The following is a 423814-nucleotide window of genomic DNA, read 5'->3' on the forward strand; positions in this document are numbered from 1 at the left end:
GTTTAGTACGGCAAATATATAGGCAAGTTTGATTCCTTTTCGGCTATTCATAATTTCCCCCACTTCCTAACGAATTTATGGTACTTTATTGGTAATGGTGCCGGCCGGCTGTTGGTTATAAGCATAGAACGAATGCTGTCGTACTACAATATATTTACGGACCAACTGTACCGGTACAATTAAGGGCGGGGGACATATATATGCATAAATATTCTCTTATTTTCAATGACATCGAACAGCGAATTGAGGATGGACAAATACGATCCGGACAAAAGCTGCCGTCAATAAGGGAGCTCTCCATCACCTATTCTTGCAATAAGAGTACGGTCATTCGTGCTTATACCGAGCTTGAGAATCGCCATCTCATTTACTCTATCCCCCAAAGCGGGTATTATGCGGTACAGAAGAGAACGGATGGCATCCATCCAACGGAACAATCTGCCTATGATTTCTCTTCGGGTGCTCCGGACCCTGAGCTGTTTCCTTATCTCGATTTTAAACATTGCATTAATAAAGCGATTGATACCTATAAGAACGAACTGTTCGTATACGGAACTCCGCAAGGACTGCCATCGTTATTAAAGGTGTTAACCAAGCATTTGGCCAACTATCAGGTGTTCACAAATCCAAGCAATATTCACGTTACATCAGGCGTTCAGCAAGCCTTATCTGTCTTGGCTTTGATGCCTTTTCCGAATGGAAAACGAGGCGTGCTGCTTGAACAACCGAGCTATTATTTGTTTATACGCCTTTTGGAACTTTATCAAATCCCTACTTTTGGCATCACAAGAACAGTCAGCGGCATCGATCTAGATGAATTAGAGCGCTTGTTCCGTACAGAAGATATTAAGTTCTTCTATACCATGCCCCGCTTCCATAATCCTCTCGGCAGTTCTTATTCGGAACAAACGAAGAAAGCAATTGCCCAACTAGCCAAACGCTATGACGTCTACATCGTGGAAGATGATTATCTGGCTGACTTGGAGAACGATACGAAATCTGACCCCATCTTCGCTTATGCTTCAACCCATGTTGTTTATTTAAAAAGTTACTCTAAGATCTTGTTTCCAGGATTACGAGTGGGCGCAGCCGTCCTCCCTACAGATCTCACGCCCACGTTCAGCAATTATAAGAAATTGTCGGATATCGACAGTTCCATGCTCTCGCAAGCAGCATTAGAAATTTATATTCAGAGTGGTATGTTTGAACGGCGCAAGCGTAAAATCAGAGATTCTTATTCCCGTAGATTGATGCATCTGAATAAATCCTTGCTTGCAAACAATAACACCGCATACCTATCTCCCACTGAGGTGATTTCGGGTGTGTACACCCATATCATCGTCCCAGCTCATCTACACATCCCAACCCTGTTGGATAGATTGCGTAAGAAGCGTGTTATTCTGCAAGACCTCGAGCCTTATTACTTACCTGCGTTTAAACCTGAGCATTTGTTAAGTCTTAGCGTAACGCAAGTATCTGAGGAGCGGATCGAAGCCGGCGTACGACTTCTTGCGGATGAGATTAAGCGGATGCTTGGGTGAAACGGAGCTCCTTCGAATTCCGAGGTCCCTATCAACTTCCTAAAAGCAAAAGCCCTTCTGATTATACTCATCAGAAGGGCTTTATTTACACATTCATCTGGTAGGAGATTCCGGAAAGAAGCAGATCCCAAACCGAAGCAAATTCCTGTTCAATCGTGTCTGTTGACCACTCTTTCGCATGTGCAGGATGATGAAAACGCGAAGTAGCGATAAAAATAGCTCTCGCAGTAACGATTGGTTCAACAGATTTGAACTCCTGGGACTTCATTCCTTCTTCGATAATCCGGGCAATCTGATCGATTAATTGATTGACATGCGTAGTTATCATTTCAACGGCATCTAATGTAACAGCCGCGTACATGGCAAACATTTCGGAATCATTGATTGCATAGGTCTTCTTCGTTTGGATCAGGGTTTCAAACCACGAGCGCAAACGCTCCGTAGCACTGCCACCAGACTGGATGGTAATAGTTTCTAAGGGTTCTAAAATGATTTTGTGCAGCCACCGCTCAGTTACTGCCTCTCTTAACGAGGCTTTACTGGCAAAGTGTCGATAAAGTGTGCCATGGCTAACTTGAAGTGCCCGAGCCACATCGACAACGGAAGTTTTATCAGGTCCATAACGTCGAAGCACCTGTTCCGCCGCGTCTAGTATGGCTTCCTTCGTTAGTGGAAGATCATTGGACATGTTGGTCCCCCTCTCTATTAGTAGTTCCATGGTACCACATCAAGTATCAAAAACAAAATGACAATATCGTTATTTTGTTTTATGTTTTATCTTTTATGGGAACCCAACCATGCTCCATATGTAATATTACCTAACATAAATATATTAATTCCCTATTATTATATTGCTTTGCCAAATCATTGGAAATAAAAAATCGCTTTAGAAAAACATAGAATAATAGAGTATAGGATAGATTATTGAATATATAACACAGTTGTTATCGCTTTCTAGGAGCTTGATAGATTTGTCAGTTTATCTAACACGATATAAGATTATTTTGTCTTACATACCAACATCATTCACGGGAGGTAATATTTTATGACATTGGATCGAAGCAAAAAAGTTTTCAAGCGTGTCCTTTTCTCTTTACTTACTATCACCATGTTGGGGAGCAGTTCTTCATTAGCTTTCGCAGCGGATGCTCCAGCTCAACCTACTAGCATTCCGATTCCTGCTCTTTCGGACTCCTTTAAGCAATCGTCACTCTCCAACGTGATTGTCATTGGAACTGGCGGCACCCTCGCCGGTAAAGCAGAAGATAGCACAAGCTTCCAGAACTATAGAGCAGGTACATATTTGATTGAAGACTTGGTGAAACAACTGCCGGGTAAACAGAAAATTGCGGATGTAACGACCTACCAATTCGGTAACAAAGGATCAGGCGGCTACACCATCGCTGATCTGTACGATCTTTCTCTTACTGTGGATCAAGCGCTTGAGGTTTATGATAGTGCCGTAGTTACAACTGGAACCGATACCATGGAAGAGATTGCCTACTTCCTTGATCTAACTGTTCGCAGTGAAAAGCCAGTCGTCGTAACCGGCGCTATGCGTCCCTGGGACGTTATTGGTACTGACGCTCCTGCCAACCTGTACAATGCTATCAAGTTGGCAGGCAGCGGCAAAACTAAATGGTTTGGCACAGTCCTAATGTTGAACGATGTTGTTCACGCAGCTAGAGAAGTGACGAAGACCAACGCACAGCGTATGGACACCTTCGAGACGCCAATGCTTGGTGCACTAGGGTACATTGACGAGAATAATATTCGTATTTACCGCGCTCCTGCCCGAGCAGTGAAAGCTGGTACAGCGGATTGGGCTACACCTTTCGACTTGAAAACGATCACGAAAGACAAATTGCCTGCCGTAGAAATCGTCTATAGCTATCAAGAAGCAGGCGGAGGAGCTATTAAAGGCCTGGTTGCAGATGGTGCCAAAGGGATTGTAACAGCTGGAACCGGCGCTGGCGGTATTTCTGCCAAAATGACGGCAGCCCGTACGGAAGCAATTAAACAAGGCGTACTCTTCGTTACAACGACGAGAACGGGTTCAGGTACGATGTATCCAGGAACTGCGGATGGCATTATTGCAGGTGACAACCTGAATGCACAGCATGCCCGTCTCATGCTTCTGCTTTCATTAGCATTCTCTAACGATCAAGCCAAGATCAAAGGTTGGTTCGCTAATTACGGTACACAAGATGTCAAAATCGATGCTCAGATTCCTGCTGCTCCTTAAGTCCTCCAAGACTACAGAAGAGATGCCAGTATCGGCCATCCACATAATAAGGAGGTAAACCATTCATGACATGGACTCAGCATAGCAAAAATAGTCGTATCAAAAGGCTGTTCACTCTTCCCCTTATCGTGTCTTTGTTAGGCACCATGTTGGCATTTGAAGGAGCGTCAACAACCGCCTTCGCGGAAGAAGCTGCTCCTAAACCTGCCAGCTTCCCGATACCAGCCCTTTCCGATACGTTTAAGCAATCATCGCTTTCGAACGTGATTGTTATTGGGACCGGCGGTACCTTAGCTGGCAAAGCTGAGGATAGCACGAGCTTTCAAAACTATAAAGCAGGCACGTATTTGATTGAAGACCTCGTCAAACAACTGCCAGGCAAGCAAAAAATCGCCGATGTGACGACCTACCAATTCGGTAATAAAGGCTCTGGCGGCTACACCATCGCGGATCTATATGATCTTTCGTTAGCTGTCGATCAAGCGCTTGAGGTATACGATAGCGCCGTTGTTACAACAGGTACGGACACTATGGAGGAAATCGCCTATTTCCTCGATCTGACAGTGAGAAGTCCTAAACCAGTGGTTGTAACTGGCGCCATGCGCCCTTGGGACGTCATCGGAACTGACGCACCTGCCAACCTGTACAACGCTATCAAGCTGGCCGGAAGCGGCAAGACCAACTGGTATGGCACTGTGATCATGCTGAACGACGTCATCCAAGCGGCCAGAGAAGTTACCAAATCGAACGCACAACGGTTGGATACATTTGCGACTCCAATACTAGGTGCACTTGGGTATATCGACGAGAGCAATATTCGTATGTATCGCTTGAATGGACGCGCCATGAAAGCTGGAAAAGCCGATTGGGCAACCCCATTCGACTTAAAGTCCATCACCAAGGATAAGCTGCCAACCGTTGAAATTGTTTATAGCTACCAAGAAGCAAGCAGCGGGGCCATTCGCGGTTTCGTCGCAGACGGTGCGAAAGGGATTGTTACTGCGGGTACAGGTGCAGGCGGTATTTCTGCCCAAATGAGCGCAGCCCGTTCAGAAGCAATTAAACAAGGTGTCGTCTTCGTTACGACGACAAGAACTGGTTCAGGCACAATGTATCCGGGAACGACGGATGGCATCTTTGCCGGTGACAGCCTGAATGCACAGCATGCCCGCCTTATGCTTCTTCTTTCACTAGCATTCTCAAGTGATTACAATACGATCAAAGGCTGGTTTGCGACATACGGAACACAGAGCATTGGCGTGGATCCGTCCGATATTGCTAAGCATTGGGCAGAGGTAACCATCGGGAAAGCGATCAAAGATGGCATCGTGTCAGGCTACCCTGACACTTCGTTTAAACCAAACAAAAATGTTACTCGCGCGGAATTTGCAGTCATGCTGATGAATGGTCTGAAGCCGGTTAGCGAAGGGGCGAAGCTAGCTTTTACCGATGAGAAAGAGATCGGTACTTGGGCTAAGAATGCCGTTGCGCAAGCTGTCAAAGCAGGCTTCATCCAAGGCTACGAAGATGGTACATTCCGACCGAATGAACCGATTACCCGCACAGAAATGGCGTCCATGATAGCAGGCGCGATGAATCTGAAAGCTGATCCTTCTGCAGCTACAGGATTTACCGATGATCAGGAGATCCCTTCATGGGGTAAAGGTGCTGTCATTGCACTTAAACAAGCAGGTGTTATTAGCGGCAACGAAAACAACCAATATGCTCCGAGTGGCTCTACGACAAGAGCAGAAGCTGTAACAGTCATTATAAACATGCTGAACAAGAAATAATAACAAGCGTTGATAAACCCCTCTTTGTATGATTTTTTCATACAGGAGGGGTTTTTAGTTTCTAGGTCATCATTCGTTTGACTAATTCTCGATTGCGCTTTTTAAAGACTTCATTATGTGAAGACACCATGGCAACCTTATTTGCATCCGGCTGGATATATTGCTTTGCTTTATTTACTGCGTTTGCAGCGTCTTGGAAAGCACCGGCTATCAAATGAAGCTTCCCATCGTGATGTAAAATATCTCCAGCCGCATAAATTCCATCTATCGAAGATTCGCTAGCCGCATTACCAGCAATGTAATAGTTATCTGCGATTGCAATCTTTACTTCACTATTTTTAAGCAGTGTTGTATCACGTTCATAACCATGATTAATAATCACTTCATCAATGGGCAAATACGATACCTCACCAGTTTCATGGTTGGTAAGTTCGACACGTTCAATGACTTCATGATTACTGCTAGCAACTAGTTTGGTTATGGACGTATGGAAGAAACAAACAACGGAGCTCTCCATGAGCTGCTTTACTTGTGCTTCGTGGCCAGTTAAAGCCTCTTTTCGATAGGTTAAATAAACGTTTTTGGCGATAGGCTCTAGTTCATTTGCCCAATCAATTGCGGAATTTCCTCCACCAGAAATGATCACCGTTTTGTTTCTAAAATGCTGCAAAGACTTCACGGTATAGTTCAAATTAGACACTTCATATCTCTCAGCGCCTTCGATCTCCAGCCTTTGCGGATTCAATATTCCCCCTCCAACAGCAACGATAACTGTTTTCGAGTAATGCTTTTGACCAGAAGCAGCTTGTAAGACAAAAATCCCCTCTTCATTACGGGTGATCGACTCTACTTTTTCATTCAGCACAACTTCAGGATGAAACGTTAATCCTTGCTCTACAAGATTTTCAATAAGCTTCGCTCCTGGAATTGGCGTGTGTCCTCCCACATCCCAAATCATTTTCTCCGGATAGATATGTATTTTTCCACCCAGTTGGGTTTGGTACTCAATAAGCTTAGTCTTCATTTCTCTAAGTCCACTATAAAAAGTTGAGTAAAGCCCTGCTGGCCCTCCTCCAATGACAGTCACATCATACAATTCCTGTTCTTCCATTTCCCGATCACTCCTCGGCTATGAAACGTAAATGATTATCATTCTCAATCAAATATACGTCTATTCTTCTTATTTGACAACTAAAAAAGTTATTGACAAATAAAATCGTTCGCTTTATTGTGTGTATTGTAATGAAATTGATAATCATTATCAGTTAATGGATAATGCCTATTTTGAAATAAATGGAGGTTATCTTATGGTTCGCCTGTATACAGATCAGCTAAACATTGGTTATGGTGAACGTTTAATTGTAAAAAATCTCAGTGTAGAGATTCCAGACAAGAAAATAACAACCATTATCGGAGCGAATGGCTGTGGAAAGTCTACCCTATTGAAAGCAGCTACGCGGATTATTTCCCATCAATCTGGTTTAATCGTTCTAGATGGCGAACATATTGCCAAAGAACATACAAAGATACTCGCTAAAAAAATGGCGATCCTTCCACAAGCGCCCGAGAGTGCAAGTGGTTTAACCGTCGGTGAGTTAGTATCCTATGGTCGCTTTCCTTATCAAACGGGCTTTGGGCGCTTATCGAAAAAGGACTATGAAGTGATCGACTGGGCGCTTGAAGTTACAGGTACCATTGACTTTAAGTTCCGTCCTGTAGATGCACTATCCGGAGGCCAACGCCAACGCGTTTGGATTGCTATGGCGCTTGCGCAAGAAACGGAGATTATCTTCCTTGACGAACCTACCACCTATTTAGATTTGGCGCATCAATTAGAGGTTCTAGAACTTCTGCAAAAACTAAATCGGGAACAGGAACGTACGATTGTCATGGTCTTGCATGATTTAAATCAAGCGGCGCGTTTTGCTGACTATATCATCGCTCTAAAAGATGGTGAAATCGTGAAAGCTGGCACTTGCGAAGAAGTGATGAACCATGACGTGCTCAAGGAAGTATTTCACATTGATGCTGAAATCGGGCGAGATCCTCGAACAAATAAACCTATGTGTGTTACCTACAATTTATTAAAGGGAGATAACCAAAATGAACAAACGGCTCATTCCGTTCCTGCTCTTCATCTCATTAGCTCTTAGTGCTTGCAGCAGCCAAACAACCCAAACCGAGAAGAACGCAGCGAAAGTTGAAAACAAACCGACAACCATTACCTACCAATCCGAAAATGGACCTGTCGAAGTTCCAGCCAATCCGCAACGCGTCGTTGTCCTTTCTTCTTTTGCAGGAAATGTAATGGCTCTAAAAGTTAATCTTGTTGGTGTCGATTCATGGTCTAAAATGAACCCGCGCTTCGAAACAACATTGAAAGCTGCGCAAGAAGTATCCGATGAAAGCTTAGAAAAATTGATTGAATTAAAACCGGATTTAATCATCGGTCTATCCAGTGTTAAAAACGTGGATAAATTGAAGCAAATTGCCCCTACAGTCACGTATACATATGGAAAGGTAGATTATTTAACCCAGCACTTAGAAATCGGCAAGCTTTTAAATAAAGAAAAAGAAGCGCAAGCTTGGATTACTGACTTTAAAAAACGGGCACAGAAAGCCGGAGAAGATATTAAAGCTAAGATAGGTGAAGACACGATTTCTGTTGTTGAGAATTTCGACAAACAGCTTTACGTCTTCGGGAATAACTGGGGGCGTGGCACCGAAATTCTTTACCAAGAAATGAAGCTAGAAATGCCTAAAAAAGTTAAAGAAATGGCTTTAAAAGCCGGTTATTACGCCTTGTCTTTGGAAGTACTTCCGGAGTATGCAGGTGACTACGTTATCTTCAGCAAGAACCCAGACACGGATAATTCATTCCAACAAACCGATACCTACAAAAACATTCCAGCTGTTAAAAACAAACAATTATTTGAAGTCAATGCGAAAGAGTTCTATTTCAATGATCCACTAACTTTAGACTATCAACTCGATTTCTTTGTTAAATGCTTAGGTAGTAAATGATTACGGAACATCAACGGTTCATCCCATTCGTTTATAAACTGATTGCTGGACTAGTAGTATTTGCGGGTATGTTTATTGTTTCCATGGCATTTGGGGCCGCAGATGTTACCGTCAAAGATGTCTGGCTCGCCCTCACTTCTCATGCTGTAGGTGATAAAATTTCGATCATCCATGAAATCCGTCTCCCCCGTGAAATTGCGGGGATTTTTGTTGGAGCCGCGCTGGCCGTTTCCGGTGCCATTATGCAAGGGATGACCAGAAACCCGCTCGCTGACCCAGGTTTACTTGGCTTGACTGCTGGGGCAAACGCGGCACTCGCTTTTACGATTGCTTTTATCCCTTCAGCCAATTATTTTGGGATTACGATTGCTTGTTTTATTGGAGCAGCCGTAGGTGCAAGCATCGTCTTCGGTATTGGCGCAGTGAAAAAGGGCGGCTTCTCCCCTCTGCGAATTGTATTAGCCGGAGCTGCTGTATCTGCGTTCCTATACGCGATCTCGGAAGGTATCGGTATTTATTTCAAAATTTCAAAAGATGTATCCATGTGGACTGCAGGAGGGTTGATCGGCACTTCATGGGGCCAACTCCAAGTCATTGCGCCATTTATTACGATCGGTATACTGATTTCCCTGTTCCTATCTAGGCAGCTTACCATTCTAAGTTTAAGTGAAGAAGTCGCTGTTGGATTAGGACAGAAGACGACACAAATCAAAACCGTTCTTTTTATCATCATCATCTTACTCGCGGGTGCTTCTGTTGCACTTGTTGGGAATATGGCGTTCATTGGTTTGATGATTCCTCATATTGTTCGCGCCATTGTTGGAACCGATTATCGTTTTATTGTGCCAATGTCGGCAATTATAGGGGCCGTATTTATGCTTTTTGCGGATACCCTTGGACGTACGATCAATTCTCCCTATGAAACACCCGTTGCGGCCATTGTGGCGATGATGGGTTTGCCCTTCTTCTTGTTCATCATACGTAAAGGAGGAAAGGCATTCTCATGATTCATCCTCCCGCTTTAATAAAAAAACAACGGCTGCTCATATATGGTTCACTTGTGCTTATTACGATGACGATCGTTCTCGGGATGGGATTGGGATACTCCTCTGTATCCTATGATAGGCTGATTCCTGCCCTTTTCGGTCAAGGCACATTCAAAGAAGAGTTCGTTTTATTTTCGATCCGACTGCCACGCATGATCATTACACTGCTAGCAGGCATGGCACTTGCCTTATCGGGTGCAATTTTACAAGGAATCACACGAAACGATCTAGCTGATCCGGGCATTATTGGTATTAATTCTGGGGCTGGTGTTGCTATTGCCGTATTCTTTTTGTTTTTTCCTATTAAGGCGGGATCGTTTATTTATCTGCTTCCACTTGTTGCTTTTATAGGTGCTTTAATTACGGCATGCTTCATCTATTTGCTTTCGTATAATAAAAAGGTAGGTCTTCAACCCGTCAGGTTGGTGCTAATTGGAGTTGGGTTTTCAATGGCGCTATCCGGAGTCATGATTGTCATTATTTCATCTGCTGAGCGGGCTAAAGTCGATTTTATCGCAAAATGGTTAGCCGGAAGTATTTGGGGTTCTGACTGGCCTTTTATTTGGGCTATTCTTCCATGGTTAGCCTTACTCATTCCATTTACCTTATACAAAGCAAATCGTTTGAATCTCCTGGGACTAGGCGAACCTGTAGCCATCGGCGTAGGTGTATCCGTTGAAAAGGAACGAATTGTCTTACTTTTAACCGCGGTTGCCTTGGCCGCTTCGGCCGTTTCGGTTACTGGAGGAATTGCCTTCATTGGACTCATGGCTCCGCATATGGCCAAAGCTTTGGTAGGACCCAGAAATCAATTATTTATTCCAGTCGCCATTCTGATGGGTGGTTGGCTGTTAGTAATGGCAGACACCATTGGACATAACGTGATTGAACCTGATGGTATTCCCGCCGGCATTATGGTCGCACTCATTGGGGCCCCGTATTTTATGTATTTATTATTGAAAAAATAAGCGAGTTTAAAAAAACTGAGCTCCATGGCATTATGGGTTCGGTTTCTTGCCGTATATTTTATTATCGCATTACGTTGTTGGATATTTCACCAATTGTATGGATTTCAGTAGTAGTAAGCTTAAATTGCATTGCTTTTACATTTTCTTGAGCATGATGAATTTTAGAAGCGCCGGGAATAACGATCTTCGGCACATCATCGGCACTCAGCACAAGCCAAAACTTGCCTACTACCCCTTGCCCATTGCTAAATTGCCAGCATCCCAGTCCGAGTGGAGAGAGCACTAAATTCGTGCTTCCCAGTTTACGGAGTAATCTTGTTTTCTCCATGACACTCACCTTTTTTTCAAATTGAACGCGGGCTATCGCTTTTGCAAAGTAATGCAATGTTGTATTTTCTACAACATTAGGCTGGCAAATCCGCGTTTTCCTGTGATTGTTGCACGAAATACAACATTTTCCCTCGAAAATAGCTCATTGTCATGAAATTAGGCTAAATTGTTGCACAACATACAACATTGATAGCTTTGTGAGAAGAAAAACTCCGGAATTGTTGTACTCCGTACAACATTAGCCCCTCACCACGATCACAAACCCAAATTCTTAGCTGGCCAAGCTATAAAAAAATTTGTTTTATGTTTTTTATGGTTGGGGTTCCTTCCTGCTGGCAGCATACCGTATGAAACGCAAAAAACCAGCAAACTCGAAAGAGAAAGTTTGCTGGTTTTTTCAACCCAAAATGTATCAAATTACAGTACTGTTTGACTGCAGCAGTCAGAATGGGATTTAGGGGATGACGAATGTTCAGCTTATTTCTTTGCAGTCGCGTACCAATCATTGACTTCTTTGACGCTTGCATCTCCGCCGGAAGTTTTGAATTTCTGTTGGAATGCTTCCAAACCACTAATGGCTTCTGCTCCGAAAATCAACTTCGTTGTGTAGTCTCCTACCATCGTATTCAACTGTTGGAAGTTTTTCGAGAACTCAGGCAAGTAAGGAGCGAAACCCAATGGATCAAGCACTCTTAAATTAGCTTCCGTCACATTCATAAACTTCCAAGCTTCAAACAAGCGTAAATCTTTACGTACACGTGCTTGCCAGTAAGTTGGATAGTTTTTGTCATCTGAGCCCATTAAGAAATTATTTGCTCTATTGCGCTCATCTGTAAAGATAGGTTGAATCGGTGTATACGTGCCATCCTTGAACGTAAAGTGCTTGTTCTCTTCACCAATAGCCATCCCTTTAAACGTATCCTTTTCAAGTTTAGCGTTCATCCATTTGATAGCATCCTCAGGATGCTTGGATGCTTTAGGAATGAAAGAAATACGGTCAAAGCCTTGGTTTGCAGATAGGCCTACTTTGCCATCCTTACCTTTTAATGCTGGAAGAAATGTCGCCTTAGCTGTAGGTATGTTTTTCGCTAATGCATCTGCAATAACAGGCACATCAGACCAGTTCATCAGAATGATTCCTGCTCTTCCGCTTGTGAATTTTTCTTTAGCGGTAGCATCTTTATTGGCGGCAAACTCTTTATCAATCAAGCCTTGTTTAAAGAGATCTTGGGCAAAATTGATATAATCTTTGTAAGCTGGGTCTAGAATTCGCGGTGTTAACTTCCCATTCACATTATTCCAGAAGTTCGGCATACCAAAAGCACCGACAATGTTATCAATGAAGGCTGAATCGCCTCTCACCGTTAACGGAATATTTTTATCTCCGTTCCCACCTGGATCCTTCTCTTTGAATGCTTTGAGAACAGCCAACAACTCATCCAACGTCGTAGGCGCTTTCAATCCTACTTTATCAAGCCAATCCTGCCGAATGTATAGGCTAGTAGAGGTGGTCGGTATACTTTTGGTAGGGATTGCGTACAATTTCCCATCCACTTTAGCGGCTTCCAGAGCTTCAGGATCTACAGCCGATTTAATGTTGGGTCCAAATTTATCGATCAGCGGCCCTAAATCTACTAGAGCGCCTTTTTTCGCATAGTCTGCATATAAGGCTTTGAATTCAGTCCCACCAAGTGAAGTAATCACATCATAAGCCTCTCCAGAGGCAATGAGAATGTTCAGCTTATCTTGAGGCTTATCTTGGGGAAGCATATCATATTTCACTTTGTAGCCCGTTTTCTCTTCTAGGAACTTAGCTACCGGATACGTGTTGTAGTCCTCTTGCTGCCAAATTTGCAACGATCTTAACTCTGCCTTCGGTCCAGCAGTTGTCGCAACTGCCGTAGTTGCCGCTGCTGTGCTAGCTGGGGATGCATTGCCGCCTGTGGCCGTGTTTTTGGATGCGCAGGCGACAAGTGACGAAACGGACAAGCATGCTGCAACAGTTATAAGCATCGCTTTGTTGTGCTTTTTGAGCATGGGTAGACCTCCCTAAGTGTATGTGTTTACTATATCATTAAACCCTGGATGCTGAAATCCAGAGCGTTAATGCACAATTACCCTTTCACAGAGCCAATGAGTACGCCTTTGACAAAATGCTTTTGCAAATAAGGATAGACGAGCAGCATCGGAATAATGGAGGCAATCACGGTTGCGGATCGAACTCCCTCCGGTGATGTATTCATCAAGTCGTCCGTACTTTTATTCAAAGCATTGGAACTGTCGGCATTCAAAACAATGTCGCGCAAGTACAACTGCAAAGGCTTAAGGCCTGCATCATTAATATAGAGCATCGGGTGAAAATAGTCGTTCCAGAAGTAGACAGCATAGAAAAGAGCAATCGTTGCGATGACAGGTACACTTAAAGGAAGTATGATGCGAAAAAGAATCGTAAAGTTACGAGCGCCATCCATTTTGGCGGATTCTTCAAGAGCCTCAGGCAATGATTCATAGTAGCTTTTGATCACAAGCATATTGAATACACTAATAAGAGCAGGCAGCATCAGCGACCATAAGCTATTAATTAAATGCAGCTGTTTCATTAGCAAATAATTTGGAATAATTCCGCCATTAAACATCATCGTGAAAATAAACAGCAGCATAATCATCGAAATGCCTGGCAGATACCTTTTGGACAATGGATAAGCCGTTATTGCAGTTACCAGAATTGCAAGCACTGTACCAACAACTGTGATGAGCAGCGAAATCCCTATCGAGTGAAGAAATTGGCTGGAGGACACCACATATTTCATTGTATCTAGCTGGAAGCCTACTGGAAAAATCCCTACTTTACCGGAAACTACCGCTGACTCATCACTAATGGCTTTGGATAAAATATTGGCCAAGGGCAGCAGTGTAGCTAAGCCGGATAATAATAAAACAAGATAAATACAGAAGTCTAATGACCAATCACTAAGCGTTTTTTTATGCATGTTTTCCACCCCTACCATATGCTTCGCTTGATTAGTTTTTTACTAAGTTCATTACCTGCTACGATTAGGATGAACCCAACGAGGGAGTTGAACAACCCGACCGCTGTACTAAAGCTATAATCTTGTTGACCGAGACCTTGCCGATAAACAAACGTACCGATAACATCGCCGGACTGATACACGACCGAATTGTACATGGTCAAAATTTGCTCCGTACCCGCTTCAAGCAAGTACCCCATGCGTAAAATTAAGATTAGAATGATCGTTGGCAAAATACCCGGCAAGGTAATGTGGAGCATTTGTCTAATACGTCCTGCTCCGTCAATGGAAGCGGCTTCATATTGTTCCTGTTCGATACCTGCAATGGCTGCGATAAAGATAATCGCGTTCCAGCCTGATTCCTTCCAACCTGCTGTAAATACCACTACACTTCGGAAGAACTGGTTGTCCAGAAAGAAGGAAATCGGCGTCCCACCGAACCACTGAATCATATTGTTCACTAGACCGCCTGATGGGGACAAGATATTAATAAACAATCCTGAAATGATCACCCATGATAAGAAATGCGGTAGAAAAATAATGGTTTGAATCGTCTTCTTGAAAAAGGCCTTCCGAACCTCATTCAAGAAAAGCGCGATGATGATCGGTATCGGAAAAAGAAGCACAATCTTGTAAACGCTGATCAACAAGGTATTCATGAAAACCTGATAAAACTCTTCGGAATGTATGAGCTTCTCAAATTGATCCAGACCCACCCATTTACTTCTGGCAAAACCATCAAAAATGTTGAAGTCTTGAAAAGCGATAATAATCCCATACATAGGCGCATATTTGAATACAAACAGAACTAACAATCCCGGCACTAATAATAGGTATAAATCAAAATTGGTTAGAATTAGCTTCCAACGGCCACTACCTTTTGTCTTGGGCTTGGCGTGAGCTTTTTTTCGTTCAAGCTCTGTTAGCGTAACACTCATGAATGGCTCACCTCCGTGTTCTTATAGGTTAATTATATAGGTGCCTTGAAACGACTTGTAGATGGTAATATTTCTGTTTCTGGTGCAATCTTATGGTATTTATGCAAACAAAAAAGCCAACCTCTTTCTTATAGAGACGGCTTATCAGATGAATATTTAGTTGTCATTCGAACCGTAACGGTTGTCCCCTCTCCGAGTGTAGAGTGAAGCTCCAGTCCATAGGCGTCTCCTGCGAACAGCTTGATCCTTTCATTCACATTGAACAAACCATACGAGCTTCCGGAACCGTCTGATTTCATGGTGGGACGCGGCTTTGTCAGCAGACTTTGCACAAGCTCTGGCTCCATGCCGATACCGTCATCCGTGACGGATATGATCAGAACCCCCTCTTCCTGTCTCGCCTTGATCAAAATAGATCCTGTTTTGCCCTTTGATTTTCTTATCCCGTGCAGAAGGGCATTTTCCACAATTGGTTGGAGTGTGAGCTTAGGCATTTCAATATCATCCATGCCATCTTCGATGTCAAAATGAACCTCAAAACTCTTTGGAAATCGGGTTTGCTGAATCTCCAAGTAAACCTTGGCTAAATTAAGCTCATCGGTCACACTGACCAAATCTCTGCCCTTATTTAAGCTCAGCCTGAAATATTTGGCCAACCCATCGATCATCTGGCTAATATCGTGAGCGTTGTGTCCAATAGCAATCCAATTGATCGTATCCAAGGTATTGTATAAGAAATGAGGGTTAACCTGTGCTTGCAAAGCTCGAAGCTGTGCTTCACGCTCCTGCACCTTCGATGTATACGTCTCTTCCATTAAATCTCGGACCCTATGGATCAGATGATCGACGCTCTTTTCTAGCAAGTTAAAGTCGCCTTCCGACGTTCCGCTCTGCTCATCCAGTCCCTCCATGCCTTCTCGTTTAATGGCTCTTATCACCATCTGTACGCGACGATTCATTCCCCGAACGATAAAAGCAATCAGAATAAAAACAAGGATGAGGAACAGTATCGTTACCCCTGATAAAGTCGCCGCACTGGAAAATTGATTCAACGAGGCAGCACGGGAGCTAATGCCATTCTTAGGCACTTCCGCAACCAGCTTCCAACCTGTGGAGCCAATCGTCGTATAGACGACATATTGTTGGATGTTATCCTCTGTGATGGCAGATACGCCTTCATTCTTTTGTTCTATAGCGCTAAGCACGGCACTAGATTTCAGCTTCGTCCCGAGCAAGGATTTGTCGTTGTGCAAGACGACCGTGCCACCCGGTGCAACCATGAATACATTTTGCTCTTTGTTCAACTCGATATTGGATAGGATACTTTCTATGGTTTTAGAAGCGACTTCAATAGATAAAACTCCTGACAAATGATCGTAATTATCCGGATCCCGCAGTACTCTAATACCCGAGAAAATATAGCGGGCGCTCTGTACATCGTCTAGAAAGTTTTCCAAGTAAGCTCCCGTCCACACGAGATTGCCATTGGCGTTCAATACATCTGTGTACCAAGGACGGTTTTTGATGCTTTCCCACGGAAAGAAATTCACCCTTTCATGGGAAAAAAGCTTGGAGTCGTTGACATACAATCGAACACGGAACACAATCGGATTCGTTTTGGCATTATCAACCAAAATACGCAGTTCCTTCATGGCGTCGAGTTGATCGCTATCCGATGTTGAGGTGCTTAAATACTGATGCAGCTTAGGATTCATGAGAATCGTATTCGAAATATCTCGGGCGGAATCGAATTGGTGATTCAAATTGATTTCAGCCTGCTTCAACGTCTGAAGCATCGTTCGCGTTACTTCTTCTTCCAAAATGCGGGAGTACCTCTGCGAGTATGCATACAGTAATATGGAAGCTGGAATCAGGATCAACACAATGTAAGCGACCAGCCATACCCTTGCTGCAATAACGCCCTTGAAGATCATCGATACGTAATTCCAACCTCTACTCATGAGATGCTTCATTCCCCTCTACCGTCTTTACATGAAATGATCACGAAATGAGCTCGGCGTATGTCCAGTTTGTTTCTTAAATATTTTGCTAAAATAGCTAGGATCCGAGTAGCCAACGGCATAGCAGACCTCATAAAATTTGTTGGCTGGATCTTTCAAGAGCTCCTTGGCTTTGTCCACCCGAACTTTCGTCATATATTCGTTGATGGTTTCGCCTGTCTCCTGTTTGAATAGCAGGCAAAGATAGGTGGTAGATAAGAATACTTCCTTCGCAATATCCCCCACCTGCAGGTTTTCCGCGAATCGTTTATCGATTAAGGAACGAATACGTTCAATGACATTTTTGGCTTTGCCGCTGCGCTTTTCACCGATTCGCTCACACACCTCGATGAGATGGGATTCCACAAGCCGTCTTAAATCGCCTAACGTTTCTTGTTGAAAAACCCTAACCAGAAGCTCGTTCTCCTTCTCCTCCAACCCCTGCTTGTGAACATTCAGCTCCAGCAAGATTCGGCTTGCAAGCAGCAGAAGCTGCAAGCTTAAGTTGCGCCCATACGGCATGCCTTCTGCACGATTGCGGGAAAGAGCGCTATAAATAACATTTAGTTCTTCCTGCACCTTGCCAGTTTCCGCAGCTTTCAAAGAAGAGATCAATCTCTCATTCTGCGCTGGATCAAAGCGGTACATGCTGTCCTTACCCTGTTCCAAATTATCCATGGAGATAACCTGATTCTTACCGAGATACCATCTTTGATCAGCGGCTTCTCTTGCTTGCGAATACGACTGCGGCAAGCTGGCAAGCCTCGATATTCGTTCGCCCACGCCGATGGTCACACTAATTTTCAAATAGTTGTAGAGACTTTCGCGGACTTCCTCGGCTAATGTAAACAAAAGACTTTCCTGATCTTCCTGCTCCACCAGCCGAAGAATGCCAACGAACTCGCCTATTTGATTTTCAAAAACATATCCACCAATCTCTTTCTCAATAAGCTCTTGCACGATATTAAGTACAGAGTAGGATAACAGCTGCTGATCCCTCTCGGATCGGTTCTGTGCAACCTCAGACGCATTGTCTATGCGAATCGCAATCACCCAGTATGTCGCCTCAAACGGAAGCTCAAGCCCGAGGAATAGGGTACGATCCTGTATACGTGCAGGAAAAGTGATCCCTTCCCTAATTAATGACATGAGGAATTTCTCCCGCAGCAAGGGCATGCTTTGAATGAGCTTGACCTGCATGTCCTCAATCAGTTTTCGTTCCTGCTTTTCCGTCTGTAAGGTACGAACCAAGCGTTCAACCACCACGCTCAGCTCCCCCAAATTGACGGGCTTAAACATATAATCGACCGCTTTGACTTGAAGCGCAGATTTCAAATATTCGGCATCATCATGGCCGCTCACAAAAACAATTTTGATATGAGGAAATCGCTCACTAAGTATATTCGACATCTGAATGCCATCCATATTGGGCATACGCACATCCGTTAACACTAAATCCGGCTTCAATCGCTCAATAACCTCTAACGCAACGTCACCGTCATCCGCATCACCCACAACTTCAATCCCATAAGCATTCCAGTCAAAATAGGTACTTAGCCCAAAACGAACTGTCGGCTCGTCGTCCACAATGACTAATTTATACATCTCGTGTCGGCCTCCCTTTAGCTGCAGATCTACTTATTATATCTTGCAAAAAAGCCAAGGACATATGAGAATCTTATGATTTCTGGTTTTATATTTATATGAATTCAGAAAAAACACGGTCATTTGCAGGCGCTGAAGTTGTACTCCCAACAAAAAAATCACCTTGAATGCGAATGTGTTCAAACGGCAGCGTAGGATTGGCAATTCGCCACAGCATCCGGTCGGCAGCGCGATAACCAGTCTCTCGGATCGAAAGAAGCGGTCGGGTGAACGATGGCAGAGATTCGGATTGCTCATTCAGAAACCCAACCAAGGACACATCCTCAGGCACTCGCCACTGAAGCTCGTTGCACAACTCATATACGATCGGAACTTCATGATCAATTCCGCAGATGATAGCGCTTGGCTTAAAGTGATCCATTTGCTGCAGCAGCTCTTCACGCCACTGCGCTTGGTTGGTCCGTTCACCGATGGAATGCATAGAAGGGTCGATTTCGACACCGAGCATATTCATCGCGTGACAGAAGGCTTGCCAGCGCAAAATAAAGCCACGCTGCAAATGGATATCTCCCACGTACATCATTCGCTCATGCCCAAGGCTTCGCAGATAGGTTACCGCTTGAAACGCAGCTTCGTAAACATCCCAGATCACGCTGTCTATTTTCACTCCTGGAGGAGGAAAGCTGAGCAATATTCGTGGCAGCTGAAGCCCAAACAGAGCGGGCTCCCACGCCTTAGGCACAATGCTTGGAGCGATGAAAATGCCGTCCGCATAGGCCATTCCGCTCTCTTCGATCCAATCGTTCATATGCTCCTTCTTGATCTTTTGCGGTAACATGAGAAGCTCGATTCGATGGCCGAAGGAAAAGAAACGATCTTGAAGTCCTTGAAGCAATAGGCGATTATAGGCCACGGATTCTGCGGTCTGTACCAAAAGGAAGCGCTTCCGCTCATTGGGATAAGGAGCAATGTGATCGAGCCTAAGGCTGCGAATCTGATCCATTGTATAATAGCCCAGCTTCTCGGCCGTGTGGACAATAAGTTGTCTGGTAGCTTCCGACATGCCAGATTTTCCTTTTAGCGCTTTAGACACGGTCTGAACAGTCAACCCAAGCTCATTGGCAATCGTTTTTAGTGTAACTTGCTTGCGGGTAGGCATATAGGGATGCACCTCAATATTAAGTAATCAGGATTTGATATTCGTTCAGTTATCATATCACGTCCTCTTTTTTGATTAAACTAAAATTAAACTAGTTCCTCCATATCAGGAATCTATAATGAAAGAAATGACACTCAACACTGAGCTTTAGCAAATGATTACAAATCCAGTTTTGCTGAAGCAAAACTCTTAGGAGGAACATCAACATGACGAAGTTGAACATTCAAACCGTAACGATCCCCACGCAGAACTTACCTGTTAGCTATACCCCAGACGTGGTTGTCGTTGGAGGCGGCGCATCAGGCATTGCAGCAGCTATTGCGGCAGCCCGCAATGGCGCTAATACGTTATTAATTGAACAAAGAGGCTACTTGGGCGGGATGGGGACAGCTGCTCTGGTTCCTGCCTTCTGCCCTTATACCGATGGGGAGAAGCCCGTCATTCGAGGAATTGGGCTTGATCTGCTCGAGAAGATGAAGCATGCTGCTGGGGATGACTTTATGAGACGTTACAAGGAACAGTTGGACTGGGTTCCCATCGATGTGGAAACGCTTAAGCGCGTATATGACGCAGAAGTACAGTCTAGTGGGGCAAAGTTATTGTTCCATACGGTAGCGGATCAGGTGCTGCTGGATGGTGATCGGATAACCGGACTAGTCATAAGCAATAAATCCGGACGATCCGTCGTCCAAGCCAAATTGTACATCGATGCTTCGGGCGATGCGGATCTCGCTGCGCTGGCAGGCGTTCCTTTTCAAGTTGGAGGAGATCATGGGGAGCTTCAACCTGGTACTATGTGCTATGTGGTTACCGGTGCGGATAAAGCACGCTTTGAGCAGTTCCTTCAAGATACAGGCGAACATAAACAGCTGGAAAGCATCGTTGTTAAAGCGCAGCTAAACGGCGACCTTCCGGAGGGACGTAAGCGAATATCGGGCATGGCCTGGATTTCCGATTCCGTTGTTGGCTTTAATTTCGGTCATATCTTCGACATTGACGGCACGAAAGCGGAGGATTTGACCCGTGCCGCAATCGAGGGCCGGAAGCTAACCGACACGCAGATCCGGTTTTTACGCAAATATGTGCCGGGCTTTGAGTATATCTTCCTCGTTCACTCCGGCGACCAGATCGGTATCCGTGAAACACGCCGAATCCAGGGTGACTATACGCTCGTTGTCGAGGACTTCTTGTCGATGCGGACATTCGAAGACGATATCGCACGCAATTCTTACTTTATCGATATCCATTTGGCAAACGCCAACAGCACGATGACAATCAAGCATCTGCCAAAAGGCAAATCCCATGGCGTACCTTATCGCTGCATGCTTCCGCAAGGCAAATCGAATCTAATTGTAGCCGGACGTTCCGTCTCGTCCGATCGCCCTGTGCAAGGTTCGCTTCGCGTCATGCCAAACTGCTTTGCCATGGGAGAAGCAGCAGGTGTCGCTGCAGCCATGGCAAGCTTCGCCGGCCTAGGTTTCCGCGAGGTTCCGATCTTAGAACTGCAGAACAAACTGATTGAGCAAGGGGCATGGCTTGGTGAACGGCCGGGTAAAGCCGACGTGGATCAAACCGTTGCCGTAGGTGCCGTTACATTTGATGAAGAATGTTAATGTAGGGAGTGTTCATGACATGCAAAGTAAGTGGGTAGGAAAAACCTGGGGAACACTCGGTGACAGTATTACGGAAGCAGGCGGATATCAGCCTCTCATTCAGTCTGCTCTAGGCTTTTCGAGCGTCATCAATTATGGGAAAAGCGGCTGTTCGATGACTGCCGGAGGCGACCGCGATTACGGAGCCACGACGCATGTGGGCAAAACGATAGATGCTTCCTTGGATTGCGTCACCGTCTTCGCGGGAGTGAATGATTTTCGCTTGGATAAACCTATTGGCGGCATCGGTTCGACCGATATTTATACGTTTTATGGAGCCTATACGACCCTCATCGAAGATATTTTGGCGAAAAATCCACACTGCCGCCTAAGCTTGTGGACACCGCTGCAGAGGGATAAAGATGGTTATGACATCTTCTATGTCAATGCTGTCGGGCACCGCTTATACGATTATGTCGAAGCTATTAAACAAATTGGTCGTCTGTACGCGCTCCCTGTCCTTAATCTGTATGAACAAAGCGGGCTCAATAAGCTGACGCTGCCCCTTTTTACTTCAGATGGCTTGCATCCGAACGAGTCAGGGCATCGACGCATTGCGGATATGGCGATACCTTTTTTATTAAGTTTGTGAAGGAAGCCGTTCCTAGGTATATTTTGAACTGTGACCCCATTCTTAGACACTTCAAAACGCTCAGACGGTTTCCTGCCCTTTTGGTAAGCTTTAACCACAGCTAACTTGAATGCTGGTTGATAGAGAAGTCTATTCTTTCATTGTGCCTCCTACATTGGTAACCACTGTAGTCCATCTACCCTCACGAAAGCTAAATGACTCTAAAATCGAATTCAGCATGCACGTACTTTTATACTTTTTAACCGGATTGGCCAAGTGGCTCAAGCTTACACCGGGCCATGTTTGACGGAACCAAATGCTTCACCATCGCCTTGCTCTCCTTCTGCTGGAAGGGAGCTGGCATGCAAAAAGACACCTATACGGTGTCTTTTTGTCTATTCTTTCTATTCTTTCTATTCGTTAATACCCGCTAAAGCCCCACGCTTATGGGTTCATAAATTCGCATAAGCTAAAAAGCCCAGCAAGGGTACGATCCAGAGCAGCGGGATACAGTTCCAGATCAGCGCAGCCTTATACCTCCGGCGGGAAAAAAGAATCCATCCCGTAATTAGCGCGGCCAGAAGTCCTAGCGGGTAAATGACAATATAAGAAAAAAAAAGCCAAGTCGTCACATCATTTACCGCATCAGGATGGTCGAACATCATGACCGACATTCCGGCGACAAACAGCCATACTATTACAAACAAGACGTACACGATTTGTGACACGATCAATGTCCAAAGCGTTTTTTTGCGATTCATCCGTTTTACCCCTTTATGTTGGTATTTGTTACCTTACCTATATTTCGACATCATTTTCAATCAGTCCTACTAGAAGTGAAGCAATTAGAACCATATGTGACCTGGGTGAATATCATGCTGTTGTAAAAACGATTGGAGGATGGCTATGTACCCGAAATATCCTTATTACAGCTATGAAACAAAGTGCGAAAATAAACCCGTTACCTTTCCGCCGCAGCATCAGGACATACAACCGGGTTTGGAGTACTTAATGGTTCCAACGCCAATATCAGACAATCCGCAATATGTTGGGAGTGGGAAATTACAAGGTAAGGTCGCAATTATTACGGGGGGCGACAGCGGAATCGGGAGAGCCGTGGCCATCGGCTTTGCCAAAGAGGGCGCAGATGTGGTCATTCCTTACCTTTACGAGCATGAAGACGCCAAAGCAACAGTGGAAATGGTATCACGCTATGGCCAACGCTGCCTTCCGATTGCCGGGGACTTAAGAGATGAAGAGTTCTCCAATGAAATCGTGCGAAAGACGCTGGAATATTTCGGGAGAATCGATGTTCTGGTGTTGAATCAAGGCGTTCAGTTTCCCCAAGAGAGCATCCTGAATATCAGTACCCAGCAGCTCGAGGATACGTTCCGTACGAATATTTTCCCGCATTTCTTTATGACCAAAGCCGCGCTTCCCTATTTGCAGTCAGGAAGCTCGATTATCAGCACGGCATCTGTGACAGCATACGCGGGGGCCCCCCTCCTTGTAGATTACTCATCAACCAAAGGCGCAATTGTATCGTTCACCCGTTCGCTTTCGCTTCAGCTAGTGAAACAAGGGATCCGGGTGAATGCGGTGGCTCCGGGTCCGATCTGGACCCCATTGATCGTTTCCAGCTACTCCGCCGAATACGTAAAAACATTCGGCACTGAGACACCGATGCGGCGTGCCGGTCAACCGTTCGAGCTTGCTCCGACATACATTTACTTGGCATCGGACGATTCCTCGTTTGTTACCGGACAAGTGCTGCATGTGAACGGTGGTGTTATGACTGAGACTTGAAAATGACAGCAAGGCATGCTCCTATGCAGTATGCCTTTTTCGCAAATATCGCCCTATTCCGTCCATCATTATTTAGGGTAGTAGGAAAACCCTGGATATTTGACGACCGGCCATTCCTCTTTGCGCAGCGCATCCAATAATTCGGATCCAATATGCAAATTGTCTCTCACTAAGTTACGAGGGGTAAGAGCCATCCATTGATTCAACGACACATCAACAAATCGGTCACTCTTGAACATTTCCAAAAACCATAACGTTTGATTACCAGTATTCTGAATATAGTGCCCGGTAGCGAATGGTACATAGCCGACATCACCAGCTCTATAATCAAATGTTCGGGCTGTGCCATTACCCGCAAATACCGTCATGCGTCCCTGTCCGGTAAGGTAATACTGCCACTCGTCGTTATTCGGATGCCAATGTAGTTCTCTCATTGCACCCGGTTCAATCTCAACAAGCGCCGCTGCGATATTTTTAGATATAGGAAAATTAGAAGAGTCCACGATTCGTACGCTGCCGCCAGGTGTTTTGATTGGTGTTTGTGCTAGTAGCTGATGCTTGAAGCTCAAGGGGATGGTTCCGTAAGGGGACTGTACCCTCTCACTTTCAATCGGTCCAGGAACCATGTCTTGATAGATATAAACCTGCCCGGAGGGAATGTTGTCAAAGACATTCATAGGTACTCCAAAATTGGCCGATAATACATCTTTTGGCGTGTGTGCAAACCAATCGGAGATCGACTAAGTATTAAGATCAGAAAAGTTACCGTCATCGAAGACGAGCAGGAATTCGCAGTGTTCCAACCCCTGAATGGAATGTGGCAGCCCCGGGGGAAAGTACCACAGGTCGCCAGGGCCTACGTCGGCAATGAAATTTCGTCCCTCTGAGTCAATTGACGTAATTCGTGCTCGACCTAATATCATATAGGACCATTCTGCTTGTTGATGCCAATGCAATTCCCGGACACCACCTGGCGCCAAGCTCATGTTTACACCTGAAAGCGTGGTCGCAATGGGTAGTTCCCTGACCGTGATTCCCGTGACCACCCTCCGTGATTTAACTTCATAGAAGTGTCAGAGAATGAAAATATCATGTTAGGGAGCAAGCCAGAATCCGTTACAGGCGGAACCAGCATGTCAGGGTTTTCAATATCCCTCATAACATCCCGGGGACCGGTATCCATCCCTCCCGCTCCGTCACTTCGGAGGGGCTGTGGTACATTTCCGTACATCCCTTGATTCCGTCTCGGAATTTCCATTTCATTGACTCCTCTCATGGATCGCGTTCTATGCATACTCATTCTAAAAGATATATGATAGTGAATCTGTGTAAATGACTTTCGTACCTCTAACAAAACCTTGCATAGATGAACAAAAAATAAGGACCTGCTGTGGCAGGCCCTGTCTTTATTTTTAGATAGAACTGAATTTATATGATCTATCAACCGCAGTGTTAGAAGCTGTTTACACACTTTACTTGATCAACATCCGATCTGCTTCGCCCCCTTACCCCAGCTGAGTTGGCGGATCACCTTAAACTCACCACGAGATATGCGCGAACGCTCCTTCGTAATCTAGTAGACAAGCAGATGCTGGTTGTCATAAGTGGTCAGGAGCGAGTTCGGACATATAAGCTGCTAATCTAGGCTGGTCGGGAAATAAGCGGTTTCGAGCAAAATAAGGTATCTACGTTCCGCGAACATAATGGTAGTGTCGATTAGAACAGAGTCGAGGCTGGGACATAAGTAACTACCTCACAGCTGTTCATTGATTAGTATTCTTGAAGCTGCGGGGCTCCATTAAGTCATTAGTATGGCCATTAACTGCATTTGCTCCGTTCCTTCTATCATATTAATCGTCCTGCTGCTCCCTTTATCACGTTTGATTGTCGGAACCGCCTTGGGTCCTACGGCCGCTATCGTGTCAAAAAGCCTGCAGCAGCTGCCGAATTGCTCCATCTAAGTCCAGCACAATATTCCAACAAAAAAAGGCTTACGCCGTCTTTGTGGAGAGTGTTTGTAAAGGTTGTTGCACAGAAAGCTACACCCAAGTGACATAATGCTAAAACATTTGCTTGCAAGGTAGCAACGGCAATAATTTGACATTCCCAAAAAAACTGTGGGTTTCAGCATTCTTTACTACCCACTGTTTACACAAGAAAATAGGCGTGCACCCGATAGAGTGAACGCCTGAATTATAATTTCGTTACAAGATTGTTCGGTTACAAGATTCTCTTACCGAGAAGCGAGGCGATCAATCCAACTGCAAGCCGTGCCGTTCGTCTGCTTTCATCGAGGGTCGGATTCAATTCGACAACATCCATGGACGTAATGAGACCCGATATCGCTAGCAGCTCGAAGGCAAAATGAGCTTCCCGGTAAGTTAGTCCACCGGGAACTGACATACTGACCCCAGGGGCCTCCAAAGGATCTAGGCTGTCAATATCAAAACTAAGATGGATACCATCCGTTCCGTTACCGGCGATTTGCAGCGCTTTTTCCATGACCTTCTCGATACCCATACGGTCGATTTCATGCATGGTAAAGCACGTAATACCTTCAGATAGAACTAAATCCCTCTCACTTTGCTCTACATCTCGAACTCCAACAATAACGACATTCTCTCTTTTAATCAAAGCATTTGTCCCCGGAATATCGGTTATCTTGAATTTGGATTTGCCAAGTGCCGCCGCTAGCGTCATCCTGTTCATATTTCCCGTTGGACTAGTATCCTCGGTATTCAAACCGATATGAGCATCGAAGTAAATAACGCCTAAGTTTGTAAAACGTGTTGTCATCCCTGCAAGTGTCCCGATGGTTACGCTATGATCTCCACCCAGCACAAGTGGGAATGTCCCTTGAAGAGCCGCTTGTGACACATGCTCCGCCACCAGCCTACTCATCTCCATGACTTCAGGGAAATGCTTTACTACCGCATCCTTTGCTTTGTTTGGAGGAAGTACGGCAATTTCCGGATACTTTACCGTATGCACAGCCGCTATTTCATACTCTGTTTTACGGATTTGCCGCAATAAGCCCGCCTGTTCTAGGCTATCAGGACCAAGTTCAGTTCCAGTTCGTCCGGACCCAAGCCCAAAAGGCACTTGAATTATAGTTAATTGTTTATCGTTCCCCATCATAAGCACCCTCTTATCGCTTTATCCAAATCGGAAGGAATTCTATTTCACTTAAGCACCAGCTCGATGCGCTCAAGTGCCCAATCTATTTGGTCTTTTGTAATGGTGAGCGGAGGTGCGAATCGTATCGTCGTTTCGTGTGTCTCCTTACACAGAATGCCTAACTCTTTTAGCTTCTCACAGTAAGGGCGAGCAGGTTCGACCAGCTCAAGACCAATGAACAATCCGCGACCTCGTACTTCTTTGACATTTTTACTATCGATTTTCCGCAGCTTATCAATGAAATAGGTTCCCAATTCGGCCGAACGTTCAACGAGACGCTCTTCCTCCAAAACATCCAAGGCTGCAATAGCAACGGCACAGCCCAATGGATTCCCGCCAAAGGTAGACCCATGCGATCCGGGGTTGAACACACCTAGAATTTCCTCATCTGCTGCAACGGCGGAAATAGGAAACACGCCACCCCCTAGTGCTTTCCCCATTATATATATATCCGGTCTCACCGATTCCCATTCACATGCGAACAGCTTTCCGGTTCGGCCAAACCCCGTCTGAATTTCATCGGCGACTAAAAGAATGTTGTTCTCTTTACAAAGCTGTGAAGCTTTGCTTAAGAATCCTTCCTTCGGAATCACAATCCCTGCTTCCCCTTGAATCGGCTCCACTAAGAAAGCAGCTGTATTCGGAGTTATGGCTTTCTTTAGTGCTTCCAAATCGCCGTAAGGAATGATTTTAAAGCCTGGAGTGAAAGGCCCAAAACCCTCTTTATACTCATCCGAAGACGAAAAAGAAGTTATCGTAATCGTCCTCCCGTGAAAGTTCCCTGCACAGACGATAATTTCAGCCTGATCCGTCAGCACTTTCTTAACTTGATACGCCCAACGCCTTACTGCTTTGAGTGCAGTCTCCACCGCTTCAGCGCCTGTATTCATGGGCAGGATCATACTTTTCCCTGTCATAGCTGAAAGTTTTTCATAAAAGACACCAAGTTGATCGTTGTGAAACGCTCTGGAAGTCAATGTTACTTTATCCGCCTGATCTTTAAGTGCCTGAATAATTTTCGGATGCCTGTGCCCATGGTTTAATGCGGAATAGGCGCTCAGCATGTCCATGTAACGGTTGCCTTCAGGATCTTCCACCCAAATGCCTTCCGCTTGTGAAACAACAATGGGCAGCGGGTGGTAATTATGAGCGCCGAAGCGTTCGATTTGCTGGATGATCGTTTTCGATATGCTTTGCATAGGGCTTCAATCCTTCTCTAAGATATGTTATAGTATGCGTTCTCCAAATACAGAGCCAATCAGCTCCACGGCTGTTCTTGCTGTTTTATTATGTTGATCAAGCATCGGATTTACTTCGACAAACTCAGCGGATACGAGCACATTACTCTCATACAGCATCTCCATCGCAAAGTGGCTTTCCCTATATGACATCCCTCCTGATACCGGAGTGCCAACACCCGGAGCTTCCGCAGGATCCATTCCGTCAATATCTAGACTAAGATGAACGCCGTCCGTTCCGTTCGTTACGATTTTGAGCGCTTCTTCCATGACATGCCTCATTCCATAACGGTCAATCTCATGCATCGTAAAGACGCGAATTCCTTTTTCCTTCAGGAACGTCCTCTCGCCATGATCGATCGATCTGGCTCCGATGATGACCACATTCTCCGGCTTTACCTTTGTTTCTACACTGCCGATCGATACCAACTCCGAGTGCCCGTACCCGAGTGCAACCGCTAAGGACATGCCGTGAATATTACCAGAGTACGTTGTCTCCTCCGTATTCACATCCGTATGTGCATCAAACCAGATGACCCCGAGCCTGTTCACATGCTGTAGAACCCCTTTAATGGTTCCAATCGCAATACTATGATCGCCACCGAGAATGAGCGGAAATTGACCTTTGATCATTTCACCAGTGACAACTTGGCATAATTCATTATTCACTTTACTTATTTCTTTTAAATACTTCAGTTTTTCGCCTGTCCGACATGCATCCAAAGCTCTATTCACATGAATATCGCCTAAATCCTGTACCTGATAGCCCAAAGCTTCAAGTCTATTAACCATATCGGAGCCTCTTAATGCGCTTGGTCCCATCTCCACGCCATTTCGATCTGCGCCATACTGCAGCGGAACGCCAATTATGGAAATACTATTTTTCTTCATGGTATTCATCTGAAGCGCTCCTTTTCACCTAGTGGAAATGCTCATCTCCATAAACACAAAATCCTCCTAGATAAAACCTATAAAATGGCTTTTCTCCTCAGGAGGATTCTGCATAGATGCCTTATTCAACACCTAATTATATAAATGGCATGCAATATACTGGCCATTAACTTCCTTCAATATCGGCTTTTCTGTCTTACAAATGGCCATGCACTCACTGCATCGTGGATGGAATGTGCAGCCCGAAGGCGGATTGGCGGGGCTTGGTACATCACCCTGAAGAACGATCCTTTCCTTCTTGACTAAAGGATTCGGTATCGGTACGGCAGATAACAAAGCTTTCGTGTAGGGATGCTTCGGGGAATTAAACAGTTCATGCTTATCCGCAAGCTCCACAATTCTCCCCAAGTACATTACGCCTATGCGGTCGCTAATATGCCTTACAACACTTAAATCGTGCGCAATGAACAAATACGTCAACTGAAATTGCTCCTGTAAATCCTGAAGCAGATTGATCACTTGCGATTGGATCGATACATCCAAAGCGGATACCGGCTCATCGGCTACGATCAGCTTAGGGTCTAAGGCTAGCGCACGGGCTATCCCTATCCGTTGGCGCTGTCCGCCACTGAATTCGTGCGCATACCGTTTGGCATGGTAGCTGCTCAAGCCGACGACATTCAGAAGTTCCTCCACGCGTCGGTCTCTTTCTTTGCCGTGGGCTAGACCGTGAATAATGATCGGCTCCGCTATAATTTCACCTACAGTCATACGCGGATCTAGAGAGGCATAAGGGTCCTGGAATATCATTTGCATTTCTCTACGCAGCTTCCTTAACTCCCCCGGATTCATGCCGACGAGATTGGTCCCCTCATACAATACCTCTCCTTCTGTAGGCTGAAGCAGCTGCAGAATCGTCCTTCCTGTTGTCGATTTCCCGCATCCGCTTTCGCCTACCAACCCTAGCGTTTCCCCTTTGAAAATCGTGAAATCCAGTCCATCAACAGCCTTGACATGGTTCACGGTACGGCTGAATATTCCTTTTTTGATCGGGAAATATTTTTTTAGGTTTTTAACCTCAACAAGTGGCTGCTTCATTTTGAGCCTCCCCTGTCGAAGAATGGAGCCAGCAACGGCTGAAGTGGTCGGTTTCGACTTCTATTAGCAGTGGAGCTTTTTGCCGGCAAATATCCAAAGCGAACTCGCAGCGAGGAGCAAATGCGCAACCTTCGCGCAGGCTGCCTGGAGTCGGCACGATCCCTTTAATAGCATACAATCTCTTTTCATCCGAATGCATGTTCGGGATCGATTTCATGAGTCCTTGTGTATACGGATGTTTCGGGTTTGTGAACAGTTTTACTACGTCGGTTTCTTCCACGACTTTTCCGCTGTACATGACAATGACACGGTCACACATTTCGGCAACTACGCCCAGATCGTGAGTGATCATCATAATAGCCGTATTATGTTTCGTCTTAAGCTCCCTCATTAGATCCAAAATCTGCGCCTGAATCGTTACATCGAGCGCCGTGGTCGGTTCATCAGCAATCAATAGCTTCGGATTACAACTCATCGCCATAGCTATCATCACCCGCTGCCTCATTCCTCCCGATAGCTGATGAGGATATTCATCGACAATTTGCTCTGGCCTAGGGATACCTACGAGTTTGAGCATCTCGATCGCACGTTCCCTCGCCCTTTGCTTGTTATACCTCATATGGATTTCAACCGCTTCGCCGATCTGCTGGCCGATTGTAAACACTGGGTTCAGAGAAGTCATTGGTTCTTGGAAAATCATCGCCATTTCATTACCGCGAATCGTTCTGATTTCTTTGTCCGAAAGCGCTAACAGATCTTTCCCATTAAACGTGATTGAGCCTTCTACCACCTTACCGGGGGTAAGCCTCATCGCCGTTAAAGAAGTCACACTTTTGCCGCAGCCGGACTCTCCGACAATGCCAACAGTTTCTCCCTCACGAACCGTGATGTCAACTCCGTCTACGGCCGGTACTACACCCTCATCGGAATAAAAATAAGTCTTGAGCCCTTTGATCTCAAGTAATTTGTTCTTCAATGTATGACCTCCCGTTACAGCTTCATCTTCGGATCAAGGGCATCGCGCAAGCCATCGCCCAACATGTTGAAAGACAATACCATAAACATAATGGCAAGTCCGGGTATGGTGCTGACATGAGGGGCCGTTCTCAAATATTCCCTTCCCGTGCTGAGCATAGCCCCCCATTCCGGTGTAGGCGGCTGAGCCCCCATACCTAGAAAGCTGAGTCCGGAGGCAGTCAATATGGCCGTTGCGATTCGTAAGGATGACAACACGATAATAGGAGCAATACTGTTCGGAATCACATGCTTAATAATGATAAACGCATGAGTGCCCCCCATCGCTTTGGCAGCCTCGATAAATTCTTTATTCTTCACAGAAATGACGGCGCTGCGGGAAATACGAGCAAACGTCGGAACCGAGAAAATACCAATGGCAATCATCACGTTGCTCATACCAGGACCCAAGACACTTACGATCGCCAATGCCAACAGGAAGCTCGGGAATGCCATGAAAATATCCACGATACGCATGATCAACATGTCGGCCTTTCCTCCAAAATAGCCGGAGACCGTTCCTAACGTAACGCCGATAATAACGGAAATCAATACCCCGACGATGCCGATCATCAATGAAATTTGAGTACCGTAAATGATCCTAGATAAAATATCCCGCCCGAATTCATCTGTACCAAACGGATGGCTCCAACTAGGAGTTTCAAGCATTATTTGCATATTTTGCACGATAGGATCATAGGGAGCAATCCATCGTGCCAAGAGCGCGACGATGACAAAGATCACTGTCATCCACAGTCCGACCAAGGCCCGTTTATTCTGTTTAAATCGGCTCACCATCATGTTCCAAGGCGTACGGGGGACGTAAGCCTGTTGGTCCAGATGGTTCTGCGCCCCTTGTTGATCTGCTGCTTCTAGCTGACTCATGAACGTGCTCCTTTCTTAGTCGTATCTCACCCGGGGGTCTACTAAACTGTAGCAAAGGTCGACGATCAAGTTCACCACGACAAAAATGGTGGCGATAAACAGAACACTACCCTGAATCGCCGGATAGTCCCTAAACTGAATGGATTGAATCACATAGCGTCCCAGCCCGTTCATAGAGAACACCGTCTCCGCAAGAACCGCTCCCCCCAACAAATGACCGAATTCCAATCCGATAACCGTAATAATCGGGATTAGCGCATTCTTCAAGGTATGCTTATAGATCACGGCCTTTTCCTTAACACCTTTCGCGCGTGCCGTACGAACGAAATCTTGGTGAATAACTTCCAATATGCTGGAACGTGTCAGTCGGGCAAGGATAGCTGATGAAGAAAGGCCTACAGCAAACGCCGGAAGTATATAATATTTAAGCCCGTCATTCCCTCCGGATGGAAGGATTTGCAGGTAATATGAAAAAATAAGAATTAGCATGAGTCCCAACCAAAAAATTGGCATAGATATTCCGAACAAGGAGAACATCATCGTGAGGTTATCCCAAATACTGTTCGGCTTAGTGGCAGAAACGATTCCGGCAATAAGCCCGATCAACACCATAATAATAATGGCCATGACGGTAAGTGTAATTGTGGTCGGGAATCGCGTGAGAATCTCTTGTAGAACAGGTCGGTCAGAGCGTAAGGATGTTCCGAGGTCACCACTTAACAAATGATACACATAACTTCCATATTGCACATACAAAGGTTGATTTAGTCCCAACCGATCCCTAACGAGCTCTACATCCTGCTCGCTGGCTTCATTGCCGGCTATCAAACGGGCTGGATCACCTGGAACCGAATGAATCAGGATAAACACAATAATGGATACACCAATCAAGGTCGGGATCATCTGCAGCATACGCTTTATGATATAGCTAAACAACCTGGTGCCTCCTTGTGAAAAATGGGGGGATGTAAGTCATCTCCCCCATTTATCTAGATTTCTTATTTCTTCACAGCATCACGCAAAATAAGTCGTTCGTTAGTCCAATTATAGACGCCCTCTACATTTTTGCGAACCCCAGTAATTTGCTTATTATCCAAAACGAAAATCCAAGGGGCTTGCTCCTTAATTATTTTCAACGCGTCACTGTAAGTCTTCTTACGTTCGTCAGGATTTGCCGTTTTCATGCCCTTATCAAGCAGCGCGTCCAAATCTGCATTCGTGATTCCAGAGAGGTTATTGCTTCCAGTTGTAGCAAAATTCGGTCTTGCCGCCCAGTCCGCATCTCCAGTTGAAGCTCCCCAACTATCCATGATTACGTCGTAACCGTCTTTCTTCGGATTGGTTGTTAAACCTTTGTACGTGCCCCACTCATATTTCCGGAATTCCACGGTAAATCCAACAGCTTGTAAATTGCCTTGAACAAACTCAGCGATTTGACGATCCATCAAGTAACGGCCTTCCGGTGTCCACAGCATAATCTTGGTTCCCGGCTTAACACCGGCTTCAGCAAGCAGCTGCTTGGCTTTTTCCGGATCATAAGGATAAGCACCTACGGAGGAATAGCCTACGATCGGCTCTGCAACAGCCGCCTCAGAAACCTTACCATATCCAGACAAGATTTTTTTCACAATCGTGTCTTTATCGACCGCATAGTTCAAGGCTTGACGAACTCTTACATCATTGAAAGGCGCCTTCGTAGTATTTAGAGGAAACTCAAGAGTTCTAGAGCTTGGAGAAACGATTACATTCACTTTGTCGTTCCCTTTAAGCCGCTCTACATCTGTAGGAACGACAGGCGAGATCACATCAGCTTCACCTGTTTCCAGCATGATGGAACGCGACGCATTTTCAGGAACCGGCTTAAACGTAATCGTCTTCACTTTCGGCTTGCCGCCCCAATAAGTAGGATTGGCCTCGAACACAACTTTGGTGCCCGGTACCCATTCTTTCAGTTTAAAAGGACCAGCGCCGACGGGCGCTTTACCGATATTTTTGCCCTGCTCTTTCAGATTTTTCGGGCTATGAATAGCGCCAGCCGCTTGAGCAAAATAAGTTAAAGCGGGACCGAACGGAAACTTGAGATCGAAGCTGACTTGATATTCGCTATCCGCGTTCACTTTATCGATAAACTCAGCATAAAACGAATATCGATTCAGCTTATTCTCTTTGTTCAGAACCCGGTCAAAGTTGAATTTGACGGCTTCAGCATTCAATGGGGTATCATCTTGAAATTTGACCCCTTCACGAAGCTTAAACGTCATTTTCTTTCCATCTGTAGATGTACTCCACTCTTTCGCCAGCTGAGGTACGATTTTTCCTTCTTTATCCAAAGTAACCAATTTGTCGAAAAGGAGTTCAGTCGCATTGTTGGATAAGGCGTCATTGCTATCCTGCGGGTCCAAAATCGTAGGTTCAGCACCTAAAGCGACAACAAGATCTTTCGGTTCTACAGCGGCTTGATTATCAGTTCCTGAGGATTTTGATGAACTGCTGCAAGCGGAAAGAACAAGCATCGTGCACAAAAACAATATAAATGAAATTTTTTTCAAAATAACTACCCCCTATAATTAATTATTGCGTTCATTACTGGCCTTCCATAATACAAACTCATCGCGAACTTGGCGTAATGAGTCTGGATCAAAACATAAATCATAGGCGGTCATTGCCAAAGCCTTTGCAGCTTGGTTCAATCCCGTCATGCCTCCCTCGGAGCACGCCGCATCGCGAAATTCCGGGGTATGCGGGGTTACATCACCAATTCTAATGTACGGATGAATGGTAGCTGTGATTTGTCCCACATTACCTATGTCTGATGAACCTATTCCTCCTCTTTCTGGAGGGTTGGTTACTTCAAGACCCATAAGAGTTAAATTGTCTTTAAATAAGCTGGATAAATATTTATTATTATTTCTTTCCGCATATATCAAACCTTCGCTTATCTCACACGTTGCTCCTACTGCTTCTGAGCAGTGGTGAACCACCGTATAAATTTTGTCTCTTACTACGTTCAGTTCTTTAACCGTAGGAGCTCGAAACATAAATTTCGCCTCGCAATAATCGGGCACAACATTAGGTGCATCTCCTCCTCTTGTTATAATTCCGTGAATTCTAACATCTTGCTTAAAAAACTGACGTAAAGAATTAATGGCTACATAGGAGTTAATTAGAGCATCTAAGGCACTGATTCCTTTTTCAGGCTCAGATGAAGCATGAGCTTGTTTTCCATAAAACTTGAATGTTGTATCTACGCAAGCCAGTCCTCCACGCATCACCATATTGCTTTGACGTGGATGGCACATCATAGCTGCGTCCACCTGATCGAATACACCCTTCTCGCTCATAATGATTTTGCCGCCGCCATCTTCCTCAGCAGGAGTACCATAGACTTCTATTTTTCCCGGGAAATCAGGAAAACAATCTTTAAGAGCTAGTGCGGCACCAACGGCTGCAGTACCTATCAGGTTATGGCCACAGGCATGACCGATTTCAGGCAAAGCATCATACTCGGCTAGCAAGGCGATTGTAGGCCCTTCTGAACTTCCTGCCCAAGAAGCGCGGAAAGCAGTCTCCAAACCCGCTATGCCCGTTTCCACCTCAAAACCCGCTTTCTTTAGGGGCTCCGTTAACCAATGAACCGCTTTGTACTCGTTAAAGGCTAATTCCGGATTGGAATGAATCTTAAGAGCAATTTCGCGCAATTCAGGGTCCCGGGTGTCAACAGCTTGCTGAATGTGTTTTTTAGCTAGTAATAATTGCTCAATCACCTTTTGTCATCGCCTTTCGATTTATGCATGTCAGATTAACTAACACTTCATGTATTAATTTTAAACCATCACCACGATATAAGTAAAATTAATATTTTTTTGCTATATACCAAAAATTTTTTAATAACAAAAGGTTAGATTGATGCCGTGGATCAGCATAAAAACAAAAAAGGAACACGCCGTTTATCGGTGTCCCTTTACGGTTTATGTTATTTGTTTGATATAGGAGACAAAGTGATCCACCATTGTGTATTGCAATGACGTCTCTCTGTACAACATCCAGGTGTTTCTTATAATCGGCTCGCCATTTTTACGCACCAAATTGATTAGATGTAACCCATCCTCTGGTCTTACAAAATTGCTAGGAATAATGGCGTAGCCCAATCCATTTTTCACCATTTCTTTACAAGTTTCATAGGTATCAACCTGCATCGTAATAAAAGGAGGCTCCGTATATCTCTCATACCACCAATCTTCAATCGTTCGGCTCAAAGAGGAATGAGATTGAACATAACTTGTAGATGATTTGCTAGTAAGTTTAGGCACTTTATAATTAATCCTAGGTAATTCGGGCAGCCTATCTACATCGATTTTCTCTTGGGATATTATGCTAATGTTTCCTTCATTGATCAGATATTTTTCATCAAACCATTGAAATTCCCCTCTGACTATCGCCACATGAATATCTTCAAGAAGCAGCAATTCAAATATTTCGTCACTCCAACCCGTATTCACATTGAGCTGCACTTTAGGGTAGGCATTAATAAAATTCTTTAAAATTGGAGGAAGGTTATGAAGCCCAAAATAGCTGAAGACCCCTATTCTTAAATTGCCTTTTACTTCATTTCGCATGTTTACGATATAATCTTTTGTATTTCTCAAATCAATCAGATTTTTATTGGCGTAAGTAACCAAATACTCCCCTTCGGGGGTAAGCTTAACTCCCTTTGCGCTTTTGGTAAAGATGGGGACACCAAACTCTTTCTCTATTTGATGAAGTCGATAAGTTAATGCCGGTTGTGTAACATATAGGCGTTCCGCTGCTTTAGTTAAGTTTTGTTCTTCCGAAATAATTTGGAGCATCAAACAATCCTTCTCGTTCATGCACTTCCCCCTCGATATAGCAATGACTTATATAAGGCAACCTATTTGAACATTCAAGCATCTTCCCCTCGTGGCGTTCTAATTTCGTTAAGTTTGATTTTATAAATCTCCCCCCATTCTTTCATAGATACTATGATCGGTACTAACGTCTTTCCAAAATCGGTAAGTGAGTATTCCACTTTGGGCGGTATTTCTTTATAAACTTCTCTATGAATGATCCCGTCCCGTTCAAGCTCCCGTAACTGCAATGTAAGCATAAACTGCGTAATACCCGGATTGAGACGTCGAAATTCATTAAATCTTTTCGTTCCGTCAATGAGATGATAGAGTATGATCCCTTTCCATTTCCCCCCGATGACGTCCAGAGTTGTCTCCACAGGGCATCCTGCCATGTTTGGACTAGCACCGTATTTGTTTCTTCGATCTCCCATTACCCTATCTCCCTCCAATGGTATGATTTTTAGTACTATATAATAAAATTATGCGTACTTCCTTAAAGTAAGTATACAACATATAATTCAAACGTACGATATACCAACTTGAAAGGAAGAAGAAAAATATGACTAATCACCAAAAAATGAAAGCAGTCGGCGCTTACCGATATCTCCCTATATCCAATCCGGAGAGCCTTGTTGATCTGTATATTGAAAAACCGATTCCTACTGGACGCGATCTACTGGTGGAAGTAAAAGCCATCTCTGTCAACCCTGCCGACTTGGGCGTACGAGAGAAAACCAACTATGAAGAAGAATCACCTAAAATTCTTGGTTGGGATGTAGCTGGGATCGTGGAACAGGTTGGACCTGAATGTCAGTTGTTTAAACCTGGAGATGAGATCTATTATGCGGGGAGTGTGGCTCGCCCAGGGGGTAATAGTGAATTTCACTTGGTAGATGAACAAATTGTGGGAAACAAACCGAAGAGTTTGGATTTTGCACAAGCAGCCGCTTTACCGCTTACCTCGATTACTGCCTGGGAGGGTTTATTTGATCGTTTAGGAATCCATCTCAGTGTAGAAGAAAATAAAAATAAAAGCATACTCATTATCGGAGCAGCAGGAGGAGTAGGGTCGATTGCTACTCAACTTGCCAAATTAGCAGGTCTAACTGTAATAGGAACTGCTTCACGCCCAGAGTCAATCCAGTGGACCAAAAATCAAGGGGCAGATTTTACAATCAACCACAATAGCCATTTTGCATCGCAACTCAAGACTATTGGATTTGAGACTGTCGATTATATATTTTGCTTAAATGACACAGTACAACACTTTGCGAATATGGCAGAGGTCATAACACCCCAAGGTAAGATTTGTTCAATCGTTCCTGCAGATAAAGCCTCTTGGACGGGAAGCTTGGATATGGACCTGCTTTTTTCTAAAAGTGTCACGTTTGTATGGGAGCTCATGTTTACCCGATCCATGTTCCATACCAAAGATATCATCAAACAACACGAGTTGCTGAATGATCTGGCCGACTTAATCGATAAAGGTAAGTTAACAACCACTTTAACTGAACGCCTAGAACCAATTAATGCAAAAAACCTACGTGCAGTACATGAAAAAATGGAATCAGGTAGATCGATAGGAAAGATTGTGCTGGAAAACTTCTAATAAGCTTCAAGATTATGAAGGCATCTTACTGTTCGCATATGCAGCCGCCCCGATCATACCAGCTTGTCCACCTAATTTCGCTTGTTCTATCTTACAAGCATGGGAAGAAAGCTTTAAAGCATGATTTCGGGCGGTATCACGTACTGAATTTAGCAAGCGATCACCAGCTGCCGACATTCCACCACCAACTATAATTACTTCTGGATTTAATAAGTTGATTACATTCGAAAGACCGAATCCAAGAATCTTTCCTGTTTCATGCATAACCTCAATTGCAAGTGAATCTCCCAGATCGTATGCTTCTGAAATCATATGGGCAGTAATTGCCGTCCGATCGTCTCCCACCCATTGCAATACGGTACTTGACCGCCCTTCCTCAAGCTTGTCTGTAAAGGTTTTAACCATTCCTATCGCAGACGCGTATCTCCCTAGACAGCCTGAGCTTCCACAACGACAAGGGCGACCTTCCCGGTACATATTCATATGCCCAATTTCGCCCGCGCTAGATGTTGTACCGTAAAAAACCTTGCCATCATTTACAATACCAGATCCTAGACCAGTACCTAACGTGATCAATACCAAGTTTTTGTAACCGATGCCTGCGCCAAACAGCCATTCACCATACATATTTACCCGCACATCATTGTCGATAAAAACAGGGAAGTCAAAATTACTTTTCATTTGATTAACAACATGAATGTTTTCCCAATCTGGAAAGTTTGGTGAAAATATGGATAGACCTTCATCTGGATCAAGTAAACCAGGGATTCCCATACCCATGCACTTAATAGAAGTTTGATTGATTCCTTCGAACGACATCATCTCTTGAACAATTTCTTTAATTCTGTTTAACACATGAGTAGGTCCTTTTGCTGCTTCCGTGGGGTCACTTCTTTCGTGAATTCTTTGAAACTCCGTGTTGAAAATTGCGGACTTAATATTTGTTCCACCAAGATCAATTCCAATTACATATTTACTCATAACTATCTCCACTCTCACATATTTTCAAATCCGATAAAACACAAACTATGAAGTCAAGGATAATTAAGGGATATGTCTTTCCAGTACTCCCACGCCTTTAAATACTCAGGCAGATCATGTGGGATTTATGTGCCGATAAGTATGAAGAAATTGTTCCGCCAAGATAATTTGTTGCGGACGATCTATTTTCAAAACGTATTTTGCTTCGTTGTGTTCTGAAAGAACATTTTATTTTCCCCTTATTAATATACATTCTTAAGTTACTTTGATTTTCAATAGTCTGGTTTTCGTGACCATGCCCGCACTCTCCAGAGTCCTCTTAGAAGCTTCGTTATAATACCAACATCCACTTACAGGCTTAATACCCTGCTTATAACACCATTTCCTTAATTGTAAAATGATGACTCTCCCAATTCCTTGCTTTCTATATGCCTCATTAGTTAACATACCTATGCTTGCTAAACCTTCGAACATCTTAGACTTCTCAACTACTCCGATTCCAAGCAACACAGCACCTTTATAGTAGGTGAAGAGTTCTCCACTGGCAATCCGCCGTTCGTATTGGTCAAGAAAATCTCCACAGATTTGTTGTATTTGTTGCAGATCTTCTAAATTAGCAGGGCCAAATGATTCATCACCTGAAACATTACTCACTATTATGTCTGCTTGATTATCTTGGAAAAAGTAAGCTTGTTTGTTGATCGTGAAGTCCTTATCTACCGCTAGGCTTACAAATAGTTCATCGCAGGTCGGAACGAAAAGAGAGTTCACTGTATTACGTTCAAGCACTTGGCTAAACATCTTCTGCGAGTGCATTTGGTAGGGGCGGCTGATGTAGAATTGGGTAAGAAGTTCGTTATTGTAAATAGCATAGTAACCTACTACTTTCGATCCCTCTTGGATCATGTAAAAAGTCGATGCTAGAATATGCTCCTCCAAGAAGGAATCAAAAGGTGAAGATAGCCCGTGGATATATTCTTCAATAAGATATTGAATTTCATTGATAAGACATTCTTTTGTAATCATCCCAAGCCATCCTTTCATGAGCGACTATTATTAATTCCATAGTAAATGATGCATTTCATAAATTAAAGGGAAAGTATTATAGAGTAGGGGACTGGTTTCCCAGTCCTCCCTCATCAAACCGTACGAGCAGTTTTCCCGCATACGGCTTTCCGATGTTCTTCACCCAGCGCAGTATTGCTGCCCCAAGCACTGACTCGTTTCAGTCCCATACGACCGAGTATCTCGGTGACCCTTCTCGGGTGCAGTTGGTCTCGCTTGTGCTTTTTGTTCCAGTACAGTGTCAGTCTACGAATAATATGCCAGTCAACTTTTAATAGAAATTTGTTCGACATGCCTTCTTCATCACCTTTTTGGATGGAATACTTCGCAAGTCATAAAATTTCCCCGTCTTAAACAATTTCGGCATGCGGCGGTGATGAAATCCGAGAAAGTCGAATCCCTCTTTATCCAACCACAGGTTCACAAGCTTAGACTTGTCCGTATTCATTGTCAATTCCACCCGAAGGCAACTGCTCCTCCAAGTGCATTTCGAGATGTTCTTATTTTTCCTTTTTCCAGCCTTCTTTTAACCAATCGTAAAGTTCTAGTGATTTTGCACGAAACTTATTCGAATCGTTACTTAGAACGACTTCTTTTTTTGCGGGGGTGCACGCCTTTGAACAGTGGAATAAATAAAGAGCGGTTGCCGAAGCAACCGCTCTTTCGTTCCCATTAATTAAAGGAAAATGGGATTCCCCCTGATTTTATAGCTTTTATATTTCCTTCATTTTCTTTTTAAAGTTGGACATAAATAAACCTTTAGTTACTTCCATTTTTCCAATTTCACTAAATCCCTGGTCAATATATAAGTTTTTAGCTGGGGTATTATTGGCTCCCGTTGAAACAATGATCTCATGAATATGATTTTCAACCTTTTCTATGAACTGTAATAGTATTCTCCCGATTCCTTTTCGAAAGTGATTAGGGGCAACCATTAAACGATGAATGTCCAAAGTTTTTTCTTCTATCTTATAAGATATAACTCCTGCTAATTCGTCATTAATATAATAACCAAAAAAATTCTCGCCACTCTGTTGAAGATTTTCAATATTTTCCCTCAATGGTGGTAAATCAAAAAAATTAATCAGTTGAGCTTCAACTTGGTATGATGGGATTTGGACATTTAGAACACTTTGAGCCATTTCTTTGTTGCTAATATCTATATTTCTAATCATATGTACACTCCTTTATTTCACTATACCAAAATTTTTCCAAAACATTCAACTTTGGAGGCAACTACATGATAATAGGCAACCGTATTACATTGCTGCGGGAAGAACCAGGTTTGGCTCAAAAAGAGTTGGCTTGCAAAGGCGAAATATTAGAACACAAATTTGGGTGCCCTGCGTTTGTTCCCTTCTTTTCCACTCTAGGCATCACATCTTTTTTAACTACCCGACAGATATCCCTTACGGATTCTTGATGTGGACATATACTTAAGAAAACCCGATGGGGAGGATGCATGTGGTTATGAAATCAGACCGACTCACGATTATTATAGAAAAAGGTAATAAACGCATGATCGCAAGAACGCCGATCACTGGAATTGACAAGCTGGTGTTCGTCGTAAACCATCAATTTACCAACGCCCCCAACACGACGCAAATTGCAAGCGGTGCAGGCCGCAGCAGCGCTGCTGGCAACAACGCCGCTATTAAATCCCCGAATACGCAGCAGCAACAGAGCGTCGGGGCCGGAGGAACAGCTAAGAACAAATGGTTGAAGGGCGCCAATGGCGGACTTTATCATGGTAATACCCGGCCCGGAACGCGTCGTTGCGGCAAAGAAATTGTCATTGTCCTTAATGATCAGATCGTCAAGCTTCCCAGAAATGCCGCTAACGCCTCGGCTACCCAGGTGGCAAGCGGAGGCGGAAGATACAGTACGAGCGGGACTAACTCTGCAATTGAAAGTGCAGGAACCAAACAGCAGCACGCTGTCGGTGGAGGCGGAACTGCTTTGAATAAATGGATTAGCAAGGGCAGGAAGAAAAGAGGAGCACCCGCTTAGTAAGCTCCTCTACTCTCGTTTCTCTTTAGTTTAATCGCTTTTTACAACACAAATGCCTACTCTTTACTGGTTAACCATCGGTTTGTCCCAGGAAATTAGGTAACGGTAATAGAAACGGCGTCGGATAATTGCCCCTGGAAGCACCTCATGTGCCGCTTGGCGAATCTCGATTAATGACTCTTTAGGATCTGCAATCCGAACACTCGGATCTTGCATCCCGCCATGAAGTCGGTCCATGACACGGATTGGGAGAACAAGAAGTCCGGAGATGACAAAATCCATAATAGATTTGTCAGCTGCTATACCAACTATGAGGAGCCGCCCGCCAGGTGCGAGAACTTGGCGCATTTTTAACAGTGCGCTTCTCAATTCCATATGGTGCAAAGTCGCTACACAGATGACCGTAGAATAACGTTCCTCTTGAGAAGGGACTGGCATGGCGAGGAAGTCACCGTTTACGAGCGACACATTTGATGTTGCAGCAAATCGCATTTGCGCACGCTCAATAACTTTCGTATCGGGGTCGATACCGATAACTTGTTGAGCGAAAGGCGCAAGGCGTTGAAGTAGTAATCCGTCACCACACCCGATGTCGAGCACTCGTCCGCCGCGTACCTTTGCGTTTTCAACTAACTCTTCGTGAAATGCAGTATTGTGATTCCAATATTTCTCCATTGCTATATTCACTCCCTTACTCTTTCGATCGTAGATTATACCTCAAGCCTCTCAGTATAGACACTTTAATTATTACAAAGTTTCATTTTTGGGTATTTTATCCACGAGATAACTTTAAGTACCTATCCTGCCAGTTAGCTTAATAAAAACAAGGAGCAACTGCAATAGCAGATCTACTCCTTGTTTTGTTCAACTATAGTTTCCGAAGTTTCCGACTTAAATCTATGAATCCATAATGGCTTAAGCATATACAAACGCATAGAAGCGAGAGATCCCTGGTATGTAAACACATTCCTTTGTATTAAGCAACGAATTCGCCACTCGATGAACCCATCGTCAATTCGCTGTTTCTGACTTACAGCATAGAAAAAACCATCGCTTTTAAGATGAAATTTTTCCGGAGAAATTCTTTTAGCTCTGTCTATTATTTCCCGGTCAAAATAATCTACGGGGACCGTTTCGACTTGACGGGTCTTACGTATTCTAAGGATGCCGTTGTCCTCAAGGAGCTGTTTCCAATTCGTTACATATCGATCCCAAACATGCGGGGTAATAACTTTCGCATCTTCCATTAGCGGAAACAATTTCTCTGGTGAGACTTCTCCAGTAGAGCGTGGTCTGAACTTGCCATATCTCTTGTAATAAGCTTGGGAAACGCTGACAAACGATACAGGAATTGAATATGGCAAATTAGCCAATAAACACATAAAACCTGTTTGTTCTGTTGAGCTGTCGCCCACCCAAAATAAGAGCGAGTCATCATCAGTGAGTAAACTCGCCCATCCGCTGAAATTTTTATATGAATCACGCAGATATGGAATATATTCGGTTTTGTCTTCTTCATTTAAAATTTGCTCCCACCAATTAAGGCGAAATGATTGAACACTATCCAGAAATATATTTCCAAGCGGACCCAACATTAAGTCATCTTCCATAGCTATGATTTGTTCAGTTATTTGATTTATTTTAAATGCTTGTCTAAGCGTTCCACGGGTTGATGCCCCAAAAACAATATGAGTCCTCATTAATATTTCCTCCAAACGGATGACATGGTTTATTTCTCATTATATCCGTTTTAATCCGAATAATAGTCGTTGAAGTAATCTGCCCGTCGTTAATAGCATTTTTTTTCCTATTTGAACTGCTTATATTTTTAATGAATTCAGATATTTGGTCTATACCCTCCATCCAAAAACCATAACAAGCTGTTGCATCTCCCTCAGGCGATGTGACATGCGTCTTTTCGGCTGTTACTTTTCTTCCAGAAACGCAACTTCTTCAGGTGTTAACTTAATTGAAAGAGCCTACCGCATTTTCGAGATGAGCGGAGGCTATCGTGTCAATCATTAGGTCCGCTCCCAATCAGTGCTTCTGTTACATTCACATCTATGCCATCTCTTCCGCCCCACGCTCGGCACTTATGCCATTTTCCTGAACCCATGCCCACATAGCCGCAAAAATAGGCTGCAGATTCCACCCTCGCTCAGTTAGCTCATATTCGACGTGCAGGGGCACACCGGGGTACTGCGTGCGCGTTATAATCCCCTTCTCCTCCAGCACCCGCAGTCGATCCGTTAACGTCTTCGGGCTAATCGGGTGTAGCTTTCGCCGCAGCTCTCCAAATCGCTTGGTGCCGACAAACAACTCTAGCAGAAGAGGAAGGGTCCACTTACCATCCAAGATTTCCAGCAAAGGATCAATGGCTTCGATACAAGAGCGATCCAACATTGACGTTTCCTCCATAGTTCATTTTTTGAAACTACTGCACTTTATTGTAACTACTTTTCAAATATACCACAGTGTTGTAGTCTTATTGAAGAGCCGAAACACAAAATTCTACTTCATATCGATATCAACCCCTGAGTGGTGCGCGCAACCGGGGCGCTCAATCGATATTAACAGGACTTTGAATCACATCAATAATCTGAATATTTAGATAACTATTCAATACGATTTAAACGCTGCTTGAAACAATCGGCAGATTGGAGGCATAAATGCAAAGACCGTTTGATGTAGATGCATCGGAGTATCCGTTCAAGGACCACTGGATGCCTTATGGCGATGGCATGATTCATTACGTTGACGAGGGGCAGGGGCCTGTCATTCTTCTCCTACACGGAAACCCCACCTGGTCGTATCTTTACCGGAACGTCATCAAAGAATTGAGCGGCGAATGCCGTCTGATTGCATTGGATTATCCGGGACTCGGAATGTCACGAGCTCCTTCCGATTATGGCTATACGCCGAAGGAGCATTCTGAGGCTGTCACCGAATTCATCCGGCGACTGGATCTCAAAGACTTCGTACTAGTAGTCCAAGATTGGGGAGGCCCGATCGGATTCAACTACGCCGTAAGGCACCGTGAGAACCTGCGCGGAGTTGTCGTGATGAATACCTGGGCATGGCCGGCCACGCTCCCTGCGATGAAGCTATTCTCGTTTGCCATGGGCGGATGGCCCTTCGGATATTGGCTGCAGACAAGGCGAAACTTCTTCGCCAAGAAGATTGTCCCGCATGGGATCTATCATTCCGACAAAATCACGGATATCTTGAGAAAGGCTTACACCGATCCATTCCCAACCCCAAAATCCCGGAAACCGACATGGGTATTCCCAAGGCAGATCCGAAAAGCGCGTCCGTGGCTCGCGGAAATCGAGGCGAAACTGCCGGTTCTATCCAATTTGCCAGCACAGATTCTGTGGGGGATGAAGGATAGCGCGGGCTTTCCACCCGAAGAGATGGCTAAATGGCAAGGTTATTTGAAATCGAACGAAACCGAGTCGTTAGACGATGCCTCCCACTACGTGCAGGAAGATCGGCCCGACCGGGTGGTCGCATCCATCCGCAGAGTCCTTGAACGGACATCGCAGCAATCAAGAAAGCTAGGCTGAACTATAATCACCATTTATTTTCATCGACTATTAGGAGGCTATCCAATGAAAACAATTCTATGGGCAACACTAACAGGCAATGGCAACTACGCGCAATCGAGTCCGAATAATCCCCCAAAAAAGGAAGCGCTCGGCGATTTTGCGGCACAAGTTCAAGCAGCTGGTAATTTCATTGTCGGAAGACGTACGTTTGAAGGGATGTTGGCGAGCGGAGGCGAGGGTGCTTTTACCGGCATGGATATCGTCGTCGTATCGGCAAGCGTGAAAGAAATTCCCGGTGTGACGGTTGTCGGCTCGCCGCTCGAAGCCTTGAGCTACCTGCAGGATAAAGGCTATCAAACCGCCCTCATCTCGGGGGGCGCGGACCTTCACAATGCTTTTCTGGGTCAAGGGCTTGTTGACGAGCTCATATTCAATATCGCGCCGGTACTGGAAGGGAAGGGGCTCAATCTATTGATTGACACGGAGAAGTACCAATACAAAGAAGTGGAATTGTTGAACTTCAAATCACTCGGCAGCGGCGTCGTTCAATTGCACTATGCGATTGGTCATTAAAACGGCAGCCAGGTAGATCGCACCAAACGTATGAGTGGGGCAATTGAGCTATGATCAAATCTTTACGGTTCAACGAGGCCGTCGATCGTTTCCGCGGCAGCCTCGTTGTATATTTAATATGAACTAACGTTCTCCGTTAGCCATCCATGCATCTCTTCCACTGCACCACAGAGCATGAAAGTTAATCAGTTCTTTCATGGTAGTTGAGCGACCGTTATTAGTACTTGTCGGTTGCAGATAAGGGGTATACACTTCTAAGCGATAATGGGGTAAATTTGAGCGGTACAATAACATGCGTATTCCAGTATATGGTATAATGAATTGCGATTTACATTCATTTATACTATGTTTCCTGATACTTAAACACAAGAGGTGCCATATGTTCACTCAAATTTCTAATGATAGAGTTGATATTCATAATTCGTTAAATCAAGAAGAAGTAAAATCTCTGGCAGCTGATAACTCTTTAAAAGTTGTTCAATTCTCTAATGAAGTTGACCCTGCAACTTTCCGATTACTTAATGATTTATTATTTTCCGTCAGAAATGATATTTGTCTTCGTGCATATGGATTTTACAGCTCTACTTGCGATTTAAGCTTTATTTCTTCTTTAACAAATCTCAAGCGATTTTCAGCAGACTGTTTAATGGACGCAAAAGGTATGCATAATTTAGTCCATTTGAGAAATTTGAAGGAGTTAGGGATAGGTATATATAAACTTGAAAACTTCGACTTTCTAAATGGAGTTCCAGACACTTTAGAACGATTATTTCTAGGAGCAACAAAATCAAAGAAACCCGACTTAGTTCCTTTATCAAGGTTTACAATGCTAAGGAAAATCTATATAGAAGGACAACATAAAAATATAGATGTTCTCAGGGGCCTAACAAATTTGGAAGATGTAACATTGAGGTCGATAACAACACCAGATTTGAATTACTTAGTCCCGTTAAAGAAGATGTGGTCCTTGGATATAAAGCTCGGGGGGATTAATAATTTTTCAGCAATAGAAGGTTTAACGAATATTAAATATCTTGAACTGTGGCAGATTAGAGGGTTATCAGATGTTGGGTTTATTTCCACATTGAACGGTTTACAAAACCTCTTTTTACAATCTTTACCTAACATTGAAAAGTTGCCTTCGTTCGATAACTTAAAAAACTTAAGGAAGATATCTCTGGAAAATATGAAAGGTCTTAAGGATGTTAGCAACTTAGAATCGGCACCTGCATTAGAGGAATTCATCCATTTATCTGCAAACAACATGCAACCAGAAGATTATATTGATGTCTTGAAAAAAACTTCTCTTAAACGAATATCATGTGTATTTGGCAGCGATAGAAAAAATAATAGGTTTGATGAAATAAAAAAAGAATTTAATAAAGTTTCATCTGAATGGTCAAAGTTTATTTATAAATAATTCCTACAGAATAAGAGCTTGGGAAAGTAGTCCAAAGCTAACTTTGAACTGCATATCCACTGGCAATCCATCACGCTCTACTCCCGTTACTTAAATGAACAAAAAAAGAAACATTAACAGTTTCATCAGGGGTCAATTCAGATGAATCCAACCACATTCCGATTCGTGGTGTTTCATTTCGCAACAGACTATCCAATCCTTCAACGGTCCAAACACCATATCCTTTTTTAATACGGGCAGATTCCCTTAGTATGACAACTGACGAGTTTGGACAAAGAACCACTACATAAAAAGGTCGGCTTTGGATATAGGATATAAAATCATTCAACATTGGTCCAATCACGACGTCTTGAACTACTACTGTAAAGCCTACTTGAAAATAGGCATCCGCGGACTGCGCGGCAAGCCGATATCGTAGACGCAATTGGTTCAATTCATCACTTCCGGCATCTGGGTGAACCTCTTTGCGGTTATTAACAATCATTCTCCGGAAAATATCTCCCCGCAAATGAACCGATTTCTCGAACCGTTCGGAAAGCAACTGTGCTACCGTTGATTTCCCACTCGCCATTATTCCGGTAATTAAAATAATGCTAGGACGTTCTGTCAACATTGAGTCATCGCTTCTTTCTTCTTTTTACCAAATATTATAAGGGTAATAAACCAACTGATTTAAGGGTGAGTTTAAATAAATTTGATTATTCCATCTTCTGCCTGTTACTTTAATGAAAAAAGCAGACCGCCGCTGTGCCTGCTAGGTTTAATGGTATTATTCAAAATGGTCTTCGAACAATTCGATAGTTTCAATATGATTAAACTTTTTTTTGATCTGCTCAACCAAAGATCTTACTCCAAATATTTCAGTAAATGTATGACTCCCAACTATTAAATTCATTCCTACATATTGAGCATATTGTACCGTGTATAATGTTTTTTCTCCGGTTAGGTATGCATCGCAGCCCAATTTTACTGCGTCAAGGATATTTTTCGTTGAGTTTCCTGCTCCCGTAATAATCCCCAATTTACTAATTCGTTTCTCTGTATGCTTCCATTATTTAACATCTTCATTTAAGACGTCTGTTACCCTTTCACACAATTCCTCGAACGTTAATGAGTCATTGAACACGCCGACTCCCGGTACACTCCTACCTTCATCATGATAGGAAGTTTGGATAATTTGGTTGACCTTTAATAATTCAAAAAGTGAATTACACGTACCAAAGTCAGCATAATCAAGCGGTAAATGAACGAAGTAATGACCGATTTGAAAATGCTTCAATAGACCATGGCATTCTTCTTTCATCCCGAATATGAAATCCCAAGCATCATGATGCGTAATGATTAAATCCACCTTTTTATCAGCAGCTTGACGTACAATATCAGGTGTAATATTCGTTGCGAAACCAATTCTGCTAATTACCTGTGGGCCAAAATTGTATAATGTGTATTCTTCTCCTTCATCAAATGTCTTTAATAAGTCTCCAAAGAGCAAGTGGGTGGTCTCAATAAATTGATCACTCTGCATTCAAATACACCACCTTATATTTTTTTTGAATACTTTCTCTAAAATTTCCCATTTTCCTGCTATCAACCGATAGCCACCATACTCTGTTCAATGTCCCATGATTTAGATAATTTTGTCCACATATCAATATAAACTGGTTTATAGCCATCTGCATTCATAGGGGCAAAATGACAAACTTGGTGGGAAACATCTTCTATAATTTCAGAATTTTCACTAATGGCATCCGAGTAGATTTTATCGTATTCCACGACCTCATGAGGTGAAAACCTTAGTAAAGAAGATTGATAAAATAAAAGTCCCATAAGCACTGAAACGAATTTATTTTCTCCTGTATCTTAATAAAAATAAGGAGCAGCTGCCAATGGCAGAACTGCTCCTTATTTGTGTTCAACTAAAGTTTTCCGTAGTATTTTCTATGATGAAGCATCTAGTTTAGATTCCGTATATCTGATGCGGTACATAAGGCTCCTCTAGGCTCACAATTTCGTTTGAATCCAGCTTCACCGATAACGCAGCAACTGCATCCTCCAGATGATTAAGCTTTGTTGCGCCGATGATCGGCGCCGTTACCGGCTCCTTTTGCAGTACCCACGCAAGCGCGACTTGCGCACGAGGAATGCCCCGCTTGGCGGCAACTTCGGCAACTTTCTCCACGATCTTGCGATCGGCGTCTACCATTGCCGCAACTAGCCTTTGTCCGGCTTCGTCTATCTCTGAACGGGCTGTCTTTTCATCCCAATCTCGGGTTAGCCGACCTTTAGCAAACGGACTCCATGGGATGACACCGATTCCCTCTGAGCGGCAAAGCGGCAGCATCTCCCTCTCTTCTTCCCTATACATTAAATTCAATAAATTCTGCATGGAGACAAACCGGGTCCAACCGTTACGTTCGGCGACATGCTGCGCTTTCAAGAACTGCCAAGCATACATCGAGGATGCTCCTATATACCTTGCCTTACCTGCCTTTACTACGTCATGGAGTGCCTCCATCGTCTCTTCTATAGGCGTAGTGTTATCGAAACGGTGGATCTGGTACAAATCGACGTAATCCGTACCCAGCCGTCTTAGGCTGTTATCAATTTCGCTCATGATTGCCTTGCGGGAAAGTCCCGCGCCATTCGGACCCGGGTGCATGCGGAAGTATACCTTTGTCGCAATGACGACCTCATCACGACGGGCGAATTCCTTCAATGCACGTCCGACAATTTCCTCACTTGTTCCGTCAGAGTATACATTCGCAGTATCGAAGAAGTTAATGCCTAATTCTAGCGCTTTTTTAATGAATGGCCTACTTTCCTCTTCATTCAGCGACCATGGAGCGATTCCGCGTTCGGGTACCCCATAACTCATGCAACCAAGGCATAATCGTGAAACTTCTAAACCGGTGCGGCCAAGTTTTACATACTCCATATAATCGATACACTCCTTAGTTTTACTATTTTTTTCACTGTTTCAACGTTGTGCAGCTGCGTCAATTTGTTTCGGAGGGAAGAGTACCGGTGTTCAGAGGGCTAAGCCCTTTGTTTTTCAACAAACGTTTTACAAAGAAAGTGAATAGCAACAAGGAAAACGCGACCGACACAGCGCTGACCGTAAACAATAGCTGGTAGCTCGTGTATTGGGAGACCCAGCCTAGCATGATTGCACCTAGCCCGATGCCGAGGTCGGTAGCAGTCAATAAAGAAGCAGTGGCAACCCCTTTACGGTCCGGGTGAGCAAGACGTATCGTTGCCGCTTGAAGAGCCGGATGCACGGAACCGAAACCGATACCGTACAGAACCGCCGAAACGAGCACGCCGAACAATCCGGTCGAAAAGCTCAAGGTAATCAAAGCCGAAATCGTAATCACAAGGGCCGGTACAATGACATACGTCTCGCCATGCCGGTCCGAAAGTTTTCCCGCAATGGGACGGATCAGGGCAAGCGTTGCAGCATAGGCCAGAAAGAACGCGCCGGGATTGACCTTGATCGAGTTAGCAAAAAGCGGGACAAAGGTGGTAATGCCACCATAAGCGATAGCATGAAAAAAGCACGATGCCGTGACGGGCAAGACCGATTTTTCAAAAAATTCGATTCTCCTTGCACCAGATTTCGGCCGGAAAGGCATTTTTGCACCAAACGTCAAGAGCAGCGCTGCGGCAGAGAGGAGGACGGCGAATAGAAACAGAGCGTGGTACGACAGGTTCTGTGTAACCCAGATGCCGAATATCGGGCCGACCGCCATAGCCATGGTCGTGGCCGTGCCAAACCACCCCATGCCTTCTCCACGGCGGGCCGACGGGATCATATCCGCAATTGCCGTGTAAACGGCGGTTGTGGAAACCGCCCAGCTCATCCCGTGCAACATTCTGAGCACCATCAAAACGAAGATTCCACCGATCCAGTCATACATATACATCCCCAAGGTGAAGAGAAGCAGCCCCCAGACGATAAACGGACGCCTGCCAAACCGATCCAGCAGCACGCCGACGATCGGGCGAAAAATAACGGCAGTCAGCATAAACGCGCCCGCTGCCAGTCCGACCTGCGTTTCGTTGCCGCCCATCTGTTTGATGAACAGCGGTAGCGTCGGATACAGCGAATAAAATCCGGTGAATAGGAAAAACATCCCTACCGTCATGAGAATAAACGGCTTCGTCCATAGGCGTTCCACTTTCATTCCTCCTCAAGTTCTATCAAGAACTCTTGTGTGTTAAAGGGCGTAACCTTATTATGCAATAAATGAAAAAAAGACCGTTATCTCATTTGTCTTAAATGATTGCCTAATCCTCTCACTACCACTAACACCACAGACGTATATGCCTTATAATTGAAAAAGATAAAACAATAAGGAGGAGCCTATGTCTGAGGAAATACTAAAACAGCAGGATGAGCTCGCCAAACTGATAGAACCTCATTCGGGTCAGGACGGAGTTTACGAGACCGTTATCCCATCTTTATTTTTTATTCGCTACTCTAATGTGACCGAGCCAGTCTACAGAGTTTACAAGCCTTCCTTATGTTTCATAGCTCAAGGTTTGAAAGAGATATTGCTGGCACAGGAGCGTTTTGAATATGGTCCTGCCAACTACCTTATTTCATCCATGAACTTACCGGTGATCGGCCAGGTCATAAAAGCTTCTTTCGACGCTCCGTATTTGAGTTTCAAACTTGAATTTACACAAAGTCAAATTTTAGAGGTTTTAAATGACTCTGAAATTCAAATCACCCCGAAAGAAAATGCTAAGCGAGCTATGTTTGTCGGTCAGATAGAGCTGCCTATACTGGATGCGATACTCAGATTAGCTCGTTTGCTAGATAATCCCAAAGACATTCCGTACCTTGCTCCCATCTACACAAGGGAAATTCTATATAGGCTTCTGCAAGGGCAGTATGGAGTTGCGCTGGCACAAATCGCAATGGAAGGAAGCAGCATCTATCGAATCAGGGACGCTATCGAACAAATTATCAATGACTGTGATAAGCCTTTACGAATTGAAGAGCTTGCCGAAATAGCCAGTATGAGTATTTCTTCGTTTCACAGACACTTCAAAGAGGTAACCGCTATGAGCCCTATTCAGTTCCAAAAACAGCTGCGATTGCAGGAAGCACGACGCCTATTATTATCCGAGTCAGCGGATGCCGCTGATGTCGCATTCCGGGTAGGCTATGAAAGTGCATCCCAATTCAGTCGCGAATATTCTCGTATGTTTGGTTCTCCTCCCAGAGCAGACATAAAGCGTCTGAAGGAAAAATATGACCAAAGACTAAACGTAAGATGATCCTGCCCAGCGAGGGCAAATTAATCCGTCAAAACGCGATTGGGTAGTCCCATTGAGAGACGACTATCTAAAATAAAAATTGAATTAAAAACATATAGATGAGAGTACCACTTGCAATTGACAAAAACATATTTCTCTTCCAAATATGGAGCAAAGCAACTAGAACAATAGAAATCAGTTCGGGTACTCCGTGGTTACCGGATAAAAATTTGACATCTTTGATACTATAGACAACCAGTAACCCTAGCGCTGCTGAGGGCAATACTTTGCCTAGATACTGCACATAACTTGGTGTGGGTCGACCTGAAGGAAAAATAATAAATGGAATAAATCTTGTCATCATGGTTCCCAAAACAACCATTCCAATCGTAATCATTCGCTCTATTAAAGTCATTGACATGTTCGTTCACCTGTTTTCTTTAGCTGCATTCTCATCAAAGTAAGTACGAAGAGAATGACGATCATGGAAGGGAGGATAAAGTTACCACTGTTAAAAATGAAAAGGCATAAAAGTGATAGTCCTAGACCCAATAAGCAAATTTTATTGAGATTTCGAAAATGTTTCGTATTAAGTTAGTTCCAATTCCCGGTGACGAGTGCGGAATGCTGCCGGATGAACTTGAAACTCAGTGCCTTCAACTGGAAGTACATGGCGTTTTTTTGATGCCTTCTTGTTCTAATCCCACTACTGTAATGATTTCAGAAAACCGCAAAAAAGAATTAGCTGCTATAATTCGTAAGCATAATTTGATTTTAATTGAAGATGACATTTACGCCTTTTTGACGGCTGGTATTATAGCCGATTATGATCAGCCGATGTTTCAGCTCATCCCAGAACAAACTGTCTATATCTGCAGTACCTCCAAGTCAATCTGTTCAGGGCTCCGAGTGGCATATATTGTGTTTAGCGATGCTTTTAAAGAGAAGATTATTAAGGCAATTTTTAATATCAATGTCAAGACATCTTCATTGGATGCCGAGATCATAACCGAACTTATTTTATCTGGAAAAGCAAATGCAATTGTTGAGGAAAAAAAACAGCTAGCACAATCTGCAAATCATATATATTCAGAGTTTTTTTCACAGTCTTTCCACACTAGTCATCCACTGAGTTTTTATAGTTGGCTTCCCATCTCGGACAATGGCGATGGATCACGGATGGAGAGTGCCTTTCTTCAGAAAGGAATTCGTGTTTTTCACTCAAATCGCTTTCTATGTGGAGCCAATACGCAGGATAAGTTTTTGCGAATAGCACTTGCGTCCACAAACTCTTTGGACGAATTAAAAAGAGGATTGGAGATCTTAAAAGGAAATCTCAGGTAAAATAATGACGGTTTAAACCAGTTAGTAGGTTTTCTAGTTCCCATTGACGGTAAATCTATTTTTTCGTTAATGACTTCATAATGTTCTTGACGCCTCTCGATCTGTTCGAACCCCTGGCTATCGCATGAATCAGACCGTTTTTCTCGTAGTAACGCAAGTTGTTGCAACTCCAAAAATAATAAGCGTTCACCCAATAGAGTGAACGCCTAATTACTTCAAAACTTTATTGTACTTCAATAGACGGCCTTTGGACGACAATAAAGGAATCGACATTCATTCCTGCCATCGTTAACGCTTCGTCCCAAACGACCGCAAAACGTAGATACACCCCTCCTCCGTAACGAATTCAATCCGATCAGCATCAATCCTACGATAATCGATGATAACGCCCTCCGACACAACGGTATCAACGGGCTGCTTGCTTCTTACTCTGCATAAACCTCGGTGTCGGGATCGCAGGCTCACTTCTGTCCATCCCCCCTGCTCCCACCGGATATCAACCTCGAATCCACCTCTGGCCAGTAAGCCTTTTACGAACCCGTCAGCCCACGGTGTGGGTAATGCGGGAAGTAGGCTAAGTTCATCGGCATGACTTTGAAGCAGCATTTCGGCGATACCAGCCGTGCCGCCAAAGTTGCCGTCAATTTGAAAAGGAGGATGCGCGTCGAATAAATTCGGGTAAACGGATGTCTCCAGCAGCTGTCGTACATAGCGATAAGATGATTCGCCTTCTTCCAACCTCGCGAACAAATTAATGATCCAGGCACAGCTCCAGCCCGTGTGCCCGCCACCCTGCTCCAGTCTTCTCCGAAGCGAGGTCCGCACCGCTTCCGCCAACTGAGGATGCTCATGAAGCAAAATTTGATTCCCCGGGTAAAATCCGTACAAATGGGACATATGCCGATGCCCCGGTTCCTTTTCCATGAAATCTTCTATCCACTCCTGAAGTTGTCCGTACCGCCCAACCTGTAACGGATAAAGTCGTTCCCTTGCCTGACTCAGCGCAAATTGGAAGTCCTGATCAACATCCAAAACTTCACAGGCCTGCATACAATTATTGAATAAATCCCAGATGAGCATGAGATCCATCGTTGCCGCTTTGCTGACTGCCGAGACAAAGCCATTGGACGAAACAAATTGATTTTCCGGCGAGGTGGACGGATTCGTAATCAGAAATCCTGAGGCGTCCTCTACCAGCCAATCAAGCGCAAACATGGCTGCTCCTTTCATCAAGGGATAAGCCTCGTTGCGTAAATAGGAAGTATCTTGGCTAAAAACATAATGCTCCCATAGATGCCTGCAAAGCCAAGCTCCCGACATCGGCCAAAAAGCCCAATGGATACCTCCATCCTGCTCGCCAACCGGATTAGACAGTTTCCAAATATCCGTATTATGATTAGCAGCCCAACCGCGGCAGCCAAATGTTTCCGATGCAGTAGCCGCTCCTGTAAGAGCCAATTCTCCGATCATCTTCAGCAGAGGTTCATGGCACTCGCTCAAATTACAAATTTCAGCAAGCCAGTAATTCATTTGAACGTTAATATTGGTCGTAAAATTGGAGGACCATGGCGGTTGGAGCTCCCGATTCCAGATGCCTTGCAGATTCGCCGGCTGGGAGCCCGGTCTTGAGGAAGCGATCAATAAATATCTGCCGAATTGAAAGAACAACTCCACCAAACCACGATCATCGGCGCCTGTGCGAAATCTTTCCAATCGCTTGTCAGTCGGTAATTCAGACTCCGCTGGGTCGCCAAGCTTTAATTCTACTCTATGAAATAAGCGTTGGTAATCTTCTATATGCCGCTCAAGCAGCTGGGTATATCCTCTGAGTCTTGCCGCTTCAATTCTGCTGAGGCAGGTGTCTCTTAGCTTCCGCTGCCGGTTCGGGTCGTCAACTGACGGATACGTCGTAGCAGCAGTTATCAGCAGAACTGCGTTCTGCACCCCCTGCACCGTAAGCTCCCCTTGATTGGAAACCGAAACCTCACCTTCATCGGCAAGCACGGCCAGATGCAGCTCGAACTCAATGCTTGGCCGTTCATCGTAGAGAATAGGAGGCTCCGCTCCCACACTCCTGTAGTTCGGCTCTACGTGACTGGGGCATCGTCCCTTGTACACCAGATGCTTGTCCGTCAGCCTGATCACTTCTCCCTGCAGCATGCCCTGCAGCGAGGCTGTAAAGATCAGCTCCTGCTGCTCCGCTTCGAGACATACAACCATCACCTGATCTGGGTTACTGCAAAATGCCGTCTGCAACAAGCACTGCTCACCGCTGGCCGTCATAAGTACTTGTGTAACGGCGTTGTCCAGCGACAGCTCACGCTTATACGTCGAAATCTCTCCCGGAAACTCGCGCTGGATGATCAGGTTGCCCAAGGGCAAGTACGACTGCGCATAGGAGCTCAACGCTTCTTGGTGGATCAACTGCTCTGCTTCTTGATAACTGCCTAGATCAATGAGACTTCTGACTTTGGACAGGCTCGGAAATGGACGCGGCCGCTGAGCGTCATGCGGAGTCCCTGACCACAGCGTATCTTCGTTTAATTCAATCCGCTCCACAGTCTGTCCGCCGAACACCATGCCGCCCAATCGCCCGTTACCGATCGGAAGCGCCTCTTCCCACTGTACCGCCGGTTGCTCGTACCAGAGCTCCAATTCTTTTTCACTCACACGCTTGCCCTCCTCCGGATATCCCACTATCAGAGATGAATCGTTTGCTATAAAAGTCCATCCAACGATTTTTTATTAAGGCATGGCCAGCTGGTGTCGGATGAATCCCGTCCCTAAAAAAGTCATCGTTTCTACCGCGATTACCGTCGGTAATCGAATCACCTTGAAACAATATGGATGAAACCCCAAATGTATTCATATCAATACTCCTTTAGATCAGCAATTGTTCCCATACCATGACAGGAAAGCATCCGCTATAGCTAAGCCCGCCACCCCGTTTGGATGCGGGTCCGAACTTGAGGCCATGTAGGCAGGCTTTAGCAGATTATCGTTTGGTGCTGCTTGGGAAAGCACCTCTGCCATATCAAACACGTGATCGGCACCAAGAATGGCATGTTGGCGTATTGAGTCATTGACCTGTCTCCAGACCAATTCCTGCGAATCGGTGAAATTAAATGTAGGAACTGTGCACAGGATAACCGTCTTTGCAGCATTGTCCTGCTTAAGCTTGATGACGATGGTCTGCAGGTCGTCCAGCAATTGAGCCGCACTTCGGCCAGCAGTACCAATATCGTTAACACCTAATGCAACGACAACCACATCGCTTTGCTTGGCCTTGTACAGCCAGGCCCCGTCGCTTGCAGCATCATAGGCTCTTGCCCATCCTGAACCGATATTCCATACGCTTCTAGAATCTCCTAGACCCTCCGCAATGTGTGCAGCCCAGTATTCATAAGCATCCAAACGTGTCCGTACGCCTTGGGTAATCGAATCCCCCAGAAAAGCAATGCGTTTCGCACATGCACGCTCATAGCCTATAAAATCCGGCAGCACCAGGCAGTTGGCAGATCTGCGGTATAAATCGGATGACGCTTGATCAGCAGCATGTCCCGGCGCATCATAGGCAGACACCAGCAAGCCTTCCGTATTGAAGGGAATGCTGTTCCCCGCATCCATAGTCGTAATCGTCCATGTAAACGCCAAATAGTTTCCTTCCGGGATAGCAAAAGTTAAGGCATCACTCCAGAACGTTTCACCCGGTATGACAAGTTTGGAGAACGAAGAATCGTAAGTTAACGGTACTTGAGTGCCCGAAACGACACTTCCATCGGGAAGTCTCCCACCGTCAGCTATGTAAGCCGCCTCAATTCTCCATGAACCCCCTTGCAGATTTGCCTTGGAAACAGACCCGTCCGCCCATGTGGAGTCCACGTTATTACTGCACCAGAATTTCATCTTCAGCTTTCCGTATTCCCTCGGGTTAATGTAAGTTCTGTAAGAGTGCGTAAAGGTTGAATCGCTAGTCATGATACAATTTTTTGCCGTTGAAAGAACGGTGGCTGACCTATAGGAAGCCCACATCGCTGAAATGACATCCTTTCCTTAGCCTTTGACGGCTCCGGCTGTTAAGCCGCTGACGATATATTTCTGCGCCATTAGATATAAGACAAGAACAGGTAATGAGGTCAGCGTCAAGTCGGCGAAAACGAGATTCCAGTCCCTGCTGAATTTACCGTAAAAGTTATATACGGATAAAGGCATCGTCCAATTGGAGCTATCCGTTAAGAAATAAATCGGGATCGTAATGTCGTTCCAGACAGACATAAACACCATAATCGCCACGGTGGCATTTACCGGAATAATTAACGGGAAAATCACTTTTATAAATACGTCGAACATATTGGCGCCTTCCAGAAAAGCTACCTCATCCAGCGCCCTTGGTATCGACCTCATGAAACCTGTGTACAGAAAAACGCTAAAAGCGCTGTTCATCGCCGCATAAATAAAAATTGCGCTCGTAATGGTGCCGTAAAGGCCCAACCATTGGACAACGCGGATCGTCGTAATAATCGAGACCGGAGCAATTAGCCCCATAAAGAAAAACAGGTAGATCAGATTGGAAAGCCGTGTATCCCGGCGCACAATAATGAAAGCAGCCGCAGAAGTCGTGATAATGTTCAACACGGAAGATACACCGGAAATCAGGATGCCATTCCAGAAAGCACGAAGCAGCCCTCCCTGTTCAATCACTTCCTTGTAATTGGAAAACATCCATTTACGAGGCAGCTTTAAAGAGAAATCCAATACCTCTGAGCTTGTTTTAAAGGAACCTAACAGCATAATGAGCAACGGAGCTATTATGGCGAGCGCAAGGATCAGCATGAGAGCTTCCACAACGAACGCCTTCCAGTCAGTTTTACGCAATGAAATCATTATTCCTGTACCTCCTTGTGGCGCATATACATAAGTAGCGGAATGGAAATGAGAGTAACGGCTATAAACAGTACGGTATTCACGGCCGTTCCAAGCCCCCAGTTGCCTTCACCGAATGCTTTTAAAATCATGGTCCCAATGACCTGAGAAGAATTCCCGGGACCTCCTCCTGTCAGAACGAACACCTCGGAGAACACCTTCAGGCCTCCGATTAAGGTCAGCATGACATTGATATTTATAGCGGGCCACAGCAACGGAAGCGTAATGTGAAGGAAGCTCTTCCAGCCTCCCGCTCCGTCGATTCTGGCCGCTTCGTAATAATCTTTCGAGATGGATTGCAGCCCGGCCAAATAAATAGCCATTTGAAATCCGGTAAATTGCCAGATCGCTAGTCCGCTAATCGTAAACATAATAACGGAAGGATCCGTCAGCCAAGCTTGCTTCAGAACACCTAAGCCTACGGCTTCAAGGATTTGATTAATTAAGCCCTCCGAACGAAGCATAGGGATGAACAAGAGACTGATGACCAGTACGCTTATAATGGAAGGTGTGTAAAATATCGCTCTTAGCCAATTTCTGGTTTTTAAATTCATATTCAGTGCAACTGCAAGAAGGATTGCCAGCACATTTTTGCCAATGACAGTTACAATAGCGAAGATAATCGTATTCTTGATGGCCAGAAGCAGCGTCTCGTCCGTGAAAATACGTTCAAAGTTATACAGCCCATTGAAATGGATCTCTTCCGTGTCCAACCGCCAATCCGTAAAGGAATAAAACAAACCAATTACCGTTGGCAGCACATAAAAAACCAAATAGAGAAGAAGAGCAGGCAAAATTAAATAATAGGAATACAGACGTTTCGTAATTCTCATGTTATCACGCTCCATAAAAAAACTTCGGCAGAATAAAGCCTTTAAGCTTCATTCTGCCTTTTGGCGAAACCTTATGCTTAGAAGCCTGGCATCTTCTTGTCTTTCATTAACTGTGCGAATTTCTTATCCCAGGAAACATAAACGTCTTTCGGAGTCTTACCGCCCGCATACATGTCTTGGTAGCCTTTCCATAGCTCTGAGATGTCGACAGATAGGTAAGCGTCCATTGTCATCGTCGTTTTATTCGTTTTCATATAGGTATCGACGATCGCCTGCTTATATGGAGGCAGTTCCGGCGTTTGGATATCTTTGAAATTGGAAATATACTTGTTCGCTGTTACAATTTTTTGCCCTACGCTTTGGGAGGCAAGGTAATCAAGGAATTTCTTGGTTTCCGCCAGATGCTTAGCTTTTTTAGGGACGAACAATTGGCCGCCCAGCGGGCTTATTCCCAAATCCGCTCCGTCTGCATACGGGATAGCAAAGAGTCCAAGATGAATGGTTGGATCTTTTTGATAGGCGTCATTAATGAGCCAATCCCCCATAGCCATCATAGCGACTTCCTTCTTCAGGAATTTATTGACAGCCATGTCATAGCTATCGCTTAATACATCTTTGTTCGTATATCCTTTCTTAAACAGGTCCAGCTGCTGCTGCGTAACGGTTTCAAAAGCGGGAACTTCGGTCCATTTGCGCTTATTCGCGTTCAAATCTTCCCACAGCTTAGGATCATTTTTCTTCGCATAATCAGCCAAAGCAGCTGCAGTCCAAATATTGGTAGCCCAGGAATCTTTAAAAGGCATGAAGATCGGAGTGATACCGCTTGCTTTAATTTTGTCACTAACCGCCAGCAGTTCTGTATAATTCTTTGGAACAGACAGTCCCAGTTCCTTGAATATATCCTGGTTGTAAACCATTCCCTGCTGCCCTGCGTCCTGATTCAGGTGAAACGCGTAAATATGCCCGTTAGAAGAAAGTACATCCTTGTTAAGCAATCTGGAAGCCCACGGCTCATTATCCAGCTGCTCAAAATTTTTATCCAGATTTAGTTCTCTTTCAGCACTGACTAGGTTATATAGAATCAGGTCAGGCACTTCTCCTACAGCCAGCTTCGTCTGCATGATCGTGGAGATTTGCTCGGAAGGAAGCATCTGAATGTTAACGTGAATATTCGTCTGCTTTTCAAACTCCGCCAGCATTTCTTTATTCGCATAAGCTGCGTTCTCAGAGCTTTTCCCCAATGCAAATTCAATCGTTGTTTTTGCTGACTGCGAGGGAGCCGCTTTATCAGAGCTGCTTGGCGTGCTGCTTCCGCCTGAATCTTGATTGCTTTTGGATCCACAGCCTGTCAGGGAGAGCGCTATCATAAGCGCAAGGGAGCCAAATACGATACTTCTATTTATTTGTTTCAAACTGAACCCCTCCATCATGTTTGTTTGATGAAACCCGTTGCAACTGGTTACAATTACGATTATAGGGCGCCACTCCTGCAAAGTACATGTTCGTGGTTGACTCTTCCTGTGTAATATTATGAACCAATTTTGGGGGTATTAACGATTTCATTCCGGTGTTATAGTAGGGATATTCATGACACTACAGGAAGGAAGGTGTGCAGGGGTGAATAACTTGATCGGCAAAAAGCCGCTGCAGATCAACCTCCAGACCAAGCTGTTTGCAACCTTTTTCATTTTGCTTGTCTTTATTCTCGGCTGTTTCCTGATTTATGTAAATGTGCTTGTCGTCAAGCCGCTTAAAGAAAGGACGATTCAGGACACCCTCTTGACGGCCACCAAGGTTGCGAGTCAACTGGATAGCTACATCGCTATGCAAAACCAGCTTTCGCAGCGCGTATTGTCCAATCGGGATATTTTCTCTTTTTTGTATGAGTCCTTAAACAAAAAGTCAACCTACACGATTGATGATTTAAATCAGAAACGTGTGCTTAGCGATATCATGTTTCGTGCCGTCGGCCCAAGCCTAAATATCCATGATATGATCATTTACAGTCTTCAGGGCGATGAGCTGGCCTCCTATATCGGTTATACGGACTTGCCTACGTTAGGGCCGGTGCTTAGCAACGATACGACAAGAAGGAAATTGGAAAGCAGCAGCTACATTCTCTATGCGCCCAAGGACCAGCCAATCTCCTTTATACGTTCCATCGTGGATGTGAACGGCACCGTCTTCGGCTATCTATCCATTCAGATGGACAATCGTGATTTGCAGTCTTTGGCTGACGCCGGAAACATCGGAAACGTGTATATAACGGACGGCAACGGTGAAGCGGTTATTAAGTCCTCAAACATGGAATACAAGATACCTGACGGAAGCAATGACAAACTTTCGAACACTAACGGCATTTATAAAGATACGTCTGACAACTATGTCGCCTTCCAGAAATCTTCGTTTACAGGATGGACGGTATATGTGATCACACCGAGCAAATCCGTTCTTGGTTCTGTCAATTCCGTTAAAAATATTGCGATAATCATCATTGTTTCACTGACGTTATTCTCGTTTTTGTACATCTATTTCACGTCCAAAAGTCTAGTGCTGCCGATCAGAAAGCTTCGCAGCCAAATTCTGCGCATCAACTACAGCAACTTGAGCATGAACATGGACAGCCGGTTGTACAACAATGAACTGCTGCTCCTGAACGAAGCGTTCCGTGAGCTTTTTGACCGGCTGCAAGAATCGATCGAAAGAGAGAAGATGGCGGTACACAAAGAGGCAATGGCTCGGAATTCGGCGCTGCAAGCGCAGATCGCTCCGCATTTTATTCATAATGTGCTTTATTTGATCAGCATAGCGGCTCAAGAAAACAAGAACCAGATCGTCAGTGAAATGTGTAAGCATTTGTCTGAAAATTTGAGATATGTCGTTTCTTCGCCGTATGAGCATGTCACTTTATTGGATGAAATCGAACATACCAAGCATTACTTATCGCTGATTGGGCAGCAATATGAGGATGATCTCATATGGGAAATAGACATCGATCATTCATCTGAATCCATACTGCTGCCACGCCTGGTCATTCAACCATTTGTGGAGAACTGCATCGAACACGCCTTCGATCGATCCGATCCTCCGTGGAAAATCCAGATTAAAGCCAAGCTGTACAACGGGCTGTGGGCTATTGAAATCACGGATAACGGCGGAGGGTTTGAGGAATCCAAGATCAAAGAAATTCTAAGAAATATCGACGACATGAACCCCGACTCCCAGGAGCAGGAGAGTCTTGCAGCGGGAATTGGCAATATGGGGATTGTGAACACTGTAAACCGCCTTAAGCTTATGTACAGGAACCGGTTATTTTTTAATTTGTACAACAATTCCGGCAGCCAGGGCGCTACCATCCAAGTTATTGCTTCGTTAACCAGAGACTTTTACTAGATTCATGTGGGAGGGACAACGATGTTTCAAGCTCTCATTGCAGAGGACAGCAAACCGATTCTGCGGAACCTTAAAGCACTCCTTCAAACTTCCGGTCTTCCCATTCAGGTCGCAGCCGTCGCTACGAACGGCGAGGAAGCACTGGAGATTTGTCACCATAACGCAATCGACATTCTCATTACGGATATCAGAATGCCCAAGATGGACGGTCTTACACTAATCGATCAAGCCAAAAAAATAAACGCCAAACTGAAGGTAGTTCTTATCAGCGGGTATAACGATTTCGAATATACACGAAAAGCCATTAATTTGCAGGTATGCGACTACTTGTTAAAGCCTGTAGAACGCAGTCAGATGATGGAGGTTATGGAACGAGTCGTCATCCAACTCATAGAGGAACACCATACAGAAAGCTCAGTATTTGACGGAATCATGGATCAGTCTGCCAGCCGTCTTATGAAACTGGAACCAGTTTTTTTTGAGCAATCCAAGCTGTTATGGGTGGTTCGCAAGCAAATCTTTACGCCCCTTTCAGATCACTGGGATTCGGGGATTATTAAGATGAGACTGACGGAGGCTTTTGAGGGTCATCCCTTCTGGCTTTTTCCAACTCAAGATCCCCTTCAGCTTCTTATCCTGACGATGCTTCTTTCATTGAGGGCCACAATTACAATTTGAATACATTGGAAAAAATACACAATTGCTTTGTAGCACTGGGCCTCGATGTCTCTATAGCTTGCAGTTCCAGATCGGTAGTGCCCAAGAAAATCCCCGAGTCTTACAGGGAAATTTCACAGACGCTCATGGAGCAATTAAACTTCTCCAAGCCGATCCTGCTGGATGTCAGCCTTCCTCAGCACATACAGCAATCTTCCAAAGAGGAAATAAACCGATTAAGCGACAACTATTCAGGCATGATACAGAGACTTCAGAAGGACCGCTTTCTCCTCCAGCTCTCCGAGCAGTTGAGTAAATGGCAGCAGGCTGACCTCCCCGTCGCCCAGTTGGAACGCTTTGTATCCCGGCTTGTAGGAGCATTCGAATCCTCCGCAAACCAGCATATCGAATGGAAAAACTGGGCGGTGCTTGAACAAGCCAGGAAACTGAAACTATTTGATCAAACAAGCTATACCGATTTTTGCTCTGAACTACTTGCATTTTCTGGCGAATGCTTCGACTTTTTGCTGACCTTTAACAAAAAAAGCGGCAATGAGTTGTTTATCAAAATCGATGAGCATCTCAGAACGAACCTGTATGCGCAAGTGTCCATGAGCGATCTTTCCACGAAATTTCATGTAAGCTCTTCCTATATAAGCCGAATCGTAAAAAAATATTCACAAAACACGTTCGTACATCACTATCTGGATTTGAAAATTCGCGAAGCAAGAAGACTTATGGAAACAAATCCCGATATGAAAATCAAAGAATTATCGGATGCTCTCTGCTTTCACGATCAGCATTACTTTTCGAAAGTGTTCAAGGAATATGTCGGATGCAGTCCATCGGAATACAAAGCAGCGATTCCCTTCACGCCTCAAGATGTATAAAGAAGCTGGGGCAAGAATTGGACAATTGAAACAAAAAAATCCGACTTGCCTTTTGAAAGGAAAAGTCGGATTTCTCAGTCTCAATCTATCTTTGCACCGTATGAACGCAAAAAACTAACAGCTTGTTCTCTGTCCATCCGTGCGCCTTTGACAACAAGCGTTTTAAAATCGATTCCATCCATATTAGCGCCACGCAAGTCCGCACCCTGCAACTTTGCTTTTCCAAAAATTGCACTTGTCAGGTCGCAATCTCTTAGATCAGCCTTCTCCAGATTAGCATCAGAAAGATCTGCTCCATAAAAACGAACTCCTCGCATAACCTGTTTTGCTAATCTGGCTTGTCTCAAATTTGTATAGGACCAATCCCCTTGAACCAATGTAACACCATCCATTTGCGCGCCTGCAAAGTCTGAGCCTGTCATTTTACAATGGTTAAATTCTGAAACGAAGAGATTAGCTTCAGTAAAATTGCAGTTTTCAAAAGCTGATTCTGTGTGAATCGAACCATTTAACAAAGCTCCGCGAAAATTGCATTCTACGAACCGGCATTGATTTATCGTGATTTCCTCCATCGAACTGTTAGTAAATGTACAACGTTTAAAGGTGCAGCGAATGAGTTCGCCGTATCTTAAATCCCGCCCACTAAAATCGACTGCCTCGTAGTGTTGATCCATATACTGAAACATATAGCCTCCCTCAAACAAACAACAATTGAATAACTAACCTTATAAACCCCACTATTTATTTTTTTAATATATCATATGCGTGTCAAGTCCCTGTCTAATCTCAATCAAAAGTCAAGAATTTTATTTTTGTATTTATTTTTTTGAAACATGCCGCTTCTTTAAAAGTTGGAACGATTCCTTAATACCTCTTGGCTATTCTATAATAAGATAGGAATGACAAAATGGTTGAGAGGGATAATTAGTCCCCACTCAACCACTTTTCTTTGTTTTCACCGATCAAAGCACGTCGAATGGTGCCATCATAGCCGGTGAATATTGAATTCAAACGCTAGGTCTTGATCGGCTTTGATCAAATACTCATCATGTACCGGCGCGCCCCAGCTGTCGTCACCACCAACGCCCATCTGTCTGCCCGCTACCGTGACGACCGTATAATGAACGTTCGGCAGCTCGTAATGATGGTAGGCATTTTCCAACTCGAATGCCGTAAACGGCGAAATGTTACATTCCACCGGCTGAGCAGCTGGTGCGGTTATCCGAATACCGTGACCATCGTCGTTCGTAATGTTCACACGGCGGACGCCCGTGCGGTTCCCCGACTCTTGCGGCACAACATATCCAGACACATTATCAGCAGCGTCATTATTGAACACCCCAAGCCTAGCTCCAAAGGCGCGATCGATATAGTTCTCCTCAGGTCCCATCGCGTACCAATCCAAATGGAAATAATCAGCTGGAACCTTGAACGACAACGCGAATATCGGCAGTTTCGGAAGACCGGTTGCCCCCTCGTAGCGAGATTTGACGTTCAAACTGCCGTCGGCATACACCGTATATGCAACTGTCACTAGAACGTCCGCGCTAATGCTAAGCTTGTAACGAAATGTTACTGTTACGCTTCCCGCTTGCTGCGTCAATTCGACTCCGATGCATTTGCGCGTTAAGCTCGCCGCGTACCAAGCACCCGAATCAAAGCCAAGCGAGAATCCTTTATCGTTATCCGTTGTCGCACGCCAGAATAACGGCGCTGGCGGAATGGCGATCATCTCTCGCCCGGCATAGTTCAGTGAAATCAGGCTTCCCGCCTGCTTCGAGAACATGATACTAAAATCTCGTCCATGAACCCCTATGTTTACATCGCCATCCACGACTCTGAATGATCCTTCAGGCTGTGCAGACGAAGCCAGATCATCAACCAGAAATACGTACTGCCCGAACGCAACTTCATATCCAGCTTCAGCCCATAGGGTGCTCTCCTTCAAATTGAGCGACGTATGTACGACATACTCACCTGGCTCATCAACAGACGGCAGCTCAAGCGGCACATACGCCTCGTTTTGCGCCGGAACGTCGATATTCCTCTTACCTCGGAATATCTCCTTGCCTTCTTTATGAAGGACAACTAGCAGATCATAGGCCTCCGTACCTTCGAACAGGTTCTCGTTCGTCACCTTCACACCTTTACGATCCGGCACGAGTTTGATGTTCTGGTAGAGGAATTTCACTTCCTGCATCTTTGGCGATACCTTGCGGTCCGCATAAACGATACCGTTCGTGCAGAAATTATAATCAGTGGCGCGGTCGCCGAAATCTCCGCCGAATGCGAGAAACTCTTTGCCGTAACGATCTTTCTTGACGATCACCTGATCGATATAATCCCAGATAAATCCACCTTGATACATCGCATATTTCTGTTCGAGCTCTGTATATTTATGCATACCGCCTACCGAATTACCCATCGCGTGCATATACTCGCAGCTTATATAAGGCTTCTGCGGGTTATCGTTCAAATAGGCCTCAATGTCTGCCGGCTTCGCATACATGCGGCTCTCCATATCGCTTGTATCGTTATACTTGCGGTTATGAAAGACCCCTTCATAATGAACAAGTCGACTAGGATCCTTCTCCCGGAAATAGTTCGACACGTTTAGCAGGACTTCGCCCGCATAGGCTTCATTACCAACTGACCAGATCAGAATAGAAGGATGGTTCTTGTCGCGCTCGACCATCGAAATTGCACGGTCCATCACGATATCCTGCCATTCCGGCTTATTCGCTGGAATATTCCAAGACGGCTCTACTGCGCCCATCTTCTGCCATGAACCATGCGTTTCCAAGTTCATCTCGTCAATAACGTAGACACCGTAGATGTCACACAACTCGTACCATAACGACTGATTCGGATAATGTGATGTCCGGACGGCATTTAAATTGTTGCGTTTTAGCGTGGCGATATCCCACAGCATATCTTCCTTCGTAATGGCCCGTCCTCTGCGGCTATTGAATTCATGACGGTTGACACCCTTGAAGATGATTCGTTTGCCGTTAAGGTGCATAATTTTATTTATCATTTCAAACTTACGGAAGCCGACTCTCTGCGAAATAACCTCAACAAGCTTGCCTGTATGATCATATACGCTGACATACAGAACGTACAAATAAGGCTTCTCTGCACTCCAAGTAGTAACTTGTCCCGCATCAATAGACAACGATATAGTTTCGAGGGTTGACACTTCGGAGCGAGCTGTCGCCACTGTATGCCCCACCGCATCCTTCAATTCAAGATAAACAGCAGCTTCTTGCCTATCTGCAAGCTTGATATCCGCACGAAGGCTGCCCTTCTCATAAGCGGCATCAAGATCAGCATGGACAAAAAGATCGCGAACGTGAATGCTCGGAACGGTATATAAATAAACGTCGCGGAAAATGCCTGAGAAACGCCAGAAATCTTGATCTTCCAGCCAGCTGCCTGTACTTCTTTGATACACTTGGGCAGCAAGCTTATTCTCACCTTCCTGCAGGAACGGCGTCAGATCGAATTCCGCCGGAGTGAAGCTGTCTTCGCTATAGCCGACAAATTCACCGTTTAACCACAAGTAAAAGGCTGACTCCACGCCTTGAAACGAGATGTAGACGGGCCTGCCCTTCATATTATCAGGCAGTGTGAAGTACTTCACGTAACTACCGACCGGATTATCATTTTCCGGAATAGCTGGCGGACGAATATCGTGATGTCCATCCCATGGATACATCGTATTAACATACTGGGGCTTTCCGTAACCCTGCATTTGAATGTGTCCTGGCACTTCAATATTGCTCCAACTGCCGCACTCGTAATCGAGCTGATGGAACAGCTCGGGACGATCAGCAGGCTTCACGGAATAGTTGAATTTCCAACTGCCGTTCAGGTCGTGCCGCAGCGACATCGGCGCTGTTGCTTCTGCTTCCTCTAATGTTTCGTAATAACGGTGATCTGAGTGCGCCGGCAGACGGTTCACAGCAAATACGCCTACATCGGTAAGCCAGCTTAGGTTTGGCTTCGTCAAATTCATTACATTATTCCCCCGTAAAGTTATTTAAAAGCCAGGTGATATGCGCTGTGTGCGTAATCACCTGACTTTCTTTTTTCTATTTCACCGAGCCTGTCATACCCGCTACAAAATGCTTCTGCATGAGGAAGAAGACAAGTGCAGTCGGAATCGTCGAAATCACGATAGCCATCATAATAATACCATAATCAGGTGAATAGCTTGATCCCAAATTCGATATCAGCATGGGTATTGTTTTTTTCTCCGGTGATTGCAGAACGATGAGCGGCCATAAATAGTTGTTCCAACTCGACATGAACGTAATGATGCCCGCTGCGGCGTATGTCGTCTTCATCGTAGGCATGAAAATACGGAAGAATAGGCTTAATTCGTTCAGCCCGTCAATTCGACCAGCCTCCAAGAGCTCCCTCGGAAACATCTTCGTACTTTGACGGAAGAAGAAAATCAGGAATGCTGTAGTGAATGTCGGCAGCACAACGCCGGACACCGTATCCAACCCGATAAATGGAATAACGCGCGAGATACCACCGAACATTTGAAACAACGGTACCATGATGGCCGCGAACGGAATCATCATTGACAGTAACAGAATGTTAAATACGACGTCCTTCGCCTTACTTCTATAAATTTCAAAGCCGTACCCGGCTAGAGAGCCGATTAACATGGCCAGCACAGTCGTTGTAATCGAAATTTTTGCGGAGCTCAGCAAGGCTGGTACAAAATCTACGGAACTAAACAAGTTTGTTATATTTTCCACAAGGTGGCTTCCCGGCAGCAATCTTCCTTTGGTTACATCGGCCGACTTATTCGTGGCGCTGATAATCATCCATAGAAACGGAAATATGGAAATAAACGCAGCGACACTCAGAAATATATAAATAAAAACACGTTTCCATTTATCCATTTTTATCACCTGCTGCTTTAAACTGAACAAACGCCAATATAATGATCATAATCACGATGGAATACGACACGGTTGCCGCATATCCGAAATCCGCTGAATATTTAAAAGACAAGTTGTAAATATACTGGGAAATGGACATTGACGCGTTCCCCGGTCCGCCCTTCGTAATGTTAACAACTTCATCAAACAACTGCAGCGTACCAATTGTCGATGTAATGGAAGTAAATAAAATGATGGGCTTGAGCAGTGGCATCGTAATTCCGAAAAACTGTCTCGTTGATGAAGCTCCATCAATCTTTGCAGCCTCGTAAATCGATTGATCGATATTTTGAAGCGCGGACAAGTAGAAGATCATATTATAGCCTGTCCAGCGCCATGTGATTGCAAGAATAACCGTCACTTTTGCCCAGAACGGATCCGTGATCCATTGAATCGGGCCTGCAATAAGATGAATCTTGATCAGAAGTTTATTAACCAAGCCCTCCGTAGCAAACAAATATTTAAATATAACGGAATACGCTACAAGCGAGGTAACAGCCGGTAAGAAAATCGCCGTACGGAAAAAGCCTTTCAATTTTAACTTACTGTCGTTCAATAACACAGAGATAAACATAGCTAGAACAATCATCACTGGAACCTGGATAATCAAGTAAATAAACGTGTTCTTAACCGCGGTTATAAACGTTTTATCGCTAAACAGACGAGCATAGTTGTCGAAGCCGACGAAGGATAAATTCATTCCCTTACCCGATTTAAATGACAAAATAAGAGCTTGAATCATGGGATAGAAATAGAACGCTGCAATCATGATGACCGCCAGGATAATAAACATCCAACCAGTCAAGTTAGCTCTTGTGCGAATATTTACGCCAGGCCTCGCTGCTTTCACGTTAGCCTAACCCCTTTCTTTACGGAAATAAAACCATGGAACTTCCTTCAACTCCTGCAACCGGAACGTTAACTTTGGAATCAGGAGAAGGCGAAGCCCCAGGTTTTATTAATTGCCGTATGATCTAAATTATTTAACTTGTGTTTCTGCTTGAGCTTGAGCGTCGCTTAACACTTTGTCGAGATCCGTACCCTTTAAATAATTTTGCATTTGGACGACAAGAATATCTTCAATCGCATACGTATGCATACCATAGTTCACCTTTGGAATTTGCTCTGTCCATTTGGCGAAATCGGCAATTACTTTTTGACCACCGAAGAATTCGTCAGCTTGGGTGTACGCCGGTCCGGATGCCGCGGCTTTTAATGTACCGATTGCACCAATCTCCGTAACAAGCTTCTGATACAATTCAACGTCAGAGCCAAATGTCTGTTTCAAGAAATCAGCCGCAGCTTCTTTTCCATCGACGTTCATGACATACCACGAGCTGCCGCCAAGGTTCGATGCATGAACAGATTTTGGGTTGTTTGTCAGTTTAGGAAACGGTACGACAGCCCATTTGCCGGACTGCGACGCTTCTTTTTTAACCGAAGCCGTAATCCAGTTACCAGTTGGAATAGTAGCTACTTCGCCACTATTGAATGCGCCAACGAATTGGCTCCAATCCGATGTGACCTTCACAATGTCCGCTTTCATTATATCTTTATAGGTTTCAGCCGCTTCCTTCAAGGCCGCATTGCCTGCCAAGTTAGGCGTCGTTCCATCTTCTTTTAAATACCACGAGCCTGCGGACTGAATCATCATGCGAATAAGCCCAAGATCGTTCGGATCTTGCGTTAGCAGTTGTTTGCCTGTTTTGGCTTTCACTGCTTTACCGATCTCAATCAGCTTCTTCCAATCGATATCCTGCAGATCCTCAACTTTGTAACCCGCTTGCTCTAAGTAATCTCTTCTTACATATAATCCAGCAACGCCGGAATCAAATGGAACCCCATATTGTTTGCCATTTACACTTGTAGGTCCGATTTTGTAATCGGCGAAATCAGTCGGTTTAATCACATTCGTTAATTCAAAGAACGAATCAGGATAAGCTTGCAGGAAGCTTTGTGCACGATAATCTTCGATCAATACGATTGTCGGCAAACTTTTTGTCGTGCCTGCATTCAATCCTGCGTTCAATTTCTGAATGATATCGGCTTGCGCGTTTTCCACAATGTTGATCTTCAAACCGGAATCGGGATTTTTCGCCGCGTAAGCTGCTTTTGCACGTTCCATAGCACCAATATTAAATACTTTATCCCACGCCCATACTGTAATTTCCTTTGCAGCTGCAGGCGTAGCTTCAGCGGTTTTTCCACCCGTATTCGGCACATTATTCCCTTTGCTTGCGCATGCCGTTAATAGTACTAAGCTGGCCAACAGAATGGCGAGTACCTTTTTCACAAAAATTCAGCCCCTTTTAAATTACTGTAAATTAGTTTTGAAAGCGTTTGCCTCGCTAACAATAGTCATTATAACAATTCGTTAAAATGACCCGTTAGTAATATATTTGTGTGGATTTGTCATTCTATTGTTAGCTTTCTATTGATTTTTTATGTAATAGCAATTAATTTGTTTATTGGTATTTTTTTTAGGTATGAAGGAGTGGAAGCTTTATTTTCACTCTCGTTCCCTCGCCGATGTTACTCACAATGGTAACGCCGTATTCCTCTCCGTAAAGCAATGCTACACGGTCATGTACATTTCGAATTCCAATACCGGAGAAAAAACGGCTGCTGCTAACGGAGCTCTGCGGATTATTCCCATTATCAAAGCCTTTCATTCCAATACCGTTGTCGATGACCTCGCAGACCAGCGCATTTGCCTCCCGCGACACCAGTACATAAATGTACCCTTCGTTCCTTTCATGAAAGGCATGAAAAAATGCATTTTCGATAAAAGGCTGGATGATGAGCTTGGGAACATGATAGTTCATACAATCTTCGGCTGCAAAATAATCGACTTTGATCTGCTCACCGTAACGCACGTGATTAATAAATACATAATTTTTCAAATTAACTAGTTCTTGCTCCACGGTTATCGTTTCACTAATGTTGCTGACGGTATTCTGGAGAAGGGAAATAAGGGAGTTGATGGTAGCGGCGGCTTTCTCCTTATTCCCCTGCTGGACCAAAATTTTCACGGATGCCAGCGTATTGTATAAAAAATGCGGGTTAATCTGCATTTGCAGAGCGGATAGCTCCGCGTTGCGCTGGTCCTTCTGTGTCTGAATCAGCTTCTTTATATATTCGTTAAGCTCGTCCAGCATGTAATTGTATGCATGTCCGAGTTCCTTGATTTCGTAGCTGCCAGTAACCGTTATATAATTATCGAAATTATTTTCCGTAATGCCCGACATTTGTCTGGCAAGCAGGGTCAATGACTTTGTCAAACGTCTTGAAATAACAAATACAATAAGCAGAGCTGCGAACACGATAGCCATACAGATAAGCGCAACCCTTTTGACATCAACCATCTGACTAAGAACCATTTGTTTATCAATGAGATTGACTAGATAAAAATCATACGTAGGAAGGTATTCCGAAAGCACTAGACTGTTTTTCCCCATAACACTTACATCTTTGACATTTATTTTTTTTTGTTCAATTTCTTTTGCATAGCCAAGTAAATCAGGCGCCTCTTCGCCAATTAACTCATGGCGGTTACTTGATACGACATTGCCCGAACGATCCAATATGATAACGTCGTTGCCATCGCTTGTGAAGTTCGTGAAGAACCGCTTAAAGTCACTTTCTCGTATGGCAAAATAAAGAACACCATATGGATTGCCGCTCGTTCTCTCCATAAGTGCCCTAGAAGCGACAATCACCGGGTCAGCTTCAGACGTATTGGTTATGCTTTCTTTATCCAATTGATAGATAAGCCGCTTTGGCGCGACTAGGGTATTGACGGTTAACATGCTGTTTCTCAGCTTTTCCAATGAGCTTGGCCAATAATAGCTATCCGTCGAGTGGCTTTTCTTATTCATTCCACTGATCGTAATTGTAACTGGGTAGGCTGCTACATTAGACTGAATTCGTTTCATCTGCTGGCTAGCCTCATATTGACTTCGCACCGTAGAAAGTGTGTCCATATCCGTATTCGTCAGAAACTCTTTTATTGTGCCGTTCTGCAGCACATTATTCGATGCCGTAACGATAGAATAATTGAACGATTCGAAATTCGCTTGAATCTGGCTAATGATTTTTGAGTTCGTAATACTGAACGTATTCATGAAGAGTCGCTCCGACATTTGAATCGTGACAACTGAAGTGAAGAGCGACACGGAGATAATACTAACCACCGTGACGATAAACATTTTAATAAAAAGACCATGATATTTAAATTTGTCCAGAAGTCTCCTCATAACCTAGTTCCTTTTCTTGTTGAGATGAATTTTTTTGTATTGGCTCGGTGATATGCCCGTTAATTTCTTGAATACTTTTGTAAAATAACTATGGTCCGAATAACCTACTTTTTCGCTAATTTCGGATATAGATGCGAAATCCTGCTCCAGAAGATTCGCTGCCTTCTCGACTCTGATCTTGTTCAAATATTCGCTGAAGCCTTCTTTATTATGCGATGTGAAATAACTCGACAAATAAGAAGGATTAAAATGAAAATGCTTAGCTATTTCCGTTAGGCTGAGTGGCTCAGCGTAATGCTGGTGGATATAATCTAGAAGCATCGTCATATTCGGATTTCCGCCCGTTGACCGCTTCGTTTTTATAACAGCGTTTGTTTCTTGTATAAATGTCTCAAGAAGCCTGATTGCTTCGCTGACATGCGACGCTTCGCCTATCGATTTGAAATAAGCATATTTCGCTTCTTCCAAATTCTTCATATCCAACTCCAAACGGCCAAGCACAATTGTTATATTAAAAATGATATTTCCCAAAAAGGACTTAAACTCAAACACATCCGTTTGATAATGGTTTGACGCGGCCTGCACGTACCCCAATAAATCCTGGAAGGCCTCTTCGAACTGTTGTCGATTCATTTGTTCGGTAAAGCGAGTCATATTAAATTTCGCAACCTCTTCAGAATGTTTCGGCAGTTCCCCATATACAATTAAATTGTTGGAGGTAGGTAAAAAAAAGCGATAAGCGTTTATTTTCAGGAACCCATCCCTAAAGTTCGTGCCGAGCTGTCTCAAATCGCTAAATGCCTCACCGACCGTCCAGCCAATCTCCGGCTGCTGATTCCTTGTCCAAGCGGCAAGCCTCCGAACGATAAATGTGAAACGATCCCACTCGCTCTTGTCCATGTTTACCAGCACAACAACCATGTTAGGATCAGTGGGAACGGGATAATAAACCGCATGATCGAAGCCACTATCCAACTCAGCAGCAATTTTCGCCATCCATTGAGAAGCGGTATGTTGATCCTTGCTCTTGCTCGGCAATTGCTTGAGATCAGCCCCCAGCAGGATGTAACTAGGATATGGAAAAGCAGCGGTGATATCTTTAAAATCGTCATCGACCTCATAACCGGAAATAAGCTTATCAATGACAATCTTAATGGACAAGCTGCCATCGTCATTTGACTCTTCCAGCTTTAAAGAGGGAATCTTACGCGCGGTGCGCTTCAATATGTCGAGCAGCTGCTCAGCTTCAAGCTTTGGCTTTAATATATAATCAGCAACCCCGCTTTGAAAGGTTGACCTTACATAATCAAACTCACCAAAACTGCTTAATATGATCACTTCAATTTCCGGGAACTGCGACTTTATCACACGAGTAAGCTCCGCTCCTCCCATAACAGGCATCACGATATCGGTAATAACGATATGAGGCTGCATGCGCTCTATTTGTTCAAGAGCTTCTTTGCCGTTGGAAGCCTCTCCTACGATCTGAAACCCCTCTTGTTCCCAGTGCAACAAGTGCTTGATACCCTGTCTGACTAAAATTTCATCATCTACAATAAGTATACGACAAGAACGAGCCATCCCTTTACCTCCGCATTGAATATCTATTACCTTCTTCAAATCATTCGTAATAACTTCGAATCACGATGTCTTGATCGTAGTTGCCGAATCCCCTGCCGAATAAGGTTAATCCTCCTCGACCTCGAGCGGTATCTTCAGCACTTATTCGCAATGTCCACTGCGTGCTATCCCATTGTACATCCTTGATCGTGACATCCGAAATTTGCTGACCATCTATGAATGTACCGTTTGCATTTATTCGAAGTACTTTCATTAATCCGTATTGATTGACGTCAGAATGCCACCAATCTGGTGACAATCTACCTCTCATTCGACCGAAATCTCCGGGACTCGTCCACATTCCCAGTAATTTATCATTGATTGTAAATAGGATGTCCGAAGGCCAGTTTTCATTAATATGGGGAGCTTCGGAACCGATTTCCATTGAGATTTCAATTTCTTGTACGATTTGATCTTTGAAGAGATAGTTTGGTAATTTATATTCGACAAACCCCCTAGCAAACCACAAAATGCCTGCATGAACGCGTTCAGGATCCAAAAAATAGGTCGGATTATCGTAATAACCGATCATCTTTTCTGTTGTTGCAATTCCACACGTAGGGGAAGCCGCGAAATCCGTGTATTGGCCGACAGGCATAGCAACCTCAACGAATTTTCTTTTCAAAATAGAAGAACGGGATAATTTTATTTGCAGGTACTCCGTTGACAACGAACAAAACTTGTAGGTCCCGCCGTTAACCCTTTTCATTTTATAGCTTACAAGCCCTGCTCTCTGCAGTTTGGTAACGTGTTTACTGACAATTGCACTGCTTAGGTAAAGCTCAGAAGCCAATTCTTTAATATGCATCTCTTTTGTATATAATAAATCAATAATCTGCAGCCGCACCTCGCTCGCCAATGCTTCGTAGACCCGAAGCGATTCCGAATCCGTTGTTAAATACATAATTACACACCCATTCTTGAATTAGTAATTTAGTTAATCCTATATTTTTCACATCCAACACATTGAAAGTATCTATCTATTATGATAAATATTATATAGAATATTAACAATTATGACTTAATCATTTCATTAATTCAACTAGGAGGATTATATGCTATGTCCATGAAATCGACTATGCTTATTGATAAGAATTTCACCATTTCAGAAGTAGATCCAAGGCTCTATGGGTCATTTATCGAACACCTAGGACGTGCCGTATATGGCGGAATTTATGAGCCAAACCATCCAACCGCAGATGAGAACGGCTTCCGACGCGATGCTCTGGATGCTATTCGTTCACTGAATGTTCCTATCATTCGCTATCCTGGGGGAAATTTTGTATCCGGCTATAACTGGGAGGACGGTGTTGGTCCAAAGGCCGAGCGGAAGCGTCTATTGGATCTAGCATGGTGGACAACAGAAACCAATGAGATGGGAACAAATGAATTCGCGGATTGGGCTAAATTAGTCGGTTCAGAAGTCATGATGGCCGTTAATCTGGGTACCCGCGGCGTTGACGCGGCTAGAAATCTCGTCGAATATTGTAACCATCCTTCTGGTTCTTACTGGAGTGATCTGCGAATATCCCATGGTTATAAAGATCCGCATAATTTCAAAACGTGGTGCCTTGGGAATGAAATGGATGGACCTTGGCAAATCGGAGCAAAAACGGCTGTCGAATACGGCAGATTAGCGAATGAAACGGCCAAAGTTATGCGCTGGGTTGACCCATCCATAGAGCTTGTTGCATGCGGCAGCTCAACAAGTGGAATGAGTACGTTCGCTGATTGGGAGGCTACCGTGCTCGATCTTACCTACGATCAAGTGGATTATTTATCCTTGCACTCCTATTACAATAATAATGCGAACGATTCCTCTAATTTCTTGGCGAAATCGCTTGATATGGATCAATTCATTTACAGTGTAACAGCGATTTGCGATTACATGAAAGCGAAGAAACGGAGCAAGAAAAAGCTCATGCTTTCAATGGATGAATGGAACGTTTGGAATACCATCGGATCAAGCCGTGCTGCTGAACGCTGGCAGGTGGCACCGCCGGAATTCGAAGATGTTTATACGATGGAAGACGCTCTTGCAGTAGGCTGCTTCCTAATTACACTGCTTAAACATGCGGATCGTGTTAAAATGGCGTGCATAGCCCAATTGATTAATGTGATTGCACCGATTATGACTGAAAATGGAGGCCCTCTTTGGCTGCAAACCACTTATTATCCGTACCTTCATGCTTCATTGTACGGTAGAGGAACGGTGCTTCACCCCATTATTTCTTCACCTAAATACGATTCAAAGGACTTCACCGATGTCCCTTATCTAGAGGCAATCAGTGTTTTCAATGAAGAGCAAGGTGAAGTTACGATCTTCGCAGTAAATCGTCATTTATCAGAGAGACTCGAGCTTAACGTTGACGTCCGCAGCTTCGGTGAAGTCAGCATACTTGAGCATTTAGTGTTGGAGAATGCAGATTTAAAAGCGACCAATACAAAAACGAAGCCTGATAATGTCGTCCCTCACAAAGGCGGTAACGCCAAAGCAGACGACGGATATGTAAAGGCTGATCTCAGCAAAGCTTCATGGAACGTTCTTCGACTGCAAATAAAAAACACCTAGAATAAATAATAGTAACTGATCCAAAATATCCGCGTGGACGTACCCAGATTCAATCAAAAAGAGTCTGCCACCATACAAAAAAACGCAGCCGAGTTGGCTGCGTTTTTTTGTATAATGGAGCCTAGGGATTTAACCGACCTCAGCTCGCGTCATGGATCAGTCCGGCTGTAGTCGGAATAATTTCTAACCATTCAAGCCGAACTAGAGCATCTTTAGCTTGAACTACAATGCGATGTGTCCCTGGCTCAAGCGTGAACGGTTCTCTGATATTTTGGTTCTCGTCATCTATCGAGATTGCCAGACTTCCGTTTTCATCAAACTCGTTAAGGTGTACGTTGATCTCATAAAGCGTATAGTCCGTAAACTTAGGCACATAAATTTCATAGGCCAGCCAATCGCCTTCAGCTAAGTCTACTTCTAGGCGCTCGTCATCCTGCCATGTCTCTCCTTTGCCATGTTCGAAGTTTGCTGTCTCCCTTGCACTTGCTACAAACCGAATGTCCGTGCGGTCATTGATGCGAAAGCCAACATTCTGATTCGACGGCTGCTGGATGCCATAACTGACACCTTCTCCCCGATACCCGTAGAAAATAGCAGGTATTCGGACAGGAGGTCTGCCTAACATGGCGTCAACAAGATCGCGGTAATACACACATTGGTCGAATGCTAAATTAGTTAGATATTCCCATAAGATCCGTTGTGCAGTTATCTCATCTGGCTTCGGACCGCCTTCTAAGTACTCGACCAGCATCTCCCATTCGCGGGGCACCTTAACGCTGCAAGGTGAATTATCCTTGCCCATCTTCTTCCAAGTCCAGAAATTCCAAGAGATATTGTGATCTTCAAAAAGACGAAAAGCACCCGCATACCATGCTTTGTTATTCTCGCCACCTTCACCCATGTAAATGGGCACGTTCCACTCTTCACGCTTTTCTAAGTAGACTCTGATGCTTTCCGTATCTGGATTATTCCAATATTTATGGAACTGCAGCATCAGATTATCATCGATTTTTTCCGTAAAGATCGACCAATCCGTTGCCCAATGGGCACCTTCTAGAATAATCAGGTGGCGTTCATCTACTTCCCTGATCGCCTTAACGATGTCCCGGTAAAGAGGCATTACCTCACCGTTATAGGCAGAGAACCAGTTAGGCAGCGGCTCGTTGAGAAGATCATAGCCGGCGACAATCCACTCATCCTTGTAATGCTCTGCGAGAAAACGCCATAACTGAACCGTAAGACGCCTATTATGCTCTTCTGTAAATAGCTCTGGCAAGTCACGTTCAGAGTCGTCAATATTCGTACCCGTCTGGCCCCCAGGTGCCCCGTGCAGATCTAGAATCACATAAAGGCTGTGCTTACGACACCATCCGATCAGTCGATCAATGAGTTTCAGTCGATGCTCTTTCACCCGAAGTGGCTCGCCGTCTTCAATTAAAAATCTTGCGTTTATTGGCACCCTAACCGAATTGAATCCTTCAGCGGCAATCTGCTGAATATCTGCTTCCGACGTGTGAACATCATAGTAAATGTCCCAAAATCTTTCGGCCTCCCGTTCGCCGATCAGCTCTTGAATCATCTTTTCAATACGCCGCGGACGATCTCCTTGCTGCGGAAACATCCACATATAGCCCTCTGGGAGCAGCCAGCTTCCGAAGCCGACGCCTCTCAGCAGCACCTCGCGACCTTCTCCGTTGACTAGTCTCTTCCCGTCAGCTCTAAGAAAGCCAACAACTTCGTTCTCACGCTCTGAATTCATTCTTATTAGTCACTCCTATCCCTTTATTGCACCGTCTGCTATACCCTTCATAATGTATTTTTGCAGTAATAAATAGAAGAGAACGACCGGCAGCATGGCCAAAATCAATGAAGACAAGATGGCAGACCAGTCATTATTCCCGTATTGACCGAACAGCATATTGGTAGATAATAGCAAGGTATACGTCTTATAGTTTGTCAACATCAGTAACGGCAGAAGAAAGTCGTTCCATATCCATAACAGGTTTAAAATCGCAATCGTAGCCGTAATCGGCAGTAATAACGGAAATATGACGACAAAATATAATCGGAACTCACCGCACCCATCGATGACAGCTGCTTCATCCAGATCGCGGGGGATAGACTTTACAAAACCATGGTACAAAAAGATCGCAAAGGCGACACCCGTGCCTATATAGATCAATCCCAGACCCGTTGTTGAGCCCTGCACGGATAGCGCTTTTGAAATTTTAGTCAGCGTTATCATAATAGAGTGAAAGGGAATCAACGTGGACATAACGAACAGCAGAAATATAAATGCGCTTAACTTCCCTGGTGTCCTAGATAGTTTATAGCCAGCCATCGATGCGCAAATAATAATGCCTAACAAACCAACCGATGCGATATATACCGTATTTCCTAAGCTTCTAACAAAATTAGTCTTATGGAACGCGCCAATATAATTTCCTACTTCCAAATGGGTAGGCAAAGATAAAATATTGTTCATCATGGCGCCTTCCGTCTTAAAGGAGTTCAGTAGCCCCATATAGATCGGAAACAATGTAAATATGGCAGCAGCAATGAGGATGAGCAGAATCATAAAGGAACCTATTCGATTCATGATTCCACCTCTCTTCTCTTCATCAACCATAGCTGAATCAAGGTGATTAAGAACACGACTAGAAATAAGATCATCGCCTTAGCATTTGCATACCCATATCGATTACTTGATTTAAATGCTTCTTCAAAAATGTTCAGCGCGATGACCTGCGTTGATCTGCCTGGACCACCGCCGGTTAACGAGTAGACGGCATCGAATGCTTTAAACGAGCCGTTAAAGGTAAGAAATATACCAATCGTCAAGGCCGGATAAATCATCGGAAGCGTCACATATCGAAACGTTTTAAAAGCATTTGCCCCATCAATCGCAGCCGCTTCTTTCAGATGCTGAGGCACACCCTGCAAGGAGGCAATATAGATTACCATCAGGTAACCGACACCTCCCCATAGGGACACGATGACGATGGCGAAGAACGAATAAGCCGGATCACCGATCCACGATTTATCCAAAAAGGCGAATACCGAATGTTCGGCTATATACGGAAGTACTTTGGTGAAAATAAATAACCACATAAAGCCGCCAATGATCAAGCTGATCATATTGGGCATGAAAAAAATCGTCCGGAACCATACCTTGCTGCGCCGTCTGGATTCCACGAGAACCGCCAGAAGCAGAGCGATCGCATTCTGAAGCACAACCATGAACACGACATATTTAAGGGTGAAGCCTACCGACTTTAGGAAGAACGGGTCCGCCGTCAATGCCTCGATGTAATTAGCCAATCCCACCATCCGATACGTGCGATTCAGTCCGTTCCAATTCGTAAGGCTATACCATGCGCCCCCGAATGCGGGGGCGAGTACGAATACAGCGTAGAATAATAGAGCGGGGAACACGAAGGCTAATAGGATGACCGTCTTTTTTTGTTTCGTTGTCATTAGAATATTCTCACTCCCGGTCACCATATATAGCCATGCTATTGCTGAGCCTTAGTCGCGTCTGCCCATTTCTTATCCAACGCTTTGATAATCTCGTCTTTCGTTACTTGCTTCGCATAGTAGCTTTGCAGCAGCTTCGCTTGTTCATCCGTGACGCCATTGGGAAGAGACAGATCCTGATAAGCCTTCCCTTGAGAGACGTAAGTCATCGCTTCATCGATCCAAGGGAACGATTTATACGTGTGAACCTTAGATACAGGATTGAACTTCAATTCTTGGAACAAGGCTGACGAATCCTTCGGATCAAGGATGTAGTTTAGAAGATCCATGGCAACCTCTTTGTTCTTGCTTGTTGGAGATACCGCTAGAGACGTGGATGTTGATAGGTTAATCATCGTACCTTTCGGGTTATTGCTCACTGGAAGCGGTGCTACGCCGAATTCAATTTTTGGGTTCACCTTTTGAATCGCTTCTGCTTGCCACGGACCTTGAACCCACATAGCTGCTTTTCCGTTAGCGAAATCGGCTGATCCCTGGGCGCTGCCTACTTCAAATGGCTTATCGGTCCCATTTTGCATAACAATATCAATAATATTGAATACGTCCTGTACGTCTTTGTAGGAGGCTTCACCCTTGTTCATCTTTTGGATCCAATCCGGATGCTCTGAAGTCACGATTCCACCTAGCGACAGCGCCATAATCAGCTGCGGAATCCATGCCTCTTGGAAAGACAACTCGAAGGGTGCCACTTTGTTCGCTTTCAGCTTTTCTACAACCGCTTTCATTTCATCTAACGTTTGAGGTGCCTTCAGGCCTAAATCATTGAACACTTTTTTGTTGTACAAGTATCCCCATTCCAAGCTTTCAAGCGGTAATGCTACAATTTTGCCATCAAAGGTTACCGTCTTTTTAACATTATCGAACAAGCCTGCCGCAAATGGCTGATTGGACAGGTCACTCAAGTAACCGGCTTTGTAATAACTGGGTACGTCTGCTACAGCGTGCAGGGTGAACAAATCCGGCGCATCATTGGAAGAAAGGCGAGTCTGCAAGATTTGCTTGGCTTGATCAGGATTCGGCATTTCAAGATTGATGGTGACATCAATATTTTTTTCAGCTTTTTCCTTTGCCTTAAATTGTTCAAAATATTTATCAAATTGATCCTTAAACCGCGGAAAGCCCATAAATACTTTCAATTCTACTTTCTTAGCTGGAGCAGGAGCAGATGCTGCCGGTTTCGAATCTGCCGGAGCAGGCGTAGCCTCTTTTCCGCCATTACTGGAGTTGGTGTTTGTGCCACAACCGACCATTGCGCCCAATAAGGTAACACTTAGCATTAAGTGAAGCGCTTTCTTCATTCTTCATTTCCCCCTAAAGAAGATTAGTAACTACAATTTCAGTATAGAGGAGAAGGGTTTTATGAATCATTTGATGTTATTAGCATTCGTTATTGTACTTTATTGATTTCCGAGCTAATCCTTACGCATTTCCCCTGGTGTGAGCCCGAAATGTTTCTTAAACACGCGATAAAAGTAAGCAATATCGATATAGCCTGTTAGCTCTGCTACACGTTTGATGGCTAGTCGTTGATCCATAATTAATTCCTTCGCTTTCTCCATCCTCTTACGAACGATATAGTCGGATAAATTTTCCCCGATGGAAACCTTAAATGTTCGACTTAGATGCTCCTTACTCACAAAAAAGTGATGAGAGACCGTCTCAAGGGAAATCGTTTCTTGGAAGTGGCGGTCAATGTAAGCTTGTACGTCCTCGGGGGCTAATCGATTTTTATTTTTGCGGTAAGCTTCTATGACATCTATTGCATCAATTAACCAATCACGCAGGATGGTATGAATCTCTCCTAAAGAGAACCCACTTAGCAATGCAGCACGTTCGCGTCGCTCTTCGATCCAAGCTGAATCCAAACCATAGTCCGTACCAGCTGTAAACTCTTCCAGCAAGTGCAGAAAATCATGCACAATTCTAGCCGGTAATCTCCCGTCCAGTGCTTCTGAATAGCCTTCGGATAAGAGGTCCTCTATCTTCACCAGTGTGTGGAGCACTGCGGGGCGATTAAGTTCCAAGAGATATTCATAAACCTGCTGCCGGTAATTCAAATAGGTGTCCAGCATCTTTTTATCCGTAAAAACGTGCGTATCCCATGAATTTGGTAGTTGTAGTGAAGCTTGCAGCTCCTCCACGCACCGAGAAAGGGCAGCGTTCAATTCAACCGGATTGATTGGCTTCAAAAGGTACTCGATGGCACGGGAACGTATCGCCTGCTTCAAATAAACGAAATCGTCAAAGCCGCTCATCACGATAATTTTAACTTCGGGGTATCGTTCATTTAATACCTTCAGGAGCTCCACACCGTCCAGTCCCGGCATACGCATATCGGTGATCACGATGCTTGGATGCAGCGTCTCAATCAGAACGATTCCTTCCCGCCCGCCGTCTGCTTCCCCAATGATATTCAGTCCAAGTTTGTTCCAAGCTCCCAATGATCTAACGACTTGTCTGGCCCATAGCTCGTCATCGATGATCAATACGTTCAGCATCCGTTTTGTCCCCTTCCTCCTGCGTAACAGCAGCCAGTACTAATACAACCAAAGTCCCTACCCCTGTCTTGCTAAATATTCGAACACCGCAGCCCTTGCCGAATTGCAGCTTGAGCCGTGCATGCACATTCCTTAATCCGATTCCCCTTTTCTTCCTTACATCGTTGTTCCTTGCTCGAGGCGCCAATTGTCCATCTCTCAGATCCGTTCGCAACTCGTATAGACGCTGGCCGTCAACGCCTACCCCGTCATCCTTAATGAAGATATAGACTCGTTTACCTATCAACCTTATCCGAATCTCGATATTCCACTTGCCTTCCTTACGCTGTAGTCCGTGTTCAAAGGCATTCTCGAGAATCGGTTGGAGTGTGAATTTAGGAAGCCTTGCAGTAAGTGCCCTCTCATCTGTAGATACATGCATGCAGCAACGATCTACAAAGCGTTGTTCCTGAATATATAGGTAATTTCGCATATGCTTAATTTCGTCTTCGAGAGGTACCAAATCACCGTCTGCACTGATGGAATAACGTAAAAGCTCCCCCATTACCCGGGTAATTTCATAAATTTCAGGCGCATCCTTCACCAATGCCATTCCCCCCATCAAATTCAGGGTATTATTGAGAAAATGCGGGTTGATTTGCGCCTGCAGAGCCATTAATTGCGCATTCTTCAGATCGATTTCCTGTTGATATTCAACCTCGATCAATTCCTTAATACGCTTCATCATGGAATTATAGCCGTTTTCCAGCAATCCGATTTCGTCCCTGCTTTGGACCGGAGACATTTTAAAATTATGAATATGTGTCATCTTCATTGTTTTGGCAAGCTTGACAATCGGCCTGCTAATCCGAAGCGATACGAAAATGGAAAGCAAAATAGAGGCTATAGCAAATAGGGTTCCTGTTAAAATCCCTGCTTGGATCGTCGGTTGTGCGCTTTGGTTAACTGTGCGAAGTGGAATGACCTTCACCACCGTAAGTTGACCGTCCCCGACTCGTTTTAAGAAATAGAAATCCGTCTTGGTTCTACGAAAGGCCAATTCAAAATCATTCTGATCGAGGCTTTGAAGTTGAGACTGAAGCTCTAAAGCGTCCATTGTCTCCGTTGAGCCCGACAAAAGCTCCCCTTGATCGTTAATCAAGTAAACCGAGCTTTCTGATTCTGATTTTAAAATATCGCTGACTTCCCTCCACACTTGCTTGTTTATACGGACGGAAATACCGCCTAACAACATACGATCCTCAAATCGGTTCATACTGTGATATGCATAGATGGCACTGCCGGATTGTTTAAAATACATATTGATTGGTGTTTGAAGCATACGTCCCCAGTTGCCTTCCTGAATGTTTAAGGAATAAATGGTTCCGCTGTTTGCATAACTGACTGAGAATGCCTTTTGGATCGGATGAATATATAAATTCAACTCGTCTATCTTTCTGGAATTTGCATAGAAGGCAGACGTTAGTGTGTTTTTGATATAATTTTGCGTGTTAAATTGTACCCCGATATCAGGGTTGTTCATATCATTAAGTCCAGCCATGAGCGTTTGATTAATTTGTAAGGAATAAAACAGAATATCGATTTGCTGATGGAGCTCCTCCAAATATTGATCGGCCCATAACATCCTCGAATTGTTCGCATTAATGATTTCCTTCTCTACGGAACTCCGTGTATTATTCGTGGCAATCCATGTGACGGTTACGACCGGCAGCGTGGTTAAGCAAATCATGAGTACCATCAATCGAAGACGTAGGCTTGTTCGCATCGTAGTAGAGTTCCTTTCTGAACGAAGATAGCGCTTATCTTCATGTTACTTTATCTTTTAAGGAATAGCATTCCTATTTTATAATCTTCATGCAAACTAGAATAAGCGCAAGTATCTCTTGCGCTTATGAATCAGAAGATCTTATTGAATAAGCTCTCATAGCTTAATTTTAGAGTTGCTGCATGCAGATGTCATTCTAATTTATTGATTAACACTATTAGAAAATATTGATTTCGAAGAAATAATAAGGAGCTTTCCCAAAAGCAAATAAGTTCATATAGGGGCACAGAAACAAAAAAAATGAGGTGGCAAGGTTCTTGCCTTCTCATTTTTTTTGTTTTCTGTCGACTGCAAGGGAAAGTCACCCCATCTTTATTTCGCGGAACGTCGATCCGTTACGAGACGTTTCGAAGATCATTCAAACACGAATCCACACCGACATTTCACCAGGCTGTCGGTTGCCCCACAAGTAATACGGTACAGCTTTTAGCTTTACCGGCTCAGAAACATGCTGCTGCGCAAGCCGGCGGTACGCCATATTCTCTTGCCATGAATCTCGTTCCTCGGCGCGACCTTTCGCTTCAATAACGACCGCTCCACCGAGCAGCTCGGTATCGTAATACGATTGCAGCTCCGATTCACGATCGATAGACAAATTCGAAAGCAAGCTGCCGTTGTCCGTTTCCTCCAGACAATAAACAAGCGGACCGCGTTCAATAGCAGCTTTACCCGCATTGGCCCTGACCTCCGGATGCGAGGTAATCAACTGCGCCTCAAGCACGGGTTCCCATTCCACGATGTCTCCCTGTGCCCATTGCCTATTTACGGTCGCATATCCATTCACAACCTCGTATTCCGAAATCATGCCGTTAATTTTCATCACAGCTTGCCCATAGCACCAAAACGGAATGCGTAACGCAAGCGTAAATGCTGCGCCCGGAACAGTAGTTAATTCAAACCGTACATAACCTTCCCAAGGAAGACGCGATTGCTGCTTCAGTGCCACATGGCCAACAGCTAGCTCGAATTGCGCTTCGCTGCCGATGAACAGATGCGTATATACTTTGTTATCCTCAATAGAAGTTGTATAAATATAATCGTTTAAGGAGGTGAGAAGCCGCGCCACATTCGGTGGGCAGCAGGAGCAGCCGAACCATTTCTGCCGCACTGACTTCACGTGCCTACGGTCCGGGTTATTTAAGGAAGCCTTCGGCCATACTTCCAGTGGATTGACATAAAAATAATGTTTACCGTCCTGCGACATACTGCCTAAAACATTGTTGTACAGCGCCCGCTCTAGAACGTCGGCGTACTCGCTCTTCGCCTCCAGAAGCAGCATGCGGCGGGCGAAGAAGATTAGACCTATGGAAGCGCACGTCTCGGCATATACGGTATCGTTAGGCAAGTCGTGGTCGAAGGTAAACGCTTCGCCGTGATGTGTCGAGCCGATGCCGCCAGTAATGTACATCTGCCGCTTCGTCGTGTTATCCCACAATCGACGGCACGCCTCGAGCAGCTCCCGGTCATCTATCAGGCTTGCAAGGTCGGCCATCGCCGTATACATATATACCGCCCGTACGGAATGGCCTACAGCGACGTCCTGTTCACGAACTGGCAAATGCGCCTGATTATAGGCTATTTGTTCGATAGACGGAATCGGCATCTCCTTCTTCATCCAATGACTGTACCCGCCTCTCTGCTTGCATTCCTCAATCAAAAAGTTCGGCGATTGACCGCGCTCATCGATAAAAAATTGCGCCAACTTCAAATAACGCTCCTCACCCGTCGCTTGATACAGCTTCACTAACGCCAGTTCTATCTCCTGGTGACCGTCATAGCCCCTTAGTTTGCCTGGCTCGCGACCAAACACGGTGTCGATATAGTCGGCAAATTTGCACACGACATCAAGCAGTTTCCGCTTTCCCGTGGCTTCGTAATACGCAACCGCTGCCTCTATCATATGACCCGCACAATAGAGTTCGTGCGCTTCATGAAGATTCGTCCACTCGTTACCCGGTTCTTTGATCGAGTAATACGTGTTCAGATAACCGTTGCCATGTTGGGCCTTGGCAATTAGTTCGATTAACTCGTCCGCAGTTCGCTCCAGCTCGGGGTCGGGTTGGCTTGCAAGCGAGTATCCGACCGCTTCAATCCACTTCGCCACATCGCTGTCCTGGAAAACCATCCCTCCGAATTCGCCTTCTTCCATCCCGGCCGCAATCCGGAAATTACGGATTGCATAGCTCGGCTCGGCATCTGGAATCCGGTCGTTAAGTGCCTCCCATTGATAGGGAATAACCGTCCCCCGCACCAGCTCTGTAAATTGATTCCAAAACCCGTCCTGTATGCGTACACGCCTACTACTCTGCCGCTCGCTCATTGATATCCCCATATGAAAATCCTCCTAGAACTGTAATCGATTTATATGACATTTGATTATCACTCTCATCCAGTTTATCCTTGAATATATGGATGAACTACGAATAAAACAAACCTATTTTTTATAAAATTTCACACTGCATATGGAGGGTATTGGGAATGAACGAATCAGGAATCATTTGGATGGAGCTGCCACCAGTGCCTTATTACATTACGACCGGGTTATCGACCTTAAATCCGGGGGAGCAGCACCCGAGCCGGCGGAATATCGGCATCTTCGATCTGCTTTGGGTTGTCAAAGGGACGTTATACATCGGAGAAGAGGATATGCAGTGGGAAGTTACGGAAGGACAGACACTATTACTATTGCCCGACCGTTATCACTACGCGGTGAAGCCCTGCGAGACGGAGACCCTTTTCTATTGGAATCACTTCGACTTTAAAGGGAGTTGGCTCCAGGCGGCGGACAATGCTGCAAACCCAGCCTACCCGGTCCAGCATGTATGGGCAAACCCCTATACAATTCGGATTCGGCAATATGCCTCGCCGCCGGAGTTTCCCCTTGCCGTGTGCCACCTTCGCAAAATGCTTGCATCGTCAGACCAACATCGCTCGGCGACCTTTTGGAACGAGCAGCAGCTGTTCATGGAGCTGCTGCGTCTACTAGAGGAAGGGTATCGTGGAAGCGACTCTTCCCCTGCCTTAAAGCTTGCAGAGAAAGCAGAAGCTTACCTTCGGCAGCACTTTCAGGCTGACGTAACGAATGAATCACTTGCGGAGGCTCTTCATTATCACCCGAACTATATTGTTAGGTGCATGAAAGAGATCTACCACTGTACACCGATGGAATATCTGCACGAGTATCGACTGGAGCAAGCAAAGCTGCTGCTGATCAAAACGGATTGGGCGATCGGGCAAATCGCCGATCGTGTCGGTTTCCAATACGCCCCATACTTCTCCAACTGCTTCAAACAGTATGCCGGCATCTCACCTCTGCGTTTCCGCAAGCAGTATTCACATTAGTCGTTCTGCTAATGACGCCGTGCTTGTAACGCACTAATCTTACAATCGATGACCCGCTTCCCCTTCCTGTGTTAACTTCCATGCGTCCAAGCTTTCCAGAAATACTTCTCCATTCCTGGCAAACAGCTTGAATCCCAGACTGTCAGGTTTCGGGTAAATGCGGTTCGTTACGGTTTTCAGCCCGTTATTAGCAAATAGCTCAACAGAAGAACGGTCAATGAATATTTGCAGCTTAATGCAGCCATCATCCAATGGAGCAAGATCCACTTCACTCACACCCGCTTCGCCTGTACCGGAGTGATTACGATCCACTCTAAGCTTACGGTCAGCTGCCGAAAAGCTCACTTCCGTGTACTCGGAACCATCCTCTGAACAGCGAAGCAGCAAACCGAACTCAGCATCGTCAGCTGATTGATTCGTGTTAAAAATGGCGATAAGTTCAAGCGCATCACCATGAATTTCTGGCAATGGTACTTCGGTATCCGCACAGATGGACAGATTGCTGACATGGTGATGAGTCCCGCGCATGTCCCTCAATTCCTCCACAGGCAGTATCCGCAGTGTTCCGTCGTCATCAGAAAGTCTCAGCTCGCGAGGCAGGGTAAAAGCCCCCATCCAGCCATGCTCCTGCTCCGGCATTCGAGCACCCCAAATATTCATCCAGCCAATGAGAATACGCCTTCCCTGTCCGTCCACGAACGTTTGCGGAGCATAGAAATCAAAGCCATAGTCTAGCCGCTCCGCGTAACGGTAGTCGAATATCCCGGTCTCATAGCTAAGCCTGCCGGTTAGATACATCGTCCTGGTCGTTCCCATATTCATAGGGGAAATCACCAGCACGTGGTCATCTCCGTTCCCTAGCGGAAACAAATCTGGGCATTCCCACATATCCCCCATCGTGCCATCGCTTTCAGCTGCGACCCCGATATAGCTCCAATCCCTCAGATCAGAAGACTTATACAGCAGCGCTTTGCCCAAGCCGTCTTTCCCGTATCCAATAACCATGTACCATATTCCATCATGCTGCCAAACCTTCGGATCCCGAAATCCGAAGCCACCTTCTTCTGGCGCGCCAGCAATAACTGGGTTATACGCTGCTTTGTTGAAAGTAACCCCATCTATGCTTGTCGCAATGCACTGAACCTCAGTGGGTGTGCGTCCATCGACATGTCCCGTGTAGATCAACGTCAGCACACCGTTATCGTCCACAGCACTGCCCGACCAGCAGCCATGACCTCCACTTTCTCCCGCATCGTAATTCTCCGATGGCGCCAACGCTACAGGCAGATGCTCCCAGTTCACCAAGTCTTTACTTTTGGCATGCCCCCAGTGCATCGGTCCCCATTTGGGCTCATAGGGATAGTGCTGATAAAACACATGATATTCATGATTAAAATAAATCAGGCCATTCGGATCATTCATCCATCCCGCTGGAGGCATTAAATGATAGCGAAGCCTGTAGTTCCCCTCTGCCACTGATGCTGAAGCTTGCTCCAACGCCTTATTGGCTAGATCGACTCGTTCTTCGTGACCCCTGTTCCGTTCCTTGTCCTCTTGATGACTCATCCTATCTCACCCTCACTCCTAAACTTCTATAACACATTTTCTGCTAGCATTAATGCATCAATTTCTTCAATTGTACCAAGTGAAGGAATGGCACCTTTTCGAATCGTCGCTAAAGCACCCGCTGCATTCGCAAATCTCAAAGCGCTGCATAGTTCATCTTCGCTCCAAGCGTGTAAAGGTTTTCCAAGCTTTAACACTTCATGTAGAAAGGCTCCAAGAAAGCCATCCCCTGCACCCGTTGTATCAACCGTATGAACAGAATAGCTATCAACCTTCCCCCACCAGTCGTTCATTCGATAAAATGAGCCTATAGATCCCGCTGTTACTAATAGCAGCCTAATTGAATACAGATCCATCAACTGTTTGGACGCAATTTCTATGTCCCCCTGACCTGTCAGGAAGATGATCTCTTCTTCGGATACTTTCACGAGGTCAGCCAATCTCAAGCCTGCATGAATAGCCTCCCTAGCATGCTGTTCGTCCTCCCACAAAGAAGGACGCCAGTTGGGATCATAAGAAATAAGCGCACCTTTCACCTTGGCTTTCTGCGCGGACTTAATCGTAGCTGAGTAGGAAGGCTCCGCCGTCATCGAGATGGATCCAAAGTGAAAAATCCGCGTTCCCTCCAACATAGCATGATTCACCTCATCCTCTTTCAGCAGCTGGTCAGCACCAGGCTTTCGTGAGAAATGAAAGGATCTCTCGCCTTGCGAATTCAAATGAATGAAGGCCATTGTCGTATGGGCCTCGTCAGACGCTATAAGCCCGCTATCTGACACACCCTGCTGCAGCAAGGCTTGCCGCAAATACCTACCAAAGGGGTCGTTTCCCACCTTCCCAATGAACCCGGTCTTTAGGCCGAGCTTAGCCATAGCGGCCACAACGTTCACGGGAGCTCCTCCCGGATTTCGCTCAAATAAAGGCTGTCCGGCGTCTGATAAACCTTGAGGTGTAAAATCAATTAAGTACTCCCCTAGCGCAACTGCATCATAGTTCATCTTAAGCTTCCTTTCTCCTCATTATGCAAACTCTGGGATCAACCTTTAATACCTGACATCGTGATACCCTGGATATAGTAACGCTGCAAGAACAAGAACAGCAGCAGAATCGGCACTGTCGACAACGTGTTCGCCGCTAATACTTTGGACCAATCCGTCCCCTCGTTAGAGGAAAACGTGGAAATACCCACTTGAATCATTTGCATCTTCTGATCATTGATGACAATGAGCGGCCAGAGATAGGAATCCCAATTGCCTAGGAATGTCATTAGGCCGAGTGTAATTAATGCGGGAACGGCTGCCGGAAGCACGATGGATACGAAAGTGCGCGGCAGGCTAGCTCCATCTATACGTGCCGCTTCCATCATTTCATTCGGAACCTCTGCAAAAAATTGCCGCAGCATAAAAATGCCGAACACGGACAACATCGAAGGTACGATCAGCGCTTTATAAGAATTAAGCCAGCCCAGATCATGCATGAGCAAGTAGTTTGGCACGAGCGTAACTTCACCCGGTATAATCATCGCGGACATAAATAAGGCGAATACCACTGTTTTAAAGCGAAATCTGAGTTTAGCAAAAGCAAAAGCTGCCATCGAATTAATGATAAGCACAAGCGCGGTTACGATCGAAGCCACGAACAAGGTATTCCAGATATAACGAAGAAACGGATTGCGCGCATTGAAAATGACATTATGAAAATTACGTCCCGTCCATTCCACAGGGATCAGCAGATGAATATTCAGTGACGTATATTTAAAAAGCTCCTGGTACGGACGAAATGAGCCGGCGACCATCCATAGGATCGGAGCGACAGAAATCAGAGCGATCACAATCATGATGATCATTCTTACGATGTTGTTTATCCTCTTCACAGCGATTCCCTCCTAATATTTATTTGGGGCCCCCGCAAAGTAATCGGCATATACTTCAGAGCTTAGCTTCACTTTGTGGGGTAATACAGGGATCTTTGAGCGGAGCTCAAAGTCTCTCCTCTTTGGGATCTTTGAGCGGAGCTCAAAGTCTCTCCTCTTTAATCAGCATCTTTGTTAAACAGCTTCATTTGGATAAGTGAAATGGCTAGCACGATCGCAAAGAGCACAAAAGCCGCCGCTGTCGCATACCCCATTCTCATTTGCGTAAAAGCCTGCTTATAAATATAGAAAACAACCGTTTCCGTCGAGCTGTTAGGTCCTCCATTCGTCAAAACGAAAACCAGCCCTGACAGCTTGATAGCATCTATCGTCGTCATAATGACCACGAAGGCCATGGTCCGATTCAACAACGGAAGCGTAATCTTGAAAAATTGCTGGATCCTAGATGCACCATCCACTCTAGCAGCTTCGTACAGATCTGGAGAAATATTGTTCAGACCTGCGAGGAAGATGATCATGAAAAATCCGGCGCCTTTCCAGATTCCGAGCACAATAATGCCATTCATCGCCGTGTCAGGATCAGATAGAAAGCTCGTAACCGGCAGGTGTAGAGCCTTGAGAACACTGTTCAAGAGCCCAAACTCTTTGTTGTAAATCAGCTTAAAGACCGTTGCAGCCACCGCTGTCGAAATAATAACCGGGATAAAATAAAGCGTTCGGAACAGACTTGCCGCCACTGTTTTCTTCTGGATCAATAACGCTAGCCCCAGAGCGATACTTGTTTGAATCGGAATCACGATAATAGCAAAATAAAACGAATGCTTCAGACTGTTAAAGAAAGCGCGATCCTTCATCAAATGAACATAATTATCCATTCCGACAAATACATCGCCTGCGCCTACAAGTGAATAGTTTTTAAAGCTAATGATGAATGCTTGCAGCATTGGGTAGAACACGAAGACAAGCAATAAGGCTATCGCCGGGAAAATAAACCAGAATGCAGTAGCTTGCTCATGCCTTCGGAAGCTTTGCGATTTTTTTTGGGTTTCTATCACTGTTTGTATCGCAGTATCCATGGTTCATCTCTCCATTCCACTTCTATCAATTTGTATCGTAAACAAAAACCTTGAAGCTCGAAACCACACCGCCATCTGGACTAATCGCTTTGATCTCCGCCTGTCCGGCCTGAACGCCCTTCACCATAGCTCCTCCGTCAACAGCTGAAACTGTAGCTACCGCATCGCTGTTAGACTGCCATTTCAACAGCTGCGGAGCGCTTAAAGGAATGACCGAAGCTTCGACCAGCTGACTGCCATTCACAGGCACATCGAGCGTGCTCTTACTTAGCACAATCCGCTGCGGCTTCACGGCATTCACATCCTCATCACGCCATATCGTTTGTATCGGATAAAAATGAGCACTCTCCAGCGTGACGCTGCCTTCCAAAGCAGTTAACTCCAACCGGTTACTCGTCGGGTCCGGGAATATCAGGCTAGAGACGACAGCCTCGCCATCGTGCCCAAATACCTCAAGACTAGATTCATCTACGAAAAATCGGAGCTTGAGCTTGCCTTCCTTCAGCTTCAGCGGCGCCGAAACTTTCTCAGCGAAGCCCTTCTCGAACGATGTGATGCCGGAATGTGTTCGATCTACCGTCAACTGCTCCGTCTTGGCATCATAGCTGACGCCCGTTTCTTGGTTGCTTCCTTTTCTTAGCTTGAACGCCAATTTCGCATTCGGCTGAACAGATAGTTCGGTAACCATCTCATAAGATGTTCCTTTGATGACGTCGAACGGATTATTTCCTGCTGATAACGCCTGCTTGGACACAATCACTTCCTTACCGCGCAAAGTCTGAAGTTCCTTAATCGGCTCCTGAATCAGCCGCAAACCTTGATCAGGGATATTCCTCAGCCTAAGCTCGCGTGGGATGGACATGTTCCCCCTCCAGCTGCTCGTCGGCATCGCGAACGCATAACGCCAATTCGACATCCAGCCCAGCCAGATGCGGCGTCCATCTTTGGCCGGGATATCTGAGTAGGACACAGCCGCATAGAAATCTTTACCGTAATCCGTCCATAGCACGTCCGATGGCTTATTATCATTCTTGAACGTTAGGCCATCGAACGTACCGATGAAGTATTGCGCTGTGGACCCTTTCGTCGTGTTGTTACTGCCGATACTTACCGCTAGAACCCACTTCTTCGCTTTTGAGCCCTCCACCGGCAGCTCGAACAAGTCCGGACATTCCCATACGGCCGCGTGCGAGCCTTGATCGCTCCCGAATTCACTGGTCATTTTCCACGATTTAAGGTCAGGCGATGCATAGAAACGAACATGGTTATCGACAGACACAACCATCACCCAAGAATGGGTAGGCGCATGCCAGATGACCTTCGGATCTCGAAAATCCTTCAAGCCCTGATTCGGAATCACCGGGTTTCCTTCATATTTGGTCCATGTCCGGCCTTTATCCGCGCTGTAGGCAATGCTTTGCGACTGAACACCGCCTTTGAAATGGGTAAAAATCGCGACCAAGCCCGCTTTGCCGCCAAAAAATCCGCTCGTGTCCTTGCTATCCACCACAGCGCTCCCAGACCAAATCTCTCCCAAGGAATCCCGAGCCAGAGCTACCGGGAGATGATCCCAGTGGATGAGATCCTTACTAACCGCATGTCCCCATTGGCCCTTGCTTTGGTAAAATTGGTGATACTCACCTTCGAAATAGACCATCCCATTCGGATCGCTCATATTCCCGGATTCCGGTGATAAGTGATACTGTGGACGGAACTTTTCTGTATAATAATTCGGATCACTCGCATACGTAAAAGCTGAGTTTTCTGCTGAATCCGACGATCTGCCATCCTCTTTAACCAGAACCGCCACCCCCAATCCTAGAAGTACGACCGCGGCAGTACCAACTGCCCATAACCCTAATTTCTTCCGCATACTTCCTCCTTGCGTCATGTCGCCATCATTTTCTGTATGGTTATTGTACCGAGTCCGTACGAAGAAAGATTTCAAAATCATCGGGAGTTGCCTTTCAATTTTATTTGCAAAAAAATAAGCCCTCTGCAAATGCAGGGACTTAGGATAGCCTATGATTTTGTATTAACTATACTTTTTTTCTTAGTAGTTCTTCCCGATACTCCTTTGGACCTTTGCCATAATACTTCTTAAAAGCGGTGCTGAAGTAACTCGAACTGGAGTAACCAACCAGCGTAGCAATATCCGTTAGCTTCAGTTCATTTTCTTCCAGCAGCACCGTAGCCTTACTTAGACGCAATTTCGTGACATAATCACTAAAAGTAACTCCCACACTCGTCTTAAACAACCCGGACAAGTAGGTCTCGTTAAGATGAAACATTTCCGCAAGAGAAGCCAGCGTGAGCTCATAGGAGAAGTTCTCATCCACATAATTGCGAATCGCTTCGATCATCTGCTGGCCGCTGGAGAACCTCGTTTTCCTCACTTCATTCATCACCAATTGAGCCATTTCATGAAGCTGCTCCAACACTTGCTCCCTTGAGGAATAGTCTCTCACCGTCATCTGACAGTTCCATAGATAGCTTTGCAACGATGCGCCACCAAGTTCGAACTTCTTGGCTATTGCATTAAACAACAAAATAATCCTAAGTGTCAAAAAGGTGAATACAAACATCGGTGTGTCTCGATCAGCGGAGAATATGGTATGCAGCTGCTTAGTAAATGCAGGCATATCCAGATTTTCAATGGTTTGCATCAGCTTTCTCTCTACTTCCGGCGAAAACGCGTGTGTCAATGCCAGCATATTTCGGTTCGGCTCAGCCTTGTCTGATTGGATCGTGCCTTGACTCCATGCCAGCATGCTTGATGCATAACCATCCTTCAACTGCCTCAGCCCGTTGATGGACTCGCCTATGCCGACTACACTCTCAACTCTCAGATAGCTTTTGATATTCCGCTTGAGCTTGCGCACGAAGTCATCCATGAAACGACCATGCTGCATAGGATCTTGAATAAGGATCAGAAAATGCATCATGGCAGGATGAGTAATGGGATAAAAGGGATACACCTGCTCCCAATTTTCAGCAGACTCCCGGCAAATCATCTGGAATGCCAGGTAGAGTAAGTCTTTCCGCTCATTCCAATCGTCCAACCGTCCTTGCGGAATTCTCATCTCAACCGTCACAAACTGCGCATGTACATCATCTATGGTCAAAGAAGACAGCTGTAATTGCTGCATCCGTTCTTTCACGGTTGGTACACTAAACCATTCATCCTTCACCAGCTGCCAAATTAATTGCTCCTGCATCAGTTGAAGCTGTTGGTGATTCTTCATTTCCTCTTGGTCTTGTTCGCGTATTCGATTCCGGTCATCTTCCAATTCTCCGGACAGTTTGGCAAGGAGTGCCGTTAATTCGCTGCGTACTACAGGCTTTAACAAATAATCTTTCACACCCAATTGGATGGCCGCCTTCATATATTCAAAATCGGAGTAACCCGAAAGCACGATGATACGAAGATGGGGGAACTTCTCCTTACTAGCTTTGATGAACGCTATACCGTCCATTTGCGGCATTCGGACATCCGTAATCACAACATCGGGCAGCGGCTGCTCACTAAGAAGCTGCATGGCCTCCAGACCATTAGCTGCTTCTAATTCAATTTCAAATCCGGCGGATTTCCAATCGATTTTGGCTTTAATACTGTTACGTACACCGACTTCGTCATCAATCAGCATAATTCTGTACATCTATGTTGTCAGCTCCTTAACAGAGGAAGGTACAAGGTCAATTCCGTCCCTTCGCCCAACCTGGATTGTAAGCCTAAGTGAAATTGCTCCCCATAATTCAACCGACATCGTGATAAAACATTGCGAAGTCCGATACTTTGCCCCTCGCTGCTAAGAATGGCAACAGAATCCCCTGTCTTTATCTCTGCCAATAAATCTTGTACCAACTCGGGGGACATGCCAATTCCGTTATCTTTGACGGAGATCAGCAGTCTTTCATCTTGTACCAGAGTCCGCAATGTAACCTGTGCGACGCCTGCCTTCTCTAGACTATACTTCACTGCATTTTCCACCAGGGGCTGAATAATGAACTTGGCAATCATGACATCATCTGCCGCGGGATCATCCTCTATTACGACTTGTAATCGATCTTCATGTCTTAAATGAAGAATGAACAGATAATCCCGAATATAGTTCATTTCCTCTGCCACTCGGACCAAATCGCTGTTCAAGTTCAGAGAATACCTCATCATTTTACCTAATGCCTCGGTGGCGTCCATCACTAGGTCTTCCCGCCTCATAGCCGCCAGACCGCTAATGATTTCAAGCGTATTATTATAGAAATGCGGGTTAATTTGCAGAAGCAGCGCCTTATATTCGGCATTCTTTCTACGTAAATTCGTTTCGAATTCGGTTTCGATCAAATATCTTAACCTGTGCGTCATTTGCTCGAAAACCCCCGTCACATAGCCTACTTCACTATGTCCTTCCCGGACTTTCGGCATCACATGCAGAGCCTGATTAAATTCGCCGCGCTGCACATGCTTCATCGCTTTGCCCATCACACTAAGCGGCTTGGTAATGCCTGCGGACAACCAAAAGGCCGTGAGTATGGCGAGTATAAGCAAAAGAGCGGTAACCAAAAGCATCGTTTGCCTGATATGAGTGATCTTCTCATACAATTCTCCTTCGGGAACGGTGCCTACAATGGTCCAATTTTGAGCCGGCAATTTGCGGAAAAAAAGCAGATTCGTACTCCCTTTCTCCTCAATAGGGAAAATCCCGCTAATCTCCTCCTCGAATCGTTTATCGATTTGCTTAAGACCACTACTTAGAATGTCCCGATGCTCTGCAATATTTTGATCCAGCACACTATTGCCTTCACTCGTTAGCAAAATCACTTTCCCAGTCTTCCCGACCCGAATCTTCTCAATCGCATTTCGAAGCAAGGTTGTGGGGTAATTGACTTTAATGAACCCGACATTCTTTAACGATTGCAGCTGCACCAGTGGAAAAAGAAAGCTATTAATCGATCTTGCTCTCATGAATTCGTCCGATTGGTCGATATCTTTATGCGCTGTCGTCCAGCGCTTGTTTGCTGTCATAAATGCCATAAACCACTCGCTATTTTTATAGGTTCTATCTTGCGTCCACAATCCTCCGGCATCCTCGGCAAAAGCACTAATTGATATGCCGTTAGAGTTGTTAACTGCATACGAAGAAAAATACTCCCGCAATCTCTGCTTCGTAAGAACACGCTCCTGTATCGTATTATCCGGATTCAAATGAACGGTAAGCCATTCCTGCGTCGTTCGGCTGCTCACGACCTGATTGCCTGTGTCTTCAACCTGAGTAAGTAAAGTTACAACATGCGAAGCAAACTGTTCAATCGTTTGAGCGGTTGAAGATTCAATCGACGCTTTAATCGTTTTCGTCGCTTCCTCACTAAGAATATAAGCGAGTGCGGCAAAAGGGAGGATTAGCAAAATAGAGAAAACAGCCATTAGACGGCTCCTCAATGAAAAAAACATGAAATCCCCCGTTTCTTATCCAGTCATCACACCATCTATTTATCATACACGTCAACCTTCTTAGGAAACAACGACAAAGAGACGATCATCGAAATGATTCGTCTCTATGATCTTCACAACCCTACTTTTTCTGCTGCGCCTGCACATCCGCATAAGCCTTATCGATTGTCGTAATCGCTTCTGCAATGGATGCATCAATATTCCGTTTGCCGATGGTGACATCTTCAAACATTTTATTCACAGCATCGGACATTTGCGGGAAGATTGGCGTAATCGGACGCGGTCTGCCGTACTTCTGATTTTGAATGACGAAGATGTTCTTCGGATACTCGTTCAATTCCGGGAAAGTCTTCGCTGAAGAGTAACGGGATGGAATATCTTTGGTCATTCCGGCATACGTCTTTTGTCCTTCCTCACCAGTCACCCAGTTGACGAACTTCCAAGCTTCATCCGGATGCTTGCTCTTCGATGAAATGCCCAGCGCCCAACTGCCATTCGCTACCGCTTGTGCAGTCCCCTTAGGCAGAGGAGCAATGTCATAGTCTTCGCCCAGCTTGAAATTCGGGAACTTCTCTTTCAGATTCGCCAGAGACCAGGAGCCATCAATCGTAATGCCCAATTTACCGTTCGGGAATGGATCCGGCGGATACTCCAGAGCAGATACTTTATCTTTGTTATACAGATCCGAGAAGAATTGAACGGCTTTCTTCGTTTGCGGTGAATCCAAAAAACCTTTCGACGTTTTACCATCAGGACTCATAATCTCCCCGCCAAGCTGCCAGATGATCGGATACTTGAAGTAAGCCGTACCACCCGCGTTCCCGAAGCCCTGTGCAGGATCTATACCAAAGATGCCATTGGCTGGATCATTGATTTTCTTTGCAGCATCGAGCACCTGATCCCATGTCCACGGCTCATCCGGATTTTTGGAAGGAAGCGGAATACCCTTCGCTTGAAACATCTTTTTGTTATAGAACATGGCAATCGATGATTCCGTTAATGGCGCCATATAAATTTCATTTTGATACGTGTAGGTCGCAAGTGTTGATTTAGGAACATCATCGATATTCCCGTCCGTCTTGAAGTATGTGGTCAACGGCTTCAGAGCACCGGCATTTGCGTACGAACCGACCGTAGGAGCATCTAACGCCATAATATCCGGCGGGCTGCCCGATGCGATGGATACTCGTAGTTTCGTGTCATAATCTGAATATGGAATCGGTGTCATTTCGACAGAAATGTTCGGATACTTTTGCATGAAGGAAGCAACGAGCTTGTCATAGGCTGTATTCTCCGTATCATTCCCTGAGTTTCTCCAGAACGTCAGCTTTACTTTCTCTTCTTTTTTAACAGCATTATCCGTTTGTTTGGGTACTGTTGACGACGTATTTCCACCATCACTTTGCGTTGAACATCCCGCCAATAAACCACCGACTACGAGAGCGCTTACTACTGTTTGGCTTAGCTTTTTCAAAATGTGAATGCCCCTTTCATTTATCTGTTGTTGTAGTTCTTGTCATCATCATATCAAAGGGGCCGGGATATTAAATTCAATATTCTCTGCTTAGAACTTATAAAATTATCATGATTCTGGTTATTGTACAAGAGCGTAACGAGCTTCATCGAACATATTATCTACGTCAAAGCTATATTGTACACCAACAAAAAGTGTTCATTGAGCTTTTGCGAAATACGTTGATCCCACGTTCGTAATCCTACCTGCCCCCAGAAAATACGCTTGGGTCTCGTATAACTTAGTATCAGCTGCAGCTAGAATACTTTAATAAGGTGGTCATAATCATGATAGTAAAGTTAACAAAAGAACCCAAACGGTCCTACCTTCTTGCCAAAAGCTTCATGATCAGCTTACTCGTTTTTAGCGTGGGTACCGGTAGCGTTTTAGCTTCGGAGATTACAACAACAACAACAACAACACCGTCGTCCAACCCCGCATCCGTGAGCGTCACCCAGAATACGACTTCCTCCTCGCAAGCAGGCACGACTTCGAACGAATCCAAAACAGAGACTCCAGATCTTTTGCCAGGAGACTTATTCTACTTTGTAAAAATAATGTACGAAAACATTCGATTGGCCCTAACTGTCAATGACGTGAAAGAGGCGCGACTACTTACCGCATTTGCCCAAGAGCGACTTGTGGAAGCAAACGTCTTATTAGCTCAAGGAAAAACGGAAGAGGCGAATCTATCTCTCCAGAAGTCGCTGGAAACTCAGCAAAGTGCTGTTCAAAAAACAGATCAGGCTTCTGGAATATCGATAACCGTAAAGACTACACAAGTAGAGACTATTGCACAAGCGGCTGCTAAAGATGAGGATTCAACACAAAAAGAAACTGCAACAACAGCCGCAGCGAAGCAGGGCAGTGAGCAAACAGCAGATCCCGAGCAAACGGAAGCCGAAGATGTGATCAATCCTGTAAAAGAAGTGAAAAATCCGGAGCAGGTATTGAAGGTAAAGGCCGATTTACAACACAATATTGTAGCCCTGTCCTCCGCATTGGAAAAAGTGGGAAATCCGAACGCTCAACTGGCTTTAATGAAAAATATAGAAAAGGCGTTTGCTCATCTGGATAAAAAACTGTCCAAAATCGAGAAAAAAGAGAAGCTGGGGCAGATGAATGAGAACGTAACAGCTAAGGAAGAGCAGCCCCCGGTTGCTTCGCTGGTTCCATCTCCATTTCCAACACCAGTATCAAATGAGCCTATCTCGGACCAAGAGAAACAGGAAAGCTTAGTAACAAAATCAGATCAAACGAAGAAGGATGAAGACAACCAGCATATGAATAAATCTGATAAAGCAAAAGAGAAAAAGAACGATAGCCCACACAAAGGTGGCGAAAAAGGGAACGGCAACGGACACGATAAAAATAAAGGTAGCAAACAAGAATAAAACCGCTACTCGCCCCCTTTTCAATATATAAATACTTAAGTACGAATCTTACACCTTCTCGATGTTAAAAGTAACGTGCTTCGGGATGCGCAAAGACAATGGCCGAGACCGCAGCCTCCGGCGGCAGGCACTGGTCATGCTCATGCATTTACCGTATAATCATAGGCAAGTGACGAAGAACGTCCCGTTCCATTCCGATGAGTGGAAACGGGACGTTTTCTATTTTTAGAGGGAGGTGAGAGATTGCCTTTTGATGAAGAGCATACCGCATTTATCCGTCTTCATCTTGAAAGCAGGACGGGGGAGCGTCGAGGCCGGCTGGAGAGGGGCCATCGGCACGGTGAACTGCTGTTTCTAAGCAATGTCTGGTGGCCGCTACGTGGAAGTTTGAAAGACCTTCATCCGGAATACGAAGTACTCGATTGGCGGGGGAGATCTTACTTTGCCGATTTTGCCTGGCTGCCGGGATACGTTAAACTAATATTTGAAATCAAAGGATTTACCACGCACGTACGAGAGATGGACAGACACAAATACTGTAACGAGCTGAACCGTGAAACGTTCCTTCACTCTATGGGATTTCACGTCATTTCCTTCGCTTACGACGACGTCGAACAGCGCCCAGATCTATGTATCACTTTGCTGCGCATGGTGCTGAGCAGGTATCTTCCCAGCCAGACACCAGTCTCGCGCGCGCTTCTTGCCGAGAAAGAAATTATCCGACTCGCGACCCAGCAGGCTCAGCCGCTCCGACCAAAGGATGTGGAGCTTCATTTTGAGATCGATCACAAAACTGCGGTTCTTATACTGAAAAAGTTATGTACAAAAGGCCTGCTGCTTCCTTCTTTTCGCGGCAACAGAGAAAGGGTAGTTAGGTATGAATTGGCTCCTGGTGTGCTAGATTACTTCGACTAAAGGGAAAACATCCTGCTAATTGCTCTGTTTGATCGCTTTGCAATCCCTATAGCTGGATAAGCTCCCACTAATTCAATCGAATTCAGTCAATTTTTCAACCAATCGCCGATTTAGATGGAGGTTTTCCAGTTAGACGCATTTCCCTCTATGCAGGAATCAATTTTGATGGAGGATCTCCCTCTATATGTGGCTGCGAGCGACGGGGGTGGCGTGGTTGGGGTCTTGGAACTATCAACAGGATGCCGATTATGCTGGCAATTTGTTTTTGTAATTATGCTCTCGTTCTTCGTTATGTTTCGAGGCCGTAAAGCAAACGAGCACGATCACAGTTTATTGGTTCATTTATAGGTGTTTCTAAGAAATAGTCCAACTGCCATTTCTGAGTTTTTTGAGCCTGGTGACTTATTGTCTTGTCCCAAGGTGGATAAACTCGTATTGCACGTTTACCGCCTTCACCTTGATTTGATACTATATTTTGATTGAATAGAACATGCTTTGGAAATACAAATTGGCCAAAGTTATTCCCTTTGCGAGTACTAATTACGAAGAAATCGACTGGATCCAATACGTCATACGGTTGGATCGATCCATCCCCAATTCTATGCCATAGTGTCACAAATTGCCCTACCTTTGTAGGAGTGATTTTAGCAACACGAAATCTAATGGAGAGAGAATTTAAATGAAATAAATAGGCCCCATATTCAGCATTTTGAGCTTCTAAAAGTGGTTGAGAGCAATCAAACCCGCACACGTTATAGACGAGATTCTTGGTAGCAAGCAGGTCAATATGAATTATTTCTGAGGAAACCCAGGAATTTTGATCATTAGGGCATGCTTCTGATAAATTACTATTTTTCTTATCCATCAATTCTAATCTCCTATGCTCATAATATTCTATATAAAAGAATACCAAACATTTGTTCTTGACGAAAACGTTTTTTTACATAACTTGCATTAAGCCTTACTCACCTATTTGACAAGCTAATCCAAATCCAATTATAGTGTTAATAGTTATTATTACTATTAATAAGTGATTCCTGGGGGATTGCTGATCGTCAATGAATTTGCAAAAGGAAAAGGCAAACAAACTGGCTTCCTACTTCTTTTCATCAAGGGGGAGGCTGGAAGGGACTAGGCATTGAACATATTACCAGCTCGCCATGTAACCCACGCACTTGTCGCATATAGCAAAGCGCTAGCATAGAACAGCGCATTGATCGTCAACCAGTCGATTACATAGCCTCCTATGATGACAGCAAAACCCGACGCCACAGACGTCCAAAAATGATATGCCCCAATTACAGCCCCGCGCTCGCCCCACTTGGTATGATCGGCGATTAGTAGACGTTCGCTCATTTTTTGCATCGCGTTGCAAACGCCCATCAGCAATTGTAACGCCAGCACCCATGCGTAGCTCTCCACCCACGGGAACACAAGCATTGCCAGCATCATGCCGAGTGAGCTCCATGTCAGGATTCTAATTCCGTGGCTATCAAGTCGCGGTGCCAACCACTGTGACACAGCGGCAGAGCTGATCGTGAAAACCGCAAACGCTAGCCCGTACTTCGTGAAACTGTTACCAAGGTTTTTAAGGAACAGCAAGTAATAAGGATAAATCATACCCGCCGCCAGCGTAACGATGCTTTGCGAGCGAATGAACCATCTTAAATTCATGTCAGGCTACTCCCCTTTGTAGTCCATATAAAAATAGTTCACAAACAAATGATTCGGATCGTATTGCTCCTTTTTTCGAAAAAAATCTGCATACCTCGGGTATGCTGCCCGAAACTGATCAAGCCGCGGATATGCGATATACGGCAAATAGTATGTTCCATTGTGTTGAATGACCCGATCTAGAACGGCCTGAATTCCTGTCCGAACTTTATCCTGACCTTCCTTTGACAATGGGACATTGAATAAACAAACAAGCGCAAACATATCGTCGGTAGCATAAGAGAGTGTCGCTTCCTCATCGTGATTAACATAGCGTACCGTAATATTGAGTAGATTTAAATTTTCTACCTGCAGTACTGCCCTCAAATCGTCCACAAACCCCGCAAACTCCTGAACCGGCAAAAAATATTCCTGCAACACGTCATTGCTCCCTGCCTGCCGGTACTCCATAAACTCCGACTCCGAGCGCATCGCGTTGTTCCTCGTTATCCATGTACCTTGCTGCTTGGTGAAATATGGCTTCTGTAGATTCCACAGCACATTTTTACCCCAGCCGAACGTGCGGTTCAGATTAAACAACAACTTGGATAGAATTACGCCCTCTTCCTGAGTTTTCAACTGGTCGTAGCCCTTCAAAGGGACGGAACGGTCTAGAACATAATTAATCGCATACATTTCGGTTAAAAAATGTTCTGGCGCTACCGAAATCCGAGCAATGTGCAAATGAATATCGGGGTTCGTCTTCACATGCTCAGCAAAATATCGACTGTACGAAGCTACGTCCAAATTGTCGACCGCGAGCTTATACATTTCGTTGTCGGTCAGTGTAAGCGTTACGTCAAGAATAATCCCGAACAATCCATAACCGCCGATGACGAACCCGAATAGATCGGCATTTTCATGGCGGCTGACGTTGAGTATTCGGTCATCTGCCGTAAGTAGACGGAACGATTCGACGCTTTTGATGAGTGAACCGTTGCGGATGTCCCTTCCATGAGCATTGACGCTAAGCGAACCGCCTATCGTAAAAATGTTCTGCGACTGCATCGTCTTCACCGCCAAACCGTACGGGTTGACGTAATCCTGCACGTCTTTCCAAGTTGCGCCGGCTTGAATACGGATCTTTTTTTTCTGCTGATCGAAGTCCAGCACGCGGTTATACGAAGTCATATCTACAACGATGCTGTCTTTGTAATACGTATGGCCACCCTGACTATGCCGCTGCCCGGCTATTGAGATAGTAAGGTGCTTATCCCGAGCCTCCTGCAAAATGCCCCGCAACTGATCCTCCTCACGCCCTTTAGCAACTCCCGTTACTTTTACTGGACGAAGCCTGCCGTAGTCGGTGATCAGATACGGATCCTGTTCGAGCGTATCGTATTGAAAGTAATTGAGGAAGCAAAGGACGGCGAGAAGGAGGAGAGCGATCCATTTTTTCATAAGTTCCTCCGTGGTGAATCATTATGTATTCACCAATTCGGCAATACAGGCAAATATCCTGTTTATTGGGGCAGGTTTTGTACTTTTCGCTTGCTCGGTGGAATGTAACCCTTGACCAACTTTCTGTTTTCTCAAATATTTGGCTAATCTGGACATGGGACAGACTAAAATATTTTTTGGTTATTTTGTTGACTTAAACCTTGGTTTAAGTCGTATGATAGTCCTGTCGACAAAGAAAGATAAAATTTGGAGGTCTCCAGATGAAATATTGTTCAATAAGCGAAGCTGCAGCCAAATTCAATATTCCAGAATCAACGTTACGTTATTATGAAAAAAAAGGATTATTACCATTAATCGAGCGTGATGAAGCTGGTAGGCGGTTATTTTCATAAGATCAAAATGCGAAAGAAAAATTTCCTAGCCTTATTACTCGTGTAAGTGATTTGGCTATTGAATCCGAGCGTGTAGCATTGTTTGATTGGGTAACAACGAACTATCCAGAAGTGAATGTGTTAGTTAACAACGCAGGGATTCAACAACGTTTTAATGTGTTAAAAGCGGATGCGAAGAACAATTGGAGTTATTTCAGTAAAGAAATCACAGCCAATATTGAAGCACCATTCCAACTCTCTATGCTTTTCGCTCCATTTTTTGCAACAAAAAAAGAGGCGATTATCATTAACGTCACATCCGGGTTAGCTTTTACACCGTTTCCAATTGCTCCGATTTATTCAGCTACGAAAGCAGCGCTTCATTCATTTACGATGAGTCTAAGACATCAACTTTCTGATACGTCTGTAGAAGTAATTGAAGTTGCTCCTCCGGCAGTAATACAGCTTTAGGTGGAACGGGGTTACATTCGCATGGAGAACCATTAGATGCCTTCGCAGATGGAATTTTCAAAGGATTAGAAGAAGGTAAAAAGGAAATTGGATATGGTACTTCTGTGGATCGCTTACGCATGTCACGAAATGAAGTAGACGAACACGTAGAAAATATGTACAAGGCAATGAAAAACACAATTGAATAACTATACTTGCGAAAATTCCTTATTCAACTAAACTCCCCGTTCGGAATAGAGCACCAGATGATTTAATACAAGCAGCCTGCTAGATCTTGTTATGAAGCTACCTTGTCATCGGCCAATGACAAGCACTTTATATCATAAAACAAAAAAGCCGCAATATAAGCGGCTTGTAATGGGATAATATTCTTGTCATCCGACAGATAAGATGATCCAGTATCTTATGCATCTTCTTCAGTACGCTTCGAATTAAAGTTGCACCAGACCACCGCATAAGCGATGCCCTTTAGCATGGAAAGCGCTTCTGCCACTTCTTTTTGTCTGCACTACCTTCAAAAACAAGCTGCATGGCTGGTCGAATTTCAGTCCTGTCTTTCGCAATAGTGAAGCTCATCATTGAGTCGATCTCTTATTGAAGAAAGGAATCGTTTTTAAGCCAAGACCCACCTTCATCAGTGCTTCGGTAACACATCGTTGCAGCTTGCAGTGCTCCCTTTGCCGCTTCCTCTAGCGTATTATAACGGTTTTCCATTGCAACAAGAGGTCCAGCAGTGTCTGCGTCTCTATAATAATGACTGAGCTCATAAAAGTAACTGCTCTCCCGATTTTTAAGAATGCGAATTCCAATATATATGCCATCTATTCTTGCTTTTAAACATTGTACGACTTCATGAACGGATTCAATATCTGCATGGACATTCTCGAGCTCAGATAAATTTAACATGCTTTATGCCTCCACGTCATCGTTCATAATAAGATAATCGATGCACTTCAAAATTTAGGTATCGAGGATAGTTTATCCAGATTAATGAAATCGATTCATTTTCAGATGTCTGATGAAAAATATTATTTATCAAGTATTTGAAGACGACTACGTTCTATTATCTCATTATCCGATAAAACCCAATCTTTAAATCGAATTGTCCACAAATCTAATTTTCCATCGAACTCCATGTCTTTTATAACAAAAAACGTTACGATCCGGACCACATTCGTGTTCCTGAGGGGAGAGGCTCGACCACCGGTAGACCTCCTCCGTCCATTGATAAATGTGCTGAAAAGCGGAATTCACCCTTATGATGTTAAAATTTATATCCACGATATCGATCCCATCGGAAACGTTATCGAATAGGGATTCCAATAACTCCTTCGTTTTCTTCAACTCATTTTCAACTTTTTTTCTCGAAGTAATGTCGATGCAGGAAGCGATCACTTCCACGGTTTGGCCGTTGCGCCGTATGGGGCTGAGCGACGCTAGGTAGGTATAACCGTTTACTGCTGTTTCCTTACTAAGTCTTCTAGCTCGCGCTTGGTTTCCGGTAAGGCCTCATTCGTCCTTTTAACAACTTGTATGGGAAAAATATTTTAGGTATTCACTTCTGCTGCTGACATCTTGAACACCTAGACAGACTTCGTTATTTCAATCTCGATAATGGCAAATTTAATAGACTAGGTACCTCTTCAGGGAAGTTTGTCATACATAAACCAAAACTATACTCATGTATTTTAAAATAAAGCTCGTCATCACCGTTACTTTCGTAAATAATATCTTCTTCCTGCAAGCAAGTTTTGACTTCCTCAATGAAGATGGAATTTGTTACTCCAAAACTTACGTTCATCGTTGGTGGTAAAGCAGACATTGCGATAGGAATCCATTTTCTTGTCTTTGAAGGAATAACGGCATGTGCTGTTCCCCCAATTGCGAAAGTAAAGTTATCAGATACCTTATCAAGTTTGAGGTTGAGAATTCTAACTAACAATTCTCTGAACTGAATGACACTATCTACTGGAAATCCAGTTTCTCTAAGATAAAGTATTTTTAACGGACCGCATGGAGGTAAAATGCCTTCCTTTACATAATTGTGCGTAATGATTTCTAGTAAATTCCCGTCTCCGTCTCGAAAATATACATTTTTCCCTGTCTCAAAAACGTCCACAATCCTGCCATCTGTCCACTTTAGAAGTGATATACGTTCCTTATCGATCCATTTTACTACATTTTCAAATTCTGAATAAGGAACCTCGAAAGCAAAATGGGCTGGAGCTATTGGCTCAGCAGCTTCTTTGAATGCTAAGGTAAAGGATTCTGTCGGTAGAAAACGTATTTCGTTATTTGATTCATAAATAATCGGGAAACGTAATAGATCATGGTAAAATTGCTTAACACCTTGTAATGAAACCGTATTTAACTGTAATCGGGCGAAATGAGTAATCACGTTTTTCACACCCTTATGTTTTATGGTTTATTTTACCATGTTGGAGATGTCTGTTGGTAAATTTGTTCCCTATGACTCACTCTTCACCCGATTAAGTTTCAAGCAAGGGTGAGATCAACTTTATGTAGGGTAAAGAGAATAAAGAAAGTAAGAATTGACCATTCGTCAAAAAAAGTATGGAATCGACATCACAATTGGTTCGACCAACCCATGTTATTTATGTATTCTGTCACTTACAATTTAATTAGAACTGCAATTTTTCTTAATTGAAGGAGGGCTACTATGAAGCGTAAGTGGACAACCCTGGTGGTATCCAGTATCTTGGCTGTCTCAACAGTAATGGGTGGCGGCATATCTGCAATAGCAGCATCGAAGAGCAGCACAGGTGGAACATCAGTTTCAGCCAAAACATATGTAATCGCCTTCTCGAACCAGCTTCCGACGGGTTATGCAGCAATGATTCAAGCGGCAGGCGGACAAGTTGTTCGCGCCATTCCTGAAATTGGGGGATTGGAGGTGCGCTCGTCCAGCACCGAATTTATGACAAAGCTGCAGTCATTCAAGGATATTGCTGCTGCCAACGTTCAGATGGTACATAAGGTAAGCGATGGTACAGTAGATCCCTCCGCAGCAGACGGTCAGCCAGTTACAGATATTCCCCAGCCGGAAGCAACGAGCAGTTACTGGGACTATCAGTGGGACATTAAGAAAGTAACGAATGACGGAGCTTCGTTTGCAATTGAAACCGGTGGCACAGGCGGAACGCATAAGGCTGTTGTAGGCGTTATCGACAGTGGTATTGATGCCAATCATCCCGACTTAAAAGCTAACTTCCTCGGTGGTATGAACTTTGTACCCGCAGGAACAGATACTAGTGAAACCGGTGATCCTAACGATCTACTGGACCGCGAAGGCCACGGAACGCATGTGGCAGGATCGATCGCCGGGAACGGTAAAGTCAGAGGGGTCGGCCCGAATCTTGGCATCCGCTCCTACCGCGTATTTCCCGGCGGACAAGGTGCGCCTACGGCCTGGATTGTAGCTGCTATCATTCAGGCGGCGAACGATAAGGTTGACGTCATAAACATGTCGATCGGCGGATTTGACTCCCAAAAGTATTATGTAGATGGAACCAAATATTCGGATGTTGCTGACATTCTGCTTTGGAAACGTGCCATTCAATATGCTGTGAACCATAATGTAACGGTGGTAACGGCAGCTGGTAATGAAGGTCTCAACCTACGCGATAACAAAGCGATGATCGATTATCTAAACGCTACATACGGTTCCCCTGGCGTTGTATTTAAAGGGAAAACAACAGAAACACCTGGCCAAATCAATGGTGTCATCAATGTTTCATCCTCTAACAAGTGGTCGACGAACAGTATCGCATTTTACTCCAATTATGGATTAAACCAAATCGATGTAGCAGCACCAGGCGGCGACAATGGGCCCGTATATGCTGCAACTCTAGACTTGAACCAACGGGATTTCCACTATCGCGCGCTAAGCACATGGCCTACTTATTTGCCTTCGTACTTCACTTCTAACCTGCATAGCTACGCGCTGCTCCACGGCACATCCATGGCGGCTCCGAAAGTAGCTGGCATTGCAGGCGTCATCAAAGCGGCTCATCCGGAGTTGAACCCTGCCCAAGTAGCTGCGTTAATTGAAAAAACAGCAAACGATTACGGCCCAACCGGTAATGATGCTCTATACGGCGCAGGTGAAGCGAATGTATACAATGCTCTAGTCAAATAAGTTCATAATCAAACAAGCCCAGTGCCAAAAACGGCACTGGGCTTGTTTGATCTCTTACAACCTTAAAGTAAAGTATTTCGCCTACTCAATACCAACTTGTAAATACAGAAGAAGTCCCATAAGCTAATGGAATTGCTGCTCCGATCATCAGTACAGGTCCCCACCAGGTGAAGAAAGAGATCCCCATACATAGGCTGATTAAGATCAGCGCCGGCAGTACAAGGATAGGAATTGCAGATTGGAGAGCTTGATGTTTAGTTATGTCCTGTATTGGAAAAAGAGTCAGAAACGGAGCTGTTAATTGATCTTTACAGAATGATTTCCTCCAAAATACTAATAGGCATGCAGCAAGGATCCAGATCGTAATTTTAAGGGCACCTGGCAAAATAAACATAGCTCCACTGATCACAACGACGAACTGTATCGTTTGCTTCCACTGTGTACCATTTCTAAAAAAGGATTTCGTTAATAAATCAGCGATTCCGTTGCTAGCACCTTTCCCTTTGAATAAGCGCTGCGATTTCCCGAATAAAAGGGGATACTTCCGTGTCGGTTTTCTTTTCCGCTCGACAACACGAATTAACATCAGAGAGACAATTCGCATCCGTGAATCTCTTTCTCTGGCGATATCAGCGAAGAAAGCCCCTTTCTCTTGCAGCCGTTCTCTGCTTAAGAAAACAACCAGCACTAGTAAAAGAAGAATAGCCGTCCAACTGTAGTAAGTATTATGACTAACCTCCGTAACTAACACTTGATACAAGAAGAAAAGCCCTACGAAAACCACAATCCGCAGCAACCAAAGCACAATGCCATTTAAACGAAGTGTAAGCAATTGGCGAAGCAAGCCTAAGTTAATTTTCAGCAAATAGGTAAGCAACCATAAACAAATAACTTGTAACACGCTATAGGAATACGTTTGAACTAATAAAGGAAGAAATACGAGCATCAATATTAACGTCGTGACTCCCTGCAGCACAAGTGAGTATCTATAGCCGAGCAGCATGAGATGCCGAAACCATTTCTGGTTCTGTCGGAGGAAAAGTTGGTCCCCCTCCTCAACAAAGTATCGAATGGTTCCCAGCCAAGTGAATACATAGAAGACCGCTGTAATCATAAACATCGATATCCAACTAAACCAAGAAGGCTGAGTCGCCCACCAGGAGTAATATTGATAGCCAGCCACAATCATCAGTGGAATGACAAAATAAATGGCAATAACCCAATCCACAGCCATTCGTAAAGCCCGATACTGGAAATGCCAATCCGAACGCACTCTTCGTGTGAAAACCTGAAAGCTGCTCTTCAACCCGTTGTCCCCCTTCATAGTAAGGAATGGAAGCAGTCGAACAATGGCGCGTCAGGCATGCCGCATTGCTGCCTAATATCCTGCAGTGTTCCATTTGCTACCAATCTGCCACCTGAAAGAAGTACAAACGAACTGCAAATTCGTTCTGCTGTATCTAACACATGGGTACTCATCAGAATGCCCGCACCGCGTTTGCGTTCCTCCTCCAACATCCCTAAGAAATCTTTAATCGCTTTCGGATCCAGTCCAATGAAAGGCTCGTCTACAATATACACATCTGGTTTATTCAAAAAGCCGAGGATCAGCATAATTTTCTGCTGCATCCCTTTGGAAAATTTCCCGGGCAGTTGATGCTTTTCATCCAACAGTCGGAACCGATGCAAGAGATCATCTGCACGCTCTAGGAAAACCGTTCGATCCAGATTGTAGACGGAAGCAGCAAATTCCATATGCTCCCACAACGTCAACTCATCATACAGAATCGGATGCTCCGGTATGTAACCATAGCTTTTTCGTTCACCCATAAAGGAGATTTTACCCTTGAAATCCTTCAATAAACCAAGGATGCTCTTAATCGTCGTGCTTTTGCCAGCTCCATTTGGACCTAATAGACCCACTAGTTCACCTTGTCGAACATCAAAGTGAATATTTTTAACAATATCTGGAACTTCATCATAACCAGCCTGATCGATATCTACTTCTAATACAGCTAATCGTTCTTCTGACATTCTCGGTCACGATCCCTTCTACCCTCATCATATACCACGCATTCGCGCATTTCCAACACTGTATCATGAAATGATTTACGGAATATGAATGTCTGATAAAAATAAAAAGTATTTGATCCATAGCTGATCAAATACTTTGCTTTGTGCTAGCTATTTTTTTAGTAATATCACGATTTTCTGGTTGATCCGAATGTTTCTATGCACTGCTTCCACCGCTCCAGTTCATTCGTGCAAGCCCAAATGTGCGGGTATCTGGAGCGTAGGTCTCGCATATCTTGCTCATCGTCAATCGTCCACGCTATCAATTGAATGCCCTGTTCATCACAGTGCTGAACGAATTCGTCCGTCAAATAAATATATTTCACGGAAACGTAACGGGCATCAATCTGCTTGGCAAGCGGGAAGACGGAAGGTGTTGCTCCGTAAAGGACAAGGCCCAGCTCGATCTCACGAGACAATTCGCGCATCCGGACGATTGAATAATGATCGAATGATGTCACGAATACTTGATCATTGACACCGCAAGAGTGCACCACATCAAGTACCTTCTGCTCCAGTCCCGGATACATGTTGCCGCTCTGCTTCAGTTCAATGTCTACCTTAGCTTTTCCCTTGGCCAGCTGCAGTACTTCCTCGAGCGTTGGGATCCGTTGGCCTGCTCCGGCGTCCAATTTACGCAGCTCGTCGAACGTGAACTCCATCACTCTGCCCCTGCCATTCGTCGTCCGGTTTACCGTCGTATCATGAATAACGACAGGTACACCGTCTTTAGTCAACTGTACATCCAGTTCCAGATGACTGTACGATAAGTCTAAAGCGGCTTGAAAAGATGCGATCGTATTCTCCGGAACTTTCTTCGGGTAACCTCTATGGGCCAATCCTGTAATCATTGCGGCTCGTCCTCCTCGGTTTGATCATGCAGCAGAACTGAATCCATCTAACTTCCATCATCATAACGCAAATGTATGCCGCTTGCCACCTAGGACTTACTCCTTCGACGGCATGATTTGAATCCGGTCCAGAGCGTAGCTAGAAGACGTTCGGTACTTGGTTGCACCAGACTCGAAAAGTATATAAAGCTGTCCATTTGTTTCGAACAGTCCTTCGGACATGGGGGGCGTTTCCAGCTTATTACTTAAGTTTTTGCTATCCAAAAACCAGACCGGAACATCCTTGCCTCGAACCGACACAGTGGTATGCGGTTTGTCCACAGTCAAGCTATTGACGTACCTGTGCAGTGTACTCGCATTATTGCGGCCATATGATTGGCTGAGCCAAATGCCGTCCTTGCCGATGTACATCCCTTGAATACTGTCGGGCAGTGATAAAATATAGTCCGGCACGGCTGGTACCGCCCCCTGCTCCGCTTTTGCCAAAGGCAGATCTGTCGCCACATCGAGCTTATAACCGACCGCCCATGCTTTATGCTCTTTATCATCGCGATTCGTCATATAGTGTGACTTATCCGTCGGGTAATCGGTGCCGTGGGCAAATTCGCCGATCCATAAGATGCCGTCCGCGTATGCAGAAAATGAGGCACGCGTATCGTTCTTAACCGAACCGACGAACGTCAGCTTGCCGTCATCCGCTTTAACGATATCTTCGATATTGACATAGTTCACGTCTTTATCCGACGAAATCCAGACATGCTTCCGACTTGCCGTAATCCCTCCCGCATGACCAGTGTAGGGAGCGCCTCCGCTTTTATAAAGTTCAAGTGCCTTGACCATTTGCCCAGTACCAGCATCTATGACCGTCAATAGACTTGGCTTGCCATCGTCCCTGTAATACGAAACAAGGATCCATTTGCGGTCCTCTAGGTAGGCCAAGCCTTGCGGGACAGCATTTTGTTTCAAAGCAGGGACGATAGGCCCCTGCTTGCTTTTTTGCAAAAAGGTTTTGATCTCCGGCATGTCGACGCGGATTTTGATACCCGCTTCTTCTTGTGTAATACTGGTCGATGACACTGCAGGCTGGCTGTTACTTGACTTATTCACCGTTCCGCTGGAAGCTCCGGCTTCAGCGGCCGGTTTCGTATACGCCGTTGGCGTGGACGAAACCGATGAAGCAGCCTGCTGGCAGCCTGATAAGGCTAATGTCGATAATCCTGCTATGAGAACAACCCATGCCGTTCGTTTCATCGTTCTGCCCCCGCACTGACCGTATGCGATAACATGGCCCGCAGTTTGCGGGGATAATCAGTGATAATTCCCGATACGCCATAGTCAATCAACTCCGCCATACGTTCTTCGTCATTGATCGTGTAAGGAAATACTCGAAGGCCTTGTGCAATCGCGTCACGCACATCTTCACCGACGATTCGAGTATGCTTGGGATGCAGTGAGTATACCGGAAAACCTAAGCCTGTCGCCAATGCGATATGCCTACCTGGGTTAATGTCATACAGAAGGCCGATCTTGATTTCCGGCTCAAGGAGCTTCAGAAACAGCAGACATTTATGGTCGAATGAGGAAACAATCACATTTTGCATGCGATTCTTGCGTTTCATGAGCTCCACCAAAGCAGGCTCAATTTTACGCCCATAGGAGTGCTTAATTTCCACATTAATGATTACATTCGCCGGTACGAGATCGAATACTTCTTCCAGCAGCGGCACACGCTCACACGCGTACTTCTCATGAAACCATCGGCCTGCATCAGCTTGCTTCAGCTCCGTCAGTGTCAATTCGTTCACTCTGCCGTTTATGTCCGTCGTCCGATTCAGTGTGTCGTCGTGAATAACGACGATTTCCCCATCCTTGGACAAATGAATATCCAATTCAATCGCGTCACAGCCTTGCTCAAGTCCGAGACGGAAAGCAGCCAGTGTATTTTCCGGCGCTTCCCCTCTCGCTCCGCGATGCGCGATGACTAACAGTGGTTGTTTTGTCATGATGCGAGGGACTCCTCTCTTACTTAAATGTCGAGTTCGCCATGGCGGCTACAATATATTTCTGCGCGAACACAAACATGATAACGATAGGTAAAATGACCAAGATACTGGCAGCCATCAGCAGATGGAAGTTAAGCGCCTCGTCTCCGGCGATTGAATCGCGCATCATAGCAATACCGACAGTCAGTACGCGCATTTTATTCGAGTTGGTCATAACGAGCGGCCAGAAGTATGCATTCCAGCTGTGTATAAAGCTGATGACAGTCAAGGTAGCTACCGTCGGCATCGCCATCGGGGTCAGAATGCGATAAAGCACCTGAAAACGACTCGCTCCATCCACTTTGGCTGCCTCAATCACATCGTTATTAATCGATCGGAACATTTGGCGCAACAGAAAAATGCCGTATGCTGAAGCCGCATGTGGAATGATCAACGCGTAGTACGTATTAATCCAGCCTATTTTCGACAACATAACGTAAATCGGTACGAACACGACCTGTTCAGGTACAATCAGCGCTGCCAGTACAAGGACGAACAAGTAATCTCTGCCCGGAAACGTACCTTTCGCGAAAGCGTATGCAGCCATTACGCCAATGTTAATTTGCAGAAATACGATGCCGACTGTTTGGATGACCGTGTTCACGGTAAAACGATAAAACGGGATCGCCTTGAAAGCGTTAGCGAAGTTTTCCCACATCAACTTGTCCGGCCAAAAGGTCGGTACAGCCATGCGCAGCTCACCCGATGTTTTCAAAGCAGTGATCAGCATCCAATAAATAGGAAAAAACATAATTAGTGTAATACAGATTGCGACAATGACCCGGGTACTGGTAAACAGCGGATTCTTCATATGTCACTGGCACCTACCCTTCGTAATGGACTTTCTTTTTGGATACATACATTTGTACCATGGTCAGCAAGACGATAATGAGGAAGAACATGATAACAAGAGCTGACGCTCGGCCTGTTCGAAACTCGGTAAACGCCATTTCATAAATCCAGTACACCATTGCTTTCGTTGAATCGAGAGGACCACCATTCGTGATGACATCGACCGATTGGAACACTTGCATCGAAGAAATAAAGTGTGTAACGACCAGAAACAGTGTTGTCGGAGACAGCAGCGGCAATGTAATTTTCCAAAACTGCGTCCATTTGCTCGCCCCGTCGATGCCGGAAGCCTCATAATATTCGATCGGGATGCTTCTAAGTCCGGCGATGAATATAATCATCGTAAAGCCGACGCCTTTCCAAACCCCAATAAGGACAAGCACCCAAAGCGCGGTCTTCGTATTGGTCAGCCATTGTATCGGCTCCAACCCCACCCTATTCAGCAATTCGTTCACCAATCCATATCGACCGTTGAAGATCCACAGGAAGATCATCGACACGATAACCATCGAGATGTAATGCGGCATGAAGATGATCGCCCGCATAAAGCCGAAAAACTTCGAAACCGAGTTAAACAAAAGAGCCAGTAACAGCCCGAGTCCGAGTGTAAGCAAAACGTCAAATATGGTGTACGTAAAAGTCACTTTGAGCACTTTATAGAACGTGTCGCTAGTCAGCAAATAGACGTAGTTGTCGAAGCCGATGAACTTTTTCACCGGCTTCGTCATATTCCAGTTCGTAAAGCTGAGGTATAACGAATTAAGCAGCGGATAATAAATAAACAGTGTCAATACGACCAATGCCGGCACCGCAAACGAAAAGTCTTTCAAGTATTCTAACCAACGGGATTTAGACCGTTTGGGCGTTTGCTGTAGATGAACCAACTGACTTTCCGTCGCTTTCATGGCGACTCCCCTTTCCTTCTAGCCTTCTTTCAAAATCGCATCGATTTCTTTCACAGCGTCTTTCATGAGCGGCACTGGATCCCCATTTTCGAGAATCATTTTACCGATCACTTCCATGTATTTCTTACTGAATTCCGGATAAGTCGGGTGCTGCGGACGGCCTACAACATTGTCGAAATTATCGAACACCGCTTTGTACTGCGGAAGCTTCTCAAAGTACTTCTTGCCTTCTTCCGTCGTGAGAACGGACTTATGTGTTGGCAAATAGCCTGTACCTTCCGCCCATTTGATATTGTTCTCGGCTTCAGTCATGAACTTGATGAACTTCCAGGCAGCTTCCTTCTGTTTAGCGGGAGCTCCGTCCATCATAACAATGCCTGCTCCGCCGATGTGCGATTTGCGTTCTTTGTCGCCAGGCAGAAATGAAACGCCTACTTCAAATTTCGCATTTCCCAGGTAGGTTTTCAAGACAGCCGAAGTATGCTCAACCATCGCCACTTTTTCCTCTAAGAACATTTGGCGCATGGTATCCGAAGCACCTTTGCCGTAGCCCATATGCATCGAGCCGTCCTGCAGCCATTTATGGAAGTTTTGAACCCACTTCAGACTGTCCGGCTGGTCAAGCAGCGTTTTCTTATGATCTGGACTCAGTATCGCGCCACCTCCGTTAGATACCCACGGATCCATGTACCATGTATCCCAGCCTGGTACGGAGAATGCGTAACGAGTCGTTTTTCCGCTTTCCTTAACCGTAACCTTTTTATTGAAATCTTCGATTTCAGCCCATGTTTGGGGCGGTTTAACATTCAGCTTATCGAGCAGCGTTTTGTTATAAATCATAACGCTTGTACTGACGATTAACGGGAAGCCGTATTGCATATTGTTGTAAGAATACGCTTGCAACATCCCTTTAGAAAAATCGTTCATATCTACTTTATCGCGAGATATGTAACCGCTTAAATCTGCAAACACACCACTGTCAGCAAAGTTAGGTAACACTGAAACTTCCACATTGGTGACGGCAGGAACTTCTTTGGCCGCAACAGCCGCCTGCAGCTTCTTATGCAAATCGACGTATGCACCCTGGAACACCGGTTCCACTGTGATGTTCGGATACTTTTTCTGGAACTCGGTAATCATGTAATTGACTGCAGGCATTTGCACTTCAGCATGGGAATGCCAATATTGAATCGTGATCGGCGAGTTGTCTTCCACCGCCGACGGCACTTTCGCAGTTGTCTGCTCCCCACCGTTCGAGCAGCCAACTGCTGTTGTCAACATAAGAGATGATGCCGCAAGCAAAGGAAACCATTTTGTTAATTTCATTGTAAAAACCCCTTCCATTAATTGTATGACTTCTGCGGATGAAAAAAGGAGAGCACCAAGACACAAGAAACTAAGGAGCCGCGCAAATACCACACGGTCCGTTCGTCTCTTGGGCTGTCTCAATGATCTCCGACCCAATCGATATGAACGAATTAAAGCGTTTTCTTAACCGTTTCTAGTATTTCACATTATTGCGTAATAGTCAATACAGCGCTATATTTTTCCATTTATTAACATTGAAGACAAGGTATTCATCAATTTGAGCGATTTACCCTATCGCGTGTCTGCTTGACTCCCGGGTACCTGACACCATGCTGAAGACCTTCGACTCCGTAGACAGAATATGTCCAGTTGTCGAGATCGTATCCATCGCCCTAATCAGTGTTTCCCTTTGGCTTGTCTTCAAGCTGAAACGCAGCTCCATGGCCGCCTCCAATACACCGTCCACTTCGGTCATGCCGTCCGGCTTCATCTGGACGTTCACGATGTGAATGCCGTTCTCGCCGAATTTGGTAGCAATGTTGCCCAGCACGCCAGGCTTATCGACGATTTTTATCACCACCTCCATCGTTCTCCGATTGCGCATTAAATACTTTTCCCATTTGTTAAGCACAATCAAACTAAGCAATACCATAACCGTTGCAAGCACCGCGCAATACAAGAAGCCCGCACCGACGCATAGACCGATTGCCGCCACCACCCAGACGGAAGCGGCGGTCGTCAACCCGGACACAGTCAAACCGGTTCGCATGATGGTACCGGCTCCCAGAAACCCGATGCCGCTAATGACCTGCGCCGCCAGTCGTGCCGGGTCTATCCGAACTTGCGGCTCGTTAACAAACTCGGAGAAGCCATATATCGACAGCAGCATAATTGCCGCTGATCCGATACAGACGAGAATGTGCGTGCGCAGACCAGCCGCATGGTTGCTCCATTCCCGCTCCAAGCCTACGAGTCCCCCTAACCCGACAGCTAGCAGAATTCGTATGGTAAGCTCTAGATCTGTAATTTGCCATACACTGCTCAACTCCTATCACCCCGTTCTTTAGATTGCATGATCATTTACTGGGAGATCGTAAATAGAAGCGAATAGCGCTTCCATCATGTTGAGCTGTTTTTCTTTCTGAGCCCCGTCGTAAGACAGGTGATTGCAAAGTATTTGAAATACAGCGTCAGCATATTTCTCCGCCTTGGTCAGTTGGAAATACGTCCAACCGGTATGCAGTCTTAAGAAATCGGACACGTTGACGGTCATTTCTTCTTCCATGCAGTACATCAGCTCTGCATGCAGCCAATGCATTTCTAGTGGAATGTTTGCCTGTCTCAAAGCCGGCAGACGGTCCATAATACGAAGGGCATTCGAACCGAACGTATCAATCCAATCCTGCATGACCGTTTGATTTACGCCTTGTGCGGCTCCCAATCTCACCATTTCTTTCTTCCATTCCGCATAGCTTGCACCACTCAGGTGAACTTCTCCACCGCTCACCGTAATCCTATCCGTACTGCAAGCTGAGTAGCTTCGTCCAGTGGAGTTATGCAGCTCACGGGCGACAAGGTCGACGACTTTCTCGGACATTTTGCGGAAACCCGTCAGCTTGCCGCCGGCTATGGTAATGAGCTTGCTGTCGGAAACGAAGATCTCATCCTTTCTCGACAGCTGGGAAGGGCCTTTGCCTTCTTCGTAAATAAGCGGTCTAAGCCCCGCCCAATGGGAACAGATATCGTCCGTTGTAAGCCCGACGCTGGGGAACATAAAATTCACCGCGCGGATAATATAGTCGCGATCCTCTTTCGTCGTTCTCGGGCTCTCGATGGATTGCGAATAGACAGTATCCGTTGTGCCGAGATATGTCACCTTTCCACGCGGAATGACGAACACCATGCGGCCATCCGGCGTATCGAAGTACGCAGCCTGCTTTACTGGAAACCGCTCGTAATCGACAACAAGATGGACACCCTTAGTCAAGAACAAGCGTTTCCCTTTCAAGGAACCGTCGATATCCCGCACCTTATCGACCCACGGTCCGGTTGCATTGACAATATGTTTGGCGTTAATTTGCGTGTACGTCCCGTTAATACGATCGTGTACGCGAACACCCACCGCTTTACCGTCACGGTAAATAAACCCCGTTACTTCGGCATAGTTCACGATGCTGGCGCCTTGCGCGTAAGCAGTCTTCATAATGTCAATCGTCAGTCGGGCGTCGTCCGTACGGTACTCGAAATATAGCCCGCCACCCTTCAGGCCATCCTGTTTCAGCAGCGGCTCTAGCTGGGCTGTTTGTTGACGGTCAAACATTTTTCTCCGCTCCTTACGGGCCACTCCTGCCAGCCAATCATAGATGTATAACCCAATTGACGAGGCAAGGTAACCGTACGTCCCGCCTTTGTATACAGGGAGAAGCATCGGTGCGGGAATGACAAGATGCGGTGCATTTTTGTACAAAATTGCCCTTTCCCGTCCAACCTCCTGCACAAGCTTGACGTCTCCTTGCTTCAAATACCGCAATCCGCCGTGAATAAGCTTCGTAGAACGGCTGCTTGTGCCGGAACCGAAATCGTTCTTCTCCAACAAGCCGACACTCATGCCGCGCGCACTTGCATCGAGCGCAATGCCAGCTCCTGTGACTCCGCCTCCGATAACCAATAAATCAAGCTCGCTTTGCGCCATCGTTTCTAAGATAATCGGTCTGTTAGCTGCTGAAAATGCAGGTTTCATGTATGGTTCGCCTCCAAGTAAAATATAAAACCCCTAAGAAAAAATGCGTAAATAAACCGCATCTTTTCCAAAGAGGTTCTCCTTCGTCTCTACCGTTTGGAATTAAGTCGTTTTTTTGTTTATTCTTCTCATACGGCCGAATATCCTAATACTTTTTGGTATCCCTATTGTTACCCCCGGCCTCTTCTGGACTAACAATTATTTTCATCTCAATCGTTTTTCCGTCGAATGCGATCGATATCACGTTGGTACCTGGTTTAACGGCCCGGACTAATCCCTTGCTGTTCACCTCGAGAGCCTCAGAACTTCCTTTGACCGCATAAGCAGCCAGTGACGTTACGTCACTCTCGTACCCGTCCGCATAAACAGCTTTGATCGCAAGCTGGAACGACGTGCCTTCCGTCATACGTCCGCTAGAAGGAAAGTCTGCGCGAATCGAGTCCGGAGAGGTTACCCGTACGGTGGCTTTCAGCACACTCCCTCCGGCCGTACCAGTAATCGTTCCTGTGCCCGGTTTTATGCCGCGAATGCGGCCTTCCGCTGTGACCTCGACAATTGACGGCTCGCTGCTCGTCCAGATATAGCTACCCGTTACGTCCTCAGCATTGCTTTTACCACGGTCTGCAAGTACGGTCGCCTGCGCTTGAGCTCCGATCTTCAATTCCTGAGGAACACCTGCTAATGTCCGGTTGTCGTATGCACGCAGCTGATCCAGATTCAGCTTAAGCAATCGATCCATCGAATAGGACGACATGAACCGCATATGGTTCGCACCCGATTCGAAATTCACATACAGGTGATCAGCACCGTCCTCATTGCGGATGAACATATTCTCGGCACCGGTTGGAACGTTGATCGAACCGGTTTTATTCACGTTGTCCAACAACCAAACCGGAACGGTAACGCCTCCGATGGACGTTTCCGCATTTTTCGTAGACAAGTCAGAGACGTTCGGCATCGCATAGCGTACAATCGAGTTGTATGGCCGCCCATGGTTGTAAGTGAGCAGCACTTCTCCCTTGTTAAACGCCACACCTTGGATTTTATCTCCGATACTTATCACATATTTAGGCACAAATTTGTCCATGCTCTCTTCCCGGAAGCTTGGTGTATCGGATGGAAGTCTGTCGTTTATATCAAGCTCATAGCCAACAATCCACGACAAATGCGACTCCCCGTTGCGGTTTTGCATCTGGTGCGATGGACTTGTCGTATAGGAAGGCGGGTTGCTGTATTCTCCAACCCACAGTATCCCGTCCTCGTACGCTGCGAATGAGGCATTCGTCACAACACCGAACGAATCCGCAAATTGCGCAAAGCCCTGATCCGGCGTATCAATTAGCGTCTGAATCGGCATTCGGTACATTCTCTTGCCGGATGATAGCCATATATTATCCCGGCTTACCGCAACACCACCCGCGTGCCCGGTGTATATGGAACCGTCAGGATTTTTCAGGTTAACATATTTCTCCAAAGTACCTGTCTTTGCATCGACGATTGCCAGAGTGCTCGGGTCCCCCGTGTAGTGATACGCTGCCATCAGTATCCATTCATGCTGGTTATCCGCAAAATATGACATACCCTGAGGAACGTGACCTTGTACAAGACCCGGGATGATCGGACCTTTCTCCCCGACATCCCATGCCACCCTGTACCGAGATTCAGTAAGTGCATTCGCAGGACTCGGCTCGCGTTCTACCTGAGTCATCAGTGGGTAGGTCGGCATAACCGCAGCCGATACGCGCGCGGATTCGTTGCCGGAGTTATCTATCGCGCTCAACTCGAACGTCACCGCAACTTGACCCGGAAGTGCCGGTATCTTGTACGACGTAACCGATGCCGGCAGTGTCACCTCAAGCTGTCCGCCCATGTACAGCCGATACCCAGCCAAGTCGGATTCCGCATTTGGCTGCCAGCTGACAAACACTTCACCTCGGCCTGGCTCCGCTTGAAACCCTGCAGGTGCGGCAGGTGCAGTTTGGTCATGCGTCGACTCGCGAGGAATTTGCGTAGAGTTAACTACCCCAGGCGACCCGGTTTGCTGCACGCCGAGGGTCCGCATGACAGTGCCGCCGAACATCGGATAGGCATAGGCAATCCCTTTTTTCTCGAGAAACTGACCGGCTGAATATGCTGCCGAAACGAGTACAGTACCGTTCGGTTCGACGATATCGATGATACCGCCGCTGTTGGATAATCCGCCTGCGCCGTCGCCATATACGAAAGCCGAATCCACAACATACTTTGCTACTTGGAAGCCGTAATAGGAAAAGTTAAATCCGTCCGGCTTCAAATAGTTAAGCCCATTCGGACGTACCCAGAATTGAATGGTTTTTTTCGGCCCGATGAGGGTCTGCTTTTCGAATGTCCACGACCAGCTTTTCGCAGCGTCATCCGGCTGAGTGAACCGCACTGTTTTACCGTTCAGGTCGAACGGCACCGAACGCGGATTGTACAGTTCGATGAACTCATACGCATCGTAGACATCGCGCGATTCGAGCGGCTCTGTGTTCCATGTGTCGGGAACAACTTCCGTTATCATTACGCCCGGCATAGCATCAGCCGTCGGCGTTGCAACGATCGGAGCCGTCAGAACAGATTCTCTGCCGGCCGTATCGATCGTGCTCACCTGCAAGGTAACGGCCGTCCCGTTTTCCAGTCCCTCAATAATCGCCTCATTCTCCGGTATGAGCAGCTTATTTCGCGCCACGCCATTCACATATACGTTCACATAGGCAACATCCGGCTCGAGCATATCGCTCCAGGTCACCCTCACTCCGCCGACACCAGCCGTGACCTGTATGCCAGTAGGGGCAGCTGGCGGCAGCGTATCCGCCGGATCGGCTACCTTCTGCACCGGATACAGGAAGCCCGGATTTGTCTGCATGGGTATTCTGCCGGTCGAAACAACCCCATTGGCGCGATCCGGAATAAAATTGGCACTGATGCTTTCACCGATATCTTCTACATTGTAGGTCGTGTCAGTTAGCAAAATATGGTCAGGATCGAAAAACTGTACACGCCGTGAAGCCGAATTCGACATGCCGCCGTTTACGACTACGAACATCTGATCCTCCGTAATCGAGCTGCCATAAGCGAGATTGAACTCAGGCAGTCCAACCTGCTGTACGTTGGTGTTTTTGAACCAAATAATGAACGTCCCTTGCGGTGCAATCATTTTGTTCTCCGTGATGGGATAATCATAAACGGTTGCGCCTGCCATGTATTTTAAAGTAAATCCTTTGACGTTAATGGGCGTAGAGGTAGAGTTGTACAGCTCAATAAACTCGAATGCATCTGTCCCGCCGGTTTTGTAGTCGATGTTTTTCGTATTTGGCGCCATCTCCGTAATTACAAAGGAGGGAGCCGCCTGCGGTTTTTGTGCAACCACGGCGGGCTGTGCGGACTTTAACCCTGACTGATTGACGGTATAGACAGCGAAGGTAACGCTTTGTCCATTCGTTAAACTTGTCGCCACATAGGAGGAGCCTGTCACCAAATCCGGCAGCTGCACGCCGTTTTCATAAACACGATATCCAGCAACATCCCCCTCGGTAGAAGCGTCCCAGCTCAGACGAATCGCCTTATCGCGAGGAAGCGCTTGTAAACCAGTCGTAACAGCAGGAATAACCGGAATGCCCGCCTTCCCGCGTACCGGGAGCGAAGCTGGGGATACGCCCCCATCTGCATAGACGGACGATAACGTAAATGAATAATCGGATCCATTCGTCAGCCCGGTATATGTGTATGTCACATCCGTGACCGACGCCGTCGAAAGTCCGTTCCGGGGATAAATCCGGTAGCCGATCACATTCGGATCGCTGCTCGGCGTCCACGACAGCGTCAAGCCGCCGTCTCCCCCGGCTGCAATCACGTCGCCCGGCGCGACTCCCGGCACTTCATCGGAGGCGATACGTCCCGGCGTCGCTGTCTTATTTCCGCCGTTATGTACCATAGCGATGCCGGAGGAAGGTTGCTTAAACGATATGCCTTTGTTTTCGAACGTATCATCAACGGCATTCACGAAATATGTGGCGACAGCAATTTCCGAACCGCGCAGGTCGACTAGGGAAATGCCGATATTTTTCTGTGAAGAGCTTCCGTTGTACAAGCCAGAAACGTTTTGCAGAACATGTATACGGTCATTCGGCAGGTCGGACTCAGCGATACCATAATTGCTTCTGAACTGGTCACGCGTCAATTGTGGTGTGTTTTCACTGATCGTGCTGTTTTGCGTCCAGATCAGCACCGTTTCACGAGGGGGAATACGCACATTACCACCTAGTGTTCCTTCCCATTTAAAGACACCGTCAATTTTTCCTTGAAGCCTGTACCCCGTCAAGTCAATCAGATCATCAGAAGCGTTGTAAAGCTCGACATATTCGTAACCGTCATTCGAATTTACGTTGACCGTATCCGGAACCAGCTCCGTTATAAGTACAGCTGGTACCGATGCCGCCGATGCCGACACAGCCGGGATACCGATCCCAGTAGCGGCCGAAGCGGCGAATAGTGACAGAGCAACCGTACGAGCGACAGTTTGTTTGAACTTACGATTCATAGCTCTCCTCCTCTTTTTCACCCATGATCTCGTCGTCTCATTTCAACCATTTTTCATTCAAATGTACTTGCAGTCTCTTCGATGGTCTTCCCTAACAAGAGGTCATATACGGAATTGAGAATATAATCCGGTTGATAGTCGGCCTTTTGAATATCCTCCTTTTGCGTAATTCCCGTCAAAACCAATGCCGTGTGCAAACCCGCTAGTTTACCCATCAAAATATCGGTTTCAATCCGATCGCCTGTCATAAGACATTGATCTGCATTCAGCTGCAAGCTTTCCAATGCCGCTTTGGCCATATAAACGGACGGTTTACCGGTAATGAGTTCAATTTTCTTGCCTGTTGCACCTTCAATAGCTCCGATCATCCCCCCGCAATCCGGAACATCCCCTCCTTCCATTGGACAAGTTCTATCCGGATTTGTGGCAAGCACCATAGCTCCTTGCTTAATCGCTTGATAGGCAAAATCCAGATGAGAATAATGAAACTCACGATCCCATGAGGTGATGACGACATCCGTTTCTTCAGGCGATGCTGCGAATGTAAACCCCGCTTGCTTGAATTCTTCTTTGATCAACGGTTCCCCGATCACGTATATTTTACAGTCCTTGTATTTTTCTTTTAAAAACCGAATGGTAACAAGCGTTGGACTCAAGATTTGGTCAATCCCGACTTTTATGCCCAAACCATTCAGTTTTACGACATATTTGTCTCTGGATTCAATCGTTTTATTCGTTAAAAATAAGATTTTTTTATGCCTCGATTGTAGGAATTCGATCACCTCAGCTGCGCCATCAATCAAGCGCCCCCCCAGATAAATAGTGCCATCCAAATCAAATATATATCCAGCAAAATCTCTCATCTGTTCCAACTCCCATATGGTTCAATTCGAAAAAAATCCCAAACCCTAAGACAGACTCCACCTTCCGGCTAAAGTCAATCTGATAGGTTTGGGATTCTACTCGTCTCTTTCCCTTACACATCATCATAGATTAATTTTCATGAAATCAAAGCCAATGCTTATTTTATCCTTAATAGCTGATACTTGACTCTCGAGGACGCGAACATAAGGCTCATTATCGGTTAAATGAACGGCAACCACCTGATCAATACGTTCCAATGGATAGTAATCGATTATTTCCTGTAAACTCGAATGATTAACCAGTGGACGTTCGGCTGTTGTCGCTTCGTGAATCAATATGTCAATCTGCTTTTGTTCTTTGATCCAACTATTGGGCTCAGTATCTGCCGAATAAACCAGCACCTTATCCTTATACAGGACTTTCAACCCAACAGTCGGACCTAGATGCAGACTTGGAAAGGTCGTTATCTCTAACTCCTCTTCTTTGATCAACAGTGATTCCGTTCTCCACGCATACGTATGGATCTGAACTTCAAATAACACGGGCCATTGATGAATATCAATCACCTCTAGCCATTTCTTTAGTTGGACCTCATTCTCAGAGGAACAATAAATGATCAGAGGCTTCGTTCGGCCGGCCAGCCACATTCCCCATAGAAGGGATGGCAAGCCATACACATGATCGATATGAAAATGTGTGAAAATGACTTCCTTCACTTGATGGACGCTGATTCCCAATTTAGCAAGCTTGCTCAAGGGACTTCCGCCAACGTCTACCATCGTTCAATCTTCACTGTTTTGGATGAGGAAATAGGTGTTATCTCTTTCCATCCCGCCAACCGCACAGGCTGTTCCTAGTAAGGTAATTTCCATTTTGTGCTCCAACATGAATCCCCCTAAAAAAGATAAAGAACCCGCAACTACACATGAACTCACTTTTCCATTAGAAAGTGAATTACAGTGTAATCAGGGGTTCTCATTAGTCTCTGCCCAAGATACAATATAATTTGATATAGCCACTATACAACAACAATTCTGAAAGCGCAATCATTAAATTTATACAGCCTGAGATTTTTCTGGTTCCATGGTTTTGTGCAAATTCCAATGGTGCGACTCGAGTGAGAGCACATCACCCGTTTTGGAAATATTCTCAATCGCTCGATTCAACTTTTCGATATTGTTCATTTTAACGCTGAATGTCAGTTCTATAATCGACCCTACACCATATGCGTTTTGCCCGGAGTTATCCGGTTTCAATTTCACATTGATCACCTGAATGCCTTGTTCGACGAATAAAGTTGATATTTTATCCAGTGTCCCCATCCGATCATGGATCCGAATCACTACATCCTGATTCTTTCTGAAGCGAAATACGTGTTTCTCCCATTTGTTTAAGACGAATAAGCTAACTAATACCATAAACGTTGCCAAAATAGCGCAGTAAAAAAAACCTGCACCTACACATAGGCCAATCGCTGCAACAACCCAAATGGATGCCGCTGTCGTTAGCCCTGAAACCGTTGAACCGTTTCGCATGATGGCTCCAGCCCCCAAAAATCCAATGCCGGTGATCACCTGTGCTGCCAAACGTGCCGGATCTATTCTCACATTGGTTTCATCTACAAATTGGTTAAATCCATAAATAGATAAAAGCATGATGGCTGCGGAGCCGATACACACCAAAATGTGCGTTCGCAGACCGGCCGCATGGTTGCTCCATTCCCTTTCGAAACCAATAACTCCCCCCATAGTGGCAGCAGCAAATATACGAAGTGTTAACTCCCAATAACTAATATGCCAAATGCTATCCATCTCTAAGCCTCCTGCAATCCTAATAACTTACTGTCCGATAAATGCCGATAAAAAAACCTCCTTGAAAAAGGGCATACGGGCATACTCCCGCTGCACCCTTTTCCAAAGAGGTTTCTCCTAGTCTCCTACCACTTTGAATCCGTTGTTATCCTGCTATCAACTACGCTATTGCCATAACTCAGACTTCCCTGTAGACACTGCCAACGCCCCAGCGTGTAAGGCCTCATCTATTTCTCGCTGATTGTCAACCAGTCCTCCGGCAATAATCGGGTAGGGAGTCATCGTAGTTAGCCCCTCGATAATGTGGGGCATAATGCCAGGCATGACCTCAATTGCATCCGGCTGGCTTTGCTCCGCCGCTTTGATCCCTCTTAGCACGGCGCTGTGATCAATAAGGAAAATACGTTGAATGGCCATCAAATTCATGTCTTTCGCTATCCGAATGAGGTTACCTTTTGTTGAAATGATTCCCGTTGGCTTTACATTTTTCGCTAAATAAGATATTCCGGTCCGATCAGCCACTATTCCCTCAATAAATTCTACATGAAGAAAAACTTGCTTACCTGCGCCTTTTACCTGATCCACCAAATCCTTAACATTGAAGATGGAGCCCACTAGCAGAAAAATAATATTGGCCTGACTCTTCAAAGCAAGCTCTAGTTCTTCTTCTTTTTGTACTGTGGCAATGGTCTGGTGCTCTACAAGATCGATTATCGGATACATGCAAATTCCCCTTTCAAATAGATAAATAAAAACCCTGACCCAAATGAACATACCCCTCCAGTCGAAGGATATGATCACGGGAAAGGGTTTCTCTTTATATTCGAACCTAACCGTATTTAATTGATATGATTTAGTTTGAATTATAAAATCGGTATCGACTTTTGTCAATTGGTAATTCAAACGAGTGGACTGTCGGATAGGGTTCCGGTTCCCGATAAGCATCGACGAGAAACGCTGCGTGAACTTTGATGCTCTCGCGCAACGATTGTGGCTGTAACACGCGTGCGTACCGCCCCCAACTGAGTACCCATTGCAAAATATCTTGTTCATTTCGACAATGCAGCGTCGCTAGGACATCGTCCTCTCGTTCTTCCAAATTTATTAAATAGAAAGAGGGATTTTCTCGAACCCAAGGAAGTGCCTCTTTCGCGAACGATACGGTCACTTCTTGTTGAAAGTTTTGTTCCGGCTCATACTCATGCATCCGAAATTCGGAGGGACGCTCAAAGGTGTCTGACAACAGAGTAACGGACTCCATACGCTCCAAACGAAATTGACGCAGTTCTTTGCGCATGGTGCAATGACCCACGAAGTACCAAATTCCTCTGAGATGAACGAGTCCGTAGGGATGAACGTTTCGTGAGGATGAGGGTTCTTCGGATGCATAAGGGGAAGATCGACGGCTTCTATACGTAAAGGAGAGCACACGTTGTTCCAAAACGGCTCTGCGTACAAGCCCTAATATTTCTTGGGCGGATTCTGTTACGTTCGGGGCATGAAAAGCTTCATCCAAGTTCAGGAGATGAATACTGTCACGAAGCTGTTGAACCTGTTTCCGCTGCTGTTCGGGCATGATTGCCTCTATTTTCTCTTGTGCTGCATGCGCTACTTCACAATATGTGCTATCAAACGTATTAGCTACATAGTCGCTCCCGAGTAACAGCATGGACGCCTCTAGAGCCGTAAATTGAATCGGCGGTAGAAAGAACCCTTCCATGAGCTCATACCCAATACCTGGTGTTGAGCGGAGTGGTATGCCTGATATCGAGAGGGCCTCCATATCACGGTACACCGTACGGACGCTCATTTCGAAGCGCATTGCCAAATCTTCGGCACGCACTACCCCTTTTCTCTGTAGTTCCAGAAGAATTGCAAGCATACGATCAGAACGTTTCATGAAAAAAGCCTCCGTCTTGCTCCTGACAATACGTTGTCAAGAGCAGGTTGTTATAATGAACATATTCTCACTTCAAGTAGGAGAATCCTACATCAAAAAAAGAGATATTTCTCATGACAATCAAAATGGGTACCGTTGGCCGAGAATTTGCAGCTGACTAACCATAAAAAGAGGAGCAATCAAAATGTGGAAATTTGAACACAGCGTTATAACCGATGCGAAGGCGGAAACCATTTGGGGTCTTTACAGCAACATTGACACTTGGAAAGAATGGGATGAATTTGTTCATGTTAAACTAAGGAACAAAAGGAACTTTACAGCCGAAAGGGCGGGATGCGCTGGCATCAGTATTAGTTTCTCCCATGATATGGACCCTGTAGAAAACGGTACGAGGGTAAATCACACGATGATTATTACCGGTCCAAATGCTGAAACTTTAGGGCCACAAATCGGAGGAGAAATTTCACAACGTATCCCTCATACGGTTGAATCACTTTGCGGTTGGCCAGAAAAATTGAACTCGAGGCTGTGTGATTGATATGGAAAATAATAATCTGCGTTATTGGATCGGAGTCGTCTCTAAATCGCACGTCATGAGAGGAGTAGAAGGCGGCTTTGCTCAATTATGTCACGGAAAAGCTGCCCCCTTAAAGCGAATGAAACAGGGAGATTGGCTAATCTATTACTCCCCAAAAACGGATTTAAACGGCGGTGAACCTTTACAAGCATTTACAGCAATTGGACAAGTGAGAGATGACGAAGTGTACGAATATCCTATGAGTGAATCCTTCATTCCATATCGACGCAACATCGATTATTATGAGTGTACGGAGGCTCCCGCCCATTCCCTCATGGACAGAATGAGTTTCACCAAAGGAAACCGAAATTGGGGATATCGCTTTCGCATGGGACACTTTGAAATTGATTTAATGGATTTCACAATTATTTCAGAGGCTATGAGACAGCAATGAGTTTTCTACAATTGAATTCATAAATGAACTTTTCGATCAATTTGCTCTATTGGCAAACAGAAAAGGCCCCTCACGGAGCCTCTGTGTTACCATTAATTATATATGGTTCGAAAATAAAAAAACTCCCATCGTGGGAGGTTAGTTTTGTGAATATCGATTTAGCAATGGATAGCTATTGCTTCTGTTGAACCTTTACACCTTTAATCAGAAGCCAGAAAGCTAATGATAGCTCTCCAATCACACCAGGTACGGCTACAATCAGTAGGAATATCGTTTTGTAGTCGGTATAGTTGGGTAGAAGAAAATGTGCAATACTATCTATGACATATCCCGCAGATGCAATGATCAAGAAGAGCCCAATTATTCTTGGTAGGTAGCCTCCTGACTTGACTATTACATAACCAACGACCAACAAATGACATCCAAAAAATACTAATCCAATCAGCCATCCATTGTTAAATGCATTGATCAGTAACATCACCTGAGCTTGTAGCTGATCTGTTGTGAATACCGTCAAGTATTCAGCACCACTTAGAAGCGGTAAAACATTCAAAAAATTAGACAAGGCGATTCCAAAAATGGCCGTGTATACCAACCTAAAGCACGCTGCGAGCATGGCAAGATTCTTATTAACGGGTTTGAGTAGAACATACAGTACCCAAGCTACCAGCACATCAAGAATAAGTACAATGACGAAGCTAATAAATCCACTCCGAAATAACATTTCATTGGCTATGATGTTATTAGCAGTTGTTGCTGCATCATCCGGGATAATAAGACGCTCAATAACAGAAAAATTAGAAAACATAGCAAGTATGGCCATAAGTAAAAGCCCTAACCCTGCGACTCTAGAATAAAAAAGCGGTGAAGCTTCGGTGTTACGATTTGTCATTTCTAACCCCTCCTAATTTTCCTCAAAAGAGAACACTTCTTCCAACTTTAAGCCGAAGACGTGAGCAATACGAAAAGCCAATTCCAGAGATGGGGAGTAATTACCTTTCTCGATTGCAACGATAGTCTGTCGTGTCACCCCCGCTTTATCTGCTAATTGTTGTTGGGTCATTTCATCATGGTTAAAACGTAAGGTCCGAATGTTGTTGCTAATTTGCCCTTTGCCCATCTTAAACTCCTCTCCGATAGAGATACAGCTGAGTGATGATTCCAACCACCTCTGACAATAAACCTGAACTAATAAGTATGATGAACATGACATAGGGTGGTTGATCCATGACCAGCGGTATCATGGATAGAAGAAACCCAATGATAAATACATAATGAGAATTTCTCGTGGATTTCAATTCAATTAATTTGTCCAGCTCATCCGTAATTAATGGTTCTTTCTCCTTTGTTGCTATGGTATTGATCATACTGAATGCGATATGAATGATGACTTTTGCTAAAATCGACACTGGGATTAAGATTAAGATGAAGGCTCCCCAGAAGCTGTATTCATTCGAAGTATGAAAGCTCCCTTCTTGGTACTTTTGAAACACGTACATACTATAGATAGAAAAAATGAGTAAGGTGGTAAATAATGATACGATGTTTCTCTTTTCTTGAAAGGACATATTTACCTCTCCTTTTCTGTTAATATTTTTAAATAAGTAAAGTATTATATACACATTATATTATTTACCATACATTATGTCAAGTTTTGTTTACATCGCTGATCAAAAAGAGAGCAGCGGCTCCAGCCCATGCTCCAATACATACAAATAAAGGACTCAATCAAGAGGCCTTTAAGGGTTAAATTTATGATTGCATCAGGTGATGGCTGATTAAAAAGTATTATGATAGTATTACAGACATGATTTGGTATGATAAAATCAGAAAACTGAATGTTTTAAGAGGATGTTTTATCGTGTTTGATTAGCCTTTATTTTCAAATTAAATCGACTGGTTGAGGTGAACTGCTATGAAAGAACAAAAAATACATACGTATGAAGAGGCCGTTCAACTTATTCATGAAGTCGGTATTCTACCTTTAGCTCCCTTAATCCCAGATCACCCGTCACTCTATCAGGTCACTCACGGTGAGCCGTGGTTAACTGGCACAGATTTAGATCCTTGGGTGTGGCGAGCGCGGTTTCCGAGCGACGGTACGGCTGCCTATGGCAAATTCCTTAAAAAAAAATCAGTTTTTATTTCACGCGAACTGTTTCCATGGGTCAAAGCCATATTAGGAAGCCCTCAACCCATTGAAGATCGTTATAAGAACGGCCTTGTTTCCAACGCTTCCTTAGAGCTCTTCCGGCAAATCAAAGAAGAAGAAGGAATTGAAACAAGGTCGTTAAGAGTTAAAACGGGCATGAATGCCAAAGAAATGAAAAAAACCTTTGGTCAAGGTTTATTGGATTTACAAGGCACGTTGGATATCGTCATTTCCGGTGTCAAAGAAAGCAGAATTTTACTAGATGAGAAAAGCGCATGGCAAAGCACTTCATTCGAAACAGCGAATCATTGGATGGAGAACGTTGGATTGCACGAATTCGACATTGATTTGAAGATTGCCAAACAAGAATTGCACGCTCGATTAAAAAGCAGTTGTCGTCCCGATTCGATGACATTTTTCACTAAACTGTTTCAGTTCGAAGCCTGACCTTACTTCAAGTTGTTTAATTTTAAATAACATTCCGATATAACGCACCTCAAATACTTAACCGCTTAACTCCAAGCTCCTTGAGCTTATTACAGTTAGTAAGTCCCAGGCATTCCGTAGTAATAAATAGTTATAAAATGGAAGCTAGGAAATGATTTTAATTAAAATATCCCTCTCGAACAGCTGCATTCATTATTCGACTATCTTCTACACCCTCATTCGTGAAGAACATAACGAAACCTATAAATTGAAACAATTATCATGATTAAAGGAGCTTCTAATGCTGACCAATATGGAGGAAAGAAAAATCACTAATGGAGATATTGACCTGATGATTGCCCAGATTGAGGAAGGCTGGAGAGAGTTGAGTATGATCGGTAGGTCTTGTCGGGATATTAGGGATGATCTGGTTAGGCTAACGCAAGTTTTGGATGAAATCTTTTATTAAGCTACCGGCATGCGATCCCGTATGATACCTCCTGGTGTCTCTCGCTTTAATGGAAACATCTTTCAATGCCTTTATAAGACATTTATGTTTTAATGAAAGTATCATTAATTGAAATTTCAGAGAAAAGGAGTTTATGACTATGAAAATAGCCTCTTTTCTATTACCCAAAGACAAAGTTGCCTTTATCACATCATCAGCTTCCATGCAGGAAGCGTTAGAACAATTAGAAAATCACTATTACACAGCACTTCCCCTTGTTGATAGTGACGGGAAATATGCAGGTACATTGTCGGAAGGTGACCTGTTATGGACGTTAAAGAATACACCTGGGATTCATTTTGATAATATCCATCAAGTGCCCGTGAGCGAAATCGAGAAGCATATTCATAATGAGTCCGTTTCAATTAATGCACACATGGAGGATATGCTGGCTCTGGCAGCTGATCAAAATTTTGTTCCGGTTGTAGATGACGAAAATATTTTCATAGGAATTATTCGCCGGAAAGATATTATTGAATATTATATGAGAAACATAACCGATTAATGAACCTAATGCCCATGCTTTAAGTTCCATTAGTATTGATTTGCGTTTCCCTTTCCTCTTTTTTCTACTACATCGACATCTCTATCCAGACACTATGCCTCCTTAAATTGCCGAATTCACAATTAATCCCACCATTTAATCTATGGGTATCGCCCTTATTTCACCATATTTGGTCATAAAAAAATTAAAAAGCTGCCCAATTAAATTGCGGCAGCCTAAATGTGTTATTAAAAAACGCACAACATATTCCATTACGATTTAGTTAGTTGTCTTCTATCTTCTACTTGTGGTGGTTCCTCCATCCAACCATGTTTGATCATTATTTCTCCACCGTCTTTGACAAAGGGTAAAATTTTCTGAGCAAGTCGTGCCATCGTCACCAGCAAATCACTTCGCAAACTAAAAGCTCCACCAAGTGCATGGCTCCCAATACCAAATGATCCTAACAAGTTAGTGATATACATCATTAACTTATCCGAAAATGGAGAAACAGTGGAATTCGTCGCTTTACCTGCATGAGTAGCTGGCGGTTCTATGTAATCCTCGCGTAAAAATTCACCTAGTGTTGTCTCAACGTCCTTGGACAATTTCATTCCTTCAATAAAATATTCTTTTACTTTCTTATCATTAGCGACTTGGGCGAATCCAATCATTAATTGCATACCTGTAAGGTTGGTCTCAATGGCATGATGTATAAGGGAAATTTCAATGGCATTTAATGCTCTTGTTTCCCTTAACAAATTAAACCCTGATAAATAATTTTTATCCTGAACAAAGGTAACTTCTTTGGGCATTGTCATAAAAGGCGGGCGGACAAGAACCCCCTTATCTAAAAGAAATTGTGTACATTGGTCAAACATGTCTTGTGCGTTTGCTGTTAATTGCTTAAATAGTTGTCTTATATCTTTACGGTAGGACATCGTTGAGTACAACGCAAAAAGACTAGCTTCAATCTTACTTATCATATGTAAAAACATGGGTTCATACAGATAATCAAATAACTTAGGAACTCCTTTATTAACGTCGTTCGCCGTAAAGCCAAGTGGAATAACGGCTCCTTCTTGTTGGAAAATATTTTTAATGGATTCTACAATTTGTACCGATGAATCGTAAGTCGACTTTAAGATTTGCTGAATTTCTTCATTTTCTACATGCTCAAGGAAATACTCTAAAAACCTTAATAACATTGTTTTTTCATGATATGTCATCCACAGGTTTCCTATTTCCGATGATGTCAATGGTACATGGTTTGAATTCATTGGCTATACTCCCTTGTTTTAATGATTATTTTTATCCATTAACTCAATTTAAATTCCCAAATATTTAATATGCCCGTTATTGGAGTGAAGGTACGCTACGCGGCAGAGCTTTTCTCCGTGCAATAAATTATCTTATTTACAGGAAATAATACTACTCGTTAAGACTACTTTATAGACCAAAGCTACTCCTTTTGAATTTACATAGTCCGTATTTACGGGTTCTAGAACTGAGCTACAAGGCATCGATATATTAGCTTTTCCGGTTTCAGGACTAATCAGGGCACTACCCACTATGAATAAAGCCACAATAATTTGTTTCACTTTGTCCCTCCACATTTTGTTATGGTTATTATTCCTTCCCACTTCGTTGTTTAGTATTAAACGAGAAATAAAAAAAAGAAGCCGCTTCATAGCAGCTCCTGTTAAACTAAAGTTTTTCGTTAATTGTCATCATCGGAATCGGAAAATAGCTCCTGCAGGAACGTCTTTCTGTTTTCAAGAAACCGTCTTGTGATGATGTAATGCAGCGTGTCTTCATATCTAATTTCCTCTATGGGATGAACATCAAAGTTAATAATCTGTGCATCTGGAAATCCGAGAAGTATCGGAGAATGCGTTGCAATGATGAACTGAGCTTCTTTCTCTAAATCCTTGATGACCCGCATCAATGCCAATTGCCTTGCAGGGGATAACGCAGCCTCAGGTTCGTCGAGAAGGTAAATCGCCTTTTTCCCAAAACGATGTTTAAAAAGAGAAAGAAACGCTTCACCATGCGATTGCTCATGTAAAGAACGACCACCATAATACTGCAGGCTTTCGGGCAAGGTATCCAAATGGGAGGCAAAGTGATAAAAAGTCTCTGCTCTTAGGAAAAAGCCATTCGTGATTTTAGGCATCCAGGAAAGACGAATATGATCCCCCAGAATGGAATGCGAAGCATCCACATCATAGTAATTGTTCTTCCCTCCGCCAGCCGTATTAAACCCGCTTTGATAAGCAATTGCTTCAAGGAGCGTTGATTTACCCGAACCATTCTCCCCAACAAGAAAGGTGACATTCGTCCGAAAAGAAAGTGACTTTAAAGATTTTACAGCTGGTATAGAAAATGGATAGGTTTTCGGATCCGTATGATCATTCCTTAGAATCTCAAGGCTTCGCAAGTACATTAATGTCAACTCCAAACAAAACTTTCATGAACCTAGTATTTGTTGTTATTTTAACATAACCGCTGTTATTCCATTATAAGCTATTACATATACTCAAGTATTATTTTGTATAAAGCTGGTCGCAATTGACCTATCCGAAGGTGAGGTCGACGCTAATGACTAAAATGCTGGAATCTGATGCAGATCTATTTGCCGCAGCATTATCACAAACTCCGGTTTCTGTGTGGCAGACGGATGCTGACGGTGTTTACTGCGAAGTAGATCGCGGAATCATCGAAAAGTTTACGAATAAATCCGTAAGATTGAGCACGAGAACGGATGATATCGCATATTACTTCCGTGATGATGGGACCATATTCCGTGCTGAAACGTAAAAAGGGCGAGATCCGGATAAACCAGCCTCTTATCTATTTTTGCAAAGAAAAGATTTTGCGGACTTGCTCATTCCTCAACCAAAGGCCTCCCCAAACTAACACTGCAAGATAAACGGGAAACAGGATCGTAGAAAAAAGCGGGGCATCTAGACGAACCTGTGTCGCAATCACGCCGCCAAAATAACCGGTCAACACCACTGCACCTAAGATCGTTGTACGAGGTAATGCATATAGAATAGTAGAAAGAAGTCCGAGTATGCCTATCAACAAAATATGATGTTCCTGGTAGCCAAGTGATACGGTAGAATCAACAACAAACGCAGGTTTAAATAATTTCATGATACTGTCAAGCAGCATAAACAAAATGGCTATTCCGCTCAACACTCTTGCCGTCCATAATCGGCCTTTAGAAATTGTTCTTGTCATCGTCCATCTCTCCTTTAACTGACTCCTATTGATTACAAAACTAGAAACACAAATGATGCATACTTTTATTGGTCTTGTAAACTCAAAACTATGTAAAGTTTAACGCCGCTGACAGTCTACAACTTCATTATACCGTCTAGTACTTTATTTTTCAGTCTAAGTTTATTTCCATCTAAAAATCGGACGATATTCTTAGTTTAGATGTTCAGGTGTCGGATCTGCTTCACAACTTCCTTGGGGCTTTCAGGATAATATCTGAATTTTCCGTCAAATTTCTCTCGGAGTTCTTACCAAAAGCCTGTCCGGATAAACCGAACAGGCTTTCTTCACTACTCTTTCAATTTGGCAATAACGGCGTAAGTGACTGTTCTGGAAACCGCAGTCGGGTTCCAGGCGGTGAAGAACCATCTGTCTTCAGTGGAAGAGTAGTTATCGAGCAAATAACCTTGCTGATTGCCGGAAAAAATCCAAGAGCCGCTAGTTGTAGGCGTTTCCGTTGACTGCCGTACTCCGGAAACTGAAGGGAGCGACGGTGACCGGCGCGAATTGAAACCGGGCGAAGCCGTTACCCAGTTGCGTTACCCGAATAGCTTTCTTGATGTTCAAAGCGCCGGTACGCTTGGTGAATTTTTTTCCCAGCTTGATTTCGGCTTTGCGAATGAGTTGGAGTGTGCTTTTCTTCAAATCTATCATCACCTTTCTAGTTGATACGATAGTAGATGCATTGATTGAGAGATTTGGATTGGACTCATCCCTTCGGGAAAATGCATCATTTTTGTATAAAAATTTCATACGGTGGAAAACTATTCCTTGTTGTTATTTTAATAAAGGAGGTGTCACATGCCCAATCAAGATAATCAAGCAACTAAGGCAGAAGTACAGTCTACGGAATTAAACAAAATGCCTGTCCCAGGTAAAGATGATACGGAATTTTCCGCAGAGGAAGCGGCAGAGGCATTTAAAGAAAATCAATCCTCCAGCAGCAGATCACAAGATCAATGATCATCCTATGTAATGCGAAAAAAGCCCGGTTCCACTTGGACCGGGCTTTTCGTTTTCTATAAAATTAATGACTAACAATCATTGGAATTTCTGCACCGTCCGTGGACTCGCCTTCTGCTCTCTTGGGCTTTTGCAGCATAAGGCCAAGCAAACCGCCGACAACCGCGATACCCAGCAGAATTAAGAAAGTGTACCCAAAGGAAGAAGCATACAAGTCTAAATCCGGCTTCTGCTTACCTGATTCAACCATTAAATTTTTCATCCTCGTTGTAAAGATCGTCATCAAAATGGCGATAGCGAAGGACATCATAACTTGCTGTGCGGCGTTCGTGAGCGACGTTACACGTCCAACCAAATTCTGTGGAGCGGATTGGATCAAATGATTATTGAGAGGCATCATAAACAGTCCCATTCCCGCGCCCAGCAGTGCAAGCGGCAGGATCACTGTACCTACACCTGAATCGCCAGAAATATTGGACAGTAACAAGGCTGAAACCGTTGTAAGTGCCATCCCCGCCAAGACGAGCGGACGCGCTCCGAAACGATCTGACAGTTTACCGCCAATTGGCATAAATAAACCGGATGCCAGAGCTTGCGGAAGCATGATGAGCCCTGTTTTCAATGGACTATAGCCATGGGCCTGTTGTAAATATAGGGGGACAAGGAACATGGTTCCGAACATCGCAATCTGTGAAATCCATTGTACGATGATTCCTTTTGTAAAATTACCTGAGCGGAAAACGCGAAGCTCGAGCAGCGGATTCTCACGTCTTAATTCCACAATAACGAATAAAATAAGCGCCACAATACCGATTCCTGAGCCGATCAGTGTATCAGCATCCATCCATGTGGATTTCCCGGTGATCGGGTCAAATACCACCATTAGAAACGCCGTACACTAGCGCGGCAAAGGCAATTGGCCCTAACAGCATGCCAAGTAAATCCAAGGATGCAACCGACTGCCGCTGTATATTCGGTAATGTACGGATTCCAAGGATAATACCGATTACACCGATAGGTAGGTTAATCAGGAATATCCACTGCCAGCTGTGATATTCAACTAACCAGCCTGCAACGACGGGTCCAAGCGCCGGACCCAGCAAGATCGGAATTCCCATCATGCCCATGACTGCCCCTACTTTTCCCGGCGGCGACAGACGATAGATGAACGCCATAGCAATCGGTACAACAACACCGCCACCCAAGCCTTGGATGATACGGAAAGTAATCAGCATTTCAACCGAATTAGCCAGCGCACATAGACCAGAACCAATAGTGAATAGACCTACCGAGATCAAGAATATTTTCTTGGCGCCAAATCTGTCGGATAACCAGCCCGCTAAAGGAATGACCGCTGCTTGTGCCAACGCATATCCGATCACGGTCCATTGTACTAAGGACAAGTTCAATAGATTAAATTCTTCCTGCAGCTTGGGAAGAGCAACGTTTACCGCCGTTCCGTCCAAAATCACCATGAAAATCCCAACCACAATTGCCACCAACGGCCCTAATATGCTTCGCATTGAAAACGGGGCTTCTGCTGCTGCAATGTTTTTATCTGAAGACATGTATTCCCTCCATCCGATTCAGCATCCTCTGCTGACTCTCTCTTGTCTAATCCCAAATTTAACGGACAATTGTCCGTTTCAAAATGATGCTAACGAAATATTGTTTATTTGTCAATTGGCTGGGAGATGTTCTCGACTCAAGCGATCAAGAGTGTCCATTGTAAGAGACCCACAGCTAATGGCTGCGAGTCTTTAGTAAAACAGTTAGAATTGAAAATATATAAAGGAACTCTGCTCCTGCTTTAACGTATAAAGCAATACTAGCACTATTACACTGTACACTGCTGCCCTTATGGGCGAAGGAATCCAACGGTGCCATGCTATGGATACACGATCAAGATGCTTTAGTAAGTACCACTCCAACACATGCAAGGCACAGAGTCCACCCGTGATCCACCAGAAATGCCACACCCACTTCGGCATGATCAAAGCCCTCGGACTTAGCATACGGCCAATTAAATCCAAAGCGGTATGTAACCCCTCTGTTCGAAATATCACCCAACCGAGACAAGTTAACATGAAAAAGACGATAAGAGCCATAATTCGATACCATATGGATTTTTGAATATTAACGAAATGTAGTTTCTTTAGTAGGATCAAGTATAGTTTATGACCTATTAGTAGCGCCCCTTGATACATCCCCCACGCGACGAAGGTCCATTTACTCCCGTGCCACAATCCCGAAATCGTCATAGCTGCAAATAGGTTGGCATACTGCCTTATCTCACCGCGACGAGATCCTCCAATTGAAATATATATGTAGTCACGTATCCACGATGACAATGTGATATGCCACCGACGCCAGAACTCCGTTGCGTTAGTACTCAAATAGGGCGTATCGAAGTTTCGTGCCAGCTCTAATCCGAACAAATACCCGACGCCTACAGCCATATCACTGTAACCGGAGAAATCGCAATAAATCTGGAAAGCATACAATACCGACGCAGTCCAACCTTCAGCACCGCTGATTGAGCTGGCTTGTGAGAAGAAGCTATCGCAATAAGGGGCCAATTGATCAGCTATTCCCATTTTTTTCACCAGTCCAAGCACAATAAAGAATGCACCCAGACGTAGTTGAGCAGGGGTAAAGCGGATGTCATCCAACTTCTGGATCTGTGGCAGGAATTCCTTACCTCTCATAATTGGCCCTGCGATCATATGAGCGAAGAACATAATGAACATCCAGAATCTCAGCAGTGAACGCTCAGCAGGAATTCGACCCTTGTATACATCCACTAGATAAGAAATCAACTCAAACGTATAAAATGAAATTCCGAGAGGAAGTGCCATATGCAACCACGTTGCCTGATGGGCGACCAGATGGATGGACAATAACTTCTCTAAGCTTCGCAGGGCAAAATCCGTATATTTGAAAAATATGAGATTGCTCGACGTCAAAAAAATACCCATAAATAACAGAATCCGCTGTCGAGCCGGGCCTGAATGGACTATGCTCAAACCGCAACAGTAAACCGCTAACGATATAATCCCGAATAAGAGTAAATATCCGGGTCCCACCACACCGTAAAAGATGACATTTGCAGCCGTGAGCAGCCATAAGCGATTTCTCGGAATTAAATAATATAAACACATGGAGATCACTAAAAACAAGGCAAATTCCGGCGTATTGAACATCATAACGAGTTGGTTGCCCCTCTCTGTAAGTAAGCGTCCCAAATGAACTGAGCCATCATCCTGTAGCCATCAGGCATGAGATGGGTGAAGTCCGTGAACAATTGATCCGGAACTTGTCCCTCTAGATTCAAGTAATGAACAGGTTGCTTTGACAGAAAATTATCCAGCCTCTTCATGTTCTCAACATATCCGGAAGTATTGACGAAGTCTTTCATTAACTCATGATTTGTACCCGTCATCACAACCCAAGTATTTTTGCCTTTTTGATGAAGGATGATTTTCCGAATAAAGAAGACGTCTGGATTGGTCTCCGACAAGTTCAAAGGTAGTTCGCTGAAAGATACCTTCAATTGTTCCCAATGCAGCATGTCGCTCAAGGTTTGCGGATCCTTGATGTACCATGGCTCCGGCTGTGAAAGTGAATCGTCCGCCATTGGCCTGTTGTGCCACTGATCCCACTTGTTACCTATATATTTTTGATAATAATCCTTATACGACATTAAATTGACATGCGAATAAACGTACCGATTCAGCACATCCTGCAACCATTCATAAGGCTTTTTATATATCGAATGCCAATCTGTTTGCTTCAGTTGTGATTTTACTGCCAGGAACGATGTAGGCTCTAGTTTGCGTAAATCCTCGGCCCACCATGCCAGTGTGGATTGATAAGGATCTCGGAGGACAAAACTCGCATATCGTATATTCAGGATCACATGGTCGGTTGATATCCCGTGCTTATCCAGCATTAGCAGCATCGTGTATAGATCGCCAAGTTGTGAGCCTGGGAACGATAGATTGAATATCAGCGGCTGCTCAGGCATTTGTTCCAAGTAGGCACTAATACTCTGATCGGAATTGCCTGGACTTCCGTAAAATACAGAATCACCGAGAATGATAATGTAATTGATAGCATTGTCATGATCGATTTTGTTCTTAATAAATTTGATAACCGGGTCAATGTTTCTAGGATTATTGACGATAAGCGGGTACGGGAGCCGTTTGTGATAGAACACATCCGCAGAAATGGCATAAGGCAGTAAAAAATTCAATAACAATATATACACAACCAAATAAGGAATCGTCTTGATTCTCATCCATAATCACCCAGATATAAGACGCAAGCTAGATTTAAAAGTTGCGAATGAAACTATACATGATTTGCGGTGACGCCTCGTACTCCATGAACTTTCTCGCAGTCGATTGCGGCCATACAAAAAGCCAGTATTCGGTTTATGGCCAATCGCTACGAAAACACCGTCAGTTTCGATGACTTCTTCAGCACCGGTCGCATTATCTTTCACCTTCAGCCCGGTCACACCTTTGTTATCGGAGACGACCTCGAGCGGCGTCTTGTCCAAGCTCCATGTAATTTTACTGTTGCTGCGCGCTCCTGCATGATTTTCGAGGCGAGTACTATCTGATTAGTGAAGGTTACCCGTATGTTGTTTCCATTCGTGTGCACCCCCTCCTCCAACCTGTATGCTTGGAAGCCTTTGTTGCGCAGTTCGCCAAGCGGTATGGATATAGCTCCAGGAATATGATCATTGCCATTATTGAGCAAAACAAAAAATCCTTCAGTATGTGCCGAAGGATTGGATCTTATAATCAGTATTAGTTGTGCAGTTTGACTAAATTGTCTGTTTGGATATCGATCCAAAATATTCTACAACTACCTCACGGAATTCCATTGCAGCCCGCGAAATGAACCGACTCCTGTGCCATAATAAAGCGATCTCCCGTACCAATTCGTGATTCTCAACTTGGAGATATTTGATGTGTTCCCGTGAATTCCTTGCCGTGCTTGGTATGAAGGCTATGCCAATTTCTGCTTCCACAAGAGAGCTTAGCCTTGCAGGTTCATCTCCCTCATACACATATTTAGGTACAAATCCAACCGATTTGCATATAGAGTCCACTAGATCGCGAGTACCGTAGCCTCTCTTTACACCAACAAACCATTCATCCCTTAGTTCTGTCAAGGATACGCTGCTTCGGTCTGCCAGCCGATGCCCCTTTGGAACAGCTACAAGGATTGGGTCGAAGAACACGATTTGACATTCAATGTCATCCCCTTGTATAGAAGGTGAGGACAAGCAGAAATCGACCTCTCCTCTATGAAGAAGTGTAACCATTTCCTGCGTGGTCAGCATTTGCACATGAAATTGGATATCGGGCCGCTTTTTCCGAAACTCTCGAAGGATACTTGGCAACGTGCTTGCGGTGGTCACCGCCAATTCGAGTGTGCCATGTTCCGGGCTGGATAAATCGCTAAGCTCCTGCTTCCCCTGTTCCAATTCAAACAACGCCCTTTCTGCACGGCGAAGGAATCTGCTTCCGAACTCATTCAATCGCAGCTTCCTCCCTATTCGATCGAATAGAGGGACCCCTAAATCCTCCTCCAAGCGTTGAATCGTTTTACTTAGTGACGATTGAGTTACGTGCAGACTTCGTGCAGCTTCGGTCACATGTTCCAAACGAGCTACCGCGAGAAAATATTGCAGTTGAAGAAGTTCCATTTTGCACCCTCCATTCATTCCCTCAAGTCAATGAAATCATAACATAAAATGCATTGGAATAAATAATCGATTTCAAGTACGATGACATCAATACACTTTGAGGAGTGACCAAAAATGAATGCTCGCAGCAGGTGGTTGATGATTTCCGTTGGCCTTGGGATACTATTGAACCCATTAAATTCTTCAATGGTTTCTGTTGCTATTCCAAGGCTGCAAAATGTGTTCCAACTTGACTTTACAGTTGTTTCCTGGATTATTTTTTCTTTCTACATTGCGAGTGCAATTGCTCAACCTGTCATGGGAAAGGCCAGCGATTTATTCGGTCGCAGGAAGATATTTCTTACCGGGCTTGTTGTAGCCTTCGTTGCATCATTATTAGCTCCACTATCACCAAACTTTGGGTGGCTCATCGTGTTCCGCATTGTGCAATCCATCGGAACAAGCATGATGGTTGGGGTTGGAATGGCCATTGTTCGAATTCATATTACGGAGAAACAAGGGACTGCGCTGTCTGTTTTGTCCATATTCCTATCAGGAGCGGCAGCCATTGGACCCTTTATTGGCGGGGTCTTGACTCACTGGTGGAGCTGGCCTGCTATCTTTTTCGTCAATATTCCGTTCGTGGTGGCGAGCTTTCTATTTTCTTGGAGGAATATTCCTAAGGACGAACCATCAACATCCGTTGCACGGGGCATGTCCTTTCGTAAATGGTTTGATTTGATTGATGCGACAGGGATCCTGCTCTTCACAGTGGGTCTGGTTGCCCTGCTCGCCTCCTTACTCTCAGCAAAATCATCTGGGCAAATCTCATTAAGTAATGTTATTGTCGGGCTGATAGGCCTCGCTCTACTGGGGGCTTTCGTACGACATGAGTTAAAAGCGAAGTCACCCTTTATTCCTTTGCGCACATTCGCCAAATATCCTGCGATGACTTGGGTTAATGTCGAATTCATGCTCGTAAACATACTTTTTTACTCGCTCTTTTTCGGGCTTCCGTCCTACTTGCAAATGGTACGTCATGTCAGCGAGTTCCAAACAGGGATTCTCATGCTTAGCTTAGGCTTGTGCTCGCTAGTTACTTCTCCAATAGCAGGACGATGGATCAATAAATCAGGACCCAAGCCGGCATTGCTCGTGTCCGCAATACTTATGACACTTGGGTCGGTGTGGCTCGTAACATTGAGTCAAACTTCACCGGTTATCAGTGTGTGTTTGGCTTTGGCTGCATTCGGTATTAGCAACGGGTTGAACAATGTCGGTATGCAAGCGGCATTGTTCAATAGTTCTCCAAAAGAAATAATCGGTGTAGCATCCGGATTATTTAATACATCAAGATACTTGGGAACCATTCTCTCTTCATTGTTGATAGGCATCGTAATGGGAGGTAACTTCAGCTTCGGGGGATTTCGAGTGCTTGGGATTATCCTCACGGTAATTGCATTATCTTTGGTATTCATGAGTCGGCGGCGCCGGGAGTCAGGGCAATTGCAAGAGTCGTAGGTTCACCAAGTTCAAATTAGAAGGAGCACCGATGTGGTAGGAATCGTTTTTTTGAAATGCAAACAAATAAAGAGGGTGAGTATCATGATAACTGTTAACATTAAGGATTGCTCCTCGTGGGATCAAGCCTGGCAACAATCGCAAAAGAACCACGGGAATCAAACCATCTCGATGTGGGACGCCCGAGCGCAAACTTTTGCCGGGAATGCCCTCGGAAATGCGGCTGAAGGTTTTGCTTTGACTCCGGAGGAAGGATCCAACTTCTATCGCATCCAGGCCGAATTCTTGATCGACGACAACGGCATCGTACAGGATGCGCACTACGGCCAACTTGTGATAGATCACTTATCGCTCGACGTAATTGACCGTTTTGCTGCTGGTAATAACGGCGCAGTCGATTTAGGAGTATCTGTTGAATCTAAAGTGAAGCCGGGATAGAACAGGTGATTTGCATAGGTTTCATTCAGATTGTGGCATGCTCACATATGCGACAAAAGGTTGGTACTTTCAATACACGACATAGGCGAATTGTTGGCAAAACATGAATAAGACTTTAACGTCGGTACACACCCGGTGTTAAGGTCTTTTCCTTTTGCGATTTCTACGAAAACTTCACAGGCTTCTTTATGAGCTTACATAAAGCTAGGTGATTCCCTATTGACAGTACACAGAGCTTAAATTAAGATATTAGTAAATGAACGGTTCATTCATTATTTGAGAGGTGGAATAAAATGGGGAGAATGATTACGAATAGTAAGTGGACAGTACAAGGCAAATATGTAGTGATTACTGGGGCTACAAGCGGCATTGGGTTGGCCGCGGCCAACGAGCTTGCAACTCGGGGGGCAAACATAGGAATCGTAGCTCGTAATCAAGCTAAAGCAAATGAAGTAGCGGCTCAAATCATGGCATCAACCGGTGGAAGAACCACTGTGGACATATTCTTGGCTGACATGGCTTCACAAAAGTCCATACGTCATGTTGCAGCTGACATTTTGGCCAAATGCCCGAGAGTGGACGTTCTGGTCAATAATGCCGGCGCCTTGTTCGAAACGCGGAATTTAACCGACGATGGTATGGAGATGACTTGGGCTGTAAACCATCTGGCGCCTTTCCTTCTGACTACGCTTCTCCTTGATCGTATGAAGGAAAGCCAGCATGCCCGTGTTATCACAACCGCATCCCATGGTCACAAGATGGCCAAGAAGGGTATCAACTTTGATGATCTCACTGCGGAACAACTTTATAGCTTTCCCCAAAATTTTATTGGTGGTCCTACATTTCGCTACGCTGAGACCAAGCTCGCCAATATCCAGTTCACCACTGAATTGGCGAGGCGGCTAGAGGGGACCGGAGTCAGCGCCTACTGCTTTGATCCTGGTCTTGTTTCCACGAACTTCAATCAAAACAACGGACTCTTAGCCCGTATGACTATGGCCGTGATGAAATTGTTTTCCCGCAGTCCGGAGAAAGGTGCCGAAACTTTGATGTGGTTAGCAGACTCGGACGAAGTGACTGGTCATAATGGTTATTACTACACCGACAGGAAAAAAACAATTCCGTCTGTTCCCGCTCAAAACCTTGACGACACAAAACGATTATGGATGGTAAGCGAAGAACAAATCGGAATTCGAAGACTCTAACAGATAGTTGTCACAAAGGAACCTAATTGGAGAGTGAATAACGTTGACACAACTACACGAACAATCCCCTGATCGCACTCACGATGAACGCAGAGAACAGATTAAGAGAGCAGCTCTTAAAATATTCGCTCAACGAGGAATCGCTGGTACGAAAATGAGCATGATTGCTTCTGAAGCCGGTATTAGCCAAGGACTTTCTTACCGCTATTTCAACTCCAAAGAAGAAATCTTTTCAGTACTCGTACAGGAAGCGATCGAAGAAGCCCAAGCGGCGATTAACAACGTTCATCAACTACCAGGTACGCCATTAGAACAAATAAGAACTTTAACAAAAAGAATGCTTGATGAGAGTCATAAACATTTTTTCTTATTGCTTCAACAAGTACAAAAGTCGGATGAGGTGCCTGCAAAAGCCAAAGAAATGGTCAATCAATATTCTCCCAGAGATACAATTGATAAACTGGTTCCTATATTCATCAAAGGTCAACAAACAGGGGAATTCTGTCAAGGTAATCCTCAAGAGCTGTTGATCCTCTATTTCACCGTCATAACTGGACTCATGCTGCAGGAAACGCAATCCAATAAAGGCTGGCTGTTAGAGGTTGATACCTTAATGAAAATTTTAACGAAATGAACACTCACTGCCCATAATATTACTGTATATTTAATAAATAAAATCCTAATGCAAAAAACCCAATTCCAATCGCAAAATGAATACCTCTTGCCAACCACCAAGGCAATAATTTGAAGAATAGTCCCACAAATAGACCGAATATTATTCCAGCAATAGCTCCGAAAACCCATCCTATAAAAGTATCAGATGAAGCATTAAACAAACTTGGCATAAGTGCATAATCAACAACGCTTTTCTTTTTATGTACTTCTTTCGTAAGATAAAAACCGTAAGCGATGGCTATTAAAGAAATTATCCAACAAATTATAGTTCCGATCCAATCCTTGATCATCTTTTCCTCCAATATGAAACGCTTGCAATTTAATAAAAAAGAAGCTGGATCATTGATCTCAGCTTCTTCATTCTTGCGTCTTACCTGAAAGGAGAAATTAACCATATTGCAGGCGATACTTCATTCAATTTCAATTCCAATATGGATACAATTTTTTTAACAACGAACATTATCCGGTAAACAGGTTTTCTTTCTTTTCCGTTTTAACGCAATCACCAATATTATTGCCCAATAAAAAGCAAAGTATACATGAATACTTTTGACTATAAACTAGACGGTAAACCACGAAGAAACATCTGTATACAATCCGTATTTTGCTTTAATGCATTAATTGTTTTTAAGTTTGGCCCTTTATATATATCTGGATGATCCACTTCGTTGTATTCTTCCCGTACCGAAAAAGCCAGCTTTTCTTCATCTTTGGAGAATTCCGCATTAACATTAACTTTATTTCCACGTGCATCTAGGCGAACCCATCTTCCTATGGATTTAAGGTAAACTGCATTTAAGGCATGGATGCAATACCCTGTATCTGGTGTGTCACCTATTGTGAGTCGTTGATAACAAAAACCAGTTGGAATCCCTTTGCTTCTTAATATGGCGCATAACAGATTAGACTTAGCGTAACAAATACCTTCCTTAAAGAATAGTGCTTCCGAGGCTTTACATGTAATTCGTGTACTTTGAATATCCCAAGAATGAGATATTTCATCACGAACAAATTCATAAGCTCTTTTCACAAAATCATCTTCGTTATCCGATTCGTTATATAATTCTGTTGCTTTTTCTTTAATAGATAGGTGACTATAATCAACTTCCTCAGTTTCTACTAGATAATCTTCTAGAAAATTTGATTCACAAGACAAAATCATTCCATTTCACCCTCAATCGATTGTTAACATCATATCGTTATTTTTCGTTACTCCCACTTGAATGTTAGGCTGGCGATAATGAAGGCTACAAGCATCCAGCCGCCAAGCAGCGCGGCTTCACGCCACACGTCGGCAAGCGATGCTCCGACATTCATGATTTGGCGCAGTGCTGAGGACAGATGCGAGATCGGCAGCAACTTGACTACGGGCTGCAGCCAGTCAGGCATATTTTTGATCGGAAAGAAGACGCCACCTAGAAAAAGAAGTGGGAAGGAGACGAAACCGGCAATCGGGCCAGCGCTTTCCGGCGTTTTGGCGAGTGCGGCGATGATAAAGCCGATCGACATGAAAGTAAGTGTCCCGAGTATCACGAACATTAGCAGAAGTATCCACGAACCATTCACCTGTGTTCCAAAAATCAGGCTGCCGATTAGCAGCACGATCATCGCCTGCGCGCCGTTCAACAGCAGTCGGGCGGTGATTTGCGCGGCAATGAAGCTCCGCGGTTGGAGCGGCGTACTCTGAAGACGCCGAAGGATACCCCGCTCGCGCCAAGATGCGATTTGGCCGGCGACGCCGTTCAGATTGTTACTCATAATCATCATAGCAACGATGCCTGGGACGAGGAAGTCGATATACTTCAGGTTAAGAGATTGGACCGCCTGTGATTGAATCGTGACGACAGGTGTGTAACCCACGATCTGCTTGCTAATACCATCGGCGATCTGAGACATGATGGGAAGCCCGATCTGATTGGTTGTTTGGCTCGTCTCGTCGAAGTAGACGGTGAGTTTGGAGCCCTGCATAGAGGCGGATTTAGCGCTCACAGCAGCTTCATACCCTTTGGGAACGGCGACGACAAGCTGCCGATCGCCATGCTTAAGATCTTTCATCGCAGCATTGAGATCTGTGCTTTCAGTTAATTTTAATATGGATAGCTGCTTCATAGAGGATAGAAGTGCCTTCGACGCAGTCGTCTGGTCTTGGTCGATAACGGTGACGGAGAGCGATGTGCTGTCCCCTTTTCCTAAGAATGAACCTAGCATCACCATGAAAAAGATCGGAAAAACGAGCGTCCAAAATAATACTTGCCGATTTCGCCCAAAAAGTCGTAACTGGGCTAAGGTCAATTGACGATACGCTTTCATTCTTCCCTCAGGCTCCTTCCCGTCATGTGGATAAACACGTCCTCAAGCGTTGCCGTGCGCGTTTGCAGATCAGAAACCCGGATGTTTTGCTCTGCAGTTTGTTGTACAAATGCAGTTAGCGCATTCTGCAAATGATCCGTGTACAACACAAACGTGTCTTTACGCTGATCAACTTGTTTCACATCAGGCAATGACTGGACAAGCGTCAGCACTTCCTGCTTTCGTGCCTCATCTTCTCGGATCTGCTCCGGCATGCGAAACTCGATGGCGCTGTCTGACTGCAGGCTGCGCACGAGCTGCTCCGGTGTATCCAACGCAACGATTTGTCCTTTATCCATGAGGCAGATACGGTCGCAAAGCACATGAGCCTCTTCCATGTAGTGCGTTGAGATCACCACAGTCTTACCGCGCTCCTTCAAGCGGAGCACGATATCCCACAACGTACGTCGGGCTTGAGGATCGAGTCCGGTTGTCGGCTCATCCAGAAAAACCACCTTCGGATCATTCACGAGCGCCAACGCAATGGCGAGTCGCTGCTTCTGGCCACCGGATAAGTTTTTGACGCGGTCATTCTTTTTTTCGCGCAATATCATGTCGTCGAGCAGCGGCTCGACTGGCACTGAGCTTGGATAAAAGCTTGCGTACATGCGGATGATCTCGTGAACGTGAAGCAGATCGAACAGTGACGTCGATTGGAGCTGTACGCCGATGATTTCCTTGACCTTTTTCAAATCTTTTTTCGTATCGAAGCCTGCGACAAGTGCTCTCCCTTCATCCGGTCGCCGCAAACCTTCGATCATTTCCATCGTTGTCGTTTTGCCCGCCCCATTTGGCCCGAGCAGTCCAAATACTTCCCCTTCACTCACTTTAAAATGAATGCCATTCACCGCGGTGAATTTCCCATACCTTTTGACGAGTCCGTCAACTTCTATGATGGCGTTGGCCAAGGTTAGTTCCTCCCTTTTGATATTCCTTTATTTCTTGTGCCACGTTGTTAACGGAACGAGGCTACCGATTCTTTTGAACTGCACCCCGTCAAGTAGACAGTACAAAAAATTAAAAATTCTAAGCGGTCTTGGTCCTAAATTCCATTGGACTAAGGCCGTTTAATTTCGCCTGTAATCGTTCATTATTGTAAAAATAGATGTAGGTATCAATGTCTTTCTTCAGATCCTCAAAGGTAGTGTATGAACGCAAATAATACCTCTCACATTTAAGAATTCCCCAGAATGCTTCCATGGGACCATTATCAATGCACCTGCCAACCCGGGACATGCTCTGGGTGAGTTTCTCGCCAAATAACCTCTTAAATTTTAAAGAGGTGTACTGAAAGCCCCGATCACTATGAAGCATCGGTTTGCTTCCTGGTGTCGCTCGTAAGGCCAATTTGACGGTTTGGAATACAAGACTATTGTTGTTGGAGTGTCCCAAAACATAGGAGACTACAGTGTTATCATGGAGATCTAGAATGGCGCTGAGATAGGCCTTCTGGCCATTGCCGTATTTCAACTCCGTTACATCTGTCAACCACTTTTCGTTTGGGGACTCTGCGTGGAACTCACGTTTTAACAGATTCTGGGCAATATGTTGAGGCGTGGAATGTGTATGTTTCTTTCTCTTTCTGCGAATAACCGATTGGATTCTTGCCAGCTTCATAAGGCGATACACACGTTTGTGGTTAATCCGCTGCTTGGTTTGTCGACGCAAATGAAGGGTTAGTCGCCGGTATCCGTAAATGCCACCAACTTTCTCATGCAGGAAAAGCAAAGCCTCTATAAGCCCCTCATTTTCTTGTTCACGCAAACTAGGTTTGTGGTTGAGCCATTTGTAATAGCTTGACCGTGGGACCTCGGCAATCTCACACAGCAGCTGTAGACTAAACGTATCTTCCTGCTGGATGGACTGGATAGCCAGGTAAACATGTTCCTGTCGGTGCCCGCTTAACGTCGCCTCCTTTGCAATTCCTGTAACTTTTTTAAGAATGCATTCTCCGCTCTAAGTCGTTCATTTTCATACTCCAGCTTCTTCATTGCGAGCTTCTGGTGATCCGCTTCGTTTAACGTTTCCGTCGTTGCCTTTTTCCGTCCCCGACCGTCTTTTAATGAATCCTGTCCACCATCTTCGTACTTTTTTACCCACTGGAACACTTGATGGTAGGAGACCTGATACTGCTCCGCGGCTTTCCGGTAGTCATGCTGATGTGTAAGACAGTAGAGTACAATATCGATTCGTTCCTGCCATGTTGTAGATCGACCTTTTGTCATAGCTCTTGCTCCCTTGTTATCTGGTTTAAAGCTGCTATGACCATTATACTTGTCAATCCAACGTTTGAGTTGGGTACGACTAGCAATTTTGTACTTATCGATGATTTCGTATTGAGAATATTGACCTGAGAAATAATCGTGAACAGCTCGAAGCTTAAGTTCCACGGAATAGCTACTTTTACCACTTCGGATTTCTAATCCTTCCATCCCGTACAATTCATACCGATGTCGCCATTTCACTAAGGTATTGATACTGATGTTGTACCTCTGGGCAACTTCCGCCCGATTACCAGTGCCTTCTTCCCATTCTTTAATAACCGCTAATTTCTCTATAGCGTTATATTGATTCTTTTTGGACAAAGAAAACTCCCCTTCAAGTAGCGGTTTGTTTATTTAACCTGTCTACTTAAAGGGGAGCATATCATTTTGCGCGGCAGCCTCGTTATCTTAGTTGTTAAGCTCTCGTTTCCCGTTTAGGTCGGATGACCAAAAGTACACCAATAAAGATTAATACGGTACCTATCCCAAAAGACAGGCCAACTTGCTCACCTAGTAATAGCCACCCTAAAAAAGTACCGACTATAGGCTGGAAAAAGAAGAATAATCCGCCACTTGAAGCGTTCAGCATTTGCAATCCACGATTCCACAGTAAAAAACCACATGCGGTCGAAATAACTCCTAAGAATAAAAGACCACCCCAAATAGATGGATGCATCATGGCTTGAAAATCGAGCTCATCTAATCGACTAATTGTAAAAGGTGTTAGTACGGCGATTGCCACAAGAGTAGCATAGCTCGTTACGACAATTGGTGAATATTGCTTCGGTACACGTTTTATAAGAACAGACATTAGTGACCATGTTAGTGCTGCAATAAGCAGTGATGCGCCACCAAGTTGATGAGATGTATCAATATGGGCATTTCCAACAATAATACACACACCGAATGTGGCTAAAACAATAGAAATTGACTTTTTAAATGTAATTTTTTCTTTTAAAATGAGACGCGCAAACAGCACCATAAAGGCAGGTGTCGTTGAAGTAATAATGGCGCCCATTTGTGCATTAGAGAGCATCGTACCCACTTCTTGGGTAATGATAGAAATTGTATTTCCAACAAGCCCAATAATGAAAATTAATGGCCAGTCGTTTTTCAATCCGCCATGATTGTTTGGTTACAACGCCAATAATTAGCAATGCAAAAATCGCAATAACATAGCGAAGCCATACTAATACAAGTGGTGGTACAACGTCTACCACAACTTTTACCACCACATACATCCCACCCCAAATACTAGCAGCGAGTGATAAATATAACGACCCTAATAAGGTTTTATTCATTTTGTACCTGCAGGTACATCATTTTCAAATAATGGTGACCACATCATCAGCTTTCAGCTCACTTTCAAAACGTTTATTTGATTATACAATAATATGGTTAATTTAGGCACCGAAGTTCAACTTAGAAGATACCGCTTTACATGCTGTGCCACTTCAACCGGTGCGTATTTATTATCCGGAGCGAGATGATCTAGATTTGGTAAAATCAACGTTTGTGTTAGTGAAATGGTTTCGTCCAATACTCGAATCATTTGATGCACAGAATCTGGACTCTTCCCCCCAGAAATTAAAAGGACATTCGTATCAATCATTTGGTAATTACTGAAAGTGGATGCCAGGCGTTTCACTTCTCTGTGCTCTATTAAATTTTCTGGCAATAGTTTTTCAATTTGATTCCAATGATTTCCGCGTATTACCAAACGTAAAATAAACTTTGCATACCATTTCGGTAACTTTTTTAAGGGCGAGTGAGCTGCACCCTTTACAAAGCTGGCAAATGCCCCCCTAAAATCTTTCTTATTCATGTCTTTTTCATATTCAGGCAGCCAATCCCATTCCGTTGGTGTCGACTTAATTGAAACGCCAGGTTCATAGACAGCCATTTTCTTAAAGGTATGGGTTCGCGCAGCCTCCAAAGCTACAAGCCCACCGTAGCTATGACCGAATACATAGGTTGCCTTCGTTGCTTCTTGTACGCTTTTTACATCTTCACATTCCTTATTGATGGTATAGTTAATCCCTTGTGGTCCACTCCATCCACGTCCACGTCGATCCATAACATGGACTGTAAAGGAATCCGACAATTCTTGGGCAAACTTAGTAAAATCATTCGAAGTACTAAGCGCCCCGTGGATTACAATGAGACTCGGACCCTTACCTATACTTTGGTATCCAATTGTAGTTCCGTCCTTCGAAACTGCAGTTGAATGGGTAAACGAATCCCGAAAGTTCGAATTTATTTTTGCACTTACTATATCCATTTCCATCCCCTTTTCTTCACCAGTAGAAACAACGCATACAACCTAGTCTCCAAGCTGAATAATACTCGTGTTTTCATTATATAACGACGAAATTATCATTCATTCAAGCCCGGGGATGAAATCACACTCAGTCTTGAGACCGAACCAAAGCAAAAAGACATGCTTAGCTCCCAGCATGCCTTCCTTTAGCCGTGTCCCTGCAAAAGTACTATTCCACCAATTCTACATTCAAGATATCGTCAAATGCTACCCAATCCGTACCATTTTCGTGGGATAGCTTTACTCTTCTTATCTCTTGATCAATTATGGTTATTAGACCTGTAATTTGCCCATCCCCAGTCTCATTATAAATCTTTATACTAATAAATTGCTGGCTAAGTAAGGCATTAGCCAATACGTTGGCTATCTTTTTATTCTCACGATTACTAATACTCATTATTTCTCCACTCCAATCCCAGAACATTTGTTCTAAACCTATTATACTTTTAGTAGGATGAGTGGTAAAGAGTTAGTGGTCAATCCGTTAAGGAAAGGATATTCAAGTAAAAGTCAGCTGCACATAATCCGAAAATCGTTTCACCGCCGGAGACAGATATCGGCTTACGTAACCTATGCAGTTCACCCCATTTACTGTGATTGTCCAGATAAATGGTTTTCCATGGGAATGGATGGTCGACACAATTTAACTGGAAAATCTGCTTCTAATTATGCCCTTTCCTCTTTGAAAACACATTTTAGATGGAAAACCTACCGTAAAAACAACTGTTTTTGATGATTTCAAAGAAAATGACTGAAATTAACGGGAGAAATTCCATTTGATTTGATCGAAGTGGTAACTGCAATCCAATTACAGGTGTATTTTCACGTTAATAACTGAATTGGAGTCTGTTTTACCAGTAAATGGATTAAACTGCATAGGTCATATTCCTTAAATCCCCTCTACGATCCGTTTCGCACGAACAGTTACTTGTTTTAAAAGTTCATCTTCATCAATCGTCATTAATTTCCGGTTTTTCATGAGCACTTTACCGTTAACTATCGTTGTATCAACATCAGCTCCATTAACACTGTATGCAAGCAGCGACTCAACATTATGGATAGGCTGCAAATGCGGTTTGTTCATATCGACGAGAATTATATCCGCTTTTTTCCCAATTTCTAGTGTTCCTACTTCATTATCTATGTTTAACAACTTAGCGCTTCCTTTTGTCGCCATACGTAAAACATGCCCGGCGGGAAGCACTGTCGGGTCGCCATAATCTAATTTCTGCAACCAAGTCGCCGCTTTTATCTCCTCAAACATATCGATAGTTGTGGCACTTCCTGTTCCATCCGTACCCAGACCGACGGTGATGCCCTGATTAATCATTTCGAAAACTGGTGCAATCCCACACCCTAACTTTAAATTGCTTACTGGGTTATGCGATACGCCTCCACGCATCCCTTTCAAAAATCTAATATCTCGTCGATTCAGATGCACGCTATGAGCTAAGAGAACATGCGATCTTTCAAAGAGACCTTCATTATACAAATACTCCGTGGGCGTCTGGTTGTATTTTTCTTGAATTTTCATTACTTCTTCCTTTGTTTCGGCTAAATGGATGTGGATTGGTAAGTTCAACTCTTCTGCCATATTTATGATTTTCCTTAATGCTTTTGGAGGACAAGTGTACGGTGCGTGTGGGCCGAGCATAGTTGAAATTCTACCTTCCGCTTTTCCATTCCAGCGTTCAACCAGTTCCAGTGCTTCTGTTATCCTTTTACCTCCGTCGTCTTGAAGAAAAACCAACCCTCTTGTTAATGAAGCACGCATACCAACTTCTTGAACCGCTGAAGCAATTTCGTTCATATGAATATACATGTCAGCAAAAGCTGTTGTTCCTGATTTGATCATTTCTGCCATCAATAGCTTGGCACCCCAGTAAATATCTTCGGGGGTCATTCTGGCCTCGGCCGGCAGCATTTTTTTCTCTAGCCAATCCATTAATTTTAGATCGTCGGAAAATCCTTTCAACAAGCTCATTGGGGTATGTTGATGGGCATTAATCAAGCCAGGCATCGCAATCATTCCTTGTCCCTCAATAACTTCGTCTACCCCATCTGTAATTTGGGTCCCCAACTTTTTGATCTTGTCTCCTTCAATGAGTATGTCCCCAGTAATGGGTTGATCATCATCGATCATCGTGAGTATAGTTACATTTTTAATTAATGTTTTCATAAAAAAACCTCCTAATATCTATTGATAATTAGGAGGATAAACTATGACGTAAGGTTAATGTCAACGACTTTCCTTTTCCGCTGAGGGTGACTTCGATTGTTCAGATGGTCAAGGAAATTGTGATTCAGGCAAAATCGGGACAGTTGAGCAGCGCACTACAATGTCTCAAAGCTAGGGAATCTGCTGAAACGATTATCATTATTTCGCATCGTGAAATATAATACCCAAACTGTATCTTGTACCTGTTGTTATTGTGTTTACACCGTGTCGAAGAGTCGTTTTATAATAGCCTCGCGTTCCCAAAACCGGACGATGATTGGTTGGAAAAATCAGTCCTTCTCCTTGTTTCAAAGTGATGACATGACCTCTACTTTGCGCCCTCGGACGCTGTTCCACCAATAGTAACTCCCCACCTGTGAAATCTTCTTCTCTTTGATTAAGAGCGAATACGACCTGAAAGGGAAAGAATACTTTCCCATACAAATCCTGATGCAGACAATTGTATCCCCCAGCTTCATATTTCAGGATCAATGGGGTTGGACGGTTCTGCCCTTCTTGATGGCATTGATCGAGGAATTCCGCTAATGTTGCCGGATAAGAAGCATTGTGGCCCAATTGTTCTAGCCAGCGATTAGCTGTTATGGCAAGTTTCGGATACAATCCTTCGCGCAGCTGTTGAAGCAAAAATGGCAGGGGAGCGTTGTAATATTTGTACTCCCCGACCCCAAAGCGGTACCGAGCCATGTCAATGGTCGTTCGAAAGCGGTTTTCTTCCTCGTAAGTACTTATGATTTCCTTACATTCCGTATTGTTTAACAAGCCAGGTAGTTTGGCATAACCGTGTTCGTCCAGCGACTGCTGCATGAAACTCCAATCCAGATCAGCTAATCCTTGCGACAGATTCTCAGACATGCTGTAAGCCTCCCTTTTTGCGCGTATCGTCACATTCAAGTTCCAACCAACTCGTCAAAAGGCATATTAACCTCTGCGAACAGTATAACCCCGAAAATAAGCTTTTGTACGCGTTCTCGAATGTAACAGCAAGATAACGAAATTATTAAATGCCGTTTTATGTTACAACTACAATAAGGTGGTGAATTGTCATTTACATGGGTTCAAACGGCATTGAGAAAAACGAAAATCAATCTTCCTACACATTATGTTTACCGGAACAATATGCAAGATGGAAAGCGGAAATTGATTTTAAATATTCCTTTACAGGAATATTCCCATTGTGGTATATTCAAAACAGAAAACAAGAACAAAAACAATTTGGAGGATGATAATATGAATAACGCTCAGGACACGAACAACACGCTCACGTCCATTACAGGTCAAGAGCTCCGTATCACCCGTATCTTTCATGCGCCGCGGGAACTGGTTTTCAAGGCTTGGACAGATCCGGAGCATTTGCCGAAATGGTGGGGACCCAAGGGCTTTACGAATACGGTTCAGGAAATTGATATTAGACCAGGCGGGGTATGGCGTTACGTTATGCACGGTCCGGATGGCGTCGATTATGATAATAAAATCACCTACCACAAGATAGTAAGCCCAGAGCAGCTCGTATACTCCCATGGCGACGACGATGAGGACGATCAATTTCATGTGACGGTCACGTTTAAGGAGCAAGCTAACACAACGACAGAGCTCACGATGACGGCGCGCTTCAAATCCGCCGCTGAGCTAGAGAAAGCGGTCAAGGAATATGGAGCTGTCGAGGGCGCCAAATCAACAATGGATCGTCTCCAGGAACAACTGGCCGCTATGTAAGAACCAAAATCAAGTCAAATTATAAATTGAAGGGAGTAATAAATTCATGAAAAAAACGAAAGTTATGTATTGGATTTTTACAGCTTTGTTGGTAGCCTTGATGGGCATTGGTGCTATCCCGGATATCCTCTATGCATCAGATGCGGTTGCCTTATTTGCTCATTTAGGCTATCCCTCTTACCTCCTGCCTTTTCTGGGCGTGGCCAAATTATTAGGTCTTGTAGCGATACTGATTCCCGGCTTTCCGAGAATGAAGGAATGGGCTTATGCCGGGCTTACATTTGACCTTGTGGGTGCGATGTATTCAAGTATCGCGGTGGGCGATCCTGCCGGCGGCTTAGTGTTTTTCATCATCGGATTTGTTATCATCGGCGGGTCCTATGTGTGCTATCATAAGAAACAAAGATCTGCATCATTAAGTCAGCCACCCGGCTTAGCGGCATAAACAAAAGAGCTCCCTTGTCCGGTATATGTTGAAGGAAGGAGTGCATGAACATGGGCTTGATCACAACAACCTGGAGCGCACTAGCAGAGCCCAACCGATTGTACATCGTCGAACTCCTGCGGGGCGGTCCCCTCACTGTAGGGGAAATCGCCGAGCGCCTCAGCCTCCAGCAGCCACAAGTTTCCAAACATCTCCGCGTCCTTAGCGACGCGGGGTTTGTTGAAGTACAGCCCAGCGCCAATCGGCGTATTTATAAGCTTCGAGCCCAGCCCTTCATAGAAATGAACACCTGGCTGGAATCTTACCGCCGCATGTGGGAGGAACGCTTCGACCGATTGGACGAATATTTGAACGAATTACAGGGAAAGGGGAAGAAGTAGGGGTTCTCTCCCTGTTCCCGCATAATAAACAAAAGACACCTTCTCGGGTGTCTTTTTTGCCTGTTGAGATTTCTCAACAGGCTATTCATAGTATCCTCTTCCAGCCACCCGTTGCCATCCTCCCGGATATGCAAATGGACATTTATTTTATATTTCATGACAACTATTGTCACTATTACCCTCTACAATAGGGTTCAAGATCAAATATAAAAGAAAATGGTGAAAAAAATGAACAAAATTATCGTGTTATTTTTTCTTGTCATGTTTGTTATCGGTACGGATACGTTTCTTATCTCTCCGCTGATTCCTACACTGCAAAGTATGTTCGGCGTTCCTACCGAAATCGCAGGATGGATGATGGGAGCCTACACCTTGGGTTCGGCGGTGTTTGCACTGATCGCCGGACCTTTATCAGATGGATGGGATCGAAAAAAAGTACTGCTGTCAGGCCTTACTTGCTTCGCAGTTTCAACATGCTTGTGCGGTTTTTCTGTTGATTTTTGGACCATGTGCTTATTCCGTTTTTTGGCGGGAGTCAGCGCGGCGTTTACAGCTCCGCAAGTGTGGGCAGCCATTCCGACCCTGTTTCCTCCAGCCAAAATCAGCAAAGTGCTGGGCATCTCCTACGCAGGGCTCGCTGTCTCCCAAGCGCTCGGCGTGCCGATCGGAAGCCTGTTGGCAGCAAGCAATTGGTCCCTTCCATTCTGGGTGATCGGCATATTTTCACTTCTTTTGGCGGTTGCGGCTTTTTTCGTCATGCCCAGCATGAAACCGCACGGACAGCAAGGGTCTAAGCCTATTATATTAAAAAGATACGTTCCCCTGCTGACAAGCGGCAAAGCGAGAGGCACCTTCCTCGCCTACTTTTTTGTACATCTAGGGAGCAGCGCCGCCTTTGCTTTTCTCGGGAAATGGATGACGGACCGCTTTTACCTTTCGATTAATGAGGCAGGATATGTGATCATTTTTTTGGGGCTTGGCAATTTGCTCGGCAGCCTATGCAGTCCTTATGTGATAAAAGCCTTAAATCAGTTACAGACTATGGTGGCGGGGATGCTCATCGTTAGTGCGGCTTATATCGTATTGCCTCATGTGTCGTCGGTTTATATAGTAAAAGGTGCTTACTTTTTCATTTTCACTATCCTCGGTATTCTGTTCCCGCTTATGGTAGGGCTGCTGAATAGTTTAAATCCGACCATCCGCGGCACCATTTCAAGTCTGGCCACATCAACCATGAATGCGGCGACAACGTTCGGAGCTTGGATGGCCGGATTGCTTTATGCGGTGTTTAACGGTTATTCTGCTGTAGGTATTTTTACAGGGATCTGCCTGGCATGCTCGCTGTTCGTATTTATCTCAAGCGGGGTTCTGTCGACTCAAGTGGAAAGAAAACAATCAAATTAACACGGGTTCGCGTTCCGTAAGTGCAGAAGTCTACTCCCTCAAATCGAAAAATTTTTCATCAATGGCATGATAAAAGAAATTACTCCCATACCCAGCTTAAAAAAGCTGCCCATATTACCAAAGAAACCTCCACCCCCAGCAGTACCTGTTGCAGCACCACCTTTACCAAGGCCACCCAGTAATCCGCTAGAGCCTCCTCCAAAAAATCCCCCAGGACCCCCGCCACCAAGAAGACCAAGCATGCCTCCGAATCCACCTCCGCTAAGTAAGCCTCCCAAACCTCCTAAATTGGATATTTGTGCTTTTGCTTTGGCTTTATTTCGCGGGAGCTTCCGATTTCCCTTGAAGCCTTGAAGAATGATTTGGTCGCCTTGCATTTCATTTAGAACTCCGTAATACAGAGAACCGTCCTTGAGCACTACACATACCGGTGTTCCTAAGATATCTTTAACTTGCGAAGAGATAGTGGGCGATGATGCAGGAATGGCCTTTTGTTCGACTTTCACGCGTCCGTGCTTTTTTTTACGCTGATGTAAAGTTTTCATTCCCTGCTCACTCATCCTTTTATATGAAATAATACTTCTTGTCATCTTATGTTGTTTCTTCATGTTTGGACTATGCTCTCTTCAAGATGAGTAATTATTAAATTCACTAAGTATCGAAGGAAGCTTTCTGTAACTGGCTAGAAGGTAAGTAAACAAGAAAGACGGCGGCCATTGAATAGGGCCAAATAATTGCGTTCCTGGATGTGGACTTTGATAGTTTATTTTGAGACCAGTTATTCCAGGTGGCCATACTGTTCCAATATTCCCAATTGTCTCAGGTCGCCCAAAATTCATTTCATTTTCAATGTTTTCCATTAGCATTCAGTAGTTCACCCAACTTATTTTACGATCTGATGTTACTTCAATAACATAAAGAGGAGCTGCCGCGATGCAGGCCCTCAAGTATGGTTTACTTTAAGTTTAATGGTATAATTAACTATAGATAATCTAAATTACATATAGTGAGGCGGTAATTATAATGGAAACAGGTAATCAAACAATAACGGTAGAAACCACGGTACATGCACCAACTGAAAAAGTGTGGGAATATTGGACAGAACCACAGCATATAAAGAAATGGTCTTTTGCTTCTGATGACTGGCATGCACCAAATGCCGAAAATGATTTAAGGGTTGGTGGAAAATTTCTTACAAGATTGGAAGCAAAGGATGGAAGCTTTGGATTTGATCTTGGTGGTGTTTATGATGAAGTGAGAATAAATGAATTTATTTCTTACACTATGGGAGATGGAAGAAAAGTTGCGATTACTTTTATTAGTCTAGAAAACGATACTAAGGTAATTGAAGCTTTTGAAGCAGAAACCACCAATTCCATTGAGATGCAAAAAGCTGGCTGGCAAGCGTTTCTAGATAATTTTAAAAAATATAGTGAAATTTCTAAATAAGATTAGGATAAAATGAATTGGACATGCAGGTTTAGTCATAATTATTGAAACATTAATTTAAACCTTCCATTCGGAAGGTTTTTTTATACAAAATTAAAGTTTAGAGACTAAACGCCGGGTCGTATATTTCCCCCGAAAAGCCTCTCGGCAACCAAAGGAGCGTAGCGGCTGCAGCCGGAATGCGGTGTTAGCTGATGTTGCCTCTTCTTAGAACTGCCTATTAAATTTCTTTGTAAATATTTCCTTTAGTTTGTTATTCAGTTGTTCATTTAATTTATAGTAAGTACGGTTTATTGAGGTCGGTATAAAATCCATCTTTAACTCATTTCCCTCATACAATGCTACTCTAAAAATATATCCTGTTCTTCCTTCTTGATTTTTCTCAGGATCTAAGACCAAGTCTTTGATTTCATTTGAAAATTGATCAATTTCTTTCTTGTTTTCAATTTTTATTCTTTCACCAGAACTTCCATCAATTAGTTCAATTTTTGAGACATTCATTATGCTTCCTGGATAAGCTTGAGAAATAGTTATTGGTTTCAATATGGGGCTGTCTGTTGTTTTACAAGCGGTTAATCCCAGTAAGAGAAGAATTATTATTATTTTCTTGATCTTAATCCCTCTTTCTTTAGGCAATTTCCGATAACGGCTATTCTGCAAACTTAGCAAAAATTCCATACTTAGAGTATTCGCTAAGTGATTAAGCTGCCCGTTAACTTAACGAGGCTGCCTTGTGCTGGCAGCCTCATCATGATGTAGTTATAGTTTTAGAATTTGTTATTATCCTCATATCCCCATCGTTCCAAAAGCCATTTATTTTCTAAATATCTTCTTCAGTTAATCGGCCCAATTTCATTTTAGCAAGGAGAACGAGTTCTTTACGACCTGTGTACTCAAAGTCCTTGTAGATCTCCTGATTCTTTTTATGGAATAGGTGGATTTGCTCAGTAAGTTCGAAATATGGCAACGTCCCTTGTTTCCACTCCAAAAACGATTGATTCAATGGCTCCAAGGCTTGTTCAGTTACCAATTTGTGATACTCATCAAGAAGTTCACGTTCTTGCTGTTTTTTTTGTTTAGAATTAAACTTGCTCTCCACCTTGTTAATCTCCTTATTCAGTATTTACTTATTTTTCTGCGTTAGCGTAATGAACTTGATTTAATCAGTAAGCCAACCAGATAATATTCCTGCTCTTTTTACTACTGGAATACGCTCTTCGCGACTTTCTATCCTTTTGGCATTTCCACTTTACCTTAGTTAAGAAGTAGACTCTACACGAGTCAAGTTCCTTCCAATACCAACAGGCGAAAGGGATTCTCTCATCGGATAATTCTATCCCCGCCTCCTCAATCGCTTCTCGATCTAAGCCTTCATTTATTGACTCGTCTTTATCCAGTTTACCACCGAGCACAGGCTACCACGCTTTACTGCCCGTTAGCTTAATGACCCGACCAGTCTAACACTTATTTCCTAGGCTACGACCAAGCCCCTGTAATGAAGCTGTGGCGAGTATGATGGGCATAAAAAAGCACCATCTAATAATGATACTTGATGGTGTTGCACCGCGACATACTATGTATATGGAACTTCTCTTTTATATGAACCCTGATTTCAAGTTCTTCGAGTGACCCATACCTTATATATAAATTTGCCTTCAGACTAAACTTTGTCAGCATGAGCATGGAATCGGTCTATGTTAGCTAAGTAAAAAGTAACACATATGCGGCTTTCTCGTCAGGAGTTGTATATCCATCAAACGCACCCATATTTATGTCATTGCTTATAGAATGCCCCCATTCTTCTGCCTCCCAAAGAGTATCAAAAATCATGGAGCCTTGTTTACAGTTTGATTCATGCCAAATGGTACTCAATTAAACCTCCTTCAAATTGAACCTCTCATGAAATCCATCTTTTATTTACTTATTTGATTGTATTTCAATTTTCACCACTGAAGCTTGACCAGGGTAACTTAGAAAGGTAATACCCACTGACCATGCCTTTACCTGTTGACCAATGGATAAGTCGCTAAATACCTGTAACTGTTTACTATCCTTTACCACTATTTTTCCATCTTCAGTTAAAGTGACCCAAGTCGCATCTGGATTTTCACTATTCCCTACCTTCTTTTCGTGATTTTCAATAAGAACTTTTTTATTTACCTTATCAGTTTTGATGATTTCGCCTATAATATTGGCTTCTTGTCTACAACATTGAATAACTCTAAGTTTCAAGGGAAACTCCTTACCAACAAATTTAAACAGTGATTTTTTAATTGAATTTATTTCTTCACTAGACAGATTCTTCTCAAATTCACCAAACTTTCTAATCTCTACTTCAAGATGTTCTTGAGTTGAACCAACAGACATTAACCTAATTGAATATGTTCGCCCTAATTCATCCCAGTAATTTCTTAACTTTTCCTGAATTATTCGCAATTCTTCACTTGTAAATTCTTTTTGTTTTGCGGTTACACTTTCACCATTAGCAGATGTTATCGCAATGGTTTTCGTAGCCTCATTCCACTGGACTTCTCCGCCTGTTGCCTCAACTACTGCTTTAACTGGAAGATACGATGTGCCATTAAGAATGACTGGAGTTAGTACGACACCATCACTGTCTTTGGGTACCCAAGCGTTATTATTGAGTGTAAATTTGAAATCATGGTTTAAGTATGCCTGGATGCTTTCCACACCTCCTGACGCATAGCTGGTAATCCCAAATGCCATAATGCAGGCACTTATAACCGCAATTTTCTTCCATCTCATTTTTATTCACCTTCCAGAAATATTTCTTTTTCAAGCAATAATCAAGGAGCAAGATGCTTCAACATTAATACGGTAATTACTGGGAAATGTTGCATCCATGTTGAAGAATCCTGCCCGTTACTTTAATGAACCAAAAGTGGAGATGCTCCACGTAAGATCCTTCATCGTAACTACTCGTTAGCCATCCATTTCCCTTCACAGAACACCACAAAATAATGTGAATTTAATTCGTGACTGGCAACTTCCAGGGTAGTGCAATAAAAAATTGTTGTAATCAAAAAAATATTAGTATAAGGTAAAATATAAATATAAATAAATTACAATTTAAGGCAGGGACATATTATGAGTGAGTTTACTTTTGGTAACATAGTTCGCACTGTAAATAGATCAATTATATGTGAGAACCTTCCCTCTGGAACTCCTATTATTCAGCTCAATGAAGAATGGCTCGCATTTTTCACTGAAAATGACGGTGAACAAAGATCGTCTGATCTAGCCGAAGAAATTTCAAAACACTGTCCTATACTTTATTTTTATAACCTTGAAGATCATTGCTGGGGTTATGAGATATTAAATGGAGGTGACGTGTTATCCACATTTCACTTTTCTTATGAACTAGAAAGTGAACTTCTATTTGATATTGCTTCAGATCGATATCCAGATATTAAAAGAATAACAACGTTTTTATATAACACAGAGGAAGGAAAGAAAGTTTTAGACGAAATTCAATCCCAACTTCAGGACCCGTCTTTCTTAGAAATCGAAGTAAGGAAACACTTTGAATCAGTGAATGTTGATGATTTTAATTTTTTTGAGCTAGAAGATGAAATCATAGATGAGTTACGAAAACTATTGATAGCTGATACTTATTTAAATGGAGAGTATGACGCAATCGATAGATTTAAAACATTACTTGATATCGAGAAAATGTGCTGGATAAGGTATGATCGAACAGAAGATAGAGAAGATATTGAGTACGTTTAGAGTATTATCCTTAATCGACGGTTCTGCTTCCTTAGCAATCTGGGACAATAATTTTATCAGTAACCATAAACCGAAAAGTAAAGGAGATACCTATTGTACATGTATAATAGGTATCTCCTTTACTTTATCATGTTACTGAACTATAGTTCTTCGTTAGCTTAATGACGTCTATTTCTATCCCCGCTTATTCTCTAGTCGTTTTCGTAATAAAAGTATTAGTGTGAAGAGACCAAATATAGAAACAGCTTCTAATAAATAGTGAGTCAAACAAACTGATAATGATTGATCACTAAGGTATTATCCAAATTGTGGTACTCAAAATCAGCGGATTGCATAAATCCAGTCAGGTATAACAACCCCCAAACTACAAATATCCCATAATCCACTGTCGCTGCCATTGTTAATGCGATAATAATACCGAGTAAACCTTGTTTCTTCGTCATACCTGACACCCCATCCAAAGATCTGTTAGAATCCCAAGACGTTACTTTTATAATCATCAAGTATCTTCACTTCAATACTAGATTTCAGCGAAGACAACTCGTTAATAAATTGATTATATAACTCATCTGTCATTTGATATTTCGGATTATTATATTCCAGGCTATTAATATATGATATCCGATTTGCTGTAGGAGGATGAGTTACATCAAGCCTAGAATCCGACATTAGATTAATTCTATTTATCCGTTCCAATTCCTTTTCAGGAATGTGTGCAGCCTGATTCTTGAATTCCTCGAATAATGGATTTGAGTTCCGGTTGTTAATCGTTTTCAGAATACAGAAATCAAAAAGAAAATGGAGATGCATCTTGTTCAGCAATGATAGCTTTGCATCCTTACCGGAAATTTTAGTTGCATAGCTATCTGCCAAATATTCGGCCCTCTGGGCATCTAGCCAATTTAGGTGACAGATCAAATATAAAAACACGAAAATCAATTTTGAAACAAGTAGTAAAAAAACATTAACGGGAATCATACATATGGCTATTACAAAAGAGAATCCGTTTGGTTCGAAGAGTCTGTTAGGCTTTATTATTTGATACCATGTACTCAAAGTGTTAATAGCGGAACCTATAAAAAAGCCCCGATTCAAGTCCCCATTAATTCCATGGGCTAGTTCGTGTGAAATTAAAGCAACTAATTCCTGTTTTTCAAGGATGGCTATTAAGGGCAAACCGAATTGAATTATTTTTTTCCTTTTTAGCCCCACTTGAGCAAATGCTGCATTGAAATCTCCATTAATAATAATTCCATGTACTTTACCAGCACCAAAAGTGGAAGCTATCTCATCTACAATCTGATAAGAAACAGGGAATCGTTCTCTCGATAAAGGTTCGGTATCCAACGTATAACCTTTGGGACGTGTTAACCAAGCAAGAAATATTAAGAATACTCCAATGATCATCAGTAATATGTAAGGAAACTCTGCTATCAATAAATAAACTCCGCTCAAGCATAGGCTTAGGCTTAAAAGATGAACGACGGTGCCAGAAAATATCGTTAATATCTTACGAACAGTAACTTTTGGGTAGAGGGCTCCGTTTCGAATCATCGTGTTAAGCAAGCCCTCACTTGATTTCTTCCCGGCTTGTATGTATATTTTCTCGAACAAGTTCTTTGGTCCCTTATTTTCTTTAGGATTAATATTCCAGTTGCATTTATCACACCATGTAGCATAACCGTGAACTTTAAGAACGATCTCTTGGCATTGAGGACAATTTATTCGGCTTTTATTTTCCAATGTTAATTCCATTATTTTAATAATCCCCATTTCGAATACTATTATTGATATGAATAGTTAAATACTATAGTTGTAATATCGGTTTATTTAGCCTAGTAATTAAGGATTTAATGCTGACATTACAAGAATAGAGCAACCGACACGGTTGCCCTATTCTTGTAATGGGTACGCTGATCCATACCAAAATACTAGAACATTTATTAATTCAACACTCCATTAATCTGCCCGTTAACGTAGAAGGCTGCCGATTCATTTCTGTCGATAGCCTTCTCCTGATATTTATTGAGCTATAGTTTCCGTTAGCGTAACATCTCCGACTGTAATAAGCGATAGAGAATGATTAGACTAATAATTTTGATACACTTTTTTGCCTTCTTTATCATAACCCGTTGCATTTACTCCTGGCACTGTTCCATAATAATTTGTTGAGATAACATACCAGATTCTAAAGCCTAAACCCGAGTCAAATAATATTGCATCTTCATTAAGATTCCAGCCGTTATTGTAAGCGATGTGTAATTTATTTATTTCTTCGTTGTTTACGCTACCCCAGAATAAATGGTATCCCTTACCTGCCCCTCTCATTTGGTCAAGATTAGCCCATGAAAACGAAATAGGTTCAATATCCTTATTAACCATCCCTGACCCCATGATCCATTTCCAATTACCATCATAATTCCTATCCAAACCAACACCTACATCATTTTTCAAACCTTCATAAAAAATAATTGCACCATCAGTTAATTCCACTTTTTTGATAATACCCTTTGATTTAATACCAGTAGCAACGAATGCTTGTTCAGGTGTTTTGTATGACTTTTCAGTATAACATCCAGCAAAAATCGACACTGATACAACTAATAAAAGCAAGACATTCAAAAACTTGAGCATGAGCGTCCCCCCTAACTTTCAAGCTTTAAATACTATAAAAATTAATCAAGCGTTGATTTCTACATGTGCTTCTTTAAATGTTTAAACGTAATCAAGGCATTATATGTTTCCATGACGATTTATTGAGCAATTCTGCCCTTTAGTTCAACAAAACAGAAAAAAAGCCGGTACTCGCAGATACCGGCTTCTTATTTACGTCTACATATGGACAATCATGTTATCCAGTCACACGACTCACAATTTTTAGAACCGCATCTCTCGTTAATTTGTTTCCACCAACAGCGAGTAGGTTTACCGTAGCATGAGCTAACGCTAATGGTATCTTGCAAAATTTCAACGCTGGACCTTCCTTCAGGTCTGCGATATAAGTGTCGGCGAGTTGTAAATTGCGACGTGTGTACTGTTGCATCTCCTTGAATCCCCAACCGTCAGGAAAGAAGTCAACGCCACGTTTAAGATCCTCCACTCTATTTCGGAGGATATTTACCGCCTGCAGTCCTCTTCCGAAGGCAATCGCCTTCGTTAGATCGGATTGCGTCCCGTCATGCCACAACCATAGTTCTGATAGCATTTCTCCAACCATACCAGCCACGCTATAGGTATAGCGGTCCAAATCCTCTTCCGTATGAATGTTCCACCCGTTCTGAACCCATTCGGCCATTTGTAACGACATCTTTGCGATGTAACTATATACGATTGGAGCTCCGGAGGATGGACAAAGAAGCACCCACTCATCGAGTTGCATTGTAACTGCCGGTAATACTGCCCCATACGGCGATAGTAATTTTTGTGTTGCTTCGATAATATGTGGGGATTGGAATGCCTCGTGTATACCGAGTAATAATTCCACTTTCAATTGGTCTGTGAGTTCATCATGATCCTCGATTTCATCTATAGCCCGCATACACAGATAGGCAGATGTTACAGCCTCCTTCAATCCTAAATCCAAGTAACTAATAGGTATATAAAAAGTACGGCTCGTTTTCTTCAACATGGTCATTGCATCATTCAGGGCGGCGTTATTAATGGGTACTCCCTCCAAGTATTAGCTTAGCTTTTAACTTATTCATAGCTTAATATCATGATAACATACGTTGATATTGTCAATCCAAATACGATAACCATTACTCTACTAAGCTGCCCAATAGCGCAATCACTCCGGTTCCAGTCTACCGCGGCGGCGATATTAAGATAGTAGAAGTATTGTCGTAACTTGAACATATCCAACGCGATTCACACCCTTTCGATTGGCAATAAAAAAAGCACCCGTGGGCACTCTATCTAGCATGGCTTTTTTGTAAACATAAATTTCGTTTGTTTATTGAATTGAGCGTGGGAAGGTCCATATCAACTGTTTTTTGAAAATAAATTTAGACTTTAGATTCTTACTGTGACAAGTGTTTCTGACCTGAAAAAGGGGTAAGACCGAGATACGTGTAGAAATGGGCTAGAACGCTAGCAGCCGATCAAAATTTTGTTCCAGTTGTAGATGACGAAAGTATTTTCATAGGAATTATTCGTCGAAAAGATCTTATTGAATATTATATGAGAAACATAACCGATTGATGAACCTTTCAACTGTTTTTGGAAGAAATGTTAATGATTTGAATTTGCGAATCGCCTTGCTCTAAGGTTAACATTACACAACTAAATGTTGACATAATCATTAATTCTTAATTTCCTACTACTACTTTTGTGTACGAACTAAACTCTGGGTTCCCCCATTTTGAAGATCCGAACAAATAAAAAAACGCAGCCGACATGACTGCGTTACTCAATATGTATTGGTGGAGCCATTCCACTACCATACAGAAGAGGTGTCCTCTCTATGATAGAGCAACAACAGCCACTCGATTCAACTGCCAAATGAAATCAAGCCAGCGTTTCGCGAGTTGAACGTGCTCAAGCAGTTTAACATTTATGTTCGTCTATACTCGAAGTACTTTTACCACTAGACGTTTTACCACCCCTATAAACCGAGGTTTCGTCCATGAAGGAGATACGAAAATCGTGTACATCCCTAATCGGTTTCCGCCCCATAAATCAGTAATAATGCCATTACCAATAACTGCTGTCTCATTTCTACGGGTTCCAAGTATATCCAATGCGGCAAAGAATGCTTTTTTCTTCGGTTTACCCGCCTCGAACAAAGCTGGAATCTCATTTATCAGCCCATGTTTTTGTATCGGAGGTTTGCTGTTCGAGACGATAATTAGCTTTATTGCATATCGGGACTGAAAGTTTTTAAGCCATGTTTTCAGCGAATCCGATACAGACTCAGCATTCTTTTTCATTATTGTATTATTCCAGTCAAGTATTATTCCTTTAATTCCTGCCCGCTGAAGCGCATCTCCGTCTATCTCATAAATTGAACGCGCAATTTGGGAAGGTTTAAAAATAGGCATAAGCTTCCTCCGTTACAGTAATATACTAGTAAGCCAGTCGTATATAGTTTGCCTTCATTTGGTTAAAATCATTCTAACCGGAACCTTCAGCATTTCGAACCATGATCTCTACTGATACATTCTTTAAGATCCCTTAAATTGCTCTTTCTTCAGCATTAACCTGCCCTTTAGTTTAATAGCAAAAAGAGACCCACAGCAACGGGCTGAGGGTCTAAGTTTATATTTTAAAGGGGGGTCGACTTTTATTATAGGCTCGATTCATTAATGCCACATGAAAATAAGATTTCAATCATGTTACATTTACTTAACACTTGGTTGCAATAGGTAAGCATTTGATGTAATCTCCAGCTTTTCCCCTGCTCCACACGGAGCGTGCCAGTTTCCAAGCACTCCGCGTTCCCTCTAATTAAATGTACTTGATCATAAGTTCCTCGTTACTCATTGATTTGGGATATGTTAAACTGGTTCTAAAGCATATTTTTCACGGTAGTTGTTGATCTTGTTCATCATCAATTCCGTTAGACCCAGTCTATTCTTGAGTACGTCAATCGTCTGTATCTGAGTTAGAAGTATAAGTTGTTGCACCTCTTTGTGGAGGATACGTAAGTTATTAAACTTGTCGGTTCCCCCTAAGTGCAACGGGATGTAGTGGTGGCAATGAACATCGGATGCGAAGAGATACATGCCTGTAATTTCGCATTTCCCCATCTTCATACTATACCGACTGATCCGATTATCCATATATTGGGCACTCTGATTCAGGATGCTAGATTTCGTTAGTAAGTAAATTTCCTGACGTAAATCTGGTCGAAGCTTTTTGTGTATTTGTTCTCTGCCTGCTGTCGTAAAGAGCGAAAGACCTGTACTGAAGCCCATCGTATTCTTTGTTTTCACATTCGTAAGAGGATATAAATAGACATCTGCTACTTTAAAAGTCCTGCAGCCCAAGCTGTAAAATTTACTGTACGTTGGCGGTGGGTTTGCAGGATGTTCGTATTTCCCGATTTGTTTAAGACGATTGTACATGAAGGCACGTAGATCGTAGGCAAGACGTGAGAACGCAACACTTACATGTGTTGCCCGATTGAAGTAGTTGTGAATTCCTAAAACGAAGCTGTTGAACCGAGCAGCGTTTAGAGCCGTTGGCGAAGTCCTCATTCTGAGAATGTGTTTCTTGGCTTCGCTTTTAATTTTCTGCCTTTTACCCGCTTTGATGCCCGTATGCGCTACTCGCTTTTGACCCTTTTTGTTCGCTCGGATTGTAAAACCAAGAAATTCCGACTCTCTTTTTCGCAGGTTAATGATTTGCGATTTCTCTGGTGAGACGTCGAGTTTCAGACGGTCTTTGAGATACAGAATTACCGCATGAAGTAAAAGGGTTGGACAAACAATTAAAACTCCACACCGCGAACTTTAGAAAACACCATAGTATCTCTCAATGAACCGTCTACATCACACTTATCATTTCGAAGAATTCCTTCTAATGTGAATCCCAGTCGTTCGGCAATTCGTGAACTTCGAACATTGCGTCCATCACATCGGATTTCAATTCGATTAGCTTGTAACTCATGTACAGCATAGTTTGTAATAGCTTCTACTGCTTCAGTAATATATCCTTGATTGCCAAGAGATGTACGCACCCAGTAACCAATTTCAAATTTTCGTGATTGCCAATCAATTCGATGTAGACCGCTGCTACCAATTAATTGACCTGTTTCTTTCAGAATAAGGAGTAATCTTAGATCGGTACGATCCAAGAATTGAAGCCTAGATCGTCGGATACTTATTTCAGACTCTACAATTGTAGGAATGTTCCTAGCCCACGGCATCCAGGGACGCAATTCTTCAATACTTTCTTTAACTGCCTCATTTACCCTTTCGCCATCTTCCCATAATGGGGCTCTTATAAGCAATCGCTTACTTTCAAAGCTCTCAGGTATCGTATATAGTATCGGATCGGTTGGTTTAATGCTCATTCAATAACCCCCCTATACAAAATATTTCCATAAGATTAACAGCATTTTATACATTCTTCAATATAAAATCATAACCTTTATGAAGAAAACTGCCCGTTAACGGAACGAAAGACTGCCACGCGGCAGCCCTTTCAGTATGGAACTATCGTTCTCCGTTAGCTGAGTACGTCTTTAATTCACTCTTACAGTGTAATCTGCTGATCCCTAATATTTTTGATACTGTTCTGCCAATTTTTAATCGGCAGCACCAGTCCGCCATCGATCAATTTTTTCACATTCTCATCGTTTACATCTAACGTAATGAAATCGAAAAGCTTGCTTGAAGCGATCATCGTATTCAGCTTCTTATTCTCATTTCCTGCCAGGACCATCAGGTAAAGATTCACACCCGTCTTTTTGGATAAACGAAACCTTCAAGTCCACATTCGGAATTGAAGGTTTTTAGCTGGTCTCGAACTCTTCTGGTACTGGTTTTCTGTGAAATGCTTTTATATCTTGAAGCGGAGGAAGCCCGAAGAGCCGGCGGTATTCCCGACTGAATTGAGCTGGGCTCTCGTATCCGACTTCCAGCGCGGCGGCCGTCGCGTTCGTGGAGCCGTTCAGCATGAGGCGTCTTGCTTCTTGGAGGCGGAGTTGCTTCTGATATTGCAGGGGAGCCATCGTCGTGACAGCTTTGAATTTGTGATGGAGTCCTGAGACACTCATTTTGGACGATCTCGCCACCTCTTCGATTGTAAAGGTTCTGTTGTAATTCTCTTTTATCCATTCAATGGCTCTGCTGATCCCCTCGTTCTGCTGGTCCATGAAGACACTTTGGACAAACAAGTGTCCATAATCTCCCGTAAGTAAGCGGAAAATCATCTCGCGCTTGATCAGCGAAGATAGAAAGCGGATTTCCACCTCTGGTTTGCCTCTCAGTTCCAACAGACGGATGAATAAGAGCTGCAAGTGCTCATCGGATTTGCCTACATAAGCTCCAGGTCCTAGCTTTCTGTCGAGCGGTTTCACGCTGATACCAGTATCCATCATGACAGAAGCAATCTCTTCCGCCGTTACATCGATTCGCAAGCCAATATGAGGCGATTGCCGCGTAGCGCCGACGACTTGACCGGAGGCCGGTATATCGATCAACGAAACCAAATAGTCGCCCGCGCCATAATAGATCGTGTCCTGACCGAGATGAAGCTTCTTGGCCCCTTGTAGAATCAGGCAAAAAGAGGGGGTGAGAATACCGGGTATGATCGCCGTTGGTCGGTTGCGCCGGACCAGCGAAAAAAAAGGTACGGACGTCTCCGTACGCCCCTCTGAAAGATTAAGGGAATCGACCATATTTAGTAATTGATTCAATTTCGTTTGCATGGAAACGTCCCTCCATCCCGTATTTCTTCTCCCATTATACGCGCTTCCTCTAAGAACGCCAACCTGTTTATCGAACTATAAGAATTTTACTATTGCAGTATTGAGCAATTTTTTAGCAGAAACGAGCTACTTCCCGATGCTAATTCGCGTCATAATAACCTTTATAACATGAAAGGGAGGTTATCCTCTTGAATGAACATTCGAAACGAATTATTTTGGCGATGATCGTCGCCTGTCAGTTGATGATGGTGCTCGACGCTTCCGTCTTGGTTACCGCGTTACCCGAAATCGGCCGCACACTCCATCTGTCGACGGCCGCTTTGACTTGGGTGCAGAACGCTTATATTTTGGCGTTCGGAGGCTTCTTGTTGTTAGGCGCTCGTGCAGGGGACATCCTAGGAAGGAGAAAAACATTCAGTGCGGGGATCGCCTTGTTTTCGCTGGCCTCGATGCTGGCCGGCTTGGCGCCGTCCGCTTCGCTTCTGCTTGTGGCTCGCGCTTTGCAAGGATTGGCGGCAGCGATGGCGACGCCGTCTGCTCTCGCCTTGTTGTCCGTCAGCTTCTCGCAAGCCCGGGAACGGTCGAAAGCGATCGCCGTTTACAGCGCCGTATCGGGAGCCGGCGGCAGCGTCGGTCTAATCGTCGGCGGATTGTTGACGGATCTGATCTCTTGGCGCGCTGGGATGTTCCTCAACGTTCCGATCGGCGTCGCTCTGCTTCTTATGGTGCCTCGATATATGCAGGAGACGGAAACGAAAGCGGGCCGACTGGATTTCATGGGAGCCTTGACGTCGGTGATCGGCATGACGGCGCTGGCATTCGGCTTCGTTCAAGCCGCGTCTGTCGGATGGGAAGCGCCGGAAGTATGGGGCTCGCTTGCTCTCGGAGGTATCTCGCTAGTGGCTTTCGTACGGGTTGAAGCACGGGCGAAAGAGCCAATTACGCCTCTTCACCTGTTCGCGAGCCGAACGCGCTCCGGAGCCTACTTGGGTAGGCTGTTGCTCTTGTGCGGGAATTATCCGATCTTTTTCTTCGTTCCGCAATTTCTACAGAACGTCCTTCATTTCGATTCTTTGGAGGCCGGACTCGCAATCATGCCGTTCACGGCCGTTCAATTCGGGATGATGTATGCCATGCCTTCGCTCGTTGCCCGATTCGGGAATGCTAAAGTACTGATCGCCGGATTGATAATCGCGATCACTGGAACAAGCTGGCTGAGCCTCATTTCGGCTGATTCGAGCTTTTTCCCTCATTTGTTTTTCCCTTTGATCGTCATGGGGTGCGGTGCCGGGATGATCTTCCAGCCCTTCACGACGCTGGGGTTGTCAGGCGTAGAGGCCAAAGATGCAGGAGCGGCGTCAGGGCTCGTCAACGTCGCTCATCAGACCGGCGCATCGCTAGGGCTCGCGGTTCTGACCGCCGTCTTCGAGGCGGCGAACCGTCCGGCAGTTCCTTCGGGTACTTCTTTTGCCCATGCGATCTCCGTCTCGCTCGTGGGTTCTGCTATTTTCCTGACGGCTTCTCTCCTAGCAGTCTTGATCTTGCTGCTGCCGGCGGACAGGGCGCAGCGCGCCGTTGCGGCTGAAACGCGGAACGCGTCCTGAAGCTTTTATTATTCTTTTATTCTTCCATGTGCTAGATGATAGATGAGACCGAAGTAGTTTCGGCGAAACGGGCCGGATTCATGGATATTTGAAGTGGATGTTGATCTTTCTATTCATCGCGACCGGCATAATGCTGTTTCCTTGGAGCTGGGAAAAGTCGTAATGCTGCTTGAACAGCTTAACGAAATAGTTTTGTTGTCGTAGCCGAGCAGCTCCGCGACCCGCTCGACGGTGTTGTCGGAATGGTCGATCAGCGACTGCGACTCCGCCTTCTCCATCTTCATTCAAGTTACGAATTTGATGAAGTTCTGTTTTCCCCAGTCTCTTGCAGCACGATCTTGCAGGTTTGGAGTTGGAATCCGCCTGGTCAACCTCCCAATTTTGATTAATCGCTTACGCATGTCAAGAGATGAAGTCGATGTATACGTAAAAAATATGTACAATGCAACGAAAAAGTAATTGAATAATGGTGCTGTCTGACTGCGCAGAGCGATTCGACGCGGGTCGTCAATGTGGCGGACGAGATTTATTCTAGCCATCAATGGCAATTGAAGAATGCTGCCCTTTAGCTCAACAGTCACTGACCTCCGACTAACCATCACAGAAGAGATTGTTAACAATTACTTGTTACTTCATTTCACATTGCGGCAATAGTACGTTGTTCTTGTCTAAAAAATCAGTTACGATATAAGTTCTTGACTATATTTACAGTAATGGTTATATGTTCTTGTACTATAATTCGGCATAAGATATATGTTCTTAGTACAAGTTTTTTTGTTTATTCATTAAATGATGCCATATATAGTATATAATGGTGATCTCATAACACACCATTAATGTGTAATGTTATGCCTCTAAATCGACCATGGCAAAGGATGTATGTTCTTGTCCAATATCGGTAAAGGATACAAGTTCTTGTCTTGCGAAAAAGACAAGAACTTGTATCCTTAAAATAAAAAAACCGCGCTACGCGCGGAACTTTATAGATATATGTTCTTGTCCTCTTACAGTTTTTCTTGAGTATTTATAAAACTAGTAAATGAACTTTCTGAGTAATCAATGTTATTAGCGTTTAACCCCTCGATAGTAAATTCATTATTGTTAAATGACTTTTTTAAATCTGTTTCACTACCATTTTTTTAAGACAGACCTCTTTCTTAGTAGTACCACTGTAATAATCTTTAGCCCAGGTTTTGGTGATGTAACTGACAAATTCGGAGTGACCTTTCAAAATTTTACTGAAAGCCAACGCTAAAATATAAAACTGAAACGTAAGACTTTTATCTTTGCCCTGCTGTTATTCAGCAGGGCCCATGCTTTCCGGCACATCCTTCGCATAAATCACAACCTGCATTTCCTACAGGTAATTACCTCATTTCACTCCGATTCCAAGCCATATCGCTCAAATGACCTGCATGTTGTGCAGAACAACTGCCTTCTGCCATCAATTCCTTACAAATCACATGCACTTTTTGCATCTAGATCAGCTATAGGGCGCTACGATCCCCTAAGCTCAATTGGCACATTCACCGGAACCTTCAACAGCACCACCCAGAAGACCGTAAGCACAGCTGAAACTAAATACGCCAGCAGGGGCTTCACCGAGAAAAGTCTCAACATAGGAAACATCGTGCAGTCAAATAACAAGGACCACCAAAACCCCCAGCCATATTGATACTGAATTCGCCCGAACATATGCAAAACGTATTCTGTACCGCCGTAAATGAGTACCCATTGGATATAGTGAAAGACGACCTTCATCCGACCCTCTGGATAGTTCGTTAGGAATAGCAGCGCTGTAGCCGGGAAAACAATAAAGGTATAGATCATTTCGGTTATACTATGACTAAGGGAAAAGTCAGGCATTAACTGCCATAACAGATGGTTGGCACAGAGATAGTGGTACAGTAAGTTCCCCAGCGCAAAGTACATCATGGTCGAATGATACTTCTTCCAGTTCCGCCAATCCCCCCACCGATAAGCTGCCCCAATGATGATGAAGCCTATTACAAAGTGCATAGAAGTTCCCCTTGTCATATCAAATTTACACAAAGGTCATTATTACCATAATTTACCTATCTATGCACGCAATAGAAAAGAGAGCTACTTGCCAGCCCTCTCATCCTAAACTGTCTTGCTGTTCGTTGAAAATAAAGTTTTAGACTGGAGTTGCTGATCCCACGCGGGTTTTAGAATTACAAAATCGGCAGCCTTCGTAAAATAAGTTTTAGACTGACCCCAATAAAAGAAACAGCGGCAGCCTTGGACGAGAAAATAAAGTTCTAGACTACCACTGTTTTAATGAGCTATCGTTCTCCGTTAGCGTAACTCCAATTCCCATCGATCTATCCTGATATGATTAAGAGGAATCCCTTACATTGAATTAGTGTCTAGAAATTGAAGAATCGCATCATTTACTAATAAAGGGTTCTCCCTTAACATATGAGGTCTATGGCTGCCGTTCGAGACAATAAGATACTTTGATCCCTTAACAAGGGAACTCAAGTGTCTGATTTTTTCCTCGCCGACAAATTGGTCATGTTCACCAGTGATAAATAAGGTCGGGCATTTAATACTGCTGAGTTGTTCCTCTGATAGTTGCGGGTATAGACACCAATCTCGTGCGGATTGTCTCATATGTTCTTGCCAATTACCTTTATGTGCTTCCATGTGCCTTTCAATCATTTGATTAATCGTATCCTGCTTCCCATTTTTAACAAGCCATTCTGGTTCAAATTCTTCAACACCAGTTGGATCACAAAAACCGCTTGAACCAATAGTAGTAAGAGTAGCTACTCTATCGGAGTTATTAACGGCAACATACAGACCGACATTTGCTCCCAAGCTGTAACCAATCAAATGGGCTTTTGAGATATCCATATTATCCATAAATTCCAAAATATCATCAGCAATTTTAGGCGTAGACCATTCAAGAGTTTCGCATTTTGTCCTGCCATGTCCTCGGAAGTCAGGAAAAAAACAGGTGTATTTCTTTTGGAAATCTAGCATTTGACTCGCGAAAGCCAAGATGCCCCGGGAATACCCGCTATGCAGAAAGATTACAATCTCCCCCAAGCCCATTTTTTCGTAGAACATCTCCAAGTCCTTAACCTGTAGGTATGGCATCGTTTTTCCCCCTCCCTCATGAGTGTTGAGTTTCTATAAAATTCAATATGGTATCGTTGACAAATACAGGATTTTCTCCATTCATATGAGGTCTATGACTGGAACCTGGCACTATCACATAACGAGAGTTATGGATCAGAGCAGCTGAACGCTTTAAATCATCCTCAGGTGCGAGCTCGTCATATTGCCCAGCAATAAAGAGAATGGGACAGGCGATACTGCTTAGTTCTTCGTCATTTAGCCGCGGATACGTCCGCCAATCTTTAACCTTTTGCCGCAAGAATTCCTGCCAGTTACCTTGATGCGCGTCCATATGTCTTTCTATCATGGAATTGATAAAATCATTGTGACCGTTTTGTAAAAGCCACTCCGGTTCAAACTCTTCCGATCTTTTGGACGCGACAAAACCACATTGACCTATTGACGTCAATGATGCAATTCTGTGAGGATGACTGACAGCACAATGGAGCGCAACTCCTCCTCCCATACCATATCCAATAACATGTGCATTGGAAATATGTAGTTGATCCATAAATTCTATGATGTCTTCAACATGCCGCGGGGTACTCCATTCAAGGCTGTAACTCTGGGTTCGACCATGCCCTCTAAAGTCTGGAAAATAACAGGTGTACTTCCTTTGAAAATCGAGTATTTGACTGGCGAAAGCTAATATTCCCCGTGAAAAGCCACTATGTAAAAACAAAACTGGATCACCGGTACCCATTTGTTCATAATACATTTCTAAGTTATGAAACTGAAGATAAGGCATCCTAACTCAACTCCTAAATTCATATATAAGAACTAATGCTCTTATATCGTACACCAAAATTATCCATATGAACAAGAGAATTATTACGCATAACTGCCTGTTAACTCAGTCAACAACAAAAAGGGACCCACAGCAACGGGCTGCGGGTCTAAAATTTATATTTTAAAGGGGGTCAGTGTTTATTATAGGCTTGATTCATTAATGCTGTATGAAAATAACATTTCAACTTTATTACATTTAATGAACCAACGTTATCGTTTAGCGAGAAGAGTTTTTATTGAGCATTGTTTGCTCCTATAAGTGAGAGCAATTTATCCCTTTCGAGATCAGGGATGGGATATGATTGCAACATAGACAATGGATCACTCAAGGAACCATCAACGAAGGTAGCTGTTTCTCCCTTTTTAAGCCATACCTGTTTGTCCATTGAACTCCCTGTTATGGTTTCGATATGCACCCAATAGTTTGGATCAATTTGATTTCTTTCAACTACTTTATCGGTTATTTTAAATGCATTCAATACTGCTGCATGGCATTTTTTGTTTTTTTGTCTTCACGGAAAAGAACCATTCCCTTTGAATCCGATATAGTTATTTTATCTACATCGTTTCCATGTAAATTCGGAAATCGATTTATCCATAGAAAAACGTTTACTACAACTATTGATAAGATAATAATCAATGCTTTAAAAACTTTATTCATTTGTCTCCCCCCTGCTGAGTTGCACATGTAGCATGGTTCTATTGTCACCAACTCTTTATGCTTATTATGACCGCAACTCAACACGAACATAACTTCCCGTTACTTCCATAAACAAAAAGAAGAGCTGCCGCGAAGCAAGCCCTTCCACTATAGTTTCCCGTTAGAATTCCTGTGGAACGAATAATTTGGAGTTTGAATAAAAAAGAGCGCCTCTGTAAGATGGGAGTACACAACGGGTCTACAGCCCTTAAAATCCCACATCAGGAGGTCGCTCTACTATGAAGTTTAAGTCACAAGTTAAGCAAAATCAACTCATTGAAAATATTACCGTGGATCACCTAGTTATCGGTGTAGATATCGCACAGGAGATCCATGTTGCCAGAGCTGTGAACTTCCGCGGTATTGCTTTGGGTAATCCATTGGAATTTAGTAATGATGAAGTGGGCTTCCGATCTTTTGATCGCTGGATCCTTGACTTGCTAGCTTCATATAAGCTAAACAAGATGATCGTCGGTATGGAGCCGACAGGCCACTATTGGCTCAACCTTGCTTATTGGCTTAAAGACAAAGAGATTGAAGCCGTGCTCGTTAACCCTCATCTGGTCAAGAAGAACAAAGAAAACCGCGACAATACACGATCTAAAAGTGATAAAAAGGATGCGCTTGTAATTGCTGACATGGTGAAAAACGGCTATTATTCTCCTGTCCGTTTCCATTCCGCAGAATATGAAGAGCTACGCGTCCTGATGTCAAATCGAGAAACGGTTGTTAAACGCCTTGTAAGTGCAGTGAATCAGATCCACCGCTGGGTAGACATTGTGTTCCCTGAACTTAGACAAGTTTTTAAAATCTTAACTTGTAAGGGTGCATTGGTAACCCTTCGCCTGTTTCCTCTCCCCACCGATTTATGTAAATTGGAGTCAGCTGATGTGATTGCGGGTTGGAAGAAGTCCATGAAACGGCATTCAGGTGTGCGTAGGGCTAAATTGCTCATCGAACTGGCCAAACGGACTGTTGGTTCCAAGCAGGCAACACACGCTTACAAGCTCCATCTTGACCATCTTCTTGAGGAATATGACTTAGCCAATACGCAGCTTCAGAGAATTGAAAACGAGGTCAAGGACGTGCTTAATCGTATCCCCTATGCGGGCAAGATCCTTGCGATTACAGGCGTGAGTGCTACTTCTTTAGCAGGCGTTTTAGGGGAGTCAGGTGATCTAAGTGGATTTGCCCACGGGAACACACTACTGCGTCATGCAGGTCTTAATCTGACCGAAGCAAGTTCGGGGAAATGGAAAGGTCAGATGACATTGAGTAAACGAGGGCGTCCACGCCTTCGACACTTCCTCTATTTAATCACGATGTGCATGGTCATGAGCAACCAAGAATTTAAGGCTTTGCATCACCATAACGTCCATGTTAAAAAGCTTAAAAAAATGAAGTCTATCATGAAGTTATGCGGAAAGTTAGCCCGACTTTTAGTTGGGATGGCACGCAGTCGGGAAGCCTACAACCCAGATAAAATCTTTGCAATGGCAGCTTAAAATTAAACCATATCTCACTTAAGTTGGCGTATTCGCAGGAGGACAAAGAAAGCACGGAGTATCGGGATATGTTACGCAAAAGGGCTCCGACCCGTTCCGTTAGAAAGACCGACCTCCACCCCTTAGATAGATGTGACGAAGGAATGAAAGGGCATTGACCCGTTGAGACATGGGAGCGAAAATCGCTAAGGGCTCTGTGGAGTATACGTGCAGTAAATGGAATTAATTGGGTGAGGATACCTCCACCTCTGTTTCCGCACACCTTCTAACGAATAAGCTTACCAAATGAACTCTCTTTCTTTCGTCATCCGATTCTCATGGAAGATGAAATCCTGCGAATACGCGAGCTTGAGTGAGAAAATTAAATCATACCGAGGGAGCCATACATGCAGCGCAATATCAGCGCTGCACCACAGAGGATGAAAATGGATAAAATCCGTCAATACTGCTACTACGGCTGGGTGAGGAAGGTCGATCAACTATGGTGTGTTAGAGCCCATCCGTTAGTCTGACTCCAACGACCACGGTGGATCACAGAATGTCGCTCCCTTTCGGGAAGCACGCATGGTAGATTAATCCTATTTTGGTTTTTGCACCAGCCCAATATTCAGAGCCGTAGAAAGGATTATTTCAATGGATATTATCATTGAGCGAGCATGTGGTATGGATGTACATAAGGATTCCATTACCACATGTACGATGACACCTGAAGGAAAGGAGATTCAATCGTTTTCTACTAAAACCGTATTTCTACTCCAGTTAATTGACTGGATTAAAAAGCATGGGTGTACCCACGTAGCGATGGAGAGTACAGGCGTTTTCTGGAAACCAATTGCTAACCTATTAGAAGCTGAAGATATTGAGTTTCTTGTCGTGAATGCTCAGCATATGAAAGCTCTCCCAGGACGTAAAACAGATGTCAAAGATGCTGAATGGATCGCCCAACTTCTTCGTCATGGACTTCTAAAAGCTAGTTTCATTCCGAACCGAATTCAACGAGAATTAAGAGAACTAGTTCGCTATCGCCGAAGCATCATTGAAGAACGAGCCCGACAACATAATCGGATTCAAAAAGTGCTAGAGGGAGCAAATATCAAACTGGGATCTGTGGTTTCAGATATTATGGGGGTCTCGTCCAAAGACATGCTTCACGCCATCGCAGACGGTGAAGAAGATCCTGAGAAATTAGCAAGCTTCGCTCGACGCACTATGAAAAAGAAAAAAGAAGAACTCGAACGGATAATTCTGGACATAGACTTGTTCATCAAATATATATTCTCCCAATATAACTACCCAATCCAAACTATAAGAATTCAATATACTATATAAGTTTAATAGGAGGGGAGTTGGAACTTAAATTGAGTATATTAACGGTAGTAGCGCTGCGAAAAGCGGCTACGAAAACGATCCCAATTTACCGTGAAATTGTTTGTAATCCGGTATATGCAACACGCTTAACCATCGCGATCCGGAACAATAATTTGGATTCACTCAATCGTTTATTCAAGGAAGTTACATCTGGTTTCAACGATTTTGGAACCAATAGATTTGGATTTAGCATCGGCTTTAAGGCTCCGGCTCCGGCGGATCAAGTAGAAAATGCGACTAACACAAAAGGGAGAGTCCGCTTAACGGTAATCAGCCTGAGAAGCATTTCTAAGAGGATTCTGCCGTTATACCGTAAAATTAGCAGTAACAACGTATTCGCCACCCAACTCGTCCTAGCTGCAAGAAATAGAAACAATACCATACTTCGCGCATTAATATCACCATTGCTGCCAGCCAATAGTTTGGTATCTGTACAGGGTGACCGCACAGGTATTATACTTGAGATTAAGTCAGTGACGGGCGTTGTGTTTATTACTCAATTTTTTGTATTGTAAATTTTTATCCCAAAGCAAAGAACTCCAAATCAAAGAGGTTGGGTTCATTTGTTGATCTGATTAAAGGCATTAATGAAGAAACGGAGCATCTCGTGTTATTCCTCCCGTAATGCTCCGTTCCTCTTGATTTTACCGCTTTCATAACGCTCAGAAGAAAACCTACTGTAACGATGGAAACAAGAAATGATACTACTTTGACCAATATTTGATGCCTTCTCGGAATATCCCCAAACCTATTTGGTAGGTCATCAGTAACCAGCCAAAAATAAGACTTCATAATGATGATTATAATTATCGCCCTTACTAAGTCCCACAAAAACGGGTATCCAAGAAAAGCAACCGATCATATTTACATCGGCAAGTGACAACAGAGCCACGGCAGGAATCCCGCCATGGCTCTGTTTCGATTGCGGTTATTGTACCAACACCTTTTCAAGCTCGCCGCACCATTTACCCCAGCCATACCTAGCGCCTTCGAGACCTTGAGCATTGGCGAATCCGGTTTGTTCGAGATGAGGGTTAACCTTTCCATCCCCTAAATCCTGCAGCGTCCAGGTGACCGTGTGCTTCTCTCCTCCGCTGACCCAAGTATAAGACACCCGGTTTGGTGCGTCCACGATAAGCACTTCGCCGTCAATAATGCCATCCCAATATTCAGACGGCTGAGTGCGAAACTGAAAACGGTGTCCTACAACGGGCCTAAAATCATTATCCATCGCCTGACCGGTGTGGATGTTGACCACCCACTTGGCAAGCTTGCTTGAATCGGTTAAGGCGGACCAAAGCTTCTCAATCGATGTCTTGTACTGAAAATCCAAGGTTAATGTTAAACTCATTCTTCTTCCTCCTCTAGTAGTTGGTTCAAGCGCAACATATTCGCACGCCAAAAATTGCTGTAGAAAGCCACCCAATCTTGAATTTCTCTGAGTGGAGAGGCGTTTAACCTAAATCGCGTTTCTCTGCCGACTTTTCGATCAAGTACCAGTCCGGCCTCTTTAAGGATTGTCAAATGCTTGGATACCGCTGTACGGCCCATTTGAAACTGTGCCGTTAATTCATGAAGCGGTATCTCTTCAGCCTCTGCTAACAGACGAATTAGTCGGCGCCTAGTCGGATCTGCAATCGCGTCAAAAACATCCCGCAATTGGTTGTTTTCGCTCATAGCACCCACTCCAAAATATTATTTTCTGTAGTAGAAATTTATTGGTGGTACGAAGGGAGAGCCGTTGATTTTACCACCTCCTTAAAGCATGCGGCTCTTCGGACGTAGCGCCCAGGAGGCGATATTTAGTGCAGCATATGAAAGCGGAAGGATAATAGGAAACCCATAATCGCCAGCAAACGCATGAGATACAGCCGCACCGGTCATTAAAAAGAAGATACCTGCGTGAACCCATTCTTTAAGCCGAGGAAAACCTGGCACGACGAGAGCAATGGCTCCAAGCACTTTCCAAGTCCCGAGAATGGTCAAGACGTATAATGGGTAACCAAGATTCTTCACTAGCTCGATGTTTCCCCCATATTGCATCAGTTGCCCGATACCACTTAACATAACTGCTGCTGCGAGTAGTAATGTGACTGACCAATATGCAATAATTTTTCCTTGAGGCTGGGTTTCTACTTTCGTGATCGTTTCCGCACCGATAATCTTACTCATTTCTTTCCTCCTCATAATTGTTGATTCAAGTGAACTATATTCTTGCTCCAAACTTTCCAAATGACTAATTACTAATTGGACACCATTTAGTGACGCTTTGATTATAGGTCACCATTTGGTGTCGTGTCAACAACATTTTTAAACTCCGCATGAAAACGTTAGTTAGCAATGTATGACAACACTTTATGCCATTTGGCTCTTTGACTAAATGTTAAAAAGCCTCGGCGCGATAATGCCGAAGCTTTTTGATCATGACTCAGTTTTGGTGGGCAAAAAAAGCCACAGCAACGGGCTTAGGGTCTAAGTTTTATATTTTAAAGGGGGTCGACTTTTATTATAAGCTTGATTAATTAATGCCACATGAAAATAAGATTTCAATCATGTTACATTTACTTAACTCTTGTTTCTCGTTAGCTTTTTCACCAATTCAATAACTGATTGAATGAATGGTGCTATATTTTCCATTTGTAACCAATATATATTTACTGTTCTATATTGCCCATTAGCACAATAGGCCACCGATCCCCGACAGCCTACATGAACTTTGTTATGAAGCTAGCGTTTCCCGTTAGTTCATCGAACCGCGAGAGAAACGATTAAGTGCAAGAAGTTGGGTGTGTGAGCGTTTATCTTCTCGTAAACTCCATAATCCAATTGGTATCCCAGTTGTTGCCGCCATCAAACGAAAAGGCCTGTTGCCAGCGAGCGGTATTCTCCGTGATCTCATCCCAAGTGAATCTCATGTGCAGCGGCTTTCCGTCTGATGTTTCTACCACTTGATTAAACACACCAATTCCATTTTCAAACTTTCCGATCAGCGGTCTAAAATCATGAGGGTTGCGATTATCCAGCCATACCAACGACCACTGCTGCGTTTCCTCGTCATAAGCGCGTATCGTCATCCCTTTTCGGACTTCACCATCCGGGAATATTCCTTCAAAATGGTCAATGATGACCTTCCCATCGAGATATTTCTCACCTGTATGACTAGCTTCAAACTCTTCCCAGACGCCTTCCTTTTCCGGATACATCGCATTCGTCCGACGTCTATTGCGATTTATCATCGGTTTAAGCGTAAAATCTAACAAAAAAAGGAGCTGCTGCAAGGTAGCTCAGATTTTACATTAACAGGCCTTTCTAATAAAAAATTAAAGGAAAAGCAAATGTAACGAAAGCTGCCCAAAGCCCGTAGACCGGCAAATACTTAGTAACGGCATCTTGGATGGCCAACGGTCCGGTTTTGTTTTGTAGAAAACGCATATAGGAGAGCATAATCCAAATTAGATTGGCCCAGATAAGTATGTTTACGCCTAAAACAGCAAGTCTGTTGGGCGTAATCCCATAAGAAGAAAGCCTGAACACTATGGCTGATAAAGACACACTGTCAATGATAAGAGCAAGAACAATTAGGGCAAAATTTATATAATCAGAAATGTTCTTTTTCTCGTCTGTGCCGCTTTCGGTAATGGAGAATATGGTGACGGCCAATACACTAAGGAGTATTCCGTTGAAGGATAGGAGGAAATTGCGGTCCAAGAATGGATTTTTCCCGACCCAAATAACCGTTATAAGATAGACCAACAATGTTGCCAGTACAAGAGGACTAAAAATTTTGGCTATATATGGCGCTATATTTTTTGCAAGTTTAAGGTTCCTTGATACCAGGTAAGTAGCCACTATAGCGAGTGCGGCAGCACCAAATAAAACGACATTTTTGAAATAAAAATCAGATATATCCATGCCGACAAATCTAAATAACTGCATGGTTAATGCGGTTAGCAGCATTCCGCTTATTGCCATACTGGCGTAGAGTATGCAAAGTTCCCCATTAAATTTAAGATAGGCTAATCTTATGCTGCCTCTGCCATATTCATTTCCTGTAAATGCAAGCCCTACTACTACCCACAAGAATATGGGAAGGTGTATATACGCCAGGATAATACTGTCTTTTTGCTCTAGTGGCAGCATATTCAGATAAAACCCGGAGATTAGGAATGACGATACTAGGGTGTAAAGAACATTTTTTTTAGGGAAATTATTGAATACAAAATAGATGGCAATTAAGGGAAGAATTCCAAATACAAGGTTAATAGGGGCTATAGCTTGCTGTTCGACAAAATGAAAAATGATCCTTGTACTAATCCCGGCCAGAATTGCTAAAATTCCCATGGATAAGAAATCTTTCTGAAACAAGGAAGCTTTTTCTGTATGTACAGTCTCCTTGAAATGCAATCTTTCATACCAAACGGCAAGAACCTGCGAATCAGGGTTTTGTTCCCAGGCGTAGGAGAATGACTTTTTAAAAGTTTCGGGTTCTTTTCTAAACATTCTCTCCAGCTCTTGGGGATTAGCCATATTTTCAATAATCAGATTGTTAATGCCCATGGTTATACCTCCCCTAATTGTCATATTAAGTCCTACTTTCCTCCACAATGTTTATTAACCAAACTTTATTATGCTTGAGTGTCTTCGTCACTTCTGTATTCTAAAATATCTCCAGGTTGACAATCTAAAGCCTTACAAATCGCCTCTAAAGTGGATAATCGAATCGCTTTTGCCTTTCCATTTTTCAATATAGAGAGATTAGCCATCGTGATTCCAACCCTCTCCGAAAGTTCTGTTACGCTCATTTTCCGTTTAGCCAACATCACATCAATATTGATGATAATCGCCATGTTATTCACCTCAGACCGTTAAGTCATTTTCTGATTTTATATCTATGGCATTTTTTAAAAGCTTTTGAAGAACAGCAGCAAAGACTGCAATAACCATGGAGGCAAAAATCATGACCATTCCGATTACAATTATACCTGGGGCATCGTCTTTCTCCGCCATGAGATAGAAGAGTGGCATGCCTACCACATATAGGATACTGATTGTGATTGCACAGTATTTTATATTCTTTAAAACTTGTACAGATAATTCCGAGAAAGCTTTGTTCTTGTCAATATAGCTTAAAAGTTTAAAAGCTTGATACAGAGCAAAGTAAAAAGGTATCGCCGTTGCATACAAATCGATTAAAACGAGATATTTCATATAAGTATGATCTGGATACAATTCTGCTGCAAAATTCGCTATCTCTGGCACCAAAAATATACACAAAGCAAGAATCGGAATTCCAATAAGAAAAACAACTACCTTTAAAAAGAGTGTTTCTCGTTTCATAAAATGCACCTCACTTAGTTATTGTCAATTTGATTTTAATACATGATTTATCGTTTTACAATATATAATTACCGATTATTATTATATTATTGTTGTTATATAAATATCCCTTGAATTTTAGACAAAGATAAAAAGCATTCCTCATTACCAAGAAATGCTCTATACCTTTGACGTATTGCTATCATAGATTATAGCCTAGAATCCGGCAACCGAATTTCGCTTGAGTTTATTGAAGAATCCAAAAAGGAGCCTAGTCAGCTCCTGCACTAAACTCCCTCTATGGAGAATTGCTGCCCTTTAGTTCAATGAGGCTGCCCGGTTGGTTCCGCGGCAGCCTTGTTTTTGTGTTATTCAGCTGGTATATAGGTTACACCTTCTGTATAGGAATTGTTAGCATTCCAGATTAGGTATTCATTAACACCAGCATCTTTTAAGGCTTTAATTTGTGCATCTACTTCAGCCTTGCCATATTTAATATAATTGCCAGCACCTAACCAGCTTGCTGTAAAATCTTGAAGCCAAGGACGTGATAAGGGGGGAGTCTGGAGCTGTGCAAACTTCTCTTTTTCAGCCTTCATATATTCGGTAACAAGTCTATAAGGCTCTTTATCTGGTTTTGGAATTCCGAAATAACCATTAGACCAATGACTTGGATAAATCATAGACGAAATTACATCTACTGAGCTAGAAATGCGGTTAAAGTTCTGACCGATACCTGGAGCTTCAGGCAATGTAGCCGTATATCCGAAGATATCAACAGACACTTTTACTTTATACGACTTTAGTTGTTCTCTGGCATATGCGACAAAGTCGCTGACAGCATCAACACGAAGCTGTGTCATACGTGCTTTATCGCTAAAATCCGGTGCTTGGGGTGCATGTTTTTTTAGATCAGACATGCTCTTTTGAGCATCGTCCAGTGCTTTTTTATTTTCATCGGCTTTTGCTGAATTGTAGGTATTCGTAGCATCTGTCAACTTTATTTGTAAAGAAGTCAAATCGTCTTGATATTTCTTAGAGGCTTCAGAATAATCTTTTTCTTCTTGCACAAACTTAGTTGGTTTTTTATCCTTGTAGTCGCCCAATGAATATTTAAGAACTTTGTCCCTACTTTCAAAACCTTCCGGAAATCGAACATAGTCAAATTGGATCTCTTTAAACCCAAGTTCTGCAGCTAATTTTGCAACATCAACATTATAATGCCATGTTTCTTGAAGGAATGGGTTGATAAACCCGTCACCTTTTCCATTACGCCAAACACTGTTGCCGTCTAAATAAGAAAGGTCTGGACGTTTTTTCGACAGAACCGTATCTTTAAAGGCTACAATACGTGCGATAGGATAAATTTTATGCTGTTCAAGAGTTTTCATGAGTGCTTGGGGATCTTTTATGTAAGGTTGGCCAAATTCTGCAAATTTGCCCTCAGGTTTAAATGTGATATAGCCGTCATCATCCTTTATATCTATCACCATTGCATTTAGGTCTGTGTTATCAACAAGTGATAGAAGTTTAGACATATGGCCCCCCCAGCTGACCAACCTGTTACATAAATTCCACGTACTGCATCTGGATAATCGAAGTGTAGTGGGGGATCAAATGCAGGTGCTTGACTTGCTGCAGGTGTTGGCGACACCGCGAGCGGTGAATCTGAGGGCGATGGCGCGGATATGGGTGTAGGCGTGGGCGTGATTTCTGGTGCAGACGTTGATGGCGGTTCCGATGGATTCGGCGTGTTTAAAGCGACTTTTGACGACAAACAAGCTGACAACGAGAGTACTAAAAATAGCATAATAAAAATAAGACTTTGTTTCTTCACGATGTTCTCCCCCTTCTCCCAAAATCACTCAATTCTAATAGTTATTTTTAATTGGTAATAACGGGAAATTTAATACTCAATAATTGAAATATTCGCGAAGCGATTAAACTATGCTGCTCGTTTGTACAATAAATAAAAAAAGAGCCGTCTAAGCAGCTCCTGCACTAAAGTTCCTCGTTAGCTAAAACGTTATTGAATGATGAGTTGAGGATAATATTCGCAACTCCATCTTTCGGTTTAAGCGTATCACTGATTAAGTATAAGTTCGAAACTTTACCACTTAATATTTCATTTATTGAATCAATCAGCATATGCCCTCTTCCATCGGGTACATTAGTGTCGTGTTGAATACCAGTCCAGCACTCGTAAGGCGCGGAGAGTGTTCCAGCGGCTAGGCTCGCCTTCCACACCTTCCATGTCGAAGTGAACTCGATCGGGGTGAGAGTTCTCGAGCGGCCATTTCCCGTTTTGGTCTTGATTCTTCGCCACCAGACCGACGGCCTCAGTGACCCGTTCATCGGGTTCGACACCGGCGCTGCGTAAGTAATCCAGACCCCGCAGCAAGTCGTAATGCCACGTGGTTGGGAACGAGAAACGCGTCCAATTTGGATCGATCACCTCGCCGGATGACAGGGACCTCAACATGCGACGCTCCAGAAGGTACTCTTGTGCCCGGACGCGGGCTTCGGTCACCGCAGCAGTTTCACCCTTAGCCTTCTCGTACTCTAATAGTCCTTCCAAGACACATATGGTGCTATGGAACGAGGATCGTCGACTTTGAGGGGCGTTGCAATTCCAGCCTCCGTCCTCAAGCTGCTCACCGAGGAGTCGATCGACTAGCCGACCGCTTGCCTCTCCGAAGTAAGCACCCACTCCAAGGATCCAACCATTGACACAGGCCTCGGTCTCGCCGTCGAAGTAGGGCCGGCCGCCCATTTGCCGCGGCCAGGTGATGTGGTCACGCACTAGGCCGATCGATCTGCGGGCTTCCTCACCCGACGGATCCAAGCCTAGGTCCTTCAAAAGCAGCAAGGTGTAGCTCGTGCATAGCCAGTTCCGTGCGTCGGCGTCACCGCCCCAGTTGCCCTCGGAAGATTGCAGGCCGAGAACCCGGGCACCCCAACCTTCCGAGACAATCCGCGACCGCTCTGCGGCAACACAGTCATCGGGCTCTTCGGTTAGGTCACGCATCACCTGCCAACGGATCGCAGGGTCCCCGCTAGTATGGAAAATGATCGTTCTTTTCAATTAGACTTGGGGCTATTCCTCCACCTCGATTACAGAGGTTTCATCAGTCATACCCCTGCCCTCACAAGGATAAATTCATTTCGGCAAGTGCCTTATTGCAACCGTTTCGGGTAAACAGCCCTTCCAGCAACGTCCCTTGTTTTCCAAGTCCCTTATAACCTAGCTATCCGTTCTGAACTTAGGTGCTTCCTCTAAGCCTGTGAGACCAATGCCACCATAGTTTGGCATAGCGTATTTCAGAGCAGAAAATTTTACTTTACGCCACTCACCCCATCGTCTGATGGTACACACGTTTCCGTGTGCTCTAACTGTAGACCTGTACATTCGGAAGTTCGTCAGTTCGCTTCTGTGCAAGCATTCTCACCATATCCAGTTTTTCAGCCACGCGACATATCCGTTGGCATACCTTTTTTTTTTTCTCTGTATGGCTCTAGCCTTCGTTTTGCCGAATCTACCTGTACTTCACACCTCATGTTCTGTTAAACATGACGCGCGCAGGAGTATTGGCGGGGTGGTTTCGGGATACATGGTTCCGTCATTCCCATCCTCGGTTGTAAAGTTAAGATTACACCTTGTAATCTTCTGCTTTTCACACTGTCTGGTGCTTATGGCAGAACTTGTCGTACTTCTGCGTTAGTTGAATACGTTCACGGTGATTATTCGAATATCTTATTAATTTCAACACTGTCATAATCTAAAATCCAATCATTATAATTTTTATACAAATGCCTTATAGATTCTTTACCTGAAGCAATAACATCACAACCTCTGTCATCATAAATATGAAAGATTGTATCGTTGGTAGTGTTGATAAAAAATATATCGTGATAAATTTTTGGTTTTATATCCATGTCCTGATTACAAATTGCCTTTATTAAGTTAATATACTTGACGTCAGAAACTTTGCATCGAAGTGTGTATCTATGCGTTTCAAAGTCGTAGATGTCGTACACGTCTTCAAAGACATAAGGAATAACCTTGTGTTGTAATTTAAATAAGACATCTTTGTATTTTATATAGTGGTTAAATATCTTTAGTTTTCGTCTTTTAAGTAATTTTTTTTCATCAGCATGGTGTACGTTGGCAACTATAATTATATCTTCATCAGGAGAATGAAGACTTTTGAAAAGTGATAAAGAACGCTGATAGACACGCTCCATATAAAATACATCCTTATTTTCATCAGGATTGCCCAGCTCAAATCTAATACCTATATCCCAATTATAAAAAAGAGGTGGTCTTAATTTTAAGTCAGGAAACTTCTCATTCATACAATCGTTAAAGAGCATATTAGCACCTCTTTTTTCTTTCATTTTAACACTGGTCGTTCTAAAACTTAACTGCTCGTTTAGCTCAATGACCTGGTCACATCCGGTTGGGTGGTGCGGATGTCTCCGACTGAATCTGCTTCCTGCTCAGATGGAAGTGCAATTAAAAATACTTACAAAATCTGATATAGTCTTAATAGATAGCATAAACCTTAGAGGAAAACCTCCAATTAGAAGGAAGTGTTAAACAATGAATTTAGAAATGGTTATACAGGAGCTTGAAGCTCTCGGCAAGGAACGAACCAAGAAAATGTACGGATCCAATGGCGCGCAAGAACCGCTTTTTGGCGTGGCTACAGGCGATATGAAGCCCATCGCCAAGAAAATTAAAATTAATCAACCTTTGGCTGAACAGCTTTACACCACAGGGAATTACGACGCAATGTACTTTGCCGGCATAATTGCAGACCCAAATGCAATGACTGAAGCGGATTTTGAGCGTTGGATGGATGCGGCTTATTTTTATATGCTGTCCGATTATGTGGTTGCAGTAACCTTGGCAGAAACAGATATTGCTCAAGAAGTTGCCGATAAATGGATCGCAAGCGGCGAAGAACTGAGAATGTCAGCGGGCTGGAGTTGTTACTGCTGGCTTTTGGGTAATCGCCCGGACGGTGAATTTTCCGAAAGCAAAATTGCCAATATGCTTGAAATCGTGAGAAATACGATTCACGATTCTCCCGAAAGAACTAAATACGCTATGAATAATTTTATTTACACAGTGGGGGTATCCTATATACCGCTCCATGATAAGGCGGTCGAGACCGCAAAGGCAGTAGACCCAGTAGAAGTCAAACGGGACAAGAAAAAAAGCAGTTTCCTACATGCTTCCGAAAATATTCAAAAGGCAGTAGATAAAGGGCAACTTGGTTTCAAACGCAAACATGTAAGGTGTTAAACTATGGCTTCGCCACAAGAAACGATTTGGGCAGCCAAGCCATTCAGGCTTCTCCCGGGAAATCTGATCAAGTAGAAATCATTGCCCAAAACTTTTCCTGCCCGATAGCGGGAAAAGACAGCCGGTCATAGCAGCTGCCTTTTCTTCACGGTTATTGAGCTAAAGTTTCCGATAGCATGATAGTACCTTAATTAACTCCAATTAAAGTCCTACATTTAGATACTTGAAAAATGACCATAAGAAAAGTGTTGTTGTTATACACCAAGCAAAAAAACAATACAATGAAATCTTCAATTCTAATTCTACATACAAGCATCTGAATTATTCGAATGATTATTTCACCAACAACAAAAATCCCTAAACAAAGAAGTCCCCAAAAATATACAGTTTTTTCAAAACCATTAAGTTCAATAATTTTATGATTAATAATACTCGGCACACTAATCCAAAAAAATCCAAATAATAAAATCATTAAATATTTGAATTGGTATTTCGAGCAAATATACTTTAATTTAAGTCTTGAATTTTGCATTTAAATTTCCCTATTCTTGGAGATTAATGAACTCTCTTCTGCGTTAGTATTTGAACCGATAAAATAAAAAAAACCACTATTTAGGCGGTTCTTAATCGGACTATGTTCTTGTCACCCGACAAAAACCTACAAAAACCAAAAGCACCCTGAGCTCTCTGCACCGCGAAGTTACATATTTCCCCATTAATTGGAGCATGGTAAGAAGATAATCGCAACCTGAAAGGGACCCTGTAATGCTGACTCTCCTTATCGCTTTTTTTATCAGCATGATCGGCATCGCATTGATTCCTGTTCTACGGAAGACGCTGCATCCGCTGGAAATATTGTCGTGCGGCTTATTAGTAGCTTCCCTAGAGCAGTTCTCCTATGCCATACTGACCGTGAACCTGCGGCTGGTGAATGTAAGTGACAATCCGCTCGAATTTATTGCATTGAAGCTGGAACAGATTATCCTCGCTCCACTCCTTATTCTGTTTGGTTTATTTGTGCTCTTTTCCAAATCAGGAAAGCCTTTTCTTAAAGCGATAGCATTGGCAGTCACCGTTGTTCTCCTTTGGGGCGTGCAGTATTTGTATCATCTAAGCGGCACCGTTCAATTTGTTAAATGGAAATGGGAATACGTATGGATCAGAGATGTTGCGTTACTTGCCATTTACATTATGTTTCTCGCGTTATTGCGAGAATTTTTACGATGGCAGGAGGTGTCCGATGATCCTGTATCCTCCGATTCGCTTTGATGCAAACGAATGGTTCATCCTGATCATATCCGTGGTTTCGTGGGGTATTTTCTTGCTGCTGCCGAACCGCCTGTCTTTCGTCAGCATATTTATCATTTGGCTGTTTAACGGATTGCTGGCATTTACAGCCGATTTTTCCATCGGCGTCAAGCCATTCGATCTTTACGATTTCGGCGATCGGCCCGAATTCGAGTGGTTCGATATCATTCTCTATCTGTTTACCTATCCGCCTACACTGTTTTTCATGCTGCACTTTTATAAAAAATGGATGCCTGCGGGATGGCGTCTCTTCGGATATATTCTCTTATTCAGCCTAGTAACGGTTGGGCTCGAAGGAATCTCAACCTACTGGTTTCACGCCTTTACCTATAAGGGCTGGAAGCTGTGGTACTCGGGTCCGATCTATTTGATCATTTTTGTCTTGAACCTTCTGGTATTTCGCTTTGTGCAGCGTTACGTGCCGGAACGGAAAAAGTAACTCGCCGCCAGTCCTCGTAAAATTTGTTGACACTTGCATACTGCTCATCCCGAGGTTTGGCATTGGTACGATGCGGATTTGGCACGATTGAAAGGAGTTAGTGAGGAGTAGGGGTGTTGAATGTGTTAAATCCACGTTTTACGAATTACAAAACCGTCTGACTCCGAAAAATTAGTAATCGTATGATCCCAAAAATCAAAACAGCGGCTGCAAAGGACGAGAAATAAAGTCCTAGGCAGCCGCTGTTTTATTGAACTATCGTTCTCCGTCTAGCGTAGCAGTACATGCAGCAATAATTGCTTATACTCCGTAGAAATCCTTTATATTAAACCAAGTTTCATACCAGAATGTTTTTTGTTTATTTGGTTTCAATATCTCGATCGTTCCTTATTATAAACACTTTATCATCTATATTTTTTAGGGTATCACCGAACTGAAATACAATATCTAAACAATCCTGTCGATACTGTTTTTCTCTTGTATCTGACAACTCTGCTTTTTCAGTGGAAAATTTTTTTCTAATTTTTTCCTCGTCCCTTCTAAAAAACTTTAAGTTGTTAGCCCGTTGTCCTAGGCTATCGTTCTTCGTTAGCTCAACGAAGAACATGTTGCCAATTTGGAAGCAATCCATAGTCCCTAGTATGTTTGTAATCTAGGAGCATTGCAGCTTCCGTATTATCTATACGAAACTTCATCGAGTCCATCCCTAGATCTAAATGAGGATCCCTATGTATTGTATGAATAAATACCTTTTCTTTAAACAAGGTATTTTATTTATAATAGTACCTTGACAGACATAGTAGTATGTCATATTATAAAAACACGGAGGTGATGAAATGAGCGAGAACAAAATTACATCCGACTTGCTTCGCGGACATACCGATACGATGATTTTACGGCTCTTATCCGAAGCTGACCGCTACGGGTACGAAATTGTCAAACTGATCGCCGAGCGCTCGGGCGGCGAGTATGAATTAAAGGAAGCCACGATGTACTCCAGCGTCCGGCGGCTTGAAACAGACGGCGATATCGAGTGGTATTGGGGCGATGAATCTCAGGGCGGAAGGCGCAAGTATTTTAGGATTACCGAAAAAGGCAAGGATATATACGCCCGCAACAAAAGGAATTGGGAGTATTCGAAGCGCGTGCTAGAAAATTTATTATAAAGGAGATTGGATGAGATGAATCCGAAATTGACGAACTATTTGAACGGCGTTTTTACGCCATATGATGGGGTAAAAAGCGTCACCGAATTAAAGGCGGACCTGCACTCCGATTTGCAGGAGCGATATCGTGAACTGAAAGCCGAGGGCAAAGACGATGAAACAGCGTTTAAGATGACCATTGAGAGCATCGGCGACATCGAACAAACAATCCTGGAGGTGGCGAACCTCTCCCGCTCGCTGGAGCGGCAGGTGCTGACAAACTTTAGCGCGAGCAACTTGCCAATGAGCGACTTTGCGGGCGTTATTGCGCATAAAGGAAATTTTACAGCGAGCGCTTTACGCGGTTCCGACTTTGCTGGCGCAGACTTGACCGGCAGTTCGTTTAAGGCCAGCGACGCACGTGAAGCCAATTTTGACGGCGCGAATCTGACTGACTGTACCCTATCCTCCCTAGACCTTTCGGATGCGAGCTTCAATGAATCGATCCTTATACGTACTAACTTCAGCACTTCGGGGCTGGACGGAGCAAAATTCACAGGCGTAAAACTGACCGACGTCACGCTAACCAAGCTCGACCTTAGAAAAACAATCTTTGAAGGTTGTATCTTTGACGGCGTGGTCTTCAAAGATTCCGACCTGAGCGGGCTGCGTCTTGACGGGCAAACCTTTATCGGTGTTAAGTTTGACAAGTCGGCATTAAAAGAAGTTTCGTTTAGGGGCGCTACACTCAAGAATGTCTCTTTTCAGGCTTTCTTTTCGTTGACGAATAAGTATTACCGTGGCATCAAAACCATCTGCTTTGACGGAGCAATGATGGATAAGTTGACTTATGCCTCTCTTAAGGGCATGGGGGCCGATTTGTCTAAGGTTACTGTTCGATAAGGAGGAGGAAGTTTATGCAAAACAAATCAATTAAAGTGATTGGGCTGCAAAAATCCTACAAGCAGCATCAAGTCTTAAAGGGCGTGGATTTTGAGGTTGAAAAAGGTAGTATTTTCGCCCTACTTGGCTCCAACGGGGCGGGCAAGACAACGGTTGTCAAAATCCTCTCCACGCTGCTAAAACAAGACAGCGGAACCGCCACCGTAAACGGATTCGATGTTGCGTCAAAACCCGAGAATGTGCGGCAGGCGATCAGTCTGACCGGGCAATTTGCCGCCGTGGACGAAATTTTGACCGGACGGGAAAATCTGATTATGATTGCCAAACTGCGATACCTCAAAAATCCGCGTCAGGTTGCGGACGATTTGCTTACACGCTTCGGCTTGACAGACGCCGCCGACCGCAGGGCGTCTACTTACTCGGGTGGTATGCGCCGCAGGCTAGACATCGCCTTGAGCCTTGTGGGAAAACCGCAGATCATTTTCCTCGACGAGCCGACCACTGGGCTTGACCCCGAGGCGCGCATCGAGGTTTGGAAGATTGTCAAGGAGCTTGCCGACGGCGGCACGACGGTACTCCTAACCACGCAGTATTTGGAGGAGGCTGAGCAGCTTGCCGAGCGAATTGCCATTCTGCACGAGGGTAGGATTATCGCCAGCGGCACACTCTCGGAGCTAAAAAAGCTGTTCCCATCCGCAAAGGTGGAATATGTTGAAAAACAGCCGACATTAGAGGAGATATTCCTCGCAATCATCGGCAAAAAGGAGGGAAAATAAATGGAGACGGTAAAGAAACACTTTTTCAGCGATCTGGGCGTTATGCTTGGGCGTTCCATGCGCCATATTTCCCGCAGTATGGACACCATCGTCACGGTCACCATCATGCCGATCGCGATGATGGTGCTGTTCGTCTATGTGTTCGGCGGTGCCATTCAAACCGGTACGGACAACTATGTGAATTATTTGATGCCCGGCATCCTGCTGATTGCTATTGCAAGCGGGATTTCGTATACGGCTTATCGCCTGTTTATCGACGTGCAGCGAGGCATATTCGAGCGGTTTCACTCCATGCCGATTTCACGTTCCACCTTACTGTGGGGGCATGTGCTGACCTCGCTGGTATCCAACGCCATATCGGTTCTCGTCATCATTCTCGTAGCGTTGATTATGGGCTTTCGTTCGCCGGCAGGGATATTGTCATGGCTTGCAGTAGCCGGCATACTCGCGCTGTTTACGCTGGCATTAACTTGGGTCGCGGCGATTGCCGGACTGTCCGCAAAATCAGTAGATGGAGCAAGCGCCTTTTCCTACCCGCTTATCTTCCTACCGTTTATCAGCTCGGCGTTTGTACCGACCGAGTCGATGCCGTCGGTCGTTAGAGCCTTTGCAGAAAACCAGCCGGTGACCTCGATAGTGGAAGCCATCCGTGCGCTACTGTCAGGTCAGCCGGTGGGCAATGATATATGGATCGCTCTTGCGTGGTGCGTAGGGATTTTGTTCATAGCATATTTCTTTGCAATGAGGGTGTACAAAAAACGGGTGTGAAAAAAAAGACAGCTTTTTCTGAATTGATCAAAAGAGAAGACAGTCCTGAAGAAAAAATTCTACATCTATATAAAGGCGTAACTGATTAGCAGTGTAAAAAATGCGAATGTCGTTCTAAACACTTATACTGGGCTTACATCAAGAGGGTATTTATACGAGTTATCGTGCTTTGGTTGCTCATGTTGAAAAAATGTCATATAGCATGGATTTGACGCACAACCGACTAAATAAATCGTGAGGAACTTTTACGATGATTTTCAAATAAAATGCAAGATATAAACCAATTGAGCGATGATAAACATTTCCTCCTAATCGTGCAATCTAACACCAATAAAATCACCTTTGTTTTATTCTAAATTCATGAAACATGGTATCGTTATTCTTAAAGGAAACCACAGTCAATTGGACATTATAACTTGAATTATAACATACAATTTATTCCACTATGCTGCCCGATAGCGGAGAAGGCAGCCGTTCCAATCCGACGGCTGCCTTCACTTGTTGTTTATTGAGCTATCGTATCCGTTAGTTCAACGTTTTTTTACATTCATTTAGATTTAGAAAGGTCAAAACGTGCGATTTCTTTTTCTTCGATTGAAACAATTAATGTCGCATCGAGGGCATTGATTAATAACTTGTTTGGTAATATTCCAAATATATGATGGCGTTAAGTTTTTCAGTGACTCCATCTGAATTGTTCTATCCGATAAAGCCAAAAATATCAGCACCTTTTCTAAACCACTTAATCCTAAAAGGAAAAACTCAAAAAGTGGAATCCTATATTTATTAAGGGATTCCACTTTGTTCTTTTCTGTGAAAATGCTCTAAGAAGAAGGGGAGTACCTGCGAAGCTCACCATTGCCAACTCCCTTAAAAAGTTTCATATTAGACGTGTATTGGAACAAATCGAAGGGATCACAATATGTTTTCGCCTGATCTTTTCTGTCTGGAAGAACAAATAGCGGGGAATCCCCGCTTTGAACGATTTGCGTTACTTCAACCAGCCCTTGTAATTATGTTTTTTGGTCCACTGATCACCCAATAATTGTACGACTTGCTCGTTTGTGAGATTTTTCTTATCTACAGTTGCATATAATTCATTGAATTCTTCCTGAGTAACAGTAATTTTCCATAACTGATCAACCATATATTTACGAGTGGTTCCCAACTGAATTCCTTTCACCTTAAAAGGAACCTGTCTTTCATTCATATAAATAAACATCTCCATGGCGGCGTAGACATGGTTCAGCTTTCTGTTATCTTTGGTTTTTGATATTACGTATAAAACCTTTGCTGTTTCATCAATTGTTCCATCCCTCTCGGGGATAGCCTCTTTAGTTGATTTATTGTTGCTAATTACGTCTATTCGTTCAACTGATACTTTATCTGCTGCAATAATCTTGAGGTCATGTATCAAAGCCTCTTCTGTCACACTACTACCGACTGGATCAATTCGATTCGAGATCAAAGTGATAAAAAAGTACAATAATATAAGAGCCGAAACTCCTAATAAAATATAATAAATGAGACGTTTCTGTACTACCATGATTGCCCCTCCCTTTATTAGAAAAGCTGAGTCCTCATAAAATGAGAACTCAGCTGTTATGTGGTAATTGTCCCAGCAACTTGACCTCGTAATACATTCCGAATTCGTGAAGTGATTCATACTCGTAGGCATTAAAATTTTCAATTATGGCGATAAGTCGATCGATGACAACTTGAAATCCTAACTCCTCCAAGAATTCACGGACGACGATTTCCTCCGTCGGCTCATTCACCTCAGCTCTTCCGCCAGGTAAGACCCAAGCGTCACCTTTCTTGTTTCTTTGAAAAAGAATTTTATCACCATTACGTAAAACCCCTGCGACTCTGATACCCGGTAGCCTCGTCATGTACTCATGGAGCTATCGTACCCGTTAGTGCAACGAGTCTTTATAAGAATTAAGTTACCCAATCCACAAAATGGTATTTTCTGTTTTAAAAGCTAAAGGTAACTTTTTAATAAGCAAATCAATCGTTGTCACCATATATACCAAATCATTTTTTAGTTCCAGAAGTGTAGATTCCAACTGTTCTTTTCTTATTTCTACTCCATTCTGAATACCATAAATTTTTAACTCCTCAATAGCTGGTTGCCAAAAATTTGTAAAGAATTCTTCGTTAGAAATTGGTATTTCAAAACCTAGTTCAAATAAATTATCCTCTTGATTCATTCTAAACATACTAACAGACATTAATTAGCCTCCAAACTCCGCTACCGTCTCCCGGTAGTTGAATGAATGATATGGTTCTCAGCAGTATCTTTCTTCAATAATTATTAATCTTACTTATTCTTTATCTTTTATCTTCCACTAATTTATATCCTGTATAAGTAAGTTTATCCGTTTTTGCTTTTCCATCTTCAGAATAAATAACACTCTCAGTAATAAACCCATACTTTTTACGATTATATTCGTGCTTATTCCGTTCATACTCTGATGATTTTTCTCTCGGGTCATTTTCTTTACCCAAGAAGCTGTCAAACGAAGACGAAGTTGAAAAACGTGCTCCCTCAATGACTTCAAATTTAGAAACATCATCTACAAAAAGTGGTAAGCTACCACAGTATGCGTCGTTTTTATCTTTTGAATAAGGATACTCCAGTACTTTAAAACTATCTGGGTTTGCATTGATTACTTTAAATATTGACCAGTCATTACTAACGTAAATATATACATTATTCTTATCTTTTGCGTAATGATATCTGCCTTTGGTGCTAATAATTTTGAAGGTTCCCGGATCAGACCCTTCTACTTTATGGTTTTTAAAAAATACACTGTTATTATCTCTTGCAAAATCACTGTACTTTAAAACCTTGAATTCATCCTTTTTTACATTGATCGGACTAACTCTTCTGCCAGCTCCCGCATCATAGGAAACATAATTCCATGTTCCATTTTCATATACAAATCCCGGTTTGAATGAGAACCATACATATAAACTTATAGTTAGGATGCAAACAATAAGGGTACAAACAACAATTCCGGTTATCGCTAACTTCTTTTTCATTAACACCACTCATTCTAATTAATTGTAAGGAAACAAAAGCCATAGACATTGATTTAATACATATTCGTTTAGGTTATCGTACTATCCTGCCCGTTACTTCAATGACAAAAGCAGACGGCCGCGGCTGTCTGCTTAATTTCACTATCGTTCCTCGTTACTTCAACAAACTGTATTAAGAATTGTGATTAATAGTTCCTCTGAGTACATATGGTGCTGATGATTTACCAATTATTGATCCCTTTAACTCACTTGGTATATTTATGTATTCTTCTGCTCTTTGAGGTTCCATCCAAGTAACTTCCTCAATTTCTTCTGGAAATGAGATATTTATTTCTCCACCAATTACATTCCCTCTAAAGGTAAAGAAAATTGTATGATGTTCCCTATCTACAAAAAACGCTTCACTTACACTGAAAATACCATTTAATTCAACCTCTAAGCCCGTTTCTTCTTTTACCTCACGAATAGCAGCTTCTTCAAGTGTTTCTCCCCGTTCTACTGCTCCACCAGGAAGTGTATAGTAGGAAGATTTCATACCCTTGTTTTTGACCATCAATACATTTTTTCCTTGTTCATCAAAGAGAAGCACGTAGGCAACATCTACTCTTTTCATTTAATAAATCCCCTTCTCGAAGAAATGTGAATTATCAACAATTCGTTACTTTATTTGAACTATCCTGCCCGTTAGCGCAACGAGGCCGCCGTTTAAAACGCGGCAGCCTCGTGGTATAGTTTATTGTGCTATCGTTATCCGTTAGTTGAACGCCGAACTAACTTCAATCACGTTTCCTTATGAATAATTTTATATAAGCCATATAACAGCATCACCAACACCACTAGCAATATTGCTTCAAACAGCAAACCTTTAAATCCAAAATAATGTTAGCTATAAACGGATACCACAACAATCGCTGTTATCGATATATTTAAAAAAGTTGTTGACATAAAAAGACTTCCTGACGTTATGATTCTGCGGATTTTACCTACTATGATAAGGGTAAACAATAGTGCCACTAAAAATATAACATCTGGGGAATTTGTCTCTAATTCATTTTTGTGAAATCTATAGCCAGTAATCGCTAAAATCAAAATTGTAATTGCAGGGATGAAAATGATGTTTATCCACCTGAATGCCTTATTCCAAAATCCATCCATAAGAACTCCCTTATAAATTTTTTATATATACATTTTCACCATATGTTATTCAATTATTCTGCCCGATAGTTGAACAGGCCGCCGATGAAGAAGCCGGCAGCCTGTTCGTCATTGTGCTATCGTTTCCGTTAGTTTAATCACATACTGGGTTATATTTCTTTATCCTGTCTACATATTACTTTCTGTCACCTTCCCCAATAAGGCTAACATCGGCATTTATTTTTATTTTTATATTCGGATACTGCTCCTCCCATATATTTTCGTCCCAATGTCTTGTTCTGCTTCGTACAAAGTTACCAAGACCCAGTGGATCGATTCCTAGTTTTTGAAATCTATGGATTAAATCCTCTACTGCATTAACAATTTCTTTACTAAATGTAGATTCTAAATGTTGTCTGTCATTATCTGTTATTTCGAAACCCGCACTTTCTAAAATGCTCCCTTTCAATTTAAGCTTAATGTCAATTTCAGGGTTTACGTTATTAAATGACGCTTTATATCGAAAACTGGATTGTTCGTTCTGTACAGAGACGTATACATCTTCCCTTAATTTCGTTTCATATGTACCGTGATTCTTTTTTTCAACAAGCAATTTAAAAAATTTTAATTCCTTATTGTTTAAGGAATCAACATACTTGTCCTTTTGAAATAAAGCTAGACCCGTTATTTTAAATTTACCCTCTTCTAATTTTACAAGCGGCAGATACGGATCGATCCCTTTACCCAACAAGGCATATTCAAAAGTATGCAAATTTGTCCTTGGTAAATGTCCTTCTTTAATATTACTATTGAATTGTTGAATCAAATAATGGCCTTTTTCCACAGAATGACTATAATTTGCCTCTAATAACTCTTTAGCTTGTCCATCTACCACTGCTAATTGCAAACGTTTAGATACTCTTGGATTTCTCAAGGCCATATCTATAGCTTTTTCAAGTCCTTCTTTAGCAAGCTGACGACTACAAAGTAGGACGGATAGCTTTCCACTTAATATAGGCGTGTTTTCCTCTTCCAGAAGTATTCCTCTTGCGTTTATAATTGTTTGACTAACGGCGGTTGCCTCAACATTTGTGATCGTGTCCTTACCTTTGTATTGAGGTTTTGAAATCGTTAGTATCATTGTCGTCTTTGGTCCTTTATCCACACCTATAACAAGAGGGATTGAAACTCGATCAATGATTGATTTATTTACACAACCTATCAGAGCAATTATAAAAATAAAAATAACAATTACAATCAGAGTAAATCGTTTCATTCAGTTTTCACCTTCTTTATCATCACAAGTAAAAACATGAAGGGAATATAAGCATAAACAATCGCCATGCCGGTATAAGACAGCAAAAGACGTGCATTGTCTATAACTTTAAGATGAGACAGTAAGGACACAAGAATAAAAAACAGAACTGCATAAATAGGAACCGTAGCAGTTAATCTGATATTGGTAATTAATTTAGTGATTCGGCTCACGGACCATAGACATAAACATAGAATAGGCAGAACGCGCAACAACTGAGAAGAGACACCCACAACTTCAAAACGTTCAATATACGGAAGCTGTACGAATTGGAATTGAGATATTGATGGCCATATTTGTTTAATTAATTGATCTTTACTGAAAAATGCTAATGAAGCTATAATTTCACTCAGGTAAAAAAAGGTAACGGCTAAATTAGCTAAATACACCCAACGTTCAGTTTTTTGCGGCTGTTTAAACCATGGATAACAAATTAATATGACTTCCACTCCAAGGAAAATAAAGGTTGTTTCCCCTAAGCCTTTTGCTAGTTCAACTACCTTATGATCCATAATGGGTAAGAAGTTGCTAATATGAAAGTAAGGTACAAGAAATACATAAATAAAAAGTAGCAGATATTGAAATAAACTAAAGAAACAAACTCCGATAACGATTCTTAACCCGCCATAAACGGCATAGCTGGCAAGAAGAAGTAACACCAGATTAAGAATCCACGTATCCAAATCAGGAAACATCCATACCTGAACAATCTCTATAAATGTTCCAAGCACAGTACCACCGAAAAGAAGCAAATATCCGATAAGCAACAGATTCAATAAATTACCAATCCACCTCCCGAAAAAAACTTGGTTGATGGATATAATGTCTTTTTTTTCTGAATTTAATATTCGATACATCATCCAAATGACTACATGAAAAATAAGACCGTTTAATATGACAACAATCCACGCATCCTGTCCAGCTATCTTTGTAATCGCACTTTGGAATGTCAGAAAGCCTACTCCTAATTGCATACAGTGTGCTGCAAAAAAGGCCATATAAGGCGAAAGTAAGTATTTTTCACTGATGTTATTGCCCATAATTTACAACCTCATTCTTCATCTAGATCTGAACTCATTCTGGAAGGATTTTGTGTACGTAAGGAGCGTGGTCTCTTAGAAAAACTCGAAAAGGGAAGACGAACCAACGAATCATTTAAATCAGAACGTCGAAACGGGTAAATAGGTGCCAAATAAGGTGATCCCAACGTTTTCAACCTCAAAAGATGTATGAGAATGAAAGCAGAAATGATAAATATACCGAGCAATCCCAACCATTGTGCAGCTAATATCAGAGGGTAACGAAGTAAGCGAATAGTCGTGCTCATTCTGAAAATCGGCGTAGTGAAAGAGGCCAATGCAGATAATCCAACAATAATTAACAGTATATTGCTAGTGAGTGACGCTTGGACAGCTGCAGTCCCAATTACAATACCTCCCACTATTCCTATGGTTTGTCCAACTCGAGCCGGCAATCTCGCACCTGCTTCCCTCAGAAGTTCAATAGTCAATTCCATAATAATTGCTTCGATAACTGGCGGTAATGGAATTGTTGCCCTAGACGAAATCAGCGTGCTTAATAAAGTAGTAGAAACTACTTCGTAATGATAAGTGGTCACGGCTACATAAAGTGATGAAGCACCTATGGAGAAAATAATTGCAAAAATCCTTATTAGCCTAAAGAAAGATGCGATATTCCAAGGCAAATAATAATCTTCATATGCCACAAAAAACCAATTTAACGATACTGGACCGAGCAATGCATCAGGAGAACCATCCATTAAGATAGCAACCTGTCCTAATCCTAAACCTGAACATATACGATCCGGTCTTTCCGTTTCCAACAGCTGAGGGAAAATCGATTTCGTGTTTCCTTCAATCATTTGTGACAACATCGTGGTGTCAAAAAGAAAATCATAATCTATACCCTCAATTCTCTCTGTAACAGTTCTCACGTAATCCTCATTAGTTATCCCTTCCAAATAACAAACAACCACTTTTGATTTCGATAAGCTACCTACAGAGAGTTCCTTCATTTTAAGGTTTGGAACAGGCAGTCTTCTACGTATCAAATTCAAATTGACTTCTAAGGATTCTACAAGTGCTTCTTTTGGCCCAACTATACTAAATTCAATTTCAGGTTGTTGAACGGATCTACCTTTATTTTCTGCTCCATCTACTAATACAACTTGTTTATCCTTTCCTTTGAAATAAATAGCAACGTACCCTCTAAGCAATTTTTCCTCAATTATTTCCCACTCTGCTGTCATCAATTTTTCAGTAAATGGTAATAAAGCATAGAATTCGACTAACGATTGATTCCCATTAAAATTGAGGTGAGGCAAGATTGCTTCATGTAAAATAGTTGGATTAATTAAAGTTTTAAAATAGCTAATCGTAAACGGAAGAATAGATGTACTATTCTCATAAAATATAAAATCAGATGAATTCACCATTTTTTTTAGGTTATTTATATGTTCATCATTCTTTTCCAGGTTCATTGGTAGAATTTCCTTTCTTATATTTATAGGGATATTGTTCCAAAATGTGACGATATTTATCCAACAATTACTGGTTGTCTCGATTGATCTCGATTGTGAATCATCCCAGGGAAATTGAAATCCTTGAATGAACAAGAAAATTAAATTCAGAAGGTAAATATGCTAGTAAGGATTGTTTTGCCGATACACCTGTGGCTGAGGATCGCAGAGCATTCCTAGTAATACGGCTTTATTATCCGCTATCCGTAAAATAAAACAGACATTACCGGCTATAAAAATGAGACTTTGCATATACGATATGTAGGAATTGATATCGTTAAGGAATTGAACGAGCGGGATATAAACTTAGACGAATGTTTCCGGCATCAACTAAGCGGTGAAACAGTAAATTTTGCTTTATCATGCAGCGCATATACATCCAAATTGATTTTCAGTTCATTAGGATTCAACTCCGAAAAGATCTAATTAAAAAGACCCAAGGTAACTTAAAAGTAACTATCTTATTAAATAGTGCCTCCTTGAAGGAACAATCGCCCTATTCTATACTTGGTTTCATAATCCGAACGAAAAAATATTGAGTAGAAATAAAAATGAAATTTGAATATAAAGTTAACTCCGCATCACTCATACAGTAAGATACATAAAAGTGATCGTATTCGTGGATAAACAAGCAGCTAAAAGGCGATTTCAATTAGAGGTGACAAATTGTGTGGTCATTATCGGATGAAGAATTGTTAAATATTTTAAATGAGGCTACGAAACTAAAATTAGACACTAAATTTATTGAAATGATTCAATACCAAATTCATCTGCGGAAATTGAAAATCGATTATTCGTTGATTGAAGAAAATTTTAATATCAAATTAGCTAACGTTGAATTCGATTAGCTGATGATCATTAAAAAGCGGTAAGCGTCACTGCTGCTGGACATTATTTTCAAGCGATTATATGTGTACAAGACAACTACCGCGACATGAAGTCTCGGTAGTTGTCTTGTTACTATAGTTACAATCTGTCATACAGCAGGAGGGCCTATTCCACCCACTTTGGTCTAGAAGTTCTTCTTTGTTGTACTCCTAACACTTCGAAAGTAACCATCCTTGCTCCGCCCAATTTTCTACCTCTTGCAATACGTGCCCAAGTGCTTTGCCCCTGTCGGTCAATTCATTTTCAATTAGTATCAGTGTATGATTGTAAACATGCCTTTTCAATGATTCCGAATTCCAACAGTTATACGTTTTGAGAGCATGACATAGCTCAGCTCGGGTATTTCTGCAATAATCTCCATGTAATGTCTATTTCCTTCCTTCATTAAGCTTTTGATGATTAAACCCGTCCAACGTTTGCCAAGCACATCAAATGCCGCTTCAGATATGTATTTATTCATGTTTATGAGTTACATCTCCTTTTAGACCGCAGGAGGACCGAATTTACCTGCATGATAATCCCGAAAAGCCTGCTGTATTTCATCCATCGTGTTCATGACAAAGGGACCGTGCGCAACGACTTCTTCTTTAATCGGAACCCCGGAATAAATAAGCACTTTTGAGCGAGTATTTGCTTTGATTATCAGTTCGCTTGTATTTTTTTCGTCCCCGTTTTCATTGAACGTTAGCAACGCCACGCTTTTTTTATTCAATACAGTTCTGCTATCACCAAACTCAAGCTCTCCTGACAACACATACAGATAAGCATTGTGATTTTCAGGCAAAAGGTGCGTATACGCTGCACCGGGAGCAAAATTAATTTCCGCCATGGTTATGGGAACCAAGCTTTCCAATGGTCCTTTAACACCAGCAAATTCGCCGGAATAAACCTTAATAGCTCCCCCATCAAAAGGAACCCTCGGAACATCTTCAACATAGATTTCCTGATAGGTAGTTGGCGATTTCTTTAACGACTTAGGCAGGTTAAGCCATACCTGAAGAGTATGGATAATCTCGTCATCTACAGCTTCTTCGGCATGTCTGGCCGCCCAACCAGCATTCATATATTGCACGTCGCCGGCTTCCATAATGGAGTGCCCTCCGGCATTGTCGATGTGCTCCAATCTTCCATCCACCACGTAGGTGACAGTTTGGAAACCACGATGCGGGTGATCGGAGAACGTGCCGCGCTTAAACCAGTCTTCCGCCATCAAGATGAATGGATCCCAATCTTTCCATCGACCTGGATCCAATACCCAAGCTTGTTGAACATGCGGAAATCCTCTCTCACCGAATCGAACCATCCAATGTTCCTTGATATCCCTTTGAAAAACGGCAGTTGTTGTTTGTTCTTTCATCATTTTTCCCTCCATTTAAAAAATATTTTTTGGGGAAGTAAGGACGAGACAAATTTGATCTTGTCCAGGCCCCGTTTCTTTCTGTTATCTGATTACCGGGTGCCCTCTTTTAAGTCAAGAAGCTGCCATTCCCAGCGAAGACCTTGGCCGAAGCCGCCGCCGTATTCCTCGAACAATGTCATGACTGCCCCGGTGGTTTCCTCCCGCGCCCAATCACGTTGCAGCCCACTGACATAGGACCACGTGGTGATTGGGGTAGCTCCCGCTTGGAACATACGCTCTACAGCGAACCGCCGGAAACGTCTGTAATAAATTAGACTTCGTAACCGTCACCGATTGCAGAAAGAACCGGCACCAACAAACATACTTCTGTCCAAGCCCTGCCATAACAATCTTCTAATGACTCGATTTCTTTACCCACTCTAGGAACACTCTAGGAATCTCTCATCTTCCCATGTGTTTAAACCTGTGTGGTCGGTCGATTGGCTTTTGATTCGGGAATTCTTCCTTGAATTTCCTTGATGAGATTCTGACGTTCGGCGAATGCTGTTGTCAACAAAGTCGGCACCTTGAATATATTTGCGGCTTACGATAATGCTTTGGCGTGGTTGATCACCGTTGAAGCATAATGGGACCGGATCGTAAGCATTGCAGGTATTGATGATCGATGAGCAGAAGGGCATGATTGTTCGGGTTTAACAGTTTGGAATATGATATTGTGGTTGTCATTAGTATGTCCTTCTAATAATGTTTTGTTCTCTCCCGTGATGTTATACCTTTATTATAAATAAATAACTTTAATAAAGTAAGTAAGCACTTCAATGTGTTAGTTTCAAAAAAGAAACCGAAGGTGTTTAATGGACTTATTATGAACAATATGATTCTCTGGCCTTTATCAAGTCAACCTATACTCTGGTGCGAGCTGAAGGAGGAACAAGCGAAGTTCCGCGAAGTAACACTATCAGAGTTGAAAAAGCAGCTAAGCCGAGGGAGTATCTATCATCTTTTGTTTAAAGACTATGTATGGCTTAAATAAGGTTTGTAATAAGCACAACAAAAGACCATTCCTAATTAGAATGGCCAAACTTTCGCTATTAAGCATTGTTCCTAACCACTGTTTCCAACAGTATCTTTTTTTGATACTATTCCACATCAAAGTGGCTTCTTCATATTTTGACAATTTAGGAACATAATATATAAACGTAAAGAGACGAATGAAATATGGCAACAGAGTTCGAACTTGGGCTATATACCTTAGGTACAAATCGATCTCGGAGGATGGAATTATCGAAGATAGCACAGATATTGAAGTGGCGACGCTATGGATATGATTATCGGGAAATGGAAAATCTCCATTCTCCTGCATTTGATGCGCGGCGGCACCAAGCGGTTTAATGAATTGCGACAACTGATGCCTAGTGTCACTCAAAAAATGCTAACTTCCCACTTAAGGGAGCTTGAAGAGGAAGGGATTGTAGGACGAGTAATATACCCTCAGGTGCCTCCGAAAGTTGAATATTCCCATTACAGAATACGGGCGAAGCCTGGAGTCCATCATCAATATGATGCACGAATGGTGGGAAGCTCATATCAGAAAGAAGCAACCCATAGAGTAAAATTAGGTGCTCTTGGGTGTGACTTTCTTCGGCTACAGAAGTATTATATCACCATTATTCCAGTTCTCATGAATTGTGCCACATTAGACTTCATGCGGCATAAGTTTTTCATTTAGCGGCATCTTAATGCATGTACTTTCAAATTGATTTTCAGTTTATTAGAATTCAACCCGATAAAATCTAACTAAAAAACAAAGGTAACTTCAAAGTAACTATCTTAATAAATAGTGCCTCCTTGAAGGAATAACCACCTTATTCTATACTTTGTTTCATAACCCGAACGAAAAAATATTGAGGAGGAATACACATGCAATACAAATCATACGGTTCAGAGAATTCTTCGGTTTCCGCAATCGGTCTCGGCTTAATGGGAATGTCCGATCTTTATGGTCAGTCAGACAGAGTGGAGAGTATAGCAACTATTCACGAGGCACTCGAACAAGGAGTTACATTGTTTGATACTGGTGATTTCTATGGCTCTGGTCATAATGAGCTGTTGCTAAGCGAAGCACTGCAAGGTCAAAAGAGAGATAAAGCTTATATCTCAGTTAAGTTCGGAGCATTGCGCACTCCTGATGGAGGCTGGGGGGGATTTGATGCCCGTCCGGAATCCATTAAAAACTTTCTAGCTTATTCATTAAAAAGGCTAAATGTAGAATATATCGATCTGTATCAGCCTGCACGTGTCGATCCAAACGTGCCTATCGAAGAAGTTGTGGGTGCTATCGCAGACATGGTCAAAGCGGGATACGTTCGACATATTGGCCTCTCGGAAGCTGGTGCGGATACCATAAGACGCGCTCATGCTGTACATCCTATTACTTCACTGCAAATTGAGTATTCCTTGTTCAGCCGTGGAATTGAGGAAAAGATTCTTCCGACTTTAAGGGAGCTCGGCATATCCTTAACAGCTTACGGTGTTCTTTCACGAGGACTATTAAGCGGTACTTGGTCTAAAGAACGCAACTTAAGTCCTTACGATTTCCGCGGCTATGTTCCAAGATTTCAAGGCGAGAATCTGGATAAAAATCTGTCTCTTGTTGAAGCTTTACGTGAAATTGCCGAAGAGAAGCAAGTAACTGTTGCTCAGCTCGCCATAGCCTGGGTCCTCTCACAAGGGGAAGATATTGTTCCAATCATTGGCGCAAGGCGCCGCACATACCTCAGAGATGCCCTGGGAGCGTTAAATGTAAATTTGGCTCCTAAGGATCTGGAAGCTATACAAGCAGCCATACCTCAGGCTGCCGTATCTGGAGATCGATATTATGCTGAGGAGATGGCACATCTCGACAGCGAGAAATAAATACCCCACCGAAAAGGTCTCAGGTATTTAATCCTGAGATCTTTTCGACTTTATTTCCCTGTAGGTTCTGACTCATTATTTTTCGGTGATGTCCTCCCCAATCATACATAACATCAAATAATGAATCCAGTGTTTTACCGTATTTTGTTAATGAATATTCAACTTTGGGAGGCTTATCAGGAATAACCTTTCGCTGTAGCAAACCATCCTCTTCTAATTCACGCAGCTGTTGTGTCAACATTTTTTGAGAAATTCCAGGCAGTGCTCGACGCAACTCGTTAAATCGTTTACTCTCCTCGCTAATTTGCCATAGTAAGGATAACTTCCATTTGCCACCAATAACTCTCAGCGTTTCCATGACGTTAATATCGCATTCATCATCCAACTCATCAGTAACGACATTGCTGTTAGTAAAATCCTGATCCATATAAATGATCTCTCCCTTTAGATATGTACCATTCGTCTCTGCTAAATAAATAACTTTTTTATGGAAGCATGTTCAGTTCCTTCTCTTGCAAATCATAAAATGCCAACTTGTAATGAATTTGTTCCAAATAAACATAAGTTTGTCTCAAATTTTTTTCAACCTTTTCTTTATGCTTAAGCATCATTTGTTTACGAATAGATAAAGTGTTATTCCTTCCAAATAACAATCTACCATATTGCCTCTCATCTCCTTTAGAAGCATACCGTTAAACGCAATGCTCTACCTTTTCCCCTTTGAATTAGAGATAGCTCTTACTTTTTTTCTTCTTTTCAAAGCTTACAAACCGTTTTATCAGTCATCTTATCCAAACGAACAACTATTATACAAGGATTTTATCAACTATATTTTTGACCGATAAGACGCTTGACTTAGAGTTTACTCTATTAAATAATATGTAATCAAGCGCCAAAACGACTGGCGCTAATCTATCCAATCCAAGACAAATGTTTCGCTATAGTTATCCGTTAGTTGAACAGCCAATTATTTCCTCCTCGACCTCATTTGTCTGATGAATCAGCCGCACTTGTACCCGATGTCTCGTCCAACTTCCAATGACCTTACAAAACCTTAAATTCTGGTTGTATGACATCTACCAGACTGCTTGAAGGATCTACTTGCAATAGAGTTACAGCCCTATTTTCATAGATCCCCCTTACGGTAATATTACCTGGAGCATGTAACTTAAAATCTACATTCCACGAGGTTGGCCAGGATGGTAAAAGTCTTATTTCATTTCCGTTACTTTGCAAAATCATGGACTGCAAGGCGTTCATGCCCACACCACCATTATCCAAATCAGGCATCCAGTCATATTGTTTATTCCAAAACGAAGGGAAACTTACATCAGCCGTTTGGTTTGTTAAATGGGATATAACACCCGCCTTGGCAATGGCTGTTATTCCAAGTAAGGCAGCTTGTATGGCATCAGAACGCCAGCAGTTAAGTGCTTTAAATATACGATTGTTAAAAGATGTAATACCTGTATCTATATTCGGTTTCCCAACACCGTACACTTTATAGGGAAAAACAGCATAAAGTTCAGGGTTCTCAACGTTTTTCGTCTCTGTTGCATAGAATTCGGCTGGTTTAATAAATGTCGCTGAACCTGTTGTCCCAAGTGGAATTGGCGGCAAGTCATCCAAGCAGTTTTGCCATTCATCCCTTTGGGCTTGTGTTGTAATTGTTGTAGGTAAGGCAAGTAATTTGGACAGATTGTATCTAAGACCAGCTACCTCAGGGGTAGGATTGATAACATCATCCCAATACGTCTCCAAAGAATGAATGCCCTCGAACTTAATGATCCCATTCTCTCTCGTAAAGTGCTGATCAAAGAATTTTACTACTTGCTCAGCTATCGGAATAAGCGTATTGGATGCAAATGCTTGATCCTTCGTATAGTCGAAATATTCAAGCATCATTGCTGAAAGCTCTATGCCCCCCTGCCAATAATATTTGATATAATTATTCCTCGGCAAGTTACCCGGATTCGGTGTCGAACTACTGTTCAAAAAGTTATCATTAAGGTATAAGCCATAAAAATTGACTACTTCAGGAAAAAATGCACCTTCGTGGTTAAAATATTGTTGCGTGACGTCCTTTTGCAGATTGAGCATATTTGTATACATATTAAACAGCGGAAGCATCATATCATAATCCCCCGCTGCAAGCATTGGCCAGTACATATGTCTTGTATTCTGGAACCAGTAGCCAGGACCCCACTCCCTAAAATCTCCATTTACATTGTTGCCATCTTTAGTCATGTAATCGAAATTAACTATACCTCCGTTAAACTTAATTGGGTATTTCCCTCTGCCTTGGATGGCATCCATAAACCTTTGCAACAGGTAACCCCTTGTTACATTGGTTGCATCCTTATCGCCTGTTACAAAGATCCAACTCCTGTCCCAGAACGAATCCCACCAGTTCATATGGTTGGTACGCGCCGTTTCTATATCAGTAGCTTCAATATTGTTTATTTGGGTACTCAGCTGGCTTTCCCAAGTGGCTACTGTGTCTGTTTGGGCCGTATAGGGATAAATGGAAAGGACAAAATTAGTCCCGTTTGAACTTGAACGAAGAGTTGTGTTACTGATGGGAACCATATTGCTGCCTTTCAGAATAGCCCCAAATGTCAAGTTCATATAGGGGTCGGGGTATGTACTTTCATAACCGCTTAAGTTCTGAGCATCAAGAGTGGTTTGGTAAGGTGAACTGCTGTTCCTGTGATACCATAGCAATTCATTAGTTCTTGATAAAACCTGATCAGCGCTTTCCGAAGGTGTTGGTTGACCAGAATAAGCTATTCCGTAATAACTATGTTTCGTTTCAGGGGTCGAACTAATAACAGTATCGCGCCATATCTCTGTAGTGACATCCATCTGGAAAGGCTGTTGACCTGATGCCTCAACTCTGATAACAGCCTGGTTTGCATCCACCCAAACCCTGAGAGTAACCTGTTGGCCTGCCGGACCGGCGGTAATAAGGATCTCTCCTTGACGTAGTTTCAAGATCTGCGAGAAAGCATTACCTATAGCGAAGGGGTTAGGCGTAATTTCAACACGCACCCTGCCTAATTTTAATAGTCTGGACGCCTCGCTCCATGTGTCTGTTTTAGATATATAGAACAAGAGATCCCCATTACATTCCGTCCATACATTCAAGGCAATATCTCCATTTCCAATAGGCATTGAACCGGCTGAGCCTATTGTGCTTGGTTTAGTATAGGCAACATTGTAGCTATCCAGTTTTGCCTGAATGTCGGTATTAATCTTGGTTTTTAACATATTTTCCTCCCAATGGTGATAATGGAATATAAGAAGGAGCCATTGCTAACTCACATGTTATGCAATGCCCCCTTTCATGAATTGACTTTGATTTGTTGTTTTCTTAAATTTTACTAAACAGGTGTATGCATGAATAGGGAGTCAGAATAAAGATACGTCTCTTAAATTGCTTAACTCGACAAATGAAAGATACTAAATGCAATTTAAGTCACATAAATAAACTTGTTTATCATTATATTTAATCGGTCGTAAGTTCCGCTAATCTGCCCTTTAGTTTAATGATGCTGGTATTCAAGGCAGACAGAGTTTATCAAATCCCCTAACGAGCCAATCCGCTGTTCAACTGAATCAACATGATAAAACGTACATGTGTTTCCGATATCATTCAGTTCATTTGTTGAGGAGTATAAATAAATTTTCTTTCCAGCCCCCAGAGCAATTCCTAACTCAACATGACTCCCTTTTCCAGCTGGAAACATGACAATTACAACATCTGCATTCAAAACCCCTGCTACTTCTTCTTGACCTATGTTACGTAGTTTTGTTATGGAGTCTATGTTTGAATGAGTTGTCCAGTCGTAAGTATGTTGAAAACCACGGGCACTCAAACTCTCCGAGACTTGCCGTACATTTTCTATATTTTTGAGACTAGACGCTATGTAAAATTTCATATAATTCCCCCTGTTTCAACCTTCTAATCATTGCAGTTTTATATTAACACATATTGGAAGTATCCTGCCCGTTAGCTGAACAGTAATGCTCTTGATGGCTCTTTCGGGAATGAGATCAAGTTCTTGTCCCCCGACATGTATTATTATCTTATGTTATTATCAGAGTACCCGTATCGTCTGCACCTGAAGGCGGGTTAGCGCCGGCATTAAATTGTTTAATAATTTCATTTTTTAAATTACTCAAATGCGACCACTGATTGATCTCTAGTCCATTTTTGCCTCCTTCTTGGATATGCATGGAGGTTATTTTACCGGCTGTTTGACCATGCTCTGATTTTCGAAACCAGTGTGCATGAATTTCAATTTCGACTCCTTCAATATCGGCCTTCAAGAAGGCTGTTCTTGGCTGTGCTCCTTGATATTTTCCACCGGCATAGTGTACATCAGGTTGAAATACTTCCCATTCAATATCGTCTTCCGCATCTACAGTAGCAGCCAGACGAGTTCCTAGAAGATGAGAAGCTGGACTGTTATTTTTAATTTGCATATTATTGGCATAATTTAAATAAATATCGTTGTTCCCCCAAGATGCGGCGATAGCTACACGATCTGCCGCATCTTGGGAGTTAGCTGTTAACGTTCGCATCAATGCGCTAGCACTAAAAGAACCATTCCCAGCTTTTAAAACGTCTGCGATAATTTTTCGGCTTGGATTACTTGTGAGTCTTGTAAGAAGCGTGACCCACTCATAAGCTGTTGCGTCTTCCGGCATATTATTAACTGCTCTATCTATATCAGGAATATCAGCCACTGATTTATAGATCTTAGGCAATTCCGCGTTTACGGCATCTTCATCTTCCGTTCCATCACGTAATTTTTGTGCTATCTCTAAATTTGTTGGATCCTCAGGCACCGTCCCATCAAGTGCATAATCCACTTCATCAGGGGAGTATGCGTAATCATCATCAACCTCTATCCAATCGTCACCTTGTTGTTTAAATGATTCTGTAATCGTACCGGATTCATCGTACACGATGGCTGTCTTTCCATTGTCTGTTAATTTAACAATACTGCCACCGTTTAATTTATTGTACAGCTCAACATAGTCTGCTTGGAAAACTTCCCATGTCATTTCCTCCGCGCCTTTAAAAGCTTGAACGGTTTCTTGATCATAATCAATAGTGTGGTATGCGATTCGCTGTACGACGGGCATGAACTTACCTTGAGCCACTGTCATTGAGGCTTCTACGTTCTTGGATTCTTCGGGCATTTCAGGCGAAGGTCCTATATACATGGATGCCTTGCTACCCATTACATCCGCTTCCTGCTCCAAAGATGGATCATCATTTATGTTAGCCGCACTCATTGTAGGCTGCACTCTACCTTGTTTTTGCTGTACTACATGCCAACCTTCATGCGGTAAATGTTCTTCTTGACTAGGCCCGATATGAATCTGATTTCCCTCTGCATAAGCTGCAGCCTGTAGTTTCGCAGGCTTGTCTGAATTGTAATGAACCTTTACATCCGATAAATCAGTGCCTGATAAATGCTCTAGCCCTGATTTAAGATGGCTGGGCATCCCCGTACGATTCTCTTTTCTTTGGATCGGTGATTTAGTGGGGACATCCACTTTTGAATTGTTCGCGTATTTTGGAGGTCTTAGTGGTTGCATTTGAGAACGCATGAATTGAGCAACCGCTCTATTTCCTATGGTTCTTTGCAAATGTAAAATGTGGGATTGAGAAAATTGAACGGAAGGCTCAACAGGAACACTTTTCGTATCTGCAGTATTATTAATATTTGAAGTATGATCTGATTGCTTCGAAGTATTGCTGCTTTTAGAAAGTGAGTATGAATGCACGGGAAATCGCCACCATCTTTAAATTAGTTTTAGTTATGCAATATTATCTTTCCAAACTTTTTATTATAGTTCTTCTCTTTCAGATAGAATGTTGAATTTGATGTCATTCGTTATTGCGGTTTCGTCATAAATAGTTTCATCCATATTTATTTGAACACCTCATGCCATATAGTGAACTTATAAATTAATAATACCATTATTTGGAACCATTATGTTTTAGATCAATGAAATTGGGCAATAAAAAAAGCACTGGTTAGGGTGCTTACTTGAACGATTCGATCCAAGGATACTTGTTCTTGTCATTTTACGCTCCTCCACTCCTACCAGGGAAAAGAATTTCATAAACCTAGCTACGCCGGTTGAGTTGAATATGTAGTTCTCAGAGGGGATATAGCATTAGTAGTAGTTGCATATCATAATTGAATATTTCAAAAAAAGCCCCCGTTTTCAGAGTCCACTGCAAAAGCCTGACTGTTGTATATTTCCACTATACTGCCCGTTAGCGTAACAAAGGCAGCCGATCTTGCTGACCAGCTGCCTTCGTGTCATGATTGAACTATCGTGTCCCGTTAGCGTAACACTTGAACATACTTTTTTTGTTAATTTCACCCACCATGAAACACACCAATTACGGTTTCACCATCAACGTCATACAGCGGAATATCACGACCACCTGGCGATCTACTTTTCTGTATCGAAATGGCTTCCTCGGGTGATTTTGGTTGCTCACCGTCTATGTCTTTTTTCAGCACATATCCTTTTGTGCCATCCACACCTATAGCACTGATTAATTCAGGTTCCGTTTCTGGAGAGGTAGCATCTGTGGCAGAACCGTATGTCTGTCCGTTTTTATTTTTAGGATAGATCATATTCTTAGCGCCAATATGAAAAGAACCAATTATGCTTTTTCCATCAACATCATACAATGGGACATCACGACCAGGTTCACCGAGATAATCTTTTTTCAGCAAATATCCTTTAATGCCATTCACACTTCCTGCATGGATTAAATCAGGTAGCATTTCAACGGAGGTGGCTTCTTCAGAAGAACCGTATGTCTTTCCATTTTCATTTTCAGGATAGTTAGGAGGATTTGTGTGGCTTTGATTAATCGTACTTTTAGCATATGTGCTTTGGAATGCCATTGCACCTCCCACTACACTAACGATAAAAACAACACCAATCAATATTCTGATGCCTTTAGAATACATCATCACTTTGTTCACTCCCTAAAAGTTTCTCACACTTCACTCTATAGCCATTCGTTTCGTCCGTTCACTTCTTATACGACACCAAATTATGGAAAGTTTCGCTGAACTGCCCGTCCATCGGTTTAATCACCGTAATGTACCTAAACACAAAGTACAGTTTGACCACAAAATATACGCTCCGCCGCTAACAAAAACTGACACCAACCATTCATTATGGCGGTGTCAGCTTTTGGTTTACCCTATATTTTCTTCGGTGAATCCGTTAATGTAATATGCTTTGACAGTCCCATCTCTCAAACCAAAATACACAATGCTCATTAACTTCCCATCTGGCGACCAAGTAACGAAAACTTGCCCTTTTACATCTTGATTTTTAATGCCTTGTGTATCAACTGTATCTGACGTTGTTTCGAATTTGTAGCCGTTTTTCGGCAAAACATCATAACGCCAAACTTTCCATTCTCCGGTTACAGCGTCTGTTACTTTTGTATATTTATCCCCGAACATCCCCTTTACTTGGTCTATTGTCAACTGAACTTCCATCGGCTTTCTTACATCATTACCAATCGTTTCATTTTTAGCAGGTGTTTTAACAGGCTCTGTGACAGAAGTTGTGGCGTTTTGTGGTTGTGCTTTCATACCTTTTAGTATTTCTAATTGTTTTGAATAAAGTTCAATAAGTGCATCGAGGTTTTGAGGTTTAGCATCCGTACCAGTTGTCGGTTGCAAGATAGCCACCTTTTTAGAATTATCCCAATCAGTATCAAGGTTTAGGATGTTGGCAATTTCACGAATAGGTACATATTGAGTTCCTTGATAATTAATACTTTGAGGAAGTCCGACCTTATCGCTCGCACCAAAGTAATTATCGCCCTTCAGTGTATCTCTGTTTTCATCAGCAAGGTGATAAGCAAATGGAACAACCTTGGCTTCTAGTTTGTATTCAGAGAACTGTGCCGCATAAACAGCAGTAGTAGTTATTAAAGCAACACCACATATCAAGCCAACAACCAACTTCTTCACCGTTATCAACTCCCATTGTTTCTCTTTTATTTACAGACGCTTGGTGCAAGTACAAAGTTTCGTATCCTGGGAAGTTTTTACTTTCCACAATACGTATTCGCCATTTATGAAACTTATGGGGGCATTGAGAACGAATTTTCAATAAAACAAGTACATCATATTGCAGAAACCATTATTTCACGTAGATAATCATTCATAATACTTCCACTCGAAACATAATTCCGTGTTTTGTTATGTCCCGTTCCTGCCCTAGCATAAAATAGCCGTTTTGCCACCACGCTCTACTGCCCGTTAGCTTAATGACCCGACCAGTCTAATACTTATTTCCTAGGCTACGACCAAGCCCCTGTAATGAAGCTGTGGCGAGTATGATGGGCATAAAAAAGCACCATCTAATAATGATGCTTGATGGTGTAGCACCGCGACATACTATATGGAACTTCTCTTTTATATGAACCCTGATTTCAAGTTCTTCGAGTGAACCATACCTTATATATAAATTTGCCTTCAGACTAAACTTTGTCAGCATGAGCATGGAATCGGTCTATGTTAGCTAAGTAAAAAGTAACACATATGCGGCTTTCTCGTCAGGAGTTGTATATCCATCAAACGCACCCATATTTATGTCATTGCTTATAGAATGCCCTCATTCTTCTGCCTCCCAAAGAGTATCAAAAATCATGGTGTCTTGTTTACAGTTTGATTCATGCCAAATGGTACTCAAATTAAACCTCCTTCAAAAAAACCTGAACCTCTCATGAAATCCATGTTTTATTTACTTATTTGATTGTATTTCAATTTTTACCACTGAAGCTTGACCAGGGTAACTTAGAAAGGTAATACCCACTGACCATGCCTTAACCTGTTGACCAATGGATAAGTCGCTAAATACCTGTAACTGTTTACTATCCTTTACAACTATTTTTCCATCTTCAGTTAAAGTGACCCAAGTCGCATCTGGATTATCACTATTCCCTACCTTGTTTTCGTGATTTTCAATAAGAACTTTTTTATTGACCTTATCAGTTTTGATGATTTCGCCTATAATATTGGCTTCTTGTCTACAACATTGAATAACTTCAAGTTTCAAGGGAAACTCCTGACCAACAAATTTAAACAGTGATTTTTTAATTGAATTTATTTCTTCCCCAGACAGATTTTTTTCAAATTCACCAAACTTTCTAATCTCTACTTCGAGATGTTCTTGAGTTGAACCAACAGACATTAACCTAATGGAATATGTTCGCCCTAATTCATCCCAGTAATTTCTTAACTTTTCCTGAATTACTCGCAATTCTTCACTCGTAAATTCTTTTTGTTTTGTGGTTACACTTTCACCATTAGCAGATGTTATCGCAATGGTTTTCGTAGCCTCATTCCACTGGACTTCTCCGCCTGTTGCCTCAACTACTGCTTTAACTGGAAGATACGATGTGCCATTAAGAATGACTGGAGTTAGTACGACACCATCACTGTCTTTGGGTACCCAAGCGTTATTATTGAGTGTAAATTTGAAATCATGGTTTAAGTATGCCTGGATGCTTTCCACACCTCCTGACGCATAGCTGGTAATCCCAAATGCCATAATGCAGGCACTTATAACCGCAATTTTCTTCCATCTCATTTTTATTCACCTTCCAGAAATATTTCTTTTTCAAGCAATAATCAAGGAGCAAGATGCTTCAACATTAATACGGTAATTGCTGGGAAATGTTGCATCCATGTTGAAGAATCCTGCCCGTTACTTAAACGGACAACGGCAGCCAATCGTGTGCTGGCTACCGTCGTGTTGGTTATGGAACTATCGTTTCTTCGTTAGCGTAATGTACTTGGATTGGATGAGGACACTATCTTCTAATCATCAACCTATTGCAGCCAGTAAATCATCCTTGTCGTCTTTTTTCAAAAGAGTCACATTGCTTTGTGTAACCCTAAATTTCCATAAGCTACTCACTCTTATATCATTCACCTTATAGTTCCAATCTTTGATAAGGGTAACTTCGTATGTTTCTTTATCAATCAATTTAACACTCGTTGTTAACTTTAAATTGGTTGTATTTCCATACATACCACCTATCGTGACCTTCATATTTCTGCTTCCATTTCGTTTTGGAAAATCAACAAATAAATGTGGGTCATTTAACTCATGTATCTTGGCTAAAGTATATTTTACGGCATCCGATTCACTAAACGAGTTACTGCAAGCTGCTGATACAAATAAGCTAATAACAGTAATAATATACAATGCAATTTTCATTTAGTTCATCCCTTTCCATACACTTTCACTTTTCTATATGTATGGACAGAACACTACATTTAAAACATTTGCATGGAATATTCACTTTCTACAAAGATGAATTATTTAACTATACTGCCCATTAGCCATCCATGCATCCCTCGAACTGCACCACAGAGCATGAAAGTTTATTCGTTCTTTCATGGTAGTAGATTGCACTTTTTTCTATTATTTGCCAAAACAAAAGTAATTCGCTATACTAATACCTAGATAATCGATGCATAAGTAAACTATACATAGAAAGGAGCATTTATGAAAATTAGCAAGGAACTTATGAAAGGTAGTACTATCATCCTAATACTAACGCTTTTGAACCGTAAGGACATGTATGGGTATGAAATGACCAAAGAGATGGAAACGCACACAGACGGTGTTTTTACCTTGAAGGAGGGGACTCTGTACCCCATTCTTCATTCCCTTGAATCAGATAAATACGTGGAAGCCTACTGGAATGAGAAGGATGGCCGAAAGCGAAAATATTATCGTATTACAAAGAGCGGCAAAGATGAACTCAGACTTAAAATGGAGGAATGGACGCTGTTTCGCAGCACTGTCGACCGTGTTATAGGGGAGGGCTGCATGTTATGAATCCGATTCGATATCAGGAAGACGTCAAAGAGTTCTTGAAGCAGGTCTGCTCACATATTCGAGCTAAAGAAGTTCATCATGAAGTGCAAATGGAGCTGGAGGGTCATTTACAAGATATCATTGAAGAGAAATTAGACAGAGGGATTGCGTTAAATACCGCCATAAAAGAAGCGATCACCCAGATGGGAGCTCCCGAGCTTATCGGTGCTCAGTTTCATAAGGTACATCGCCCACGGACTGATTGGAAGCTGCTTGGGCTTCTGTCCTTCTTCATACTGTTTGGGCTTGTCGCCGTTTTTACCGCTCAGGCTTCACTTGTCCAGCATCTAGGTTTCTCTTCAATTGGATTGAAACAAGTCATCTATGTTTGTGTTGGCGGACTTCTTATGCTTGGAATCCGCTTGTTCAATTATCAGAAATTAGCATCCTATTCCTGGGCCTTATATATCGGTACGCTGATCTTACTGGTTTACTCCATAGCTACAGGTTACCGAATAAACGGCATGGATGGCTATTTGCAATTGGGTAGATTCGTCGTGAATGTTGTTTCCATTTCTCCTTATTTGTTTCTATTGTCATTAGCGGGAATTTGGACGGATAAACCTACTAACAAATTAACTGAATCATGGATAAAGTCAATTGCGCGGTCGCTGTGGTTGAACTTGGGTGTTCTTTTAATACCGTGTGTCATTTTCTTAAAGGTACACTCTCTCACGGATTTTATCTTGTTTTTCTTAGGATCTGCTTCAGTGCTTCTTACGCTAAAGAAAAGACGCAGCATTCTAATTACACACGTGAGCTCGATATTCGGTTCCGCAATCTTTTATTTGTTAACCTCGCGCCATCGATCTAATTCGCTTGATCGCTGGATGGCCTTTTTAAAACCCAAAGAAGATACACAAGGGTTTAATTATGTACTGACACAATCCAAAGAAGCCATCGCATCCGCTAGCTGGTGGGGACATGGCTATGGTACTCCCTTACCTACTTTACCTGAACTTCATTCCAATATGATGTTCGCCTTTTTGATCTATTGCTTCGGCTGGATTGCCGGTATTCTCATCTTCCTGATGGTTATCCTATTTATTTTCCATTCCTTGCAAATCAGCGGCAAAATCCGAGACACTTATGGGAAAGCCCTGCTTTCAGGACTACTCACACTATTCGTGATCCAGTTTATTTGGCCTATGCTGATGTCTTTCGGTTGGGCACCTCTAAGTGCTTTCTCACTTCCCTTTGTCAGCTATAACGGCACGCTTGTCATCTTTCAGTTTGCAGCCATCGGTCTAATTCTTAGCGTGTATCGGCGTAAGGATTTACTAGGTGTACAAACAAACAGACAAACCCAATAATTGGAAAACAGCGTCAGCTAGGGACGAGAAAATAATTAAAGTCCTAGACTGCCGCTGTCTTATTAAACGATAGTTCTTCGTTGAACATGCTACCGATTAGCCGGAAGCCTGTTGTCGTTGTACTATCGTTCTCCGTTAGCGCAATGACTTATGATACGGTTCACCGCGCTGTCTTTAACGGCAAGTATTGAAAAAGCCATTCCTTAGCAGGATGACTTTTCCTATGCAACCATGTCGTAATTTAACTAACGTTTTCCGGTAGAACACGGGTAATCTTTAAAATAAGACATGTTCTCCTAGTCCCGGTTTACTCCGAAGGCAAATGTTTGTTTATACTTTCTGCCTTGAATTTTTATACCGTTTTTAGTTGTTGGTGAATCCTCCCAAGATATAACAATCTCTACTTGATCAGCTTTGACCGATACTGGAAAATTTTTATGTTGAAATGCAACCTTTCCATGTTCAACAATTCCAAGGGGATTCGAAAATAGTCCATATTTCGTGGGCGAATTTGGATCATTCCTGTACGCCTCAACTATTACGTTATTTAGTGTTTCACCGGTATTTGTTATTACTAAACTATACATATTAGCAATATCAGACTTAGGTTTTGCCATATCCTTTTCGTCCAAAATGGGATTACCAATCTGAACCGACCATTGTTCTGTACTTTTTATATACGGATCTGGCACTTTGAGTTTTTGAGCTTCTACATTGTTTACTAAATTAAACGATAAGCAAAAAAACACAAGCATAAAGCAAATTATTTTCTGATACATATTTAACCTCCATTTACTTTTCAAATATAACTTTAGTATGGTGTGTGGGTTAAAAAATAATTCCTAAAAAAGTAAACTCCAGAAGTATGATTCATCTATTGTAATTACTGCAAATCAACTTGAAGTAACCTGCCCGAAAGTGAAAAAAAGGCTGCATTGTCGGCAGCCTCAAGCGAGCTATCGTTCCCTTTGACGAGAACCAAACTTCATCGGATACTAATTGTCGGGGTACATTGGCAGATGACATTTTATTCTAAGTCATTTCGGGGATGCGGATTAATCGGCGGATATAAGAATTGATTATCGAATTGATTATCTTTCTTCGGATCATAATCATCAGGATTTTGGTTTTCATCTGGCATCTCAGCAGCAGTCATAGCCGACATAGCTTCAAAGCTCACGAAGTCTTCGACTTCATCAAACTGGTTGTTTTCTGTCATTGCAAGTCTCCTTAAGGTGGATTTCATTACTAGGCAATTATTCGCCTCATATTTACTTTTTATTCAGGAATTCAAGGAAGCAAAGTCCCCCGTCTGCACAATAATTTAGTTTATTATTACCGCTTGATTCCTTTTCCACTAAACTGCTAACGAAACGAGGCTGCCGTTTGCCGGCAGCCTCGTTTCGTTCTGTTTGAGCTAAAGTTCCCCGTTAGCGTAATAAGAAGTATAGTTGATTATATCTTCTTGAGGGTAAATAGCCTTTCTAATGTATCTGAAAGTATCTCATGTTGGCGTTCTACTTCGTTTATTCCTTCCTTTACTTTTAGGATACATCTTAATAATACTTCATCCGATACCCCTAAATTAATCTCTTCAATCAGTTCATTTGCTTGAAGTTGGACCTCAAAATTGCCTGTTATCAAATGGTAAACCAGTGTCTCTAAATGTGGAGAACAATCAAATGGTTTTAGTGCAAACAACAAAGTACCTCTTGCTCCCAATGTTTTTGGGTGATTTATCATATCTATCAGAGGTTCAACGGCTTTATCGTTCCCAATATCACTTAACGTAATTGCAATAGAATTTCTCAAGATATTATTCTCAGTGCTTTTTAAATATTCTATAAGAAGAGGAATGGCCTCTTGTAGTTTATTTCTGCCTATCTCCTCAAACATACTTTCAACTGTATCCATGTTGTTACTTACTATTGCTTCTCGTAATAAATCTAAATCCACGATTTTATCCAGCCTCCTTATGTCAGTTGTACGATTTTTATTATAACACTGCATTTTGCTGTTCTAAACTCCCGTTGCTCCAACTGATAACGGCAGCCGATCGTGTGCCGGCTGCCGTTGATTGTGATTGAACTATAGTTCCTCGTTAGTTGAACGCCGAACTAACTTCAATCACGTTTCCTTATGAATAATTTTATATAAGCCATATAACAGCATCACCAACACCACTAGCAATATTGCTTCAAACAGCAAACCTTTAAATCCAAAATAATGTTGGCTATAAACGGATACCACAACAATCGCTGTTATCGATATATTTAAAAAAGTTGTTGACATAAAAAGACTTCCTGACGTTATGATTCTGCGGATTTTACCTGCTATGATAAGGGTAAACAATAGTGCCACTAAAAATATAACATCTGGGGAATTTGTCTCTAATTCATTTTTGTGAAATCTATAGCCAGTAATCGCTAAAATCAAAATTGTAATTGCAGGGATGAAAATGATGTTTATCCACCTGAATGCCTTATTCCAAAATCCATCCATAAGAACTCCCTTATAAATTTTTTATATATACATTTTCACCATATGTTATTCAATTATTCTGCCCGATAGTTGAACAGGCCGCCGATGAAGAAGCCGGCAGCCTGTTCGTCATTGTGCTATCGTTACCCGTTAGTTGAATAACCTTTTAGCTAAATATATACAATTATTATGGAGCTATAGGGACACGATAGCTTAATCTTCCTCTTTGATAATTCTCCCTAATGCAGTTTAATCGTTTCTTTATCTTTTATAGATTCATTAATAAGATCGAGAACCTCAGATGTTACATTCCAATAATATCCGTTACTATCTTGCCAAATTTGATTCCCTACATTCCACAAGCTACCACCATAAGTAGAATTAGTTTCTTTATTAATTCCTTCTTGTAATAGAATTTTTGGCATCTGAGAATATAACTCGCCTGGTGGAAAATTGTTTTCTATTTTTGTTGTTTTCTTCATTTTAGACATTTCATTTAAAATTTTTTCAAGAGGTTCTTTGTTGTTAATTTGGTAGGTATCAGTTGATGTATAAACAATAATATCTTGGATTTTAGATTTCCTTATTGTAAAACCGTAAATATTTATATATAACATTGTGTACAGCAAATAGCCTATTGCAATTAAAACTATTGGAATTATTATGTATCTTTTCTTATTGAATTTCATTTTCATTGAAACTTCCCCATCTCCTTTCTTGAAGTATTCGTGAAGTCGATCAAACTATCCTGCCCGTTAGCGCAGCAAAGCTGCAGGTCATTCTCGCGGCAGCCTCTAGATGTTTGTTATTGAATTATCGTTCTGCGTTAGTTTAATAAACGTTTCAAATGTGCCAGGACTTGAAACCCGACATATTGTTCAGGTTTAGGATACTTCCATCGATAATAACAATTCCAATAACTCACCACTCGACTCTGAATTGTTCGATAAAGTTTGGGATTTTCATCTACAAAAATTTTTATGAAGTCTGCGTTTAGCAGTGAACGATTTTGATGGATAACCTGTAAGATCTCCTCTACATATTCACCGATTATGAGCATCAGATAAGCTGTTATCCAAGAACACTCCGCTGCCTTGGCGATTGCATTTTTTACATTCTTTTCCCGTACATAGCCGTTGTGGTGGCGTGTGTACAGGGTATAAAGAATGGTTTGTTGATCAACCGTTAGAGACGAAATTTGTGACTGGGGAGGTTCATCATAATAAATTCGAGACGGAATATATAGAGCTTCCTCCGATAGTCTCAGTTCCTCAAAATAAGAAAAAGTAAGATGTGATTCCTGGGGAATAATGTCCAACACCTGCCGTACGTCTTTGTTTAAATCACGCGGGAATGCCCTGACTAAATCGTATTTATCTTTTTCTTCACTATCCACTGAATCACTTCCTTGAACTACTTATATTAAACCCTTCTGCCCGTTTAATGAGGCTGCCGATCAATTTCGCGGCAGCCTCACTTTGTAGTTGAACTATCGGTTTGCAATAGGTAAGCATTTGATGTTATCTCCAGCTTTTCCCCTGCTCCACACGGAGCGTACGAGTTTCCCAGTACTCCGCGTTCCATCTAATTGAATTTATTAAATCATAACTTCCTCGTTACTCATTGATTTGGGATATGTTAAACTGGTTTTAATGCATATTTTTCACGGTATTTGTTGATCTGAATCATCATCAATTCCGTTAAACCCAGTTTATTCTTGAGTACGTCAATCGTCTCTTTTTGTGTTTGAAGGATAAGTTGCCCGACCTCTTTGTGGAGGATGCGCAAATTGTTAAACTTGTCGGTTCCACCTGCGTGGGGCGGGATATAGTGGTGGCAGTGAACATCGGATGCGAAGAGATACATGCCTGTAATTTCGCATTTCCCCATCTTCATGCTGTACCGACTAATTCCATTATCCATATATTCAACACTTTGATTCGGGATGCTAGATTTCGTTAGTAAGTAAATTTCCTGACGTAAATCTGGTCGAAGCTTTTTGTGTATTTGCTCTCTGCCTGCTGTGGTAAAGAGCGAGAGCCCTGTACTGAAGCCCATCGTATTCTTTGTTTTCACATTAGCCAGAGGATATAAATAAACATCCGCTACTTTGAAAGTCCTGTACCCCAAGCTGTAAAATTTACTGTACGTTGGCGGTGGGTTTGCAGGGTGCTCGTATTTCCCGATTTGTTTGAGACGATTGTACATGAAAGCTCGCAGATCGTAGGCAAGACGTGAGAACGCAACACTAACATGTGTTGCCCGATTGAAATAGTTGTGAATTCCTAAAACAAAACTGTTGAACCGCGCAGCGTTTAGAGCGGTTGGCGAAGTCCTCATTTTGAGAATGTGTTTCTTAGCTTCGCTTTTGATTTTCTGTCTCTTGCTCGCTTTTATGCCCGTATGTGCCACTCGTTTTTGACCCTTTTTGTTTGCTCGGATTGTAAATCCAAGGAACTCCGACTCTCGTTTTCGCAGATTGATGATTTGTGATTTCTCTGGTGAGACGTCGAGTTTCAGACGGTCTTTAAGATACAGAACTACCGCATGATACCACCTCTGGGCAGACTTCCAATCGCGACAAATGATTTTGAAGTCATCGGCGTAGCGCACCAGATAGCCTTCTTTCAGACTAGAGCGTATTTTCGCGCGCCTTTCTCCCTCCCTAGATTTGAAAGGTTGTGTCAGGGGAAAGAGTTCCCATTGACCAGCCACCCAATGATCGAGGTCGTTCAGTACAATATTCGAGAGCAGTGTTGACAACACCCCCCCTTGAGGTACTCCTTTTGAAGGTATCCCTTCCCCCTCGATTTCCGCTTTTAGCATTTTAGAGATGCATGCTAGAACCTTTCTATCTTGAATGCCCATGTTCCAAAGTTGCTTCACGAGCAAGGTATGGTTGACGTTGTCGAAGAACCCCAATATGTCGATGTCGACTACATAATGCATCGACGCCTGATTGATGAGAAATTGGACTCTTGCCATGGCATGGTGTGTCGATCGAAGGGGTCTGAAACCATGCTATGATTGTAAAATTGGGCTTCAGCTATGGGCTCAAGGACTTGCTTGAAGCACTGTTGAATGATGCGGTCGAGGATGCATGGGATGCCAAGCGGTCTCATTTTACCGTTGTCTTTTTCGATAAGCTTCCGTCTGACATTCTTGGGGCGATAGTTTTGCAGTCTGTTTTGGATTTCACTAACTAATTCGTATTCGGGTCGTTGTTCGATGTCTTTGATGGTTAGTCCATCTGTTCCTGGTGTCTTTGATCCTTTATTGGACTTCATCGTACGATAAGCCAACAAAATATTTTCTCTCGATGTAATGATCTCATAGAGGTGTGAAAATTTTTCTTTGTTTGCTGATCTTTCGTACAAATCCGTAAAAGATTCCGTCATGCCGTAATACTCCCAATTTCGTAAAGCTTGCACTGTGGCACCCCTCCTAAATGAAGCGATGTCCCCACATTCCTACCTGATCGGTGCAATTCACGTATGGAAAATGATCATTCTTTTCAATTAGACTTGGGGCTGTTCCTCCACCTCGATTACAGAGGCTTCATCAGTCGTGCCCCTGCCCTCACAAGGATAAATTCATTTCGGCAAGTGCCTTATTGCAACCGTTTCGGGTAACAGCCCTTCCTGCAACGTCCCTTGTTTTCCAAGTCCCTTACAACTTAGCTATCCGTTCTGAACTTAGGTGCTTCCTCTAAGCCTGTGAGATCGATGCCACCATTGTTCGGCATAGCGTATTTCATAGAGAAAATTTTTACTTTACGCCTCTCACCCATCGTTTGATGGTACATACGTTTCCGCATGCTCTAACTGTAGACCTGTACATTCGGAAGTTCGTCAGTTCGCTTCTGTGCGAGCATTCTCACCATATTCAATCTTTCAGCCACGCGACATATCCGTTGGCATACCTTTTCCATTCGAATGGCTCCAGCCTTCGTTCTGTCGGATCTACCTGAACTTCACACCTTATATTCTGTTAAACATGACGCGTGCAGGAGTATTGGCGGGATGGTTCCAGGATACATGGTTCCGTCATTCCCATCCTCGGTTGTAAAGTTAAGATTATTACTCTTGTAATCTCCTGCTTTTCACGCAATTTGGCGCTTATAGCAGAACTTGTCGTACTTTCTCCGTTAGTTTAACAATCACTCCGTTACAACCTTGACATTTTCTCTAATGTCTAATTTCTTATTGGGTACAACCTGGTCAGTATATGTAAATGCTTGCTTATAAACATCTCCAGTTGTAGCATCAACAATTGCACAAATTTCATTGTCTGCATAATCATCACCATCGTTTGGATGTGGTGACTTCATTGATACTATATAGGCAGGCTGTTTACTTATATTTACTTCTTTACCTTTAAAACTGACCAAATGGTATTCAATAATTACTTGACTTACATTTCCACCTTGAATATAAGTCTTTTTTGCATTTTCAATTGCAGTTTTTTCATCAATTTTAGGTTTGCTTGTCGGGGGTTCTAAGTAAAGTCCATCTGGTAACTTTTTAATATCAAAATGCGTTTTTCCATTATTAAAAGATGTAACCTTCGATTCATTCGAACATCCCGCAAGTAAGATTAATACTGACACAAAAAACAAAATATACTTCATAATAATTCCCCTCCAGTACATAGAATTCATCCTTCTACTTGTTAATGTATAAGCTTAATTTACATCAACTACAATACTACCAAAATACCTATCCCCAATGTATGCCTCCAACCTCCATAAACCTGGAGTAGGAATGGTCATATTCGAAGGCGGAACAGATGCATCGGCGGATCTAAATGTACCGCTTAAGCCACCCGCAAAAAAAACAGTCCTGCGTTGTTCTTCACCCTTTTTTACAGCGATCACTTTGAATTCGCCCCGTAAATCATCGGACTTCCCCCAAAAGAACCAAAAGTTTTGATAAGGTTTGCCTGCAGTTAATGAAATATCAACAATAGCTAACTTACCTATTTCCCCGCGAAGTCTGGTGGATTCCTTTTGCCCTTCTGAAGCCATTTCAAAGGTGGGACTAGCTTCCCATTTATGTTTCTCTATATATCCGAGAACCTTACCCTTGATTTTATTCGTTTCAGTGGAACCGAACATCCGACTGTCTACACTTCGAAACCAATCATCACCAATTAGATATATGTGGTCTTTGGGTACCTTAATCTCATCTATATTTATGTTTTGTAAGAAATCCAAGGCATTTTTCACATTGCTGTTGTTTGGTTCATTATTCATGAATTGTTTTAATTCCTCGGTATCGTTACCTAAACGATGTGCTTTTCCATAGAATGTATCAAGTTTTTTGCCATTAATATATAACTGACCGGCATTAATGCTTACCTGTTCACCTGGAAGCGCTACAACTCTTAAAATATCAAACTCAGGGAGCTTACTGTTTTCTCTTACGCTCTCTAAATATACAACGTCTCCCCGTTTTACATCATGATTGTTATAATAAGCTGGATCAACTACGAGCTCCTCGTAATAATAATCATGATGCCCACGATCCATGTTATCGGAACGATGGTAATATATCTTATAATTCGCATTTACCGGAACTCTTTGAATAGTCGGAACTGTGTCAGTATCGGTAACAACTTTTTCTGAGCAGCCTGATAAAGCGACTAGCATCAAGCATAATATAAACAATGTCCGCATAATGATCCCTCCTGTTATTAGTTTATCCTCCATCCTACAATACGAGATCAATGAAATGGAACATTTTTGTGAATTGTTGAAGAAATTGGAAGAATTACAGAAAAAGAGCTAACTGCGTCGGCGTTTAGCTTTCTTTCTGTGATTCTTTAGTGGTGATTGTCTAGCGAAAGAAGGCTCTGCGCGGCGGCCAGTTTCATAATTGAACTATCGTTCACAGAGGGAGCTTAATGTAATCTGGAACTTGTACACTATGTTCTTCAATTGAACCATCCGTAATAATAATTGCACTTTTGTATTGGATAGTCCAAACCGCTGATTTTTCATCATAAATCACATTTTTGATAACAAGTATGTTTACACTTGAAATATCCTTATTTATGAGTAGTGCTTTACGTATTACTTGATCTTGAGACAGGGTTGCTTTTTCAAGTTTTTGTATGTAGGAATTAGCGACCTTCGATGCTTTTCCCTGAGCTGGGTATGACGCAGTTATGGCACCGAGCAAATCTGCCCGTTAACGTCACGAAGCTGCCGATAGTGCCGGCAGCTTCGTCCATTGATGTTTATTCAACTATAGTTTCCGTTAGCTGAATGACATGACTTGGAAGTGTTTTGCTTATAAATCTAAATACCATATGAGTTGAACTTCATCCTTCGCCTCACTGTCATTGTAATATGCATATTCGTCAATCTTTCCTAATACAGCGCCTTGTTTATGATAGAATCTACATCCTGGAACATTATTATTTTGTGATTCAATTTTCATTTGTTTTAGCCCTTTGAATTTAGACCACTCTACAGCCATATGGAATAACGTTGTACCAATGCCTTGTTGCTTATAACGATCATTGATTCTGATATCCCATAACACACTTATATCATCCCTACCGTCAAGCATTTGAACATTCTTTGTTTTTGAAACCACTGTTGCTGCACCGATGGGTAGTTCATCATCAAACGCCATAAAAAAAGCCCAATTTGTTATATCAAATTTCTCCTTATATTTTTTTGCTTCTTCGTATAATCCTAGATCTTTAATATAACTTTCAACAGGAACTTCTTTTAGTAGAATTCCCCCTAGACCATTATCATTTTTTATCAAAATGAATTTACTTTTTACATGAACAAGCATAGGAACACTATCATATTTGTCAAAGTATGATTCATCAACCTCTTTGTATGTAATCATTTAGTGCCTCCATTTGAATTATAGTTTCTAAGTCAACCCAACAATTGTCTATTTTTTCTTGTGCTTTGTCATGGTTCGGACCCATCGCCGCGTTATCGTTTCCCGTTAGAATTCCTGTGGAACGAATAATTTGGAGTTTGAATAAAAAAGAGCGCCTCTGTACGATGGGAGTACGTAACGGGTCTACAGCCCTTAAAATCCCACATCTGGAGGTCGCTCTACTATGAAGTTTAAAGCACAAGATAAACAAAATCAACTCATTGAAAACATTACCTCTAATCACCTTATTGTCGGTGTAGATATCGCTCAGGAGACCCACGTTGCTAGAGCTGTTAATTTCCGTGGTATTGCTTTGGGTAATCCACTGGAATTTAGTAATGATGAAGTCGGCTTTCGATCTCTTGATCGCTGGATCCGAGACTTGCTAGCTTCGTACAAGCTAAGCCAAATAATCGTTGGTATGGAGCCAACAGGACATTACTGGCTTAGCCTTGCACATTGGCTTAAAAATAACCAGATTGAAGCTGTGCTCGTAAATCCTCATCTAGTTAAAAAGAACAAAGAAAACCGCGACAATACACGATCTAAAAGTGACAAAAAGGATGCACTTGTCATTGCAGACATGGTGAAAAACGGCTACTATTCCCCTGTCCGTTTTCATTCCGCTGAATACGAGGAGCTGCGGGTCCTTATGGCAAATCGAGAGACCGTTGTTAAACGCCTTGTAAGCGCAGTGAATCAAATCCATCGCTGGGTCGACATTGTGTTCCCTGAACTTAGACAAGTCTTTAAAATCTTAACTTGCAAAGGTGCATTGCTAACTCTTCGGTTGTTTCCTCTCCCCGCAGATCTATGTAAATTAGAGCCTACCGATGTGATCACGGGATGGAAAGCGTCCATGAAACGACACTCCGGTGTCCGTAGGGCTAAGTTGCTCATCGATCTTGCCAAAAAAACCGTTGGTTCTACCCAGGCATCACACGCTTACAAACTCCATCTTAAGCATCTTCTTGAAGAGTATGACTTAGCGAACGCACAGCTTCAGAGAATCGAAACTGAAGCCAAAGCCGTACTTGAACGAATCCCCTATGCAGGCAAAATCCTTGCCATAACTGGCATAAGTGCTATTGCATTAGCTGGTGTTTTAGGGGAGTCAGGTGATCTCAGCGGTTATATCCACGGAAACACACTGCTGCGTCACGCAGGCCTTAATCTGACCGAGGCAAGCTCTGGGAAATGGAAGGGTCAGATGACGCTCAGTAAACGAGGACGGCCACGCCTCCGACACTACCTCTACCTAATCACGATGTGCATGGTTATGAATAACAAAGAATTTAAGGCTTTGCATCAACATAATGTTCAGGTAAAAAAGCTGAAAAAAATGAAATCAATTTTGAAGTTATGCGGAAAGTTGGCTCGACTTTTAGTAGGTATGGTACGTAGTGAAGAAGCATACAAACCAGATAAAGTCTTTGCACTAGCAGCTTAAAAACATTAAACCTGTTCACGCAAGTTGGTATATTCGCAGGATTACAAAGAAAACACGGAGTATCGGGATACGTTACGCAAAAGGGCTCAGACCCGTTCCGTTAGAAAAACCGGCCTCCACCCCTTAGATAGATGTAACGAAGGAATGAGAGGGCTTAGACCCGTTGAGACATGGGAGCGAAAATCGCTAAGGGCACCGTGGAGAATACGTGCAGCATATGGAATTAAATGGGTGTGGTACCCTCACCTCTATTCCCGCACGCCTTCTAATGGGTCCGCATAATAACCCCTGACTCTCTTCATTCTTCTAACGAATCCAAAAGGGATGAAATCCTGCGAATACACGAGCTTGCGTGAGGAAATTAAATCATACCGAGGGAGCGTAATTCAGTTGGTAGATGAATGAACTTGACGTTGAAATATTCTTAGTTGCGAAATTTTCTTTAAGTTTATGCTTTAAATACGGGCTAATTACGCCCATACAGTAATCCCAAATCGCTTTTTCATTTTCTACGGAATATTGGGTGCCTTTTGGTTTCTCCTCTTTCTTATTTCCGAAAAACTTACCTTAAACTCCTTCTACTTCCTTGGCCGTTGCCAGATACACGGTCGTGGCGGCTCCCTTTTCAGGTTTAGACATGAATGGGAGTGCGATTTTAAAAATTAAATTGTTGATGAAGCCTTTGTCGTTATCTTGTACAAATCGAGTTGCAACCGCACCTGGGTGAAGAACGTTTGCAGTTTTTTCTTAATGCCTTTCTTCTTCAATTCAGCTGCCAAATGCCTTATGACCCAAATGATATACAATTTAGATGCGGCATACGCTCTCGATGAAGTATAGCCTTTTTCCAATTGTAAATTGTTGAAGTCTGGTTTGCTTGCTATTTTATGTGTTGCAGAAGACGTATTAATTATCCGAGCAGAAGTTCTTTCGTAGTTTCTCTGTCTTTGCTGAATATTGCACCTGCATTATTAATCAGTACATCAAGTCGATCATATTTCTTCTTGGAAATCCTCAACCATACGTTGAATGTCGCCAAAGGAAAGTAGATCAGCGATGAGGAAATCAATGTGCTTGTTGCCTGTTTCTACTGAGTCTCGGACAGGGGAAAGTGGAAATAAATACTTTTTTAGATTTTTATGTGTGCTATTATATAAATAATTCCTCACATAATAGATTAGTAGATTAAAAGGATAAACATTGTAATGGTAAAAATGAAAGGTGGAAAAATGGATACAAATAGAGAAATTATAGAAGAAAAAGACGAAAAAATTGCACAGCTAGAAAGACAATTAATAGAAATAAAGGAAGCACAACAGCAAAGTGCTGCAACTATTGCGTTAGATCATAACTCAAGATCTTTATCTCCACCGAAAGGAATATTTAAGTCTTTCTTAAAAGTTCTTGGATTGATGATCATTTTTGCCATCCTTGTTTTTTTAGTCATCACTTCAGGAGGAATTTGGCGGCTATTTGCGGGCAGTACCTTCAAACAAGAGTCTGTCACGTTTGTTGAACAAGTTCAAGAGCTTGCCACATTGGCAACAGCTGAAGCTCATATGAAAGTGGTTCTAAGCCAAGAGGATAATAAGATTTTCGGGAAAGACATCTCTATTAATCTGCCAGGAACAAAGCGAAAACTACTATTAGTTGTACCTGCGACGGTTATTGCTGGTGTTGATTTGAAAGGGATTACTTCTAAGGACATGGTTATTAATGAAGAAACAAAAGAAATAGATATTACCCTTCCTCATGCAAAGCTTATCCAGGACCCATCAGTACAGATGGATAAAATACAAACCTTTGACAATGGTGGGCTTTTCCGTGGTGATATTAAATGGGATGAGGGGTTTGACCTGGCCGCTAAGGCACAAGAGCAAATTCGTCAAGAAGCCATCTCTGATGGTTTACTAGATACTGCAGAGAAAAGTGCAGAAAAAGTGTTAAAGGAATTTTTTAAGAATATTGGTTATACGGTAAATGTCACGTTTAACTAATAGGACGGCCTACCCATGCTACTTGGGACAGGCCTCTATGGAATACATTATCATTGCAATCGATTGGTTTAAAGCCAAATCCTCAATTACAAATGCACCTTTATCAGAGTCAGTGAGATACCCTGCTATTTTCTTACTGTGCTCCTCTTTATCTTGTTCTGTCATACTAACTACATCCGAAAGTGAATACCCATCATTTTTCAAGTCGATTAGCACTAAAAACTCGTGGTCATTTATATTAGCTTTTCGTATGTTTAGCATCTCTTTCATGGACTCCCCCCTACTATTAATTCATGTTTAGTTTGGTAAATTCGGTGTTTACCAGAATTATCCTGACCGTTAGTGTGGAAAAGGCAGTTCAATCATGAACTGCCACGGTGTCTTTATTTAGCTATCGTGTCCCGTTAGCGTAACAGGGCTACGAAATCGTTCGGCTGCCCTTTGTTGCTTTTCGCTCTATAGTTTTCCTGTAGTTAATCCGACCAGCCCATACACTTAATACCTAAAAACACAAACCCGATACCGAGTAGGATATAAATAACTTTAACTAACCACCAAGGTAATGCTCTTAATAACGCACCAATTGAATTAACGACAAAAAAGATTATCCATACAAAAAATGAATCGGCAACACCTTCAATATCACGTAATTTTAATTCTTTGGCAATAGTATCTTGTTTGCGTTTTTCACTTTTAACAACTATTATGCCTAATGTAAGAAAAACGAAAGCGATAAACCAGCAAATAATGGCACCAATCAGCCGTAAGGTCAAACCTCCACCTCCGAGTTAGTTGTAATATTCCGTTCATATATTTTTTCCATAATTCAGAAATTGAAACTCTACTGCTCATTAGCGTAAAAAAGGACTGCCATTCGGCAACCGCATGGATGTGCTTTTCTTATAATCTCCCGACCACTTGAGCATGTTACCTTTAGAGGTGAATTTTTCATGACTAAAAAAATGCAATCTTAATTAGGAGATAACGACCTGCGTCACAAACTTCTCAAAACCTATTAAGTCATACCCGGCGAACCAAATCTTAACTTGCTCCCCCACCTTGATGCTAGTGAAATTCGAACGAGCTCCCTTTTTCCATACTTGTGTGAATTTAAGCAGTCGATATTTTACCCCATCCACATTTACGTACCAAATCTCGTTAACACCCTCGCCGGTTCTCTCTACACCTGTGACTCTTCCTCTAATATCACCTTTACCAGGATCAATGGCAGTAATCTCAAATCGAATACCAAATGCTTTTCCAGGGTAAGTAAATAACATATTACCATCGCTCCACACCTTAACCGTTGATCCAATTTTTACGTTTTCGGCTTTAAACGCTTTTATACTCTATATCTGCATTCTCCAACATGCTATACCAAGCGGCTTCTGGCGTTTTCTTATCTTGATCTAGGAATTTGTCAGATGAAACAATTAGAAACCTTTCTTCGTTGTTGTCGATAGCGGTGATTTTTCCAATCATATTGGGCGGAGTCGTATTTCTTGAAATATCCGCATTCTCATCACAACTAGTAATTATTGATACCAGAACTAATGGAAATATCCATTTTATTAGTTTTTTCATATTGTTCCCCTCTAAACTGACCGTTACAGTGCTAGGCGATTCCACTTTAGCATGTATTCACTGTGATTGAATACATGAATCATTTTCCACTAAACTGCCCGTTAACAGGCTGCCGAATTATCGGCAGCCCTTCTTGGTTCCAAGCTTTTCGTATTAATCAATATTGAATTTAGGATTGTTTTTTTTCGGATTTTCACTTATCTGTTTTAAGACTTTCGCAGCTCTTGCTTGAACTTCATTGTTGGGATAATTATTTTTAATGTTGCTTAGTGGCTGAATAAATGAACTAAATTCCAATAACTTTGCTGCCTGTATACCAGCGTTAATCATATTTTGCGGTTGGTTTACATCAAGCATTGATATGATTATATTCTCATTCATTTGCAGCGAGTAACTTATAATATCGGAATCATTCTGATTTTCTACAATGACTTTTATTGAATTCGGTGTTCCAATTATTCCGAGTGCATATATGGTACTACCGTAAATTTCTTGACTATTTGTTGTTTGCAGAATCGTTGCCATTTCATCAACATATTGTTCGCCGTATCCCTCCTTTGCCGATTTAACAACTGCTATTCGAATGGATTGTTCATTGTATTTGTCCGGATGTTTAAGAATATTACTGATTTCTTTCTCTGAGTTTTGAAATGAGTAAAACAAGACAGATATTAGTATGATTGCGCAAGAAACTATACCTATTCTAGAAAGATAAATTAATATTTTTTTCCTTTTTGTAGAGTGGATAATTGAATCAATAATCAATCCGATACAACACCAAAAAAACACATTCAGAAAATAAAATAACCATATTAACATTTGATATGATAAGAACCGTTTAAAAAAAGATGAATAATCTTCTAAAACCAATAAAAGTGGACTTGTCATAAAAAGCAATAAGTTCTTATCGTCATAGCCAGACAGATTATATAAACAAATACCTAATGCAAACAAAGTAAGCCAAAAACTAAAAAATTTGAATACCCTCACCAATAATCACATCCTTTTCGATAACTTTTCTAATTGACTTAAAGTCTCTTCTCTATCAAATGAGCTAAACCATCGGTAATCATCATCATCGTTATCCGTTAGTTGAATGATCTGTACACTTTTTACTTGTGATACGGCTCACCAAATGAATCAATGAATCATAAGATTTACATATCCATCATATAAAGAGCCACTCCAAACAAAAAAAGAATGGACTCAAATGGAATAATTAAATGTCTCAGATTTTTAAAACATAAATAGTTCAAATAAATCGCAGTACTTATATATAGTATCCAAAGAAGTATGACTAGAATTATATTTTGTAATTTTGGGGGGCCACATAAAAAAGCACAATTCATTAATAGAACCAAACTTATACCTATGCATATAGGTAACCAAAGTAACATGATGATATTAGTTATTAAATACCATGGCCACCTCATAATAATCACCTATTCTTGTAAAATACGTTCACTAAACAAATTTCATCAAGTCTTTAACCCCTTGCTTCTTTACTTATCATGCTTAAAACCGCAGCAAGGCGAATCTGTCAAATTCCTCACAACAAACTATACAGTATTTAGGTTTATTTAATTAGTACTATCTTCTTCTAGTACCTGCTAAAATGCTTTCATAAATCTGCCCGTTAACGTAATGAAGCTGCCGATCGTGCCGGCAGCTTCATTCATTGATGCTTATTCAACTATAGTTCTCCGTTTGCGTAGACAATGATGCAGACGAGCATCTAGATGTTCTTATTTTTCTTCTTCCCAACCTTCATTTATCCATTTATACACTTCTGGTGATTTTGCTCGAATCTTGTTCGAATCAATACTTAGAACGATTTCACTTTTAGCTGGGGTGCAGGTCTTTGAACCACTGCCGTCGGCATTTGTTTGTGAAACACAGTCATACGCAGGTTCAACAGTTATCATCTTGCCATCATTCGTCTTTAAGCTTATTACCATTGGGTAGCCATGCTTTCCATATTCCGTTTGACCACTGATAGGTTTTGAAGCGTTTATCCACCCAATAATTTTTGAAATGGTGGTTTTCCCAGCTCCATCATTGTTTTGAACCAAAGGGGAATCTTTCGTTCCTGACAAGACCCCGACAACCTGTAATGACGATATATCTTCAGCCTTAAGCAACTGTCTATTTGAAGCATTTAAATTTGGGTTACAAGCAGACATGACAATTATAATCAAAACGATAAATGGAACAACAACGATTTTTCTCATTAGTTCCCCCCTTCAATACACGTTTTCTTTCACTTCATGACCAATTTCTTTATTGCTAATGACATATTTCAATAGACGAAGTAAAGCTCAGGTAAGTTCCACTATACGCCTTTTAAATGAATAGTAAAAAAAAGAACCACAGCAACGGGCTGAGGGTCTGAGTATTTATATTTAAAGGGGGTCGAGTTTTATTATAGGCTTTATTCATTAATGCCACATGAATATAAGATTTCATTTTTGTTACAATTACTTAACTCTCGTTCTCCGTTAGAGTTTAACGAAGCGGAGTGTTCTTAACAAATGCCTGAATTGCTTCTGCATAGTATTCTGGTTCCTCATGACGAGGCATATGAGCAGAGTTGACACAAATAACGACCGTTCTATTTTGTACCTTATTTAAAAACTCTTCTGTTTGAAGTTCACTACAAATCGGATCATACTTACCTTTAATCAACAATACAGGACAAGTGATGTTTGTAAGTTTATCAAGGACTGGTTGTTTGAGAACTTGATCGTTAATTTTATTCTGAAACATTTTCTGCTTTTGCCAATCATAGTGCTGAATTTCCGACTGTTCCACAATGTCGTTGAAAAAATGGGGATTTAGAGATCGAATGTAAACCTGATCACGTTTCTCGGAAATTTCATTGAAAATACTAAATAACTCTTGTTTAGAGTAGTTGTATGCGTCTTTACACCGATCAGCAAGTTTGTCTTGACCATCTTCTCTATATAACTTCTCAGCCTTCTTGACCACTGACTGTAATGATTCAAGCATATCAAATGTTGGGCATTCCAAAACCACCTGTTCAATCACATCAGGGAATTGATAAGCATATTCAACAGCCAAATAACCTCCAAAGGAATGCCCGATAAGCCCCCAACGATCAATTTTAAAATGATCTCTTATAAATTCGAAATCATTGATTAAATTTTGTATAGAAAAGTCTTCGATCTCCTCAATCGCATCGGATCGCAAACAACCTCTTTGGTCAATGGAGATTAAATGGATAAAAGGGGATAGCCGTTGAGCTTGAGTAAGATTGAAGTCATACGAACCAACACCAGGTCCTCCATGTAGGTATAAGAATGTCGGCAGACTATTATCGCCATATTCCTCATAATAAATCTTCTTATTTTCTACTGAAATATATCCGTTCATCTTGTTCACTCCATCCCTTTACAGCATCCATTTAATGGTGTTATAGCAAAAAAGGATCATTTCTTCAGCATAAACTTATTGAGCTATAGTTCTCCGTCCCTCGGTTTAGCTTAATATCCAGCTCGTCCAATAATCCCAAGTTTTTTGAACGCAGGGCTTTTCCATGTCCTACTCCATCAACCAAGAGGAGTTCAGTTTTTGTCGCCCCGACAGCAATTAAATTGTTATAAAAATTCTCTGTATGGAAGGAGCGAATAGTTTTGTCTTCCTGACCATGAACTAAAAGTATTTTACGATTACGTAGGGTTTCAATGTATACAGATGGATTTAAAACACTATTACCTCTTAAAAAGTCACTCCACTCACTCTCATCAATATCCCGAAAAACGTTTTCATGACATCTCTTTAAATACGGCAAGAGTGTTGTTAGGTCGTCTTCAGGCTGAGTTGTATTTGTATTTTGATTTGCTGGTTTAAGTAATGGGCAAAATAAAACCGCTGATTCAGCTAAGTCTGTCAATGCAAGCGTACTTGCCGCTACCCCACCACCATAACTATTCCCTACCAACACAAGTCGATTATATGACCATTCAACCGCCTTTTCAGTAGCTAAATCTGTTGCTTTACCTTTTGAAAGAAGTTCTAGTCCTTTAATTGCTCCTTGTATTGAGCTTGAAGGACCAAACTTTCCGTAACTTTGCCAACTCCCTGGATACCTTGCTTGTAAAACAATAAATCCAGCATTTGAAAGAGGTATTGCCATATCTTCTGCGATAGGTGTATTGGGTAGACCTGGGCACCAAACGATTCCAACTCCATTGGCATTCTCAGGTTCGGGTAAAAACAAATCACCAAGAATGTCGTCATTTCGTACGAAGGCATGCACGGTTATATACACCTCTTCTAAAACGTTTTACTTTCATTGTAACAGGAATTTCCAAAGGACTTTACATTTTTTATTGAGAATACTGCCCGTTAGCACAACAGGCCACCGAGTTTATCACCGGTAGCCTGTTTGATCTTTGTTATGAAGCTATCGTTCCTCGTTAGCTTAATCATATTGTCATATGCCATCTTAAAATGAGCCGCTCCCACAGGCAATCAAATTCCATTCTGATAACATAGGAATGGAGCCCCGCACAGTGCCTGAGGGTGTAATAGCGCAAATTTGACCAGGCTTATTTCCCGAACTAACGGAAACAACTGCCGATACATTCAAGGGCTCACCGTTGACTTTAAAAGTTAGGTCTGCGTGTACGGAACAGACGCATCCATCATCATAATCAGCTCTAATGTTGTCGTAATTCAGCAACCGGAAACCTTCTTCATGGAGTTTTCGCATTTTTTCGAGATCGATGGGGCTTCCATACGACTCTGCAGCCTTACCAAAATCTTTCGACTGTACGGCCTTCAAAAACGCGGCGGTATTCTTTTCTACTTTTATTTTTTGTAGTAAGACTATCCCTTGGTGTACTAACAAAAAAACAATCCATAGCAGTATCAAAGAAGCGCCTATTCTCCATATTAGCTTCAAAACATAAACACCATCCACCCCAAAATAGTTTAACTTATTTTCCATTTTATACCAAAACTATATGAAATCCAATTCCTACTTTAAATTGCTCTTTAAGGATAGTAACGTTTGAAGTAATCTGCCCGTTAGCGTGGAAACGGCAGCCGATCGATCATTGGCAGGCTGCCGCGGTCTCTCTATCAGCTATCGATCCCAGTTAACTTAATAATCGGCCACATTCTCCGAATAGTTTCCGTAAATTTTACAAATAATACCATAAAACCTAATTTAGAGAGGATGATTAATTTTTGAGAAAATCATTATTGATGCTGGTTTTAGCCTTTCTATTCCTTAATTTAGCCCCTAATACTGCAGAAGGCAATCAGAGTAATCCACTCACTCCTGAAGAGAAGTCTTTCCTGTGGTATAAAGATTTTGTAAGCTCGTGTCTAGGACCGAACATTATGGAATCGATTAAAATGGAGTATAACATCTCTCAGGGGGGCTACGGCTATGAAAATAGATATGAGAAAAATAAAATAAGTTACGGGCTGCAAGAGGGATATGATGGATTTGTTATTGTTGTTTATGTAAGACCTAACGATGTTGATCACCTTGATCGATTAACGTTTTATGTAAAACCCCAACTAATCCAATATGGAAAAGGTATCAAATTATTAAAGTATGAAAGAGCAGTCGATTCGTAATAAATTAAATAAGTTCAATCGAGAGAGTAATATCTTTTATTGCTCGCTTTAACGAAACCAGGTAGCAACTGCCGTGTGGCGAATTGCTACCTGGTTATTGCGCTAACGTCTTCCGTTAGCTTAGCCTATTTTCTGATTATTTTTAAATAAGTACCTTTAGTTGAATAGCAAAAAAAGGACCCACAGCAACGGGGCTGAGGGTCTAAGTTTTATATTTTAAAGGGGGTCGACCTTTATTATAAGCATGATTCATTAATGCCACATGAAAATAAGATTTCAATCATGTTACATTTACTTAACTCTTGTTTTCCGTTAGCTCAATTGACTTGGATTCGAGATAATGCAACCATCACTCGCTCGTGTAAGAAAAAGAAACTGGATGTCCACGTCACCCTTACGGAAGTCTGACTGTCGCTTGCTTACTTATTTTTTTTCAAATCCTCTCTAATTTTCTTTACCTCATTGTAAATTTTAGATATTTGAAACCACGAATAGATAGAAGTGAGGAATATGAGGAATACAAGAAAGTTTATTATCGCTTGTATTGATGGCAAATTAAGTCCTCCTTTCCAAATTTGAGTATCATCTAATTTAATTAAGCAGTATAGAATTATTAGACGCAATAAGATTATTATAGTTGCATTATCTCCGTTACTTCAATGAAATCAAAAAGAAGCCGCCTCGAAGCAGCTCCTGTACTAAAGTTTTCCGTTAGTAATAAAAAGGAAAACAATCAAACTATATCTTTCCCTTCCCCTTCCCCTTCTTACTGACCATCATTTTTTTCTGTTATCCTATTACATTCTGTGACAACAAATCCTAAATCATAGTTGTGACGAAATGTGATTTGAAATTTTTCTGCTTTTTTTTCTATGTCATTGTTAATTACTCTGTGAACACTTGCCGTGACATCCAATTCAGAAAAACCGCCATCAACTGTTCTCATATTCGTTACTTTAAATGGCTCGAAACTATAAAGGTATTCTTTGCCTGGTTTTAAGTATTTGTTTTCTTCGAGAGCGAATAGTGTCCTCCTTTGCAATTCGGTTGTCAACATACGCTCCAATTGTTCTTCTCGCGTTTGTGGAAACTCCCAAAAAGCAATCCATTCGATCGAATCCTTCCCTTTAGTCGCTTCATCATGCGGATGAGCAATTGCTAACTGAACTGATAATATAGCCGCAATGGAAAGAACTAGAATCGACATCAATTTTTTACTCATACAATCACCTCTACTTGTTTTTCCTCATTTTGGGCAGGTTTATGTACTTAAGATTATTCTGATAAACTGCCTGTTCAATGAAAAACAGGGAGCAACTGCCCGCGGCAGTCGGTTCCCTGTTTAATTCACTTTTTTTTTAGTTCCAGTATTTATTATATTCTCTACTACTAATTCACTGCCGAACTGCGGCGAGCCAAAAATTATTTCAACATAATCAACGACTGCTCCATGCTCTACATATCCCGTAACCCTTACATTGAAACCACCATGGCCATCCTTTCTTACACCAGCTATTTCATAGGATGAAGCTCTAACGTCCCAGAACTTCAAAATGACCCCCTTTTCTATTCGTGAGTAAAGTTCGAACAACATTGCCTCGTTCATCAAAGCTATGTTTTCATTGGGGGGCAACATTCGGATCATATGGGCTTATATTCTTCAGTTCTCCTATGTTAGGAGCTGCTACCACCGAATCATCAAATGCTGACATAGCAGCAATAATTACAATCAGAAATACGCAAAGCTGTAGTATGATTGAATTTTTTAATCCCCTCCAAAACATAGGAAAAACACCTCCTTTTTTGGGTATTTTACCCGTAAGGTTATTCAAGTATCCTGCCCGTTAGCCATCCATGCATCCCTTCCTCTGCACCACAGAGCATTAAAGTCAGTTCGTTCTTTCATGGTAGTTAAATGAGCAAAAAGAGGAGCTGCCGCGATGCAAGCTCCTTCACTATCGTTCTGCGTTAGCGCAATACACTACAGAGGATCCACTTTATAATCATATTCGTATCCATCTGGAGTTACTAATTGGATAAGATAAGCTTCTTTTGGGTTTAAAGGCAACAGGTCAGAAGTTTTAATCGCTAGAACCTGCAAACCAGATCTTTTTGGTTCAGAAATTATAACTATTTGGTTACCTTTGTTTTTTATTTTTTTAACATCAGCCTGCATGATAACAAACACTGCTTTTTCATTTACTTTTGTTTCTGGGAAACTAACATTATGCAATTCCTCTTCAAGTCCAAGTGAGTTGGTTAAACCAAACCAAATTCCAGCACTTTGAAATCCAATAAATATGCGGTGCGTAGTATCGTATAAGTTTCCAGGAACGTAACTCCATCTGCCTCCCCAAAATGTAGAATGCCAGTTTTTATTATAAACGGGACGTTCCCAATTGCGATCATCCAATCCTATTTCATAATGCAGCTCTTTTCCACTTTGAATTACATCTTTGACTGGATAAATCACTTTTGGTAAATCGAGATGTTGAAAATCAGATTGAAAGAAATTCCGGGGCTTATCAGGCTCTAGTCTTTTCAATCTTTTGGTTAATTCATCTACCTTTTCTTGCAACCTTTGAACCTGATTATTAGTTTCTGCAGGTTGTGATTCAGCACGAACAATCGGTAAAAATAAAGTCATCAACATGATAAACAAAACCATAAAGAATTTGCGATTCATATGTCCCACCTCATTAGGATATCCTAACCAATTCGCTGGACCTTTATTAATGTAATCTGCCCGTTAGTTTAGCAAGAAGCCTTATTAATCAAAAACAACCCAACAGGGAAAAGTAATGGTAATCCCATGTAGATGAGGTGTAAGTAATGAGAAAATCAATTATCGCTCTTATTCTAGCCATCACACTTATTATTCCTATTCAAAATAAAACCGTATTAGCAACCAAACCAACCCAAGACTCAACACAGCTTAAGTTGCAGGATATGCTAATGGTATTTTTAACACCATATATTTATAAAGATGTGAGTGAATATTATAAATCGTCATTAAAATTCAATCCGATTATTGAGCCGTGGCGGATTGATGTCATACAAGCTAAAAGAGTCACTGGTTTTCGAGGTTTTGATTTTTCATTAATAATTGAAGTAGAACCTACTATGGGACAACATGTGCTCGTTGGGAAAGATCGAATTGAATACCAATTATCTTTTGGACCATCTGTTAAATTGATAAAGTTCACCCATTTAACGACATATGAATTGCCTCCAGATTTGAAGGATATCTTGCGGTAGTCGAATAACACACAGCAAAAGCTAAATTGGCTGGTACTGTGTGTTATTTGCCATCTACAATTTATTGTTCAACTGCACTAAATGGCCCGTTAGCACAAAAGGCTGCACGCGGCAGCCTTATTACGTTTGTTCAACTATAGTTCTGCGTTAGTTGAATCTTGAGACGTTATGGTTAGCAGTTCTGTTTGATTACTGCTACTCTCACCTTCAAGAAGTAGAACTCAGAATATAACATCTTCGTATTAACCTGCTTAACACCTTCGAGACTAAGTGGTGGTTACTTTTGGCAGGAAATCTTGAAGTGTAAAATTCTGCTTTAGATCTTTCAAAGAGACGTGGACTTGACCAATGATTTTCATCTTGACCAAATGCCTTGCGTAACCCGCTACCAATGCGCCATCACCAATTAAAATCTGTTCATCACAATCACATTTTTGAACGGGAACATCAGTAACAACTAATGTGCCCCTCTTAAATGGACGTTCTGTTGAAGTAGTTATATGTATATTTTCTCCTTTACACCGGTCACAGTGAGACATACAAGCATCCCCTCCTATAACCTTTATTTTATCATGGGTTTGATATTTCACAAAAGGTTTAGTAATTATCCAAATACTGTATTAATATGACGACTAATCTAACCGATAAATTATTGTATATGATGTTGTTATAGTGGTAGTAGTGTACGTAATTCTTTTTAAGATACGAGAGGTGTGGTGAGATGAAGGGCGGTCTAAAGTTATTTGCTATGTTAGTATTCCTATTTGGTTTCCCAGCGATTATTGCACTGACCGGCGTATTTGGCCTTGTGATCGGGATCTTTTCTCCATTAATTCTTAGTTACATTTTTCTGGTCAAGCGGCTTGAAAGTCGGAGACAAGCTTTGGGAGTTTTGGTAGGCCAATGCCTATTGGGTGCGTTAGTATTAGGCATGCTAATAGGTAAAGTGTCAGATAATGGGCTACTTGTTGCCGAAGGTATTTATGCTGTAGCGATGGTAGTATTTAACTTCGTAATGAGGAATCCTGCTCCCTATTGGAAAAAGAAGTGGAAGGATTATAGAAACTAGTGGGTATAACATAACTCAAGAATAACTAATAAGCTGGTGTTCCGACTTGATGGGACGTCAGCTTATTAGTTATGTTTGCGTTAATTGTAAATACAATTATAGACTGAGCGCAATAGCTGAGTTCGTTGTTGGCTGCCGATCGTGGCCGTAATAACCTGCGCATCTGAAGCGTGTGTGTATTGCGGCACATATCTGGCTGCCTTCGCTTACACGTTGATGTTCCCGACCATTACAACACTTGTTCGCCTCCAAAAGAGAATCTAGCCAGTCTACAGCTATATTCTTTGTATATCTATCGTCATCTCAAAACGCTTTCTATCCCCAACTTGAGTGAAGTCGAATTTTCTACTTTACAGTTTTACTAACAGCAAGCAAATGCTTCAAATTAAGAACTTAATGCAAAGAAATAGTTCAAGTCACAACGGCCCTGATAAGGGGCTTTTTTTATAGGTTCATAAACTTTTCTTATATGGATATAATTTACTTTTATCGAACGAAAAACGTATGGATTTAGACCACACGTTTCACTGCTGTTTCCGCCGTTAATCCTCAACTATTGTTTTCCGTTAATTTAATAAAAATGTTTAGAAAGAAGCACCACAGACCAGTTGGTTCCATACTACTATTTCCGAGATTGAACCGGGTTTTGTTCCTGAAGGATGAACAGCACAAATTTGCTTAGGTTTACCTCTTGAACTGAATGTGAGAATAGCCATAACTTTCAACGGTTTTCCATCAACCTCGATAGTCAGATCTGCATGCCCTGTTCCGAAAGTTCCATCGTCATAATCGGCTTTTACATTTTCATATGCCAGGAGTTTAAATCCTTCTTTCTCATGCAGTTTCTGAATTTCGTCCACCCAGGTATTCTTATCTATCGACCCGTCAAACAGTCTTTCAGCTTCCCTATACTCTTGAGTCTTAATTGCATTTAAGAATGCAACGGTTTTCTTTTGTATTGCTAACGGGTTCCACGCCAAGGTAGCTTGATAGACCAAGAAAAACATGAACAGCAAGAGCATGAAAGGAATACCTATTTTCAACGCGAACTTCATTGTCATTTTGGATGACCCCTTCATTTAATCTTCTAGCATCTAGTCTATTATCCATATTATACCTATATGGTCAATCCAAAGCAAAACGAAAGTCTGTTATTGTTTCAAGCTAAATATAGTAGCAAAGTTAGCATTTTGTCAGGAGTCCGTCAAATCCTCCTTAATTCACTATCCTGCCCGTTCAACGGACAACGGCAGCCGATCTTGTAGTGGCCGGCTGCCGTCGTGCCATCATTGAACTATAGTTCTCCGTTAGAGCGTAACGTCGTTTCTAATTTTATAATGGATTGTCACATTTCCACTCGCTTACCAATCTTCTGAAATCATCTAAATACTTACCGAGTTGTATCTCAAGATTTTTGATTCCGATAATGTCTACCTCATGAACAGAGTCGAATAGTTCGTCATCCGTAACATCCCAATCATTATCTAGATATTTTGAAGCCACCTCATATTTTCTCAAATAAAATCTAGCCGAGTTAGGCTCAATCTTATTTAAGAATTTCTGTTTATTTATAACTTGTACTTTTACGAAAGCACGATTCATTTCAGAGGTAGCCTCAAGTTCACAAGCTAGGCCAATCCCCGTCAATAAATTATTAATTTGACGTGTATCAAAGACCTGCACACTCCTCACTTCCTCCGCTTTTTTTCAACAATAGTTAAACACTTTATTATTTCATATTGGGTCAACTGCCGAGGATCTGCACCATGCTTATTGTACTAAAGTTTCCGTTAGCCATCCATGCCCCTATCGGGGCACCACGGAATAATGAAAATTTTTTTAGTAGGTTTTATAATTATAGTACGGCTGGCGAGGAAGGTCGTTGAACTATGGTGCCTTGAGCCCTACCGTTAGTCTGACTACAGCGACCCCGGTGTACCACGGACTGTTGCTCCTTCTTGGGAAGCACGCAGGGTAGATTAACCCTTTATTGGTTTGCTGCACCAGCCTCAATTTATTGGCCGTAGAAAGGTGATTCACATGCAAGTACTCATTGAACGAGCATGCGGTTTAGATGTTCACAAAAAAACCATCACAGCTTGTATCGTTACTCCAGAAGGAAAGGAGATCAAGACATTTCACACTCACACCGTCTATCTGCTTAAACTGATCGACTGGATGAAGGAACATCGCTGTACGCATGTAGCTATGGAAAGTACAGGCGTCTTTTGGAAACCTATCGTCAACTTGCTTGAAGCCGAGGACATTCAATACCTTGTCGTAAATGCGGCGCACATGAAGGCTGTTCCTGGGAGGAAGACGGATGTAAAAGATGCTGAATGGATCGCAGACCTTTTACGTCACGGATTACTTACTGCAAGTTATATTCCAGATCGTAACCAGCGTGAGATGCGTGAGTTAGTTCGTTACCGGCGCAGTTTAATTCAAGAGCGAGCTCGTGAGCATAACCGGGTACAAAAGGTCTTAGAAGGAGCAAACATTAAGCTTGCCTCTGTCGCCACTGACATTATGGGTCTTTCCAGTCGAGACATGATGAATGCGATGATTAATGGCGAAGAAGATCCGGAAAAACTCGCAAGCTTTGCACGCGGAGTCATGAAGAAAAAGAAGGAAGAACTTGAGCTTGCACTTCGGGGTAAGATGAGTGCACATCAACGCCTCATGCTAAAAACTATGCTTACCCACGTTGATTTCCTCAATGAACAAATCGCGGAATTGGATGCGGAGGTAGCTGGGCGGCTAGACCCTTTTCAGGAAGACATTGATCGACTAGATACGATTCCCGGGATTGCCAGACGTACCGCTGAACAAATATTAGCCGAAATTGGAACAAATGTCGGTTCACGGTTTCCAAGTGCAGCCCACCTTTGCTCATGGATCGGTCTTGTGCCAGGCCACAACGAAAGTGCCGGTAAACGAAAACCCTCGAAAACTCGCAAAGGAAACAAATATCTCCGATCGGCACTTCTTGAAGCTTCACAATCCGTATGCAGATCTGACAATTATCTCGGAGCCCTATATAGGCGAATCGCAGCACGTAAAGGTGGTCGTAAAGCGGCTGTTGCTGTTGCACACGCCATCATGAAGATCGCCTATCATCTTTTAACTCGCAATGAAGATTACCGAGATTTAGGTGCTGATTATTTTGAAAAACGACAGCAAGATTTCATCGTCAAACAATCCGTTCGTAGACTAGAGAATCTTGGTTTTACAGTAACAATCGCTGCTCCCGACGCCTCATAATACCTCGCTCATATTAAAACATGAGACGCAGCCTTTTGAAAAAAAACGTCATAGCTGCGCCTAGTTTCGTATTGCCATTTTTAGTGCTCTGCTATGTGAGATTTTCAGGGTAGTTCAGTGTTGGGTTGAAAATACGGGTACTCATATTGAGCCTTCACTTAAAACAAAATAGTTCCAACCGACTAATGGCACTACCTTTACTTCATCTATAAATAGCTTCTTTGCACCATTGGTATAACGGTGTTGCTTATTAAATCCTTTAGCTCCAGTATAAGGATTAACAACCCATGCACCACTCAAAGTAATAGAATTGAGTTTCTTGACAATCTTTTTCCATACCTTTAAAAACTCAGCAGTTTCTGTCTGGGTTGCTAAAATGGACTCCTGCAGTTGATTATCCGAATATTTTCCAATAGTTATTAGAAGATAATCTGGATTTTCATCGAAATAATCCATATAGCTGTTTGTGCGTATATTAGGTTTATTAATATGCAAACAAACCCTGTTTGTATTGCAAAATGGTATATCTTCTAGAGCATCATCAACTTCATCTAATAAGTGTGCTGCAAATGATGGAAACAATTCAACCATAACAATATACAAGTTATACTCTTTTGCACATTCTTTTATAAACTTTATTGTCTCATCCGGCACAGCATGAAATTGCACATTTATCTTTGTCATAATGCCTCCCTTTACCTTAGCCAATATTCCCTTATTATTGCCATGTATTACCCGTTTGTTAACCAAATCTGCCCTTTACCTTAATAAACAAAGCAGGTCGCCACGGCGCCTGCTTTGTTTGTCTATCTCTATGCAACTAACGTTTCCCGTTAGCACAATAAGACTTCCATTACCCCTTTGGCTTATTCTTATACTGACTTAATTTTTATAATAACAATTTACTAAATAAAAAAAATTGAACCCACTCTTTAATAGGCGTTCTGTTGTTCTATATTCCGTATGATACTGGGCGTTGCTTCATAAAAGTAATGAACCAATTTATTTATTTGATCAACAAAATCTTCACTATTGGGAGCACCGATATTCACTGCTGTTTTTTCACCTTTATATACTTCATTGAATAATGGGATTTCACGATTGTATCGCTCTTTAATATAATCTCTATGAAGTTCACTCATAGCAATAATTATATCGTGCTCCTTAAAACACTTTTCATCGAAGAGAGTTCTTTTGAAGTCAGTTGTGTCAATATTTAGTTCGTTCATTATATAAAAATGAATATTGGAATACTTACTAATATCACTATCAGCTCTTATGCCAGCCGAAGCAACCTTAATTGAAGTTATATTATTTCTTTGGAGAAAATCCTTTACACAAAATTCAGCTATTACGCTTCGAGTGAAATTATCGGTACATACAAACATAATATTCATTAAGACCAACTCCATTATAAAACCATTTTATGGAATTATAACAAATGGAAATGGTTGATTGCCAGTAGTATTTTTTGATAGGTTATTATACTAATCTGTCCATTACTTAAGTGAAATCAAAAAGGAGCTGCTTCAATGCAGCACCTAAGCTATAGTTACCCGTTAATGACCCGACCAGTCTAATACTTATTTCCTTGTCTACGACCAAGCCCCTGTAATGGAGCTGTGGCGAGATGAACATAAGAAAAGCACCATTGTGTGATGATGCCTTTGTAACGCATTATCTATTTATTTCTAATGCCTTAACAATATGTCTGTCCGTTCTTCTCATAGCGATTGCAACCAATCAAACAATTGTTTAGACTGTAATAATTTTGTTTCTTCGCCCTGACTGTATCTCAAGTAACCGTCGATTGGCTTACAAATGTATTCCGTCGAATCTGCATTTTTTCTCACATCACACTTATGAGCATATGAAATATAGATATTCTCGCCATTTTTAACATCAATTCGTAATAAGTCTGGATAGCCATGTACAACAATATCGTTCTCAACATTATTTTCTGTTGCATTATTTATCCAATTAACTACATTGATTATTTTATGCTTTTCCCAAAACCTCTTAGCCTTATAAGTTTTTGTGTATGCACCATGTAAACCCTTGCTGATTTGAATTGAAACAACATCAGTAGTATTCAATCTTTGAGGGATTTCGATGTTTGCAGAAACAACCGAATTAGGCAAATTCAATATCAAAACAACAATCACTAAACAATATAATTTTCTCATATAATCCCACCCATAACGCTTTGTATATATTATTCCCATAAATTTATGCACTAACACATTACTCCATTCTCTCTCCACGAACGCTTCACAAGCCTTCGCATAACCGCATGGATAGACCATAAATAAATAATTTTCTACCGAGTTGAGCATTTTAGCAATTGAGGTGAAATTTGCATGATTAAAAAACTAACTATCAATGTAGTAACTGCTTTTTTTCTTTTGATATTCAATGGAGTAGCTTATGCACAACAACCATCTTTAATGAGCATTAAAACTATTCCTGCTCCTGAAGGTAATTGGGTCTATTTGCCTGAAGGTGATGGACAGATGGTTATTCATGTATCTACTGCATATTCAAATACATTTAAAGTTTGGAGAGTTCCTACTGGAACACAGCAATGGGAAAATCGAATTCTTATTTGTAATGAAAAAGGAAACAAATTTGACTGGACTTGTGTCTGGAGATATACCAAGGACGATACTATTCACGACCATTTTGTTGTTGAAGCTTCTGGAGAAGGTGGGAGTATCAAAGGTAGTATTAATGTAACTCGTAGGCATGACGAAAATCATCCTCAATAATTTTTAGTTCACACACCCACTTGCCCTATTCAACATCAGTAGAAGGGATTCCTACACGCTCTCAAGGGCAAAAGAAAAAGCACAACCTCATGGATTGTACTTGTTGATTGAAACTTAAATTTTATTAAACTAACGTTTCCGTTAGTTCAATCTAGTTCAATATTCTCCCTATGTGTAATTAGGGTTTTCATTAACGACGAGTTGCATCACACTTATTATAAAATCAACAGATCTCTTATTCTCTCAAACAACTCATATGAATTTACCTTCTCGTAATTCCACAACATGATTATATTCACTTTTTTCTCAGGAAATTGCCAAATGTCTGCTTTATATCCCGGAGATCCTCCAGGAATCCACCTAAAATTATTACCCAAAAACCAACCATAACCATACTTAAATTTAGGATCAAAATCTACAGATGCATATGGTGTAAACATAATATCTCTAGAAGCTCCTGATAGAATTGTTTCGTTTAAAATAGCTTCACACCATATATTGAGATCCCTAACAGTTGAATATAATTCACCTGGTGCTTCAATTTCAACTAATTTATCGTAATCTGCGTTCCTAAATTCTCCGTTTTCAATCGTGTATCCATACGCGCGATTAACAACAATTTGTCGGGGATTATGAAGTCCGGTACTTTTCATATTTAGTGGATTAAAAAATATTTCATTTAGTAAGGTTTCAAATGTTTTTCCTGTAACTGCCTCAAGTATATACCCCATCATAATAAAACCTGTACTGTTATATTTCCATCCTACACCTGGGACAAACAGTTGCTCCTGATTACTCAAATAATTAAGAAAATCACCTTTTTCGTTGTTCAACTTGCTCATTTCAAATCGAATGTTCGGTATCGCATAAATATCATATAATCCAGAGGTGTGAGATATTAGATGGTGTAATGTGATTTTATGATGCACATGTTTGAGCGTATCAATATAAATTCCTGGATGTGCATGTAGATTAATTACAGCTTCTTCATGAAGTTTAATAGCAGCGGCAGCTATGAACATTTTTGTTACTGATGCAATAAAAAACTTCATGTCCAGAGTATTTTCAACACCGAACTGCATATTAGCCTTACCATATGCTTTCTCAAATAATACTTTACCATCTTGTGACACTAGTAAAGTGCCACTCAAATGGTTTTCTATTTTATAATTTTCAACTATCTTGTTTATTTCATCCCAAACATTAACCATACAAATACCTCCTCTTTATTGGTAGGGAAAAAATAAATACATATAACTATTCTGCCCGATAGCGTAGTGAAGAGCTGCCACGCGGCAGCCCTTCAAATGTTTAACTATCGTTCTGCGCTAACGTACCGCTTGAAATTACATTTTTTCATCCACCATGAAACACACCAATTATGGTTTCACCATCAACGTCATACAGCGGAATATCACGACCACCTGGCGATCTACTGTTTTGTATCGAAATGGCTTCCTCGGGTGATTTTGGTTGCTCACCGTCTATGTCTTTTTTTAACACATATCCTTTTGTGCCATCCACACCTATAGCACTGATTAATTCAGGTACCGTTTCTGGAGAAGTAGCATCTGTGGCAGAACCGTACGTCTGTCCGCTTTTATTTTTAGGATAGTTCATATTCTTAGCGCCAATATGAAACGAACCAATTATGGTTTTCTCATCAACATCATACAGTGGGACATCACGACCAGGTTCACTGAGATAATCTTTTTTCAGCACATATCCTGCAATGCCATTCACACTTACTGCATGGATTAAATCAGGTAGCATTTCAACAGAAGTGGATTCTTCAGCATAACCGTATGTCTTTTCATTTTCATTTTCAGGATAGTTAGAAAAATTTGTATGGCTTTCATTAATCGTACTCTTAGCATATGTGCTTTGAAATGCCATTGCACCTCCCACTACACAAACGATAAAAACAATACTAATTAATATTCTGATGCCTTTAGAACACGTCCTCACTTTGTTCTCACTCCTCAATCTATAGCCCTTCATCTCGTCCGTTTCACTTCTTATACGACACCAAATAATGGAAAGTTGCACTAAACTGCCCTTCGTTGAGCTATAGTTCCCTGTTAGCCATACAGCAGCGCAAGATCAGCGCTGTACCACAGAGGATGATTGGCTCTAGCGGTGACGTATAAGCGCTGCAAGACAAGAGGGAAAACGGCAGCCGCCGTTGGAGCTGTCTTGTCACCCGACATTTTTTATTGTCGCGAGTTGTCTTGTCGGATGACAAGAACTTGAGGACATAAATGACAGTTCGATAAAAAAGAGGATTAACTGCTGTTATTGTAGTTATGCTTTTGTTGAAGTCCTTCTACCCATCGTTGCAGCTTTTCAAACCCTTCTACGCTGTTATTAAACGAGAGATGTCGATTCGAAAGCACGATCCCGCGATAATTCGTAGCTTGAGCCACATGCGTCTCTTTGGCCATGTCTATACCTACAACAAGATGAGATGTGGTAATTCGTTCAATTCGTTGATTTTGTACCTCTGATTGTTTAAACTTCATAGTAAGAGCGCCTCCTTGATGGTGTTGGGTTAAGAACACGTCGACAAACCCATCATACCGAGGCGCTCCTTTTTTGACAAAGGCTATTTCTTAGCCTTAACAGGAATGTTTACTTCAACGGACAACGGCAGCCATTTGTGTACCGGCTGCCGTCGTATTGGTGATTGAACTATAGTTCCTCTTCAGCGTAATTGCTTAATCAGGCTTACTCGGATTACATCATCCCAAATTGGCCCACGTCGAACCTCTTGATACCCAATATTTATATTAAGCTCGATGACATGATTATTTGTTTCTTCTGTATGTGTATAAATTAAATTAACTTTATGTTTTTGAGCTTCTTCCTCCAAATCAATTTGAAATAGGTTTCTGTCTAACTCATTGTAAATTGTTTTCCACGGATACACGGAATCCCTATTTGCTATGGAATACATTATCATTGCAATTGGTTTGCCGGAAGCAGAATCCTCAATAACAAACGCACCTTTATCTGAATCAGTGAGATACCCTTCTATTTTCTTACTATGTTCCTCTTTATTTTGTTCTGTCATATCAATTACATCCGAAAGTGTGTACCCATCATTTTTCAAGTCAATTGAAACTAAAAACTCGTGGTCAGTTATATTAGATTTTCGTATGTTTAGTATTCTTTCACCTCCGCTATCGTTCTTCATTAGCTTAACGACGATACGATTATTGATTTGGTTCTCATTCACAAACTACCTAATTATTCCTTTTGTCTTTCTATCTTATCAGCTACAATTTGAGGGGGATCAGATTGCATCACAGCATATTCGCCTTTATCATTTGTTTTGGGAGTTACATTAACTTTTTCGCCTACTCTTAGTTCGTTATAGAGTTGGGAATCTTCAACAATATAATTGACGAATTCGACTTTATTATTTTTGAGGGTAGCATAGTTACTTTCAGAATCCTTCCGAGAAATATTCTTCGCCACTAAGATTCTTTGGTCTTCCTTAGAAATAATATAATTCCCCTTTTCGGCTTCGGACGAAGTACTACAACCACTATGCATACATAAGACAAGTACAAAAGTTACTCCTAAAACTAACTTTTTCAATGTTTTTTTCCTCCTCGTAAACAAAACCTACCTTCTTTAGAAGACGGATCTATGGGAAATTTGTTGCCTTAAACTGCCCGTTAATGACCCGACCAGTCTAATACTTATTTCCTAGGCTACGACCAAGCACCAGTAATGAAGCTGTGGCGAGTATGATGGGCATAAAAAAGCACCATCTAAAAATGATGCTTGATGGTGTTGCACCGCGACATACTATGTATATGGAACTTCTCTTTTATATGAACCCTGATTTCAAGTTCTTCGAGTGACCCATACCTTATATATAAATTTGCCTTCAGACTAAACTTTGTCAGCATGAGCATGGAATCGGTCTATGTTAGCTAAGTAAAAAGTAACACATATGCGGCTTTCTCGTCAGTAGTTGTATATCCATCAAACGCACCCATATTTATGTCATTGCTTATAGAATGCCCCCATTCTTCTGCCTCCCAAAGAGTATCAAAAATCATGGAGTCTTGTTTACAGTTTGATTCATGCCAAATGGTACTCAAATTAAACCTCCTTCAAATTGAACCTCTCATGAAATCCATCTTTTATTTACTTATTTGATTGTATTTCAATTTTCACCACTGAAGCTTGACCAGGGTAACTTAGAAAGGTAATACCCACTGACCATGCCTTTACCTGTTGACCAATGGATAAGTCGCTAAATACCTGTAACTGTTTACTATCCTTTACCACTATTTTTCCATCTTCAGTTAAAGTGATCCAAGTCGCATCTGGATTTTCACTATTCCCTACCTCTTTTCGTGATTTTCAATAAGAACTTTTTTATTTACCTTATCAGTTTTGATGATTTCGCCTATAATATTGGCTTCTTGTCTACAACATTGAATAACTCTAAGTTTCAAGGGAAACTCCTTACCAACAAATTTAAACAGTGATTTTTTAATTGAATTTATTTCTTCACTAGACAGATTCTTCTCAAATTCACCAAACTTTCAAATCTCTACTTCAAGATGTTCTTGAGTTGAACCAACAGACATTAACCTAATTGAATATGTTCGCCATAATTCATCTCAGTAATTTCTTAACTTTTCCTGAATTATTCGCAATTCTTCACTTGTAAATTCTTTTTGTTTTGTGGTTACACTTTCACCATTAGCAGATGTTATCGCAATGGTTTTCGTAGCCTCATTCCACTGGACTTCTCCGCCTGTTGCCTCAACTACGCTTTAACTGGAAGATACGATGTGCCATTAAGAATGACTGGAGTTAGTACGACACCATCACTGTCTTTGGGTACCCAAGCGTTATTATTGAGTGTAAATTTGAAATCATGGTTTAAGTATGCCTGGATGCTTTCCACACCTCCTGACGCATAGCTGGTAATCCCAAATGCCATAATGCAGGCACTTATAACCGCAATTTTCTTCCATCTCATTTTTATTCACCTTCCAGAAATATTTCTTTTTCAAGCAATAATCAAGGAGCAAGATGCTTCAACATTAATACGGTAATTACTGGGAAATGTTGCATCCATGTTGAAGAATCCTGCCCGTTACTTCAACAGACAAAGGCAGCCGATCGTTTGCCGGCTGCCGTCATGTCGTTATTGAACTATAGTTTCCGTTAGCGTAACGATTGATTAGATTATCATTTTTCAAAAAATGTTCTGACAACCCGTACTATTATTGTAATACCACATGCTACAAAGAAAACAAAACCTAAATAACGGAACATAGTTTCGACATGATCTAAAACACCACTCCAAAAAAAGAAACTCGGAATAGGCATTAGCAGTAGAACGGTACCGACAACAAAGCCGTAGAAAAATATCCGAGTGTTGTCTTTGCTCATTATTAAAGCCACCTTTCCAATCCTTGCTGCTGTTACTGAACTATCGTATCCGTTAGTTGAATAGCATTTTAATTTCTATTTGTTTATTCATAACCACCCTCAGCTTTGGGTAATTCTTTATAAGAATCCTTACCCGCAACTATATGTTGGATGAATGTTCGTAATCCTAGTAGTTGCTTTGCATCGCTCGTTACGTCACAATTTTTATCTGACCAAGTAAATGTTTTTGTTTCTCCATCTACACTAATTTTCCAACTGTCTTCATTATAGGGGATGCTAGAACAATTCTTGTTAGTTGGTACCAACTCTTTCGTTCCCATGATATTTATCTCTCTCATATTCTCATAAATGCTGCGCATCTCTTCTAAGGTAAAAGTGATTTTTGCTGTTATATCTCCGTTCATTATCAAATCTTTTGTAACCGTATCTTGATAGGTATTGATTTCATTTTTAGTAATCTCACCATATCCGAAACGAACCGCGAAATCGAAATCGGTGGGCATTACTTTTGGCATTTTGTTCTGTTGCGCAACAGCTTCCTTTTTCTGATTCTCGATATTAGAGCTTGCCGCCAAATCTGTTTCCGTACTACAAGCAGTAATTATAAATAGTAATACAAATAACAATGAGCATAGTTGTTTCATTTTAAACACTCCTCCAATTATTTCCAAGTAAATATATAGACGAAAATGGGAGACAATTGTTGCACTATCCTGCCCGTTAGCGCAATGACGGCTGCCCCGCGGCAGCCGTATTGGTGTTGAACTATCGTTCTCCGTCCCTCAATCAGTATCAGCAGATCAATCAAAAAGTCCACTTTTGAGTAGCTCATAAGTGAACTCTGTCCATTTCCTGTTACTTCTCACTGCCGCACCTCATGTTGTATTACATATCTTTCGTCATCACTTGATCTGTATTTTTCAGAATCATTGACTTTTTCGTCGGATCATATCTGAAGTGATAAACGTTAATGAAATCCTGTCCCGCCCCATATCCACCGGTAACGATAAATCCTCCATTGGCAACCTTTAATGGCCGGTGCGGCAATTGGCTTATAGCAATCCAATTCACTCCGGGTTTTATCTCAAGCGATATCGGAAAAGCCTTCCCATTACTCACTCCGAATAGGTAAGTTTCGAGACCATGACAATCTGTATAACGAGGAACATAGGCAAATATATCCGTATCTTCAAAGGTAAATGACTGCATGATGACTGGCGAATCTTTTGGTTGTACAATTTCGAAGTCAATTGGAAATGTCATAATTTGTGTTAAGGTTTCCCCAGATTCCCATACCATTTCATAGTCCCCAGACCAACGGAGATCAGTTTCAACCCCATAACAACTAGGTGCCCCTAGAGGGGCTACGCTCGCTTTTTTCGCAGGTTTGACGAGAAGTCGCCCATCCGAATGCGTCCCTATTGCTCTTATTGATTGATCTTCTTTTAATAAGTTTGCCTCTGTAGTTGTTGGAGACGGAACTGGCATTGAGCTGGGAGGAAACTTAGATACAGATGGCATTGGGGTATCCGACAATACTATCGAAGAGGTACCATTATCAAGGTTCGCCATCCTATGACCACATCCCGTAAGCACTAGAACGAATAATAATACCCCCAGCGGAATAACGTTTTTCACATAGATAGTCTCCTTTTCGCGGCTAGATAGCCTTTCTAACGCATGCGAAATTATAATACTGAATCCATTGATTAATTTGATAACTTCGCACAAATGAAAGGCGTAAAAAATATAATTTTATAGCTAAACTCCCGTTAACTTAACAGGCTGCCGACATTATTGGCAGCCTGTTATCAAGCATTTCAACTGGAGATTTAGGCAGATTTGATAGATTCAACAGGATTTTAGTTATCAATGAACGGATTCGGGATAAAATCTTTTACCCGAATATACCCAATTTGTCCTCCTGGACCAATAATTTGGTATACAGTACCAATCTTATCTATTTGCGTCTCTGCCTGAATAAAGACCGAATTGACCCACTCTTCACCTTTAATCTGACCGTGTTCATCATAGATGGTCGAATGCACCGCAAGTCTACCCTCCTTGGCATTGGCCGGATCGTAAACGTGTAAGGAGGACTTTGGCACCCACATATCTGCACCATATTCCGCATCATACTGTACGATACGCACAGCCACCCAATCCGCATAGGATTTTTTAATAAGGACCACCTTGCCAGCCCATAAGTCCAAATGCGGTTCCTTTGCTTGCTGTCCAGGAGCAGAAGACACTGGCACTTCCTTTGCGAAGATCATGTCATAAGGTGCCTCCGTATGAATATTGGCGGCTTCCTTGTTGAAATAGAACGCGGGAATCCAGCCTCTTAGATCTTGGGATTCGACTTGGACGTAATCGTCTTGTGCCGCTAATATGCGAAAAGCATCACCTTTGTTCACTTCAAACACCGGTCCAACCCCTGAAACCTCGGTTGGATCATACCGAGCGCCAATATCCGCCTGCGCGGTATAGGTTTGACTGATTTGCAGGCCATATGCCGGGACAGATACTTCGGGGGCCTTCTTTGAAATTTGAGTTGAGGATGTAGTTGCGTCCGTAACCTCGTAAGTGGAGGCAATCTGCTCTTTCTGGATTGTTTCCGGGATAGCTTCGAAGGTCGAAGCAGCCTTGGACGGAGTTCTCTCTTGCTGGCAACCAGAGGCCATGATGACTCCACAAAGGAGTAGCAGAACGGAAAGTATTCTCATCTCTCGATCTCCTTACCCTTCTTTTCTTTTAGTCTCACGCTTTAAAGGTAGTACATTCTGTGATGGATCGATTACTGGTTCGGTTGTTTGTTTCGATGTTTCTTTTTGGTTTGTGTCAATTTTTTTACACCTATTACTACGCATTCCTTTTTATGTATAGACGCTCTAATCTGGGAATAGTTACCTAACGACATAAAATGATTACTGATAATTTGTAAATATCCTCCCCGTTAGCGGAATAGGCCACCGGATTTATTACCGGCAGCCTGCTAGATCTTGTTATGAAGCTATCGTTCCCAGTTAGTTTAACATCCTTACTGTTTCGAATAGACTATGCAAAACAAAACTTTATTAGATATTTTCTTCGAGAACAATTGCCCAATCATTCCCTTTTTTCTCTAGATGGGCTATATGTATCTTACCATCATGTTTTTCCCAAGCGATTTTCGCTTTGTTTTTATCTTTGTGAAGCAAAACGCAATCAAGAAAGTCTCCCTTTTCGTATGCTTCCCTTGCTTGAATAGATACTTTTGAATAGGCTGAAGCTTCTTGGCTTGATAACATGTTTTTAAAACGAATATCGATATCTGGACCAGCAATTAGTTCCCAATCTTTTTTATCGAAATTTTTTTCATATTTACTAATGATTTTCTCGGTAGCTTTTTCCCACGTTTTGTATAACTTATCATATACATCTTTATTTGCTGTTTGAGCGTATTCTTTATGAACAGTTATATGGGAATTAATTGCATTTTGTTTAATGAATTCTTTTTCAGGTGACATTGAAGCGTTGGTAGTATTATTTAAATAAGCAACACTACTAAGTACCAAAGCCATACCAGTTAATACAGTAGCAAAAGTCTTTTTACTCATTTTCATTGGGTTACTCCCCCTCAACTATTCTCATTAATCGACCCTTCTTCCATAAGCATGAAAAATCATTACTCCGTTCTCCAGAGATAACAAATAATACCATATTTTTAGACGTTGTAAATACGTTAAAAGTTGCGCATAACTGCCCTTTACTTCAACGAACAACGGCAGCCGATCTTGTGCTGGCTGCCGTCATGTGGTGATTGAACTATAGTTCCCCGTTAGTTCAATGACTAAGCTTCTCTCTGTGACACGGTTTTCCTCTCTTCATTCACTGGTAAAGCCCATTGTTTGCGATTCCATCATCTTCTGCAAACCAGAAGACGGAGGCTGTTTATATTTTCAATATCCTATAGAATATATGGTATGAGTAATCCAACAAAGGAGGTCTTCAATGTTTACTGACTTTGATGTTCATGAAAAATCTAATGTTATTGCCATTCTTCAAACATCTCAGGATGGAACAAAAAAAATAAATACTTACGATTTAGAAACCCGGCAATTAACTGGCGAAATCAACAATGAATACATTCCACAAGGACCGAGACTATCTCCAAGTGGAAAGCAACTTGCTTTTTTTACCAATGATAATCCTTTGTTTCTATGGAATATTAAGCAAAACTCTGTTACAACTATCTTCGATGAGCCTCATCTTTATGCAGGATTCGTAGAATGGTCTAATGATGGGAAACAAATATGCTTTTCGGCATATTCAATAGAACCTAATAAAAAAACTCCCCCAGATATTTATTCGATTAACCTAGAGAGTTTAGAGGTCAATCAACTTACTAACAGTAAAGGAGTCGACCGATTTCCCCAATGGTCCCCTTCCAATCAATACGTAGCCTATCACAGACAACACCTTCATGAGCCAAATACACCAAAAAAAATCTACATCTTTAATACTAATACAAAGGTTTGCGATTTTATTCCACATATAGAAGGATCTTACCATCGAATCGGAAGATACTGTTGGTCAAGAGACTCTACTCAGATCCTTATTAATGAAACATCTAAGTCTGGAAGTCTCCTAAAAATATTCTGCATATCAGATATGAACCTAGTACAGACTTTTTCATATCCAGAAGTTCTTGGCGGTGCTTTCTTGCCAAAAAGTGATGATATCCTTATTGTTTGTAAGAATGAATTAGTAATTGCTTCATCAAAAACTGGAGAACTACTCAGAAAAATTAATTTGCCTGATGATATTGCTATACAACAAACAATTATTGGACCAAGTATTGCATTAAATCCAAGTTCCAATTATATATACTTTCTGAATGAACTCTCTTGTATTTATCGTGTTGATTATGAAGGCTCAATTGAATTGCTATTCAAAGACACTGAAGAAAAATTACCTAACTTTAAGCATCAAGAATATATAGTCATATCAAGAGACAAACGAAATATTCCGGTCCACTGCTTCACCCCGGATAACCCTAAAAATACTGGAGTATTATTAGTGCATGGGGGACCAGGGGAAACTGTAAATTCCCCAAATGACCCTTTAATAATCCGTCTGCTTGAAGAAGGTTATGAAGTAATTGTACCTGCCTATCGAGGTTGTTCGGGGTACGGACAGGAGCATAAAGAAGCTAATCACGGGGAGTACGGCCGTGCAGATGTTTGGGATATACTAGCTGCTGGTGCCGATTGGAAGATAAAAACTGGAAATAGTCGGCCTCTAGCCATTATGGGATACAGTTATGGTGGTTTTCTAACTATGCTATCATTAACTTATACTGATGTATCTTGGGATTATGGTATTTCATTATGGGGAGGAACAAGAATCGAACATTTAGGTTTACATCTACCTAGAGCTTATCCTGTTGACCCAATAGAACGAGCAATCGCCGAGAAAGAAAGAAATCCATTAGAACAAGCAAACAAAATAAAAACACCACTCTTAATTATTCATGGTGGGAAGGATACAACATCAACTAATGAAGAGGTCCAGTTTATCCAACAACAGGTTCAAATTCATGGTGGAGTATGTGACTTAATCATATACGATGATGACACTCATGGACTACCGAAACACCGACAGGAGATGTTTAAGCAGATTTTGACCTTCTTAGGAAAATAATTGAGTCTATAACCAACTAGGATTCTTGTAATCTGCCCGATAACGTAAAGAAGCTGCCGATCGTGTGCCGGCAGCTTCTTTTTGGGGTAGTACCAGCGTAGCTGTCACCAGGGGTAACCGTATGGAAACCGATGGTAATAATGAATTTTCCAAGTTCCTGAAATGGTGAGTATCGGAACTTATGTAGGGGTTCCCCTCACGAAACGGAAATAATCGTACGCTAAGAAATCTGAGCGATATGACAACGAAACGAAGGGTAGTTTGCCGCGGCAAACTACCCTTCTGTCATTGAACTAACGTTCTCCGTTAGTGAAACGATCTGGCTGTTATTCTTTGATTTCTTCTTTTTCTTTTATTCTTTGTGATTCACGTCTTTAGTTATAGGTTTCATCATCGTGAAACTGTGTTTTTCTCCAACTTTTTGGTAATAATGGTTATGATTCGTGAAAAACACTATTTAGGATGTGAATGCATGATGCTAAAGCTTCTGGTACCCCTTCTAATAGCAGGAACACTAACTCTTGTTGGTTTTAGTTACAATCAAAATGAACAATCGCAAATCCAATCTAATCTGGAAACAGCACAATCAACTTCTCCCCAGGAGAGTAACAACCCTAACCAATTGCTCTCCCATATGGATCTTAATTTATTGGAGTCATTTGTTAATGCTGAGGGGGAAAATGAATCACAGATTACAAAATCGGCAATAGCGGCTGTAGTTATGAATCGTTTAAAGAACAATAACTTCCCAAAAAGTGTTAGCGGAATCATTTTTCAGCCTGGGCATTTCACATCTGTAGATAATGGTAATATTTGGAAAATATCGTCTGATGATTCAGCTAAGCATGCAGTACAAAATGCAATTAACGGATTTGACCCAACAGAAGGCTGTTTGTATTATTACAATCCTGAAGTATCAACTATACCTGCAACATACACACCAGTAAAACAAATTGGAAAGTATATATTCTGTAATTTTAACAACTAGCCCAATAGGGCTTTTTCTTTTGATGTCTAATGATTTCAATATTACTTACGTTTCAGTTAGAATCTCCAAAAGACCGACCAACCAATTGCATTATCCTGCCCGTTAACATTCCTGTAGGTGTTAGCAGATTGAACTTGCAGAAAAAAGAACGCCCCGCTAGGATGAGTATGTACTGGGTTGCAGCCCTCAGAACTCACCTTAGGAGGCGTTATCATGAAGTCTAATCCAATTAAGTCTCAAAATCAACGTGTAGAACGAATCTCCACTACCACTCTGGTCATAGGCATCGACATTGCCAAGGAGAAGCACGCCGCACAAGCCATTAATTTTCGAGGTATTGTCCTCACCAAGCGCCCTATTCTATTTTCGAATGACCTAGCCGGCTATGAGCATTTAGAACACAGCATTCGGAAATTACAGAAGATGCACGCCATGAATGATTTCGTTGTGGGAATGGAGAGCACCGGGCACTACTGGTTCAATATTGCCAACTGGTTGGTGGATCGAGGAATTGATGTGGCTCTTGTCAATCCAATGACAACCAAACGCAATAAGGAAAACAGAGATAACTCACCTTCCAAGAACGACCCAAAAGATGCTCTGGTCATCGCCGATGCGGTGAGCCGTGGGTTCTACACGCCCTTCTCTCCAAAGGATGAAGCATTCCGTCGCATACGGGTTATGGTTACAAACAGAGAGCACTGGGTTGTTAAATCAGGACGGATTAAGAATAGAATCCACCGCTGGCTGGATATCCGGTTTCCAGAATACAGACAAGCATTTGATGATATTTTTAGCGATCGTTCGTTGGCCACTTTGCGCCGGTTCCCAGCCCCTTCTGACCTATTGCAGCTAACTCCGGAGCAAATGGTACAGATCTGGGGTGAGTATATGGCCAGACCTGGCGGGGTGCGAGGTAAGAACAAGGCGATGGAACTTCAATCACTCGCTAGACATAGCGTGGGAGATACTACTGCCCTTGAAGAAGATAAATGGGAGCTAAGGCACCTCATTGAAGAGTATGAAAGAATCTGCCGAATCATTGATGAAGCGGACGAGATGATTGAAAAGGTACTGCCTGAAATTCCTTGCTCAGATCTCATTCGATCTGTCGGTGCTTCCGTTCCTGCAACGGCTGCCATATTGGCATTTGGCGGGGACTTACGTAAGCTGTCTCACGGAAATCAGTTATTGCGCAAGGCAGGATTGAACTTAGCAGAACGAAGTTCTGGCAAGTATAAGGGGCAAATCAAGCTCACCAAACGAGGCAACTCACTACTGCGCAAGCATCTCTACTTCACTGTGTTTCACCTGTTATCTTTCAATGAAGCGTTCCAAGCCATGCATGCACACAATACCGAAGTGAAACGAATGACAAAAATGCAGTCCATGATGAAGCTGATTGGGAAACTGGCCCGGATGCTTGTAGCCATGGCGAGAGAAGGACAAACATTCTCTATGGATAAGGCTCAAATATCATTAGCAGCATAATAGGTAAATCCTAACCCTGACACGTAAATTGGCTCATTCGCAGGATCTCACAAAGAAAGCACGAGTACCGAGATTTTTCAGCTTTAGGGCATAGACCCGTTCCGTTAACGTTGATCGGACTCCACACCTTGGAAAGATAGGACGAAGGAATGTGAGGGCAAAGACCCGTCGATATTTGGGAGAGTGAATCCCCGAGGACCTTGTGGAGAGAAGCGTGCAGTATAACTTTTTATGGAAGATGTTGTAAAAATGATCAGCACCTTCTGTTCCCGCATGCGCTCTAACGGAACTGCCTGCCACACACTATTCTAACAACTGAACTCCTATTTAACATGCATATTGAAATCCTGCGAATGAGCGAGCATTCGTGAGAAAATCCTTATTCTCTGAGGGAGCTGAAAAAGGCAGCCTATTCTAACCGGCTGACATACGTTGCAGACCTATCGTTTTCCAAAATAACTTAACCATGGTTCTAACCAAATTACAAACATGGTTGCTCAAGTTTCAATTTTGGGTAATACTCATTCCTTAATTTTGAACTCGGCGTAAATCACTTTCTCTATTGAAGTTCCGTTCCCTTCTACTTCTTTACTGATCCTGTAAGTGCCTGGCTTTAGATTTTTATAAGTAACTGTTTGTTCCCAAATTTCCCTAACGTGCAAATTCAATCCGATTGCAGAAATAGCTTGATTCCTTTTTAAAGGAACTTCAACCCAAGTTTTATTTTCGTTTCGTTCCATCTTATAGTTTAAGCCGTAAAAAAGTGAAGTTGGACCTGAATTAACCATTGTGAACGTCAATGATCCACTGCTCGGATAAGCGACTTTATCTAAATTGATCTCAGCATTTACTTGTTGAATGGGTACTTCATATGAATTAAGGACAACATCCTCTACATTGCCTCCAACGATAACCTCACCTGTAATGAAATAATGGGCTCCCTCTTTTTCCGGAAGTTTTACAGTAACCCTCGGGTCCCAGCCTGTTTTTACTATAGGTACGTGTTGTTCATCCACGAGTTTAACGAATGTTCCATCTGCATTTCTTTCGGTTAACTTAAATCGGATGATGTTTGAATCAAGTTTCACTTTATTCTCTTCACTTAGACCAACAGCCATTGTTACTTCCTCGCCGGGTTTTTTAACTAATGCAAACTCGTTGTAAATTTCTACCTGTTGTTTATAAGTCCACTTACCTGATTGAGGTAGAAACTCATAGAAGTTTATCTGTTCCATTTTCTTTTGATTCTGCACTAAGTCACCCCCATTTTCTCTCCTTGTATTGCTGCCTGACGGGAAGTGATAACTTGATTGGGGATCTTCGTTTATGACATCCAGCATATCTGCACCAAAAGTGGTTATTAACTCTACTTTTTGAGAATCTTCCATATAAGCTTCAACAACTACTTTTCCACTCTTCAAATCAATGTGCGACGAAAAACCATCAATATTCTTAAGTTTTTCAGCAAGGTTTATTTGTAGCTGTTTCAAGTCCTTCATCTTGTACTTCGCTTTCTTGAAGCTAACACCTTTGTCCCCAAATAATATTTGAAGTGTTGTCATTAGTTCTTTTGTTTTGTTATCTTCTATTTCCAACACAAAAACGTATTCGATTTTATCGGCATTTTCGGAACTCAAATAATAGTACCCATAGGTTTCGAACTCTCCATTTGGGAAAATCCTGCTGATCTCGCTTTCCATAGCAACATCATATTGCTTTTCAAAATCAAATAATTTCTTTTGATCATCGTTTAGCAATGCTTTTACAGGGTCTTCTGCTGATAATGATTGATTTGTTGAAACGTACAAAATACAAGCACCCAGTAAAAAGGATCCAATAACAAATAATATCTTTTTTTTCATGAACTAACCTGCTCTCATATTTACAAATTACTTAGTATTGATGTAAACATAGCAAAACAAAGAAGGCAATGTATATTGGTAATTTATAGAAATACATATCTGTTTTTTAAAAGAATAAAATGCATAAACTATACCTTTAATTTTAATGGTTACTTCAGTAGAAAAAGGGATCACGGCTTCAGCGGTTGCCGTGATCCCTTTTTAAGTATAGTTATCCGTTAGTTCAACGAACCGCACTTTTTATCGATCGTAATAAGTCATTTGATTTTATGGAGTAACCCCATCTCTTTTCTATTTGTTCAATTGCGACCTTTGTTCTCCATGACCCTTCAATTGTGTCAGCGGATTCATACGTAGTTGTACAATCACGGACGATATTTGTCATATATCCAAAAGAGTGCATATTGTTTATTCCGTAATCGCTATGCATTACACACTCGTCTGTTTCAAATCCCATGTAAAAGAGGACTCGAATCCCACTATTACGAAGAATACGATGGAACTGTCCTTTTGAATAAATTAACATGTCTTGGCCTTGTGGCTCTACTTCTTTGGGAATTTTTATTTGTGAGTACGCTTCGCCCTGTTGGCTTGACCAGGGAAGGTTAAAGACATCATCCGAATGTCTTGCCATCCAACTTTTTCTCCATTCTAAATCGGGGAATGTACTACTTTCTCCAACCCTTACATTTTCTCCTATAACTATTGGATCGATTGCATTCTTCCGTTCTTCCTCCGTTGTAGAACCAACCCATTGGGGATAATCCATTAAAAATGTAGCATGGTTACAATGGAATATTTGAATACCTAATTGTCGCAATTCGTTTATGGTAGGGGCAATTTGCTTTATGATTATCTCTTTTTTCCTAAGAGCATGGGAAATTCCTCTTTCTGTACTTAATTCCCAATCTAAAGAGGCAACCACTGGACCATCTTTCCAGCCAAAATTCCACAAATCTACAAGTGCGATACCTATCTCATTTGATTGAAATGAATAGTTTGAAGTCGATCTTACAAAGCTTGATTCGGTAAATGGAAATCCATTACGTGGTGACCTGGGGGTATACTCTAAATCAATTGTAAATTTCAACCAAAACACCTCCCACATGAGGTTTCGCCATTTGGAGGTTGAATCCTTCTTTTTGACCACGCAAACCTGCCCTTTAGCTTAATGAATTAAGGAGCAGGTGCCGTGTAAACTGCTCCCTATTACTTTGAACTAAAACAGAAACCTTCGCCACATACCAAGCGAAGGTTTCTGTATTAAGCTATTTATCCAGGACAGTAAACATGCCTGTCATTTCTGGTGAGTAATCTTTAAATCCGAATTTATCATAAAATTTATCATTTCCATGTGAGGCGAATAGTCCCACAAAAGCAATACCATTCTTGTACTTACACTTCTTTATATACGCAAGTAAATGGTCTATAATCAATTTACCTAATCCATTTTTCTGAGGGGAAATATGGTATGGTGATGATGAGATAACTTTGGCTGGAGGGTTGCCATTGAAACGACTTAAGGGTATTTCACGGCTTGTAGCTATGATTGGCGCTTTGGCTGTCATGGTTGTGATTGCAGCTATCATTTGGTATCATCGTGCCGACCCGTTGATTGATAACGGTTTGACCGTATATACGGACCCGGTCGGCAATTATAAGGTTTATACCATTGAGGTTGTCAATAGGAGCGAATCGGATATCGACATTCAAAGCGTGACTGTCAATAGCGAGAAGATGCCGAATCGCGTTCAACTTGGCATTACCTATGATTCCGGCCGCCTTGTGCAATTTTTGGGGGATCAGACAGACCCTGCGACTAAACTTATGGATTTGCATGACGCATCTATCCGATCGCAATTATCCGATCAAGAGATTCGAACCATTCTTGCAAGTAAAGTGAACTCGAATAAGCAAACACCCATCCATTACGGAGTCGTCGTTCGGTACGACGAAGAGCCCCTTCAAGAAGTCACGATTCGGTATACCTACCTAGGTTTTACCAAAGTAAAACGCGTTACCAAATGGTTCGACTTTGGTGAAACTCCATAATGCCACAAAGTAATGAAACGTTACGGTCTGATGTTCATTGAAAATTAAGTATTAGACTGGATGGCCATTTAACAAGACATAATTTGAACTATCCTGCCCGATAGCTTAATGGAGCTACCTGTATCGTTACGATGAAGCTCAACGTTTTTATATGGTTACTAGTTCGATTAGCTCGGGATACTTCTAATTTATTATCACCTAACTGCTCCTTATTCCAATTGAAATAGTAAACAAACCGAGCCAAAAATCCATTCTCACGAGGAGCCAATCAAGGTTCAAATATATTTTAACTTAAATCGTATGTAAACCAACCTGCAGAAATTATATCACTTTTGAGTTGTTTAAATGCCTCTTCTTCATCGAACTCAAACCTTGTAAAAGGTCTAGTGAAGAACTCTATAAAGTAAGGCCGCGCGCAAATATCTCTTTGTCCTATACATCTATCATTTAATCTAATACTTTCTAACTTTTCGTCATCCAAGCTTTCACTTCTTTTTCTGTAACGAATCCAGTTCTCATTGCATTCCTTAAAGTTAACAAATTTATCAATTCCAGATTCATCAATGTAATTAAGACCATTAGACGTAATACCTTTAATAACCTTCATAAGTCCTCCTTTACGTCTAGTCTCCCAGAATTGTTTTTCATTTTCATAAAACGGCTGGCGTTCATTGGTATTGTATTACTCTCGTTCCTCGTTAGTTAAGTAAAAGCTACTTCGTTAGCCAATCAAATCATTTCATAAGTGAGAACATTTTTAAGGTATAAAACATTACCTATTGAATTTAATAACAACAACACAACTACTACCCAGAAAAAAATAGCAAATTTTCGATTTCTTTTTAGTAATGGATAACCAATAAACACCCCTGCAACCAACAAAAACATGGCAAAAGATTGTGCCATCCATAGTTTATTTTTCGTTTCATAATACATAGTTTGGTCATTGTTTCCAAAAAAACTAAGTTGATAACCGATAAGTTCTCGACTTATGTATACGAAATTAACGATAAATGATGAGATTATACAAGTGTGAAAAACGAATACTTTAATCTTGTTCACCCAAAATCCCCTCCGTATGTTATACATCAAAAGTAATTATATACTCTGTATTAAGACTATGGTGACAAATTTTGATGCGTTATCCTGCCCGTTAATTAAGCAAGTCAATCTAAAACTTTATTTTCTGAGAGCCATATTACCCTTATTGATTCAAAATATTAGGAAAAGGGTAAACATACGATAAGTGGGAAGTGGTATTAAAAAACAGCGAAAAACGGAATTCAATTTTAGTTTTCGAAAGGTTGTTGATTCACCATGAAAACACGAAGAAGGATAAAAAGATCGAGATTTCTGCTTCGATACTTTTTGAGTAAGACTTAGCATTAGTAGTGTATTTTTGAAATAAACCGCTTCCCACTATAAGAGGACTCTGCGATATAATTCGCGGGGTCCTCGCTTTTATGATGTTATCAATCAATTTCTCCTTTGTAATTACGCTACCCTGCCAGCTAGCTTAATAAAATGAGCAGGCCACCGCAGTGCCTGCTCATCTAATGTGTGTTATTCAACTAACGTTTCCGTTAACATTCCTGTAGGTATTAGTAGATTGAACTTTCTCTTTATTGAGCTCGTTCCGTTTCGTTAAAAAGACCACTCCACATTCCCATATTCAACTTTCTTTGCTTGATACATTTTATCTTTATATTCATAAGTAATCACAATCGCGCCTATGAAGCTTCCTGGTGATATTTGTCCAGGAATAGAAACCATTAATTGATTGTCTATAACACTAAATTTAACAATGTTACCAAAAGCAACATCAAGAAATAGGTTCTCAGGGCTTATTTTAAATTTTTCAATATGTTCTAACGTTTTCTTATCTCCGATGATTATTTCTGCTTCACGCGCTGTCAATCTTGTTTTGACGTTCTTTAATAATATTGAAATTGGGTTGTCCACCAGCACTTCTTCGTAAACTTCATCTGTGTTAGTCAGAGTGGATTGAAATACATGAACCTCTGTATCCAAAACTCCTGTGCCATAGTCCTTTGTTAATACGATAACGAGTTCTTTTTTACCATCATGATTTATGTCGTTGAAAAATAGCCGTGGGGCATATGTAGGGTTATCTACGTTTTTCCAGTCAGGAAAAGAACGGTTAGTTCCATTTATTTGTAATATAAATTTCTCATAATAACCTTCTCTTTCAGTTGCATAAAGAGTGGCTTTTGCTTCTGGCAAAGTGGCAACAGCATGTTGTTTCGACTCAGCTTTATTCGAAATAGGAGTTATGGCAAAAGCAACAGAAACAACTGAAATTAGCATTACAAATGTACCAGTGAGTACCAACAACCATTTTTTCATCGAAACAATCAACCCTTCTTTCAGAGTTCCCCTCTATTTTCCTTACATAGTGTGTCATTGGTGTTGTTCCGCTATTCTACCCGTTCGCATGACGGCTGCCCCGCGGCAGCCGTTTTGGTGTTGAACTATCGTTCTTACGTTAGCTCAATAAACGGTAGCCATTGTAGTTAATTATCACTTAGAAGATTACCGTTCCTATCATAATATTTATATTTAAATTCAAGGGTATCATCTTTAGGCAAATCAATCCAAGTAACAGACTTTTGATTTACACTAAACTCTTGTTCAATAACTTGTTTATTTACCTCTAATTCCATTTTTGCAATATTATTTTCTTGATTTGTAACAATCACAAATTTTGAATTGCTGGATTCATCATCCGATATGTGAAAGTGAATTAAGAATGTAGAAAATGACTGACCTGCATGTTTTTCAATATTTCTCCATTCATAATTGCCTTTTGGGTTTTTAGAAAAATGAATATATGCTGGATTATTATTTGATAAGAAGACAACTACCCTTGCATCATTAAAATCTTTAATCTCCAAAATCTCAACTGATTCATTTTCATAACCCTCAATAGACTTAATCACTTTTAGTATGGATTCTTTATCATTTCCATAAAGTTTATTTGTACTATTTGAAAAATAAATAACAATCACTGCAATTATAATGCTTGCGATTAAAACATATACTATTTTTTTCTTTGATATCTCCATATGCCGTTTCTCCCTCCTTCTAAGGTAACATTAAAACACTATTATTCCGCATAACTGCTTGTTAGCACAACAGGCCGCCGAGTTTATCACCGGCAGCCTGCTAGATCTTGTTATGAAGCTATCGTTTCCGTTAGTTCAATGAACCCAGTTATTTTTTATCTTTTATTCTACTACATTCAGTGACGACAAACCCCAAGTTATAATTATGTTTGAATGTGATTTGATACGCTTCAGCTTTCATTTTTTCATTGTTAATGACTTCGTGAACCGTTGCGAAAACTATTAACTCAAAAAAACCGTCATCACCCTTCTTCATATTTGTTATCTCAAAGGGCTCGAAACTATATAAGAATTCTTTTCCTGGTTTTAAGTATTTTTTCTCTTGGAGAGCAAATAGCGTACGTCTTTGCAGCTCTGTTGTCAACATACGCTCTAGTTGCCCTTCTCGCGAATGCGGAAAGTCCCAAAAAGCAATCCATTCAATCGAATCCTGCTTATTAGTATTTTCATCAAATGGATGGGCTATGGCAGACTGTTTTGTTGTCAATAAAATCCCAATGATTACGCATAGTGTCAATATAAATCTTGTTCGCACAAAATCACCTCCTTTTAGGTTTACCTGTTTTTGGAGAAATTATTTATTCTAAAAGATCAAAAAAGCAGCCCCTTCAATGCTGGGAGGCTACTTTTTTGCTATTGTTTATTGAGCTAAAGTATCCGTTAGCGTAACGAATCATTGAGTCATTCTTCGGAAGCCTACAGGTTCTTTCGCTTAACGTATCGAACGACCCAGATAATTGCTGCATAAACCGTGAAAGTAATCACTGCCAATACGGGATACACGTATGGATCAATATGTATCACGACGAAGTAAGAATCGTGATATTGAAAATCTTCTGAAGGCTCCTGCACGATACCGAGATTAAAAATAGCTACAATTGCGAAATACACGATCATCGGTACAGACAAGGATAAAAGAATCCCTGCAATCACGACTTTCCTACTCATTCAAATCTTTTCCTTTCCTCTAAATACCTTCAGGCTCTCATTTTGTGGATTGAGCTATCGTTCTTCGTTAGCTCAACGATACTCCTCTTTTAACTTGTAACCAATTCTTAAAGTTTTCTTCGGAATTTATGTTATCTTCAATAACTGCATTATAAATGTCTACACTAAAGAATTTTTTGCGGTATAAGGGATGATTATATACACTGTTCTTCAACTTCAAAATAGCCATTCGTTGCACCAGATTAATTTGGGATTTCAATTCCTCTATTTCTTGCTGTTTTTGTTCGAATTCCTCGGAAGAAATCGCCCAGACATCTACCTTCCAAGCATTTGAATTAATAGCTGCATAACACCCCCAATAATATCCCTGCGGTAAGTGTTCTGTCTGCCCAATAAACTCATTACGATAATTCATTTTTGAGGGTTTAATACATAAAGAAATTTCCTTACCCATTTCAAAAAAAGTTTCTTCATTCATTTTATCGTTGGCTAAATAAATATCCAAATCTCTCCAAGTCATTAAGTCCAGGAAGTAGCTTCCACTAATAAATACTTTTCCGTATCCTTCCATACCCGAATTAAACCTTTTTCATGTAGAAGTCCATCTGCTTCTGTTTTAATTAAGGAATTGAGTGCTTCCAGCCCAGAATTCATCCTTTACCTCCAGCAGGCTTAATTAATTGCTTCCGCATCCTACATACATAAGCATATTACCATATATTATAACTATCCTGCACGTTAGCTGAGAAGGCTGCCGTTCTATGCTGGGCCTGTTGACAAATTAGTACTGTAAGCAAGATATCGAAGAATCATGTAGAAATATTCTATATGGTTCTTTTTGTTGAGGGGGTAAAAAATAATGATGGGTATAAATGTTGCGACGCAATACCGATTTGTCTATGTCAATTTGGATGACTTTGTTCCACAAGATCATCAGTTACGTCAAATTAACCAAATAGTGGACTTTTCGTTTATTTATAATAAGGTCGTACATTTGTACTCACCCTTTGGCCGGAGATCTATCGATCCTGTCCTTCTCATTAAAATGTTGCTAATTGGTTATTTGTATGGCATCGATTCAGAACGTAAGCTTGAAGAAGAAGTGCGTTTAAATATAGCCTATCGTTGGTTTCTGGGCCTGGACTTAGAATCCGCTATACCGGATCATTCTACATTCAGCCAGAACCGAAGGAGAAGATTTAAGGATACTACGACATTTCAAGAAATCTTTGACCATGTTGTTCGTTTATGCATCGAGAACGGCATTGTTACGGGAAAAGTTATTGTGACCGACTCCACTCACATAAAAGCGAGCGCATCTTCCAACAATTACTCCATGGTACAGATCGACAAAGAGCCTGCTGAATATCTCAGAGATCTGGAAGAAGAAGCAAAGAAGTTGGAAATGAAAATGAATGAACGTCGCGAACAAAGCGGTCAAAAGAAACCTGGGAAAGAACGTCAGCAACTACAAGGTGAAAATAAAGAGGTTAAGCGCAGTTGCACGGATCCAGACGCAGGTTTCATGAATCGCCCCGGAAAGCCTGCGGGATTTCATTATTTGGCTCATACTAGCGTTGATCCTACGTATGGCATCATAACTGACATTTTCGCAACAGCAGGAAACCTTAAAGATGATGCTCCTTTCGTCTCACGTATTGCTCGCCAAAAACACGATTTAATGCTACCGATAGAGAAAGTCGGAGCAGACAGAGGTTATGATTACACGCATGTTCATTATGGACTTCATCAGTTAGATGTCAAAGGATATATAGCACCTTCGGCTAGTAGAAGCTCATCTGAACATGGATTGGCCTTCGAATATGATAAGAATTCGGATGCATACACATGCCCCCAAGGACATACACTCTCATTTACGCATCTCACCTGGGAAACAAAAAAGAAGACGTACTATAAGTCTTATACCGCGAAAACAAAACATTGCAATGAGTGTTCCCTCAGATCTACATGTTTTTCGAGTAAGACGAATCGACGAAAAATTAATAAACCAATCGCACATGAATTGGGAATTGAGAACGAGGAACGCTCACGCACAAAGGAGTACAAAAAGATCCAGAAACAACGAAAAGTTTGGTGTGAAGGAACGTTTGGTTGGCTTAAAGAGAAACATAACTTAAGAAAAACATATAAACGAGGCATTGTAAAAATTCAAGAACAGTGTCTCTTTTCGGCATTGGCCATTAACCTAAAACGAATGGTGAAAGCACTAAAATAGCAAAGGAATAAGGACAAAACCTTCTCAATTACGTACAAAAAAAGTAAGAAAAAGGGGAGGAATCGCTCCCTCCCCCTTTTGTCAACAGGCCCCTATGCTGTCGGCAGCCTTCTCCTGATGTCTATTGAGCTATCGTTTCCCGTTAGCGTAATAACTGTTCGTTAATTAATTTCACCAATTTCTCTCTTGTTTCGTTTAAACGCCCCTTGGCATCTGTAGTGTCGATTGGCTCGACCCAAGCAAAACCATCGGACTCATAGCGTGGGAAGACATGCATATGATAATGTGATAAATCATTGAATTTACCATTATTTTGAATGACGGTTATCCCATCAGGTTGGAATTGTGCCTTTTTTAGCAACCTTGTCAGTAATACGGATGTCTTCATAATCTCATTGGCAGTAATTTCGTCCAAGTCATCGACATCGTGGTAATGTAGTTTAGGAAGTATGAGAATATGCCCTTCATTTAATGGTGCGATATCCATTATGCAAGTAACGTAATCGTTCTCATAAACAGTGTTTGTTTCAATTCTTTTATTTGCTAGTTGACATCCTAAACACTTACTATTCGGCATTTTCTAGTCCTCCTATATCTCACATTCCCAATTCTATATTCGTCAGTATTTCTAACTCTCCTGCCCGTTACTTTAATGGTATTGTGAAAAAATTCATTACATATCAGTGTTTAATTTCACCGCGATTATGCGTATAAGTTTGTGTCGCAAAACGATTATGTACCTATGCTTGTTTCGTTGACTCGCGACACAAACATAGGTGCTTTGAAATAGAAAAACCCCGATTAACGGGGATTTGTAAGCACTAATGTTTGTGTTGTCATCTTCTCCTAAATCAATCTCTTCATACCCCGCAACCACTCATAAAAACCATCATCGAAGAAAAGATCGGGGATGTACGTCTGAGTGTAATTGCAATTAGGACAAAGAAGAACCAATCCTTGTTCAAGAACCTTAGGGTATAATTTCTCGTGTTTACTATTGAGTTCGCAAATAAGAGGGTGCACTCCATCTGCCTGCTGGTAATCTTTAATACGTTGCTTGACATCCTCTTGGTTCATTTTTATCCCCTTTATTTGTTCAGTTCAGAATTATTCCAATATATCTTACGTTTCAGCTCTACCAACCTTGAAAATTTTCAAATGGTATTTTCACATCATTACGCTAATTATTATACAAGATGTACTCATCTACAACACCAAAAATAATCTAAGCGCGCATTAGATTTCTACCAGTAACTTCCACGTTAACCTGCCCGTTAAGCTGTGGCGAGTATGATGGGCATAAAAAAGCACCATCTAATAATGATGCTTGATGGTGTTGCACCGCGACATACTATGTATATGGAACTTCTCTTTTATATGAACCCTGATTTCAAGTTCTTCGAGTGACCCATACCTTATATATAAATTTGCCTTCAGACTAAACTTTGTCAGCATGAGCATGGAATCGGTCTATGTTAGCTAAGTAAAAAGTAACACATATGCGGCTTTCTCGTCAGGAGTTGTATATCCATCAAACGCACCCATATTTATGTCATTGCTTATAGAATGCCCCCATTCTTCTGCCTCCCAAAGAGTATCAAAAATCATGGAGTCTTGTTTACAGTTTGATTCATGCCAAATGGTACTCAAATTAAACCTCCTTCAAATTGAACTTCTCATGAAATCCATCTTTTATTTACTTAATTGATTGTATTTCAATTTTCACCACTGAAGCTTGACCAGGGTAACTTAGAAAGGTAATACCCACTGACCATGCCTTTACCTGTTGACCAATGGATAAGTCGCTAAATACCTGTAACTGTTTACTATCCTTTACCACTATTTTTCCATCACAAATAAAGGAAGTCCCTTACTTAACTATTTTGCCCGTTGAGTGAAGGGCTGCTGCTCCCGTTACTTGAAAAAAATGAGTAAGCGTCCTTAGCTTCCTGCTTGTTGATGGATTAAAAAAATATCTACTTGTTAATGTATAAGCTTAATTTACATCAACTACAATACTACCAAAATACCTATCCCCAATGTATGCCTCCAACCTCCATAAACCTGGGGTAGGAATGGTCATATTCGAAGGCGGAACAGATGCATCGGCGGATCTAAATGTACCGCTTAAGCCACCCGCAAAAAAAACAGTCCTGCGTTGTTCTTCACCCTTTTTTACAGCGATCACTTTGAATTCGCCCCGTAAATCATCGGACTTCCCCCAAAAGAACCAAAAGTTTTGATAAGGTTTGCCTGCAGTTAATGAAATATCAACAATAGCTAACTTACCTATTTCCCCGCGAAGTCTGGTAGATTCCTTTTGCCCTTCTGAAGCTATTTCAAAGGTGGGACTAGCTTCCCATTTATGTTTCTCTATATATCCGAGAACCTTACCCTTGATTTTATTCGTTTCAGTGGAACCGAACATCCGACTGTCTACACTTCGAAACCAATCATCACCAATTAGATATATGTGGTCTTTGGGTACCTTAATCTCATCTATATTTATGCTTTGTAAGAAATCCAAGGCATTTTTCACATTGCTGTTGTTTGGTTCATTATTCATGAATTGTTTTAATTCCTCGGTATCGTTACCTAAACGATGTGCTTTTCCATAGAACGTATCAAGTTTTTTGCCATTAATATATAACTGACCGGCATTAATGCTTACCTGTTCACCTGGAAGCGCTATAACTCTTGAAATATCAAACTCAGGGAGCTTACTGTTTTCTCTTACGCCCTCTAAATATACAACGTCTCCCCGTTTTACATCATGATTGTTATAATAAGCTGGATCAACTACGAGCTCCTCGTAATAATAATCATGATGCCCACGATCCATGTTATCTGAACGATGGTAATATATCTTATAATCCGGATGGACCGGAACTCTTTGAATAGTCGGAACTGTGTCAGTATCGGTAACAACTTTTTCTGAGCAGCCTATTAAAGCGACCAGCATCAAGCATAATATATATAATCTCCGCATAATGATCCCTCCTTTTATTAGTTTATCCTCCATCCTACAAGACGAGATCAATGAAATGGAACATTTTTGTGAATTGTCGGAAAAATTGGAAGAATCACAGAAAAAAAACTAACTGCGTCGGCATTTAGCTTTTTTTCTGTGATTCTTTAGTGGTGATTGTCTAGCGAAAGAAGGCTGTGCGCGGCAGCCTCATTTCCGTAATTGAACTATCGTTCTGCGTTAGTTAAAAGATGTCTTAATAATGTGCTTCCAATTAGGGAGCAACTCATAGTCTTTAATATGCTTATACTCTAAGACTTCAACCGTCCCGCTATTGTCTATTCGAAATTTTATGGCGTCAATCCCAACATCAAGATGAGGTCCAACATAAGGTGTCATCGTTAAGTTAACTATAATATGAGAATTAAAATACTCGACCACTAGGTCCACAGGACCAAGAAGCGGAGAAAACGTAGGCGATACAGTGAGCCTTTCTTTGTAAAACTCGTTTATTTGCTCTTGTATTTTGGGAGCTAACAGAGTAAGAATGAGCCGCTCATTTTGGTTTGAGTTTGATCTAGCGTAAGTTGGCTGTATCCATACCAATAATCCGAGAATCAAGATTGTACAAGGCAGTATACCTCTCCACCACATAAGAAAAACCTCCATTAAATTTTGGTTATTTTACCCATTCGGTTATTGAACTATCCTGCCCGATAATTTAATAAACAAAAGAGGCAAGCTCTTTCACTATCGTTTCCCGTAAGTTCAAGGGAATTTTTTACATAAATTTGCTTGTAAAGAAGCAACATATCCATGAGGTGTTGGATATGTCAAAAATAAGTATAACTCTCTTCATGTTATTTGCTTTCTCCGTTTCCTATACAACCTGTTATGCGCAAGAATTATCAAGTCCCCAAATAGGTAACTCCGATCAGCAGGTTGAAGAGTTAGAAAGACGTTTAGAACAGCTTGAGCCACCTAAACCAATTACAATTGTTGAACCACAAGAAGAAGCAGAAGCCAAAAAATACTATCCCACCGACACGATTCCTATTTCTGAAGTAATAGATAAAGGAACAAAAATTCCATTCAACATAATAATGAATGACCCTAACTATAAAAGACCTGTATATGAAGAACATTGGCACAGTACATATTGGGGGGGCAGATGGAGTTACATCCCAATGCGAATACAATACGCACTCCATCGGTTATTTACCACTTACGACATTGGAATTTCAGGTGAGTTAAACTTCAAACAAAACGTAGGTATTAATTTTCCTATGTTTCAGAATGACACTGCTCTTGATTTATATATTGTTGTTTTTCAAACGACAGTCACCGATGTTTATACAAAAGGAAACCAAGTGGTTGTCGCTGGCACTCCCAATAGAAATGGTGTGCAAGTCTTGACCGTTAAAACAGGTGATATACATCCTACTGATTTAAGGAAATCGTTGCTTATTCAATTAGCAACTGCTTTAGGTCATGAACTTGATTATTCAATCATTGCTTACGAACCACCAGATTTTTGGTTAAAACAAAAACTAAAAGCAAAAGAACGAAAAGGATAATAGGCGCTCCAACCAGTTACTTCAGCAGATCCATAATCCAAGATGTTGAAGTTGTATATTATAGATTAACCTAAGGAAAATGTTTGAGTGTTCTTTCATTAAATAAATGTAAAGGGTGAATGATATGAGAAGATTTTTCATAATGTTTCTTTTGACAATGATGATTTTATCTGGATGCTCTGCTTCTAAAGATATTACTATGCCAATGATAAATGACATTGATTCTGTTCAGTATGTTATACCCCTTGAATCCATTCAAATTCCGCCACTCAATCCAGCTGAGAAAAGAGATAAAGAAATTATTGAAAAAATTCTAGTTTGGTTAAGCAAATCCAAGGTATTAGGATATAAGGAAAGTTTCCCTTCAAAATCAATACCACCAAATTATTTATCAGTAAAATTAACCAACGGTAAATTTATCAAAATATCCCCAGCAATACATGGAAAAGAAATAGTTGAAGTTACAACAACTCCTGAAGTGTTTCGAGTGCTTGCTCCTGAACTCAATGATTGGATTCATATGGGTTGGAAGCAAGACCTCATATCCCAAAAACAATGAAAAAGCTGTAATCGGGTCGTTTTGTTCTCAATAGCTAAGTCAATGGCATGCTGCATAAGCTTCCAACCTACACCCATATTCCTATGTATAGGCGGCTTCTATGGGGCAACCATCTCGGTATTTAACTATCGTTCCTCGTTAGTGTAACGAAAAGGTATTATTTAGTTCCTCTATTTTACATTTTTTTGTTCAAAACTGACCATTGATCAATATCCCAAACAATTCCATCATAATCATGTAATATCTTAGATTCAATACGAAAAGTAGCGAGATTATAAAACAGCCTGAAAATACTTATTGCTTTACTCGCCCTTAAGCTTGATTTCACCATTCTTATATGTACCTATTTCATAATTTTTAATAGTTAGATAAACTGTTCCATCTTTCCATTGAGGTAATCCTTTGAATAATTGATCACTTCCATCGTAACGTTTTTGAATCTTATCAATAACATCTTGTAGCATTGATTTCAATTCTCTATCTGGAACGGTGAATTTACCCTGTCCTTTATATTTAGAAGATGTTACAGGTTGAGTATCCAAATCAATTGAAGAGTGAAGAATTCCACTTTGACCATCCTTAAGAGAGGGTAAAACAGAAATTATTGCATGTTGCACAATAAAATCTTCAGTAACGAGTCCACCTTCGATATTGTGCTGCATGTTCATAAAATAAATCCTGCGATCAAGCGATTCAATTCTGCTATCAATTTTTGTTAAATCTACAGTTGGTAATTTAGAAGAAACATCGCTAATTTTATTTTCTAGTTCTAAGTATTTGTTGTTCATATCCGAAAATGATTTCTCTAACTTCGTAAATTTATTGGATAAGAGCAGGGTGGAAGTAGATAATGCTACAATCAATGAAGCTGATACGATATTTAATACTATAACTTTCTTATTCCTCTTAATCTTTATTTGTTCTGGTTTTAATAACTCCAATTGATTCTCCATTGCTCTAAAAACCCCCAATGTATTACATTCAGTAGTTATATTGTAGTATACAACCTACGAAATTAACACAGGATTGTTAGGCCCTATCGTAACTTTATGAAATAAGGAACAGCAGCCGCGGCAGAACTGCTTCTTATTTTTGTTGAACCATAGTTTTCGTTAGTTCAATAAATGGGTTTGTATATCCTATCCGTATCAGTATCAATTACGAAATCAACCACTTCATCATTATCAAAAGGTATTTGCTCAAAACTATGTCGTTTGCAAAATACATCAGGTAAATCTCTAATATTAGAAGTCAGCCTTTTTGCTTGTAAATACTTTTGTTTTAATTCCTGTTTATTGAACTTGGTACCTGTAATATGAACTCGGTGAAAATAGCCATCAATTTCAACTAACATTATCATCACGACTGGTTGCTAATCAATCCATATAGCTTAGAATACTTACATAATAACTCATCCCGTGTCCATAAGTTAATCTTTTTAATTACTCAACATTACTGCTCGTCCCTCGGGGAAAAGGCAGCCGGTTGACAGCTGCCTCGTTGTAGTCTGTTTTAAGCTATAGTTCTGCGTTAGTTTAACATCCTTACGTTGCAAAGTAATCGGTATTTTACTTACAAGCTTCCATTTTCTCTCTGTTCCAAATCCCCCCTCTGGGGGCAAATAAACCTCCACATAATAAGTACCAGCGGACACAGGTTTAAAACTAAAATCACTGGTGTTCCCTGGAATTGAAAGATACTTGTTCTCAACGGTTTGAGCAGGAGCTAATTGCGTAATACTGTCGTCAAAGGTACAGCTCCTTTTCTCTGACCTCATCACCAGCCCAGTCTTCTTATTTTTATTAACAATTCGAATGTCGATATGTGTAGGACAGCTAGAACTTCCAGATTGATATGTGAACGTCTCCTTCCCTTCATTTGTCAACTTAGCGTCTACCTCGATTACTTCATCTAAACCAAATTGGTTTTTATCTAGTTTAATTTCATATCCTAGACTACCAAAGCTTTCTATATGATGGATAGGTAGGATTGGTTTATCTGTCTCTTTCATCATTACAACACTTGCTATAACCGAAATGCACAAAACACCGACAAGACCATAAATAACTCTCTGTTTCAACAACAACGCTCCACTCTGTTAACAAAGATAGTTTTATTTCTTGGTTATTCTAACCATTTTCCTAGTATGTTATTAAACTGCCCTTTAGCTGAGAAAGGCAGCCAGTATTTCGGCTGCATTTTCTTCGTGTTTATTGAGCTATCGTTCTGCGTTAGTTGAGCGACTCCTCTCTCAATAGAGGAATTATTCAATTCTTAAATTATAAAAGTAATCCCTTATGATTATATCGGTAATTGGCTAGACATGAGATACCAATCTTTATTTCCTATGGTTTCGGTTTGTAGAAGTTTATCTTTTAATTTATCGTCAAATTTATCAAAGTTATTTTCTGCGCTCATTTTAAATTCCTTAAAGTAAGTTTTATTCCTTGAGGTCTTTGCATACAAGATATCTTTATATTCAGATACTCCACTTTTTAAGTATTCTAGCTGTAAATAGTACACTTCTATGACATCACCAATAGATAACTCTACCACTTCATTCTTTATTAGCTTTGAAACGTATTCCTTGATTTCATTCGGTTCAGAAATCACCTTAACTAACATAGGTTGTGCTTTTTCAGGATGCTTAGTGGAATATAGAGAAACGTTAATCATTTTTAAAATAGGCGATTCAACTTCACCCTGTATCCCTGCACTCTCTATAGGTGAGGAATGATTCCGCGTTGGTGCTACACTTGGTTTTTCATTTGAATGTGAACATCCAAAAATAAATACCATCGTCACTATAAATAACAGTTTTTTCACTTGAACGACTCCAATCGTAGTTGATAACCACACGCCTACTCTCTTCTGAGTTACTTATTAATTAGACGTAATAAAATGGAAATCGTTCCAGAATTATGCCCGCTTAACGTTCAACTACGGTCCGACGGACTAAGCATCATAGTTGTATAGAATTAATCTTTCCCGAAATACCTCTTGATGCCCGAGAGGATTTTCACGGATCGAGGGAGCATATGCGACCGATGCAGGAATACGGTGTTAAGTTGATGCCATCTATGAATTCTATGAATTACGGAACTTCTCCTATTGAGCGATACAAATTAAAGTCGTAATCAAAAAGTGTCTTAACCCATAACTTCCAGTCATAATTGAAACCAGGCTCACAATCGTATCTAATAAATTTTTGACTCTCATCTTTAATGTAAAATGATGGATTTCCATTATCTTGAATAATAAACCATACCTCTAATGTTTTAAAATGTTCATCTCCATTAGGAGTTGTCATTAACCAATCCACTGGATTATCAAAAGTTAATTGCAAAAAATAATTAAAATTACCGTTCATTGTTTCATTTAAACCAATTTTCTTATTTATTAGCTTTTGGTTGAAAGAGTCATCAGATTCATTTATGTCATTTTTTTTGTAAGTAAAATTAATCCGTAGGTGATTTGCAATTACCATTGCTTTTGAAAGTGATACACCAACACGAGCCTCATTATTTGAAAAAGAGGTTATTGTATTCCTATACACTTCCATCTCAACAGGAATTTCATCATTAAAATCTCTTCTGGCAATTATCTGGTTTTCAACATCTTTTGTTTTCACCATCTCTTTATATTTAGAGATTTCTTCTTGATATATTTTTAATGCTTCCTGTTGTTTTTTAAGTTCTTCTTGTTTTTGCTGTAATTGATCATTTAATTTCGAAATTTCTTGGTTGTTAGAATTATTGTTAAAACAACCTGTAAGGATTACTATAAGGAAAACAATGGAAGTAACCGATTTTTTCATTTTAGATCTCCGTTTCTTGTGTTGCATCAATTTCACGGGCTTCAGAAGAACTGCATTATTAACTGTTAATTAATGTATTCGAGAAATATCCACTTATTTCCTTTTTATATATTCACTCAGATAATCAAGTTATTGCGCTATACTGCCCGTTACTTTAATACACAAAGAAGAGCTGCCGCGAAGCCAGCCCCTTCAATGTTGTTTCCGGTTATTTTAATCATATTGGTGATAAAATGGCCTCTAAAATAGTTTAATATTATCCAATTATCGCCATTAAATCATCCTTATCATCTTTCATTAACAATATGACATTACTTTCATTAACTCTAAACTTCCAATAACTAAGCACTATTATATCATTCACCTTGTAATTCCAATCTTTGATAAGCGTAACTTCATATGTTTGTTTATCAATCATTTCAACATGGGTGGTTAACTTTAAAATGGTTTTATTTCCGTACATTCCACCTATCGGAACCTTCATTGTCTTAGATCCAGTTCGTTTGGGGAAATCCACATTTAAATGAGGTTCGTTTAATTCATGAATCTTTAATAAAGTAATTTTCACAGCATCAGATTCGCTAAATGAGTTACTGCAAGCTATTATAACGAAGATAATTGCGATTATGGCGTAAAGTACGATTTTCATTTTTTTATCCTTCCATACAGAGTCTCATTGATTATGTGTATGGAGTGAATACCACTTTTAATACTCATGAATGAAAACATGTTGCATTACTACAAGGCAGCTCCTACACTAACGTTTTCCGTTAGCGGAATTAGGCCTGCGGTCCCGCTGAAAAAAAGTAATGTGAATATCATACCGTCGATGCGATGCTTAAATCAATCATTTAACTTACTTCATTGCGTTATCCATTCAGTAATAATCGGTTTACTATCAAATTGGATAGTGTATTGAATTAATGAATACATCCCAATCTCGTAAGTTGCCTTTAGACTAATAAACTTCTCCTGAATTTCAATTACAACATCACTGTGTTCATATTCCCCTTTCACAGGGATCGTAAAATTGTAACCACCATCTCCAACGGGAACTTTCCAACCATCGTCCGTCTTAACGAATAATGAATCAACTATTTTCACACTTAGTTTTGGGGTGAAATAAGCTTGATACTTAGTAATAATTTCCTCTCTGGATGGATAGATTTTCATTTCAATTTGATTTGTATATTCTAAAACTTCATTCATAAAATCGTATAACTTCTTCTCATTCCAAGTAGAAAAATCGTAGTCTGTTTCTTTATTGTTCTCGCTTTGTTTCTTAAATGTCATATAGTTGATGGTTCCATCCTTCTTATCGGCAGCAAAGAACAAAACATATTCTCCTACTTTGTATGATAATCCCCAGCCCTCTTCCACATTATTGGGTCCGTCATAAACAGGCTGACCTAACGCATTTTTGACTTCCTGTACGGAGTATTTGATGGTTTCTCCACTTACTCCTATTGCTCCTACGGTTTGATTCGGACCAGAGAAAAAGTAATCGTAATCAAACCATGCATCAAACTGGGTTTGTCTTTTTTCTGTTCTTTCTGGTTCTCCCCATGTTTCAAACACATCCTTTTTTGCAGCCCCTATTCCGAATTCAATTCCGGGGAACTTTCCTTGTGCTACTGAACTAAGAAATTCTTTGTTTAGCTGTAACTTCTTGCTCAACGAAGTTTCTTTAATTTGAATAGTCTTTGTGGCTTCCTCATATTTGACTAACGCCCCCATATTCTCAGCTACGAAACGAACCGGTACATATGCATGACCGTTATGATTTAACACAACATATTCTTTCGTATCCAACTCTTTGGTTTCGCCATTAAATATAAATTTGGCAGGAAACAAGTACGCTTGAATCGTGTCTGAGGCATAAACGCCAGTTGTCACAGCTAAACCAATTCCACATATTAGACCTAAAACAAACTTTTTCAAAATTCCTCAACTCCCATTGTTGTTCTAATAAATCAGACGAAGCGAACAAGGAATATGTTTCCATTTTATAGCTTTCTTACACAGATTATTTCAATTAAACTGCTCTTAAGTTCAATAAAATGAGCAGGTCGCCTCAGCACCTGCTCATTAATGTTATTATTCAACAAACGTGTCCCGTTAGCGTATTATCCTGCCAGTTTGCCTATGAAAAAGTTAAGCAATGATTTTTAGTGGATCAACTATCTTACAATTATCGCCAATTTCATTAAACTCAAAGTGAGTTCGAATGAATGTCCAGGAATATGTATCGTCAAAAATATATAAATCTGAGGGTAAACTGGGTATGTGTTTGAGTAAAGTAGCTATCTCTGAATTATAGATATGGGCGATGTCGAGATCGTATCGTAAACATGGAACAACGTCCTCCCAAAAGAAGTAGACCGATTTACTAACATCTTTAAAACTAATACCCTGTAGTTTACACAATTTATAATCCGCTTTTAGTGTATCCCATAAATATACGCCTTGGACATTTTGTGAGTAAGTGTTCTTATAATACGCAGAGTTTGTATCTACAAAAGAATCAATATATCGTTCAATTAAATTTAAGGATTTCCCTGGGTCAATCTGACTGACGCCCCAAGAGCTAAGTCTTTCTGCTATATCTATTTTCATTAATTATCCCCACCTTTAACCTTATGAAACCATTATATAGAAGAATTAATTTCTATTGAATAAAATATCCTCTCTCCAGTTCAACAGGTTGCCGTTCGTTTGTTGCACTAACGTGTCCGTTAACGGAATCCAAATATTCAAATTTGGGGTAATAATTTTATTATTTTTTCAATAAAAGAATCCCAATGTCCTGAGTTCGAAAATCCAACCCCCCATTCCACATCTCGTAATGCTTTTCTTAATTGAATAAGTTTATCTATTTCGGACTGGCTTAGTTCGTTCAACGGTTCAACCATATTATCATTTAGATAATCATTTAGGCTATGATAGAGTCTGTTCAAATAATCTTTTTCTTGTTCAGATAAAACGCTAATACCTGAGTTTACTTCCAAAATTACCATGATATCTTGCAGAACATCACCGACCTTCTCACTCACATGTGAAGGTTGCATCCACTGAGTCTCTATCTGATTAGCTATAGCCCCCTCTAATTGGACAAGATCCCATTGTATTTGAGAAAGTGTTAAAGTATGCTTTACAGAATCCACTCGTTCTTTTAATTTGTAGTTCTCACTGACAACCAGTATGGATATGACTGTCAATATTGAAATGAAGAGCATCATTATAATTCTGCTTACTCTCTGCAAATCAGTAACCCCCAGTTGTTAAAGTTATTTTGTATCCCTCCAATATTTTCCTCTTTGTTCGATCCAAAAACAATTAAAATTTTTGATGATCGACTACGCAAATCTGCCAGTTAGTTTAGCAAGAAGCCTTATTAATCAAAAACAACCCAACAGGGAAAAGTAATGGTAATCCCATGTAGATGAGGTGTAAGTAATGAGAAAATCAATTATCGCTCTTATTCTAGCCATCACACTTATTATTCCTATTCAAAATAAAACCGTATTAGCAACCAAACCAACCCAAGACTCAACACAGCTTAAGTTGCAGGATATGCTAATGGTATTTTTAACACCATATATTTATAAAGATGTGAGTGAATATTATAAATCGTCATTAAAATTCAATCCGATTATTGAGCCGTGGCGGATTGATGTCATACAAGCTAAAAGAGTCACTGGTTTTCGAGGTTTTGATTTTTCATTAATAATTGAAGTAGAACCTACTGTGGGACAACATGTGCTCGTTGGGAAAGATCGAATTGAATACCAATTATCTTTTGGACCATCTGTTAAATTGATAAAGTTCACCCATTTAACGACATATGAATTGCCTCCAGATTTGAAGGATATCTTGCGGTAGTCGAATAACACACAGCAAAAGCTAAATTGGCTGGTACTGTGTGTTATTTGCCATCTACAATTTATTGTTCAACTGCACTAAATGGCCCGTTAACAAAAGGCTGCACGCGGCAGCCTTATTACGTTTGTTCAACTATAGTTCTGCGTTAGTTGAATCTTGAGACGTTATGGTTAGCAGTTCTGTTTGATTACTGCTACTCTCACCTTCAAGAAGTAGAACTCAGAATATAACATCTTCGTATTAACCTGCTAACACCTTCGAGACTAAGTGGTGGTTACTTTTGGCAGGAAATCTTGAAGTGTAAAATTCTGCTTTAGATCTTTCAAAGAGACGTGGACTTGACCAATGATTTTCATCTTGACCAAATGCCTTGCGTAACCCGCTACCAATGCGCCATCACCAATTAAAATCTGTTCATCACAATCACATTTTTGAACGGGAACATCAGTAACAACTAATGTGCCCCTCTTAAATGGACGTTCTGTTGAAGTAGTTATATGTATATTTTCTCCTTTACACCGGTCACAGTGAGACATACAAGCATCCCCTCCTATAACCTTTATTTTATCATGGGTTTGATATTTCACAAAAGGTTTAGTAATTATCCAAATACTGTATTAATATGACGACTAATCTAACCGATAAATTATTGTATATGATGTTGTTATAGTGGTAGTAGTGTACGTAATTCTTATTAAGATACGAGAGGTGTGGTGAGATGAAGGGCGGTCTAAAGTTATTTGCTATGTTAGTATTCCTATTTGGTTTCCCAGCGATTATTGCACTGACCGGCGTATTTGGCCTTGTGATCGGGATCTTTTCTCCATTAATTCTTAGTTACATTTTTCTGGTCAAGCGGCTTGAAAGTCGGAGACAAGCTTTGGGAGTTTTGGTAGGCCAATGCCTATTGGGTGCGTTAGTATTAGGCATGCTAATAGGTAAAGTGTCAGATAATGGGCTACTTGTTGCCGAAGGTATTTATGCTGTAGCGATGGTAGTATTTAACTTCGTAATGAGGAATCCTGCTCCCTATTGGAAAAAGAAGTGGAAGGATTATAGAAACTAGTGGGTATAACATAACTCAAGAATAACTAATAAGCTGGTGTTCCGACTTGATGGGACGTCAGCTTATTAGTTATGTTTGCGTTAATTGTAAATACAATTATAGACTGAGCGCAATAGCTGAGTTCGTTGTTGGCTGCCGATCGTGGCCGTAATAACCTGCGCATCTGAAGCGTGTGTGTATTGCGGCACATATCTGGCTGCCTTCGCTTACACGTTGATGTTCCCGATCATTACAACACTTGTTCGCCTCCAAAAGAGAATCTAGCCAGTCTACAGCTATATTCTTTGTATATCTATCGTCATCTCAAAACGCTTTCTATCCCCAACTTGAGTGAAGTCGAATTTTCTACTTTACAGTTTTACTAACAGCAAGCAAATGCTTCAAATTAAGAACTTAATGCAAAGAAATAGTTCAAGTCACACCGGCCCTGATAAGGGGCTTTTTTTATAGGTTCATAAACTTTTCTTATATGGATATAATTTACTTTTATCGAACGAAAAACGTATGGATTTAGACCACACGTTTCACTGCTGTTTCCGCCGTTAATCCTCAACTATTGTTCTTCGTTAGCGCAATGAACATTTTATTATTGGGGAACTAATATCATCAAATTTAATACAGTACATTGATGGTTAATTCAGATTGTATAAAAAAATCCTTCCCTTCTTTAATACCATAGCCTGGTACGTCTTTACTATCCTTTATATCCACATTTACTAGATCACCTAAGTTAAAGTTAACATTAGCCGTTATTTTATAAGTGCCTTTGGGAAGAAGTAAATCTTTTTCCTTATAAAACTTTTCATAAAAAGCTCTATTAGGATCATCAGTAGAGTAACCTCCTGATTTTACGTATTCTTTCCGATAAACAATATCCCTCTTTATTTGAGAAGTATGAATATCTTGAGTCACAGCCCCAAATGATTCAAACCATCCATCCAACTGTTTAATGCTAAAAGTTATATAGTCTCCCCCGTGTATGATCATTACATCTTCTTGATTTCCGTTGTATCTGAAATTTGCCCATAGTTTAATCGGTTCGTTTGATTTATATGTCTCTTTGTTCGAATAAAGCTTTAGATCAAAATCGTTCTTTACATCATTAGCTATTTCTTGATTAGTTGCGGTCGATGAACCTTGTACCGCATTGGTTTGGGATGGTTGTTTTTTCATTGGATTAAAAAAGTATATTGATAGAGTAATTAGAATTACAAAAAAAATTATTCCAGATTTTACTTTCATGCAATGATGCCCCTCTTCTAAGTTGTAATTGTCATCACTATTCGGTTAGAAAATAGAAAATCCTTTGTTTAGCCGTGTGGGAATTTATTGAAAGTATACTGCCCGATAGCTTAATGAGGCTGCCACTCGTTTTCGCAGCGGCAGCCTCATTTTGTAGTTTATTTAAGTAACGTTTCCGTTAGCGTGACAAAGACTGCCTCTAACCCCTAGAGCGCAATAAAAGTGCTGTCTTTGTCAACAGCACCCCAGCCATACCCTAATCACTTTGTCTTTCGTAAATTATCCCTCTAATTCGTTCTTCACTTAAATTGAATATTGTAGCCAGTTCCGCTATAGTTAACCCTCCATGGTATTTCCTTGTTATATCCTCATTTCGCTGTTCCATTTCATCCCGAATTCCAGTTGATGTCCCCCAATCTTTCCGTTCAGTTTGAGGAATATAGATATGCTGTCCTTTTACATACTTTTGTATTTCTTTAATTAAACTCTCCGGCAAAACTTCTTTGGCATTTACATACTTTTTCATAATTTATAATCCCTTTATACACTTATATAAAGACGGATTACATTAGCATCTTCTAAGTTTTCATTATGGAATCCCTCGGTAACCATCGCTGCAAATACATCAAAATTTTTCAAAGTGATTCGGGTAATAACATGATATAGATTTAATTGTTTCATCGAAATTAGGGAACCTTTCAGAAATCTTCTTATTTCGTCTAGATTCAAATGATACTTGGGTCTAATATGAAGTCCGAAAGCAGTGGCATCTAAGAATTCATTTTCAGAACCTCTATTGGATACGACAACTCTATAATAAGCGATACCAGCAAATTCATTGGATACTTTATCTCTAAGTGTAAGTATTACTTGATCTGGATTTTTGCTTGGGGAGTATTGGTTTTGAAATAATTCAACCATTGCATCTTCCCCATCTTCAATAAGAATTTGCTTAATATTATCATAATTCATTTCTATGGCGGGTTCTATTCCAGTTAGGTCAAAGTCTTCAGGTTCTTCCCATTTTCTTAAATCAAGTAATGTTGTGATATATGCATATTCATCTGAAGTAAAACCCAGCTTCTCCCATAAAGTAATTCCCTTATTTCTAACTTGCCCGAACTTGGTAGATGCAAATGTATAAATTTTAGCCCCGTCTCTTTCCTGAATAACAGACATGCACTTACGCAATAATTCTTCAAGTATGCTCTCAGAACCATCCAAAAATCCACATTCAATATATCCATTCTTTGTTACATTTGAAGGAAAAACTCCCATGAAAGCTACTATTGTATTGTCTTTAACAGCAATAAAACCTTTGTTTGAAGAACTCGGATTACAATATTGGTTTTTTAATACTTCTCCGTTTACACCATATACGCTCTTTTGATCACCGGAAATTCGTTGAAAAGTATCGTTAATTAAGTTATAGATTGCTTCAAAATCATCACATTCCTTCACAGTCCTTATCTGAACCAAATTGATCATCCCCTTTATTCTTGATACTCTTATTATGACTTGAAATTACATTGGATAAAATATCGAAGATTTTTATAAAAAAAGTCAAACAGATGACCCTTCTCGTTCCTTCATCAACAGAAATAAGCCCAACGTATTTCAATCACAAGAATCTCCTTTGCATCAGAAGTTTTTTCTGGATTATTTCGGTAGATATTCGCTTATCCCTTCTCCACAAACCTGCCCGTTAGCTTAATGACGTATCGTTAGTCTAAGTCTTTATTTTCTTTTAACACCTAGTACGACCCAAAATAATAGTCCAAGACTGCTACAGTCCTATATTATCGAGAAGAGGGTTTCCAATTATCTGCTAATTTAACTAATTCTTTTTTTATTTGCTCCGGCCTATCTGTCAATATAACAATAGAATAGATCATTTTAATATTTTTTTCAGTAGGATGATTCTTACGTAAAAGTAAAATTAACTTTTCTTTCTGTTGATGGTTAACCATCGTAAATATATATTCGGAATCAGACGTTATTTTTATTTTCTCTTCTGTTATTATGTCTATTTCTTCCTCCGTCGTGCCCATTTTAATCTGCGATTCAATTTGTTCTTGTATTAGGGATTCTTGCTTTATTCCAGTTCCATTATTGATTACCTGGATTTGATGACCATACCATGTAAAGGGAGGTTGATTTTCATACAATTCAGTTCCGTCTGAAAGCAAAGCAACTGCATATTTATGAACATTAGAGATAGACTCAAGCTTTGCCGTATTCCATATCTCAGTTCCTTCTGCATTACGAATGGTTAAATCAGAAATTTTAAAGGACGCTGATCCACTAATTTCTGGATTTCCAAGGGATTCCTTTATTACATTCGAAGGGTCTTGAATTAGAATGGGTTGCTTCCCATATGTGCCGATTTCCAAAGTCGGAATATTGTCAATAGAACTTTGATCTGGGGTGAAAGCGATTTTGTTGGAGAAGTATTCATGATTTGCATAATAAGTAAATTTACCGGCAACCTCTAGATTTCCACAAAATTGTATTTCCACCATATTCTCTGTAGAATAACCTGGAATTGATCTATTAATTGAGCGTATCGTAACTCCCATGATTTTATCACCTACTTTAACCTCGGATGCTCGAATTAAGTTCCCGCTTATAGAATTAGGCATCTGTGGTTTATGAATTTCTTCACACGAAGGTATAACATCTTTTATATCGTTATTTTTCGGTGTCGGATTACTTTCCTTTAGTTTATTTTTGTTAGGGTCAGAACTTTCACTTAGTAAATTTTGATAAGTATCTGGTTCAGTTTTTTTTAACTCTTCTCCATTTTGAGTGCATCCAGCGATGATCAAACACATCAATTTGATTATGACTACCCTGTAGATCCTCATCTTATCCCTCCTACAAATGTATAATCATATAAATAGACGATAATAGAGCTTACAATGTTTTCAATTGCAATATGGGAGCAGAAAAAAATATCTGCTCCCATATTGCACCTTATTAATTTACTTCAAACCGTATAGTATCTCTCTTTCCATTTTATCAGTAATGTTAAATTATTAGCTAATGCAATATCTTGCTTTGTTCCTTCTTCGCTTAGAGGTATATCGGATATTCCTTGAGCCTTACCAAGACTATTCAATTCAGTCACACCGTGCCGGATAAGCCCTACTGTGGTTGCCATTCCTGTCCCCCTCAATGAATGCTCAATTTCCCATTTTTGCTATCGCAATAGTACCATATATTGTAACTATCCTGCCCGTTAGCTTAACGCCCATATCCAGTCTAATACTTATTTTCCCGGTCTAATACTCCCCTTGTCTGGAAAGAAAGTGTCATTTTTATTTATCTACAGGGAGGTGGGTGCAAAAGCAGGGGGAGCACATAGGGTTCTCTCATCCCATCGTTTCATACATCTGGTGGTTTCACCTACGTCTTATTTACGAACTTCACGTATTCGTGAAGTTCGCTAAACTATCGTATCTGTTACGACTGCTCGCTCACATATTCCATTCCTCTAGAGGTCATTTTATAAAATTCAGGATTTTTGTTGGGTTGGTATACAATAAATTCTAGATGCTTATTATCAAAAGTCACTACACCATTCATGACCTGATTAAGATTTACGCTTTCAAATTTATTGCCGTTTACTTTTATTATTTCAGTTTCTGGAATCGTTCCTCCAGCGGATGTGATCAATTCTTTTTTACCATCACTATCGATATCATATTCTTGGCAGTATTTTTCCATTTGAATAAATGATATAGGGAAGCCATTTTCAATTTTAATGTAGTGGGTAATTGGGGCGGATGCTCCTTCTGATCCACGGATTTTAATGAGTGAAATGCCGTTGAAATAATTTTGAGAAATTTCAGTCTCCTCGGGATTTCCATATCCAATGATGCCCTCGATTTCGTAAATCTTGTCTCCAGTTTTAATACCAGCGTAGATGTTTTGAGATTCGCCACTCTCTTTGCTATATAGAACAACCGAAGCATCTTGTAGTTTTACTTCTTTAAGCTTCTTATTGACCACGTTCGTACCAAGGGGTGATAGTCTAATAGTAGGTAATGTTACAGGCATATACTCTACTGGAACGATTTTTACTTTCTCAGGCTTAATGACAGTGTTTTCTTTTGTGGGTTCAGGTTGTGCGGATGGCATTATATTTATGGTGGGTGTTTGTGATTGTTTTGGAGCGGTACAAGCTGTTAAGACTAGGCAAAGAAAAATCACGGAGGGTATCTTTTTTATAAATACTCTTAAATGGTTAATATTGTTTGACATTTCGGTCCGCCGCCCTCGATTTTTTGAACTTCCTGCATCATTTCATTTACTTGACCATTGTTTACAATTGGTTAGTTATGACTCTTCGTTGCTAAAAAAATATAGTTGTGTCCCTAATTTGTGAACTTGATTGACTTCCTTTGGAATCAATACATATTCTGACACTTTGTTGTTTCTTGTATCAATGATTTTCCAATTCTGATCAGGAAGATGGATCAAGTATTTGTCTTCCCCGATTTCATACAGAGACATCCACTCTTTAAATAATCCGAGAGAGGTTTCCATGAGTGGAGTTTGTTTGCCTGTGAACGGATCGGAACGAATCCATTGCTCCTTACCATTCACAGGTAGTTTTTGAATCCATAACGATTTCCCATTCGATAATTCAAAGATACGCTTATTATCGTCATCCGAAATCAGATGTTTTAGGTCCTCTTCCTTCTTCTCCCCACTGGACAAATCTATTTTGTAAGCAGACCATTTAGGAGTGTTTTCCTGATCGCCATAAACTTCGTAATACATTTCGTCTTTTTTGACGATCCGATAACCAGGGGCAATGCAGGGTCCTTCGTTACAAGAAAAGCTGCCCGCGGATTGGATTTTCCTTGGTTGGCTGTCACTATAATCTGATAAAACGTAAAGATCATAGGTGAATCTGCCATTATCGTCGTGCTTACCCCAACCGATCACTGTCGTTTCTGATGTAGGATCATTGTCTAAGGAGACGATTCTAGCATTTTTTTCTTGATTTGGAGCTGCCCAAATGACCTTGGTATTACCGCTAGGGAGGTCATAAAGCATCACATTGTTTTTTTGCAAATAGATCAGTGCATTGCCATTTGGGGACCATTTGGCAAGACGAATCTCGTCCATACCGAATGATTTTAATATTTTTCCATTCAAATCGATTACAGAATAGGCGTAAATCGAATGCATTTCATTATCTCCCACTTCTGCTGCCAATCCATACTTCCCATTGGGGGATACATCAATTTCATTATAATGAATAGAGGAGGCAAACAAGCTATCCTTCTTTGAAGTTGCAAGGTTGATTCTATAAAGCGCCTGGGCAGGTGCAGGTTGAAAACGATGTTGTTTACCGGTTGAGAGCGTATATCCTGCTGTGTTGCGAACGCCGTTAAAACTCAATGCAACAGGAGCTGCATTTGCCTCATGCCTGAAATCTATAGAAAGAATAAAACTCCTATCATTCTCCCAGTCCAAACTTACTCCCTGAAAAGCATTGTTTTTGAGGTATTCTGTCAACTTGTGTTGAACACTCTCCCGATTCACATCGTGCGTAAATTGGAATCGATACTTATATAACTTGCCTGGCTGTAAATGGCGAACTGTGTTCATCCCTTGTTCTAAATATGCGTCGTATTTCGCAATTTCCGGATCATCTTCAGATGTAACTGTATAATTGAACGGTTCGGTATAAAATAGGGTAACGATTTTCTCTTTTTGTCCGTCCATAGAAACGAAATGGATAAGGAGATCCTCTTTAGGAGCATCAATCAATTGCAGCAACAACGGAACTACGTTGGAATCTCCGGATTTTATCGGATCGACTGAAAAACGAACTTCCTTTTTTATATTCTTAGAAATGATCTTGATTCTATTAGGAAGTTCGGATATGACCTCTGGCGTCAAAGGCATCATCGTTTTCGAAAAAAACATGATGCCTACATCAGGCTTTGAAAAGAAAGGGGTCTCTTTGGCCGTATAATCGGACATAGATCCTTCAAAGATACGAATAGATTGAATGTCCTCTTCGATTATCCCATCAACAACCGAGGGTATAGGTTTCATTGAAAAACTATCATTGGGTTCAGCAGTGCTTTGCTGAGTTGTGCCTTGTGAAACTGAGCCCTTGCTTTCGTTTGCCAATCGAAAGCCAATCCAACCTAATCCGCTTACCATGATGATGGCGATAATAACCGCAGCTGCCTTTTTATTTACAACCATTTTTATCTTACACTCCTCCTCAATATTTTTGGAGAAACTGATTCACCCGATGAAAACATAAAGGTCATTATTACTAAAATAACGTATACTCATTTTTTCATAAGAGCCCTCATAATTTACAGTTTATCCCATTAATAAGACGCATAAATCTCATCATAAGTTGCGTTATCCTGCCCGTTACTTGAATGAACAAAAAGAGGAGCTGCCGCGAGGTAAGCTCCTCTTTTTGTTATCCGTTAGAATAACCGCACTTTTTTCACCTAGAATCTCCTTAAAGCGTAAACATCACAACTTTCAATGCTGTACCAGAAATATTAATATTGAAACAAAATAAGAAGAAGAAAAACCGAGGGCTATCCTTCTTCTTATTTTGTTTTTATTGCATCAGTACAGGATTAATAAAATCAACATTAGATGATAAAATAGAACCGGTTCCATCAACCTCAACCACTAATTTTGTAACTCCTGTAACGTTAATTTCTATTTTTTCTTGTACAGTACCTTTACCAATTGCTACTTCTTGAAGCACTTTTCCATCTTGATTCTTAAACGTGATACTACGAGAAGCAGATTTATCCAGACTCTCATCATCAAATCCCACAGAAAGTACTAGATTTTTATACTGGTTATTTAAGTTGAAATGCATTACTGTTGATTTCCATGTTCCTAGGTGTTGCTCACTAACTAAGGCGAAACCTGTTTGACCATATTTTTTCCCGTTAATAACCATTGGTTGATTGCTTGTGATCGTTGGTTTAACTAAGCTTATGCTCACCTTATCATCATCGCTTACAGACACTTTGTTAGGTGCACTCAGAGGGGTTCCAGTTACCTTTTCCCCAATTATTACAGCCCCATTCTCTCCATCCCAATCGATAGGTACGCCAAGGAGCTCAGCTGCTGCTCGTAACGGTACGTATGTACTTCCATCAACAATAAAGGGCTTGTTCGTTGGTGTTTTGTCAATGCCATTCTGCATGATTTTGACCCCGAAATAAGCTTCCAAGTTTACTGCTCCTGATGCCGCATAAGAAACCCCACCAAATAAAACTGCTCCCAATACAAATCCACTTGTTATTAGTTTAAAGTTTTTAAGTTTACTCATAATTAAAAAGTCCTCCTCAATTAACTTCTATTTGGAAAATTTGCCCTCATTGAATTATACACTTTTTTACAAATTACGACATGTTTTTTATAAATACATTTTTTATTTCCATTTTTGTTCCAGTGATGATTTACATAAAAAATTACCCTTCAAATAGTTTTCCATACTACTCGAAGGGTAATAAAATTTTTAGAATTTCACCGTATTTGTCTTGTCCAGCAAAAATAAAACGACAATTCTTGTAAAATAAGTATTAGACTAAACTGAATAATAAACAGAGCAGTAAGCCTGGAACATGAAAATAAAGTTCTAGACTGTCTCTTTTTTAAACTATCGTTTCCGTTAGTTGAATCTTCAATGAATTTAATACACAACACCTTATAAATAATTATCTTAATTAGGAGATAACGACCTGCGTCACAAACTTCTCAAAACCTTCAAAATCATACCCTGCGAACCAAATCTTTATTTGATCCCCCACCTTAATACTAGTAACATTCAAAAGATTTCCCTTTTTCCATACTTGTGTGAATATAAACAGACTATATTTTACCCCATCTACGTTTACATACCAGTTCTCGTTTAAACCCTCGCCAGTTTTCTCTATACCTGTGACTCTCCCCATAGCGTCACCTTTCCCTGGATCAATGGCAGTAATCTCAAAACGAATACCACCTGTTTGTCCAGGGTAACTCGTTTTCATATTACCTTCGCTCCACACCTTAACTGTTGATCCAATTTTTACATCTTCAGCTTTAAACGTCTTCCCTTTATACTCTATATCCACATTGTCCAAAATACTGAACCAAGTGGCATCTGGCATTTTTTTAGCTTGATCTAGGAATTTGTCAGGTGAAACGACTAGAAACCTTCTTCCTTCGGTGTCGATAGCGGTGATTTTTCCAGTCATATTGGGTGAAGTCGTATTTTCTGAAATATCCGCATTCCTATCACAACTAGTAATTATTGATACCAGAACTAATGGTAATATCCATTTTATTAGTTTTTTCATATTGTTTCCCCTCTAAACTAACCGTTACAGTGCTAAACGATTCCATTTTAGCATGTATTCACTGTGATTGAATACATGAATCATTTTCCACTAAACTCCCTCTATGGAGAATCACTTAACTCTAAAATGCTCTCGTTTTCTTAGATTTTGACCGATTGTTCTTTTGAATAGATAGCATTACTATGGAACTAAATTGTAGATGAAGAAATTTATGGGGCTAACGAAGGCGCAAAAAAGTCTCCACCTAAAACCACTCACTTTAAAAAGTGGTAAATTCGGTAAAGTATGGTTGCACCTTTGGATCTCCACACGAGCTCATGGCGGTGAACCCTCCCATATCTCACAGAGTCTACGCTCCCACATTCCTTCATTCAACCTGTCCATGAGGTGGAGGTCAGATATGCTGCCCGACAGGATCTTCGTCCGTATGTTAACGTCGTTCTGACTCATCCATGCTTCTTGTTTTCTTGCTTTGCTTCGGTCATAATCACTAAAAAGCGTTCATTAAGCTGCTTGCGGTAACTCCATAAATCGAGGAATATCCTGGATCATCTTTTCTTCACTGAACTCATGTCCCTTTTTCAATATGCCGAAAAAGATACGTATGAGTTTGTTACATAACGCGATGAGGGACTGCATCTTCTTCAATGGATTCACAAGACGTTTAGTGTAATACTCGTGTAAGGCTCGGAAGGCTGCATTTTTAGCGACCAACGGCATCATTACTCTAAAGAGCAAGGCACGAAGGCGTTTCCGGCCTCTCTTGGTTATCTTGGTTTGTCCGATGTGTTTTCCTGAGGAATTTGTTTTCAAATTCAATCCAGCAAGTTTCGTAATCTGCTTTGGATGACGGTATTGACTTATGTCACCTACCTCAGCAAGAAATCCTGCAATGGTGTCCCTACCAATCCCTTTTATGGCTAATAATTGCTTTACATGTGGAATCTGCACAAGCAGTTCATCCAATTTGAACTCCAATTCTTCGAACCTGCTCTGAAACCATTCGTACTGAGTCAGCAGTAACTTCAGCTCCATCTTAGCTAACTCCGAACCGTTTCGTATGCCTACAGAACGGCTCGCTGCCTCCTTTAGATTCTTAATCCGACCTAGACCAAGCCCTCGCTTTGCAGCTGCTCTCAGGTGCTGCAGCAAGGCTTCATCCGGGACGTGAACAAGCTCGTGAGGCAGTAAATAAGGCTCAGCATCTGGATGGCAGACTTGCACTCCCAATCCTTAAATACCGTCAGAAACTCTGGAAAATAGCGATCTAGCCAGTTATGGATACGTGCTTGCACAACACATAGGTCAGTCGTCAGGTGTTCGCGAATTTTCATCGCTTCCCGCAGTTCGGCATAAATGCCCTGCGGTAGGCTTGGTATGGCGTATCTCCCGTCTTTGACCAGCTGTGCAATGACTTTGGCGTCCTTGATGTCATTCTTCGTTGGAGAATTGTCGTCTAGTTCTTTGCTTTTCTTCACGTGAAGTGGATTTACCACACCATACGTAACTTGTATATCTCGTAGAAAATGAGCTAGGTTCAGCCAGTAGTGACCGGTCGGCTCCATGCCAACGATGACCTCCTGAAAGCCTTGTTCCGACGAGATCTTTTGAAACCAACTAACGAATAACTCAAATCCTTCTCGGTTATTTTCAAATGTGATTGGCTTGCCGAACTCGACTCCGCGGGAGTCTTGTGCACGCGCCACATGCTTGAATTTTGCAATGTCGACACCGACAATTAGTGTAGAAGAAGTAATTTGATTAATTCTTTCATTTTGAGTAGAATGCATCTTGTAGTCTCCTTGGTAATGTTTTTGGAACCGTTCGCTGGCCAGCATCTAGGACCCATGAACATCATACCAAGGAGTCTTTTTGTTTTTCAAACCTCGTATTTCTACATAATAGGAATGCTGCCCGTTAGCGCAACGACGGCAGCCGATCGTTTCTGTGGCTGCCGTCGTGCCATCATTGAACTATAGTTCTCCGTTAGAGCGTAACGTCGTTTCTAATTTTATAATGGATTGTCACATTTCCACTCGCTTACCAATCTTCTGAAATCATCTAAATACTTACCGAGTTGTATCTCAAGATTTTTGATTCCGATAATGTCTACCTCATGAACAGAGTCGAATAGTTCGTCATCCGTAACATCCCAATCATTATCTAGATATTTTGAAGCCACCTCATATTTTCTCAAATAAAATCTAGCCGAGTTAGGCTCAATCTTATTTAAGAATTTCTGTTTATTTATAACTTGTACTTTTACGAAAGCACGATTCATTTCAGAGGTAGCCTCAAGTTCACAAGCTAGGCCAATCCCCGTCAATAAATTATTAATTTGACGTGTATCAAAGACCTGCACACTCCTCACTTCCTCCGCTTTTTTTCAACAATAGTTAAACACTTTATTATTTCATATTGGGTCAACTGCCGAGGATCTGCACCATGCTTATTGTACTAAAGTTCTCCCGTTAGTTGAATGAAAATTGTCTGATTTCTGGGTTCTTTATTGAATCCACGATCCCTTTCCAGAATTCCAATAATTTAATTGTTTCTCTAGGGTAAGCAGCCTCAGATACATCATGTGGCTCAAATCCGATTCTTTTCAAATCATTTATTAAAATAGCTTCGAGTTGTTCTGTTATGTTAACAATTTCTGATGGGTGAAAGATTCCCCTTGAAATTAGTTGGCCTATTTCCTGCCCCAAACGCGGTAACTTTAGAAACTGTACATATAGCCATTTTTCATAAGGTGCGTACTCTCGGTTTAAAAGAAAGCCAACTTTCATCACATGCTCCGCGAATCTTCCCCAAAGTAACCCAGCAGTAACAAAATCACCGCGAGTTGCAGATCGCTTCACATACTGTATATTCCATCGCCAAAGTTCATAGATATGATGTGACAGGCGTTTTTTCCAAACATCCTCAGAATAATACTGTTTAAAAGAATTAAATCTGCGAGTAGTGTCACCAGGTGCGTCATAAAAGATGCGGCAATGTGTTATTTCAAACAGTCGCTCTTCAGCGATGTTTAGCCATTCAAACTCATTTGAAGGTGCATCTGAAATTCCAACTTTAGCAATGATAAAATCATCAATATTTAGAATGACACAAGCATACTTGGCATCCTTTTCTTCAGCCCACTCGTATCCCATAAATTGTTTAGGGAGTCGATCTAAGACTGCTCTTAACTCCGTTTCGAATCGTTCCTTCTTATCTTTTTGTAACCAAACTCCAAAGCCTGGTCCCCACCCGTGATCACGGGAAATCTCATCATCATTTTCATGACACTCAGAGCCCCCGCCTAATCCTGCAGCTAGGTAGGGCATAATCTCTGGTAATTCATGTTTGATTCTTGGCAGCCCGACCTCAAAGAAGAATTGTTTACTTAGCTGAAGGCCTTTCATTTCATCACTCCCATACTGTTAGTCTCACTACTGCAAAATCCCATCTGTTTACAGGTATATGTTTGATATTTAAATTAATCTCCAACCTGCCATTGAAATTTTCCCTTGAAATCATCGAAGCATTCAAGACATATCCAATGATTTTTGTCGGCAGTGCTATATCCTTTATCGCCATCCTTAAATTTACCGAAACAAAATACACAATGGTCATGATCCCAGGACGAAGAATAAGGTTTATACTCCTGCCAAAACAGAGTTGCCCCTAACAAATAATCTTCCTGCCCCATAAGTCGCCAATCATTTTGGTTAACCATAAAGGATTCACCTCAAAGGAAATCATTCTTATATTCATCTAATAGCCATATTTTACCATTAAAATCATCTTGCCGCATCCCATTTTCGAATTAATTTGAATGTTTATTTCTCTATGCTTCTCGTTAGCACAAAAGGCTGCCGATCAATTTCCACGGCAGCCTAGTTTTATTGTTTATTCAGCTCTCGTTCACCGTTAGTTGAACGGATTTCTTGTCCAATTTTATTGTTTACGATTTTTGAAGCAAATAAATCCTAAAACGACACTAACTATTCCAAATATCACAATTTTTAACCATGATATCTTAGCAATCGAAACATCAAAATGAATCTGCTCGATTTTATAAATTGACCACCATTCGTCACCATATGGAAGGAATAACGAGAAGCAAACCAAGAAATGAACACTACAATTACTGCGCTTATATATAATGCCACTTTCTTCAATAACCCACCTCCTATAATTATATCTATATGCTATAACGCTAATATATACATATACTTGTTGCCGATAACTGCCCGTGAGAAGGCTGCCGATCTATTGATTTCGGCAGCCTTCTCCTGATGTTTATTGAGCTATCGTTCTTCGTTAGTTTAGTCAGACTTTAGTTTAAGCCACCATTCATCCGTCTCAAATTCTTTAGGAATCTCTTGTTCGGAGGTTTCTTCATAACCTAATCGTTGAAGTGTATCCCACCACAAATCCCTCTTTGAAGAAGGAAGTAACGTCCCACACCAAGGACAATTGCTGATTGAGATAAATGAAGTGCCTCCATCTTTTATCGGTATGCCATACTCATCATATTTCTTATAATGAATTATGATTACATCGGCATCCTGGTACGGGTCCACACCTATTCCAGCCGACAAGTGGTATGCCATCTCAACACAACAATATTTCGATGCATCTATTCCCTTATGAAATGCAGTCTGTTCCATTACCCATTCACTGCATTGAGTGCATTGATGAAAATGCTCAACATGTTCTTCATATTCTTTTGTTTGCCAAACTGCTTGTTTCAACGGCGGTTGATATTTTTCATAATTCGTTTTATAAGTTTTACAATCCATGTAATCCACACCTGCCTTCACCTATAGCTCAATTATATACCACCCAGAGCAAAAACTCCCTCAATTAAACTGCCCGATAGCGGAATAGGCTACCGAGCGAAACCGGAAGCCTTGGTATTACAATATTATGGAGCTATCGTTCTGCGTTAGCTTAAAAAATTCTTCGGTTTATTCGCAAATTTCAAGCTTGTTTCGTAATTTTGCAATTCCTTTTGAAAGTTCATTACGATTCTTTCCACTCTTAATCCAATCAGGAAGCCTGCTTGCCAAGCTCTGATTTTTATAGGGGATTCTTTCACGCATTGAAGAGTTGATATAATTATCCATAAAATCTAAATGCTCTTTATTATATGCCCAAAGCAAGTTGCTACAACAATTAGTCCTTAACCAAAGATTCAGCCCCATAAAAGTTCCGATCCCCCACGTGCCAACCATTGGGTCACTCAAAACACCACAACGTTTACATTGGAGAATATATCCGAATTTCCCTTCAATCTTTCTTATCCCTTTACCACATTTCATACAATGGGGGCACTCAATAAGAGTATGATTAAATAAAAAGTCGTAAACTCTTTCACCAGTATCTTTGAACCTTGAGTTTGTCATAAAAATAATATCACCTTTATATTTACTTGTTCTTCCATCCTCTAATCCATTTTATCATGAAGTATTGAAAAAAACTGCCCGTTACTTCAACTGACAACGGCAGCCGATCGTGTGCCGGCTGCCGTCATATAGTGTGATTGAACTATAGTTCCTCGTTAGCTCAACTTCGGGTACGCCTGAAACGGTAGATAAGAAAGAAAAGAAGTACAATCAGCACGAGCGGCGCAGCGATCCACCACAGATATCCGGCATCCCTAGTCACCCCAGTGGATTGCTTAGGCATTGTATGCACCGTAGAGTCGATAAACGCCTGGAAAGCCTCACGCTCTTTTTCATCATGATGCTGTACTTTTCCGTCTTTGATTCGGACCATCCCGTTCGGCCCAGCGATAGGCGTCGGGTAACGTACTTGCTCCGCTTTCTCCAGTAACAACAGAAATTTTCCGTTTTCCCGTTGATACTCATCCGCCCACCCGGTATCGAAGCCGTCAATCCCTGCCACCAAACTAGTCGCAACGTCCCCTCGGTAGACTTTGCTCACTTTGAAGTCGTAACCTACCCACATCATCTTAGGTTCGCCGCGTCTCTTGGAAAAATCGTACGTGCCTTCCACCACGATAGACGCCTTTGAGATAACATCATCGGCAGGTAAATCGGCCCAACTTGTCGCATAAACGGGTTCAGCAGTGTTTAAACCTAACAGCAGAAAAAGTAATATTATACGCATTCCACGTTTTATATGGATAAGCATTAAATTAGTTATATCAGTCATCATATATGCATTCACGCTTTTCAACTCCGTTGACTTTTTCTCTTTCTTTTGATCAAGACGAAACAAAATTTGAATTGTTTCCACATGATACCCGTTACTTTAACGAAACCAGAAGCAGATGCTGCATGGCGAGTTGTTGCGCTATCGTTCCCCGTTAGCGGAATGATCTTGGGAGCATGTTACTTTTAATCCTACTACTTAACGCACTTCATAGTCTTTCTTAAGTAATGCATATATGACAGTATCAACAAACCGCTTCCTCCAATAAAAATGTTCCTTCAATATCCCTTCTTCTCTAAACCCAACTTTCTCAAGTACCTTTCTTGATCCCATATTTTCTGGTTCTACAAATGCTTCAATTCGGTTTAATCCAAGATTGTTAAATCCGAATTCATTTATTCTCGGAATCACCTCAGTCATAAAACCTTGCCGCCAATATTCTGGTGATAGTTCATATCCAATTTCAATTTTACAATGATTTTTTGCCCAACCATGAAATCCACATGTTCCAATTACTCTGCTTTCCGACCGCAAAGTGATCCCCCAGCGAATTCCTTGATTATTTTCAAATCTCTGATTCCATCTGCGAATTAGTTCTTCTGCTTGTTCGATATTCGTAAGACTCTCCAAATCATAAAATTTCGTAACTTCATCCATAGAGAAATATTGGAATATTTCTTTTGAATCATCTTGTTTAATCTGTCTAAGTACAAATCTTTCTGTTTCTAATATAGGGAATTGAGTCATGTATTTCTCCTTCCATGGTTTAGGATATTCCGCCTAACTAGTGCATCTGCGGAGTTCGTTTATCAAGCTATTCTAAAGATATCATTTGAAGTTCTCTTGATCCATAAATTTCCATAAATTTCCCTTTCACAATCATGCTCTACTGCCCGTCCCTCAATGAAAAAGGAGCTGCATCGCGGCACGCTCCTGCACTATCGTTTATTAAGCTCTCGTTCCAGCTTTATATTAAAAGTACATCTAACCAGTTAAACCACGGTACCACGATTATATGTCCATACAGTAAGCCAGCCTTTCGGCTTCTAGAGGCAAACCGAGCAAAATAAGTTGATCGCAGATCGCCCGGATAACTTCGTAATCATCCACTGCTTGGACCTGACAGTCACGGATAAAGCCAAATAACCCTGCTTTCTCCGTGCTAGCAATATACGCCTTTAATTGTTCTACATTGCAGCCCGGTATTTCCTTCATATGCCACGGGTGATGAGCCGGTCTATTCAGGCCATCAACTGATGTGCCCCGTGCCGTGACTCCCAATCCATCAGATGTGGGCAGGATCAGTTCGTTCCAGCGTGCTCGCCGTACCTCTTGCATGTAGGCATATCCCTCAGGGATGCACTGAAAGCCGAAGCACTGCATAGCCAAGTCACGCACCTCGATCTTCTGCCGTTGCCACTTCTTCCTGTCGAAATCTCGCTCTCTTCCTCGTTGTCCTCATCTTCATCCTCCTGGTCTCTCAAATAGGACAGGTAATGTTCCTCGGATTCAAAATCGTTCAGCAAAAGCCCTTCATGTTCAGAAAAATGAAGTACGAAAAAATCTCTTATATTGTTGGCGACTAATTTCGTGCAATTGCCAAAATTCATAGGGTCAACGCGAATGATCGGCGCCAAACTTAAATCAGTCACGGAACCGAAATCCGTCAGGAAGGAAAAATGAATGCCGCCCATTCCTGTACGTGCGAACATAATCGCGTCAGTTGGAGAACTTCTGTACCCGCCGTTGTCACTCGGGTCAAATTGCAGAAAATAGCCTGTCGGTGTCTCCAAGTAAGGAACTTTCTGCTTGATCTCCTTCTCCCATGCCATGATCTCACCCAACAATGGCGGTATTTCGTAGGAATGTACCATGATGCTCTCTTCTCCTTTAATCAGTCTATTTTGTTAATTATATATTCTATTTAATGTAAATATCGCCCCTCAACGATGCCCTGTCATCAGGAACGATGTCTCGTACACCCGGACGCCTACCAAAGTAACCTGTCCTTTACTTCAGTGCCACATCTATAGATGCGTGATATGAATAAAGTTGACGAAGATGGATTATAACAGTACTGTTTTCTCCTATCAAGAATTCCTTGATAGTTATCCGAAAAACCTTGATTTATCAATGTTCTTCATACACGCTAATTTAAATTGAAAAAAATCACTAACCACTGACGCTATGAACAAATTTGAAGTAATGATAATTAATATCAATTTTTAATTGTACTCCAATGAGTGTTGGGTTCTTTACTAAACGATGAATATGGATGTATAATTTGAGTCATTAGAATTATATTAGGGAGCTATGAAACCAAGTCTTTATATGGGCACTTTGACCTGGTGGAGCGAATAGTGCAACCGACCTTCTTTCATTGAGAGAGATGGTCTTTTTTACGTCTCTTTCCTTGCAAACAATTATTAACATAAAGTAATTGGGAAGGAAATGATCACTTATGCATATCGATAAAATTTTGAATGAGAATCAGACTACAAAAAAAGATTTAAAACAGGAAGATGGATCGTGCGAAGAGTATAATTTTCAAATTTCGGACTTTTCTGAGGAGCGATTAAATCTATTAGTTGAATGGGTTTTAAAGGGACGAAATGCCAGTTAACGGAACGAAGGACTGCCACGCGGCAGCCCTTTCGGTATGTAACTATCGTTACCCCTTAGCGTAATCAACGGAGGTTATTTTTCTCGATCAAATTTGCCTTTTGAATTACATCAATAATAAATGGATGCTTGGCATTGGTATAAGCAACCCTGTCATGAGGATACTTTTCTGCAAGTTCTTTTTTTAATTGATTGTATTGCTTAAGCGTTTCAGGATGGGTTTTTAAATAATCTCTGAATAGAATATTGTTATTCCATTCTTCACTTCCATAAACGTAAATATGCAAATGATGCGTTCCTGCTCTCCATTGACCTCTTCTAAAGAACCTTCTGTTAGGGAATTCCTTATGAAAAACATGCTCATATCCTATCCCTGCAAGGGGTTCAATAAATGATTCAACTTCTTTTAAATCCTTTACTCCGACCATGAAGTCGATAATCGGTTTTGCTCCTAGACCCTGAACAGATGTACTGCCAATATGTTCAATAGCAATTGCTTTATCAGTCATAACATCCTCAATTTTTCTTTTCTCTTCTTGGTAATAAAATGGCCATTCATCGTTATATTCTTCAATCTTCACCGTTTCCATAGGTTCCCTCCTCTTTGGCTGAGCATCTATTATTTCAACGAAACAAGAGAGTAGATGCCGCGTGGTAATCTGCTCTCTGATTATCGCGCTATCGTTCCCCGTTAGCATAGAAATTTCAAAAAGGAATACCTTTACCCACTTTTTCAACTAATCTGTAATTTCACGCTCGTATAAATTTGCGCTCCACCCATGACCGTTGTATCTCCCCTGGAAAACCAATCCTTGACTAAGGTAGTATTGATTTAACACTGGGTTATCCGCCATGCAGTCTAATCTTAACCATTTTTTTCCTTCGTTCTTTATATAGTCTTCCGCCCAAGTAAGGAAATGGCTTCCGATGCCCTGTCCCTTATACTTCCGCAAAACAACTAACCTGTGAATGTAACCAGCATTATCATGAAATAATTCTCCCCATATTTCTTCGTACTTCCACTGTACAGAGAAACAGCCCACAAGCTCACCATCCAGGTATGCGACAAATACATCTTTCTCACGAATAAATTGCTCCAAATAATTCATCGTAAACGTATCTTCGTTCCACTGAACGATACCTTGCGAGGAGCGAATCCATTTAGCTGCTTCTACATATAATTTCTGCACCTCGTCTAAGTCTTCAATTAGAGCTTTTCTAATATCAATCCATTGGCTATTAAGTTTACCTTTACTGGGCTTTCGATCTGAAAAATTAACCAATGCAATTCCCCCTTAAAATAGAAAAGTATTCGGTCATTTGACCAAATACTTTGCCCAGGCGAACGGCTTTTATGAAATATGCGCTCCCCCGTAGTGATCTACGTTTTCGCCAGTCACACATACCAAATATTTACTATATTATAAGCTGGAAAATATAAGGAAATCAAGGATTTTATTGCGCTTTACTGTCCGTTATTTCACTAAACAAAAGAGGAGTTGCTGCGAAGCAAGCCTCTCAACTATAGTTATTCGTTAGCGTAATGCTCCTTTTTTCTGCCTGTGATCGGTTCACCACACTGTATCTAACCACAGAGTATCGTTTGACCATAAGATTTAGTTTAGTATATAAAGACAAAGCCACTACTAACAATGGAGTGGTTTCTTTGATAAGAACTTCTCTTTTATTAGTTCTTAGAATCCCAATCTACATGGTTTCTCCAATCAATCCAGACGGACTTTAATTTGCTAACCAGCCAATCTCCACCAAAAGTTATTGTACCTTCATGGGAAGCATAAATTATCCAGTCCATTTTATCTGAACACCAATAGCCTTCTCCCCCTATAGCATCATAGTAACCATAGAAAGGATGCAAGTCTGATATCTGTATTCTATACGACTGACCTGTTTCAAGAAATTCATATATCTGGTCTACTCCATGTTCATTTAAGATGGTTAGTATACATTCATGCTTAATCTTATCATCCTCAATATAATCAGCATTAAAAGCAATTAGGTCGCTTCTTTTACATTCGTTTAACGGATACCAATATCGTCTACTTATATCCCATACACTTTCCATTTCATTTCTCCTTGATAAAGAAACTTCATCAGGGATTTGTTCTTTGTCCAATTGATACCCTCCAATCGACTACTATGATTAAACCCATGTTTTATGTAATGTCTTTAAGCAATTCAGTTAAGCCATTAGGATATAAAATCTTATGTCCACGTTCAAAATCATTAACTGATATCCATTTAGCGTATGTAATCTTATTACCTTCAATAACCTTGAAGTATTCTACCTCGTATAGATTTGGCTCATTAAATTCAACGAGATATATTTGAGTTATTTCATGCCCTATATTCTCATCGATTTTAAAAATGTTTTCTATACATTTGACGTGACATTTAATTGTTATTTCGACACCTAGTTCTTCGTGAAATTCTCTAACAAGAGTATCTTTCGAGTGTTCCCCAAGTTCGATTGTTCCACCTATTGGTCTGTAGTAAAAGCCATTTCCTTTTGAATGTTTTCCTGATTGTTCTTCGACAAGTATTTGTTTGTTACGAGCAACGATTCCTAAAGTATTAGCGCGTGGATTCAAATCCTTTTCCTCCTTCAAGCTAAAATTGCTTTTTAAAGCGATGTTACACCTTATCACGAAGGTAAAATGGCATATATATTGGATTGATTGTAGAGATATTTATTAATTGTTTATCTAAATTCCAATTTACTGGTTGGAGTGATGAATAAAACCACACTGTACCTTTATTAATCCAATCCCTTCTGTATTTTTCAAAAGCATTTACGAGTCCATAATTAAAATCATCTACACCATATTCAAAGCCACAACAAGAGCAAATATCGTATGACTCATTACCTTTTTCATCATATGGTGGGTTGACTAATTTATCAAAACCGCAAACTAGACATGTGTAATTCATTTAATAACCTGCCTTTATTCAATTAGGCTTTTTCATTAACTTACTTATTACTTGGTCTTTAACGCTTTCAGTTATTCCTGTTCCAAACTCAGTTTCCACAAGGAATGGCTCTAGGTCACCCATTTTCTCTTCATCATCAATAATGACAAAAAACTCAACATCTTTACAAACATCTAAGAATGCTTTTATTTCGATTCCTCTAATTGTTTCATTGTCAAAAGAAGGTGTTACATCTATTATGCAATTTTCTATGCCATTTGCTTTAAACATAGACTGTAATTGTGCCAAGGTTCTGCCTTCTCTCCATGAAGAAGATATAACTATTTTTGCTCCAGTAACCTTAAGAATCTCTTTTAAATATTGAACACAGTTTTGGTCGAAAGTATGACCAAAATACTTATCACTTGGTATTAATGAATTTGTTGTAACCAAAACTCCGTCAATATCTAAAAAGATTAACTTCAACCAATTCACCCCAAATAAAATCTTCTTCATCGACGTATAATTGTCACCACATTATACCATATGTTGGAAGTTACATGTTGTCGTATCGCTTCATATTTTACTCATAATAGGTCTGGTAGTCCCTATGGCATATCCAAAAAATGATAAACAAAAAAATGGTGGAAACCAGCCCCCACCTCAAACTTACATAACATCATCATAACGACTAGACAGCCTTCTAATGCAACTGCATTGATCAAGCAATCATCTCAAAAAAGCCGTAGTTCTAACACAAACTTCCACCACACTCTACTGCCCGTTAGCTCAACAAGTTGCAGATAAATAAAGTAAAAACTTTCGCACCTTTATCCTAATGTTAAACAAAAAAATGCTCAATGAATATCCAAAAAGCATTTAATTATTTGAATTTTTGACTTAGGAAACGAAACACCCAATCTATAAAGATTAGAATAAAAACCGAAATGATAAATTGAAATATATTCGCAATCTTAAATTCTTGGGCTTCACGTCCAACTCCAATAAACAATACAAAAACGGCGGCAATACACGCATAGAAAAAATAGCGATAAATGATCCCCACCTCCACGACAAACAAGGTTAACAAATCCCAGAAATCTTAGTGATGAATACGCTAAAATCCACAACAGGTTCCGTATTACTTTCTACATTACTGCCCGTTTAGGTGAGAAAACGGTAGCCGATCAACTAACTGGCTACCGTTTCCTAGTATTTATAGAGCTCTCGTTCCTCGTTAGTTTAATAGTAGAAAAACTATTGTTCTATTTTTCATATTCTATTTTCATTTCATTTAGTTTATAGTTTTTCGCTACTGCTGGAACTAACCCCTTGGTTGTAGGTGACATGACGATTGTTCCTGTATGTCCATTCACTTTAATGTAATTAACGAGATAACCTTCTTTCGGAATAATGTACCAATCATCATTAAATGGAATAGTTGTTGTCTGCTGTCGATTACTTTTAGCCTCTTCCCACTTCTCATTTATTGAATCAGGTACAGGGAAATCTCCAGTCATCATATGTGGACTAGTCGTCATCATATGTTTACCGGTTTGATCAATTTCTTTCAATTTTTCATCAGGAATTTCAAAGATACTGTTATCCAGTATAGGATTAATTTCTATTGAAGTAACTTCAAAAGTTTCAACAATATTCCCATTCTTATCATAAAATTGTTTTTTAAATAACATACCTGTCTCATCATCTACCCATATTTTATACGAGACAGAACTCCCCTTCTGCCTTTGATATGAAGGCAATTTTCCTTCAATGAGTTTGGCTTTACGACCTAATAATATATCTTCGCCTTTAAATGACCACAAATTTAAGTCAACAACCATAAATCCCAAGTTACGTAAGGGGCTGACGATATCTTGTCCATTCCTTGACCAAGCTGGATCGACAGGCAAGTAATAAGATGGGTTTCCGTCTGATGCGGTAGATACAAAAGATGTTCTAGGCTCCATCTCTGGATTTCGAGGACCAACTTTTGTTACCCTGTCTTCCTTACCATTTGTCTGTTCCAACATATAATGATTATCGTTAATATATTCATTTATAGTCCCATCAGGTTGAGTAACTACTTCATACGAAGCTGGATTCTTGCCTTCACGAATATCAAATTCAACTGTTGAAGAAACTGAGTTTATATTTGTTAGTGCTTTTCCACTCAAGGTATTTATGTTCTGGTATGAATATGCCATCTTTTGTATAAATTCAGCTTTAACTTTTTCGTCGACTGGCAGCTGGTCCTGATTCTCAAATACTTTGTTTCGGGGAGGATAATTAACTGCCTCATTTTGTCCGACCTCTGGTAGTTGTTCCTGATTCTGAGGGGTACTTTGAGTAAGGGAACTTCTTTGAACGCTATTCCAATTAGAAATAAAACTCCATGTCTTATCCAAGTTCAATGCAAAAATTCCCACTAACAATACTCCTGCAACTGTGATGCCCATCAAAGGAGCAAATCTTCCAAATGTGCTACTTTTGTTTGTTAGTTTCAGTTCAATAAGACGAATTTTCTCATGAGTCAATTTATTTTTTTTAAAAGGCTGTGCCTCCAACCGTCTATACCAATCAGGTCGCTTTGACATTAGTCATTCTCCTTTTCTAATTGTTTAGCAACTTTAGCCCTCGCCCGGTAGATCCTTGATTTCACAGTTCCTATTGATATATTGAGCGTATCCGCAATTTCCTTCATTGTCATATGATGAACTGCATCCAACAATAAGACCTCCCGTAATTTCATGGGTAACTCTAAAACAATTCTCCAAATATCATCCGAAAACTCCTTTGACAAGTATTCTTCTTCTGCCGATGGGCTTGTCTTATTGTCTTGAATGATATCCATAAGAATCATTTTTCGAAAAAAAGACTTTTTCCTATAATCGCTTGCAAGGTTACGTGCTATTTTAATTAACCAAGTTCGAAAAGAACTATCCCCTCGAAATGAAGCTATATAACGGTAGGCTTTACTAAAAGTATCTTGAGTAATATCATCCGCGATGTCAGGTTTGCCTACTAGGAAGTAAATGTAATTCCATACCTCCTGACCATGATTTTCAATGACATACCGGAAATCAACAGCTTCTATCTCAGATACATAACGAAGATTATCATCCACCACTACGCCTCCTTTATATATTTAATTAGACCAATCGAACGGACTGAAGGTTCCGTTCAAAAGTATTTATTTTTTCAATAAATTGATTTGAAGTAAAAAAGCAACTACCTAGTAAATCCGGTATAGTTTTCAACCCGACAAAGCCTTAACGAGAGCGGAAGTCATCAAAATTATTAAGTCAATGGCTGACAAAGGCTATATAACTTTACCTGCTGCTCCAACACCTACACCAACCAACTCTGCTGGCGGAACCGCTCCGGTGTCTGTTGAAAACTTTGTGTACACATTTAAAAATCTTAAGGATCCGGCTGAACCGCGTGTGATTATCGATACCTTACAAGTCGCACCAGGTCGTAGTGGGAGTAATCGAGCGAGTGGAACATTATAACTCCTCAGTTCCGATTTTGCTAAAAGTGATGTATCCTGTCTATTTTATTTTTTCGAAAAGAATGGAAAACAATTTGCTAAAGTAGGTTTGACCGTTGGAAGTGTTGGAATTGTTGAAACCAACGGTTGGTTTAATTCGCTTGATTTTCCATATAATCCCGATCTCGCCAGTGTAAAGGTCAAAGTATATAAGATTCAACAGACGCAATAAGATTAGCTTTATAAGGTGAAAAGGAGCAGTTGCAGCGTGAACTGCACCCCGTCAAGTAGACAGTACAATAAATAAAAATTATTTAAGCGGCCTTGGTCCTGAATTCAATCGGACTGAGGCCGTTTAGTTTTGCTTGTAAACGTTCGTTATTGTAAAAGTCGATATAAAAAGTTACGTCCTTCTCGAGTTCCTCAAAGGTAGGGTACGTGTGTAAATAATACTTCTCGCATTTCAGTGTCCCACAGAAAGATTCCATGGGGCCATTATCGATGCACCGCCCAACTCGGGACATACTCTGAGACAGCTTGTTTTCGTCCAAGAGCGCTTTGAAGTCCAGAGACGTGTATTGAAATCCCCTGTCGCTATGAAGCATCGGCGTACTTCCTGGAGCAGCTTGCAAGGCTAATTTCAATGTCTGGAATACCAGTGGATTGTTATTGGAATGCCCTAATACGTAGGAGACGATGGATTTATCATGAAGATCAAGAATAGCGCTTAGAAACGCTTTCTGGCCATGACCATACTTGAATTCTGTTACATCTGTTACCCACTTTTCATTGGGAACTGCAGCTTGAAACTTACGATTTAACAGGTTTTCGGCCACCTGTTGCGGTGTGGAACGCGCATATTTCTTTTTCTTTCTACGGATCACGGACTGAATTCTCTTTATCTTCATAAGCCGGTACACACGCTTATGATTGATGGCTTTACCAGTTTGTCTGCGCATATGCAAGGTTAATTGACGATATCCAAAGATACGCTCGACTTTCTCATAGATGGTCATCATCACCTGCGTCAGCTGCTCATTCTCCATCTCAAGAGAACTAGGCTTGCGATTTAGCCACTTATAATAGCTTGAGCGTGCAATCCCTGCAATTTCGCACAGAAGCTGAACGCTAATTGACGCTTCTCTCTGAAGCGCTTGAATGGCAAGATAGGCACTCTCATGGCGATATTGGCTTAACTTCGCCTCCTTTGTAATTCCTGTAGCTTTTTTAGAAATGCATTTTCCGCCCGAAGCCGCTCCATTTCATATGCCATCTTCTTCATCTCGAGCCTCTGCTGGTCGGCCTCCGTTAACTCTTCGAGAGCTTTCTTCCGTCCTCGGCCATCCTTTAACGCCTCTTGACCGCCAGTTTCGAACTTCTTGACCCATTGATACACTTGCTGGTAAGAGACTTGAAACTGTCCCGCTGTCTTTTGGTAATTATGTTGATGTGCCAAACAGTATTGAACGATATCTATCCGTTCTTGATATGTTGTAGAGCGACCCTCTGTCATAGCGTTTGCTTCCCCTTTGTAGGCTTTTAAGCTGCTATGACCATTATACTTCTTAATCCAGTGAGAAAGCTGTGTTGTACTAGCAATCTTGTATTTATCGATGATCTGGTATTGAGACAATCCCCCATCAAGATAGTCCTTTACCGCGCTCAGCTTAAGCTCTGCACTATAACTTCGATTATGGACACGATTCTGGAGTCCTTCATAACCATACAGCCTGTAACGACGTTGCCACTTCATCAAAGTCGTTTTGTTGATCTCATATTCCTTAGCTGCGGCTAGAAAACCGAGTTGCCCACTTGATACTTTATTGAGGATAATAAGTTTTTCCGCAGCACTATATTTTCTTTTTGACATGAAAAAGCTCCCCTTACAGCAACAGGTTTTATTATTTCACCTGTCTACCGTATGGGGAGCATATCATAGGCAAAATGCTCCTTTTGTATAACTCTCCTGCCCGTTAGCGGAATCGAGTAGGAGGGGACGACTAGACCCCGACCTCTCACACCACCGTACGTAACGTACCGTTTGGTATACACTGATTTGTTCTTTTATCCGTTCCTCTATCTTCATTGGCTTTTTCCGTGAGGACTCGCGAAATGGATTCTCCTCTCGGACATGTATTTACTGCAAGCCTCATTTTCGATTGACCTTGAGGCTTTAACTTGCACCCTTAGCCACTAAAAGATCATAAATTTGTTTTGCGGCTGGTATGCCCATGAAATCGTCAAATCCTTCCAGAAGAGACTTGCCATCTGGACCTGTAACATTAATAGATGCATTCGCATCAAGCAGATACTGAACTGATTTGACAGTTTCCTCAGTATAATTTCTATGTAATGGGTAAACAGCCGAATATAAAACACTACCTCCGTCATCAGTTCTTGCATTTGGATCTGCTCCAAGATCAAGAAACTTTTTTACAACATCAGGATTATTCCTTCCTGCAATTATCATTAACGCTGTCCCACCATGTTTTGTAGCTATATTAACGTCAGCATTTTTTTTCAACAAGGAATCTATCATCGTTGGGAAATAAAAACTTGCATACATGAGAGGTGTATAACCTGTTACCTTATCGATCACATTAACATTTGCTTTTGTATTTAAAATATATGAATACAGATAGGAGCAAGCATTCTGGTCATAGTTTAATAAGCGCTTCATAAATTCCAAAAGAAGAAGATCAAGTTTCTCCGAAGGCAATTGTGAAAGATAAGACTTAATTTGTTTTTCATCCTGTTGTTTAGCAGAAGCAATAAGATTTTCAAGGTATGACTTAACACCGTCACGTACTTCATTCAATCGAACTTTGACTGTTGTATACCCCATGGAATTAAATCCAGAGAGTGTTGATTCAAAAGAATGAATCCCCGGCTTAAAATCATCAGAAATGTCGGTAGAACCCAGTAATTCACCATCTTTATCGTAAAATTCAATTGTTAAATTTACATAGCTTGTAGCTGTTCGATCTACTTTTATATGTCCTTTTAATTTTTCTAAATTAACCTGAATGGGTTCAACGACTAAATCCCCGATGGAAATCGATTTGTCATTTGGATCTTGAATATTGATTTGCCCATAGGCCAACGAAATAACTTGATTTTTTTGGTCGTAACCTACGATAGAACCGGTATTCTCAGCTATATAACGAATTGGTACATACGCGTGACCATCCACATTTAGAATCCGATATTCATCACTCACTTCATGGGTGACACCATTAATATTAATTTTTGCTGGGAAGATCAATGCTTGTATGGTATCTGATGCAATCGCCACGGTAGAAAAACTAGCAATGGCCCCCACAAGTAAACCTGATATAAATTTTTTCAAACGAAGCACTCCCCCTACTATTAGAAATTAGCAAATAATTTATTTGGAATCTCCGCGCCACCCTATTATACATATATTTTCCAGTGAAATATATTTTTTTCCGGATCGACTACGGTTTCAAATAGCTTAAGTAGGGATTATCGGTAACGTCAGTACTGATTGTAGCTGCTAAATGGTTTCTCCCATACTTGTTTTTCTGCTAGTTATACGGATAAAATATGATCCCCTTCTTTACTTCAAATTTCTTTAAGTTAAAATGAATCTCCTAAGATAAAAAATTTACAGCTTTCTCGTATCTTTCTTCCCAGACATGGTGTAAATACGTGTTGTATTTAAATCTTCGTTGCCAGCTAATTCGGCGACAACTTGCAGAGGATACCCTTGATAATCAGGTCATGACAAAAGGTGTGCCGTAAAATGTGCGGTGTAAAGTCCTCTAGACCGAGTTGTTTACCTAACCTAGTGAATATGTGTTCGATTCCTGAAGTGTGAATTTGCCTTTTTTGGGGGATAGGAAGATAAGTTCATCAGGGTTATCTCTACGGATTTCAATCCAGCCGTTTAGGGCTTGATACAGATCATCATTGATCGGAATTTCCCTTTCCTTATTCGTTCCTCCACTGCCAAGCCTCCTAGGAGTTCTATACTATATAGACGAGGAATACTAGTAAATCTCTCACCTTGGAGACAAAACATTATCATTCCGATGGAGAGCCTTACTTCCTCTCAACAAAGCAAGGCTACCATTCGAGATGGCAGCCTTGTCATGGTTAACCTATAATTGCCGAGCATTCATCAACTAGCTCGATTTGGTACAACCTTTTCGGTTACGTTATTACCGTTACTATTCGCCATCTATTAAATATTCCTTTGTGTCATTACCACGCTATTCTGCCCATTAGCTTAAAGGTTAGGTGAACATCGCTATATGAAGCATCAAATAAGCGTTCAGAACATTCCATCATTTTTTACTGGTTTTTATTAAAGTTCCAATCCCTTTATAAACGGTTGCATCCTGCCATCTTTCCTTGGATGAGTTACCTGGCGTTTATGTACTCCCACTCGAAACGCACCTGACACACAAACGCTCACGCCTTTACGGTGATTATTTCACCGACAAATTGCATGACTGCTAACAATATGTTCACAGTGCGAAATCTAGGCTTATTTATTTGTTATCTTATTAATCTGATCTTGGGTTATCTCTACATCCCATTTTTTGTACCGTGCAAAATCATTTAGCGTTTCTGTAGTAACTGACCCTTCAATATTATATTTGAGTGAGTTAGGTACGATAATACTTACTTCATATTTACCAGGTAAAACTGGTACAGCGTTTTGATCTTTTAGATCCCAAATAGGAAGGTAAGCTTGATACCATGACATTGCAGGTATTTCCCCCTTAAGATCAGAAAGTTTGTAACTCTTAATGATTTCTTTTCGTTCTCCAATTACTTTGTTTATTTGAAATTCAATGGAGAGTGGTTCAATATTAATGTCTTCTTTACCTTGATTTTTAAATTGCAGGGCAGGAATAAGAGCTTTTTTGTTTTCATCTATTGAAGGCGGTCCAAATGAAATACCAGCAACACTATTTATCATTCCATCCATAAAATATTCCAACGTTGTTAATCCCCATGAATCTCTAACCAAAACTTCAAAGGAGCTTGGTGTTTCTTTTGAAAAGATGAATGTTGAGAACTTCCGCTTGTCCCCAGTATTTACCGCAGTAACTCCATCGATAGTTATTTCCGCACTGGAACCAGTTACCTTCTTATTTGAATCTAAGGCGTGTATCTCGATAACTTTTCCCTCGAGATCTTTATTTATTGTTATTAAACCTGATAATGAATAACTATTATTTCCAGAAGGGTTGCTCTCCAAATTGCTAATGGAGACAATGTTTTCAGTGTCTCGTAGTATCACATTTTTATCATCATCGTTTAAATAAATGTCGATTACATTTTTCCCTCCACTTGATTCAGAAGGAGCTGTATAAATTACCTTACCATTCAACGTCTCTGAGAACAATCGTAAGGGTATATAAGCCTTATTATTATAATTAATTACAGGATCATCATTGCTAAATGAAACTTCTTTAGTTTCACCTTTATTATGAAATGTAACTTTACTCGGAAATAAGAATGCTTGTAGACTTTCTGACGCAAATGTAACTGTACAAGCTGAAATTCCAATACCAACAATAATTCCAGAAATAAATTTCTTCATAGTCACCACTCCTCGTATTTATTGAATTTCATAATAAGTTAGACGTATTGAGAACTGTAATTGTTTTTATATCCAAAATAAAACTTAATTTTTGCTTTTTTTATACTTTATAAGAAGAGAAGCAATTAAAGTCTCCCATCTGGTTGTTTAAACTCTTTCTCGTATCACTTTTATAAACGGGAGGAACTTATGAAACTCAGGGATTAAGTTACATCGGTATGATATTTTTTAGCAGACTTTTTAAGTCTACAAATAATTGTCTGGTACCACCCCGCTAAACTGCCCGTTGAGCAGACGGCAGCCGTTCAGTTAGCAGGCTGCCGTCGTGAGTGATTGAACTATCGTTCTGCGTTAGCTGAATTAATTTACGAAGCTCTTGCTGTTAATAAGTGATAATAATTAATTATTTTCAGTCCTTTTGAAGTAGCATATTTATTAAAAATTCCCTCTACATCTTTTAAGCATTCCTGCCAAACAACTTCTCTTAGTTTTTGGCTCTGTCCAAAGCATTTTTTAATAAGAACATCTTCTGGTGTAGAAAGGTATTCAATTTCTTCAAGTAGCTCTACTTTAATATCCGTTAAACCACTTTCATGAAGATTAAGTTCACACAATATGTCATTTGCTTCTGGCTTTGGTATTTGGGAATATAGACCTGGGAATAGCTCTCGTAAAGCACCGTGACTGCCAGCATGGTAGAACCCTAAAATTACCCCACCTGCTTTGACAATTCGATTGCCCTCGTGATACCAATCTCTTGGTCCTTTTTTTGTATATGCTACATCGAAATAATCATTTGGAAAGGGCAAATTACCATTTCCATCAATAATCAAAAAGTTGATGTTTTCTACTAATTTAGCTTTGTTCCCCGTTTCAATAAAGCCCTCTACTACATCAATCCCGACAACCTCTCTTGCATTTAATGCAAATTGTAACGCAAATTCACCGTGACCACATCCAACATCCAATAATCGACCTTCACATAAGTATGAAGTTATTTTATCTGCCAATATCATTTCAGCTCTCGGTTCATCAAACGTTGACTTCCAAGGGTATTTATATTCCCCCACTTCTTCGAACAATTGTTTATACCACTCTGGGCTATGGGGTGCTACCCATTCGGGGTGTTTCATTGGGTCAAAAAGTATTTTTTGCATGCCGTCTGACATCTTAATCCCTCCTATTTGAGGTTATTCTTAAATATCTCTTTCCTTAATTACTTTCTGGAACTTTGTGGGAAATCCTTCTGTTGTTTCAAGAATAATTAATTCAGTCATTTCTGCCCAGTACTTCAAAGGTACGTAGCTTTCCGCCACGCTCTACTGCCCGTTAGCGGAATAGGCCACCGAAATTTATCACCGGCAGCCTGCTAGATCTTGTTATGAAGCTATCGTTCCTCGTTAGCCTAACAAATCCCAGTTCTCAATCTTTCACAACAACTTATTGGTTCGACAAAAGCATCACCCACTAACATATTCGGCGGATCGTTTGAATTGCTCGTCATTTGGACTCACGGCTATATAAAGGTCATATTGATCCAATACTTGGATAGCGAACACTCCCACCGCATATCCCAAAGAACGTATTCTTGCAGATTATCTTTTATTGCTTTTATTTGCTTTTTAATTCAATGGTTTCGGTAATATCATCCACAACAACAGTAGCTTTAATTATTTCGTCTTTTATTTCAATCGCACCGTTTCCCGGAGCATTTTTAAGGATTAGAACCTTCTCTTTAGGAGGAGAATCTTGTGACTGCTTTGTACCACGGGAACTTGACTGAAATCCATATTCAAAGTGTTTTATTGAAGCCAATTCAGCTAACGATCCTTTATAGGTTAAAGTGAACTTACTCTGTGATTGGTTCTCATAACTTGTTTTATGGTTGGTATCTTCTGTAAACACCCCTTTTCCGGTCACCTGGTATTCTGCTGACCAATTCTTACTTTCTCCAACATAAATATAATTATGATTAACTACTTTTTTGTTTGAACAGCCATTAAAAAACAGTGTTGAGATAAGACAGATAAAAACTATTGACGTAAGTTTCAAATAAATTCCTCCATTTCATATTTGATAAAATCATAATCGATTATTGATTTCAATAATGTATTATCCATATCAAAAACAATGCCTTTGAATTTAGCTTTCATCGTATCCTCCCACAGTTTTTATGATCGACCTGATCACTAATATCCATTTATTAGTGTATTCGTGACACGCACAAAATTCCCTTTAGGTTGTTCTTCGATAATCTAAGCTATTGCACTAATGTTATCCGTTAGCTTAATCCTCAGTGATTTGATAAGAAAATTACATTGTAAGACCCAACGACAATTTTTGGAGGTAGCATGAAACAGTTCACTCCAGATAAAGTACCTGCAGATATGTTCACTACATCAAAGTTAAAGAAAATGGGGCTTACCCCCATTTCAGAGTACTCTGCGTATATTACTTATCCCCCAAGTAAAAGACGCTACAAGTTATACAAGCTTGAGAACGTACGTCCAATTGATAAGAATGCAGGATATTCATTACTCGTCAAAGTTAGTAAATATTCAAGCGGAGAAATTTTAAGCCCACAAGAAATGGAAAAGAAGCTAAGAGAAATAAGTAATCGCTTTAAACCTATATGATTCAAGTAAAACGAGGTTGCAGTTTATCTGAAACCTCGTTTTACCACATGTTCAACTATCGTTTTCCGTTAACTAAACGAAAATCTCGACTTATGATAGGGAAACTGAAGTAACATTGCCCTGCAGTGATTGCATTATACGATGGATTTAGACTTCCTTGATTAGCTTCCATAACTTTTTTGAATATACTAACCAAACCTTGTAATCACTTATTTCTTCCCTAAAATCGTAAACTTTGTCCATATCCGTGAAATGGCCAATAGCGGCTATCGGTATCTTTAATTCAATTGAATTTTTTATAGTTTTTGATAAATCAATGAATAATCCATCTCTGGTGGATTCTAAAAGCACTGATGAAATTTCCTTTGGGATATTCTCAAGTTTCCTTCCTGTTAACTTTTGAAGTTTCAAAATAATAACTTTAGATAAAAGCATTTCATAATCATGTAGGTCTGTAACATAGAGCTTGTTAAACCAACCATCATCATGTGCAAAATAGGCAAATCTCTCCTTTGGCACATTATGTAATGGCCTAGCAAGATGACTAAAAAATAATAATTCTGCAATTTGAATGTTGCTTAATGCATCCAATTCCTCCTCGTTAGAGAAATCTACCCAACAAAAATCTCCATAGCCATAAACATAATCCTCTATCAGTTGCTTACATATATCAAATCCCTAATTATCTTTTTTTTCTTCATGAGATATGCACCTCAAAATGAACGATTAGTTTTATGTATTTTATAACCTATATTACTACCCTTCAGGCCGGCTACCTTCATATGTCTATATTGCGCTCTCGTTACCGTTAGCTTAACTGAAATGCTTTTTTAGAACAGCTAATTTCGCAAATCTCCTGTCGTAATTTTGTCGTTCCAGAAGGTTATTTAACCAAAATAATGCTCTTTGTTTTTCCCCGTTTTCAAGAAATGTTTCAATGATTCTTTTAAAATTATTGTTATATTTGAATTGCTCATCTGATACTAATTCCAGTGATTGTTGGTAAAAATTTGACGCTTGATTAAATTCGTTCATTTTCGAATACAAAATTCCCAAATAAATCAAACCACTCGCCTTTTCTTTTTTAGAAAATGGTTGATTTATTGCATCCTTCATTGTTTCAATTGCTTTTTTCGTAAGAAAGAGTGATTCATAAAAAGATGCCCTATCAACATAATGCACATATTTTTTCAAAGGTCTTATCAACGAAAATATGCCCATTTATTAACCCGTCCCCATATTAAATTCTCCCGTAATTATGTTTATGTTTCCCAGATCCTTTCTCAACTAACCTGCCCGTTAGCCATCCATGCATCTCATGCACTGCACCACAGTGCATGAAAGTTGCATGAAAGTTAATCAGTTCTTTCATGGTAGTTGAGCGATGCCATCTGTCTACTACTTTATTATTTCAGTCAACAACATTATTATCTAGTCTAAAACTTTATTATTTGCGGACACCATCGAGGTTTTAACCAGAAATGGCCCACACATTGTCATTATCCTCCGTTTATGCGATTCCGAGATATTTTTGAGAGCCCTGGGTTGGTTGTTTATAATATATTCTTTAATAATATTTGCACATTCGACGCTTGTGTTTTTATTCGTACAGACTTCCAAGTCGTATCTACTATGTTTATGTACAATTTCAAACTGTGCTTTGGCTAAGCATATAGGTCTATCTCTTCGCTCGAGCTCGTCAAGCGGACAATGTACACCAATGAAGAATGTTTGTGTGTTACACTAAGTATGATCAACACGGCCAGAAGAAAGAACTCAGACCAAGGGAGACACCCTACCAAATGAAGAAATGGTACACCATCTGCATGTATCTCGTGCTCATACTCATTGTCTATGTATTCAAGGATGAAATTTTGCATTGGATGCAGTATGGGGATGCGCCCGTTCTGCTTATTTTTGCGGCTGCGCTCGGTTTTATTATTGTACCGGTCATCCCCTACAAAATAGTTATCGGCATGCTCGGGTTTATGTACGGTCCATTGCTGGGCGCTTTGATCAGTTGGACTGCTGCTTCCGTCGCGTCAGTCATTGTTTTTTGGCTGGCACGCTACTTGTTTCAAAAGCAGGGCCGTGCTTACTTGTCCAAGTACGAGAAGCTGGAAAAGCTCCAAGCCGCGATTGAAAAAAATCCGTTCCTGACTATTTTATTGGCTCGACTGATCCCGGTTATCCCTCAGTCTGTCGTTAATGTCATTCCTGCCATTACTTCCATTCCGGTCGTTACATTCGCCGTTGCGTCCGCATTGGGCAAAATTCCTGCTATGCTCCTGTTTGCGTTCATCGGCAGCAATCTGTTTGCTGGCACCAGCAAACTCGTTTTGTCCGTCGGCGTGTATGTCCTTTTTTTGGCGTCCGTCTACGTCGTTTACCGCGTCTGGCTCAAGAAGCGATGGCTTTAAGCAGCTATGCTTCGGGCATTTACTGATAAAAAAATCACGGCCGCCTGACGTTGATCCAAGAAAAGCTCAGTAACATTCCCGATAAGAGGTTTTTTAAAGTGTCTGCCGTTATCCACCAGAAGCTGATCATTTCTTCATCGCTGCCGCGGCGGTTTGTTTTCTGGTCTTTGCACTATCGTATCCGTTAGTTTAGTGAGCAGATCTCTTTCTTAGGGTTATTCTGAACCTGATTAATGACTGAACCAATGAAGGAATCAACGATGCAGTGTGGTGTTTCCGAGGTCGATTTTAATTGTGGAACAAATAACGTACCGATGAAGAAATTGTGTTCTGGTAATTCAATTATTCTTGGGCTTCCCATGGTATCTGCTCCAACTATTTTTAATCCGGCTTCATGAATGGTAATTCGCCCCATTGAAGGGGCGACAGCAGGAATTATTCACGCTCTCGTAACGATTTGGTCTGCCGTACGAATAGCAAGCGCAACTGTTGTCAACGTTGGATTTCCGGACCCAATGAATGGCAAAACGCTGTTGTCGGCCACATATAGTCCGGAAATGCCGTGAACTTGACCGTACCGATTCGTGACCGAGGTCGAAGGATCATCACCCATACGGCACGTACCCGAAGTGTGATGCAAATCTCCGGTAGGTACAAGGCAGATTTCACCCAAGGTGATATCGGCCACGGAAGAAATATGCTTTACAGACTCTACCATCTTTTGAATTTCGACTCGTTCCGCTTCACTAAATGAAAAGTGTACTTCTATTTCCGGTACTCCGTATTCATCTTTTCTATTTGGGTTGAGAGTGACCCTATTTTCATACCGAGGATCAATCTTCCCAAAACATTGGATAAGAATGTCCAGCTCCTCCAAAAACGGTTTTGCTTCAGACGATGGATACCAATCATAACCGCTCGGTCCTACCAGACGGATCTGGTAGGGCTTTTCCGGCGTTGCAGTGATTAAAATGGCGAGAGTCCCCGGAATGTCCGTGAAATCTCTGCGGCTTACTTTTCCGGGAGCCAGCATAAAAACTTGATTTGTCATATAGCGGCCAACCGCTTCCCCCTGGATGCCCGATTGAAGCAGCAAACGCGGGGTTTCATACGTACTTGCCGACAATACGATCGTTTTTGCTTTAAGAATATAAGAACTCATATCCGGAGACATGACCTTAACGCCTACTGCTTTCCCCTGATCGACCAGTACTTGAACGGCTCGGGCGTTTATAGCCAAATCGAAAGGTCTGAAAAATGAAGCTTTGGCAATGAGAGAAAAAGAACTAAAAAAAACATCCGCATGAACTTCCCCAAACTTTGTCGGATGAATATCGGCGGCTATCGGCATGTATCTCGATTCGGAAAAACCGCCTTTCTGCAGACGATCCAGCAATATCTCCGTTAACGTAGACCCTCTGGCATATTCGTCGTTGACATTCATGACCCGCTCGGCAATGTCATAATAGGTATCCATTTCGGGAATCGGGATCGGCCAATCCGGAAGCAGAGACAAAACCAAGCGTGAAGCGACTAGGTCCCAGAACACGGTCCTTCCCCCAAGGCAAATGACCTCTCTTGCCCCTATAAACTCCGGATAGGAGCCTTGCAATGGTTTTGATAAGTACCGGTAATATTGTTCAAGGCGTGTACGATTCATCATTGGAAGGTTCCGGCCATGCGTTGGCATGACAATGTTTCCTCTTTCGATAATGCCAATCCGTTTACCGTTGTTCCGCCACTGTTCGCACAGTCTCCAGAGCATGGTTCCTCCTCCGGCACCTGTACCAACTATCAGAACATCGTATTCGTTTTCCGCCATGGTTTCCAAGGAAGTCAGAGGAATCCAATTTTCGATATATTCTGGTGGTATGTGACAAGTCGGAGGAATAGCAACTTGCCTCATGTCCGATTCGGTGAAGAAAGGAAGATTTACCAGTTTACCAGCGATGTTCTGATCAGGGCTTTCGATGGATGGATTAAGTGTTATGAGTTCATCAATCGATACACGCTTTGTATCCGCGATGATTCGAAGTGTATCGTTGTTTCGAGCAACCCATATTTTCAATGCCATGACTCCTTTTTCACTCCTTTACATCTTAATCCTACGCCTAATTTAGTTTATGTAAGGGATACTGGGAATAAGTCTATGCCAAAAATAATAAGCGTTCATCCAATAGAATGAACGCCTACTTACTTAAAGACTTTATTGTCTACTTCAAACATTATTGTTCACTTCAAGACTTTTTTGTTTACTTCAAAACTTTATTTGTCACTTCAAAACTTATTTGTAAACCAATAAGGGGTTGTTGGGTGACAATTAAGTTTTGAAGTGGTGTTTTCGAGTGAAAAACCTGAATTACAAATAAGTTTTGAAGTACTTTTTACATACATGTATCTATAGGTCTCATTCAACTAATGTGTCCTGTTAGAGTAATAACATGTTTGCATATCTCCTAAAATCTACTCCATCGAGATTAAAAAAACAAAGCTCATAAGACTCGTATCGGCCAACATCTACGTTGAAAATTTTTTCCCCCTCGGGGAGAAGTCTTTTAAAAGAGTTTACACAAAAGATTTGACAGACCCCCCTAAAAAAATAAAACCGCGCTGAGCGCGGGTATCTAACGATATATGTTCTTGTCTAAAACTTTCAACTAATAAAAGGTGTATTTCAACAGTAAAACTCCCCCATACGCACAATGGTAAAGCCGATTTCCCGCATCCGCTTGTAATCATCGGCCCACATCTGCTCCGGCCAATGCTTGGGGTAGTAGCACAAGCCCAGATCAAATTTCTCTCCCGGAATGGTTTTGTCCACGGTTCACTTCGTCACCTTATCGTTTGGTATGATATTTGAATTATTCAAAACGGATGTTGCCAGCAAACGGAAGCACCCGGATGTTGCCCGATTCGGCGTCCGTCACCGGCTTCCCGTTGATTGTGACATTCTTGAATACGATATGCTCGACTGTCCTGTCCGCATCGTATCCGCCGATCCGCGACGGATTGGAGCAGTCCCCGGCGCAGGAAATATTCTCGTAGTGGATATGTTCGATCCGTTTGCCCGGCACTGGATTGTACTTCGGGTTGAAGAGCACGCGGATATCGAACAGCTGTCCGAGCTCGAACGGTTCAACCCGGATGTTCCGGTAGGTCACATTTCTAACCGTATTGTTATCGCCGGCATTAATCGACATACAGCCCCGATAGTCGGGCTGCGGCTCATGATGCTCGAGCACATCGATATTTTCGAACATGATGTTCTCAATGACGTCCCCCTTATGGTGATTGCCGTGCCCGCCGATATTCATCGGATGAGCCACGTCAGCCCATAAGACGGAATTGCGGACGACAACATTCCGCGTGTCTCCCTGATAATCCCAACGGCTGGCGTAAACCGCGATGCAATCGTCGGAATTGCGCATAAATACGTCCTCGATCTCGATATCCGAGCTGGCCATCATATCGATCCCGTCCGACCACCCTTTCGTACTGAACGCTTTAAAGTTCGCAATCCGGATCTGCTCGGACTTGCCGATATAGATGCTGTAATGCGGAGGATCGATAAGTGCAATTCCCTCGACGCGAATCCGCTTGGAGAAGATGATACGCACCCCGCGGAAAGCGGAAAAACGCCCGAATTCAGTCAAGTAAAGAACGCCTCTACCGCGGACAGTGACATCGCTGACGGAGTCGCAGACCATAGAGCCCGCGACCGCCGCTCCGCCGGCTATGTAAACCGTTTTCCGCGACGGGATGCGCAAAATCACTTCCTCCAAATGATGCATGCCCGGCCCGAAATAGAGCGTATGCGTCTCGCAGCCGTCTGTTCCCGCAGCCGTCAGCAGCGCAAGAAGGTCCTCGGTCCGGTGGATGCCCGGCTTGATGAAAGCGACGCCCGGCTCGTCAGGGGACGGCGCATCCTGCTCGAGCGGATTGGCAAACAGATGCAAATTATGGAACCTGTCACCGTTCACTTCCACCGACAGCTTTTGCGGGCCGTCAATGGTAAAGGTGATCGTGTTGCCGTTAAGCGTGTAAGAAACACCGCGCGACAACGGACGAATCACGCAGTCGTTTACTGTCCTCTCGTTCTTCGTAACCTCAATCTCAGTCGTGCCCGAGCAATCGAACATCGCCATGGAGGCATGCCGGACCTGATGCATGTCGACTTTGACATCATAGACGAAGAGCTGTTCCCATTCGCCGCCCGCCGGTCTTGCCCTGACCGTGAAATCGTGATTTTCCGCTAACCCCGAGGGGCCCGGATACGTAATTAGCTTTGTTTCCTTTGACATGTTGGTACCTCCAACTGAGTTCATTTTGATGTATGGCGACAATGCCCACGCGATCCGCAATCATGATTATTGGATTTTCACGTCGAAAGTCGGCTCGGATGGCGCTTATTATATTTTTTAGGTTCCCTTATTGGGGGCCTTTTTTATATGACAGCATATGGTCCAGCAGAGAAGCCACTCATCCCCAATCGGAAATGAGCGGCTTAAGCTCAATCAATTATCTTAGTTTAATGTTACGATCTTCCACTGCTGGTTGGTGCTGTTGCTGTCGTTGAAAGAAGCGGCCTGACGACCGTTTCCGTAACCTTTAGTCTAACGACAAAACCTTCACACCTTAAGGAGCGAGGTTCAGTTCCCCCTCAGTAAGTCGTTCGCTTTCCAGCATGTCTTCGGTATCCCTCAGTATACGGACTTTGACCGGTTGTCGGAGTAGTTCAATAAAAAGGCGAAGCGACGATGTTGTTTCTCTCGGATGGCAGCCTCCACCTCAGGAAACAGTTCCGCCCACCCTGCTGCTTTGATTGTAGTGGCATCTCTTTCCATGATTGTACTACTCTGTTGTCACGGAAGCCGAAGCTTTCAAACAGCTTTTTGGCAGAAGTTATTGGTCCCATAAGGGATCCAGCAATAACGTGCAGGTCCAGCAGGAGCATTGTAGATACCGGTTTTATTGAATATTCCTCCAAATAGAGAAAATGCTTTAGGTTATCTTTGTACATTACATAGGTTTTAAATAAATTGCTGTTCCTCCCGAGCTTTCCAAATGAAACTCAAGTATGGAATCTTTGGTAACCTCGACAGATCTAATACCCACCTTTGTGCGAGTATCAAGTTCCGATACATCTTCATAAATCTGTGCACTATATTTATTCTCAGCATCCAGAAAATGTAGAGGAATTTTAGCAGTACGGGCTTTCTCATTATTAATGCATCCTATAAACCATTTGCTGTCCTTGCGTCTTGCAATAATTGCATACTCTCCGATCTCACCCGATATTCCAATTGACTCATCCCAAGTTACCGGTATTTTCTCCCAGAATTCAATTTCCTCCTCACCATGCCAATCCGAAGGTTTGTCATACCAGAACATCATCTGCATAGGACTATACACAATAACGCCCATAGCCAGCATATGTGCATGTGTTACTTTTAACCGTTTATCAAAATAGCAAAGCGTATAATCACCGGCACCTGCCTGAAAACGCACAAAAGGTAAAGTTGTGTTATGTGTAGCCGTGGGAAAATGCTCATTTCCCCGAATCCCTTCCTGTGTAAGCACATTGGGATAAGTTCGCGAAAGGCCTGTAGGGCGATAGGCATCGTGAATATTGACCATCAATCCATGTTCATGGCACTTTTTTACCGCTTCTACAAGCCATCGTGTCCACTCTTGAGGCCCTACTTTCACAAAACCTAATTTAATGCCTGCGATCCCCATCTCTTTCCATACAGGAAGTGAAGCATCCAAATTCGGTTCTGCTGCCGTTCTGTCCACATAGAGGAAGATCCCGATCCCTTTCTCCTTCCCATAGGAAATGACTTTCCTCAGATCCAAATCCCGGTTGGGATCTTCCCTTGTTGGAACGATCGCCCTATGTTCCGGGGGATCCAACGGTCCGTACCAGCCACCGTCAAAAAGAACATACTGGAGACCATGGTCGGCGCAAAAATCAATGCAGGCAAACGCGCTGGTTGTAGACAGACCCACATCCCGCAACGCTTTTCCAGGCTTTACATATGGAAAATCCTCCTCCTTGCAGGCCTCGCTCAGATTCAGCGCCATGTTGCTCCGGCACAGCAATTCTGCCGCATGGTCGGCAAGAATAAAAGTGCGCCACGGCGTTGCAAAAGGAGCCTTTCCTACTACATGGGAAACCAGGCTATCGCTTTCATCCTCGTTTAATGTAAATCCATATCCCACATAATCAACATCATTGTAAAGTCTGCACATATGTCCTGATAAATGCACTTGTAACGTGTTTTCGGCATGTTCGTCTTTGACAATCAACATCCTGGCGTAATCGGTCAGCCCCGCTTCGTGAATCAGCACATATCCGCCTTCCGGCAGTTGCACGGCAAACGGACGTTCGCAATAGCCGCTTATGTCTCCTACCGGTTTTACACAATATTCCCCTTCGACTCCATGCTCTTCCCAAGCCATACTCCCTGAAGGGAAAGTAAAACCTGTATCTTCCTGAGTAATGGTAAACTCCTTTATTTTTTCCTGCTCCGGTATCACATATTGAAAAGCCGTTCCCTCCGAATAAGCACGCAAACGGATTTCCAGTATTCTTCCCAAGTCATCTTCCACGCAGACGGCTGCCTCTTCGAAGCTTTCGTCAATCTCGGCCCGCTCCCCGTATAGAGGTTTCCACGATCCTTCCACTTTTCGTCTCGTAATATTACTTATTGTAAACTTGTCGCATAAAGAAGGAAAGTTGGCCAGGTGCAGTCCAAGCCTTGAAGGCATAACCACCGTTTGCCCTTTACGTTTCACGTCATACCACAGTTTTCCATCCTGATCCAAACTCAAGCCGATGCTATTCCCGCCATATGATGCTTCTACGATCATCCTTACTCACCCCAACCTTTATTTTCCAAATATTTCATAGGCAGAAGAAGCGTCAAGAAGTTGGCTTGACCGCTCCTTCTGCCTATAAGGTGATCTCCTATTTCTTCCAATCTTTCAGATATAAACGATTCACGGCTTCTGTAAGATCATTTCCGACTTGCTTTTTCCACTGATCGATGAAAGCATCGTAATCTTCAAGCGTTTTCTTGCCGATAATGACCTGAGTATACAGAGAAAGCCACTGATCAAACAACGCTTTCCCCTTAATTGTCAGGTCCTCACCCGAAGGCGAAGTAATCGGTCCAGGAGGAGCCGTTACGGTTACAGTCAAATTATTTTTCCCGTAATGCCCATTCGGATCGTCAATTAAAGTCGCCAATTGCTCTTTAACCGGTTTGGACGTCAATTGCTTCGTGTAATCCCAGTCTGCCCCGACCTGGGCTATAGCCCCCAACCACCCAAAACCTTCTCTCACTTTTGCATCGTCATTATTGAGTTCCTTTTTAACGACCGGAACGCCGTCCACATAATCAAAGGTCTTGCCTTCGACCCCATAACTCCTTAAGGTATACATATCTTTGCTCATCGATCTATTGATAACATCCATGGCTGCATGCAGCTTATCTCTATCTTTCTCTAGTTGGCTTCCAAATGCCACGAAGTACATGCCGTTCAACAAGTCCCCGGCTATATAAATCGGCTTATCTCCTTGCTTTAATGCCGGGTACGGGCCCCAGTCCATTTTAATATTCGGTATTTTTGCAGCAGCCAAATCTGGAGCAGAGCCCGGTATATAAGGCGGCTTCAAGACATTCGCCAAGGGACTCTGAACTTGCATAAAGATGGAATTTCCATTGTAGAAATCATTACTATAGCCAGGAGAATCCATCGTAACCCATTCCGGATTGATGTAGCCATCTTTATACCATTTCTGCAATTGCGCCAGAGCACTCCTCATTTCCGGCATGAACGGACCATACATCAGCTTTCCGTCCTTCATATGCCATCCCTCGACCGAAGTTCCGTATGCTCCCAGTACCCATCTGAAGGAACCCAGAATCCAGTCCTTCCCTCTAGCTGCAACCGGATATTTGTCAGGATATTTCAGTTTATATGCCTTAAAGACGTCATCCCAATCAGCTATGGTCTTAGGCATCGTCTTTCCGAGCTGTTCCAACACATCCGTTCTGACAATCATTCCATAAGGGGTCAGCGAGACTTGCGAACCTGCACCAAATCCTGCAAACTTGCCGTTAACCTTCATCCTTGAGAACATGCTGTCCTTGGAATAACCGTTGTTGGCAAAATTTTTCAGCGCAAGGTTATACACATCCGGCATATACTGCTTAAACTCTTCTTCTGTAAATTTGGCCGTAGCCTTCTCTAAAACCGTCTGACTGCTCCAGGTCAGAAAGATATCGGGCAAATCTTGGGCAGCCAAAAGCAATTGAATTTTTGCCAGGTAGTCGGCATCGGGAACATTCGTCACCTCAAGCGTATTGCCTCCCAGCTTCTCGTTGAACTTCTTCATGACTTCCGAATCTTTATTCGGCGTGATGCGCATTCCGAGCATTTTAAAATTATAGGTTTTCTTCGGCTGCTCCTTTGGCGCATCTGCCGCCGCCGTCTTATCTGCGGGCTTACCGTCAGGCTTCGCGCATGCAACAAGCGATCCGGCCATCAAGACCGCCGCAATTGCTGTGGCTATAATCCTTCTGTTCTTGTTTAACAAAGGTGTTTCCCCCTTCAGCGAAATAGTTTATATTATAACGACAATGTCACTATAATCACATTCCTAGCCTTTCACAGCTCCAATCATAATGCCCTTAACGAAATACTTCTGCAAGAACGGATACACTAAAATGATCGGAGTCACGACAAGCATCAAGATGGCCGACTTAATAGACTCGGGAGTATAGCGGCTGCCCGTATGATCGGCCGTCGGGTCTAAAGCTATCTGATCAGCCCCGGACATCTGATAAGCATCCTGCAAGACATCTCTCAATTGGATCTGCAGCACTTTGATGTTTCCGTTGGTGTTGTAAATCAATGCATCGAACCAGGCATTCCAATGACCGACCATGGTCCACAACGTCACTGTCGCCAAGACCGGAGTAGAGAGTGGAATCACGATTTTGAAGAAAATAGATAACTCGTTTGCCCCATCCATCTTCGCGCTTTCCTCTACTTCATCCGGCAGCACCATAAAAAAACCTCTCATAATCAATATGTTCCATGCCGTGCAAAGACCGGGAAGCACCAAGGCCCAGATCGTATTGGTCAAATGGAGATCCCTTACCAATAAGAACGTAGGAATCAGACCTCCGCTGAAAAACATGGTAAACACGACTAGCCCCATCCACAAAGGACGCCCGTACAATCCTTTCTTGGAAAGCGGATAAGACATCATGGCCGTAACGATTACGGTCAGAAAAGTCCCCAATACTGTTCTCAGTATCGTCCAATAATACGCTTTCAAGATGGACCCGCCGATAAAAATCCGTTGATAAGCATCAATAGTCGGATTCATCGGAATCAAATGCAAACTGATGATATTCGCTTCCCCCGGCGGACTCAAAGAAATCACAATTTGTTGCCAGAATGGAATGACGATGGTTAGGCACAGCGCCGTCATAAATACTGCGTTGCCAACGTCGAAACTTTTTTCCAAAAAACCTTTCTTCATCCTCATCCTTGCCCCCCTTACCAGATACTGCGCTCTGTAAACTTGCCGACCAGCCAGTTCGCCGATACGACTAATAAGGCCCCGATTACGTCTTTACACAAGCCCACAGCAGTTGAAAAGCTGTATTCGAAATTTTCCAAGCCGATGCGGTATACATATGTATCGATGATATCGGACACCCCGTATACGGCCGGAGAGTACATCGTAAAGATCTGATCGAAGCCGCCATCCAGAATGTTTCCCAAGCGGAGAATGAACATCATGGAAATAACGGGCAAGAGGCTCGGCAAGGTAATATACAAGCACTGCTTAAACCTTCCTGCCCCGTCTATTTTCGCCGCATCATACATATCGTTGCCGACAGTCGCCAGTGCAGCCAAATAGATGACGCTCCCGTACCCCATTTCTTTCCATACATCGGTTCCAATTAATATCGATACGAATGCGCTGGAATCGGCAAGCGGAACTCCGGTTTTCCAACCAAACAATTTGTATATATATCCATAGATGCCGTAACTCGGAGAGAAGACCTGGAACGAAACCCCGGCGACAACGACCCATGAAAGAAAATGAGGCAGATAGGAAATAGTTTGCAATACTCTTTTAAACTTGGCGCGTACGATTTCATTTAACAATAAGGCAAACAGAATCGGCGCCGGGAAACCGAAAAGAATCTTTAAGAAGCTGATTTTCAACGTATTTTCGATCAATGTCCATATATATGGCGACTCGAACAGCCTATTGAAGTATTTGAGTCCGGCCCAGGGGCTGTGCAAAATTCCGAGCAACGGGTCATATTCTTTGAAAGCAATGATAATGCCATACATCGGGTAGTATTTAAAAATCAAAAAATACACCAAGCCTGGCAGCAACAAAAGAAAAAGGTATTTTTGTTTACCTATTTTCACAATAGGATTTGGGATTGACGCAACAAATTGTTTTACCGTCTTTTCAGTTTGCATTCTTTTCACTCCTTATGGTTATAAGTGTAGCAACGTCCGCTATCCATTTGAATGATATTTTGTGCCTTTTTTCTTGATGTTTTGTGACTGCGGATCATTCCCGAAGAAGCAAAAAAAACGTGATCGGTGCGGAGCCGCAACCTGCTCCTCTTACCGAACACGATTCACTCATCTAGCCTCTATCCCATTCCTTAGGCGTAGTCCCCGTCATCTTTTTAAAGATTCGGCTAAAATGTTCAAAGTTGCTGTATCCGCACTTTTCTGCGATCTCGTACAGTTTATATTTATTGCACGCCATCAATTCCTTTGCTTTATCAAGCCTGATACTGTTCAAATACTCGGGAAATGTCGTCCAAAGTTCCTTTCTGATGAGCCTGCTCAGTTGAGACCTGTTCATCCCTACTTCATCGGCAACGAACTGAAGGGATATATCTTTGAAATAATTATCTCTTACATAAAGAATGACTCTGGAAACCGTATCATTATACGTAATGAACTGCCTGGATATCGTAATCAGCAAGTCTTTCAACCATCTGTTCAGCTGTTTTACCGACCAGGTATCATAGTTATTTTCATCAAACTTATGAATATAACTGCCGCAAACCTCCATCATGCCGTTTACTTCCGCAAATTCATTGATAACGATCGAATATTTTTCAAATAGTCTGACGACCTCGCCATACTCCCTAACATTTACTTCCCCTTCTTCAACGCATAAAATTTCATGTGCATTTCTCAAGATATCCGGATTCAGACTCTTCAATGCGCTCCGAAGATATTCGACCCGTTCCGCAATTTGAATTGACTTTTTTGGAGTGTTCTCAAAAGTATTTACATCGCAAAGCAGTTTTCCCTGTCCATAAATATATTTGGATCGGCACGCACTGCAGGCACTTTGATATAGCTCTTTCAAGCAGGAAGTTTCCCCAGGCATCATACATATACCCGCTGAAATTTTGACCTTCAGATAAGCAAGCAACGCTTCCTTCAAATGATCAAAGACTTGGGTGAATGGATCCACCCCCGAGATTTCATCCATTCCTTTGGCATAACAAACAACCACGAATTCCCCCGAGGATGTATAAAAGCTGTCTGCCGTATAATAGTTGCAAAAAACTTCATCGATGATATTAAGCACCGCAAAGGAAAAAAATGGTTCGTCTCCGTTCCATACGTTTTTCATCAGACTATTGAAATTATCGACACTGAATTGCATGACTCTGCAATAGCCCTTAACAAATTTCACATCTAAAGAGATCAAATCCTTTTTAAGGAGATCCTCATCTTTTATATATCCGCGCACGAACTGATTCAGTAATATACCCTTGATATAATGCCTGTTTTCGAAAAGCTCCTTGCGGCTGAACTCAGTCGAATCCTTTCCAAATGCCCTTTCTTCCTTATCCGAATCAAGTTCCTCTGAAACTTGAATTAAAAGCTTTTTAAAACTATCCGTATCCAACTCGGTTTTTAACATATATTCACTGGAACCCAATTTAAAGGCTTCTCTGACCATGTTGAATTCATTATATGAACTAAGGACAAGGATCTTTGCGTGCGGATAAAGCTCCCGGAAATGGCGAATAAGCTCAAGTCCGTCCATCACCGGCATCTTCATATCCGTTACGAGGATATCAATGTTGGTTGCTCTAGCAATTTCAAGGGCCTCTCTTCCATCGGCGGCTAATCCCGCAAGCTGAAAGCCGGTTTCCTTCCATGGAATCATTGTACTTAAAAGCTCTAGGATTTTCTTATTGTCATCTACCAGTAATATATTTTTCATAGCATCCCCCTTTGGATGTATGTGCTCTCGGGATCGTCTGTTGTATAATTCAGGTTTATGATCGCCTTGGTTCCTCTTCCTGCCGAACTCTCAAACCTCAGACCACACTCTTCTCCAAAATATAACTTAATACGCATATTCACATTCGTTAAACCAATACCATTGTAAGACATTCCATGTTCAGGGTGATTGTTCTTCAACTTTTGAATCGTTTCTTCACTCATTCCCAATCCATTGTCTTCGATAACCAACTGAAGCTGTCCATCCCTGATACGGGAAGAGATACGGATTTCGGGGTCTTTCACATGATCTCCGAAGCCATGCAGGATGGAGTTCTCAACCAGTGGTTGAAGCAGCATGTTCGGGATTAAACACTTATAGGATTGCTCACATACGTCATAAACCACATTGATTTTGTCATTATATAAAACTTTCTGTATGTCTACAAAATCATTAATATTGCATAGTTCCGTTTCAAGGGAAACCATCCGTCCTGCATTTGCCAACGTGCGTTTTAACAATCTCGAAAGCTTTTGAAGCATTTCCGCCGTTTCCTGATCATGATGAGAAACTGCTGAAAGCCTTATTGTAGCTAATACATTGTATAGAAAGTGAGGATTGATCTGATATTGAAGCATGCTGATTTCGGTTTCATTTCTTCTTCTCTCTTCCTTAATCAGTTTGTCCAACAGCTCCTTAAGCTGAACGGCCATGTAATTAAAACTCACCGCAATACTTCCGAATTCATCCCTGGACCTGACATCTAATCTGGCGTCAAAATTCCCGTCCTGCAAATTTTTCATAGCAGCTTTAATTTTCTTAACCGGTCTTGCAACGCTTCTGGACAGAAATAAAGCCGCAACGACCAGAATCGCGAACATCAACACGGAAAGAGCCAAAGTCGCAACAATAATATTATTTGTTTCTCCTATAAAGTCTTTTCTGGGCATGCTCTGGACAATTTTCAAATTCCACTTCGGCAGCGTATAAAAAGTGATTACGGAAGTGTCTCTTCCTTGTTCATCAATGTAATATCCGCTTGCGTTGCTTTCATAAGCCCTTCGGTAATCGGACCGATCCTTTATATTGCTGAATATCTGCAGCTTATCCTGACTTGCCAGAACATTGCCTTCGTTATCCGTAATATAGGATTTCCCGTTTCCGGAACCAATCGTATCATTGATTATGGCGGAAAAGCTTTTGATATCCATAAATAAAAACACGCTTCCCACATCTGTATTTTGATAGGAGTTATAATCCGTAAGCTTTCTGCCGTAACACAGATACAGCCCATCCGTTTCGGAGGAATCATCCGACTTGATCGTTCCTCCGAAATAAAGCGCGCCATCGGCGGCAATCGTATTTTTATAGATGCTATCTCCTTTAAATTTCTTATCGTCAAAACTGCCGTTGCCGTATTTATACACAAGTCTTTCGTCTTTGAATACCGCAAAATCCTTGACCATGTCGTCCTCAAAGAAAATAGCGTCCAGCATCTCTTTCATTTCATGCTCGGCAGGAACTGTTTGGTACGACGTTTTATCAAAGCTGTTGGTTTCCACTACCTTCATAAATTCAGGAGTATAGATAATCAGGTCCATATATTTTTTTACGGTTCGCATCTGAACATCCAGATTTTTCGCCTGCTGCTCCAGAGATTTCAAAACAGCGGCGCTGGTTTTTTCTTCTACTACGGACGAGGAAAGACGGTACGAATAGATTCCCATCGTCACTAACGTCAAAATAAGCAGGCTGCAAAAAAAGATCATCAGTCGAAGGTGAATGCTTCTCAAGCGGCAATCCTCCATATTTTTATGTTCGTTTTAATAGCCCCTTACTCGAGATTTGTATGACCTTCACCGTGCCGTCATCCACATTCACATCCGCTTGGATGACCCCGTCCTCTGTTTCCAGGATCAAGAGGGCTCCGTCGATTCGGCTCACACGCATCTCCTGCTTCCCTTTTTCCTTGGGATACAGAACGGTCAGGAACCCTTCCTTGGCGTCGGCCACGGCACGGATATATTCCATCATGGAGATCCCATCATGCCCGCTGTCGAAGAACTGTGTGGAACGCCCCTTCTCCAACCGAAGGGAGTTTAACGAAGTAACGAACACCGTTTCCAGATCCATGGAATAGGCTCCCTCCGAGTGGACCCGGCCGGCTTCAACCCTGCTATTCACAGATGCCACCGGCAGACTGAAGAGTACCTGTCCCTCGAAATCCTCCAAGGTGTCACGGATAATGTAAAGATCCGGGTCCTTAATATAAGTCACATGCCGGATGTGACGGCCGTTGCCTTCGGGATTGCCGATCTCAATCGTAATGCTCTCCACGTCATCGCCGAGCTTGATATCCAGCACTTTGCTGTTTCGCGGAACGTCCACCCAGCCCCGCTCCAGACTGTAGGTCCCCGCCGACAAGTTGATGGGTCCGCCGGTATCCTTCGCTATGCCGGTCTGTCGGGTGGCAAATTGCACGCAAGCGTGAGAGTATGAACTGATATGCCAGCTGGTGCTGCTGTCGAAGTAGCCTTCAATGCCGGAATCCATTACCAGCGGGATGGAATTCTTATACAGAATGAAGGAGCCTTGGTCCAGATGGCCGTGGGCGACAGGCTTGGGACTCGACATGATGGCGAAGTAGCTCTGGTCTCTCTGCCCGGGGTTTTTCCGGAAAATATAAATGCCCGCATCCGGATAATCTCCGGTCGAACGAAGTGCAAGAGGCTTAAACGGAAGGTAGGAATCCCCTTGGCCCATAATATTCTCCAGAATGATGCTTTCTCCCCACAGCCTCTTGAAGGGCTTCCCGGAGGCTGCCCAGGTATAGTACATCCGGTCGGCCAGGTCCCGGTCCATCTTGGCAATATCGGTGAGATAAGTGGCGAAGTAGCCGAATTCCCCGCCGCCGCCCAAAGCATGGTCGCCGAAGGGAGGGGTTCCGACCCGGCCCTCGAAGAACGCATAGCCCGGTGTCTGCATCTCAATGCTGTAACCGAACATTCTCGCAAGCGGCGTCGTCTCAAACCAATTCTCACCCATCACATTGTCCACGGCCTTCGCATAACCCGCGAAACGCTCCAGCGCTGCATGGTGGTACCTGATGGACTCCGGCCATGATGAGTCCGGATTCACGTTCAGCTCCAGCTGGGCCTTCAGAATCATGTCCGCATTGTTCAACCACGTATGGCGGTTGGGGAAGTCGGGCAGCGCCATCATCATAAGTCCGGTGCCCGCGCACATGTCCGTCTGCCAATTACTGCAGCCCTTCTGCGCTTCATATGGCGTCCACTCCGTCCTGTCTCGCAGGTCAAGCATATATCGGAGCATGTATTCCACCATGGCGTAGAACCGCGCCTTCTCCTCCGGAGAGAATACGCCCGCCTCCCGGATGAAGGAATAGCTGACGGCTATGGCGCTGAGCAGTCTTCCGCCTTGTACCGCGCCATACGAATCGTTTCCTTCCGGGCGCAGGTTCGTTACCAGCCAGTGCTCCGCGCCCTGGCAGAAATCATTCAGAATATAGAGGATCGCCAGCTTCACCTTTCGGGCGTAATCGATTTCCTTAGTAAATGCATATTGTATGGCATCGCATTGCATGGCAAGCTGAAAGCGGCCGCCCGGTATGGAGGATTTTCGGTTGAACCAATATTCATTTTGGCCCACCGTGTTCCCCGACTCATCCTTATAGGTGATGAGTGTCTTCAGGCCTTTCTTCAGCTTGCCGTCCAGCTTAGCCTCGAAGGTCAAGGTGTAACCGACGCCGCTATCCACGCGGAATTCCTTCGTATAGGTCCAGGCCCCCTCATCCGTACCTGTCGGATTGCTGATATACAGCGAGTGCTTGGCGCCCCCTTCCTTATCCTTCACCATGATCTGGGAGGAAGGGTTGGCCGTTTCCAGGGCTTGGCGGTCTCCGCCGCCGCAATACGGATAGACGTCCTCCCACTTCAGGACAGGATTCCCCCGGAGCGCCTGCGGCTCCCAGAAGAGAGGGGTTTTCTCCCCTTCGTCGAAGCCCGGGTTCAGGATCTTAAGGCTGCCGCCGCTGGCCGACAGGATCTCCAGATTATCGATCCATACGTGTCCCAGCCCGTCTTCTTCATTCTCTTCGGCAGGCAAAATGAACGAGATTGCCGCCTTCACCGCCCCCTCAGGCGCTTTGAAGTTTACGATCTTGTCTGTGGAGCTCCAAAGATAGAAACGATCGTTCAACGCGTTATAATCCGCTTGACCGCCGGGGATCAGGGAAACGGCCTGCTCCAGATAGTCCAAGGAGTAATGCTCCGCTATTCGGGCAATCTTCCCGTATTGCTCCTTCACCAGCGGATCCGCCGCAACTGTGGCCTTCACCTGCTCCAGTGCAGCTTCGGTCAGATAAAGGGAAGTTGATGGTTCCAGATCGGTACGCAGCACCCTGGAGTGCCGGAACTCCCGAAGGCGGTTGAAGCATTCGACAGTGGCAAGCGCCAGAGTCTCGTCGTCGTCCAAACGCTCCAACGCCGTCTCCGCCTCTTTCAACGACAGCTTCAACCGGACAGCAGCATTCGGAGCATAACACCCTACCTCCGTTCCGGTCCTGGCCTGCTCCAGCACATCCTTGGCCTTGCCGACGGCCGAGAGGGCTCTCTCCTTCAGCCGCCCCAAGCCCCCGGCCATGACATCCTGCTGCTCGAACCACTCCAAGGCCGGCTCCAAGCCGTAATAGGTATAGACCGTCTGCTCCCGGTCGAAGGGAGGCACCATTGTAAACCGCTTGGTGGCGAACAGAACCCCTTCTTCCTCCCTTGGGACAACAAATTGGCGGTTCCGTACAAAGGGCAGGCGACTGTCCCCCGCCAATGTATTCTTGGCCGCCTGGACCATATCGGCCAGCGCCAGCTTGGCCCCGTCCGTGAAGTAACATCCCCTTGCTTCTATCAGAGCCTCCGCCCGGTTCACCAGAGACTGCAATTTTTCTTTTTCGGCAGATATGGCGTTCATTTCTCTATCCCTCCTTTGGATTGAAGCATCCTTCTAACGGATCATTACTTGCAAACGTTCACCTTCCGCAGCCGCCATACATGGCTCGTGAAATCTTTGCGCATATCTTTTAATCATAAACCCGTTTTCCCCTCTATCATTTGCTTATTTTATTAAATTTCGGTGTGTATTTTAGTAAAGGCTCGCAATTGAAAACCATGCAGCCCGCCCGTTGACCAGGCTGGGCTGCATGTTTCATTGCTTCGTATATTTAGCCTACAATCTGCCATTGTTGGTTCGTGCTGTTGGTGTCGCTCCATTGGCCTAGATCGGCACCGCCCGTCGTGCGGCCCATCCCGTCCAGAAATAACCCGGTTGCTCGGTTTTGGAACCGCACTTGGTTGCCGGCTATCAAGATGGACCATTGCTGGTTATTGCTGGTGCTGCTGCTCCATTGTCCGGCAGCGGAGCCGCCCGTCGTGCGGCCTAACCCGTCCAAATATAATCCGGTCGCAACATTCTTAAATCGCACATAGTTCCCGTTAGTTTCCTCAATCCACCGCTGATTTGCGCTGGTGCTGTCGCTCCATTGTCCGGCAGCGGAGCCATTGGCAGTGCGGCCCATCCCATCGATATACAAGCCGGTGGCGGCGTTTTTGAATCTGACCGAAGCAGTCCCCAAAGTTCCTCCCGTAGCTGCAGATACGGCAGAGGATTTCGATCCTCCGGCTACTTCTACCTGATAATAGTAATTCGTATCAGGGGTCAAGGTTGTATCGCGATATAATGTCGCTGCAGTAGGGGCGCTGCTAATCTTTACAAAAGTGCCATTCGGATCTGTGGATCGGTAGATGTTATACCCCAGCGCACCCGGCACGCCCGACCAGCTTAAGTAGATCGTATTCGCACCCGCCGCCGTTGCCGTCAATCCCGTTATCGAGCCTAACGTGATTTTGTTGCTCAAGCCGACCGTCTTTGCCGCATCCGGCGTATACAGCAGCATCGCAAGCGGATAATCCTTTGGCGCAACCTCCGGCATTCTTGTTTCGTAGGCATAGGCCAAGTACTTGTATTTCTCTTGGCTCATATCCACTTGTTGGATATATTTATAATAGTTATATAAAACACTGTAGAACGCATCGATTCTGCCTCTGCCATCTGCGTTGATCGTATCAAAATATTGAATCGTACTGCTTTGGTTTGCCCATGCAGGCGTCCATAAAACATTGTAACCCAGATGATACTTGAGCAGATAAGTAGTTCCTGCCAGCAGCCGGTCGTCCAGGAAGTTGAACATATTCACCGCATTGGAAGCCGCAGACATCGCTCCGCTTGCCGGGTCAACCTTCGTGCCTTGGGCATAGATGGTTTGCGCCAATGTAGACAGTCCGGCGACATCGGCGTAGGAATGCCCTACATCACGCCCCATTTCGATGGCCTGCACATGGTAATCCGCCGGAGCCAATGCCGCTCCTGTTCGCTCATTTTGCGTCATCCACCGCATCTGATGCTTAATGGAACCGTTTTTCCCTCCTTGATCCCCTGCCGAGTTCACGGTTGTTGCTTCTACAGCCTCGGCATACAGCTTCATATCATTGGTAAAGATCGCTCTTCCCATCGTTCCCATCACAGCGAACTGATGCTGATTCATAAACATGGTATGCGTATTATACGTAACCGAAACAAGATTCATCGCATTGGCAAGGTTCGCCGTATCCGTTGCCGTCCATTTCAGACTCTGCGTAGGCGTATCGGAATAGCGCAAGATTTCCGCTGCTGCCGAGAGAAAATAACTCATTGTAGCAAAACGGAAGTTCACATGGGTAACGCAATCTTGAATGGCGGAATACTTTCTGATGATATCCATGGCATTGGAACGATACGTTTCATCGCCGGTGATATACCACATGATTGCCTGCATGAATGCGGTTTCAGAATCGGTATTGGCACGTGTTCCTACATATTCGCTGGGATTACTGTAATACTTCATCGTCTCGGGGTCGGTAAACCCCCATGGCCCTTGGATGTGCCGGAATATATAACTGTTTTCATAATAGATTCTTGGTGTCTTACTGGATTGGGAGTCGGCGGCAAAGGCATTAAAAGCCGTGTTCCAAGGCTCATCCCCCGCCCTTACATGATCGCGCATGTTATCCAAATCCGCCAGATTCATCGCGATTCCGGGGTGGTGGATGGTTCCCGTTATCGTGTTCCCATTGGAATCTATGTAGGAAACATTGGCGTCCACATTGACTACCTGTGGTTTGTAAGGAGTAATCAGCGGTGAAACAGCCGCTTTCGCAGTCTCGATGCTCCCAAGCCCGATAAAGCTCATCATGACCAACGTCAAACAAAGAATACTGGATAGAACTTTCTGTAAACGCTTTCTAAACATTTAATTACCTCCGTTTTTTTGCGAATTTGGATAAATGTATCATTTCACTCCTTATATAATTAGGAGGAAGGCGCTAAGGCCTTCCTCCCGAATATAATTGTTCTTACTGGACGCTTGATTGATCATGCGGCACTGTTACCGTTGCCGTCCTGACCGTTTTGTTGCCTGCTTTATCGGTAGCTGTGTACGTGATAGTGTAGATGCTTCCTTTTTCCGCACGAACACTGAATGAAGTGGCGGCTGTGCCGAAATGGGCCTGAATGTCGCCGCCTCTGCCGCTATCCGGCAGATTGCTGGTAATGGAGGTCAACACCACCGATTCGATCCCTGAACCGTCGTCGCTCGGAAGCAGAGTGGCATGGATCGGCACCATCATATGATTCGGCGGCCAAATCGACGTCTTGTCAAGCTGGACGGATAATACAGGGGCTATCTTATCCACTTTGAACTCAATCGTTTTGAGTTGTTCCACGTTGCCGGCTTCATCCTTGCTGCGGAAACCAACTTTATAAGTCCCATCGCCAAAGGCGGGAACGGATCCGTTGTAAACCGTCCAGTCACCGTCATTGATCTGGTACTCCGTTGTCACCGCTCCTCCATACACACTGGCGTACACCGACAGACTTACGGTTACGTCCGTCGTGTACCAGCTGTTCTTACCGTTGGGCTGGGCAGGGCTTACTGTTGCTGTGGTGACAGGAGCGGTCTTCCAAATGTTGCTTACAACGGCGCTGGTTACATTCGATACGTTGCCTACGGCATCCGTTCCTCTTGCATATACGGTATCATTGTCCTGGACAACAACAGGACCCGTATAAACGTTCCAAATGCCGCTATCGCCCGTTTTGTACTCCTTCACCGTTGCATCTTCCGGATAGGTAATCGTTACGGTAACACCTTGATTGGTCGGATCTGTGGTATCCACTGCCAAGGTCGCTTCAGCCGGTGCTATACGGTCGATGTTGACAACCGCATATTGGGTAACGTTAGAGACATTGCCGGCGGCATCTTTCCCTCTTGCAAAAACCGTACTGTTGTCGGTGATTACCACTGGAGCGCCGTAAGCGGTCCAAACGCCGGTCTCACCTACCTTGAACTCCTTCACTGCAGCATCGGCCGGATAGCTGATTGTTACAATAACATCCTGATTAGTCGGCTCCGTAATGTCGGCAGACAAAACGGCGTCTGCAGGCGGCAGCCTGTCGATATTGCTGACGGTATAGTGGGTCACATTTGAACCATTCCCCACAAAGTCCTTGCTCTGAGCATAGACAGTAACATTGTCGGTTACGGTGACAGGTGAAGCGTACGCTGTCCATGTGCCGCTAACCCCGATTTTGTACTCCTTGACCACTGCGTTGCCCGGATAGCTGATCGTCAAGGTAACATTGCCGTTGGTCGGGTTTGTAACGTCCGCGGTGAAGACGGCATCCGAAGGTGCGGTCTTGTAAATGTTGCTGACCGTGTAGCTTGACACGTCCGAGATGTTGCCTGCGGCATCCGCACTTCTTGCGTACACCGTTGTATTTTCGGAAACTGTTACAGGAGCCGTGTACGCTGTCCATACGCCGTTATCGCCCATTTTGTACTCCATCACCGCCGCGTCAAGCGGATAGTAGATGGTCACATGAACATCCTGGTTGGTCGGCACGGTAATATCTGCATACAAGCCGGCCACAACAGGCGGAGTAGTATCAGCGGTGCTTACAGTGACCGTGTGCTGCTGCTCCACATTGCCTGCCCAGTCTACACTCCAATAGACCAACGTATGCGTTCCCTCAGCGGTTAATGTTACCGTTTTACCGGTTTGCTGCGTGCCGCCGTCAAGGATGTAATAAGTTGCCGCAACACCTGAGCTGTTATCTACGGCATTGAGGTTTACCGTATTACCAGTGATGACCGAACCCTGGGGCACATCATCCGTTGTTGCCGGAGGCGTCACGTCCGCCGGTTTCACTGCACCATGGAATCTCACTTCATTCATACTTCCAAACCAAGCGTTTGGATTGACAATTTTGATGTAACGGTACGGTACTTTACTGCTGACCGCAAGGGTTTGCCAATTCGGTGTAGATACCGCCGCTTTGGTGAGTGTCGTCCAGGTTGAATTATCGTTGGAGCCTTGGATCACTGCACCATTGATTCTTGTATAATATTGATCTTGTCTTGCGAGCAGCTCTACACTCGTTAGCGTAGCTTGATTGCCGGCCTTAAAGTCGAAGATGATGTAGCTTCCGTTACCGGAGTTGTTGCTTCCAATACGGAAATCCGAACCCGTGCTTGCATTGCTGTCGAACAAAGCATTCACCTGCTGCAGGGTTGTTGCTGCCGATCTTCCTGAAGTGGAATCAATTAAATTCGCGATACTGGTGACATTTTTAATCACATCCGACTCATCAACAAGGTAAAGAGAAGTGTTGTCTGTTGTTTGAGTAGCCGGATACCCTGCCGTTCCGTCTTGTTTATTGTAATTAATGGTGAATATCACCGGCCCTGAAGCCACGCCTTGATTCAAGGTGGCCGTAGCTGTCCAGTTGATATTGTCAGTGGAAGATACGGCTGCCTCTTGGCCTTGAATCGCGACTTTTACGTCTTTAATGGGCTCTTTGGCTACAATCGCCAGTTTTACTGTGTTGCCGGGCACGATCCTGTTCACGATGCTTTGAGCTGAACTGATCGAAGCCGATTGGATTCTGAGCAGAGATTCAACTTTACCATGGAATCTCACCTCGGCCATATTGCCAAACCACGCATTGCCATTATAAATACGGATATACCGATAAGGGACATTACCGTTGACCGACATGGTCTGCCAATTCGGTGTAGATACCGCCGCAGCAGTGAGAGTCGTCCAGGTCGTATTATCGTTGGAGCCCTGAACCACTGTTCCGCTTATTCGAGCGACTTGATCTTGTCTGGCAAGCAGTTCTACATTCGAAAGGGTAACTTGATTGCCTTCCTTAAAGTCAAAGGTAATATAGCTTCCGTTACCGGAGTTGTTACTTCCAATACGGAAGTCGGAAGCTGTGTTTGCATTGCTGTCAAACAAAGCATTCACCTGCTGCAGGGTCGTTGCTGCCGATCTTCCCGAAGTAGAATCAATTAAATTCGCGATACTCGTCACATTTTTAATGAGATCCGACTCGTCTACAAGGAACAGAGTGGAGTTATCTGTAGTAGAGTGAATCGGGAATCCGACTGCTCCATCCTGCTGGTTGTAAGTAATGGCGAAATTTACTGGGCCTGTTGCAGCGCCTTGATTCAAGGTCGCTTCTGCGGTCCAGTTGATATTGTCCGTCGAAGTAACCGTCGCAGCCAGGCCTTGAATCGCGACCTTAACGTTATTGATCTCTTCCTTGGATGTGAAGGTCAATTTGGCCGTGTTACCCGGAACAATCCTGCCTTTGACGCTCTGAGCCGAACTGATCGAAGACGACGCGATCTTGCTCAGGGACTTCACAACGCCATGGAATCTTACCTCCGCCATATTCCCGAACCAGGCGTTCCCATTGATGATTCGGATATACCGGTAAGGCTGATTGTCGTTAACAGGTAAAATTTGCCAATCCTTCGTGGACACAGCACCCGAAGAGATGGTTTTCCAGGTTGTATTGTCATTGGAGCCTTGAATGACCGCGCCATTGATTCGGGTATAGTATCCGTCCTGCCTTGCCAGCAGCTCCACATACTTCAATTGGGCATAGCTGCCTTGCCCGAAGTCGAATTGGACCCACGAATCGGCTCCGTTGCCGTTCAGGCGGTAATCGGTCGATGATGCAGGATTGTTATCGAACAAAACGTTCGCCGTTGCAATAGCGTCTGCCGGCGATCTGCCGTTGGAATCGGTAACCGCAGCGATGGACGTCACATTTGGGATGACATCCGATTCATCCACCAGAATCAAGCGAGACCCGTCGGTTACGAACATCGTTTCCGGGGCATCGGTCCCTTCCGCCGTCTGATAATGAAGCTTGAATGTCACATTCCCCGGCGACGTCCCCTGCTGCATGACCGCTTCGGCCGTCCAGTTCAGGCCATCCTCCGAATGAACGGTCGCGGGTACACCCTGAATCGTAACCTTCACGTTCTGAATGGCTTCCGTCGATTGGAAGGACAATTTCGCTGTGTCTCCCATGACGATCCGCCCTCCGATGACCTGATCCGAACCGACGGAGACCGATGCGATCTTGTTGATGACCTCGTGACGCTTCCCGAAGATATGGAACTCGGACAATTCAATGAAGGGAGCGTCGTACGGTTTTTGAATCATTTCGATCTTCAGAAAACGGAATGGCTCATTCTGGAGCTCTGGCGACACCGCCAACATATTCATGGCTGTCGAAACGGGGGTCACTCCCGGCGTCAACCGGGTCCAGTTTTCTTTGTCGTTGGATCCGTATATGGTAATGCCGCCGCCGCGTTCAGGAAATCCTCCTCGTGCCTGAATCCCGAACGCACTGGCCGAAACCCGAAAATTGGGCCCCATGTCCATATCAACGTCCCTACCGGACGAGCTCGGGTCATTATCCATGTAAGTTCCCGTATTGAAGCCCCCAGACAAGAACATCCCCTGATAATTGATGCTGCCGTCGCCCAGCAACGGCGTGGTTAACTGAAGTCCTTGCACGACGCCATGCAGAACCGCCAGCTTCTGATAGAATTCGGCGTCCGTTGCAGTATTCATAACGCTCATGATTTCGTTGTATGCTTGTTTATACGTATCGAGCGTGGCCCAGATATAATCCTTATTGGCGTCATAAGACGCAATGACGGCACCTACCGCCGACTGCCGATCATTGGCGACGGTCACCGTGACATCCCTTGTGGATACCGTTATGCCGTCGGAAGCTTCCACGCTGAAGGCATACGTTCCGGCTTGCGCCGGTTTCCAGGAAAATGTGCCGGTGCTTGTATCGAACACGGCGCCTTCGGGCGCACCCGCGATCCGATAGGTCACAACATCGGACGTGCCTGCGTCCGTTGCCGAGAAATCTAAATGGAGCGCCGCCTCGGACCCAACATAGGTAAACAGGTTCAAAGGGGTATTTCCTTCATTAAACACCGGCGGCGTCAGTTCATTGGCCGCGTTGACATTGATATGGTCGATATCGACCGTCGTTCCGTTGCCTATAACCGTGAAATAACTCAGGGTCCAGAGCCCACCGCCTTCAGAATATACATATCTCCATTGCCCCTGGGTATCCGGCAACGTGATCGTTTGGCCCGAGGCTGCCAGCTTCGCCGCACCGTTGGTCCGAATCTTGTATCCGAGCACGCTCGAACCGCTGCCGGATTCAACCAAAGCGATTTTGCTGCCGGATTCCGTGGCCTGGATGCGGACGAAGGAAACATCGCCCTCTTGCATGGCGGTCGAGTTGCCGTCCAAGTTGGTGAACCGATCCTCGACCTCCTTCCAATTCGGATTCGGGTTCACCTTCGGGAGATGGGCCGTTCCTTCGGCCTCGGCAGCCCTGGGGATGTACAGCCAATATTCCCCTCCGGAATCCCGTGATGCCCAACTGTAATCCGTCCTCTTGTTGAACATCTCCGTGTAGTAGGGAGCAACTTGCTCCATGTCCAAGCCTTGCTCATATTTATAGTAATAGTACAGATCGTAGGCATTGCCGCCGATTCTTCCCCGATATCCGGTATTCAATACCTGGTAAATGACCGGGCTGCCATCCTCGCGCATACGCGCCTCTGTCGGGATCCAAGGCGTATCATAGCCGTTCATATACCGGGCAAAGTAGTCGGTACCCGCCAGAATACGTTTGCCGAGAAAATCGTACGTAGTAACCGCATTCGCTGCAGTGGAAACCGTACCGTCAACCGGATCCACCTTGGTTCCCTGGGCCTGCAACAGACGCGATATAATGGAGACATTGATGACGTCGCCGGTGCTGTGAGCCTGGTCCCTGCCCATCTCCGTTATCTGCACCTGCGGGTTATCTACCTTCTCGCCTGTCGCCGCATTCGTATCGACCAACCGGAACAATCTCAGGATGGAACCGTTTATGTGCTGGTCTAGAGCCGTCTTATTCACTGTGAACCACTCTACGGCCTCGCGATAGCGCTCCACATTGCCGGTGAAGATATATCCGGAGATGGATCCGACGAGCGGATACAGATGCTGGTTCATGAAGCGGCCATTCGTATGATTGAAGGTATCGGTGACCGGAACGATCACATTATTCGTGAGCTTGGCCGTATCCTGGTCTGTCCATGCCAGTTCCGGCGTCTGCGTGCTGGTATACCTCATGATCTCCGCGGCGGTAACCATCCGGTAGAGCGGGATACCCGTATGGATGTGCGCATCGGTAAAATACGCGTAATCCGCAGGGTTCTTCTGCTCCCATTTCCGGATAATATACATCGCATTGGCCCGATAAACCTCATCGCCCGTAATCACATACATAAGAGCCTGCGTATACGCTGTTAAGCCATCCCATATAAATTTTTCGTTATAGCCCTGGCTGCACCAACAGCCTTCGGAAAATTTGGACGAGACCGTCTTGGTTGCAAGCGGGACTCCCCACGGGTCAGTCGACGTGGCCATCTGGTTGAAATAGGTTTTCCAAGGCTCCTTATTCGCCCGTATTTGAGTTTGCAAATTCTCGAGTGTTTCCTTGGTCAGCCCGATACCCGGATGTTTGAATCCGCTTTCATCCATGGTTTCATAAATCGTTGGCACATAATCCGTCATGAGCGATGGTGAGGCCGTTTCCGCCGCCGCAGTTCCTGCCGTCAGAGGCAGGAACATGACGGTCATGCTCGCGATAACGAGGATGGATAGGTATTGTTTCAATTTTAGACGAAAACTAGTATGATGCACCTTCATCTGAACTCCCCCATTCCAATGATTTTATTCGACTTGCATTAGGTGAATTCAACGTCATATGCATGTTCTCCTACCCGAATATTTCCAGACTCCGGATGGAGAAGGTGCCGACCGTTGATTCGAACATTCCGGAACATCACCCCCTTGACGATTCTGGACTCATCGAATCCGGCAATAACCGACGGATTATCGCAGGCTCCGTTGTAAACGATATTGTCGAACAAAATATTTTCCACCCGGTAACCGGGACATGGATTATATTTGGGATTGAAAAGCACGCGAATATCGAACAATTGTCCGAGCTCGAATGGTTCGACCCGGATATTTCGATAAGTGACATTCCGGACCGTATTGTTGTCGCCGCAATTAATGGACATACACCCCCAATAATAGGGCTGCGGCTCATGATGCTCGAGCACATCAATATTTTCGAAAAGGATGTTCTCGACGATGTCCCCTTTCTCATGATTGCCGTGCCCGCCGACATTCATCGGATGAGCCACGTCCGCCCATAAAACGGAATTGCGGACTCTGACATCCCGTGTGTCCCCCTGATAATCCCAGCGGCTGCCATAGATCGCGATGCAATCGTCGGATGTTCGCAAGAACACATCGTCAACGTCCACATGGCTGCTTGCCATCATATCAATGCCGTCCGACCACCCTCGGGTGCTGAATGATTTGATGTTTCGGATCGTAATATGCTCGGATTTCCCGATGAATACGGTATAGTGAGGAGGATCGACAGCAATGATACCTTCAATCGCAACGTTTCTGGAGAACAGGATTTCAACGGTGCGGTAATACGTCGTCTTCTCGAAGTCGGTCATATAGACGATTCCGCGCCCCCGGATGGTTACATCCTGTACACGATCGCACACGAATGCCCCAGCAATCACCGCACCGCCAGCGACATAGACCGTCTTGCCGGAAGGAATGCGGAGCTGCGGCTGTTCCAGAACATGCATACCGGATTCAAAATAGAGGACCGATATATCTGGCGTAATAAGACTCTGAAGTTCTTCCGTCCGATGAGTGCCCGGCCGAACGACGATTACGCCCGGATCACCAGGGTTCGGTGCGTCTTCCTCGATCGGATTGGCAAATATGTGCAAATTATGGAACCGCTCTCCGTCCACTTCGAGCGATAGTTTGCGTGGTCCATCGATTGTGAACGTCACCCGGTTTTCGTTCACGACACCGTCAATCCCCACGGATGCAGGACGAATCTCCACGCTCCGAACCTCTCCGTTATTCTTGGTCACTTCGATTTCAACCGCACCGGTGCAATCGAAATAAACCATAGAGGCGTTCCGCACATCGTGCATGTCAACCTTCACGTTGTAACAGAACAACGGCCGCCATTCTCCCTGATCTTGTCGAACGCGCACCGTATAATCGGAATTTCCAACCGCCCCCTCGGGAGCAGGGTAGACGATCAATCGATTCGATGCCGAAGTGTTTGAAATCGTCTTCATACCGGTCTCTCCGTATATTCCAGAACAATCATGTTGATCCCGTCCTTCGTCAGTTAAAATACGGTCGACCGGAACATAGAAGCATATTCCAGCCAACCGGCTTCATAGATAGTTAAATTACATTACTTTTTATTTCGCTCTGCGTATACCTTATTAACTTCGTCCGTCATTTCTTGACCGCCGGATTTCAGCCATTGCGCCTTGAAATCGTCGAACGCCTTATCTGTATCCGCTTGGCCAGTGACGGCTTTAATCACATATGCGTCTAAAAGTGTCTGTAGATTCGCCCCATATTTCGCCTTGGTGGTCAAAACAGCAGGTCCCAAAATGTCTCTGAGCGGCTCATAACCGGTATCCACCTTCGCCTTCAAGTCCAGCAATTCCTTGCTCGTGTTATATTTCGCCATGGAACTATCTACGGCGTTGAGTGGATTGTAGAAGTTGCCGGCGCCGGCTTTGTTAACAGCGGCCTCAGGTGTCGTCTTCGGAACAACCAAGTCGCCGTTCATATCGTAGTTGATGTCCTTCTGACCGTAAACCGTCAGCAACCACAAATCCGGATTTGTTGCAACGGCATCGAGAATTTGCTCAATCTTGGTCCGTTTCGATTCATCCTTCTCAAGCTGTACGCCCAACAGAACAGGAGCTTGACGCGCGCCGCCCGAGAAAGCGTACGCTTTGCCAGCCGGACCGATAACCGGCTTTCCGGCGATAACGTTCTGACCCTTCTCCAATCCGGGCTTCGCAATAAATCCGGAGGTCTTAGCGAAGCTACCCCACCCCATGTTGTCGACCATACCGATCTTTTGGTTGGCGAATTTCTCGTTGAGTTGATTGTTGTCGGTCGTCAGAAACTCCGGATCGATCAGTCCGCCCTTATACCACTTGTTCAGAAGCTTAAGTGCGGAGCGGGTTTCTTCCGTGATTCCGCCGTACACGATTTTGCCGTCGGTGCCTAACTTAAACAGATACGGCGATACGCCGTAAGCCGAGAATACGGAGGTGAACATTTGGATCGGGATCTTGCCGCGGCCCGACATGCCGTACGTATCCTTCTTGCCGTTGCCGTCCGGATCGTTATTGGCGAATTTCGTGAGCACATCCTCCAGCTCCGCGAGCGTCTTCGGAGGCTCGTTGTAACCGATCTTCTTCAGCCAAGCCTCGTTGTAACCGGGAATGAGGCCTGAATTGCCGCCCGGCCATACTTTCGGAATCCCCCAGTTCTTCCCTTTGTAATTGCCAACACCCCAGCTGCCTGCGTCGACCGATTCCATCGCTTTTATATAACCCGGCATATTCTTTTTGATTTCATCCGGGGAAACGCTGGCGATGACGCCTTGATCCGCCCACGTGGCCATATCGATTTCGTTTGCATCGATCGGGAAAATGTCAGGAACTTGTCCCGAAGCAAGCAGCACTCCGAATTTATCCTTCCATGTCGTACGTTCAAATTTGACATTCTTGATTTTGACGTTGAATTTTTGCTCCAACTGCTTCTGCACATAGTTGTCGTCAGCTTCAGGCGCATTGAAGTTGTTCGCCCAAGTAATTTCAATCGGCTTTACTGCTTCCCCCGGTTTATTGGAAACTGCCGGCGTTTGTTCGGCCGTTTTCCCTCCACCGCATCCTGCCGCCAAAAGCGACATCGATAAGACGATAGAAGTCATACCCAACATTTTCTTGTTAATTTGTTTCATTCTTTTTTTCCTCCCTTTTTTATCATACAAGTTATATTTAGACGGAACACTACAAGAGCAATCCGTTTAAATCAGGTGATATATGCTAACCCTTTAGCGAGCCAACCAAGACGCCTTGGACAAAATATTTCTGAAGAAACGGATAGACGACGAGGATCGGCAACGCAGTAAACATGATGATTGCGGCCTTGAGGGTTTCCGGCTCCTGTTCCTCGATAGGCCCGTTCATCAAGTTATTTCCCTCCGGGATAATCACGATTCTTCTTAGCAATATCTGAAGCACAGTCTTCGATTGATCCTGAATGTACAGCATCGCATCGAACCAGGCGTTCCAATGCCCGACGGCAGACCAAAGCGCAAGAGTGGCCAATATAGGCTTGGACAACGGTATCACGATGGTGAACAAAATACGCAGGTCGCTTGCCCCGTCGATTTTGGCGGAATCCTCCAACTCCTCCGGAAGGCTCATGAAGAAGTTGCGAAGAATCAGCATCGAATACGTGCTGATCAAGCCAGGGATAATCAAGGACCAACGCGAATCGATGAACCCTAGCGATTTGATCAGGAGGTAGGTGGGAATAAGCCCGCCGCCAAAAAACATCGTTACAACAATAAACATGGTGTAAAAATTGCGATGCGGAAGATACTTCTTCGAGAGCGGGTAGGCCCCCATCGCCATGAATAGCAGTGTAAGAAACGTCCCCACTACAGAGCGAAACACCGTGTTCCCGAAAGCGATCCAAACCGAATCGGTCGTAAGCACTCTCTTCCAAGCACCGAGCGATATCTCATGTGGATACCAGTGCAATCCCGGCCTTAACGCCTCGGCACCGGTACTGAGGGAGATGGAAAGAACGTGAAGAAACGGGTAGATCATACATATACAAACACTAGCAAGAAATGCGATTACGAAAATTTGAAATACCTTTTCACCTGAGCTTAGTCTCACGGCCGTTCACACCTTTCTGAACCTTGTTACGTAATTCCTTCTTGCCCCATTTTTTTCACGATATAGTTGGTCATTAACACCAGAACTACCGCTATGACATTTTTGAAAAGACCGACTGCTGCCGTCAAACTGAACTGGAAGTTTTGCAGGCCTACGCGGTACACATACGTATCCAATACATCAGCTTTGTCATATACAGCTGGAGAATATAAGGTCAGGATCTGGTCGAACCCCGCATCCAAAACCCCGCCAACCCGCAAGATCAATAGAATGGTAATAACAGGAAGAATGGAAGGAATCGTAATATGCACGGTTTGCTTCCAGCGGTTTGCTCCGTCAAGTACGGCTGCTTCGTACAGCTGCAGATCCACTCCAGCCAAAGCCGCCAAATAGATGATGGTCCCCCAGCCAATTTCTTTCCAGATGCCGGAAGCGACAAGGGTGAACCGGAAATACGATTCGTTGCCCAAAAAATAGATCGGTTTAAATCCAAGCTGTTCGATGATATAATTGACGACCCCCGTGCTCGGAGACAGCAGCGTAATCATAATCCCGCCTATGACGACCCAGGATAAAAAGTGGGGCAAATACGAGATCGTTTGGGCAATCTTCTTGAATACCGAAATCCGCACTTCGTTTAATAGCAATGCCAAAATGATCGGGGCCGGAAAACCGAATGCGATGTGATAAAAGCTGATCACAACCGTATTTCGCATGATTTTCCAAAAGTCAGGTGACATCGCAAATAAATAATGAAAGTGCTTAAACCCAACCCAAGGGCTTCCCCAAATCCCTTTCATCATGTAAAAATCTTTAAAAGCCAGTTGAATTCCGTACATCGGGCCGTAGTGAAATATGGCATACCAGATTAACACAGGAGCTAATAATAGAAACAAATACTTGTTCTTTTTATATAGTCTCCAGTTGTAGGCCACCCTGGATTCCGTTTTTTTGCCGGCTTCTTTGACAGCGCTTACTGCAGAGGCGTTTGCCGGATTCATATGTTTTGCACATCCTTTCGAAATTTGGGTTGTTGTGTTCTTGGCGCTATGACCAAAATGTAAACGATTGAAAGCGCTTTTTCCATGTCAATTTCATTCGAATTTTTTTGAATTCTTTCAAAATCGGATGTTAATTTCTTTCGAAATGAAAAAAAACAGCCTGAAATCGGCTGTTTGGGAAATATTGGGGCAAAAATGCGCTATTTTGCCCCGCTGAACATCCTATTCGATTACTTCTTTTGCCGCTGTGCATATACCTTGTTGGCTTCGTCCGTCAATTCTTGGCCTCCGGATTTCAGCCAATTCACTTTAAAATCGTCGAACCCTTTATCCGTATCCGCTTTGCCGATGACGGCTTTAATCAAATAATTATCCACCAGCGTCTGCAGACTCGCCCAATATTTCGCCTTGGCGGTCAATACGGCCGGGCCAATAACGTCTCTGAGCGGCTCATAACCGCTGTCCAGCTTCGCCTTCAGATCCAGCAATTCCTTGGTCATGTTATATTTCGCCATGCTTATATCTACGTTGGCGAGCGGATTGTAGAAGCTGCCGGCGCCGGCTTTTGAGGCCTCCGGTATTGTCCTTGCAACGACAGAGTCGCCGTTCATGTCGTAGTTGGCGCCCTTCTCACCGTAAACCGTAAGCAGCCAGCCTTCCGTATTTGTTGCAACGTATTCGAGAATTTGCTCAATCCTGGCCCGTTTCGCCGCATCCTTCTCAAGCTGCACGCCTAACAATACAGGGGCTTGACGCGCGCCGGCGGAGAAGGCATACGCTTTGCCGGCCGGCCCGATAACCGGCTTTCCTGCAATGACGTGTAGGCCCTTTTCCAATGCGGATTTCGTAATATATGCGGATTCAGCGTCAAAGCTGCGCCAACCCATGTTATCGATCATGCCGATCTTTTGGTTGGCGAATTTATCATTAAGCTGACCGTTATCCGCCGTAATGAACTCCGGATCGATAAGTCCGGCCTCGAACCACTTGTTCAGGAGCTTGAGCGCCAAGCGGGTTTCTTCCGTGATGCCGCCATATACGACTTTGCCGTCGGCACCTATCTTGAACTGATACGGCGATACGCCGTAAGCCGAGAATACGGAAGTGAACATTTGGATCGGGAGCTTGCCTCGGCCCGACATGCCGTACGTATCCTTCTTGCCGTTTCCGTCCGGATCGTTGTTGACGAATTTGGTGAGCACATCCTCCAGCTCCGCGAGCGTCTTCGGAGGCTCATTGTAGCCGATCTTCTTCAGCCATGCTTCATTGTAACCTGGGATCATGCCTGAATTGCCGATAGGCCATACTTTCGGAATTCCCCAGTTCTTTCCATTATAGTAACCGACATTCCATGCGCCGGCGTCAATCGATTCCAGCGCTTTCGTATACTTCGGCATATTGTTTCGGATTTCATCCGGGGAAATGCTGGCAATGATGCCCTGGTCCGCCCATGCGGCCATATCGGTTTCGTCTGCATCGATCGGGAAAATGTCGGGAATTTGTCCGGAAGCAAGCAGCACGTTAAATTTATCCTTCCATCCCTGGCGGTCGAGTTTGACGTTTTTGATTTTGACCTTGAATTTTTGCTCCAGCTGCTTCTGCACATAATTGCCTTCAGCTTCAGGAGGACTGAAGTTGTTCGCCCACGTAATCTCGATCGGATTGTCGCCGGCCTCGGGCTTCGCCGTTTCTACGGATGCCTTCGGTGTAGTCCCGCTATCGCTTTCTTTGCCGCAACCGACCGCGACGAGAGACATCGACAAGACGATGCTCATCAGACCAAGCAAAGTCTGTTTTCTTTGGTTCATTGTTTTGTCCTCCCCTTTTAATTTCTTTATTTAGAAATGGAAGAAACAGCCGTTAAAAGGCTGTTTAAGGAAAAAACCCGCTAGTTGGTCGCACTCGCCGTTGGTTTCGTTTGTCTGTACTGAACCGGAGTAATGCCAAAACGTGCTTTGAATTTAACATGAAAATATTGCAGGTTACGATATCCGACAAGTGCAGCGATTTCCGTAACGGACAACTTATCGTCCTCCCGCAGCAAGCAGGCGGCTTTTTCGAGTCTGATTCGGGTCACGTATTCGGTAAACGATTCGTTCATCACTTCGCCGAACAAAGTGGAAATGTAGGCAGGAGCAAGCGAAGCAACTTCGGAAAGAACGTTGAGCGAAAGATCTTCGTGCAAATGCTCATCGATATAGCCTTTCAGCTTGAAAATAACTTCCGCTTGCTTATGCTTGACTGAATCCCGCACATGAACCCCAATCCGTTCGGAAAGTCTGCGAATCGATGCCATCGTGTCTGCCAGCGTATCTTTCTTCAGTTCGTCAAACAGATTAGAAGGAGGAACGATTTGCTGCAGCCCCAGCTCAATGATCGTTTCGTACAGTGCGGAAACGAGCTGAAGAAGCGCGAGTTCCACCGATTCAAGCTGCATATTCCGTTCCATCAGAATCGCAGCGAATTCATCGATAAATAGATTAGCGCCCTCTACATCCCCGGCCTTAAGCGTATTCTGAAATGTAGCCAGAGGAATCAGTGGCGGCTTCGGATCAAAAGCGGAAATTTTCGAATGAAGAATGATTGCTTCAGGACCGTACATAAAGCGATATCGATACGCTTGATGAGCAACTCGATAGGAAAGAGGAATTTTTTCGGGCGATACGACCGAAGTGCCGATACCCGCTCCGAATCGAAGCTCTCCCCGTACTTCGTCCTTGATTTTGTCCAATTCCGCTGCTACCATCTCATCATCCATCTCGGTGCGTGAATCCAGGAAGTAAATGATGGCCACTTCCTGCGAATTCAAGCAAACAACCTCGTATGGCACGGTGCGATCGAATTGCTCGTATCGCATCTTAAGCTTCTCGCTATCGCCTTCGATGAGTTGGGCATGTACCACCTGATAGCGGCATTCCTGTTGCAGGCCATCCACATGCACTAGACCGAGACTGGCGCCCAACACCAGGTTTTTCATCTCATTCTTTTTGGCCTGAGATTCCAAACTCACGATTTTTTGTCCCATGAAGTTCAACGCACTGCCGATAATCATATATTCATTCGCATGGCCTGGGTTCAGACCCGGTTGATACAGGTTGCGAACATGTTGGATCAGCTTTTTCATCGGGAGATAGAAACGTTTGGAAATCAGGTAGGAAACCGCAAGCCCGAACACGAGTACAAGACAGCAGGCTACGAAAATTTTGGTTTTCATTCGTTTTGAATCCAGCACAAATGAATTCATCGGCCGAACTATCGCATAGGTCCAACCAAGTTCCGACTTCGAGCCGGTGAGATGCGATAATACGATGGTACCGCGCACACTGTCGCTGATCTTTGAGACGGTCTTGCCGGATCCGATGGCTTGCTGAAGCAGCCCGACTTCTTCCGGATTCTCCCCGGCTGTTTGCAGGAGTACATTCCCGTTCGCATCGAATATATAGAACCTCTCGAATGAGGAGGTAATGATTTTAGCTACAGCCTGCTTCAGGTACTCCAGATCGACGTCAACATACAGGTATCCTTTCGGCGAAGAGCTGCCAATCCCATATGGGAGCTTAACGACATACGTCATCACTTGTTTTCCGTCCGGCAATGTGCGGATCATCCACCGGTTCGGAGCAATTTGCGAAAGCTGCCCTATAAAACCGAAGTCCTTGGAGTTTTCAGGATTTTCAAAGAAAAGATCGCTGTTTACGACATAATTTCCTTTATGAAAATACACGGTTATATTGGAAGCGCCTTCAGATGTTTTCCTAAAACTGTCAAGATCTTGTTGCAAGGATAAAATAAGATCAAGGTTTCCTACCCATCCATTATCCAGCAAATAATTTAAATTAGAGTTGTTCCGAGTGAAAATGGTGGGTATGACCTTATTTTGTAGATTGTCTTCGTATTTTTGCAGCAAGGTCCGTTCCACATAATCCTTTGCCGTAACGAGACGGCTTTGGCTATCCCTGGCGATTTCGTTCACCATCATCTGATTGGCCTGCGTGTACAGGTAGCCCCCCGCAAGTCCGAGCAGCACGACAGCTAATGCCGTATGCGATAAGATGAGGCGGTTAAAAAAGGTATCTCTATAAAAAGACAAGAATTTCATGAGTATCCTCCCGCACAATCCTTGATACCGTACAACTTCTGAATGTTTCTCTTCCATTGCCCTCGGGTAAAACCAATATACCAATCTTTTGCTTGATTTGCCAGAGGTTCGTAGATTGCAAGTGTTGGAAATCAATGAACAAACAACTATACAAATAATAAGCGTTCACCATAGAGTGAACGCCTAATTACTTAAAAACTTTATACTTCAAAACTTTGTTTGTTACTTCAAGACTTTATTTGTCACTTCAAAACTTTATTGTCTACTTCAAAACTTATTTGTCACCCAACAGGTGTTGTTAGATGACAAATTGGTTTTGAAATGGAGAAAGCCAGAAAACACAAGGGTTTGCTGGCTTTTTCGCAAAAATTAATATGACAAATAAAGTTTTGAAATGGATTTTGAGTCAAATTGTTTGAATTACAAATTAGTTTTGAAATACATATGACAAATCATTTAGACTAATTGGAATAATAACGCAGCCTCTTCAAATAATTTATTTATTTCACTAGAATTGAGTTCTTGCTTGTCTTCAGAGGACTTCTCTGATGGATTAGTTACAACGAGTTCAAATCTCCAACCATTCTGTTTGTTCACAACATCTGCTATTTCTTCTAAGTTACTTGATTTAGTAATTGTAGATTTTGATTTAACTTCTACTACAACTTTGTCCTTATCGCTAATCGCTATAATATCCGGTTGGTAATTTTTTAAGAAGTCAGGAGTATCCGTCAATTTGGGCTCAGTAAAAACTACATAACCATTATCAATGTATTCTTTTGAAATTTCGATTATTTTTTCGCGAATCCTATCAAGGTCTTTTTTGGTCATTGCCTTACCTCCTCAAGATCTGTCATTTCATTAACTCTAACGAATAGAAATTCATTTCCCTGAGTAAAACCTTTTACTAGAACTGAAGAGGCTCCACGTATTTTGAATGAGCCGTTGATATCGCGTTTTCCACAGGAGGTATCCATAATCTGGTTGTCATCGATGTACACTAAACCAATAAGCGTATCTTGTATTGGTTTAATGATGTTATCTACATCAGGACTTGCGGTATCGAAATAATAAGTTATGCTTATTCTTAAGTTCTGATCCGAAGGACTATCGCCTGATGGCCAAAAGGATTGTGCTGCGTCTCGTACTCTGGCTTTCCAATCCTGAAGCCGCGGTCGATTCTTAGTTTGCAGAGAAACAGGAGGACCGTCCACAATAAATTCAAATGGAATATCTACATTTTCCCTTTCAAATTACAGTATATATAGCGACTCTATCATACCATAATTTGGACAAAAATCGCATTTTTTAACTTTTATATGCAGGGAGCTTTCACTTGGAACGGGATCTATAGAGGTAAATCTTTTATAACTAAAAAACCGAGATAAATGTGTCTCAGTAGTGATATTTAATAAATACGGGTTACAGTTTTCGATCAATTTCTTATCCATATGTACGTGTGCCATTGCTACACCTATACAGCGTTGATATTACCACTTTTTATAATTCTTCGAGTGGTCGAATCCATTATTGAAATAAAGCTATGGACACCAGAGGAAAATGATGTGCTTGAATCCTAATCTACCAATTGCTTCGTCCACCACTCGGCATCTCTTAACAAAAGTAGATTTACTTTTGGTCATGCGAGGACTGCTATGTCTTTAATAAGAGATATTGAAAGAGCTTCTTACGGGCCTGGCCAATGGTAACAAAGTTAATATCATTTCTCGCAAACTCGTATTTACCGGCAACCTTTTTAAACAATACAATGCTAAAGTCCTCGTCGTTATTGTCTCTAAGTACAATACCGATTTTCTTTGATTTCTTCTCCATATACCATTCCAGTTCGGTATATAGAGGATGCTCCATTCGAATCACCTTCAGGTTGACGAAAGACTTTGTAATCGGAGTGACCCACTTCGGCGGGGTTTCTAGGGGAAAATATGAAGTCATATCGTGAAATGTTTTCGACTGGTAGGGAAAGAATTTCGGAATATCACAAAATAATTGATTTCCTTCAATGTAGTACTCGGCTGCTTCTACAAAAAAACTCCGAGGCAAAGGATACTTTGCATGGGGATTATAACAAACGACCAAACCTTCTCCCCAAGGTTCTATCTCCCGTTCAGACAAATCATAGGTAAATGTTTGGGGTTCATAAGCATTTGGGTCAGGGTCATAGCACGTGCCAATCCGCATAATTTTAGAATAACGAGTGAAATAACCGTAATGAAAGCCAAGTCGCTTAAATTTTGCCACCGTCCCTGCATTTGTATAAATGATGGCACTAATATTTTCCGTATCCGGCAGACTAAAAAAGCCGCTCGGAATAACTTTGGACCCGCTTCTGTGTTCCGAAAGTGGGGAAGTTTCGATTGATTTTTTCCCTTCCGAATCCTCAACAACAGTATCTTTTTGTCCATATAAGTATTGAATGAGAGAAGAGGATGAATAGCTTAAGGATTCCGTTTCATGGAACGGTTCAATAGCAAGTACAAAAGGAATTTCCTTACATTGAGGTAGCTCCCAATACTTTTTTCTGAGTTTAGAAAATAGAGGGCTACCTAGTTTAATGGGAAGTTCATGTAAGAGCTTTTCTTGCATGTCTTCCTTTGATGATGGCGTGACTTCTTCATCAGGATTGAAACCTGCTGTGGGATTGGAGGTTGTTGCTTCCAAGGCCACACGCGTACCATTCATTTCAATGATAAAGTCTGGTCTATCGAAATCGCGAGAAATATCATATGCCCCATCCCACAGGTAAGCGAACAAATATAATTCGAAAACGCGAGCATCAAATCCTGTTGTTTGGAGCTGCTCTACAAAGTTACCATCGGCATCATGAAATTTCTGAAATACTTCATTCATCATAAGACGAGTAGCCTCATTCTCGGGAAGGTTTCTAATTGATAAAAAACGCGAATCACACCTTCCCTCTGGCACCACGAGTTTAAATAAATCTTTTTCTATTTCCTTTTTCATGAAAGGTTCACCTCGCACTAGGTTTACTCCTGCTGCAATATCCTGGATTATTTCTAGGTAATGAAAGTTATATGACCCTTATCCTAAAGTCCAAGGTTGTCCTGGGCTCAGAGAGGATATGCCAATTTCCTTTTGGTTGGAAGGGCCCTTGGTACACTTAAGAGCTGGCCTTTGATATCTTTATTATTCAGTCAATTTCAAATACAACTGCTCCATGTTTTTTAAAGAAAAAAAAACGCCCCAGTGAAGGCGATATCTAGAATAATTATGTCCTGTAGGAAAACGGTGGAGGCAAAATCATCACGCCGTTTATCTTAATCAATTTGGGGCTAAACAGTTAAAATTCTTTGAGCAAACGCTAATGCAACTGGAATAACCCCTGTAATCTTAAAAGTATAGGGATTATCACTAGTCATAACTACTTTGCATGTAGCCCCAAAAACTCCCATGCCCTGAGAAGCAATGTTTTGAGCGGCAACCTCAAAGAATTTTAAATTGTAAATCTTAAGATTATGAGAAATACTCTGACTATGGCTACCACCAAAACACAGTTCAAAAATCCATTCATTATTCTCAAATGTGTATGTCATTCCAATATCATTATCAGATAATATTTTTTTAAATTCACCAATAGTCATTCGTGCCACTCTCCTTGTCTAAAAATCAATAAATTACTTGACCGAAATTCCCTTAGCAATCTAATAATAATCGATGATATAGTAAGTATATCATGAATTGGGTAACATTCATTTTTATTAAGCTAACTAAGTCTTTATGTTGTCAGATGATAGAACTAGAAAGATGCCGACGTTAGTCATTTGTTTTTCATCTCTGATGTTCAACTGGAGAATTGAAAGGTTGTTATGAATAATGGTGTGAAATTGGAGCGCAATAACATCTTACAGATTTTATCCGAAATTGATGTTGTAATTACTTCATATAAGCTAGTGAGTATTGATACTTTTTTATATTCTTTCGCAAAAATTCCATACATAAATATTGGATGAAGCTCAAAAATTAAGAAGCACTTTCACACTAACAGTACAGATTATATTTACTCTATTATCTTTACTACATCTGAATTAGAGATTTCAATCCCCAATTTTCGGGTTTCAGAGATTGTATAATTAATGTAGCCCTTATATCTATCAAATATCGCGTTTTGTGCTAAGATCAACAACCTTTCTTCAGGTCTAGATATTGCTACATAATGTAAATAAATAATCCCTTCTCTTGTTAGATCAAAGTCCTGAGCATTTATTATTACCTGTTCAAATTCAAGGCCTTTAGAAGAGTGAATTGTCCCAGTAGTTAGTTTATGACGCTCTTGATTATAGGTAGAAATATACTTCTCATTATTTACTACTTCAAATAACACTTTAATTTCTTTTTTAATCTTTACGTTGTCTTCAGTGAAACCGAGATATGAATAAAACTCAATGCAATTTTTTTCAAACAATTGCATTTCGCTTTGTGAATCTTTAATTGTATTTAACATCTTTTTAATGATGGAAATTTTATAGTTTTCCGGCATTGGAATTTCATCTCTAAAATCATACTCACTGTATCGATATTGTAAGGAGTAATGAGCAATACCTCTTGCAATCCAAATATGCTCACTTTCAAGAGAAGTTACATCCAATGGGGATCCTGGAATGAAAACAAAAGGAATTCCAACATCATTTAACCGTCCACTCCAAGCCTCCGCGTTATTATTACTATAATTTAAAAATGCACACTTCTTACTCACATCTATCCAATTCTTAATATAATTAACCGCTTTACTCTCATCGTCATATTTAACAAAAGTAACTTCATCATTAAACTTTGTTGGTTGGAAATTCTTCCTTACATCCTTCATGAAGATATTTGAATAATTCTGAATTACTTTATTTGATCTGAAATTATGCCATAGTTCAAATTTAGTAAAAGATAACTTAGTAAACAACCCAGTAAATCCAAGGCTATAAGCACCTCGCCAACTATATATTGACTGTTTTGCATCCCCTACAATAAACAAAGGAATTGAAAGAATATCACATAAATACATAAAGAAATTATGCATATCTTCATCGCTATCCTGATACTCATCAATATATATTCGATAATATTTTGCTTTTAAATATCTTTTACACGAAGCTGAGTTTTTTAAAATTTCCAATGCCAATTGGAACGCAAAATTCTTTTTTAGGTTATTATACTTACACATCAATTGAGTGCTCTTTATTTTCTCAATGCCTTCATTGAATGTTTTCACTTGATTCTCATCATTGTAGTCAGGCTTAATCTCAATTTTAAACTCCATCCCGTATACATCGTACATAAATGGTTGAATTATTTCTAACCAAATAAAATTATCATTGGTTCCTATATATCCTTCGCCATTCTTAGGACCCAATCTTTTTTTTATTTCTTTTGCTGCTTTCCGTGTAAACGTAACTGCTGCAAAAGTTTGATAGCTTTTATTTTCCTCTGCATCTTTAATAATTCTTTGTATAGTAGTGTGAGTTTTACCCGTTCCTGCACTAGCACTAATAACAATATTTCCTCTTGTAGTAAGAATTTCATCCCGAATATCCTTGTCTACTAGCAGCATAATTCCACCAATACTTTCACACATTTAAATCTTTCGTGCTTATAAATTTTATCAATGGCACCTTTACTTAATTCTCTGCTTAACTCAATCATGTTAATTAATTTAGCACTTTGTAAAAAGTCCACACCATTCTTTGATGAATTATTATTTCGTGCAATCTTGTCCATAATACCTGGGATTACTTCATATAAATCATTTTCCAAATCAACCTTTGACAAATAAATATTGTTATCACTTAATGTCTTAATCGTATTAGGATACTTACTAAAAACAAATTTTTTCCTTTCAACTACATACGCAAGGTCATTTTCGTATTTTTTAGAATCAATGCCTGATATATTACCTTTTTCTTTGCCACCAATTAGCCTTTGACATCTGTTTACTCCAATAAGACTACATTCTGTTTTTCCTTTAATTTTTTTTAGGTCATTATCTGTTTTGACTATTACTTTTATTCCAAGTGCAGTTAAAACTGAATAATATTCTCTAAAATTGATACCTTCTACCTCTAAGATATAACCGCCTAAGCTTTCATAACGCTCACATTTATCCTTTAGTATTCGTTCGAAAAGTATTTTTTCAGAAGGTCCTTCTACTAATAACACAACATCGGCATAAATTGCTTCTGCTAAATTTTGATTCAATTTCTGTTTTAAATTTCTATACTCCTCAGGTACTTTATAAATAAATGATTTCCCTGTCACTTTGCTTTCCTTAAATAACTTAATTAAATTAACATCATCCATCTGACTTACAATTAAAGATGAGTGTGTTGTCAGGAAAAGATATTTAAATATTTCATCTGAAAAAATTTGATAAGATAATGCAATTTGCATTGATCTATGCAAATGATTTTCCAACTCTTCAATTAAAAAAATATTAATTTTCTGTTCTTCCAACCTACGATTCTCAAGTGTAAAAAGAGTGTAAGATAGAATTTTTTTTCTGCCATCACCAGCGGTCGGATAATTTTCAAGTCTTTCATCTAGTATATATGGTGTGAGTTTACTATGAATATTACTTAATTCAATCTCGGATCGAATCGAAACATTGAAATTCTTATCTTCTTTAAATTTCTTATACTCATCAACCAGTTCTTTTTCAAATGCCTTAATAGCACTTAATTTCCCAACACTTGAATTAAGATTTTTAATATGAGTGCTTAGCGCTTTTCTTTCTATTTCGTTTAAATTTGATTCATCTTTAAAAATCTCTCGGGTATATCTCTTAAAAGTGTTTTCTAAGTTAATCGATGAATCTATGTAAACAACATTAAAATATTTATCGAGTTCAAAATACGACTGGCTACTTGGAATTTCATCCAAGTCATTTAAATCAACACCCCAAAATAGATTGGACTCACCCACAAGTGAGTTTTCATCGTATTCTGACTTCAGTTGAATATATATATGTCCAACGCCTGATGGAATTGCCCCACCCATCATAGTATATATCTTCTTATTCTCATCATTATCTTCTTCCGAAATGTCTATCTTAAGAGTTATAGCAATTTGTTTTTTTGTATCCTTCTTATAAAAATCTGAGTCAACGAAACCATTTCGTCTGAAATTTCTATCGAGTAGAAAGCGAATCGCTGATAAGAAATTACTTTTACCAATATCATTTAATCCAAACACTATGTTACGGTTTGTTAAATCAATACTTACATTCTCAAAGTTTCTAAAATTCTCGATAGTTAAATGCTTTAATATCATATCGGAGAGCTCCTTCGAATTAATCAATTAGTAAAGAAAAAAGTTATAAAAAGACTAAAAGTTGTAGGACTTGAATAAGCGATTACTCCTATTTCTTTTCTGCGTTAATTTTAAAAACAAAACCGTTTCCCATTATTATACAACTATTTTCGACAAATTAGGTACTATCTAGGTCGAATTTCCTATTTAAATTTCCATAATAAATCTTTGTTTGAACCCTCGGGATAGCGCCAATACTAGGCGCACGATAAAAAGTCAGAATGCCGCGGCATTCTGACTTTAATTTCAACTATTATATACCAATTACTACCTATATCGATTAACACCACATGGTTACGAATTCATGTACCTTTTACATCCAATTTTATTAACTTATTGCAATTCCACTCTGCTCAAATTCATAGACTTCATTTCTCCGTCCACTCAATTTATGAATTTCAGGAAGGCCAAACAAAACGATTTTAACGTCAGTAATTTTAGAGAGAATATTAATAAACATAACAATCTTCTCTAATTCTCCCTCGTGGCTTACTAGCGCTTTTTCAAAATCGTCTAATAACAACAACTTTATTCCATGTGTTTTTAAAGCCATGGCGACTCTCTCGAGTATTTGATCAGTATGCATATGTTTCTGAAAAGAAATGTTAAGCTTTAATAATAGTTCTACTCCAAAGTTTTTTAGTGTCGGAGGAAGAGCCAAGACAGAATATAAAACCTCATTATTTCTTCCATTTTTATTAATGTATTCTAAAGCAGCACTTGTCTTACCAACCCCAGATTCACCTATTACATAAAGTACATTCTGATCTGATTGTCTGAATAAATCTATTTTCTTAGAAAATTCACTATAATTCCCTGATCTAATCATTATCAACATCTCTCCCCTTTCAATCTTTGTGCATTACTACTATGCCCAAAAATATTTAAAATATTCTTTTTTAGTAGATTGTTAGATTCTTACCATATCCAAATCCTAAGCCAATACTTTCTTTAACTAGGAGCCTTATAATATTTACATTGAAACAAAAGCTAACACTCTGCGTATACAACTGTACGGAGGCGACCTAATGGAAAGCGAAAATATTCAGTCAAATACTAATGAAGATCAAAGAAATACTCCAAATTCAAAACATTTAGGAAGAATACTTGGTGAGATAACTGTCATATTTGTACCTGTTTTTACTTTCTTATCTTATTTATTTACTTACAAATATCAGGAAGGATTCAACTCTTATTATTCGATACCTAGTATGTTTATTGAGATTAGTGTTACAAGTATATTAGAAAACGTTTTTGCTGTCGGGATTATCTCAACAGTAATTACACTATTTACTTTCTTTTTTTTAGCTTCTAAATATAAGCAGCAACTAAAAAAGAGCCTTACTGTTCTCTCGTAAGCTCTCTTATCATCATGTATTTCCTCTGGCAAAACTGCCCCAGCGCTGCGCTAGATCAGCTGTCTGCTGCTGTTTTTAATATATTACTCTTTAGTTTATAGAAGAACATATCATCTTTGAACTTTACCTCGCTGTATAACATACACGTGTACATTAACATGAATACAGACTCGACCTGAATTACTAGTTCTGTAACCACCCTACCATCATGTGATGCACTATTCAACATTTGCCCAAACTTGATCCTCTGCTTGTTCTTATTCTCCGGGGATATATTTTTGAGTAAATCTTGGAGATCTCTCAACATGAGCTTATCATATGGTTTATTGAATTTTATACCTTCTATGTAGCATTCAACCTTTAGTGTTTGTTCAAAGATTCTTCTACAGGTATTTCCCTTTTCATTATAAAATTCAGGGTCATTATTTTCTGACTTAACAAGACTCTTGCTTATATTATTAATCCTTAGGATGAGATCATTCAAGTTAGCAAGATGTAATAAATTTTTAATTTGATTGCTATTTGCTTCAAAAGTCTTTGGAAACAGCATGCTTGAAAAGAGTGGTGCTGTGACACACCGAAAAATTTCTTCTTTGTTACTTAGATTTACGTGCTGTATACATGTATTATCCAATTCATGAAAGTTCTTATTTTTTTTAATTTTTTCAATCTCTTTTTCCTTGTACATATCACCACGTAAAAAGAGTATCTCAAAACCATCCACTTCAATTACACTGAGCTTCACAGATTTTAAGATTACACGTTTTTGATCGCATCTTATATATAAATGATCCTTATTATCAATTTCGAAACCTTCGATTGAACTCCAAATATCCCCGTTCATAAAACCAATATCATAATTGCCAGTCGATATTACTTTAGACAATATATTTTCAATGGCTCCAATCTCATAATTGAAGAATATAAAATCAGCCGGCATTAAATATCTTATTGTTTCGTTATAAAGTTTCTTTGGGATACTCATCAGTAGCCCTCCTAAAATATAATTCATGGTTTTCATATTAGTACAAGATTATTGATCGCGCAAGCTTACTCCAAAAACCGATTAATAACAATTCTGCTAAACGCAATAGCTCTTGTATTTTGTGGATCACTTGCCCTTCAGCTGTATTCAAACAATGGAATTTTTCAAGTAGCAGCAGTATGGAAAGCTTTATTGCATAGCTTTGGCGTAGTCGCCGTTCTTTTTGCTAGCTTTGGATATGGCATGATAAACGAATTCCTTAACCCACTTTTCTTGCATTTAGTTCAAGGCTGGGTCTTAGTCGAACTAGCTTATCTATCAGCATCAATCGCGCGGAAACACATGCGAGGATATTAAAAAGAAGCCAACGTAAATCTAAACTGTACCCTATCGAGATACTTTTTTAAAGTGTCTACTCGATAGGGTACAGTTTAATCTGCGGCGGCTTCTTTTTTTTATATGATATTAGAGAAATTGATGATTGCAGACCCGACATATGCTCTAATCAAATCTTTTACCTTAACTTTAGACATTTAATCTAGCTTACGATTCCTCATTTGGATTCTCACCCGTTCAGCATTTCGATTACTAATTGGGGCTTCTGCCAATACATTTAATACTGATAAACACCTCTCTACCTCTTTCTCAACTTCTGAAAGCTTGCTAGAGATTCTCTCAATGATCTCGGCTGTATAAGTAATTACTTGAAACCAAGACATTGGACCTTCATGTATATTAATCTCTTTATACTGTGAATTGAGTCTTATAACCATAGATTCAATCAGAAACAATAGGCCAGTTGTTGGGATATACGAATTATCTGAACGAATCGTTAGAAACATTAAGGCTATTTCTTTATTAGAACCTTCTTGTGCAACACGTAATAATGTTGGGAAAAGCCTTATCCACCATTCTTGGCGTAACCCAGGATCTATGGTCCGTTTTTCAGGTTTAATCCCACTTAAAGCATACAAAGCAAACCTATTAGCTTGTTCTACTTCTACATTTCCCAATGCTTGAAGATACTCCCATACATCTCCCATCCAACTTCCATAATCAAATGACAAAGACACATCTTCTAATTTGTCATTTACTGATTTCTTCATTCCAAATACCAAAGAATATAAAAATGTCGCCTGAAATTCTGGAAATTTTAGAACTGGATAGGAATCTATACTTCGCAACAAATCATCAGCGAACTTTCGGAAGATAGATCGCTCTCCAGATTCATGCTTATAAAAAGAAAGTGCGCCTACCAACTCACCTAAGGACTTCATTAACAATAAAGCATCTGGCGGAAACTTTTCCTTCGAAAGAATTACCTCTACAATTCGAAGAATATCTGCCTGCTCAACTCTACCTATCATCCCTTCTAAAATTTTAATAAGCGCTAATCCACTGATATTCTCCCTCAAACGAATACGTTCCTCAATCCAATTTAATCCAATATTATTTTCTTTATACCAATGATATGGACGTATTTCTATGAATAGAGTCCGTTGCGCCAATGGATGAAATTCTACAAACGCATCATCAATCAAAACTAACAATCGATCAAATAAAACATGAAAATCTTCCGGGGTCTCTATCTTTAACGTTTCATTTAAGAGTCTTAAACTCAATGTCCACGCATCATGAGACACATGACTAATTTTTTGAGCAAAATTATCCGGTATACGTGGTAACGGAGAATGCTGAACTAATGATAACGCCCATTCCGTTAGAGGCCTTATTAAAAGTTTACATTTTGAGTGAAGTTCCTCAGAATTCTTTTGTAAATTATCAACTAAACTCTCACAGTACAGAGTAACGATTGAAGAAATAACCCGTATTACCCACGGATGAGATTGAACCATTTCCATATCCCGCTCAAAAAGTGGCAAAACATTTAATATTAGGTCAAGGTATTCACTAATTTGTTCCTGATTTAAAGTGTGATCTTTTGTCCGTAAATATAACTTTTCTACAAACGATTGTTCTTCAGGGCTTCCCCATTGACCGATTGACTGTAACTCTCTCTGCAAGAAAATTTCTCGATAATCATCGAAATTACGTTCTACATCAACTATCCGATCTGCTCTAGGGTCCCGCAGGATCATATCCCCATCAAACACAATATGAAGATCATTAAATTTTTGTGTGAATCGTAGATGATATACATAGAGACTCATTATATACTCGCCAGCAATAAAAGGAGACTCGGAGAGTCGATAGATGATTTGAACGATAGAATCCATTTCAGCTTCCTCCAAGTGATCCCAAACCTTTATTAAGCTATTGATTAACCAATAGGAATTATCCCAGACATGATACATCGATTCTTTCAATATTATTCTCTTTACTTCTCCAATAAGTCGCTGTCCTGTTGGTGCATCAAGATACAGTCGAAGGAGAATTGATTGTACAGAGGCTAACGGACATTCTAGTAAAGTTGGACATATTGACGAAATAAACCAATCAGGATCTTTTGCGAACCAACTCTCAGATTGAACATCCAACTCGTTAAATAATCTCACACTTGGGGAGTACTGCATACTTTGTGACCAATAATTGAATGTAGGATCATCATCAATAAGTAAATTGTTTGCTCCATCCTCTATTTGTATATTACGATAATCAGAAAAGCTATATTTTTTCTGCAATACCATCGCAAGTAAGCAATTAATAATAACTGGTACGAATTGCTCCGGTAAGGATAACAGTAAAGGCATCTGCCCATCTTGTCGATTTTCGATTAAACTTGAATCTAACGTGAAAACATGATTCTCGAAATCATCATTCAATACCGGTGTGGTCCCGTTGAATGATAGCCCTATACATTTATAGAAAATCGGGACAAGAGCATCGCCCTTCAAATTGTTCTCACTTGACATTCGAGAAACTAGATGCGGCAGAGCGTCTAAGATTTCTTGTCGAACCCCAAAGTGAATGTCAATAGGTTCCAACACTGCATTTATCTGCTGCAGCACATCATCAATTAATCCATATTGAATAATAAATGGCCACAGAATTCTTGCTTGGGCAATAACATTCGAGAACTTGTTGGCCTTCATCCAACCCAGAGTAAGTTGTGCCTGCTCCTTCAGTAATTCATCGTCATCTCCTCCTTCTTGGGAGGGTTGACTTACAATTCGTGCATAATCGACAATTATCTCAAGAGTGTTTTCCCCTATCCAATCTTGTCTTTGAACCCATATTGAATCAATGTTCAACTTAACTAAAAATTCTAACCAGGAACGATTACGGTAATACATTGCCGTTTCTATTAACTTATTAATGAATAGAGGAGACGGTTTACGCTCCCATAAATCTAGATTAAACTTTATTGGTGGTCTGAGTCCTCCGAGTATTCGTGCAATTTCTTCTTGCTCTTGGGTACTACAAGCCATAATATACTTTTTTAGTGATACATCTGAATCTGATTCATTTTCGCATAATATCTCTATAAGCGCTCTCTGAGCACCGTATTTTGTTACTGTGGATCGTATCATTTGGATAGTTGGACTAATCAATGTTACCTGATCGCCAATTCTGCTTAAGATCCACTGAGCTATAGCAAAATCACGGAGAACGGGATGTCTGAATGAGAATGTTCCCCTATCGTTAATTTTTACAATCAATCCGATTGATTCAAGCCTAGCCAATGCGCCGTGGTCCACTTTTACAGTTGGATTCCAAGCATTCAGTTCTACAATTTGTTCGCAAGCCTCTCTTATCAATTCCCATCGAGCTAAATGTTCCTCAGTCAAGACCACCCGCTCCCAATAAGCTTTCAATAGACCATCTTTCGTCTGTAAGCCTACTTGCACTTGTTCTTCACTTCCAAAAGTTCGAAGGAAAATATCCAAATATAGTGGTTTTTGAAGAAGATGCATTAAACCTGCGCTTAAATCTCTTTGAACGGTTTTCTTAATTATGGATGATACCGTAACTTTGGGCCAATCTTTCAGGAGCGTTTTCTCCCATCGTTGTAAATGCGTACGAACAGACTCATAGTCTCGCCATTCTACATTTCGGAAGGTTACTACACATAAGAAAGATGTATGCTCCGCACATGTTCGAAGAAGCGAACTAAGTGAGTGTCTTTTGTCTATTGCAAGTTGATCAAGTCCATCGATGAGAAAAAGTGTTCTTCTATTCTCTAAAGCAGCCATGTCACATATAAAATGTACAGCTTCCGACAACGTTTCAGAGTACCCGTCAGTACTATGCATAAGGCCTTCTGCAAGAAGCGGGAATACTTCTATCATTTCATATTTCTCTTGAATCATCCAATCAATGACAGATAAAGAATACGATTTCCCTTGCCCAGCATCCCCTAAAAGCACCATACTCTCTTGTCTGCTTGCCCAATCTAATGCTGCCAATTCTGGCTGGACCTCATGCAGTGTAATAAAAGGCAACCCTTCTTCACGATTCATGAATTGGAATTCCCAAGAACCACGACACAACGGTACAAGTTCATGTTTAATCAACCGTACCAACCTAATTACTTCTGGACTCCGGTTGAGAAAACGTTCAAGTAATGTTATTTCTCTAATAAATTCATTCACCGATAGGATGTGAAGTTCCATTTGCTTACTTGTTGCTCTTTCGTTTATGAAACCTTCCATTTGACGACGGAGCATCAACGGATCTGGACCATCCACGAGCAGATCCAAGACATCTTCTACGTTCTTTTCTATTTCGCTGCCAGCTTCTTTTTGTAGTTTAAATCTTACTAAGGCTGCCTTAGCTACTTCTACGTCTACTTTGGACGTTAGGGCAATGCCATCTTTGTCTCCAATCTTACTTCGAGTTGCTCTACATATCCAAAATAAAGCTTCATCAATTAACTTTCTTTCACGATCCACCCTTCCTGGTGGCTTTAACGGGGGGTGAATATCCCTCAGGTTTTCTTCGAATGTCATTCTTGTTCCAAGAGCCGCCCATGCCTCTGCGGCACTAGGCGGCTTTTCTGAATCAATCACCATGACAGGTAAAATTTGATCGTGTTGCTCGCCGGCTCTAAACAGTTCCTCTCTCAACCGCAGCCAAAACGCCCTTCTATCTTCAGCAGTTATTTGTCCGCTCTTAACTTCCATAACTTGTTTTACATGCGTACGAAGAACTAGAACATCCCAGTCCTTAGCCTCGGAAGTAGGAACCGATGCTTCTACACCAAATCGTAATTCAGCTGGAGGAGGCGTACCATCAGTCTTAGCCCTTTGTATTTCGCCTATATGAGCTATTATTTTTTTTAATAAAAATAAGTCTTGAAATCGAAAGCCATACCTTGCAATGAGTCCTGACATAAAGACCTCCCCAAACAACACATTTATGGTTACAAACATAAAACTATCGGATGACAAGAATTTGATCAGATTCCCGAGAAGAAGCCGGCTGGCCTGTAACTTGTTCAGCTAGTTAAAAAGTAAGGGAGTAGTCCGCCGACACGAAAGATAAACAACGAAATAAAGAACTAAGTAATAGGACACCTAAACCTACCCTCACTCTCAAAAACATGCATGACAGCATAACATTAATGATTAATGTTACCGAGTATGCCAAGCGGACTAAGTATCGCTGAGAAAAAGGGGATACTGCTTAACTATTTTGTTGGATGGAGCAAAGTTTTTCCACAGGCTTGGGAAGATACTAGGCACCACATTCTCATTAAAAACATGGGGATAAGTGTCATCTCCAGACTTTTTGAAACAATCAATAATATGATTCAATCGTGTTTTAAGACTGATCAACCAACACAGCAGAATTTTGAGGATGTCATCCGTAAATTATTTATGGGGGCAACAATTACATTGGCCGATGGACAAGTTGCAGACCTCGACTGGTCTAGTGCAAAATATGGACTGTGGTCAAACGGCAAGGGAAAAAATTATTACACTCGACAACTACAACAGATAGTAAGTGACAACAAATATAAGCTGCTAGGTTAGTAGAAAGCGTATGTAAACAGATGGCCGTTAAAAATTTGCCATCTGTTTTTCATAATTTAATAGTTTGTTTGCAGTATTTACTTCGTGTTATTCATGCCCTTGCTCAACCTACATTCATATTAATGAGCATAAAAAACAGCCCCGAAGGCAAAAGGAGTCATACCATTTTCCTCGTTAGTGGACGACAAGCTCGCATCTGCGGTTAGTCATCAAGACTTTTCGTTTATGTATTATCAATTTTCGCCTGTTGCTTTTCAAGTCTATCTAATTCTTTGACAGCTGCCTGAAATGATTCCTTTACCCGCTCCAATAAGTCAAACAATTTCTTAACGGGTTCTTCAGCTTCAACCGCCAAGTCATACTGCTTATCTGCTGCTCTATCCGTCGCAGTTTGAGACGCATCATTCATATCTTCATTATGAACTGACCAACTAGAAAGTAAATTCCCCGCATGTTCCACCGCATCAAATTCAGCAAGTTCGTATATTGGACTGCTGTAACAAATATCTTTAATTTTGTTAATGGTATCAATATCTATAAGTTCGGAAACATGCTCAAGCCCACCAACAGTACGGAACTCATTATCTAATTCTGCATCAATTGCATCAAGTTCCTCTATTAATGCATCAATGCTTTTCGTCGTAAGCCATGGATCGTGAATATTATAAATTTCTATGTCCTCAAGAGGATGTCCCACAAAAGTGAATAACTCATCACGTATAGTCGAGGCTGCTCCTTCCATACGGGACAGGAGATACGAAAGTAATAACTTCTTGTCGTCTAGCATGCCTCCAAAGTACGGAATTCCCTCACCAATTAATATGGGTACGAGATTATCGCTAATTTTAGCTACTAAATCATGTCCACGGATAATAAAACCTGTTTCTCTGCTTCTCTTACTCTCATCCGAGAAATTTGCTGAACCAATATAAGCAATATTCTCAGTCATTACAACCTTTGAGTGGTTTTTGAAATTAAAAGCTGTCGCAAGACTTTCAAATTGCCCTGGGTCAAGTCGTTCAGTGTAGCGTTCGATGCTTTCAGCAGCACGTTCTCGAGGAGCTCGTCCATAGTATTGATCGTATCTATCTGGAATGTTAGTTACAATTCGAACTTCGGCATGTGTTGCAGCATCTTCTAGGGCTTGCAACAGTTTACTCCGCTGAGCCGATATATTGTAAGTTGTAACAAATATTTTCTCAGCATTTGGAAAGTCATCTAGTACTTCTTGAAAGTTAAACTCCCCAACAGATGTCACAATATCAATTTGACCGGGAATTAACGGAATTATCGTTGTCTTACCCATACTACATCACTCCTAGATTTAGTGGATATACTATGTACTACATAGTTTATACTATTATATAGTAAATAAAGCTAGATTCTATGGCTGACTAGATTTACTCCTGACTGGCCTCTATTACATCACGATGGCATTCACTACACCCTTAAAGCAACGTATATGTCTAGAGTAGTTACATCGGTTCATCATAAATCCGAGTTATTCTTATTTTCAATTTAATGCACCCCCGTTATAATGGAAAAATAAACTAAACAGAGTAAAAGATTTGGGGGAAGTAATAATGGGCCAATTTGAAGATAATGCAATAAAGGTTGGTGTAGAATCACTAAATAAAAGTGGAATAGTATTTCAGGGAACTTCTACATTTGAAGGAGTATTATATGCTCAAGATTATTTGAGGACCCTTCAAGATCATTATGAAGGAAATTTAGCTATTGCGACAGCCCAAATGGCTACAGGTACAAAAACTGCAATCTATGACCAAAATAAAACTCAGAAAAGTGAAGCTGAGATAAGAATAAGAACTTATTTCCAAGATTAAAAATAATTAAGATACTTATATATAATTATTCTACAAATATGGAGTCTGCTTTTTGCAGCTCCTTATTCTTGTTGCAATCGAAACTATGAATTTATTCTCGAGGTTTAAATCCGGCTAAGTAACATTTTTTTAATAGCCATCTATCGACGAATCCAATGTTGTAGATTATCAAAAATCTGCTCGTAGTCCGTCTGCTGGTTTTTACCTCTTCTTTCATTAGATAGACAGGGCGTACAAGTAAAATAACAGCAATGAATTCCCCGCCCCCTGCAGTCTAACACTTTTTTTATTTATATCGTTCTTTCGACAAAATTCGCTAGTATTATAACACTTCGAACTGCAAAGTTACATGCTAATTTTCCGTGTCATATTATGACTAACAAGACTATCAAAAGCACTAGCAACTTTAGACACTTGGTTGCCAGTAATCATTACCGACAATTCATGATTCTCAAAGAACCCTCGCCGTGAAATGTTTGACGAACCAATTATCGCTTTTTCACGGTCAACTACAATCATTTTAGCGTGCAAATCAAAACCGTCAGGATGAGTGAAGTCATAAATTGAGATACCCATGTATTTTCGCGATAAACTTTCGAGATATGATCTTACCGCGCTATGATGTTCGTTATATTTATTTATCAAAATGCGAACATCAACACCCCTTGATAAAGGGGTGTTGAATAGCTCTAATACATCCATTGCACCTGTGCTAATATTATAGCTTCCAACCAAAACTTCATATTTTGCGCCTAGTATTATTTCCTCAACATTAGATGTAAATGATTCAACTCCGTTACCTAACCAACCAAGACCAGTTGCAAGAATTTTGATGTCCGTGTTCAAGGCAGATTCTCCATTAATAAACTTCTGTCTAACAGCATATTCCTATGTTCGCACGATGTCTCGGAGACAAACTGACAAACATAGCAGGCTGAACCATTTAACTTGTCTCGACCAAATTTTTCTTCACTACATAGAGGATCATTCGAACAAGTATCAACATTTCTGAAAACACGTTTCAGAACCTTATCGAAATCTGGAACTAAACCGATTAAACCACCCAGCGTCCCATCACCGCCTGGTTGGGTGGTATACAACAATACCCCTCCAGTTGCTTTCGTAGGGTCATTTTCATCAATCTTAACAAATACTCGTTCTCTAATCGAAGCAGAGGAATAGCCAGAATCAATTGATAAAGAACTAATTAAGCGATGAGATAAGGTGTGCCACCAAACAAACACTGGATGAAGCTCATTTTTTTCAATGATATCGGGACGAATTCCATAATCACTTGGATGTGTAAATGCTTCAAACCAATTTTTGCTCTCGTCGCCCTTTAACTGAAAGTGATCAATTGATGCCGCACCATTTTCTGGTGCCAAATCAATAAATACACCCTCGCCAAAAGTTTCAACTCCTGGATACCATTGTTTTATCCCATCATGGTGATCTGTATGAACCAATTGTCCATTAAAATCCAATCTTCTATATCCTAGTTGTACCATCACTACCCGCAACCTGCTTACAGGTGTAACTCTGATGGGGATGCCATTTGGGCCTTTGAAAATTTTCACATCGTGCCTAATAACCTCAAAAAGAGGTGGTGCTCCAGGCGTCGAAGATACTTGCAGCGGTGCGCCGCGAGTTCCAGCTACTTGGAGTGCATTAAACTCGGTTACACGATAATCGTGCTCAGATTGTGTATTTATTGGCTCACATACATCTTTCACTGCATTTACTACCAATTCTTCATCATATCTTGCAATCTCATCGTAAATATTGGGTTGCAACCTATTTCTTTGAACTAATGCATGCAGTTTCTCTAACAGTTCTGCCTTGTTTGTAATATTTGATGTGTATAGAATGTTGATAATCGTTGAATGTGCAAGTAGTTGATGCAACCTTGTGTCACGTGATGGTATTGTAAGCGAGGAGATTATCTCTGGTAGTCTCAGATTTGATGCACCTCTTTGCATCATTTTCGCTGAAGCTTCACATTGTTGGCGTTCATTTCTTTCAGGGAAGTACCCTGTGCAATCAATTTCAGAAGCGTATGCGCTGCCCAAGTTAAAATCTCCCCCGCAGTCAGGACAAATGATTTTAACGTTTTTCAACGCACCTCCGCCACCTTGCCAAATTAAATATTGAGGGAAGCATGGTTTCTTTTTATGACGAACCAAAGCTGGCCAATTAACATCATCCATATGCCCATTAGGACAGGCCATTACAAAACGAATGGCCTCCTTTCGGGATTTTAGCCATCCCTCGTAAGAATTCGCAAACGGCCCGCAGTCAGGACAACCTCTATTATTGTAATACTTATACAGTTTGTTGTGATTGTTTTTAATGCATAACGACCAAGCTGGAAACTGTCTTGTTTCGTATATATGAGTAGTCTCCACTATATTTAATTCAGCATTAGTAGGAAGACGAATAATCCCAGCGCCATTCAATAAAGAGTCCGACAATCTCTGATCTGGGATTTCTAACTGATCTAGGGGTTTGTGATTTAGGATACCTGAAAGTGCAATATTATTTATAACCCGCGGTCCGTTTGGACCTTCTAAAATTGCTCCTGGTCCATAAGTAGTGATAAATTGTGATGGCCTCATCGATTGACCCATTGGAGTCACCTCAACTCTTAAAGTTTGTTGTTCCCTCAACGTCACGAAGAGACTTGGGTGCATTTTCGAAAGCAACATCCAGCCCTCTAAAGAAGTGTTGCGGATCGCCTAATACAACAGGATGGCTTGGTGGTCTTGCACCTGAATATTCATTATACATGAGGTTTTGATGCCTTTGAGAAAGTGCATACCATCTATCTAGTTCCGAGCGGAGCTCAGATAAAACCACATTAGGATCGGGCCTTCTACCATCAGGAAGATTGCTTATCCTCTTTGCGAATAACTCCATAATTTTAAGCACGTCCGAGTTATGCCGAGAATTCCTCATATGAGGAGCACCTGAAACCACAACTTGATTCTGCAATTTCTGTTCGAAACGCCAATTTGTTGCAACTCTTTCTCCCATAATTCGGTTAGCTTGTCTGAGTAGTGCAACAGCAAGTGGTCCTAATGCCTTTTCCCTTGCTCTAGGAGAAAACGGAGCCACTGTAACTGACTCTACATATTTATAAATTGCCCTATGGTAGCCAGTGAAAAATTCATAATGATCCAAGTCACGAGGACGACTTGCTCGGAAGAATGCAACAACTAGTCCTCCCCTCTTGCGTCCCACGCGTCCAGACGCTTGGATGTACGAAGAAGTTGATTTGGGTTGACCGTTAATTACCATCAGACGCAACCTATCAACGTCTACTCCAGTCCCAAACATGCTAGTTGCAAGTACGCCATCTTCGGGTGTCCCACTCTCAAGAGAATTTTCAAGAAGCTCCAGTAATCCAGGTAATTCGGTCGAACTTTTTCGGCTAGAGAGTTCAAGAGGGTTTTCCGATAGAGTACGCGTATTCGGGCCATTGATATAATTCATTCTTTCAGGAATGTCTTGTCTGTACAATGAAGCAGCTCCCGCAAGTTCGCGTAAGGCATTAAAATATCCCACCACGGTCAAAAATCCATCAATAGCCTCAGGAGTAGCTCCAGCATTTTTGAGATCATGTGACGCCTGTAATAAGCTCGACCAAATCCTTACTAAAGGTGTTTGCGCCCCCTTGCCTGGGGCGCATATTCCCACATATAATCGTCCTGCTTTTAAGCTATCTAACGGATGAATTTCGTTAGTTGTCGAGAAAAAATTATCGTTTGCATCAATACCCGATGGCGGAAATTGCGCAAATTCTCTTGTAAACAGAGACTTTACTTGTTTTTTTGCTTGACGAACAGTTGCTGTGGCGACAACATATTTAGGTGGTATTCTCCGTTCGCCATCTTGTTTTGTGCAAAGCTCATCAATTATTGTTTCATACAAGCCATAAAGGCTACCAAGAGGTCCTTCAATTAGATGAAGTTCATCCTGAATAATTAACAGCGGTGGATCAAACGCTTCAACTCTTTTATGTAAAGGTTGATTCCTTTGAAATCCAGCGGGATGAGGTGTATAGCTCGTTCCTTGCCCACTCCCTGTGTTTGGGAGACATGCCTCTCGGTAATAACCCCATCTTGAATGGTAATATTCGACGTTACCAAATATCGCAGCTGCCCTAGGTTCATATGGCAATTGCGCAAATTTATCGGCCGTTCCAATTATTATAGACGGACACCTATGATATATTTGATCATCAACTGTATATGCAGGAATTGCAACACGTGTAGAAATTGAAGGATGTCCCGTTACTTTAAAAGCTGGAAATATTTCTTGAAATTCAGTATCAATATTTGATGAAACAAGCTGATTGTTAATATTTGCTGGCACCTTTTCCGACCAAAAGACCTGATTTAGATCGCAATTGGGATTTGGACAAAAAATATCGAAATTTGCCTCTTTCGGTGTAGGTGCACTTCTATTTGGAAGATACGTTTGAAAAAAATAGCCTGGTCTTGTCGCTCTCGCGGCCATCAACTCAAGCGAACTTCCAAGAAGGACTTTTAATTGGTTATTCCAAAAATCATCAATTGTGCTTGCCTCCACATTGTTATTGCGTACAGAAAACTTTATCGAGGCAGTGTAATATACTTGATGATGTCTGATAACTTCAACTGAATTAATTATTCCACCATGCAAAACTAACTGAGAGATATTTGGATGTATATTTACATTGGTTCCTCTAAAAAGCAAATGAAGAGTATGTTCACCATGTCCCAAACCTTCATTCGGAATCGCCACATATGAATCACAACAAGGACAATTCATGACCTGGGCGGGTTCACCGTGCGCGTTCCCTCCTTTTTTCTTTAATAATTCGATCGCGCCTGGTATGTTCTGAAAAACACCATTTTGATCTCTAAATGAGATTGACTGAAGGCTATTCGGTGTAACGCCTCCCCCAACCCACAGACCAACCGAGAATCTTTCCCCACCCCAGATATAGTCAGATTCAAAAATACAGTTCTGTGGTCTCCATCCAATTTGGTTACCTTGATTTAATCCGAACACCCGTAAATACTCTGCCGCGGTAACAACCCGAAGTGCCCTCCTAAACTGCTGAATTGTTAGCAGCCTAAGGGTATAACGTGATAACACATTCACACCTGAGCCCTTTTTATGACCATCTCGGTCTAGGCGAGCCCTTCTTCGTTGCAATGCGATTGTGAAGGCAGCTAAGCCAAGATAACTTTCGGTCTTACCTCCCCCTGTTGCGAACCAAAGAAGGTCCGCGGTGCCACGATCGGGATCTGTTTCATTAGCAATTGCGGAAAGATTCAATAATATAAATCCTAGCTGAAATGGTCTCCAAGGATATACTACTCCGTTTGCCCAAGTTGACTGTAAAGCCATCACTTTGTTTGCAAAGCAAAAAGCTAATCGCACATCTGGATCGCTATATAATAAATCAATCGATCTCTCCATTCGGCCAATTGCCAATTCGATATTTTTGAAATGTAACTCTGCTGCTCGTTTGAGACTATCCCTTAAATTGTTTAATTTTGTTGATTCTTTTTGTTCCGCAAGCCATTTTTTATACCCTTCAATAAGTGCAGCTAATTTATGCCTTAGTTCATCTGGTTCCCAACATTCTGCAAGGACCTCAGGATTGAATTCTGGAAGATCTCCATATTCACTGCGCCACACCATGCTTGGTGATTCCATCGGGTAACACGGTGTATAATCAGTACGCAAACAAGGATTCTTAAATGTTTCCTTAAATTTGCTTGGTACCCCATCTCCGTCTACCCAATAGAATGGAGGCACTTGTATTTCGTTAAGTTGGGGGTGTTCACGTTGTACGTCAATTTCGCTCCATGTAACACCTACCAAATGGCCTCGGGCCAATGCAACACGCTCTCTATAAAGAAGCTTTAATGAATCTTCCTCAAGCTTTTCTTCCAACAAATCATCGGACGTTTCAGTTTCTTCCTCTTCCAACGGATAAAAGTCGCATCCAATGTTCGCAGCAATTCTAATTTCTGGCTGAAAAAGAAAATCCGAAGTCGATGGTTTTTCGCCTTCTTCAAGTTCTGTGTTATTTACCAAAAAAACTGATACTTTATATAACTTGTCCTTGAGTTTCAACGTCTTTACTACGAAATCAACATTACTGCCATATCTATCAGACCAACGATCACCTGTTACGACGGAAATGGTTTTAACTTCGTAGTATGAATACCGTTCCCAAGATTCCCCATTCGAAAAATACCTCGCCCATGTAAAACAAACGTCAACGCTCGGATTACCGTCCGTTAGCTTAACTACAAATGATATTCCAAGCGATTTTGGCAAAGCCTTCGGGTCCAAAGACGGGGAACCGCTAATGTTAGCATCTTGAATGTCATCTGACTGATCTTCATCGGACTCATCGCCATCTTCCATTAATTCTGCGTCTGCATCTATGTCACGTTCATTTTGGGATTCTTTTGGAGCTAATACACCAACTATGTATTCATTTCTGGGATCTTTTTCTTGAGGCAAAATTTCATTCAAACCGTCACGAGGTCCTAGGACTTCTTTCACCAGTTCACTCAATATGATTGCTCTCTCCACAGTATCAGCCCCTATGCATCGGATAATCCAATACTTACCATTCTATGTTAACCCTTGAATCTCCTCTAATAAAATGAAAAAAACAAAACTCGAAATTGATTATTCGAACTTTGTAATTATTTCACAGAAAATTACCTCAATTCTATTTTTATATCTTTTAACTTGTTTTTATCCTGCAAAGTGAGCAGTTTATACGATTCATTAGTGCAATTCCGCTCGGCGATGCTTATTTTAACGCTTCACTTGTTCAACAATTCTTTTTTCCATCCACCTAAGGTAATCCACTTTTCGCACCCGTTTAGTAGCTCCAATGTTATAGCAAGGAATGCCACGGTGTTCAGGTGGGGTCGCCATAAGTTCATACGCCTTCCGTCTGCTTTGCTGTTGATGATCAGCAATCATCTGTGCCGTTAAAATTTCATAATCTTGAATGTTTTTGCTTGCCTTTGGCATATTTCTCATTCTCCTTTTTTTGAACATGGATTAATAAACACAAAATATTGCGTTATGCACATTGGTGAACGCTACATCTTGTATGGGCACATTATTGCATGGGTAGTTAATATTTATCAAGAGTGACAACACGCCGTAGTTTAGTTTACTTATGACACCTAAGTTATGGTATTATGTCAAACTAATAAATCGGCGTAATATGGCGTAATTAAGAGAGAAATTGAGAAAATCCTCCTAAAGATGGGATTTATGAAACTGAGTTATGAGTTTACCAAAAGCCGCTAAAAATGCGGGTTATGTAAAATAAAAAAAAATTAAAAAAAACGATAATTGTCACGAAAAGTTCGCAAATCAAGAGGATATGGGTGGGTAGCGGCTATGTCATAGTAGAAAAATGCCGAAGGGAAGTAACTCATCACATGGGTTATGGGAATTAGGCGAGCATTTATTTAGAACAAAAAAACAAAAAAAGTGGTCAGAAAATTTGACCACAAAAATGACCAAGGAATGTGGTCAAAGGAAATAAGTTATAGTTCACGATGTTACAGTAAATTATTAAAAATCCCTTTATTATCAGTACCTTAGGGAATTGTAGTTATAGATATTACAGACGACTATATAATTGGCGGCTTGGAGTAACGTTCCTTTCCTCAGAAAACTACTTCAATTGGGTCATATAGAGCCTTTAAAATCGATTTATCATCGGTATGTGTAAACCAGGGACTTGAAGGAACTGACTGGTGCGCAAGTAAACTTTGGCGTACCGCCAGTATCCTAGCCGCCCCCATGAATCTGCTTAAATGAATACTCGTTACATAACCCCCTATAAAGGTAAAGCCAAAAGAAAGAGTCTTAGGAATTATCCTAAGACTTCTTCAGTAACATTTCATACTAACAATTAATCAAGACTTTCCGATGTAGCGGCACCTTCAAGAACCGCTTCAAGCAAAGCACCAAAATAATTCAAATGAAGTTTACTAATTGTCATAGACTTATCTACTCCATTTAATTTTATTTTAATTTGATAAAAATCCCCAGAATGTTCTGGTACCTCTACTGCAAATGTTTCTCCTTTAATTAAATCCTGTGCCTCAACAAATATATTGCTTAGATCAAGGCCACCACCATGCTTTGCTAACGCGTGACAATTGGGACAAAAACAAAGGATATTAAATGGACGGTCAACCCACCAAATGTCTTCTCCATTTGCCTCTTTAATTCTATAGGTCTCGAACCATGCCTTACCATTACTCAAAGCTAGTCGAGTATTGCAAACTTGACATTTCCCATCATATTCAGCAAAAAGAAAAGCTTTTGGATCAGATGCTTTTTGATCAACGAATTTTATTTTTTGTTGAACGTTTCTTTTCATGACAGTATTCTTCATTTGCTGTTCGATTTTGGAAGGTTCTTCTTCTAAAGCTCTGGTTAATTCAATGCTGATCTTTTGTCTTACTGCCTCTTCTTGGTTCTGGTCAAGTCCTACTTTCCATCCTTGATGATTAGTGTTTTGAAAGGGCTCATTTTTATCCGTTAAGCTAGACTTTATGTCCTCTGCTATCGATGATACAGTTTCTTTCTTTTCTTTACTTTCCGTAACCTTCTTTACTATATAATCTTTGATTTCTCGGGATGCACTCTTAAAAGTTGTAAAATCATTTAAACTTAACATCCAAGATAAAATAACTGCAACGCTATCTCCAGAGTTAACATACATTAGATTTTTCCTTGTATCGAGATAAGGAAGAGGTATATCCACTCTACAGATATCCGCTATGCTTCTATATAATGAATCAACTTTACGTATTTTATTTGACCAGACTGGGTATGTCCCGAACCTAGACATTTTTGAATAAAGTCTTAACACTTCATTTTTTTCAAGACCTTCAATGAATTGAGAACAATAATCTACAAATATTACATTTTCCGCTTCGGTCAAACCACTTTCATTTTCCGAATGTAATTTCCCTACATCAAGTGGTAGTTTTAATCCTAGTTCCCTTGCAGCTTGTTCATAGGGGTATGAGTCCTTCTCATCTATTTGCAACTCCCAAACAGTAATACCAGTTTGTTGAATTTTTTTAAATAATGAAGAATCATTAATTACTAAAATTGGTTCTCTATCGTTATACAAGCTGTTGCGCAAGTGACTCTGTATTTCGAACTTAACATTATGTTCTAAGTTAAACCAGCCCCTCAGAAGCTTGCCTAATAGTATTAATTTCCCCTGTACATCGTTGGATGTATTTAGTAATTGATCAACAATATGTATATATGGAGTAGTCTCGTTTTCAACTGATAGACCTAGTTTTTCTCCAAGAACCCTTCCGTTATCACCATAGTTTTTTTCAATTAAGGGCAACTCTAAATCAAAATTACTACCTAATCGAAACTCACTAATTGGTCTAAGCTTTTGATCTTGAAAGTCATAAAGCATGAAGTTTGCAATATCAACTCCTGCTTCTAAAAATTCTAACGCTACCAGGATCATCTCAGAATATTGGTTTTCTTGTAGCCTTTCCCAAAGATTGTTCAAATCCTCTACTTTTGGTTCTAGTATACCTAAAGAGTCTAAGTATACATGGTGATATCCATCTAAAGCAGAAAAAGAATCTTCTACAACAAATGGAAGGTACTTGCTTGCAATTTTAAAGACATGTCTAAACTTTGCTTTAATTCTAATTGCATAATCAGAATTAGTCATATCACCGCATATTGTTTTTAATGGCACGTCACTTGCCTTCAGTCCCGCCCAATGTAAATCCTTAATAACAGGGGTTCTTCTTTCAAATCTCTTGTAGGCGGATTGAAAATAGCCAGCTAGAGGCTTATTGCGGAAAAATAAACTGGTTATATTAGAATCAATGGATTTTTCTGTTTCCTTTCTCCATTCCTTATATAATGCCTCTGACATTAATTTCAAATCGCATTTAGAACTATAAAGTAATTCCTTTGTTGCAAGATCAAGTTCTACAACTGTGATTTCTATATTGTTATGAAGAGTATAATCGCCTTTTGTGAACACATGCCATTTTCTATAACGCGGATCATCATTAATTTTAAACTCAGTAATATTATTATATTTACGATTATAATATTTAAATTTTGGACCTGCATTTACACCGCAAGCAATAAAATAATCTCTTAATGACTTTTGGTCATCTTTATCAATCAATTCCTTTTTAAAGATATCTGGAACTTGCAGTACTTCAAGTGAACTCAGAACATATAAAAAATCTTCTGAATGTAATCTTAGAGCATCCGGCAAAATTGTAGCATCAATTGAACAAATCCCTCCACTTATGGTTTGTACTTTACAGGATGCAAGTGTAGATAATCGTAGTAAATATTCTTCATCGTATGTCCTTTTGGCCTTAAATACTTCGTATATGGCATAAAGAACTTTAGCTGTTTGTTCAATCGATTTTCCATTTCCTGTTAGCAACCAAGGAATCTGAAGATCACTCAGTAATGTGTCATCATTAAGCTCCGGGACAGAAAATTTGCGAAGCATTTCTTTTACAACTTCATTCCTTTGATTTATTCTATCAGCCTCTTCATTTCGTTGTTGAGACTCACTATTAATTATTGCTGTATACGTATAGTTCGGATTAATAACTTGTAAATCCATGGAACCTTCTAGCCCTGTTGTTCGTCTTGTACGTCCAGAGACCCAATATGTTTTACTAAGGAAACTTTTACTGATTGCTCCAAACTCTCCACCTTCAAGCGGGAAAATTGGAGCGCTTTTTAGGGTTTCTATTACTTCGTAAGAGAGATACCTTGTTGATAAAATACTGTTAATCTCTTTAAAAACAGAAATCAAATTTTCTTCTTTATACATTATTTCTGGCAAACTAACATTAGCCAAAATTTTAGCTGATTCAAGATTTGTTATTTCTGTAACTCCGTAATGAGTTAACTTATTTTTCCATGTCTTATCCTCAAGCCACAAAGTCTTAACAAATTTCTTACCTAAAAATACTTCAATTTGACTTTTTAAAACAGGATCAACCTCTATCCAATGAGCCCAGAATTTATTTGCAATAATGGAATTTTTAGGAGAAACCCACTCATCTTCTATTGTATAGACCCAAGGCGCAACTTTTAATTTTTCTATCAATATTTCAAATACTGAAGCAAGTTGATCAGTCCCTGGGTCAACCGGAATATAGTTAAGTAAGCATTGAGAAATTTCTGATTCTTCCCTCCAGTCTAAAATTGCATTCAAAAGGAAATCTGGTATTTGTTGTATTAAATGTTTATTCCATTTGTTTTGCTCTGGATCATGCAGTCTTTCTCGATCCGCCTTCGTATGTCCGTCAATTTGGAGAAATATCGGTACAGGAAGCTTTACCTCTGTTGGTAAATAACAGAACATTCTACCATAACTATTAGCTTCAGTCTCACCTAAAATAGCAGCTGCTGCAATTCTTCGTTTTAAAGGTTGAGTAATATTCCCTAATCGTTCCCATCTTTCAGAAACCAATTGAGGGGAGAATTCTACCTCTTCTTCATAAATTATATAATGTCTATTAGTCTCATTAGATGGTTCTATTGATAGATGTTTACCAGCTCTGGTTGGGGGGGAGATTTGAATAGTATTTTGGGTGAACGTCTGCTGTCTTCGATCTTGAACTACAAATCTTGCAATTTTTTGTAAGAATAAAAATGATTCTACTTGCCCCTCTGCAAATCGTTTAAGTTCTTTTGCAACGATTTCTATACTTTCTAAATCAGTGAAATTTACTCTTATCCGTGTTCCTTCACCTTGTTTTAGTTCACCTATGGTGTCTACTACCTCTGGAACAATTACATTATTTTTATGTAATCGAAAATGCCAAGGAAAACTCTCTATCTCTACACTTGAAGCGAGGGCGAATACTGATTTAAAACCTATACCTTTTTCCCCTATAAAACTTTTGGATCCAATTTTTTTGTTAGCTTTTGTAGATGCTCCTGTACCTGTAATTGCTATGACATCGTCTACAGTAAATCCAATCTCATTATACCTTAGTTCAATACTCTCATTATTAATGATGAACGTTAATTGAGCTGGTTCAGTAGCGAATTGTGAATCATCAGCATTCTGAATTAGCTCAAGCAAAAAATGTTTTCGGTCTTGATATGTTGTATCACTAAGTATGGTTAGAGAATTCATATAATCCTGAATTGCAGAATCAAATGATTCTCTCAAATAAGCTAATTTCTTTAGAGTTTCCGATCCCGGTTCACCCTGCTTAATGTCTTCTAATAATTGTTTTCTTTGAGCAGCAAAGTTGTTATCCATTTATCCTGCATCTCCTGTTCGAACATCCAATATTACAATGCCTACTAGTGTGATTCCCGCAGAGACATCTAATTTTTGTGAAATGGCATTAATCTTTTCAGATGTTCTCCGTAGTTCACTCTTTATTTGTGACTGCATTAATCTAAGGTATTCTTCTTTTGGCTCCGTTCCTTCAAATCTACATTTCTCCGAATAATTATGTATTAAATTATTTATTTTGGTAATGCGTACATTACAGGCTTTCTGTAAAGTTTGGGTTCGAACACTTACTTGATACTCGTTTTCCCTACGTAATACATCCAATCTTTCCTCAATAGAATCGGCTAATTCTTGCCGTGCTAGATCTGTTAACATATAAGAGTCATATTCATTATCCATTGTTTCACTTTCAATAAGAGGTTTAAGTTTTAAATGCTTTATTAATGTTCTGTAATCACATTTTTCAATGTTATTGTTTATTAAATTGATGGGAACCGCGGCCAATTCTACTCCGGTTTTAAAACCCTCTAGATTTATTTCAAATAATGAAATAAAATAGTGACCTTTAGGTAATAAAAAAGAATCTGCACATTCTATTCCAAGTGAAAATACTCTCTCAATTTTTTTTATAGATTCTAATTCTGATAGTAAGAACTTTGTCCAATATCCAAACGGAGGCAAAAAAACATGATCTTTATTTAAATCTGCTAAACTTCCGTTAAAAATAACTTTGTATTTTTTTTCACCTTGCAACAAGTATCTTAATTCCTCAAAAGACCCTTCATTCCTAGGTTTTCTAGTAAATCGCTCTAGATTATTAATAAAATCATCACTTAGTTTTATTTCACCACGCTCATCATCCTGTACTTCATATGAACAATCTCTGAAGAATGATAAACAAATACCAGTTAACCAAGAAGCATCGGATGGCGTTATGAAATCTGTCATATCCTCAAACTTTTGAATCGTTTTTGAGAAATCCTCCTCCCCGAGCAGTTCTTTACGTTGTGTTTCGAATCTTTCTATCTCAGCCTTCGATTGCTCTATTGATAATTCTAATTCTTTAGCCCGAACTTTTATTTGTTCTGGGCTTAAATTACCATTAATTAAGTCATTTTGTAAGTTCAGAAATTGGTTACCAAGTATGGGCTCTAACAATCCCACACTACCTTCGATAAGATTGATTCTTTCATATAAAACATTATATATATCTTCATCTAATGTACCCTTGAGGAACATATTAACTATCATAACTTTATCTGCTTTTTGTCCAAATCGATCAATTCTTCCTATTCGTTGCTCTAACCTCATAGGATTGTATGGTAAGTCGTAATTAATTAACACCTGACAAAATTGAAAATCTAAACCCTCTCCACCAACCTCACTTGAAAGTAAGATGTCAAATTTGCTTTTTTCAAACGCATCTATTATTTCATAGCGTCCTATCTCTTGAGCATTTGATGTCAGTGGAACTTGACCAGAGATAAGCCCAACTTTGTACCCTTCGGCTTCTAATTTTTCATTTAAATACTTTAAAGTATCAAGGAAGGATGAAAAAATAAGCACTCTACGATTTTCTAAGGTAGGCAATATCTTATTTAGAAATTCAACCAATTGGGTGTACTTGGAGTCTGGAACAGAAATTGTTTCTGAGTCATGTATTAACTCCAATAGCTTATTTTTAGTGGTATTGCTTAATTCAATATTATTTATAGTTAGATCATCGTCATTGTTTTCTTCATCTTCAGGATCCCTGGAGTTAACTAAGTCTTCATCAACTAATACTGAATTTCTATCTATACACTTTTTAAGATAATTTTTCATCGCAGGTAGGCTGCTGCTAGCCATTCGCTTTGGCATATTTGAAATAAAACCTAATGTGGCTGGATTCATGCCCCGCAAAGTAAAAACGTCTTTCAAAACATTAATTATTTTATTGTAAAAATTCATCTCCTCTGCAGTTAAAACCACTGGAAGTTTAACTGTTTCACGAATCACACGATGCTGAAAAGCCTCTCTTTTTAATGTTCTCGTGAAGGAGTGATTTAATGGACTTAATGACTCCAACAATCTATCAAAACGGACAATTTCGTCAGGCTGTAATGGTCTACTATCATTCAGTCTCTCTAGTATCAAGTTTAAACCATCGTGACTTGCTAGTGCCTCAGTTAGAGTTCCATTTTTTAATAACGTTAAATGTTGTATGATTTCTTTTCTTGACTCAATAGAATCACCTCTAAATAAACTTCTTCTTAGACTATTTAGTATTTTTATTATCTCAAGCATGTAGTCAAATGAATTTATAGTAGAAAAAAATGCAGGGTTTAATATATGCATTTGGTTATAAAGATCTTCATCTCTTAGATTCAAAGGAGTAGCTGATAACATTAACATCATTTCAGTTAAACCGCTTAATGTGTTTCCAAGTTTATTACTTAACGTGTTTACATTCCTCATATGGTGCGCTTCATCAATGATAATCATCGACCATAATGGTGTTTCTCTAACCGAAGCAATCTGTTCAACTAATTCAAAATATTCAGTACTTCGTAATAATTGAATACTTGCAATTGCCCATGTATCCACATCCGTAAATTCTCCATTCAAAGCAGATATTAAGCTGTTCTTAAGTGATTTACCATCATGAATTCGAAAATTAAAATTAAATCTTTTCTTCATCTCATTCGCCCATTTTGGTCCTAACGTATTAGGACAAACTATTAATATCGGTCGTCTTCTATCTAGCTTTCCACGTGCAATCATCTCAGTAATAATGATGCCAGTCTCTATAGTCTTACCTACACCGACTTCATCTGCGATAAAGAGTCTTTCTTCAGATCCGGGTGAAATAAATTTACTTAATGGCTTAAATTGAAATGGGTTAAACAATGTTCTACTTGCTAGATAACTATAGAACCCATTTTCATTAGGCCTTTTAAATCTAAACCATCGATCAAATAATTGATATTCAAATGGCCCACCCACTTGACCTAAAAATAAATGATCATGGACTTCTTGTTCTACATCAAAGATTGGTTCTAGATATTTCTCAAGAAAGGTTTGTGTCTTACCCTCAACAGTTATTTGGTATCCAATTTGTTCTGAACGATTAAGTACTCTATTGACAGTCCCAATCTTACCAGTAGTTATAATCTTGACATTTTGACCAATAGTAAATTTTGGTTCAACCATAACTACACTCCTTATATATGTTTACAAAAATAATACCATCAAACCTTGCCGTATTAATATTACAATGAAAAGGGGATAAGTCATCTAAGAAAAAGACTTATCCCCTTAATTACTTATAGTAAATATTTACCAATACTATTTTACCATCTACTTATTTCCAATGACATAATAAAATAAAAAACATTCTCTATCAACTATTCGATATTTCTTACAGGGTTAATTGGCTTCATAAAATCATAAGGTTGTGAATAATAAACCATACCACAACTTAGACATTTTACATCGCACAAACGATCATAGAGCAACCTTTCCTGCTTTGTCAGGTGTTCTGGAGGCTGTTCAACTCTAATGACATCTAAGATACCTGAACATTTTTTACATGTGAGCATTTTTTTTCTTCCTCTACCGATTAAATTTCAGTTCAATAACTGGTTACTTCCTACTGACCAGTTAACAGCAATTGTGGTATAGACATTTTTTTTGGCTATTATCTTCTGAAATGGGTCCTTAATTACAGTTACGTTGGGACTATCTTCTATGTCACTAATAAAAACTAAAATATACCTTTCTCCTAGTTCTTTTGCTGTGTTCCATTCCTTATCTGTAAATATGATTCCACCTTTATTGTCCATTAGCCCCTTTACTTCAAACATATACTTTGGTTCATATTCTGTTTCGAAGTCGTAACCACATCCATCATTTCTCTTATCAAGAAGTCCACCATCGAACCCTTCAATCCTTCCCTGCCGAAAAAATTCGATGAAAAGATCCTCAGCTCTCTTACCTGTTAATCCCCTAGTAGTATATTGTCTAGATTTACTCGGCTGCTCTTCCTCTTCAGTTCCTAAGATATTTATGTAGGTTTGAATACTTTCATTGATGTTACCATCTATTTTATAGTTACTAAGTATCTCTTGGACAATGGAGGTTAGAGCTTCTTCCCCAAGCGGCCCATATTTATCTAATATTTCCAATCTACTTATGGATAATTCCCGTTGGTACCAACCTACTCTAGTATTCGCATGTAGTGGATCAAAATTCTCCCTCATATTTTTAATTGAGTTTGGCTTAACTCCCAGTCTTTCTCCTATATCATTAAAAGCTTCAGTGAATGTTTTGTACCCTAAATTTGAGAGAGCCTTTCTATCAAATTTAGAAAGATAATAAGAAATGATAAGTGCTAATTTTCTATTCTCTTCCATAAAGCCTCCAATTACTTTTTATCACTTCTGTTAGAACCTAGGCTGCAGTGTTCCGGTCTAGTTTTGAGTTGATAATAATCGTGGGAAGGTAAACTACGACTCTGAAACAAGATCCGTTTTATCATACTTATGTTGCTAAAGCATGGGCTCATTTGCAAATTTTTCATAGTATTCACCAAAACTTTTTATTCTTAATATATCATGTCTCGAAATGAAAAAGCATAAAAAACTTCCCTAGCTATTAGGGAAGTTTAATTTTAAAATAATACTTGCTGCTGAGTATCCTCAAGTTCTTCTTCAAACTCTAAACTTACATCATTTTCCAATAATTTTAGAACTTTCTCTGCAATGTTCTCAGCCATTAAAGGCGGAACTGCATTGCCTATCTGTGTAAATGCAGCTGTTCTTGATCCTTCAAAGAAGTAATTATCAGGAAAAGATTGAATTCGCGCAGCTTCTCGTACAGATAGAGATCGTCTTTGTATATCTGAAGGATGAATATAATAATGTCCATCTTTTGCTATATGAGCGACCATAGTATGTGAATGCTGTAAATCAGCTCCCACTACTTTAAATCTATCTAAAAATGCCTCTAAATTTTTATGTGTCCTAAGCCTTGGAGGGAGATCTGCGTAGTTTAGTCTCTTTTTCTCCTTATTCCATAATTCAATAGCAATTTTGTATATTTCAAGATCGTTATTATTATGCATCCGCGTTATATGTTGAGTTAGAACATCATCTTTAGAACGTAACTTAGACTTCAATAAATATTCTGTTGGATCGGTACTATATCTATCATCCGACTCACCTGGGTTCAAAGGAGGCAGATCTTTAAGTAGATCATTCACTAAATAATTGTGTTCAATTGGTTTAAATTTAGGATATCCATATTGTAAACCCTTTTTCCAGCCAATTAATATAACCCGTCTTCTTTGTTGTAAGACTCCAAAATCTACTGCATTCAAAATTTTCGCTTTGATTTTGTATCCTGATTCGTCTAGAATTTTTGCAATGTCATTAAACAAAATTCCCTTACCAGCATTAAGTATACCAGGTACGTTTTCAAAAACAAAAACATTAGGTTGGTATTTTTCTAAAAATTTAACGTATTGCCTATAAAGGTAATTCCTTGGGTCGTTTTCTTTTCCATATGGATCCCTAGCTCTGCCAACCAAAGAATATGCCTGGCATGGTGGACCACCAATTAGTACATCTACTGTTTGCCTTTCTTGATTGTTCAGAGTTTTATCAATTTCAGCAAAGATCTCGTCTATTGATTGATCAGATATCTCTTTATTTATAACGACTTCATCTTTATCTTGCGGCAATTTCGCATAGAGCTCATCTCTGGTAATTTCACCTTTTAAATACTTGAAATAATGTGTTATCTTTTTCTTTTTCTTTAGATGATGATAGACCATCCGTGTCTTAAGAGTCAGCACGGCATTAGGATCCATCTCAACGTGCGCCACTGGAGTAAATCCTCGTCTTATAAATCCTTCAGACAATCCACCTGCCCCAGCGAACAAATCTATAAAATTATATGTCATATATATTCCCCTAATTACGTCATACAAAAAGTATACCAGGTTTATCTACCGAAAAAAAGCAGAATGAGGAGGGAGAACACTATAACCTTAAGAACTCTTCGATGCTCATATCTCTAAAGGTTGTCCAGCATTCCTCTCTTTTACTCCATTCTGAGTAAATCTCTCCATTTGGCGAATTCGTAATATGATTATGTGCTGCGTTTATTACCAGTTTTATTGTGTCCATTAAAATAGATGGCACCGCTTGGTTTTTCCATATATCTTCCAAATCAATTTGTTCTTGCATTTTGTACGATAACCAAGCCATGCTATATGTTACGATATTTGCTCTATTTTTTGTTTTGATCATCTCACTAATGGTATTGAAAATAATTGCTTTAGCTATTGTTTTATAATAGTAATTCTTATCTATCTGTTCTACATCAATGTCTTTAATTGTTTTAGAGAAATAATCAAAATTCTTTTGGTTACCTCTACTAACAATATGAGGTAGTTGCTCCCAAGAAATAATATATTTAGCCAAATCGGTTTTAGTAAACAGCTTACCTTTAGGGTGATCTTCTTCAAATAATCTCTTTTTGGCTGGAGTGATGTGTTTATTTTTCATATCAAGATATTGGCCGCGAGCTCTTTCATAAAACCACTTGCTTTGTCTGTGGCTTCCTTCCTTAGCTGGAGCCCACTCTGTCCTAGAAAGATGTTCTAGTTTTCTATGGAAAGGACTGTTGGAATAGAAATCAGCTGTCTGTATTTTATTTTGGCTATTTGCACAAAAAGATATTGTAGGAACCATTTCTTCCATTTTTTCAGGGTCCTTAATTACAGTTAATTTCATTTGAACAAACACCTGTGAAATATCTACGTCCTTATCTTTTTGAGCCGCATGATAAATGGAAGCAGTTGTTTGTCCTCCATTAACAATTTGAAGATCTCTTATTGATTTAATTACTTTTACTCCATCCGTTGAAGGAAAAAATTCAATTTGTTCCGCAGTCGCGGAGATGCCATTGTTGTAGGCCAAGAACATATAAGGTTCTTTAGTAATAGTTTTTTTAATTTCCCTATTAACTCCTCTTACTTGAAGAAACGATCTTACATTTCTTTCAATTAAACGTTCACCAAAATCATGATAAATCTGGGATAAAAGAATCCCAGGAACAATGAGCATATATGAGTCGTAATGATCATTAGCTACAGGCATTGGAAGACAAGGTAGCGGATTACCATATTTCCCTTCCAAATCTATTAAAATGGGCTCTTTTTTTCTCCCAGAACTTCTCATACGATAAATTCGTTCAATATCCCAGACTTGGAAACTTACTGGAATACCCTCTACTTCTACATCTTCAAGCTGTATAGTTTTCGTTATTCCATCTGTAAAAAAGAACACTCGAATTTGACTAATTAGTTCTTTGCTATCGTAAATTTTCTTTGCAATATCATAAACTTGATCGTTTGCTAGATGTAAACCTGTAAAACTTTTCTTAATAAATCCAATTGCTCTTTTAATAACAGAATCCCATTCATTCTTGTGAATCGATAATGGTGGAACAATTTTAGTATGTAGACACACAATTAAATCAATTGCTATGCTGTTACCCACTTCATTTATAGCGTATCCATTTAATTGTATTCCAGGTCTTTGGAAATCACAAACATCTACTGTATCTAATTCCTCAGCTTCTTCTAAGTACCCTGCAATATTTTCCACAAATGTCTTTACACTATATTCTTCATTTTTCGCCGCTGCTAAACCCTCTAAATGTTGTTTAAGTCCTTGAGCAAAATCTTGCAAACTATTATCCATGTTAAAAACCCCAATTTCTTAAAAATAACGTCGAAGCTTGCCGAATGCATATATTGATTATTTTATCATAAATATCGTGCTTGGGTGATATCATTATTTTGGAAGTAACTATTAATGGTGCAAATTAATACATAAACAGCCAACAAAGAGTATCTCTGTTGGCCGTTCGTGTCAAACAAACTATTTCTCAGTATTATAAAATATGCCAATACTCTGCATCTAATTCTTGTACTAAACGGGACGGGTTCTTCTTTGAGTAAAGTAGAAGTAGCCCCCTCATTGATCTGGTTATCCCAACGTATAATGTTCTCCGTGTGTTCTTCAGTTCTTCTAGATAATCTTCTTCTTCTAATTGTACAGTGAGCTTAGGAAAAGCCCTTCCTTCTATTCCTGCAATACAGACAATTGGAAACTCTAACCCTTTTGAAGAAGCAAGTGTGAGAACTTTTATTTGCTCTGACTGTAGGTCTAATTGAGCCCCTCTCATAAATCTACTTGGTAGACCAGCTTTTGTTAAATCTTCAGCTATTTCCTTTCCAATTGAAGAGGAAGGTACAAGTACTGCTGCTGAAGAAGCTTTTAATCGCAAATGTTTACTCATCTGTCTAATAAATTTCACGATATATTGAATTTGCTCTTCTTTTGAATCATATCCAAAGAGTAGTGGTTGTGGTCCACTCTGGGCAGATCTCGACATTAATGATTCGGGATCACCACTGCTTGTTTGTTTTAAAAATTGAGTTGCTGCCTCTGAGATTTCCTTAGTTGTTCTATAATTTCTTCTGAGGTTTATTGCTCTACCTCTAAACTGTAATCGATTATGAATCTCACTCCAAGAAAAACCTTTATAATATATAGATTGAGATGCATCAGCAGTTAAATAAATACCCTTATTGGATACTGCTAATTCTGATAAAAGAGAAAGAGTGACCGGGGTGAGATCCTGAGCCTCATCTATTATCACCGCGCTATACTTCTCTTGATATAAGCCAGATCTAACCAATTCATATGCTCTAGAGCGAACATGGAAAATTGTGGTTACTTTATTATTTGCCAATGCATCACTAAAGATTTGATAGCATTTCCATACTGCTTCCCTTGCTTTGCCGTTTAATGCGATTCCCCTTCCGTTTCGTGTAACTTCTAAGTATTCGTTCATTTCCTTCATGTTGCGTCCGGCAATAATCCATTCGAATTCGTCTAGCAAGTAATCAGAGCGATATTTTTCAAAAATAGTTTCTTGTCCAACCTTTCTCAAACTCTCCTCCAAAATAACTTTGAGCTGACCGCGATCAGCAATCGGAAGTTTGGGGTCAAACATTTGGACAATTTGATTAGCTAGTTCATCTGCAGTTTCAATTTTGACGTGATGAATTCGATCTTGAAGCAATTGCTCTAATAATTGGTTAGAAAACCTTGCTAATGCATCAGTATAAGTTGTGAAGAGTATTTTCAAATTAGATTTACCCTGTTTTTTATAATGATCCAACAATGAACGAACCCGATACAACGCAATCGTTGACTTACCTGTACCTGGCCCCCCCTTAATGAGAGCGGGGCCTTCCAACGCCCAATCCACTAATCGCTCTTGATCTGAGTCCAAGCGAAGTAGGAACCCGAGAAGATCTCCCTCTTTGTACCGAATCAAGTCATTAGAATCAAAAACAATCAGGTCAGGTTGTTGTAAGATCTCTTGTACTGGACGTGGAAATAAGTTGTCTATTACACGCTCTATAAATTTATCTGGGACCTCTGAAACTAATAAATCATCCTCCGTTTTACAGGCTATTAATTTAGGATGATAATTGTTTGGAATATTAAGCTGTTCTAACCATTCCGAGTTTATACTCATTGGCAAGTTCTTTGATTCAATTGTTTTCTCTATTGACCAAATCTGCTCAACACCCGCAGCAACTTCTTCGTCCTCTATCAAATCAGCATCGAAGTCGTGACCCAACTCAATTGGTTCTTCATAACTTATACCTCTTTGGTAAGCATTTTTACGAGTACGCATACTAAGAAGACGTATCCAGTTTCCACCAAATGAGTAAAACAATCGATAATCGCCGATTCTTAAACGATATACATCATCCCACTTTACAAGTTTCTTTTTTAAGTGACCATCGGGTATCGGGTTTTGTGCTAAAAAATTAATCTTTTCCCAAACTTGATTCGTCATATGCGTAGGTAGAGCATGTAGTTCTCTTAAAAAAGATGGTTTGATGTTTATATCCCTTGCTAAATTCAAGACAACCCCCCCTACTCTTTATATTCGTTGAAGAATGCCGGATCTCTCTAGTGAGTTAAAATGATGAACCAATTGTTTTGCTATGTTACTTTTCTTAATTCTAACACCTACTTCAATATTCGAACTTAAACCATGATGGGTTAAGTTCGCCGAGGTGACAAAAAGATCACTTTGATTTACTAGCAACAACTTTGCATGAAGGCTTGCCTTATCATCTCCTTTAATACCTTCCCATTTTAAAAGAATCGGTAATGGTAGGTGAATAGGCCATGCCTGTTTTAAATTGTAATAGTTATACCCAGCGTCATGAAGTGCAATTTTCACTTCGCAACCTCTCTTCATTGCTTGAGCAAGTTGATGTATTATCGCTTGGGTAAATGCACTTGAATTAGTGAAACTATACCCAACCAGAAACACACTACTTATAGCATTTGATAACATTTCTTGCATAACTGACATAGTACTTCTTACATTACCAGTTGAGGGAGGGAACGGTCCCGTCCATACAAACTCAATAGAAGGAGCCGTTGATCCAATTTTACTCTTAATTTGTAATGACGTACGAAGACCAAAAATTAATGTATCTATTGAACAATCATATAAAGAGAAAGCAACTTTAAAGTCAGATAACAATGGGGCTGGTATTCTGTAGGGTTCTAGTAAGCGTGCCCATTCATAAGCCGTCGTTTGTTCTGTAACTAATGATTCTTCTAATAAGTAAATCATCTTTTCAATGGCCATTTGATTACATTCAACAATTATTCGAGAAATAATATTCTCTAATGAATTATTTGTCATCATTTATCAAAGAATGCAAACGACTGTTCGGATACTGTAGGTACTAGAAATGCTCTATCTAGGAATCTATTGGATTTTTCACACGAAGTTTCCGCGGCCAATTGACAGGCATGGCAAGCGGCACCATTTAGATCACCGATCGCATCCGGTTTATGTTCGGAACACAGTGGATCTCCAGAGCAAAACTTTGCCTCTTCTAAAGCATGAAATAATACCTCTTCAAACTTTTCAGTTTTACCCAGTTCAACAAGACCACCGAGACTGCCTTCAGAGTCAGGAGTGGCAGTGTAAATTAAGATCCCCGCCATTTTTTGACCTTCTTTATTCCGAGAGTAAATTCTTTCTCTTAAAGAAGTTGAAGAATATCCAGATCCCATACATAATTGTCTCATCAGTGCATGGGATAAAGTATGAAGTAATACATACCGTGTCATATCTGGAAATTCCTGATCATCCATATTCCTGTCTTTACAATATTTACTAAATGCTTCTCTCATTGGAGCCACAGCATTTTTAACTTTATCTTCCCAAACCGTCAGAGCAACTTCACTTAAGGTAATAAAGATACCCTCGCCTCTAGTAATGATGCCTGGGCGCCAAGTTAATTTCCGTTCACTTAACGATGCTTTGAATGACTCTTTATGTGTCTCATCTTCTTCGCCAATTGATGTTAGATCAGGTAGTGGCTCGATACGACTGAATCCTTCCAAAACCCTTACTTCTGTTAATCTTCGGACCATGATAACTTTTGCAACGTTTTCCTTGTAACGTTCTGGCACCTCTTGCTCTTCTGTCTCAAACTCTAATTCTGAATTATTTCCTGTACCTCCGAGCAATGCAGCCCATTCTGGATAGAACAAATCCTGGTCCTCTCCATCAAGCCCACGTTGATGTAATATAACTTCCCATAGTTCATCCAGATCAAATTCTTTGAATGATGGGAACATATCCTCTTCAATACGTTCTTGCAGCTTCTCTTTATTATCCATCTTACCTAATCGCTCCATCTCCTCAGCAACTACCTGTTGAATTGGACTAGTATAAGGTGGAATGGACAGAGCACTTACTACTATAGGAAAATATAAATTGGAAGCCCCTCGAAGTAATGCCCTCGATTTCTCGGAGCATTCTTCTTGATTCCAAGCTCCCATCCAATGTCTGTGCCCCTTGCATGAGGGAAGTCCAGCCCCCATAAACGCGTCTTCTAATGTTCGTTTTTCCTTGCAATCTTTACATTCCACTTCAACATCAGCTATAGAGCCGCTGACTCCCTTATCGTTTAATATTAAGTCTCCCTTGCAGTCTAAGTTACGTTTTTTAGAGTGAACGTAGAAACCCCATGGAAAATCATCGATATGTCCTTTAGAACATGCAACAATAAAACGAGCGGGGAACACTTTTATGTTATCAACACAATGGCAGTATGCAATCTGTGAATCTTTATCAATTAGGAATTTATTATATGGAGCTAATTTTCTACAATTTGGACACACCATATATCTGGGAAAACGATATGCAGGAAGTGTACCTTGATTGTTATCCTTATCCCAATCTAAGGAAGGTGGGGAAAAAATCTTATTTATTCTAAGCTTTCTCTGGAGTCTAGGTTCACTAATCACATCACATAATTTGGTGTTCCAATGATCCAGACTAGCGATAATTACTGAGAAATCAGGGAGGTCCATGATTGCTCCTGGTCCAAATGTCGATATTAATTGACTATTTCTTACTTCTCCCACTTTGCCATGCACGGATATCTACTCCTTCAAATAAATTCCAACTGATTTTTCTACATCTCGCATTGAGTTTGGCACTCTAAATGCATTATTTTTGGATTTATCACCCAGTGGTAACAGTAATTTAGGTTTTTTCGTAGCTCGGTCATAAACGAGACCGCCTTCCATAGTTTTAAGTTCCCACAAGTCAATATAACTTTGTAAATCCTTAAGAACTTCACTAGCCCTTTCAGAATCTATACCCATTACCCTTTGATTAATAAAATCTTTTAACTGATTAACTAAAGTATGAGTTGGTTTAAACTTTTTTGCATCTTCCTTCTTTGCTAAACCCGGTATATTTAGTCTAGACATCATTACTAGTGCTGCAGAAAGGGCACGATCTCGCGCACGTGATGAAAAGGGAGTAACACTAATCGCTTCAACATATCTATATAAGGCTGCATGATACGAACGAAAACGCTCATAATGAGAAACATCTCTCGGTCTAGCCCAGTTATACACAGTAAAGACTAAACCAGGATGCTCACGTCCTACTCGGCTTGTCGCTTGGATGTACTCAGCAGTGGTTTTGGGTTGTCCAGTTACGACCATAAGTCCTAGTCTACTTACATCTACACCCACAGATATCATATTACTTGCTAGTGTAATATCAACAGGAGCAATTTTGTCATCTTTAGCATAAAAAGGTTGTTCTAACCTTTGTAAAATAGCCGGTATTTCACTTGAATCAACTCGACTTGTTAATTCTGGTACACTTTCCTTGAGTATCCTTGCTTTATAAGTATACTTCTGTCCTTTAGTTCTCTGGGCTAGTACGCGAATTCTTGCCTTAACATCGTCTTCTATAAGACGTACAGCGCCGCCAAGCTCTCGCAAACTATTAAAATAACCAACCAAGGTTTGATACGGGTCTAAATCAACTGGCTCCTTGTCCATCGCTTCTGTTGCTGCCAAGAGGGCCGCGTACACGCGAACTAAAGCAGTTTTAACGCTTCGTCCAGGTGCGAATATTCCTACATAGGTTCTGCCTGGTATTGACTCTAATGGCTGTTCAACTGAGAAATAAGAATCCCCAGCAGATATTCCTGGACTAGGAAAGATAGCCAATCTCCTTGCAAACAACGCCAATATTTGCTCTTTGGCCCTTCGAATTGTCGCTGTGGATGCAACAACTTTGGGTCCTATCCTCTTACCATCGATCTCCCTAGTCGCTAAATAGTCAATGGCAGTTTCATAAGAACCAACCATGGTTCCGAGAGGACCAGATATTAAATGAAGCTCATCTTGAATTATTAGCTCAGGAGGTACTAGCTTTCTATTATCCACTATCTGACCCGTTGAAGAATTAGATTGAAGAACTGTCTTCATCCAACCTTCCGTGGTGTCATCGGCACCTTCAGAAATAAAACCCCAGTGCTTTGTTTGTCCCTTTACATTTCCCATCAATGTTTGAGTTTCAGCAACCCAGGGCATTCTTGCAAACTTATCTACAGTACCAATTAACAACGTCGGCAGTAACCGATAAATCTCTTCATCGGAAAAGACCGCTGGTATTCCTTCAGGGCTTTTGGTACGATGAAATTCACATTCACTTCGAGAACAACCTACAAGCACGCGGCGATTCTTTCGAAATGCAAAATAGTCCTTTTTTCTAAGCTCTGCACCACACCATGGACAAGATACAAGTTGAATCGGTGTTGAAGCTGCCGGGTTATGCGTTCTGCTAAGTAATACCTCTTCACATTTATCATAATCATTAGGAGTATTCTTGCTACCAACCCACAGTCCAATACGGAACGGCTCAGTACCCCATATGTCGGGTGCTTCTTTCCTAATAACTTCACATGCGCAGATCAATGTAGCTGCACGCTGAAATTGTTGTATAGTTAGCAATCTTAGAGTATACCTCATTAAGACTGTTACACCCGCATCAGCTCGCATTCCGTTTTGCTCTTTAATAAGTCTTCTTAACGCTATAACAAAAGCAGCAAGACCTAAATAGGCTTCTGTTTTACCACCACCGGTAGGAAACCATATTAAATCTGCTATTTTCCTGTCGTCATGTGTAGGCTCAACTATTCCAGTAATACTTTGCAATATAAATGCTATCTGAAAAGGTCGCCATTCTGTCCTTACAATTTGGGGGCCACTAGACCAGTCTTTATTTTTGCTCGCTGTCCTCGCCCAAATACTATGGGTTCTTTGAGTGGCCATAGCACGATTAGCAAAGCGAAATGCTTCAATAATATGACCTTTATCACCTGAAGCACGTATTAAATCTAATCCCTTTCTCATACGATTAAGGGATTCCCTACACGACGTTATGTGCTCTTTTGCTGTCGTCCTCATCTCACCTTCCAAAGACTCAGCCTCATCTTCTTGATCCCAGACCCATTGATCATAAGCATCAATTAGAGGACTTAAATGCTCATATACCTCATCACCATTTGATGCTTTTGCTAACTTAGACATATCTAGGGAACCTTCGCCATCCCAATCAGGAGGGACTACTCGCGGAATTTGATGTACCGGCATAACAACAGACTTCAATAATGCAGCATTCTGGTTATCCTCAGATGCTGAATCCCAAACCACAGAAACACCATGTCCAACCGCAAAAACAGTTTTATCTCTATAAAGTAATTCATCCGCAGCAACATCAGGATATTTGGTTTTCTGCTTTATATTAATTTTTCTAACGGAGAAGGGCCATGAGTTAGCATCTCCGTAAACTTTGATTTCTGGCTGAAATAAACAAAGAGCATCCTTAGGTCCTTTATCAGGCTTTGGTTTTCGGTTTACAAGGAATAAGCTAATAGCATGTCGTCCTAAACCATCATTCAACGGTCTTGTTATCCACTCGACAAAAACCTCGGGATCATCAGTTGGAATAGTTCTTCTTTTTCCATCCGCCGGAATAATATTAATTGTGTATGTTAAGTTAATAGGAGTTCTAAGCCAATTCGGATTTTTCCTATCCCCTCTCTGTTCATATTGCCCCCAATGGACATCAACGAATAGGGTTTTAACTCCCGGATTTATCACAAATGACAAACCTATAGATGAGGGCTTCATCGCTTGCATTAGTGGTGCGGTTCGATCTGGCAAGCCGGATTCCTCACCATCCTCTTCTGTCGAATTGTCTTCATCATCTTCCTTTTCAATCTCAGTTCCAACTGGCCACAGAATACCTGATAAATAACGTTGTGTTGGAGACTCATTTAGCTCCTCATTCGTCATGTTAGGTCCTACTAATTCAAGTTCCATACGCTTTATTAACTCTTCGCGTATTTCAATTTTAGTCAAAATTCCCACTATGATCACTCCATCAAATTATTGGAAATCGTTACAAAAAGTCCTTACAAAAGATTCGACATGGCAGGACTTAAGTCCTGCCATGTCGAATCTAAAGTTGGATGTTTTATACTACACTTATGGAGGATTCATTACTATGTCGCGGTTTTGGGAGAATTATAACTCTGCACAGAAAAAAGCAATCACCGCCCCCTTAGCCCATATGATAATTAACGCTGCGGCAGGTACCGGTAAAACGACTACTTTAGCTGCTCGAATCCTATTCTTACAACAAGAATTTGATATTGCACCTGGGTCGATTATTGCCATTTCATTTTCAAGAACTGCTAGGTCAAGACTAGTAGAGAAAATAACAAAAATATGTAAAGAAAACCTTTTTGGAAGCCCTGTACCAACATATACATTTCATGGTCTAGCTTTTCGAATTATTCGAATTGCAACTGGGTTAGGTGAAACTTGGCTTAAACCAGGTTTCGACATTTTAGATTCCAATAGTAAAGTAAATCGCCTTGTATTAGATCATCAAGATCAGTTACTTAAAGGTGTCGGAAAAGGTTTAGATAAAGAAGATGCTCTTATTGCATATTTCAAAGCAATAGATGAACTAAGACAGGGTTCCACTGATTTGCCTCCCTTTCTCAACTCAAATCAAGTGGAGAAGGGTTATATCTTTGAAGTTGACATTGGTATAAAAACTTTCATTCGAATTAGCAGTGACGATCTTATTACAGTATGGCATAGATATGAAAAATTACTAAAATTACACAATAAGATTGATTATACAGGTTTAATAATTGAAGCAATAAATGTACTTAACCATTCTCAAGGTTTAACCCTTAATCGAGTTCAAGAAGGTCTAAAAGTAATAGTAGTCGACGAATATCAGGATACTTCCAGAGCACAGGAGCTTTTGTTATTTACATTTGCAGGCCTTAACATCCCTATAAATGTTGTTGGCGATACCGACCAAACCATCTACACGTTCAATGGATCCAGCATTGCCAACATGCGTAACTTTCCAATACTAGCTCAAAAGACAAATATACCAATTAACGATTCAGTACATATGATAGAAAACTTTAGATCAACACCTGCTATTTTGGACTTAGCAAATCAAGTGCGTATTAATTCTAAACAAGAGCATAAATTAGTACCTGCGAATGAAATCACTGATGAAATATTAAAATCGTACAGGGAGAAAAACTTCCCAAATCGACTAATTCATGCACCACGTTTGAAATTGGCAGCTGAATTCGTAGCACACGAGATAGAGAGACTAATCAAAGAGGATGGTGTTCAGGAACATGAAATTGTTGTTCTCGTACGCAAAAATTCTGAGCACGCTCCTCAAGGTGATATGGTAAGGGAAGCAATCCTAAATCTAAGTATTAATGTAGACGATTCAAATAGCATTTCAATCTCTAGTTCTACTTCTAATAGATTAGAACATTTGCAATACTTTTATGAATTCTGCCAAGACCCTGAAAACTACGGACGTCAACTTGTTGATGTTATAAATGATCAAAACGTAACTTCTCTACCAGAAGATTTATCCATAGAGGAATTTACTTCTTACCTGAACGAGGCCCACAATTCTGGAGCTATTTATTGTTATGAGGCAGTTGACCAAATATTTTCGGACATGAATGCTGAGGAATATTCAACCCAAGCCCCAAAGGGCATTCAGATACGTACAGTTCATTCGGCGAAAGGTGAAGAGTTTCGAATTGTCTTTCTTCTTTATTTGGGGGATCGTTCTTTCCCACATGGAAGTCAACCCGATATAGAGGAAGAAAGAAGACTTCTTTATGTTGGCGTTACACGTGCTCAAGAGAGACTCTACATACTCGGTAAACCCGGAGTCCACCACGAAGATTTTTTTAATCTTTGTAAGGGCACACAGACAGAAACCGAGATGTACGATGTATTTGGTGGTAAGAAAGACATAAGGTCTGCGATTGATATTGACCCCGATTATTTATTACTAATTGAAAATGCCAGATCACAGCAGAGAGAAAAAAATCTAGAAGAACGTAATTTGCTCTGGAAAATGTTCAAAGAAGATAATGAGGAGAGTTAAACATACATGGCAATAAGAATGATTAAGCTGACAAGTGAGCAGGAAAGTTGTGTGAACTTTCGACCTGAGGGAGAACTACTTATTCGTGGTATCCCAGGTTCGGGAAAAACTACTGTTGTTTTGGAGCGTGCTTTATACCTTCAACAAGAGGCAGAACAGATTACAAATGGACCGAAGGTTTTACTTTTGACCTATAATCGTGCATTGTCAACATATATAGTGCAGATGGCACGTGCAACAAGTGATGAACCAATCCACGCGATGACATTCCATCAGTGGGGCTCACAGTTACTACGCGAATGCGGAATATCTAACAGTCGTACTATTTCTGATGAGAAAGAAGATCTAGTAAAATACGCTAAAAATATCATTAATAAATATGGGGATCCGGATTTACCAAGGGTACAAGTAGCTAAGTTAAGTGCAGATAAGGCTCTCATACGCTTCCTATCTGAAGAAATTACATGGATCAAGAGCAATAACATTACTAGCCGCGCGGAGTATCTTTCTGTTCCTAGAGCAGGTCGTGGAACACAGATTCATGTAACCAAAAGTCACCGCGAATCCATCTACGATATTTTCGAGAAGTATCAATCCATTTTAAAAGGACGTCGATGTATCGATTTTGATGATACCGCTCTACTAATTATCCATAACGTAGATAAAATACAAAAAGATAAATTACCTAGTCATGTACTTATTGACGAAGCCCAGGATCTGACTCCTGCACAATTTCGTTCTATTAAGTTATTAGCGGCTAAGAGTTTAACAATTGCAGCCGATAAGGGTCAACAGATATATAGAAGACATTTTACCTGGAAAAGTGTTGGAATCGAAATCAGAGGTACACGCAATAAATTTTTAGGTAGAACTTTTCGCTCTACAAAACAAATTATTCAATTAGCCAGAAGTTTGCAGGCTCATGATAAACAACTTGTAACAGATGATGAATATCTCCCGTCTCAAGATCCTGACGCAATTGGTCCCAAGCCCGAGCTCATGGTATCAAATAAACTACCTGATGAATTAATCACCGTGATCCGTAAAATCAAACAAATTCAAGGGATTTTTCCTAATGACACACTCGCCGTTATTGCGTATTCTCAAGCAAGATTAATTGAATTTGAAGATGCTCTAACTGGAAATCATATTGGGAGTATTCACATTAAGTCAGATGATGCCGATTTCATCACTCCTGGAGTAAAATTAGTTTCATTTCACTCTTCGAAAGGGCTTGAATTCGATCATGTTATTGTAACTGGACTCCAAGATGGAAAATTGCCATATGGTATTATGGAGCCTGGTGACGATCCTGAATCGTTCAAAGCTACAGAAAGAAGAAAGCTCTACGTTGCTATGACACGTGCTAAGCTTACACTAACTCTTTCTGCTGTTACACCTATTTCCCCATATATACACGAACTAGACTCCGAACTATACCAATAAAATCAATAAAGCCGGATGATAATCATCCGGCTTACTTCTATTTATAATATGTCGCTTAAAGTATCATTATCTTTTCCAAAGTAATTATTATTACTTAACAACGGTGTAAGCTCACCGTGATAATATACATGGAGTTCGTGGTGAGCACGAGTAACAGATACAAATAAGAGTTTTAGGTCGATGATATTGTTTGGATCATAACGGTCCTTACTTGCATTTGGAATAATTACAGCATCGAATTCAAGACCCTTAGATAAGTAACTTGGAATAACAATTATTTTCTCTTTTAATTCTTTATTAGGATCATCAATTAGTTGAACAGACTCTACTCCGCTCTTATTTAAGTACTCGAATAGATTCTTTGATTGTGTGAGATCCTTACAAATAATTGAGATAATCTTATATCCCCTATTATTGAAAATAGTTATTGAATTTCTAATATTTTCAAATAAATCTTTGCCATGCAACACTTTCTCGATTTTTGGGAGTTCCCCCTCCCTTAACAGAGGATCAATCATAGGCAAGTCTAATTTTGAGTTAGTAATTATATCATTTGCCACTGACATGATCTGATAAGTGGATCTGTAGCTTTTCTCCAAATTTATAACCTGTGTTGTATTGTATTGAAATACATTTGGGAAAAGTACACTCCAATCATTTATTCCTCTATAGAAGTAAATATTCTGAGTCACGTCACCTAAAAACAAAACAGATTTACATAGAGATTTAAGTAGCCAAAGTTCTAGAGGGCTATGATCTTGAGCTTCATCGACTACTATATACTCTAATTTTTCATCCCAACCATTAATTTTAGATTTTATGTATAACAGTGCCCCTAAATCTTCATATTCATTTTCCGGCGTAACATTTTCTATTAATGCGTTAACGAATTCTTCATCTAGTCCGATATTCATTGAAAGTAGTACTTCTTTCACAAAAAGTTGCTCATAAATCTTTAATGGTTCTAAAAGTTTTATCTTCTTAACATATTGATCAAGAGCAAATTTATATTCCGTCTTAATTTTGTTTACTTTTTGTTCCTTTAACTGTTCGAAGGTTTGGTAAGTATCTTTCCTTTCCTTTGAACCTGTAGGTAGCAAAGCTATCCAATTATCGTGGATAGAGTCAAATTGTTTCCTTACAGCTTCAATTTGCTTTAGCTCCCCTTCACGTGCCCATTCTTTTAGGTGGTCTTTTAGCATCTGTAACCTTTTATTAATCGGTAAATGCTTTTTCCCTTCAAGATAGGAGTCTATGTACTGTTGTTCAAGAAAATAATCCTTATTTATATAGAAATTACCTTTTGGGGCTACATTATTCTCAAAGTTTGCTAATAATTTATCTATGGCTTCTTTTATTTTCATTGAACCTTTAAACTGAGAAATCAATTTCGTTTCATCAAGTGGGACTTCACCGTCTAAAATCTTTGATAGCTTTTCTGAGGGATCATTAATTCTTAATCTCAAATCTTTCAGATGTTCCAAAGCCCAAGACATAAAAGTATTCTGACGTACCCCGTTTATATCCAACTTAGGGATAACTGACTGAATGTAAGATAAAAACATCTTGTTCGGACCTAGAACTAGAATCTGATCAGGTCTTAACCATTCCCTATGCTTATAAAGTAAGTATGAAATCCTGTGTAACGCAATACTTGACTTACCACTTCCAGCCACACCTTGCACAATGATGCTTTTATCCAATGGGAGTCGAATGATTTCATCTTGCTCTGATTGGATGGTTGCTATAATATCTTTAAAATCATGCGTTTCGCTTTTACCAGAAAGTATTCCAGACAACGGATCGCTATAGTCATCTTCAGACATTGTGAACGTTGTTAAAGGATTTTTTTTGTCTACTAATTTTTTCATGATATTATTCTTTGGAGGGGTTGACGATTTTTCACCACTACTAACTTCAACTACGTTAAGAACTTTACTGTTTTTTATTTGAATTTGTCTTTTTCTGCGTACATTTACAGTCCTATTCTGACTATTGGCCACATAGTCAACATTTCCGCTACCGCCATTAAATGAATAAAAGACCTTCGATATATCCGCGCGCCAATCAACCACAACAATTTCCATATTTGACTTAGCAATTCCAACCTCACCAATGTATAATATTTCTGCAAGTCCCTTTTCATGGATATCAATTCTACCAAAATAGGGTAACGAGATAGCCTTTTTGTATTGTTCAATTCTTTCAATTTTCTTTTGTTCCATTTGGTAATCAGGAACAGGTTTCTCCGTTTTGATTTCATCAATAACATTTTTTATTACAATTATTTTTTTATCAAGATTATTTTGTTCCTCTGAAACTAGATCAGTTGATGCTTTATTTATGCCCCCACCTCTAAGCTGCACTTCAATCAACCTCCAAAATACTTCAAATAATCAAAATATGTAGTTTTTATATTACTATTTTCTTACATTTATTATAATAGAATCATTACTATAAGCATATAAAAATATTTATTAAATTAATCAAATAGTAAGGCTAATTAGTTAAATGAAAGATTTAGAAGTAGGACAATAAGTTCTCCTGTTGCTAAAAATAAGGAACATGTAAATGAAGCCCTTGAGATATCCGACGACACAAACATGAGTGCTTTGAGATCCCCGTAAATTGGGGATTTTTTATTTGAAAGCACTTATATTTGTGTCGCGAAGTCAAGACACAAACATAGGTGCATAATCGTGAATGAATTTGGCCTGCAAATATAGCTTCATTTTCTAAGAAGGGTAGTTTAGTAAAGGTCAGAAGGGATCCGAATATTCATACTCCTATAGTACAAGGGTTTACTCCTGTTTAATACGTTCCCATTTAGGAGCGGCGTATTTCTTGTTTACAACTTGTGGTACTGTCTGTAAAATTGGTACGACATACATACTAGGAGGCGCATCAATGAAAGTACGTTATTAGATAAAAACTGATTTCACTGATGATGATACTTGTGTTTTTGGCAGCATGCAACATGGGAATATCCAGTAATCGGAATTGTGGTTTTACGGGATGGTACGCTTAAATCAACATTGAAGATTCGATATTTTGACTCAAAAAGTGCGGCAATTAAATTCTACGGTGATGGTAAAGTGGAAAAGTATTCATTACATATCAATCCCGACGAGGATGAGAAAAAATAATATGAGTAAATAATATTAGCTAAATAATTGTGATCGGTATAAAAATGTATCACGATACTTATGGAGGGTTCCATGTCTTTTTTCATTGATTATTATCAATTACTTGGAGTAGATTCAACGGCCTCTTCTGAAGAGTTAAAAAAAGCATTTCGTGAAAAGGCAAAAATGTATCACCCTGATAACGGCGGCAAGACTGAAGAGTTCATAATAATTAAAGAGGCATTCGATTTGTTAAGTGATGTACGCAAAAGAGGAGAGTATGACAAAAAATACCATACATACAGGGGATTGTTTAATAACTCCACTTATACGAATCATCCGAAAGAAGATGCATTCGGTAGCTCAACCAATGAGTTTGTTAATAGTAATAGAAATGAAAAAAAACAAAAAAATGATTCTTCTATGGGTACTGAGCAAACTGCTGCAGAACCAATAGTAATTACCCCACGTAAGATTATTCCCATAAGCTATTTACTACTGGGGGGGGGAGCGTTTATTTTATTAATAATACTTTTCCTTTCATTATCTAATGTGAATTCACAGTCCTCTTCAACGAATAATACGCAAGTACAAAGCAATTCATTTTCTGCTACACCAACAGCAGAGGCGCGGCAAGCTGAGACGACATCGGCCAAGCAATGGAGTAAAGCGCCGGACATGTCGATCGACACGGATAAAAAGTACCAAGCCGAGGTAACGACTTCCAAAGGAGCATTCACCATTGACCTCTTTGTCAACGAAGCTCCCAAAACTGTAAATAACTTTGTGTTCTTGTCCAAACAAGGTTTCTATAACAACGTGACATTTCACAGGATTATTAAAACCTTCATGATTCAAACGGGTGATCCGCAAGGGTCCGGTAGAGGCGGTCCTGGTTACAAGTTTGAAGATGAGTTGAAAACGACGAAACAACACACATACGAACCAGGTACTGTGGCCATGGCGAACTCAGGACCAAATACAAATGGCAGTCAGTTTTTCATTTGTTCAGGTCTGGATTGTGCCTCTTTGAATAAATTACCAAATTATACCATTTTCGGGAAAGTGACAACAGACGGAATGGCGACTATCGCTAAAATCGCCAATTCACCGGTGGAAAAAGATCCGAACGGCTTTGATTCCAGTCCAAGCAAGCCGAAAGAAAAGGTTACTATTAACACCATTTCCATCAAAGAACAGTAAAATAATAACAACGGTTAACCGGTTGAATGGGACTCGGATCTGGAATGTGGATCAATTTTTATGACATCAAGTTCTTGTCATCCGATATATGCCTGTTTACGTAATCAGGCTGCCAGTCATTTTCGTGGCAGACCTGTTTTCGCGGCTTTTTTATTGGTCGGGTGTACAAAAAGAAGAAAAGTACAAAAAGAAGAAAAAGCGCATTATGTTTGGTATCTCGAAAGCGCATACGTTTGTGTCACCGAACACGAGATGCTGAACAAACGTGGTCAGACAGCTCCATGATGAGAGTAAGGACTTAACAAGGACTGGTTTAGCCCCCCTCCCCGCTGATGTATCTTTCGGAAGGGACTGGTATTGCTGGTATTGCTGGTATTGCTGGTATTGCTAATATTTGCCGTTTTGCGTTATTGTAATATATATAACTTGTATAAAAAAGGAATGTAAAACATGGAAAACTTAGAGTGTATTCTTTATACGGATACGTTAAAACAACTATATAATGAGGTTTCCAATCAAGGCTCACCGATTCCAATTATTTTCGAAATCGTGCAGAAAACGGAACTTAATGTAGTAGGATCTGCGGGGCACTGCCAACTGATTATTGAACCACAGGGCTTGCACATCAGAATTAAGATTCGAGATGATCGTGTTAATGAGGACGTAATATCCCATGAGCTTCTTCATGCAAAACACATTAGGAATGGTTACTCCGGTGGTATTGCTTGCATTGAAACGAATAGTATCATTGAGCGAATCGGATCTTCCCTCAGCAACACACTTGAACATGTTCTCATTTACCAAACGCAGGATCATCTAAATGTCAAACGTAGTGAATCATCAAAGATTCTTCAACAGATGTTAGACGTCACTCATAATGAAAGATCCGATCTTCAAATGCTTTTAAGTGCGCTCGCGATTTTAGAATGTAAGGTTCGCGGGGATTTGGGTTATGACGAACTCATCGATCAAATCGCGAAAAAATACCCTTTAGCCTATACTATCGCTCTCCATATTTTTGAATTAATCGATGCTGAGAAATTGGTAAACCCTTTCTCATTTCGAAGATCGATCATCAAAATATTGAGCTACTTGGAAACAATTTCGTTTGCCGATCAGAAAACAAAGACCATTCCTTTTCGAAAGATGATTGCCGTCTCCTTCGTTCCGTCTCGCAGGCAATTGACACAGACTGTTAGCACGGTTTTTGTACTGAAACACAATTATTTTGGTACCCATTATACTGGCATTCTTTCAAGAGCAGAAGATCAATTATCTTTTCTCATTGTTATGCCGAGCCAAAAAGATATTGAAAACCTACCGTTAGCAGACTTCTTTGCAGCATTACAGTATCCATATCAAACCAGAGATTGAAACTAAAAACACCCGATAACGCACCCCCTTGACAAAAAAAGGAAAAAGCCACTGCGGGAACAGTGACTTCTTCTACAACGGAAATACGTATCTACAAAGCAGTAGTTCTTGTCGGAGATCTATTCAGGTGCTCTTTATGTCCGGTTGTATATCGGATTATAATGTTGAATCGCAGCTCTTTCGAAATCCCGTAAGCCGTTCATTACTTCCCATTCAGTTGGATCATCCTTTCCCAATTCCCACCAAGCAAACTCAATAAAATTGATTAACCTTGCTAAAAACTTGGAGCACTCCCAAGGATGGCAAAGTAACACCGATTGAGTTGATAGCAATCAAATAGCACTCTTCCCTGGTAAGCCAGGTTTCTCTTTCGATGTCCGACGAGAATATCTAACCTACCGCCAAATGATAGCTAACCCCGCGCTCCATAATAACCGAAATGGGCTCTGCTCGAAATTTCGCGACAGCCTCACTTTATAGTACCGCTGGAGCTACCGGTGAGCAAGTCCTGTCCTACTTACTACCTACAGTTAAGGATGACTCGCCGTGCTTCAATTCAAATGATATTCCTAAATTATTCTTATTTGCAACTACAGCTACTGAACCAATAAGAATGCCAAATACGGCTACTGCCGTTGCCTTGCTACCTAAAGATAACCAAAATTCTTGTTTTCTCTGCTGTCGTAATAATTTATCCGTACGTTCTTCTTCTATTCTCGCTCTTATCTTATTGCTCCACTCTTGCAATTCCCTTAATATCTCCTCACTGTTCCGCTCCGACAGTTCTTGTTTTTTTTCCAAACTCATCACCTACTTTTTTTAGAATAAGTTATTTGTGTTTAACAACAAAAATTGATGCAATGGCAGCAACGATCGAAAAGCACGTAGTAGCACTTTTGGCGAAAGTATGTACTTTATTCCAATTCATATTTTCACCTCTTTCCTTGAATTTCTCTTGCGGATTTTATCTCTGTATCTTTTGCCCCTAGCTCTACAAGAATCATAATGATCTTCTCCTGGACAGTAAGTTGGGTAATCTAACAGTAACTTATTTCTCCTTTGATGCTTTGATGGGTTTGGTATTATTTTTCCGCAAGCTGGTGCATCGCATCTCAATGGAAGCACAAAATTATTGATATATATAAATAGTTCTAGATACATAAAGTTTTCAAATGATTCTACTTTTACATTTGCTTCAAAGCTGGGACCACTAAGAGCTAGCTTGCCCTGGTCATATAACCTTTGCTCAAAAATTAAATGTAAGTTATTAAATTTTTCATTTAACACTTCCATAACCTCTGACACACGCGGAATTCCATTGTTAGTTGATACCCACTCTCTTAGATCACTCAGATCGGACTCCATTTTTATCTTCTCGTACTGGATAGCTTTTTTTTGGGTAGACTCAATTATGTTTAATAAACTCATAAGTTCAGTCTGTAGCTCTTGAAGATGGGTACTGTGATACTGAAATAACTTTATTCTTAAGGTCAGATCATTGCTCACTTCGGGGCTCTTAGCAATAAAATCCACTTCTTCATTTGTTGTTTTTTTCCATAAATGCATGCACATCTCAGTTGTCTTCCTCGGACTTTGTTTATTACAATCATGAAGAAATGATTTAATGCTTTCATCCTCTATTAGATTTACATATACAAAGCCAAGAACGAACCAATATCTTTCCATCTCATCATTATTAGATTCATTAAATATGTCAGGTAACAACATTTCTTTACCTCCTTCGTAATTCATTTGTTAATACAAGAGTATAGTATAATAAATTCCGATGCAATTGGATTTTGGGTAGGACAAACTCTTGATAAATGGAAACGCTGTAGAGCCACTTACTTTGATTGGTTTCTACTGTTTATTTTGACAGGTCACAGTTTATTATTATTCAAAGAGGAACATTGGAATAATTTTGATAGAATAAGGATAGAATATTCATAGTTGAGTTAATTCGCTGCTTTCATCGTTAAATTGATTCACGCCATTAAAAAAGAACCGCCAGAAGGCGGTTCTTTTTTATTCGAGCTTTTTATATAGCCATTAATGCATTTCCACATTGCGACTTTGGATGGGAGTGCTATGCCACATGGATAAAGCTAAAAACAGTTTTTATGAACTTCGGGCTGTTACTTTTATTGAATCTTAAGATTATTATTTATATCCGAATAACTGGTTACTACACCATCACTGAAAAATACTAGGGAGTGGCCATAACTCATTGATGATGCACTGTATGAATCTGGCGTGCCCATTACCGCGAGTACATCTTTTACTGTAGAGCCCACTTTAAATGGTCCAGCCCCAGCGACTTTTTCGCCTAGTT

General features: G+C 41.5%; 388 protein-coding genes, 13 pseudogenes and 2 riboswitches (1 of these 403 cut by a window edge). Of the genes and pseudogenes, 91 read left to right on the forward strand and 310 right to left on the reverse strand.

The genetic code is table 11. The features are described 5' to 3' along the window. Nucleotides 1-51, reverse strand: the start of a protein-coding gene (locus QFZ77_RS35710; RefSeq protein ID WP_307448103.1) for a DMT family transporter. 900 nt of this gene lie to the left of the window's left edge; only the first 51 of its 951 coding nucleotides appear in the window; the start codon lies at nt 49-51; the stop codon falls past the left edge of the window. A 149-nt stretch (nt 52-200) separates the two neighbouring features. On the opposite strand from QFZ77_RS35710, the gene QFZ77_RS35715 reads away from it, so the two are divergent. Beyond that, entirely contained in the window at nt 201-1541 is a 1341-nt protein-coding gene (locus QFZ77_RS35715) for an aminotransferase-like domain-containing protein (protein ID WP_307448106.1), read from the forward strand. 85 nt (nt 1542-1626) lie between these two features. On the opposite strand, the gene QFZ77_RS35720 is transcribed toward QFZ77_RS35715, so the two are convergent. Next, a complete protein-coding gene (locus QFZ77_RS35720; RefSeq protein WP_307448108.1) occupies nt 1627-2229 on the reverse strand; it encodes a TetR/AcrR family transcriptional regulator in 603 nt (200 codons plus the stop codon). A 357-nt stretch (nt 2230-2586) separates the two neighbouring features. Here QFZ77_RS35720 and QFZ77_RS35725 point away from each other — a divergent pair, with 357 nt between their 5' ends. Both QFZ77_RS35725 and QFZ77_RS35730 read left to right on the forward strand, forming a co-directional pair. Further along, nucleotides 2587-3786: an asparaginase domain-containing protein gene (locus tag QFZ77_RS35725; protein ID WP_307448113.1), complete on the forward strand. Its 1200-nt coding sequence runs from the start codon at nt 2587-2589 to the stop codon at nt 3784-3786. Between the two features lie 65 nt (nt 3787-3851). After that, nucleotides 3852-5579 carry an asparaginase domain-containing protein gene (locus tag QFZ77_RS35730; protein WP_307448116.1) on the forward strand — a complete coding sequence of 576 codons (1728 nt, stop codon included), beginning with the start codon at nt 3852-3854 and terminating at the stop codon, nt 5577-5579. A gap of 61 nt (nt 5580-5640) precedes the next feature. Here the strand turns inward: QFZ77_RS35730 and QFZ77_RS35735 are convergent, their stop codons facing one another. Beyond that, nucleotides 5641-6690 carry an NAD(P)/FAD-dependent oxidoreductase gene (locus QFZ77_RS35735; protein WP_307448119.1) on the reverse strand — a complete coding sequence of 350 codons (1050 nt, stop codon included), beginning with the start codon at nt 6688-6690 and terminating at the stop codon, nt 5641-5643. A gap of 196 nt (nt 6691-6886) precedes the next feature. Between QFZ77_RS35735 and QFZ77_RS35740 the strand changes: the two genes are divergently transcribed. From QFZ77_RS35740 to QFZ77_RS35755, 4 genes are read left to right on the forward strand one after another with little or no spacing between them, the layout of a single operon-like run. Next, nucleotides 6887-7732, forward strand: coding sequence for an ABC transporter ATP-binding protein (locus QFZ77_RS35740; RefSeq protein WP_307448121.1), 846 nt, complete (start codon nt 6887-6889; stop codon nt 7730-7732). Then, nucleotides 7683-8603 (forward strand): iron-hydroxamate ABC transporter substrate-binding protein, encoded by a 921-nt coding sequence (locus QFZ77_RS35745; RefSeq protein ID WP_307448124.1) that lies wholly within the window; start codon nt 7683-7685, stop codon nt 8601-8603. Before QFZ77_RS35740 ends, QFZ77_RS35745 begins: the two co-directional genes overlap by 50 nt. Continuing rightward, nucleotides 8600-9610: a FecCD family ABC transporter permease gene (locus QFZ77_RS35750; protein ID WP_307448129.1), complete on the forward strand. Its 1011-nt coding sequence runs from the start codon at nt 8600-8602 to the stop codon at nt 9608-9610. Before QFZ77_RS35745 ends, QFZ77_RS35750 begins: the two co-directional genes overlap by 4 nt. After that, a complete protein-coding gene (locus tag QFZ77_RS35755) occupies nt 9607-10617 on the forward strand; it encodes a FecCD family ABC transporter permease (RefSeq protein WP_307448133.1) in 1011 nt (336 codons plus the stop codon). Before QFZ77_RS35750 ends, QFZ77_RS35755 begins: the two co-directional genes overlap by 4 nt. 61 nt (nt 10618-10678) lie before the next feature. Here QFZ77_RS35755 and QFZ77_RS38085 read toward each other — a convergent pair whose 3' ends face one another. The 7 genes from QFZ77_RS38085 to QFZ77_RS35790 all read right to left on the reverse strand — a co-directional run bounded on the left by QFZ77_RS38085 (nt 10679) and on the right by QFZ77_RS35790 (nt 19678). Then, the gene (locus QFZ77_RS38085) at nt 10679-10945 is read right to left on the reverse strand and encodes an aldo/keto reductase (protein WP_373462704.1); all 267 of its coding nucleotides are present in this window, start codon (nt 10943-10945) and stop codon (nt 10679-10681) included. 479 nt (nt 10946-11424) lie between these two features. Then, nucleotides 11425-12984: an extracellular solute-binding protein gene (locus QFZ77_RS35765; protein ID WP_307448139.1), complete on the reverse strand. Its 1560-nt coding sequence runs from the start codon at nt 12982-12984 to the stop codon at nt 11425-11427. A 77-nt stretch (nt 12985-13061) separates the two neighbouring features. Then, nucleotides 13062-13937: a carbohydrate ABC transporter permease gene (locus tag QFZ77_RS35770; protein ID WP_307448142.1), complete on the reverse strand. Its 876-nt coding sequence runs from the start codon at nt 13935-13937 to the stop codon at nt 13062-13064. Between the two features lie 11 nt (nt 13938-13948). After that, nucleotides 13949-14914 (reverse strand): ABC transporter permease, encoded by a 966-nt coding sequence (locus QFZ77_RS35775; RefSeq protein WP_307448144.1) that lies wholly within the window; start codon nt 14912-14914, stop codon nt 13949-13951. 128 nt (nt 14915-15042) lie between these two features. Beyond that, a complete protein-coding gene (locus tag QFZ77_RS35780; protein ID WP_307448148.1) occupies nt 15043-16875 on the reverse strand; it encodes a sensor histidine kinase in 1833 nt (610 codons plus the stop codon). A 27-nt stretch (nt 16876-16902) separates the two neighbouring features. Further along, entirely contained in the window at nt 16903-18519 is a 1617-nt protein-coding gene (locus QFZ77_RS35785) for a response regulator (RefSeq protein ID WP_307448152.1), read from the reverse strand. A gap of 94 nt (nt 18520-18613) precedes the next feature. Next, on the reverse strand, nt 18614-19678 hold the full coding sequence (locus QFZ77_RS35790) for a LacI family DNA-binding transcriptional regulator (RefSeq protein ID WP_307448155.1): 1065 nt from the start codon (nt 19676-19678) through the stop codon (nt 18614-18616). Between the two features lie 206 nt (nt 19679-19884). On the opposite strand from QFZ77_RS35790, the gene QFZ77_RS35795 reads away from it, so the two are divergent. Both QFZ77_RS35795 and QFZ77_RS35800 read left to right on the forward strand, forming a co-directional pair. After that, nucleotides 19885-21291 carry an FAD-dependent oxidoreductase gene (locus tag QFZ77_RS35795; RefSeq protein ID WP_307448159.1) on the forward strand — a complete coding sequence of 469 codons (1407 nt, stop codon included), beginning with the start codon at nt 19885-19887 and terminating at the stop codon, nt 21289-21291. A 19-nt stretch (nt 21292-21310) separates the two neighbouring features. Continuing rightward, nucleotides 21311-21922: an SGNH/GDSL hydrolase family protein gene (locus QFZ77_RS35800; RefSeq protein ID WP_307448161.1), complete on the forward strand. Its 612-nt coding sequence runs from the start codon at nt 21311-21313 to the stop codon at nt 21920-21922. Nucleotides 21923-22353: 431 nt separating this feature from the next. Here the strand turns inward: QFZ77_RS35800 and QFZ77_RS35805 are convergent, their stop codons facing one another. Next, nucleotides 22354-22662, reverse strand: coding sequence for a hypothetical protein (locus tag QFZ77_RS35805; protein WP_307448163.1), 309 nt, complete (start codon nt 22660-22662; stop codon nt 22354-22356). A gap of 145 nt (nt 22663-22807) precedes the next feature. Between QFZ77_RS35805 and QFZ77_RS35810 the strand changes: the two genes are divergently transcribed. Beyond that, nucleotides 22808-23707 carry an SDR family oxidoreductase gene (locus tag QFZ77_RS35810; protein ID WP_307448165.1) on the forward strand — a complete coding sequence of 300 codons (900 nt, stop codon included), beginning with the start codon at nt 22808-22810 and terminating at the stop codon, nt 23705-23707. A 68-nt stretch (nt 23708-23775) separates the two neighbouring features. Here the strand turns inward: QFZ77_RS35810 and QFZ77_RS35815 are convergent. The 12 genes and pseudogenes from QFZ77_RS35815 to QFZ77_RS35870 form a co-directional block, all read right to left on the reverse strand. Next, nucleotides 23776-24965: pseudogene (locus tag QFZ77_RS35815) on the reverse strand (oxalate decarboxylase family bicupin). 962 nt (nt 24966-25927) lie between these two features. Continuing rightward, the gene (rocF, locus tag QFZ77_RS35820; protein WP_307448167.1) at nt 25928-26845 is read right to left on the reverse strand and encodes an arginase; all 918 of its coding nucleotides are present in this window, start codon (nt 26843-26845) and stop codon (nt 25928-25930) included. A 44-nt stretch (nt 26846-26889) separates the two neighbouring features. Then, nucleotides 26890-28083, reverse strand: coding sequence for an ornithine--oxo-acid transaminase (locus QFZ77_RS35825; RefSeq protein WP_307448169.1), 1194 nt, complete (start codon nt 28081-28083; stop codon nt 26890-26892). A 27-nt stretch (nt 28084-28110) separates the two neighbouring features. After that, nucleotides 28111-29013, reverse strand: a complete 903-nt coding sequence (gene rocF / locus QFZ77_RS35830) for an arginase (RefSeq protein WP_307450083.1) — start codon at nt 29011-29013, stop codon at nt 28111-28113. Nucleotides 29014-29145: 132 nt separating this feature from the next. Beyond that, nucleotides 29146-30111, reverse strand: coding sequence for an ABC transporter ATP-binding protein (locus tag QFZ77_RS35835; protein WP_307448171.1), 966 nt, complete (start codon nt 30109-30111; stop codon nt 29146-29148). Next, nucleotides 30092-31087, reverse strand: coding sequence for an ABC transporter ATP-binding protein (locus QFZ77_RS35840; RefSeq protein WP_307448172.1), 996 nt, complete (start codon nt 31085-31087; stop codon nt 30092-30094). Before QFZ77_RS35840 ends, QFZ77_RS35835 begins: the two co-directional genes overlap by 20 nt. A gap of 14 nt (nt 31088-31101) precedes the next feature. Further along, the gene (nikC, locus tag QFZ77_RS35845) at nt 31102-32010 is read right to left on the reverse strand and encodes a nickel transporter permease (protein ID WP_307448174.1); all 909 of its coding nucleotides are present in this window, start codon (nt 32008-32010) and stop codon (nt 31102-31104) included. Between the two features lie 15 nt (nt 32011-32025). Next, nucleotides 32026-32946 carry a nickel ABC transporter permease gene (nikB, locus tag QFZ77_RS35850; protein WP_307448176.1) on the reverse strand — a complete coding sequence of 307 codons (921 nt, stop codon included), beginning with the start codon at nt 32944-32946 and terminating at the stop codon, nt 32026-32028. 62 nt (nt 32947-33008) lie between these two features. After that, a complete protein-coding gene (locus QFZ77_RS35855) occupies nt 33009-34559 on the reverse strand; it encodes a glutathione ABC transporter substrate-binding protein (protein ID WP_307448178.1) in 1551 nt (516 codons plus the stop codon). 18 nt (nt 34560-34577) lie between these two features. Beyond that, nucleotides 34578-35774, reverse strand: coding sequence for a M20 family metallopeptidase (locus tag QFZ77_RS35860; protein WP_307448180.1), 1197 nt, complete (start codon nt 35772-35774; stop codon nt 34578-34580). 204 nt (nt 35775-35978) lie between these two features. After that, nucleotides 35979-36878 (reverse strand): LysR family transcriptional regulator, encoded by a 900-nt coding sequence (locus QFZ77_RS35865; RefSeq protein WP_307448182.1) that lies wholly within the window; start codon nt 36876-36878, stop codon nt 35979-35981. Nucleotides 36879-36931: 53 nt separating this feature from the next. Then, the gene (locus QFZ77_RS35870) at nt 36932-37309 is read right to left on the reverse strand and encodes a winged helix-turn-helix transcriptional regulator (protein WP_307448184.1); all 378 of its coding nucleotides are present in this window, start codon (nt 37307-37309) and stop codon (nt 36932-36934) included. Between the two features lie 128 nt (nt 37310-37437). Between QFZ77_RS35870 and QFZ77_RS35875 the strand changes: the two genes are divergently transcribed. Then, nucleotides 37438-38487 (forward strand): zinc-binding alcohol dehydrogenase family protein, encoded by a 1050-nt coding sequence (locus QFZ77_RS35875; RefSeq protein WP_307448187.1) that lies wholly within the window; start codon nt 37438-37440, stop codon nt 38485-38487. Nucleotides 38488-38499: 12 nt separating this feature from the next. Here QFZ77_RS35875 and QFZ77_RS35880 read toward each other — a convergent pair whose 3' ends face one another. The 5 genes from QFZ77_RS35880 to QFZ77_RS35900 form a co-directional block, all read right to left on the reverse strand. Continuing rightward, the gene (locus QFZ77_RS35880) at nt 38500-39468 is read right to left on the reverse strand and encodes an ROK family protein (protein ID WP_307448191.1); all 969 of its coding nucleotides are present in this window, start codon (nt 39466-39468) and stop codon (nt 38500-38502) included. A gap of 255 nt (nt 39469-39723) precedes the next feature. Next, nucleotides 39724-40494, reverse strand: a complete 771-nt coding sequence (locus tag QFZ77_RS35885) for a GNAT family N-acetyltransferase (RefSeq protein WP_307448194.1) — start codon at nt 40492-40494, stop codon at nt 39724-39726. A 113-nt stretch (nt 40495-40607) separates the two neighbouring features. Beyond that, nucleotides 40608-40826 carry a hypothetical protein gene (locus QFZ77_RS35890; protein WP_307448197.1) on the reverse strand — a complete coding sequence of 73 codons (219 nt, stop codon included), beginning with the start codon at nt 40824-40826 and terminating at the stop codon, nt 40608-40610. Continuing rightward, a complete protein-coding gene (locus tag QFZ77_RS35895; RefSeq protein WP_307448200.1) occupies nt 40805-40981 on the reverse strand; it encodes a hypothetical protein in 177 nt (58 codons plus the stop codon). The genes QFZ77_RS35890 and QFZ77_RS35895 overlap by 22 nt, the downstream gene beginning before the upstream one ends. Before the next feature lie 265 nt (nt 40982-41246). After that, nucleotides 41247-41708 (reverse strand): GNAT family N-acetyltransferase, encoded by a 462-nt coding sequence (locus tag QFZ77_RS35900; RefSeq protein WP_307448203.1) that lies wholly within the window; start codon nt 41706-41708, stop codon nt 41247-41249. A 343-nt stretch (nt 41709-42051) separates the two neighbouring features. Here QFZ77_RS35900 and QFZ77_RS35905 point away from each other — a divergent pair, with 343 nt between their 5' ends. Beyond that, a complete protein-coding gene (locus QFZ77_RS35905) occupies nt 42052-42543 on the forward strand; it encodes a hypothetical protein (RefSeq protein ID WP_307450086.1) in 492 nt (163 codons plus the stop codon). A 63-nt stretch (nt 42544-42606) separates the two neighbouring features. Here the strand turns inward: QFZ77_RS35905 and QFZ77_RS35910 are convergent, their stop codons facing one another. From QFZ77_RS35910 to QFZ77_RS35920, 3 genes are all read right to left on the reverse strand, one after another. Continuing rightward, entirely contained in the window at nt 42607-43230 is a 624-nt protein-coding gene (locus QFZ77_RS35910) for a class I SAM-dependent methyltransferase (RefSeq protein WP_307448206.1), read from the reverse strand. A gap of 161 nt (nt 43231-43391) precedes the next feature. Further along, entirely contained in the window at nt 43392-44243 is an 852-nt protein-coding gene (locus tag QFZ77_RS35915) for a DUF1835 domain-containing protein (RefSeq protein ID WP_307448209.1), read from the reverse strand. 361 nt (nt 44244-44604) lie between these two features. Beyond that, a complete protein-coding gene (locus QFZ77_RS35920) occupies nt 44605-44946 on the reverse strand; it encodes a winged helix-turn-helix transcriptional regulator (protein ID WP_307448211.1) in 342 nt (113 codons plus the stop codon). A gap of 266 nt (nt 44947-45212) precedes the next feature. On the opposite strand from QFZ77_RS35920, the gene QFZ77_RS35925 reads away from it, so the two are divergent. From QFZ77_RS35925 to QFZ77_RS35935, 3 genes are all read left to right on the forward strand, one after another. Beyond that, entirely contained in the window at nt 45213-46109 is an 897-nt protein-coding gene (locus QFZ77_RS35925; RefSeq protein ID WP_307448214.1) for an alpha/beta fold hydrolase, read from the forward strand. A gap of 45 nt (nt 46110-46154) precedes the next feature. Then, entirely contained in the window at nt 46155-46664 is a 510-nt protein-coding gene (locus QFZ77_RS35930) for a dihydrofolate reductase family protein (protein WP_307448217.1), read from the forward strand. Between the two features lie 379 nt (nt 46665-47043). Further along, nucleotides 47044-48084: a leucine-rich repeat domain-containing protein gene (locus QFZ77_RS35935; protein WP_307448220.1), complete on the forward strand. Its 1041-nt coding sequence runs from the start codon at nt 47044-47046 to the stop codon at nt 48082-48084. 70 nt (nt 48085-48154) lie between these two features. On the opposite strand, the gene QFZ77_RS35940 is transcribed toward QFZ77_RS35935, so the two are convergent. The 5 genes and pseudogenes from QFZ77_RS35940 to QFZ77_RS35960 all read right to left on the reverse strand — a co-directional run bounded on the left by QFZ77_RS35940 (nt 48155) and on the right by QFZ77_RS35960 (nt 52262). Continuing rightward, nucleotides 48155-48697, reverse strand: a complete 543-nt coding sequence (locus QFZ77_RS35940; protein WP_307448223.1) for an AAA family ATPase — start codon at nt 48695-48697, stop codon at nt 48155-48157. Nucleotides 48698-48853: 156 nt separating this feature from the next. After that, a pseudogene (locus tag QFZ77_RS35945) lies at nt 48854-49609 on the reverse strand (Nif3-like dinuclear metal center hexameric protein). 62 nt (nt 49610-49671) lie between these two features. Next, a complete protein-coding gene (locus QFZ77_RS35950) occupies nt 49672-49857 on the reverse strand; it encodes a hypothetical protein (protein WP_307448226.1) in 186 nt (61 codons plus the stop codon). Between the two features lie 184 nt (nt 49858-50041). Continuing rightward, nucleotides 50042-51019 (reverse strand): aldo/keto reductase, encoded by a 978-nt coding sequence (locus QFZ77_RS35955; protein ID WP_307448229.1) that lies wholly within the window; start codon nt 51017-51019, stop codon nt 50042-50044. 61 nt (nt 51020-51080) lie between these two features. Further along, entirely contained in the window at nt 51081-52262 is a 1182-nt protein-coding gene (locus tag QFZ77_RS35960; RefSeq protein WP_307448233.1) for an MFS transporter, read from the reverse strand. A 187-nt stretch (nt 52263-52449) separates the two neighbouring features. Between QFZ77_RS35960 and QFZ77_RS35965 the strand changes: the two genes are divergently transcribed. Next, a complete protein-coding gene (locus QFZ77_RS35965; protein WP_307448235.1) occupies nt 52450-53370 on the forward strand; it encodes an AraC family transcriptional regulator in 921 nt (306 codons plus the stop codon). Nucleotides 53371-53437: 67 nt separating this feature from the next. On the opposite strand, the gene QFZ77_RS35970 is transcribed toward QFZ77_RS35965, so the two are convergent. Continuing rightward, nucleotides 53438-53770 carry a branched-chain amino acid transporter permease gene (locus QFZ77_RS35970; RefSeq protein WP_307448237.1) on the reverse strand — a complete coding sequence of 111 codons (333 nt, stop codon included), beginning with the start codon at nt 53768-53770 and terminating at the stop codon, nt 53438-53440. Between the two features lie 134 nt (nt 53771-53904). On the opposite strand from QFZ77_RS35970, the pseudogene QFZ77_RS35975 reads away from it, so the two are divergent. Further along, nucleotides 53905-54693 (forward strand): annotated as a pseudogene (locus QFZ77_RS35975) (aminotransferase class I/II-fold pyridoxal phosphate-dependent enzyme); the annotation flags it as partial. A 288-nt stretch (nt 54694-54981) separates the two neighbouring features. Here QFZ77_RS35975 and QFZ77_RS35980 read toward each other — a convergent pair. The 6 genes from QFZ77_RS35980 to QFZ77_RS36005 all read right to left on the reverse strand — a co-directional run bounded on the left by QFZ77_RS35980 (nt 54982) and on the right by QFZ77_RS36005 (nt 61861). Continuing rightward, nucleotides 54982-57363 carry a glycoside hydrolase family 95 protein gene (locus QFZ77_RS35980; RefSeq protein WP_307448241.1) on the reverse strand — a complete coding sequence of 794 codons (2382 nt, stop codon included), beginning with the start codon at nt 57361-57363 and terminating at the stop codon, nt 54982-54984. Beyond that, the gene (locus QFZ77_RS35985; RefSeq protein ID WP_307448244.1) at nt 57356-57562 is read right to left on the reverse strand and encodes a hypothetical protein; all 207 of its coding nucleotides are present in this window, start codon (nt 57560-57562) and stop codon (nt 57356-57358) included. Before QFZ77_RS35985 ends, QFZ77_RS35980 begins: the two co-directional genes overlap by 8 nt. A 17-nt stretch (nt 57563-57579) precedes the next feature. After that, nucleotides 57580-58725 carry an SGNH/GDSL hydrolase family protein gene (locus QFZ77_RS35990; protein ID WP_307448246.1) on the reverse strand — a complete coding sequence of 382 codons (1146 nt, stop codon included), beginning with the start codon at nt 58723-58725 and terminating at the stop codon, nt 57580-57582. A gap of 21 nt (nt 58726-58746) precedes the next feature. Next, nucleotides 58747-59577: a carbohydrate ABC transporter permease gene (locus QFZ77_RS35995; protein WP_307448247.1), complete on the reverse strand. Its 831-nt coding sequence runs from the start codon at nt 59575-59577 to the stop codon at nt 58747-58749. Next, the gene (locus tag QFZ77_RS36000) at nt 59577-60449 is read right to left on the reverse strand and encodes a carbohydrate ABC transporter permease (RefSeq protein ID WP_307448249.1); all 873 of its coding nucleotides are present in this window, start codon (nt 60447-60449) and stop codon (nt 59577-59579) included. The genes QFZ77_RS35995 and QFZ77_RS36000 overlap by 1 nt, the downstream gene beginning before the upstream one ends. A 77-nt stretch (nt 60450-60526) precedes the next feature. Then, nucleotides 60527-61861, reverse strand: coding sequence for an ABC transporter substrate-binding protein (locus tag QFZ77_RS36005; RefSeq protein ID WP_307448252.1), 1335 nt, complete (start codon nt 61859-61861; stop codon nt 60527-60529). Nucleotides 61862-62036: 175 nt separating this feature from the next. Between QFZ77_RS36005 and QFZ77_RS36010 the strand changes: the two genes are divergently transcribed. The 3 genes from QFZ77_RS36010 to QFZ77_RS36020 all read left to right on the forward strand — a co-directional run bounded on the left by QFZ77_RS36010 (nt 62037) and on the right by QFZ77_RS36020 (nt 65389). After that, a complete protein-coding gene (locus QFZ77_RS36010; protein ID WP_307448255.1) occupies nt 62037-63842 on the forward strand; it encodes a sensor histidine kinase in 1806 nt (601 codons plus the stop codon). 21 nt (nt 63843-63863) lie between these two features. Next, entirely contained in the window at nt 63864-64520 is a 657-nt protein-coding gene (locus tag QFZ77_RS36015; protein WP_307448257.1) for a response regulator, read from the forward strand. A 125-nt stretch (nt 64521-64645) separates the two neighbouring features. Next, complete coding sequence (locus QFZ77_RS36020) at nt 64646-65389, forward strand: helix-turn-helix domain-containing protein (RefSeq protein ID WP_307448261.1); 744 nt, start codon at nt 64646-64648, stop codon at nt 65387-65389. Nucleotides 65390-65469: 80 nt separating this feature from the next. On the opposite strand, the gene QFZ77_RS36025 is transcribed toward QFZ77_RS36020, so the two are convergent. The 8 genes from QFZ77_RS36025 to QFZ77_RS36060 form a co-directional block, all read right to left on the reverse strand. Then, entirely contained in the window at nt 65470-66075 is a 606-nt protein-coding gene (locus QFZ77_RS36025) for a pentapeptide repeat-containing protein (protein ID WP_307448264.1), read from the reverse strand. A 299-nt stretch (nt 66076-66374) separates the two neighbouring features. After that, on the reverse strand, nt 66375-69407 hold the full coding sequence (gene lacZ / locus QFZ77_RS36030) for a beta-galactosidase, LacZ type (protein WP_307448267.1): 3033 nt from the start codon (nt 69405-69407) through the stop codon (nt 66375-66377). 76 nt (nt 69408-69483) lie between these two features. Next, the gene (locus QFZ77_RS36035) at nt 69484-70308 is read right to left on the reverse strand and encodes a carbohydrate ABC transporter permease (RefSeq protein ID WP_047682364.1); all 825 of its coding nucleotides are present in this window, start codon (nt 70306-70308) and stop codon (nt 69484-69486) included. Next, on the reverse strand, nt 70301-71140 hold the full coding sequence (locus QFZ77_RS36040; RefSeq protein WP_307450088.1) for a carbohydrate ABC transporter permease: 840 nt from the start codon (nt 71138-71140) through the stop codon (nt 70301-70303). Before QFZ77_RS36040 ends, QFZ77_RS36035 begins: the two co-directional genes overlap by 8 nt. Nucleotides 71141-71326: 186 nt before the next feature. Continuing rightward, nucleotides 71327-72640, reverse strand: a complete 1314-nt coding sequence (locus tag QFZ77_RS36045) for an ABC transporter substrate-binding protein (RefSeq protein WP_307448272.1) — start codon at nt 72638-72640, stop codon at nt 71327-71329. A 187-nt stretch (nt 72641-72827) separates the two neighbouring features. Then, nucleotides 72828-74603, reverse strand: coding sequence for a cache domain-containing sensor histidine kinase (locus QFZ77_RS36050; protein ID WP_307448274.1), 1776 nt, complete (start codon nt 74601-74603; stop codon nt 72828-72830). Nucleotides 74604-74606: 3 nt separating this feature from the next. After that, a complete protein-coding gene (locus tag QFZ77_RS36055) occupies nt 74607-76184 on the reverse strand; it encodes a response regulator transcription factor (protein WP_307448280.1) in 1578 nt (525 codons plus the stop codon). Between the two features lie 40 nt (nt 76185-76224). Further along, complete coding sequence (locus QFZ77_RS36060; protein WP_307448283.1) at nt 76225-77127, reverse strand: ArsR/SmtB family transcription factor; 903 nt, start codon at nt 77125-77127, stop codon at nt 76225-76227. Nucleotides 77128-77283: 156 nt separating this feature from the next. Here QFZ77_RS36060 and arfA point away from each other — a divergent pair, with 156 nt between their 5' ends. Then, nucleotides 77284-78795, forward strand: coding sequence for an arabinosylfuranosidase ArfA (gene arfA / locus QFZ77_RS36065; RefSeq protein WP_307448286.1), 1512 nt, complete (start codon nt 77284-77286; stop codon nt 78793-78795). A 139-nt stretch (nt 78796-78934) separates the two neighbouring features. Here arfA and QFZ77_RS36070 read toward each other — a convergent pair whose 3' ends face one another. From QFZ77_RS36070 to QFZ77_RS36100, 7 genes are all read right to left on the reverse strand, one after another. Further along, on the reverse strand, nt 78935-80554 hold the full coding sequence (locus QFZ77_RS36070; RefSeq protein ID WP_307448289.1) for a cellulase family glycosylhydrolase: 1620 nt from the start codon (nt 80552-80554) through the stop codon (nt 78935-78937). Between the two features lie 15 nt (nt 80555-80569). After that, nucleotides 80570-81394: a carbohydrate ABC transporter permease gene (locus QFZ77_RS36075; protein WP_307448292.1), complete on the reverse strand. Its 825-nt coding sequence runs from the start codon at nt 81392-81394 to the stop codon at nt 80570-80572. Next, on the reverse strand, nt 81391-82272 hold the full coding sequence (locus QFZ77_RS36080) for a carbohydrate ABC transporter permease (RefSeq protein WP_307448295.1): 882 nt from the start codon (nt 82270-82272) through the stop codon (nt 81391-81393). Before QFZ77_RS36080 ends, QFZ77_RS36075 begins: the two co-directional genes overlap by 4 nt. A 38-nt stretch (nt 82273-82310) precedes the next feature. Further along, nucleotides 82311-83630 (reverse strand): ABC transporter substrate-binding protein, encoded by a 1320-nt coding sequence (locus QFZ77_RS36085; RefSeq protein WP_307448299.1) that lies wholly within the window; start codon nt 83628-83630, stop codon nt 82311-82313. Nucleotides 83631-83744: 114 nt separating this feature from the next. Beyond that, complete coding sequence (locus tag QFZ77_RS36090; protein ID WP_307448303.1) at nt 83745-84830, reverse strand: response regulator; 1086 nt, start codon at nt 84828-84830, stop codon at nt 83745-83747. Next, on the reverse strand, nt 84805-86595 hold the full coding sequence (locus QFZ77_RS36095) for a sensor histidine kinase (protein WP_307448306.1): 1791 nt from the start codon (nt 86593-86595) through the stop codon (nt 84805-84807). The genes QFZ77_RS36090 and QFZ77_RS36095 overlap by 26 nt, the downstream gene beginning before the upstream one ends. Nucleotides 86596-87013: 418 nt before the next feature. Further along, the gene (locus tag QFZ77_RS36100; RefSeq protein WP_307448309.1) at nt 87014-88987 is read right to left on the reverse strand and encodes a glycoside hydrolase family 127 protein; all 1974 of its coding nucleotides are present in this window, start codon (nt 88985-88987) and stop codon (nt 87014-87016) included. A gap of 146 nt (nt 88988-89133) precedes the next feature. On the opposite strand from QFZ77_RS36100, the gene QFZ77_RS36105 reads away from it, so the two are divergent. Next, nucleotides 89134-89997, forward strand: a complete 864-nt coding sequence (locus QFZ77_RS36105; RefSeq protein WP_307448312.1) for a helix-turn-helix transcriptional regulator — start codon at nt 89134-89136, stop codon at nt 89995-89997. 39 nt (nt 89998-90036) lie between these two features. On the opposite strand, the gene QFZ77_RS36110 is transcribed toward QFZ77_RS36105, so the two are convergent. From QFZ77_RS36110 to QFZ77_RS36145, 8 genes are all read right to left on the reverse strand, one after another. Next, entirely contained in the window at nt 90037-91563 is a 1527-nt protein-coding gene (locus QFZ77_RS36110; protein ID WP_307448314.1) for a glycoside hydrolase family 32 protein, read from the reverse strand. Nucleotides 91564-91589: 26 nt separating this feature from the next. After that, the gene (locus QFZ77_RS36115; protein ID WP_307448317.1) at nt 91590-92561 is read right to left on the reverse strand and encodes a PfkB family carbohydrate kinase; all 972 of its coding nucleotides are present in this window, start codon (nt 92559-92561) and stop codon (nt 91590-91592) included. A gap of 38 nt (nt 92562-92599) precedes the next feature. Next, nucleotides 92600-93436 carry a carbohydrate ABC transporter permease gene (locus QFZ77_RS36120; protein ID WP_307448319.1) on the reverse strand — a complete coding sequence of 279 codons (837 nt, stop codon included), beginning with the start codon at nt 93434-93436 and terminating at the stop codon, nt 92600-92602. A gap of 158 nt (nt 93437-93594) precedes the next feature. Next, entirely contained in the window at nt 93595-94512 is a 918-nt protein-coding gene (locus QFZ77_RS36125; RefSeq protein WP_307448323.1) for a carbohydrate ABC transporter permease, read from the reverse strand. A gap of 25 nt (nt 94513-94537) precedes the next feature. Beyond that, nucleotides 94538-96385: a GH32 C-terminal domain-containing protein gene (locus QFZ77_RS36130; protein WP_307448326.1), complete on the reverse strand. Its 1848-nt coding sequence runs from the start codon at nt 96383-96385 to the stop codon at nt 94538-94540. Nucleotides 96386-96551: 166 nt separating this feature from the next. Next, nucleotides 96552-98171, reverse strand: coding sequence for a response regulator transcription factor (locus QFZ77_RS36135; protein WP_307448329.1), 1620 nt, complete (start codon nt 98169-98171; stop codon nt 96552-96554). An 8-nt stretch (nt 98172-98179) separates the two neighbouring features. Next, nucleotides 98180-99934 carry a sensor histidine kinase gene (locus tag QFZ77_RS36140; RefSeq protein WP_307448333.1) on the reverse strand — a complete coding sequence of 585 codons (1755 nt, stop codon included), beginning with the start codon at nt 99932-99934 and terminating at the stop codon, nt 98180-98182. 148 nt (nt 99935-100082) lie between these two features. Beyond that, nucleotides 100083-101435, reverse strand: coding sequence for an ABC transporter substrate-binding protein (locus tag QFZ77_RS36145; protein WP_307448336.1), 1353 nt, complete (start codon nt 101433-101435; stop codon nt 100083-100085). Nucleotides 101436-101761: 326 nt separating this feature from the next. Here QFZ77_RS36145 and QFZ77_RS36150 point away from each other — a divergent pair, with 326 nt between their 5' ends. After that, nucleotides 101762-102868 (forward strand): DUF5667 domain-containing protein, encoded by a 1107-nt coding sequence (locus QFZ77_RS36150; protein ID WP_307448339.1) that lies wholly within the window; start codon nt 101762-101764, stop codon nt 102866-102868. Between the two features lie 243 nt (nt 102869-103111). Then, nucleotides 103112-103783 carry a DUF559 domain-containing protein gene (locus tag QFZ77_RS36155; protein WP_373462793.1) on the forward strand — a complete coding sequence of 224 codons (672 nt, stop codon included), beginning with the start codon at nt 103112-103114 and terminating at the stop codon, nt 103781-103783. A gap of 289 nt (nt 103784-104072) precedes the next feature. Here QFZ77_RS36155 and QFZ77_RS36160 read toward each other — a convergent pair whose 3' ends face one another. From QFZ77_RS36160 to QFZ77_RS36170, 3 genes are all read right to left on the reverse strand, one after another. Next, nucleotides 104073-104648, reverse strand: coding sequence for a MepB family protein (locus tag QFZ77_RS36160; protein ID WP_307448345.1), 576 nt, complete (start codon nt 104646-104648; stop codon nt 104073-104075). 266 nt (nt 104649-104914) lie between these two features. Then, nucleotides 104915-105457: an MFS transporter gene (locus tag QFZ77_RS36165; RefSeq protein WP_307448348.1), complete on the reverse strand. Its 543-nt coding sequence runs from the start codon at nt 105455-105457 to the stop codon at nt 104915-104917. Between the two features lie 6 nt (nt 105458-105463). Then, nucleotides 105464-106897 carry an FAD-binding oxidoreductase gene (locus tag QFZ77_RS36170; RefSeq protein ID WP_307448351.1) on the reverse strand — a complete coding sequence of 478 codons (1434 nt, stop codon included), beginning with the start codon at nt 106895-106897 and terminating at the stop codon, nt 105464-105466. A gap of 260 nt (nt 106898-107157) precedes the next feature. Between QFZ77_RS36170 and QFZ77_RS36175 the strand changes: the two are divergent. Beyond that, nucleotides 107158-107286 (forward strand): annotated as a pseudogene (locus tag QFZ77_RS36175) (MerR family DNA-binding transcriptional regulator); the annotation flags it as partial. A 6-nt stretch (nt 107287-107292) separates the two neighbouring features. Beyond that, nucleotides 107293-107927 (forward strand): annotated as a pseudogene (locus QFZ77_RS36180) (SDR family oxidoreductase); the annotation flags it as partial. 403 nt (nt 107928-108330) lie between these two features. On the opposite strand, the gene QFZ77_RS36185 reads toward QFZ77_RS36180, so the two are convergent. From QFZ77_RS36185 to QFZ77_RS36190, 3 genes are all read right to left on the reverse strand, one after another. Then, entirely contained in the window at nt 108331-108645 is a 315-nt protein-coding gene (locus tag QFZ77_RS36185) for a hypothetical protein (protein ID WP_307448353.1), read from the reverse strand. A gap of 186 nt (nt 108646-108831) precedes the next feature. Further along, on the reverse strand, nt 108832-109140 hold the full coding sequence (locus QFZ77_RS38090) for a PAS domain-containing protein (protein WP_373462705.1): 309 nt from the start codon (nt 109138-109140) through the stop codon (nt 108832-108834). A gap of 196 nt (nt 109141-109336) precedes the next feature. Next, nucleotides 109337-110137, reverse strand: coding sequence for a VOC family protein (locus QFZ77_RS36190; RefSeq protein WP_307448356.1), 801 nt, complete (start codon nt 110135-110137; stop codon nt 109337-109339). Nucleotides 110138-110419: 282 nt separating this feature from the next. Here QFZ77_RS36190 and QFZ77_RS36195 point away from each other — a divergent pair, with 282 nt between their 5' ends. Further along, nucleotides 110420-111898 (forward strand): S8 family serine peptidase, encoded by a 1479-nt coding sequence (locus tag QFZ77_RS36195; protein WP_307448359.1) that lies wholly within the window; start codon nt 110420-110422, stop codon nt 111896-111898. 85 nt (nt 111899-111983) lie between these two features. Here QFZ77_RS36195 and QFZ77_RS36200 read toward each other — a convergent pair whose 3' ends face one another. The 16 genes from QFZ77_RS36200 to QFZ77_RS36275 form a co-directional block, all read right to left on the reverse strand. Continuing rightward, nucleotides 111984-113204 (reverse strand): ABC transporter permease, encoded by a 1221-nt coding sequence (locus tag QFZ77_RS36200; RefSeq protein WP_307448361.1) that lies wholly within the window; start codon nt 113202-113204, stop codon nt 111984-111986. A 14-nt stretch (nt 113205-113218) separates the two neighbouring features. Then, the gene (locus tag QFZ77_RS36205; protein ID WP_307448364.1) at nt 113219-113932 is read right to left on the reverse strand and encodes an ABC transporter ATP-binding protein; all 714 of its coding nucleotides are present in this window, start codon (nt 113930-113932) and stop codon (nt 113219-113221) included. 167 nt (nt 113933-114099) lie between these two features. After that, the gene (locus QFZ77_RS36210; protein ID WP_307448367.1) at nt 114100-114822 is read right to left on the reverse strand and encodes a glycerophosphodiester phosphodiesterase; all 723 of its coding nucleotides are present in this window, start codon (nt 114820-114822) and stop codon (nt 114100-114102) included. Between the two features lie 96 nt (nt 114823-114918). Next, nucleotides 114919-116073, reverse strand: a complete 1155-nt coding sequence (locus QFZ77_RS36215) for a hypothetical protein (RefSeq protein WP_307448370.1) — start codon at nt 116071-116073, stop codon at nt 114919-114921. After that, a complete protein-coding gene (locus QFZ77_RS36220) occupies nt 116070-116825 on the reverse strand; it encodes a glycerophosphodiester phosphodiesterase (protein WP_307448373.1) in 756 nt (251 codons plus the stop codon). The genes QFZ77_RS36215 and QFZ77_RS36220 overlap by 4 nt, the downstream gene beginning before the upstream one ends. 19 nt (nt 116826-116844) lie before the next feature. After that, nucleotides 116845-117675 (reverse strand): carbohydrate ABC transporter permease, encoded by an 831-nt coding sequence (locus tag QFZ77_RS36225; RefSeq protein ID WP_307448375.1) that lies wholly within the window; start codon nt 117673-117675, stop codon nt 116845-116847. Between the two features lie 13 nt (nt 117676-117688). Next, complete coding sequence (locus QFZ77_RS36230) at nt 117689-118621, reverse strand: carbohydrate ABC transporter permease (RefSeq protein WP_307448379.1); 933 nt, start codon at nt 118619-118621, stop codon at nt 117689-117691. An 18-nt stretch (nt 118622-118639) separates the two neighbouring features. Next, nucleotides 118640-119947 carry an ABC transporter substrate-binding protein gene (locus QFZ77_RS36235; RefSeq protein ID WP_307448382.1) on the reverse strand — a complete coding sequence of 436 codons (1308 nt, stop codon included), beginning with the start codon at nt 119945-119947 and terminating at the stop codon, nt 118640-118642. A 268-nt stretch (nt 119948-120215) separates the two neighbouring features. Next, nucleotides 120216-120974, reverse strand: a complete 759-nt coding sequence (locus tag QFZ77_RS36240; protein ID WP_307448384.1) for an MgtC/SapB family protein — start codon at nt 120972-120974, stop codon at nt 120216-120218. An 18-nt stretch (nt 120975-120992) separates the two neighbouring features. Then, the gene (locus QFZ77_RS36245) at nt 120993-122669 is read right to left on the reverse strand and encodes a glycerol-3-phosphate dehydrogenase/oxidase (protein ID WP_307448387.1); all 1677 of its coding nucleotides are present in this window, start codon (nt 122667-122669) and stop codon (nt 120993-120995) included. Nucleotides 122670-122814: 145 nt separating this feature from the next. Continuing rightward, on the reverse strand, nt 122815-127230 hold the full coding sequence (locus tag QFZ77_RS36250) for a lamin tail domain-containing protein (RefSeq protein WP_307448391.1): 4416 nt from the start codon (nt 127228-127230) through the stop codon (nt 122815-122817). Nucleotides 127231-127283: 53 nt separating this feature from the next. Further along, nucleotides 127284-128093 (reverse strand): HAD-IIA family hydrolase, encoded by an 810-nt coding sequence (locus tag QFZ77_RS36255; RefSeq protein ID WP_307448393.1) that lies wholly within the window; start codon nt 128091-128093, stop codon nt 127284-127286. Between the two features lie 123 nt (nt 128094-128216). After that, the gene (locus tag QFZ77_RS36260; protein WP_307448395.1) at nt 128217-128873 is read right to left on the reverse strand and encodes an MBL fold metallo-hydrolase; all 657 of its coding nucleotides are present in this window, start codon (nt 128871-128873) and stop codon (nt 128217-128219) included. Between the two features lie 276 nt (nt 128874-129149). Beyond that, nucleotides 129150-129905 carry an MgtC/SapB family protein gene (locus tag QFZ77_RS36265; protein WP_307448397.1) on the reverse strand — a complete coding sequence of 252 codons (756 nt, stop codon included), beginning with the start codon at nt 129903-129905 and terminating at the stop codon, nt 129150-129152. A gap of 165 nt (nt 129906-130070) precedes the next feature. Continuing rightward, nucleotides 130071-130628 carry a glycerol-3-phosphate responsive antiterminator gene (locus QFZ77_RS36270; RefSeq protein WP_307448400.1) on the reverse strand — a complete coding sequence of 186 codons (558 nt, stop codon included), beginning with the start codon at nt 130626-130628 and terminating at the stop codon, nt 130071-130073. A gap of 130 nt (nt 130629-130758) precedes the next feature. After that, on the reverse strand, nt 130759-131805 hold the full coding sequence (locus QFZ77_RS36275) for a helix-turn-helix transcriptional regulator (protein WP_307448402.1): 1047 nt from the start codon (nt 131803-131805) through the stop codon (nt 130759-130761). A gap of 184 nt (nt 131806-131989) precedes the next feature. Here QFZ77_RS36275 and QFZ77_RS36280 point away from each other — a divergent pair, with 184 nt between their 5' ends. Together QFZ77_RS36280 and QFZ77_RS36285 are read left to right on the forward strand one after the other, a co-directional pair. Next, nucleotides 131990-132343, forward strand: coding sequence for an SRPBCC family protein (locus QFZ77_RS36280; RefSeq protein WP_307448406.1), 354 nt, complete (start codon nt 131990-131992; stop codon nt 132341-132343). A gap of 1 nt (nt 132344) precedes the next feature. Then, the gene (locus QFZ77_RS36285; RefSeq protein WP_307448409.1) at nt 132345-132776 is read left to right on the forward strand and encodes an EVE domain-containing protein; all 432 of its coding nucleotides are present in this window, start codon (nt 132345-132347) and stop codon (nt 132774-132776) included. Nucleotides 132777-132948: 172 nt separating this feature from the next. On the opposite strand, the gene QFZ77_RS36290 is transcribed toward QFZ77_RS36285, so the two are convergent. The 3 genes from QFZ77_RS36290 to QFZ77_RS36300 are packed head-to-tail and all read right to left on the reverse strand — an operon-like array spanning nt 132949 to nt 134344. Beyond that, nucleotides 132949-133668, reverse strand: coding sequence for a DUF4386 domain-containing protein (locus QFZ77_RS36290; RefSeq protein WP_307448412.1), 720 nt, complete (start codon nt 133666-133668; stop codon nt 132949-132951). 12 nt (nt 133669-133680) lie between these two features. Continuing rightward, nucleotides 133681-133896 (reverse strand): helix-turn-helix transcriptional regulator, encoded by a 216-nt coding sequence (locus QFZ77_RS36295; protein WP_307448415.1) that lies wholly within the window; start codon nt 133894-133896, stop codon nt 133681-133683. 1 nt (nt 133897) lies between these two features. Beyond that, nucleotides 133898-134344 carry a hypothetical protein gene (locus QFZ77_RS36300; RefSeq protein WP_307448418.1) on the reverse strand — a complete coding sequence of 149 codons (447 nt, stop codon included), beginning with the start codon at nt 134342-134344 and terminating at the stop codon, nt 133898-133900. Nucleotides 134345-134691: 347 nt separating this feature from the next. Here QFZ77_RS36300 and QFZ77_RS36305 point away from each other — a divergent pair, with 347 nt between their 5' ends. The 3 genes from QFZ77_RS36305 (at nt 134692) to QFZ77_RS36315 (ending at nt 136367) form a co-directional block, all read left to right on the forward strand. After that, entirely contained in the window at nt 134692-135375 is a 684-nt protein-coding gene (locus QFZ77_RS36305; RefSeq protein ID WP_307448420.1) for an AlkZ-related protein, read from the forward strand. Between the two features lie 280 nt (nt 135376-135655). After that, nucleotides 135656-135823 (forward strand): hypothetical protein, encoded by a 168-nt coding sequence (locus tag QFZ77_RS36310; RefSeq protein WP_307448423.1) that lies wholly within the window; start codon nt 135656-135658, stop codon nt 135821-135823. A 139-nt stretch (nt 135824-135962) separates the two neighbouring features. Beyond that, complete coding sequence (locus QFZ77_RS36315) at nt 135963-136367, forward strand: CBS domain-containing protein (protein WP_307448425.1); 405 nt, start codon at nt 135963-135965, stop codon at nt 136365-136367. Nucleotides 136368-136618: 251 nt separating this feature from the next. Here QFZ77_RS36315 and QFZ77_RS36320 read toward each other — a convergent pair whose 3' ends face one another. Together QFZ77_RS36320 and QFZ77_RS36325 are read right to left on the reverse strand one after the other, a co-directional pair. Continuing rightward, nucleotides 136619-137626: a DUF3231 family protein gene (locus QFZ77_RS36320; protein ID WP_307448430.1), complete on the reverse strand. Its 1008-nt coding sequence runs from the start codon at nt 137624-137626 to the stop codon at nt 136619-136621. A gap of 440 nt (nt 137627-138066) precedes the next feature. Then, entirely contained in the window at nt 138067-138792 is a 726-nt protein-coding gene (locus QFZ77_RS36325) for an AAA family ATPase (protein WP_307448433.1), read from the reverse strand. Between the two features lie 155 nt (nt 138793-138947). Here QFZ77_RS36325 and QFZ77_RS36330 point away from each other — a divergent pair, with 155 nt between their 5' ends. Continuing rightward, nucleotides 138948-139166 (forward strand): hypothetical protein, encoded by a 219-nt coding sequence (locus QFZ77_RS36330; RefSeq protein WP_307448435.1) that lies wholly within the window; start codon nt 138948-138950, stop codon nt 139164-139166. Nucleotides 139167-139199: 33 nt separating this feature from the next. Here the strand turns inward: QFZ77_RS36330 and QFZ77_RS36335 are convergent, their stop codons facing one another. Together QFZ77_RS36335 and QFZ77_RS36340 are read right to left on the reverse strand one after the other, a co-directional pair. After that, nucleotides 139200-139592 carry a DoxX family protein gene (locus QFZ77_RS36335; protein ID WP_307448438.1) on the reverse strand — a complete coding sequence of 131 codons (393 nt, stop codon included), beginning with the start codon at nt 139590-139592 and terminating at the stop codon, nt 139200-139202. A gap of 477 nt (nt 139593-140069) precedes the next feature. Further along, on the reverse strand, nt 140070-140276 hold the full coding sequence (locus tag QFZ77_RS36340) for a hypothetical protein (protein WP_307448440.1): 207 nt from the start codon (nt 140274-140276) through the stop codon (nt 140070-140072). 156 nt (nt 140277-140432) lie between these two features. Here QFZ77_RS36340 and QFZ77_RS36345 point away from each other — a divergent pair, with 156 nt between their 5' ends. Beyond that, nucleotides 140433-140594, forward strand: coding sequence for a hypothetical protein (locus tag QFZ77_RS36345; RefSeq protein WP_307448443.1), 162 nt, complete (start codon nt 140433-140435; stop codon nt 140592-140594). Between the two features lie 64 nt (nt 140595-140658). Here QFZ77_RS36345 and QFZ77_RS36350 read toward each other — a convergent pair whose 3' ends face one another. The 6 genes and pseudogenes from QFZ77_RS36350 to QFZ77_RS36375 form a co-directional block, all read right to left on the reverse strand. Then, the gene (locus QFZ77_RS36350) at nt 140659-141477 is read right to left on the reverse strand and encodes an MFS transporter (RefSeq protein ID WP_307448446.1); all 819 of its coding nucleotides are present in this window, start codon (nt 141475-141477) and stop codon (nt 140659-140661) included. Beyond that, a complete protein-coding gene (locus QFZ77_RS36355; protein ID WP_307448449.1) occupies nt 141464-142162 on the reverse strand; it encodes an MFS transporter in 699 nt (232 codons plus the stop codon). Before QFZ77_RS36355 ends, QFZ77_RS36350 begins: the two co-directional genes overlap by 14 nt. Before the next feature lie 204 nt (nt 142163-142366). Beyond that, a complete protein-coding gene (locus QFZ77_RS36360) occupies nt 142367-143800 on the reverse strand; it encodes an MBOAT family O-acyltransferase (RefSeq protein WP_307448453.1) in 1434 nt (477 codons plus the stop codon). Then, complete coding sequence (locus QFZ77_RS36365) at nt 143797-144894, reverse strand: SGNH/GDSL hydrolase family protein (RefSeq protein ID WP_307448457.1); 1098 nt, start codon at nt 144892-144894, stop codon at nt 143797-143799. The genes QFZ77_RS36360 and QFZ77_RS36365 overlap by 4 nt, the downstream gene beginning before the upstream one ends. Nucleotides 144895-144987: 93 nt before the next feature. Beyond that, nucleotides 144988-145188, reverse strand: a pseudogene (locus QFZ77_RS36370) (thioredoxin-disulfide reductase); the annotation flags it as partial. Between the two features lie 240 nt (nt 145189-145428). After that, nucleotides 145429-146316: a LysR family transcriptional regulator gene (locus tag QFZ77_RS36375; protein WP_307448463.1), complete on the reverse strand. Its 888-nt coding sequence runs from the start codon at nt 146314-146316 to the stop codon at nt 145429-145431. A 114-nt stretch (nt 146317-146430) separates the two neighbouring features. On the opposite strand from QFZ77_RS36375, the gene QFZ77_RS36380 reads away from it, so the two are divergent. From QFZ77_RS36380 to QFZ77_RS36395, 4 genes are all read left to right on the forward strand, one after another. After that, on the forward strand, nt 146431-147816 hold the full coding sequence (locus tag QFZ77_RS36380) for an MFS transporter (RefSeq protein ID WP_307448466.1): 1386 nt from the start codon (nt 146431-146433) through the stop codon (nt 147814-147816). An 84-nt stretch (nt 147817-147900) separates the two neighbouring features. After that, complete coding sequence (locus QFZ77_RS36385; protein WP_307448468.1) at nt 147901-148254, forward strand: hypothetical protein; 354 nt, start codon at nt 147901-147903, stop codon at nt 148252-148254. Between the two features lie 293 nt (nt 148255-148547). Next, nucleotides 148548-149459: an SDR family oxidoreductase gene (locus tag QFZ77_RS36390; protein WP_307448471.1), complete on the forward strand. Its 912-nt coding sequence runs from the start codon at nt 148548-148550 to the stop codon at nt 149457-149459. Between the two features lie 43 nt (nt 149460-149502). After that, on the forward strand, nt 149503-150093 hold the full coding sequence (locus QFZ77_RS36395; protein ID WP_307448475.1) for a TetR/AcrR family transcriptional regulator: 591 nt from the start codon (nt 149503-149505) through the stop codon (nt 150091-150093). 19 nt (nt 150094-150112) lie between these two features. On the opposite strand, the gene QFZ77_RS36400 is transcribed toward QFZ77_RS36395, so the two are convergent. The 11 genes and pseudogenes from QFZ77_RS36400 to QFZ77_RS36450 all read right to left on the reverse strand — a co-directional run bounded on the left by QFZ77_RS36400 (nt 150113) and on the right by QFZ77_RS36450 (nt 160158). Further along, on the reverse strand, nt 150113-150424 hold the full coding sequence (locus QFZ77_RS36400; protein WP_307448478.1) for a hypothetical protein: 312 nt from the start codon (nt 150422-150424) through the stop codon (nt 150113-150115). 263 nt (nt 150425-150687) lie between these two features. Then, nucleotides 150688-151296, reverse strand: coding sequence for a transglutaminase-like domain-containing protein (locus tag QFZ77_RS36405; protein ID WP_307448481.1), 609 nt, complete (start codon nt 151294-151296; stop codon nt 150688-150690). 47 nt (nt 151297-151343) lie between these two features. Then, the gene (locus QFZ77_RS36410; RefSeq protein ID WP_307448484.1) at nt 151344-152444 is read right to left on the reverse strand and encodes an ABC transporter permease; all 1101 of its coding nucleotides are present in this window, start codon (nt 152442-152444) and stop codon (nt 151344-151346) included. After that, the gene (locus QFZ77_RS36415) at nt 152441-153391 is read right to left on the reverse strand and encodes an ABC transporter ATP-binding protein (protein WP_307448488.1); all 951 of its coding nucleotides are present in this window, start codon (nt 153389-153391) and stop codon (nt 152441-152443) included. The genes QFZ77_RS36410 and QFZ77_RS36415 overlap by 4 nt, the downstream gene beginning before the upstream one ends. A 118-nt stretch (nt 153392-153509) precedes the next feature. Continuing rightward, nucleotides 153510-154427: an IS3 family transposase gene (locus QFZ77_RS36420; RefSeq protein ID WP_307450091.1), complete on the reverse strand. Its 918-nt coding sequence runs from the start codon at nt 154425-154427 to the stop codon at nt 153510-153512. Continuing rightward, the gene (locus tag QFZ77_RS36425) at nt 154385-155068 is read right to left on the reverse strand and encodes a helix-turn-helix domain-containing protein (protein WP_307435529.1); all 684 of its coding nucleotides are present in this window, start codon (nt 155066-155068) and stop codon (nt 154385-154387) included. Before QFZ77_RS36425 ends, QFZ77_RS36420 begins: the two co-directional genes overlap by 43 nt. 94 nt (nt 155069-155162) lie before the next feature. Continuing rightward, nucleotides 155163-156048 (reverse strand): annotated as a pseudogene (locus QFZ77_RS36430) (DMT family transporter). A 116-nt stretch (nt 156049-156164) separates the two neighbouring features. Beyond that, nucleotides 156165-157028, reverse strand: a complete 864-nt coding sequence (locus QFZ77_RS36435) for an alpha/beta hydrolase (protein ID WP_307448491.1) — start codon at nt 157026-157028, stop codon at nt 156165-156167. A 208-nt stretch (nt 157029-157236) separates the two neighbouring features. After that, the gene (locus QFZ77_RS36440; RefSeq protein WP_307448495.1) at nt 157237-157464 is read right to left on the reverse strand and encodes a YolD-like family protein; all 228 of its coding nucleotides are present in this window, start codon (nt 157462-157464) and stop codon (nt 157237-157239) included. A gap of 492 nt (nt 157465-157956) precedes the next feature. Further along, nucleotides 157957-159246 carry an amidohydrolase gene (locus tag QFZ77_RS36445; RefSeq protein WP_307448497.1) on the reverse strand — a complete coding sequence of 430 codons (1290 nt, stop codon included), beginning with the start codon at nt 159244-159246 and terminating at the stop codon, nt 157957-157959. A 198-nt stretch (nt 159247-159444) separates the two neighbouring features. Continuing rightward, the gene (locus QFZ77_RS36450) at nt 159445-160158 is read right to left on the reverse strand and encodes a 2OG-Fe(II) oxygenase (RefSeq protein WP_307448499.1); all 714 of its coding nucleotides are present in this window, start codon (nt 160156-160158) and stop codon (nt 159445-159447) included. Nucleotides 160159-160355: 197 nt separating this feature from the next. Between QFZ77_RS36450 and QFZ77_RS36455 the strand changes: the two genes are divergently transcribed. From QFZ77_RS36455 to QFZ77_RS36475, 5 genes are all read left to right on the forward strand, one after another. After that, nucleotides 160356-160529 carry a hypothetical protein gene (locus tag QFZ77_RS36455; RefSeq protein ID WP_307448502.1) on the forward strand — a complete coding sequence of 58 codons (174 nt, stop codon included), beginning with the start codon at nt 160356-160358 and terminating at the stop codon, nt 160527-160529. Nucleotides 160530-160533: 4 nt separating this feature from the next. Continuing rightward, nucleotides 160534-161019, forward strand: a complete 486-nt coding sequence (locus tag QFZ77_RS36460) for an SRPBCC family protein (protein ID WP_307448505.1) — start codon at nt 160534-160536, stop codon at nt 161017-161019. Between the two features lie 46 nt (nt 161020-161065). Then, entirely contained in the window at nt 161066-161464 is a 399-nt protein-coding gene (locus QFZ77_RS36465; RefSeq protein ID WP_307448507.1) for a DoxX family protein, read from the forward strand. Nucleotides 161465-161514: 50 nt separating this feature from the next. Further along, nucleotides 161515-161844, forward strand: a complete 330-nt coding sequence (locus tag QFZ77_RS36470) for an ArsR/SmtB family transcription factor (protein ID WP_373462706.1) — start codon at nt 161515-161517, stop codon at nt 161842-161844. A 228-nt stretch (nt 161845-162072) separates the two neighbouring features. Next, on the forward strand, nt 162073-163248 hold the full coding sequence (locus QFZ77_RS36475; RefSeq protein WP_307448512.1) for an MFS transporter: 1176 nt from the start codon (nt 162073-162075) through the stop codon (nt 163246-163248). 38 nt (nt 163249-163286) lie between these two features. Here the strand turns inward: QFZ77_RS36475 and QFZ77_RS36480 are convergent, their stop codons facing one another. Further along, on the reverse strand, nt 163287-163793 hold the full coding sequence (locus QFZ77_RS36480) for a hypothetical protein (protein WP_307448515.1): 507 nt from the start codon (nt 163791-163793) through the stop codon (nt 163287-163289). Nucleotides 163794-164271: 478 nt separating this feature from the next. Between QFZ77_RS36480 and QFZ77_RS36485 the strand changes: the two genes are divergently transcribed. After that, nucleotides 164272-164697 (forward strand): SRPBCC family protein, encoded by a 426-nt coding sequence (locus QFZ77_RS36485; RefSeq protein ID WP_307448518.1) that lies wholly within the window; start codon nt 164272-164274, stop codon nt 164695-164697. Between the two features lie 207 nt (nt 164698-164904). Here the strand turns inward: QFZ77_RS36485 and QFZ77_RS36490 are convergent, their stop codons facing one another. The 4 genes from QFZ77_RS36490 to QFZ77_RS36505 form a co-directional block, all read right to left on the reverse strand. Beyond that, nucleotides 164905-165375 carry a hypothetical protein gene (locus QFZ77_RS36490; RefSeq protein WP_307448520.1) on the reverse strand — a complete coding sequence of 157 codons (471 nt, stop codon included), beginning with the start codon at nt 165373-165375 and terminating at the stop codon, nt 164905-164907. A gap of 142 nt (nt 165376-165517) precedes the next feature. After that, entirely contained in the window at nt 165518-165796 is a 279-nt protein-coding gene (locus QFZ77_RS36495; protein WP_307448523.1) for a hypothetical protein, read from the reverse strand. A gap of 602 nt (nt 165797-166398) precedes the next feature. Further along, nucleotides 166399-166569, reverse strand: a complete 171-nt coding sequence (locus QFZ77_RS36500; protein WP_307448526.1) for a hypothetical protein — start codon at nt 166567-166569, stop codon at nt 166399-166401. Between the two features lie 45 nt (nt 166570-166614). Further along, nucleotides 166615-167463, reverse strand: a complete 849-nt coding sequence (locus QFZ77_RS36505; protein ID WP_307448529.1) for a stalk domain-containing protein — start codon at nt 167461-167463, stop codon at nt 166615-166617. 342 nt (nt 167464-167805) lie between these two features. Here QFZ77_RS36505 and QFZ77_RS36510 point away from each other — a divergent pair, with 342 nt between their 5' ends. Further along, nucleotides 167806-168447: a hypothetical protein gene (locus tag QFZ77_RS36510; RefSeq protein ID WP_307448532.1), complete on the forward strand. Its 642-nt coding sequence runs from the start codon at nt 167806-167808 to the stop codon at nt 168445-168447. Nucleotides 168448-168710: 263 nt separating this feature from the next. Here QFZ77_RS36510 and QFZ77_RS36515 read toward each other — a convergent pair whose 3' ends face one another. From QFZ77_RS36515 to QFZ77_RS36530, 4 genes are all read right to left on the reverse strand, one after another. Then, on the reverse strand, nt 168711-168890 hold the full coding sequence (locus QFZ77_RS36515) for a hypothetical protein (RefSeq protein ID WP_307448536.1): 180 nt from the start codon (nt 168888-168890) through the stop codon (nt 168711-168713). A 25-nt stretch (nt 168891-168915) separates the two neighbouring features. Next, nucleotides 168916-170202 carry a M48 family metallopeptidase gene (locus QFZ77_RS36520; protein WP_307448539.1) on the reverse strand — a complete coding sequence of 429 codons (1287 nt, stop codon included), beginning with the start codon at nt 170200-170202 and terminating at the stop codon, nt 168916-168918. Nucleotides 170203-170535: 333 nt separating this feature from the next. Continuing rightward, a complete protein-coding gene (locus QFZ77_RS36525; protein ID WP_307448542.1) occupies nt 170536-171081 on the reverse strand; it encodes a hypothetical protein in 546 nt (181 codons plus the stop codon). A 217-nt stretch (nt 171082-171298) separates the two neighbouring features. Continuing rightward, nucleotides 171299-172081 carry a squalene/phytoene synthase family protein gene (locus QFZ77_RS36530; protein WP_307450094.1) on the reverse strand — a complete coding sequence of 261 codons (783 nt, stop codon included), beginning with the start codon at nt 172079-172081 and terminating at the stop codon, nt 171299-171301. Nucleotides 172082-172533: 452 nt separating this feature from the next. Here QFZ77_RS36530 and QFZ77_RS36535 point away from each other — a divergent pair. Further along, nucleotides 172534-172647 (forward strand): annotated as a pseudogene (locus tag QFZ77_RS36535) (CBS domain-containing protein); the annotation flags it as partial. A 362-nt stretch (nt 172648-173009) separates the two neighbouring features. On the opposite strand, the gene QFZ77_RS36540 reads toward QFZ77_RS36535, so the two are convergent. The 5 genes and pseudogenes from QFZ77_RS36540 to QFZ77_RS36560 all read right to left on the reverse strand — a co-directional run bounded on the left by QFZ77_RS36540 (nt 173010) and on the right by QFZ77_RS36560 (nt 176821). After that, nucleotides 173010-173486 (reverse strand): YqeG family HAD IIIA-type phosphatase, encoded by a 477-nt coding sequence (locus QFZ77_RS36540; protein WP_307448544.1) that lies wholly within the window; start codon nt 173484-173486, stop codon nt 173010-173012. Between the two features lie 456 nt (nt 173487-173942). Further along, a complete protein-coding gene (locus QFZ77_RS36545; protein WP_307448547.1) occupies nt 173943-174644 on the reverse strand; it encodes an HNH endonuclease in 702 nt (233 codons plus the stop codon). 233 nt (nt 174645-174877) lie between these two features. Beyond that, nucleotides 174878-175462, reverse strand: a complete 585-nt coding sequence (locus QFZ77_RS36550) for a GNAT family N-acetyltransferase (RefSeq protein WP_307448550.1) — start codon at nt 175460-175462, stop codon at nt 174878-174880. 207 nt (nt 175463-175669) lie between these two features. Further along, nucleotides 175670-175866 (reverse strand): annotated as a pseudogene (locus tag QFZ77_RS36555) (extracellular solute-binding protein); the annotation flags it as partial. A 37-nt stretch (nt 175867-175903) separates the two neighbouring features. Further along, nucleotides 175904-176821: an AraC family transcriptional regulator gene (locus tag QFZ77_RS36560; RefSeq protein WP_307448554.1), complete on the reverse strand. Its 918-nt coding sequence runs from the start codon at nt 176819-176821 to the stop codon at nt 175904-175906. Between the two features lie 188 nt (nt 176822-177009). Between QFZ77_RS36560 and QFZ77_RS36565 the strand changes: the two genes are divergently transcribed. Further along, on the forward strand, nt 177010-178425 hold the full coding sequence (locus QFZ77_RS36565; RefSeq protein ID WP_307448557.1) for an MFS transporter: 1416 nt from the start codon (nt 177010-177012) through the stop codon (nt 178423-178425). Between the two features lie 284 nt (nt 178426-178709). Here QFZ77_RS36565 and QFZ77_RS36570 read toward each other — a convergent pair whose 3' ends face one another. The 6 genes from QFZ77_RS36570 to QFZ77_RS36595 form a co-directional block, all read right to left on the reverse strand. Then, nucleotides 178710-179006: a hypothetical protein gene (locus QFZ77_RS36570; protein ID WP_307448560.1), complete on the reverse strand. Its 297-nt coding sequence runs from the start codon at nt 179004-179006 to the stop codon at nt 178710-178712. A gap of 916 nt (nt 179007-179922) precedes the next feature. Next, nucleotides 179923-180444, reverse strand: coding sequence for a CBO0543 family protein (locus QFZ77_RS36575; RefSeq protein ID WP_307448564.1), 522 nt, complete (start codon nt 180442-180444; stop codon nt 179923-179925). A gap of 354 nt (nt 180445-180798) precedes the next feature. Then, the gene (locus QFZ77_RS36580) at nt 180799-181551 is read right to left on the reverse strand and encodes an alpha/beta fold hydrolase (protein WP_307448565.1); all 753 of its coding nucleotides are present in this window, start codon (nt 181549-181551) and stop codon (nt 180799-180801) included. Between the two features lie 16 nt (nt 181552-181567). Next, the gene (locus QFZ77_RS36585; RefSeq protein ID WP_307448568.1) at nt 181568-182320 is read right to left on the reverse strand and encodes an alpha/beta fold hydrolase; all 753 of its coding nucleotides are present in this window, start codon (nt 182318-182320) and stop codon (nt 181568-181570) included. A gap of 274 nt (nt 182321-182594) precedes the next feature. Then, on the reverse strand, nt 182595-182840 hold the full coding sequence (locus QFZ77_RS36590) for a hypothetical protein (protein ID WP_307448570.1): 246 nt from the start codon (nt 182838-182840) through the stop codon (nt 182595-182597). Beyond that, nucleotides 182837-183022: a hypothetical protein gene (locus QFZ77_RS36595; RefSeq protein WP_307448573.1), complete on the reverse strand. Its 186-nt coding sequence runs from the start codon at nt 183020-183022 to the stop codon at nt 182837-182839. The genes QFZ77_RS36590 and QFZ77_RS36595 overlap by 4 nt, the downstream gene beginning before the upstream one ends. 278 nt (nt 183023-183300) lie before the next feature. Between QFZ77_RS36595 and QFZ77_RS36600 the strand changes: the two genes are divergently transcribed. The 3 genes from QFZ77_RS36600 to QFZ77_RS36610 all read left to right on the forward strand — a co-directional run bounded on the left by QFZ77_RS36600 (nt 183301) and on the right by QFZ77_RS36610 (nt 186449). Next, nucleotides 183301-184566 carry an IS110 family RNA-guided transposase gene (locus QFZ77_RS36600; RefSeq protein WP_307440057.1) on the forward strand — a complete coding sequence of 422 codons (1266 nt, stop codon included), beginning with the start codon at nt 183301-183303 and terminating at the stop codon, nt 184564-184566. Between the two features lie 633 nt (nt 184567-185199). Beyond that, a complete protein-coding gene (locus QFZ77_RS36605; RefSeq protein ID WP_373462707.1) occupies nt 185200-185895 on the forward strand; it encodes an IS110 family RNA-guided transposase in 696 nt (231 codons plus the stop codon). Nucleotides 185896-185912: 17 nt separating this feature from the next. Further along, a complete protein-coding gene (locus QFZ77_RS36610; protein WP_307448576.1) occupies nt 185913-186449 on the forward strand; it encodes a hypothetical protein in 537 nt (178 codons plus the stop codon). A gap of 413 nt (nt 186450-186862) precedes the next feature. On the opposite strand, the gene QFZ77_RS36615 is transcribed toward QFZ77_RS36610, so the two are convergent. The 8 genes from QFZ77_RS36615 to QFZ77_RS36650 form a co-directional block, all read right to left on the reverse strand. Then, nucleotides 186863-187285 carry an SRPBCC family protein gene (locus QFZ77_RS36615; protein ID WP_307448579.1) on the reverse strand — a complete coding sequence of 141 codons (423 nt, stop codon included), beginning with the start codon at nt 187283-187285 and terminating at the stop codon, nt 186863-186865. After that, nucleotides 187282-187611 carry an ArsR/SmtB family transcription factor gene (locus tag QFZ77_RS36620; protein WP_307448582.1) on the reverse strand — a complete coding sequence of 110 codons (330 nt, stop codon included), beginning with the start codon at nt 187609-187611 and terminating at the stop codon, nt 187282-187284. Before QFZ77_RS36620 ends, QFZ77_RS36615 begins: the two co-directional genes overlap by 4 nt. Before the next feature lie 81 nt (nt 187612-187692). Beyond that, nucleotides 187693-188106, reverse strand: a complete 414-nt coding sequence (locus QFZ77_RS36625; RefSeq protein ID WP_307448585.1) for a DoxX family protein — start codon at nt 188104-188106, stop codon at nt 187693-187695. 626 nt (nt 188107-188732) lie between these two features. After that, nucleotides 188733-189194 (reverse strand): hypothetical protein, encoded by a 462-nt coding sequence (locus QFZ77_RS36630; protein ID WP_307448589.1) that lies wholly within the window; start codon nt 189192-189194, stop codon nt 188733-188735. 49 nt (nt 189195-189243) lie between these two features. Further along, nucleotides 189244-190491, reverse strand: a complete 1248-nt coding sequence (locus QFZ77_RS36635) for a DUF4153 domain-containing protein (RefSeq protein WP_307448592.1) — start codon at nt 190489-190491, stop codon at nt 189244-189246. A gap of 68 nt (nt 190492-190559) precedes the next feature. Further along, nucleotides 190560-190781: a helix-turn-helix domain-containing protein gene (locus QFZ77_RS36640; protein ID WP_307448594.1), complete on the reverse strand. Its 222-nt coding sequence runs from the start codon at nt 190779-190781 to the stop codon at nt 190560-190562. A gap of 10 nt (nt 190782-190791) precedes the next feature. Continuing rightward, entirely contained in the window at nt 190792-191271 is a 480-nt protein-coding gene (locus QFZ77_RS36645; RefSeq protein ID WP_307448597.1) for a DUF2975 domain-containing protein, read from the reverse strand. 347 nt (nt 191272-191618) lie between these two features. After that, nucleotides 191619-192788: a putative glycoside hydrolase gene (locus QFZ77_RS36650; protein WP_307448599.1), complete on the reverse strand. Its 1170-nt coding sequence runs from the start codon at nt 192786-192788 to the stop codon at nt 191619-191621. Between the two features lie 150 nt (nt 192789-192938). On the opposite strand from QFZ77_RS36650, the gene QFZ77_RS36655 reads away from it, so the two are divergent. After that, nucleotides 192939-193145: a hypothetical protein gene (locus tag QFZ77_RS36655; RefSeq protein ID WP_307448602.1), complete on the forward strand. Its 207-nt coding sequence runs from the start codon at nt 192939-192941 to the stop codon at nt 193143-193145. Between the two features lie 275 nt (nt 193146-193420). Here QFZ77_RS36655 and QFZ77_RS36660 read toward each other — a convergent pair whose 3' ends face one another. Together QFZ77_RS36660 and QFZ77_RS36665 are read right to left on the reverse strand one after the other, a co-directional pair. Further along, nucleotides 193421-194335 (reverse strand): hypothetical protein, encoded by a 915-nt coding sequence (locus QFZ77_RS36660; RefSeq protein WP_307448605.1) that lies wholly within the window; start codon nt 194333-194335, stop codon nt 193421-193423. A 656-nt stretch (nt 194336-194991) separates the two neighbouring features. After that, nucleotides 194992-195624 (reverse strand): DUF3885 domain-containing protein, encoded by a 633-nt coding sequence (locus QFZ77_RS36665; protein WP_307448609.1) that lies wholly within the window; start codon nt 195622-195624, stop codon nt 194992-194994. Nucleotides 195625-195853: 229 nt separating this feature from the next. On the opposite strand from QFZ77_RS36665, the gene QFZ77_RS36670 reads away from it, so the two are divergent. From QFZ77_RS36670 to QFZ77_RS36700, 7 genes are all read left to right on the forward strand, one after another. Next, on the forward strand, nt 195854-196561 hold the full coding sequence (locus tag QFZ77_RS36670) for a DNA alkylation repair protein (protein WP_307448611.1): 708 nt from the start codon (nt 195854-195856) through the stop codon (nt 196559-196561). Between the two features lie 765 nt (nt 196562-197326). Further along, nucleotides 197327-197830 carry a hypothetical protein gene (locus tag QFZ77_RS36675; RefSeq protein ID WP_307448613.1) on the forward strand — a complete coding sequence of 168 codons (504 nt, stop codon included), beginning with the start codon at nt 197327-197329 and terminating at the stop codon, nt 197828-197830. Continuing rightward, nucleotides 197802-198308, forward strand: a complete 507-nt coding sequence (locus tag QFZ77_RS36680) for a hypothetical protein (RefSeq protein WP_307448615.1) — start codon at nt 197802-197804, stop codon at nt 198306-198308. Before QFZ77_RS36675 ends, QFZ77_RS36680 begins: the two co-directional genes overlap by 29 nt. 836 nt (nt 198309-199144) lie before the next feature. Continuing rightward, nucleotides 199145-199474: a PadR family transcriptional regulator gene (locus tag QFZ77_RS36685; protein ID WP_307448616.1), complete on the forward strand. Its 330-nt coding sequence runs from the start codon at nt 199145-199147 to the stop codon at nt 199472-199474. A gap of 15 nt (nt 199475-199489) precedes the next feature. Next, entirely contained in the window at nt 199490-200356 is an 867-nt protein-coding gene (locus QFZ77_RS36690; protein WP_307448618.1) for a pentapeptide repeat-containing protein, read from the forward strand. 14 nt (nt 200357-200370) lie between these two features. Then, a complete protein-coding gene (locus QFZ77_RS36695; protein ID WP_307448620.1) occupies nt 200371-201132 on the forward strand; it encodes an ABC transporter ATP-binding protein in 762 nt (253 codons plus the stop codon). Then, a complete protein-coding gene (locus tag QFZ77_RS36700; RefSeq protein WP_307448621.1) occupies nt 201133-201900 on the forward strand; it encodes an ABC transporter permease in 768 nt (255 codons plus the stop codon). A gap of 991 nt (nt 201901-202891) precedes the next feature. Here QFZ77_RS36700 and QFZ77_RS36705 read toward each other — a convergent pair. The 8 genes from QFZ77_RS36705 to QFZ77_RS36740 form a co-directional block, all read right to left on the reverse strand. Further along, on the reverse strand, nt 202892-203446 hold the full coding sequence (locus tag QFZ77_RS36705) for a hypothetical protein (protein ID WP_307437995.1): 555 nt from the start codon (nt 203444-203446) through the stop codon (nt 202892-202894). 49 nt (nt 203447-203495) lie between these two features. Next, nucleotides 203496-203792 carry an NUDIX hydrolase gene (locus QFZ77_RS36710; protein ID WP_307437994.1) on the reverse strand — a complete coding sequence of 99 codons (297 nt, stop codon included), beginning with the start codon at nt 203790-203792 and terminating at the stop codon, nt 203496-203498. Nucleotides 203793-203846: 54 nt separating this feature from the next. Further along, nucleotides 203847-204134: a hypothetical protein gene (locus QFZ77_RS36715; RefSeq protein ID WP_307448623.1), complete on the reverse strand. Its 288-nt coding sequence runs from the start codon at nt 204132-204134 to the stop codon at nt 203847-203849. A 100-nt stretch (nt 204135-204234) separates the two neighbouring features. Further along, nucleotides 204235-204948, reverse strand: coding sequence for a DKNYY domain-containing protein (locus QFZ77_RS36720; RefSeq protein ID WP_307448625.1), 714 nt, complete (start codon nt 204946-204948; stop codon nt 204235-204237). A 172-nt stretch (nt 204949-205120) separates the two neighbouring features. Then, nucleotides 205121-205561: an NUDIX hydrolase gene (locus QFZ77_RS36725; protein WP_307448627.1), complete on the reverse strand. Its 441-nt coding sequence runs from the start codon at nt 205559-205561 to the stop codon at nt 205121-205123. Nucleotides 205562-206278: 717 nt separating this feature from the next. Beyond that, nucleotides 206279-207358 carry a Ger(x)C family spore germination protein gene (locus tag QFZ77_RS36730; protein WP_307448631.1) on the reverse strand — a complete coding sequence of 360 codons (1080 nt, stop codon included), beginning with the start codon at nt 207356-207358 and terminating at the stop codon, nt 206279-206281. After that, nucleotides 207355-208437 carry a GerAB/ArcD/ProY family transporter gene (locus QFZ77_RS36735; protein ID WP_307448634.1) on the reverse strand — a complete coding sequence of 361 codons (1083 nt, stop codon included), beginning with the start codon at nt 208435-208437 and terminating at the stop codon, nt 207355-207357. The genes QFZ77_RS36730 and QFZ77_RS36735 overlap by 4 nt, the downstream gene beginning before the upstream one ends. An 11-nt stretch (nt 208438-208448) precedes the next feature. Continuing rightward, nucleotides 208449-209897 carry a spore germination protein gene (locus QFZ77_RS36740; RefSeq protein WP_307448636.1) on the reverse strand — a complete coding sequence of 483 codons (1449 nt, stop codon included), beginning with the start codon at nt 209895-209897 and terminating at the stop codon, nt 208449-208451. A gap of 707 nt (nt 209898-210604) precedes the next feature. Here QFZ77_RS36740 and sda point away from each other — a divergent pair. Then, on the forward strand, nt 210605-210784 hold the full coding sequence (gene sda, locus QFZ77_RS38095; RefSeq protein WP_373462708.1) for a sporulation histidine kinase inhibitor Sda: 180 nt from the start codon (nt 210605-210607) through the stop codon (nt 210782-210784). 189 nt (nt 210785-210973) lie between these two features. On the opposite strand, the gene QFZ77_RS36745 is transcribed toward sda, so the two are convergent. Genes QFZ77_RS36745 through QFZ77_RS36755 form a run of 3 tightly spaced genes read right to left on the reverse strand, consistent with a single transcriptional unit; the run spans nt 210974 to nt 212184 of the window. Beyond that, entirely contained in the window at nt 210974-211108 is a 135-nt protein-coding gene (locus QFZ77_RS36745) for a winged helix-turn-helix transcriptional regulator (protein WP_307448639.1), read from the reverse strand. Beyond that, a complete protein-coding gene (locus QFZ77_RS36750) occupies nt 211105-211284 on the reverse strand; it encodes a winged helix-turn-helix transcriptional regulator (RefSeq protein WP_307448642.1) in 180 nt (59 codons plus the stop codon). The genes QFZ77_RS36745 and QFZ77_RS36750 overlap by 4 nt, the downstream gene beginning before the upstream one ends. A gap of 21 nt (nt 211285-211305) precedes the next feature. Beyond that, complete coding sequence (locus QFZ77_RS36755; protein ID WP_307448645.1) at nt 211306-212184, reverse strand: pirin family protein; 879 nt, start codon at nt 212182-212184, stop codon at nt 211306-211308. An 865-nt stretch (nt 212185-213049) separates the two neighbouring features. On the opposite strand from QFZ77_RS36755, the gene QFZ77_RS36760 reads away from it, so the two are divergent. The 3 genes and pseudogenes from QFZ77_RS36760 to QFZ77_RS36770 all read left to right on the forward strand — a co-directional run bounded on the left by QFZ77_RS36760 (nt 213050) and on the right by QFZ77_RS36770 (nt 215100). Next, complete coding sequence (locus QFZ77_RS36760; RefSeq protein WP_307448649.1) at nt 213050-213217, forward strand: hypothetical protein; 168 nt, start codon at nt 213050-213052, stop codon at nt 213215-213217. 285 nt (nt 213218-213502) lie between these two features. After that, nucleotides 213503-213797: pseudogene (locus QFZ77_RS36765) on the forward strand (winged helix-turn-helix transcriptional regulator). Between the two features lie 307 nt (nt 213798-214104). Beyond that, nucleotides 214105-215100, forward strand: coding sequence for an aldo/keto reductase (locus tag QFZ77_RS36770; protein WP_307448651.1), 996 nt, complete (start codon nt 214105-214107; stop codon nt 215098-215100). Nucleotides 215101-215119: 19 nt separating this feature from the next. Here QFZ77_RS36770 and QFZ77_RS36775 read toward each other — a convergent pair whose 3' ends face one another. The 8 genes from QFZ77_RS36775 to QFZ77_RS36810 all read right to left on the reverse strand — a co-directional run bounded on the left by QFZ77_RS36775 (nt 215120) and on the right by QFZ77_RS36810 (nt 225393). Further along, a complete protein-coding gene (locus tag QFZ77_RS36775) occupies nt 215120-215527 on the reverse strand; it encodes a winged helix-turn-helix transcriptional regulator (protein WP_307448654.1) in 408 nt (135 codons plus the stop codon). 617 nt (nt 215528-216144) lie between these two features. Further along, nucleotides 216145-218370, reverse strand: coding sequence for a DUF5703 domain-containing protein (locus tag QFZ77_RS36780; RefSeq protein WP_307448657.1), 2226 nt, complete (start codon nt 218368-218370; stop codon nt 216145-216147). A gap of 275 nt (nt 218371-218645) precedes the next feature. Beyond that, nucleotides 218646-219041, reverse strand: coding sequence for a nucleoside 2-deoxyribosyltransferase (locus tag QFZ77_RS36785; protein WP_307448659.1), 396 nt, complete (start codon nt 219039-219041; stop codon nt 218646-218648). A gap of 148 nt (nt 219042-219189) precedes the next feature. After that, entirely contained in the window at nt 219190-220725 is a 1536-nt protein-coding gene (locus QFZ77_RS36790) for an eCIS core domain-containing protein (protein ID WP_307448661.1), read from the reverse strand. A 782-nt stretch (nt 220726-221507) separates the two neighbouring features. Then, nucleotides 221508-222116 carry a hypothetical protein gene (locus QFZ77_RS36795; RefSeq protein WP_307448664.1) on the reverse strand — a complete coding sequence of 203 codons (609 nt, stop codon included), beginning with the start codon at nt 222114-222116 and terminating at the stop codon, nt 221508-221510. Between the two features lie 231 nt (nt 222117-222347). Continuing rightward, on the reverse strand, nt 222348-223136 hold the full coding sequence (locus QFZ77_RS36800) for a hypothetical protein (protein WP_171641387.1): 789 nt from the start codon (nt 223134-223136) through the stop codon (nt 222348-222350). 775 nt (nt 223137-223911) lie between these two features. Next, nucleotides 223912-224760 carry a stalk domain-containing protein gene (locus QFZ77_RS36805; protein WP_307448667.1) on the reverse strand — a complete coding sequence of 283 codons (849 nt, stop codon included), beginning with the start codon at nt 224758-224760 and terminating at the stop codon, nt 223912-223914. 237 nt (nt 224761-224997) lie between these two features. Then, complete coding sequence (locus tag QFZ77_RS36810; RefSeq protein WP_307448668.1) at nt 224998-225393, reverse strand: hypothetical protein; 396 nt, start codon at nt 225391-225393, stop codon at nt 224998-225000. A 291-nt stretch (nt 225394-225684) separates the two neighbouring features. Here QFZ77_RS36810 and QFZ77_RS36815 point away from each other — a divergent pair, with 291 nt between their 5' ends. Both QFZ77_RS36815 and QFZ77_RS36820 read left to right on the forward strand, forming a co-directional pair. Next, nucleotides 225685-226020 carry a PadR family transcriptional regulator gene (locus QFZ77_RS36815; protein ID WP_307448671.1) on the forward strand — a complete coding sequence of 112 codons (336 nt, stop codon included), beginning with the start codon at nt 225685-225687 and terminating at the stop codon, nt 226018-226020. Next, nucleotides 226017-227372, forward strand: coding sequence for an FtsW/RodA/SpoVE family cell cycle protein (locus tag QFZ77_RS36820; protein ID WP_307448674.1), 1356 nt, complete (start codon nt 226017-226019; stop codon nt 227370-227372). Before QFZ77_RS36815 ends, QFZ77_RS36820 begins: the two co-directional genes overlap by 4 nt. Nucleotides 227373-227668: 296 nt before the next feature. Here the strand turns inward: QFZ77_RS36820 and QFZ77_RS36825 are convergent, their stop codons facing one another. The 11 genes from QFZ77_RS36825 to QFZ77_RS36870 form a co-directional block, all read right to left on the reverse strand. After that, on the reverse strand, nt 227669-228151 hold the full coding sequence (locus tag QFZ77_RS36825; protein WP_307448678.1) for a hypothetical protein: 483 nt from the start codon (nt 228149-228151) through the stop codon (nt 227669-227671). A gap of 248 nt (nt 228152-228399) precedes the next feature. Further along, nucleotides 228400-228591 carry a hypothetical protein gene (locus QFZ77_RS36830; protein ID WP_307448681.1) on the reverse strand — a complete coding sequence of 64 codons (192 nt, stop codon included), beginning with the start codon at nt 228589-228591 and terminating at the stop codon, nt 228400-228402. Between the two features lie 236 nt (nt 228592-228827). Continuing rightward, on the reverse strand, nt 228828-229328 hold the full coding sequence (locus tag QFZ77_RS36835) for a HEAT repeat domain-containing protein (RefSeq protein WP_307448683.1): 501 nt from the start codon (nt 229326-229328) through the stop codon (nt 228828-228830). A gap of 171 nt (nt 229329-229499) precedes the next feature. Beyond that, nucleotides 229500-229874, reverse strand: coding sequence for a hypothetical protein (locus tag QFZ77_RS36840; RefSeq protein ID WP_307448685.1), 375 nt, complete (start codon nt 229872-229874; stop codon nt 229500-229502). A gap of 218 nt (nt 229875-230092) precedes the next feature. Then, a complete protein-coding gene (locus tag QFZ77_RS36845; protein ID WP_307448688.1) occupies nt 230093-230548 on the reverse strand; it encodes a hypothetical protein in 456 nt (151 codons plus the stop codon). A 131-nt stretch (nt 230549-230679) separates the two neighbouring features. Continuing rightward, the gene (locus QFZ77_RS36850) at nt 230680-231249 is read right to left on the reverse strand and encodes a hypothetical protein (protein ID WP_307448691.1); all 570 of its coding nucleotides are present in this window, start codon (nt 231247-231249) and stop codon (nt 230680-230682) included. Nucleotides 231250-231491: 242 nt separating this feature from the next. Continuing rightward, on the reverse strand, nt 231492-232838 hold the full coding sequence (locus QFZ77_RS36855; RefSeq protein WP_373462709.1) for a group II intron reverse transcriptase: 1347 nt from the start codon (nt 232836-232838) through the stop codon (nt 231492-231494). Further along, on the reverse strand, nt 232790-233284 hold the full coding sequence (locus QFZ77_RS38100; RefSeq protein WP_373462710.1) for a hypothetical protein: 495 nt from the start codon (nt 233282-233284) through the stop codon (nt 232790-232792). Before QFZ77_RS38100 ends, QFZ77_RS36855 begins: the two co-directional genes overlap by 49 nt. A 728-nt stretch (nt 233285-234012) precedes the next feature. Then, nucleotides 234013-234483, reverse strand: coding sequence for a hypothetical protein (locus QFZ77_RS36860; RefSeq protein WP_307448694.1), 471 nt, complete (start codon nt 234481-234483; stop codon nt 234013-234015). A 54-nt stretch (nt 234484-234537) separates the two neighbouring features. Continuing rightward, on the reverse strand, nt 234538-235530 hold the full coding sequence (lepB, locus tag QFZ77_RS36865) for a signal peptidase I (protein WP_307448697.1): 993 nt from the start codon (nt 235528-235530) through the stop codon (nt 234538-234540). A 616-nt stretch (nt 235531-236146) separates the two neighbouring features. Continuing rightward, on the reverse strand, nt 236147-236719 hold the full coding sequence (locus tag QFZ77_RS36870; RefSeq protein WP_307448699.1) for a GNAT family N-acetyltransferase: 573 nt from the start codon (nt 236717-236719) through the stop codon (nt 236147-236149). A gap of 223 nt (nt 236720-236942) precedes the next feature. On the opposite strand from QFZ77_RS36870, the gene QFZ77_RS36875 reads away from it, so the two are divergent. After that, complete coding sequence (locus tag QFZ77_RS36875) at nt 236943-238208, forward strand: IS110 family RNA-guided transposase (RefSeq protein WP_307448702.1); 1266 nt, start codon at nt 236943-236945, stop codon at nt 238206-238208. Between the two features lie 1205 nt (nt 238209-239413). After that, entirely contained in the window at nt 239414-240205 is a 792-nt protein-coding gene (locus QFZ77_RS36880; RefSeq protein ID WP_307448705.1) for a DUF4230 domain-containing protein, read from the forward strand. Between the two features lie 18 nt (nt 240206-240223). On the opposite strand, the gene QFZ77_RS36885 is transcribed toward QFZ77_RS36880, so the two are convergent. From QFZ77_RS36885 to QFZ77_RS36925, 9 genes are all read right to left on the reverse strand, one after another. Further along, the gene (locus tag QFZ77_RS36885; RefSeq protein WP_307448709.1) at nt 240224-240475 is read right to left on the reverse strand and encodes a hypothetical protein; all 252 of its coding nucleotides are present in this window, start codon (nt 240473-240475) and stop codon (nt 240224-240226) included. Between the two features lie 203 nt (nt 240476-240678). Further along, entirely contained in the window at nt 240679-240978 is a 300-nt protein-coding gene (locus tag QFZ77_RS36890; RefSeq protein WP_171647389.1) for a hypothetical protein, read from the reverse strand. Between the two features lie 201 nt (nt 240979-241179). Next, nucleotides 241180-241485: a hypothetical protein gene (locus QFZ77_RS36895; RefSeq protein ID WP_307448715.1), complete on the reverse strand. Its 306-nt coding sequence runs from the start codon at nt 241483-241485 to the stop codon at nt 241180-241182. 52 nt (nt 241486-241537) lie between these two features. After that, the gene (locus tag QFZ77_RS36900; protein WP_307448718.1) at nt 241538-241789 is read right to left on the reverse strand and encodes a hypothetical protein; all 252 of its coding nucleotides are present in this window, start codon (nt 241787-241789) and stop codon (nt 241538-241540) included. 153 nt (nt 241790-241942) lie between these two features. Beyond that, nucleotides 241943-242779, reverse strand: coding sequence for a hypothetical protein (locus QFZ77_RS36905; RefSeq protein ID WP_307448721.1), 837 nt, complete (start codon nt 242777-242779; stop codon nt 241943-241945). 755 nt (nt 242780-243534) lie between these two features. Next, entirely contained in the window at nt 243535-244020 is a 486-nt protein-coding gene (locus QFZ77_RS36910) for a hypothetical protein (RefSeq protein ID WP_307448724.1), read from the reverse strand. Between the two features lie 274 nt (nt 244021-244294). Then, a complete protein-coding gene (locus tag QFZ77_RS36915) occupies nt 244295-245182 on the reverse strand; it encodes an alpha/beta fold hydrolase (RefSeq protein WP_307448727.1) in 888 nt (295 codons plus the stop codon). Between the two features lie 64 nt (nt 245183-245246). Then, on the reverse strand, nt 245247-246068 hold the full coding sequence (locus tag QFZ77_RS36920) for an alpha/beta hydrolase family protein (RefSeq protein ID WP_307448730.1): 822 nt from the start codon (nt 246066-246068) through the stop codon (nt 245247-245249). Between the two features lie 189 nt (nt 246069-246257). Continuing rightward, nucleotides 246258-246761, reverse strand: a complete 504-nt coding sequence (locus QFZ77_RS36925) for a hypothetical protein (protein ID WP_307448732.1) — start codon at nt 246759-246761, stop codon at nt 246258-246260. Nucleotides 246762-247003: 242 nt separating this feature from the next. Between QFZ77_RS36925 and QFZ77_RS36930 the strand changes: the two genes are divergently transcribed. Continuing rightward, complete coding sequence (locus QFZ77_RS36930) at nt 247004-247402, forward strand: hypothetical protein (RefSeq protein WP_307448734.1); 399 nt, start codon at nt 247004-247006, stop codon at nt 247400-247402. Between the two features lie 766 nt (nt 247403-248168). On the opposite strand, the gene QFZ77_RS36935 is transcribed toward QFZ77_RS36930, so the two are convergent. The 3 genes from QFZ77_RS36935 to QFZ77_RS36945 all read right to left on the reverse strand — a co-directional run bounded on the left by QFZ77_RS36935 (nt 248169) and on the right by QFZ77_RS36945 (nt 250088). Continuing rightward, complete coding sequence (locus QFZ77_RS36935; RefSeq protein ID WP_307448736.1) at nt 248169-248624, reverse strand: hypothetical protein; 456 nt, start codon at nt 248622-248624, stop codon at nt 248169-248171. A 120-nt stretch (nt 248625-248744) separates the two neighbouring features. Further along, nucleotides 248745-248954, reverse strand: coding sequence for a hypothetical protein (locus QFZ77_RS36940; protein ID WP_307448739.1), 210 nt, complete (start codon nt 248952-248954; stop codon nt 248745-248747). A 429-nt stretch (nt 248955-249383) separates the two neighbouring features. Next, nucleotides 249384-250088 carry a hypothetical protein gene (locus QFZ77_RS36945; RefSeq protein WP_307448742.1) on the reverse strand — a complete coding sequence of 235 codons (705 nt, stop codon included), beginning with the start codon at nt 250086-250088 and terminating at the stop codon, nt 249384-249386. Nucleotides 250089-250234: 146 nt separating this feature from the next. Here QFZ77_RS36945 and QFZ77_RS36950 point away from each other — a divergent pair, with 146 nt between their 5' ends. After that, entirely contained in the window at nt 250235-250660 is a 426-nt protein-coding gene (locus QFZ77_RS36950) for a DUF3888 domain-containing protein (RefSeq protein WP_307448745.1), read from the forward strand. A 266-nt stretch (nt 250661-250926) separates the two neighbouring features. Here QFZ77_RS36950 and QFZ77_RS36955 read toward each other — a convergent pair whose 3' ends face one another. After that, entirely contained in the window at nt 250927-251199 is a 273-nt protein-coding gene (locus QFZ77_RS36955) for a YgiT-type zinc finger protein (RefSeq protein ID WP_307448748.1), read from the reverse strand. A gap of 182 nt (nt 251200-251381) precedes the next feature. Here QFZ77_RS36955 and QFZ77_RS36960 point away from each other — a divergent pair, with 182 nt between their 5' ends. Continuing rightward, entirely contained in the window at nt 251382-251729 is a 348-nt protein-coding gene (locus QFZ77_RS36960) for a hypothetical protein (protein WP_307448751.1), read from the forward strand. Between the two features lie 584 nt (nt 251730-252313). Here QFZ77_RS36960 and QFZ77_RS36965 read toward each other — a convergent pair. Further along, nucleotides 252314-252790: a hypothetical protein gene (locus tag QFZ77_RS36965; protein ID WP_307448754.1), complete on the reverse strand. Its 477-nt coding sequence runs from the start codon at nt 252788-252790 to the stop codon at nt 252314-252316. A gap of 271 nt (nt 252791-253061) precedes the next feature. Then, a complete protein-coding gene (locus QFZ77_RS36970) occupies nt 253062-253412 on the reverse strand; it encodes a hypothetical protein (protein WP_307448757.1) in 351 nt (116 codons plus the stop codon). Nucleotides 253413-253769: 357 nt separating this feature from the next. Between QFZ77_RS36970 and QFZ77_RS36975 the strand changes: the two genes are divergently transcribed. After that, a complete protein-coding gene (locus QFZ77_RS36975; protein ID WP_307448760.1) occupies nt 253770-254993 on the forward strand; it encodes an IS110 family RNA-guided transposase in 1224 nt (407 codons plus the stop codon). Between the two features lie 141 nt (nt 254994-255134). On the opposite strand, the gene QFZ77_RS36980 is transcribed toward QFZ77_RS36975, so the two are convergent. The 3 genes from QFZ77_RS36980 to QFZ77_RS36990 all read right to left on the reverse strand — a co-directional run bounded on the left by QFZ77_RS36980 (nt 255135) and on the right by QFZ77_RS36990 (nt 257179). After that, entirely contained in the window at nt 255135-255677 is a 543-nt protein-coding gene (locus tag QFZ77_RS36980) for a hypothetical protein (protein WP_307448763.1), read from the reverse strand. A 248-nt stretch (nt 255678-255925) separates the two neighbouring features. After that, nucleotides 255926-256390 (reverse strand): arsenate reductase/protein-tyrosine-phosphatase family protein, encoded by a 465-nt coding sequence (locus QFZ77_RS36985; RefSeq protein WP_307448766.1) that lies wholly within the window; start codon nt 256388-256390, stop codon nt 255926-255928. Nucleotides 256391-256717: 327 nt separating this feature from the next. After that, entirely contained in the window at nt 256718-257179 is a 462-nt protein-coding gene (locus QFZ77_RS36990; RefSeq protein WP_307448769.1) for a hypothetical protein, read from the reverse strand. 174 nt (nt 257180-257353) lie between these two features. Between QFZ77_RS36990 and QFZ77_RS36995 the strand changes: the two genes are divergently transcribed. Beyond that, a complete protein-coding gene (locus QFZ77_RS36995) occupies nt 257354-257761 on the forward strand; it encodes a hypothetical protein (protein ID WP_307448772.1) in 408 nt (135 codons plus the stop codon). A gap of 215 nt (nt 257762-257976) precedes the next feature. Here QFZ77_RS36995 and QFZ77_RS37000 read toward each other — a convergent pair whose 3' ends face one another. From QFZ77_RS37000 to QFZ77_RS37055, 13 genes are all read right to left on the reverse strand, one after another. Further along, on the reverse strand, nt 257977-258972 hold the full coding sequence (locus QFZ77_RS37000) for a serine hydrolase domain-containing protein (RefSeq protein ID WP_307448775.1): 996 nt from the start codon (nt 258970-258972) through the stop codon (nt 257977-257979). 145 nt (nt 258973-259117) lie between these two features. Continuing rightward, entirely contained in the window at nt 259118-259657 is a 540-nt protein-coding gene (locus QFZ77_RS37005) for a hypothetical protein (protein ID WP_307448778.1), read from the reverse strand. Nucleotides 259658-260046: 389 nt separating this feature from the next. Then, nucleotides 260047-260283 carry a hypothetical protein gene (locus QFZ77_RS37010; protein ID WP_373462711.1) on the reverse strand — a complete coding sequence of 79 codons (237 nt, stop codon included), beginning with the start codon at nt 260281-260283 and terminating at the stop codon, nt 260047-260049. A gap of 182 nt (nt 260284-260465) precedes the next feature. Beyond that, nucleotides 260466-260999, reverse strand: coding sequence for a hypothetical protein (locus tag QFZ77_RS37015; protein WP_307448780.1), 534 nt, complete (start codon nt 260997-260999; stop codon nt 260466-260468). 11 nt (nt 261000-261010) lie between these two features. Continuing rightward, a complete protein-coding gene (locus QFZ77_RS37020; protein WP_307448783.1) occupies nt 261011-261364 on the reverse strand; it encodes a DUF3221 domain-containing protein in 354 nt (117 codons plus the stop codon). Nucleotides 261365-261705: 341 nt separating this feature from the next. Beyond that, nucleotides 261706-261876: a hypothetical protein gene (locus QFZ77_RS37025; RefSeq protein ID WP_307448786.1), complete on the reverse strand. Its 171-nt coding sequence runs from the start codon at nt 261874-261876 to the stop codon at nt 261706-261708. Nucleotides 261877-261922: 46 nt separating this feature from the next. After that, nucleotides 261923-262093, reverse strand: coding sequence for a DUF3221 domain-containing protein (locus tag QFZ77_RS38105; protein WP_373462794.1), 171 nt, complete (start codon nt 262091-262093; stop codon nt 261923-261925). A gap of 460 nt (nt 262094-262553) precedes the next feature. After that, nucleotides 262554-262769, reverse strand: a complete 216-nt coding sequence (locus QFZ77_RS37030) for a hypothetical protein (RefSeq protein ID WP_307448789.1) — start codon at nt 262767-262769, stop codon at nt 262554-262556. 212 nt (nt 262770-262981) lie between these two features. Further along, nucleotides 262982-263185 carry a hypothetical protein gene (locus QFZ77_RS37035; RefSeq protein WP_307448791.1) on the reverse strand — a complete coding sequence of 68 codons (204 nt, stop codon included), beginning with the start codon at nt 263183-263185 and terminating at the stop codon, nt 262982-262984. 83 nt (nt 263186-263268) lie between these two features. Further along, nucleotides 263269-263829, reverse strand: coding sequence for a hypothetical protein (locus QFZ77_RS37040; RefSeq protein ID WP_307448793.1), 561 nt, complete (start codon nt 263827-263829; stop codon nt 263269-263271). Nucleotides 263830-264070: 241 nt separating this feature from the next. Next, the gene (locus QFZ77_RS37045) at nt 264071-264823 is read right to left on the reverse strand and encodes a hypothetical protein (RefSeq protein WP_307448796.1); all 753 of its coding nucleotides are present in this window, start codon (nt 264821-264823) and stop codon (nt 264071-264073) included. Nucleotides 264824-265047: 224 nt separating this feature from the next. After that, a complete protein-coding gene (locus QFZ77_RS37050) occupies nt 265048-265911 on the reverse strand; it encodes an SH3 domain-containing protein (protein ID WP_307448799.1) in 864 nt (287 codons plus the stop codon). Nucleotides 265912-266262: 351 nt separating this feature from the next. Next, on the reverse strand, nt 266263-266790 hold the full coding sequence (locus QFZ77_RS37055) for a hypothetical protein (RefSeq protein WP_307448803.1): 528 nt from the start codon (nt 266788-266790) through the stop codon (nt 266263-266265). A 388-nt stretch (nt 266791-267178) separates the two neighbouring features. Between QFZ77_RS37055 and QFZ77_RS37060 the strand changes: the two genes are divergently transcribed. The 3 genes from QFZ77_RS37060 to QFZ77_RS37070 all read left to right on the forward strand — a co-directional run bounded on the left by QFZ77_RS37060 (nt 267179) and on the right by QFZ77_RS37070 (nt 271349). After that, nucleotides 267179-268870 carry a S9 family peptidase gene (locus QFZ77_RS37060; RefSeq protein WP_307448806.1) on the forward strand — a complete coding sequence of 564 codons (1692 nt, stop codon included), beginning with the start codon at nt 267179-267181 and terminating at the stop codon, nt 268868-268870. A 472-nt stretch (nt 268871-269342) separates the two neighbouring features. After that, a complete protein-coding gene (locus QFZ77_RS37065; protein ID WP_307448808.1) occupies nt 269343-269858 on the forward strand; it encodes a cell wall hydrolase in 516 nt (171 codons plus the stop codon). A 213-nt stretch (nt 269859-270071) separates the two neighbouring features. Next, on the forward strand, nt 270072-271349 hold the full coding sequence (locus tag QFZ77_RS37070) for an IS110 family RNA-guided transposase (protein ID WP_307448811.1): 1278 nt from the start codon (nt 270072-270074) through the stop codon (nt 271347-271349). Between the two features lie 521 nt (nt 271350-271870). On the opposite strand, the gene QFZ77_RS37075 is transcribed toward QFZ77_RS37070, so the two are convergent. Both QFZ77_RS37075 and QFZ77_RS37080 read right to left on the reverse strand, forming a co-directional pair. Beyond that, a complete protein-coding gene (locus QFZ77_RS37075) occupies nt 271871-273211 on the reverse strand; it encodes an immunoglobulin-like domain-containing protein (RefSeq protein ID WP_307448814.1) in 1341 nt (446 codons plus the stop codon). A 223-nt stretch (nt 273212-273434) separates the two neighbouring features. Continuing rightward, nucleotides 273435-274301, reverse strand: a complete 867-nt coding sequence (locus tag QFZ77_RS37080) for a hypothetical protein (protein ID WP_307448817.1) — start codon at nt 274299-274301, stop codon at nt 273435-273437. Between the two features lie 419 nt (nt 274302-274720). Here QFZ77_RS37080 and QFZ77_RS37090 point away from each other — a divergent pair, with 419 nt between their 5' ends. After that, a complete protein-coding gene (locus QFZ77_RS37090; protein WP_307450121.1) occupies nt 274721-275263 on the forward strand; it encodes a hypothetical protein in 543 nt (180 codons plus the stop codon). A gap of 286 nt (nt 275264-275549) precedes the next feature. On the opposite strand, the gene QFZ77_RS37095 is transcribed toward QFZ77_RS37090, so the two are convergent. The 7 genes from QFZ77_RS37095 to QFZ77_RS37125 form a co-directional block, all read right to left on the reverse strand. Then, complete coding sequence (locus tag QFZ77_RS37095) at nt 275550-275870, reverse strand: hypothetical protein (RefSeq protein ID WP_307448822.1); 321 nt, start codon at nt 275868-275870, stop codon at nt 275550-275552. 122 nt (nt 275871-275992) lie between these two features. Beyond that, entirely contained in the window at nt 275993-276325 is a 333-nt protein-coding gene (locus tag QFZ77_RS37100) for a hypothetical protein (RefSeq protein ID WP_307448825.1), read from the reverse strand. Between the two features lie 582 nt (nt 276326-276907). Next, nucleotides 276908-277630: a hypothetical protein gene (locus QFZ77_RS37105; RefSeq protein WP_307448828.1), complete on the reverse strand. Its 723-nt coding sequence runs from the start codon at nt 277628-277630 to the stop codon at nt 276908-276910. 167 nt (nt 277631-277797) lie between these two features. Then, entirely contained in the window at nt 277798-278349 is a 552-nt protein-coding gene (locus tag QFZ77_RS37110; RefSeq protein WP_307448831.1) for a hypothetical protein, read from the reverse strand. A gap of 148 nt (nt 278350-278497) precedes the next feature. After that, nucleotides 278498-278944 (reverse strand): hypothetical protein, encoded by a 447-nt coding sequence (locus QFZ77_RS37115; protein WP_307448835.1) that lies wholly within the window; start codon nt 278942-278944, stop codon nt 278498-278500. Between the two features lie 161 nt (nt 278945-279105). Then, complete coding sequence (locus QFZ77_RS37120; RefSeq protein WP_307448838.1) at nt 279106-279357, reverse strand: hypothetical protein; 252 nt, start codon at nt 279355-279357, stop codon at nt 279106-279108. Nucleotides 279358-279424: 67 nt separating this feature from the next. Further along, complete coding sequence (locus QFZ77_RS37125) at nt 279425-279928, reverse strand: hypothetical protein (protein ID WP_307448841.1); 504 nt, start codon at nt 279926-279928, stop codon at nt 279425-279427. Nucleotides 279929-280216: 288 nt separating this feature from the next. Here QFZ77_RS37125 and QFZ77_RS37130 point away from each other — a divergent pair, with 288 nt between their 5' ends. Further along, complete coding sequence (locus tag QFZ77_RS37130; protein ID WP_307448843.1) at nt 280217-281593, forward strand: IS1182 family transposase; 1377 nt, start codon at nt 280217-280219, stop codon at nt 281591-281593. 142 nt (nt 281594-281735) lie between these two features. Here the strand turns inward: QFZ77_RS37130 and QFZ77_RS37135 are convergent, their stop codons facing one another. From QFZ77_RS37135 to QFZ77_RS37155, 6 genes are all read right to left on the reverse strand, one after another. After that, the gene (locus QFZ77_RS37135) at nt 281736-282170 is read right to left on the reverse strand and encodes an HIT family protein (protein WP_307448846.1); all 435 of its coding nucleotides are present in this window, start codon (nt 282168-282170) and stop codon (nt 281736-281738) included. A 269-nt stretch (nt 282171-282439) separates the two neighbouring features. Next, the gene (locus tag QFZ77_RS37140) at nt 282440-282670 is read right to left on the reverse strand and encodes a hypothetical protein (RefSeq protein ID WP_307448849.1); all 231 of its coding nucleotides are present in this window, start codon (nt 282668-282670) and stop codon (nt 282440-282442) included. A gap of 402 nt (nt 282671-283072) precedes the next feature. Next, nucleotides 283073-283243, reverse strand: a complete 171-nt coding sequence (locus tag QFZ77_RS37145) for a hypothetical protein (protein WP_307448853.1) — start codon at nt 283241-283243, stop codon at nt 283073-283075. Between the two features lie 46 nt (nt 283244-283289). Next, nucleotides 283290-283433, reverse strand: a complete 144-nt coding sequence (locus QFZ77_RS38110) for a DUF3221 domain-containing protein (protein ID WP_373462712.1) — start codon at nt 283431-283433, stop codon at nt 283290-283292. Nucleotides 283434-283589: 156 nt separating this feature from the next. Further along, the gene (gene lepB / locus QFZ77_RS37150; RefSeq protein ID WP_307448856.1) at nt 283590-284582 is read right to left on the reverse strand and encodes a signal peptidase I; all 993 of its coding nucleotides are present in this window, start codon (nt 284580-284582) and stop codon (nt 283590-283592) included. A gap of 219 nt (nt 284583-284801) precedes the next feature. Beyond that, on the reverse strand, nt 284802-285230 hold the full coding sequence (locus QFZ77_RS37155; RefSeq protein ID WP_307448858.1) for a DUF3888 domain-containing protein: 429 nt from the start codon (nt 285228-285230) through the stop codon (nt 284802-284804). Between the two features lie 161 nt (nt 285231-285391). Between QFZ77_RS37155 and QFZ77_RS37160 the strand changes: the two genes are divergently transcribed. Further along, complete coding sequence (locus tag QFZ77_RS37160) at nt 285392-286138, forward strand: hypothetical protein (RefSeq protein WP_307448861.1); 747 nt, start codon at nt 285392-285394, stop codon at nt 286136-286138. 124 nt (nt 286139-286262) lie between these two features. Beyond that, nucleotides 286263-286697 carry a hypothetical protein gene (locus QFZ77_RS37165; RefSeq protein WP_307448862.1) on the forward strand — a complete coding sequence of 145 codons (435 nt, stop codon included), beginning with the start codon at nt 286263-286265 and terminating at the stop codon, nt 286695-286697. Here QFZ77_RS37165 and QFZ77_RS38115 read toward each other — a convergent pair. From QFZ77_RS38115 to QFZ77_RS37205, 9 genes are all read right to left on the reverse strand, one after another. Then, nucleotides 286655-286774: a hypothetical protein gene (locus tag QFZ77_RS38115; RefSeq protein ID WP_373462713.1), complete on the reverse strand. Its 120-nt coding sequence runs from the start codon at nt 286772-286774 to the stop codon at nt 286655-286657. The two genes, QFZ77_RS37165 and QFZ77_RS38115, sit on opposite strands and share 43 nt — an antisense overlap. 225 nt (nt 286775-286999) lie before the next feature. After that, nucleotides 287000-287650 carry a hypothetical protein gene (locus QFZ77_RS37170; protein WP_307448866.1) on the reverse strand — a complete coding sequence of 217 codons (651 nt, stop codon included), beginning with the start codon at nt 287648-287650 and terminating at the stop codon, nt 287000-287002. 485 nt (nt 287651-288135) lie between these two features. Next, nucleotides 288136-288777 (reverse strand): hypothetical protein, encoded by a 642-nt coding sequence (locus QFZ77_RS37175; RefSeq protein WP_307448869.1) that lies wholly within the window; start codon nt 288775-288777, stop codon nt 288136-288138. A 221-nt stretch (nt 288778-288998) separates the two neighbouring features. Further along, nucleotides 288999-289523 (reverse strand): hypothetical protein, encoded by a 525-nt coding sequence (locus tag QFZ77_RS37180; RefSeq protein ID WP_307448872.1) that lies wholly within the window; start codon nt 289521-289523, stop codon nt 288999-289001. 268 nt (nt 289524-289791) lie between these two features. Further along, nucleotides 289792-290514 carry a hypothetical protein gene (locus tag QFZ77_RS37185; RefSeq protein WP_307448875.1) on the reverse strand — a complete coding sequence of 241 codons (723 nt, stop codon included), beginning with the start codon at nt 290512-290514 and terminating at the stop codon, nt 289792-289794. A gap of 256 nt (nt 290515-290770) precedes the next feature. After that, nucleotides 290771-291163: a hypothetical protein gene (locus tag QFZ77_RS37190; protein WP_307448881.1), complete on the reverse strand. Its 393-nt coding sequence runs from the start codon at nt 291161-291163 to the stop codon at nt 290771-290773. Between the two features lie 212 nt (nt 291164-291375). Next, nucleotides 291376-292455: a stalk domain-containing protein gene (locus QFZ77_RS37195; RefSeq protein WP_307448884.1), complete on the reverse strand. Its 1080-nt coding sequence runs from the start codon at nt 292453-292455 to the stop codon at nt 291376-291378. Between the two features lie 213 nt (nt 292456-292668). Next, nucleotides 292669-293130 (reverse strand): hypothetical protein, encoded by a 462-nt coding sequence (locus QFZ77_RS37200; RefSeq protein ID WP_307448887.1) that lies wholly within the window; start codon nt 293128-293130, stop codon nt 292669-292671. A 137-nt stretch (nt 293131-293267) separates the two neighbouring features. Then, complete coding sequence (locus tag QFZ77_RS37205) at nt 293268-293777, reverse strand: hypothetical protein (protein WP_307448890.1); 510 nt, start codon at nt 293775-293777, stop codon at nt 293268-293270. A 193-nt stretch (nt 293778-293970) separates the two neighbouring features. Between QFZ77_RS37205 and QFZ77_RS37210 the strand changes: the two genes are divergently transcribed. After that, nucleotides 293971-294396 carry a DUF3888 domain-containing protein gene (locus QFZ77_RS37210; protein ID WP_307448893.1) on the forward strand — a complete coding sequence of 142 codons (426 nt, stop codon included), beginning with the start codon at nt 293971-293973 and terminating at the stop codon, nt 294394-294396. A gap of 263 nt (nt 294397-294659) precedes the next feature. Here QFZ77_RS37210 and QFZ77_RS37215 read toward each other — a convergent pair whose 3' ends face one another. Further along, on the reverse strand, nt 294660-294932 hold the full coding sequence (locus QFZ77_RS37215) for a YgiT-type zinc finger protein (protein WP_307448748.1): 273 nt from the start codon (nt 294930-294932) through the stop codon (nt 294660-294662). Nucleotides 294933-295114: 182 nt separating this feature from the next. Between QFZ77_RS37215 and QFZ77_RS37220 the strand changes: the two genes are divergently transcribed. Beyond that, nucleotides 295115-295462, forward strand: coding sequence for a hypothetical protein (locus QFZ77_RS37220; RefSeq protein WP_307448751.1), 348 nt, complete (start codon nt 295115-295117; stop codon nt 295460-295462). Between the two features lie 612 nt (nt 295463-296074). On the opposite strand, the gene QFZ77_RS37225 is transcribed toward QFZ77_RS37220, so the two are convergent. The 19 genes and pseudogenes from QFZ77_RS37225 to QFZ77_RS37315 all read right to left on the reverse strand — a co-directional run bounded on the left by QFZ77_RS37225 (nt 296075) and on the right by QFZ77_RS37315 (nt 313097). Continuing rightward, nucleotides 296075-296704, reverse strand: coding sequence for a hypothetical protein (locus tag QFZ77_RS37225; protein WP_307448896.1), 630 nt, complete (start codon nt 296702-296704; stop codon nt 296075-296077). Between the two features lie 256 nt (nt 296705-296960). After that, entirely contained in the window at nt 296961-297230 is a 270-nt protein-coding gene (locus QFZ77_RS37230) for a CD3324 family protein (RefSeq protein ID WP_307448899.1), read from the reverse strand. A 14-nt stretch (nt 297231-297244) separates the two neighbouring features. Continuing rightward, complete coding sequence (locus tag QFZ77_RS37235; RefSeq protein WP_307448901.1) at nt 297245-298183, reverse strand: hypothetical protein; 939 nt, start codon at nt 298181-298183, stop codon at nt 297245-297247. Between the two features lie 320 nt (nt 298184-298503). Then, on the reverse strand, nt 298504-299571 hold the full coding sequence (locus QFZ77_RS37240; protein WP_307448904.1) for a hypothetical protein: 1068 nt from the start codon (nt 299569-299571) through the stop codon (nt 298504-298506). Nucleotides 299572-299693: 122 nt separating this feature from the next. Further along, a complete protein-coding gene (locus QFZ77_RS37245; protein WP_373462714.1) occupies nt 299694-299867 on the reverse strand; it encodes a histidine phosphatase family protein in 174 nt (57 codons plus the stop codon). A gap of 302 nt (nt 299868-300169) precedes the next feature. Further along, nucleotides 300170-300970, reverse strand: coding sequence for a hypothetical protein (locus QFZ77_RS37250; RefSeq protein WP_307448907.1), 801 nt, complete (start codon nt 300968-300970; stop codon nt 300170-300172). 75 nt (nt 300971-301045) lie between these two features. After that, nucleotides 301046-302938, reverse strand: a complete 1893-nt coding sequence (locus QFZ77_RS37255; RefSeq protein WP_307448911.1) for a hypothetical protein — start codon at nt 302936-302938, stop codon at nt 301046-301048. A 376-nt stretch (nt 302939-303314) separates the two neighbouring features. Further along, nucleotides 303315-304043: a stalk domain-containing protein gene (locus QFZ77_RS37260; protein ID WP_307448914.1), complete on the reverse strand. Its 729-nt coding sequence runs from the start codon at nt 304041-304043 to the stop codon at nt 303315-303317. A gap of 397 nt (nt 304044-304440) precedes the next feature. Next, nucleotides 304441-305055: a DUF3221 domain-containing protein gene (locus QFZ77_RS37265; RefSeq protein ID WP_307448917.1), complete on the reverse strand. Its 615-nt coding sequence runs from the start codon at nt 305053-305055 to the stop codon at nt 304441-304443. Between the two features lie 504 nt (nt 305056-305559). Beyond that, a pseudogene (locus QFZ77_RS37270) lies at nt 305560-306845 on the reverse strand (IS110 family RNA-guided transposase). A 221-nt stretch (nt 306846-307066) separates the two neighbouring features. After that, the gene (locus QFZ77_RS37275) at nt 307067-307417 is read right to left on the reverse strand and encodes a hypothetical protein (protein ID WP_307448757.1); all 351 of its coding nucleotides are present in this window, start codon (nt 307415-307417) and stop codon (nt 307067-307069) included. Between the two features lie 109 nt (nt 307418-307526). Beyond that, nucleotides 307527-308462, reverse strand: a complete 936-nt coding sequence (locus QFZ77_RS37280; protein ID WP_307448920.1) for a DUF4037 domain-containing protein — start codon at nt 308460-308462, stop codon at nt 307527-307529. Between the two features lie 74 nt (nt 308463-308536). Next, complete coding sequence (locus QFZ77_RS37285; RefSeq protein WP_307448923.1) at nt 308537-308776, reverse strand: hypothetical protein; 240 nt, start codon at nt 308774-308776, stop codon at nt 308537-308539. A gap of 592 nt (nt 308777-309368) precedes the next feature. Continuing rightward, complete coding sequence (locus QFZ77_RS37290; RefSeq protein ID WP_307448928.1) at nt 309369-309845, reverse strand: DUF6980 family protein; 477 nt, start codon at nt 309843-309845, stop codon at nt 309369-309371. Nucleotides 309846-310013: 168 nt separating this feature from the next. Then, nucleotides 310014-310451: a hypothetical protein gene (locus tag QFZ77_RS37295; RefSeq protein WP_307448931.1), complete on the reverse strand. Its 438-nt coding sequence runs from the start codon at nt 310449-310451 to the stop codon at nt 310014-310016. A gap of 160 nt (nt 310452-310611) precedes the next feature. After that, nucleotides 310612-311307 (reverse strand): hypothetical protein, encoded by a 696-nt coding sequence (locus QFZ77_RS37300; protein WP_307448935.1) that lies wholly within the window; start codon nt 311305-311307, stop codon nt 310612-310614. A 114-nt stretch (nt 311308-311421) separates the two neighbouring features. Next, a complete protein-coding gene (locus QFZ77_RS37305; RefSeq protein WP_307448938.1) occupies nt 311422-311970 on the reverse strand; it encodes a GNAT family N-acetyltransferase in 549 nt (182 codons plus the stop codon). 264 nt (nt 311971-312234) lie between these two features. Then, a complete protein-coding gene (locus QFZ77_RS37310) occupies nt 312235-312561 on the reverse strand; it encodes a hypothetical protein (protein ID WP_307448941.1) in 327 nt (108 codons plus the stop codon). Next, complete coding sequence (locus QFZ77_RS37315) at nt 312525-313097, reverse strand: hypothetical protein (protein WP_307448943.1); 573 nt, start codon at nt 313095-313097, stop codon at nt 312525-312527. Before QFZ77_RS37315 ends, QFZ77_RS37310 begins: the two co-directional genes overlap by 37 nt. Before the next feature lie 423 nt (nt 313098-313520). Continuing rightward, nucleotides 313521-313604, forward strand: a riboswitch (cyclic di-GMP riboswitch). Nucleotides 313605-313684: 80 nt separating this feature from the next. Here QFZ77_RS37315 and QFZ77_RS37320 point away from each other — a divergent pair. Then, nucleotides 313685-313846, forward strand: coding sequence for a hypothetical protein (locus tag QFZ77_RS37320; RefSeq protein WP_307448946.1), 162 nt, complete (start codon nt 313685-313687; stop codon nt 313844-313846). Between the two features lie 64 nt (nt 313847-313910). Here the strand turns inward: QFZ77_RS37320 and QFZ77_RS37325 are convergent, their stop codons facing one another. The 15 genes from QFZ77_RS37325 to QFZ77_RS37390 all read right to left on the reverse strand — a co-directional run bounded on the left by QFZ77_RS37325 (nt 313911) and on the right by QFZ77_RS37390 (nt 327896). Next, nucleotides 313911-314435: a GrpB family protein gene (locus QFZ77_RS37325; RefSeq protein ID WP_307448948.1), complete on the reverse strand. Its 525-nt coding sequence runs from the start codon at nt 314433-314435 to the stop codon at nt 313911-313913. Nucleotides 314436-314582: 147 nt separating this feature from the next. After that, nucleotides 314583-315128, reverse strand: coding sequence for a GNAT family N-acetyltransferase (locus QFZ77_RS37330; protein WP_307448951.1), 546 nt, complete (start codon nt 315126-315128; stop codon nt 314583-314585). Between the two features lie 45 nt (nt 315129-315173). After that, nucleotides 315174-315255: riboswitch (ZMP/ZTP riboswitch) on the reverse strand. A gap of 277 nt (nt 315256-315532) precedes the next feature. Beyond that, complete coding sequence (locus QFZ77_RS37335) at nt 315533-315979, reverse strand: hypothetical protein (protein ID WP_307448954.1); 447 nt, start codon at nt 315977-315979, stop codon at nt 315533-315535. Between the two features lie 40 nt (nt 315980-316019). Then, complete coding sequence (locus QFZ77_RS37340) at nt 316020-316454, reverse strand: NUDIX hydrolase (RefSeq protein WP_307448957.1); 435 nt, start codon at nt 316452-316454, stop codon at nt 316020-316022. A 43-nt stretch (nt 316455-316497) separates the two neighbouring features. Then, on the reverse strand, nt 316498-316794 hold the full coding sequence (locus tag QFZ77_RS37345; RefSeq protein ID WP_307448961.1) for a hypothetical protein: 297 nt from the start codon (nt 316792-316794) through the stop codon (nt 316498-316500). Nucleotides 316795-316812: 18 nt separating this feature from the next. Next, nucleotides 316813-317289: an HAD domain-containing protein gene (locus QFZ77_RS37350; protein ID WP_307448964.1), complete on the reverse strand. Its 477-nt coding sequence runs from the start codon at nt 317287-317289 to the stop codon at nt 316813-316815. 749 nt (nt 317290-318038) lie between these two features. Then, nucleotides 318039-319370: a sigma-E factor regulatory protein RseB domain-containing protein gene (locus tag QFZ77_RS37355; RefSeq protein WP_307448966.1), complete on the reverse strand. Its 1332-nt coding sequence runs from the start codon at nt 319368-319370 to the stop codon at nt 318039-318041. Further along, nucleotides 319370-319900 (reverse strand): RNA polymerase sigma factor, encoded by a 531-nt coding sequence (locus QFZ77_RS37360; protein ID WP_307448969.1) that lies wholly within the window; start codon nt 319898-319900, stop codon nt 319370-319372. The genes QFZ77_RS37355 and QFZ77_RS37360 overlap by 1 nt, the downstream gene beginning before the upstream one ends. A gap of 680 nt (nt 319901-320580) precedes the next feature. Continuing rightward, a complete protein-coding gene (locus QFZ77_RS37365) occupies nt 320581-321501 on the reverse strand; it encodes an IS3 family transposase (RefSeq protein ID WP_307450099.1) in 921 nt (306 codons plus the stop codon). Beyond that, complete coding sequence (locus tag QFZ77_RS37370) at nt 321459-322136, reverse strand: helix-turn-helix domain-containing protein (RefSeq protein WP_307448972.1); 678 nt, start codon at nt 322134-322136, stop codon at nt 321459-321461. Before QFZ77_RS37370 ends, QFZ77_RS37365 begins: the two co-directional genes overlap by 43 nt. A gap of 303 nt (nt 322137-322439) precedes the next feature. Next, complete coding sequence (locus QFZ77_RS37375; RefSeq protein WP_307448974.1) at nt 322440-323615, reverse strand: ankyrin repeat domain-containing protein; 1176 nt, start codon at nt 323613-323615, stop codon at nt 322440-322442. A gap of 350 nt (nt 323616-323965) precedes the next feature. Beyond that, nucleotides 323966-324127: a tyrosine-type recombinase/integrase gene (locus tag QFZ77_RS38120; RefSeq protein WP_373462795.1), complete on the reverse strand. Its 162-nt coding sequence runs from the start codon at nt 324125-324127 to the stop codon at nt 323966-323968. Between the two features lie 652 nt (nt 324128-324779). Continuing rightward, nucleotides 324780-325844, reverse strand: a complete 1065-nt coding sequence (locus QFZ77_RS37380; protein ID WP_307448975.1) for a hypothetical protein — start codon at nt 325842-325844, stop codon at nt 324780-324782. Between the two features lie 365 nt (nt 325845-326209). Further along, nucleotides 326210-327013, reverse strand: a complete 804-nt coding sequence (locus tag QFZ77_RS37385) for a class I SAM-dependent methyltransferase (protein ID WP_307448977.1) — start codon at nt 327011-327013, stop codon at nt 326210-326212. Between the two features lie 442 nt (nt 327014-327455). Further along, nucleotides 327456-327896, reverse strand: a complete 441-nt coding sequence (locus QFZ77_RS37390; protein WP_307448979.1) for a hypothetical protein — start codon at nt 327894-327896, stop codon at nt 327456-327458. A 299-nt stretch (nt 327897-328195) separates the two neighbouring features. On the opposite strand from QFZ77_RS37390, the gene QFZ77_RS37395 reads away from it, so the two are divergent. Further along, on the forward strand, nt 328196-328480 hold the full coding sequence (locus tag QFZ77_RS37395; protein WP_307448981.1) for a hypothetical protein: 285 nt from the start codon (nt 328196-328198) through the stop codon (nt 328478-328480). A gap of 147 nt (nt 328481-328627) precedes the next feature. Here the strand turns inward: QFZ77_RS37395 and QFZ77_RS37400 are convergent, their stop codons facing one another. The 3 genes and pseudogenes from QFZ77_RS37400 to QFZ77_RS38125 all read right to left on the reverse strand — a co-directional run. Then, entirely contained in the window at nt 328628-329071 is a 444-nt protein-coding gene (locus tag QFZ77_RS37400; RefSeq protein WP_307448983.1) for a hypothetical protein, read from the reverse strand. Between the two features lie 222 nt (nt 329072-329293). After that, nucleotides 329294-329701, reverse strand: coding sequence for a protein-tyrosine phosphatase family protein (locus QFZ77_RS37405; protein WP_307448985.1), 408 nt, complete (start codon nt 329699-329701; stop codon nt 329294-329296). A gap of 210 nt (nt 329702-329911) precedes the next feature. Next, nucleotides 329912-330208 (reverse strand): annotated as a pseudogene (locus QFZ77_RS38125) (phosphotransferase-like protein); the annotation flags it as partial. Between the two features lie 74 nt (nt 330209-330282). Here QFZ77_RS38125 and QFZ77_RS37410 point away from each other — a divergent pair. Further along, nucleotides 330283-330900 (forward strand): TVP38/TMEM64 family protein, encoded by a 618-nt coding sequence (locus QFZ77_RS37410; protein ID WP_307448988.1) that lies wholly within the window; start codon nt 330283-330285, stop codon nt 330898-330900. Between the two features lie 439 nt (nt 330901-331339). On the opposite strand, the gene QFZ77_RS37415 is transcribed toward QFZ77_RS37410, so the two are convergent. From QFZ77_RS37415 to QFZ77_RS37535, 25 genes are all read right to left on the reverse strand, one after another. After that, on the reverse strand, nt 331340-332974 hold the full coding sequence (locus QFZ77_RS37415; RefSeq protein WP_307448991.1) for a GMC oxidoreductase: 1635 nt from the start codon (nt 332972-332974) through the stop codon (nt 331340-331342). Nucleotides 332975-333574: 600 nt separating this feature from the next. After that, the gene (locus QFZ77_RS37420; RefSeq protein WP_307448994.1) at nt 333575-333721 is read right to left on the reverse strand and encodes a beta-galactosidase; all 147 of its coding nucleotides are present in this window, start codon (nt 333719-333721) and stop codon (nt 333575-333577) included. A gap of 40 nt (nt 333722-333761) precedes the next feature. Further along, nucleotides 333762-335201 carry a glycosyl hydrolase family 28 protein gene (locus QFZ77_RS37425; protein ID WP_307448997.1) on the reverse strand — a complete coding sequence of 480 codons (1440 nt, stop codon included), beginning with the start codon at nt 335199-335201 and terminating at the stop codon, nt 333762-333764. A 718-nt stretch (nt 335202-335919) separates the two neighbouring features. Then, complete coding sequence (locus QFZ77_RS37430; RefSeq protein WP_307448999.1) at nt 335920-337773, reverse strand: glycoside hydrolase family 97 protein; 1854 nt, start codon at nt 337771-337773, stop codon at nt 335920-335922. A gap of 97 nt (nt 337774-337870) precedes the next feature. Further along, nucleotides 337871-339505 (reverse strand): extracellular solute-binding protein, encoded by a 1635-nt coding sequence (locus QFZ77_RS37435; protein ID WP_307449002.1) that lies wholly within the window; start codon nt 339503-339505, stop codon nt 337871-337873. Between the two features lie 63 nt (nt 339506-339568). Beyond that, entirely contained in the window at nt 339569-340465 is an 897-nt protein-coding gene (locus tag QFZ77_RS37440; RefSeq protein WP_307449004.1) for a carbohydrate ABC transporter permease, read from the reverse strand. Between the two features lie 11 nt (nt 340466-340476). After that, nucleotides 340477-341421 (reverse strand): ABC transporter permease, encoded by a 945-nt coding sequence (locus QFZ77_RS37445; RefSeq protein WP_307449008.1) that lies wholly within the window; start codon nt 341419-341421, stop codon nt 340477-340479. 172 nt (nt 341422-341593) lie between these two features. Then, the gene (locus QFZ77_RS37450; protein ID WP_307449013.1) at nt 341594-343204 is read right to left on the reverse strand and encodes a response regulator transcription factor; all 1611 of its coding nucleotides are present in this window, start codon (nt 343202-343204) and stop codon (nt 341594-341596) included. Further along, entirely contained in the window at nt 343201-344997 is a 1797-nt protein-coding gene (locus QFZ77_RS37455; RefSeq protein ID WP_307449017.1) for a sensor histidine kinase, read from the reverse strand. Before QFZ77_RS37455 ends, QFZ77_RS37450 begins: the two co-directional genes overlap by 4 nt. A 19-nt stretch (nt 344998-345016) precedes the next feature. Beyond that, nucleotides 345017-348190, reverse strand: coding sequence for a heparinase II/III domain-containing protein (locus tag QFZ77_RS37460; protein WP_307449020.1), 3174 nt, complete (start codon nt 348188-348190; stop codon nt 345017-345019). A gap of 250 nt (nt 348191-348440) precedes the next feature. Next, the gene (locus tag QFZ77_RS37465) at nt 348441-350564 is read right to left on the reverse strand and encodes an RICIN domain-containing protein (RefSeq protein WP_307449023.1); all 2124 of its coding nucleotides are present in this window, start codon (nt 350562-350564) and stop codon (nt 348441-348443) included. A 103-nt stretch (nt 350565-350667) separates the two neighbouring features. Then, a complete protein-coding gene (locus QFZ77_RS37470; RefSeq protein ID WP_307449026.1) occupies nt 350668-357402 on the reverse strand; it encodes an OmpL47-type beta-barrel domain-containing protein in 6735 nt (2244 codons plus the stop codon). 38 nt (nt 357403-357440) lie between these two features. Continuing rightward, nucleotides 357441-358880 carry a glycosyl hydrolase family 28 protein gene (locus QFZ77_RS37475; RefSeq protein WP_307449029.1) on the reverse strand — a complete coding sequence of 480 codons (1440 nt, stop codon included), beginning with the start codon at nt 358878-358880 and terminating at the stop codon, nt 357441-357443. A gap of 122 nt (nt 358881-359002) precedes the next feature. After that, the gene (locus QFZ77_RS37480; RefSeq protein WP_307449031.1) at nt 359003-360577 is read right to left on the reverse strand and encodes an extracellular solute-binding protein; all 1575 of its coding nucleotides are present in this window, start codon (nt 360575-360577) and stop codon (nt 359003-359005) included. Nucleotides 360578-360662: 85 nt separating this feature from the next. Then, nucleotides 360663-361526: a carbohydrate ABC transporter permease gene (locus QFZ77_RS37485; protein WP_307449034.1), complete on the reverse strand. Its 864-nt coding sequence runs from the start codon at nt 361524-361526 to the stop codon at nt 360663-360665. 26 nt (nt 361527-361552) lie between these two features. Further along, complete coding sequence (locus QFZ77_RS37490) at nt 361553-362527, reverse strand: ABC transporter permease (RefSeq protein ID WP_307449037.1); 975 nt, start codon at nt 362525-362527, stop codon at nt 361553-361555. A gap of 230 nt (nt 362528-362757) precedes the next feature. After that, on the reverse strand, nt 362758-364335 hold the full coding sequence (locus tag QFZ77_RS37495) for an extracellular solute-binding protein (protein ID WP_307449040.1): 1578 nt from the start codon (nt 364333-364335) through the stop codon (nt 362758-362760). Between the two features lie 80 nt (nt 364336-364415). Beyond that, entirely contained in the window at nt 364416-366626 is a 2211-nt protein-coding gene (locus tag QFZ77_RS37500) for an AraC family transcriptional regulator (protein WP_307449042.1), read from the reverse strand. A gap of 456 nt (nt 366627-367082) precedes the next feature. Then, nucleotides 367083-367457, reverse strand: a complete 375-nt coding sequence (locus QFZ77_RS37505) for an NERD domain-containing protein (protein WP_307449045.1) — start codon at nt 367455-367457, stop codon at nt 367083-367085. Beyond that, nucleotides 367454-367840 (reverse strand): RusA family crossover junction endodeoxyribonuclease, encoded by a 387-nt coding sequence (locus QFZ77_RS37510; protein ID WP_307449048.1) that lies wholly within the window; start codon nt 367838-367840, stop codon nt 367454-367456. Before QFZ77_RS37510 ends, QFZ77_RS37505 begins: the two co-directional genes overlap by 4 nt. A gap of 439 nt (nt 367841-368279) precedes the next feature. Next, the gene (locus QFZ77_RS37515; RefSeq protein ID WP_307449051.1) at nt 368280-369608 is read right to left on the reverse strand and encodes a hypothetical protein; all 1329 of its coding nucleotides are present in this window, start codon (nt 369606-369608) and stop codon (nt 368280-368282) included. A 329-nt stretch (nt 369609-369937) separates the two neighbouring features. Continuing rightward, the gene (locus tag QFZ77_RS37520) at nt 369938-370246 is read right to left on the reverse strand and encodes a hypothetical protein (protein WP_307449054.1); all 309 of its coding nucleotides are present in this window, start codon (nt 370244-370246) and stop codon (nt 369938-369940) included. A 416-nt stretch (nt 370247-370662) separates the two neighbouring features. Further along, nucleotides 370663-372204: a UvrD-helicase domain-containing protein gene (locus tag QFZ77_RS37525; RefSeq protein WP_307449058.1), complete on the reverse strand. Its 1542-nt coding sequence runs from the start codon at nt 372202-372204 to the stop codon at nt 370663-370665. Continuing rightward, the gene (locus tag QFZ77_RS37530) at nt 372195-373919 is read right to left on the reverse strand and encodes an ATP-dependent nuclease (RefSeq protein WP_307449060.1); all 1725 of its coding nucleotides are present in this window, start codon (nt 373917-373919) and stop codon (nt 372195-372197) included. Before QFZ77_RS37530 ends, QFZ77_RS37525 begins: the two co-directional genes overlap by 10 nt. 367 nt (nt 373920-374286) lie before the next feature. Next, nucleotides 374287-374787 carry an ATP-binding protein gene (locus QFZ77_RS37535; protein WP_307449063.1) on the reverse strand — a complete coding sequence of 167 codons (501 nt, stop codon included), beginning with the start codon at nt 374785-374787 and terminating at the stop codon, nt 374287-374289. Between the two features lie 199 nt (nt 374788-374986). Between QFZ77_RS37535 and QFZ77_RS37540 the strand changes: the two genes are divergently transcribed. Further along, on the forward strand, nt 374987-375316 hold the full coding sequence (locus QFZ77_RS37540) for a hypothetical protein (RefSeq protein ID WP_307449066.1): 330 nt from the start codon (nt 374987-374989) through the stop codon (nt 375314-375316). Between the two features lie 55 nt (nt 375317-375371). On the opposite strand, the gene QFZ77_RS37545 is transcribed toward QFZ77_RS37540, so the two are convergent. Both QFZ77_RS37545 and QFZ77_RS37550 read right to left on the reverse strand, forming a co-directional pair. Then, a complete protein-coding gene (locus QFZ77_RS37545) occupies nt 375372-376301 on the reverse strand; it encodes a hypothetical protein (protein ID WP_307449069.1) in 930 nt (309 codons plus the stop codon). Between the two features lie 533 nt (nt 376302-376834). Beyond that, on the reverse strand, nt 376835-381595 hold the full coding sequence (locus QFZ77_RS37550) for an NACHT domain-containing protein (protein WP_307449072.1): 4761 nt from the start codon (nt 381593-381595) through the stop codon (nt 376835-376837). Between the two features lie 249 nt (nt 381596-381844). Here QFZ77_RS37550 and QFZ77_RS37555 point away from each other — a divergent pair, with 249 nt between their 5' ends. Further along, complete coding sequence (locus QFZ77_RS37555) at nt 381845-382237, forward strand: hypothetical protein (RefSeq protein WP_307449075.1); 393 nt, start codon at nt 381845-381847, stop codon at nt 382235-382237. 223 nt (nt 382238-382460) lie between these two features. On the opposite strand, the gene QFZ77_RS37560 is transcribed toward QFZ77_RS37555, so the two are convergent. After that, on the reverse strand, nt 382461-383543 hold the full coding sequence (locus QFZ77_RS37560) for a phospholipase D-like domain-containing protein (RefSeq protein WP_307449078.1): 1083 nt from the start codon (nt 383541-383543) through the stop codon (nt 382461-382463). Nucleotides 383544-383820: 277 nt separating this feature from the next. Between QFZ77_RS37560 and QFZ77_RS37565 the strand changes: the two genes are divergently transcribed. Then, entirely contained in the window at nt 383821-384081 is a 261-nt protein-coding gene (locus tag QFZ77_RS37565) for a hypothetical protein (RefSeq protein ID WP_307449081.1), read from the forward strand. A gap of 345 nt (nt 384082-384426) precedes the next feature. On the opposite strand, the gene QFZ77_RS37570 is transcribed toward QFZ77_RS37565, so the two are convergent. The 13 genes from QFZ77_RS37570 to drmA (QFZ77_RS37630) form a co-directional block, all read right to left on the reverse strand. Further along, nucleotides 384427-384927, reverse strand: coding sequence for a phospholipase D-like domain-containing protein (locus QFZ77_RS37570; protein WP_307449084.1), 501 nt, complete (start codon nt 384925-384927; stop codon nt 384427-384429). Further along, complete coding sequence (drmB, locus tag QFZ77_RS37575; protein ID WP_307449086.1) at nt 384924-386708, reverse strand: DUF1998 domain-containing protein; 1785 nt, start codon at nt 386706-386708, stop codon at nt 384924-384926. The genes QFZ77_RS37570 and drmB (QFZ77_RS37575) overlap by 4 nt, the downstream gene beginning before the upstream one ends. Nucleotides 386709-386718: 10 nt before the next feature. After that, nucleotides 386719-390663, reverse strand: coding sequence for a DISARM system helicase DrmA (drmA, locus tag QFZ77_RS37580; RefSeq protein ID WP_307449088.1), 3945 nt, complete (start codon nt 390661-390663; stop codon nt 386719-386721). 249 nt (nt 390664-390912) lie between these two features. Next, entirely contained in the window at nt 390913-391134 is a 222-nt protein-coding gene (locus tag QFZ77_RS37585) for a DNA-binding protein (protein ID WP_307449092.1), read from the reverse strand. A gap of 898 nt (nt 391135-392032) precedes the next feature. Continuing rightward, nucleotides 392033-396424 carry a sacsin N-terminal ATP-binding-like domain-containing protein gene (locus QFZ77_RS37590; RefSeq protein WP_307449095.1) on the reverse strand — a complete coding sequence of 1464 codons (4392 nt, stop codon included), beginning with the start codon at nt 396422-396424 and terminating at the stop codon, nt 392033-392035. After that, on the reverse strand, nt 396425-399595 hold the full coding sequence (locus QFZ77_RS37595; RefSeq protein ID WP_307449099.1) for a DEAD/DEAH box helicase: 3171 nt from the start codon (nt 399593-399595) through the stop codon (nt 396425-396427). A 416-nt stretch (nt 399596-400011) separates the two neighbouring features. After that, entirely contained in the window at nt 400012-400797 is a 786-nt protein-coding gene (locus tag QFZ77_RS37600; RefSeq protein ID WP_307449102.1) for a protein NO VEIN domain-containing protein, read from the reverse strand. A 257-nt stretch (nt 400798-401054) separates the two neighbouring features. Further along, complete coding sequence (locus QFZ77_RS37605; protein ID WP_307449104.1) at nt 401055-402347, reverse strand: DNA cytosine methyltransferase; 1293 nt, start codon at nt 402345-402347, stop codon at nt 401055-401057. A gap of 79 nt (nt 402348-402426) precedes the next feature. After that, nucleotides 402427-404154, reverse strand: a complete 1728-nt coding sequence (locus QFZ77_RS37610) for an AIPR family protein (RefSeq protein WP_307449107.1) — start codon at nt 404152-404154, stop codon at nt 402427-402429. Nucleotides 404155-404347: 193 nt separating this feature from the next. Beyond that, on the reverse strand, nt 404348-406402 hold the full coding sequence (locus QFZ77_RS37615) for a 3'-5' exonuclease (protein ID WP_307449110.1): 2055 nt from the start codon (nt 406400-406402) through the stop codon (nt 404348-404350). 18 nt (nt 406403-406420) lie between these two features. Then, complete coding sequence (locus tag QFZ77_RS37620; protein WP_307449112.1) at nt 406421-407203, reverse strand: phospholipase D-like domain-containing protein; 783 nt, start codon at nt 407201-407203, stop codon at nt 406421-406423. After that, nucleotides 407200-408951 (reverse strand): DUF1998 domain-containing protein, encoded by a 1752-nt coding sequence (gene drmB / locus QFZ77_RS37625; protein WP_307449114.1) that lies wholly within the window; start codon nt 408949-408951, stop codon nt 407200-407202. Before drmB (QFZ77_RS37625) ends, QFZ77_RS37620 begins: the two co-directional genes overlap by 4 nt. A gap of 6 nt (nt 408952-408957) precedes the next feature. Beyond that, complete coding sequence (gene drmA / locus QFZ77_RS37630) at nt 408958-412254, reverse strand: DISARM system helicase DrmA (protein ID WP_307449117.1); 3297 nt, start codon at nt 412252-412254, stop codon at nt 408958-408960. 136 nt (nt 412255-412390) lie between these two features. On the opposite strand from drmA (QFZ77_RS37630), the gene QFZ77_RS37635 reads away from it, so the two are divergent. Next, the gene (locus QFZ77_RS37635) at nt 412391-414334 is read left to right on the forward strand and encodes an ATP-dependent helicase (protein ID WP_307449120.1); all 1944 of its coding nucleotides are present in this window, start codon (nt 412391-412393) and stop codon (nt 414332-414334) included. A 6-nt stretch (nt 414335-414340) separates the two neighbouring features. Further along, nucleotides 414341-415780 (forward strand): UvrD-helicase domain-containing protein, encoded by a 1440-nt coding sequence (locus tag QFZ77_RS37640; protein WP_307449122.1) that lies wholly within the window; start codon nt 414341-414343, stop codon nt 415778-415780. A 41-nt stretch (nt 415781-415821) separates the two neighbouring features. Here the strand turns inward: QFZ77_RS37640 and QFZ77_RS37645 are convergent, their stop codons facing one another. Then, complete coding sequence (locus tag QFZ77_RS37645; protein ID WP_307449125.1) at nt 415822-418146, reverse strand: HelD family protein; 2325 nt, start codon at nt 418144-418146, stop codon at nt 415822-415824. 852 nt (nt 418147-418998) lie between these two features. Here QFZ77_RS37645 and QFZ77_RS37650 point away from each other — a divergent pair. The 3 genes and pseudogenes from QFZ77_RS37650 to QFZ77_RS37660 form a co-directional block, all read left to right on the forward strand. Continuing rightward, nucleotides 418999-419178, forward strand: a pseudogene (locus QFZ77_RS37650) (J domain-containing protein); the annotation flags it as partial. A 210-nt stretch (nt 419179-419388) separates the two neighbouring features. Next, nucleotides 419389-420108: a peptidylprolyl isomerase gene (locus QFZ77_RS37655; RefSeq protein ID WP_373462796.1), complete on the forward strand. Its 720-nt coding sequence runs from the start codon at nt 419389-419391 to the stop codon at nt 420106-420108. A 450-nt stretch (nt 420109-420558) separates the two neighbouring features. After that, a complete protein-coding gene (locus QFZ77_RS37660) occupies nt 420559-421482 on the forward strand; it encodes a hypothetical protein (protein WP_307449128.1) in 924 nt (307 codons plus the stop codon). Nucleotides 421483-421995: 513 nt separating this feature from the next. Here QFZ77_RS37660 and QFZ77_RS37665 read toward each other — a convergent pair. From QFZ77_RS37665 to QFZ77_RS37675, 3 genes are all read right to left on the reverse strand, one after another. Further along, entirely contained in the window at nt 421996-422283 is a 288-nt protein-coding gene (locus QFZ77_RS37665; RefSeq protein WP_307449131.1) for a hypothetical protein, read from the reverse strand. 123 nt (nt 422284-422406) lie between these two features. Further along, a complete protein-coding gene (locus QFZ77_RS37670) occupies nt 422407-423210 on the reverse strand; it encodes a hypothetical protein (protein WP_307449133.1) in 804 nt (267 codons plus the stop codon). 413 nt (nt 423211-423623) lie between these two features. Beyond that, nucleotides 423624-423814 (reverse strand): hypothetical protein (locus QFZ77_RS37675; RefSeq protein ID WP_307449136.1); only part of this gene is annotated, 191 nt, incomplete at its 5' end.

It is taken from the genome of Paenibacillus sp. V4I3 (assembly GCF_030817215.1).
Taxonomy (GTDB): domain Bacteria; phylum Bacillota; class Bacilli; order Paenibacillales; family NBRC-103111; genus Paenibacillus_E.

What these genes read in the sequence shown, in the direction of transcription:
- QFZ77_RS35715 (WP_307448106.1), top strand. Translation starts at nt 201, where the DNA reads ATGCATAAATATTCTCTTATTTTCAATGACATCGAACAGCGAATTGAG.
- QFZ77_RS35720 (WP_307448108.1), bottom strand. Translation starts at nt 2,229, where the DNA reads ATGTCCAATGATCTTCCACTAACGAAGGAAGCCATACTAGACGCGGCG.
- QFZ77_RS35725 (WP_307448113.1), top strand. Translation starts at nt 2,587, where the DNA reads ATGACATTGGATCGAAGCAAAAAAGTTTTCAAGCGTGTCCTTTTCTCT.
- QFZ77_RS35730 (WP_307448116.1), top strand. Translation starts at nt 3,852, where the DNA reads ATGACATGGACTCAGCATAGCAAAAATAGTCGTATCAAAAGGCTGTTC.
- QFZ77_RS35735 (WP_307448119.1), bottom strand. Translation starts at nt 6,690, where the DNA reads ATGGAAGAACAGGAATTGTATGATGTGACTGTCATTGGAGGAGGGCCA.
- QFZ77_RS35740 (WP_307448121.1), top strand. Translation starts at nt 6,887, where the DNA reads ATGGTTCGCCTGTATACAGATCAGCTAAACATTGGTTATGGTGAACGT.
- QFZ77_RS35745 (WP_307448124.1), top strand. Translation starts at nt 7,683, where the DNA reads ATGAACAAACGGCTCATTCCGTTCCTGCTCTTCATCTCATTAGCTCTT.
- QFZ77_RS35750 (WP_307448129.1), top strand. Translation starts at nt 8,600, where the DNA reads ATGATTACGGAACATCAACGGTTCATCCCATTCGTTTATAAACTGATT.
- QFZ77_RS35755 (WP_307448133.1), top strand. Translation starts at nt 9,607, where the DNA reads ATGATTCATCCTCCCGCTTTAATAAAAAAACAACGGCTGCTCATATAT.
- QFZ77_RS38085 (WP_373462704.1), bottom strand. Translation starts at nt 10,945, where the DNA reads ATGGAGAAAACAAGATTACTCCGTAAACTGGGAAGCACGAATTTAGTG.
- QFZ77_RS35765 (WP_307448139.1), bottom strand. Translation starts at nt 12,984, where the DNA reads ATGCTCAAAAAGCACAACAAAGCGATGCTTATAACTGTTGCAGCATGC.
- QFZ77_RS35770 (WP_307448142.1), bottom strand. Translation starts at nt 13,937, where the DNA reads ATGCATAAAAAAACGCTTAGTGATTGGTCATTAGACTTCTGTATTTAT.
- QFZ77_RS35775 (WP_307448144.1), bottom strand. Translation starts at nt 14,914, where the DNA reads ATGAGTGTTACGCTAACAGAGCTTGAACGAAAAAAAGCTCACGCCAAG.
- QFZ77_RS35780 (WP_307448148.1), bottom strand. Translation starts at nt 16,875, where the DNA reads ATGAGTAGAGGTTGGAATTACGTATCGATGATCTTCAAGGGCGTTATT.
- QFZ77_RS35785 (WP_307448152.1), bottom strand. Translation starts at nt 18,519, where the DNA reads ATGTATAAATTAGTCATTGTGGACGACGAGCCGACAGTTCGTTTTGGG.
- QFZ77_RS35790 (WP_307448155.1), bottom strand. Translation starts at nt 19,678, where the DNA reads ATGCCTACCCGCAAGCAAGTTACACTAAAAACGATTGCCAATGAGCTT.
- QFZ77_RS35795 (WP_307448159.1), top strand. Translation starts at nt 19,885, where the DNA reads ATGACGAAGTTGAACATTCAAACCGTAACGATCCCCACGCAGAACTTA.
- QFZ77_RS35800 (WP_307448161.1), top strand. Translation starts at nt 21,311, where the DNA reads ATGCAAAGTAAGTGGGTAGGAAAAACCTGGGGAACACTCGGTGACAGT.
- QFZ77_RS35805 (WP_307448163.1), bottom strand. Translation starts at nt 22,662, where the DNA reads ATGAATCGCAAAAAAACGCTTTGGACATTGATCGTGTCACAAATCGTG.
- QFZ77_RS35810 (WP_307448165.1), top strand. Translation starts at nt 22,808, where the DNA reads ATGTACCCGAAATATCCTTATTACAGCTATGAAACAAAGTGCGAAAAT.
- rocF (WP_307448167.1), bottom strand. Translation starts at nt 26,845, where the DNA reads ATGATGGGGAACGATAAACAATTAACTATAATTCAAGTGCCTTTTGGG.
- QFZ77_RS35825 (WP_307448169.1), bottom strand. Translation starts at nt 28,083, where the DNA reads ATGCAAAGCATATCGAAAACGATCATCCAGCAAATCGAACGCTTCGGC.
- rocF (WP_307450083.1), bottom strand. Translation starts at nt 29,013, where the DNA reads ATGAAGAAAAATAGTATTTCCATAATTGGCGTTCCGCTGCAGTATGGC.
- QFZ77_RS35835 (WP_307448171.1), bottom strand. Translation starts at nt 30,111, where the DNA reads ATGAAGCAGCCACTTGTTGAGGTTAAAAACCTAAAAAAATATTTCCCG.
- nikC (WP_307448174.1), bottom strand. Translation starts at nt 32,010, where the DNA reads ATGAGTCAGCTAGAAGCAGCAGATCAACAAGGGGCGCAGAACCATCTG.
- QFZ77_RS35865 (WP_307448182.1), bottom strand. Translation starts at nt 36,878, where the DNA reads ATGAACGAGAAGGATTGTTTGATGCTCCAAATTATTTCGGAAGAACAA.
- QFZ77_RS35870 (WP_307448184.1), bottom strand. Translation starts at nt 37,309, where the DNA reads ATGGGAGATCGAAGAAACAAATACGGTGCTAGTCCAAACATGGCAGGA.
- QFZ77_RS35875 (WP_307448187.1), top strand. Translation starts at nt 37,438, where the DNA reads ATGACTAATCACCAAAAAATGAAAGCAGTCGGCGCTTACCGATATCTC.
- QFZ77_RS35880 (WP_307448191.1), bottom strand. Translation starts at nt 39,468, where the DNA reads ATGAGTAAATATGTAATTGGAATTGATCTTGGTGGAACAAATATTAAG.
- QFZ77_RS35885 (WP_307448194.1), bottom strand. Translation starts at nt 40,494, where the DNA reads ATGATTACAAAAGAATGTCTTATCAATGAAATTCAATATCTTATTGAA.
- QFZ77_RS35890 (WP_307448197.1), bottom strand. Translation starts at nt 40,826, where the DNA reads ATGTCGAACAAATTTCTATTAAAAGTTGACTGGCATATTATTCGTAGA.
- QFZ77_RS35895 (WP_307448200.1), bottom strand. Translation starts at nt 40,981, where the DNA reads ATGAATACGGACAAGTCTAAGCTTGTGAACCTGTGGTTGGATAAAGAG.
- QFZ77_RS35900 (WP_307448203.1), bottom strand. Translation starts at nt 41,708, where the DNA reads ATGATTAGAAATATAGATATTAGCAACAAAGAAATGGCTCAAAGTGTT.
- QFZ77_RS35905 (WP_307450086.1), top strand. Translation starts at nt 42,052, where the DNA reads ATGATCGCAAGAACGCCGATCACTGGAATTGACAAGCTGGTGTTCGTC.
- QFZ77_RS35915 (WP_307448209.1), bottom strand. Translation starts at nt 44,243, where the DNA reads ATGAGGACTCATATTGTTTTTGGGGCATCAACCCGTGGAACGCTTAGA.
- QFZ77_RS35920 (WP_307448211.1), bottom strand. Translation starts at nt 44,946, where the DNA reads ATGTTGGATCGCTCTTGTATCGAAGCCATTGATCCTTTGCTGGAAATC.
- QFZ77_RS35925 (WP_307448214.1), top strand. Translation starts at nt 45,213, where the DNA reads ATGCAAAGACCGTTTGATGTAGATGCATCGGAGTATCCGTTCAAGGAC.
- QFZ77_RS35930 (WP_307448217.1), top strand. Translation starts at nt 46,155, where the DNA reads ATGAAAACAATTCTATGGGCAACACTAACAGGCAATGGCAACTACGCG.
- QFZ77_RS35935 (WP_307448220.1), top strand. Translation starts at nt 47,044, where the DNA reads ATGTTCACTCAAATTTCTAATGATAGAGTTGATATTCATAATTCGTTA.
- QFZ77_RS35940 (WP_307448223.1), bottom strand. Translation starts at nt 48,697, where the DNA reads ATGTTGACAGAACGTCCTAGCATTATTTTAATTACCGGAATAATGGCG.
- QFZ77_RS35955 (WP_307448229.1), bottom strand. Translation starts at nt 51,019, where the DNA reads ATGGAGTATGTAAAACTTGGCCGCACCGGTTTAGAAGTTTCACGATTA.
- QFZ77_RS35965 (WP_307448235.1), top strand. Translation starts at nt 52,450, where the DNA reads ATGTCTGAGGAAATACTAAAACAGCAGGATGAGCTCGCCAAACTGATA.
- QFZ77_RS35970 (WP_307448237.1), bottom strand. Translation starts at nt 53,770, where the DNA reads ATGTCAATGACTTTAATAGAGCGAATGATTACGATTGGAATGGTTGTT.
- QFZ77_RS35985 (WP_307448244.1), bottom strand. Translation starts at nt 57,562, where the DNA reads ATGAATACATTTGGGGTTTCATCCATATTGTTTCAAGGTGATTCGATT.
- QFZ77_RS35990 (WP_307448246.1), bottom strand. Translation starts at nt 58,725, where the DNA reads ATGTGGGCTTCCTATAGGTCAGCCACCGTTCTTTCAACGGCAAAAAAT.
- QFZ77_RS35995 (WP_307448247.1), bottom strand. Translation starts at nt 59,577, where the DNA reads ATGATTTCATTGCGTAAAACTGACTGGAAGGCGTTCGTTGTGGAAGCT.
- QFZ77_RS36000 (WP_307448249.1), bottom strand. Translation starts at nt 60,449, where the DNA reads ATGAGAATTACGAAACGTCTGTATTCCTATTATTTAATTTTGCCTGCT.
- QFZ77_RS36010 (WP_307448255.1), top strand. Translation starts at nt 62,037, where the DNA reads ATGACACTACAGGAAGGAAGGTGTGCAGGGGTGAATAACTTGATCGGC.
- QFZ77_RS36015 (WP_307448257.1), top strand. Translation starts at nt 63,864, where the DNA reads ATGTTTCAAGCTCTCATTGCAGAGGACAGCAAACCGATTCTGCGGAAC.
- QFZ77_RS36020 (WP_307448261.1), top strand. Translation starts at nt 64,646, where the DNA reads ATGGAGCAATTAAACTTCTCCAAGCCGATCCTGCTGGATGTCAGCCTT.
- QFZ77_RS36025 (WP_307448264.1), bottom strand. Translation starts at nt 66,075, where the DNA reads ATGTTTCAGTATATGGATCAACACTACGAGGCAGTCGATTTTAGTGGG.
- lacZ (WP_307448267.1), bottom strand. Translation starts at nt 69,407, where the DNA reads ATGAATTTGACGAAGCCAAACCTAAGCTGGCTTACCGATGTAGGCGTA.
- QFZ77_RS36035 (WP_047682364.1), bottom strand. Translation starts at nt 70,308, where the DNA reads ATGGATAAATGGAAACGTGTTTTTATTTATATATTTCTGAGTGTCGCT.
- QFZ77_RS36040 (WP_307450088.1), bottom strand. Translation starts at nt 71,140, where the DNA reads ATGTTTATTATCCTGGCGGTCATCATGATTGCAGCGTTCTATTTCTAT.
- QFZ77_RS36050 (WP_307448274.1), bottom strand. Translation starts at nt 74,603, where the DNA reads ATGAGGAGACTTCTGGACAAATTTAAATATCATGGTCTTTTTATTAAA.
- QFZ77_RS36055 (WP_307448280.1), bottom strand. Translation starts at nt 76,184, where the DNA reads ATGGCTCGTTCTTGTCGTATACTTATTGTAGATGATGAAATTTTAGTC.
- QFZ77_RS36060 (WP_307448283.1), bottom strand. Translation starts at nt 77,127, where the DNA reads ATGTATTTAACAACGGATTCGGAATCGCTTCGGGTCTACGAAGCATTG.
- arfA (WP_307448286.1), top strand. Translation starts at nt 77,284, where the DNA reads ATGTCCATGAAATCGACTATGCTTATTGATAAGAATTTCACCATTTCA.
- QFZ77_RS36070 (WP_307448289.1), bottom strand. Translation starts at nt 80,554, where the DNA reads ATGAATTCAGAGCGTGAGAACGAAGTTGTTGGCTTTCTTAGAGCTGAC.
- QFZ77_RS36075 (WP_307448292.1), bottom strand. Translation starts at nt 81,394, where the DNA reads ATGAATCGAATAGGTTCCTTTATGATTCTGCTCATCCTCATTGCTGCT.
- QFZ77_RS36080 (WP_307448295.1), bottom strand. Translation starts at nt 82,272, where the DNA reads ATGACAACGAAACAAAAAAAGACGGTCATCCTATTAGCCTTCGTGTTC.
- QFZ77_RS36085 (WP_307448299.1), bottom strand. Translation starts at nt 83,630, where the DNA reads ATGAAGAAAGCGCTTCACTTAATGCTAAGTGTTACCTTATTGGGCGCA.
- QFZ77_RS36090 (WP_307448303.1), bottom strand. Translation starts at nt 84,830, where the DNA reads ATGCTGAACGTATTGATCATCGATGACGAGCTATGGGCCAGACAAGTC.
- QFZ77_RS36095 (WP_307448306.1), bottom strand. Translation starts at nt 86,595, where the DNA reads ATGCGAACAAGCCTACGTCTTCGATTGATGGTACTCATGATTTGCTTA.
- QFZ77_RS36100 (WP_307448309.1), bottom strand. Translation starts at nt 88,987, where the DNA reads ATGGGGATATCAATGAGCGAGCGGCAGAGTAGTAGGCGTGTACGCATA.
- QFZ77_RS36105 (WP_307448312.1), top strand. Translation starts at nt 89,134, where the DNA reads ATGAACGAATCAGGAATCATTTGGATGGAGCTGCCACCAGTGCCTTAT.
- QFZ77_RS36110 (WP_307448314.1), bottom strand. Translation starts at nt 91,563, where the DNA reads ATGAGTCATCAAGAGGACAAGGAACGGAACAGGGGTCACGAAGAACGA.
- QFZ77_RS36115 (WP_307448317.1), bottom strand. Translation starts at nt 92,561, where the DNA reads ATGAACTATGATGCAGTTGCGCTAGGGGAGTACTTAATTGATTTTACA.
- QFZ77_RS36125 (WP_307448323.1), bottom strand. Translation starts at nt 94,512, where the DNA reads ATGGATACTGCGATACAAACAGTGATAGAAACCCAAAAAAAATCGCAA.
- QFZ77_RS36130 (WP_307448326.1), bottom strand. Translation starts at nt 96,385, where the DNA reads ATGCGGAAGAAATTAGGGTTATGGGCAGTTGGTACTGCCGCGGTCGTA.
- QFZ77_RS36135 (WP_307448329.1), bottom strand. Translation starts at nt 98,171, where the DNA reads ATGTACAGAATTATGCTGATTGATGACGAAGTCGGTGTACGTAACAGT.
- QFZ77_RS36140 (WP_307448333.1), bottom strand. Translation starts at nt 99,934, where the DNA reads ATGGCTGTTTTCTCTATTTTGCTAATCCTCCCTTTTGCCGCACTCGCT.
- QFZ77_RS36150 (WP_307448339.1), top strand. Translation starts at nt 101,762, where the DNA reads ATGATAGTAAAGTTAACAAAAGAACCCAAACGGTCCTACCTTCTTGCC.
- QFZ77_RS36160 (WP_307448345.1), bottom strand. Translation starts at nt 104,648, where the DNA reads ATGGATAAGAAAAATAGTAATTTATCAGAAGCATGCCCTAATGATCAA.
- QFZ77_RS36165 (WP_307448348.1), bottom strand. Translation starts at nt 105,457, where the DNA reads ATGAATTTAAGATGGTTCATTCGCTCGCAAAGCATCGTTACGCTGGCG.
- QFZ77_RS36170 (WP_307448351.1), bottom strand. Translation starts at nt 106,897, where the DNA reads ATGAAAAAATGGATCGCTCTCCTCCTTCTCGCCGTCCTTTGCTTCCTC.
- QFZ77_RS36185 (WP_307448353.1), bottom strand. Translation starts at nt 108,645, where the DNA reads ATGTTAAATTTATCTGAGCTCGAGAATGTCCATGCAGATATTGAATCC.
- QFZ77_RS36195 (WP_307448359.1), top strand. Translation starts at nt 110,420, where the DNA reads ATGAAGCGTAAGTGGACAACCCTGGTGGTATCCAGTATCTTGGCTGTC.
- QFZ77_RS36205 (WP_307448364.1), bottom strand. Translation starts at nt 113,932, where the DNA reads ATGTCAGAAGAACGATTAGCTGTATTAGAAGTAGATATCGATCAGGCT.
- QFZ77_RS36210 (WP_307448367.1), bottom strand. Translation starts at nt 114,822, where the DNA reads ATGATTACAGGATTGGCCCATAGAGGTTACCCGAAGAAAGTTCCGGAG.
- QFZ77_RS36215 (WP_307448370.1), bottom strand. Translation starts at nt 116,073, where the DNA reads ATGAAACGAACGGCATGGGTTGTTCTCATAGCAGGATTATCGACATTA.
- QFZ77_RS36220 (WP_307448373.1), bottom strand. Translation starts at nt 116,825, where the DNA reads ATGACAAAACAACCACTGTTAGTCATCGCGCATCGCGGAGCGAGAGGG.
- QFZ77_RS36225 (WP_307448375.1), bottom strand. Translation starts at nt 117,675, where the DNA reads ATGAAGAATCCGCTGTTTACCAGTACCCGGGTCATTGTCGCAATCTGT.
- QFZ77_RS36230 (WP_307448379.1), bottom strand. Translation starts at nt 118,621, where the DNA reads ATGAAAGCGACGGAAAGTCAGTTGGTTCATCTACAGCAAACGCCCAAA.
- QFZ77_RS36235 (WP_307448382.1), bottom strand. Translation starts at nt 119,947, where the DNA reads ATGAAATTAACAAAATGGTTTCCTTTGCTTGCGGCATCATCTCTTATG.
- QFZ77_RS36245 (WP_307448387.1), bottom strand. Translation starts at nt 122,669, where the DNA reads ATGAAACCTGCATTTTCAGCAGCTAACAGACCGATTATCTTAGAAACG.
- QFZ77_RS36250 (WP_307448391.1), bottom strand. Translation starts at nt 127,230, where the DNA reads ATGAATCGTAAGTTCAAACAAACTGTCGCTCGTACGGTTGCTCTGTCA.
- QFZ77_RS36255 (WP_307448393.1), bottom strand. Translation starts at nt 128,093, where the DNA reads ATGAGAGATTTTGCTGGATATATATTTGATTTGGATGGCACTATTTAT.
- QFZ77_RS36260 (WP_307448395.1), bottom strand. Translation starts at nt 128,873, where the DNA reads ATGGTAGACGTTGGCGGAAGTCCCTTGAGCAAGCTTGCTAAATTGGGA.
- QFZ77_RS36265 (WP_307448397.1), bottom strand. Translation starts at nt 129,905, where the DNA reads ATGGATAGCATTTGGCATATTAGTTATTGGGAGTTAACACTTCGTATA.
- QFZ77_RS36270 (WP_307448400.1), bottom strand. Translation starts at nt 130,628, where the DNA reads ATGTATCCGATAATCGATCTTGTAGAGCACCAGACCATTGCCACAGTA.
- QFZ77_RS36275 (WP_307448402.1), bottom strand. Translation starts at nt 131,805, where the DNA reads ATGAAACGTTCTGATCGTATGCTTGCAATTCTTCTGGAACTACAGAGA.
- QFZ77_RS36280 (WP_307448406.1), top strand. Translation starts at nt 131,990, where the DNA reads ATGTGGAAATTTGAACACAGCGTTATAACCGATGCGAAGGCGGAAACC.
- QFZ77_RS36285 (WP_307448409.1), top strand. Translation starts at nt 132,345, where the DNA reads ATGGAAAATAATAATCTGCGTTATTGGATCGGAGTCGTCTCTAAATCG.
- QFZ77_RS36290 (WP_307448412.1), bottom strand. Translation starts at nt 133,668, where the DNA reads ATGACAAATCGTAACACCGAAGCTTCACCGCTTTTTTATTCTAGAGTC.
- QFZ77_RS36295 (WP_307448415.1), bottom strand. Translation starts at nt 133,896, where the DNA reads ATGGGCAAAGGGCAAATTAGCAACAACATTCGGACCTTACGTTTTAAC.
- QFZ77_RS36300 (WP_307448418.1), bottom strand. Translation starts at nt 134,344, where the DNA reads ATGTCCTTTCAAGAAAAGAGAAACATCGTATCATTATTTACCACCTTA.
- QFZ77_RS36305 (WP_307448420.1), top strand. Translation starts at nt 134,692, where the DNA reads ATGAAAGAACAAAAAATACATACGTATGAAGAGGCCGTTCAACTTATT.
- QFZ77_RS36310 (WP_307448423.1), top strand. Translation starts at nt 135,656, where the DNA reads ATGCTGACCAATATGGAGGAAAGAAAAATCACTAATGGAGATATTGAC.
- QFZ77_RS36315 (WP_307448425.1), top strand. Translation starts at nt 135,963, where the DNA reads ATGAAAATAGCCTCTTTTCTATTACCCAAAGACAAAGTTGCCTTTATC.
- QFZ77_RS36320 (WP_307448430.1), bottom strand. Translation starts at nt 137,626, where the DNA reads ATGAATTCAAACCATGTACCATTGACATCATCGGAAATAGGAAACCTG.
- QFZ77_RS36325 (WP_307448433.1), bottom strand. Translation starts at nt 138,792, where the DNA reads ATGTACTTGCGAAGCCTTGAGATTCTAAGGAATGATCATACGGATCCG.
- QFZ77_RS36330 (WP_307448435.1), top strand. Translation starts at nt 138,948, where the DNA reads ATGACTAAAATGCTGGAATCTGATGCAGATCTATTTGCCGCAGCATTA.
- QFZ77_RS36335 (WP_307448438.1), bottom strand. Translation starts at nt 139,592, where the DNA reads ATGACAAGAACAATTTCTAAAGGCCGATTATGGACGGCAAGAGTGTTG.
- QFZ77_RS36345 (WP_307448443.1), top strand. Translation starts at nt 140,433, where the DNA reads ATGCCCAATCAAGATAATCAAGCAACTAAGGCAGAAGTACAGTCTACG.
- QFZ77_RS36350 (WP_307448446.1), bottom strand. Translation starts at nt 141,477, where the DNA reads ATGGTGGTATTTGACCCGATCACCGGGAAATCCACATGGATGGATGCT.
- QFZ77_RS36355 (WP_307448449.1), bottom strand. Translation starts at nt 142,162, where the DNA reads ATGTCTTCAGATAAAAACATTGCAGCAGCAGAAGCCCCGTTTTCAATG.
- QFZ77_RS36360 (WP_307448453.1), bottom strand. Translation starts at nt 143,800, where the DNA reads ATGATGTTCAATACGCCGGAATTTGCCTTGTTTTTAGTGATCTCCATG.
- QFZ77_RS36365 (WP_307448457.1), bottom strand. Translation starts at nt 144,894, where the DNA reads ATGAGAATCAAGACGATTCCTTATTTGGTTGTGTATATATTGTTATTG.
- QFZ77_RS36375 (WP_307448463.1), bottom strand. Translation starts at nt 146,316, where the DNA reads ATGGAACTTCTTCAACTGCAATATTTTCTCGCGGTAGCTCGTTTGGAA.
- QFZ77_RS36380 (WP_307448466.1), top strand. Translation starts at nt 146,431, where the DNA reads ATGAATGCTCGCAGCAGGTGGTTGATGATTTCCGTTGGCCTTGGGATA.
- QFZ77_RS36385 (WP_307448468.1), top strand. Translation starts at nt 147,901, where the DNA reads ATGATAACTGTTAACATTAAGGATTGCTCCTCGTGGGATCAAGCCTGG.
- QFZ77_RS36390 (WP_307448471.1), top strand. Translation starts at nt 148,548, where the DNA reads ATGGGGAGAATGATTACGAATAGTAAGTGGACAGTACAAGGCAAATAT.
- QFZ77_RS36400 (WP_307448478.1), bottom strand. Translation starts at nt 150,424, where the DNA reads ATGATCAAGGATTGGATCGGAACTATAATTTGTTGGATAATTTCTTTA.
- QFZ77_RS36405 (WP_307448481.1), bottom strand. Translation starts at nt 151,296, where the DNA reads ATGATTTTGTCTTGTGAATCAAATTTTCTAGAAGATTATCTAGTAGAA.
- QFZ77_RS36410 (WP_307448484.1), bottom strand. Translation starts at nt 152,444, where the DNA reads ATGAAAGCGTATCGTCAATTGACCTTAGCCCAGTTACGACTTTTTGGG.
- QFZ77_RS36435 (WP_307448491.1), bottom strand. Translation starts at nt 157,028, where the DNA reads ATGGATATAGTAAGTGCAAAAATAAATTCGAACTTTCGGGATTCGTTT.
- QFZ77_RS36440 (WP_307448495.1), bottom strand. Translation starts at nt 157,464, where the DNA reads ATGAGTATTAGTAATCGTGAGAATAAAAAGATAGCCAACGTATTGGCT.
- QFZ77_RS36445 (WP_307448497.1), bottom strand. Translation starts at nt 159,246, where the DNA reads ATGAAAACATTAATTAAAAATGTAACTATACTCACGATGATCGATGAT.
- QFZ77_RS36450 (WP_307448499.1), bottom strand. Translation starts at nt 160,158, where the DNA reads ATGTCTGAGAATCTGTCGCAAGGATTAGCTGATCTGGATTGGAGTTTC.
- QFZ77_RS36455 (WP_307448502.1), top strand. Translation starts at nt 160,356, where the DNA reads ATGGGTTCAAACGGCATTGAGAAAAACGAAAATCAATCTTCCTACACA.
- QFZ77_RS36460 (WP_307448505.1), top strand. Translation starts at nt 160,534, where the DNA reads ATGAATAACGCTCAGGACACGAACAACACGCTCACGTCCATTACAGGT.
- QFZ77_RS36465 (WP_307448507.1), top strand. Translation starts at nt 161,066, where the DNA reads ATGAAAAAAACGAAAGTTATGTATTGGATTTTTACAGCTTTGTTGGTA.
- QFZ77_RS36470 (WP_373462706.1), top strand. Translation starts at nt 161,515, where the DNA reads ATGGGCTTGATCACAACAACCTGGAGCGCACTAGCAGAGCCCAACCGA.
- QFZ77_RS36475 (WP_307448512.1), top strand. Translation starts at nt 162,073, where the DNA reads ATGAACAAAATTATCGTGTTATTTTTTCTTGTCATGTTTGTTATCGGT.
- QFZ77_RS36480 (WP_307448515.1), bottom strand. Translation starts at nt 163,793, where the DNA reads ATGAAAACTTTACATCAGCGTAAAAAAAAGCACGGACGCGTGAAAGTC.
- QFZ77_RS36485 (WP_307448518.1), top strand. Translation starts at nt 164,272, where the DNA reads ATGGAAACAGGTAATCAAACAATAACGGTAGAAACCACGGTACATGCA.
- QFZ77_RS36490 (WP_307448520.1), bottom strand. Translation starts at nt 165,375, where the DNA reads ATGGAATTTTTGCTAAGTTTGCAGAATAGCCGTTATCGGAAATTGCCT.
- QFZ77_RS36505 (WP_307448529.1), bottom strand. Translation starts at nt 167,463, where the DNA reads ATGAGATGGAAGAAAATTGCGGTTATAAGTGCCTGCATTATGGCATTT.
- QFZ77_RS36510 (WP_307448532.1), top strand. Translation starts at nt 167,806, where the DNA reads ATGAGTGAGTTTACTTTTGGTAACATAGTTCGCACTGTAAATAGATCA.
- QFZ77_RS36515 (WP_307448536.1), bottom strand. Translation starts at nt 168,890, where the DNA reads ATGACGAAGAAACAAGGTTTACTCGGTATTATTATCGCATTAACAATG.
- QFZ77_RS36520 (WP_307448539.1), bottom strand. Translation starts at nt 170,202, where the DNA reads ATGGAATTAACATTGGAAAATAAAAGCCGAATAAATTGTCCTCAATGC.
- QFZ77_RS36525 (WP_307448542.1), bottom strand. Translation starts at nt 171,081, where the DNA reads ATGCTCAAGTTTTTGAATGTCTTGCTTTTATTAGTTGTATCAGTGTCG.
- QFZ77_RS36530 (WP_307450094.1), bottom strand. Translation starts at nt 172,081, where the DNA reads ATGACCATGTTGAAGAAAACGAGCCGTACTTTTTATATACCTATTAGT.
- QFZ77_RS36540 (WP_307448544.1), bottom strand. Translation starts at nt 173,486, where the DNA reads ATGCCTATTTTTAAACCTTCCCAAATTGCGCGTTCAATTTATGAGATA.
- QFZ77_RS36545 (WP_307448547.1), bottom strand. Translation starts at nt 174,644, where the DNA reads ATGAGGACTTCGCCAACGGCTCTAAACGCTGCTCGGTTCAACAGCTTC.
- QFZ77_RS36550 (WP_307448550.1), bottom strand. Translation starts at nt 175,462, where the DNA reads ATGAGCATTAAACCAACCGATCCGATACTATATACGATACCTGAGAGC.
- QFZ77_RS36560 (WP_307448554.1), bottom strand. Translation starts at nt 176,821, where the DNA reads ATGCAAACGAAATTGAATCAATTACTAAATATGGTCGATTCCCTTAAT.
- QFZ77_RS36575 (WP_307448564.1), bottom strand. Translation starts at nt 180,444, where the DNA reads ATGCACTTTGTAATAGGCTTCATCATCATTGGGGCAGCTTATCGGTGG.
- QFZ77_RS36580 (WP_307448565.1), bottom strand. Translation starts at nt 181,551, where the DNA reads ATGCCATACCTACAGGTTAAGGACTTGGAGATGTTCTACGAAAAAATG.
- QFZ77_RS36585 (WP_307448568.1), bottom strand. Translation starts at nt 182,320, where the DNA reads ATGCCTTATCTTCAGTTTCATAACTTAGAAATGTATTATGAACAAATG.
- QFZ77_RS36595 (WP_307448573.1), bottom strand. Translation starts at nt 183,022, where the DNA reads ATGAATAAAGTTTTTAAAGCATTGATTATTATCTTATCAATAGTTGTA.
- QFZ77_RS36600 (WP_307440057.1), top strand. Translation starts at nt 183,301, where the DNA reads ATGAAGTTTAAGTCACAAGTTAAGCAAAATCAACTCATTGAAAATATT.
- QFZ77_RS36605 (WP_373462707.1), top strand. Translation starts at nt 185,200, where the DNA reads ATGGATATTATCATTGAGCGAGCATGTGGTATGGATGTACATAAGGAT.
- QFZ77_RS36615 (WP_307448579.1), bottom strand. Translation starts at nt 187,285, where the DNA reads ATGAGTTTAACATTAACCTTGGATTTTCAGTACAAGACATCGATTGAG.
- QFZ77_RS36620 (WP_307448582.1), bottom strand. Translation starts at nt 187,611, where the DNA reads ATGAGCGAAAACAACCAATTGCGGGATGTTTTTGACGCGATTGCAGAT.
- QFZ77_RS36625 (WP_307448585.1), bottom strand. Translation starts at nt 188,106, where the DNA reads ATGAGTAAGATTATCGGTGCGGAAACGATCACGAAAGTAGAAACCCAG.
- QFZ77_RS36635 (WP_307448592.1), bottom strand. Translation starts at nt 190,491, where the DNA reads ATGGGCATTAACAATCTGATTATTGAAAATATGGCTAATCCCCAAGAG.
- QFZ77_RS36640 (WP_307448594.1), bottom strand. Translation starts at nt 190,781, where the DNA reads ATGGCGATTATCATCAATATTGATGTGATGTTGGCTAAACGGAAAATG.
- QFZ77_RS36645 (WP_307448597.1), bottom strand. Translation starts at nt 191,271, where the DNA reads ATGAAACGAGAAACACTCTTTTTAAAGGTAGTTGTTTTTCTTATTGGA.
- QFZ77_RS36650 (WP_307448599.1), bottom strand. Translation starts at nt 192,788, where the DNA reads ATGTCTAAACTTCTATCACTTGTTGATAACACAGACCTAAATGCAATG.
- QFZ77_RS36655 (WP_307448602.1), top strand. Translation starts at nt 192,939, where the DNA reads ATGGGTGTAGGCGTGGGCGTGATTTCTGGTGCAGACGTTGATGGCGGT.
- QFZ77_RS36665 (WP_307448609.1), bottom strand. Translation starts at nt 195,624, where the DNA reads ATGCTCTTTAACGATTGTATGAATGAGAAGTTTCCTGACTTAAAATTA.
- QFZ77_RS36670 (WP_307448611.1), top strand. Translation starts at nt 195,854, where the DNA reads ATGAATTTAGAAATGGTTATACAGGAGCTTGAAGCTCTCGGCAAGGAA.
- QFZ77_RS36675 (WP_307448613.1), top strand. Translation starts at nt 197,327, where the DNA reads ATGCTGACTCTCCTTATCGCTTTTTTTATCAGCATGATCGGCATCGCA.
- QFZ77_RS36680 (WP_307448615.1), top strand. Translation starts at nt 197,802, where the DNA reads ATGATCCTGTATCCTCCGATTCGCTTTGATGCAAACGAATGGTTCATC.
- QFZ77_RS36685 (WP_307448616.1), top strand. Translation starts at nt 199,145, where the DNA reads ATGAGCGAGAACAAAATTACATCCGACTTGCTTCGCGGACATACCGAT.
- QFZ77_RS36690 (WP_307448618.1), top strand. Translation starts at nt 199,490, where the DNA reads ATGAATCCGAAATTGACGAACTATTTGAACGGCGTTTTTACGCCATAT.
- QFZ77_RS36695 (WP_307448620.1), top strand. Translation starts at nt 200,371, where the DNA reads ATGCAAAACAAATCAATTAAAGTGATTGGGCTGCAAAAATCCTACAAG.
- QFZ77_RS36700 (WP_307448621.1), top strand. Translation starts at nt 201,133, where the DNA reads ATGGAGACGGTAAAGAAACACTTTTTCAGCGATCTGGGCGTTATGCTT.
- QFZ77_RS36705 (WP_307437995.1), bottom strand. Translation starts at nt 203,446, where the DNA reads ATGGTAGTACAGAAACGTCTCATTTATTATATTTTATTAGGAGTTTCG.
- QFZ77_RS36710 (WP_307437994.1), bottom strand. Translation starts at nt 203,792, where the DNA reads ATGACGAGGCTACCGGGTATCAGAGTCGCAGGGGTTTTACGTAATGGT.
- QFZ77_RS36715 (WP_307448623.1), bottom strand. Translation starts at nt 204,134, where the DNA reads ATGTCTGTTAGTATGTTTAGAATGAATCAAGAGGATAATTTATTTGAA.
- QFZ77_RS36720 (WP_307448625.1), bottom strand. Translation starts at nt 204,948, where the DNA reads ATGAAAAAGAAGTTAGCGATAACCGGAATTGTTGTTTGTACCCTTATT.
- QFZ77_RS36725 (WP_307448627.1), bottom strand. Translation starts at nt 205,561, where the DNA reads ATGAAAAGAGTAGATGTTGCCTACGTGCTTCTCTTTGATGAACAAGGA.
- QFZ77_RS36730 (WP_307448631.1), bottom strand. Translation starts at nt 207,358, where the DNA reads ATGAAACGATTTACTCTGATTGTAATTGTTATTTTTATTTTTATAATT.
- QFZ77_RS36735 (WP_307448634.1), bottom strand. Translation starts at nt 208,437, where the DNA reads ATGGGCAATAACATCAGTGAAAAATACTTACTTTCGCCTTATATGGCC.
- QFZ77_RS36740 (WP_307448636.1), bottom strand. Translation starts at nt 209,897, where the DNA reads ATGAACCTGGAAAAGAATGATGAACATATAAATAACCTAAAAAAAATG.
- QFZ77_RS36750 (WP_307448642.1), bottom strand. Translation starts at nt 211,284, where the DNA reads ATGAATAAATACATATCTGAAGCGGCATTTGATGTGCTTGGCAAACGT.
- QFZ77_RS36755 (WP_307448645.1), bottom strand. Translation starts at nt 212,184, where the DNA reads ATGATGAAAGAACAAACAACAACTGCCGTTTTTCAAAGGGATATCAAG.
- QFZ77_RS36760 (WP_307448649.1), top strand. Translation starts at nt 213,050, where the DNA reads ATGAACAATATGATTCTCTGGCCTTTATCAAGTCAACCTATACTCTGG.
- QFZ77_RS36770 (WP_307448651.1), top strand. Translation starts at nt 214,105, where the DNA reads ATGCAATACAAATCATACGGTTCAGAGAATTCTTCGGTTTCCGCAATC.
- QFZ77_RS36775 (WP_307448654.1), bottom strand. Translation starts at nt 215,527, where the DNA reads ATGGATCAGGATTTTACTAACAGCAATGTCGTTACTGATGAGTTGGAT.
- QFZ77_RS36780 (WP_307448657.1), bottom strand. Translation starts at nt 218,370, where the DNA reads ATGTTAAAAACCAAGATTAATACCGACATTCAGGCAAAACTGGATAGC.
- QFZ77_RS36785 (WP_307448659.1), bottom strand. Translation starts at nt 219,041, where the DNA reads ATGAAATTTTACATAGCGTCTAGTCTCAAAAATATAGAAAATGTACGG.
- QFZ77_RS36790 (WP_307448661.1), bottom strand. Translation starts at nt 220,725, where the DNA reads ATGCGTTCTCAAATGCAACCACTAAGACCTCCAAAATACGCGAACAAT.
- QFZ77_RS36795 (WP_307448664.1), bottom strand. Translation starts at nt 222,116, where the DNA reads ATGATGTATTCTAAAGGCATCAGAATATTGATTGGTGTTGTTTTTATC.
- QFZ77_RS36805 (WP_307448667.1), bottom strand. Translation starts at nt 224,760, where the DNA reads ATGAGATGGAAGAAAATTGCGGTTATAAGTGCCTGCATTATGGCATTT.
- QFZ77_RS36810 (WP_307448668.1), bottom strand. Translation starts at nt 225,393, where the DNA reads ATGAAAATTGCATTGTATATTATTACTGTTATTAGCTTATTTGTATCA.
- QFZ77_RS36815 (WP_307448671.1), top strand. Translation starts at nt 225,685, where the DNA reads ATGAAAATTAGCAAGGAACTTATGAAAGGTAGTACTATCATCCTAATA.
- QFZ77_RS36820 (WP_307448674.1), top strand. Translation starts at nt 226,017, where the DNA reads ATGAATCCGATTCGATATCAGGAAGACGTCAAAGAGTTCTTGAAGCAG.
- QFZ77_RS36825 (WP_307448678.1), bottom strand. Translation starts at nt 228,151, where the DNA reads ATGTATCAGAAAATAATTTGCTTTATGCTTGTGTTTTTTTGCTTATCG.
- QFZ77_RS36830 (WP_307448681.1), bottom strand. Translation starts at nt 228,591, where the DNA reads ATGACAGAAAACAACCAGTTTGATGAAGTCGAAGACTTCGTGAGCTTT.
- QFZ77_RS36840 (WP_307448685.1), bottom strand. Translation starts at nt 229,874, where the DNA reads ATGGATGGATTTTGGAATAAGGCATTCAGGTGGATAAACATCATTTTC.
- QFZ77_RS36845 (WP_307448688.1), bottom strand. Translation starts at nt 230,548, where the DNA reads ATGAAAATGAAATTCAATAAGAAAAGATACATAATAATTCCAATAGTT.
- QFZ77_RS36855 (WP_373462709.1), bottom strand. Translation starts at nt 232,838, where the DNA reads ATGGCAAGAGTCCAATTTCTCATCAATCAGGCGTCGATGCATTATGTA.
- QFZ77_RS36860 (WP_307448694.1), bottom strand. Translation starts at nt 234,483, where the DNA reads ATGAAGTATATTTTGTTTTTTGTGTCAGTATTAATCTTACTTGCGGGA.
- lepB (WP_307448697.1), bottom strand. Translation starts at nt 235,530, where the DNA reads ATGCGGACATTGTTTATATTATGCTTGATGCTAGTCGCTTTATCAGGC.
- QFZ77_RS36870 (WP_307448699.1), bottom strand. Translation starts at nt 236,719, where the DNA reads ATGATTACATACAAAGAGGTTGATGAATCATACTTTGACAAATATGAT.
- QFZ77_RS36875 (WP_307448702.1), top strand. Translation starts at nt 236,943, where the DNA reads ATGAAGTTTAAAGCACAAGATAAACAAAATCAACTCATTGAAAACATT.
- QFZ77_RS36880 (WP_307448705.1), top strand. Translation starts at nt 239,414, where the DNA reads ATGGTAAAAATGAAAGGTGGAAAAATGGATACAAATAGAGAAATTATA.
- QFZ77_RS36885 (WP_307448709.1), bottom strand. Translation starts at nt 240,475, where the DNA reads ATGAAAGAGATGCTAAACATACGAAAAGCTAATATAAATGACCACGAG.
- QFZ77_RS36895 (WP_307448715.1), bottom strand. Translation starts at nt 241,485, where the DNA reads ATGTTATTTACTTACCCTGGAAAAGCATTTGGTATTCGATTTGAGATT.
- QFZ77_RS36900 (WP_307448718.1), bottom strand. Translation starts at nt 241,789, where the DNA reads ATGAAAAAACTAATAAAATGGATATTTCCATTAGTTCTGGTATCAATA.
- QFZ77_RS36910 (WP_307448724.1), bottom strand. Translation starts at nt 244,020, where the DNA reads ATGAGAAAAATCGTTGTTGTTCCATTTATCGTTTTGATTATAATTGTC.
- QFZ77_RS36915 (WP_307448727.1), bottom strand. Translation starts at nt 245,182, where the DNA reads ATGAACGGATATATTTCAGTAGAAAATAAGAAGATTTATTATGAGGAA.
- QFZ77_RS36925 (WP_307448732.1), bottom strand. Translation starts at nt 246,761, where the DNA reads ATGGAAAATAAGTTAAACTATTTTGGGGTGGATGGTGTTTATGTTTTG.
- QFZ77_RS36935 (WP_307448736.1), bottom strand. Translation starts at nt 248,624, where the DNA reads ATGAGTAAAAAATTGATGTCGATTCTAGTTCTTTCCATTGCGGCTATA.
- QFZ77_RS36945 (WP_307448742.1), bottom strand. Translation starts at nt 250,088, where the DNA reads ATGAATCGCAAATTCTTTATGGTTTTGTTTATCATGTTGATGACTTTA.
- QFZ77_RS36950 (WP_307448745.1), top strand. Translation starts at nt 250,235, where the DNA reads ATGAGAAAATCAATTATCGCTCTTATTCTAGCCATCACACTTATTATT.
- QFZ77_RS36955 (WP_307448748.1), bottom strand. Translation starts at nt 251,199, where the DNA reads ATGTCTCACTGTGACCGGTGTAAAGGAGAAAATATACATATAACTACT.
- QFZ77_RS36960 (WP_307448751.1), top strand. Translation starts at nt 251,382, where the DNA reads ATGAAGGGCGGTCTAAAGTTATTTGCTATGTTAGTATTCCTATTTGGT.
- QFZ77_RS36965 (WP_307448754.1), bottom strand. Translation starts at nt 252,790, where the DNA reads ATGACAATGAAGTTCGCGTTGAAAATAGGTATTCCTTTCATGCTCTTG.
- QFZ77_RS36975 (WP_307448760.1), top strand. Translation starts at nt 253,770, where the DNA reads ATGCAAGTACTCATTGAACGAGCATGCGGTTTAGATGTTCACAAAAAA.
- QFZ77_RS36980 (WP_307448763.1), bottom strand. Translation starts at nt 255,677, where the DNA reads ATGACAAAGATAAATGTGCAATTTCATGCTGTGCCGGATGAGACAATA.
- QFZ77_RS36985 (WP_307448766.1), bottom strand. Translation starts at nt 256,390, where the DNA reads ATGAATATTATGTTTGTATGTACCGATAATTTCACTCGAAGCGTAATA.
- QFZ77_RS36990 (WP_307448769.1), bottom strand. Translation starts at nt 257,179, where the DNA reads ATGAGAAAATTATATTGTTTAGTGATTGTTGTTTTGATATTGAATTTG.
- QFZ77_RS36995 (WP_307448772.1), top strand. Translation starts at nt 257,354, where the DNA reads ATGATTAAAAAACTAACTATCAATGTAGTAACTGCTTTTTTTCTTTTG.
- QFZ77_RS37000 (WP_307448775.1), bottom strand. Translation starts at nt 258,972, where the DNA reads ATGGTTAATGTTTGGGATGAAATAAACAAGATAGTTGAAAATTATAAA.
- QFZ77_RS37005 (WP_307448778.1), bottom strand. Translation starts at nt 259,657, where the DNA reads ATGGCATTTCAAAGCACATATGCTAAGAGTACGATTAATGAAAGCCAT.
- QFZ77_RS37010 (WP_373462711.1), bottom strand. Translation starts at nt 260,283, where the DNA reads ATGAAGTTTAAACAATCAGAGGTACAAAATCAACGAATTGAACGAATT.
- QFZ77_RS37030 (WP_307448789.1), bottom strand. Translation starts at nt 262,769, where the DNA reads ATGAGATGGAAGAAAATTGCGGTTATAAGTGCCTGCATTATGGCATTT.
- QFZ77_RS37035 (WP_307448791.1), bottom strand. Translation starts at nt 263,185, where the DNA reads ATGAGCAAAGACAACACTCGGATATTTTTCTACGGCTTTGTTGTCGGT.
- QFZ77_RS37040 (WP_307448793.1), bottom strand. Translation starts at nt 263,829, where the DNA reads ATGAAACAACTATGCTCATTGTTATTTGTATTACTATTTATAATTACT.
- QFZ77_RS37050 (WP_307448799.1), bottom strand. Translation starts at nt 265,911, where the DNA reads ATGAGAATACTTTCCGTTCTGCTACTCCTTTGTGGAGTCATCATGGCC.
- QFZ77_RS37055 (WP_307448803.1), bottom strand. Translation starts at nt 266,790, where the DNA reads ATGAAAATGAGTAAAAAGACTTTTGCTACTGTATTAACTGGTATGGCT.
- QFZ77_RS37060 (WP_307448806.1), top strand. Translation starts at nt 267,179, where the DNA reads ATGTTTACTGACTTTGATGTTCATGAAAAATCTAATGTTATTGCCATT.
- QFZ77_RS37065 (WP_307448808.1), top strand. Translation starts at nt 269,343, where the DNA reads ATGATGCTAAAGCTTCTGGTACCCCTTCTAATAGCAGGAACACTAACT.
- QFZ77_RS37070 (WP_307448811.1), top strand. Translation starts at nt 270,072, where the DNA reads ATGAAGTCTAATCCAATTAAGTCTCAAAATCAACGTGTAGAACGAATC.
- QFZ77_RS37075 (WP_307448814.1), bottom strand. Translation starts at nt 273,211, where the DNA reads ATGAAAAAAAAGATATTATTTGTTATTGGATCCTTTTTACTGGGTGCT.
- QFZ77_RS37095 (WP_307448822.1), bottom strand. Translation starts at nt 275,870, where the DNA reads ATGAAGGTTATTAAAGGTATTACGTCTAATGGTCTTAATTACATTGAT.
- QFZ77_RS37105 (WP_307448828.1), bottom strand. Translation starts at nt 277,630, where the DNA reads ATGAAAAAATGGTTGTTGGTACTCACTGGTACATTTGTAATGCTAATT.
- QFZ77_RS37110 (WP_307448831.1), bottom strand. Translation starts at nt 278,349, where the DNA reads ATGGAGATATCAAAGAAAAAAATAGTATATGTTTTAATCGCAAGCATT.
- QFZ77_RS37120 (WP_307448838.1), bottom strand. Translation starts at nt 279,357, where the DNA reads ATGAGTAGGAAAGTCGTGATTGCAGGGATTCTTTTATCCTTGTCTGTA.
- QFZ77_RS37125 (WP_307448841.1), bottom strand. Translation starts at nt 279,928, where the DNA reads ATGGAAGGATACGGAAAAGTATTTATTAGTGGAAGCTACTTCCTGGAC.
- QFZ77_RS37130 (WP_307448843.1), top strand. Translation starts at nt 280,217, where the DNA reads ATGATGGGTATAAATGTTGCGACGCAATACCGATTTGTCTATGTCAAT.
- QFZ77_RS37135 (WP_307448846.1), bottom strand. Translation starts at nt 282,170, where the DNA reads ATGCCGAATAGTAAGTGTTTAGGATGTCAACTAGCAAATAAAAGAATT.
- QFZ77_RS37140 (WP_307448849.1), bottom strand. Translation starts at nt 282,670, where the DNA reads ATGAACCAAGAGGATGTCAAGCAACGTATTAAAGATTACCAGCAGGCA.
- lepB (WP_307448856.1), bottom strand. Translation starts at nt 284,582, where the DNA reads ATGCGGAGATTATATATATTATGCTTGATGCTGGTCGCTTTAATAGGC.
- QFZ77_RS37155 (WP_307448858.1), bottom strand. Translation starts at nt 285,230, where the DNA reads ATGGAGGTTTTTCTTATGTGGTGGAGAGGTATACTGCCTTGTACAATC.
- QFZ77_RS37160 (WP_307448861.1), top strand. Translation starts at nt 285,392, where the DNA reads ATGTCAAAAATAAGTATAACTCTCTTCATGTTATTTGCTTTCTCCGTT.
- QFZ77_RS37165 (WP_307448862.1), top strand. Translation starts at nt 286,263, where the DNA reads ATGAGAAGATTTTTCATAATGTTTCTTTTGACAATGATGATTTTATCT.
- QFZ77_RS38115 (WP_373462713.1), bottom strand. Translation starts at nt 286,774, where the DNA reads ATGGGTGTAGGTTGGAAGCTTATGCAGCATGCCATTGACTTAGCTATT.
- QFZ77_RS37170 (WP_307448866.1), bottom strand. Translation starts at nt 287,650, where the DNA reads ATGGAGAATCAATTGGAGTTATTAAAACCAGAACAAATAAAGATTAAG.
- QFZ77_RS37185 (WP_307448875.1), bottom strand. Translation starts at nt 290,514, where the DNA reads ATGAAAAAATCGGTTACTTCCATTGTTTTCCTTATAGTAATCCTTACA.
- QFZ77_RS37190 (WP_307448881.1), bottom strand. Translation starts at nt 291,163, where the DNA reads ATGAAAATCGTACTTTACGCCATAATCGCAATTATCTTCGTTATAATA.
- QFZ77_RS37200 (WP_307448887.1), bottom strand. Translation starts at nt 293,130, where the DNA reads ATGAAAATAGATATAGCAGAAAGACTTAGCTCTTGGGGCGTCAGTCAG.
- QFZ77_RS37210 (WP_307448893.1), top strand. Translation starts at nt 293,971, where the DNA reads ATGAGAAAATCAATTATCGCTCTTATTCTAGCCATCACACTTATTATT.
- QFZ77_RS37215 (WP_307448748.1), bottom strand. Translation starts at nt 294,932, where the DNA reads ATGTCTCACTGTGACCGGTGTAAAGGAGAAAATATACATATAACTACT.
- QFZ77_RS37220 (WP_307448751.1), top strand. Translation starts at nt 295,115, where the DNA reads ATGAAGGGCGGTCTAAAGTTATTTGCTATGTTAGTATTCCTATTTGGT.
- QFZ77_RS37225 (WP_307448896.1), bottom strand. Translation starts at nt 296,704, where the DNA reads ATGAAAGTAAAATCTGGAATAATTTTTTTTGTAATTCTAATTACTCTA.
- QFZ77_RS37230 (WP_307448899.1), bottom strand. Translation starts at nt 297,230, where the DNA reads ATGAAAAAGTATGTAAATGCCAAAGAAGTTTTGCCGGAGAGTTTAATT.
- QFZ77_RS37240 (WP_307448904.1), bottom strand. Translation starts at nt 299,571, where the DNA reads ATGAGGATCTACAGGGTAGTCATAATCAAATTGATGTGTTTGATCATC.
- QFZ77_RS37245 (WP_373462714.1), bottom strand. Translation starts at nt 299,867, where the DNA reads ATGGCAACCACAGTAGGGCTTATCCGGCACGGTGTGACTGAATTGAAT.
- QFZ77_RS37250 (WP_307448907.1), bottom strand. Translation starts at nt 300,970, where the DNA reads ATGTCAAACAATATTAACCATTTAAGAGTATTTATAAAAAAGATACCC.
- QFZ77_RS37255 (WP_307448911.1), bottom strand. Translation starts at nt 302,938, where the DNA reads ATGGTTGTAAATAAAAAGGCAGCTGCGGTTATTATCGCCATCATCATG.
- QFZ77_RS37260 (WP_307448914.1), bottom strand. Translation starts at nt 304,043, where the DNA reads ATGAGTAAACTTAAAAACTTTAAACTAATAACAAGTGGATTTGTATTG.
- QFZ77_RS37265 (WP_307448917.1), bottom strand. Translation starts at nt 305,055, where the DNA reads ATGAAAAAACTAATAAAATGGATATTACCATTAGTTCTGGTATCAATA.
- QFZ77_RS37280 (WP_307448920.1), bottom strand. Translation starts at nt 308,462, where the DNA reads ATGAAAGGCCTTCAGCTAAGTAAACAATTCTTCTTTGAGGTCGGGCTG.
- QFZ77_RS37285 (WP_307448923.1), bottom strand. Translation starts at nt 308,776, where the DNA reads ATGGTTAACCAAAATGATTGGCGACTTATGGGGCAGGAAGATTATTTG.
- QFZ77_RS37290 (WP_307448928.1), bottom strand. Translation starts at nt 309,845, where the DNA reads ATGGATTGTAAAACTTATAAAACGAATTATGAAAAATATCAACCGCCG.
- QFZ77_RS37295 (WP_307448931.1), bottom strand. Translation starts at nt 310,451, where the DNA reads ATGACAAACTCAAGGTTCAAAGATACTGGTGAAAGAGTTTACGACTTT.
- QFZ77_RS37305 (WP_307448938.1), bottom strand. Translation starts at nt 311,970, where the DNA reads ATGACTCAATTCCCTATATTAGAAACAGAAAGATTTGTACTTAGACAG.
- QFZ77_RS37310 (WP_307448941.1), bottom strand. Translation starts at nt 312,561, where the DNA reads ATGCAAGAGGTACGGCGAGCACGCTGGAACGAACTGATCCTGCCCACA.
- QFZ77_RS37315 (WP_307448943.1), bottom strand. Translation starts at nt 313,097, where the DNA reads ATGGTACATTCCTACGAAATACCGCCATTGTTGGGTGAGATCATGGCA.
- QFZ77_RS37320 (WP_307448946.1), top strand. Translation starts at nt 313,685, where the DNA reads ATGCATATCGATAAAATTTTGAATGAGAATCAGACTACAAAAAAAGAT.
- QFZ77_RS37325 (WP_307448948.1), bottom strand. Translation starts at nt 314,435, where the DNA reads ATGGAAACGGTGAAGATTGAAGAATATAACGATGAATGGCCATTTTAT.
- QFZ77_RS37345 (WP_307448961.1), bottom strand. Translation starts at nt 316,794, where the DNA reads ATGAATTACACATGTCTAGTTTGCGGTTTTGATAAATTAGTCAACCCA.
- QFZ77_RS37350 (WP_307448964.1), bottom strand. Translation starts at nt 317,289, where the DNA reads ATGAAGAAGATTTTATTTGGGGTGAATTGGTTGAAGTTAATCTTTTTA.
- QFZ77_RS37355 (WP_307448966.1), bottom strand. Translation starts at nt 319,370, where the DNA reads ATGTCAAAGCGACCTGATTGGTATAGACGGTTGGAGGCACAGCCTTTT.
- QFZ77_RS37370 (WP_307448972.1), bottom strand. Translation starts at nt 322,136, where the DNA reads ATGTCAAAAAGAAAATATAGTGCTGCGGAAAAACTTATTATCCTCAAT.
- QFZ77_RS37380 (WP_307448975.1), bottom strand. Translation starts at nt 325,844, where the DNA reads ATGAAGAAATTTATTTCTGGAATTATTGTTGGTATTGGAATTTCAGCT.
- QFZ77_RS37385 (WP_307448977.1), bottom strand. Translation starts at nt 327,013, where the DNA reads ATGTCAGACGGCATGCAAAAAATACTTTTTGACCCAATGAAACACCCC.
- QFZ77_RS37395 (WP_307448981.1), top strand. Translation starts at nt 328,196, where the DNA reads ATGAAACAGTTCACTCCAGATAAAGTACCTGCAGATATGTTCACTACA.
- QFZ77_RS37405 (WP_307448985.1), bottom strand. Translation starts at nt 329,701, where the DNA reads ATGGGCATATTTTCGTTGATAAGACCTTTGAAAAAATATGTGCATTAT.
- QFZ77_RS37410 (WP_307448988.1), top strand. Translation starts at nt 330,283, where the DNA reads ATGAAGAAATGGTACACCATCTGCATGTATCTCGTGCTCATACTCATT.
- QFZ77_RS37415 (WP_307448991.1), bottom strand. Translation starts at nt 332,974, where the DNA reads ATGGCATTGAAAATATGGGTTGCTCGAAACAACGATACACTTCGAATC.
- QFZ77_RS37425 (WP_307448997.1), bottom strand. Translation starts at nt 335,201, where the DNA reads ATGTCAAAGGAAACAAAGCTAATTACGTATCCGGGCCCCTCGGGGTTA.
- QFZ77_RS37430 (WP_307448999.1), bottom strand. Translation starts at nt 337,773, where the DNA reads ATGATCGTAGAAGCATCATATGGCGGGAATAGCATCGGCTTGAGTTTG.
- QFZ77_RS37440 (WP_307449004.1), bottom strand. Translation starts at nt 340,465, where the DNA reads ATGAGGATGAAGAAAGGTTTTTTGGAAAAAAGTTTCGACGTTGGCAAC.
- QFZ77_RS37445 (WP_307449008.1), bottom strand. Translation starts at nt 341,421, where the DNA reads ATGCAAACTGAAAAGACGGTAAAACAATTTGTTGCGTCAATCCCAAAT.
- QFZ77_RS37450 (WP_307449013.1), bottom strand. Translation starts at nt 343,204, where the DNA reads ATGAAAAATATATTACTGGTAGATGACAATAAGAAAATCCTAGAGCTT.
- QFZ77_RS37460 (WP_307449020.1), bottom strand. Translation starts at nt 348,190, where the DNA reads ATGAACGCCATATCTGCCGAAAAAGAAAAATTGCAGTCTCTGGTGAAC.
- QFZ77_RS37465 (WP_307449023.1), bottom strand. Translation starts at nt 350,564, where the DNA reads ATGTTTAGAAAGCGTTTACAGAAAGTTCTATCCAGTATTCTTTGTTTG.
- QFZ77_RS37470 (WP_307449026.1), bottom strand. Translation starts at nt 357,402, where the DNA reads ATGAAGGTGCATCATACTAGTTTTCGTCTAAAATTGAAACAATACCTA.
- QFZ77_RS37475 (WP_307449029.1), bottom strand. Translation starts at nt 358,880, where the DNA reads ATGAAGACGATTTCAAACACTTCGGCATCGAATCGATTGATCGTCTAC.
- QFZ77_RS37480 (WP_307449031.1), bottom strand. Translation starts at nt 360,577, where the DNA reads ATGAAACAAATTAACAAGAAAATGTTGGGTATGACTTCTATCGTCTTA.
- QFZ77_RS37490 (WP_307449037.1), bottom strand. Translation starts at nt 362,527, where the DNA reads ATGAATCCGGCAAACGCCTCTGCAGTAAGCGCTGTCAAAGAAGCCGGC.
- QFZ77_RS37495 (WP_307449040.1), bottom strand. Translation starts at nt 364,335, where the DNA reads ATGAACCAAAGAAAACAGACTTTGCTTGGTCTGATGAGCATCGTCTTG.
- QFZ77_RS37500 (WP_307449042.1), bottom strand. Translation starts at nt 366,626, where the DNA reads ATGAAATTCTTGTCTTTTTATAGAGATACCTTTTTTAACCGCCTCATC.
- QFZ77_RS37505 (WP_307449045.1), bottom strand. Translation starts at nt 367,457, where the DNA reads ATGACCAAAAAAGACCTTGATAGGATTCGCGAAAAAATAATCGAAATT.
- QFZ77_RS37515 (WP_307449051.1), bottom strand. Translation starts at nt 369,608, where the DNA reads ATGAAAAAGGAAATAGAAAAAGATTTATTTAAACTCGTGGTGCCAGAG.
- QFZ77_RS37520 (WP_307449054.1), bottom strand. Translation starts at nt 370,246, where the DNA reads ATGACTATTGGTGAATTTAAAAAAATATTATCTGATAATGATATTGGA.
- QFZ77_RS37525 (WP_307449058.1), bottom strand. Translation starts at nt 372,204, where the DNA reads ATGCTGCTAGTAGACAAGGATATTCGGGATGAAATTCTTACTACAAGA.
- QFZ77_RS37530 (WP_307449060.1), bottom strand. Translation starts at nt 373,919, where the DNA reads ATGATATTAAAGCATTTAACTATCGAGAATTTTAGAAACTTTGAGAAT.
- QFZ77_RS37535 (WP_307449063.1), bottom strand. Translation starts at nt 374,787, where the DNA reads ATGATTAGATCAGGGAATTATAGTGAATTTTCTAAGAAAATAGATTTA.
- QFZ77_RS37540 (WP_307449066.1), top strand. Translation starts at nt 374,987, where the DNA reads ATGGAAAGCGAAAATATTCAGTCAAATACTAATGAAGATCAAAGAAAT.
- QFZ77_RS37545 (WP_307449069.1), bottom strand. Translation starts at nt 376,301, where the DNA reads ATGAGTATCCCAAAGAAACTTTATAACGAAACAATAAGATATTTAATG.
- QFZ77_RS37550 (WP_307449072.1), bottom strand. Translation starts at nt 381,595, where the DNA reads ATGTCAGGACTCATTGCAAGGTATGGCTTTCGATTTCAAGACTTATTT.
- QFZ77_RS37555 (WP_307449075.1), top strand. Translation starts at nt 381,845, where the DNA reads ATGCCAAGCGGACTAAGTATCGCTGAGAAAAAGGGGATACTGCTTAAC.
- QFZ77_RS37560 (WP_307449078.1), bottom strand. Translation starts at nt 383,543, where the DNA reads ATGGGTAAGACAACGATAATTCCGTTAATTCCCGGTCAAATTGATATT.
- QFZ77_RS37565 (WP_307449081.1), top strand. Translation starts at nt 383,821, where the DNA reads ATGGGCCAATTTGAAGATAATGCAATAAAGGTTGGTGTAGAATCACTA.
- drmB (WP_307449086.1), bottom strand. Translation starts at nt 386,708, where the DNA reads ATGGGTCAATCGATGAGGCCATCACAATTTATCACTACTTATGGACCA.
- QFZ77_RS37585 (WP_307449092.1), bottom strand. Translation starts at nt 391,134, where the DNA reads ATGCCAAAGGCAAGCAAAAACATTCAAGATTATGAAATTTTAACGGCA.
- QFZ77_RS37590 (WP_307449095.1), bottom strand. Translation starts at nt 396,424, where the DNA reads ATGGATAACAACTTTGCTGCTCAAAGAAAACAATTATTAGAAGACATT.
- QFZ77_RS37595 (WP_307449099.1), bottom strand. Translation starts at nt 399,595, where the DNA reads ATGGTTGAACCAAAATTTACTATTGGTCAAAATGTCAAGATTATAACT.
- QFZ77_RS37600 (WP_307449102.1), bottom strand. Translation starts at nt 400,797, where the DNA reads ATGGAAGAGAATAGAAAATTAGCACTTATCATTTCTTATTATCTTTCT.
- QFZ77_RS37605 (WP_307449104.1), bottom strand. Translation starts at nt 402,347, where the DNA reads ATGACATATAATTTTATAGATTTGTTCGCTGGGGCAGGTGGATTGTCT.
- QFZ77_RS37610 (WP_307449107.1), bottom strand. Translation starts at nt 404,154, where the DNA reads ATGGATAATAGTTTGCAAGATTTTGCTCAAGGACTTAAACAACATTTA.
- QFZ77_RS37620 (WP_307449112.1), bottom strand. Translation starts at nt 407,203, where the DNA reads ATGATGACAAATAATTCATTAGAGAATATTATTTCTCGAATAATTGTT.
- QFZ77_RS37635 (WP_307449120.1), top strand. Translation starts at nt 412,391, where the DNA reads ATGTCGCGGTTTTGGGAGAATTATAACTCTGCACAGAAAAAAGCAATC.
- QFZ77_RS37640 (WP_307449122.1), top strand. Translation starts at nt 414,341, where the DNA reads ATGGCAATAAGAATGATTAAGCTGACAAGTGAGCAGGAAAGTTGTGTG.
- QFZ77_RS37660 (WP_307449128.1), top strand. Translation starts at nt 420,559, where the DNA reads ATGGAAAACTTAGAGTGTATTCTTTATACGGATACGTTAAAACAACTA.
- QFZ77_RS37670 (WP_307449133.1), bottom strand. Translation starts at nt 423,210, where the DNA reads ATGTTGTTACCTGACATATTTAATGAATCTAATAATGATGAGATGGAA.